365 protein-coding genes, 6 tRNA genes, 3 other RNA genes and 2 pseudogenes (1 of these 376 only partly in view) are annotated in these 461,373 nt (G+C 35.9%); 190 read left to right on the forward strand and 186 right to left on the reverse strand.

The features are described 5' to 3' along the window. Positions 1-206: 206 nt before the first annotated feature. Together HAV12_RS06695 and HAV12_RS06700 are read right to left on the reverse strand one after the other, a co-directional pair. Positions 207-992 (reverse strand): sulfite exporter TauE/SafE family protein, encoded by a 786-nt coding sequence (locus HAV12_RS06695; protein ID WP_171568969.1) that lies wholly within the window; start codon positions 990-992, stop codon positions 207-209. 256 nt (positions 993-1,248) lie between these two features. After that, complete coding sequence (locus tag HAV12_RS06700) at positions 1,249-1,875, reverse strand: Crp/Fnr family transcriptional regulator (RefSeq protein ID WP_171568970.1); 627 nt, start codon at positions 1,873-1,875, stop codon at positions 1,249-1,251. 632 nt (positions 1,876-2,507) lie between these two features. Here HAV12_RS06700 and HAV12_RS06705 point away from each other — a divergent pair. The 8 genes from HAV12_RS06705 (at position 2,508) to HAV12_RS06740 (ending at position 13,820) form a co-directional block, all read left to right on the forward strand. Next, positions 2,508-2,819, forward strand: a complete 312-nt coding sequence (locus HAV12_RS06705) for a rhodanese-like domain-containing protein (RefSeq protein ID WP_127339532.1) — start codon at positions 2,508-2,510, stop codon at positions 2,817-2,819. Between the two features lie 75 nt (positions 2,820-2,894). After that, positions 2,895-4,475 carry an NADP-dependent glyceraldehyde-3-phosphate dehydrogenase gene (locus tag HAV12_RS06710; RefSeq protein WP_171568971.1) on the forward strand — a complete coding sequence of 527 codons (1,581 nt, stop codon included), beginning with the start codon at positions 2,895-2,897 and terminating at the stop codon, positions 4,473-4,475. 265 nt (positions 4,476-4,740) lie between these two features. Beyond that, on the forward strand, positions 4,741-6,600 hold the full coding sequence (locus HAV12_RS06715; protein WP_171568972.1) for a M1 family metallopeptidase: 1,860 nt from the start codon (positions 4,741-4,743) through the stop codon (positions 6,598-6,600). Between the two features lie 193 nt (positions 6,601-6,793). Further along, the gene (locus HAV12_RS06720; RefSeq protein ID WP_171568973.1) at positions 6,794-7,198 is read left to right on the forward strand and encodes a GNAT family N-acetyltransferase; all 405 of its coding nucleotides are present in this window, start codon (positions 6,794-6,796) and stop codon (positions 7,196-7,198) included. Between the two features lie 251 nt (positions 7,199-7,449). Continuing rightward, on the forward strand, positions 7,450-7,830 hold the full coding sequence (locus HAV12_RS06725) for a hypothetical protein (protein ID WP_171568974.1): 381 nt from the start codon (positions 7,450-7,452) through the stop codon (positions 7,828-7,830). 172 nt (positions 7,831-8,002) lie between these two features. After that, positions 8,003-9,085, forward strand: coding sequence for an efflux RND transporter periplasmic adaptor subunit (locus HAV12_RS06730; protein ID WP_171568975.1), 1,083 nt, complete (start codon positions 8,003-8,005; stop codon positions 9,083-9,085). Between the two features lie 141 nt (positions 9,086-9,226). Beyond that, positions 9,227-12,394: an efflux RND transporter permease subunit gene (locus tag HAV12_RS06735; protein WP_171568976.1), complete on the forward strand. Its 3,168-nt coding sequence runs from the start codon at positions 9,227-9,229 to the stop codon at positions 12,392-12,394. After that, a complete protein-coding gene (locus tag HAV12_RS06740; protein ID WP_171568977.1) occupies positions 12,387-13,820 on the forward strand; it encodes a TolC family protein in 1,434 nt (477 codons plus the stop codon). Before HAV12_RS06735 ends, HAV12_RS06740 begins: the two co-directional genes overlap by 8 nt. Before the next feature lie 111 nt (positions 13,821-13,931). Here the strand turns inward: HAV12_RS06740 and HAV12_RS06745 are convergent, their stop codons facing one another. From HAV12_RS06745 to HAV12_RS06760, 4 genes are all read right to left on the reverse strand, one after another. Beyond that, the gene (locus HAV12_RS06745; RefSeq protein WP_171568978.1) at positions 13,932-14,273 is read right to left on the reverse strand and encodes a hypothetical protein; all 342 of its coding nucleotides are present in this window, start codon (positions 14,271-14,273) and stop codon (positions 13,932-13,934) included. After that, on the reverse strand, positions 14,273-14,740 hold the full coding sequence (locus HAV12_RS06750) for a Panacea domain-containing protein (RefSeq protein ID WP_171568979.1): 468 nt from the start codon (positions 14,738-14,740) through the stop codon (positions 14,273-14,275). Before HAV12_RS06750 ends, HAV12_RS06745 begins: the two co-directional genes overlap by 1 nt. 164 nt (positions 14,741-14,904) lie before the next feature. Continuing rightward, positions 14,905-15,756 (reverse strand): AraC family transcriptional regulator, encoded by an 852-nt coding sequence (locus tag HAV12_RS06755; protein ID WP_171568980.1) that lies wholly within the window; start codon positions 15,754-15,756, stop codon positions 14,905-14,907. A gap of 385 nt (positions 15,757-16,141) precedes the next feature. Further along, on the reverse strand, positions 16,142-17,503 hold the full coding sequence (locus HAV12_RS06760; protein WP_132034572.1) for a GH1 family beta-glucosidase: 1,362 nt from the start codon (positions 17,501-17,503) through the stop codon (positions 16,142-16,144). Positions 17,504-17,893: 390 nt separating this feature from the next. On the opposite strand from HAV12_RS06760, the gene HAV12_RS06765 reads away from it, so the two are divergent. Beyond that, complete coding sequence (locus HAV12_RS06765; protein ID WP_132034574.1) at positions 17,894-18,313, forward strand: lipocalin family protein; 420 nt, start codon at positions 17,894-17,896, stop codon at positions 18,311-18,313. A gap of 86 nt (positions 18,314-18,399) precedes the next feature. Here the strand turns inward: HAV12_RS06765 and HAV12_RS06770 are convergent, their stop codons facing one another. Then, entirely contained in the window at positions 18,400-21,996 is a 3,597-nt protein-coding gene (locus HAV12_RS06770; protein WP_171568981.1) for a PAS domain S-box protein, read from the reverse strand. Positions 21,997-22,007: 11 nt separating this feature from the next. Then, positions 22,008-22,454: a response regulator gene (locus HAV12_RS06775; protein ID WP_132034578.1), complete on the reverse strand. Its 447-nt coding sequence runs from the start codon at positions 22,452-22,454 to the stop codon at positions 22,008-22,010. 455 nt (positions 22,455-22,909) lie between these two features. Here HAV12_RS06775 and HAV12_RS06780 point away from each other — a divergent pair, with 455 nt between their 5' ends. Together HAV12_RS06780 and nagB (HAV12_RS06785) are read left to right on the forward strand one after the other, a co-directional pair. Then, positions 22,910-25,012: an alpha-L-fucosidase gene (locus HAV12_RS06780; protein ID WP_240345241.1), complete on the forward strand. Its 2,103-nt coding sequence runs from the start codon at positions 22,910-22,912 to the stop codon at positions 25,010-25,012. Between the two features lie 146 nt (positions 25,013-25,158). Next, a complete protein-coding gene (nagB, locus tag HAV12_RS06785) occupies positions 25,159-27,072 on the forward strand; it encodes a glucosamine-6-phosphate deaminase (RefSeq protein WP_171568982.1) in 1,914 nt (637 codons plus the stop codon). Positions 27,073-27,306: 234 nt separating this feature from the next. Here nagB (HAV12_RS06785) and HAV12_RS06790 read toward each other — a convergent pair whose 3' ends face one another. Together HAV12_RS06790 and HAV12_RS06795 are read right to left on the reverse strand one after the other, a co-directional pair. Beyond that, entirely contained in the window at positions 27,307-28,020 is a 714-nt protein-coding gene (locus tag HAV12_RS06790; RefSeq protein WP_171568983.1) for a LytTR family DNA-binding domain-containing protein, read from the reverse strand. A gap of 68 nt (positions 28,021-28,088) precedes the next feature. Continuing rightward, a complete protein-coding gene (locus tag HAV12_RS06795; RefSeq protein WP_171568984.1) occupies positions 28,089-29,147 on the reverse strand; it encodes a sensor histidine kinase in 1,059 nt (352 codons plus the stop codon). A 122-nt stretch (positions 29,148-29,269) separates the two neighbouring features. Here HAV12_RS06795 and HAV12_RS06800 point away from each other — a divergent pair, with 122 nt between their 5' ends. The 14 genes from HAV12_RS06800 to HAV12_RS06865 all read left to right on the forward strand — a co-directional run bounded on the left by HAV12_RS06800 (position 29,270) and on the right by HAV12_RS06865 (position 56,357). After that, positions 29,270-31,513 (forward strand): GH92 family glycosyl hydrolase, encoded by a 2,244-nt coding sequence (locus HAV12_RS06800; protein ID WP_171568985.1) that lies wholly within the window; start codon positions 29,270-29,272, stop codon positions 31,511-31,513. Between the two features lie 37 nt (positions 31,514-31,550). Next, on the forward strand, positions 31,551-33,428 hold the full coding sequence (locus tag HAV12_RS06805; RefSeq protein WP_171568986.1) for a sodium:solute symporter family protein: 1,878 nt from the start codon (positions 31,551-31,553) through the stop codon (positions 33,426-33,428). Between the two features lie 236 nt (positions 33,429-33,664). Continuing rightward, positions 33,665-34,630 (forward strand): glycoside hydrolase family 130 protein, encoded by a 966-nt coding sequence (locus HAV12_RS06810; protein WP_171568987.1) that lies wholly within the window; start codon positions 33,665-33,667, stop codon positions 34,628-34,630. A 3-nt stretch (positions 34,631-34,633) separates the two neighbouring features. Beyond that, on the forward strand, positions 34,634-35,704 hold the full coding sequence (locus HAV12_RS06815) for a carbohydrate-binding family 9-like protein (RefSeq protein WP_171568988.1): 1,071 nt from the start codon (positions 34,634-34,636) through the stop codon (positions 35,702-35,704). A gap of 7 nt (positions 35,705-35,711) precedes the next feature. Beyond that, complete coding sequence (locus tag HAV12_RS06820; RefSeq protein ID WP_171568989.1) at positions 35,712-36,788, forward strand: putative glycoside hydrolase; 1,077 nt, start codon at positions 35,712-35,714, stop codon at positions 36,786-36,788. Between the two features lie 36 nt (positions 36,789-36,824). Next, a complete protein-coding gene (locus tag HAV12_RS06825; protein WP_171568990.1) occupies positions 36,825-37,847 on the forward strand; it encodes an isoaspartyl peptidase/L-asparaginase family protein in 1,023 nt (340 codons plus the stop codon). 354 nt (positions 37,848-38,201) lie between these two features. Further along, positions 38,202-41,339, forward strand: coding sequence for a glycoside hydrolase family 2 TIM barrel-domain containing protein (locus HAV12_RS06830; RefSeq protein ID WP_171568991.1), 3,138 nt, complete (start codon positions 38,202-38,204; stop codon positions 41,337-41,339). 6 nt (positions 41,340-41,345) lie between these two features. Then, on the forward strand, positions 41,346-43,667 hold the full coding sequence (locus HAV12_RS06835) for a beta-N-acetylhexosaminidase (RefSeq protein WP_171568992.1): 2,322 nt from the start codon (positions 41,346-41,348) through the stop codon (positions 43,665-43,667). 34 nt (positions 43,668-43,701) lie between these two features. Next, positions 43,702-45,186: an alpha-L-fucosidase gene (locus HAV12_RS06840; protein WP_171571640.1), complete on the forward strand. Its 1,485-nt coding sequence runs from the start codon at positions 43,702-43,704 to the stop codon at positions 45,184-45,186. Positions 45,187-45,196: 10 nt separating this feature from the next. After that, positions 45,197-47,437 (forward strand): GH92 family glycosyl hydrolase, encoded by a 2,241-nt coding sequence (locus tag HAV12_RS06845; RefSeq protein WP_171568993.1) that lies wholly within the window; start codon positions 45,197-45,199, stop codon positions 47,435-47,437. A gap of 11 nt (positions 47,438-47,448) precedes the next feature. Further along, positions 47,449-50,109, forward strand: coding sequence for a glycoside hydrolase family 3 N-terminal domain-containing protein (locus HAV12_RS06850; RefSeq protein ID WP_171568994.1), 2,661 nt, complete (start codon positions 47,449-47,451; stop codon positions 50,107-50,109). A gap of 251 nt (positions 50,110-50,360) precedes the next feature. After that, a complete protein-coding gene (locus HAV12_RS06855; RefSeq protein ID WP_171568995.1) occupies positions 50,361-53,453 on the forward strand; it encodes a SusC/RagA family TonB-linked outer membrane protein in 3,093 nt (1,030 codons plus the stop codon). A 17-nt stretch (positions 53,454-53,470) separates the two neighbouring features. Next, positions 53,471-55,057, forward strand: a complete 1,587-nt coding sequence (locus tag HAV12_RS06860) for a SusD/RagB family nutrient-binding outer membrane lipoprotein (protein ID WP_171568996.1) — start codon at positions 53,471-53,473, stop codon at positions 55,055-55,057. Positions 55,058-55,304: 247 nt separating this feature from the next. Beyond that, the gene (locus HAV12_RS06865; protein ID WP_171568997.1) at positions 55,305-56,357 is read left to right on the forward strand and encodes an exo-alpha-sialidase; all 1,053 of its coding nucleotides are present in this window, start codon (positions 55,305-55,307) and stop codon (positions 56,355-56,357) included. A gap of 31 nt (positions 56,358-56,388) precedes the next feature. On the opposite strand, the gene HAV12_RS06870 is transcribed toward HAV12_RS06865, so the two are convergent. Continuing rightward, positions 56,389-57,228 carry an alpha/beta fold hydrolase gene (locus HAV12_RS06870; RefSeq protein WP_171568998.1) on the reverse strand — a complete coding sequence of 280 codons (840 nt, stop codon included), beginning with the start codon at positions 57,226-57,228 and terminating at the stop codon, positions 56,389-56,391. A gap of 473 nt (positions 57,229-57,701) precedes the next feature. Here HAV12_RS06870 and HAV12_RS06875 point away from each other — a divergent pair, with 473 nt between their 5' ends. Continuing rightward, positions 57,702-58,091 (forward strand): helix-turn-helix domain-containing protein, encoded by a 390-nt coding sequence (locus HAV12_RS06875; protein ID WP_171568999.1) that lies wholly within the window; start codon positions 57,702-57,704, stop codon positions 58,089-58,091. Between the two features lie 454 nt (positions 58,092-58,545). On the opposite strand, the gene HAV12_RS06880 is transcribed toward HAV12_RS06875, so the two are convergent. Then, a complete protein-coding gene (locus HAV12_RS06880; protein ID WP_171569000.1) occupies positions 58,546-59,178 on the reverse strand; it encodes an NAD(P)H-dependent oxidoreductase in 633 nt (210 codons plus the stop codon). Positions 59,179-59,288: 110 nt separating this feature from the next. Here HAV12_RS06880 and HAV12_RS06885 point away from each other — a divergent pair, with 110 nt between their 5' ends. After that, positions 59,289-59,645, forward strand: a complete 357-nt coding sequence (locus tag HAV12_RS06885; protein ID WP_197984775.1) for a helix-turn-helix domain-containing protein — start codon at positions 59,289-59,291, stop codon at positions 59,643-59,645. A gap of 4 nt (positions 59,646-59,649) precedes the next feature. Here the strand turns inward: HAV12_RS06885 and HAV12_RS06890 are convergent, their stop codons facing one another. The 15 genes and pseudogenes from HAV12_RS06890 to HAV12_RS06965 form a co-directional block, all read right to left on the reverse strand. Next, positions 59,650-60,123: a MarR family winged helix-turn-helix transcriptional regulator gene (locus HAV12_RS06890; protein WP_171569001.1), complete on the reverse strand. Its 474-nt coding sequence runs from the start codon at positions 60,121-60,123 to the stop codon at positions 59,650-59,652. Then, positions 60,120-60,611, reverse strand: a complete 492-nt coding sequence (locus HAV12_RS06895) for a GNAT family N-acetyltransferase (protein ID WP_171569002.1) — start codon at positions 60,609-60,611, stop codon at positions 60,120-60,122. Before HAV12_RS06895 ends, HAV12_RS06890 begins: the two co-directional genes overlap by 4 nt. A gap of 160 nt (positions 60,612-60,771) precedes the next feature. Further along, positions 60,772-62,040, reverse strand: coding sequence for a PQQ-dependent sugar dehydrogenase (locus HAV12_RS06900; protein ID WP_171569003.1), 1,269 nt, complete (start codon positions 62,038-62,040; stop codon positions 60,772-60,774). Between the two features lie 164 nt (positions 62,041-62,204). Further along, positions 62,205-63,248, reverse strand: a pseudogene (locus tag HAV12_RS06910) (lipid A-modifier LpxR family protein). 234 nt (positions 63,249-63,482) lie between these two features. Beyond that, the gene (locus HAV12_RS06915; RefSeq protein ID WP_171569006.1) at positions 63,483-63,911 is read right to left on the reverse strand and encodes a cupin domain-containing protein; all 429 of its coding nucleotides are present in this window, start codon (positions 63,909-63,911) and stop codon (positions 63,483-63,485) included. Between the two features lie 221 nt (positions 63,912-64,132). After that, positions 64,133-64,588 carry a DUF1810 domain-containing protein gene (locus HAV12_RS06920; RefSeq protein ID WP_171569007.1) on the reverse strand — a complete coding sequence of 152 codons (456 nt, stop codon included), beginning with the start codon at positions 64,586-64,588 and terminating at the stop codon, positions 64,133-64,135. 159 nt (positions 64,589-64,747) lie between these two features. Continuing rightward, complete coding sequence (locus HAV12_RS06925) at positions 64,748-66,490, reverse strand: ABC transporter ATP-binding protein (RefSeq protein WP_171569008.1); 1,743 nt, start codon at positions 66,488-66,490, stop codon at positions 64,748-64,750. A 149-nt stretch (positions 66,491-66,639) separates the two neighbouring features. Continuing rightward, positions 66,640-67,104 carry a hypothetical protein gene (locus tag HAV12_RS06930; RefSeq protein ID WP_171569009.1) on the reverse strand — a complete coding sequence of 155 codons (465 nt, stop codon included), beginning with the start codon at positions 67,102-67,104 and terminating at the stop codon, positions 66,640-66,642. A gap of 123 nt (positions 67,105-67,227) precedes the next feature. Beyond that, complete coding sequence (locus HAV12_RS06935) at positions 67,228-67,422, reverse strand: hypothetical protein (RefSeq protein ID WP_171569010.1); 195 nt, start codon at positions 67,420-67,422, stop codon at positions 67,228-67,230. Between the two features lie 115 nt (positions 67,423-67,537). Then, complete coding sequence (locus HAV12_RS06940) at positions 67,538-68,320, reverse strand: TIGR03915 family putative DNA repair protein (RefSeq protein WP_171569011.1); 783 nt, start codon at positions 68,318-68,320, stop codon at positions 67,538-67,540. Continuing rightward, the gene (locus HAV12_RS06945) at positions 68,317-69,582 is read right to left on the reverse strand and encodes a putative DNA modification/repair radical SAM protein (RefSeq protein ID WP_171569012.1); all 1,266 of its coding nucleotides are present in this window, start codon (positions 69,580-69,582) and stop codon (positions 68,317-68,319) included. Before HAV12_RS06945 ends, HAV12_RS06940 begins: the two co-directional genes overlap by 4 nt. 659 nt (positions 69,583-70,241) lie before the next feature. After that, on the reverse strand, positions 70,242-72,572 hold the full coding sequence (locus HAV12_RS06950) for a restriction endonuclease (protein ID WP_171569014.1): 2,331 nt from the start codon (positions 72,570-72,572) through the stop codon (positions 70,242-70,244). Next, complete coding sequence (locus tag HAV12_RS06955) at positions 72,565-74,904, reverse strand: AAA family ATPase (RefSeq protein ID WP_171569015.1); 2,340 nt, start codon at positions 74,902-74,904, stop codon at positions 72,565-72,567. The genes HAV12_RS06950 and HAV12_RS06955 overlap by 8 nt, the downstream gene beginning before the upstream one ends. Further along, positions 74,894-75,589: an ABC-three component system middle component 1 gene (locus HAV12_RS06960; RefSeq protein WP_171569016.1), complete on the reverse strand. Its 696-nt coding sequence runs from the start codon at positions 75,587-75,589 to the stop codon at positions 74,894-74,896. The genes HAV12_RS06955 and HAV12_RS06960 overlap by 11 nt, the downstream gene beginning before the upstream one ends. Next, the gene (locus tag HAV12_RS06965; protein ID WP_171569017.1) at positions 75,573-76,886 is read right to left on the reverse strand and encodes an ABC-three component system protein; all 1,314 of its coding nucleotides are present in this window, start codon (positions 76,884-76,886) and stop codon (positions 75,573-75,575) included. The genes HAV12_RS06960 and HAV12_RS06965 overlap by 17 nt, the downstream gene beginning before the upstream one ends. Before the next feature lie 609 nt (positions 76,887-77,495). Between HAV12_RS06965 and HAV12_RS06970 the strand changes: the two genes are divergently transcribed. Then, the gene (locus HAV12_RS06970; RefSeq protein ID WP_171569018.1) at positions 77,496-77,651 is read left to right on the forward strand and encodes a hypothetical protein; all 156 of its coding nucleotides are present in this window, start codon (positions 77,496-77,498) and stop codon (positions 77,649-77,651) included. A 213-nt stretch (positions 77,652-77,864) separates the two neighbouring features. On the opposite strand, the gene ssrA is transcribed toward HAV12_RS06970, so the two are convergent. Next, positions 77,865-78,260, reverse strand: a transfer-messenger RNA (tmRNA) gene (ssrA, locus tag HAV12_RS06975). Positions 78,261-78,327: 67 nt separating this feature from the next. Then, positions 78,328-79,530, reverse strand: a complete 1,203-nt coding sequence (locus tag HAV12_RS06980) for a serine hydrolase (RefSeq protein ID WP_171571641.1) — start codon at positions 79,528-79,530, stop codon at positions 78,328-78,330. Between the two features lie 240 nt (positions 79,531-79,770). Between HAV12_RS06980 and HAV12_RS06985 the strand changes: the two genes are divergently transcribed. After that, on the forward strand, positions 79,771-80,973 hold the full coding sequence (locus HAV12_RS06985) for an NAD(P)-dependent oxidoreductase (RefSeq protein ID WP_171569019.1): 1,203 nt from the start codon (positions 79,771-79,773) through the stop codon (positions 80,971-80,973). Between the two features lie 99 nt (positions 80,974-81,072). Here the strand turns inward: HAV12_RS06985 and fumC are convergent, their stop codons facing one another. From fumC to HAV12_RS07000, 3 genes are all read right to left on the reverse strand, one after another. Further along, positions 81,073-82,458 carry a class II fumarate hydratase gene (fumC, locus tag HAV12_RS06990; protein ID WP_171569020.1) on the reverse strand — a complete coding sequence of 462 codons (1,386 nt, stop codon included), beginning with the start codon at positions 82,456-82,458 and terminating at the stop codon, positions 81,073-81,075. Between the two features lie 603 nt (positions 82,459-83,061). Then, positions 83,062-85,512 (reverse strand): outer membrane beta-barrel family protein, encoded by a 2,451-nt coding sequence (locus HAV12_RS06995; protein ID WP_171569021.1) that lies wholly within the window; start codon positions 85,510-85,512, stop codon positions 83,062-83,064. 94 nt (positions 85,513-85,606) lie between these two features. Beyond that, positions 85,607-85,951: an arsenate reductase family protein gene (locus HAV12_RS07000; RefSeq protein WP_171569022.1), complete on the reverse strand. Its 345-nt coding sequence runs from the start codon at positions 85,949-85,951 to the stop codon at positions 85,607-85,609. Between the two features lie 102 nt (positions 85,952-86,053). On the opposite strand from HAV12_RS07000, the gene HAV12_RS07005 reads away from it, so the two are divergent. Next, positions 86,054-86,986, forward strand: a complete 933-nt coding sequence (locus HAV12_RS07005; RefSeq protein WP_171569023.1) for a CPBP family intramembrane glutamic endopeptidase — start codon at positions 86,054-86,056, stop codon at positions 86,984-86,986. A 7-nt stretch (positions 86,987-86,993) separates the two neighbouring features. Further along, positions 86,994-88,034 (forward strand): AMP-binding protein, encoded by a 1,041-nt coding sequence (locus tag HAV12_RS07010; protein ID WP_171569024.1) that lies wholly within the window; start codon positions 86,994-86,996, stop codon positions 88,032-88,034. An 85-nt stretch (positions 88,035-88,119) separates the two neighbouring features. On the opposite strand, the gene HAV12_RS07015 is transcribed toward HAV12_RS07010, so the two are convergent. The 3 genes from HAV12_RS07015 to HAV12_RS07025 all read right to left on the reverse strand — a co-directional run bounded on the left by HAV12_RS07015 (position 88,120) and on the right by HAV12_RS07025 (position 92,827). Next, complete coding sequence (locus HAV12_RS07015) at positions 88,120-89,349, reverse strand: RsmB/NOP family class I SAM-dependent RNA methyltransferase (RefSeq protein WP_132034660.1); 1,230 nt, start codon at positions 89,347-89,349, stop codon at positions 88,120-88,122. 147 nt (positions 89,350-89,496) lie between these two features. Next, complete coding sequence (locus HAV12_RS07020; RefSeq protein WP_132034662.1) at positions 89,497-91,461, reverse strand: KUP/HAK/KT family potassium transporter; 1,965 nt, start codon at positions 91,459-91,461, stop codon at positions 89,497-89,499. Positions 91,462-91,594: 133 nt separating this feature from the next. Continuing rightward, positions 91,595-92,827 carry a hypothetical protein gene (locus HAV12_RS07025; protein ID WP_171569025.1) on the reverse strand — a complete coding sequence of 411 codons (1,233 nt, stop codon included), beginning with the start codon at positions 92,825-92,827 and terminating at the stop codon, positions 91,595-91,597. Between the two features lie 119 nt (positions 92,828-92,946). Between HAV12_RS07025 and HAV12_RS07030 the strand changes: the two genes are divergently transcribed. After that, positions 92,947-94,008 carry an oxidoreductase gene (locus HAV12_RS07030; RefSeq protein ID WP_171569026.1) on the forward strand — a complete coding sequence of 354 codons (1,062 nt, stop codon included), beginning with the start codon at positions 92,947-92,949 and terminating at the stop codon, positions 94,006-94,008. Between the two features lie 72 nt (positions 94,009-94,080). Here the strand turns inward: HAV12_RS07030 and HAV12_RS07035 are convergent, their stop codons facing one another. From HAV12_RS07035 to HAV12_RS22895, 5 genes are all read right to left on the reverse strand, one after another. Beyond that, positions 94,081-94,539 carry a sensor of ECF-type sigma factor gene (locus HAV12_RS07035; RefSeq protein ID WP_171569027.1) on the reverse strand — a complete coding sequence of 153 codons (459 nt, stop codon included), beginning with the start codon at positions 94,537-94,539 and terminating at the stop codon, positions 94,081-94,083. Between the two features lie 17 nt (positions 94,540-94,556). After that, on the reverse strand, positions 94,557-94,970 hold the full coding sequence (locus tag HAV12_RS07040; protein ID WP_171569028.1) for a hypothetical protein: 414 nt from the start codon (positions 94,968-94,970) through the stop codon (positions 94,557-94,559). Between the two features lie 33 nt (positions 94,971-95,003). After that, the gene (locus HAV12_RS07045) at positions 95,004-95,546 is read right to left on the reverse strand and encodes an RNA polymerase sigma factor (protein WP_171569029.1); all 543 of its coding nucleotides are present in this window, start codon (positions 95,544-95,546) and stop codon (positions 95,004-95,006) included. A gap of 64 nt (positions 95,547-95,610) precedes the next feature. Next, the gene (locus HAV12_RS07050; RefSeq protein WP_171569030.1) at positions 95,611-96,795 is read right to left on the reverse strand and encodes a transcriptional regulator; all 1,185 of its coding nucleotides are present in this window, start codon (positions 96,793-96,795) and stop codon (positions 95,611-95,613) included. A gap of 187 nt (positions 96,796-96,982) precedes the next feature. Then, positions 96,983-97,171, reverse strand: coding sequence for a hypothetical protein (locus HAV12_RS22895; protein WP_132034675.1), 189 nt, complete (start codon positions 97,169-97,171; stop codon positions 96,983-96,985). 82 nt (positions 97,172-97,253) lie between these two features. On the opposite strand from HAV12_RS22895, the gene HAV12_RS07055 reads away from it, so the two are divergent. Beyond that, positions 97,254-97,634 carry a nucleoside triphosphate pyrophosphohydrolase family protein gene (locus HAV12_RS07055; protein WP_132034676.1) on the forward strand — a complete coding sequence of 127 codons (381 nt, stop codon included), beginning with the start codon at positions 97,254-97,256 and terminating at the stop codon, positions 97,632-97,634. A gap of 60 nt (positions 97,635-97,694) precedes the next feature. Here the strand turns inward: HAV12_RS07055 and HAV12_RS07060 are convergent, their stop codons facing one another. Beyond that, positions 97,695-98,765, reverse strand: a complete 1,071-nt coding sequence (locus HAV12_RS07060) for a branched-chain amino acid aminotransferase (RefSeq protein WP_171569031.1) — start codon at positions 98,763-98,765, stop codon at positions 97,695-97,697. 307 nt (positions 98,766-99,072) lie between these two features. Between HAV12_RS07060 and mnmD the strand changes: the two genes are divergently transcribed. Together mnmD and HAV12_RS22900 are read left to right on the forward strand one after the other, a co-directional pair. Beyond that, complete coding sequence (mnmD, locus tag HAV12_RS07065; RefSeq protein ID WP_171569032.1) at positions 99,073-99,738, forward strand: tRNA (5-methylaminomethyl-2-thiouridine)(34)-methyltransferase MnmD; 666 nt, start codon at positions 99,073-99,075, stop codon at positions 99,736-99,738. Positions 99,739-99,904: 166 nt separating this feature from the next. Continuing rightward, complete coding sequence (locus HAV12_RS22900; RefSeq protein ID WP_132034682.1) at positions 99,905-100,102, forward strand: hypothetical protein; 198 nt, start codon at positions 99,905-99,907, stop codon at positions 100,100-100,102. A gap of 31 nt (positions 100,103-100,133) precedes the next feature. Here the strand turns inward: HAV12_RS22900 and HAV12_RS07070 are convergent, their stop codons facing one another. Then, positions 100,134-101,075 carry a LysR substrate-binding domain-containing protein gene (locus HAV12_RS07070; RefSeq protein WP_132034684.1) on the reverse strand — a complete coding sequence of 314 codons (942 nt, stop codon included), beginning with the start codon at positions 101,073-101,075 and terminating at the stop codon, positions 100,134-100,136. Between the two features lie 107 nt (positions 101,076-101,182). Between HAV12_RS07070 and HAV12_RS07075 the strand changes: the two genes are divergently transcribed. The 4 genes from HAV12_RS07075 (at position 101,183) to can (ending at position 104,570) form a co-directional block, all read left to right on the forward strand. Then, the gene (locus HAV12_RS07075; protein ID WP_171569033.1) at positions 101,183-101,662 is read left to right on the forward strand and encodes a Dps family protein; all 480 of its coding nucleotides are present in this window, start codon (positions 101,183-101,185) and stop codon (positions 101,660-101,662) included. Positions 101,663-101,795: 133 nt separating this feature from the next. Beyond that, positions 101,796-102,080 carry a hypothetical protein gene (locus tag HAV12_RS07080; protein WP_171569034.1) on the forward strand — a complete coding sequence of 95 codons (285 nt, stop codon included), beginning with the start codon at positions 101,796-101,798 and terminating at the stop codon, positions 102,078-102,080. A gap of 80 nt (positions 102,081-102,160) precedes the next feature. Then, positions 102,161-103,819: a SulP family inorganic anion transporter gene (locus HAV12_RS07085; RefSeq protein ID WP_171569035.1), complete on the forward strand. Its 1,659-nt coding sequence runs from the start codon at positions 102,161-102,163 to the stop codon at positions 103,817-103,819. 115 nt (positions 103,820-103,934) lie between these two features. Next, on the forward strand, positions 103,935-104,570 hold the full coding sequence (gene can, locus HAV12_RS07090) for a carbonate dehydratase (RefSeq protein ID WP_171569036.1): 636 nt from the start codon (positions 103,935-103,937) through the stop codon (positions 104,568-104,570). Positions 104,571-104,608: 38 nt separating this feature from the next. On the opposite strand, the gene HAV12_RS07095 is transcribed toward can, so the two are convergent. Both HAV12_RS07095 and HAV12_RS07100 read right to left on the reverse strand, forming a co-directional pair. Further along, positions 104,609-105,811, reverse strand: coding sequence for an LETM1-related biofilm-associated protein (locus tag HAV12_RS07095; protein WP_171569037.1), 1,203 nt, complete (start codon positions 105,809-105,811; stop codon positions 104,609-104,611). Positions 105,812-105,918: 107 nt separating this feature from the next. Then, a complete protein-coding gene (locus HAV12_RS07100) occupies positions 105,919-106,446 on the reverse strand; it encodes a superoxide dismutase family protein (protein ID WP_171569038.1) in 528 nt (175 codons plus the stop codon). A gap of 214 nt (positions 106,447-106,660) precedes the next feature. Here HAV12_RS07100 and HAV12_RS07105 point away from each other — a divergent pair, with 214 nt between their 5' ends. Beyond that, positions 106,661-107,098: an META domain-containing protein gene (locus HAV12_RS07105; RefSeq protein WP_171569039.1), complete on the forward strand. Its 438-nt coding sequence runs from the start codon at positions 106,661-106,663 to the stop codon at positions 107,096-107,098. 33 nt (positions 107,099-107,131) lie between these two features. Further along, positions 107,132-107,647, forward strand: coding sequence for a DUF4251 domain-containing protein (locus HAV12_RS07110; protein ID WP_171569040.1), 516 nt, complete (start codon positions 107,132-107,134; stop codon positions 107,645-107,647). 74 nt (positions 107,648-107,721) lie between these two features. Here HAV12_RS07110 and HAV12_RS07115 read toward each other — a convergent pair whose 3' ends face one another. The 8 genes from HAV12_RS07115 to HAV12_RS07150 all read right to left on the reverse strand — a co-directional run bounded on the left by HAV12_RS07115 (position 107,722) and on the right by HAV12_RS07150 (position 117,737). Beyond that, positions 107,722-108,816: a glycoside hydrolase family 18 protein gene (locus HAV12_RS07115; protein WP_171569041.1), complete on the reverse strand. Its 1,095-nt coding sequence runs from the start codon at positions 108,814-108,816 to the stop codon at positions 107,722-107,724. Positions 108,817-109,177: 361 nt separating this feature from the next. Further along, on the reverse strand, positions 109,178-110,983 hold the full coding sequence (locus HAV12_RS07120) for an acyl-CoA dehydrogenase family protein (RefSeq protein ID WP_132034704.1): 1,806 nt from the start codon (positions 110,981-110,983) through the stop codon (positions 109,178-109,180). Between the two features lie 169 nt (positions 110,984-111,152). Further along, the gene (locus HAV12_RS07125; RefSeq protein ID WP_171569042.1) at positions 111,153-112,334 is read right to left on the reverse strand and encodes an acetyl-CoA C-acyltransferase; all 1,182 of its coding nucleotides are present in this window, start codon (positions 112,332-112,334) and stop codon (positions 111,153-111,155) included. Positions 112,335-112,366: 32 nt separating this feature from the next. After that, entirely contained in the window at positions 112,367-112,747 is a 381-nt protein-coding gene (locus tag HAV12_RS07130) for a four helix bundle protein (protein WP_132034706.1), read from the reverse strand. Positions 112,748-112,777: 30 nt separating this feature from the next. Beyond that, the gene (locus HAV12_RS07135) at positions 112,778-115,168 is read right to left on the reverse strand and encodes a 3-hydroxyacyl-CoA dehydrogenase/enoyl-CoA hydratase family protein (RefSeq protein ID WP_132034708.1); all 2,391 of its coding nucleotides are present in this window, start codon (positions 115,166-115,168) and stop codon (positions 112,778-112,780) included. A gap of 55 nt (positions 115,169-115,223) precedes the next feature. Next, positions 115,224-115,682, reverse strand: coding sequence for a MarR family winged helix-turn-helix transcriptional regulator (locus tag HAV12_RS07140; protein WP_132034710.1), 459 nt, complete (start codon positions 115,680-115,682; stop codon positions 115,224-115,226). A gap of 246 nt (positions 115,683-115,928) precedes the next feature. Then, positions 115,929-116,942 carry a YafY family protein gene (locus HAV12_RS07145; RefSeq protein ID WP_171569043.1) on the reverse strand — a complete coding sequence of 338 codons (1,014 nt, stop codon included), beginning with the start codon at positions 116,940-116,942 and terminating at the stop codon, positions 115,929-115,931. A gap of 180 nt (positions 116,943-117,122) precedes the next feature. After that, on the reverse strand, positions 117,123-117,737 hold the full coding sequence (locus tag HAV12_RS07150) for a hypothetical protein (protein WP_171569044.1): 615 nt from the start codon (positions 117,735-117,737) through the stop codon (positions 117,123-117,125). A 194-nt stretch (positions 117,738-117,931) separates the two neighbouring features. Between HAV12_RS07150 and HAV12_RS07155 the strand changes: the two genes are divergently transcribed. The 5 genes from HAV12_RS07155 (at position 117,932) to HAV12_RS07175 (ending at position 124,314) form a co-directional block, all read left to right on the forward strand. Further along, positions 117,932-118,049, forward strand: a tRNA-OTHER gene (locus HAV12_RS07155). 246 nt (positions 118,050-118,295) lie between these two features. Beyond that, a complete protein-coding gene (locus tag HAV12_RS07160) occupies positions 118,296-120,536 on the forward strand; it encodes a hypothetical protein (RefSeq protein ID WP_171569045.1) in 2,241 nt (746 codons plus the stop codon). A 349-nt stretch (positions 120,537-120,885) separates the two neighbouring features. Next, positions 120,886-121,902: an RNA ligase gene (locus HAV12_RS07165; RefSeq protein ID WP_171569046.1), complete on the forward strand. Its 1,017-nt coding sequence runs from the start codon at positions 120,886-120,888 to the stop codon at positions 121,900-121,902. A gap of 1 nt (position 121,903) precedes the next feature. Next, positions 121,904-122,776: an AAA family ATPase gene (locus HAV12_RS07170; RefSeq protein WP_171569047.1), complete on the forward strand. Its 873-nt coding sequence runs from the start codon at positions 121,904-121,906 to the stop codon at positions 122,774-122,776. 737 nt (positions 122,777-123,513) lie between these two features. Next, positions 123,514-124,314, forward strand: coding sequence for a TatD family hydrolase (locus HAV12_RS07175; protein ID WP_171569048.1), 801 nt, complete (start codon positions 123,514-123,516; stop codon positions 124,312-124,314). 130 nt (positions 124,315-124,444) lie between these two features. Here the strand turns inward: HAV12_RS07175 and HAV12_RS07180 are convergent, their stop codons facing one another. The 6 genes from HAV12_RS07180 to HAV12_RS07205 all read right to left on the reverse strand — a co-directional run bounded on the left by HAV12_RS07180 (position 124,445) and on the right by HAV12_RS07205 (position 129,074). After that, entirely contained in the window at positions 124,445-126,361 is a 1,917-nt protein-coding gene (locus HAV12_RS07180) for a hypothetical protein (RefSeq protein ID WP_171569049.1), read from the reverse strand. Then, positions 126,354-126,821 (reverse strand): ABC-three component system middle component 5, encoded by a 468-nt coding sequence (locus HAV12_RS07185; RefSeq protein WP_240345242.1) that lies wholly within the window; start codon positions 126,819-126,821, stop codon positions 126,354-126,356. Before HAV12_RS07185 ends, HAV12_RS07180 begins: the two co-directional genes overlap by 8 nt. Positions 126,822-126,868: 47 nt before the next feature. Then, on the reverse strand, positions 126,869-127,453 hold the full coding sequence (locus HAV12_RS07190) for an ABC-three component system protein (RefSeq protein ID WP_171569051.1): 585 nt from the start codon (positions 127,451-127,453) through the stop codon (positions 126,869-126,871). Beyond that, positions 127,453-127,635 carry a hypothetical protein gene (locus tag HAV12_RS07195; protein ID WP_171569052.1) on the reverse strand — a complete coding sequence of 61 codons (183 nt, stop codon included), beginning with the start codon at positions 127,633-127,635 and terminating at the stop codon, positions 127,453-127,455. Before HAV12_RS07195 ends, HAV12_RS07190 begins: the two co-directional genes overlap by 1 nt. A 320-nt stretch (positions 127,636-127,955) precedes the next feature. Further along, complete coding sequence (locus HAV12_RS07200) at positions 127,956-128,366, reverse strand: helix-turn-helix domain-containing protein (RefSeq protein ID WP_171569053.1); 411 nt, start codon at positions 128,364-128,366, stop codon at positions 127,956-127,958. Between the two features lie 168 nt (positions 128,367-128,534). After that, positions 128,535-129,074 carry a hypothetical protein gene (locus HAV12_RS07205; protein ID WP_171569054.1) on the reverse strand — a complete coding sequence of 180 codons (540 nt, stop codon included), beginning with the start codon at positions 129,072-129,074 and terminating at the stop codon, positions 128,535-128,537. 613 nt (positions 129,075-129,687) lie between these two features. Between HAV12_RS07205 and HAV12_RS07210 the strand changes: the two genes are divergently transcribed. The 7 genes from HAV12_RS07210 (at position 129,688) to HAV12_RS07235 (ending at position 139,171) form a co-directional block, all read left to right on the forward strand. Continuing rightward, entirely contained in the window at positions 129,688-130,629 is a 942-nt protein-coding gene (locus tag HAV12_RS07210) for a multicopper oxidase domain-containing protein (RefSeq protein WP_240345243.1), read from the forward strand. Between the two features lie 17 nt (positions 130,630-130,646). After that, positions 130,647-131,075 carry a hypothetical protein gene (locus HAV12_RS07215; protein ID WP_171569055.1) on the forward strand — a complete coding sequence of 143 codons (429 nt, stop codon included), beginning with the start codon at positions 130,647-130,649 and terminating at the stop codon, positions 131,073-131,075. A 39-nt stretch (positions 131,076-131,114) separates the two neighbouring features. Then, positions 131,115-132,581 (forward strand): tyrosinase family protein, encoded by a 1,467-nt coding sequence (locus HAV12_RS07220; RefSeq protein WP_171569056.1) that lies wholly within the window; start codon positions 131,115-131,117, stop codon positions 132,579-132,581. Between the two features lie 208 nt (positions 132,582-132,789). Continuing rightward, complete coding sequence (locus HAV12_RS22905) at positions 132,790-132,936, forward strand: hypothetical protein (protein ID WP_240345271.1); 147 nt, start codon at positions 132,790-132,792, stop codon at positions 132,934-132,936. Between the two features lie 32 nt (positions 132,937-132,968). Further along, entirely contained in the window at positions 132,969-133,409 is a 441-nt protein-coding gene (locus HAV12_RS07225; RefSeq protein ID WP_240345272.1) for a hypothetical protein, read from the forward strand. A 168-nt stretch (positions 133,410-133,577) separates the two neighbouring features. Beyond that, complete coding sequence (locus HAV12_RS07230) at positions 133,578-134,012, forward strand: hypothetical protein (RefSeq protein ID WP_171569058.1); 435 nt, start codon at positions 133,578-133,580, stop codon at positions 134,010-134,012. 83 nt (positions 134,013-134,095) lie between these two features. Further along, positions 134,096-139,171, forward strand: a complete 5,076-nt coding sequence (locus HAV12_RS07235; RefSeq protein WP_171569059.1) for a DUF4132 domain-containing protein — start codon at positions 134,096-134,098, stop codon at positions 139,169-139,171. Positions 139,172-139,244: 73 nt separating this feature from the next. Here the strand turns inward: HAV12_RS07235 and HAV12_RS07240 are convergent, their stop codons facing one another. Both HAV12_RS07240 and HAV12_RS07245 read right to left on the reverse strand, forming a co-directional pair. Next, the gene (locus tag HAV12_RS07240; RefSeq protein WP_171569060.1) at positions 139,245-141,026 is read right to left on the reverse strand and encodes a long-chain fatty acid--CoA ligase; all 1,782 of its coding nucleotides are present in this window, start codon (positions 141,024-141,026) and stop codon (positions 139,245-139,247) included. A 171-nt stretch (positions 141,027-141,197) separates the two neighbouring features. Then, complete coding sequence (locus HAV12_RS07245) at positions 141,198-141,632, reverse strand: hypothetical protein (RefSeq protein WP_171569061.1); 435 nt, start codon at positions 141,630-141,632, stop codon at positions 141,198-141,200. Between the two features lie 400 nt (positions 141,633-142,032). Here HAV12_RS07245 and HAV12_RS07250 point away from each other — a divergent pair, with 400 nt between their 5' ends. Next, positions 142,033-142,320, forward strand: coding sequence for a hypothetical protein (locus HAV12_RS07250; protein WP_171569062.1), 288 nt, complete (start codon positions 142,033-142,035; stop codon positions 142,318-142,320). Positions 142,321-142,642: 322 nt separating this feature from the next. Here the strand turns inward: HAV12_RS07250 and purL are convergent, their stop codons facing one another. The 3 genes from purL to HAV12_RS07265 form a co-directional block, all read right to left on the reverse strand. Further along, positions 142,643-146,296 (reverse strand): phosphoribosylformylglycinamidine synthase, encoded by a 3,654-nt coding sequence (gene purL / locus HAV12_RS07255; RefSeq protein ID WP_171569063.1) that lies wholly within the window; start codon positions 146,294-146,296, stop codon positions 142,643-142,645. A 796-nt stretch (positions 146,297-147,092) separates the two neighbouring features. Continuing rightward, positions 147,093-148,943, reverse strand: a complete 1,851-nt coding sequence (locus tag HAV12_RS07260) for an endonuclease (protein ID WP_171569064.1) — start codon at positions 148,941-148,943, stop codon at positions 147,093-147,095. A gap of 323 nt (positions 148,944-149,266) precedes the next feature. Then, positions 149,267-150,781, reverse strand: a complete 1,515-nt coding sequence (locus HAV12_RS07265; protein WP_171569065.1) for a right-handed parallel beta-helix repeat-containing protein — start codon at positions 150,779-150,781, stop codon at positions 149,267-149,269. A 252-nt stretch (positions 150,782-151,033) separates the two neighbouring features. Here HAV12_RS07265 and HAV12_RS07270 point away from each other — a divergent pair, with 252 nt between their 5' ends. The 4 genes from HAV12_RS07270 (at position 151,034) to HAV12_RS07285 (ending at position 153,503) form a co-directional block, all read left to right on the forward strand. Then, positions 151,034-151,462 (forward strand): PaaI family thioesterase, encoded by a 429-nt coding sequence (locus HAV12_RS07270; protein WP_171569066.1) that lies wholly within the window; start codon positions 151,034-151,036, stop codon positions 151,460-151,462. A 7-nt stretch (positions 151,463-151,469) separates the two neighbouring features. Beyond that, positions 151,470-152,534 carry a chorismate-binding protein gene (locus HAV12_RS07275; RefSeq protein WP_171571643.1) on the forward strand — a complete coding sequence of 355 codons (1,065 nt, stop codon included), beginning with the start codon at positions 151,470-151,472 and terminating at the stop codon, positions 152,532-152,534. Positions 152,535-152,647: 113 nt separating this feature from the next. Next, a complete protein-coding gene (bshB1, locus tag HAV12_RS07280; RefSeq protein WP_171569067.1) occupies positions 152,648-153,364 on the forward strand; it encodes a bacillithiol biosynthesis deacetylase BshB1 in 717 nt (238 codons plus the stop codon). A gap of 65 nt (positions 153,365-153,429) precedes the next feature. After that, positions 153,430-153,503, forward strand: a tRNA-His gene (locus HAV12_RS07285). Positions 153,504-153,821: 318 nt separating this feature from the next. Here the strand turns inward: HAV12_RS07285 and HAV12_RS07290 are convergent. The 9 genes from HAV12_RS07290 to HAV12_RS07330 form a co-directional block, all read right to left on the reverse strand. After that, entirely contained in the window at positions 153,822-154,670 is an 849-nt protein-coding gene (locus HAV12_RS07290; RefSeq protein WP_171569068.1) for a neutral zinc metallopeptidase, read from the reverse strand. A 91-nt stretch (positions 154,671-154,761) separates the two neighbouring features. Then, on the reverse strand, positions 154,762-158,445 hold the full coding sequence (locus tag HAV12_RS07295) for a response regulator (protein WP_171569069.1): 3,684 nt from the start codon (positions 158,443-158,445) through the stop codon (positions 154,762-154,764). Positions 158,446-158,540: 95 nt separating this feature from the next. Next, positions 158,541-159,332, reverse strand: coding sequence for a hypothetical protein (locus tag HAV12_RS07300; RefSeq protein ID WP_171569070.1), 792 nt, complete (start codon positions 159,330-159,332; stop codon positions 158,541-158,543). Between the two features lie 118 nt (positions 159,333-159,450). After that, on the reverse strand, positions 159,451-160,779 hold the full coding sequence (locus HAV12_RS07305; RefSeq protein WP_171569071.1) for an aldehyde dehydrogenase: 1,329 nt from the start codon (positions 160,777-160,779) through the stop codon (positions 159,451-159,453). A 75-nt stretch (positions 160,780-160,854) separates the two neighbouring features. Further along, positions 160,855-161,544, reverse strand: a complete 690-nt coding sequence (locus HAV12_RS07310) for an RluA family pseudouridine synthase (protein WP_171569072.1) — start codon at positions 161,542-161,544, stop codon at positions 160,855-160,857. Positions 161,545-161,588: 44 nt separating this feature from the next. After that, entirely contained in the window at positions 161,589-161,939 is a 351-nt protein-coding gene (locus HAV12_RS07315; protein WP_171569073.1) for a four helix bundle protein, read from the reverse strand. A gap of 46 nt (positions 161,940-161,985) precedes the next feature. After that, the gene (gene panB / locus HAV12_RS07320; RefSeq protein WP_171569074.1) at positions 161,986-162,804 is read right to left on the reverse strand and encodes a 3-methyl-2-oxobutanoate hydroxymethyltransferase; all 819 of its coding nucleotides are present in this window, start codon (positions 162,802-162,804) and stop codon (positions 161,986-161,988) included. Between the two features lie 49 nt (positions 162,805-162,853). After that, positions 162,854-164,050, reverse strand: a complete 1,197-nt coding sequence (locus tag HAV12_RS07325) for an SH3 domain-containing protein (RefSeq protein WP_171569075.1) — start codon at positions 164,048-164,050, stop codon at positions 162,854-162,856. A gap of 108 nt (positions 164,051-164,158) precedes the next feature. Continuing rightward, a complete protein-coding gene (locus tag HAV12_RS07330; protein WP_171569076.1) occupies positions 164,159-165,586 on the reverse strand; it encodes an L-serine ammonia-lyase in 1,428 nt (475 codons plus the stop codon). A 320-nt stretch (positions 165,587-165,906) separates the two neighbouring features. On the opposite strand from HAV12_RS07330, the gene HAV12_RS07335 reads away from it, so the two are divergent. The 3 genes from HAV12_RS07335 to HAV12_RS07345 are packed head-to-tail and all read left to right on the forward strand — an operon-like array spanning position 165,907 to position 169,206. After that, complete coding sequence (locus HAV12_RS07335) at positions 165,907-168,054, forward strand: cation:proton antiporter (protein ID WP_132034801.1); 2,148 nt, start codon at positions 165,907-165,909, stop codon at positions 168,052-168,054. A 55-nt stretch (positions 168,055-168,109) separates the two neighbouring features. After that, entirely contained in the window at positions 168,110-168,808 is a 699-nt protein-coding gene (locus HAV12_RS07340) for a DUF2625 domain-containing protein (protein ID WP_240345244.1), read from the forward strand. A 35-nt stretch (positions 168,809-168,843) separates the two neighbouring features. After that, positions 168,844-169,206 carry a VOC family protein gene (locus HAV12_RS07345; protein ID WP_171569078.1) on the forward strand — a complete coding sequence of 121 codons (363 nt, stop codon included), beginning with the start codon at positions 168,844-168,846 and terminating at the stop codon, positions 169,204-169,206. A 126-nt stretch (positions 169,207-169,332) separates the two neighbouring features. Here the strand turns inward: HAV12_RS07345 and HAV12_RS07350 are convergent, their stop codons facing one another. From HAV12_RS07350 to truA, 27 genes are all read right to left on the reverse strand, one after another. Beyond that, entirely contained in the window at positions 169,333-170,013 is a 681-nt protein-coding gene (locus tag HAV12_RS07350) for a 2'-5' RNA ligase family protein (protein ID WP_171569079.1), read from the reverse strand. 5 nt (positions 170,014-170,018) lie between these two features. Then, positions 170,019-170,180, reverse strand: a complete 162-nt coding sequence (locus tag HAV12_RS23050) for an iron chaperone (RefSeq protein WP_370528480.1) — start codon at positions 170,178-170,180, stop codon at positions 170,019-170,021. Between the two features lie 115 nt (positions 170,181-170,295). Continuing rightward, on the reverse strand, positions 170,296-170,763 hold the full coding sequence (locus tag HAV12_RS07355) for an SRPBCC family protein (RefSeq protein ID WP_132034806.1): 468 nt from the start codon (positions 170,761-170,763) through the stop codon (positions 170,296-170,298). Positions 170,764-170,862: 99 nt separating this feature from the next. Next, positions 170,863-171,444, reverse strand: coding sequence for a TIGR00730 family Rossman fold protein (locus HAV12_RS07360; protein ID WP_171569080.1), 582 nt, complete (start codon positions 171,442-171,444; stop codon positions 170,863-170,865). Positions 171,445-171,456: 12 nt separating this feature from the next. Continuing rightward, complete coding sequence (locus tag HAV12_RS07365; RefSeq protein WP_171569081.1) at positions 171,457-171,990, reverse strand: GNAT family N-acetyltransferase; 534 nt, start codon at positions 171,988-171,990, stop codon at positions 171,457-171,459. Positions 171,991-172,008: 18 nt separating this feature from the next. Further along, positions 172,009-173,133 carry a lactonase family protein gene (locus HAV12_RS07370; RefSeq protein WP_171569082.1) on the reverse strand — a complete coding sequence of 375 codons (1,125 nt, stop codon included), beginning with the start codon at positions 173,131-173,133 and terminating at the stop codon, positions 172,009-172,011. A 31-nt stretch (positions 173,134-173,164) separates the two neighbouring features. Next, positions 173,165-174,262 (reverse strand): MBL fold metallo-hydrolase, encoded by a 1,098-nt coding sequence (locus HAV12_RS07375; RefSeq protein WP_171569083.1) that lies wholly within the window; start codon positions 174,260-174,262, stop codon positions 173,165-173,167. A gap of 8 nt (positions 174,263-174,270) precedes the next feature. Then, positions 174,271-174,696 (reverse strand): DUF1801 domain-containing protein, encoded by a 426-nt coding sequence (locus HAV12_RS07380; protein WP_171569084.1) that lies wholly within the window; start codon positions 174,694-174,696, stop codon positions 174,271-174,273. An 11-nt stretch (positions 174,697-174,707) separates the two neighbouring features. Continuing rightward, positions 174,708-175,640 (reverse strand): serine hydrolase, encoded by a 933-nt coding sequence (locus HAV12_RS07385; RefSeq protein WP_240345245.1) that lies wholly within the window; start codon positions 175,638-175,640, stop codon positions 174,708-174,710. A gap of 201 nt (positions 175,641-175,841) precedes the next feature. Continuing rightward, positions 175,842-176,210, reverse strand: a complete 369-nt coding sequence (locus HAV12_RS07390) for a nuclear transport factor 2 family protein (RefSeq protein ID WP_132034819.1) — start codon at positions 176,208-176,210, stop codon at positions 175,842-175,844. A gap of 146 nt (positions 176,211-176,356) precedes the next feature. Then, a complete protein-coding gene (locus HAV12_RS07395) occupies positions 176,357-177,271 on the reverse strand; it encodes an AraC family transcriptional regulator (protein WP_171569086.1) in 915 nt (304 codons plus the stop codon). A gap of 12 nt (positions 177,272-177,283) precedes the next feature. Next, positions 177,284-178,180, reverse strand: coding sequence for an NAD(P)H-binding protein (locus HAV12_RS07400; protein WP_171569087.1), 897 nt, complete (start codon positions 178,178-178,180; stop codon positions 177,284-177,286). A gap of 105 nt (positions 178,181-178,285) precedes the next feature. Beyond that, complete coding sequence (locus HAV12_RS07405) at positions 178,286-178,771, reverse strand: SRPBCC domain-containing protein (protein WP_171569088.1); 486 nt, start codon at positions 178,769-178,771, stop codon at positions 178,286-178,288. Between the two features lie 214 nt (positions 178,772-178,985). Then, a complete protein-coding gene (locus HAV12_RS07410; RefSeq protein ID WP_171569089.1) occupies positions 178,986-179,213 on the reverse strand; it encodes a hypothetical protein in 228 nt (75 codons plus the stop codon). A gap of 150 nt (positions 179,214-179,363) precedes the next feature. After that, entirely contained in the window at positions 179,364-179,552 is a 189-nt protein-coding gene (locus HAV12_RS07415; RefSeq protein WP_171569090.1) for a SymE family type I addiction module toxin, read from the reverse strand. Positions 179,553-179,776: 224 nt separating this feature from the next. Next, positions 179,777-181,684 (reverse strand): SPFH domain-containing protein, encoded by a 1,908-nt coding sequence (locus HAV12_RS07420; protein WP_171569091.1) that lies wholly within the window; start codon positions 181,682-181,684, stop codon positions 179,777-179,779. A 329-nt stretch (positions 181,685-182,013) separates the two neighbouring features. Continuing rightward, the gene (locus HAV12_RS07425; protein ID WP_171569092.1) at positions 182,014-182,505 is read right to left on the reverse strand and encodes a YgcG family protein; all 492 of its coding nucleotides are present in this window, start codon (positions 182,503-182,505) and stop codon (positions 182,014-182,016) included. A gap of 85 nt (positions 182,506-182,590) precedes the next feature. Beyond that, positions 182,591-182,941, reverse strand: a complete 351-nt coding sequence (locus HAV12_RS07430) for a hypothetical protein (protein ID WP_171569093.1) — start codon at positions 182,939-182,941, stop codon at positions 182,591-182,593. A gap of 378 nt (positions 182,942-183,319) precedes the next feature. Then, entirely contained in the window at positions 183,320-184,708 is a 1,389-nt protein-coding gene (gene lpdA / locus HAV12_RS07435) for a dihydrolipoyl dehydrogenase (RefSeq protein WP_132034843.1), read from the reverse strand. Positions 184,709-184,913: 205 nt separating this feature from the next. Beyond that, positions 184,914-185,498, reverse strand: a complete 585-nt coding sequence (locus tag HAV12_RS07440) for an NUMOD4 domain-containing protein (protein WP_171569094.1) — start codon at positions 185,496-185,498, stop codon at positions 184,914-184,916. Positions 185,499-185,698: 200 nt separating this feature from the next. Next, positions 185,699-186,463, reverse strand: coding sequence for a LytTR family DNA-binding domain-containing protein (locus tag HAV12_RS07445; protein ID WP_132034847.1), 765 nt, complete (start codon positions 186,461-186,463; stop codon positions 185,699-185,701). A 236-nt stretch (positions 186,464-186,699) separates the two neighbouring features. After that, positions 186,700-188,019, reverse strand: coding sequence for a RagB/SusD family nutrient uptake outer membrane protein (locus HAV12_RS07450; protein ID WP_171569095.1), 1,320 nt, complete (start codon positions 188,017-188,019; stop codon positions 186,700-186,702). Positions 188,020-188,031: 12 nt separating this feature from the next. Beyond that, positions 188,032-191,373 carry a SusC/RagA family TonB-linked outer membrane protein gene (locus tag HAV12_RS07455; protein WP_171569096.1) on the reverse strand — a complete coding sequence of 1,114 codons (3,342 nt, stop codon included), beginning with the start codon at positions 191,371-191,373 and terminating at the stop codon, positions 188,032-188,034. Positions 191,374-191,391: 18 nt separating this feature from the next. Next, positions 191,392-193,983, reverse strand: a complete 2,592-nt coding sequence (locus tag HAV12_RS07460) for a zinc-dependent metalloprotease (RefSeq protein WP_171569097.1) — start codon at positions 193,981-193,983, stop codon at positions 191,392-191,394. An 86-nt stretch (positions 193,984-194,069) separates the two neighbouring features. After that, the gene (locus tag HAV12_RS07465; RefSeq protein ID WP_171569098.1) at positions 194,070-195,641 is read right to left on the reverse strand and encodes a histidine kinase; all 1,572 of its coding nucleotides are present in this window, start codon (positions 195,639-195,641) and stop codon (positions 194,070-194,072) included. Positions 195,642-195,668: 27 nt separating this feature from the next. Beyond that, complete coding sequence (locus tag HAV12_RS07470; protein WP_171569099.1) at positions 195,669-197,423, reverse strand: ABC transporter ATP-binding protein; 1,755 nt, start codon at positions 197,421-197,423, stop codon at positions 195,669-195,671. 163 nt (positions 197,424-197,586) lie between these two features. Further along, positions 197,587-198,321, reverse strand: a complete 735-nt coding sequence (gene truA, locus HAV12_RS07475; protein WP_171569100.1) for a tRNA pseudouridine(38-40) synthase TruA — start codon at positions 198,319-198,321, stop codon at positions 197,587-197,589. A gap of 319 nt (positions 198,322-198,640) precedes the next feature. Here truA and HAV12_RS07480 point away from each other — a divergent pair, with 319 nt between their 5' ends. After that, complete coding sequence (locus HAV12_RS07480) at positions 198,641-199,135, forward strand: metallophosphoesterase (RefSeq protein ID WP_171569101.1); 495 nt, start codon at positions 198,641-198,643, stop codon at positions 199,133-199,135. A 4-nt stretch (positions 199,136-199,139) separates the two neighbouring features. Here HAV12_RS07480 and HAV12_RS07485 read toward each other — a convergent pair whose 3' ends face one another. The 3 genes from HAV12_RS07485 to HAV12_RS07495 all read right to left on the reverse strand — a co-directional run bounded on the left by HAV12_RS07485 (position 199,140) and on the right by HAV12_RS07495 (position 201,291). Beyond that, complete coding sequence (locus HAV12_RS07485; protein WP_171569102.1) at positions 199,140-200,045, reverse strand: sensor histidine kinase; 906 nt, start codon at positions 200,043-200,045, stop codon at positions 199,140-199,142. A gap of 14 nt (positions 200,046-200,059) precedes the next feature. Beyond that, positions 200,060-200,722: a response regulator transcription factor gene (locus HAV12_RS07490; protein ID WP_171569103.1), complete on the reverse strand. Its 663-nt coding sequence runs from the start codon at positions 200,720-200,722 to the stop codon at positions 200,060-200,062. 155 nt (positions 200,723-200,877) lie between these two features. Next, complete coding sequence (locus tag HAV12_RS07495) at positions 200,878-201,291, reverse strand: DUF4293 domain-containing protein (RefSeq protein ID WP_132034867.1); 414 nt, start codon at positions 201,289-201,291, stop codon at positions 200,878-200,880. 182 nt (positions 201,292-201,473) lie between these two features. Between HAV12_RS07495 and rho the strand changes: the two genes are divergently transcribed. Beyond that, complete coding sequence (gene rho / locus HAV12_RS07500; protein ID WP_171569104.1) at positions 201,474-203,288, forward strand: transcription termination factor Rho; 1,815 nt, start codon at positions 201,474-201,476, stop codon at positions 203,286-203,288. 189 nt (positions 203,289-203,477) lie between these two features. On the opposite strand, the gene HAV12_RS07505 is transcribed toward rho, so the two are convergent. The 4 genes from HAV12_RS07505 to HAV12_RS07520 form a co-directional block, all read right to left on the reverse strand. Further along, positions 203,478-204,500: a M28 family peptidase gene (locus HAV12_RS07505; RefSeq protein WP_132034871.1), complete on the reverse strand. Its 1,023-nt coding sequence runs from the start codon at positions 204,498-204,500 to the stop codon at positions 203,478-203,480. Between the two features lie 7 nt (positions 204,501-204,507). Beyond that, positions 204,508-205,482, reverse strand: coding sequence for a DUF3667 domain-containing protein (locus HAV12_RS07510; protein ID WP_132034873.1), 975 nt, complete (start codon positions 205,480-205,482; stop codon positions 204,508-204,510). Positions 205,483-205,519: 37 nt separating this feature from the next. Further along, positions 205,520-206,293: a dienelactone hydrolase family protein gene (locus tag HAV12_RS07515; RefSeq protein WP_171569105.1), complete on the reverse strand. Its 774-nt coding sequence runs from the start codon at positions 206,291-206,293 to the stop codon at positions 205,520-205,522. A gap of 118 nt (positions 206,294-206,411) precedes the next feature. After that, complete coding sequence (locus tag HAV12_RS07520; protein WP_171569106.1) at positions 206,412-206,864, reverse strand: Lrp/AsnC family transcriptional regulator; 453 nt, start codon at positions 206,862-206,864, stop codon at positions 206,412-206,414. A 201-nt stretch (positions 206,865-207,065) separates the two neighbouring features. On the opposite strand from HAV12_RS07520, the gene rocD reads away from it, so the two are divergent. The 10 genes from rocD (at position 207,066) to moaA (ending at position 215,962) form a co-directional block, all read left to right on the forward strand. Beyond that, positions 207,066-208,316, forward strand: a complete 1,251-nt coding sequence (rocD, locus tag HAV12_RS07525) for an ornithine--oxo-acid transaminase (RefSeq protein ID WP_171569107.1) — start codon at positions 207,066-207,068, stop codon at positions 208,314-208,316. Between the two features lie 375 nt (positions 208,317-208,691). Beyond that, positions 208,692-209,864, forward strand: coding sequence for a gephyrin-like molybdotransferase Glp (glp, locus tag HAV12_RS07530; protein ID WP_171569108.1), 1,173 nt, complete (start codon positions 208,692-208,694; stop codon positions 209,862-209,864). Between the two features lie 138 nt (positions 209,865-210,002). After that, positions 210,003-210,749: a sulfite exporter TauE/SafE family protein gene (locus HAV12_RS07535; protein WP_171569109.1), complete on the forward strand. Its 747-nt coding sequence runs from the start codon at positions 210,003-210,005 to the stop codon at positions 210,747-210,749. 129 nt (positions 210,750-210,878) lie between these two features. Continuing rightward, entirely contained in the window at positions 210,879-211,451 is a 573-nt protein-coding gene (locus HAV12_RS07540) for a molybdenum cofactor guanylyltransferase (RefSeq protein WP_171569110.1), read from the forward strand. 5 nt (positions 211,452-211,456) lie between these two features. Then, entirely contained in the window at positions 211,457-212,251 is a 795-nt protein-coding gene (gene cobA, locus HAV12_RS07545) for a uroporphyrinogen-III C-methyltransferase (protein ID WP_171569111.1), read from the forward strand. Then, complete coding sequence (locus HAV12_RS07550; protein WP_171569112.1) at positions 212,248-212,484, forward strand: MoaD/ThiS family protein; 237 nt, start codon at positions 212,248-212,250, stop codon at positions 212,482-212,484. The genes cobA and HAV12_RS07550 overlap by 4 nt, the downstream gene beginning before the upstream one ends. Positions 212,485-212,494: 10 nt before the next feature. Then, positions 212,495-213,571, forward strand: a complete 1,077-nt coding sequence (gene moeB / locus HAV12_RS07555; protein WP_171569113.1) for a HesA/MoeB/ThiF family protein — start codon at positions 212,495-212,497, stop codon at positions 213,569-213,571. Between the two features lie 47 nt (positions 213,572-213,618). Further along, a complete protein-coding gene (locus HAV12_RS07560; protein ID WP_171569114.1) occupies positions 213,619-214,050 on the forward strand; it encodes a molybdenum cofactor biosynthesis protein MoaE in 432 nt (143 codons plus the stop codon). A 3-nt stretch (positions 214,051-214,053) separates the two neighbouring features. Further along, complete coding sequence (moaCB, locus tag HAV12_RS07565) at positions 214,054-214,968, forward strand: bifunctional molybdenum cofactor biosynthesis protein MoaC/MoaB (RefSeq protein WP_171569115.1); 915 nt, start codon at positions 214,054-214,056, stop codon at positions 214,966-214,968. Continuing rightward, positions 214,955-215,962, forward strand: coding sequence for a GTP 3',8-cyclase MoaA (moaA, locus tag HAV12_RS07570; protein WP_171569116.1), 1,008 nt, complete (start codon positions 214,955-214,957; stop codon positions 215,960-215,962). Before moaCB ends, moaA begins: the two co-directional genes overlap by 14 nt. Positions 215,963-216,037: 75 nt before the next feature. On the opposite strand, the gene HAV12_RS07575 is transcribed toward moaA, so the two are convergent. From HAV12_RS07575 to nirB, 11 genes and pseudogenes are all read right to left on the reverse strand, one after another. Beyond that, on the reverse strand, positions 216,038-216,637 hold the full coding sequence (locus HAV12_RS07575) for a hypothetical protein (protein WP_171569117.1): 600 nt from the start codon (positions 216,635-216,637) through the stop codon (positions 216,038-216,040). A gap of 341 nt (positions 216,638-216,978) precedes the next feature. Continuing rightward, positions 216,979-218,409 (reverse strand): rubredoxin, encoded by a 1,431-nt coding sequence (locus HAV12_RS07580; RefSeq protein WP_171569118.1) that lies wholly within the window; start codon positions 218,407-218,409, stop codon positions 216,979-216,981. A 91-nt stretch (positions 218,410-218,500) separates the two neighbouring features. Then, positions 218,501-222,018, reverse strand: a pseudogene (locus HAV12_RS07585) (molybdopterin-dependent oxidoreductase). Positions 222,019-222,309: 291 nt separating this feature from the next. Then, complete coding sequence (locus HAV12_RS07590) at positions 222,310-222,678, reverse strand: hypothetical protein (RefSeq protein ID WP_132034923.1); 369 nt, start codon at positions 222,676-222,678, stop codon at positions 222,310-222,312. Positions 222,679-222,814: 136 nt separating this feature from the next. After that, positions 222,815-224,071 (reverse strand): alginate export family protein, encoded by a 1,257-nt coding sequence (locus HAV12_RS07595; protein WP_171569119.1) that lies wholly within the window; start codon positions 224,069-224,071, stop codon positions 222,815-222,817. Positions 224,072-224,150: 79 nt separating this feature from the next. Further along, entirely contained in the window at positions 224,151-225,629 is a 1,479-nt protein-coding gene (locus HAV12_RS07600; protein ID WP_171569120.1) for a nitrate/nitrite transporter, read from the reverse strand. Between the two features lie 167 nt (positions 225,630-225,796). Then, positions 225,797-226,456 (reverse strand): response regulator transcription factor, encoded by a 660-nt coding sequence (locus HAV12_RS07605; protein WP_171569121.1) that lies wholly within the window; start codon positions 226,454-226,456, stop codon positions 225,797-225,799. A gap of 358 nt (positions 226,457-226,814) precedes the next feature. Continuing rightward, positions 226,815-228,620, reverse strand: a complete 1,806-nt coding sequence (locus HAV12_RS07610; RefSeq protein ID WP_171569122.1) for an ATP-binding protein — start codon at positions 228,618-228,620, stop codon at positions 226,815-226,817. A 65-nt stretch (positions 228,621-228,685) separates the two neighbouring features. Continuing rightward, entirely contained in the window at positions 228,686-229,270 is a 585-nt protein-coding gene (locus tag HAV12_RS07615; RefSeq protein ID WP_132034933.1) for a DUF4202 domain-containing protein, read from the reverse strand. Positions 229,271-229,549: 279 nt separating this feature from the next. Further along, the gene (gene nirD, locus HAV12_RS07620) at positions 229,550-229,927 is read right to left on the reverse strand and encodes a nitrite reductase small subunit NirD (protein ID WP_171569123.1); all 378 of its coding nucleotides are present in this window, start codon (positions 229,925-229,927) and stop codon (positions 229,550-229,552) included. 293 nt (positions 229,928-230,220) lie between these two features. Next, positions 230,221-232,734, reverse strand: coding sequence for a nitrite reductase large subunit NirB (gene nirB / locus HAV12_RS07625; RefSeq protein WP_171569124.1), 2,514 nt, complete (start codon positions 232,732-232,734; stop codon positions 230,221-230,223). A gap of 269 nt (positions 232,735-233,003) precedes the next feature. On the opposite strand from nirB, the gene HAV12_RS07630 reads away from it, so the two are divergent. Further along, positions 233,004-233,786 (forward strand): META domain-containing protein, encoded by a 783-nt coding sequence (locus tag HAV12_RS07630; RefSeq protein ID WP_171569125.1) that lies wholly within the window; start codon positions 233,004-233,006, stop codon positions 233,784-233,786. A 196-nt stretch (positions 233,787-233,982) separates the two neighbouring features. Here the strand turns inward: HAV12_RS07630 and HAV12_RS07635 are convergent, their stop codons facing one another. Both HAV12_RS07635 and HAV12_RS07640 read right to left on the reverse strand, forming a co-directional pair. Further along, entirely contained in the window at positions 233,983-235,266 is a 1,284-nt protein-coding gene (locus HAV12_RS07635) for a DUF2130 domain-containing protein (protein WP_171569126.1), read from the reverse strand. Between the two features lie 317 nt (positions 235,267-235,583). After that, entirely contained in the window at positions 235,584-236,465 is an 882-nt protein-coding gene (locus tag HAV12_RS07640) for a LysR family transcriptional regulator (protein WP_171569127.1), read from the reverse strand. A 363-nt stretch (positions 236,466-236,828) separates the two neighbouring features. On the opposite strand from HAV12_RS07640, the gene HAV12_RS07645 reads away from it, so the two are divergent. Beyond that, on the forward strand, positions 236,829-237,536 hold the full coding sequence (locus HAV12_RS07645) for a class I SAM-dependent methyltransferase (protein ID WP_171569128.1): 708 nt from the start codon (positions 236,829-236,831) through the stop codon (positions 237,534-237,536). Positions 237,537-237,651: 115 nt separating this feature from the next. Here HAV12_RS07645 and HAV12_RS07650 read toward each other — a convergent pair whose 3' ends face one another. The 3 genes from HAV12_RS07650 to HAV12_RS07660 form a co-directional block, all read right to left on the reverse strand. Next, complete coding sequence (locus HAV12_RS07650; protein WP_171569129.1) at positions 237,652-237,930, reverse strand: putative quinol monooxygenase; 279 nt, start codon at positions 237,928-237,930, stop codon at positions 237,652-237,654. A 2-nt stretch (positions 237,931-237,932) separates the two neighbouring features. Further along, on the reverse strand, positions 237,933-238,538 hold the full coding sequence (locus HAV12_RS07655; protein WP_171569130.1) for an NAD(P)H-dependent oxidoreductase: 606 nt from the start codon (positions 238,536-238,538) through the stop codon (positions 237,933-237,935). Between the two features lie 120 nt (positions 238,539-238,658). After that, entirely contained in the window at positions 238,659-239,645 is a 987-nt protein-coding gene (locus tag HAV12_RS07660) for an aldo/keto reductase (RefSeq protein ID WP_171569131.1), read from the reverse strand. A 119-nt stretch (positions 239,646-239,764) separates the two neighbouring features. On the opposite strand from HAV12_RS07660, the gene HAV12_RS07665 reads away from it, so the two are divergent. Further along, positions 239,765-240,610, forward strand: a complete 846-nt coding sequence (locus tag HAV12_RS07665; protein WP_171569132.1) for an AraC family transcriptional regulator — start codon at positions 239,765-239,767, stop codon at positions 240,608-240,610. Positions 240,611-241,125: 515 nt separating this feature from the next. On the opposite strand, the gene HAV12_RS07670 is transcribed toward HAV12_RS07665, so the two are convergent. Both HAV12_RS07670 and HAV12_RS07675 read right to left on the reverse strand, forming a co-directional pair. After that, positions 241,126-241,887 (reverse strand): C40 family peptidase, encoded by a 762-nt coding sequence (locus HAV12_RS07670; RefSeq protein WP_171569133.1) that lies wholly within the window; start codon positions 241,885-241,887, stop codon positions 241,126-241,128. A 66-nt stretch (positions 241,888-241,953) separates the two neighbouring features. Next, positions 241,954-243,132, reverse strand: coding sequence for an acetyl-CoA C-acyltransferase (locus HAV12_RS07675; RefSeq protein WP_171569134.1), 1,179 nt, complete (start codon positions 243,130-243,132; stop codon positions 241,954-241,956). Between the two features lie 249 nt (positions 243,133-243,381). Between HAV12_RS07675 and HAV12_RS07680 the strand changes: the two genes are divergently transcribed. The 7 genes from HAV12_RS07680 (at position 243,382) to HAV12_RS07710 (ending at position 248,394) form a co-directional block, all read left to right on the forward strand. After that, a tRNA-Ser gene (locus tag HAV12_RS07680) sits at positions 243,382-243,465 on the forward strand. A 15-nt stretch (positions 243,466-243,480) separates the two neighbouring features. Then, positions 243,481-243,555: transfer RNA gene (locus tag HAV12_RS07685), tRNA-Pro, on the forward strand. A gap of 30 nt (positions 243,556-243,585) precedes the next feature. After that, a tRNA-Arg gene (locus tag HAV12_RS07690) sits at positions 243,586-243,659 on the forward strand. 717 nt (positions 243,660-244,376) lie between these two features. Continuing rightward, positions 244,377-245,333 carry a hypothetical protein gene (locus tag HAV12_RS07695; RefSeq protein ID WP_171569135.1) on the forward strand — a complete coding sequence of 319 codons (957 nt, stop codon included), beginning with the start codon at positions 244,377-244,379 and terminating at the stop codon, positions 245,331-245,333. Positions 245,334-245,602: 269 nt separating this feature from the next. After that, positions 245,603-246,463 (forward strand): AraC family transcriptional regulator, encoded by an 861-nt coding sequence (locus HAV12_RS07700; protein ID WP_132034957.1) that lies wholly within the window; start codon positions 245,603-245,605, stop codon positions 246,461-246,463. 317 nt (positions 246,464-246,780) lie between these two features. Continuing rightward, on the forward strand, positions 246,781-247,917 hold the full coding sequence (locus HAV12_RS07705; protein ID WP_171569136.1) for an NADH-dependent flavin oxidoreductase: 1,137 nt from the start codon (positions 246,781-246,783) through the stop codon (positions 247,915-247,917). Positions 247,918-248,037: 120 nt separating this feature from the next. Then, positions 248,038-248,394: a nuclear transport factor 2 family protein gene (locus tag HAV12_RS07710; RefSeq protein ID WP_205423353.1), complete on the forward strand. Its 357-nt coding sequence runs from the start codon at positions 248,038-248,040 to the stop codon at positions 248,392-248,394. 203 nt (positions 248,395-248,597) lie between these two features. On the opposite strand, the gene HAV12_RS07715 is transcribed toward HAV12_RS07710, so the two are convergent. Then, positions 248,598-250,391, reverse strand: a complete 1,794-nt coding sequence (locus tag HAV12_RS07715; RefSeq protein ID WP_171569138.1) for a glycoside hydrolase family 2 protein — start codon at positions 250,389-250,391, stop codon at positions 248,598-248,600. Positions 250,392-250,697: 306 nt separating this feature from the next. Between HAV12_RS07715 and HAV12_RS07720 the strand changes: the two genes are divergently transcribed. Then, the gene (locus tag HAV12_RS07720; protein ID WP_171569139.1) at positions 250,698-251,222 is read left to right on the forward strand and encodes a hypothetical protein; all 525 of its coding nucleotides are present in this window, start codon (positions 250,698-250,700) and stop codon (positions 251,220-251,222) included. Positions 251,223-251,486: 264 nt separating this feature from the next. On the opposite strand, the gene HAV12_RS07725 is transcribed toward HAV12_RS07720, so the two are convergent. Continuing rightward, on the reverse strand, positions 251,487-251,894 hold the full coding sequence (locus HAV12_RS07725) for a helix-turn-helix domain-containing protein (protein ID WP_171569140.1): 408 nt from the start codon (positions 251,892-251,894) through the stop codon (positions 251,487-251,489). A gap of 236 nt (positions 251,895-252,130) precedes the next feature. Then, positions 252,131-256,201 carry a hybrid sensor histidine kinase/response regulator transcription factor gene (locus HAV12_RS07730; protein WP_171569141.1) on the reverse strand — a complete coding sequence of 1,357 codons (4,071 nt, stop codon included), beginning with the start codon at positions 256,199-256,201 and terminating at the stop codon, positions 252,131-252,133. Positions 256,202-257,225: 1,024 nt separating this feature from the next. Between HAV12_RS07730 and HAV12_RS07735 the strand changes: the two genes are divergently transcribed. The 7 genes from HAV12_RS07735 (at position 257,226) to HAV12_RS07765 (ending at position 268,043) form a co-directional block, all read left to right on the forward strand. Beyond that, entirely contained in the window at positions 257,226-260,168 is a 2,943-nt protein-coding gene (locus HAV12_RS07735) for a SusC/RagA family TonB-linked outer membrane protein (protein ID WP_171569142.1), read from the forward strand. Between the two features lie 5 nt (positions 260,169-260,173). After that, positions 260,174-261,781, forward strand: a complete 1,608-nt coding sequence (locus tag HAV12_RS07740) for a RagB/SusD family nutrient uptake outer membrane protein (RefSeq protein WP_171569143.1) — start codon at positions 260,174-260,176, stop codon at positions 261,779-261,781. Between the two features lie 30 nt (positions 261,782-261,811). Then, positions 261,812-262,879 (forward strand): SusE domain-containing protein, encoded by a 1,068-nt coding sequence (locus HAV12_RS07745; RefSeq protein ID WP_171569144.1) that lies wholly within the window; start codon positions 261,812-261,814, stop codon positions 262,877-262,879. A gap of 101 nt (positions 262,880-262,980) precedes the next feature. After that, the gene (locus tag HAV12_RS07750) at positions 262,981-264,078 is read left to right on the forward strand and encodes a glycosyl hydrolase 53 family protein (protein ID WP_171569145.1); all 1,098 of its coding nucleotides are present in this window, start codon (positions 262,981-262,983) and stop codon (positions 264,076-264,078) included. Between the two features lie 75 nt (positions 264,079-264,153). Beyond that, entirely contained in the window at positions 264,154-265,113 is a 960-nt protein-coding gene (locus HAV12_RS07755) for a glycosyl hydrolase 53 family protein (protein ID WP_240345246.1), read from the forward strand. 100 nt (positions 265,114-265,213) lie between these two features. Then, positions 265,214-267,652, forward strand: coding sequence for a DUF4982 domain-containing protein (locus tag HAV12_RS07760; RefSeq protein WP_197984777.1), 2,439 nt, complete (start codon positions 265,214-265,216; stop codon positions 267,650-267,652). Positions 267,653-267,974: 322 nt separating this feature from the next. Next, a tRNA-Gly gene (locus tag HAV12_RS07765) sits at positions 267,975-268,043 on the forward strand. A 210-nt stretch (positions 268,044-268,253) separates the two neighbouring features. On the opposite strand, the gene HAV12_RS07770 is transcribed toward HAV12_RS07765, so the two are convergent. Then, the gene (locus tag HAV12_RS07770; protein ID WP_171569146.1) at positions 268,254-269,273 is read right to left on the reverse strand and encodes a DUF535 family protein; all 1,020 of its coding nucleotides are present in this window, start codon (positions 269,271-269,273) and stop codon (positions 268,254-268,256) included. A gap of 611 nt (positions 269,274-269,884) precedes the next feature. Here HAV12_RS07770 and HAV12_RS07775 point away from each other — a divergent pair. The 4 genes from HAV12_RS07775 (at position 269,885) to HAV12_RS07790 (ending at position 274,432) form a co-directional block, all read left to right on the forward strand. Beyond that, complete coding sequence (locus tag HAV12_RS07775; protein ID WP_205423354.1) at positions 269,885-271,255, forward strand: hypothetical protein; 1,371 nt, start codon at positions 269,885-269,887, stop codon at positions 271,253-271,255. Between the two features lie 436 nt (positions 271,256-271,691). Then, positions 271,692-272,984, forward strand: a complete 1,293-nt coding sequence (locus HAV12_RS07780) for a M91 family zinc metallopeptidase (protein ID WP_171569148.1) — start codon at positions 271,692-271,694, stop codon at positions 272,982-272,984. Positions 272,985-273,409: 425 nt separating this feature from the next. Then, entirely contained in the window at positions 273,410-273,928 is a 519-nt protein-coding gene (locus HAV12_RS07785) for a hypothetical protein (protein ID WP_171569149.1), read from the forward strand. A 111-nt stretch (positions 273,929-274,039) separates the two neighbouring features. Beyond that, on the forward strand, positions 274,040-274,432 hold the full coding sequence (locus HAV12_RS07790) for a helix-turn-helix domain-containing protein (protein WP_171569150.1): 393 nt from the start codon (positions 274,040-274,042) through the stop codon (positions 274,430-274,432). 100 nt (positions 274,433-274,532) lie between these two features. On the opposite strand, the gene HAV12_RS07795 is transcribed toward HAV12_RS07790, so the two are convergent. The 3 genes from HAV12_RS07795 to HAV12_RS07805 are packed head-to-tail and all read right to left on the reverse strand — an operon-like array spanning position 274,533 to position 277,188. After that, positions 274,533-274,988, reverse strand: coding sequence for a hypothetical protein (locus tag HAV12_RS07795; protein WP_171569151.1), 456 nt, complete (start codon positions 274,986-274,988; stop codon positions 274,533-274,535). Positions 274,989-275,015: 27 nt separating this feature from the next. After that, entirely contained in the window at positions 275,016-276,140 is a 1,125-nt protein-coding gene (locus HAV12_RS07800; protein WP_171569152.1) for a hypothetical protein, read from the reverse strand. Next, entirely contained in the window at positions 276,130-277,188 is a 1,059-nt protein-coding gene (locus tag HAV12_RS07805; RefSeq protein ID WP_205423355.1) for a hypothetical protein, read from the reverse strand. Before HAV12_RS07805 ends, HAV12_RS07800 begins: the two co-directional genes overlap by 11 nt. A 463-nt stretch (positions 277,189-277,651) precedes the next feature. Between HAV12_RS07805 and HAV12_RS07810 the strand changes: the two genes are divergently transcribed. The 8 genes from HAV12_RS07810 to HAV12_RS07845 all read left to right on the forward strand — a co-directional run bounded on the left by HAV12_RS07810 (position 277,652) and on the right by HAV12_RS07845 (position 283,972). Further along, positions 277,652-278,242 (forward strand): Crp/Fnr family transcriptional regulator, encoded by a 591-nt coding sequence (locus HAV12_RS07810; protein ID WP_171569154.1) that lies wholly within the window; start codon positions 277,652-277,654, stop codon positions 278,240-278,242. Between the two features lie 75 nt (positions 278,243-278,317). Continuing rightward, positions 278,318-278,905 (forward strand): NAD(P)H-dependent oxidoreductase, encoded by a 588-nt coding sequence (locus tag HAV12_RS07815; RefSeq protein ID WP_171569155.1) that lies wholly within the window; start codon positions 278,318-278,320, stop codon positions 278,903-278,905. A 29-nt stretch (positions 278,906-278,934) separates the two neighbouring features. After that, positions 278,935-279,159, forward strand: coding sequence for a 2TM domain-containing protein (locus HAV12_RS07820; RefSeq protein WP_171569156.1), 225 nt, complete (start codon positions 278,935-278,937; stop codon positions 279,157-279,159). A 9-nt stretch (positions 279,160-279,168) separates the two neighbouring features. Further along, positions 279,169-279,957: an antibiotic biosynthesis monooxygenase gene (locus HAV12_RS07825; protein ID WP_171569157.1), complete on the forward strand. Its 789-nt coding sequence runs from the start codon at positions 279,169-279,171 to the stop codon at positions 279,955-279,957. Between the two features lie 53 nt (positions 279,958-280,010). Continuing rightward, entirely contained in the window at positions 280,011-280,835 is an 825-nt protein-coding gene (locus HAV12_RS07830; RefSeq protein ID WP_171569158.1) for a DJ-1/PfpI/YhbO family deglycase/protease, read from the forward strand. A gap of 90 nt (positions 280,836-280,925) precedes the next feature. Beyond that, complete coding sequence (locus HAV12_RS07835) at positions 280,926-282,035, forward strand: alkene reductase (protein WP_171569159.1); 1,110 nt, start codon at positions 280,926-280,928, stop codon at positions 282,033-282,035. A gap of 339 nt (positions 282,036-282,374) precedes the next feature. Further along, positions 282,375-283,019, forward strand: a complete 645-nt coding sequence (locus HAV12_RS07840; RefSeq protein ID WP_171569160.1) for an NAD(P)H-binding protein — start codon at positions 282,375-282,377, stop codon at positions 283,017-283,019. A gap of 131 nt (positions 283,020-283,150) precedes the next feature. Then, positions 283,151-283,972 carry a phospholipase A gene (locus HAV12_RS07845; protein ID WP_171569161.1) on the forward strand — a complete coding sequence of 274 codons (822 nt, stop codon included), beginning with the start codon at positions 283,151-283,153 and terminating at the stop codon, positions 283,970-283,972. Between the two features lie 79 nt (positions 283,973-284,051). Here the strand turns inward: HAV12_RS07845 and HAV12_RS07850 are convergent, their stop codons facing one another. Both HAV12_RS07850 and HAV12_RS07855 read right to left on the reverse strand, forming a co-directional pair. Further along, complete coding sequence (locus HAV12_RS07850) at positions 284,052-284,258, reverse strand: hypothetical protein (RefSeq protein WP_171569162.1); 207 nt, start codon at positions 284,256-284,258, stop codon at positions 284,052-284,054. Between the two features lie 28 nt (positions 284,259-284,286). Beyond that, the gene (locus tag HAV12_RS07855) at positions 284,287-284,568 is read right to left on the reverse strand and encodes a hypothetical protein (RefSeq protein WP_171569163.1); all 282 of its coding nucleotides are present in this window, start codon (positions 284,566-284,568) and stop codon (positions 284,287-284,289) included. 125 nt (positions 284,569-284,693) lie between these two features. Here HAV12_RS07855 and HAV12_RS07860 point away from each other — a divergent pair, with 125 nt between their 5' ends. Further along, the gene (locus HAV12_RS07860) at positions 284,694-285,014 is read left to right on the forward strand and encodes a helix-turn-helix domain-containing protein (protein WP_132035157.1); all 321 of its coding nucleotides are present in this window, start codon (positions 284,694-284,696) and stop codon (positions 285,012-285,014) included. 43 nt (positions 285,015-285,057) lie between these two features. Here HAV12_RS07860 and HAV12_RS07865 read toward each other — a convergent pair whose 3' ends face one another. The 3 genes from HAV12_RS07865 to HAV12_RS07875 form a co-directional block, all read right to left on the reverse strand. After that, entirely contained in the window at positions 285,058-285,957 is a 900-nt protein-coding gene (locus HAV12_RS07865; protein ID WP_171569164.1) for a PhzF family phenazine biosynthesis protein, read from the reverse strand. 188 nt (positions 285,958-286,145) lie between these two features. Beyond that, on the reverse strand, positions 286,146-286,625 hold the full coding sequence (locus tag HAV12_RS07870; protein WP_171569165.1) for a hypothetical protein: 480 nt from the start codon (positions 286,623-286,625) through the stop codon (positions 286,146-286,148). Next, positions 286,622-287,302, reverse strand: a complete 681-nt coding sequence (locus HAV12_RS07875; RefSeq protein WP_171569166.1) for a DUF4386 domain-containing protein — start codon at positions 287,300-287,302, stop codon at positions 286,622-286,624. The genes HAV12_RS07870 and HAV12_RS07875 overlap by 4 nt, the downstream gene beginning before the upstream one ends. A 331-nt stretch (positions 287,303-287,633) precedes the next feature. On the opposite strand from HAV12_RS07875, the gene HAV12_RS07880 reads away from it, so the two are divergent. Further along, positions 287,634-288,281: a M15 family metallopeptidase gene (locus tag HAV12_RS07880; RefSeq protein WP_171569167.1), complete on the forward strand. Its 648-nt coding sequence runs from the start codon at positions 287,634-287,636 to the stop codon at positions 288,279-288,281. On the opposite strand, the gene HAV12_RS07885 is transcribed toward HAV12_RS07880, so the two are convergent. The 8 genes from HAV12_RS07885 to tsaD form a co-directional block, all read right to left on the reverse strand. After that, a complete protein-coding gene (locus HAV12_RS07885; protein WP_171569168.1) occupies positions 288,282-288,848 on the reverse strand; it encodes a hypothetical protein in 567 nt (188 codons plus the stop codon). Between the two features lie 2 nt (positions 288,849-288,850). Beyond that, positions 288,851-290,032 carry a class I SAM-dependent methyltransferase gene (locus tag HAV12_RS07890; protein WP_171569169.1) on the reverse strand — a complete coding sequence of 394 codons (1,182 nt, stop codon included), beginning with the start codon at positions 290,030-290,032 and terminating at the stop codon, positions 288,851-288,853. A gap of 2 nt (positions 290,033-290,034) precedes the next feature. Beyond that, on the reverse strand, positions 290,035-291,126 hold the full coding sequence (locus HAV12_RS07895) for an AI-2E family transporter (protein ID WP_171569170.1): 1,092 nt from the start codon (positions 291,124-291,126) through the stop codon (positions 290,035-290,037). 112 nt (positions 291,127-291,238) lie between these two features. After that, positions 291,239-292,198 (reverse strand): zinc metalloprotease, encoded by a 960-nt coding sequence (locus HAV12_RS07900; protein WP_171569171.1) that lies wholly within the window; start codon positions 292,196-292,198, stop codon positions 291,239-291,241. 159 nt (positions 292,199-292,357) lie between these two features. After that, positions 292,358-292,852 (reverse strand): TrmH family RNA methyltransferase, encoded by a 495-nt coding sequence (locus tag HAV12_RS07905; protein WP_171569172.1) that lies wholly within the window; start codon positions 292,850-292,852, stop codon positions 292,358-292,360. A 10-nt stretch (positions 292,853-292,862) separates the two neighbouring features. Beyond that, the gene (locus HAV12_RS07910; protein WP_171569173.1) at positions 292,863-293,501 is read right to left on the reverse strand and encodes a DUF4159 domain-containing protein; all 639 of its coding nucleotides are present in this window, start codon (positions 293,499-293,501) and stop codon (positions 292,863-292,865) included. 183 nt (positions 293,502-293,684) lie between these two features. Continuing rightward, positions 293,685-294,395, reverse strand: a complete 711-nt coding sequence (locus HAV12_RS07915) for a 16S rRNA (uracil(1498)-N(3))-methyltransferase (RefSeq protein ID WP_171569174.1) — start codon at positions 294,393-294,395, stop codon at positions 293,685-293,687. 2 nt (positions 294,396-294,397) lie between these two features. After that, the gene (tsaD, locus tag HAV12_RS07920; protein ID WP_132035181.1) at positions 294,398-295,420 is read right to left on the reverse strand and encodes a tRNA (adenosine(37)-N6)-threonylcarbamoyltransferase complex transferase subunit TsaD; all 1,023 of its coding nucleotides are present in this window, start codon (positions 295,418-295,420) and stop codon (positions 294,398-294,400) included. Between the two features lie 206 nt (positions 295,421-295,626). On the opposite strand from tsaD, the gene HAV12_RS07925 reads away from it, so the two are divergent. The 5 genes from HAV12_RS07925 (at position 295,627) to HAV12_RS07945 (ending at position 303,863) form a co-directional block, all read left to right on the forward strand. Further along, positions 295,627-300,114, forward strand: coding sequence for a translocation/assembly module TamB domain-containing protein (locus tag HAV12_RS07925; protein ID WP_240345247.1), 4,488 nt, complete (start codon positions 295,627-295,629; stop codon positions 300,112-300,114). A gap of 304 nt (positions 300,115-300,418) precedes the next feature. Next, positions 300,419-301,405, forward strand: coding sequence for a 6-phosphofructokinase (gene pfkA, locus HAV12_RS07930; RefSeq protein WP_132035184.1), 987 nt, complete (start codon positions 300,419-300,421; stop codon positions 301,403-301,405). 87 nt (positions 301,406-301,492) lie between these two features. After that, a complete protein-coding gene (gene gap / locus HAV12_RS07935; protein WP_132035187.1) occupies positions 301,493-302,497 on the forward strand; it encodes a type I glyceraldehyde-3-phosphate dehydrogenase in 1,005 nt (334 codons plus the stop codon). 130 nt (positions 302,498-302,627) lie between these two features. Then, positions 302,628-303,479 (forward strand): N-acetylglucosamine kinase, encoded by an 852-nt coding sequence (locus tag HAV12_RS07940; protein WP_132035190.1) that lies wholly within the window; start codon positions 302,628-302,630, stop codon positions 303,477-303,479. A 9-nt stretch (positions 303,480-303,488) separates the two neighbouring features. Next, positions 303,489-303,863 carry a methylglyoxal synthase gene (locus HAV12_RS07945; RefSeq protein WP_132035193.1) on the forward strand — a complete coding sequence of 125 codons (375 nt, stop codon included), beginning with the start codon at positions 303,489-303,491 and terminating at the stop codon, positions 303,861-303,863. Between the two features lie 77 nt (positions 303,864-303,940). Here the strand turns inward: HAV12_RS07945 and HAV12_RS07950 are convergent, their stop codons facing one another. After that, entirely contained in the window at positions 303,941-304,321 is a 381-nt protein-coding gene (locus tag HAV12_RS07950) for a RidA family protein (RefSeq protein WP_132035196.1), read from the reverse strand. 85 nt (positions 304,322-304,406) lie between these two features. Beyond that, positions 304,407-307,115 (reverse strand): putative LPS assembly protein LptD, encoded by a 2,709-nt coding sequence (locus HAV12_RS07955; protein ID WP_171569176.1) that lies wholly within the window; start codon positions 307,113-307,115, stop codon positions 304,407-304,409. 81 nt (positions 307,116-307,196) lie between these two features. Between HAV12_RS07955 and HAV12_RS07960 the strand changes: the two genes are divergently transcribed. From HAV12_RS07960 to HAV12_RS07990, 7 genes are all read left to right on the forward strand, one after another. Then, a complete protein-coding gene (locus HAV12_RS07960) occupies positions 307,197-308,324 on the forward strand; it encodes an N-acetylmuramoyl-L-alanine amidase (RefSeq protein WP_171569177.1) in 1,128 nt (375 codons plus the stop codon). A 50-nt stretch (positions 308,325-308,374) separates the two neighbouring features. Continuing rightward, on the forward strand, positions 308,375-309,343 hold the full coding sequence (locus tag HAV12_RS07965; protein WP_171569178.1) for an MlaD family protein: 969 nt from the start codon (positions 308,375-308,377) through the stop codon (positions 309,341-309,343). 5 nt (positions 309,344-309,348) lie between these two features. Further along, positions 309,349-310,686 carry a (Fe-S)-binding protein gene (locus tag HAV12_RS07970; RefSeq protein WP_171569179.1) on the forward strand — a complete coding sequence of 446 codons (1,338 nt, stop codon included), beginning with the start codon at positions 309,349-309,351 and terminating at the stop codon, positions 310,684-310,686. Between the two features lie 129 nt (positions 310,687-310,815). After that, the gene (locus HAV12_RS07975) at positions 310,816-311,607 is read left to right on the forward strand and encodes a (Fe-S)-binding protein (protein ID WP_171569180.1); all 792 of its coding nucleotides are present in this window, start codon (positions 310,816-310,818) and stop codon (positions 311,605-311,607) included. 112 nt (positions 311,608-311,719) lie between these two features. Further along, positions 311,720-312,202, forward strand: coding sequence for an ABC transporter ATPase (locus HAV12_RS07980; RefSeq protein WP_132035213.1), 483 nt, complete (start codon positions 311,720-311,722; stop codon positions 312,200-312,202). A 269-nt stretch (positions 312,203-312,471) separates the two neighbouring features. Continuing rightward, complete coding sequence (gene bshA / locus HAV12_RS07985) at positions 312,472-313,608, forward strand: N-acetyl-alpha-D-glucosaminyl L-malate synthase BshA (protein ID WP_171569181.1); 1,137 nt, start codon at positions 312,472-312,474, stop codon at positions 313,606-313,608. Between the two features lie 23 nt (positions 313,609-313,631). Then, positions 313,632-314,054: a protease complex subunit PrcB family protein gene (locus HAV12_RS07990; RefSeq protein WP_132035219.1), complete on the forward strand. Its 423-nt coding sequence runs from the start codon at positions 313,632-313,634 to the stop codon at positions 314,052-314,054. 77 nt (positions 314,055-314,131) lie between these two features. On the opposite strand, the gene HAV12_RS07995 is transcribed toward HAV12_RS07990, so the two are convergent. Next, positions 314,132-314,629: a hypothetical protein gene (locus tag HAV12_RS07995; RefSeq protein WP_171569182.1), complete on the reverse strand. Its 498-nt coding sequence runs from the start codon at positions 314,627-314,629 to the stop codon at positions 314,132-314,134. 121 nt (positions 314,630-314,750) lie between these two features. Continuing rightward, entirely contained in the window at positions 314,751-315,575 is an 825-nt protein-coding gene (locus HAV12_RS08000; RefSeq protein ID WP_132035225.1) for a UDP-2,3-diacylglucosamine diphosphatase, read from the reverse strand. Between the two features lie 188 nt (positions 315,576-315,763). Between HAV12_RS08000 and aroC the strand changes: the two genes are divergently transcribed. The 3 genes from aroC to HAV12_RS08015 all read left to right on the forward strand — a co-directional run bounded on the left by aroC (position 315,764) and on the right by HAV12_RS08015 (position 320,474). Further along, positions 315,764-316,822: a chorismate synthase gene (gene aroC / locus HAV12_RS08005; protein ID WP_132035228.1), complete on the forward strand. Its 1,059-nt coding sequence runs from the start codon at positions 315,764-315,766 to the stop codon at positions 316,820-316,822. A gap of 55 nt (positions 316,823-316,877) precedes the next feature. After that, a complete protein-coding gene (locus HAV12_RS08010; RefSeq protein WP_171569183.1) occupies positions 316,878-318,158 on the forward strand; it encodes a dicarboxylate/amino acid:cation symporter in 1,281 nt (426 codons plus the stop codon). A gap of 207 nt (positions 318,159-318,365) precedes the next feature. Further along, complete coding sequence (locus HAV12_RS08015; protein WP_240345248.1) at positions 318,366-320,474, forward strand: response regulator; 2,109 nt, start codon at positions 318,366-318,368, stop codon at positions 320,472-320,474. On the opposite strand, the gene HAV12_RS08020 is transcribed toward HAV12_RS08015, so the two are convergent. Next, positions 320,471-321,721 (reverse strand): DEAD/DEAH box helicase, encoded by a 1,251-nt coding sequence (locus HAV12_RS08020; protein ID WP_132035237.1) that lies wholly within the window; start codon positions 321,719-321,721, stop codon positions 320,471-320,473. The two genes, HAV12_RS08015 and HAV12_RS08020, sit on opposite strands and share 4 nt — an antisense overlap. Positions 321,722-321,853: 132 nt before the next feature. Beyond that, on the reverse strand, positions 321,854-322,891 hold the full coding sequence (locus HAV12_RS08025) for a formimidoylglutamase (RefSeq protein WP_171569185.1): 1,038 nt from the start codon (positions 322,889-322,891) through the stop codon (positions 321,854-321,856). A 97-nt stretch (positions 322,892-322,988) separates the two neighbouring features. Between HAV12_RS08025 and HAV12_RS08030 the strand changes: the two genes are divergently transcribed. Continuing rightward, complete coding sequence (locus tag HAV12_RS08030; RefSeq protein WP_132035243.1) at positions 322,989-323,867, forward strand: hypothetical protein; 879 nt, start codon at positions 322,989-322,991, stop codon at positions 323,865-323,867. A 54-nt stretch (positions 323,868-323,921) separates the two neighbouring features. Here HAV12_RS08030 and hutI read toward each other — a convergent pair whose 3' ends face one another. Together hutI and HAV12_RS08040 are read right to left on the reverse strand one after the other, a co-directional pair. Next, positions 323,922-325,160 (reverse strand): imidazolonepropionase, encoded by a 1,239-nt coding sequence (hutI, locus tag HAV12_RS08035; protein WP_171569186.1) that lies wholly within the window; start codon positions 325,158-325,160, stop codon positions 323,922-323,924. A gap of 158 nt (positions 325,161-325,318) precedes the next feature. Then, positions 325,319-326,368: a glutaminyl-peptide cyclotransferase gene (locus HAV12_RS08040; RefSeq protein ID WP_171569187.1), complete on the reverse strand. Its 1,050-nt coding sequence runs from the start codon at positions 326,366-326,368 to the stop codon at positions 325,319-325,321. Positions 326,369-326,456: 88 nt separating this feature from the next. Between HAV12_RS08040 and ffs the strand changes: the two genes are divergently transcribed. The 4 genes from ffs to HAV12_RS08060 all read left to right on the forward strand — a co-directional run bounded on the left by ffs (position 326,457) and on the right by HAV12_RS08060 (position 329,848). Continuing rightward, positions 326,457-326,554, forward strand: an RNA gene (gene ffs / locus HAV12_RS08045) — signal recognition particle sRNA small type. A gap of 178 nt (positions 326,555-326,732) precedes the next feature. Beyond that, entirely contained in the window at positions 326,733-327,536 is an 804-nt protein-coding gene (locus HAV12_RS08050) for an SDR family oxidoreductase (RefSeq protein WP_171569188.1), read from the forward strand. An 8-nt stretch (positions 327,537-327,544) separates the two neighbouring features. Further along, positions 327,545-328,609, forward strand: a complete 1,065-nt coding sequence (locus HAV12_RS08055; RefSeq protein WP_171569189.1) for a hypothetical protein — start codon at positions 327,545-327,547, stop codon at positions 328,607-328,609. A gap of 810 nt (positions 328,610-329,419) precedes the next feature. Then, positions 329,420-329,848 (forward strand): helix-turn-helix domain-containing protein, encoded by a 429-nt coding sequence (locus HAV12_RS08060; protein ID WP_171569190.1) that lies wholly within the window; start codon positions 329,420-329,422, stop codon positions 329,846-329,848. 335 nt (positions 329,849-330,183) lie between these two features. Here HAV12_RS08060 and HAV12_RS08065 read toward each other — a convergent pair whose 3' ends face one another. Continuing rightward, entirely contained in the window at positions 330,184-330,666 is a 483-nt protein-coding gene (locus HAV12_RS08065; protein WP_171569191.1) for a hypothetical protein, read from the reverse strand. Between the two features lie 17 nt (positions 330,667-330,683). Further along, the gene (locus tag HAV12_RS08070) at positions 330,684-332,000 is read right to left on the reverse strand and encodes an ATP-binding protein (protein ID WP_205423356.1); all 1,317 of its coding nucleotides are present in this window, start codon (positions 331,998-332,000) and stop codon (positions 330,684-330,686) included. A gap of 286 nt (positions 332,001-332,286) precedes the next feature. Between HAV12_RS08070 and fsa the strand changes: the two genes are divergently transcribed. Beyond that, a complete protein-coding gene (gene fsa, locus HAV12_RS08075; RefSeq protein ID WP_171569193.1) occupies positions 332,287-332,946 on the forward strand; it encodes a fructose-6-phosphate aldolase in 660 nt (219 codons plus the stop codon). A gap of 224 nt (positions 332,947-333,170) precedes the next feature. Here fsa and HAV12_RS08080 read toward each other — a convergent pair whose 3' ends face one another. The 3 genes from HAV12_RS08080 to HAV12_RS08090 all read right to left on the reverse strand — a co-directional run bounded on the left by HAV12_RS08080 (position 333,171) and on the right by HAV12_RS08090 (position 336,568). After that, positions 333,171-334,646 (reverse strand): MFS transporter, encoded by a 1,476-nt coding sequence (locus HAV12_RS08080; protein ID WP_171569194.1) that lies wholly within the window; start codon positions 334,644-334,646, stop codon positions 333,171-333,173. Between the two features lie 178 nt (positions 334,647-334,824). Continuing rightward, the gene (locus HAV12_RS08085) at positions 334,825-335,526 is read right to left on the reverse strand and encodes a LytTR family DNA-binding domain-containing protein (protein ID WP_132035266.1); all 702 of its coding nucleotides are present in this window, start codon (positions 335,524-335,526) and stop codon (positions 334,825-334,827) included. Further along, complete coding sequence (locus HAV12_RS08090; RefSeq protein WP_171569195.1) at positions 335,516-336,568, reverse strand: sensor histidine kinase; 1,053 nt, start codon at positions 336,566-336,568, stop codon at positions 335,516-335,518. Before HAV12_RS08090 ends, HAV12_RS08085 begins: the two co-directional genes overlap by 11 nt. Before the next feature lie 326 nt (positions 336,569-336,894). Between HAV12_RS08090 and HAV12_RS08095 the strand changes: the two genes are divergently transcribed. The 9 genes from HAV12_RS08095 to chiA all read left to right on the forward strand — a co-directional run bounded on the left by HAV12_RS08095 (position 336,895) and on the right by chiA (position 359,963). Further along, positions 336,895-339,234: a S8 family serine peptidase gene (locus HAV12_RS08095; protein WP_171569196.1), complete on the forward strand. Its 2,340-nt coding sequence runs from the start codon at positions 336,895-336,897 to the stop codon at positions 339,232-339,234. A 427-nt stretch (positions 339,235-339,661) separates the two neighbouring features. Further along, positions 339,662-342,850 (forward strand): SusC/RagA family TonB-linked outer membrane protein, encoded by a 3,189-nt coding sequence (locus HAV12_RS08100; RefSeq protein ID WP_205423357.1) that lies wholly within the window; start codon positions 339,662-339,664, stop codon positions 342,848-342,850. A gap of 11 nt (positions 342,851-342,861) precedes the next feature. After that, complete coding sequence (locus HAV12_RS08105) at positions 342,862-344,382, forward strand: SusD/RagB family nutrient-binding outer membrane lipoprotein (RefSeq protein WP_171569198.1); 1,521 nt, start codon at positions 342,862-342,864, stop codon at positions 344,380-344,382. Between the two features lie 85 nt (positions 344,383-344,467). Further along, a complete protein-coding gene (locus tag HAV12_RS08110; RefSeq protein WP_171569199.1) occupies positions 344,468-345,493 on the forward strand; it encodes a glycosyl hydrolase family 18 protein in 1,026 nt (341 codons plus the stop codon). Positions 345,494-345,829: 336 nt separating this feature from the next. After that, positions 345,830-348,862, forward strand: a complete 3,033-nt coding sequence (locus HAV12_RS08115) for a SusC/RagA family TonB-linked outer membrane protein (protein WP_171569200.1) — start codon at positions 345,830-345,832, stop codon at positions 348,860-348,862. A 10-nt stretch (positions 348,863-348,872) separates the two neighbouring features. Next, positions 348,873-350,441: a RagB/SusD family nutrient uptake outer membrane protein gene (locus HAV12_RS08120; RefSeq protein ID WP_171569201.1), complete on the forward strand. Its 1,569-nt coding sequence runs from the start codon at positions 348,873-348,875 to the stop codon at positions 350,439-350,441. 111 nt (positions 350,442-350,552) lie between these two features. Beyond that, positions 350,553-352,490 carry a glucosamine-6-phosphate deaminase gene (gene nagB, locus HAV12_RS08125; RefSeq protein ID WP_171569202.1) on the forward strand — a complete coding sequence of 646 codons (1,938 nt, stop codon included), beginning with the start codon at positions 350,553-350,555 and terminating at the stop codon, positions 352,488-352,490. 158 nt (positions 352,491-352,648) lie between these two features. Continuing rightward, positions 352,649-354,715: a beta-N-acetylhexosaminidase gene (locus tag HAV12_RS08130; protein WP_171569203.1), complete on the forward strand. Its 2,067-nt coding sequence runs from the start codon at positions 352,649-352,651 to the stop codon at positions 354,713-354,715. A gap of 508 nt (positions 354,716-355,223) precedes the next feature. Further along, positions 355,224-359,963, forward strand: a complete 4,740-nt coding sequence (gene chiA, locus HAV12_RS08135) for a T9SS-translocated chitinase ChiA (protein ID WP_171569204.1) — start codon at positions 355,224-355,226, stop codon at positions 359,961-359,963. A gap of 199 nt (positions 359,964-360,162) precedes the next feature. Here chiA and HAV12_RS08140 read toward each other — a convergent pair whose 3' ends face one another. Next, entirely contained in the window at positions 360,163-360,723 is a 561-nt protein-coding gene (locus HAV12_RS08140; RefSeq protein ID WP_171569205.1) for a hypothetical protein, read from the reverse strand. 315 nt (positions 360,724-361,038) lie between these two features. Beyond that, positions 361,039-361,299, reverse strand: a complete 261-nt coding sequence (locus HAV12_RS08145; RefSeq protein ID WP_171569206.1) for a hypothetical protein — start codon at positions 361,297-361,299, stop codon at positions 361,039-361,041. A 136-nt stretch (positions 361,300-361,435) separates the two neighbouring features. On the opposite strand from HAV12_RS08145, the gene HAV12_RS08150 reads away from it, so the two are divergent. The 4 genes from HAV12_RS08150 to HAV12_RS08165 all read left to right on the forward strand — a co-directional run bounded on the left by HAV12_RS08150 (position 361,436) and on the right by HAV12_RS08165 (position 365,664). Continuing rightward, the gene (locus HAV12_RS08150; protein WP_205423358.1) at positions 361,436-361,795 is read left to right on the forward strand and encodes a helix-turn-helix domain-containing protein; all 360 of its coding nucleotides are present in this window, start codon (positions 361,436-361,438) and stop codon (positions 361,793-361,795) included. A 143-nt stretch (positions 361,796-361,938) separates the two neighbouring features. Further along, positions 361,939-362,637, forward strand: a complete 699-nt coding sequence (locus tag HAV12_RS08155; protein WP_171569208.1) for a DUF3592 domain-containing protein — start codon at positions 361,939-361,941, stop codon at positions 362,635-362,637. A 262-nt stretch (positions 362,638-362,899) separates the two neighbouring features. Then, positions 362,900-363,673 (forward strand): TlpA disulfide reductase family protein, encoded by a 774-nt coding sequence (locus tag HAV12_RS08160; RefSeq protein WP_171569209.1) that lies wholly within the window; start codon positions 362,900-362,902, stop codon positions 363,671-363,673. Positions 363,674-364,044: 371 nt separating this feature from the next. Continuing rightward, positions 364,045-365,664 carry an ABC-F family ATP-binding cassette domain-containing protein gene (locus HAV12_RS08165; protein WP_171569210.1) on the forward strand — a complete coding sequence of 540 codons (1,620 nt, stop codon included), beginning with the start codon at positions 364,045-364,047 and terminating at the stop codon, positions 365,662-365,664. 154 nt (positions 365,665-365,818) lie between these two features. Here the strand turns inward: HAV12_RS08165 and HAV12_RS08170 are convergent, their stop codons facing one another. From HAV12_RS08170 to HAV12_RS08185, 4 genes are all read right to left on the reverse strand, one after another. After that, positions 365,819-367,063 (reverse strand): amidohydrolase family protein, encoded by a 1,245-nt coding sequence (locus HAV12_RS08170; protein ID WP_171569211.1) that lies wholly within the window; start codon positions 367,061-367,063, stop codon positions 365,819-365,821. 122 nt (positions 367,064-367,185) lie between these two features. Then, positions 367,186-368,586 carry a RagB/SusD family nutrient uptake outer membrane protein gene (locus HAV12_RS08175; protein ID WP_171569212.1) on the reverse strand — a complete coding sequence of 467 codons (1,401 nt, stop codon included), beginning with the start codon at positions 368,584-368,586 and terminating at the stop codon, positions 367,186-367,188. A gap of 11 nt (positions 368,587-368,597) precedes the next feature. After that, positions 368,598-371,684 (reverse strand): SusC/RagA family TonB-linked outer membrane protein, encoded by a 3,087-nt coding sequence (locus HAV12_RS08180; RefSeq protein WP_240345249.1) that lies wholly within the window; start codon positions 371,682-371,684, stop codon positions 368,598-368,600. Between the two features lie 325 nt (positions 371,685-372,009). Next, on the reverse strand, positions 372,010-372,183 hold the full coding sequence (locus HAV12_RS08185; RefSeq protein WP_205423359.1) for a hypothetical protein: 174 nt from the start codon (positions 372,181-372,183) through the stop codon (positions 372,010-372,012). 395 nt (positions 372,184-372,578) lie between these two features. Between HAV12_RS08185 and HAV12_RS08190 the strand changes: the two genes are divergently transcribed. Next, the gene (locus HAV12_RS08190) at positions 372,579-375,323 is read left to right on the forward strand and encodes a fibronectin type III domain-containing protein (RefSeq protein ID WP_171569214.1); all 2,745 of its coding nucleotides are present in this window, start codon (positions 372,579-372,581) and stop codon (positions 375,321-375,323) included. A gap of 189 nt (positions 375,324-375,512) precedes the next feature. On the opposite strand, the gene HAV12_RS08195 is transcribed toward HAV12_RS08190, so the two are convergent. After that, positions 375,513-376,691, reverse strand: coding sequence for a YCF48-related protein (locus tag HAV12_RS08195; RefSeq protein ID WP_171569215.1), 1,179 nt, complete (start codon positions 376,689-376,691; stop codon positions 375,513-375,515). Positions 376,692-377,135: 444 nt separating this feature from the next. On the opposite strand from HAV12_RS08195, the gene pyrR reads away from it, so the two are divergent. From pyrR to HAV12_RS08260, 13 genes are all read left to right on the forward strand, one after another. Further along, entirely contained in the window at positions 377,136-377,675 is a 540-nt protein-coding gene (pyrR, locus tag HAV12_RS08200) for a bifunctional pyr operon transcriptional regulator/uracil phosphoribosyltransferase PyrR (protein ID WP_171569216.1), read from the forward strand. Between the two features lie 101 nt (positions 377,676-377,776). Next, positions 377,777-378,703 (forward strand): aspartate carbamoyltransferase catalytic subunit, encoded by a 927-nt coding sequence (locus HAV12_RS08205; RefSeq protein WP_171569217.1) that lies wholly within the window; start codon positions 377,777-377,779, stop codon positions 378,701-378,703. Positions 378,704-378,913: 210 nt separating this feature from the next. Then, entirely contained in the window at positions 378,914-379,246 is a 333-nt protein-coding gene (locus tag HAV12_RS08210; protein ID WP_132035370.1) for a ribonuclease Z, read from the forward strand. 114 nt (positions 379,247-379,360) lie between these two features. Next, positions 379,361-380,266: a ribonuclease Z gene (locus tag HAV12_RS08215; protein ID WP_171569218.1), complete on the forward strand. Its 906-nt coding sequence runs from the start codon at positions 379,361-379,363 to the stop codon at positions 380,264-380,266. A 101-nt stretch (positions 380,267-380,367) separates the two neighbouring features. Beyond that, the gene (gene pdxH, locus HAV12_RS08220; RefSeq protein WP_171569219.1) at positions 380,368-381,012 is read left to right on the forward strand and encodes a pyridoxamine 5'-phosphate oxidase; all 645 of its coding nucleotides are present in this window, start codon (positions 380,368-380,370) and stop codon (positions 381,010-381,012) included. 175 nt (positions 381,013-381,187) lie between these two features. After that, a complete protein-coding gene (locus tag HAV12_RS08225; RefSeq protein ID WP_171571646.1) occupies positions 381,188-381,691 on the forward strand; it encodes a CAP domain-containing protein in 504 nt (167 codons plus the stop codon). Between the two features lie 314 nt (positions 381,692-382,005). Continuing rightward, positions 382,006-382,491 carry a histidine phosphatase family protein gene (locus HAV12_RS08230; protein WP_132035382.1) on the forward strand — a complete coding sequence of 162 codons (486 nt, stop codon included), beginning with the start codon at positions 382,006-382,008 and terminating at the stop codon, positions 382,489-382,491. A gap of 5 nt (positions 382,492-382,496) precedes the next feature. After that, the gene (gene ppk1, locus HAV12_RS08235; protein ID WP_171569220.1) at positions 382,497-384,611 is read left to right on the forward strand and encodes a polyphosphate kinase 1; all 2,115 of its coding nucleotides are present in this window, start codon (positions 382,497-382,499) and stop codon (positions 384,609-384,611) included. After that, positions 384,611-385,501 carry a Ppx/GppA phosphatase family protein gene (locus tag HAV12_RS08240; RefSeq protein WP_132035387.1) on the forward strand — a complete coding sequence of 297 codons (891 nt, stop codon included), beginning with the start codon at positions 384,611-384,613 and terminating at the stop codon, positions 385,499-385,501. The genes ppk1 and HAV12_RS08240 overlap by 1 nt, the downstream gene beginning before the upstream one ends. Before the next feature lie 438 nt (positions 385,502-385,939). Further along, the gene (locus tag HAV12_RS08245; RefSeq protein WP_171569221.1) at positions 385,940-386,521 is read left to right on the forward strand and encodes a TMEM175 family protein; all 582 of its coding nucleotides are present in this window, start codon (positions 385,940-385,942) and stop codon (positions 386,519-386,521) included. Between the two features lie 15 nt (positions 386,522-386,536). Then, positions 386,537-387,097 carry a Crp/Fnr family transcriptional regulator gene (locus HAV12_RS08250; RefSeq protein ID WP_171569222.1) on the forward strand — a complete coding sequence of 187 codons (561 nt, stop codon included), beginning with the start codon at positions 386,537-386,539 and terminating at the stop codon, positions 387,095-387,097. 62 nt (positions 387,098-387,159) lie between these two features. After that, on the forward strand, positions 387,160-388,188 hold the full coding sequence (locus tag HAV12_RS08255) for a saccharopine dehydrogenase (protein ID WP_171569223.1): 1,029 nt from the start codon (positions 387,160-387,162) through the stop codon (positions 388,186-388,188). Between the two features lie 6 nt (positions 388,189-388,194). Then, complete coding sequence (locus HAV12_RS08260; protein WP_171569224.1) at positions 388,195-388,773, forward strand: NAD(P)H-dependent oxidoreductase; 579 nt, start codon at positions 388,195-388,197, stop codon at positions 388,771-388,773. Positions 388,774-388,940: 167 nt separating this feature from the next. Here the strand turns inward: HAV12_RS08260 and HAV12_RS08265 are convergent, their stop codons facing one another. Then, positions 388,941-389,357 carry a DNA polymerase III subunit gamma/tau gene (locus HAV12_RS08265; protein ID WP_240345250.1) on the reverse strand — a complete coding sequence of 139 codons (417 nt, stop codon included), beginning with the start codon at positions 389,355-389,357 and terminating at the stop codon, positions 388,941-388,943. 263 nt (positions 389,358-389,620) lie between these two features. Beyond that, positions 389,621-390,706, reverse strand: a complete 1,086-nt coding sequence (gene dnaX / locus HAV12_RS08270) for a DNA polymerase III subunit gamma/tau (RefSeq protein ID WP_132035404.1) — start codon at positions 390,704-390,706, stop codon at positions 389,621-389,623. A 282-nt stretch (positions 390,707-390,988) separates the two neighbouring features. On the opposite strand from dnaX, the gene HAV12_RS08275 reads away from it, so the two are divergent. The 5 genes from HAV12_RS08275 to HAV12_RS08295 all read left to right on the forward strand — a co-directional run bounded on the left by HAV12_RS08275 (position 390,989) and on the right by HAV12_RS08295 (position 393,770). Then, entirely contained in the window at positions 390,989-391,438 is a 450-nt protein-coding gene (locus HAV12_RS08275; protein ID WP_171569225.1) for a nuclear transport factor 2 family protein, read from the forward strand. Between the two features lie 77 nt (positions 391,439-391,515). Then, positions 391,516-391,965: a GNAT family N-acetyltransferase gene (locus tag HAV12_RS08280; RefSeq protein ID WP_171569226.1), complete on the forward strand. Its 450-nt coding sequence runs from the start codon at positions 391,516-391,518 to the stop codon at positions 391,963-391,965. 1 nt (position 391,966) lies between these two features. After that, entirely contained in the window at positions 391,967-392,689 is a 723-nt protein-coding gene (locus tag HAV12_RS08285; protein ID WP_171569227.1) for an endonuclease/exonuclease/phosphatase family protein, read from the forward strand. 223 nt (positions 392,690-392,912) lie between these two features. Next, positions 392,913-393,392, forward strand: a complete 480-nt coding sequence (locus tag HAV12_RS08290; protein WP_171569228.1) for a BON domain-containing protein — start codon at positions 392,913-392,915, stop codon at positions 393,390-393,392. 6 nt (positions 393,393-393,398) lie between these two features. Next, positions 393,399-393,770, forward strand: a complete 372-nt coding sequence (locus HAV12_RS08295) for a LysM peptidoglycan-binding domain-containing protein (RefSeq protein WP_132035419.1) — start codon at positions 393,399-393,401, stop codon at positions 393,768-393,770. 219 nt (positions 393,771-393,989) lie between these two features. On the opposite strand, the gene HAV12_RS08300 is transcribed toward HAV12_RS08295, so the two are convergent. Next, a complete protein-coding gene (locus HAV12_RS08300) occupies positions 393,990-394,283 on the reverse strand; it encodes a hypothetical protein (protein WP_132035422.1) in 294 nt (97 codons plus the stop codon). 124 nt (positions 394,284-394,407) lie between these two features. Between HAV12_RS08300 and rnpB the strand changes: the two genes are divergently transcribed. The 3 genes from rnpB (at position 394,408) to HAV12_RS08315 (ending at position 397,089) form a co-directional block, all read left to right on the forward strand. Continuing rightward, an RNA gene (gene rnpB, locus HAV12_RS08305) (RNase P RNA component class A) lies at positions 394,408-394,723 on the forward strand. 31 nt (positions 394,724-394,754) lie between these two features. Further along, positions 394,755-396,005: a cation:dicarboxylate symporter family transporter gene (locus HAV12_RS08310; RefSeq protein ID WP_171569229.1), complete on the forward strand. Its 1,251-nt coding sequence runs from the start codon at positions 394,755-394,757 to the stop codon at positions 396,003-396,005. Between the two features lie 145 nt (positions 396,006-396,150). Beyond that, positions 396,151-397,089: a ketopantoate reductase family protein gene (locus tag HAV12_RS08315; RefSeq protein WP_171569230.1), complete on the forward strand. Its 939-nt coding sequence runs from the start codon at positions 396,151-396,153 to the stop codon at positions 397,087-397,089. On the opposite strand, the gene HAV12_RS08320 is transcribed toward HAV12_RS08315, so the two are convergent. Continuing rightward, positions 397,086-397,280: a hypothetical protein gene (locus HAV12_RS08320; RefSeq protein WP_132035431.1), complete on the reverse strand. Its 195-nt coding sequence runs from the start codon at positions 397,278-397,280 to the stop codon at positions 397,086-397,088. The two genes, HAV12_RS08315 and HAV12_RS08320, sit on opposite strands and share 4 nt — an antisense overlap. Before the next feature lie 173 nt (positions 397,281-397,453). Between HAV12_RS08320 and HAV12_RS08325 the strand changes: the two genes are divergently transcribed. Both HAV12_RS08325 and HAV12_RS08330 read left to right on the forward strand, forming a co-directional pair. After that, a complete protein-coding gene (locus HAV12_RS08325) occupies positions 397,454-398,002 on the forward strand; it encodes a hypothetical protein (protein ID WP_171569231.1) in 549 nt (182 codons plus the stop codon). Positions 398,003-398,005: 3 nt separating this feature from the next. Beyond that, on the forward strand, positions 398,006-398,665 hold the full coding sequence (locus tag HAV12_RS08330; protein WP_171569232.1) for a hypothetical protein: 660 nt from the start codon (positions 398,006-398,008) through the stop codon (positions 398,663-398,665). A 12-nt stretch (positions 398,666-398,677) separates the two neighbouring features. Here HAV12_RS08330 and HAV12_RS08335 read toward each other — a convergent pair whose 3' ends face one another. Next, positions 398,678-399,358: a response regulator transcription factor gene (locus tag HAV12_RS08335; RefSeq protein WP_171569233.1), complete on the reverse strand. Its 681-nt coding sequence runs from the start codon at positions 399,356-399,358 to the stop codon at positions 398,678-398,680. 11 nt (positions 399,359-399,369) lie between these two features. Next, complete coding sequence (locus HAV12_RS08340) at positions 399,370-400,728, reverse strand: sensor histidine kinase KdpD (protein ID WP_171569234.1); 1,359 nt, start codon at positions 400,726-400,728, stop codon at positions 399,370-399,372. A 137-nt stretch (positions 400,729-400,865) separates the two neighbouring features. Here HAV12_RS08340 and HAV12_RS08345 point away from each other — a divergent pair, with 137 nt between their 5' ends. Next, a complete protein-coding gene (locus HAV12_RS08345) occupies positions 400,866-402,980 on the forward strand; it encodes an outer membrane beta-barrel family protein (RefSeq protein ID WP_171569235.1) in 2,115 nt (704 codons plus the stop codon). 51 nt (positions 402,981-403,031) lie between these two features. Here HAV12_RS08345 and HAV12_RS08350 read toward each other — a convergent pair whose 3' ends face one another. Next, positions 403,032-403,637, reverse strand: a complete 606-nt coding sequence (locus HAV12_RS08350) for an RsmD family RNA methyltransferase (RefSeq protein ID WP_171569236.1) — start codon at positions 403,635-403,637, stop codon at positions 403,032-403,034. Then, positions 403,634-404,455: a DUF3822 family protein gene (locus HAV12_RS08355; protein WP_171569237.1), complete on the reverse strand. Its 822-nt coding sequence runs from the start codon at positions 404,453-404,455 to the stop codon at positions 403,634-403,636. Before HAV12_RS08355 ends, HAV12_RS08350 begins: the two co-directional genes overlap by 4 nt. A gap of 253 nt (positions 404,456-404,708) precedes the next feature. On the opposite strand from HAV12_RS08355, the gene HAV12_RS08360 reads away from it, so the two are divergent. The 3 genes from HAV12_RS08360 to kdsB all read left to right on the forward strand — a co-directional run bounded on the left by HAV12_RS08360 (position 404,709) and on the right by kdsB (position 407,907). Beyond that, the gene (locus HAV12_RS08360; protein WP_171569238.1) at positions 404,709-406,133 is read left to right on the forward strand and encodes an ATP-dependent RecD-like DNA helicase; all 1,425 of its coding nucleotides are present in this window, start codon (positions 404,709-404,711) and stop codon (positions 406,131-406,133) included. 152 nt (positions 406,134-406,285) lie between these two features. Then, a complete protein-coding gene (gene ygiD / locus HAV12_RS08365; protein WP_171569239.1) occupies positions 406,286-407,116 on the forward strand; it encodes a 4,5-DOPA dioxygenase extradiol in 831 nt (276 codons plus the stop codon). 56 nt (positions 407,117-407,172) lie between these two features. Further along, entirely contained in the window at positions 407,173-407,907 is a 735-nt protein-coding gene (gene kdsB, locus HAV12_RS08370) for a 3-deoxy-manno-octulosonate cytidylyltransferase (protein WP_171569240.1), read from the forward strand. 280 nt (positions 407,908-408,187) lie between these two features. Here kdsB and HAV12_RS08375 read toward each other — a convergent pair whose 3' ends face one another. From HAV12_RS08375 to HAV12_RS08395, 5 genes are all read right to left on the reverse strand, one after another. Further along, on the reverse strand, positions 408,188-410,602 hold the full coding sequence (locus HAV12_RS08375; RefSeq protein WP_171569241.1) for a thiamine pyrophosphate-dependent enzyme: 2,415 nt from the start codon (positions 410,600-410,602) through the stop codon (positions 408,188-408,190). A 187-nt stretch (positions 410,603-410,789) separates the two neighbouring features. Beyond that, positions 410,790-413,570 (reverse strand): aminopeptidase, encoded by a 2,781-nt coding sequence (locus HAV12_RS08380; protein ID WP_240345251.1) that lies wholly within the window; start codon positions 413,568-413,570, stop codon positions 410,790-410,792. A gap of 272 nt (positions 413,571-413,842) precedes the next feature. Then, entirely contained in the window at positions 413,843-414,571 is a 729-nt protein-coding gene (locus HAV12_RS08385; RefSeq protein WP_132035465.1) for a TIGR00730 family Rossman fold protein, read from the reverse strand. A gap of 206 nt (positions 414,572-414,777) precedes the next feature. Further along, the gene (locus HAV12_RS08390) at positions 414,778-415,137 is read right to left on the reverse strand and encodes a cupin domain-containing protein (protein ID WP_171569242.1); all 360 of its coding nucleotides are present in this window, start codon (positions 415,135-415,137) and stop codon (positions 414,778-414,780) included. Positions 415,138-415,438: 301 nt separating this feature from the next. Further along, positions 415,439-415,780 (reverse strand): helix-turn-helix transcriptional regulator, encoded by a 342-nt coding sequence (locus HAV12_RS08395; RefSeq protein WP_171569243.1) that lies wholly within the window; start codon positions 415,778-415,780, stop codon positions 415,439-415,441. A 190-nt stretch (positions 415,781-415,970) separates the two neighbouring features. Here HAV12_RS08395 and HAV12_RS08400 point away from each other — a divergent pair, with 190 nt between their 5' ends. The 3 genes from HAV12_RS08400 to HAV12_RS08410 all read left to right on the forward strand — a co-directional run bounded on the left by HAV12_RS08400 (position 415,971) and on the right by HAV12_RS08410 (position 417,642). Beyond that, a complete protein-coding gene (locus tag HAV12_RS08400) occupies positions 415,971-416,219 on the forward strand; it encodes a hypothetical protein (protein WP_171569244.1) in 249 nt (82 codons plus the stop codon). 71 nt (positions 416,220-416,290) lie between these two features. Continuing rightward, a complete protein-coding gene (locus HAV12_RS08405; protein ID WP_171569245.1) occupies positions 416,291-416,701 on the forward strand; it encodes a hypothetical protein in 411 nt (136 codons plus the stop codon). 278 nt (positions 416,702-416,979) lie between these two features. Continuing rightward, on the forward strand, positions 416,980-417,642 hold the full coding sequence (locus HAV12_RS08410; protein ID WP_171569246.1) for an ATP-binding cassette domain-containing protein: 663 nt from the start codon (positions 416,980-416,982) through the stop codon (positions 417,640-417,642). A gap of 22 nt (positions 417,643-417,664) precedes the next feature. On the opposite strand, the gene uvrA is transcribed toward HAV12_RS08410, so the two are convergent. The 5 genes from uvrA to HAV12_RS08435 all read right to left on the reverse strand — a co-directional run bounded on the left by uvrA (position 417,665) and on the right by HAV12_RS08435 (position 425,738). Then, positions 417,665-420,496, reverse strand: coding sequence for an excinuclease ABC subunit UvrA (uvrA, locus tag HAV12_RS08415; RefSeq protein ID WP_171569247.1), 2,832 nt, complete (start codon positions 420,494-420,496; stop codon positions 417,665-417,667). A gap of 100 nt (positions 420,497-420,596) precedes the next feature. After that, positions 420,597-421,550 carry a Fic family protein gene (locus tag HAV12_RS08420; RefSeq protein WP_171569248.1) on the reverse strand — a complete coding sequence of 318 codons (954 nt, stop codon included), beginning with the start codon at positions 421,548-421,550 and terminating at the stop codon, positions 420,597-420,599. Between the two features lie 62 nt (positions 421,551-421,612). After that, entirely contained in the window at positions 421,613-423,397 is a 1,785-nt protein-coding gene (locus HAV12_RS08425) for a chloride channel protein (protein ID WP_171569249.1), read from the reverse strand. Positions 423,398-423,471: 74 nt separating this feature from the next. Further along, a complete protein-coding gene (ggt, locus tag HAV12_RS08430; RefSeq protein WP_171569250.1) occupies positions 423,472-425,157 on the reverse strand; it encodes a gamma-glutamyltransferase in 1,686 nt (561 codons plus the stop codon). Next, the gene (locus HAV12_RS08435) at positions 425,154-425,738 is read right to left on the reverse strand and encodes an ACP phosphodiesterase (protein WP_171569251.1); all 585 of its coding nucleotides are present in this window, start codon (positions 425,736-425,738) and stop codon (positions 425,154-425,156) included. The genes ggt and HAV12_RS08435 overlap by 4 nt, the downstream gene beginning before the upstream one ends. A gap of 249 nt (positions 425,739-425,987) precedes the next feature. Between HAV12_RS08435 and glmM (HAV12_RS08440) the strand changes: the two genes are divergently transcribed. Beyond that, a complete protein-coding gene (gene glmM, locus HAV12_RS08440; RefSeq protein ID WP_171569252.1) occupies positions 425,988-427,376 on the forward strand; it encodes a phosphoglucosamine mutase in 1,389 nt (462 codons plus the stop codon). Positions 427,377-427,463: 87 nt separating this feature from the next. Here glmM (HAV12_RS08440) and HAV12_RS08445 read toward each other — a convergent pair whose 3' ends face one another. Both HAV12_RS08445 and HAV12_RS08450 read right to left on the reverse strand, forming a co-directional pair. Continuing rightward, positions 427,464-428,948, reverse strand: coding sequence for a glycosyl hydrolase (locus tag HAV12_RS08445; protein ID WP_171569253.1), 1,485 nt, complete (start codon positions 428,946-428,948; stop codon positions 427,464-427,466). 196 nt (positions 428,949-429,144) lie between these two features. Next, positions 429,145-430,020 (reverse strand): lysophospholipid acyltransferase family protein, encoded by an 876-nt coding sequence (locus HAV12_RS08450; protein WP_171569254.1) that lies wholly within the window; start codon positions 430,018-430,020, stop codon positions 429,145-429,147. Between the two features lie 112 nt (positions 430,021-430,132). Here HAV12_RS08450 and HAV12_RS08455 point away from each other — a divergent pair, with 112 nt between their 5' ends. From HAV12_RS08455 to HAV12_RS08470, 4 genes are all read left to right on the forward strand, one after another. Further along, on the forward strand, positions 430,133-430,771 hold the full coding sequence (locus HAV12_RS08455; protein ID WP_171569255.1) for a rhomboid family intramembrane serine protease: 639 nt from the start codon (positions 430,133-430,135) through the stop codon (positions 430,769-430,771). Positions 430,772-430,824: 53 nt separating this feature from the next. Continuing rightward, on the forward strand, positions 430,825-431,517 hold the full coding sequence (locus tag HAV12_RS08460) for an SIMPL domain-containing protein (RefSeq protein ID WP_171569256.1): 693 nt from the start codon (positions 430,825-430,827) through the stop codon (positions 431,515-431,517). 674 nt (positions 431,518-432,191) lie between these two features. Beyond that, complete coding sequence (locus HAV12_RS08465) at positions 432,192-434,051, forward strand: T9SS type A sorting domain-containing protein (protein WP_171569257.1); 1,860 nt, start codon at positions 432,192-432,194, stop codon at positions 434,049-434,051. Between the two features lie 76 nt (positions 434,052-434,127). Then, a complete protein-coding gene (locus HAV12_RS08470; protein WP_171569258.1) occupies positions 434,128-434,763 on the forward strand; it encodes a carbohydrate-binding family 9-like protein in 636 nt (211 codons plus the stop codon). Between the two features lie 202 nt (positions 434,764-434,965). Here HAV12_RS08470 and HAV12_RS08475 read toward each other — a convergent pair whose 3' ends face one another. Continuing rightward, complete coding sequence (locus tag HAV12_RS08475) at positions 434,966-436,006, reverse strand: substrate-binding domain-containing protein (RefSeq protein WP_132035515.1); 1,041 nt, start codon at positions 436,004-436,006, stop codon at positions 434,966-434,968. 319 nt (positions 436,007-436,325) lie between these two features. On the opposite strand from HAV12_RS08475, the gene HAV12_RS08480 reads away from it, so the two are divergent. From HAV12_RS08480 to HAV12_RS08540, 13 genes are all read left to right on the forward strand, one after another. After that, a complete protein-coding gene (locus HAV12_RS08480) occupies positions 436,326-437,234 on the forward strand; it encodes a sugar phosphate nucleotidyltransferase (protein ID WP_171569259.1) in 909 nt (302 codons plus the stop codon). A 1-nt stretch (position 437,235) separates the two neighbouring features. After that, positions 437,236-438,339 (forward strand): phosphotransferase enzyme family protein, encoded by a 1,104-nt coding sequence (locus HAV12_RS08485; RefSeq protein WP_171569260.1) that lies wholly within the window; start codon positions 437,236-437,238, stop codon positions 438,337-438,339. Between the two features lie 5 nt (positions 438,340-438,344). Continuing rightward, entirely contained in the window at positions 438,345-439,271 is a 927-nt protein-coding gene (locus tag HAV12_RS08490) for an NAD-dependent epimerase/dehydratase family protein (RefSeq protein WP_171569261.1), read from the forward strand. A gap of 168 nt (positions 439,272-439,439) precedes the next feature. Beyond that, entirely contained in the window at positions 439,440-440,813 is a 1,374-nt protein-coding gene (locus tag HAV12_RS08495) for a sugar MFS transporter (RefSeq protein ID WP_240345252.1), read from the forward strand. Positions 440,814-441,138: 325 nt separating this feature from the next. After that, positions 441,139-443,067 carry a glucosamine-6-phosphate deaminase gene (gene nagB, locus HAV12_RS08500; protein ID WP_171569262.1) on the forward strand — a complete coding sequence of 643 codons (1,929 nt, stop codon included), beginning with the start codon at positions 441,139-441,141 and terminating at the stop codon, positions 443,065-443,067. 320 nt (positions 443,068-443,387) lie between these two features. After that, a complete protein-coding gene (glmM, locus tag HAV12_RS08505) occupies positions 443,388-444,770 on the forward strand; it encodes a phosphoglucosamine mutase (RefSeq protein ID WP_171569263.1) in 1,383 nt (460 codons plus the stop codon). 623 nt (positions 444,771-445,393) lie between these two features. Then, positions 445,394-448,642 carry a TonB-dependent receptor gene (locus tag HAV12_RS08510; protein WP_171569264.1) on the forward strand — a complete coding sequence of 1,083 codons (3,249 nt, stop codon included), beginning with the start codon at positions 445,394-445,396 and terminating at the stop codon, positions 448,640-448,642. A 10-nt stretch (positions 448,643-448,652) separates the two neighbouring features. Continuing rightward, positions 448,653-450,128, forward strand: coding sequence for a RagB/SusD family nutrient uptake outer membrane protein (locus HAV12_RS08515; protein ID WP_171569265.1), 1,476 nt, complete (start codon positions 448,653-448,655; stop codon positions 450,126-450,128). Positions 450,129-450,188: 60 nt separating this feature from the next. Beyond that, the gene (locus HAV12_RS08520) at positions 450,189-451,556 is read left to right on the forward strand and encodes a DUF4832 domain-containing protein (RefSeq protein ID WP_171569266.1); all 1,368 of its coding nucleotides are present in this window, start codon (positions 450,189-450,191) and stop codon (positions 451,554-451,556) included. Positions 451,557-451,584: 28 nt separating this feature from the next. Continuing rightward, positions 451,585-452,457 (forward strand): PKD domain-containing protein, encoded by an 873-nt coding sequence (locus tag HAV12_RS08525; RefSeq protein ID WP_171569267.1) that lies wholly within the window; start codon positions 451,585-451,587, stop codon positions 452,455-452,457. 174 nt (positions 452,458-452,631) lie between these two features. After that, entirely contained in the window at positions 452,632-453,729 is a 1,098-nt protein-coding gene (locus tag HAV12_RS08530; RefSeq protein ID WP_171569268.1) for an acyltransferase family protein, read from the forward strand. A gap of 55 nt (positions 453,730-453,784) precedes the next feature. Then, positions 453,785-455,161 carry a Gfo/Idh/MocA family protein gene (locus HAV12_RS08535; protein ID WP_171569269.1) on the forward strand — a complete coding sequence of 459 codons (1,377 nt, stop codon included), beginning with the start codon at positions 453,785-453,787 and terminating at the stop codon, positions 455,159-455,161. Between the two features lie 235 nt (positions 455,162-455,396). Beyond that, a complete protein-coding gene (locus HAV12_RS08540; protein ID WP_171569270.1) occupies positions 455,397-456,749 on the forward strand; it encodes a thioredoxin-like domain-containing protein in 1,353 nt (450 codons plus the stop codon). A 64-nt stretch (positions 456,750-456,813) separates the two neighbouring features. On the opposite strand, the gene HAV12_RS08545 is transcribed toward HAV12_RS08540, so the two are convergent. Then, positions 456,814-459,528, reverse strand: coding sequence for a S8 family serine peptidase (locus tag HAV12_RS08545; protein WP_171569271.1), 2,715 nt, complete (start codon positions 459,526-459,528; stop codon positions 456,814-456,816). Between the two features lie 557 nt (positions 459,529-460,085). Here HAV12_RS08545 and HAV12_RS08550 point away from each other — a divergent pair. Together HAV12_RS08550 and HAV12_RS08555 are read left to right on the forward strand one after the other, a co-directional pair. Beyond that, positions 460,086-460,919, forward strand: a complete 834-nt coding sequence (locus tag HAV12_RS08550) for a M57 family metalloprotease (protein ID WP_171569272.1) — start codon at positions 460,086-460,088, stop codon at positions 460,917-460,919. A 308-nt stretch (positions 460,920-461,227) separates the two neighbouring features. Next, on the forward strand, positions 461,228-461,373 hold the beginning of the coding sequence (locus tag HAV12_RS08555; protein ID WP_197984778.1) for a YfbM family protein. Its footprint extends 349 nt past the window's final position; the window shows 146 of its 495 coding nt (coding positions 1-146); the start codon lies at positions 461,228-461,230; its stop codon lies off the right edge, out of view.

The raw sequence follows: 461,373 nt of genomic DNA on the forward strand, positions 1-461,373 counted from the left end.
CTCTTATCTGTGTGGAGTTACTGGATGAGATTCCTCGTTCCTCGGAATGACAATGATTGTGGTTATTTTATGTGATTTTTAGTTTTTATTTTTGTTAAAGTCTTAAACTTTGATAAAGATTATTCTATAACCGGATAAAAAAAATATGTCTTATCCGCAACCCGAGCGATAGCGAACTGGCGAAGCAAATCTGCGAAAAAAAAATCTTAAAACAAAACCTCCTTAGTAATAATATAAAATCCCATTACCAGAACAAACCATCCAAAAATTGGTTTTAGTCTGGCACCGTCAATTTTTTTGGAAAGCTGGCTTCCGATTAACATTCCAAGAAGTGCCATGGCAGAAACGCCTAATAAAAACGGATAATTTATCGGAGTGCCAATGTACAAATCGCCTCCAAAACCGATTGACGAATTAATGGCGATGATTAGCAATGAAGTTCCTACAGCTTGTTTCATAGGTAAATTGGCAAAAAAGAGCAGGGCAGGAATGATCAGAAATCCTCCGCCGGCACCCAGAAATCCGGTGATGATTCCAACTACAAATCCAATGAAGCTAAGTTGAAGATAATTGGTTTCGGTTGCTTTAATTTCGGGTTTGTTTTTTCGGATCATCGAAATGGCCGCTGTAATCATCAAAACCGAAAAGACAATCATAATCAGAAAATCTTTTGAAACTGAATAGGAAGCTATAGAAAATAAAGTCGACGCAATTTGAGGAAATATAACTTCACGAATAATCAAAATCGAAATCACAGAAGGAATTGCAAAATACAACGCCGATTTGAGTTTGAGGTTTCCCATTTTGTAATGGCTGTAACTTCCGGACATAGCAGTCAGTCCAACAATAAACAAAGAATAAGAAGTAGCCTGCTCGGGATTTACTTTGAATAAATAGACCAAAATCGGGATGGTCAGTATAGATCCTCCACCCCCGATTAAGCCTAGTGATATTCCGATGATGATTGAAGCAAAATATCCTAAATATTCCATTGCATGTTTTTATGCAAAGGTGCTTCGTTAAATAGAAACCTACAGTAACATTTATCACACAAAGCTATTTTTGCCACAGATTAAAAGATTATTGGATTTTTTTTGTCCACGGATTTTACGGATAGGACAGATTTACGCGGGTTTTTCTTTTGAGTTAGAATAATTGTTTTTTTAATATTCGCAGATAAAGAAAAATCAATATAATCTTTTAATCTGTGGCAACCCGTTTATCCGTAAAATCCGTGTACCCATAATTCTATTTCAAAAGCTCGATTTGATTGCGATTGAGTTTGACCAGACCGCGCTGTTCCATTTTTTTGAGTAATCTGGAAACTACTTCTCTCGAGGTATTGAGTTCTGTTGCAATTTCCTGATGTGATAGTTTCACTTCAGAACAGCCACAGGCATCGGAATGTCTTTTGAGGTAAAATTCCAAACGTTCGTCCATAGAGCGAAAAGCGATATTGTCGACCACTTCGAGAACTTCTTCAAAGCGGCTACGGTAGGTATCGATTACGAATTCGTACCAGGATCTGTGTTCCATCATCCATTTGTCCATCATTTGCAGCGGAATCATCATCACCGAAACATCTTCGACCACTTTGGCCATAATTTGACTTTTTTCGCTTTTGGCGGTACAAATCATCGAAATGGCGCAGGCTTGTCCGGGTTGCAGATAATACATCAGGAATTCGCCCCCATCTTCGCCTTCGCGGTAAATCTTGATTTTTCCTTTGATAATTAAAACCGTGTTTTTGATGTATTGTCCGGTTCGCATTAAAATGGTTCCGGCTTCAAAATCCTGCAGGCTTCCATTTTCCTCAATTGTCGAGATAAGTTCGCTGGAGAAATTGGGAAATATATTTTTTAAGGAGTTTTCCATTGCTTGTTGTGGGTATTTATACACGGATTTTACGGTTTGAACGGATTTTTACAGCTGGTTTGATCTGTTTTTTGCCACTAATTTCACGAATTAGCACGAATCAATTAGTTGAAGTTAGTGTAATTCGTTGTAACTATTTTTAATTAATATAATTTCTTAATCTATTTTTTTGTCACGATCAAGCGACAGCGAACAGGCGAAGCAATTATACGAATTAGCACGAAATCAATTAGTGAAAATTAGTGAAATTTGTGGCAACTTTTTTTAATCATTATAATCTCTTAATCTGTGGCTAAAAAAAAAACACAGCTAATAATTTCAAGATTCACCGAAGTAATTCGTGACAACCATTTTTATCAAATTAAAATTAAAACATCTAAATTTATACAAAGATAGCAGATTGAATTGGTATTAATTGCCGGAAAACTATTTTTAGAACGTATTTAGGTAAATGAAAAAATCCTATTTTCTATCGATTTTATAGACTGTATTTTTGAAAATAGTGAGTAAATTTGTAATTCACTGATTATAATCCTTTCTCTAAAACGTTTTCTGAGAATAATAATCGAAATCGCATTTGGTACGTTTTTAATTAACAGAAACGTCGTAATTTTACAAAAAACACATTTATTATGAATTTATCACAAGAAGATTGGGTTGCCCAACTGGCTGCTGACGAGAATGCAGTTATACTTGACGTACGAACTCAGGACGAGTTTAATGACGGTTATATCGAAAATGCCGTTAATATTGATATTAATAAAGGACAAGGTTTTATTTACGAAATCGAAGAATTAGATAAAAACAAAAATTATTACGTGTACTGCCGTTCCGGAGCCAGAAGTGCGAAAGCATGTCAGGTTATGAACGAGTTAGGGATCGAAAATGCCTATAATTTACTGGGCGGAATCCTTGACTGGGAAGGCGAAACCGTAAATCCATAAAAAAATGAAGAGGCCTGAAAAGCCTCTTTTTTCTTTTCAAAAGCTATTAATAACCAAATTATAAATTACCGGACTATGAGTTTAATACCCGAAGAATTTCAGATTAAAACCCTCATCAATCAGGATACTTATCTTGTAAATGGGGAGCTAAAACAATGGACAGGCCAGACCACACCTGTTTTTTCTACCATTTCATCTACAGAAAAATATGCGCCAACTGTATTAGGTTCCATTCCGTTTATGGGAGAAAAAGAAGCTGCTGAAGTAGTTGAGGCTGCCAACGGTGCCTATAATAAAGGTCAGGGCTTATGGCCAACGATGAAAGTGGCTGACCGCATTAAATGCATGGAAAATTTCGTAAGACAAATGAAGGATACCCGTGAAGAAGTGGTAAAACTTCTGATGTGGGAAATTGGAAAAAACCTTGGCGATTCGCAAAAAGAATTTGACAGAACAGTAGAATATATTCAGGATACGATTGATAGTTATAAAGAATTAAACGGACGCAGCTCGCATTTTGAAAAAGTACAAGGTGTAAATGCCATGATTCGCCGTGGACCTCTGGGGGTTGTATTGTGCCTTGGACCTTATAATTATCCCTTAAACGAAACTTTTTCATTGCTGATCCCGGCTTTGATTATGGGGAACACGGTTATTTTTAAACCGGCAAAACATGGCGTTTTATGTATTTCACCATTATTACATGCTTTTAGAAGCAGTTTTCCTAAAGGTGTTATTAATATCGTTTACGGAAGAGGCCGCGAAATTGCATCTCCAATCATGAAATCTGGAAAAATTGATGTTTTGGCATTAATTGGAAACAGTAAATCAGCAATTGCATTGCAGGATCAGCATCCCAATAAAAACAGGTTACGTCTGATTTTAGGTCTGGAAGCTAAAAACCCTGCAATTATTTTACCGGATGCCGATTTAGATCTGGCTATTCAGGAATGTATTGCAGGAACTTTATCCTTCAACGGTCAGCGTTGTACCGCTTTAAAAGTTTTATATGTACATGAATCTATTGCAGAAGAATTTAACAGACGTTTTTCTGAAAAAGTAGACGGATTGTTGTTTGGAAATCCCTGGGAAAAAGGAGTTGCACTAACACCGCTTCCTGAAGCAGATAAACCAAAATATATTCAGGATCTAATTGATGATGCAACTTCAAAAGGAGCAAAAATCCTAAACGAAAAAGGAGGAAAACATACCGATAATTATATTTTTCCTGCCGTTTTATTTCCTGTAGATAAAAAAATGAGAGTGTATCATGAAGAGCAATTTGGACCTGTAGTACCCATTATTTCTTTTAAACATATTGATGAGCCTCTTGATGATATGGCCGAGTCAAACTACGGACAACAAGTAAGTTTGTTCGGAAAAGATATTAAAACTTTAGCACCTCTTATCGATTCTCTGGTAAACTTAGTTTGCAGGGTAAACCTGAACAGCTCTTGCCAAAGAGGTCCTGATGCTTTTCCTTTTACGGGACGTAAAGATTCTGCAGTAGGTACGCTTAGTATCCCGGATGCCTTGCGTTCTTTCTCTATTCGTACGTTCGTAGCTTCAAAAGATATCGCTTATAACAATGAAATCCTGCAGGAATTGCTGAACAGCAAAGAATCAAATTTCATTAATACCGATTATATTTTGTAGTTTCAGGGTTATATATTAATTGTAGATCACCGTCTTTTTCTTTTTTGAAAAGGGCGGTTTTTTTTTAAGTTACTGAGATTTTAAGATGCTGAGGTTCTAAGTTTTTATATGAAGGTTATTTTTTAATTTTCTATGCGACTTCGTTACTCTGCGATAAATTGAAACCCAAACTTAAAAATATCTTAGATAATTGTAACTTTAGGCAAAAAAGGACAACTAATATTTATAACAACTATATAAATAAACCAAATTCTCAAAACCACTTATGAAAAAAATTATACTAATTGGCTTTCTGTTTTTAATGCAATATGGCTTTTCACAAGAGCTTTATATGCCCAGAAATATTAAAGAAGCTTACGAAAAAGGAACTCGTTCTAAAGATGGTAAACCCGGAAAAAAATACTGGCAAAATCATGGTAAGTACACTATGGAGCTTACGGTGAATGCAGCTACCAAAGTAGTCAGCGGAACAGAAACTATCGTCTATGAAAACAACAGCCCTGATACTTTAAGAAATTTACCAATCCGCTTTGTAAATAATCTTCATAAACCATCTTCTCCGCGCAGTGGAACTGTCAACGATGATTTTTTAAGTGACGGACTAACCATTACTTTATTGAAAGTGGAAGGCGAAGTTTATAAAGAAGATGCCAGAAGCTGGGGTACGGTAGGGAATGTAAAACTTAAAAAAGCGGTTGCCCCGCATTCAAAAATTACAATCAATATCGACTGGAATTATCCTTTATCTAAAGAAAGCGGAAGAGAAGGACAAATTGACAATACTACTTTCTTTGTAGCGTACAGTTATCCGAGAGTAACCGTTTTTGATGATTATAACGGATGGGACAGATTGCCACATACCGATCGTCAGGAGTTTTACAATGATTTTAATGATTATGCTTATTCCGTAAAAGCACCCAAAAACTATGTGGTGTATGGTACCGGGGATTTATTGAATCCTGATGAAGTTTTACAGCCTGAATTTTCAGCACGTTTGAAAAAATCGTATAGAACTGATGAAGTGCTTCATATTGCTAATGAGCAGGAAATGAAAAGCGGTGCAGTAACCAAACAAAACGACTGGAATACCTGGAAATTTGAAGCTAAGAACATCTCAGATGTATGTTTCGGACTGAGTGATCATTATTTATGGGATGCCAGCAGTGTTTTAGTAGATAAAAAAACAAATCGCCGTGCCAGTGTTCAGGCAGCTTATGACGTAAAAGGGACTGATTTTGTAGCTTCCGTAAAAAACAATCAATATGCCTTAGACTGGTTTTCGAACAATTGGCCGGGAGTTCCGTATCCTTTTTCTAAAATGACCGCTTTTCAGGGATTTGCCGATATGGAATATCCAATGATGTGTAATGATTCACAAATGGGAGATCCTGTTTTTGCACAATTGGTACAAGATCATGAAGTGGCTCATACTTATTTTCCTTTTTATATGGGAATCAACGAAACCCGTTACGCTTTTATGGATGAAGGCTGGGCTACCACCTTCGAATATCTAATAGGAACGGCAGAACACGGAAAAGAAGCAGCAGATAAATTTTACAAACAATTTAGAGTGGCACAATACATAAATGATCCTTCAACGGAAGAAGATCAGCCTATTATCTCCATGTCCACGCAGGTTTCAGGACCGGGTTATGGAAATAATTCCTACGGTAAAGCTTCCCTTTCTTATATCGCTTTAAAAGATCTTCTGGGCGATGATTTGTTCAAAAAGTCATTGCACGCTTACATGGACAACTGGAATGGGAAACACCCAATTCCGTGGGATTATTTTAATTCAATAAATACTGCTTCAGGGAAAAACCTGAACTGGTTTTTCAATAACTGGTTTTTCACGAATAATTACATCGATCTTTCCGTTAAAAGTGCAGATGCCAAAGCTATTTCGATAGAAAATGTGGGTGGCTTTGCGATTCCGTTTGAGGTGAATATTGTGTATGCAGACGATACCAAAGAATCCCTTCATCAGACCCCTGCTATCTGGGAAAAGAACCAAAAAGTGACAACAATTACTTTAAAAAGTAAAAAGCAAATTAAAGAAATCACGGTTGACAATGGCATTTTTCTGGATGCTACACCCGTTAACAATACCTGGAAAAGCAAATAATTAAATTTTTTTAAAAAAAGTCTCTTTACTAAAGGGACTTTTTTTAATTTGCCTTTAAAAAGAATTAATTTTAAAAATTAATTTAAAATGTCTGGAGAAAAAGAGCTGCAAAAATTGCTTCAAAGCATGAAACCGGAACTAAATCAGGATGCCCATAAAGCCATGGAGGTTTTGAACAAATTTTCAAATTAGTATGGAAATCAAAGCAATTAAAGCGTCACAAACCTGGAAGATCAGACATGAAGTAATGTGGCCCGATCAGCCTTTTGAATTTGTACAACTGGACGAAGATGATTCAGGATTTCATTTTGGGGGTTTTATCGAAGAAAAGCTCGTTTCGATAGTATCCTGTTTTATTGATGGTGATGAAATGCAATTTCGAAAATTAGCTACTTTGGAAGACTATCAGGGAAAAGGAATTGCTTCTGAATTATTACATTTTATTTTAAAACTGGCAAAAGAAAGAGGATTAAAAAAACTCTGGTGCAATGCCAGAACAGATAAAAAATCATTTTATGAGAAATTTGGAATGTCAGATACGCATAAAATTTTTACAAAAACCGGAAAAAATTTTACCATAATGGAGATTTTATTGTAGAACAGGCACTCAAAAAACACCATGCCTGAATTTTTAAATATTCTGTTTTTAAAGTCCTGATTAATAACCTGATGTTTATTTATGCGGTTTGTTTTTTATCGAATTCACAATATCTTAAGCCTTGTCTTTTCAGGCGTTAAAGACCAAAAATAACAGAATGAAAAAATGAAAACGTTTTCGTTTCTGTCAACTTGTTAAGACTTTCTTATTTTATTTTTTTTATTCCGATCTTTTATTACTTTCGCACTCAAATGAGAAAGTTAGTAGTATTTTTAGTATTCATGAATTTCCTTCTGCTCGGCGGAGGGCAATATCTTAATGCTGAAACTCACCATAACGCTCATCACAATCTTGAGAAAAGACACCGCGTAAAATTCACGAATCAGGATCAGGGCAATTCAGTTATTGAAGAAGCCGATGTAGATCTTGACGAAGAATGTCTTGGTAATGATACTCTTAAAGATGGACTTTTAAATAAATTTTTTACAGCCAATTACAGCTTAGTAGCTAAACTTTATTTGACATTCTCTCGTCAGATGGTTGTAAATTCCTATAATCGTTTTGAATTCTTAGCGCCATCTTGTGGCGAGTCAAATCCTATCTATATTACTCAGAGAGTTTTAAGAATCTGATTCTACTTATACATCGGTTACCAATAAGCGTGATCATGCATAAGTGCGGACTGTATTTTTAAAATACTTTTTCATTCTACGTTTCACGTTTTATTCTGGCGACTGATTATATTCTCAGACCGGGAAAGTTTCTATTCCCAATTTCAATCGCTTAATTTCCATTTATTATACCATGAAAAGAATTGTCGTGTTAACGGGCTTATATGCCTTGTTGTGCCTTACCAGTTGTACATCAAAAAAAGAAGAAAAAGAAGAAGCTGAAAAATTTACAGTAACCAATCCTGTAAAAATTGATACTTCGTTTACCAAACAATATGTTTCGCAGATCAAATCTGTCCGAAATATTGAAATTCGTGCTCAGGAAAAAGGATTCCTGCAAAATATTTATGTTGATGAAGGCCAATTTGTAAAAGCAGGTCAGCTTTTGTTCCGAATTATGCCAAACATGTATCAGGCTGAATTGTTAAAAGCACAGGCTGAACAAAAATCAGTAGAAATTGAACTGCAGAATGCTAAATTACTGGCAGATAAAAATATCGTTTCCAAAAACGAATTAAGTGTGGCTCAGGCCAAATTGCAATCAGCAAAAGCTGAAGTTGCATTAGCAAAACTTCATTTATCATTTACCGAAATCAGAGCTCCGTTTGACGGAACTATCGACAGAATTCCGTTAAAATTAGGAAGTCTTATCGACGAAGGCGAATTATTGACAAGCCTTTCCGACAACAGTCAGATGTTTGCTTATTTCAACGTTTCAGAACCTGAATATTTACAATATCAAACTGATATAAAAGACCGTGCAGAAACCAAAGTAGGTTTGGTTTTAGCTAACGGAGAAACGTTTAAATACAAAGGTAATGTTGAAGTAATCGAAAGTGAATTTAACAACGAAACAGGAAATATCGCTTTCAGAGCAAGATTTCCCAATACAGGTAAATTACTTAGAAATGGTGAAACCGGACAGGTTCAAATGCTTGTGCCTCTTAGAAATGCTATCGTAATTCCACAAAAAGCAACTTATGAAATCCAGGACAAAAAGTACGTTTTTGTGGTGGATAAAAGCAATAAAGTAAGTTCAAAAGAAATTACGATTACAGGTGAAATTCCGGATTTATATGTCGTAAGCAGCGGACTTACTGAAAATGATAAAATTTTACTTGAAGGAGTTCAGAAAGTAAGAGACAACGACAAAATTAAATATGAATTCCAATCCCCTAAAGAGGTACTGAATCATTTGCGCCTTAAAGCAGAGTAAGTAGCAGTATTCAGTGTCAGTTTACAGTATTTAATAATGTGCAATTGGAATTTCACATTTCACATTTCACAATCTACAGTTTACATTTCACAGTCTGCAATGTTTTACTCCATTTGGTTTAATCATTAAAAAAATATAAAAATGTTTAATAAATTTATTCAAAGACCTGTACTGTCGATAGTGATATCGCTGATCATTGTCTTTTTAGGGGTATTGTCGGTATTGAATTTACCGATCACCCAATTCCCATCCATTTCGCCGCCAATGGTAAACGTTACGGCAGATTACCCGGGATCTAATGGTGAATTGATGATCAAATCGGTTGTTATTCCGTTAGAAAGAGCCTTAAATGGAGTTCCCGGAATGAAATATATGACTTCTGATGCCGGAAATGACGGTGAAGCGAGTATTCAGGTCGTATTTAATCTGGGTACGGATCCCAACCAGGCTGCGATTAACGTTCAGAACCGTGTAGCTTCGGTAACAAATAAATTACCTCCATTGGTAGTTAGAGAAGGTGTAAAGATTACCCGTGAAGTTCCTAGTATGCTGATGTATGTGAATCTTTACAGTACGGATCCAAATACCGATATGAAGTTCTTGTACAACTATGCAGATATCAATGTATTATCTGAGTTGAAAAGGGTAAATGGTATCGGATCCGGAGATATTTTAGGAACACGTGAATATGCCATGCGTATCTGGTTGAAACCGGATCGTATGTTAGCTTATAAAATATCTGCCGATGAGGTAATGGAGGCATTGTCAAGCCAAAGTTTAGAAGCTTCGCCTGGTAAAACAGGAGAAAGTTCCGGTAAAAGATCTCAGGCTTTCGAATATGTATTGAAATATTCCGGACGTTTTACAACCAAAGAACAATATGAGAATATTGTAGTACGATCTAACAGTAACGGAGAACTTTTACGTCTGAAAGATGTTGCCAAAGTTGAATTTGGAAGTTCGATGTACGATATTTATTCCAACTTAAATGGTAAGCCATCTGCTGCTATTGTATTGAAACAATCTTTTGGAAGTAATGCCAATCAGGTTATTGAAGACGTAAAAGCCAAATTAGAAAAAATCAAGCAAAAATTCCCAAAAGGAATGGATTATGAAATCTCCTATGATGTTTCTAAATTCTTAGATGCTTCTATCGAAAAAGTAATCCACACTTTGGTTGAAGCTTTTATTCTGGTAGGATTGGTAGTATTCCTTTTCTTAGGAGACTGGCGTTCCACGATTATTCCGGCGATTGCGGTACCGGTTTCGCTGGTCGGGACTTTTATCTTCATGACCTTCTTTGATATTTCATTGAACCTGATCACCTTATTTGCCCTTGTACTTGCTATTGGAGTCGTCGTCGATGATGCGATTGTGGTTATTGAAGCCGTTCACGCCAAGATGGAGGAAGAACATCTTTCGCCACTTAAAGCAACTAAAAAAGCGATGCACGAGATTGCAGGAGCTATTATTGCGATTACCTTCCTGATGGCTGCGGTATTTATTCCGGTTGCCTTTATGTCTGGTCCCGTTGGAGTATTCTACAGACAGTTTTCGATTACGATGGCAACAGCGATTATACTTTCCGGTATTGTGGCTTTGACGCTGACACCGGCACTTTGTGCAATGATGCTGAAAAATAATCACGGTAAGCCTAAAAAACAAACACCTGTAAACAGATTTATAGATGGCTTTAACAACAAGTTTAACCTGGCACAAGGGAAATACCAAAATGTATTAGCTAAAATCGTAAACAGAAGAGCTGTTACCATTATCGCACTTTTAGGTTTTTGCGCAGGAACATGGTTAATCAGTAGCACCGTTCCTTCCGGATTTATTCCGAATGAGGATCAGGGAATGTTTTATGCTATTATTCAGACTCCTCCGGGTTCATCATTGGAAAGAACCAATAATATTGCCGAGAAATTACAAAAAATTGCCGAAACGGTAGAAGGAGTAAAATCGGTTTCATCTCTGGCAGGTTATGAAATTTTGACGGAAGGTACCGGATCGAATGCGGGAACCTGTCTGATCAATCTTAAAGACTGGAATGACAGAAAGCAGTCCGTACAGGAAATTATGACGGAACTGGAAGAAAAATCGAAAGATATTCCGGGTGCCAATATCGAATTTTTCCAGCCGCCAGCAGTACCGGGATATGGAGCAGCAGGAGGATTTGAACTTCGTTTGCTGGATAAAACCGGTTCAGGTGATTACAGAAAAATGGAAACCATCAATAATGAGTTTGTAAGAGAACTGAACAAACGCAAAGAGCTATCGAATGTCTTTAGTTTCTTTAGTGCCAGTTTTCCGCAATACATGATGAAAGTAGACAATGATCTGGCGCAGCAAAAAGGAATTTCTATCGAAAATGCGATGAATACCCTGTCTACTCTTGTGGGAAGTAACTACGAAATAAGTTTCATCAAATACGGAATTAATTATAAAGTAATCGTTCAGGCAGCTCCGGAATACCGTGCACAGCCAGATGATATTTTAAAACTTTACGTAAAAAATAATCGTGATGAAATGGTCCCTTTTTCTGCCTTTATGAAATTAGAAAAAGTATACGGTCTTTCAGAGATTACGAGACATAATATGTATACTTCTACAGAAATTAGTGGTGGTGCCGCTCCGGGATATAGTAGTGGTACAGCAATTAAAGTAATTCAGGAAGTAGCTGCCGAAAAATTACCAAGGGGTTATGACATTGACTGGGCAGGTATTTCTGCTGATGAGGTAGCACAAGGAAATCAGGCCATTTGGGTATTCTTGATTTGTTTAGGATTTGTGTACCTGGTTTTAGCAGCACAATACGAAAGTTTTATTCTGCCATTATCGGTGATCCTTTCTTTACCGGCCGGTATTTTTGGAGCCTTCCTTTTATTAAAATTAACAGGATTAGAGAATAATATTTATGCTCAGGTGGCGATGGTAATGCTTATTGGTCTGTTGGGTAAAAATGCCGTATTGATTGTAGAGTTTGCCATACAAAGGCATGCTGCAGGAAAAACGGTTTTAGAAGCAGCCATGGAAGGTGCGAAAGCAAGGTTCCGTCCTATTTTAATGACTTCATTTGCTTTTATAGCCGGATTACTGCCACTTGCTTTTGCTTCTGGTCCGGGTAAAATTGGGAATAGAACAATTGGTACAGCAGCTGCCGGAGGTATGCTTGTAGGAACCATATGCGGGGTATTCGTTATTCCGGGATTGTATTACATTTTTGCCAAAATATCAGAGAAACACAAACTGGTAAAAAATGAAGAAGAGAATCCATTAACCGAAGAAATTGATGATAATCATGTATAAATTCAAGTTACAATATAGTATTGCGTTAGGTCTTTGTCTTGCAGCGGTGAGCTGCAAGGCTCCGCAGGCCACTACCGAAACGCCCAACAAAGCAGTTGTTCCTGAAGCTTACACCACTAGCAAGGATACAACAAATACGGCCGTTCTTCCGTGGCATGATTTCTTTAAGGATCAGAATCTGATCAATCTGATCGATACGGCCCTGAAAAATAATCAGGAATTACTGATCACTTTGCAGGAAATTGAAATCGCAAAGAATGACGTTCGTATCAAAAAAGGGGCTTATTTGCCAACCGTTGGTATCAGAGCCGGTGCAGGAGTAGAGAAAGTGGGAAGATATACCAGCCAGGGGGCAGGTGATGCTACTACAGAAATTAAGCCCGGTAAAGAAACACCGGATCCGCTTGGGGATTTTGTGGTAGCGGCTTATGCCAACTGGGAAGTAGATATCTGGAAAAAGCTGCGTAATTCCAAGAAAGCAGCAGTAAGCCGTTATTTATCGACCGTAGAAGGAAAAAACTTTGTAGTTACAAACCTGATTGCTGAAATCGCTAATTCTTACTATGAATTGTTAGCGCTTGACAGCCAGTTAGAGATTGTAAAACAAAATATAGAATTGCAATCCAATGCTTTAGAAATTGTAAAAATTCAAAAACAGGCATCCAGAGCAACAGAACTGGGGGTTCAGAAATTCCAGGCTGAGGTTATGGATTCTAAAAGCAAAGAGTTTGAAATTCTTCAGCAAATAAAAGAAGCGGAAAACAGAATTAACTTTTTGGTGGGTCAATATCCACAGGAAATTAAGCGAGATAGAAACAACTTTTTAAGTTTGTTGCCATCAACTGTTAATTCTGGGATCCCTTCTCAATTATTACAGAATCGTCCTGATATTAAACAGGCAGAAATGGAGCTTACAGCTGCAAAACTGGATGTAAAAGTAGCTCGTGCAGAATTTTATCCTTCATTGGATATTTCGGCTGCAGTAGGAGTAAATGCTTTTAATCCTTCTTACCTGTTGACATTTCCGGAATCGCTTTTGTATTCCTTAGCTGGTGATTTGGCGGCGCCGCTGATTAACAGAAATGCAATCAAAGCAGAGTTCAGTAATGCCAATGCAAGACAGCTTCAGGCTTTGTACAATTATGATCGTGTCGTTTTAAATGCCTATATCGAAGTTTCAAACGAACTTTCCAGGATTAGTAATTTAGAAAAAAGCTACGATTTAAAATCACAACAAGTAGCGGCTTTAAACACATCAATCGATGTTTCTAACGACTTGTTTAAATCTGCGAGAGTAGATTATTTCGAAGTGCTGATGACACAGCGTGATGCTTTGGAATCTAAATTAGAATTGATAGAAACGAAAAAAGACCAATTGAATGCTGCAGTCAATGTTTATAAAGACTTAGGCGGTGGTTGGAAATAAAAATTGTTATTAAGTTGTAGATTAAAACCTTTCGAGAGTTCGCTTTCGGAAGGTTTTTTATTTTAAATTAAGATGTAGTATTGGTCTTCAGTAGACTTTTTAGATTACTGTTTAGGTAGATTTCTCCGAATTAAAAAGGTATTTGGTCACCAGTGTAAAGAAAACCAGTACGTTCAGCGTAGTAGAACCAATTAACGTTATAATGATTTCGTCAGATAGATTTAGTTTGCCGAGACCTTTCCACATTAGTATAAAAAAGATACAGATACACCAGATGCAGGTAAAAGAAAAGATATATTCTGCATAACGTTTTCTTTCCAGCATGTTCTGATTTGAGTTTTGTAAATCTGATTGGTGTTTTTCATAAGAAATAAACTCAGAAATAGATACTGAACTCGTTGGCGCATTAGTGACATCGCTTATAAGACCGCCTAAATTAAAACTTCTTGCCATTATTCGCTGATTGGTTTGTTAACAAATTTCTCAAAATAGCTGCTCATTAAGTCGTTGGATATTTCTTTTTCATTATTTCTTTTCGCTTCCGTCCACGGAGACTCAGGAAGGTGAGTCCAGTTTGATAATTGTATGGCATTAAGATTTTTGGCTACTTCCAGAGCGAATTCTATAACGTCATCGGTAGCTTTGTCCAGTTCTTTATTTTGATTAAGAGAATAACTCAACGGAATTTTTTTTATGGCTGAGTTGCCATATTCTTTAAATTCGAGATAAACGTTTTTAATAACCGGACCGTAAGGCCAGACTTCAATAGGTTCCTGAATTAATGGAACGCCATTTTTGGCAAGATATAAACCATTGGCAATGAACAAAAGTTTTTGCAGGGACATATTAGAAATCTCAATGTCCTGTTCTTTTGCCCGTTTTAGAATTTCTCCGGATAAAAATAATGCTGACTGTGCCATTTCTAAAAATTTAGTTCAACAAATATAGCGTATATAATCGATACCGCTATAATTAGTATAAAAATTCCCACAAATATAAACGATTTTCATCTGAAATCAAAATTTTAAATAAAATCAGGTATTCCGGCGCAGTTCAGCTTCTCTCTAATCTGATTTCCCAGTGTTTAAAAATTTCCAAATCCAAAAAACATCTTTCTAAATTCTGTTGGATTTACGCCTCTGTGTTTTTTGAACATATTATTGAAATGGCTTTTATCGGTAAAACCAAATTCCGCTGAAATTTCATTAATACGCATGTCGGTATTCAACAGGCGGTTTTCAATTAATTTAAGCTTATAATTGGTCTGATATTCCTGTAATGTCTCATTGGTGTGTTTGCGGAAAAAACGGGCCAGATACGTCTCGGAAATTCCAAATTTATTACTGATATGAAATCCTTTTAGTTTTTCCGGATCATAAATATTCGCCTGTACGTATTGCAAAATGCGAACGACTTTCTGATCACTGTGATCGTTGATTTTTTCCGGAAGGCTCATCATTATGTTTCGTGCAATGATGACCAGCAAAGTTTTAATGTAATGAGAAAGCAATTCGGTGTGGTACAATCCTTTTTTGCTGTGTTCCCTGATAATGGCTTCCATAATGGGTTGAACAATAATAGTGTCCTCTTCATTTTTGATAACACAACCCGGTTCGTGTGAAGCATTTTTAAGGATTATTTCAATTCGCTGCAATAATTCCTGTTGATAAGCTCCGCCTAAGTAGTAATTATTAAATCGGATAAAGAATAATTGTGTGGGCACTTCAAAATCAAAACGGTGCAGATCGTCCGGAGTCAGCAAAAACAAATCACCTGTTTTGTAGGGCAGTTTATTGTTGTTAATGTGTTGTATTCCGCTGCCTTGTACTATATAGGCCAGTTCAAAAAAACTGTGCATGTGTCCGCCTCTTGGGCATTCTTCGGTTAAATCTTTCAGAACCAGCTCATAGGGTTCATGCAATACATCGTTTGTCATAACAAAAAAAAATACACTTTTAGAACATGATTTTACAACAATTTACAGTCAAATATTGCATAATTTTGCAATATAAATTTTTAATAATAACAATATTACAAAATATAAAAACATGAAAGCACTTATCCTTGAAGAATTTAGATCCGATTTTCAGATTAAAGAAATAGACAAACCAAACCCATACCGGCAAACGAAGAAGTTCTAGTGCGAATAAAAGCCATTGGAATCAATACGCTGGATAGGACTTTTAAGATTTTCCCTGAAAATATTGAACAAGTAGATTTGAGTCTTGAAAATCATTCTTTAAAAAACAGGGCAATTGTCCTTATTTGATTTTTGATAAAAAAAAAGGAAAAGAATTTAAACTCTTTTCCTCTTTTATATTTTATTTGCTTTGCGCTAAAAAATCACGAAACCACAATCCGGATTGTTTAATGGTCCTTTTCTGAGTTTCAAAATCAATATGGATAAGTCCGAATCTGGCGTTATATCCTTCAGCCCATTCAAAATTATCGGTGAGGCTCCAGACAAAATAACCATCAACATTATAGCCGTCTTTTTTGGCTTTCAGCAATTGTTCCAAGTGATCGCGAATATATTGTGTACGACGGATATCATATACTTTTCCGTTTTTGACTTCGTCAGGAAAAGCAGCTCCATTTTCTGTAATGATAATTTTCTTTATGTTTTTGTATGCATTAAATCTTTTGATCGTATGATACAGAGCAGGAGGGTAGACTTCCCAGCCCATTTCGGTAGAGATTACATTTCTTTTTTCTGCACTTACCAGCTCAGCGCCAATATACGGAGTAAGTAAAGAGGCTTTTACGATTTCCCTGGTGTAACATTGTAAACCAATAAAATCGAAATCAAAAGCCATATTATTTAGATCATCGTCCAGAATATAATTGTTGAGTTTTTTAAGAACCGACAAATCATTCTTCGGATATCCAAGTCCTAAGATAGGTTCTATAAAAGTCCTGTTGAGTAAAGTATCGACACGTTTTGCGGCTTCAACATCTTTAGGTCTCTCTGTTTCCGGTTCGATATGCGTACAGGAGAATGTAGTACCAATATTTGCCCCGGAAACATGCTCTCGTAAAATTTTTGCACCCGCAGCTGTGGATAAGGTCACGTGGTGCATGGCTTTAAGATAATTGGTCAGGCCTTTTCTTCCCGGTGCATGAATTCCCAGAAAATATCCCGCTCCTGTAAAGACAGACGGTTCATTGATCACCATCCAGTTTTTTACCCGGTCACCGAAGTGTTGTGCGCAAACTTCTGTGTATGCCGAAAACCAGGAAACCGATTCTCGATTGGTCCAGCCTCCTTTTTCTTCTAAAGCATGCGGTAAATCCCAATGATAAAGCGTAACCCAGGGTTCGATATTACATTCTAATAAAAAATCGATGATTTTGTTATAGTGATCAATACCGGATTGGTTTACAGGATGTATTCCGGTTGGCATAATTCGGGGCCAGCTGATAGAAAATCTAAAGTTGGGAATGTTTAATTCACGAATTAATTCAATGTCATTCTTGTAATAATTATAGAAATCACAGGCTGAAAGGGCATGATCACCATTTTTTATTTTACCTTTTTTCGAGGTAAAAACATCCCAGATAGAAGCTCCTTTACCATCTGCGTCGTGTGCTCCTTCAATTTGAAAAGCGGCAGTGGAAACTCCCCACAGGAAATCCTCTCCAAATTGTTCTTTATTTAAAAGTGCGTTTTCTGTTTTATTCATTTAAGTACTGCTTTCCTTTTATGATGTGAGTATATTAATGAAGGAAAGTAGATTGCATAGCTCTTAGAAAAAGCCATTCTTTAAAGGAAACTAAAAAATTTAAGCTGAAGAATCTCATGATAATTTGTTTTGATCAAATTAATAAAACAGATGTGAATTAACAGTAACGTAAAGGTTATTAAATAGTTAACTGTTTTTTTTGTTTAAGAATAACGAAAATGAGTTGAGAAATTACATTTGAATAAAATCTGATGATAATGTAAAGTTTCATCTTAAAATTATCTTAAAACATAAATTATGTAATAAAATCGAAAAATTGTAGAACATTCTTCAAGTTGTTTCCTGTTAATTTTGCCTTTATAACAAACAAATAATTAAACAAATCAGATCATGAAAAATTTAAAACAAATATTATTCGTAGTAGCTTTAGGCTTAGGTATGTTTGCAACATCTTGCAGTAACGATGATAATGAAGGAGAAACTATTGTTCCTATTCAGGGAAAATACAACCTTAGTCAGCAAGGTATTGTTGTAGACGGTAAAGAACAATTGGTTGATGCTATTGAAAACGCAAGTGGTTGTAACAGAGATTACTTAGACTTAAGAGTAAGTAACGCAGCAGTAGAAGGTGATTATGACGGTTCTAATTGTGCCTTAGTAGAAACTACAGGAACTTACGTAAGATCTCATAATGATTTGACTCTTACTTTCGGTGGTGTAAGTACGACTTCAGATATCATGAATCTTACCAACAAAGAATTAAAAATAAAAGATAAAGCTACAGGTGTAATTACAGTTTATACCAGATAGTAAAAAACTTTAGTTCAAACCCTGATCTTTATGGATTGGGATTAAAGCGGAAACAACTTCATAAGTTGTTTCCGCTTTTTTTATTTTTAAGTTACTGGGATATAAATATCAAAGCATGCACCTTCATCTGGTTTTCCCTGGGCGGTAATAAATCCGTTATGGTTTTCTGCAATTTTTTTTACGATGGCAAGGCCAATTCCGGTTCCGTTGTACAGTTCCCTTCCGTGCAGACGCTGGAATACTTCAAATATTTTGGTGTTGTACTGCTGGTCAAAACCAATACCATTATCTGAAATGCTGATGTGACAGTATTCTTTGTTGTCACTAAGCACTTCGTAATTAAAGTTTTTGCCTTTATCTATGGTACATTTTATTTTTATGACCGGTGCAATTTCCGGTTTTGAAAACTTGATAGAGTTGCTGACGAGATTATAAATCAATTGTCTGAATTGAAATGGAATAACTCCTAATTCACAACCTTCAATGATATCAATAGTGGCATTTTTTTGTTCCAGTTCTTCTCTTAAATCTTCTTTGACTTCATTGATGATTTCAGAAAGGTCTGTTTTTTCAAATACCCTTTCTAAAGTACTGGTTCTGGAGTAGGAAAGTAAATCATTAATTAAGGTCTGCATTCTTTGGGCCGCATTTTGCATTCTCTGGAATTTGTCTTTCCCGATTTCAGACAGATTTTTAGATTCCCTTTCTATGATTTGTGTTGCAAAAGTCTGGATTTTTCTTAAAGGTTCCTGCAAATCATGGCTTGAAATATAAGCAAACGACTGAAGTTCTTTATTCATCTTTTCGAGATCAATATTGTTTTTCTCCAATTCTTTTGTTCGTTCTGCAACCTGTTTTTCTAACTCATGGGTAAAAGCTTTCTCAGTCTGGATATCTGTAAAAGCACCAACCCATTTTATGATGGTATTGTCTTTATCTAAAACCGGTTCACCAATTGCAGTATGCCATCGGTAATCCCCGCTTTTACTTTTTATGCGAACATCGCAACGGTAAAGTTCTCCTGTTGCCAGACTATGACTCCATGTTCTGGCATTTTCTTCAAAATCATCCGGATGAATGATAGATCTCCATTCTTCTTCTCCTTTTGGATGAATTCCGGTAAACTCCAGCCATTTTCCCGAAGCAAACAAAGCATTTCCTTTTTCGTCTGTTTCCCAGATTAGCTGAGGAATACTTTCTGTCAACGAACGGAAACGTTTCTCACTTTCTTCTATTTTCTTTCTGGCCTCAACTTTTTCCGTTACATCAATTAAGGTTATTTTTATTCCTGAAAGTGTGTCATCTGTCTCATTTAAGGGCGCGTATTCAAAATCGATATAAAATTTTTGTTTCCCGTTTTCACTGTCAATGAATATTGGGGATTCGGATTCGGAATGCACTTTTCCGGTTTTAGAAACTTCACTTAAAAGTCTTGCATATTTTTGCTGCTTAAGCTCCGGGAATACATCAAATATTTTTTTGCCCTGAACATCGCTTTCTTTTCTTTTCCAAATGTTTTTCAATAGTGCTACATTGGCCATTTCGATTATTAAATCGCTGCCTTTAAGTATTGCTTTTGGTACAGGAGATTTCATCACCAGATTGCGGAATCTTTTTTCGCTTTCCTCAATTTTCTGCTGATATTGTTTTTCTTCTGTAATGTCTCTTACGGTACCCAAGAGCTTTTCCGGCTGGCCTTCTAAATCATAGAATACTTTTCCTTTGGCTTCTACCCAGTGAATAGATTGATCCTCCCAGATTAATCGGGCTTCATAATTAATATATCCTGAAACAAAAGCCTCTTTAAACGCCTTTTCTCTGATATGAAGATCATCAGGATGCAGGTGTTTTACCAGCTGAGCGTGGCTTAAATTTAAGTCATTTTTGTTTCCTGTAACAATTTCTATATATCTTTTGGAGTATTGGAAGTCTTTGGTTTTTACATTCAGTTCCCAAGTGCCAAGTTCGCTGGCTTCTACGATAATGTTTAGCCTTTCTTCATTAAGCTCTGTTTTTTTTCGGGTATCTACTTTTTCGGTTACTTCCGTTACGGTAACTATTATACCCGAAATTTCGCCATTTTCTTCTTTTAAAGGATGATACAGAAAATCAAAATAGAAGATTTCCTCTTCCTGACCGTATCGGTTTAAGGGAATAGGAACCTCGTATCCATGATAGGGAATGCCAGTTTTTAAAACGCCTTCTAATAGTGAATTTACGGCTTCTCTGACTTCCGGTAAGGAATCGAATAAAGGGCTGCCTACAAAACCAGCTTCTTCTCTGCCAACCAGTTTCAGGTAAGCTTCATTTGCCATTTCGACCATATAATTGGGGCCGCGTAAAATACTTATTCCAATAGGAGCCTGTTTTACAGTATTACGGAAACGTTTGTCGCTTTCTTCTATTTTTTTCTTGGCAACGTTCAGATCGGTAAGGTCAACCCCAGTGTTCATTACGCCATAAATAGTACCATTTATGTCATACAATGGTGTTAAGCTATAATTGAAATAATGCGTCTGTAGTTTGCCTTCTATCGTCAGGTCAAGAGGTGTATTTGTGGTGTGAAATGATTTTCCGGTATCTAATACATTTTTTATCTGCTCAAATACAAGCTGATTATCGAGTTCCGGAAGTACCTCTTTAAATGATTTTCCGATAACATTATTTCCTTTTCCCCATAAGTTAATGATTGATTCATTGGCAAGTTCAATACGCATTTCTTTTCCGACATAAACCGCAATCGGAAAAGGAGCATTTTCGACCAATTGTCTTATTTTCTGCTCGTTTTCTATTACTTTGGAGCGTGCCAGTACCTGTCCCGTTACTTCAATCGCTATTGCTACAATACCCGAAATACTTCCGTCAGGTTCTGTCAGTGCTTCATATACAAAATTGATATACGTATTTTCTGTCTGTCCTTTTCGGGGCAGCTGCACCAGTTGCTCGTTGGCAGTAAATTTTTCCCCGGTACGATATACATGCTCCAGTACATCTTCGAGATATTGATTTTTTGTTTCGGGTAATGCTTCAAAAATAGATTTGCTGAGTACGTCTTCACTTTGTACGCCCCATAATTCAATCATTTGTTTATTGGCAATTTCAACAATATAATCTTTACCTCTAAACACACACATGGCAACAGGAGCCTGCATGATATTATTCATGAACCTTGCATTACTTTCTTTTAGTGCTTCGGTGGCTTTTTTCTTTTCAGTCGTTTCTATAACAGTAACCAGAATGCCGCCAACTTCTCCATCTTCTTTTCTAATAGGACTGTAGGAAAAATCGAAATAGCACTCCTCTGTAAACCCATTTCTGTTTAAAGGCACCATGAAATCCGGAAAACTAACTGCTTTCCCGTTCCTTACATCACTGAACAGCGGGCCTATAATTTCCCAGATTTCAGAAAATGTAATCTCTGAACTTATTCCTAAAGCCTGCGGGTGTTTGCTGGAACCAAGAATTGGACGAAAGCCATCATTGTACAATTGGGTATAGTTTTCACCCCAGGCTATATACATTCCAAAAGGATTATGAAGCATAACCGTTACCATGGTTTGAAGACTGTGCGGCCAGTTTTCAGGATCTCCCAAAGAAGTTTTGCTCCAGTCTTTAGCACGAATCTGTTCGCCCATTTCTCCACCACCGGCTAGAAAGTAATGCTCATTATTGGTACGGCCCATTCAAATAAAATTTAGGGTTGAAGGATGAATTGCTCTTTTACAGGTTGTTCGAAATTATTTTCGGCAGTTATGGCAAGTGCATTTCCGATCACTTTTTTTAATTTAGAAAAATCACCCGGCTTCCTGATGTAATATAATGCCCCTTTTTCATACACGGTATCCACAATATTCATGTCAAGTGAAGTCGAAAAGATGATCACCGGCAGTTTTTGCAACCTGACGATTTCTTTTATTTCGGTAAGACATTCAAAACCATTTTTTCTGGGCATATTCAAATCCAGAAAAAGTATGTCGGGAAGATTTTCAGCAGACTTATCAGATAAAAAATCCATAAGCTGTACACCGTCATTAACCGTTACAAGTGATACTGGTAAAAGCAGTTCGTCAAGTGCTTCTTTAAAGAAAGCACAATCATCTTCGTCATCGTCCGCTAATAAAAGATTGTAATTTTGTTTCATTTTGTTACTGTGAAATTTAATGTGATGCGATTTTGGTATAAAAAAGCAAATCTTTTCAGACTCACCCGGAACGCATTTTATTAGAATGTTTAAAAAGTTCCGGTCATTTTATGTGTGTAACAGACAATTAAATTCAGGACTACTAAAATGGACCGACTAATCTAAATTGTGTGTGGCTTTTATTCTGCTAATATAAAACTAATTTTATTACGTTTTTCGTCAAATTTAGTCAATTTAAGCAAGAAAAAAGAGAGAAAAATGGTGTCCCGCTTTTAATTAAATTGATTTTAAAAGCTTTTAGTCAAAAATAGTTACTTCAAAAGTTTTACTTCTTTAGGACACCTCTATTTTTCCCGTTACTCTTTTAGAATTGTTGTTGGTCGAAATAGTGTGTGGCAGAATACCTATTTACTTTAAATTTAGACTTTAATTCGCTTACAAACACCAACATAAATATGAATCCGATTAGAACTTCTTTTCTGCTACTGAGTATTTTCTTCGTAACGCTATCAATTAAATCTCAGGAATTGGTGAAATCCCCCGCACCATTTGGTCCTTTGCCTACACAAAAGCAACTGGACTGGCAGGAAATGGAGTTTTATGCATTTGTGCATTTTTCGTTAAATACCTTTACCAATAAAGAATGGGGCTACGGAGATGAATCACCGGCGTTGTTCAATCCGACCCATTTAGATGTACGGCAATGGGCACGGGTTGTTAAGGAAGCAGGCATGAAAGGAATTATACTGGTTGCCAAACACCATGACGGATTTTGTTTGTGGCCATCGGCCTATACCGAACGATCCGTGAAAAATTCTCCCTGGGAAAACGGAAAAGGCGATTTGGTAAAAGAACTGGCTGCAGCCTGTAAAGAGTATGATTTAAAACTAGGCTTATACCTGTCTCCCTGGGACAGAAACCACCCTGACTATGGTAAACCGGAATATATCACTTATTTCAGAAATCAATTGAAAGAATTACTGACCAATTACGGTGATGTTTTCGAAATGTGGTTTGATGGTGCCAATGGTGGTGACGGCTATTATGGAGGAGCAAATGAAACCAGAAAAATAAATTCGCTGGAATATTACAATTGGGATGAAACCTACAAATTGATCTATAAAATAGCGCCAAAAACACTGGTTTGGGGAGTCGGACCTTCTGAAGCCAGATGGATTGGAAATGAAGAAGGCCGCGCCGGAAAAACAAACTGGAGCCTTTTGCGCCAAAAGGACGAACTGGCCGGAAAAGTACATTATACAGAATTTATGTCCGGACATGAAGACGGAGAAAGATGGGTTCCCGGAGAAGCTGACGTTTCGATACGACCGGGATGGTTTTACCATGCGGTGGAAGACGATAAAGTTCGTCCGTTAGATGAAATGGTCGATATCTATTACGAATCAATAGGGCGAAATGCCACTTTATTATTGAATCTTCCGGTGGACAGAAGAGGTTTGGTGCATGAAAATGATGTTATAAGATTAAAAGAATTAGTAGCCACTATACAAGCAGATTTCAAAACAGAACTATTGGCCAAAAGCAAAGTAACCGCTAATAATGTTAGAGGAAACAGTGCCGAATTTGCTGCTAAAAATGTCATCGATGGCAATAAAGAGACCTTTTGGGCAACAGACGATAATGTCAAAACGGCCTCTATTGAATTTGTTTTTGACCAGCCAACTGCAATTGACCGCATCCTGCTTCAGGAATACATAAAATTAGGACAGCGTGTGAAAGCCTTTACGGTGGAAGCTAAAGTTGAGGGGCAGTGGAAAACGATTGCTAATGAAACGACCATTGGCTACAAACGAATTTTAAGACTGGAAAGAGTTGTGGCGTCGGCACTTAGAATAAATATTACCGATTCGAAAGCCGGTTTGGTTATTTCGAATATTCAGGCTTACAATGCACCAACATTTGTGCGCGCTCCCGAAATTAAACGCAATAAAAACGGAACGGTTATTATTACTTCTGAACCGGGAAATTCGATATATTATACCGTTGACGGTAAAAAACCAACCCTAAAAAGTAAGCTGTATCAGGGAACCTTCACATACAATGAGGCAGTTCAGATAAAAGCGATTGCCATTAATAATGAAGAAGACATAAGCAGTGCCGTAAATACAGCAAAGTATGGAATTTCTAAAGAAAAATGGAAAGTGCTTTCTGTCTCAGGCGGAGATCTCAAAACTGTAAACCGTATTATAGACGGAAACCCGAATACAGATTGGGGTTTTGGGAATGCGTCTGATAAACTTCCACTGGAAATTACCTTAGATATGGGAGCTATTCTGAAAATAAAAGGCTTTACGTATGTTCCGCAGCAAGTAGGAAACAATCTTAACCTGATCTCCAATTATGAATTCTACACCAGCACAGATGCTGTAAACTGGACCAGACAGTCGGAAAGTGAATTTTCGAATATTAGAAATAATCCGATTGAGCAATTTAAAGTTTTTAAGGAGGTTAAGACCCGATATTTGCGTTTTGTTGCAGTTTCGGCAGTAGGGAAAGGACAGGCGGTTTCGATCGCAGAAATAAACGTTATCGAATAGTATTTGTCACGATTAATTAGCCTTCCTTTTTTTTAAAGTTTCTAATTATGTCTTTTGCCGAAGCTATTACGTTATTAGTCGAATTTTTAATTTTTTACATTCATAAATATCTAATTTTAACATATTAATAAATGAATTAGAGACAAATGATTAAAGAAGGTATACACTTTAAAGAAGCCGGAAAGTTTGAGGAAACACGTTTTGAAAAGATTCATAATGTGATTTTCGAATCGTCTCAGGAAGCTTCGGTATTAGTTGCTCAGGAAATAGCCAATATAATTCAACGGAAAGAAGAATTAAATGAACCTTGTGTTTTAGGGCTGGCTACAGGATCTTCTCCGATTAAAGTTTATGAAGAATTAGTTAGATTACATAAAGAAGAAGGTTTGAATTTTTCGAACGTAGTAACCTTCAATCTGGATGAATATTATCCGATGGACCGAAATAACATTCAAAGTTACCATCATTTTATGCATGAGCACCTTTTCAATCAGGTGAATATTCTTCCGGAAAATATCAATATTCCTAACGGAAATATAAGCAATGAGGATTTACAGCAATATTGTATTGATTATGAAATGAAAATTAAAGCCTATGGCGGATTAGATTTTCAGCTTTTAGGAATTGGAAGAACTGGACATATTGGTTTTAACGAACCGGGATCGCACGTAAATTCAGGAACTAGAAGTATTACGCTGGATCATTTAACACGTATCGATGCTGCCTCTTCGTTTTTAGGGATTGATAATGTACCCAGAAAAGCAATTACAATGGGAATTGGTACCGTAAAAAATGCCAAAAGAATTGTGCTTCTCGGATGGGGAATCAGCAAAGCGGGAATTATAAAGGAAACCATAGAAGGAGAGATTTCTTCACGAGTACCGGCAACGTATTTACAAGAGCACAACAACACAACATTTGTTTTAGATACAGAAGCTTCGTCTGAATTAACCAGGGTAAAAACACCGTGGCTGGTTAAATCGGTGATTTGGACAGAAGAGCTAAAACTGAAAGCGGTTGCCTGGTTAAGCGAACTGACTAAAAAACCTTTCCTTAAATTAACCGATAAAGATTATAACGACAATGGTATGTCGAGCCTGTTGACCGAAGAAGGAACGGCGTATGACCTGAACATTAAAATGTTCAACAAAATGCAGCAGACGATCACAGGATGGCCCGGCGGAAAACCAAATGCAGACGATACGTACAGACCGGAACGCGCCACTCCGGAAAGAAAAAGAATCATCATTTTCAGTCCGCATCCGGATGACGATGTGATTTCGATGGGAGGAACTTTTGACCGGTTGGTAGAGCAAGGGCATGATGTTCATATTGCTTATCAGACTTCAGGAAATATTGCAGTTTCGAATGAAGAAGCTTTAAAATTTGCTGAAATTTCAAAAGCGTTAAACGCCAATTCTGTTGAATCTGAAAATATCATCCACTTTTTGAAAAGCAAAAAGAGTAACGATATTGACTTATTGGAAGTCAGGAAATTAAAAGGATTAATCAGAAGAAGTGAGTCTTTGGCAGCCACCCGATATTTAGGCCTGCCGGATACCAATGTCAATTTCCTGGACCTTCCTTTTTATGAAACCGGAACAGTAAAGAAAAATAATCTTTCGGAAGCCGATATTGAAATTATGTGTGATATCATCGAAAGAATACAACCGCATCAGATTTACGCAGCCGGAGATTTGGCAGATCCGCACGGAACGCACAAAGTGTGTCTGGATAGTTTGTTTGAAGCCTTAAAAAGACTGAAAAGCAAAAGTTATATGGATGATTGCTGGGTATGGCTCTATCGCGGAGCGTGGCATGAGTGGGAATCCTACCAAATTGAAATGGCAGTTCCGATGAGTCCGGATCAGGTGCTGAAAAAGCGCCATGCAATCTTTTATCATCAGTCTCAAAAAGACGGCGTTATGTTTCAGGGAGATGACAGCAGGGAGTTTTGGGTTAGGGTGGAAGACAGAAACAGACTGACAGCAGAAAAATATCATGCTTTAGGATTAGCAGATTACTCGGCTATTGAAGCATTCAAACGTTATTATTTTTAGTTTTCATTGGTTTAAAATACAATAAATTATTTTTTAAATGGTTTATTTTGGTTAGTTACCTGTATGTTGAAAATGCGGCCTTAGGGTCGCATTTTTTTTGTGAATTTTTTCAGCGTAATTTTTATCCCCCTTAGCGAAGTCGAAGGGCGCAATCAAAATCAAAAATAAAAAACCTCTGTAAAAGCTTTAAACTTTGACAGAGGTCATTATAATAACATTCCGACTAAAAAATCGTTACATCGGAGAATTTAAAATCCTTTGTTTGACATGATCGATATAAGATCTTCCGATTACATAACGAAGACCTTCAATTTCAATACTGTTTCCTTCCACAGCATCAATTTTATCGATTGCAATGGTATAGGAACGGTGTATTCTTAAAAAATTTCGTTCCGGTAATAAATCTGTAAAATCAGATAAGGTGCTGTGAATAATGTATTTGCCTGTTAGGGTGTTTATTTTTAAATAATCTTTTAAACTCTCGATTACCAGAATCTCATTAAAAAAGATTTTTTTCATTCTCTTTTTATCAATCTTAACGAAAATAAAAGGACTTTCGATACCCGTTTCCTGAGGGGTACCGATATTGCTGCTTAATCTCTTGCTGATTTTATTGAGTGTTTTCATTAACCTCGGGAACTCAATAGGTTTTACGAGATAATCCAAAACATCTAATTCGTACGTTTCTATTGCAAATTGACTATAAGCACTGGTAATAACCAACAAAGGTGGGTTTTCTAAACTTTTAATGAAATTTATACCATCCAGAACCGGCATATTAATGTCAAGAAAAATCACGTCAACCTTGTTGTTTTTTACAAAATTCAGACCCTCTATAGGATTGCTGAAAGTAGCTGTAACTTCAAAATTTTCAACGGCCTCTAAGTAATTTTTAATAACATTGATTGCTAACGGCTCGTCATCTATAATCAAACAATTTATTTTCATTTTAGTATAGTATTTATTCTTTAGTAAAAGAATCGGGGGGATAGTATAAAAAAACAGGGTAAACAGAATTAAGAAACCTTAATTACCAGCTTTACAACAAAAATATTCTTTTTATTCTTAAAAGAAAGCTTATAGTCACTTTTATTATAACCTAATTCGAGCCTTTTTTTTACATTTTCAATTCCTATACCACTTGACTTGTTAAAATTATCTTTATGTACGGTAATTTCTGGTGTTGGGTTTGAAATGGTGAAATGCAGGAAGTCTTCCTTGACTTTAAAATTGATGTCAATCTTCACTTTTCCCGTGTTTTTGTTTACGCCGTGTTTAAAGGCATTTTCAATAAAAGTCAGCAATATAATAGGGCTGATTTCTTTGTCATGAATATCTCCCGAAACAGACATGTCTATTTCCAGTCGGTCACCATTTCTGATTCGCTCTAAATCCAGATAATTCTGAATACAAAGGATTTCGTTCTCTAAACTTTGTTTTTTGCTTTTGGTGTCGTAAAGCATATATCGCATGAGCTCAGAAAGTTTAAGAACAATTTTGGGCGTTTTGTCTGACTTTTCTACCGCCAAAGAATAAATATTGTTAAGCGTATTGAAGAAAAAATGCGGAGAAATTTGAGATTTCAGGAACAGTAATTCGGTTTCCAATTGTGATTTTTCAAGGTCGGTAACTCTTTTTTGTTCCCTCATAAAGTCGAAAGTAATCTTAATAGCCGTTACAAAAGTCATCACATAAAGCTCTCCCATCATCATGTCAATTGTGTAATTGAGCGTTAATTTATCGATCGTTTCGGGTCCTTCCGGCCAAACGTCATGTGTAATGAGTAAGTAGGTCATATTGAATTTTATTACAACCATGATAAAGATGGCAGATAAAATAGAAATAACATACAAGAGGTATTTTTTTCTATAAATCAGATTCGGCATCAGGATTAGTATATTCAGGTAACACAGTGCCATGTGTATGGGAAAACCCAATAAATTTGTTTTTAAAGAATAGGCATAATCGTTAAAATAACTGCCCCAGCGAAACGTATTAAAAACGAAATAAGTTAACCAAAAGATAATATGGTATTGCAATTGGATGCGGTATAATTTGCCTGAATTTAAAATCATAGTATTGGTGGTATTTTGTGACTTTTTTTGATGTTTATCTAAGTTTAAGTGTCATCCGTCTAAATTAGTTTTAATAAAAATGGAAATTATATAAATTTAAGGTTAAATTAAGATTGTTTTCTATGAGGAACTTTACGCTGCTTATTTTCATTGTAATTTTAATTACAAGCTGTAAAATAAAGATAAATAATAATAACGGCAAAAAAGATGTTTTTGTGGTCCATGTAAATCCTTTTATAGGAACCGGCGGACACGGGCATACGTATCCTGGTGCAACTGTTCCTTTCGGGATGCTTCAGGTAAGTCCTGATAATGGAATTTCGAGCTGGGATTGGTGTTCCGGGTATCATTATTCAGATTCCATAGTTTCCGGATTCAGTCATTTACACCTCAGCGGAACAGGAATTGGGGATCTGGCAGACATCTTATTGATGCCCGTCAATAAAAAACTGGATTTAACTACTAAAACAACTTCTCGCGATCAATTAACCTATAAATCAAAATACAGCCATGTTAACGAAAAAGCAACACCGGGCTCTTACCAGGTTTTTCTTAAAGATCCTAAAATCAATGTAGAATTAACTTCTTCACAACGCACCGCATTCCATAAATATACCTTTGCCAAAAATGATCCGCAATCTGTGGTTATCGATCTTGGTTTTGCCATTAATTGGGATAAAGCCCTAAAAACCGGAATTACAATTGAAGATAAACAGACCATAAGCGGTTATCGTTTTAGTACGGGCTGGGCCAAAAACCAGAAAGTATTTTTCATAGCGAAATTTTCAAAACCCATTTCTGAATCTGTTTTACTGGCCAATAAGCAAATCATTACCGGAAATAAAGCAGAAGGAGAAAATACTGCAGCGCAATTATTTTTTGAAGCCAATGGTACAAATGAATTATTGGTAAAAGTGGCGCTTTCTTCTGTAAGTGTGGCCAATGCCAAAGCCAATTTAGACAATGAAAAATCAACTTTCGAAAATACAAAATTTCAGGCCGCAGCCCTCTGGAATAAGGCTTTAAGTAAAATTGAAGTTGAAACCCCGACAGACTCCCTAAAAACAATTTTCTATACCGCGATGTTCCACGCCCAGGTTGCCCCTGTAACCTATAGTGATAAAAACGGTCAGTTTAGAAAAGAGGATGATCAGATTGCTACGGCAAAGGATTATACCGCTTATTCGACCTTATCACTATGGGATACTTTCAGAGCCGAAAATCCTTTATTGACTTTACTGGCTCCGGACAAAACTTCAGACATTGTCAACTCCATGCTGGCGTATTACGATACTAAAAAAATATTACCGGTCTGGACCTTGTATGCCAATGAAACCAATACCATGACAGGTTATCATTCGATTCCGGTAATTGTGGACGCCTATTTGAAAGGCATTAAAGGTTTTGATGCCGAAAAAGCCTATCAAGCCATGAAGACGACCATGATGCAGGACGAACGCGGATTGAATTTGTATAAAAAATACGGTTATATTCCCTATAATTTATTAGACGAATCCGTTACGATTACTTTAGAATATGCCTATGATGACTGGTGTGTGGCACAAATGGCAAAAGCTTTAGGTAAAAATGATGATTATGAATTTTTCCTGAAACGTTCTAAAGCCTATCACTTTCTATTCGATCCCAAAACAGGATTCATGAGAGGGAAATCAGAAGATGGAAAATCCTGGAACGAACCTTTTGACCCAAAACATTCCAATCACAGGGAGCATACCGATTATACCGAAGGAAATGCCTGGCAGCACAGCTGGTTTGTACCTCAAAACGTGGAAGATTTTATCAAATTACACGGAAGTAATGAAATTTTCACCAAACGTTTGGAGCAGCTTTTTACCGAAAGTTCCGAGATTACAGGAAGCAATGTTTCGGCAGATATTTCCGGATTAATTGGCCAGTATGCACACGGAAACGAACCAAGCCACCATATTGCTTATATGTTCAATCATGCCGGTCAGCCATGGAGAACGCAATATTGGGTGCGCCATATTTTAGATACACAATACAACACAACACCAAATGGATTAAGCGGAAACGAGGATTGCGGACAAATGTCAGCCTGGTATGTTTTCAGTTCAATGGGACTGTATCCGATGAATCCGGCTTCCGGGGAATATGAAATAGGAAGTCCGATTTTCGAAAAAGCAACCATCAATCTTCAGGAAGGAAAAACTTTTGTAATCGAGGCAGAAAATGTTTCGGCGAAGAATTTCTATATCCAGTCGGCTACCTTAAACGGCGTTGCATTCAATCAGACCGTAATCACACATCAGCAGATTTTAAAAGGAGGAACACTTCATTTTGTAATGGGAGCGGAACCCAATAAAAACTGGGGAATAAAAAAATAAAAACTAGCGGAACTAACTATAAATAAACATAAAATTAATGGACATTATTGACGTATCAATTATCGTAGCCTACATCCTGCTCTCCGTAGGGATAGGAATCTGGATTTCGCGAAAGGCATCAAAAGGATTAGATGATTATTTCCTTGGCGGGAAAACCATCAAATGGTATTTCCTTGGACTGAGCAACGGATCAGGAATGTTTGATGTTTCAGGAACTTCCTGGATGATTGGAGTACTTTTTTTGTATGGCGTAAAAAGTTTCATGTTTATGTGGCTCTGGCCGATCTGGAATCAGATTTTTGTCATGATGTTTCTGGCCGTCTGGATCAGAAGATCAAAAGTAATGACAGGTTCTGAATGGATTTTAACCCGTTTTGGAAGCGACAGGGCCGGAAAAGCATCCCATATTATCGTGGCTATTTTTGCCATTATTTCAACCATTGGTTTTATCGCTTACTTTTTTGAAGGTATCGGCAAATTTGTAACCATTATTCTTCCGTGGGATTTAGCCCTTCATTACGGAGATTTGATTCTGCTGACTTCTGAGCGTTCGTATGCTTTGATCATTATATTTTTAACTACAATTTATACGGTTAAAGGCGGAATGTTTTCTGTTGTAGCCACAGAAGTGGTGCAATATTTAATCATGATTATTGCCGGTGTTTTGATTGCCGGTTATGCTTTTATCAATTATACCGATATTCAGATCAATTCGGTTATTACAGAAGAATGGAAAAATGTTTTCTTCGGATGGCAGTTTGAAAGCCAGTGGAGCGATAAATTTCAAACCTTCAATCACTTAATAGATTCTGAAGGCTATAAAATGTTTGGTGCCTTTATCGGAATGACTTTATTCAAAGGATTTTTTGCCAGTATTGCAGGACCGACACCGAGTTATGATTTACAAAGAATTCTTTCTACCAAATCGGTCAAAGAAGCGGCCTACATGAGTGGGTTTACCAATTTGATCTTATTCATTCCGAGGTATTTATTAATCACCGGAATTGTAGTCATTGCTTTGATGAATTTAGCGCCGGAATTAAACGCCAATACAGGTTTAACCGGAGCCGATTTAGAATTGCTAATGCCAAAAGTGGTTAATTTGTATATTCCGGTGGGGATTAAAGGAATTTTATTAGCGGGTTTACTGGCCGCCTTCATGTCCGGATTTTCTGCTTTTGTAAATGCAGGCCCGGCATATATTGTAAATGATATTTATAAAAAATATTTTAAACCAGTTGCCACCAATGCGCATTACATCAAAGTAAGTCAGATTTCTTCTTTCCTGGTGGTGGGTCTGGGTGTTTTTATGGGCTTCTTTGCCGATTCGATCAACTCGCTGACCTTATGGATTACGAGTGCCTTATACGGAGGTTACGTTGCAGCCAACTTTTTAAAATGGATCTGGTGGCGTTTTAACGGATGGGGCTATTTCTGGGGAATGTTTGCCGGATTACTGGTAGCATCTTTTCAATTTATCCTGGGACAAAATAAAGGAAACTTCACACCGGGATCATTCTTATACGATTTATCAGAAGTGCAGGCTATTTATTTATTTCCGGTAATATTTGGATTTTCTATCTTAGGCTGTCTTTTAGGAACTTTTCTAAGCAAACCAACCGATATGGAAGTTTTAAAATCTTTCTATACCAATGTAAGACCATGGGGATGGTGGAATCCGGTGTACAGAACATTAAAATTAGAAGATCATACTTTCGAAAAAAATAACGATTTCTACAGGGATATGCTCAATTGTGCCATCGGAATTGTATGGCAGTCGAGTATGATTTTGCTACCGATATTCTTCATCATCAAAGATTATCCGAAAGCAATCGTAGCTTTAGTAGTTTTCATGGTGACGACAACAATTTTGAAATTTACGTGGTTAGATAAAGTTCGTAAAATAGAAGATTAGACAACTTTGACAAAGCTTTACGCCATAGTTTGTCATTTCGACGAAGGAGAAATCTCCGCGAGAAATTCGACAAAGATTGGAGATTCGCTATACGGAATTACTGGCGGAGATTTCTCCTTCGTCGAAATGACAAGATTGTGGATGTAAAAAAAAAGAAAACTATGTTTCTATGTGTTTAAAAACGACAAAGTTTAGAAAAAGAAAAACAAACAAACTATAATAAAACAAACAAAAAAATGAGTACTATTCCCTGGCAAGACAGACCCGAAAACAGTAACGATGTAATGTGGAGATATTCTGAAAATCCAATTATTGACAGATATGCAATTCCTTCCTCTAACAGTATTTTTAACAGCGCTGTCGTACCCTTTGAAGATGGATTTGCAGGTGTTTTCAGATGTGACAACAAAGCGGTACAAATGAACATTTTTGCCGGTTTCAGTAAAAATGGTATCGAGTGGGACATTAATCATGAACCGATAGTAATGCAGTCCGGTAATACGGAAATGATCGAATCGGCTTATAAATATGACCCTCGTGTGGTATTTATCGAAGATCGGTACTGGATTACGTGGTGTAACGGTTATAACGGACCCACAATTGGTATTGGGTATACTTTTGACTTTAAAGAATTTTTCCAATGCGAAAATGCCTTCCTGCCCTTCAACAGAAACGGTGTTTTATTTCCACAAAAAATAAACGGAAAATACGCCATGTTAAGCCGTCCGAGTGATAACGGACATACTCCTTTTGGAGACATCTGGATCAGCTACAGTCCTGACATGAAATATTGGGGAGAGCACAGACTGGTCATGAAACCAACTCCTTTTGAAGACAGTGCATGGCAGTGTACCAAAGTTGGAGCAGGTCCAATTCCTATCCTTACAAATGAAGGCTGGCTGATGCTGTACCACGGCGTAATCAATACCTGCAACGGTTTCCGTTATGCAATGGGCGCAGCAATTTTGGAAACAGAAACACCGGAGAATGTAAAATACAGAACACAGCCTTATTTATTAGGGCCTGCAGAACTTTACGAGCAGGTTGGCGATGTCCCTAACGTGGTATTCCCTTGTGCCGCTTTACACGATACAGAAGAAGATAAATTAGCCGTATACTACGGTGCCGCAGATACTGTTGTGGCTATGGCATTTGGTAAATTAAGTGAAGTAGTACAATTCACAATAGATAACAGTTTATAAAAAATGACGCGAATTAAAAGCAAGTTATTGGTAATGATCTTAGGGTGTTTCTCTTTGTTTGGCTTTGCTCAGTCAGGCAAGGAGATTACACCCAAAACCTATGTGGCATCAAAAACAGAAACACCAATTGTAATTGATGGAGAGGATACTGATGTTGCCTGGAATAAAGCAGAATGGACAGCTCTTTTTGAAGATATTGAAAATAACGTAAAACCAAAATACGGGACAAAAGTTAAAATGCTCTGGGATGAAACCAATTTCTACATATTAGCAAAACTTGATGAACCCCATGTCTGGGCCAATTTAAAACAGCGCGATACGATCATTTTTTACAACAATGATTTTGAAGTTTTCATTGACCCCGATAGCGACACTTTTAATTATTACGAATTAGAAATTAATGCATTAAATACCGCCTGGGATCTGTTTTTGTCAAAACCTTACAGAGAAAATGATAATGTTGTTTTAAACGACTGGAATATTCCGGGTCTGAAATCTGCGGTAAAAATTAAAGGAACGCTTAATAATCCCAACGATACCGATGAAGGCTGGGTGTTAGAAATGGCTATTCCCTGGGCATCTTATAAAACTTCTTACTTTGATAAAAATGTACCCGCAGATAAATTCTGGCGCGTCAATTTCTCCAGAGTAAACTGGCAGCATACCATAACAGATAAAGGGTACGAACGAAAAAAAGGCGCAGACGGTAAATTTTTACCGGAGTACAATTGGGTGTGGTCGCCAATGGGTGTCATCAATATGCATGAGCCCGAAAAATGGGGCTATGTTTATTTTTCTTCCAAAGAAGGAAAAGACAGTTTTACCATCCCGCAGGAAGAAAAAGTAAAATGGGAATTGTACACGCTTTACAGGGCCCAAAAACAATATTACCAAAAGAATAATAAATGGTCAACGTCTCTGGCAAATCTAACGAAAGAACCGATTAACATTGACACTAAAGTTTTAAAACCGAAACTTGAAAATCACGCTGCCGGATTTAATATTGCAATAAAAAGTCCATTTTCCGGTAAAACATTTATTATCCGACAAGATGGCAAAATCATAACCAACTAAACTAACTATGAAACTACCAAAACTATTACTTTTTATATTGGCCCTAAGTATTTTTTCATGCGCCAAAAAAGAGGAAACCACTTTTAAATTTGGGGTATGGATTACTGCCGATTCCAAAAGAACCGATGAAGATTACGCCAAAGAATTTAAAAAATACAAAGACGGCGGTATCGATGAGGTTTTGATCAATACCAATACCGATCCAAAACTTTTAGAAAGATTAGTACCAATAGCCAAAGAAAAAGGACTAAAAGTACACGCCTGGATTATGGCTATGAATCGCCCCAACGATTCAGTAGCTTTACAGCATCCGGATTGGTATCAGGTCAGTAAAGACGGAAAATCATGTTTTGATAATCGCCCTTACGTAGACTATTACCAATGGCTTTGCCCGACAAAAAAAGAATCCAGAGAACACGTTTTAGGACTTGTGGAAGGTCTGGCAAAAGTAAAAGGAATCGAAAGTGTACATTTAGACTACATCCGTTTTCCGGATATCTTTTTACCCATTAGTTTACTTCCAAAATACAATCTGGTTCAGGACGAAGAATTGCCGCAATTTGATTTCTGTTATTGCGATGCCTGCGTTAGTAAATTTGAAAAAGAACATCATAAAAATCCAAAAACAAGCCATAATACAGCCATTGACATGGAGTGGAAAAACTTCAGGCTCAATGCTATAAAAGCAGTGGTTGATGACGCTTATGAAATTGCCCATAAACACCATGTAAAATTAACCGCAGCTGTATTTCCGTATCCCGAAATGGCAGATCATATGGTACGCCAGCGTTGGGATAAATGGAATATCGATGAAGTATATCCAATGATTTACCATAGTTTTTATAACGAGGAAATTGACTGGGTGGGCTATGCGACAAAACAGGGAGTTGCTGATTTAGAAGGAAAAAAGACAAAAATTAATACCGGAATTTATATTCCCGGATTAAAATCAGATGCTGAATTGAAAGAGGCAATTTTAATGGCAAAAGAGAACGGAGCAATTGGAGTTTCTTTCTTTGACGGAAATGCTTTATCGGATAGTAATTTAAAAACTATTGCAGCAACAAAAGCCAGTTTAAAATAATATCTTTCCAGTACATTTCATTTAAAAAGTAAACATATGTCAAATAGAAGAGATTTTATAAAAAAAACAACTTTGGGTACACTAGCCATAAGTTCAGTTTTAGGCTATAGCGGATTTGCAAAAGATAAAGAAGAAGAAACAGCAATAGAAATTCCGGAAAAAAAGCAAAAAAAACCGGTGATCATTTCGACATGGAATCATGGTTTACCTGCCAATCAGGAAAGCTGGAAAGAATTACAAGCCGGAAAATCAGCGCTGGATGCTATTGAAGCCGGTATGAAAATTCCTGAAGCAGATCCGAATGTCCGAAGTGTTGGTTATGGTGGATATCCGGATCGCGAAGGGAAAGTAACTTTAGATGCCTGCATCATGGATCACAATAGCAATTGTGGTTCGGTTTGTTTTCTGCAGGGAATTATGCACCCGATTTCGGTAGCAAAGAGAGTATTGCAGAATACGCCTCACGTTATGCTGGCCGGACAGGGAGCACTTCAGTTTGCATTAGCTGAAGGATTTAAGGAAGAAAATCTACTGACTCCGGAATCTGAAAAAGACTGGAAAAAATGGCTCGAAGATTCCAAATACAAGCCTGTTATCAATATAGAAAATCACGATACCATAAGTATGTTAATGTTAGATAAAGACGGTAATCTATCAGGTGGCTGTACCACAAGTGGCGCTGCCTGGAAGATGCATGGTCGCGTCGGTGACTCCCCAATCATCGGCGCGGGTCTTTTTCTTGATAATGAAGTAGGAGCCGCTGCGGCAACAGGTTTAGGTGAAGCAGTAATCAGAACTGCCGGAAGCGCTATGGTGGTTGAATTAATGCGTCAGGGAAAATCGCCTTTTGATGCCTGCAAGGAAATTACAGAACGTATTTACAACAAACATAAAAACCATAAAGACATGGAATACCTGCAAGTCGGATTTATCGCCCTGAATAAAAACGGGGAACACGCCGGTTACAGTTTGCGATCAGGATTTAATTACGCCGTTTCTGATGAGGAAAAAGGGCACAGAATGGAAGATGCAAAATTTAAAATGTCATGGGATAAGTAATATTTATTTGTCATTTCGACAAAGGAGAACCAAGTGATGGCGAACAGACGCAGTAAATCGCACCATCAAATCGACAAAGATTAACGTCATTTTTGTCATTTCGAGGAACGAGAAATCTTCGCAAGAAGCTCTACAAAGATTGGCGATCTTCTATTCGGAATTACTAACGTAGATTTCTCCTTCGTCGAAATGACAAACTTTGAGAAAGTTGAAGTGCGAATAAATTTTAAACACATAGTAACATAGATTTTTTCTCTCACAAAAGATTTAAATAAATGCCATACTATTTTTTTTAAACTTTTTAAAATCTATCCCGATAGCTATCGGGGCTATGTGTTCAAACAAAAACAAATAATGAAAAAAATAATTTCCATATTATTACTAATTGCTTCAATAGTAACTGTTAATGCACAGGACAAAACTCCCTATTGGCAAAACGAAAAAATCAATGAAGAGAACCGGGAGCCTATGCATGCTGCTTACTATGTTTTTGAAAATGAAGCACTGGCCGCCAAAAATGACTGGAAAGAATCTAAAAACTATCTGAATCTCAACGGAACCTGGAAATTTAAATACGTTGATAAACCGAATGATTTACCAACGGGATATGAAAACAGCACTTTTAATGATGTAGCCTGGGATAATTTTAAAATCCCCGCAACCTGGGATGTAAATAGTTATGGATACCCTGTTTACACCAATACAACTTACGATTTTTCGAAATACATCAAAATAAATCCACCTTTTGTTCCTGAAAATTATAATCCTACAGGAGTTTACAGACGGGAAGTTATCCTTGATAAATCCTGGGAAGGAAAAGATATTTTTCTGCACATTGGTGCCGCCAAATCAAATCTTACGGTTTGGGTAAACGGTGTGTATGTGGGTTATGGCGAAGACGGGAAATTACCTTCTGAATTCAACTTAAATAAATATGTAAAAACGGGTAAAAACAGCCTCGTTTTAAAAGTAATGAAATGGAATGACGGCTCGTATTTGGAATGTCAGGATTTCTGGAGGATGAGTGGTATTACCAGAGATTCATATCTGATTGCCCGAAATAAAGTGCATTTGAAAGACTTCGAGATCATTCCGGACCTAGATGCTTCATATACCAACGGAACTCTTAAAATCACGACTGAATTTTCAGGCGTAAATAAAAAAGAACCTTATACTTTAGACGTCCAATTAAAAGACGGCGATAAAATCATTACCTCAAAAAATATTTCTGCTTTAAGCGAAAAACAAACTTTTGATTTCGCTGTAGAAAATCCTAAAAAATGGAGTGCCGAAATTCCGAATCTCTACCAGATCGATTTTATTTTAAAAGATAAAAAAGGAACTGTTGCAGAAGTTATTCATCATAATATCGGTTTTAGAAAAGTTGAAATTAAAGGCGGACAGCTTTTAGTAAACGGAAAAGCCATTTACATAAAAGGAGTAAACCGTCATGAAACAGACCCTGTTACAGGACAAACCGTCTCAAGGGAACGCATGGAGCAGGATATTAAAGTGATGAAAGAATTTAATATCAATGCAGTACGAATGTCACATTATCCAAACGATGAATATTTCTATGAATTATGTGATAAATACGGTATTTATGTAGTCGATGAAGCCAACATAGAATCGCACGGAATGGGGTATGATATTACCAAAACACTGGGTAACAAGCCCGATTGGGAACTCGCACACCTGCAGCGTATGCAGCGCATGGTCGAAAGAGATAAAAATCATACTTCGATCATTATATGGAGTATGGGTAACGAAGCCGGAAACGGTTATAACTTTTACAGAGGTTATTTGTGGATCAAAAACAGAGATAAATCAAGACCAATCCAATACGAAAGAGCTACTGCCGGAGCCTGGGACGGAAAAGATCTGAAATTTGAATGGGATTCCGATATTATCGATCCGATGTACAGTTCTCCCAACAAAATGGAAGAATATATTGTTGCCAATCCAAATCCGTCAGGACCTTATATTCAGTGTGAATATGCGCACGCTATGGGTAATTCGATGGGTAATTTTAAAGATTACTGGGATGTGATTCGTAAACATCCCAATTTTCAGGGAGGATTTATCTGGGATATGATCGATCAGTCAGTTTATAAAACACAGCCCGATGGAACAGTAGTTTTTGCTTACGGTGGTGATTTTGGGCCTAAAGATGTGCCAAGCGATAATAATTTTTTGAATAATGGGGTCTTTAATCCCGAAAGAAAACCAAATCCGCATGCTTTCGAAATGCGAAACGTAATGCAGAATATCCTGACTTCCTGGGATAATCAGGCTACAGCAACGATTAAAGTGTACAATGAATTTTCATTTAAAGACTTAAACAATGTAACCTTACACTGGACATTAATTTTAGACGGAATAAAACAAGACGCAGGAGTTATTGATGATTTGGCAATCGATCCAACGCAGTCAAAAACGTATACGTTACCAATTAAATTAGGCGACAAAAAATTTCAGGAAGCTTTTGTAAATATCAGTTATCAGTTAAAACAAGATGAGCCGTTTTTACCAAAAGGTTTTCAAATTGCAACAGATCAACTGGCTTTAACAGGAACTTGGAAAAATGATATAAAAATAACAGGCACAGGAAAAATTTCAGTAGAAAAACAAGCCAATGCTACCGTATTTAAAAGTGATAAAGCGGCTGTAACTTTCGATAAAAAAACAGGATTTATGAGTGGTTACACATTCAATAATGAACCTGTTTTAAAAGACGGATATCAATTGCGTCCCAACTTTTGGAGAGCCCCAAATGACAATGATTTCGGAGCGAATCTTCAGGTACAATTAAAAGCATGGAAAGACGCCACAGAGAATCCTGTATTGGCAAATTGGGTTTATACTGCTACTAAAGACAATATAATTCTAGTAAAAGCGACCTATAATTTACCTGCTGTTTCTTCGACTTTAGAACTAAATTATGAAATTAACAGTAACGGTGAAGTAACTATAAAAGAGCAACTGAACATTAATAAAACAAAAGAAGAACCAATGTTGCCAAGATTTGGCATGGAAATGATTTTCCCGAAAGATTTCAATACGCTGAGTTATTACGGAAGAGGACCGCACGAAAACTATATCGACCGAAACTACAGTTCACAAGTTGGCCTTTACAATCAGACAGTTTCCGGGCAATATTATGCGTACATCCGTCCACAGGAAACCGGAAATAAAACAGACGTACGCTGGCTGGAACTATCAAATGATAAGTTAAAAATAACGGTTACCTCAAATGAGTTACTGGCGACGACGGCTTTGCACTTTTTAAACGAAGATCTGGATGATGGACTGCAAAAAGACCAGAGACACGCTGCCGAACTGAAAGAAAGAGATTTAACCAGTTTAAAAATTGATTACAAACAAATGGGCGTTGGTGGTATCGACAGCTGGCAGGCATGGCCAATGGAGAAATATCTCTTGAGAGACAAAACCTACCAGTATCAGTTTAAAATAACACCATCCCTAAAATAATTCATTATGAGGATATTAAAATCATTCCTTGTTGTACTTTTTCTGACTGTTTTAAATTCAGGTTACAGTCAGAAGATTTTTACCGAAAAGGATATTCAGATCATTCCGAAACCCACACAGGTGGTGGTAAAAGAAGGTGTTTTTAAATTTTCCAAAGAAACCCAATTTGTGGTCAATGGTGATTTTCAAAAAGAAGCCTCCACCGCTTTGATCCATAAATTTGAAACCGCTGCAGGCTGGAAACCGGAAATTACAACAAAGATTCCGGTTAGTAACTTCATACAATTCAAAGTTGATCCGGCTTTAAAAAATGAAGCATATCTTTTAGACGTCAATCCAATGAGCATCACCATTACTGCTAAGGGAAATGCCGGTTTTATTTATGGCTTGGAAAGTATCAGGCAGTTACTTCCGGAAGCCATAGAAAGTCAGTACGTGGTGACTTCTGCCAGATGGGAAATTCCGGCTGTTACCATAAATGACCAGCCGCGTTTTCAATGGAGAGGACTTATGCTGGATTTGTCACGCCATTTTTTTGATAAAAATTATATCCTGCAGACTATCGACCGTCTGGCGATGCATAAAATGAATGTTTTGCATTTGCATCTTGTCGACGATCAGGGCTGGAGAATCGAAATAAAAAAATACCCAAAACTCACAGAAATAGGTGCCTGGAGAGTAGATCAGGAAAACACAAGCTGGAATGCCAGACTGACTGTAAATCCGGATGAAAAAGGAACCTACGGCGGATTCCTGACTCAGGAAGAATTAAAAGAAATTGTAAAATACGCTGCAACCAAAAACATCGAAGTTATTCCCGAAATCGAAATGCCGGCACACGTCAGCAGTGCTATTGCCTCTTACCCAGAACTGGCTTGTTTCGATCAGCGTATCGGAGTTCCGTCAGGCGGATTATGGCCCATTACCGATATTTATTGTGCCGGAAAGGAATCGACTTTTGAGTTCCTGCAAAATGTAATTGATGAGGTCGTTACCATTTTTCCTTCCAAATACATTCATATCGGAGGCGATGAAGCTACCAAAACCAATTGGGAAAAATGTCCTAATTGCCAAAAAAGAATGAAAGACAATGGTTTGAAAAATACCCACGAACTGCAAAGCTATTTTGTAAAAAGAATGGAGAAATACATCAATTCTAAAGGCAAAAAAATCATTGGCTGGGATGAAATATTAGAAGGAGGTTTAGCTCCGGAAGCGACGGTTATGAGCTGGAGAGGGACACAAGGTGGTATCGATGCAGCAAAACAAGGTCACGATGTTATTATGACTCCGGAAACTCCCTGCTATTTTAATTTTTACCAGGGCCCGCAAAACGAAGAACCACTTGCTTTCGATGCTTATAATCCACTCAATGAAGTTTATAAGTTTGATCCTGTTGTTCCCGGAATGACGCCTCAGGAAGCGGCACATGTATTAGGCGGACAAGCGAATTTATGGGCAGAACATTTGCCGGGACCAAAAGATTCCGAGTATATGATTTTTCCACGATTAGCCGCTTTATCTGAAACCTTATGGAGTACGAAAGAAAGCCGAAACTGGAATGACTTTACAACCAGACTGACTTCAATGCTAAAACGGTATGATCTTCTGGGAATCAATTATGCTAAAAGTGCCTATTTGGTAACCGCAACCTCAAGCGCGGATTTAGCAAAAAAACAAATCAATGTAACGTTAAAAAATGAATTCCCAAACCCTGATATCCGTTACGTTTTAGGAAACAAAAATATCGATCACAATGCTTTAAAATACACCAATCCGATAGCGTTTACAGAAACAACAGTTTTAAAAGCTTCCCTGTTTCAAAATGATAAGCCGGTTGGAAAAACCTTTACAGATACAATCGTATTCCACAAAGCAGTGGCACATAAAGTAAATTATTTAACGCCCTTTAATCAAAATTACAAAGGAGATGGTCCTTTTCAGATGGTCAACACCATCAGGGGAAGCAAAAACTTTCACGACGGACAATGGCAGGCCTGGCTGGTAAATGATATGGAACTGGTCGTAGATCTGGAAAAACAGGAAAGTGTAGAAGAAGTAATCATCGGAACTCTGGAAAGCCAGGGAGCCGGGGTTTTCTTTCCGGTACAGCTAAAAGTCTTGGTTTCAGCTGACGGACTTAAATATAAAGAAGTCGGAAAAGTAAACCGTCCGTATGCAGTAAACCCGATTTCGGAGTTGAAGGATTTTAAAATCAGCTTCCCAAAACAAAACGCCAGATATGTAAAAGTAATCGCAGGCAATTTAAAAAAGAGTCCGAAAGGAGAAAGCTCCTGGTTGTTTGTAGATGAAATTTTAGTCAATTAAAAAGAATAAATAAAACATGATAAATAGATTAAAGATGAAAAGAGGAATATTCATAATCGCCATTTTATTTTCAGTTCAAATGTTTTCACAAGCCATTTACGAAGATGAAAGATACGTGCCGGAAACGGATCCGTTAGTATTAAAAAATTTAGAAACATGGCAGGGCGAAAAATTTGGTCTGCTCATGCACTGGGGAACGTACAGCGAATGGGGAATTGTAGAATCCTGGTCGATCTGCCCGGAAGATTATGGATGGTGTGAACGTAAAAAAGGAAGTAATCCCGGTAATTATAACGCCTATGTAAAAGAATACGAAGGCCTGAAAAAAACATTCAATCCGGTAAAATTCGATCCTGCAAAATGGGCCAAAGCCGCTAAATATGCCGGAATGAAATACATGGTTTTTACCACGAAACACCATGACGGTTTCAACATGTACGATACAAAATACTCCGATTATAAAGTAACAGATGCCGGCTGTGCATTCAGTACAAATCCAAAAGCGAATATTGCCAAAGAAGTTTTTAATGCTTTCAGAAACGAAAATTTATCCGTTGGCGCTTATTTCTCTAAACCGGACTGGCATAACGAAAATTACTGGGATCCGTACTTTCCGCCCTTCGACAGAAACGTAAACTATGATCCGGCCTTGTATCCGGAGAAATGGCAGAAATATGTTGACTTTACACACAACCAGATTCTGGAATTATTATCCGATTACGGTAAAGTTGATATTTTATGGTTAGATGGAGGATGGGTTAGAAAAAGAGACCAGCAAAACTTAAAAGAAAACTACGAAGAGAAGTTTGCCGAAAACGAATCCAAAAATGGTTTCATCAAACACCGAGTGGTAGATCAGGATCCAAAAATGGATGAACTGGTCGTAAAAGCACGTCAAAAACAACCGGGATTAATCGTGGTGGACAGAGCTGTTCACGGAAAAAACCAAAACTATTTAACGCCTGAAAATCGTGTTCCTGAAAAAACATTGCCTTATCCGTGGGAATCCTGTATTACATCCGGCGGCGGATGGTCGTATAGTCCGGGTGCGAAATACATGACCGGAAGAGAAGGAATTCACATGCTGATTGATGTTGTAGCAAAAGGCGGAAACTTATTGCTGAATGTTGCTCCAAGTCCCGAAGGTGAATGGGAGCAGGGTGCTTATGATTTACTGCAAGCTTACGGAGACTGGATGAAAGTAAACAGTTCCGGTATTTATAATACCAAACCAATCGAACCTTTCAAGGAAAATAACATTTGCATGACGCAGAATAAAGCCGGAAACGTATTCCTGTTTTATCTAGCTAAAGCAGGAGAAAACACAATTCCTGCCGAAGTGGTTGTAAAATCAATCAATCCTAAAAAAGGAACCAAGATCACCATGTTAGGTTCTAAAACAGCCTTAAAATGGACCAAAGAAGCTCAGGGATTTAAAGTTGTAATTCCGGAAAGCCTGAGGAATAATTTACCGGCAAAAGAAGCCTGGACGTTAAAAGTGGAAGCCATTAACCGATAGCAATTAAAATATGGTTTTAAGTAAAAGGATCACAATACAAGCAGCCTTTTTTTGGGGCATGCTGTTTTTTAACATCACTGTTTTTGCACAACAGTCGGCAGATTTTGTAAATCCGTTTATTGGAACTTCAAATTACGGAGCGGCTTTTCCGGGACCAATCGCGCCAAGAGGAATGGCGAGTATTAGTCCGTTTAACGTAGCTGGATCTCAGAATAAATTGGAAAAAGACAGTCAGTGGCTGTCCAATCCATATGTACATGAAAACACATTCCTGACCGGATTCAGTCAGGTAAACTTAAGTGGAGTAGGTTGCCCTGAATTAGGCATTTTATTGTTAATGCCAACAACTGGAGCCGTAGAAATCAATCATCTCACATACGGCTCCAACTACTCAAATGAACTGGCTAAGGTGGCTTACTACAGCGTAAATATTGACAAATACAACGTGAAAGCAGAATTTACGGCATCAAAAAGAGTGGGTGTGAGTAAATTTACTTTCCCGAAAGGAAAATCGAATGTGCTTTTAAATCTTGGTTTGGGTTTAACCAACGAAGAGGGAGCAATGGTAAAAGTGGTGTCTTCATCTGAAATTGAAGGCATGCGTTCGGTAGGTTCTTTCTGCTATAACAGTCCCGAAGCGGCTTATCCGGTTTATTTTGTGGCGAGATTTTCTAAACCCGCAGACCAGTTTGGCGTTTGGAAAAAACCATCAAAATATAAAGGTACAGAAGCACAATGGATGACCTATAACGGGAAAGCCAGAATGATGGAAAATACCACCAAAATGGTAGTAGGAGACAGCATCGGAACCTATTTTTCGTATCAGTTTGACAAAGAAGAAACAGTTGAAGTTAAGATTGGCGTTTCGTATGTAAGCATCGAAAATGCGCGTGAAAACCTGGAAAAAGAAACCGGAAATAAGTCATTTGCGGATATTTACAAAGAAACGTATAACGAATGGAATACGGAACTTTCGAAAATTAAGGTCGAAGGCGGATCAAAAGAGGAGAAGACTATTTTTTATACGGCCTTGTATCACACCTTGATTCATCCGAACACCTTAAATGATTATAACGGAGAATATCCGGAGATAAAAAGAGGGAAGATTGGTAAAACCGAAAATACCCGTTATACCGTATTCTCTTTATGGGATACCTACAGGAATTTGCATCAGCTAATGTCTTTGGCATATCCGCAACAACAGTCGGATATGGTTAAAAGCATGTTGCAGATGTATGATGAAAACGGCTGGTTGCCGAAATGGGAATTAAATTCGACAGAAACCTTTACCATGGTCGGAGATCCGGCGAGTATTGTTATTGCAGACACTTACTTAAAAGGAATTCGGGATTTTGATGTTCAGAAAGCTTACAGTGCCATGTTGAAAGGCGCAGATCAGATTGAAAATAATCCATTACGTCCCGGACTTAAAGATTATATCGAAAAAGGCTATCTTACCACAAACGACCGCGGACCGGTTTCGACCACACAGGAATACAACGCGTCCGATTATTCGATTTCTCTTTTAGCGAAAGCATTAGGCAAAAAAGAAGACGAACAGCGTTTTAAAAACCGTTCGTTGTCGTACCGAAAATTATTCGATAAAAATTTAAGATTACTTCGCCCGCGAACCGCAGACGGAAAATGGTACGAACCATTTGATCCTGTTGCCGGAGCTAATTTTGAAGAAAATGTTGGTTTTATAGAAGGCAATGCGTGGCAATATGCTTTTATGGTACCGCATGATATCAAGGGACTTATACAATTAATGGGTGGTGAGAAAGCTTTTGGCAGTCAGTTGCAAAAAGTATTTGACAGCAAACAATTTGATATGGCCAACGAACCTGACATTGCTTATCCGTATTTGTTTAATTATATAAAAGGAGACGAATGGAAAAGTCAGGAAATGGTTCAAAAACTCGTTAGGGAATATTTTCAGAATCAACCCAAAGGCCTGCCCGGAAATGACGATACCGGAACCATGTCGGCATGGCTGGTGTATTCCATGATGGGAATTTATCCGATAGCGCCGGGCGATCCGGTGTATACGATTACCACGCCCATGTTTGATAAAATAACGATTCAATTGGATTCAAAATATTATAAAAATAAAAGTATTGTAATTGAAAGGGAAAAGAATACCGATGGCAAAATCAGTAAAATTGAACTAAACGGAAAAAGGCTTCCTGGTTTTTTTATCTCTCATGATGATTTTGTGAATGGAAAAACACTAAAAGTGATACAAAACTAAACAACACTACTATGTTAAGATTAAGAATGACAAAAACAGCCATTATTTTCGTAATGGCTTTTAGTTTTTACAGCGCAAGTTATGCACAGAAAAAATTACCGTATCAGGATGCAAAAACGCCTGTTGAAGACCGTGTAAAAGATCTATTAGGCAGAATGAGTCTGGAGGAAAAAGTGCGCCAGATGGACATGTACAAAGGCGAATATTTTAAGGAAAAAGAAGATTTCTCTAAAGCAAAGTCCGATGTTAAAATTGGAAATTTAGGAATTGGCGCAATCCATGACATTTACCCCCGTTCGGCAAAAATGATCAATGATTTACAGAGCGAGGTAATTAAAAAAAATAAATGGGGAATTCCGGCACTTATTATGTGCGAGATGCTGCATGGTTATTTAGATGACGGAAGCACCGCTTTCCCGATGAATATTGGTCTTGGTGCCACCTGGGATACGAATCTTATCGGCAAAGTAGGACAGGTTATTGCTACGGAAGCCAGAGCTCACGGCGTACATTTTGGTTTAGGTCCAAATTTAGATTTAGGCCGCGAGCCGCGCTGGGGAAGAGTTGCCGAAACCTTTGGAGAAGATGCCTATTTAAACAGCGAAATTGGTCTGGCTTTTATAAAAGGAATGCAGGGAGACGACTTAAAATCGGATCGATCCATAATTGCAGAGCCGAAACACTTTGCGGTACACGGGATCCCACAGGCAGGAGGAAATTCTTCACCTATTTTAGTGGGAGAACGTTCGGCTCGTGAAGATCATCTTCCGTCATTTCAAAAAGCATTTACCAAAGGCGGTGCTTTAGGAACCATGTGTGCTTATTCGGAATTAGACGGAATTCCCTGTGCGGCAAATCACTGGTTATTAACAGATGTGCTTCGAAAAGAATGGGGTTTCAAGGGAATTGTAGTTTCCGATTTAGGGGCGATCAAATACCTTCAGACGACGCATAATGTGACCGATTCTCCAAAAGAAAGTATCAGGGTAGCCATTCAGGCTGGTGTGGATATGCAATTCTATGATTTTACCAATGAATTCTGGCAAAAAACAGTTATTGAGTTAGTTAATGAAAAAAAACTATCCATGGACGATATCGACCGTGCTGCGGGAGGTGTTTTACGTCTGAAATTTTTATTGGGACTATTTGAAAATCCATACACGGCCACCAACTTAATTAAAGATCGTTTTCACACCAAAGAAAATCAGGCTGTTGCTTTAGAAGCGGGACTTAAATCTATGGTTTTATTGAAAAATGAAAACAATATACTTCCTTTAAATAAAGACATAAAAACAGTTGCCGTTATCGGGCCAAACGCGAACGCTTCAAGATTAGGCGGATATGCCGTAAAAAACAAAATCGGAACTACGGTTTTAGAAGGAGTTAAACAGGTCGTGGGTGCCAAAACAAAGGTACTTTATGAAGAAGGTGTACCGCTGATCGTAATGGGACAGGTCATTCCGAAAGCGTATTTGCTGACGCCGGATGAATCGCAAAACGGATTAAAAGGAGAATATTTCAATAATAGAAATTTAGAAGGAAGCCCGGCTTTAACCCGTATCGACAGTCAGTTGGAGTTTGACTGGCCGTGGTCTCCGGGAGACGGCGTTGCAGACGATGATTTTTCGATTCGCTGGACCGGTTTCATAAAATCAGAAAAAGCATTTGATGGCTGGCTGGGACTAAGTTCTGATGACGGAATCAGAATGTGGATCGACGATCAGTTAGTGATTGACAACTGGACAAAAGGAGCCACGAATATGGTGACGACTCCCAAAAATATCGAAGCCGGTAAAAAATACAAAGTCCGCATAGAAATGTGGGAAGGAGGCTGGGGTGCCAGAGCCCACCTGCGTTGGAATTTAGAAAGAGTGAATTTACAACCTGCCATAGACGCTGCTAAAAAAGCAGATGTTGCTATTGTGGTTTTAGGAGAATCGAATGAATTGGTAGAAGAAAACAGAGATGTAGCTTCTTTGGATTTACACGGAATGCAGCAGGAACTGATAGAAGCGATTCAGAAAACAGGAACTCCGGTCGTTTGTGTATTATTAAATGGTCGTCCGCTTTCTGTAAACTGGATCAGCGAAAATATTCCCGCAATTGTAGAAGGCTGGTTTCCCGGTGAGGCAGGAGGAAAAGCCGTAGCCGATGTTTTATTTGGAAATTACAATCCCGGTGGAAGACTGCCGATTACATTTCCTAAGTCTGTCGGACAGCTTCCTATCTATTATAACCAGAAACCATCAGCCATTCACAGATACGTGAGCGAAAGCGAAAATCCGCTTTACACTTTCGGATATGGGTTAAGCTACACGACTTTCGAATATTCAAATGTTAGCTTAAGTAATAAATACATTAAGAGTAACGGTGAACTTAAAGTAAGCGTATCGGTCAAAAACACTGGAAATTATGATGGAGATGAAGTCGTACAATTATATATCGATGATGTATACAGCAGTGTCACCACGCCAAAGAAAACATTAAAAGGTTTCAAAAGAATATTTCTTAAAAAAGGAGAAACAAAACAGGTAGAATTTGTTTTAACGGCTGAAGAACTAAGTCTTTGGAACAAAGAAATGAAGAATGTGGTTGAACCTGGTGATTTTGAAGTTATGGTAGGCGGAAATTCGACAGATTTACAAAAGCAAAGCTTCAAAGTCATCGATTAAAACTGTAGTTGAAAAAATAGGATATTCAGGTTTTTAAGCTTTTTATAATGAATACGTTTAATAATTTGATAAATCGTTTGGATTAATAACATGTTATAGTTGAAAAAGTAAGGATTTTAACTATGAAAAAATGGGGGTTTTTATAAATGTGTAACGTACACCTTTTCAAAATTGTCATTTGTCGAAATAATGATTTAGTTAACAAACCCTATCATTAAATTTAACATGTTATTAACTCAAAAAACAACTATATGATTAAAGATGTACTAAAATTACTGTTTGTAATTTGCTTGTTTGGATTTCAAAGTCTTCAGGCACAAACAACAGTAAAAGGGACTATCACCGATGCTTCCAGCGGAATTCCAATTCCTGGAGCCAATGTTGTGGTAAAAGGAACAAAAACTAGTGTGTCAACAGATTTTGATGGGAAGTACAGTATTAATGTTCCAAATCAATCAGCAGTTTTAGTATTTTCTTATGTAGGCTCAGCTACAAAAGAAATTCCTGTTGGAACACAAACGAACCTCAATGTTACGTTAGGCGCAGACACGAACCAGTTAGGCGAGGTAGTAGTAACGGCTCTTGGTATTAAAAGAGAGAAAAAATCGATTACCTATTCTGCGCAAAATATTGCGGTAGATGAGCTTTCAGAAGCAAGATCACTAAACGTTGCCAACTCACTTTCCGGTAAGGTTGCAGGTCTTAACTTCTCTACCACTTCAAACGGAGTAGGAAGTTCATCCAGAATTACACTTAGGGGAAACAGATCGCTTAACGGTAACAACCAGCCGTTGTATGTGGTAGATGGTGTGCCAATCAGTAACGGAACTACAACCGGAAACCCTGATATTGATACGGGAGGAACGACGCAGCCTGATGGTATTTCAAACATTAACCCGGAAGATATTGCTTCTATGACCGTTCTTAAAGGACCATCTGCGGCAGCTCTTTACGGAAACAGAGCAAGTAATGGTGTTATCATTATTACGACTAAATCTGGTAAAGCCGGTAAAACTGCAGTTTCATTGTCTTCTAATTTTATGGCTTCTTCTGCTTATAATCTTACTAATTTCCAAAATGAATACGGTCAGGGAGACGGAGGTGTTTATAATCCGATTTCTGTATCAAGCTGGGGAGGAAAGTTAGACGGACGTCAGGTCTCGGCATGGCAGTTAGCGCGTAATCCTAATTATACTGGTCCTGCGACTACAAGTTATACGGCACAGCCTAATAACGTTATTGATTTTTATAAAACAGGATATAATCTGGCCAATACATTATCTATTACTACAGGAAATGAAAAGGCACAAGGATATTTCTCTTATACAAACACTCGTGCGGAAGGTATTGTTGGAGGTAATGCTTTAGACAGACATAACCTTAACTTAAGACTGACCAGTAAATTATCGGATAAACTTTCTTTGGATGTCAAAACAAACTACATCGTTCAGAACATTGATAATTTATTGAGAACCGGAGAAGAGTCTATTGGTACATCAGCTTATTTATTGCCTCGTAGTATCAAATTTAATGAATATCGCAATTTTGAATATACCGATGCCGCAGGACAATTACAGCAAAATTATTTTATAGATGAAGCTGGTTCTCCTGGTGGAAATCCATATTGGTCTGCCTTACGTGATGATTCAAGAGATGACAGAAGAAACCGATTTATAGGTCTTGCTTCTCTTAAATATGACATGACAAGTAATTTAAGTTTACAAGTAAGAAGTGGTCTGGATCAAATGACGAATAAAACAGTCAGAAACAGATATGCAACCCGTGCATTTAATAATAACTTAGGTTCCTATAGTGAGTCATATGAGACCGTAAGCGAATTCAATACAGATGCATTACTTTCGTATAAAGATACATTTGGTGATTTTACAATTGGTCTTAATGCCGGTGCCAACATGTTGAAACAATCCAGTTCGGCATTAAATTCAGGCGGGGTTCTAAGTAAAAGAAACTATTTTTCTTTAATCAATGTAGCTACAGTTCAGTCTCTTTCAACGATGTCAGAGAAACAAGTTAATTCCGTTTACGGATTTTCTCAAATTGGATTCAGAAATTATTTGTTTCTGGATTTAACAGCAAGAAATGACTGGTCTTCTGCATTGCCATCCCAAAACCGATCTTTCTTTTATCCTTCAGTAGGTCTTTCTGCTGTGCTATCGGATATGGTTGCTTTACCGGAAGTGATTAGTTTTGCTAAATTAAGAGGTTCTTACGCTAAAGTAGGTAACGATACAGATCCTTACCAAACAAGTTCTCAATTGTCTTATATTGGTGGTAACGGTGGTATGTTGTATTCTCAGACTACAGCTGCAAATCCGAACCTAAGACCGGAAATGTCAAGTTCTACGGAATTTGGAGCAGATGTCCGATTCCTGAAAAATCGTTTAGGATTAGATTTTACCTATTTCCAGTCCAAAACATCAGATCAGATTTTCTACATCAACACACCTGAATCTTCTTCAAAATCAAGAGCGGTATTAAATGGTGGAGATATCGAAAACAAAGGGGTAGAGCTTACGCTTACGGCTACTCCAATCCAGACAGAAAATTTCTCCTGGGATATTATGGCGAATTATGCTTCTTATAAATCTAAAATTACTTCTATCTACGATAACAGAGAAGAATTGGTTATTGGAGAAGGAAGATTGGTGAGAAGTAAAGTGATTAAAGGAGGAGAATATGGTGATTTATATATCAAAGGATTCCAAAGAGCTCCTGATGGACAAATTATTGTAAATGCTGCCGGTATTCCTTTGGCAACAGATGATTTTAGTGTTCGTGCAGGTAATTTTAACCCGGATTGGACCGCTGGTTTTAAAAATAATTTCAGATATAAAGATTTTTCACTAAGTTTCCTTGTTGATTTTAGAATTGGCGGAGAAGTGATCTCTTATACGCAGGCAAGACAAGCCGGTTTAGGGGTAAGTGATATCACTTTGGCAGGAAGAGAAGGCGGAATTGTTGTTCCTGGTGTTGTAGCAAGCGGAGGATCGTATGTTCAGAATACCACAAGCATTACAGCAGAACAATACTGGACAGCCATTGGACAAAGAACACCGGTAGCAGAACCTTTTATTTATGATGCGACAAACATCCGATTAAGAGAACTTGTTTTTGGTTATTCATTGCCAAAACGCATGTTACTGAACAGTGGTTTTGCCAATATAGATTTCTCTATAGTAGGAAGAAATTTATTCTTCTTCCTGAACGAAGCAAAATACTTTGATCCGGAAGCAGGAGCAGGTACAGGAAACCTGCAAGGTATCGAGTCTTTCAATATTCCTTCAACGAGAGAATATGGTGTGAATGTAAAGTTTGGATTTTAATTTAAAAAAGAGATAACATGAAAAATAATTATAAAATTAAAACAATAGGAGTGGTCCTGTCGATGCTCGCTGTTTTTTCAAGCTGTACACAGGATTTTGACGAGATCAATACCAATAAAAATACTTTAACGGAAGATCAGTTAGATCCGACTCTTGCAGGTCCGGCATTTGCCTCTGCCCTGTATGCAGGAATTCACAATGGTTCTTACTCTTCTCCGGGAGTAGATGATCAGGGAACCTGGGGTATTGCAACAGGTATTTTACCCTCTACTTTTACACAATATTTAAGTTGTGGATACGGTACCGAAAGAAATGCATTTGTAAATGGTTACGAAGGACGCGGATGGTTACGATTCTATACCGTTGCCGTACCGGCATTAAACAATGCGATCAAAGCATCTGCAGGAAATGCTGATGCCCTGGCTGTACTAAAAATCTGGAAAGTATTCATGTACAATCAAATGACAGATGCTTATGGTCCGATTCCTTACACAGAAGCAGGGAATAACAAGGAAAAAGTACCTTATGATAGTGTAGAATTTATTTATGCAGACTTTTTTAAACTGTTAGACGAAGCAAATGCTACACTTAGTGCTACTTCGGCAACAACAGTGGGTACACTCCAGCCTAACGACAGAGTATATTCAGGAAATGTACAGAACTGGAAAAGATTTGGAAACAGTCTTAGATTGCGTTTAGCCCTAAGAATTTCAGATATTGATCCTGCAAAAGCAAAAACTCAGGCAGAAGCCGCTGTAGCTGCAGGTGTTATAGAAACGAATGAGCAAAGCGCCACTTTTAAAGTGAGTAATATTACCCCAAACAACATGAACATGATTGTAAATGCCTGGGGATATTATATGACCGCTTCTATGGAAAGCCTTCTGGTAGGATATGACGACCCAAGATTGGCAAAATGGTTCGCTCCAATTGATACAGGTGTGTATCAGGGAAGACCGGTTGGAGGTTTACAAGGGCAGTTTGGAACTACTAAATTCTCTATGTTCAACAATGATGTATTAGGAAGCGGTGCTAACGGAACACTTAGTGAAACTAAAAATATTGAAATCTTTATGGCTTCTGAAAACTTTTTAAGCAGAGCAGAAGGAGCCTTAAACGGATGGAATATGAGTGGTACTGCACAAAGCCTGTATGAGCAGGGTATCGCATTATCATTGAGACAATGGGGTATTACAGATGCTGCTGCTATTAGTAATTATATCTCAGGAACATCGACACCAAGTGTACCAAATGTTGCAACGGCTTATCCAACTTTAGGATTACAGACGGTTCCTGTTACACTTCCTGTGGCATGGGATGCTTCTGTAGCCAACCAGCGTACCCAAATTGCAGTGCAGAAATATTTGGCAATATTCCCTGAATCCTGGGAAGCATGGGCCGATTTACGCAGAAGTGATGCTAAAGTGATTTACCCGATACTGAATACAGATAATGTGGAAACGGGAGTAGGTAAAAGCCTGATGAAACGTGTCATCTTTGTAACCAATGAATATTCATCAAACAGGGATGCTGTAAGAGATGCCGTCTCAAAATTAGGTGGTCCTGATTCCGGAGGAACCAAACTTTGGTGGGATACAAAATAAGTAGTTTAAGTAAAGTTTAGTTTAAGGGATTCGTTACTTAACAAGGCAAAAAGGAGAGGTAACTCTCCTTTTGCTATTTATAAATGTTATAATGAGATAATGTGATAATGAGAGAATGAGATAATGAGAGAATGAGATAATGAGAGAATGAGATAATGAGGAAATGAGATAATGAGGAAATGTGAGTGAAAATGTACAACATGAAACATGAAACATGAAACATGAAACCTGAAAATGTAAATTAAAAATGATTTTAAAATTTAAACCTTTAGTAATTCTATTGCTGGGACTTTGTATCTCCTGTACTTCTGTACCGAAGAAAAACAGGGAGGCAGTAAATATTACACAAAGTTATATTGCCGACGAACCTGTTACCAATAACAGCCATGCGGCAACTCTTGTCGAGATTAAGCCCAATCAGATTATGGCGGCGTGGTTTGGAGGAAAGTACGAAGGCGCAAAAGACGTAGGTATTTACTTTTCGGTTTATAAAGACAAAAAATGGTCAGTGCCCCAAAATCTTGTTCAACCTGCCAGCATAAAGGGCGATACATTACCATGCTGGAATCCGGTATTATTTAAAAGCAAAAGCGAAAACCTGTATTTGTTTTATAAAGTCGGAAAAAATCCGAGAGAATGGTTTGGCGCTATGATTATGTCAAAAGATAATGGAGCTACCTGGAGTGCACCGAAATATCTGCCGGAAGGAATTTTGGGACCAATAAAAAATAAACCTGTTGAGGTTGTTTCCGGTATTATTTTATGTGGCAGCAGTACAGAAAGTACCGAAACTAATCAATGGAGAGTGCATGTAGAAACCTATACAGAAGCAACCGACATCTGGGAGAAAATAGGGGTAGCAGACCAAAAGCAATTTGATGTAATTCAGCCCACGTTTTTAGTGCACGCCAATAACACGATTCAGATGTTATCCAGAAGCAAACACAATAAAATAATTACAAGCTGGTCGAAAGACAATGGCAGAAACTGGGCCGAGACCGATAGTCTGAATGTTGTAAATTCGAATTCCGGAATTGATGCTTTAACGTTATCCAAAAAAGCTTTTTTACTGGTCAACAATCCATTGCCGCAGGGAAAAGACTGGTTCAACGGACGTAATATCCTTGACGTGGAATATTCATCAAACGGAATGGTATGGAAAAAGCTCTTTGATCTCGAAAACCAGAAGGATGGAGAATTTAGTTATCCCGCCATTATACAGACCACAGACGGAAAAATTCATGTTTTGTATACCTACAACAGAAAATATATCAAACATGTCACATTTGACGTAATCTGAATAAAAAGAGGAAGCGGTAACTTCCTCTTTTTTAATGCATATATTTCACAAAATTAATGATGTATTTGGTAGTCAGTTCCGGATATTGATGCTGAGGTCCGTGACCCGTTTCAGAATAGACAATCAGTTGTGCATTGACCATTTGATTGATGACAGGATACCAGTTTTCTACTGCAAAACTAATGTCATGATCTCCCGAAATAACCAGCACCGGCGTTTTTGTTTTTTTAAGCTGTTCCCTAAAGTTTAAAATATCTTCGCGGAAACCGTCTCCCCCTGCAAAATAAACCTGAAACACATCCATAGTCGAAGGAATTTTTTTGACGTCTATTTTTTTATGAATTCTGTCATGAGATGCTTTTGCAGCTGCACGGCTTCTTTCAGATTTGGGTTCGAAAAACAAAACGACTTCATCCTCAAAATCATTGATTGGTTTTAGCGCAGCATCCAGAAAAGCCTGTTCAAACGGAACTTCATTTTTACCCGGAGGATTGGTTCCCAGTAAAATAGCATGAGTAACCAGATTTGGATATAATAAAGCAGCTGCCTGCGCGACAAGCCCACCGTAAGACCATCCTAAAACTATAAAAGTGCCCAGTTTCAGCCAATCGGCCAGATCTTTAATATCTTTGGCTACAATCGCGATGTCAGGGGCCATAGTTCCGCCGGAAGAGCCAATTCCGGAGTAATCAAAAGTGATTACATTAAATCTTTTAGCCATCATCGTTATAAATAATGGATCCCAGGTATCAAGAGTTCCTCTGAAACGGTTTACAAAAATGATCGTTTTTCCCTTGCCATAAGAGCGATAAGCAATCTTTCGATCTCCCGTATCGGCAAAAAGGGTTTCTGTTTCATAAAATTTTTTCATAATTATACTTTAAAGATTGGAAAAATAGGAAGTGGATTTTTAAAGATGATTTCCCGCAAAAAAACTAAAATCCTTACAGCTGAATTTTTCTGGTTTGTTTAACGATAATCGAATCAGGCAAAGATCAGACCAGATATAAGAACGTGTGAAATGGGGATATTTTAGCATTTACTATCTTTTGAATAATGATATTTCGCTATTCTTTATTGATATTTCATGTATTGTGAATAAAAATCAAAATTGGTTAAATATAGTAAAATATTTAATAAACAAACATTAAGTAATTGTAAGTCAGTGTTTTGATTTTGTTAAGTTGCTGCTTTACCCGGATTTAGGTTTTAATGCATACTTTATCCGAAAAATTGTACTTTTGTTTGTGAATCCTTCAGGAAGATAAAAAGGGTGTCCTACTGATCAGGACTTGTTTTTTACCGGAATCTTTTTTTTAAAAGAAATTTAAATACCTTTGAGATATGAGCACAGTAACAAAACCAAATCATATAGGCCGAAAAATCAGCCGTATTCGTGAACTTCGTGATATGAAGCAGGAAGCCTTGGCACAAGCTTTAGGTACGAATCAGCAAGCTGTTTCAATTATTGAAAACAGCGAAACAATTGATGAAGACAAACTGATAGAAGTTGCTAAAGCACTTGGCGTAACAGTAGAAGCTATTAAAAATTTCTCCGAAGAAGCCGTTTTAAATATTATTGGAAATACGTATCATGACAGCAATGTTGTTAATGGAAATGCATATAGCTGTAATTTCAATCCACTTGATAAAATGGTTGAGCTTTACGAACGTTTGGTTCAGGCTGAAAAAGAGAAAATAGAATATTTAGAAAAGATATTAAAAGATAAGTAACTTTTATAAAAACAGCTAAAACAGAAAGAGACTTTTTTTAAAGTCTCTTTCTGTTTTTAAATTACAACAGGCTGTGAAATCCTCTTGAACGGTACTACTTTTTAACGTTCGATCTTCCATTTATGACATCGTGAAATGGATGTTTGGCCTTAGCTAAGGTGAAGTTTCACGTCTGCGACTCCGTTCATCTTTTTCCGAATACCAATTACGGCTCCTCCAATTTGTAATTACACGTTCCGTCAGGCGTGATTGGCGTTCTAGACCCCACCAGTTAGGTTTAGAACGTATAATAACAAACCAGAGACGCCATTTATCACGTTTAAGACGTTATGAATGGGGTTCCGGACGTCAAATTACAGTAAGCTGACGCCAATTGAGCATGTCAGAACGTGATCAGTTCATGATAGAACCTCAAAGAAATCAAAAGCTTTTTTAGTAAGCAGCAATTAATTTCTTATTTGATCTCTGTTATGAACTCATTTTGTGGCGTTCTTACTTTTTTCATGTTCACCAGCCAGTCGTTTGCTTCATCTCTGTAGCCAAGCGTAAGGATGATGGCACTTTTAAGACCAAGTTCGTTCAAACCTAATAATTTATCTACTTCAGCAGGAACAAATCCTTCCATAGGCGTTGCGTCTACTTTTTGTTCAGCTGCTGCTGCAATTGCAAGACCAAACGAAATGTAAGCCTGTTTTGCTGCATGAATAGCATGCCATTCCTGACCAAGAGGCTCGTACATTCCCCAAAGCATTTTTTTATAATCGTCCATTGCTTCAGCAGGTAATCCTCTTTCTGCAATTGTTCTGTCGAATACCGCTGAAATTTTTTCTAAAGAATACCCATCCCAGGCTGCAAATACCAATACGTGCGATGCATCGGTAATCTGACTCTGGTCAAAACCGACCGCTCTGATTTTTTCCTGCAATTCTTTATTAGAAATTACGAAAATCTGATAAGGCTGCAAACCGGATGAAGAAGGAGCTAATCGTGCTGCTTCAAGGATATAATCCAGTTTCTCCTGCGGAACAACTTGTCCGTTCATTTTTTTAGTAGCATAACGCCACTCAAGTGCTTCTATTAAGGCCATATTTTTTTGTATTAAATTTAAATTCTTGTCAAAAGTAAAGACTTTAAGTTTATTTTTGTCATCTGCTTACCAAAAGTAACTGTGACATCGGGGTAACTAACTAACATACTATGATAAAAGAGCCTGAACACGACCAGCAAAAATGCAACAAACACATAATGGCAGTGCACGATGCGATGGATATCCTGAACGGAAGATGGAAAATTTCGATTATTGCTTCCTTGTGTTTTAATCGGTTAAGATTTACCGATCTTTTAAGGGAAGTAGAAGGAATTTCAGGTAAAATGCTGAGCAGGGAGCTGAAAAATCTGGAGGAAAATCAATTGGTAACGCGAACCGTTTTAAATACACAGCCCATAACGGTCGAATACGAATTGACGGAATACGGTCATACCTTAAAAGAAGTTATAGAATCATTGGCAAAATGGGGACACAACCATAGAAAAAAAATAACCGGCAAAGTATGATATGTTAGCTTTTCAGGTCCGAAACTCGCTGAAAAAAGCTTTGTTTTGCTAATTTTAGTTCGGCTTCTTCGATGGCTTTCAGGAGATTGTTTTGGTTATCGGCGATTTCGTTTAAGGCATCGTTCATGACGCTCCAGACAGGCTGCATTTTTAGAATCAGTTCTTTGCCTTTTGCAGTAAGCACAATTAATCTTTTCCGCTCATCCAGTTTATCTTTTTTCGAGCTGACGATTTTCTGCTTTTCCAATTCTTTAAGCAAACTTATGGTCGAAGGATGGCTGTAACCAATTTCAACGGCGATTTCGACCACGCTCAACATTTCTTTTACGTGTAAAGTATAAATTACCGGAAACCATTTGGGTTCAAAATCAATATCGAAAGATTTATAGATTAACGCGCCATCTTTGCGCAATTGCTCACTAAGCCTTTGTAAACGGGTTGATAGGGCAAGAATGCCTATTTCATCAATTATATTCATTTTGCCGGATTTAATTGTAACTGACAGAATACATTATCAGGTCTCATGAGAGGAAAATCATGCGGAAGTGCCTCCTTTTCGATGGTGATAAAATGATTCCTTTCGTAAAAACGCAACGCGGCCTGTAAGATCGAAACAGTTCCCAAATATAAGTTGCTGAGTCCTTTTTCTTCGCTGTATTGTATTAATTGTTCTAAAAGCTGCTGCGCTATATTATATTCTTTTCCCCTGTATTCCTTTTGCACGAACATCTTTCTGATGGCTCCTGCTTCTGCATTAAATTTTACCAAAGCGATAGTTCCAACCAGTTTTCCTTCAATAAAAGCACCGAGAAAAAAACCTCCTGACTGGTAATAAAAATCTGTGATGTTTAACAAATCCGGCTGATCTTCTAATGTGATAGGAACATTGAATTCTTTCTGCTGAATGTTTAAAATCAAATCAACGATTTGGTTTTGGTATTCATTTTGTATTGGCTCGATGTGCATTTTTACAGGATATTAGATATAGGTGCAAAACTACGTAGTTGAATACATATATCCAAATAAAAAAACTGAAAAGTTTATAAAAAAGACTTTTCAGTTGATGGCTATAAGTAATTATCAGAGATGAAAAACTTTATTCTTCATCTCTGATTAATTATTCTGATTATTTTGCAATTCTGTAGATTTTAGCATTTGCGCCATCTGTAACAGCATACAAAGCGCCGTCTTTTCCTTCTAGGACATCTCTAAAACGGCTGTTGGCAGAAGTAAGTAATCTTTCTTCGGCAACTACAACATTGTCTTTAAGTACAATTCGCACTACATGCTGACCACTTAATGCAGCAGCAAATAAATTATTTTTCCACTCCGGAATTAAATTTCCTGAGTAAAAAGTAATTCCGCTTGGCGAAACTACAGGATCCCAATAATATACCGGTTGTTCCATACCGCTTTTGGTTGTAATACCATCTCCGATTTTTGCACCGCTATATTCAAGACCGTATGTAATGGTTGGCCAGCCGTAATTTTTTCCGATTGTAATTCTATTGATTTCATCACCTCCAAGTGGGCCATGTTCTGCCTCCCAAAGTTCTCCGGTTACAGGATGTACGGCAAGACCTTGTGGATTTCTGTGTCCGTACGAATAAATTTCAGGCAAAACTCCCGTTTGTCCGATAAAAGGATTTCCCGCAGCCGGTTCACCATTTTTGGTAATGCGGACAATTTTACCAAGAGCAGCATCTAATTTCTGGGCCAGCGGCCTTGATGCCATATCAGAACGTTCTCCTGTACTTACAAAAAGATTTCCCTGTTTGTCCCAGGCGAGACGTGAACCGTAATGAAGCGTGCCGTTATACTCGGGAATCGCTTTGTAGATTACAACTGCATTTTCAATTTTTGTCTCGTCTGCTGAAAGTTTTCCTTTTGCTACGGCTGTTGCAGTACCTGCAGTTCCGTTAAATGAAAAACTCCAGTATACCATTCGGTTCGTAGCAAATTCAGGATCAATGGCAACATCTAATAAACCGCCTTGTCCGCTGCTGTTTACTGCCGGAATTCCGGTGATTGTTCCGCCAACAGTTCCGGCCTGAGTAACAATTCTCATTGTACCCGCTTTTTGAGTTACTATAATTCTTCCGTCAGGCAAATTGTCCATTCCCCACGGATTGGCCAGGCCTTCGGCAAAAACTTTGCTTGTGTAAGCAGTTTCGGTTTTTATCCCTGCAATTCTGGTTTGTCCTTTAAATGCCGGAACATAAGTTGAGTTTGCAGGTTTGGTTTCTACCGGAGGAAGTGTTCCAACGGGTACATCATCATCGTCATCATCACCATTGTTACCATCATTATTATTACAGGATAACTGTGTAAAGGCTAAGAATAAAACAGAAAGATAAACAAGAACATTCTGCTTTTTTAGAAATGGGTTTTTCATAATGTAAATTTTTTAATGTTAAAATTAAACGAATATAAATATAACCCTCTTTAAGATAATTTTATTGTTTTACGAATTACATAATTCCCATGTTTAGAGCAAGAAGTGTGTTAAAATTAAAGTCAGACAGCTGTTTATGAGTAGGTTATGTTTTTAAGTTTTTTCTATCGATTCCATCGGGCCGGAGAATATCCGAGTGAAATGCCTCCCCAGTAATGAAAATTTTTCCCATTGCTGTATTCCCTGCTTCTTCCGTACAGGGCATATTTTAAATAAAACCGATCTTTGATCAGTACATTTATTCCGGCACTAACGTCAAATACAACGCGTGAGATATCACTGTGGGGAATTTTATAAACGCTGTGATCGCTGAACAGTAATCCTTCTAAAGTGGTGTTATAGGCAACGGCCCGTATTTCGGGTGTTATAAAAACATTCATTCAGATCACAGGAAAAATGATATTTGCTTTTTTTAGAAAAGTACCGGGAACACTCGGAGAATAGTCCTGCATGATGCCGCTATTTAAATTGAGGAGATTTATTTTTACTCCGCCTTTTAAATTGGCAGTGTAGTTTCCCAATTCTGCTCCGGCACGCAAACGCAGTTGCAGCCAGCTGCATTTTGCATCAGCATTAAATCCCGAAAAAACAGGATACTCTATTCGGGCATTATAATTAAAAATAAAAGATCCTTTGTATCCAATTTGATTGTCCCAGCCCATTGGGACATCCCGTGTGGAGCCAAACCAATGATGTTTATGAATGTAAGACTGCGCATTCCCGGGCAGTGAAGTACCTACGGCGCCAATTACAATTTCACTTTGCAGTACAGCTCCCGTTACAAGATTAAAGGACGTATTTCCGAAATTAAGAAACATGAGGGAGGCGTAAGGCCTGTCATTCGTAATGGGTTCTGAAGCAGCTAAATTTTGGGGTGTGTACGCCGTTCCTCCAATCCCAATCCGCTGAATAGTCAGGGATTCTTCCGGTTTTTTGTATTTAAAAAAGGGAAGCCATTTAACGAGTTCAGGAAACTGCACTTCTATTTTAGCACTTCCGGTATAATTTTCATCTTTATTATTAATGGCTAAAAAATCATTTTCGGTGGTAAAGAGTACCTGAAAACCTTTTCCCTGTGCCTTTAAATCAGACAGAAAAAGCAGCATTATGATCAATAGTAAAGGACGAAGTAAGAAAGTGTTTTTCATAGTATCAGGCTTTAATATGGTCAATAGTGGATCCGTTTCGATTTGGTATTTATTTCTTTATGCTAAAATAGAAAGAAAATAAGTACAATTTTTAAAATTAGCCTAAATTTAAAAGTTAAAAACCTGTAAACAATACATTTACAGGTTTTTTTGAAGCGTATGTTTAAAATGAATCCCTATACTTATTTTAATTTCGAAAGGGTACCGATTTCAATTAAAATAAAGATTTAAGGACTACTTATTATTGTCGGCTGATTGTATGGCAGTTTGGTATTCTTCATCTGTTACAGGCTGAAGCCAGGTGACCTGCAAATCGTCTTTGTAATTTGTAATTGCTATATGTGTCATATTGGTGTTTTCTGAAGCTCCATGCCAATGCTCTACATTTTCGGAAATATTGATGACATCGCCTTTTTTAATGATTTGGGCAGCGTTATTTTTTTCCTGATAATAACCTTGACCTTCAGTTACAATTAATACCTGACCTTTGGGATGTGTATGCCAGTTGGTTCTTGCTGTGGCATCAAAGCTAACGCTGCCTGCCGAAAATTCGTTGTTTTTGTCCCTAGCGATTAATGGGTTTAAAAAAGCTTCTCCGCTAAACCAGTCATTGGGTAGTTTGTTGCCTTTTGGAAAAAGGGCATCATTATTTTCTGTTGTCATTTTTTCTGAATTTTAATTTCACAAACTACTATTAAAGGCAGTACTAATAGGAACAGCTATAAAGTTAACATTTGAATTGCAATAAACTTCAGTTTTTTGGTAAAAAATACAGCTAACGTACCGAAAGGAATAACAGCTATTTTATCATATAAGTCCAGATATGGTATTCTATTTTATAAAGTTGTTGGGTTTGTCCCTCAATTTTTTATTTCACTTTTAAACTACGCTACTTTTTCAAGAACCGGCATCGTGGCATGAGCAATAGACAATGTCAACGGATCTAAATGGCCAGCAAAAAAAGTGTCCAGAAGCTCTTTAAAGATAGGATTTGCATTTTCAACCTGAGAAAATAGTGTCAGGGATGAACGCAATTTTCGGGCATCTAATTCTCCCAGAATAGCTTCGGCAGATTTCCTTTTGTATTGTAATAATAGTTGTGAGATTTCTACAAGGTGCTTTTCTAAAATAGGATGCTGAAGATAGGCTTTGGCTTCTTTTAGATCTCCAATGGCATAATAATCGGCTATGCTGCTTTTACCCAATCCTTTTATCTGAGGAAAGATGAACCACATCCAGTGTGATTCTTTTTTTCCTTTTTTAATTTCCGAAAAGGCAGTAAGATACATTTTGTTCTGAGCATCTAAAAAGCGGGTTAAATCATTATTTGCGTAAGCCATGGTCGAATGTATTTATGATAAAGGTTGTGGGTGATACTGTTTTTATCTCTTAAAAGACAGCTCAAAAATACAGACGAACCTAATTTTTAATTTATACAATTATAGCGCTTTGTTATATAATTTAGATCTGTTAGTATCTTCCAGCATATCAACGTATTGTTATCTTCTCTCACCAACTTGTTGGCGCCACATCGAGTAATAAAGGCCTTTTTTCTCCAGAAGTTCTTCATGGGTTCCAGTTTCGGAAATTTTTCCTTTTTCCAGCACATAAATAGTGTCTGCATGCATGATGGTAGACAGTCTGTGTGCAATTAATATGGTCATACGTTTTCTGCTTAGTGAAATTTCCCTGATAGTAGCAGTAATCTGTTCTTCGGTAAGAGAATCCAGTGCAGATGTTGCTTCATCAAATATGAGCAGCTGTGGTTTCCGCAACAATGCTCTGGCAATCGAAAGACGTTGTTTTTCACCACCCGAAAGTTTCATTCCGCTTTCTCCTAATATTGTGTGTAAACCATGTGAGGCTTTTGCAATCAGTGCAGTTGCAGATGCTTTTCGCAATGCTTCATCGATTTCCTCATCTGTTGCAGCGGGATTTACAAACAGCAGATTGTCTTTAATAGATCCGGCGTACAGCTGCGTATCCTGCGTAACAAAACCAATTTGTCTTCGCAAAGGGTTGTAACGGATCTGATCGGAATTAATATCATTAAAATAAATAGCTCCTTCTACAGGAATATAAAGTCCGACCAGCAATTTTACCAAAGTAGATTTTCCCGAACCGGATGGGCCTACAAAGGCAATTGTATTTCCCAGACTGATTTTAAAGGAAATATCATCAATAGCATTGTAGCCGGCAGTTTTGTGTTTAAAGATTACGTTTTTAAATTCAAGAGATTCCAATTGATCAACTTCAACAGAATTTTCAGGGCGCGTTTCAATGGGTCTGTTCATTAATCGGTCAAAAGTTTTTAAAGAAGCATCTGCTTCTCTGTATAAGATGATCATATTTCCCAAATCCTGTAAAGGAGTAAAAATAGCAGTCGATATAAATTGCATCGCAATCAGTTCGCCTGTCGTCAATACTTTCCTGAAAATAAGCCATAATAAAATAAACAAGATCGATTGTTTGAGCAGATTAAGCATATTGCCCTGAAGAAAAGAAAGAACGCTCACTTTTTTTGCCTTTTGCATTTCCAGATTGTAGATCCGTAAAGTCTGCTGATTCATTCTTTTAATTTCGGCAAAAGTAAGGCCAAGGCTTTTTACGAGTTCTATATTTCGCAGACTTTCGGTAATGACTCCGGCCTGTTTATCCGTTTGTCTGTTGATGGATTTCTGTATCCCTTTTATTCTTTTCGAAACCAGTCCGGTTAGCGATCCCAGTAAAACAACTCCAATAAAAAATACAGGAACCAGCAGCCAGTTTTTATTGATGCTGTACCAAATAAGAAAACCAACGCCAATAAGCGAAGAATACATTACATTGATAAAGGAGTTGATAAATCGTTCGGAATCTGTTTTTACTTTTTGGAGTACCGATAGGGTAGTACCGCTCCTGCTTTCTTCAAATTCCTGATAGGAAAGCCTTAAGGTTTGTTTCAGTCCATCATTAAAAATAGACATTCCAAATCCGGCAACGGCTTTTCTTGTAATATAGTCCTGCGCTGCTTTGCTGAGTCTTGCAAATACAGATATTCCCAGTGCTATTCCCAGCCAGTATAGTATTCCTGAAATTAGTTCGTTTTCAGGAAGGTTGTTTTTATTTGTAGCATATTGATCTATAATTTTTCCAAATATTATAGGATCAACCAAAGTAAGGAGTTGCGCTATTCCTGCAAGCAGTAAAGAAAGAAAAACAAGATTACGATGGGGCTGTAAATATTTCCAGAGTATTTTCATTAAGCTATTTTTCGAATAAATTATACAGACAATAATTGATTTTTACTAAGTTACCATTCTTATCGTAAAATAAAAAAAACCTGTAAACATATTTGTTTTACAGGTTTTTTGTGAATTATACCGGATTATAGTCGGAATTATTGTTTGTCTTAGTGTTTTCCTTTGCCATGTCCATTTCCCTTATCATTTCCATGACCTTTATCATGGTGATGTTTATTGTTTCCTTTACCGGGTTTTTGCCCAATTGTTTTTTGTGGGCTTCCTTTGTAACCTTTACCGTATTTTACTTTATGAACTTTATAATTATCATAAGGTCTGTTTCCTCTGTAATCGGTAAGGACTACTTTATATTCGTTGTAAAGGTCATAATTACGATATGCTCTTGGTAAGTATCTTGATTGAATCCATTTTCCATTACTTACATAAATGTAATTTGAAGTATTTACATCATAGTAGGTTTCTAGGTCAGGAAGATAGTAGTAACGTACATCATTGTATCCTGAAGGACCCCATGAAGGAGGTGTTCCAATGTTTACATTAACAGAGACCTGAGCATATGAAAGACTCAGAGCAAAAAAAGAAAGTATCGTCAATAAATGTTTTAAAGATTTCATGATCGTAATTTTTATTAGATTAATAATTAGGTTAAAAACAAAAACTGAGCCGAAGTTAAAAACTAAGTAATCAAAAAATCATTTTATATGAAATGACTGAGCTGAATTAATTAGCTTACAGTACTATTTGTTTTGCCCGGGAGCGTATTTTTTTGCACTCTTATCGCCGTTCATTTTTTTGGCCTGTCCGGGTGGTACGCGTTTTACTTTTCCGTTAGAACTGTGCGAATGGCTGCCAGAAGTTACACTACAGCTGGCAAAAGAAAAAATTGCCGAGAGCACTAAAATTTTAATCATTGTATTTTTCATCTTTTTCATCAAAGTTAATTTTTTATTAATACTTTCTAATTAATTGTTGATATGTTTTTAGAGTAAATCTTAAATATGTACGAATAACTATCGGTTTTAGGTTTTTCTAATTTTCATGTGCTGATTATTCTTGTTTTTTGAGACTTGCCACTTTTTCTGTCAGGTTTTTCCAATATCGTTTTGGCATGTGCTGAAGATGAAGGCGTGTGTTTTTTCTGGATTCAATATTGACATGAGTAAAATACTGCACCCACAAATTTTGAAAAAACGCTTCTTCCTGATCACAAATTTCAGCCAGGAATTTAGTAGAATTCAGATCGTTGCTAAATTGTAATTCCACTGTCGAGACCTTTTCGAGATCGTAATAAATTCCATATTTTCGTTTTGCATCGTAAATAAGCCAGCGCTGATCTGCATAACGACTCACAAAATGATTCTCGATAACGGGAAGTACATCACATTCGGGTTCAATAATGGCGTAATACAACTGGTCTTTGGTTAGTTTAAAACGAACAAAAGCTTTCATTCGGTGGCTTTCTCTTCTTGTTATTCGGGCCGCTTTTCTGATATTCCAAACCTCATTATTCGATAAATCTTCTTCTATGTTTTTTGTAGTGGAAAATACATAGCTGGCAAACCGGAACATAAGATCCTCTGAATGCGCTGTTTCTGATAAAAAAGTGCCGTAGATTCTTTTAAATCCTTCTTTTGAAAGCCGGTTTTTTAATCCGTCAGCAACACGTTTTGCTTTTTCCGGATCTGTTACCACAAAATAAGTGGCAGCAAAAAGGAAAGCTGTTGTCGGTTCTTGTTTTGTAAAAACAATATCCTTTAGTTTGAACTCATAAATTTCAAAGACAGCAGTGAGCCATCCTTCAAAAGTACCGTCATAAATTACCTGTGTCATGCGCCGAATAGGGAAAGTTGATTGGAAAAATCGTTTTTGTATTTACTTTTTTGGGAATCTAAAATATGATCCTTGATCTGCATAGCGGTAAAATCTTTCTGCAGCAGAAAGGGTGATGCAAAAGCCAGAAAATAACGGGCCCGGCTATAGGCAATTCCCATTTTCTGTAAGTCCGGAGCAGTGAGTTTTTTAAATTTTCTGGCTGCTACAATTTTCCGGGCACTTAAAAAGCCTATTCCGGGAATGCGTTTGATGAGTTCGAGATCCGCGACATTAATGTCAACAGGAAACTGATTCAGGTTGCGCAGCGCCCATCCAAGTTTGGGATCGATGTCAAGGTCCAGATTAGGCTGGTCAAATCCGAGGATTTCATTTACATTAAAACCATAATATCGGATCAGCCAATCGGCCTGATACAAACGGTTTTCACGTATAATAGGAACCGGAGTTCCAATAGAAGGAAGGCGGTTGTCATAACTTATAGGGACATATCCGGAATAGTATACCCGCCGCATGTTCATTTGCTGATAAAAATAGTCTGCCATTCCTAAAATTTCAAGGTCGCTTTCTTTTGTTGCCCCAATTACCATTTGAGTACTTTGGCCGGCGGGAGCAAATACAGGAGCTTTATAGTTTGATTTTCGCTCTTCTTTATGGCCGGCAATTTCATTTTTAAGATAGTGCATGGGTTTAATCACATCTCTGTGATTTTTTTCCGGTGCCAGTAATTTAAGGCTTTGTTCTGTGGGCATTTCTACATTTACACTTAAGCGGTCGGCGTACATTCCGGCTTCTTTCAGCAATTCGTCACTGGCTCCTGGAATCGCTTTTAGATGTATGTAGCCATTAAAATTATGTTCTAATCTCAATTTCTTAGCAATTCTGACCAAACGCTCCATAGTAAAATCTGGATTGTCAAAAATACCGGAGCTGAGAAATAAACCTTCAATATAATTTCTCCTGTAAAAACCAATGGTAAGATCCACGACTTCCTGTACCGTAAAAGCAGCCCGTTTTACATCATTGCTTTTTCTGCTGACACAATACGCACAGTCAAAAATACAATGATTGGTCAGTAAAATTTTCAGTAAAGCCACACAGCGCCCGTCTTCGGTATAGGAATGGCAAATTCCGGAACCGCTGGAATTCCCAAGTCCTTTGTCTTTATTTTTTCGATTACTCTGACCCGACGAACAAGAAACATCATATTTTGCCGCATCAGACAAAATAGCCAGCTTTTCCATTACTCTTTCGTGTACCATTTTGATTTCTTTTATAATTATAACCTTTATAAAAGAAAGCGATGAATCTTCATCCAATAAAATGATCTTTTTAGGATTACTCTTTTGTTTTTGGAAATCCCCTGTTCACTTTGAAACAGGCAGACGCTTTCAATCGTAGCTATAAATCGTGGTTTTTATATTTTACGTTTATCAAAATTAGTTCAAATTGTAACAAAACAGAATGAACACGGTGTTATAAATCGTAACAAAATCGTAAACGTCTTTTCTGACTGAAGAAATGCCTGAGGAAAAAAGAGGTTATAAAAATAACAGGGTGAAGATTGGTGAAGGATTAAAATATAAAATCGCAATTATCAGATGTTTTGATAATTGCGATTTTATTAAGTGGAGTCGCTGGGACTTTAATCGAACACTTGATTCCTATTTTGATGTTTTTGGAGAGTTTGAAAGAATAGCTGGTAACTTCTTTATTTATAAGGTTTTGTTATTTTATTTTTAATTCTTAAATCATTTTTTTAATCAGTAGTTTCGTCTGCTTTTTTATATCTTATTGTGTTTTCCCTATTGTTTCTATATACTAGTGTAATTAGATATTCTTTTATCAGACTTTATCCAATTTACAGTATCATTAAAGTAAAAATCAAGCACATATATTGTTTTAGATTAAGAGATGGAGATTAAAAAGGAACCATAAATAAATTTCCACCTTTACTATTTGAATTAAATAGTCTGTTTATGTCTAAAACTTCATCTCTAGTATTTTCTTTATATCCTTGAATTTTTATATCATTCTCTTTGCTTTTTTCTTTATTAAATTCAATTTGAGATGAGATATCAAATTCATATTCAATAATGGCTTCAGAACCTTCTAATCCAATATCTTTGTTAATTTGGATAGCTTCTTCCTTTCTTTTATTTATTATGTCATCTAATTCGTCTTCCTCTAAAGTTTTATCTATCCCATAAGCATCTGTCATATAATCATTTGAAAGTTTCTCCCAAGAATCATTAATGTTTTTCTGGATTTCATTATAATAATCACAATCAGATATTTTTGAATCATTGATAAAATCAGTATAATTAGAATTCTCTTTAATTAAACTTGCGAAGCTTTTTATTTGATAATGAGAAATAACATCTTTTGAAAGAATTTTTATTAATTCGGATAAATTCTTTATTTGTTGAACTAAATTATTTTGAGCTATATATTTTAAAATTTCAGTTAAATTATCACGATCATCCCAACTTAAATAGCTTATATCTAAATCATTTATTCTTTCTAATAATTCTACTTCAATTTCATTTTTGTTAAATAATCGAATAAGAGTAGATATGATATCTAGATTAGAATCACTATGAAACCCCTTTAGGAGTTTTTTCTTTTCTTCAAAAATCTCATATAATTTTTTTCTGCTATTTTTATTAGAAAAGTCTATTCTTTTTTCACCTTTAACTATCGTAGTTGCTATTCTGTATTTGAATTGTTCGAAAAATACTGATGATTTAAGTAGTTGTAAATATTCTTCATTAGAATTTTGAAAATATGCAAAAATAAAGTCATCTATTGATGGATTAAAAAAGCTATATCTTATATTATTTTTATCAATAGTTCTAATTATAAAAGCACCTACTAATTCTTTTAAGGCAAAATTATATTCATTTCCTTTTCTCTGATAATTGTTATAAACAACTTCGAGGTTTATTCTACTATTAAAAGCTTCTTTTAGTCTTTCATCTGTGACATAATAAATTCCACCACCCAATGAGTACATCGTTAATAACAATAATCTAGAAATATGCGAAATCTGGACATTAAAAGGTTTCTCCCATATTTTTTTTGGATCATTTAATATATCTAAAACAAATTTTTCTGAATAATCTGAATCAATTATATTATTCTTTTTTGTAATGTCTTGAATTACCCTAGGATTATAGTATCGATGTTTAATAACTTTCCAATGGAAATCATTCTGAAAAAAAATAAACTTTTGGTTAACCTCTATATCTGAAAGGTATATGTGATTATACAAAATTCGTGCTTTATCCCAATCTGTATAGTTTTCAATCTTGACTTCATAATTTGAAATATCAATGTTGGAATTTTGAATTTTATCAGAAATATTTTTTGCCTGATTTAAAATTGTTGTTCTACAAGTCAATATTAATCGTTTATGTTTATCATCCCTAACTCTTTCAATAAAATTTACAATAGCAGAGTCGGCATTTCTTGAACTATACAAATCCAAAGTAATTGCACCTAAAAAGTCATCAAAATAAAATATTTGCTTTTTTTCAGGAGAAAAAACTTCTTCTGCTTCCGTTATTTCTCTGACATATACCAATTCAAAATCTTCAGCTAAAAATTGATAAGTTAGCATATTAGCTAATGTTGACTTGCCAATACCTGGAGCTCCAGTGATTAATATAAAATGATTATTGTTTAGCGCATTAACAGCTTCATTATGCGTTTTATTTGGGACATATACTTTAATTTCTTTTAATATTTTTTCTTTATAAAATTCGGATCTGCCTTTAACACCATTTTTGACTATTTTCTTAATTATGTCAAGAGATGATAGCCAAAGCTTAAAATGCCTCTCTTGAATTTCAGGATAATCATCTAGCCATTTATTTAAGTCTTCTTTGCCTATAACATCTGATGTAGATTGAATGTAAGGATTGAATATATTTTTAATTTCTTCTTTATCTTGTGGGGATAAGGGTAATGAAGTACAGAATAAGTATCTTTTAGGTTTTAATAAAACTACCTTTTGAATTTCATTATTTTTTAAATCTAATTTTAATTTAGAGATACCAGAACCTAAGTAGTGTTTAACTTGAACAATTATTTCGTTTTCATCATTTACTGTTGAATATCTCAAATCAATACCTTTGTCAGGTCCTGGTTTGAATGACTGAAAATTAACATTTAGCTCTTTTGAAAGCAAATCTCTTGTCAATTCCTCTAAGTCTCTATCATTTAAAGTTGAAAAGTCGTAATTAGCCATTATGATTTACGGAATAAGATTTTAAATTAATCCTTTTTTGTGACAAACCATAATTTTTGAATTTATATCTCATGTAAGCTGAAGCCATATCTTCATGAGTTGAAATTATTAATTGATTTGAATAAAATTCATTTCTTAGTAATTCTATGAATCCAGCTATATTGATTTCATCCATAGTTTGAACTGGGTCATCAATTAAAATAATCTTGTTTTGAGAATATTTTTTATGTAATGCTAAAGTAAAAGAAATAATCAATGCTGATAACTGACCGGAGCTCATGGAGAAAACAGCATCAAAAGTTTTGGATGGATTAGTTTGAAATCTTATACCATCTTTATCTGAATAAATGAATAATCCTAAACCTCCTTGGAAATCCTGCATAATTCTTCCTGAGTATATATGAAATATAATTTCAATGTCTTTTATCACTTTTTTCTGATATCCTTTTAAAGATTTTTTATAAATGTTGTTTAAGTTTTTCAGATTGTCTTCTAATGTTTTTGCATTATTGAACTTACCTTCTTTGTTAAGTAATTCTAATTTGTTTCTATCGAGAGTTTCGTTTTGTAATAATGAATATTTATACTTTAAGTAATTCTCTTTTTGGTTTAATTTTTCTAACTCTATGGAGTTCAATAAATCAAACTTATTATCAAAATACTGAGCAAAAAACGCTTTATAATACGATTCAATGCCATCTAATTCAATTTCTATTTTAAGCGAATTTAATATTGAAGCAATATTTTCTGTATCAATTACACTTTCACTACTTAATGTCTCGTTTAAATATTCTTTAAAATCAAAATCAATATTTTCAAATTCCTTTTTTACGGTGTTAAAAAAAACTTCATCAATCGACAAAAATTTATTTATAAAGATGACATCAACTTTAATTTCAATAATTTTCTGATTTAAAATTTCAATGATAGGAAGTATAGTATCTTCCTTAAACTTAATTAATTCTTCATTGAATACTCTACTCTTCAACGAAGTCATTTCTTCCAGATTAACTGATTGGATTTCGATGTTTTCTAATAAGTTATCAATATCATCCCAATCATAGCCACACAAAAAGCAAATTCCGGTTATTTCTATATCTTCCGCTTCTTTTAGTTTTTTGATATTATCAACTAATTTTTCTCTAGATTCTTTTATCTTAGAATAAATACTTTCTAATTCATCTAACTCTTTTAATTTGACACTTAGTGATTCATATCCTTCATTTAAAGGCGAAATTAAATCTTTATCAATTAAATCTTTATCAATTAAGTCTAAATCATGTAGTTCAAATTCAAAAGAATCATCCTTAATATTATCAATAGAAAATTCTGTTAGATCTTCAACAATTTTATTTATATTTAAATATTCATTTTTTTGATTTATTAAAGTTTCTCTTAAAGGAAGAAATTTATAATATAATAGAAAGTTTTCTATTTTTTCAGTATCAGGAATTAAGTTATTAATCTTTTCATTTCGGATATAACTTTTAAATAATACTTTATTTTCAATAAGTTTTTTTAACCTTGAAATTATACCGTCTTCATTAAAAAGATTTTCGTAACTATTACTTTGATAGTTGAACTCTTCTAAATCCCATGAAATTTCTTTCTCAGAGAATAATTTTATGTACTCTGTATTATTAAATCCTGTTGCTAAAAATTCTACGATTTTCTTTATTGATTCATGCAAATTATCAATTTCTCTTTTTTTATCAGCGTTACATAATTCACTAATTTTATTTTTTAACTTATCAATTTTGCTGATTTTATTTTCAAATTCATAAACATTAAATAAGTGAGATATATGTTGCTTTCTATTTTTGTCTTGGCTCTTTAATAAAAACAAACTGTCCTCTTGTTCAATATAATTTAAAAACTGAAAATTCTGTCTGTAATTTGAACCTAGAATTTGGGTTAAATATTCCTCTTCATTTTGAATTAAACTTTTTTCTTCAGAAGCAAATTCATCTTTAAAGTATAGTTTGTAGAAACTAAAATCTACTGAATTTATTAACTCGCCTCTTTTCGCAATTCTCTCTAAGATATGTGAAGTATCACCTTTTAGAAATTCAATCGTTATTGATATATCACCATTTGCATAATCACATAGAAAAGGATGTTCGGAAAAACTTTCTCTACCATCAATTAATCTGCCTCTTAAATCATCAAATCGTCTTATTTTACCCGTAAATAGTAATTCTATTGCATCATAAATCGATGTTTTTCCAAATCCATTAGGACCATCAAAAACAATTAAATCTGAAGTTTCAAAATCGATACTTATATTTTGAAAAACTTTAAAATTATGTATTTCTATTCTTTTAATTTTCATCTGAATTCAATGTTGGTATTAAAAAGGCGTATATAATGTCTGAGTTCATTTCATCAATATTTTCAACACTTCTATTGAAAAAGTTTTGATCAATTAAATTGTTTAATTCTCCAAATGAACCAATTTCAATTTTCTGTCTATTATTATCAGTTAAAGCATTTAGTCCATTCTCTTGGATAATGCTGAGTTTTATTAATGGAATTTTATGGACTAGACGATAAAGAAGTGATTCATAATCATTATTATTGATATTCTCTTTATGTTTTTTAAATGTTTCTTCCTCTAAGATTTTATTTTCAATAAAATCTTTAATCGTTTGTTGTTGTGACTCTAATGCTTGATTAAACTTTTCTACTTCAGTATCTTTATATAAAATAATTTGTTTTTTAAAAAGGTATGGATTCTCTTCTACGTCTAAAACCAAATTTTGGATATTGTTAAAGTTTTCAACTTTATGAATAATTATCATACTTACGTTTTTATCAAACCATTCATTATTAGCTACTTCTTTTGCAATATTAAAGTAGTCAGATTGTTTTTCAATTACCTCTGTTAAATTTTCGGTTTCAATTACTAACCAATATGAATATTTATTTTCATTTTCAAAAAAATGTAATTCACCAAAATTTAACTCTTTACTTATTAGACCAATTTGATGGAATAAGTTATTAATTATTGTTTTCATTTAGTTTTTGCTTTGCTTGTTGTAAATCAATCAACGAAATCTTTTTCCATTTAGTAATTTTATCATATTCAGAAGATGTTGAATTATTTAAGACGTCAATATCCGATTGATTTATTCTAGTTGATTTATTTGCTTCTTCTATAACTGACGTTACATTACATCCTTCTGTAATTATGTAGTCTGAATTAAAAGGTACCTCAATCAGAGTATCTAATGCTGTGTTTAATATGTCAATTGATATATTTTGTTTACTTGCAGGTGAATTTGAAACTATAATACTTGAAGGAAAATATTTTTTATTTTGATTATCAGTCCAACCTATTTTGTCAATCTCATCTGGATTTCTAATCCCATTAAGAATATTTAAAAAAACTGTCTTTACTTCATTTATTAGTAGAGAATTATCTTTGTATTCTTGAAGTGTTGAAAATTTAACATGTCTATGAGGCATTATTTTTTGTAGAAATTCTTCAAATTGAGGATTAGCTAAACTATTGAAATAAACCAAATATAGATGTAGTTTTTTTTGTGCTTCTTTATTAATTTCATCTTCGAACTCAAGACAAAATTCCTGGAAATATCTGTTTAAGTCAATCTTAAGTTTCTTAATAAAATAGCTTTTATCCTGTTGGAGGCTAGCTAAATCTGTGATAATAATATCTTTAAATCTATTTAATGAAATTGTACTATAATATGCAGATTTATTAATAGAATCCCCATTTGGAGAATGATTTTGTGCATGAATTAAGACAATGTTATCGGTAATTAAAGATTCTAGTTCATTACACAAAATTTCTAGATAATTATCATTAGATAAAAGAGTTAATTCAAATTTAGTTAAGCAATTATTTGCTTGAGCTTTTATTTTATCTTGTAAATCCTCAATTTTACAGTATGGATTACCATCATAATCATATATTTTAAGGTTCGTGTGTAGTCCTTCAATATCTGCTTTACTTTTTTCATTATTCGTTGCTAAATGAAAGAATGCTTCTTCATCACAAGGAAAATTAACTTTCCTTTGTTCTAATTTTTCAAAAGCTTCTTTATATCTTGAATAATAATGGCTTTTGACAGCCTTTACTTGGTGCAGCGTTACTGGTTTGGGTTCGTTATTTTCATATCGTATTATCGCAAAATCTTCTAATGAATCAAGTTGTAAATGCAATCCATCAACACTATCTTTTTCGTTTATTAATTTTAATACATGATATAAAGCAACTTTACCTTGATATATAAATCCATTCCAGGTATCGGCTGCTGAATGGATATCATTTGGATCTATTGTTGGCGTCATGGCATATTTTTTTATAATAATACTTGTTGTATTAATTATATCGTTTTAAATCTTTCATTAAGATTTTTTATTTTTTTAAATTCAAACGTTTCCCTATTGAAGAATCTCAATTTATATTAGCTTTTAACGCTTTTTGATAATTCAAAATAAAGGATATTTTTATCCGTATCAATGATTAAAGCTAAACTATTTTTGTCAATAGTGGATTAAGGTCATATGCTGGATAGTATCTAACCTTCTTCTGTTAGTACGAAACCATGATTTCTTAAATGGTCGTCCGTATTGAAAATTATTCTGCAGCATAGCTGATGTAAATTTGCTTCTATGCCATATTGAATTTTTATATTTTAACTGTATTTGATCAATAAAGCAAATGTTACTATTTAATTCATAGCTTTTTTACGGAAAACCATAAGTCTCAAATGGAGTATCTCCAAAAGTATCAATTTAGTAATATAAAACAGTACGTATAAATACCTAATTTATAAGTATGAATCTGTTATTCAGTAAGGTAAAAGCTGATTTAAAAATCATTTTTATTTAACGATTAGTTTAAATCGAATTTTAAACTTTAATTAAATAATTTCAATTTGATTCAATACGACTGTTATGAGATCAAAATCTGGAAAATCTTCAAAAAAGAAAGGAAAAAAAATGACTGAAGCTGAAAGGGAAGATGCTCTGGTTGCTTTGATTGTTCGAATTATTGTTGCACAAACGCTAAAAGAATTCTATAGAAAAAACAAGGATAGTGAAAGGGATTGAGAAAAATCTGTTGAACACTTAGCTTGTTTATTTGTAATGTATTGATTTTAAATGATTTAAAGTGTTAGATTCTCACTGACTACCAACTTTTTTAATGAAATTTTTATGCTTTTTCAAATAAAAACGCATAAAAATTTTGAGTTAAAAAGATGTAAGTGATTAATTATCAATGTATTATTAAATAAAAAAGGAAGGTGTTCGATACCTTCCTTTTTGTGGAGTCGCCGGGAATCGAACCCGGGTCCAAACAAGCAACTAAAGAGCTTTCTACACGTTTATTTCCTGATTGGATTTTCGATGTTAAGCTAGGTCAGGAACAACCACTCAACACTTATCTTCTTAATTTCGAAATCCACCCGAAGCTCATGGAAATCTAGGTCTATTTTTACGGTTCCCCTATACTGACCGCCACAAACCAAGGCTTTCAAGGAGAATCCAGCTTCCCTATCTGATAGGGACGTGGCTAATCTTACTGTAATTCAGATTATGCAGCTAAAGCGTAGTTATTTTCGCCGTGTGAAATTGTAAGATCTTATATTTACGAGCAAGGTCTCAATGCTCGACGTGCTTACTTTTCAATTCGACTTGCTGTCAAAACCAGTCGACCCCAAAAATGAGTTTGCAAATTTATACTATTTGAAGTTAGTTTCGTAATAAATTTTTCAGAAAAATATCTTTATTCTTCGTCCTTAAAATTAAACGGGTAATCTCCGAAAACAGGAGCCAGTTTACGGACTGCATAAGTGTTTCGCGTAAATTTATTCGATAAAGCTATAATAGTGATGTTTTCTTTCTGCAACGGAATATAAGATGACGTATAACCATGCCACCAGCCGTTATGGAAGTAAAAATTCTGTCCGGTCTCCCAATTGATCATTCTGATTCCCAGACCATAATTTTTGGTGCCTTTGCGTTCGTTGCTGTAACCGGTATAAACTTGTTTTAATAAGTCAGGCTTTAAAAAATCAGGTGAATTTCTGGCACGGTCAAATTTTAATAAATCGCGTGGAGTGGAGAAAATATTTTTATCACCATAAACAGCATCCATATAATCCAGTCCAATTTCGACGTTGTTTCCTTTATAAGACGGAACGATTGTTCTTCTGTCTTTTTTCCAGTCAAAAACAAAAGTATGCTTCATTCCCAGAGGTTTAAAAATCATTTCGGTCATTGCCTCTTTATACGACAGACCTGTTATTTTTTCAATAATAAGCGCCAGCATGGCATAATTGGTATTGCAATACGCAAAGCGGGTTCCTGTTGTTGCTTCCAATCCAATATTTTTAGTAGCCAAAAGCTCCAAAATATCTTTATTGGTCAGTTGATTGTGTCTGTCCCAAACCGATTTATCCCTGTCGGTGAAATAAGCGTAATTTCTCATTCCGCTGCGGTGGCTCAATAACATTCGAACCGTACATTCCGGATAAGGAAAGGTTTTTAAGATGGTGTTTACTTTTTGGTCTAAATCCAGTTTTCCGGCATTCACCAGTTTTAAAACTGCAGTCGCTGTCAAAACTTTACTTACAGATGCAATATGAATAGGTGTATCTGCATTGATCGTTGTACCTTCATTTCGGTCTGCGTAACCATTATATCGTTCAAAAATAATCTGACCATTTTTTGCTACCAAAAAACCGCCGTTCATACTATTGTTCTTCCAGTTTTTAGTGTAAAAGTGATTTATTCTTCCTGCAACCGAATTGATATAAGCCTGACTTATTTTTTTTTCCGGTCCTAAAGGTTTCATCTTAGGCAAAGTATCCTCGACCGCTGTAATCTCTTTTTCTGTGTTTTTTTTATCTTTTCCGCAGGATCCTAAAACTAAGATTAGAAAAAGTATTTGTGGTATATTTGTTTTTTTAAGGAAGCTCATTTTCATCATTCTTTAAAAACAAATATATAGAATTCAATACTTTTGATTTGCCCTTTATTAATCTGCAGAATATAGTTTTTAACTTTTTTTTAACTTCTTTTTTTTGTAGTCGATTGTGCATCAGCTTTTAGCATTATAAATCTGTTTGAAATTAAAGAATTACAACAAAAATTTAACTTATTTTGTTATATTTGAAACAAATTAAGCCTGAAAAGTTATATTAATATTTACTCTAATCCGATATAAATGAAATTTGGTATTATAAAAGAAAGAAAAAACCCACCAGACAGACGTGTTGTGTTTGCACCAAGTGAACTTGCAAAACTGAAACAGCTTTATCATGAGGCTACAGTTGAAGTTGAAAGCTCAGATATTAGAATATTTTCTGATGTTCAATACCAAAGTTTAGGGATAACTATTACAGATGATGTTTCTGATTGTGATGTTTTATTCGGAGTAAAAGAAGTTCCGGTAGAAAATTTAATTCCAAATAAATCGTATTTCTTTTTTTCTCATACTATAAAGAAACAACCTTATAACAGAAAGCTATTATTAGCTATTTTGGAAAAAAATATCGATTTATACGATCACGAAACTATTGTGGACAGTAATAACCGAAGGCTGATTGGTTTTGGAAAATATGCCGGAATGGTTGGTGTTTACAACGGAATTCGTGCTTTTGGATTAAAATTCGAATTGTTTAAATTGCCAAAAGCTGAAACTCTTGCCGGAAAAGAAGCCCTGATCATGCATTTGAAACGCATTACGTTACCTCCTTTAAAATTTGTCATTACCGGAACCGGTAAAGTTGGTAGCGGAGCCAAAGAAATTCTGGATGCTATAAAAATAAAAGAAATTGCGGTTGAAAATTATTTAACTAAAAACTATACCCAACCGGTATACGTTCAGTTGGATGTTTTAGAATACAACAAACGAATTGACGGACAGGTTCTTGATTTTAATGATTTTGTAACGCATCCGGAAGCTTATGTTTCTGATTTTGAAAAATTCACAAAAGTAACCGACGTTTATTTCACTGGTCATTTTTATGCAAGTGAAGCACCGGTAATTTTGACAAGAGAAATGTTGAATGCAAGTGATTGTAAGATAAAAGTGGTAGCGGATATTTCATGTGATGTCAAAGGGCCAATTGCCTGTACCTTACGTTCTTCCACAATTGCAGAACCAATCTACGGATACTGGCCTGCCGAAGATAAAGAAGTAGATGTTTTTCACCCGGGTGCAGTTGTCGTAATGGCAGTTGATAATCTTCCGTGTGAAATTCCAAAAGATGCCAGTGAAGGTTTCGGGGAACAATTTATGGAACATGTAATCCCTGCTTTCTTTAATGGAGATAAAGATGGAATTCTGCAAAGAGCCAAAATAACAGAGAATGGAAAACTGACTCCAAGATTTAGTTATTTACAGGACTACGTAGACGGGAAATAAGTTTTTAGTCTCAGTTTGCAGTCTCAGTTTACAGTCTGGGAGGGTAGTAAAAGTTTGCCATTCCAATAACTGAAAACGGAGACTGAGACTGAATACTTTTTACACCATCTCATTTGGTTTTACCCAGGCATCAAAATCTTCAGATGTAACATAGCCCAGGCGAACGGCTTCTTCTTTTAGGGTTGTTTCGTTTTTGTGTGCGGTCTGTGCGATCTCGGCTGCTTTATAATATCCGATTTTGGTGTTCAGAGCGGTAACCAGCATTAGGGAATTGTCTACTAATTCTTTGATACGTTTGTGGTTGGGCTCAATTCCCTGTGCGCAGTGTTCGTCAAATGAAATACAGGCATCACCCAATAAATGAGCTGATTGAAGAAAATTGGCCGCCATGAGCGGTTTGAAAACATTCAATTCATAATGTCCCTGCATGCCACCGATAGCAATAGCCATATCGTTTCCGATAACTTGTGCGCAAACCATTGTCAAAGCTTCACATTGTGTCGGATTTACTTTTCCCGGCATTATGGATGATCCGGGCTCGTTTTCAGGAATATGAATTTCTCCAATTCCCGAGCGGGGGCCCGAAGCCAGCATTCTGATGTCATTCGCAATTTTATTTAAAGAAACAGCGAGTTGTTTTAATGCTCCGTGTGTTTCAACAATAGCATCATGGGCTGCCAAAGCTTCAAATTTGTTTTCAGCCGTTATAAAAGGATGATTGGTAAATTTGGCAATGTATTCGGCCACTTTTACGTCATAACCTTCCGGAGTGTTAAGTCCTGTTCCTACTGCGGTTCCGCCCAGTGCAATTTCGGATAAATGTGCTAAAGTATTTTTTAATGCTTTCAATCCGAATGTTAATTGGGCAGCATAACCTGAAATTTCCTGACCTAAAGTAAGCGGCGTAGCATCCATAAGGTGGGTGCGTCCAATTTTTACAACATCTTTATAGGCTACTGCTTTTGCATGCAGTGTATCTCTTAATTTTTCGACACCGGGAATGGTAGTTTCTACAATCATCTTATAAGCAGCGATATGCATCCCGGTTGGGAAAGTATCATTCGAGGATTGCGATTTATTGACATCGTCATTTGCTTTTATAAATTGCTCGCCTTCACCAATCTGAAAACCTTTAAGAACTTGTGCTCGGTTGGCAATTACTTCATTTACGTTCATATTGCTTTGCGTACCCGAACCTGTCTGCCAAATCACCAATGGAAACTGATCGTCTAATTTTCCTGCCAGGATTTCGTTACACACCGCTGCAATAGCATCTCTTTTTTCAAGTGGTAAAACGCCTAAATCATAATTCGCATATGCAGCAGCTTTTTTTAAATAAGCAAAGCCTTCTATAATTTCTTTTGGCATAGAAGCCGATGGTCCGATTTTGAAATTGTTTCTCGAACGTTCTGTCTGCGCACCCCAATATTTATCGGCCGGGACCTGAACTTCTCCCATGGTGTCTTTTTCTATTCTGTATTTCATTTGTTTGTTTTGTGTAATTGTGAATTGTAAGCTGTAAAATATTATTTGTAAAATGTGAACTGCGACTGTGACTGTAAACTGCGACTGTAAACTTTTTTAAAAAGCCCTTATTTAAAATGAGTTTAAATATACGGATTATTGTTATTTTATGAAAATTGATTTGGTTTTTATTGGCAAGGAAAGATATAAAACCTACATTTGTGCTTACATTCAAAAATTCCGGAAAACATGTTTGAATTTTCACAGTACTTAGGTTTTTTACTTTTCTTAACCATACTAACTATAGGTTTTTGGTTAATGTTCTTCTTAGTTGGTTTCGTATCTTATTGGGTTACGGGAGCAAGCTGGGAAATGTTCAAAGAAATGAGAGCAAAGAAAAAGCAAGAACAATCAATTTAATTTTAAATTGATTTCATAAAAAAAGGACCCGTTTTTACGAGTCCTTTTTTTTATTGCGGAAAATCCAAAATCCAAAATCCAAAATCCAAAATCCAAAATCCAAAATCCAAAATCCAAAATCCAAATTCCAATTTACTAAGACTTCATAAATAAGTTTTAGTAAATTGGAATTTGGAATTTAAAAAAAATGAAATTTAACTTAAGTTATCCCGGAAATTCTCCACCGCCTTCATTTCCTCCTTCTCTCTGAGCAGGATTTTTCTCTCTTTCATTTTTAGCTTTGTTAAAACGATAAGTGAAGGATAAGTTGAATTGACGTTTACGGAACTGAAATTCACTGTATGAATTTACTTCGTCCAGATACGTATAGGATCTCATTTTTCTGGAGTTGAAAATATCGCTTACATTAAAAGCAATAGTAGCTTTCTCTTTCAGCACATCTTTACTAAAAGAAGTATTCATTCCGAATTGCCCTAAATTTTTACCCTGTGCTGTTTTCTGAGAACCGTTATACATAGAAGTCAGCTGCCAGTCGATTTTGTATGGTAAAGTCACTTTTGAACTGATTCTTGCAAACCACGAATTGGCCTGATTGTCTAAATTCTGAGTTACAAGGTTACCTGTTTGTATATCAGTATAAGTATTTTCTCCGGTTGTTTTGACATTATAAAGATTGAAATTACTGTTTAATCTCCACCATTTATAAGGGGTGTAATTAAGTGTAAATTCAAAACCGAATTTTTGTTCTTTCCCTACATTAATCGGTGTGTTAACAATTACCGGAATTCCACCTACCATATCTCCGTTTGGATAGCGAACGAAGCTAAATACATCTTTTGTATTTTCGAAATAAGCTGATGTATTAAAAGTTACCTTGTCCCAGCGTTTGATATAACCAAGGTCAAATTTATCTGTTAAGGAAGGATCTAAATCCGGATTTCCCTGAAAAATATTGATATTACTTGAATAGTTGACGGCAGGATTCATAAAACGTCCTCTTGGTCTTGAAAGACGTTTGCTGTAACTTGCTGAGAAATTACTCTGATCTGAAATCTCGTAACTAATAAAAGCACTTGGAAATAAATTGTTGTATTTCTTCGTATTGAATTCTTTTGTATCTAAAAGATTTACCTGAATATTAGTGTCTTCCCAACGCAATCCAAATAAATAGGAGAATTTGTTTACTTTAAAACCATATTGGGTATAAAGTGCATTGATGTTTTCTTTATACTCTAAAGTGTTGGATAAATTAGTAATTGTCGCCCCTGCAGGATCAAGAACATAATACTCATTGTTTAAATTACTGAAACTTCCTTTGTATCCTGCTTCGAACTGACTTCCTTCGCTGATTGGCAAAACATAGTCGGTTTGTAACTGAACTTGTTTCTGCACCTGGTTGTTTAGTGTACTGTTGTATTTCTGTGTTCCTGAAATATCACTGTTACTATCATCATTATTCTTTGAAATAGAAGCGTCAACGGTAAGTTTATGTCCTTTATCGTTGAAGTTTTTTATTAAATTAGAAGTGTATTCTATATTATCGCTATCCGTAATCCCTTTGTTTAATCGGTAAGAACTACCGGTAAAATTATGATTAACATCAAAATTATTATAGTTAATCAAATCTTTGTCTTCACCTGAATTATTCTGGTAATTGATCGCATTTGTCCAAAAAGTGGTTGGATTAATGGTCCATTCAACTCCGGCTCTTCCATTAAATCCTTTTCTGATTCTTTTGGTGTCACGGTCTTCATCTAAATAACTTTTAGTGGTACTATCTTCATTTAAATATTCGGAATTGGTTAAACCTGTACCTTCATTGGTTCTGTAGTTGTACCCTGCAGTTGTAAAGTAGTTTAATTTTTCTGTTTTATAATTCAGATTCGCACTTAAACCATAGCTTTCAGGAAGACCTGTTGAAGCAATAAAAGTTCCGTTAAGTCCTTGGTTTTTACCTTTTTTAAGGATAATGTTAATTAATCCTGAACCACCTTCAGCATCATAACGCGCTGATGGATTAGTGATAACTTCTACCTTGTCAATAGCATCGGCAGGCAGCTGACGTAACGCTTCAGCTACATTGATCGCGTTTGAAGGTCTTCCGTCAATTAAAATCCTGATATTATCACTTCCTCTTAAGCTTACATTTCCTTCGGTATCCACAGAAACAGACGGCACATTATCTAAAACGTCACTTACAGTTCCGCCTTTTACCATCATGTCCTGACCCACATTATAAACTTTTTTATCCAGCTTTATTTCGACGGTAGATTTTTCTGCGCGAACAACAACTTCATTCAGTTGCGCAGCGTCTTCAGAAAGATTTACAACACCTAAATTAGTATCAGTCTCAATATTTTTTTGTTTGATCTCGGTTGCCTTAAACGAAATAAATTCAATCTTTATATCGTATGTTCCCGGAGCAACCGCTACTTCAAATTCTCCTTTTGGATTTGTAATTCCACCCGCAATAACTTTAGTGTCATTTGGAGCCATAATCGAAATAGTAGCATATTCCAAAGGTTGTTTGCTTACTTTTTCGAAAACTTTTCCGGTAACTTTTACTTTATTGCCTCCAGATTGCGGTTGTTGGGCATAGTTGTAAAAACTTGTAAAAAGCAATACAAGTAATACAGCAAATTTGATTTGTTTCATTGTCTTTTTTGGTTCTTTTTCTTCTTAGACCGCAAATTTAGCTTTTGGTTTAAAGCGAAAAGTCACAAAAAAATGTTAATGCTGTTCTTTATAATCAATCTAAAAAAGAAGCTACCAAATCTAAATCTCTTCCAATGATGGCTTTTCCGTCTTTTATTACAATTGGGCGTTCTATTAAAATAGGATGGTCAGCCATTGCCTGAATAATTTCATCATCAGTCAGGGTCTTTTGCTTGTAATTTTCAATCCAGATTTTTTCTTTAATCCTTACTAAATCAAGAGGTTTTAAATTTAGTTTTTCAAGTAACGTTTTTAAATCAGTAAACGAAGGTGTTTCTGTCAGGTACGGAATGATTTTGTAATCCTGATTGGACTGGTCTAAAAAGGCAAGACAATTTCTTGATTTTCCGCAACGTGGATTATGGTAAACTTCGATCATTTTATTTTTTTTAATTTATTACGGGAGAATTCGGTATTTTAGCAAGACCAAAAATAAGATTTACTTATTAAACTGAATTCTCATTTTTAAATTTTTATAAATATGTTTTTAGAACTAGGAATTAAACCCGAAAATAAATTCTGGAAATATCTTTTAGGGTCCGTTTTTATCATTACTGCGTCCTTTATTGGTCAGATTCCTTTTTCTATCGCAGTTCTTTATAAAAGTTTTAATTCCAATAAAGCTTTTCCAACGGATAGTGATTTGGCTTTAAAAATGTTTGAACCTAATTTGACATTGTTTTTGGTGATGATTTCTTTTGCTTTTGCATTTGCAGGGATTTATTTTGTTGTAAAGCACCTGCACCATCAGACTATTCTATCAATAACAACCCCCCGCAGAAAAATAGACTGGGGACGTATTTTGTTTTCTTTTACGTTATGGTCGGTTTTTTCTCTGCTGAGTTTTGTAACGCTCTATTTTAAATCTCCTGAAAATTTTGTATGGAATTTTAAATTAATTCCCTTTCTGATTTTATTTGTTCTTGGTGTTGTATTGATTCCGATACAGACCAGTACAGAGGAATATGTTTTTAGAGGTTATCTGATGCAGGGGTTTGCGAATCTGGCTTTAAACAGATGGTTTCCGTTATTGATGACATCGCTAATTTTTGGTTCTATGCACTTTTTTAATCCTGAAGTCGCTAAAATGGGTTATGTGATTATGATATATTACATTGGTACGGGCTTTTTTTTAGGTATTTTAACACTTATGGATGAAGGAATTGAGTTGTCCCTAGGGTTTCATGCTGCTAATAATCTGATTGGGGCTTTATTGGTCACTTCAGACTGGTCTGTTTTTCAGACTCATTCTATTTTCAAAGATATGTCAGAACCTTCAGCGGGCTTAGATGTGATTTTGCCCGTGTTGGTTATTTATCCGATTCTGCTTTTTATTTTTACTAAAAAATACGGCTGGAGCAATTGGAAGGAAAAATTAACGGGTAAAATTAATAGTGTTGAATCATTAAATTAAAACTTTCATGTTAGAATTAACACATAGAAATGTCCATAATTATTTTAAGATAAACGGATATCATCTCAACGCGGCAGATTTATGCCGTGTCGCTTACAGTTACATAAAAGAAGGAGATTCGAACGAACAGGCCATTGGTGAATTTCTATTGGACTGGTTCGATAATAAAGAATTCATCGAAATGAAAACGTCCGGAACAACCGGGCTACCCAAACTGGTTCGGCTGGAGAAACGCGCTATGATTCATTCTGCTCTGGCGACGGGAGATTTTTTTCTCTTAGAACCCGGAAATAAAGCCTTGTTATGTTTGCCGGTTCAATTTATAGCCGGGAAAATGATGTTGGTCAGAAGTATGATTTTAGGTCTTGATTTAGATGTAGTGGCTCCTAGTACCGCACCTTTAGCTCTGAATACAACGTTATACGATTTTGTAGCAATGGTTCCTTTGCAAGTTCAAAATTCAATTGAAGCTTTGAAAAATGTAAAGAAACTAATTGTAGGAGGTGCTAAAATGGATGCATCACTTGAGGAAAAAGTATTGCCTTTGAAAACCGAGGTTTACGAGACTTACGGAATGACCGAAACTATTACACATATTGCAGCCAGAAAAGTGGGAGAGAATGTTTTCACTGTTTTGCCGAATGTAGAAATAGCTCAGGACGACCGTGGATGTCTGGTAATTACCATTCCGGTTATTTCTGAAGATCCTGTTGTTACCAATGATCTGGTTGAGATTATAAGAGAAAATCAGTTTATTTTCTTAGGAAGAATTGATAACGTCATTAATAGTGGAGGGGTGAAGCTCATTCCGGAACAGATAGAAGCCAAACTGCTGGATAAAATTAAGGGAAGGTTTTTTGTAACCGGAATTCCGGATGCTGCTCTGGGTGAAAAACTGATTCTGGTTATTGAAGGTGAAAAACAAGATTTTGCAATCGACTTTTTTGATGGTTTGGGAAAGTATGAAAAACCAAAAGAAATTGTTTTTGTTCCGAAGTTCAAAGAAAACCAAAACGGAAAATTATTACGTAAAGGGAGTTTGGTTTAAAAAAAAATCCAAAGGTAAAAATCCCAAATTCCAATTAGTAAAAATTGGTATTTGGGATTTTTTATTTTTTGGAATTTAAGCTTGCTTATTCTTTAATTACAGCATCTTTACGTTCCAGTAAAGCCATATAAAATCCATCAAATCCTGATTCTGAGGCTAAAATTTTACGATCTTTTATGAAAGTAAATTGTTTTCCGATTTCAGTTTTTAAGAATTTTTCTACCTGTTCCTGATTTTCTGATGGTAAAACAGAACAAGTAGCGTATACTAATTTTCCGCCTGGTTTTACAATTTTAGAATAACTCTCTAAAACTTCTGCCTGAACTTTACGAATGTTATCAATAAATTCAGGTTGCAGTTTCCATTTCGCATCAGGGTTTCTTTTTAGAACTCCTAAACCGCTGCATGGCGCATCAATCAATACACGATCTGCTTTTTCATGTAGTTTCTTGATCACTTTTGTAGTGTCAATAATACGATATTCAATATTAAAAGCGCCATTTCTTTTTGCTCTTAATTTCAATTGTTTCAATTTGCTTTCGTACAGGTCCATTGCAATCAGTTGTCCTTTGTTTTCCATTAAAGAAGCAATGTGCAATGTTTTTCCTCCGGCTCCTGCGCAAGTATCCACAACGCGCATTCCTGGTTTTACATCAAGAAAACCGGCAACCAATTGTGAGTTTGCATCCTGAACTTCAAAAAGTCCCTGTTTAAAAGCATCCGTCAAAAATACGTTTGCTCTTTCTTTTAAAACTAAAGCTTCCGGCTGATCTTTTAAATATTCTGTTTCAATATTTAAATCCATCAGGGTGTTTCTCAGGTTTTCTTTGGTTCCTTTAAGTGTGTTGGTTCTTAAAATAACTTTTGCCGGCTGGTTTTGTGCAGCAATTTCTGTTGCCCAGACTTTTTCACCTAATTCTTTAACTCCCAATTCATCCATCCAGTCCGGGATAGATTCTTTAAGGGCTCTGATTTTAGAAAGTTCGTCAAAACGTCCTTTGATTTTTCTTTCCGGTGTTCCTTCCAATTGTCTCCAATCCGGAATTGGATATCCTCTTAAAACGGCCCAAACCGCAAACATTCTCCATAAATTGTCTCTGTCAAAAGGTTCTTTTACTTCGGCAATTTCTGCGTATAATCGTTTCCAACGAACAACTTCGTATATCGTTTCAGCAACAAACTTCCTGTCGGAACTTCCCCAACGTTTGTCTTTTTTTAATGCTCTTGCTACCACTTTGTCTGCATATTCTCCTTCATTGAAGATGGCATTTAAAGAATCGATGGTAGTATAAACTAAATTTCTGTGTAATCTCATTTTAATTATTTGAGTTGCAAAGGTACTATTAATTGATTGAAAGTTAAATTTTTAATTTTGATTGTTGTTTAGACTTTCATTAAAAAGAAAAAAAACACTCTAATAAAGTTTAAAAGAGTGTTTTCTGAATTTATTTTTGGAATAACTTTATTTTAGAATCCTTGTCAATCCAATATTTTCCGGAGCATGAAGCACCATCGGGAATTTCTCTATTTTTACGGAACTGCTGTCTAAACCAAAAGCTCTTTCTTCAGACAAACTTAATTTTTTGATAAAGAAATACGAGTTCATGATAATATTTTCATGCCATCTTAAGTCGTTATCATTAGAAAGGAACTTTTCAGATAATACAAATTTAAAGTCTCCGATAATATTATTTTTGTTTAATGACTCATAGCGGCTGGTAATATCCACTTCACCATTTTTTACCATATCCCTGATTACTTCACGGAACATCAGGTTTATTTTGGTAGGTTCTCTGAAACCTAAATTAAAATCGACTCTGTAAATATCGTCTTTTGCAATTTCAGTAACTTTATATTGTGTTTTATAAGGTTCCGTTAAAATATTCACGTGTACAAACCAGTAGATATCAGCTCTTTTTGGACGCTTTTGCAGGATCGAATACATAACTTTCTGCTCCAGTTCATCTACGCGGTTTGCATTGGTCATATAAACCAAATGGGTCGCATATTTTGGAATTGATAAGTCTTCGCTCAACTCCATCAATACTTTTTTATAATCGTCGATTTTGACAATTTTAGTATAGTTTTTATTGATTTTCTTGGCCAGATACCAGATTGTCATAATCGAAATTAAGACAGCTGCAATAATTAAAGTCACATAACCACCTTCAGCAAATTTGGTGACATTGGCAATCAAAAAGCTAAATTCAATTATCAGGTAAATGGTAATTAACGGCACCATGAAAAATAATTTAATACGTTTCATGATCAGGTAATAGTTAAGCAGAATGGTCGTCATGATCATACATAAAACAATTGCCAGACCATAGGCATGCTCCATGTTGCTTGATTTTTCAAAATGCAGAACAATTCCAACACAGCCAAAAAATAACAGCCAGTTGATGGACGGGATATACAATTGACCTTTTACTTCGGTCGGATATTTGATTTTAACTTTTGGCCAGAAATTAAGGCGCATTGCTTCATTTATCAAAGTAAAGGATCCGCTGATTAAAGCCTGTGATGCGATTACGGCTGCTAAAGTTGCAATAACAATTCCTACCGGCTGAAACCAGTCCGGCATGATAAGATAAAATGGATTGCCATTTTCTCCTCCTAAGGCTTTTAAAGTCTGTCCTTCATGATGGATCAAAAAGGCTGCCTGACCGAAATAGTTTAATACCAGGGTAAGTTTAACAAAAATCCAGCTTATTCTGATGTTTTTTCTTCCACAGTGTCCCATGTCTGAGTACAATGCTTCTGCTCCTGTTGTACACAAAAATACCAGTCCAAGAACAAAAAAGCCTTCAGGGTGTATCTGTAATAAATGATACGCATAATAAGGATTTAGGGCTTTAATAACTTCCGGATGATTAGAAATCTGAATAACTCCCAGAGTTCCTAACATGGTAAACCAGATTAGCATCATCGGAGCGAAGAATTTTCCAACCAATTTAGTTCCAAATTGCTGAATGGTAAAGAGAACAAATAAAATTCCGATAACAATCGGGATCGTATTAATTTCAGGATAGTAGGTTTTTATTCCTTCTACAGCCGATGAAACCGAAATTGGCGGCGTGATAATTCCATCTGCGAGCAGAGCACTACCTCCAATAATGGCCGGGACAATCAGCCAGGTTATCTTGGTTTTTTTGACTAATGCATATAATGCAAAAATACCACCTTCACCGTGATTATCTGCGCTTAGTGTAATAAGCACATATTTTATGGTAGTCTGTAATGTCAAGGTCCAGAAAACACATGAAATACCTCCTAAAACAATGTCAGCACTAATGATGTGTTCTCCAAGAATGGCTTTCATTACATATAATGGAGAAGTACCAATATCTCCATAAATAATCCCTAATGTGATTAGTAAACCTCCAATAGACAACTTACTGTGTAAGTTTTTATGCGCTGCGCTCATGTATGTTTTTATAAAAGACGGTTGCAAATTTACTGTTTTAAAATAAATTAGCGTCAATTAAAATTAAAAAGATAAAAAAAAGCACAATCGTAAAATTGTGCTTTGATTTTTATTAGATATTTAAGGAACAGAATTAACCTCTTCTGTTTCCTCCTCTTGACCCTGAGTTATTTTCTCTTTGTGGCTGACTGCCTCTTGATTCCTGGTTTACTCTTGGAGATTCAGCTCTTTGTGGTGCCTGTGCTCGCGAAGTGTTTCCTCTGTTTTCAGAACCGCCTCTGTTTTCAGGCATGCTTCTCGGCGCTTCTGTTCGTTGTACCGGAGCAGAAGTTCTGTTAGAATTCCCTCTGTTTTCTGAATAAACTCTTGAATTGTTTTCATTAGAATTTCTTCTCACTTCATTTCTCTGTGTATTTTCAACTCTTGCGGGCGTATTTACACTTGGGGAATTATCTCTACTTGGCGTTGTTGCACGGTTGGTGTTATTGTAATTTCTTTCTGAATTAGTTCTGTTAACAGTTGCGTTTCTGTTATCAGCATAGTTTCTGTCTGTACCGGTTGTTCTTCCTGAATTGTATCTGTTGGTATTGTTAACATTTTGATTTCTGCTGGATTCTCTGGTGGCAACACGTCTTTGGTCTAACTCATATCTGTTGCTGGTGTTTGCATGCCTTTGAGAAAAGCTATAATTAGGACGTCTTGTTTCATATCCGTAAGAGCGTCTTGTCTGATACAAAGCCGGAGCTCTGTAACTTCTTCTGGTATTTACGTAATTGTAATGGTTGTTTACGTTGATACAAACATTTATATTTCTTCTGTATCTGTAAATAGGATAAGGTCTCCAGGCTGTATAATAAGTAGGATAGTAGTTCCAGCCCCATGTAGAATAATAAGGTCTGTAGTTGGTTATCCAGAATGAAGTGTAAATGACCGGAGCTACATTGTAAACAGGCTCATAAATATAATTGTCCCCATACAAATAAGAGTTCCCTACCACCTGAACGACTACTTTGTTAGAGTTGTCTCTTTCAACATCAATTGTGGCGATATCCTGATACACATCGCGATCCAGAACTGCCTGTATGATTACAACGTGGGTTCTGTCTTCAACAGATTCAATTACACGCAGGTAGTCAACTTCGTTATCGTCATTTAAATCAAGGTTAGAGATCTGATATTTCGGATCATTCAATCGTCTTTCAAAATCCTGAAGATTGGCTGATTCTCCAAATATAGAAGCAACGGCCCTAAGGTCTAAGTTGTCGCTTATATCTGAATTTTTTGCATAAACAGTTGTTTGGCTTTGTGCCGGAACTGTACTAAAACCTAAGGCTAGTAATGCTATAAAAAGTAGTTTCGATTTCATGACAAATCATATTAAGATTAATATTGTGGGATATCCAATTACTGTGCCAGAAAAAAGAACAAAACATATTTTATATGTTATAATTAATTGTATTTTAGCATTAAAAAAAAGTAATTAATATGAAAAAAGTAATTTTATTTCTTGGTGCTTTTGTTTTGTTTGTGTCTTTTAAAACATTGAATAATAATGAAAAAAAGTTCGTAAACAATGGCTTCACCTCAGTGCAAATAGAAACTTTATTTCAGGATAAAATTAGCATCAGGGCCATTGCAATTGATAAAGATAAGATCTGGTATGGAGGCGATAATTCTCGTTTTGGATGGTATGATTTAGATAAAAAAGAAAAATTTGAAGATCATATTTACCGTGATACTTTAAAATTGGAATTCAGAAGTATTGCCCAGACTTCAAAAAATATTTTCTTATTGAGTGTGGCTAACCCTGCCTTGTTGTATCAGGTTTCCAAAAAGACGCAGAAAGTAAAATTAGTATACAAAGAAATTAATTCGAAAGTGTTTTACGACAGTATGCAATTCTGGAACGATAAAGAAGGTATTGCAATAGGCGATCCTACCGAAGATACTTTCTCGATCATTGTTACCCGCGACGGAGGTGAAACCTGGACGAAATTATTATCTGATAAATTGCCTACAAATGCCAAAGGAGAAGCCGCTTTTGCTGCCAGTAATTCAAATATAGTGATTAAAGGTGATGATACCTGGCTGGTTTCGGGAGGAAAAAAAGCACGTGTTTTTTATTCTTCTGATAAAGCAAAATCATGGAAAGTTATGGATACACCTATTGTTCAGGGAAAAACAATGACGGGTATTTTTACAGCTGACTTTTACGATTCCAAACGTGGATTTATTGCCGGTGGAGACTATGAACTTCCTGATATTAAAAAAGATAACAAAGCATTTACGAAAGATGGTGGGAAAACCTGGGAGCTGATAGGTCAGGATCAGGGTTTTGGGTATGCTTCCTGTATACAATATGTACCTGGAGGAAATGCCAAAGAATTGGTTTGCGTGGGTGCGTCAGGTATTCAGTATTCTGCAGACGGAGGAGCTTCCTGGAAAGAATTGTCGAATGATAATAAATTCTTTACCATTCGTTTTATCAATAAAAATACGGCAATTGCTGCGGGATTCAATAAATTAGCCAGATTGCATTTCAATTAAAATAATAAGAACCCTAAATAATAAAGTAAGTATTATTATGTAGGGTTCCTATCGCTGTTGTTTCTTGCGCTGTTAGTTTTTAACCGCCTTATCCCGATACTGCTTTAGTAATTTTCGGTTAAAATCATCTTCTGATTTTTTAAGTTTCAATATTTTTTTTGCCGAAAGAACTTTTTTAAGATTCAACATGTATTTTTCACGTAAAAGATATAATTCCTTATCTGTACTTTCTATTTGTGAAAGGAGTGCGGAAGCTTCTTTTTCTGAAATTGAATTAATGTTGTCATCATCCAGTTTACGCAGATAGGTTTTCATTTTATCATGACGCAATTCAAATTGCTTATCATCAAAAGCATTATAAATAGGCCAGAATTTTTCAGCTTCTGTAGAAGTAAGCTCAAGCTCAGTTGTTAAGAAAGAGACTTTGTAAGCTTTGATTTTTTCGCGTTTCTCATCTGTTTTGTCACTTTGTGCATAGAAAGAAAAACTAACTAAAAATAGAAGTAGCGGCAATATATTTTTGATTTTCATATTTTTAAGTTTTTGTTTTATTCTGAAATTAAATTTTCAATATTAGGATTTGAAGATAGAATGTCCTCAAGTGTTTCCTGTTCAAGGGCAACATTCTTATTAAGTGACTCAATATCTTTTGAGTCAAGCTGATTAATTAAATCATACTGATTCAGATTAGACTGATAAGTCAAATATGTTTCTAAGGTGTTTTCGTCCAGTTCTTTTGATGTATTGTTGTAATTATTTACTATTGGAATCATTAATGCAATAACAATTACAGCGGCAGCAAGCATTGTAAGAACCCTTTTGCGTTTATAAATAGGGATAACTTTTACTTCTTGTTCATTAATTTGCTCTAAAACTCTTTCCGAAAGAGCATTAAAATAATGCTCAGGGGTTTTAAATCCTGTTCTTATCTTCGGTTCATTTTCTAATTTAAATGCTTTCATAATGTCTATAAGATATGTTTTATAACAAAAGGTTTAATTTGACGTAACATATAATTCAATTTTTTTTACGGCATGATGGTAAGAGGCTTTCAGTGCGCCTACAGAAGTTCCAAGAATTTCTGAGATTTCTTCATATTTTAATTCCTCAAAATATTTCATCTTAAAGACCAATTGCTGTTTTTCGGGTAATGTTACTATCGCTTTCTGGAGTTTCAATTGTATCTCATCTCCGTCAAAATAGATATCGGCTCTTAAATTTTCGATTGTTTTATTCTGTAAAGCCTCAGATGTTAACCCGTTTAGTTTTGCTTTTTGGTTCAGAAAAGTCAGTGCTTCATTGGTTGCAATCCGATACATCCAGGAAAAAAGCTTACTTTCTCCCTTGAAGTTCTTTAAATATTGAAAAATTTTCACAAAAGTATTCTGCAGCACATCATCTGCATCGTCATGATTCAAAACAATGTTTCGGATATGAGAATACAATGGCCTTTGATAATCGGACAAGAGTCTTTGAAACGCCGTGTTCTGCGTTTTGGGATTTAATAATTGTGCTATAAATTCCTTCTCGTTTGTCAAACTTGTTGATTTATCTAGTTAGAATGAATTTAAAACAAAAGGTTTAATCTGCCTTTACTCTTTTTTAGAATTCAGACTCTTCTTGTTCTGCCGGTGGGGTTGTTGGCGGAGAAGCAGGTTTTTTTGGTTTTACAGTTGTATTCGGTTTTACAGTCGTTGTAGTTGTAGCAGGGGGAGTAGTGGTTTCTGTTTGCGGTGTGGAAACCGGAACATTCGCAACCGGAACTACTTTAGGTTTTACCGGAAAATAGATTTCGGTCATTAATTTAGATTGACTTTTTGTATCTAGTTTGCTTACGGTTAAGATTTCAAGATGTGACCAGCTTAAATCCGGAACTATTTTTTCGTTGTTTATAAAAGCCGTTGTTTTTGTAATTGCCTCGGCTGTATGGGAATAATCGCCAGTTAAGGTCGTTTTTACCGCTTCAAAACCATTTAGTTTTCCGGATAAAATATCACTTCCCGCGCTTATCGAAATGTCTTTATTTATAGGTAAACAGATCGAAATTTTGGCTAAACCGGTTGCTGTATTATAAGTATGATAAATGATAAATGGCTTTCCGCTGGTCTGTAAACCATTTGTCTCACTGAAATGTATCAGTTTCGGAATTACAACTCTGGCATTTTTATTTATCTTTTGAATTTCACTTGTAAAAGTCTGCCTGATATAAGGCGTTTCCGTTTTCTTTACAACACCATTGACTTTAATGGCGTATGTTTTAGTTTCGTAGTTTAGGTTTTTATCAATATTTACCAGGCTTTTTTCATAAACAGTTCCAATCACATTATCAGAACCGCCATTTAGGGCTGTGTATATTTTAAACATAAAACTCATCGTTCCTTTTGCCTTCCAGGTCACCTTTGTTTTACCGGCCAAAGTGTCTTTGAAGGTCCAGTTTACATCTGCCTGAGTTCCGTTGAAAGTCATTTTTTGATGAATGCTTTCTCCGTCTTTTGTTTTTAGCGTAAGCGAATTCCCTGTTCCTTCAGTGCCTTCCCATGAAAATGAGGCTCCGTTGCCAATTGTATTCGCCGGAAATGACATTTTCATCGTTGGATCTTCAATAGACCAGGATTCAAAATCTTCAAAATTTCTAAAATCATTTACGTAGTTATAGACCGTATTTCTTGGTGAATTGATTACTTTACTTCTTTCTATGGAAAAATCTCCTTTTTGAGTAGCTACAAAAACAGTAAGGGCAACTAAGCTTAGTAACGCTAAAAGAAACAGATATTTTAAAATCTTCATTGGGTAGGTTGTTTGGTGTCGTAAAGTTATAAATTTTATTACTAGTCTTGGGGGCGGTATTAAATATAAATAACAATTTTTGCTTATATTCTGATCAAATAGTGTTTAAATAAAAGAATTTTTGAAAATAGTAGGCAAATCTCCGGTGTTTATTTTTGATTTTTAAATATAAGCAAAAAATCGATACTTATCTTTTTAAAAATATTTTGATGACAAATAAGATCGCAATAAAAAGAAGGAAACCAATCAGTACTTTATAATTTCCCTTATAAAAAACTTTATGCAATGCCAGATCTTTTCGATAAGCAAATATCATTACGATTACAAATGCAATAAAAAAACAGAGTGCGAATATTAATTGTCCTTGACTAAACATAGTTGAAAATTATTTTTGACAAATTTAGAGAATTGTATAGGAATAGTTACTAATTTGGTAGTTCAATTAATTAAATAAAATCATGAAAAAGCAAATAGATGCAGTTAAGGAATTCCACACTGCTTTTAAAATAGGGCACAGCGAAACGCCGGTTGCAGATTTAGGCGAAACCAAAAAATACCTTCGCTATAATTTAATGAAAGAAGAAAATGAGGAATATCTGGATGCAGCTCAGAAAAATGATTTAGTTGAAATCGCTGATGCACTGGGAGATATGATGTATATTTTATGCGGAACTATTATTGAACACGGCTTGCAGGATAAAATCGAGGCTGTTTTTGATGAGATTCAGCGCAGTAATATGAGTAAATTGGGCGAAGACGGAAAACCAATTTACAGGGAAGACGGAAAAGTCATGAAAGGTCCGAATTATTTTAAACCGGATTTTTCGAAACTGTTATAAAAACAAAGCCCGACAAATTTTAAAAATCTGTCGGGCTTTTATATTTTAAAGGACTTTTATTTATTGAACTTTTACTGTCCAGCCAAAAGTATCTTCAGAAAGTTTGTTTTGAAGACTTGTTAGTTTTTCTTTTAAAAGAGAAGCATAAGAATTTTCAACCGGCGTCATTTCGTAATACGTATCCTGATAAGAGAATCCTTTAATTACACTGATAACCGCAGCAGTTCCGGCTCCAAAGATTTCTTTCAAAGTTCCGTTTTTAGCAGCTTCTACCAATTCTGAAACGATAACAGGACGAACGTCTACATTTAATCCTTCTTTTTCGGCCATAGCAATTAAACTTTTTCTGGTGATTCCGTCTAAAATTCTTTCACTTGTCGGAGCAGTCAGTAAAGTATCATTTATTCTGAAGAAAACGTTCATTGTACCCGCTTCTTCCAGTTTTGTATGTGTTGCATCATCTGTCCAGATCACTTGTTGAAATCCTTCTTTGTTGGCAAGATTAGTTGGGTAAAACTGCGCAGCATAGTTTCCGGCAGCTTTTGCAGCTCCGATTCCACCATTTGCAGCCCTGCTGTAATGTTCGGCAATAATTACTTTTACTTCGCCGGCATAATAAGATTGTGCAGGAGAAAGTAAAATCATGAATTTATATTCATCAGACGGGTTTGCCACAACACCTGCGCCGGTAGCAATCATAAACGGACGGATGTACATACTGCTTCCGTTTCCTCTCTTAATCCATTCCTGATCTAATTTCAGTAATTCATTCAAACCATCCATAAAAACATCTTCCGGAACTTCAGGCATTGCCATACGAACTGCAGAATTGTTAAAACGCTTGAAGTTTTCATCAGGTCTGAACAACCAAACATCATTGTTCTCATCTTTATAAGCTTTCATACCTTCGAAAATAGCCTGTCCGTAATGGAAGACTTTTGAAGAAGGGTCCATCAAAATAGGAGCATAGGGCTTAATGACAGGATTCTGCCACTGACCATTTTTAAAATCACATTCAAATAAATGGTCTGTAAAAACAGAGCCAAAGCTTAGGTTTTCAAAGTCAACTTCGCTTATTTTCGAAGAAGTAGCTTTTCTGATTTCAATTTTGCTTGTTTGAGTTGTACTCATAAGTATGTAAAGGTTTTATAGAATTTTCATTTCAATAGAAAAACTAAAGTAATGATCTGGTCTAAAATTGATTTTAATAAATGCAAAATTAAGTAAAAATATGTAATTTACTTAGTAAAACTGCATTAATTACCGCATTTGACTGAGATTTATTTATCTTATAACAAACTCAAAAAATTGGCACAGTTTTATAAAGAATTTATGAAAAAACCATCGATTTTTAAGGCTTTACGCATTTGTTTTGACTAAATTTGACTCCTAAATTAACTTGAAAACCAACGAAATCGTATCGTAAATTCTTAAAAAGGTGAAAAGAGAAATAATTAAAACGCTAGATGGCTCAACAACAATTCATTTGCAGGAATGGGATGAATGTTATCACTCTAAACACGGAGCAATTCAGGAAGCAAAACATGTATTTATTAAAAACGGACTTTCCTTATTTGAGCGTAATCCGGTTAGTATCCTGGAAATAGGTTTTGGTACCGGACTGAATGCTTTTATTACTTTTTTGGAGGGAGTTCAAAAACAACAAAAAATAAAGTATGTTGGAGTAGAAGCGTACCCGGTTGAAGCGAGGGAAGTTTTGGAAATGAATTATGTTGCTGAATTAGAAGCTGATGCCTACAAAGCTGTCTTTGCAAAAATGCATGAATGTGAATGGAATGAGGAAATCGCAATAAGTACCGGTTTTTCGTTAACGAAAAGGAAACAATTTTTTGATGAAATAAACGATTTTGAGATTTTTGATTTGATTTACTTTGACGCCTTCGGATACAGGGTGCAGCCGGAGCTGTGGAGCACTGAAATTTTTCAGAAAATGTACGATAGTTTAAAGCCTAATGGTGTTTTGGTAACTTACGCTGCAAGAGGCGTTGTTAAAAGAAGTATGATTGCTGTTGGATTTACCGTCGAAAAGCTGGCAGGTCCTCCGGGGAAAAGAGAAATGTTTCGGGCCTTTAAAAAGGTTTAAATGAGTTGTTTAGAATAATTCTAAATTGATTTATGTATATTAAGAAAACGTATTCGTTGCTAAAGTTTTTAAAAAAATAAGTTAAAATCAATGTTTATATGTCATATTTGTTTAAATTTGCTGCAAGTTTAAAAATAGAGATAACCCCCAATAATCTTATTTTATTATGTCAAAAATGATGTTTGATTACACGAAATCAATACTTGAGAGAGTTAGTTTCGACCCGATACTTTTCTGTAAAGAATTAGAGAAAGCTATCAAAACACTGTTACCGTACGAAATGGAACAATTACAAGAATGGTTATTAAATTTCATAATTGAGAAACCAGAATTAAAACAAAGTTTACTACTAATTAACGTATAAAAAAAGGAGCCAATTGCAATTGGCTCCTTTTTTATTTTTTTTGTAGCGGACTAATGATTTGAACATTCTGAAAAACAATTGCTCCTTTTACAACTCCGGCGATTGTAGATCTTAACGCGTCAATGATTTGCATTTTTAATTCGCTTTTAGGGTAAATTAAACTTACCTCGCGAGCAGGTTTTGGTTCCTTGAAGTTACGTAGTTTCAGTTTATCGGAATCTTTTAAGTCTAAAGTGTGCAAGTACGGAAGTAACGTTGTACCAAGGCCTTCGTCTGCTAATTTTATAAGAGTTTCAAAACTTCCGCTTTGAATCTGAAAATTATTCTGGTCGATATCAGTTCCATTTTTACATAAATTCAAAATCCCGTCCCTAAAACAATGTCCATCCTGTAAAAGCAGGATTTCATTCAGGTTTAAATCAGAAACCTCAATTTCTGTTTTCTCAAAACTGGCATGATGTTCCGGTATGTAAGCTACAAAAGGCTCGAAGTACAAAACAATTTCTTTGATTTTTTCGTCTTCTAACGGAGTGGCAGCAATCGCAGCATCCAAATGACCATTTTTTAATTTTGTTATAATTTCATCTGTATTTAACTCTTCGATAAGGAGTTTTACTTTTGGGTATTTTTTGATGAAATTGCTTAAAAACATAGGTAAAAGTGTCGGCATGATCGTCGGAATAATTCCCAAACGAAATTCTCCGCCAATAAACCCCTTTTGCTGTTCTACAATATCTTTAATTCTGTCTGCTTCGTTTACAATGTTTTTGGCCTGATTTACAATTTTATGTCCTATATCTGTAAGCTGAATTGGTTTTTTGCTCCTGTCAAAAATCAGGATGTTAAGTTCCTCTTCAATTTTCTGAATTTGCATACTTAACGTAGGCTGGGTTACAAAACATTTTTCCGCAGCAAGTGTGAAATTTTTATGTTCGGCAACAGCTAACACATATTGTAATTGAGTTATCGTCATGTTGATAGTATTTTTTGATGTAAAAATAAGAAAATATAATTTTTATTGATATAAAATTTAAGGAACTTGCTGTAGTTTTGTAGTAAATTAGTGTAAAAAACAAGATTATGAAAACAAATATTTTAGGATTACCGGTAAAAGAGTCAGAATTAGTAGTAAAAGAATTAAATATATTATTGTCCAATTTTCAGGTCTATTATCAAAACCTAAGAGGAATTCACTGGAATATCAGAGGAAAACGTTTCTTTGATCTTCATGTGAAATTCGAGGAATTATATACCGACGCACAACTAAAAATTGATATGATAGCCGAAAGAGTTTTAACCATCGGCGGAACACCGCTTCATACTTTCGAAGATTACATTAAAAACAATAAATTAGCCATTGGAAAAAATATCTCCAATGATGAAAAAGCAGTGCAGTTGATTGTACATTCGCTGTCTGATTTATTAAAAATTGAAAGAGAAATTCTGAAAAAATCAGATGAAATTAATGATGAAGGAACAAATTCGATGATGAGTGATTTTATTGCTGAGCAGGAGAAGACCATCTGGATGATGAACGCATGGTTAGAAGAAACATTGTAAGAATCTTATTCTTAATGAATTAAAATCAGAATGATGAAATTTTATCATTCTGATTTTTTATTAATGTTAAATTTGTATAAATTTTTTGGGCTTCAGGCTTTGATTTTATTAGTTTAACGCTATTTTTGACACAATGAAATTAATAGCTACCATATTATTATATATTTTTATTGCTTTTTTAGCGACACCAACTATTGTCACGGTAATAAAAAAAAGCAGTAATACGGCTGTAGCGTTTAGTTTTTCTGAAGAGGAGCAAGCGCACAAAGAACTTAAAGCAGCTGTTTTTGCAGCTATATTTCAGCATGAATTGGTTATGCCAGTTTTTAATGAGTCTAAAATCATATTATCAGGGAATATTGTAAAACTGGATAATATTTCCCCAAGCATTTTTGCTCCACCACCAAATTTGGCATAATACTTCCGATTATTTTAAACCGACTGTATTTATCGTAAATGCAGTCAGCTCTTTAATGTATCAATTCTTAGTATTGTATTATGACAAAAAAAATTAATCTTTTTGCCAACCTTAAATCTGATTTTGCTTCAGGTTTAGTGGTTTTCCTGGTAGCTCTTCCGTTGTGTTTAGGTATTGCAATGGCTTCAGGAGCTCCTTTGTTTTCCGGAATTATCGCAGGTGTTATTGGTGGTATCGTGGTAGGCTATTTGAGCCAGTCTCATATTAGTGTATCTGGACCAGCAGCTGGTCTGACAGCTATAATCTTAACAGCTATTACTGATTTTGGCGCTTTCGATGTGTTTTTACTGTCTGTTTTTATTGCTGGATTAATTCAGTTAGCATTAGGGTTTTTAAAAGCCGGAAGTATTTCAAATTATTTTCCAACCAATGTTATCGAAGGAATGCTGGCGGGTATCGGAATCATTATCATCTTAAAACAATTGCCACACGCTTTTGGTTACGATGCTGATTTTGAGGGTGATCAGGCTTTTATTCAAAACGATGGCAGTAATACTTTTTCGTTTCTGTTTGATCTCCTGAATCATATTCAGTTAGGTGCAGTGGTGATTTCCCTGGTTTCTTTGGTAATATTAATTTCATGGGATAAAATTTCGTTCTTAAAGAACTTAAAATTAGTTCCGGGAGCACTTATTGCGGTTATTGCGGGAGTAGTTCTAAACGAAATTTTCGTTTCCTCGGGAAGTTCACTGGCAATTGCAAAAGAACATTTGGTTTCTTTGCCGGTTCCGAAATCTTTTGATGAATTTAAGTCTATTTTAATTATGCCAAACTTTGGCGCGGTAACTAATCCGAAGGTTTGGGTTGTGGCAGTTACCATTGCCATTGTAGCTTCTATCGAGACTTTATTATGTATTGAAGCTGCTGACAGAATGGATGTTCAGAAACGTTATACCAATACCAATGTAGAGCTTAGAGCTCAGGGAATTGGTAATATTTTAAGTTCACTTTTAGGTGGTTTGCCAATGACTTCAGTTGTGGTTAGGTCTTCTGCAAATAACAATGCAGGAGCAAAATCTAAGATGTCGGCAATCATTCACGGGGTACTTTTACTGATCAGCGTTTTGTCTATACCGACAATTTTGAATAAAATTCCATTGGCAACTTTGGCCACTGTGCTGATTTTGGTTGGATATAAATTAGCAAAACCGGCAACATTTATACATTTCTGGCAAAAAGGAAAATACCAGTTCGTTCCTTTTATCGCCACTTTAGTATTTGTAGTAGCTACAGATTTACTTAAAGGTGTTGCTTTGGGAATTATCATCAGTATTATTTTCGTATTGAGAGGAAACTTAAAAAGAGCCTACAGTTTCAAAAAAGAAGAATACGAAGACGGAGATGTTATTCATATCGATTTAGCTCAGGAAGTTTCCTTTTTAAATAAAGCGGCTATTAAATCGACTCTGAGCGAAATTCCTGAAAATTCCAGAGTGATTATCAACGCGCATGACACCGAGTATATTGCACATGATGTTTTGGATTTAATTCGTGAGTTTAAAGAAACACGTGCTGTTGATGAAAATATAAAAGTAAAGCTTAAAGGTTTTAAGCAGGCATATCAGTTAGAAAACTCGCCAGAGACCAATAACCATGTGTCTATAGAGCATTATTATGATGTTGCTAAGAGAACATTGGTTAAAAAAGAGGTGATAAAGGACGATTTTGAAAAAAATTAAAAAATAATTAAGATATTTCTAAAGTTGAAAGAAGTATCAAAGACCAGATAATTTGAAGGCTGGGTTATCTATGATGTTTAATCCTTTAGAAATGCGATTCAAAAAATAAAAAAGAATGAGAGAGTTTTATAATAAATTATTAGAAAATAATAAAGAGTGGGTTGAAAAATCATTAGCATTAGACCCTAATTATTTTGAAGATTTAGCCAAAGGACAAACTCCGCCATTATTGTGGATTGGATGCTCTGACAGCCGTGTTCCTGCAAATGAAATTATCGGTGCTAAGCCGGGAGAAGTTTTTGTACACAGAAACATCGCCAATATGGTAGTGCACTCTGATATGAATATGCTGAGTGTTTTAGATTACGCGGTAAACGTACTAAAAGTAAAACACGTTATTGTTTGCGGACATTATGGTTGTGGTGGTGTGAAAGCAGCAATGGGTAACCAGTCTGTTGGAATTATCGATAACTGGATTCGCCATATTAAAGACGAATACCGTTTACACGATAAATATCTAAATTCAATTGCAGATGAGACGGAACGTTTTAATGCTTTTGTTGAAATTAATGCTAAAGAACAGGTGTACAACTTAGCCAAAACTTCAATTGTACAAGGTGCCTGGAAAAACGGTCAGGAACTAATGCTTCACGGATGGGTTTACGGTTTAAATTCAGGTTTTGTAACCGATTTGAATGTAAATATCAGTTCGAATGAAGAACTTGACGCAGTTTACCAATTAGATCTTTAAAATATATAAAAAAAAAATCGCCTCAATGGCGATTTTTTTTATTCGTTTTCGTCCAGATTTTCATTAAAAGCAGACGGTAATAAAGTTGGAATAAACTTAATTAAAATGGGAAGCAGTAAACTTCCGCCCGGAAGTAAAAATATAGTCAGCGACGGAATCGTTTTACAGATATCCAGCAATTGTTTTTTTACTTTTTTCTTTTCTTTGGCATCCAGATCTCTTGTTGTCGAATAGGCCAGCAGAATCATTAATTCCTTACTTTGAACAATTTCCTTAACTAATCGGTTTTTGTTTCTTACAATCAGTTTTACAACGGTGTGCGTCATCTGATCATAAAAGTGCTTGACCGGATTGGAATAATTAAAATACGGAATTTTCTTTTTATGGGTGGTAATAAAAGTGTGGGTCGTGTCAATACTCCTGGTTACAAAATCATCGGAAACGCCCATCATAGAACCTAAGGAATACAGAAAATAAGCTTCTTCGTTTTCGACAACACCATCACTCCACAACGCCATTCCGGCCATATCAATTAAATAATACTGTTCGAGTTTATTACTGAAATAATCCAGTTGTAAGGTTTCCAGGGTATCCACGGTAACTTTCGAAAATTTTGAATATCGTATAGAAGCTTCAAAAAGTTTAATCAGCAAATCGTCGTGCTGCGATTTAACTGTTTTTGTTTTTAAGGCAAGGGCCACAATGCCGAGAACCGTTTCTTCAATTCGCTTCAGATATTTTTCAGGAATTTCCGCGTGCGCTAAATACTGCCTGAAAGCCAAAACATCTATAAATAATAAAGCGTTGGTTACCAGATGCGAAAAGTTTTTACTAATAATACTGTCATTGGTCTGAACTCTCTGATCTATTATGTTTTCTAAAGATAAGGAAGGCTTGTCTTTTGGCAGCAAAATTTTAAACAGACTGAATCCTTCCGGACTCATTTCTTTGTAGAATTTTAAGACTTCAGCAATAAAATTGTTCGGTTCAGAGCTTCTTTTTTCTAAGCAAAAAACATTGTATAAGGCGTTTAAGAGTGCTACTTTCGAAATTTCAGTTTTAAACCAGCCTTTTATCGGAATAGGAATCTGGGAATCAATAGATATGATATGACCATAGATAAAGCCAGTTTCTCTAACTTTATAATAAAACGAATCTATGGTTTCAAAAGGTATCGCTTCTGAAAACTTTTGTTCACTAAAAAATTTATCTATCCAGCCTGATGCCGATGCGTTAATCATTTAATTTTTGGTTTGAGAATACAAAGCTATATCTTTTTCTGTTGTTAAGATTAGTTTTTAAATGAAATAACCACTACATTTTGTGAAATAGTGGTTATTGTCTTTTTTTATTTGATGATTCCGGCACAGGCAACCCTGCCACCTGCATTTCCAGTAGGCTGAGTAGTAAAGTCATCTGCTCCCTGATGTACGATTAAGCCTTTTCCTAACACATCTTTAGTTGCATCACCACAGCCAACACACCATTCGTCAGTAGTTAAAGTGATGGTTCCGTTTCCTTGCGCATCAGCGGTAAAGTTGCCTATATCACCTTTATGATATTCGGCTGAACCCCATTTTCCGTGTTTTTTAAAGGTAGGATTCCAGTGCCCGCCGGCAGAACTTCCGTCGGCTGCGGTGCAATCTGATTTTTCATGAATATGGATGGCGTGAACTCCCGGTTGTAAACCTGCCATTTTTGCAACAAAAGTTACTTTACCATTTTTCTCCGTAAAAGTTGCAGTTCCGCTTACGGTACTATTGCTTTTTGGTTCTAAATTTACCGTCAGGGTTTTGGCGTCATTTGATTTTGTACTGGTCTTACACCCAATAATTAAGGCTGTAAGTATAGCGAAAGAAAGAATTACTTTTTTCATCTGTGAGGCTTTTAAATTAAAGATTAAGTAAATTTAACATAAAAATACCGATATACTTGAAGCTAAAAGTTAAAAAAATCTAAAACTATTGGTTGTAATTTAATGTCATTTTGGGAATAGTACCCAAAAATATTGCTTAAATTCGTGTAGGTTTTTAATCAAAAATTTCCGAACTACAGTTTTTCAATTCATTAATAATTAAATGTTTAACGCTATGATGAAGAATGTTTTTATCCTTATTGTCTTAAGTACAGTTTTGATTTCGTGTAGTATTTTCAAATGTAAAAAAACAGACGCAGTTTCCAAGCTTGAAGGGAATTGGGAACTTACTTATATTACAGGCCCAAGAATTACTTTTGATGGTTTGTACCCGAATAAAAAGCCCACAATTAATTTTAATATGAAGGAGAATCAGGTTTCAGGAAATAATAGTTGTAACTCGTTTACGGGGAAACTTGTTGTAAACGGAAATAAAATTGATTTTACAGGGCCAATGGCTACAACGAAAATGATGTGTATTGATAACGGACAAGGCGATCAGGTTTTCATGAATACACTGCAAAAAATAACTTCTTATGATGTGACCGACAACGGTAAGACATTAAATCTTATTTCCGGTGATATTGCGATGATGCGATTTACAAAAAAATAGCATTCATTTTATAACCTGCTAAAAATATATTTTATGAAAGCTAAATCCCTTATTTTATTAGTGTTGTTTTGCTTTTTAAGTCTTTCTGTTTTCTCCCAGGAAAAATCTAAAAAAGAACTTAGAGCCGAAAAAGAGCTTCATGAACAGAAAGAAACCGAAGGTCTGATTAATTCGAAAAATTTTGTTTTTAATGCTGAAAAAGCAAATCCGTTAGGATACAGAATGATTATTCTCGATTACAATACGTACACTATAAAAGTTACGGAAGAGAATGTTGTATGTGATCTCCCGTATTTTGGACGTGCGTACAATGTAGCTTACGGATCATCTGATGGGGGAATGAAGTTTGAAGGGAAGCCGGAAAATATTACGATAGAAAAAAAGAAAAAAAGCTATAGCATAAAAATGATCGTAAAAGGTAAAGATGATGTCTACACTCTTTTGTTTTCTGTTTTTTTTGATGGCGGAACAAATGTGTCTGTTACCAGTAATAACAAGGCTTCAATTTCTTACGATGGTGAAATTAAAGCTCCAAAAGCAAAAATATAAATATAGTTTTCGACAAAAATAAAACGGTTGCGATTTTTAAAATCGCAACCGTTTTATTTTTTATTCAAATCAGTTTATTTGGCTGTTTTAACTTCATAGATGGCATTTACCATTCCGTTTTGAGGACTGTCTAAAGTAAGTTCCCAAAACATTATGCCGCCCAGTTTTTTAGATTTCACATATTCTGTTTTTGCTTTTATCGATTTAAGATCATCTGATGTCGCAAATGTTTTTGATCCTGAATTATACCAATAAGAGGCTTGTGCTTTTTCATCCCAAAAATATTTCCATCCGTTCGCTTCCGTATAAGTTGAAGCGAAATTTTTAAAATTAACCCCCTCAATATGTTCACCAGGCTGATATAAACCGTTGTTTACGTTTTCGACATTCTTCCATGTTCTGGAATAAAATGCACCGCCAATAATTAATTTTTCCCCCGGAACTCCTTGTTTTAATAAATAAGTAACCGCTCTGTCGGTTGATTCTTCGTTCGGATTTTTGCTATATAATGGTGTATGGTGTCCGGTAACTTTAGAATATCCGTTAACCAAATCGTAGCTCATAATGTTAATACGATTTACTAAAGGCGTAACCGTTTTCCAGTCTATGGATTCGTCAAGGTATTTTTGAAATCCTCCGGCAGCAAAACTCAATTCATATTTTTTACCTAAAGTAGAACGTAAGATTTTGATTAATTCTGTAAAATTACTTTTGTCAGCTGGTTGGAACAAATGCCCAGGAAGTCCTTCAATTGCCGGATATTCCCAATCTAGATCTAAACCGTCTACTTTAAAATAAGTACTCACTTCTTTTACCGATTTGGCAAAGGTCAATCGTCCTTCAGCGGTTGAAAATGCAGCAGAACAAGGCTCGCAGCCTCCCCAGCCACCCAATGATACAATAATTTTAAGCTGTGGGTTTTTAGCTTTCAAAGAAACTAAATGTTTAATGGTAGTAGAATCTTTAGGCGAATCAACGCTTAGTTTACCCTCTTTGAGATGACAGAAACTAAAAATAATCTGGTTTAGTTTACTTACTTCGTATTCGTTAATCAATTTATTATCTCCTGTGTAATAGGCGATAATATCCATTTCTTTATTTTTTTGTGCAAAGGTATTTGTGGTACACAGGCACAGAAAAAATAAGGCAATCAGGTTAATCTGTTTCATTTTTAAGCTTTTAGTTTTTTGAATTGCTAAATATAAAACATTAGAATTGAAAATTCACTATTGATTATGTATGATAAAGTCAGTTTTAATAAACATTTGTGAAATAAAGGGCAGGAGTTTTAAACCATGTAAGTGATGTAAGTTCATTTAAGAAGGAGGGGTAAATTCTGATTCCTTATCTACAGTTGTCCAACTTACAGAAAATAAATTACACGCATTTTTTAAAACCTGCTTTATATGTACTTACATCACTTATATGGTAAAAAATATAGTATGGTTTAAAAAAAAAGCAAAAATAAACCCGCACTGTTTCGGACAAGTGCGGGTTTAAACAAATTAAAAGCTAAAAACTATTTTTATATTAGAAGCAGTATTCGTTCTCTGCCACTAATTTAGAAGTAATAACCTCTCTTAAGGCTACTACATTTGGATTGTTTGTATATTTTGTAAAACGTTTTAATCCCATTAACATCATACGTTGCTCGTCACCTTCAGCAAAAGAAATAATTCCTTCTTTTCCTCTTGAGTTTACGATGTCTACCGCTTTATACAAGTATAATTTTGCCATTGCAATTTGCTCCTGTACTTTAGCTTCACCTTGGTTTTTGGCTAATTTCTCCGTTCTAAGAATAGTACTTTCTGCCATATACACTTCTATTAAGATATCAGAAGCAGCCATTAATAACTGTTGGTGAGAATCTAAATCCGGTCCGTATTTCTGAACGGCGCTTCCTGCAACCATTAAGAAAACTTTTTTCAGGTTAGCGATAATTCCTTTTTCTTCAGCGAATAATTCAGAGAAATCAGGAGTATCAAAAGATGGAATTCCCATTAATTCTTCAGAAACTTTCATAGCCGGTCCTAATAAATCAACATGACCTTTCATTGCCTTTTTGATTAACATTCCCACAGAAAGCATTCTGTTAATTTCGTTTGTTCCTTCGTAGATTCTTGCGATACGGGCATCTCTCCAGGCACTTTCCATTGGAGTGTCTTCAGAGAATCCCATTCCGCCAAAAATCTGAATTCCTTCATCAGCACAAGATTGAACGTCTTCAGAAACAGCTACTTTCAAAATAGAACATTCGATAGCATATTCTTCCACACCTTTCAATTCAGCTTCCTGATGAGAAGTTCCTTCTGCTTCACGGGCAGCGATTCTGTCTTCGATATCTTTTGCAGCACGGTAAGAAGCACTTTCTCCGGCGTATGCATTCGTTGCCATTTCAGCTAATTTAGAACGGATCGCTCCGAAAGATGAAATTGCAGTGTTAAACTGAATTCTTTCGTTAGCATATTTTACAGCATTTGTAGTCACTCTTCGTTGTGCATCTAAACAGGCAGCTGCCAGTTTAATACGACCAACATTCAAAGCATTCATAGCGATTTTGAAACCGTTTCCTCTTTCAGACAACATGTTTTCAACAGGAACTTTAGTATCGTTGAAGAAAACCTGACGAGTAGAAGAAGCACGGATTCCTAGTTTATGCTCTTCTTCATTCATAGAAATTCCGTTAGACGGATCGTTTTCTACGATGAAACCTGTAATGTTTTTATCATCACCAATACGGGCAAAAACGATAAAAACGCTGCAGAAACCTGCATTCGAAATCCACATTTTTTGTCCTGTAATTTTATAATGTGTTCCGTCTTCCGATAAAACAGCTTTTGTTTTTCCTGAGTTGGCATCAGATCCCGCGCCTGGTTCCGTTAAGCAATAAGCTCCAAACCATTCTCCTGAAGCTAATTTAGGAACGTATTTTTTCTTTTGTTCTTCAGATCCATAAAGCGTAATTGGCATTGTCCCGATTCCGGTATGTGCTCCAAATGCAGTTGAGAAAGATCCTGTAGCACCCGAAATGTAATCGCAAACTAACATCGTAGATACAAATCCCATTCCTAATCCGCCGTATTCTTCAGGAACAGCAACTCCTAAAAGTCCCAATTCACCCGCTTTACGCATAGAAGCTTCTGTATACGCATAATCTTTCTTCTCGAAACGATCTTTATGCGCCCATAATTCTTTGTCTACGAACTCTTTTACAGAGTCACGCATCATTAATTGCTCTTCCGAAAAATCTTCTGGTGTAAAGACATCTTCGCACTTTGTTTCTTTAACTAAAAACTGACCACCACGGGTTACGTTTTTTTCGATTGTATCTGCCATTGCTTTTGTTTTTGTATGTTTTTTTATTTATAGTAATATTTCCTCAATCTTGTCATTTCGACGAAGGAGAAATCTCCGCGACGATTATCCGCATAGTTTGTCAATCTTTGTCGATTTACTTACGGAGATTTCTCCTTCGTCGAAATGACAAACTGAACGCATACTTTATCTATAGTACTTCGTAGATTCCTGCACTTCCCTGTCCAGTCCCCACACACATCGAAACAATTCCGTATTTGCTGCCTCTGCGTTTCATTTCGTCGAATAACTGAACAGAAAGTTTAGCACCTGTACATCCCAGAGGGTGACCTAAAGCGATAGCGCCGCCGTTTACGTTTACGATATCCGGATTTAAACCTAACTCGCGAATTACAGCCAGAGACTGAGAAGCAAAAGCCTCGTTTAATTCCACTAAGTCAATGTCTTTCAATTCTAAACCAGCTTGTTTTAAGGCTTTTGGAATTGCTTTTACAGGACCGATCCCCATGATTCTTGGCTCAACACCGGAAGAAGCAAAGTTTACCAGTCTTGCAATTGGCTCCAGGTTTAATTCTTTCACCATATCCTCGCTCATGATTAAAACAAAAGCAGCACCGTCACTCATTTGAGATGAGTTACCGGCAGTTACGCTTCCGTCTGCAGCAAAAACAGGTTTCAAACCTGCCAATGCAGCAACAGAAGTTCCGGCTCTTGGACCTTCGTCTTGTTTTACTACGTATGATTTCGTTTCTTTTTTACCGTTTTCGTTGATGAAAGTCTGATCAACAGTAATCGGAACGATTTGTTTGTCGAATTTCCCTTCAGCCTGAGCTTTTAAAGCTTTCATATGCGAGTTGTAAGCAAATTCATCCTGATCTTCTCTCGAGATTTTGTATTGGTTGGCAACCGCTTCAGCAGTTAAACCCATTCCCCAGTAGTAATCTTCGTGACCTGCAGCGGCAACTTTATAATCCGGAGTTGGTTTGTAACCTCCCATCGGAATAAAACTCATACTTTCTGCTCCACCGGCAATGATACAATCTGCCATTCCTGATTGGATTTTAGCCGTTGCCATTCCGATAGTTTCTAATCCGGAAGCACAGTAACGGTTTACAGTAACGCCGGGAACATCATCTACTTTTAATCCCATCAAAGAGATCAAACGTCCAACGTTAAGTCCTTGTTCTGCTTCCGGCATGGCATTTCCTACCATTACGTCATCAATACGTTTTTTGTCAAAATCAGGCAGTTCATCCATCATAAACTGAATGGTCTCTGCAGCTAATTCATCAGGTCTTTTAAATCTAAAAACTCCTTTTGGTGCTTTCCCTACCGCTGTACGATAAGCTTTTACTATATATGCTGTTTTCATAAATGATTGTATTAAGATTGGAGAATTAAGTATTAAGATTTTCCAATTGTTTTGTTGATTTTATCTTTTAGTGATCTTTGAAATGAAAAATTCATATTTGAAACCTCTACTAATTGATTAATAGTGGGTTGAATTAGATCTTCACCTACAAGCTTAAGTCTTTTAGCAAGTATTAATTGAGTTATTAATTCAAAAGTTGAACCATTTGCAATTCCTAGAAAATGCATAAATTCTTTATCTGAATTTCTCCCAGAACCTTCAGCAATATTTGAAGGAATTGAAACGGCACATTTTTTTATTTGATGAATTAAATTGAATTTCTCGTCATTGGGTAACAATGAAGAAATCTCATAAACATGAACCGCAATATCCATTGCTTTCTGCCAAATCTTTAATTTTTCAAACTGGTGCATTTCTTAATACTTAATTCTTATTACTTGATACTAGTTTCTCAAAGGTTTTCCTTTAGTTAACATATATTGAATTCTCTCTAAAGTCTTACGCTCTGTACAAAGAGATAAGAAAGCTTCACGTTCGATATCTAATAAATACTGCTCCGATACTAAGGTTGCTTCAGATAAATCACCACCGGCCATTACGTAAGCCAGTTTATTAGCGATTTTTTTGTCGTGCTCAGAAATGTATTTTCCGGCTTCCATCTGATCCGTTCCAACTAAGAACATACCTAAAGCTTGTTTACCTAAAACTTTAACATCCGTTCTTCTGATTGGCTGCGTATAGCCCGCTTCAGCCATTAACAACGCATGTTTTTTAGCTTCTGCAATCTGACGGTCTTTGTTTACGACGATAACATCTTTACCATGTTGTAAAAGTCCGGTATCAAAAGCTTCGTAACCTGAAGTCGATACTTTAGCCATTGCGATAGTTAAGAAATACTCCTGAAGAACATTCAATTCCACATCGTTTTTACGGAATAAATCTGAAGCTCGCAAAGCCATTTCTTTAGATCCGCCACCACCAGGAAGTACACCAACACCAAATTCAACTAATCCCATATAGGTTTCTGCAGCAGCAACCACTTTATCAGCGTGTAAGCTCATTTCGCATCCACCGCCAAAAGTCATTCCGTGAGGTGCTACTACAACCGGAATTGAAGAGTAACGAACGCGCATCATAGTGTCCTGGAACAATTTGATCGCCATGTTCAGTTCGTCATATTCCTGCTCAACGGCCATCATGAAAATCATTCCGATATTGGCTCCCACAGAGAAATTCGCTGCCTGGTTTCCAATAACTAGACCCTGATATTCTTTTTCAGATAAATCGATTGCTTTATTGATAGCCTGAAGTACGTCGCCACCAATGGTATTCATTTTAGATTGGAATTCTAAGTTCAAAATTCCGTCTCCTAAGTCCTGGATGATTGCACCACTGTTGCTCCAGACTTTTTTGCTTTCGCGGATGTTGTTCAGGATAATAAAGGAGTCTTGTCCCGGAACCTTTGTTTGAGATTTTGTCGGGATATTGTAGAAATAAGAGGCTCCTTCTTTTACAGAATAGAAACTGTCACTTCCGGAAGCTAACATTTCAGTAACCCATGCAGCCGGCTCTAAACCTTCTGCTTTCATGATTTCGATTCCTTTGGCGACACCAATGGCATCCCAAATTTCAAATGGACCATTTTCCCATCCGAAACCGGCTTTCATCGCATCATCAATTTTATATAATTCGTCTGAGATTTCAGGGATTCTGTTCGATACATACGCAAACATTCCGGCGAAACTCTTACGGTAAAATTCACCTGCTTTGTCTGTTCCTTTCACTAAAACTTTAAAACGATTGATTGGTTTATCGATAGTTTTTGTTAATTCAAGTGTAGCAAAATTTGCTTTTTTTGCAGCGCGGTATTCTAATGTATCTAAGTCTAAGGAAAGAATATCTTTATCTACTTTTTTATAAAAACCTTGTCCGGTTTTGCTTCCAAACCATTTGTTCTCCATCATTTTGTTAACAAAATCAGGAAGTTTAAACAATTCGTGTTGTTCGTCATTCGGACAGTTTTCGTAAATACCGTTGGCAACGTGTACCAAAGTATCCAGACCAACCACGTCAACCGTACGGAAAGTAGCTGATTTTGGACGGCCAATTACCGGACCGGTCAATTTATCCACTTCTTCAATTGTTAATCCCATTTCTTTTACCAAATGAAATAAACTCTGAATGCCGTAAATACCAATTCTGTTTCCAATAAATGCCGGAGTATCCTTGGCAACAACCGAAGTTTTTCCTAAGAATTTAGAACCGTATTCGTTTAGGAAATCCAATACTTCAGTTGAAGTTTTTGGCCCGGGAATGATTTCAAATAATTTTAAGTAACGCGCAGGGTTAAAAAAGTGTGTCCCGCAGAAGTGTTGTTGAAAATCTTCGCTTCTTCCTTCACTCATAAAGTGAATCGGAATACCGGAAGTGTTAGAAGTAACCAAAGTTCCCGGTGTACGGAATTTTTCGATTTGTTCGAATACTAATTTCTTAATATCCAGACGTTCCACTACAACCTCAATAATCCAGTCCACGTTGGCAATTTTTGCCATATCATCAGTGGTGTTTCCAGTAGTGATTCGGCTTGCGAATTTCTGACTGTAAATAGGAGAGGGCTTTGATTTTAATGAATTCGCCAAGTGCTCGTTTACCACACGGTTGCGAACAACTTTACTTTCAAGCGTTAATCCTTTTTTAGTTTCAGCTTCTGTCAATTCACGTGGTACGATGTCAAGTAGTAAAACTTCAACACCAATATTGGCAAAATGACAAGCTATTCCTGAACCCATAATTCCGGATCCGATTACAGCAACTTTTTTAATTGTGCGTTTCATAAGTCGTTAATATTTGTTTTTTGTTTTGAATTTGAAGTTTCCTTACGAATTAAGGTTATTCATTTTCTAGTTTTTCTGTTTGATTAAATATGTTTTTGTCCTGAATCAACTCATTGATAATTTCCGAAACCTCAATAAAATGTTTTAATTTTTCGTCAGAAACATGTTTTCTAACGGTTTCATTGAATTTTAGTACTGTATTTTTAGATAAATCTCTTTTTTCTTTTCCAAATTCGGTAAGGTAGATCAAAACACCGCGTCCGTCACTTGGGTTCTTTTTGCGAACAATCAAACCTTTGTCTTCCATTGATTTTAATGTTCTGGTTAAGCTGGTTGCTTCCATTCCCATTCTTGGGCCTAAAGCCGTAGAAGGAGTTCCGTCTTCTTTGTCTATGCTCAAAAGTGCAAATCCTGTCGCCATGGTGGCATCGTATTTTGCAGCTTCTTCGTTGTACATTCTTGATACAGCCTGCCAAGTTGCTCTTAAAATATAATCTATTGTTTTGTCTTTCATAAGTAACTATATCGATTTCAAATATAATCAAAAAATACTATGCACGCATATAATTTTTTAATAAATTTTTGGTTAGTGAAAAAATGTCTCTGAAACAGAGTGGTTTAGGGTTGTTTTTTAAATTGAAATATACTATTTTTTTTGAGATTTTAACAAAATTCATAGCGTGAAAATTCTTTTATGATTTTAAATCACCTTTTAATTCTGCATTTTATAAAAAAATGTGATTTTAATGCGAAATAAATTTTACTCCTTATATTTTTCAAGGGCCATCTGAAGATTTTTCTTCATCCGGTTTCGCAGGCTTTCCGGTTTCAGGATTTCTATGCCGCAGCCAAAACCTAATAAAAGACGTTCCATTTCATAATTGGGAATAACAAGTAAATGAATTATAATGGAGCCATCGTCATTTTGCGTTATCAGTCTTTGTGTCGGATGCAGGGGTTTTGTCAGTACATAAGGAGCGTTTATCGCATCTATCCAGAGTTCGATTTTTCGGGGCTGCAAACCCGAATTTACCGTTACGCCAATTATATTTTTATAATACAAATCGGCATTAAAATCTTCTTCTAAATAAGGTAAATTAAAATCGTAATCAATTGCAATAATTCGGTCAAGTGCGAGATTGGTAATGGGTTGGGAGCCTTTTTTCTTTCCAATTAAAAACCATCTGTTATTGAATTCCTTTAGAATAAACGGATGAAAATGAAATTTGTTTTCTTCTTTGGATTTAAAAGATTTATACGTAATGACAAGCGGCACTTTTTTGATGATCGCCTGATAAATTTCATCCAGATAATGCAAACCTTTCAGATTTTCGTTTTTATCCAGGTAGATAACGGGCTTGGTATGCGACTTTTCAGAATAAATTTTATCCTCCAGACGCTGCAAAATATCAGAGACATCATTAAACAAAGAGAAATCCTTAAACTGTTTCAGCATCGAAACGGTTTCGGTCAGAACATTCATATCTGTTTCCGTCAGCGGAATATCGGTGATGGTAAATTCGTCGTCCTCATATTTATAAAACTTTTTGTCATAAACGACAATTGGGGCATTGTAGCCCAGCTTTTCACTCCGCATCAGCTGAATATCCATCTGGATCGTTCGTTTGCTGATGGAGTTCTCGCGGCCTTCATATTCAAACAAGGCTTCAGAACAACATTCTATTAAATCTTCGAGAGTCCATTGCCGATACCTGTTTTGTAAACATTTGTCTATTGTTTTGTATCGGATTAGTGCGTTTTTGTTTTGTGACATAGTATTTTTTTTCAGGCAGATCTAGCAAACTCGACAGGTTTTGAAAACCTGTCGGTTTTTTTTTTTTACGCAGATCTGGCAGATTAAGCAGATTTTTTAATTATTTATTTTTGCCCGTTGACTTAAAAACTTTGCGACTTTGCGTCTTTGCGAGATTATTTGGTTTAACAGCAATACGATCTACGTCAATAACAAAATTTCTTTTTCAATATTAAATCGCGCTTTCTCTTCATACAGTTTCCGGAATTCATCAGTCTGATAGATAAATTCATTTTCCAGAAAATGTTTTAAAGCCTTCGCCCTTCCGGGTTTGTATAGAAAATCGGGATAGATGCGGTATTCTTTCCTGATTTGCTCAAAATAAATTTGATAGTCGTCCCAATCGCGGGCAAGAATCTTCAGATCAAAATCAATCAGCCAGTTGATATCTTCAATTGTATTATGCTGATGAAGCTGTGTGGCACAAATAGCATCAAAAATCAATTGTGTATCGAGATTGCTATTTTTCGGTAAAATCGACAAAGCAAATTCGGCACTTTTGAGTTCATTGTCTTTTTTACTGCTCTTATAAATGTAATCGTGATAAAAAACAGCAAATATTATTTCATTCGGATTTTGCAGCTGAGCAGAATAGGTTTCAAAACTGGCAATCATATCTTTTATATGCGTCAGATTGTGATAATGCCTTGATTTGTTGGAGTATGTCTTTTCCAGATCTGACCAGTGTAGCTGAATCTCTTTTTCATTAAAACCAATATTCAGAAGTAATTGGGTGTATTTTTCGGGTAGATTCATGTTCTTTTTTACTCAAATATAGAATTCTTTTCTCACTGCGCAAAATAACTGCGCACTACTTCTGAAATCTTTGCTCAGGAAATAAAACAAGTTCATTGAAATAAAAAATTGCGTTAACAAGGTCAAGTTTAGGTTACTTCGAAAAACTTTCCACGTACACACTTACCCCATTACCGGTTAACACAATTTATAAAGAGGCAGTAGCTCAGCGGTTAGAGCAGGTAGTTTTGAAATTATCCTTAAAAGGTCAATCAAAACTTACTTCGTACACTTTTAATGTCCGGGTCGTGGGTTCGAATCCCATCTGCTTCACTATTACGGGTCAATTAAAACTTACTTCAGAACATTGGTAAATTCTGGTTCGAGTCCGGCGAGTTTTTAAATTATCAGTAATAGAATGAGGGTCAAGATTAACTTACTTCCGGGGGAACCCACCAAACTGTCACTTTGAAATCAGTTAATCTATTACACTCGAATTTCAGGTCAAGTGTTTCTTACTTCAAATCTTTTAGGTAGAACCAGAAACACCATTATCTAAATTTTAAAAATTAAAAAAAAATGAAAACAAAAGAAGTATTAAAAATCAGTTTGCGTCAAAACGCCATTTTCATTCCATCAGAAATGATAGCGAATGAGGTCAAAAATTTATCAGGAACAACATCGGTTTTAATGGCCAATGTTTCAAAACTCGGATTTACATTTTCCGAATCGTTATTACACGCTTTAAATAATGTAAACCCGAATTATAAGGTAGAAATTTTAGAAGTGCTAAAAGAAGTTTTAGGAACCGATAAAAACTGGACGCCTTTGGTGAAAGAATGGAATATTCCAACAGGAGAAACCGTTTTAGATCATGTTGCGGCCTTTTTAGCGATTTTTTTTAAAACTAAAAACGGAACCACTTTACCATGCGGACATATAATCCCGGAGAATACTTTTGTATTAGAGAGATACAATGGTTGTCCGTTCTGCGGAACTCCGTTTGAATTCGGTACAATCGAAAACTTCGGACAGGGAAGTAAATTGAAAGTATTGGATTTATGGACAGAAAAAGAGCTGGAAGACTTTTACAAATCGTTATTGCAATCCAAAACAACTTTAGACGCTACGCAGGTAGAAAGTTTAAAAACGGCATTGAAATATTTTCCGTTGCCAAAAACCGAGATCGCTATCAAAGAAACTTTGATGTTAGTGATCGATGTTTTAATCGAAGAAGGAAAAGAAAATGAGGTATCTCAGTATTTTAAAACACCAACCGATATCCTGAGATATTTATGGTTCAAAAATACAGGAATGCTGCAAATTATCGAGCCGAAAACAATTGTGAAACGTGCGTCAAAAAATGCACAGCATTTCCACCATGTTCTCGATACAAGTGCGCAGGCGAGAATAGCTTCTCAAAAAGATTTAAAACTTAAATATTCCCGTAAGGAATGTTTGATGGTGGCCAATTGGTTGCATAATATGGATATGGAAGTAGAAGCCATGTGCGAAATCATGCATCCGAAAAGAGGAATGTGGGTTCGTTTTATCCGGGCATTGCGTCTGGCAGAATACAGCAAAAGAAAAGGCTTTGAAAAATTAGCCCTTTTAATGGATGTGTTTTACAACCAGGTGTATGACGTTTGGCAAAGCAAAGTAAACACGTCAAGATTAAAATTAGATGCCGATAAAACATTTGCATTGCTGAAACAGCGTCCGGGATTGTTTGCCCGTTCGTTATTCTCCAATATGTTATGGTTTGGTGCAGACGAGACCATCGCACATTTTGAAGAAATCATCGATAAAGTTCCGGCGCGATTGGTTTTTACCTTAAATATGTATGCTCAGAATTATTTTGATAAAAACATGCAGAGAAGTGTGAAACCTTTGGGTGGAACCAACAAACGAATTGAACCAAACGGTTTATTGAAATTGTACGATGATCTGCAATTGGAAGCAATGAAAAATCAAATCGAAGAATTGTGTCTTTTGGCCATGAAAAAACGATTTGCAGCGATTGCGAATACAAACAAAACGATCTATATCGATCCGCAATTGTTTAATATTCCGGTTTCCATAGGAGATCGAAGCGATACCGTTCAGGATTTACCGGTTGCTTTAATGGGAACACGTTTTCCGATTGAAGGTAACCAAGTGCGATTGTTTATGCAATGGGGTAAGGATTTACCGGCACAGCATTTAGATATGGATTTAAGCTGTCATATCGCGTATGCAAACAGTACAGATATTTGTTCTTTCAGCCGATTGACCACGACGGGTTGTCAGCATAGTGGTGATATCCGAAGCATTCCGAATAAAATCGGAACCGCCGAATATATCAACATCAACATTGACGAATTGGCCAAAGCCGATGCAAAATTTGTAACTTTTACCTGCAATGCGTACAGTAACGGAAGTATCACGCCAAATCTTGTCGTAGGCTGGATGAACAGTAAACATCCGATGAAAATTTCGGAAAAAACTGGTGTGGCATACGATCCATCTTGTGTAGATCATCAGGTGCGTGTGACGCAAAACGTTGCCAAAGGTTTGGTTTTCGGAATTTTAGATGTAGCCAAAAGAGAAATCGTTTGGTTAGAGATGACTTTCGGAGGTCAGGTTGTGCAAGGTTTAGATTGTAAAGGAGTTCAGGCGTTGCTGGCAAAACTAAGCAGCAAATTAAATATTGGTAGCCTGTTACAGCTTAAAGCGGAAGCACAAGGCTTAACAATTACCGAAAATGAAATTGCTGATGAAATGTATACAGCACAATGGGCTATGAATCCGGCAGCAGTGACCCAATTATTAATTGATTAGGAGAAAGGTACAAAGGTTCAGAGGTACAAAGATTTTGTAGAGACGCACTGCTGTGCGTCTTTGCAAAGTGTTTTACTAAAGTATAAACACACCGTTTGTCATTTCGACGAAGGAGAAATCTCCGCAAGTAACTCCGTAACGAAAGCTCAATCTTTGTAGAGCTTCTCACGAAGATTTCTCGTGCCTCGAAATGACATAAAATGAGGAAAAATCATTTTAATCCATACAATCAGTGGCTAAATAAAATCTTTGTCCCCATGAACCTTTGCAACTTTGTCCCTTAAAAAAAATACCTACGCAAAATAATTGCGTACCAAAATTTGAATCTTTTGTTCAAAGAAAAGAACCAATGAATACAACGCTTTTAAAAGAAATGATTACAAAAAATTATGTAAAGGTGAACAAACATCCTGAACATGATTTATACATTTATAATTATACACAAAATGCCCAATTCGAACGTGTTTGGAATGAGGTAACCTTAGCCTGCAGAGGCTTGATTTTAGATCAGAATGATAACGTAATTGCAAGACCTTTTCCTAAGTTTTTCAATTTAGGCGAAATGGAAAATCAGGTGCTTCCGGATTCAACTTTTGAAGTATATGATAAAATGGATGGTTCATTGGGAATTTTGTATTGGATCAACAATGTGCCTTTTATGGCGAGCAGAGGTTCTTTTGCAAGCGATCAGTCGGATAAAGCGAATGAGATGCTGCACGGAAAATACAGAAATTCATGGTCATTTTTAGATAAAAACAGAACCTATTTATTCGAGATTATTTATCCCGAAAATCGAATCGTATTAGATTACGGCGTGGCAGAAGAACTGGTTTTACTGGCGATTGTTGATATAAAAACCGGAGCAGAATTTCCATTAGAAAATATTGGTTTCCCTGTGGTTGAAAAATATGACGGAATCAAAGACATTATGACTTTAAAAGGATTGGATGTCAATAACAAAGAAGGTTTCATCATTAAATACGCGAACAATTTCCGTGTAAAAATTAAATTTGAAGAATACCTTCGTTTACACCGAATCGTCACTCAGGTTTCCAACGTGAACATCTGGGAATATTTGAAAACCAATCAACCCATGGAAGAAATTCTGGAACGTGTTCCCGATGAGTTTTTCGACTGGGTAAAACAAACCAAAGGCGATTTAGAGAATCAGTATTCGGTAATTGAAAATCAATGTAAAAACGATTTTAAAATTTTGGAATCGCGCAAGGAAACTGCTTTGTATTTTCTAACTTGTCAATATCAAGGAGTCCTATTTGCCATGCTGGACAACAGGGACTATTCGGAGGTTATCTGGAAAATGATCCGGCCAACTTTTGAAAAACCGTTTAATAAAGGAGAAGAATAAAATGAGAAAAGTAATTTTAATGAAAGGATTGCCGGGAAGTGGAAAATCGACTTTGGCAAAAAAGATAATTGCAGAAAATCCGGAAACGTACAAACGAATCAACAGGGACGATTTGCGTGCGATGTTTGATAATGGAACTACAACTCAAAGCAACGAGAAATTCGTTAAGAAAGTACGTGATTTATTAATCGTAAAATCTTTGGAAGAAGGAAAAAGTATCGTGATCGATGATACCAATTTATCGGAAACCAACCTAAGACGCGTTTCTCAATTGGTGCAGGAATACAATGCAAAATTCAATCAAAAGGTTGAAGTTGAAGTGAGAGAAGTAAATACAGCTGTTTCGGTTTGTATTGAAAGAGATGCTTTAAGAGAAAAACCTGTGGGAGAAAAAGTAATCCGAAAAATGCACAGACAATTTTTTAAAGATTCGCCTCAATACTGCACGCAAAACCCCGACCTGCCAAAAGCCATAATTTGTGACCTTGACGGAACTTTAGCCTTAATGAACGGACGAAATCCTTTTGACGCCAGCAAATGCGACGAAGACGAAATCAACAATCCGGTGGCGAATGTTTTGAGAAATTACAAAAAGTTGGGATATCAGATACTATTGGTTTCCGGAAGAGAAGACCGATACAAAGCACCAACCTTGCGTTTTCTCGAAAAACACGAAATCGAATACGATAACCTGATCATGCGTAAAACCCAGGACAACCGAAAAGATTCGATCATCAAAACCGAAATCTATCACGAGTTTATAAAAGACAAGTACTTTGTAGAATTCGTTTTAGACGACCGAAACCAGGTAGTAGATACGTGGCGAAATGACCTGAAATTGCCGTGTTTCCAGGTGTATTATGGGGATTTTTAGTTTTGAGGTTCAAAGGTTCAGAGTGGCAAAGGTTCAAAGGTTTTGATCCACAAGTTCGCTAAGATTTACCCTCATTTTATGTCATTTCGACGGAGGAGAAATCTTCGCGAGAAGCTCTACAAAGATTGGACTTTCGTTAGGGAATTATTTGCAAAGATTTACCCCATTTTATGTCATTTCGACGAAGGAGAAATCTTCGTTGCAAGATCGACAAAGGATGGCTTTTGATTGCGGAGCACTTGCTAATATTTCTCCTCATTTTATGTCATTTCGACGAAGGAGAAATCTTCGTTGCAAGATCGACAAAGTTTGGCTTTTAATTGCGGAGCCACTTGCTAATATTTCTCCTCATTTTATGTCATTTCGACGGAGGAGAAATCTTCGTTGCAAGATCGACAAAGGTTGGCTTTTAATTGCGGAGCCACTTGCGAAGATTTCTCCTCATTTTATGTCATTTCGACGAAGGAGAAATCTTCGTTGCAAGATCGACAAAGGATGGCTTTTAATTGCGGAGCCACTTGCGAAGATTTCTCCTTCGTCGAAATGACAAACTGTGTGTAAAAAACTTTGCGCCTCAGCTCCGTACAGCCATCGGAATTACGTAATCAAAAACAGACCAAAGAAAAAAGACTTTGTCTCTTAACGCCTTCAAGGCAAAAACAAATAATAATTAAAGACTCAAAGAGGAAAAACCTCTGAACCTTAGCCCCTTTGAACCTTTGCAACTTTAAAAAAAAATGAATACATACATAGACATAGGAATTAATTTAACCAATAAACAATTCCAAAACGACATAGACGATGTCGTACAAGACGCACTCGATGCCGATGTAGAAAAAATGATACTCACCGGCACCAGCGTCCGAAATAGCGAAGCTTCGGCTGAAATCGCCCGACAATATCCCGGAATATTGTACGCAACAGCCGGAATTCACCCGCATGATGCGAAGAGTTTCGATGCGCAGAGCATTTCAAAACTGCGCCATTTATTAAAGCAGAAACAGGTAGTTTCAGTAGGCGAGTGCGGACTCGATTTTGATCGTGACTTTTCGCCCAGAAACATACAGGAAAGCTGTTACAAAGCCCAGTTAGAACTAGCGATTGAAGTTCAGAAACCGTTGTTCCTGCACGAAAGAGCCGCTTTTGCAAAGTTTATGGACATTACCAAAGACTATTTGCCGCAATTGCCAAAAGCAGTCGTGCATTGTTTTACCGGAAGTCTGCCCGAAGCCAAAACGTATCTCGATAACGGATTCTATTTGGGTTTTACGGGAGCGATATCTGACAGTAAACGTTTTGAGCATTTAAAAGAAGTGATTCAATACGTACCGCTCGACCGAATGATGATCGAAACCGATGCGCCCTTCATGCTGCCGAAAAATGTACCCAACAGCCTCTTGAAAAAATACCACGAACGCCGTTGCGAACCTGCTTTTCTGCCTTTTGTGGCGGGAACGGTGGCGCAGTTTAAAGGAATTTCTTTGGGTAAAGTGGCGGTGGAAACGACTAGGAATGCTAAGGAGTTTTTTGGAATTTAGGTGCAGAGGAAGAAGAGTAAAGCGGATAAAAAGAATATTTTGATGTGTGCGAAGTATGTAAACTTCGCACAACGTTGTAGCTTTAAAAATCCCTCTTAGAGTTGACTTCTAAATTAGCCAATTTGATTTTTTAAACATTTTTTAAACTTGGATTGTTTTCTGTGTAGAATTCTCCAACGCAATAATTATCGTTATTTAATTCTTCAGGTATAAAAGATGTAGTATAGATCATTTGATAAGTATTTTTGTCAATATCTTCGAGATATTTAACTAGGAGTTTTTGAAAATTTTGTGCTCTACCCATCTCTATTCCTTTATCTTCCATGTTATCACAAAGAATAAAACGAGGGTAGCGCATCATTGGTATTTTTAAAGAAGCTAAAAAGATTGCAAATCTTGCGGATATTTTTAAATAAAAACTTGAACTTGCAGAATATTTAGCCTCCTTATCGGAAATAAAAGCAATATTATTTCTATAATCAATATGAAACTCCTTGGCTTGAAAAAATTCATTTTGCCTTCTTAAATCATTATTAAGCAAATACACACCAACTTTTTCAATTGCATCATTAATTGTTTTCTTTAGTTTTATTTGATTGTTTTTTAATATGTCTATGTCATAATTTAATGTTTCAATTTCTGTTTCTAAACCATCTTGTTTAGACTTTAATGACTGAAACATTTCGGCATTTTCAAGTAGAGTTCTTAACTGCATTAATTCTCCTTCAATGTATCCTCTATCTGTAAATAACGTATCAATTTTTTCGTCTCTGAATGATTTTACATCATTTAGTGCTTGATTAACTTTAATTTGTATTTGGTGTAATTTAGCTTTTTCTACCTCGTATTTAGCTTTCAATTCAATTAATTGTTTCTCTTTATTGGAATTTAATTTTTGAGATTCTTTGATTTGAAATGAAATTTCTTGTTCAATTTTACGAGCTTGAGTAATTCCAATGCTATCATCTATTTCCTTTTTGCAAAGTTTACATTGGCTTGGATTTGCAACTACATCAAGAGGTGAAAGACATTCGGGGCAATTTTCGATTGTGAAAGTATTTCCTAAAAATTCACGAGTAACAATTGATTTTTTTATTGCTAACAGCTTATGTTCTAATGCCTGCAAAAAATATTTTGTATCTTCAACTTCTAATTCAAAATTTCTAATAGTAACGGCATTTTGCTGTACTCTTTTTCTTTGTTCAAGGGATTCGATGTTTAATGTTTCAAATTCAAGTTTTGATTTCTGTGTGTAGTTTACCCTTTTATTCTTTTCTTTTATTTCAAAAATTAAATTATCAATATTTGACAATTCTATATCCTTATTAGAAATACGTGTATTAATATTAACAGGTACTAAATCAGATGGATTTGAGATAAATCTTTTGATTATTTTTATTTCAGATTTAACCTCATCAACTTCCTTTTTTGCATTTTCGAACCGTTGTTGCTTATCATATAAGTCTTGATTGTATACTCCTAACAAAAGATTTGAAATTGTTTCTCTTGTTAGTGTAGTATCAAACTGTTCATATAAATAAAGGGAGTTTGTTGGAGAATCTTGATCAACATAAAGTAATCTAAGTATTTGATGAAATGTGATATTATTTTCTCCTTTAACAATTGGTAAATCTAGACTTTCAAAAAACACATTAGAAAAACTTTTCTTGGCTTCTGTCATATCGTAGTTGAATTTTTTCCAGTTTTCAGGATCATCTAAAGCTTCTTTGTATTCTCCCCAATAAAAATTTATAGATTGCTTGGTATTACCTTTACCATCAATATTGAAAGTTATATTTCTCTTTAAGGTTATTACTGCACCGTTCAGTTCCACTTCTGCATATACTTTAGAACATTCCCTTGCTTCTTTTACCCAATCATTAAAAGCTCCACCTAGTATATAAAAAATGAAATGGCTTATGGTAGATTTACCGCTACTGTTATCTCCTCTAATAATATTTATACCTCTATGATAATATTCATCATAAGCTACCTTACCATTCTTTGTAAAAACTACTAATCTGTTTAAAAATAAGTTATTATGCATCGTACTGGCTTTCTAATAATTTGGTTTTGCTTTTTAAGCCATTTTCACCATTCAACGGCATTAAGTAAAAATGTGATGTCAATAGCTTTATTGTATTTTCTTCTTGAATGGTCATATCAATAAATTCATTATTAAAATCTTTGAAGATTTCTTTAGATATTTTTGTTATCTTATTGTGCTTGAGATAATCTTGGTTAATTATTCCTAGTGAAGCCAAATATTTTATTGCACTCATTTGATAAGGGCGAATTTTTTCAAACATCTTTCTATCATTAAGTATTTGCTCGTAAGGATTCTTAGGTTTTACTATATAATTATTAATCAAATCTTTTACTTGCTTTTCGTCCGCTTTAAAGTAGATGTCCTTAAGTTTATTAGGGAAAAGTAAGTAATAGTCCCAAATTCGTAATCTTTCAATTTCGATATATTCATCTCTTTCGAAATAAGATAATAATTTCATTATTCTAAAAAGAGTATGATATAAATCGAAAGAAGGTTGATATACTATCATATAGCCCAATTAATATGGCAATTGCCAGTTAAGTAATGAAACATTCCTTCAATTTCTGTTGAAGTCAATCCCATAATATCATCGCACCCTTCTTGTTGGATTAAAAAAACAATTGGATTTACTATACTATCAGAAATAGTTTTTAAAATTTCTCTTTCAGAACTACCTTCTCTTATCATTGGTTTGATTAAATTTCTATATCTTTCAAGTACAATTGCAAGAATGAAAGCAAAAATTTCCTGGGCAGGCTCATAGTTTTGGTAATAAATAAGTTTTTTATTAAATTCTTGTTTACACCAGGCGAAATCATCATAAAGATGCTCCTTATTCGCTAAACGCAACTTTTCTTCTAGCCCTAATGTATCTCTTATATCAGTATATTTTTTTAAATTTTCAGATATCATAAATAAATCTTCAGAGCTATTTTCATTATTAAAAGCACTTTTCAATTTTAAAAAAAGGGAACCTAATTTACCGGATTGTCCATTAAAATAGTTATTAACAGAGGAATCGTCACCATTAACAATTTTATTATTGGTGCCGTTTACATTGATGTCCTTCTGTCCATCACTCCCAAACATTAGTTCGTAGATTTATCATCACCACCTATAACTTTATTCTCATTACCCGTAATGCTAATATTGTTTTGAGTATTGCTAGTTTTTTTAGTTTTGCTTTTCCTTTTTGAATAAAGAGCACCTCCCGCTAACGTAGTTAGAATAATAATAATTCCTGCAATTATCTGAGTATAATTATCTCCCATTTATCTTCTGTTTAAATTAGTAACCCGAACTCAATCATTTTACAATGGTAAATATACATTTTATTACATATTATTATAAACTTTTTCAGACATTCGATAGCTTTCTAAATTTTTATTATGTTATGCGCTTTAAATTATTAAAGATTACAATAAGTTCTTTATATATTAGGAAGAGATAACAACAATAATTTTATACCATTATTAACTGAATTAAAAAGTAAGTTAAAAAAATTATCGTGTAATAATCAATATCAATAAAAAACGAAAAAAGCGCAAACCTTAAAAATTTGCGCTTTTCAATTATATAAAGAAAAAGAATATTACTTCCCTTTCATCAATTTTTCTAAATACTCCACCTTATCCTTTTCAGCCTGAACCAAACGTTCGTAAAGTTCCACCACTTTATCAAGAGGATTGAAGGTGCAACTGAAATTAGTGTTACTGTCTCCATTTCCTTGAGGACCATTATTAGCACTATTATCGTAAAAGTTATTAAAAAAAGTAAAAACAGATTCTTCCGAAAAGTTTTCAATAGCTTCTACCGTAACACCAAGTGCTTTTGCAATTTCTTTCAGTTTTGCGGGATCAACAGTTTCGCTTGATTCAATAACGGAAATATTTTTCTGGCTTGTTCCAATAGCTTCTCCAAGTATTTCTTGTTTCATACCACGAAGTTCTCTGATTCGGCTTATATTTCGGCCAATGTGTCTGGGTTTGGTTGCTGTGCTCATAGTTCAAAGATAATAATAAAAATGTTAAATTGTGAGTTGTGAATTGTGAGTTTTGGGTTGTTAGTTGTTAGTCGTTAGTTGTTAGTTTTGGGTTATGGGTTATGGGTTAGATGTGAAAATGTAAACTGCGACTGGGAACTGTGACTGAAACCTGCGACTGTAACTTTTTCAAAGAACAGACAGTTTCTCTTTCAGGCACTTTTCCTCGCATTGCAGGACCTGGAGTTTTACTTCGTACTGTTCCTGGAGGTGAAGGCTGTTTCTTTCAATAACGCCTTCTAATCGTGCTTTTACGACCGGAAAAAATTTGTCTTTGCTTCTTTTTTCCATTTCGTCTGCCACAAAATCAGGAATCTGTAATTCGTCTGTCATAAAAGCAAGAAGCTCCAAACCTTTCCGTGCAGGCTCGTATTTTTCCTGATGCTCTCTGAGTTTTTTGATAATGTTATGCTGATTGATTTGGTTGAGGTTCAGTTTGTCTTCCCAGTGCTTCCTTTCTTCTGGTTGCAGCTGCCTTATAGCAGGAGGGTTATTTTTTTGTTGTTCTTCAAAAAGGATCATTTTGGCCAGTCTTAGGTAGGCTCTTGTTGGCAGACTGCGTCTTCCTATTGCATACATCGACCAGAGCCCTTGCGATACACCCACTATGTTGGCTATCTCATTGTGCCGGAATCCAAATAGTTCTCCAAATTGTTTCTCCTCTTTCATCACTTTGCTTAAGGTTATTGTATTTTAATATGGTTTACAATTTAATTTCTATTCTCTTTTTACAACACGGTTGTTGTAGATTTTCTGTTGTAATTATTATTTCAACATAAGTTTCTCCAACAGAATTGTTGTAGATTTTCTGTTGTAATTATTATTTCAACATGAGTTTCTCCAACAGAATTGTTGTAAATTTTTTGTTGTAATTATTATTTCAACAGAATTTTTTACAACACAATTATTTTGCTTTTCATTTTGATTTTGTTTCACAACGGAAATTTTCAGGTGTCACTTTTTCGACAGAAACAAATGTAATAAAAAGATTACATTTTTAGCAAATGTAGTAAAAAATATTTTTCGATCAGAACCTGCGACAGATTTGGCTAAAGCAGGAATCCTATACTTTATAATCCCCAACACCCCAATAAAAAGAAATATTTTTCTTATAAAAACAAAACTTCATTCCGGGAATCCTCATCTATACAGGAAATTAAGCCAATCTTAAACTGGGATTTTTACTACAAAAACAGGTATTTGTACGCAGTTTTTTAATTCGTAATAGCTCTAAATTTGAAGTAGCAAACACAGTACAGTCTACATTAATGAGAGTTTAGAAATGAAAAAACGGAATAAAATTACACTGGTATTTTCTTTTTTATTCGTCAGCACCTTTTTGTTTTCTCAAAACGAACGATTAATTATTGGCCGTACCACAGGAAAACTGCTCATTGAAAAAAAGGCACCGATTCGGACTTTTGGCTTTACGAACTCGCTTTCGGGACAGGTTACTTTGCCGGGATCGGAGATCGATATGAAGGTAGGAAATAGTATCAATATCGATTTCTGGAATATTTCGCAGGGAAATCCGGTGTCTTTGTATTGCCGGGATATTGAATTTGTACAGCGTACTGCCGGAAACGAAGTCATGACCAAAAAAGAGCCGGTGCACCATATGGAACATGGGTTTTATTCTTTTGTGGCTCAAAAAGCAGGAACGTATTTGTATTATAGTCCTGAAAATTATCCTTTTAATCTTCAGGCGGGCATGTTTGGGGTCATTATCATACGTCCGAAAGAAACCGACGTTTTACCCGCTAAAGTTCTGGCTGAGGTACTATGGTGCAGTACTGAAATTGATCCGAAATGGCATACCGATGCGATTATGGGTACGGCATACGATACGAGCAATAAGCCGGTAGTGCTGCCGGATTACAAACCACAGTACTTTTTGATTAATGGGCAGATCGCCACTAAAAATAAAGGGTTACAAGTTTTAGCGAACAAAAAAGAGGCCGTGTTGCTGCGTCTGGTTAATGCGGGTCTGTACCGGAATGAAATACAGTTTCCGTCTCAGGCAAAAGTCAAGTTAATTTCCGGAAATGAGAAGAACCTGACCACATTTTCCGGAGCGTGTAAAATACAGCTTCCTCCGGGTGAATGCATGGAGCTGGAGGTTTTTTTAGAAAATGTTTCAGACCAGGAAAAGATCGGCTATCACTTTACAGATCCGGTTTCCAAAAAGATATGCTACAAAGCCGGAATTCCGGTATTTTATTAATATTAAAACCAAAAATCATGAAAACAACACTATTTTATTTCATACTCCTTTTTTCGTTTTCGTTCTCCTTTGCACAGAGCAAACCTACTTTTACAGTAGTGGGCAATGCCACCAATAAAGAAAGCGTATTGAAAACGAAACGACTGGATATTTCTAAAATCAAAGTCGAAAACATTTCCAGCAAACCCATCTATCTGGTTTGGGAAACGGTATCGAATACGTTTCCTAAAGAATGGGATTGTTCGATGTGCCAGCATGGCGCCTGCCAGATCGGAATTCCAAAAGGTTCCGCTTTTAATAAACTCAATGCAGATCAGCAGGGATTTATTGCCATACATGTACTTCCGGAAAACAAAAAGGGCAATGGTATTGTAAAATTTAAGATTTACGATAAAGCCAATCCTGCATATGCCAAGATTTTAACCTTTGAAGTCGAAGTACTTTAAAGGAATAAATAATTGAATATTCACCCAAAAACAAACAAAATGAAAAAAATTACCAACTTACTCTTCATTATGCTGATCACGGGATTGTCCTATGGTCAGGGCAATGCCAATGCGAAATATACGCGTTGGGATGTAACTTCATCCGAAGGAAAAGCCAATCTTACAGCCATGAATACGGCTTTTGAAAAAATGCGTGCCATGGGCTGCGATAATGGCCTGGCCTGGTATTATCAGGGAGCGATACACAATATTCCGACTGTGATTAATGGCAAAAATGTACTTTGTCCGCAGTATCAGACCAGTAAGGATAAACTATGGGCATGGGCCGATTGTACGCACAACGGATCAGATAGCGCGTCTTTGAATTTTCTTTTATGGCACAGAATGTACATTTGGTACTTAGAAAAAATTGTCCGTGAATTATCCGGAAAAGAGGATTTTGCCCTTCCGTACTGGAATTACGGCAGCAAGGAAGTTTCCGAAAACATTATGCCGGCACAATTAACAGACAAATCGGGTTCTTTGTATACGGCAGCCCGATACAGTATCCTGAACAACGGACAGCCGATTCTTCCGGATCAGGTCGATCAGATTCAGTCGGCACTGGGAGAATTACAAACCAACCCTTCCTTTAGCGGAAAAGCCGGATTTAGCAAAAACCTGGAAATTGCACCTCATGGCTATATGCACGATCTTATAGGCGGAGAATACGCCAATCCAAGTGAAACCTATTACAATGAAATATACCAGAAGGAGTATTCAGGTTTAATGGCCAATGTGCCGTCTGCCGGATTCGACCCTGTTTTTTGGCTGCATCATAGTATGATTGACCGTATTTGGGAATCGTGGGATGTTTCGGCTTACGGGCAGCGTCCGAGCCTGGAAGACCTAAAAGCGAATCCGTGGCCTTATGAGTTTATAACTCCCGATGGCAAACATATCACCTACACGATGGAGGAAGTATACAAGATTGTTTTTAATCTGGATTATAAATATGATAATCTGCTTTACGGCTCTACGACTCCGGTTTTAGCTTCCAATGAAACGACTGCAAAAAAGAAAATTGCCTTTCAGGATTCAAAAGAACAGGTGGTCTGGGAACAGAAAGTAGGGAAGGTGCTTGGGACTAGTGCTTTTAGTCATAAAGTAACGAGTACATTGGCCAAAAGCACGAATAAAGTTTTTAAAAGTGCCAATTCGAAATTAGTACTAAATTTAAGTGTAGCGGTATACAAAGAGCCTAAAGATTACTATACTGTTTTTCTTAGATATCCGGGCAAAGCAGATCAGTATGTAGGCACAATGACTTTCTTTGGAGTAGCCCACGATCATGGAATGGAAGACGACCATCCGATAAGCGAAGACGGGATAAAACTGAATTTCTCCTACTATATTTCAGATGACTTAATCAATACCGATAAGAACTTTGAAATTATCATAAAAAAATCAGGAGCCGGAGATGCTAAAGTAACACTGGAAAAAATTAGTGTAACGAAGGCAAACTAAGAAATAAATTAAAAGATTAAACGAATAAAAAACGGCTGTCATCTGACGGCCGTTTTGCTTGGGGTTGGTCTGCTCTTAAAAATCTCCGGACTTTTTACAGCTTCAGCTTCTAAACGTTTTTTTAGAAAACAGCCAAAATGGTCTCATTTCCGTAAATAGATTTTTAATATTAGAATTTCTATATTTGCAGTATACAAAATCATGGATCATGAACTACAAAATATCATTTCAGGAAAGAGCCAGGTTAGGCATGGAAGTACTATCCAGACAATCTCCCGTTACCTTAGAAAAAGCAAGAGCCCAGGCGGAACGTTTGAGTCAGGAAAGCAAATCAAAAGTGAAGAAAGAGCGTTAATAAGAGAATTTTGTAACAGGAATAGTTTTTGGATTACGTATATAAATATGAATGCCTTTATCTCTTCGGGTGCTGAGCAAAAAGTGTATCTTCAAAACAAACATAAAGTAATCAAGCTTAACGATACTATCTACTACGAATCCTGGGAAGATTATTTGAATAATTTACTACTACATAATTATTTCTTTCCGGATACCGCTTACCAGTTAATTGGGTTTTATGAACAAAAGGATATACTTTATGCTGTTGTCGAGCAGAAATTTGTAGAATCTAATAGTGCTACAAAATTAGAAAACGTCGGGGAATTTTTAATTTCAAACGGTTTTATAAATACCAGAAATAACGATTATTTTAATCCTGAAGCAGGCATTATTCTTGAAGATTTACACGACGAAAATGTTCTGACTTTTGATAGTAATCTGTTTTTTATCGATACGGTTTTTTATCTTACAGCAGCATTTTATAAATTATAACGACTTAAAAATAAGAATAAATATAACGGCTGTCATCTGACAGCCGTTTTGCGTTTGATTATATTATTTTGATTAATAATGTTTTTTTAACGTCGACAGCAGGTCTTTTTATGCAATCTTATCTTATAATTTATTACTTTACGTATTTAAAATAATAATCAGAATCAAATGAATCTTAGTATAGCGGTCAGGCAGTTAGGGAAAAAACATCCTCTTCTTCAGGAAAAAAATGTAGAGTTGGTTATAGAAAATCCTATAATTACTACCCGGACTCTTATCGAATTAGTGGTCGATTATCAGGTTCAGCTCTTCAATTCTTCCTCATTTGAATTTGATGACGAAGATAAAATTCACCTTCCGAAAGAAAATTATTTACCCATTCTGACAGATACCGGAAAAGTTGGTTTTGGTGCCCTGTACAACCACAATAAAGTTGACTTAGCGGTAGCACAGGAAAATGCAATTCTGGCTTTTGAGGATGGCATGTATGCTGTTTTTTACGGTGATGACGAGCTGGAGAACTTAAGTCAGGAAATAAATCTTGAAGAAAATAAAGGGCTCACTTTTATCAGACTGACTTTTTTGGCGGGGAGTTACTGGTAAGAAATGCATTTTCGGACAATGAAACTTTACATTTTCAAAACCCATTTTACAATAAATAAAATATATAATTTTAAAATAATAACATGATGTCTATAGAAGATGTTCTTAAAAGTAAAATAATAGAAAACCCTATACAAAGGTTTAAAAAAGAATTAGAAGAAATTGTCAATAGTAATTTGGTAACAAAGCTATTGTCAAAAAACAAGTTAAAAAAAGAAGTAGCCGAGTTTGGTCTGGAACTTTTAAAACTAAAAGACAATTATTACAACACGTATATTTCTTTGGGTTCTAAAGAATGTACCGAATTCGCAAAATGGGTAAAAGAAGATTTATGGGAAGACAAAAATTACTACGATCTTCTGGTTTACTTTTTTGGTGAGGAAAATGCCGTTTATGTAAAAGAAGCCTGGAACCGACTTCCTCAGAAAATGTATCAGAGTGGTTATACGCGACGTTCTTTCAGGGCGCCAAACAATAAAAAATATTTGCTTGTTAATCAGGTTAATTTTTTGCGTTCGCTGCTTAATGGCCCAAAGATTTACAATTACCACGACAGCAATACCGTACATTACGATTTAAGTATTGAGGAGGAAATTCGTTTTGACACCGAGATTTCCAGTTCTACGAATCAGTTTATGATTTGGTCGGCAGCGATTGATTTAAACAAAGAAAATCTTTTTCAGTTATTTGAAGATATTATTTTCAACAAAGACCCGAGAGGAAAAGTTTCACGAAATATTATCAAAGCACTTTTAAACAGCGAGAAAAAAGAAAGCTGGGAACTGGTCGAAAAACTTTTATTGGCCGCACAACGTCAGGAAGGCTTGCGTCAAACCGTTCTGGAAGCGTTGGACGAAACCAGTATCGGTGCTTTGCACTATATGATTAAGGTCATTATTGATAATAAATTAACCCGTTTTTCATCTGTGGTGCGCGGCATTGATACGTGGACTGGTTTGGGCTGGGATTCTGAAAAAGAAACGACGGTTCGAAATATCATCAATCTGGCGTATGGTTATTTCTCGAATCCGGAAACGATTCCGGTGGGAATTCAGAGTAAAAATAACAATGAAGTTTATATGGCACTTTGGGTTCAGGGTGTTTTTGATGTCGAAAAAACCGTTCCGTATCTGCATGAGTTATTAGCGAAAGGTTCGGTCGAAAAGAAATCGCTGGCCTTAAAATTTGTCGGGGAAACCAACGATCCTTATATCGAGATGCCATTGTATTTTAAAGCTTTGGACGACGAAAATCTTCAGGTTTTGGCATTTGCGCTTCCGAGATTAAATGCACTTTTAGATGCCAATGCCAAATCGAAATATTATACTGAAAATGCAGATTATCCGAACTTTTTCGATAAAGTTTACAATCTCGCGCAAAATATAAACGAAAAAGAAAAAACTTTCGAAGGGAAAGTATTTTCATGGCTCAATGCCAAGTTCGAGAAAGATGCCTTTTATGCTGCAGCCATAAATTTAATTGGCGATAACAGCGAAAGATTAGAAATTATTCTGAATCATTTTGAAGGTTTTGCAATTAATTTAAGAGAAAAACTGGCCAGAGAAATTTTGGGTGATTATTATTGTTATTCTTTTTACAGCTTTAAAAACGATGGAGGTAAAGACAAAAAAGAACCAACCAGTTTTCAAAGAAATTTTGCACTTCGCATCTTAAAAGACAGAGGCGAATCTTTGGTAGCTTCGGCAGTCAATACTTTAAATAATTTGAGTTTAACAGAAGACGAACTGGCAATTTTTCAGGAATTATACAAACGTAAAAATTCTAATTTAAAGAAAAACCTAACCGCAATTTTACTAAAACAGGAAGATCAGAAAATAAGCTCTTTTGTAGAAAAAACGTTAGAAAAAGGCGATTTAGAACAACGCATGTCGGTTTTGGATTTGATGCTGCAGTTGCAGAAAAATGCGAAGCTGACAGATAAAGTTAATGACTGGGTTGCAGCTTATTCGACAAGACCAAAAATCACCGAAAAAGAAACCAAATTTATAGAGCAGTTAGAACCTTCAAAAAAGAAAGATAGTATAAGCGCCGAAAACGGATTTGGTTTTTATACGCCAAACGAAGTTTCACCCTATGCCTTGCCAAAACCGCAGGGAGATTCCCTGTATGTTAAATCGGTTAAAGAGCATCAATATGGTTTCTCAAAATCAATGTCTCAGATACAAACCGAGATTTCTAAATTGTATACATTATATGAAGAAAACAGAAATCACGAATATGAAATCGAAAACTACGATAACAGCAAATCGACTGTTTTGCTTGGAAATACTTTTAGAGAGGTAAAAAATCTAAAAGATGAAAAAGATCCTGAAATTGCAGCGACAAATTATCCGTTGTACGAAGTTTGGTCGGGCTGGTTTGAAAATTCGGGATTAACTGAAAAAGATTTATTTCTACTAACACTTGTAAGCAGTTGTGACCGAAAAGTATGGCGCGATTTTCTGGAGAAATATGTTTTTTATTATAAAGAATTATTGCCGCACCAAAACAAAAGAGGCTACGATTGGGACAATGCCATTTTACAAATTTTAAATGCGCTTCAGCTTAAATATTCTTTTAAAGAAAAGGCAGATTTCTTAATTGATGCCTGCAGCACTTTATATGCAAATCTTCCGGAATCGGTTTTAGAGTTTGAATATAAACCTTCAAAAGATGAATATTATTATAATTCAGATAACGGCAACGGCTGGCAGAATCAGGGCTTTTTTGACATTTACCTGAATAAAATTAGTTTACTGGATTTATCAGAAGAACAAAACAATAAAGTTTGGAACCTGTACAGATGGAGACAGTTAAACGGATTAGAAAGAAATATTCCTTATAATAAACCGCCAATCCATTTGTATTGCGCAGCTTTTGAGCAAAATTTAATTACCGAAGGCGAATTGTACGAAGGTATTTTAGAAAGTGAAAGAATTTCTGTTTTAACAGGCGAGGGGAAACACTACAGACATCCCGGAGGTGAAGATTTAATTAAGACATTTCCATTTTTAGTTTCGATGATTGATAAGATTCGCGAAACCTTTTTGGATATTGAAGTGAAAAGAGGTGATTCCAATACATCGGTTACACATTTGGTTCAGAGTTTCCAGAAGATTTTCGGAATCAATCGTTTGGTCGAAATGCTCACGGCTCTCGGAAAAGCAAGTTTGTACAAAGGTTATATTTATTCATGGAGCTACACCGAATTAACCAAGCAAAAACTGTTTAGCTATTTATTGAAAAGATGTTATCCGTTGGCTACTGACACTCAGGAAAGTTTTAACCATGCGATTACAAAAGCCAAAATTTCAGAAGAAAGATTGATTCAGGCCGCCATTTATGCACCGCAATGGCAGAAGTTTATCAGCAATTATTTAAACTGGAATGGTTTAGATGAAGGAATCTGGTGGTTTCATGCACATACCAAAACAGCCAGTTACAGCGCTGTAAATTCGGAATTAGAAAGTGAAATGGCGAAATTCTCCTCTATCGATCTGCAGGATTTTAAAGATGGAGCAGTAGATAAAAATTGGTTTGTATCGGCTTATAAACAATTGGGAAAAGCTAAATGGGAAATGCTGTATGAATCGGCAAAATATGTAACTGACGGAAACGGACACCGCAGAGCGCGATTATACGCAGACACGATTACGGGCGATTTGAAAATTAGAGAAGTTACGGCCAAAGTAAAAGACAAACGCGATCAGGATTATTTAAGAGTTTACGGTTTAGTGCCTTTGAGCAAAACAAGTCCTGAAAAAGATATTTTGGCGCGCTATGAATATTTGCAGCAGTTTAAAAAAGAAAGCAGGGAATTTGGTTCGATGAAGCAGGCAAGTGAAGCTTTGGCAATTCGTGTGGCGTTGGAAAACCTGGCCAGAAATGCCGGTTATCCGGATCCTGTGCGATTGACGTGGGCGATGGAAACCAAACAAGTTCAGAATATTTTATCAAAAGAAACCGAAGTTGTTTTAGATGATATAAGAGTAAATCTGGTCATTAATAAAGAAGGAAAAGCGGATCTGGTTACTTTTAAAGCTGATAAAGAATTAAAAGCGATTCCGCCAAAATATAAAAAAGACAAGGGAATTCTGGAATTAACGAATTACAGAAAAACGATGCGCGAGCAATGGACGCGTTCGAGAAAAGGACTGGAAGAAAGTATGATTCGCGGTGATGAATTTTTATATGCCGAAATGCAGAACCTTTTCGAACATCCGATTATTTCTAAACATCTTGAAAAATTGGTTTTTATCTCAAATGATGCTAAAATTGGTTTTTATATTGATGGAAATCTGGTTACGGCTTTAGGCGAAGTGAATGCACTAAATGAAAATCAGACTTTTAGAATTGCGCATTGTTATGATCTGCATAAACACAATATCTGGACAGATTTTCAAAGCTATTGTTTTGATAACAAATTGCAACAGCCCTTTAAGCAGGTTTTTAGGGAATTATATGTTCCAACACCTGATGAATTACAAGAAAAATCAATTTCAAGACGTTATGCCGGACATCAGGTACAGCCCAATCAAACTTTGGCTTTACTAAAAACCAGAGGCTGGAAAGTAGATTATGAAGAAGGATTGCAAAAAGTTTTTCATAAAGAGGGCTATCAGGTTAAAATGTACGCTATGGCTGACTGGTTTTCTCCGGCAGATGTAGAAAGTCCAACTTTAGAAACAATTGAATTTCATTCGTTAAAAGATTATAAAAACATTGCTTTTGAAGATGTTAATCCGCGTATTTTTTCAGAAGTAATGCGTGATATTGATTTAGTAGTAAGTGTTGCACATGTTGGCGGAGTTGATCCTGAGGCAAGCCATTCATCAATTGAGATGAGAGCAGTTTTACTGAGAGAAACATTACGATTGTTTAAAATCAAAAATGTAGAGATTAAAGAAAATCACGCGTTGATTAAAGGAGAAATGGCTAACTATAGTGTTCATTTGGGAAGTGCAGTTGTACATCAGATGCCCGGGAAATATTTATCAATACTTCCGGTGCATTCGCAACACAGGGGACGTTTATTCCTGCCTTTTGCAGATGAAGATCCAAAATCGGCTGAGGTTATGTCTAAAGTTCTTTTGTTAGCCAAAGACAATGAAATACAAGATCCGACAATTTTAAGTCAGATTGATAAGGTATTTGTTTAGGAACTATTCTAAATGAAATAAAAAAAAACGGCTGTCATCTGACAGCCGTTTTTCGTTGGTTATATTATTTTGATTATGAATTTTGTCCGTAAATTTTAGCGTAGAGATCTTTGTAGATTTCTTTGATGATTTTACGTTTTAATTTTAATGTCGGAGTCAATTGTCCGCCATCGATAGACCAGACATCCGGAGTCAGCTCAAAACGTTTGATTTTTTCCCAGTGACCGAATTTTTCGTTGATTCCTTCGATTTCTTCGTCGATACGTTTTATAACATCAGGATTGGAAACGATTTCTGCATTGGAACTTCCTAAAGTAATTTTATGGATTTTAGCCCACTCTTTTACAAATTCGAAGTTAGGCTGAATAAAAGCAGCCGGCATTTTTTCGCCTTCACCAATCACCATGATCTGCTCAATAAAACGGGATTGTTTCATGGCATTTTCAATCAATTGCGGAGCGATGTATTTTCCGCCTGAGGTTTTGAACATTTCTTTCTTACGGTCTGTAATTTTCAGGAAACCTTCGCTGTCAATTTCTCCGATATCTCCGGTGTGGAAATAACCGTCCTGTAAAGCTTCTGCTGTTTTTTCAGCATCTTTAAAGTAGCCTAACATTACGTTTGGTCCTTTGCAAAGGATTTCTCCGTCCGGAGCAATTTTTACTTCAACGTTACGGATTACTTTTCCAACAGTTCCAATTTTGAAACCTTTATTTCTTTCGTCGTTTACAGCAATTACAGGGGATGTTTCAGACAAACCGTAGCCTTCCATAACCGGAATTTCGGCAGCGGCAAAAACTCTTGTTAAACGGGGCTGTAAAGCAGCACTTCCGGAAACCATTAAATCTAAATTGCCTCCCAAACCTTCTTTCCATTTACTGAAAATAAGTTTTCTGGCGATTTTTAACTGAAATTCATACCAGAAACCATTGGCTCCGTAAGGCTCATATTTTAGTCCTAAGTCAATAGCCCAGAAGAATAATTTTTTCTTGATGCCGGTTAATTCACCGCCTTTTGCGTAAATTTTATCGTAAACCTTTTCCAGAAGTCTCGGAACAGCTGTAATAACGGTTGGTCTTACTTCTTTCAGGTTGTCACTGATTTTGTCAATAGATTCTCCAAAATAAACAGAAACGCCATAATACTGATAGATGTATAAAATCATTCTTTCAAAAATATGACAAATAGGAAGGAAGCTCAGTGCGGTACTTTTTCCCGGATCAAACGGAATTCTCGGTGCACTGTCTAAAACATTCGAAACAATGTTTTTGTGTGAAAGCATCACTCCTTTAGGTCGCCCTGTAGTTCCTGAAGTATAAATAATAGTAGCTAAATCATCTTCCTTAATGCTGTCTTTTCTGGCCTCAACCTCAGACTGATTGCTTTCGTCTGCCCCTAAAGTCAGTAATTCTGACCAGTGTTTGCAGCCTGCAATTTCATTAAAAGAATACACCTCTTTTAAAGTAGGAACGTTAGCTTTGATAGCCAGTACTTTTCGAAGTACTTCATCATCTGAAACGAAACAGTAAATACTTCCGCTGTGATTTAAAATATATTCGTAATCCTCTTCGGCAATGGTCGGATAAATTGGAACGTTTTGTGCTCCGGTCTGTAAAATACCAATGTCCATGATATTCCATTCCGTGCGGTTATTAGAAGTGATTAATGCAATTTTATCATCTTTCTGAACCCCCATCTGCAATAATGCTCTTGATATGGCATTTGCTTTAGCAATATATTCCTGGCTGGATGTTTTTTCCCAAGTCCCATTTTTTTTAGTTGCAAGAGCAACCGGAAGGTCGTAATTTTCTTGTTGATAATAAGGAAAATCAAAAAGGCGTGTGATTGAAACCATGTTTAATATATTGAATTTTACCGCAAATTAAATAAAAAATGGGTATAATTTTTAATTTTATGAAATTTTATGGCAAAAATTATAGGTACTCTTAAAAATCAACGAAAACGTTTTCTTTTTTACAGTAAATTTTCGGAAAAAGCAAGAATTGTTTAATTTCAGGAGGGCAATTTACTGCACGTTAAAATCCTCGTAGCTTTTTACCCTTTCTCCCATCAGGAACATTTTCTTTTTGGCGAAGTGAATAGAAAGCTGGGTATAATTCCACTCATCGCTATCATTGGTTCTGTACCAGAATGTATAGGATTTACTATTGAAACCTTCCTTAAAAACCGGAACACCTTCCTCTGTACATTCAATTCCCCAGTTGATCTTTTTTTTGCTTAAATCTTCGTCCTGAATAACTCCTGTTCCGTCAGGATTTAATACAGTGCTGGGCTCTTTTTGCCCGATAGGTAAAAAAGTTCCCTGTATCGGATAAGCAATAGTAGTCGTGATATAACGTTCGCGGCTTTTATAAACAATTTTATCGATATTAATTTCTTGTGAATAGGATTGCGTAGCTATAAAAAATAATGCAAAAAGGAATGCTTTTAAAATTTTCATTTCTCTGTAGGTTTTAGTTGTTTTTGGGCTTTCAAAAAAATCCAGTGGCAGGATTTTTATGGCGAATATAGTTCAAATTTCAATAAAAAAATCAATCCAAATTACAAGAATGAGATTTTTTTTAAACAATTCATTTCCAAAGGGAAATTAGCCGACAGAAAACTAATTATAACAGAGTTTTCTCTCTCAATTAAAATCATGGACTGTTTTCCGCAGACGGTATTGAATGAATCTTAATCTGTTTTAAGGGTTTTATTACAGATAGAAAAAAAGGGCTTTTTCCCCATTGAAAAACAGGAAATGACATAAGCGGCATTACGTCTTTAGAAAGTAGTTTTGAAATGAATTAATTGCGTAAGCCGAAAAGCAAACGAGTAGGCATTATTTAAAAAAATATAATATGGAAACTGCTTTCTTTTTGATAATGGGATGGTGCGGTACAGGTTATCCCGGATGGTTAAGGGATTTATTAAAAAAATGGCCAGGACCGCCACCTGATCCGGAACCTTGGTGGCACATTGGAATGATTGGTCTGGGATTAGTAGCAGGACTGGCCGGCGGGCATTTCTTTAGTAATGCCATTGCAGAAAATCAGTTTTTTGCAGGTCAGCATGCGATTGCTTCAGGGTTGTTTGCTTTCGGGGCATCTAATGTGGTAACCGGAATTGCTTCTTCACTGAAACGTTAAAAAAAATGCCCCGGCTGATAGGGATAGCGTCGGGGCAATTTTTTAGGGTAAAGAATAAAGTTTTTTTGCCACGAATTGCACGAATTTTCACGAATTATAATTATTTAATTGTTTGCTAATTGCAAACAACAAAGCAATTTTTAATCATTTTAATCCTCCAATCTGTGGCAAGTTTTTCGCATTACAAATTAATTTATTCGTGAAAATTCATGCAATTGCCTCGCCTGTTCGCTATCGCTCGAGTCATGGCAAAAAAAATCTTTTTATATCATTTAATCTGTGGCAAAAAAAACGCTCGATAATTCGAGCGTTTTATATTTTTTTAGATTTTCTCAATCCATTTTCTGGCGTTTACAAAAGCTTCATGCCAAGGAGAAACCTCGTCATTTCTGTCTTTTGGGTAATGTGCCCAGTTCCATTGGAAAGTGGAACGCTCGATATGAGGCATCATCACTAAATGTCTTCCGGTTTTGTCACACATCATTGCTGTGTTATAATCAGAACCATTTGGATTTGCAGGATAACCTTCGTACGCATATTTAGAAACAATGTTATAGTTTTCTTCGGCTAAAGGCAAATTGAATTTTCCTTCTCCGTGAGAAACCCAAACTCCTAAAGTACTTCCGGCCAATGTCGATAACATCACCGAATTATTCTCCTGAACTTTTACAGAAGTAAAGATACTTTCGTGTTTCTGGCTTTCGTTATGCAATAATTTTCCGTGTACTTCATGCTCCGGATTGATTACCTCTAGTTCCATAAACAACTGGCAGCCATTACAGATTCCGACAGATAATGTGTCTTCTCTTTTAAAGAAATTATCCAAAGCTGTTTTTGCTTTTTCGTTGTATAAGAAAGCACCTGCCCAGCCTTTGGCAGAACCTAAAACATCTGAATTGGAGAATCCTCCCACAGCACCAATAAACTGAATGTCTTCCAAAGTTTCACGACCTGAAATCAAATCGGTCATGTGAACGTCTTTTACATCAAAACCAGCTAAGTACATAGCATTTGCCATTTCGCGCTCGGAATTACTTCCTTTTTCACGGATAATAGCGGCCTTAGGTCTCTCGACTTCGCTCGAGATGACAGGTTTTTTACCAGTGAAATGTGCCGGGAAAGTATAGTTTAAAACCTGATTTTTATAGTTTTCGAAACGTGCCTGAGCTCTTCCGTTTTTAGATTGTTTCTGGTCTAGTAAATAAGAAGTTTCGAACCAAATGTCTCTATATTTCTCAATATCCAAATTATAAATTCCAAATTCCAAACTTGGCGTACTTTGCACGGAACCAATTTTGAAGAATTCGATATCGTTTCCTTTTAATTTAGCTTCAACAGCTTCGTTTGATTTCGCCTGGAACACAATTCCGATGTTTTCTGCAAAAAGGATTTTCAACAGATCTTTTTCAGCGAAAGCAGAAAAATCAATTTTAGCACCCAGATTTACATCCGCAAAACACATTTCCAGTAAAGTGGTAATCAAACCACCGCTTCCTATATCGTGTCCTGCCAGGATCTGATCGTCTAAAATCAATTCCTGAATCGTATTGAAGGCCGTTTTAAAGAAAGAAGCATCTTTTATAGTTGACGTTTCTTTTCCGATGGTGTTTCTGATTTGAGCAAAAGACGAACCTCCCAACTGGAAAGCATCCTGAGACAAGTTGATGTAATAAATAGAATCTCCGTTTTTCTGTAAAACAGGCTCTACTACTTTTTTGATGTCGATACAATTTCCTCCCGCAGAAATAATAACCGTTCCCGGTGCGATTACTTCGTCATTTGGATATTTTTGTTTCATCGAAAGTGAATCTTTTCCCGTTGGAATATTGATTCCCAATTCGATTGCAAATTCTGAACAGCCTTCAACCGCAGCGTACAAACGGGCGTCTTCGCCTTCGTTTTTACAAGCCCACATCCAGTTGGCTGATAATGAAATTCCTTTTAAACCGTCTTTAATCGGAGCCCAGACAATGTTGGATAACGATTCTGCAATAGCATTTCTGCTTCCCGCCACCGGATCAATCAAAGCGGCGATAGGTGCGTGGCCAATAGAAGTAGCGATTCCTTCTTTTCCTAAATAATCCAAAGCCATTACACCCACATTGTTCAAAGGCAATTGCAACGGTCCTGCATTTTGTTGTTTGGCAACTTTTCCACCCACACAACGGTCAACTTTATTCGTTAACCAGTCTTTTGAACCAACGGCTTCTAAACGTAAAACGTCTTGTAAATATTTTTCAAAATGGGCGCTGTCATAAGAAACATCCGCATATTTTCTATCGATTGTTTTATCGGTCATTACCGTTTTTGGAGAACTTCCGAAGAAATCTTCCAAAGCATAATCCATCGGTTTGGAACCGTTTGATTTTGATTCGAAAGTAAAACGGTGGTCTCCCGTTACATCTCCAACCTGATACATTGGCGAACGCTCTCTGTCGGCAATTCTTTGTAAAATGTCAATATCTTTCTGGCCGATCACCAGTCCCATTCTTTCCTGAGACTCGTTTCCGATAATTTCTTTTGCCGAAAGTGTCGGGTCCCCAACAGGCAATTTATCTAAATCAATCAAACCTCCGGTTTCTTCCACCAATTCAGAAAGACAGTTTAAGTGTCCGCCTGCACCGTGATCGTGAATTGATACAATTGGGTTATGATCGCTTTCCACCAAACCACGAATGGCGTTAGCCGCCCGTTTTTGCATTTCGGGATTAGAGCGCTGGATCGCATTTAATTCAATTCCTGATCCAAAAGCTCCGGTATCTGCAGAGGAAACCGCAGCACCACCCATTCCGATTCTATAATTTTCTCCACCTAAGATGACGATTTTGTCGCCTTCCTGTGGTTTCTTTTTGATGGATTGATCCAGTTTTCCGTAACCAATTCCACCCGCCTGCATGATTACTTTATCGTAACCAATTTTGCGGTCGTTTTCCTGGTGTTCAAAAGTTAAAACCGAACCGGTAATTAACGGTTGCCCGAATTTATTTCCGAAATCAGAAGCTCCGTTTGAAGCTTTAATTAAAATATCCATTGGCGTCTGGTACAGCCATTTTCTTTCTTCCACTGCATTTTCCCATTTTCTGTCTTCTTTCAAACGAGAATAGGAAGTCATATAAACTGCAGTTCCTGCCAATGGCAAAGAACCCTGGCCACCTGCCAAACGATCCCGAATTTCTCCTCCCGATCCTGTTGCTGCTCCGTTGAAAGGTTCTACAGTGGTTGGGAAATTGTGTGTTTCTGCTTTTAATGAAATAACCGAATCAAATTCTTTTACTTCATAAAAGTCTGGTTTGTCAGCTGATTTTGGTGCAAACTGCTGCACTTTTGGTCCTTTTACAAAAGCAACGTTGTCTTTGTAAGCAGAAACAATATCGTTAGGGTTTTGCTGTGATGTTTTCTTGATTAATTTGAATAAAGAAGTTTCTTTTTCTTCACCGTCAATAACAAATGTTCCGTTGAAAATCTTGTGACGACAGTGCTCTGAATTGGCTTGTGAGAAAGCAAAAATTTCAGAATCGGTTAGTTTTCTTCGCAGTTTTGTTGCAAGATTGTCTAAATAATCTACTTCTTCCTGGCTTAAAGCCAAACCTTCTGCTTTATTGTAAGTTGCAATATCATCGATTTCCAGAATAGGTTCCGGCTGTACGTTGATCGTGAAAATTTCCTGATCCAGCTGGCTGAATTTTTGAGAAAGCATCGGATCAAAATCGGTAAAGTCTTCCGTTGCCGGATGAAATTCTTCAATTCTGATGATGCCCGGAATACCCATATTCTGAGTAATCTCTACAGCATTTGTACTCCAGGGTGTGATCATCGTGGCGCGGGGACCAACAAAAAAATCCGTCAGTGCGGATTTTTCGATCTTATTGGAGTTGGCAAAAAGCCAGTTTAGTTTTGAAATGTCTTGAGCCGAAATTTCGTTTTGCGTTTGTACTGCAAAAACAGTTTTGCTTTGGTTTTCAAAGAAATGGATCATTTTGTGTAGTTTGTTGTATTGAGGTGCAAATTTAGTGTAAATAAATAGTAAGCGCAAATTTGAAAACGAAGTCTTTTAAAAAAAATGCAGCTGCTTTTTTTTGACCATATAAGGTGTTCAAAGGTTCAAAGGGACAAAGATGCAAAGGGACAAAGGAATAAAGGAACAAAGTTTGAATTTGAGCGGCACAATTAAAAAAACTTTCCGATTTTGTGACTTTGTGTGCAAAATTTACACCTTTTTTTTGACCATGTAAGTGATGTAAGTTCATTTAAGAAGTGTAGCTTTTAATCTTCCGCAGATTTGCTTCGCCAGTTCGCTATCGCTCGGGTGGCAGATTGAGCAGATACAAGGATTAGTAGATGATTGAGCTGATGCTATTCTTTTTATCATCTATACGCAGAGACGCTGTAGATTGAATAGCGTCCAGCTTTAGCTGGATGTAATAAAATAATCAAAACGAAAGGCTTTAGCCAAACCAGTACAGTTCGGCTAAAGCCTTTTCAATTCTATTTTTTAAATCTCCAGCTAAAGCTGGAGGCAATTGAAAAAAAATATTTTAATCTGAGGCTAAGAAAAAGCTTTGCTTCCGATACCTTGGGATTGGGTCTCCCGCAGATTTGCTTCGCCTGTTCGCTATCGGGTCGTGGCAGATTAAGCAGATACAAGGATTAGTAAAAGATTAAGCGGATTTATAATTGAAATAAATCTGCTCAATCTACAAAATCTGTGGGAAACTAAAACAAAAAAAGCGGCAATTTGCCGCTTTTTAATAAATAAGGATCTAATTTTTAAATTAGTTGATGATAATCTTTTTATACACTGTTTTTTCATCTTTCGTGATGACAACAATATATATTCCTTTCGCAAGATGACTTACCGCTATTTCCGGATTCGTTGCATTTTGTTTTTCAAAAACTTTTTGTCCTGAAAATGAAATGATTTCAATCGAATAAGGAGCGTCTGAGTTATTATAGCCGATATTAAAATTTCCATTGGAAGGATTCGGATAAATTATAATTTCATCAGAAACGGATTCAGCTTCTTCTTTAGTTGCAATGGCTGTTTTGCTGGCTAAGTTATTGCAGGTATCCGTAGTATACGAATCCCATTGTGAACTTAGGTTGAAGGTTGTGCTCGGAGCCGTTACCGTCGATTTTCTTCTTAAAGTTACATCAATAGCAAAATTGGCAGTTCCGCCGCTAAAAGTTCCGATAATGTCTATTAAAACACCGTTTTTGAATAAACCTACTGCATCATTTCCGTTAAAAGTAAGTTCTGTTGCTGCTGTAGAAATATTAGCCGAACTTTTTGAGAAACAAGCAGAAGATATTGAACTGTTAACCACTACGTATTTGCTTCCGCTGCTCAGTGTTCCGCTCAGGGTTAAACCGGTACTCCACGAACCTGCACCGTTGGTTTGTTTTTTTATGGTATAAACAGACATGTTAACGGAACTTCCGGTATTGTTGGCAATCTCTAAAGCTTTATTGTTTCCTGAACCTTCAATGTATTCAGAGAAAAGCAGTTCGGAAGCTGTTCCTGTTCCGCCGCTGTTTGTGGTAACAGCAATGGTATTGCTTGACGAAGAAATGTTTCCGGCGGCATCTTTGGCTTTTACATAAATAGAATAACTTGTTGATGCCGTTAAACCCGTAATAGTTGCTGTTACTCCTGAAACAGTAGTTTTCAGAACGCTGTTTGCATATACATCATATCCGGTAACGGCAGTATTATCTGTAGAAGCAGTCCAGGCCACTGTAATGGAAGTCGCTGTTTTGGTTGTTGATGCTAAACTTGTCGGAGCTGTTGGAGCCGTAGTATCTCCGGAGGGTGGTGTGCCTCCCCAGATTTGATTTACATATTCCGGATGGTCTATATAAGGATTTCTATTGTTCTGACGGGCATAAATAGCATTGTTTCGGGCGATTTCTCTCGCGCTTACCGGATCTTGTGCGTTCCAGGCTAAAAGTACGCTTAAAAATGCAGCTGTAAATACTTTATTGCTTGATCCGTCAAACATAGGGTAGGAATAGCCTGCAACCGTATTTTCATAACGGGTGGCAAAATAGAAATACATTCTGGCAATATCTCCTTTGAAAGCATTTACAGGTTCGAAAACAGTTCCTGAATATCCGGATACGGCACTTGATCCCAATTTGCTTCCGTTTTGAGAAGTGTAAGTTACTGAACTCACATTTCCATGTGGGTAATTAGAACGAATTCCGTTTACTTTTCCATCGGTCGGTGTGATAAAATGGGCATCGGAAACCATAGGGGATTGCTCGTTAAAAGTAGATTGCGGAATGATGTGTTCCCTATTATAGCAGTCACCTTCTACGGAATAATTACCACATCTTTGGGTGCTTCCCGTGCTGTAATTGTAAGGATCTGTTCCTGATGGATTTTCAGAATACATGTCTAAAACAGTACCGTCATTTTCGTAGAAATTATCAACATCAGACGCTTGATAGGTGGTATATAAACCCGAATATCCGTTATCGGTATGGCCTTTAATAATGTTGTATAATTGTGTTTTTAAAGTGTAACCGGTTCCGGTGGCAGTGCTGTAATAACCGGACGGGATTTGTGCAAAACCCGCAATAGTAAAGATCAGTAATAGAAACGAAGAGTAGCTTTTTTTCATAAATAATAGTTTAATTTGGTTGGTAATAAATTGATTAATAGTGTTTTAATTTATTTGTGTACCAAATCTACTATTTTTATGAATACGCTGGGTTAAGGAATGATTATTTTTAGATATATTTTCTTACGGTTGTTTCTTTTACCATATAAGTGTTCAAAGGTTCAAAGGGACAAAGGTGCAAAGTGACAAAGTTTGAATTTAAGTATTACAAATAAAAAACTTTGCGACTTTGCGTCTTTGCGAGCGAAATTTGAAGGAACCTTAAATGAACTTACATCACTTATATGGTAAAAAACGTAATCTTTACGCTTTGTAGAAAATCTTTATTTTGGAAAGTCGGCACTCTGGTAAGCGCCCAGATCGGGTGGGGAAGTCCTAGTTTTTCCGATAATGTCCAATGGAATTGCATATGCCTGATTTCCTTTCGCGAAAGCGGCAGAAGTTTTATCAATATTGAATTTGTTCTGAGACACGTTATAAAACTTTGGATTTTCATTCAGAATGATGTTCGTATAATGCACGGCATCATCCTTAAACTGGTAATCCGGATTTTTACTTGTGCCGCTGAATTTCAGTAAACAATTATTCAATTGATAGACGAATTGCGCGCTTGTGCTTTTGTCTAAATTAAATTCACTGGTATTGGAACCATAAATAATACAATTGTTAAACGTAGCCTGAGTCAGGTCTTTCGTTTCCGGAGTGGCACCGGACAGTCGGTTGCTTAAGTTAACGGCAAAATGGTCGCCACTTGGCCAGTTGTTGTAAAAAGTACTATGTGTAAAACTGTAATCCCCGCCATAAATACAGGATAAACCCGCCAAACCGGAATAATTAATGACAACATTCTCTCCTTTGATTCGGGCATTCTGTGCTAAAATGCCATATTGTGAACAGTTGTAAATTTGTGTGTTTTTAAGCTGAACCGTTGTCGCGTCCTGTTTTCTGATCGATAAACCAATGGTTGCATTTTTTAGTGTCAGATGATTGATGGAATGATTTGTACTTCCGTCAGCCAGAATAATGGCGCCCCATTGTCCGGGAATATCCGAATACAGGGATTCCAGGCGATCACCTTCAAAAACAACTTCATTTTCTAATTTTTCAGTTGTTGAAACCGCTCCGTTAATTTGCAGGGAAGCATTTTTATCTACAAAAAGTCCTGAATTAGCGTGAAAGAATACTTTGGCACCTGCTTCGAAAGTGATGGTTTTATTCTCAGGAACTGCTGCATACCCGTAAACAACATACGGTTTTTTGTTGGTGAAAAGGAGTTCATTTCCGTTTGCAGTATCATTTTCATCCAGATAAAAACCATCAACTGCTTTGCCATCGATCTCGATTTTTTCCTTGGTTCCGTCCGGATTTTGTTTGGGAAATAAAAAAACCGCATCCTGAATCAAGGTGACCAATGCCACTTTTTGAAGATTGGCCCCACTGTCAAATTGAATTTCATCGGTATATAAAAAATCAGTCGGGTTAGCATCTGTAATGTCTGCCGTTGTTTCTATAAAAATATACAAACTGTCTTTGGCCAAAAGGGTAACGTTATTGAAGATTTTACCATTGTTTCCGCTTGTTCCGTCGACTGTCATTCGGTATTTGGAGCTTAATCCTTTTTTAAGCTGAATAACGGGAATTGAAATATCATCTTTGCTTTTGTTGTACACTTTAAGCTGATAGGTACTTGAACCGATGTTTTTAAAAACTGTATCCAGGTAAACGGTATCTTTTGAAAACTTTAAATTTCCGGAACTGGCTACGGTGTCAAAATCAGTTCTACAGGCACTAACCGCTAAAAGTAAACCGAGAATGAAAAGTATAAAGTATTTACGCATCTGAATAAGTTTTTTTTTGCCACAGATTTAAGCATTAAAAGATTTTTTCTATGCGCAATGCAAATAATCTAATCGATGTGAATCTGTGAAATCTGTGGCAAAAAATATTACGTTTCTACCGCAGACTGCTGTTATTGTTTTGTAAAAATAACAAAAAACGGACAGGTTCGAAGATCATTTTAATAATAGGATTGTATTTTTTAATTTGTATCTCTTCTTTTCTTTAATTTTACGATTTTAAATTCCACTTTAATGAATTACACAAAAGAGCAAATATTAGAGCGTTGCAATCAGTTTACTAAAAACACACTGATGGAAACCCTGAAAATAGAATATATAGATGCCGGCGAAGATTTTCTGACCGCAAAAATGCCGGTAAATCCTGCTGTTCACCAGCCTATGGGATTGTTACACGGAGGAGCTTCAGTCGCTTTGGCTGAAAGCGTTGGAAGTGCGGCATCCTTTTTCTTTATAGACCCAAAAGAACAGGAAGTCCGTGGCATCGAGATTTCTGCCAATCACCTGAAAAGTATTCGTGAAGGCTGGGTTTTTGGCACAGCACGTATCATTCATAAAGGAAGAAGCATCCATCTTTGGGAAATTAAAATTACCGATGAAGAAGGCAATCTGATTTCACTTTGCAAATTGACGAATATGGTTCTGGATCGAAAGAAAAGCTAGTGGAATGATGAATAATTTCTTCTCTAAAATAAAACTGCATAAAGAGCAAAATTTACCATTTGTACTTTATTCCAAACCCACTTCCACTAAAATGATTGGGCTTTTACAGCAAAATAATGTTTTGCATACCGTTTCTGATTTTACCGAAAAAGGATTTGTCTTTGCTTCTTTTGATGAAAAGCAACTGATTCTGATTCCGGAAAACGAATCTGAAATTATTACTGCTGAACAGGAAAATATGGAGTTCAGTCTGATTGAAAGGAATGATTCCGGTTTTGATCCAGCTGCTAAAAAACAGTATGAAGATTTAGTTGCCAAAGGAATTCAGGCGATTAAAAACGAAGAGTTCAAAAAAGTGGTCTTATCAAGAAGCGAAAGTGTAGCGGTAACCGATTTCGATTTTATAACGACTTTTCAGCAGTTGATTCAATTGTATCCGACTACTTTTAGTTATTGCTTTTTTCATCCTGAAATCGGCTTCTGGATGGGGGCAACGCCGGAACAATTATTAAAAGCCAACGGAAATGTATTTGAAACCACAGCTTTGGCCGGAACGCAAAAAGCCGAATCGGAAATTGAAATTTCCTGGCAGCAAAAAGAAAAAGACGAACAGCAATATGTAACCGATTTTATTGTAAAACGACTTCGTGAAGTGGCGCTATCGGTTGAGGTGACGGAGCCTTACAGTATCAAAGCGGGATCGATCTGGCATATTAAAACCGATATTTCGGGTGTTTTAAATGAAAATTCGACTTTGGAAGAAGTAATTGATACGCTGCATCCAACACCTGCAGTCTGCGGTTTGCCTAAAAAGAAAGCAAAAGCATTTATCATTGCAAACGAAAACTATGACCGGACTTTTTACACGGGGTTTTTAGGGGAATTAAACAGCAGCCTGGCATCAAATGCCGTAAGTTCTGATTTATTCGTAAATTTACGCAGCATGCAGATTATGGAAAATAAAGCCATTTTGTACATGGGCTGCGGTATTACCAAAGAAAGTATTCCTGAGAAAGAGTGGGAGGAAAGTGTCAATAAATCGATGACAATGAAAAGAGTTTTGGGGAAGTGAAAAATAGTCGCAGTCGCAGTTTTCAGTCGCACTGCATACTGAGACTGAAAACTGCGACTCAAAACCTGAAACCTGAAACCTGAAACCTGAAACAAAAAAAACAAACAAACAAAATGAAATTAGATATACTAGCCTTTGGCGCACATCCGGATGATGTGGAATTAGGTTGTGCCGGAACCATTTTAAAAGAAGTATCACTGGGTAAAAAAGTAGGTATTGTTGATTTAACACGTGGTGAACTGGGTACGCGTGGTACGGCTGAAATCAGAGATCAGGAGGCAGCGGATGCAGCAAAAGTTTTGGGTGTTGTAGTTCGTGAGAACTTGGCCATGCGTGATGGCTTTTTTGTAAATGATGAAAAACATCAGCTGGAAGTTATTAAAATGATCCGAAAGTATCAACCTGAAATTGTATTGTGCAATGCCATTGACGATCGTCATATCGACCACGGGAAAGGAAGTAAATTAGTTTCTGACGCTTGCTTCTTATCCGGTTTAATGAAAATTGAAACTTCAATTGACGGAGTGAATCAGGAAGCCTGGCGACCAAAAGTCGTTTATCACTATATTCAGTGGAAAAACATTGAACCTGATTTCGTGGTAGACATCACAGGGTTTGAAGAGAAAAAAATAGAAGCTATTCTGGCGTATAAAACACAATTTTATGATGCCAGTTCAAAAGAGCCTGCTACACCCATTACAAGCAAAAACTTCCTGGAAAGCTTAAATTACCGTGCGCAGGACTTAGGAAGGCTTGTTGGGAAAGATTTTGCGGAAGGATTTACTGTTGAAAGATGTTTGGCTGTCAATAGCTTAGAAAATTTGATGTAATTTTTTCAAATTTTTCTTTGTAGAAGTAAACCTTTGTTGTATATTTGCAACCGCAAAGAAAAATGGTGGTTGTAGCTCAGCTGGTTAGAGTATTGGTTTGTGGTGCCGAGGGTCGCCGGTTCGAACCCGGTCAGCCACCCAGAAATTTAAAGCCTTGAAGAAATTCAAGGCTTTTTTTGTACCATTAATTTAAATCTCGAATCTTAAATTCCAAATCTCAGCAATTAGAATTGGGTCAATATTTTTTTGTCATTTCGACGTAAGGAGAAATCACATGCGCATAGACGCACAGCACGGAATAGGTGATGTGATTTCTCCTTACGTCGAAATGAACATTGTAAAGCATTATAAAGTTTGGAATTTGGATTTTAAAGATTGTCTTTTTTTTTTTTTTTGATACAAAAAAAGCATGACGTTTAAGTCATGCTTCAATTGGTTTATTATATTTGGTTGTGTATTATCTTATTTCTTCAAAAGTGGTTCCCTGTTTGATATCTCCGGAGCTAAAACCTTTTTTAAACCAGTACATTCTTTGTTCCGATGAACCATGTGTAAAAGAATCGGGAACTACTTCTCCGCTCATTTTACTTTGAATCGCATCGTCTCCAACGGCATTTGCAGCACTTAAGGCTTCTTCGATATCACCAGCTTCAATATATTGCTGATTATCATGAGCCCATACTCCGGCATAAAAATCAGCTTGTAGTTCTAAAGCTACAGATAACTTATTAGCCTCGGCTTCGCTTTTTCCCTGTTGTTCTTCACGCATTTTTTCTGAAGTCCCGAGTAAGGTCTGAATGTGGTGGCCAATTTCATGGGCTATAACGTATGCAATTGCAAAGTCACCACCCTTGGCTCCAAATTTTGTTTTTAGTTCTTCAAAGAATTCTAAATCCATGTATACTTTTTGGTCTCCGGGACAGTAAAATGGTCCGGAAGCAGAAGAGGCTCCACCGCAGGCTGTTTGTACGGAACCTTTGAAAAGTACTAATTTAGGCTTTTCGTAGGTCATGCCGTTTTCGGTAAAAATTTTGCTCCAGGTGTCTTCTGTTTTTGCCAGAACAGATTTAACAAAATTACCCATTTCTTCCTCTTCTTTACTTAATGGTGCAGCAGCCTCAGTTTGCTGTTGCCCACCTTGCATTTGCTGTAATACATTCCCAACAGTTTGCCCGGTTTCACCACCAAAAACGTTTAGCAACAAAATAATTATACCAATAACTCCGCCTCCTACGGCAACTTTTCCGCCAGATAAACCTCTTCTGTCTTCAACGTTATCACTTTGTCTTGTGCCTCTCCATTTCATATTGTATTGTTTTTGTGGTTACTATAATTTCAGCTTTACGAATTTAGAGTTTTTTTTGAAAATAGAGTTACACCACGGGATTAACTTTTTTCTATTTTATCCATTTCGACAATGCCTCTTCAACCGTACCGCGAATAATAGGTTTTGAGATGTAATCGTTCATTCCGGCAGAGATACATTTATTCCGTTCGTCTTTTTCGGCGCCGGCTGTCACCGCAATTATCGGAATGCTTTTGCCTGTTAGTGTATTTCTAATGGCTTTTGTGGCTTCATAACCATTCATAATTGGCATTTGAATGTCCATAAAAACAAGGTCCGGACTAATGTTTTCAATTTGGTTTACCGCTTCATAACCATTCTCGCATTCATAAATAATCGTATTGAGATTCAGGTTTTTTAAGATTGTTTTCAGCAACAGCATGTTTACTTTGTTGTCTTCTACAATTAAGATGCTTAATTTTTTTTGATTGGAATAGTAATTCAGATCAAATTCGTGGTTGATTGTTTTGGATACTATTTTGTATTTTTCATTGATGCTTTTGTGACTGATATTTAAATTCAGGTCAAAATAAAAATTACTTCCCTCGTCTATTTTGCTTTTGAGCTGTAAACGGCTTTCCATCAAAGCCAGCAGCTGATTAGAGATGGTTAGTCCTAGACCGGTTCCTCCGAATTTTCTGGTCGTAGAGCTGTCTTCCTGGGAAAAAGCCTTGAATATTTTCTTCTGATTTTTTTCCAGTATGCCTATTCCGGTATCAACTACCGAGAAACGGATGATGTAATTTTCTTCTGATTTTTGCTCAATGACCGAAACGTTTAGTTTGATGCAGCCTTCGTTTGTAAACTTAATGGCATTGGATAAAAGGTTGATCAGGATTTGTTTTAGACGTACAATATCGGTCCAGATGTACTTCGGCACGTTTGGATCGACGTTCAGTTCAAGTTGAAGACTTTTTTGATTGGATTCATAAACGATTAAATCAAATATTTGTCCCAATATTTTCTGGATGTCGTAGAGGTCTATAAAAAGCTCCAGTTTTCCGGCCTCAATTTTAGAGAAATCAAGGATATCATTGATGATTTCCAATAAAGAATGCGCGGACTGATTGATGGTTGTCATGTACTTTTCCTGAATTTCTTCAAGATTCGTTTTCATCAGTAAATGTGTAAATCCGATAATGCCGTTTAAAGGCGTACGAATTTCATGGGACATATTGGCCAGGAAATCAGATTTTGATTTATTTGCCGCTTCTGCCAGTTCTTTGGCTTTTATGGCATCTTCGCTTTCTTTGATTTTCGCCTGATTTCTGTTTCGGTCCAAAGCTGATGAAATATTATTGGCCAGTGTCTGAAAAATGTAGATTTCATCATCCGTCCATTTTCTGTCTTTGGTGCAGTCATCAAAACCGATAAAACCTGAAAAGGTATTATTGGTATATAAAGGCAAAATCAAAATAGATTTGATTTCATTGGCAATCAGCAATTTTTTGAAAAAAGTATCTTCGAGGTTTTGTGTTAAAGTGCTTAACACTTTTTTACTTTGAGAATGTTCAATTATTTCTTTTAAATCTTCTTCTGTAAAATGTTGTAATTCTGTTATTTGATGTTTTACACCATCTCTGGACCATTTGTATTGCTGGGTAATGGTTTTGGTTTCAAAGTCTTTTTCGTAATAAAAAATATGATCGACATTTGAGGCTTCCCCTATAATTTCGTAGGTCTCTTCAAACATTTTATGCGTGCTTTTGCTCATTAAAAATTTTTCCGTACAAAGGGCCAATGCAGAAAGTAATTCACTTTTCAGTTCCAGTTTTTTTTCTGCTTTAAGCCGCATTTGGGATGAAATGGCCAGCGATATCACATCTGATATGGTTCTGGCATAATTGATATCTTCATTATCCCACTCTCTTTTTTCCTCGGTACTTTCAAAACAAGCCACGCCAGCCAGTTGCCCGTTCAGGAAAATAGGCACGTCCAGCATCGATTTTATTTTATTCCGGGTAAAATAGACTTCCTTAAATTCGGAGGTTTCTAATTTATTAAAAACATCCGGAGCGTTTATAATGGCTTTGTTTTTTAAGGTTTCAAAGTAAATGGGATACGATTCCTTATCGAGAACATTTTTATCACTTAAACTCTGATTGTCCCGGCTAAATAAGTTTTTGCAGGTTATAATGTCATTGGAATATCTCCAGAAACTCACTCTGTTTGTCCTGGATACGGTCGCAGCTTCCTGAATGATATAATCAATTACGGTTTGAAAATTGCTGTAGTTCCGAAAATCGGTGGTTGATAATTTTTTGGTGGAATTGTTGTAGGATTCGATTTTTTCGAGACGCCTTTTTTTCTCGTTTTCAATATCTTTTATTTCCGTAATATCTCTTGCGATACCTGCAAAACCAATGGTCTGGCCTAAGTCATTTTTACGAATAATTACTTTTTGGGAAATCCATAATTCCTCGCCGTTTTTCTTTAAGATCGGAATTTCAATAGTGGGATAATTGATTTCATTCTGCTCTAAATTTTCGTAAAAATCAACGGCATTTTTTATATAATCTTCATGGATGAAATTGGAATAATGCTGCATAATTATTTCACTTTCATAATAGCCTAAAATAGAAAACCCAAATTCATTTACAAACGTAAAATAACCATCCACATTGATTTCAAATATAATATCCGTAGCGGTCTGAATCAGGTTTTTGTATTGGTCCTGAACTATAATCTGCTCCGTAACATCCTGACCAATGCTAATAATTAAATCTTCAGAAAACTTTTTATCTTTCCATTGGATGTATTTGTACTCGCCATTCTTATTTTTTAATTTCTGAATATACAGTTTATCATCAATCTGCATTTTATTGTGATTTTCTTGTATGAATTCCTGGTCTTCAGTGAGTTTCCAGAATTTCATGGCCATAACTTCATCCGGCAGATACCCTAAAATAGAGGTAATGGTTTCACTGCAAAATAATATTTCGCCTTTTTGATTGGTTGCAATAGTAAGCGAATTTCCTTTGTGAACAATTTCATTTGTAAATCTGAAATTATCCCGGCTGTTTAATAAAACGGCATATTTTACCTGATTGATAATGAAAATCAGAATCGAAAAATTGATTAATAATATGGAGGATTTTAACGGAATTAAATGAAAAGCAATTGTAATGATCTGAAAGGTAAAAGCCAAGGCGACGAAAATCCAGTAAATCCTGATGGGCTTTAAAATATTATAAGCAAAGAAAAACGAAATTAAAAAAACAATAATTGGTACAACATCATTAGAAAGGTAAGTAATATTGTAGGCAACATAGGAAATATAAATAAAGAAAGAGAAGATAAAAATGGGCTGAATTTTATCTCTCAGTGCTTTTATTTTATCGGTTACAAAATAAATCAGCAGTACAAAAAAACCAAGGGATACATTTGCGATCAATAAACTTTTGGGTCTGATCTTAAAGATTTCATTGATAATTTCGATTACAATAATGGCGATCCCAAAGAATAGAATGTAGAGCTGGTATTCCCTGCTGGCTGTGTCATCTTCTCTTTTCTTTTCGATGAAATATCCAATTTTAGCCTTAATTCTAAAAAATTGATAGATCAGCAAAGTAAGAAAGCCAGCTAAGGACAATCCTAAAATAATGATTTTAGGATTGTTATAGAAAATAATATCAGAATTGAATACAAACCAGTTTAATCCGCTTGCTTTCAGGGCATCTCCAAAAGTGGTGAGTCCCGAAATCAATGAATGAATACAACTATAGTTTTTTACCATAGTATTTGGGGTATATTTGGTTTAGTAAACAGCTTTTTTGAGTTTCTAAAAAGAGTAGGTTAAGCTCTTTTTTTTATTTAGAAAATCTGTAATTATTATAAATCTGACTGACCAATAGCGTCAATAGAATTTTCGTCTTCATCATTTAATATGATAGCTCTGTAAATCGCGTAATTTACGGAGTATGTAATTGGAATTGTAAATACAATACCAATACAACAGCCAATAAAACCAACCATAGAAGCCAGTCCTCCAACGATCACTAAAAGAAGAATTACAAAGGGTTGTTTACTTACGATCATAACGCTCGATTTGATAGCGTCTATCGCGTTTAGTTCACCAAAAATGATCAAAGGAATTGTTAGCGTAGTAAATAAGGTAATCACAACTGTAATGAGGGTATCTACGAACATAATGCCCAGTAAGCTGAAACCAACTGAAATTAACCCACCCAACAAAGAGATTGACAAGGTGGCTATAAAAAGGTTTGAAAAGTGACGTGACGTATAATAAGAAAAAATAGTGGAAACAGTAAACGCCTCATCTTTATCTGCACAATCAGCCATTTTTAGAAATCCTGCTGTAAACGGACTTAAAAATGCAGCTACAAAAGCAATCACTAAAGTGTAGATCATTAAGATTGAACTGTCTGGCTGTTCGCTTTGAAGGTTTTTGAAGAATTGTTCATTAAAATGTTCAACTCCATAAAGTGCCACTAAAATTCCTCCGCCAAGGAAAAAAGCTAAAATAGAAAATACCAATAATATCAATCCTGCATAAAGTGCTATTTTTTTGTAGTTTTCGAAAGCGTGGTTGAATACATTCGAAAAATCTAACGAATAGCCATTTTTCCTAATGTCTTCGATTTGGTCAAGTGTAGATTTCATTTTTTTGAGTAAAATTGTTTTATAGTCTGTTTTCTTTGATGTTATTCAGACGTAAATATAATATTTTTAATCAATTCCATATAAAAATCTACAAAACATTACTAAAATGTTTTAGTGCTTATAACCAGTCTAATATGCGTTTAATTGCCGTTAATTTATCTTTATAAGGGGCATAACGCATCGGCAGGTCCAGCCAGTTTCCTTTTTTGACCACTCCTTTGTGATGCGAGAAAATATCAAAGCTTAGTCGGCCATGATACGCTCCTATACCACTATGGCCTACACCGCCAAAAGGGAGTCTTTTATTAGAAAAATGTACCACAGTATCGTTGATGCAACCGCCTCCGAAAGAGTAAGTTGTAATTAGTTTTTTGGCAAAAGATTTGTTATCACTAAAAACGTAAAATGCAAGAGGTTTCTCATATCTGCTGATTACATTTTTAATTTCTTCTTCCGTCTCATACGTAAGGATAGGTAAAATTGGACCAAAAATTTCTTCTTTCATCACAGGACTGTCCAAACTTGGTTCTTCAAGAAGTGTCGGTGCGATATATAAGGCGTTGGCATCTGTTTCTCCGCCAAATATTACTCTTTCCGGATCAATCATATTCACTAAACGCAACCAGTTTTTGGTATTGATGATTCGGGCAAAATCAGGCGATTTCTCCATTTTTTTACCGTAGGCTTTTGTAATTTCTTCCATCATAAAAGAGAGAAAATTGATTTTCATATTCTTTTGAATCAGGATATAATCGGGAGCAATACAGGTTTGGCCGGCATTGATAAACTTGCCCCAGACAATTCTTTTGGCAGCTAATTTTAAATCGGCGGTTTCATCAATAATACAAGGGTTTTTTCCGCCTAATTCAAGGGTAACGGGAGTCAGATTTTCCGCAGCGGCTTTGGCAACCACTTTACCTACGGCTACGCTTCCGGTAAAGAAGATATAATCCCATCGTTGTGCCAGTAGTTTATTTGAAACTTCTACACCACCTTCAAAAACTTCAACGTGATTGATATGAAAAGTCTTCTGAATGATCTTCGTTATGATTGCTGATGTATGGGGTGTAAGTTCCGAAGGTTTTAAAACCACGCTGTTTCCTGCTGCAACAGCCGAGATAAGCGGGCACAAGGCAAGTTGAAAAGGGTAATTCCAAGGTGCAATTACCAATACTTTTCCGTACGGTTCTTTGTAAATATAATCGGTGGAAGGAAAATTAAGAAGCGATGGGAAAATACGTTTTGGTTTTGCCCACTTATGGATATTCTTAATGGTGTCTTTCAATTCTGAAATGACATAATTGGTTTCGGTTAAAACAGCTTCAAATTCAGGCTTTTTAAAATCATCGTATAACGCTTTTGCAATTAAATCCTCGCTTTTCTGAATGTTATACAATAACTTTTTTAGCGTTTCTTTTCTGTATCCGATGTCGTTTTTGTAGTCCATTTTGCGATTAACTTGATTTTTTGACTCTGCAAGTTAAATGATAAAATTTAAAAAAATAACAATTTCATCATAAAATCACAGGGCATTCCAGATCGTTTCATCGGGCACAGGCGCAATAATTGTAGTGTTTTCTTTAGAAACAGGATGCACAAAAACTAATTTTCTGGCGTGCAGATGAATCCCTCCGTCGGGATTACTCCGGTCGGATCCATATTTTAAATCTCCTTTTATAGGAGAGCCGATTGCGGCCAATTGCGCACGAATCTGATGATGGCGGCCTGTATGAAGATTGATCTCTAAAGCCACATAATTCTGAAGTTCTTTGAAAACAGTATAATCCAAACTTGCAATTTTACTGTCAGGAACTTCTTTTAAATGGGCTTTTGAGGTATTATTTTTTTCATTTCGCTTTAGAAAATGAACCAATTTGGCAGTTGTTTCAACGGGTTTGTTTTTAACAACTGCCCAATATGTTTTTTGTGTTTCGCGATTGCTGAACATTTCGTTCATTCGCGTTAACGCTTTGCTGGTTCTGGCAAAAACCACGATTCCCGTAGTAGGCCTGTCCAAACGATGAATGACCCCCAGAAATACATCACCCGGTTTATTGTATTTGTCTTTAATGTATTCCTTAACCACATCAGATAAAGGCTTGTCACCGGTTTTATCACCCTGTACAATATCACCCACACGTTTATTGACCACAATAATGTGATTGTCTTCGTGTAGGATTTGGAGATTGTTTTTATTGGAAAGTATTTTCAAAATCGATTTTTAGATTATTGGATTTTTAGATTGTTCGACTGAATTTAGACTAAAGTAGATTTAAATTTCGATGTCATTTTTACGATTCTATCAAGATTAATACATAATTCATCTAGTTTAATTTGATTGATATAACCTAAATCAAAAGAGATTAGTAATTGAGTTTCAATTTCAAAAATAGAACCAATTGCAATTTCAAGAAACCTTGAGAAATCTTTGTTACTGCTTCTGGAACATCCTTCAGCAATATTGGAAGGTACAGATACAGAGGCACGACGAAGTTGATTTGTTAAACCAAATTTTTCTGATTCGGGGAAATTAGATGTAATGTTATAAATCTCAGAACAGAATTTTCTGCTTGATTTCCAAATTTCTAAATCCTTAAATCTGTGCATTATAATTTAATTTAGTTTTTTTCCAACAATCAAAAAATCCAATAATCTAATATTGTTCAGTAGAATTCGGAAAATCACTAGACTTAACATCAGCAGCATACTGACCAATTGCTTTGGTCATTTCGTCGTATAAATTTAGATAACGACGTAAGAAACGCGGACTGAATTCGTTGTTCATTCCTAACATATCGTGAATAACCAAAACCTGCCCGTCAACGCCGCCTCCGGCACCAATACCAATAACAGGGATCGAAATACTTTTGGCAACCTGCTCTGCTAAATGTGCTGGTATTTTTTCTAAAACAACACCAAAACAGCCTATTTTTTCAAGCATTTTGGCATCTTCAATAAGTTTTTCAGCTTCTTCGTCTTCTTTTGCACGAACGCTGTATGTTCCGAATTTATAGATGGATTGTGGGGTTAAACCCAAATGTCCCATAACCGGGATTCCTGCGTTTAATATTTTTTTGATTGATTCCTTAATTTCTTTTCCTCCTTCAAGTTTTACGGCGTGACCGCCACTTTCTTTCATGATTCTAATAGCAGAACGCAAAGCTTCTTTTGGATCAGACTGATAACTTCCAAAAGGTAAATCAACTACCACTAATGCTCTTTCTACCGCACGGACTACAGACGAAGCGTGATAAATCATCTGATCTAAGGTAATTGGCAATGTTGTTTCGTGACCCGCCATAACGTTTGAGGCTGAATCGCCGACTAAAATCACATCGACTCCTGCGGTATCCACAATTTTAGCCATTGTAAAATCGTAAGCCGTAAGCATAGAGATTTTTTCTCCGTTGCTTTTCATTTCGATTAATGACTTTGTTGTGATTCTTTTATAATCTTTTTTTGCTACTGACATTTTATTTTTTTTTGAAGATGTAAAAGTATTGAATAATTATAGATTGAAATCAGCAATAGAAGAATATTTCGATGTTAAATAACTTTCCATCTCTGAACTCTATTTTAAATTCACTGTCTTCCAATTGTATGGAGTAAAGATGTGGTGCCTTTATGGAGGCGCCAATATAAGGGCCGTATTTTTCGACAAATGCTTTTTCGGATACCGAATGGTCTAAAGTTGCATTGGCATTAAAAACGAGTTTGTTGTTTTCGTTGATAAAAACTTTGGTTATTTCTGCCTGATTTTGTTTTTCATCGACAGACGCTTCCAAATCCGGGTAATAATAAAAAAGGTCACTTAAGTAAACGCTGCATTCATCGCTTATGGTTGCTTTTTTTACCGGTTTTCCAAATATCCTCACTAAATCTTTCTGAGTTAAAAACAGCGATTTTGTTTTTACTCCTTTCAGAACAAATTCTGATTTTTTAACTAAAGCAAGAATTTCTTCCGGATTTTTATGCTTAGCTAATCCTTTGGCTATGATCATATTCAATTCGGTATCAGCCAGAAGTTTTGGATCGTTTATTTGTTTGACTACCTCATAATATTTTTGATAAGCCGGAGCTAAAGTTGCACTGTTGCTATTCCAGGCCAGTTCTACAAGTCGCTCGCCAACCGTTTTGCGTTCTTGAATATTAGTAACATCGAGTTTGTCAAACTCTTTGAGTAAAGTATTGAAGTCAGGTCTTTTTCCAACGAATTTTCTTAATGTAAATTTAGCGTATTCATCACTAAAATTCCCGCTTATATTTACCCATTCTTCCTGGTTTTTAGGAAGATAATTAATTGCCACAGGGTCACCTGTATTCAGGATTTCTTTAATTTTTGAATTTTTATCAGGCTGGGCACGCGCTTTCAAACCGGCCACTAAAACAAAAAGATGGTTGCTCCCATAATAATTATCATTGCCTTCTATAAGTGGATTTTCATTGTCTCTGACTTTAACATCGGCAGCGTTTAACCGTGTGGTAACGAATTTGTCGGGAATATAGCCTTCCGATAAATTATCTGATTTTACTTTATACCAGCCGTTTTTACTTTCGGATAATAATTGAACTTCAGCACCATATTTAAAATATCCTAAAAATTCAGCAGAAGTGTTTGGTGAAGTGTACAAACGGGTATCTGAATTGAGGAAATAGCGTTCCTGAGCGTGCAGTATAACGGAGCAAAATAGGATTGCTAAAAAGTAATATTTTTTCATGAAGTATTTTTTGGGAGAGTTTTTTTGCCACAGATTAAAAGATTTAAAAGGATTATTTAATCTGTGCTAATCCTTTAATCTGTGGCAAAAATAAATTAAGCAAACGTTTTAACAATCCGCCATATTTACGGCAATTGCCAAACCGCCTTCAGAAGTTTCTTTATATTTGGAATTCATGTCTTTTGCGGTTTGCCACATGGTATCGATTACCTTGTCTAATGGCACTTTTGCATTTCTCGAATCAGTTTCCAGCGCTAACTCGGCAGCATTTATGGCTTTTATGGCACCCATCGTATTTCTTTCAATACATGGAATCTGAACGAGACCGCCAATTGGGTCACAGGTCAGACCTAAATGATGTTCCATGGCAATTTCGGCAGCCATCAGAACCTGAGCAGGACTTCCGCCCATTAATTCACAAAGTGCAGCAGCAGCCATAGAAGACGAGACGCCAATTTCTGCCTGACAACCGCCCATTGCGGCCGAAATGGTAGATCCTTTTTTGAAGATACTTCCGATTTCTCCGGCAACCATCAGAAATTGTTTGATTTCCTTTTCTCCGGCGTCATGGTTTTCGATTACCAGATAATACATTAATACAGCCGGAATTACACCTGCACTTCCATTGGTTGGTGCTGTTACGACACGCCCCAGGGATGCATTTACTTCATTCACGGCAAGTGCAAAACAACTTACCCATTTCAGGATCTGACGAAATTTTACTTCGGTTTTTCGAATTTCTTCCAGCCAGGTTTGTGGAGAACTATAATTGGATAAACCGATTAAATTCTGATGCATATCGAAAGCTCTTCTGCGAACGTGTAAACCGCCCGGAAGTATTCCTCCGGTATGGCAGCCAATATACATACATTCCAGCATCGTGTTCCAGATGCGCATTAATTCGGAGTGAATTTCTGCTTCCGTACGCATTGATTTTTCGTTTTCGTAAACAATTTCAGAAATCAGTTTGTCCTCAGAAAGGGTATAGTCTAAAAGTTCCACTGCATTTTGAATCGGGAAGGGGAAGGCACATTTTATAACTTCTTTGATTTTGGCATTTTCGCGTTCTTCCTTCACAACAAAACCGCCGCCAATAGAATAAAAAGTCGATTCATATTCAGAGTCATCGGCTTTGTAAGCGGTAAATTTTAATCCGTTGGCATGGAAAGGAAGAAACTCTTTATTGAAAACAATGTCCTGAAGAAAATAAAACGGAATCGTAATCTGATTTCCCAGAACGATTTCATTTTTGTCTTCGATATTTTTTATAATTCCGGCAATATTTTCAACCGGAATATATTCGGGATCCTGACCACTTAAACCTAACATAACAGCCAAATCGGTAGCATGGCCTTTTCCGGTTAAAGAAAGGGATCCGTATAAATCGACTTTTACCCGTTTAATCTGGTCTAAAATTGATTCGTTTTTTAGCTCTTCCAAAAAACGTTCGGCCGCACGCCAGGGACCAAGTGTATGCGAGCTTGAAGGCCCGACACCAATTTTAAGCATATCAAAAACAGAGACACATTCTTCCATTGTTCAATTTTTATTAAGACAAAGATAATTGAATAATGCAAAGAAGTTTTATTATCATTTATAAATCTTGCGGTTTTGTTAAAAAAGATATTAAATTTTAATAATTTGACAACGAAATAAATTTAAATGCTTAATATAGAACTTTCGTAAAAAGTTCGTCGTTTTTTTAGGTATTTTTGTACTGAAGCATATACTAAAGAATTTGATTTTTTTATCCTTTTAAAAAAATCAGTAAACTAAAACTTCCGTGGGTTTCATTTTAATTGATACGCCTTTTTTACGAACAACTAAAATACCACCAAGAAGATAAAATTACACTAATGATAGAATTTTTTCAGCATTTTTTACAAGAATTTGAATTACCACTAAGCAATCCAGTATTAATTTTTTCGTTGATACTTTTCATTATTTTATTGTCCCCGATTTTATTAAAGAAAATAAATATTCCCGGTATTATTGGTTTAATAATTTCCGGAGTAATCATCGGACCTCACGGGTTAAATATTCTGGCAAAAAACTCGGCGGTTGATTTATTTTCAACAATAGGTCTTTTGTATATTATGTTTATTGCAGGTCTGGAACTCGATATGAACGAATTTAAAGCCAACAAAAATAAGAGTTTATTATTTGGTTTTTTCACCTTTATCTTTCCACTAACAATCGGATTTCCGGTTTGTTTTTATTTGTTGCAATACGATTTTAACGCCAGTTTTTTAACGGCAAGTATGTTTGCCACGCATACTTTGGTAGCCTATCCGATCGTAAGTAAATTAGGAATCGCCAAAAATCAGGCGGTTGCCATAACTGTTGGCGGAACGATTCTGACTGATACTGCGGTTTTAATCATTCTGGCGATTATTATGGGAAGCAGTCAGGGCAACCTGAACCAGGCTTTCTGGATAAAATTAGGCGTTTCGCTGGCCATTTTCTCAGCGATTATGTTTTTGGTCATTCCAAGAATTGCCAAATGGTTCTTTAAAAAACTGGAAAGTGAAAAACACGCTCATTATATCTTTGTACTTTCTGTCGTTTTCTTTGCAGCCTTTTTGGCGGAAGTAGCAGGAGTGGAACCTATAATTGGAGCTTTCGTTGCCGGTTTGGCATTAAACCCTTTAATTCCGCATTCCTCTGCTTTAATGAACAGGATTGAGTTTATCGGAAATTCATTGTTTATTCCGTTTTTCCTGATTTCTGTTGGAATGCTGGTTGATATCAGCGTGATTTTAAGTGGACCAACGGCTTTGATTGTCGCCGGAACACTGAGTGTTGTTGCTATTTTCGGAAAATGGATTGCCGCCTTTTTTACACAGGTCGTTTTTAAATATACCAAAACCGAAAGACAGCTTATTTTCGGATTGAGCAGTGCGCATGCCGCGGCAACCCTGGCGGTTATTCTGGTAGGTTTTAAAGCCAAAATTCTGGATGAAAATATCTTAAACGGGACGATTATTCTAATTTTAATAACGTGTATCGTAGCTTCTTTTGCTACTGAAAAAGCGGCTAAGAAAATTGCAATCTGCGAAGAAGAAGTTTCTCACGAAGATGCCAATAAAGATCAGATTTTAGAAGAACATATTCTGATTCCGCTGGCCAAAACTTCGGCAACGGCAGGTCTTTTGGATTTTGCACTTTTAATAAAGGATAAGAAATCAACCAATCCGGTCACTTTGCTGACTATCGTACCCAATAATGATCAGGCCGAAATTAACATCCTGAAATATAAAAAAGCGGTTGATAAGTTCGTTATTCAGGGTTCTGCTTCAGAAGTGAAAATCAATACCATTGCCAGAATTGACCATAATCCGGCAAGTGGAATTGCCCGTACTTCAAAAGAAATTATGGCAGATATTGTCATTATTGGCTGGCCACGAAAAACGGGTTTCCTGGATAAGATTTTTGGGGAAAACGTAGATTCAATTATTAACAATGTCGATAAAAGTTTGTTTATCTGCAGGTTTCAAAAGTCATTTATAGAAGAAAAAAGACTGGTTTTCATTTGTCCGCCTTTTTCTGAAAGAGGCGTAGGGTTTCATCTTTTACTTCAGAAAATTTGTCGTTTATCTCAGGAATTAAGCATTCCAATTGTTATTTATGCGGAATATAAAACACATCAGACGATTTCGCAGATTGCGACTAATTTAAGGTTAAATGCGAAGTTAGCTTTCAAAAGTATTTTGGACTGGGAGGATTTTGAAGCTATTTCAGATGAAATCACGCCGACTGATTTAATTGTATTTAATTTATCGCGTAAAGGTTCTGTTTCCTATCAGTCAATCTTTGATAAACTGCCTCAGAAATTCGAAAAATCATTTGATGATAATAATCTGATTTTAGTGTATCCGCAAGATGATCGTAAAGCCACTTCTATGGATGCTTACGAGGATTTTACGGCTACACCATTAACAAAAGGTCTTGAAGCGATTGAGCAAATCGGTAGAGGGTTGGGTAGTATTTTGAAGAAAAGCTAGAATAATAAGTATGGCAAGGAATTTTTTTATAATAATAGTGATGTTTATAACTCTTATGACATCAGCACAAAATAAAATGAAACAGGCTGACGAACTTATAAATAAAGCTGATCCGGAATGGACTGTTGTAGAAGACTGGATTAAAAATGCAAAAAACAAAGTAGAAGTTTTACCGGCAGACGCATCAAAAGCAAAAGAAGCTTTGTATCAAACACAAGTTACAACCCACTCACCAATGGGAGCAATTGTTTTTATGACCGGAGGAATTTTGATTGATGATGGCTGGATAAGAATTTTAGGTTCCGGAAACGCAAAATTTAACAGAACGCTGCCTGACTGGAATAAAGGAAAATCATTTAAAGAGTTTGGTGAAAACCCTTCTTTTTTATTGATTGCAGATGATGCAGTCGGAGGTTTTTATATTTTGAACGGAGGAGCATTAGGGAGTGATTCCGGGAAGGTATATTATTTTTCACCTGATAATCTGGAATACGAGCCACTTGATATTACTTATTCGGAATTCCTGCAATTTTGTTTTGGTAACGATTTGGAGAAGTTTTATGAAGGAAGCAGATGGAAAGGATGGAGAGCAGAAGTTTCGAAATTAAAGGGTGATGAAGTTTTTAATTTTTATCCCTTTCTGTGGAGTAAGGAAGGAAGCGATATCGATAAAAATGCAAGAAAAATTATTCCCATTGCCGAACAGTATAGTCTGAATATGGATTTAAGGAAACAAATGGGTTTTGATAAATAAACCAGGTTTGAACATTAATTTCAAAAAACATAAAAATGGAACATAAAATCAAATCAATCAGGCCTTTTATTGGTGCTAAAGATTTCGAAATATCAAGAAGTTTTTACCGTGATCTTGGATTTGAAGAAACGGTTTTAGAAGCTAATTTTTCGGTTTTTAAAAGTGATGAAATTGCCTTTTATCTTCAGGATTACTACACAAAAGAATGGATCGAAAACACGATGGTCTTTCTTGAAGTCGATGATGTGGAGCGTTATTACCAGAATTTGCTGGAACTTAACGTAACAGAGAAATATGGTGTGAAATTAACTCCAACACGTCATTTAGACTGGGGAAGCGAATGCTTTCTGCACGATCCGTCGGGTGTTTTATGGCACTTTGGGAAGTTTAATAAATAGTTTTTTTTGCCACGAATTTCACGAATTGGCACGAATTGTATTAAAATTAAGCATATTTCAATTCGTGAAATTGCTTTGCCTGTTGACTATCGCTCAGGTCGTAGCAAAAAAATGTATCCTAAAAAATCAAATAATGAAATCTGCTAAATGAATTGTTTTTCCTTTCCTCTGATACCAATCATTATAAACTAATTCTAAGTTTTCAACCTTAAATTCACCAAAATCAAAATCACGGAATTTTGCGACGGCCTCGATTAATTGCTTCGAATGCTGAAGTTCTTCCTGAAATCGCATTACGGTAGAATGTGCAGCGGAGATAGTATAGCGGCTGTCTATAGTTTGTTGTAAAGTTGAATTCTTAAAATTCTCCCGCAGTTTATTTCGTAAGTTATTCAGGGATTCATCAGTCGGAAAACCTTGAATCATCAAGGCAGAAGGAGAAGCTGTAACTCCTTTGAATTTAATTGTAATGCCGTCTAAATCTACCAGACTTTTACAAATAACTTCAATGTAATCGTTAGGCGAAATCTGATTTAACCGGAATTCCTCCGAACAGGAAATAATTGACATTACCGTAATGTGAATATCTGAATCCGGATAATAATATTGTGTAGGTTCAACTTCTTTTAAGGCTTCTAAAAACAACATAATCTTTGCTTTTACGGTATCGTTTGGGCGAATGAGCAGTGTTATTCCAAATCGGGAATCAGATTCGTTATTGATTTGAGAATCAGGAATGCAATTTCCGGCCAGAATAGCTTCGGAAGATTTTTTATAGAGCTGATTATAATGTTCGGTCAGATTCATTGGGGTTATTTGATTTTTCCTTTTTCTAAATTTTCCTGTAGCCTGAATTTTACAATTTTGGTAATTAAGGCAAATGGCATTGGTTGGTTTAAAGGAAATTGTACAGAACCTTTTCCTGATTTATATTTTGAAAGTTCCTCTTTGAATGTTTCATGACCGCTGGGCAAAGTATAAAGGCCAATGTGATTTTTTTGTTTCAGGTTTCAGGTTTCAAGTTCCGTACAGAACCTGAAACTTGAAACTTGAAACTTGAAACTTGAAACTTGAAACTGAGAACTCCTCCTACGCCAGCCCTTTTGGAAATCTGTCCAGCACCAAATTAAGTTGAATATGATGTTCTAAATAGGCTTTTGCACCGGCTAAAACTAAAGTAAAACCTTCAGTTGAATTTCGGACCTGATCAATTATGGTGTCAGAATCTCCTTTTAGACCTGAATTGGTGATGCTTACAAAAGTTTCGCTTTCGTTTAACGGGGTAAAAATCCATTCTACTAAAGTGATTTCATCCGGATTTCCCCATTCGATCACAATCTTCTGATTTTCTTTGATCACTTTCGTTAAGACCGTCAGCGAAAAGCCATACATTTCCCAGGTCCATTCAGTCGATTGGTCTTCTTCTAATTTTCCCGAACCCTTGCTAAACCAAAAGTTACTGGTGATTTCGGGATTTATAAAAGCCTGAAAAACTTCTGAAACAGGTTTTCTTATCAGCATTTCGGCTTTTGCGAATTTATTGTTCTCGGTTTTCATAGAATATAAATGTAAAATGTTTTTGTAAAATGTAAAATGTCATCTGAGATCTGAGACTGAGACCTAAAACCTCTAATTTATGAAATTTAATTTTAAGGTTTATATTTTCTCTTTATCAATCCATTTTCCGGTAGTTGGCGCTACGTAATGCTTCATTTTGTGTAATAAATCCTCGATATTGTCACTTACCAAAAGCATTTCTTTATTGACGTTTTTCAGGAAACCTTTATCGACCATGGTCTGGGTCAGTGCTATTAGAGAATCATAAAAGCCGTTTATGTTTAAAATCGCAATGGGTTTTTTATGTAAGCCTAATTGCGCCCATGTCAGCATTTCAAATAGTTCTTCGAGAGTTCCGAAACCACCCGGAAGTGCAATGACGCCATCGCATAAATTATTCATTTTGGTTTTTCTTTCGTGCATGCTTTCGACTAAAATTAATTCGGTCAGTCCCTGATGTGCAATTTCTTTGGAACGCAGGAAATCGGGTAAAACACCAATTACTTTTCCGCCTTCACTGAGTGTTCCGTCTGCCACTGCACCCATCAGGCCTACATTGGCGCCTCCGTAAACCAATTCTATATTATGCTGGGCCAGTGTTTTTCCTAGCAAGGCCGCTTGTTCTGTGTATATTTCTTCCGTTCCAAAGCTGGAGCCGCAGAATACAGTAATTCTTTTCATGCTGTTTTTGTTTTATTCTTGTTTTTTTATTTCGTACACAAAATTATGACGGGATGGTTCGTTGTAATAAGCGACCTCTATTTCTTCTGTTTTTACGGCACCGAGTTTTTCTATTGCTTTTTGGGAACGGTAATTTTCTGCCCCAATATGAAACTGAACTTTATCGACAGATTTAAAAGCATAATCCAGCATCATTTTTTTTACCTGAGCATTAAATCCGGTGCCCCAAAACTTTCTTCCGTAAAAAGTATAGCCGATAAAAACACTTTTGTTTTCCGGTTCATAGTCGTAAAATCGGGTACTTCCGGCTATTTCGCCTATATTTTTATCGACAATAAGAAACGCGCCCTTGCTTTCCATGGCACCTTCAAAGAAATTTTGGAAAACCTCTCTTTCATAGCGGTTTTTATTCGGATGCTGCTCCCAGATTAAAGGATCTGAAGCAACTGTGTAAAGTTCTTCAAAATGATTTTCCTGCAAAGGAATTAATTTTGTCAGATCATCTTCTAAAGTTTCAGGCTGTAGATTTAAAAGGGATGTATTCATTTTGAGCGGTTTTTAAAGTTATATTTTTTTCATCTGAACACAGGAAACATTTTCCAGTTTTACTTCTTTTCCCGTTTTTTTAAGCAAGCCCGTTTTTGGATTCCGTTTGAAAACAATAACATTTCCGGTAAGGACATTGGATGCGATCAGGAATTTTCCGGTTTCATCAATTGCAAAAATCCGGGGATGTTTTCCTAAAGTCGACTGATAGCCAATACTTGTCAAAAGTCCGTTGGCATCGATAGAAAAAATGGCAATGTTGTTTTCTTTCCCTCTGTTGGTGGCATATAAAAATTTTCCGTCAGGCGCAATATGAATGTCTGAACTTTCAAAACCTTCGGTAATGGAATCCGGATGTGTGTTGATGCGCTGGATCTTTTTTAAACTTCCGTTTTCATATTGGTAAACACTTATGGATCCTGACATTTCTTCGATACAATACCCGAATTTCTGATTCGGATGAAAAGTCAAATGCCGCGGTCCGCTCTCCGGATCTGTTTTGGTAAAGGGAATGGGGGCTTCAACTAAAGGCTGTTTCAGGGTTTCATCAAATTGATAACAACGGATTTTATCAGCGCCCAAATCAGGCAGGAATACATAATCAAATTGTGGCGAAAAGATGGTAGAATGAATATGGGAACGGGTTTGCCTTTCTTTATGGACACTTCCATCCTGATATTGAAAATTTTGCACAATAGAATCTATTTTGCCATTTTCCAACAAAGGATGAACCGAAACACTTCCTTCGGTATAATTGCCATTTACAAGCCATTTACCACTTTTATGAACCGAAACGTAAACCGGATTTTCGCCGCCACTGGACTGTTTGTTTAAAAAAGTTAGGGTTTTATTTTGTGGATTAAATTCGAAACTGCTGACGCTTCCTGCATTTGGTGTTTTACTGTCCGTGCAGGCATAAACGTATTTTCCGTTTGGGGATACAGTCAAAAACGACGGATTGATCAGGTTTTTTGCTGCAGTTATTTTGGTTAGCTTACCCTTTAAAGTATCCAGCTGATATATGACAATAGATTCTGCCGCTTTATCCCTGTTGTAGGAACCTAAAAAAACGTAGGTGTTTTGGGAAAAGGCAGTGCATGATAGTAGTGAAAAAAGTACGAACAGATTAAATTTTAATTTCAAGTTTTTCGGTTTTAAGGGTTATTTTAATCATTTATTCTACGCCTTTCCACCACTGCTGAAATTGCTGATTTTCATTTTTCAGTTCGACTAATTCACCGATCATTGGCGTAATTAACGGAATTGGATTTTCTGATAAATCATTTAATTCCGTCACTTTTTTCAAAGGTTCATCCCACGGATGCAGGGCCAGTGCGAATTTTGAGGAATGTACCGGAAAAACTCTTTTTGCTTTGAGGTCTTTCATCGCTTTGATGACATCTTCGGGCAAATTATGAATATATCTCCATGCAGGATTGTACTGACCGTTATCGATTAGTGCCAGATCGAAAGGGCCAAATTTAGCGCCAATTTCTGCAAAGTGAGTATCATAACCGCTGTCGCCGCCGAGATACATCTTAAAATTTTGGGTTTCTAACACAAAGGAAGTCCAAAGTGTATTGCAGCGTTTAATTCCCCTGCCCGAAAAATGTCGGGACGGAGTGGTATAAAGTGTCAGATTGGAATCAAGTTCTATTTTTTCATGCCAGTCTCTTTCGATAATATCGTTTGTTGGAAAGCCCCAAAATTCAAAATGTGAACCCACACCAAGCGCACAGATTACTTTTTTGATTTTTGGCTTCAGTTTCAAAATCGTTGCGTAATCCAGATGGTCATAATGATCGTGAGTGATTAATAAATAATCAATTGAAGGAAAATCTTCAGCCGTGTAAATATCAGTTCCTTTAAATGCTTTTGTAGTTCCGTAAACAGGAGAGGCGTTGCCGCTAAAAACGGGATCTATCAAAAATCGTTTTCCTTCAAGCTGAATGAAATAAGAAGAGTGTCCAAACCAGATTAAAACATCCTGATCAATCGCAAGTTCCAGTAAATTGGTCTTGATGGAGGGAATTAAATCTTTCGGAATTTTTCTGTCTACCTTTTTAAACAAAAAATCAGAGATGATATTAAAATAGCCGTAACCTTCTGCAAGTTCAGGCGTGAAGTTTTGGTTTTCGAATCTGCCGTTTTTAAATTGTGGTGATTTTTGTAGTAAAGCCAATCTTTCACCAGCTGGTTTTTTACCATATCGAGGATGTTTGAAAACGTAAATAAGGAAGGCAAGTAAAAGAATCAGTAGGGTAATAGCCATAGTGGTATTTAATTTGAGGGATATAAATTTTTTAAATATTCGAATGAATGTAAAATCATTTTTTTTAGTACTTCAGGTTCAATGTCGGCTAATTTTTTAATATAAATACAACCTTTTGAAGCTTTATGTTTTCCTAATTCAGAAAGTATTTCTTCTCTGTTTTCGGGTGAAGTATAGAGGTAAAGTGAAATGGCAGCTTTTCTTGGCGAAAAGGCAACAAGCGGTGCATCACCTTCATGGCCGCTGGCATATTTATAGTGGTAACTCCCGAAACCAATAATACTGGGTCCCCACATTTTGGGTTCGAAACCTGTAATTTCCTGCATTATGCTGATCAATTCAAACGCATCCTTTTTTTTCGTCTCTTCTTCAACGAAAATATTTATAAAATCAACAACATTGCTTTGGGTTTCGGTAGTTTTATTCTTTGCCACTGTGTTTTATTTTAATTCAGTACATCACTTTTCAAAAGGATATTTTTGATCTTAATCTCAGCATTATATAACAAATCTGAATTTTCGTTGGTCTGATTTTCCAAAATAATCAAACTGACATCACTTTTTGGGAAATACAAATTTACAGAAGAAAAACCATCCCCTAAACCGGTATGGCCTCTATATTTTGGCGTTTCTTTGTCTACAATTCTCAGTCCGTATCCGTACCCTTGTTTTTCTTTTCCAAAAATATTGTGCTGTGCTTTTATATTGTAATGAATCATGAGTTGGTACGATTCGGGCTTCAGTATCTTTCCTTTGTGAAGATTGTTGTTCCAGATAGCCAAATCATTTACGGTAGAAATAATTCCATTAGATGCGACACTTTCAGATGTAATTATAGATTCTTCGACCTTTTTGAAAGTATTGTTCGTATTGAGGTAACCTGATACTAAGTTTTTATTTTCGTTTTTAGAATAGCAAAAAGTATTTTTCATTTGTAACTTCTTAAAAAGTGCATTGGCTACTTCCGAATAACTTTTTTTAGCCGTAAACGCAATAATCTGACCTAATAAACCATAACTTAAATTACCATATTTAAAATCTGTTCCGGACTTGAAAAGCAAAGGTTTTTGCAAATCTGTGATTCCATGTGAATGATTCAATAATTGATGGACCGTTACAGAATCTGCCCAGGGCTGGGTTAGATAAGGCAGGTATTTTTTTATGGGAGATTTCAGGTCAATTCTGCCTTTCTCAACTTCTTTCAAAATCAACACTGCTGTAATTTGTCTGGTGTTTGACATGATTTCAAATTCGCTGTCGATTGTCAACGCTGTCTTTTTATCAAAATCAGCAAAACCCTGTACTTTGGTATAAACTGTTTTTCCTTTTTTGGAAATAACGACAACACCATTAAATTTAGGTTCCGTAACTTTAATCAAACTGTCTATTTGGACGTTTAATTGGTCTTTTTTTTGCGAAAATGAATGGTTACTTAACAGTAAGAAAAGGAAAGAGAATAAAAAGGAAGCTCGTAGCATTAGGGTTATGTTTGGATTTAGTTTGTTTTATAGTTTTCAGTCTCGGTCTCAGTCTCAGTTTTCAGTCTCAGTAGCAAACTGCGATTGAAAACTGCGACTATATTAGAACATTCCGTTTTCGTTGATCATTTTAGCAGGAACGGCTTGTCCTAAATCCCAAAGTTCTACTATTTTATCAGATTCAAACCTGAAAATATGAACTACTGCAACACCGTGGTCCTTGCTGTTTTGCTTTACATGCGAATGTACGGCAACCATTTCTTTATCTCCAATCGTATGATGAATTTCAAAAATCTTATTTGGATTTTGCCGGGACGATTCCTCCATTGCCAGCATCAAAGTATTGGCATCTCCTTTAAAATAAACATTATGATGCTTAAAACCCACACCCACATAAAGGCGAAATGCCTCATGCGAATGCCCTTTTGCTGCCAGTTTCAAAAAGTCCTTTGCAATATATTTCTTAGTCATGATTTCAAAAATTTAAAAGCTAACTAAGTTATGAAATAACGGTCTAAAAATTTAAATAATTATTGCTTAATTAACTTTTACCACGAGACGAAGTAGCGAATTTATGAAAATTATGAATTGTTTTCAGAAGGAGAAGATTTCTTTTATTAGTTAAAAGATTGTCTGAATTCTAAAGGAGAAACCCTTGTTTTGGTTTTGAATAATTTACTGAACGACTGCTGATGCTCAAAACCCAGTTCAAAAGCAATTTCGCTAATCGATAAATCGGTTGTGGAAAGTTTTTCTTTTGCTTTTTCGATCAATTTATCATGAATGTGCTGTTGTGTGCTTTGACCGGTGAGTGTTTTTAGCAATACGCTTAAATAATTGGGAGTGACATTTAAGGTTTCTGCAATATAATGAACTGTTGGTAAACCGTTTTTAGTCAAAGTATTAGTGCTGAAATACTCCTCCAGCAAGTTTTCTAAGCGGGCCAGAATCTGATGATTGCTTATTTTTCGTGTAATAAACTGGCGGTTGTAAAAACGTTCTGCATACGTAAGCAGCAATTCAATTTGAGCGATAATAACATCCTGGCTGAATTTATCAATATTTGACTGATATTCCTGCTGAATATTTTTGATTATATTGATAATCATTTTCTCTTCTTTGTCTGAAAGATGCAGGGCTTCATGAACCGAATAGCCAAAATACTCGTATTGTTTGATCTTTTTAGCAAGCGGTGTATTCCATAAAAAATCAGGATGGATCAATAAAGACCATCCTGTATGTTGTAACTCTGCATTGCCTTCTATAGAAAAAACCTGACCCGGCGAGATAAATAACAAAACCCCTTCCTTAAAATCATATTCCTGCTGCCCGTATTTCATTTTGGCATTTGCACCTCGTTTTAATGCAATCGAATAAAAGTCAAGCATTAGGCTTCTCGGTTCATTTTCGTTCAGATATTTTAAATCTTCGAAATTATAAACGCTCACTAAAGGATGCTCGGGTTTTGGCAAATCACGAAACTCATGAAATTCGCTGATACTTTTTATTCGGAGAGGTTGTTGATTTGCCATAGGCTAAGGTACTTATTTCTGATTATAAACGGAAGCAAATTCTTTGGCGTAATCAGCCAGTTTTGTTTTCCCCATTACTGCGGGCCTGTTTTGGTAATAATCTTCACCGAGCAACCCATTGTAAAGTCCGGCGTACATTTCGATCAGGCCTGCTGCGATTTTTGGCTGCATTCCCACATTTACTAAACCGTTTAAGGCTTCTTCATCGCTGATTAAAACCCATTTCAAATCCGGTTTTCCAATTGCGGTACCTAAAATGCGAGCCGTTTCATTGCCTGTAAGTTCCTCACTGGCTACATAACGTACTTTTTTGCCGTTAAGCGGAGTTGTGATTTCTTCTGCAATGGCAGACGCAATGTCCAGTGGAGAGACAAATGGTATCGTTTTTTCAGCTCCGTAATTCGTAGCAATAACTCCCTGAAATTTAATCTGTGGAATATAAGCTTCTAAATTATAAAAGAACGAAGTCGGACGCATAAACGTAATCGCGACGTCTGTAAGTTTGTTCAGGACAGCTTCAATTTCGTGATAACGAAGAATAATACCCGAATTTTTCTCTAAATGAGCACCAATACTACTCAAAAAGACCACGCGTTTTACGCCTGATTTTTGGATGGCTTCGGCATAATTATTTCCGATTGTACGTGTAAAAGCATCCAGGTCAAGATTAGGATCGAAATAATTGGCTCTTGGAACCATACAATATACGGCATCTGCTCCCGTAAAAGTCTTGGTCAAGAAAGCGGCATCTTCTACAGAACCAATGGTTGCCGAAGCTCCCAGGATTTCAATTTCTGCTTGTTTCTCAGTGTTGCTGCTAATTACCGTAACCTGATGTCCTTTTTGCACTAACTCCTGAGCCAGTGGCTTGCTGATGTTCCCCAGGGAACCTGTAATAATAATTTTCATTTGTCTGTTTTTTATGATGTGACAAAGTTCTGCAACATCATAACAAGAGCTGTAGTCAAATCTACTATTATCTTAGCCTAAAACAAGAGTAATGTCTTTTTGGAATTATTTTGTCGACAATTTCTTTTCGTTTTCGGTTTGAGGTTTGTCTTTGCCATTTGGCTGACCTTTGCCGGTTGTAATAAGTTTCTTAAGGCTGTTTTGAATGTAATTCGTCCATGAATCCCTGCAGATTTCAAAACATTCATAATCGGGAACTAAGCCAAAATGGGTGAAACGAAGTTCTGTTTTTCCATCTTTTTCCGCAATTTCAAAAGTTGGTTTAGTACCTGTCCATTCTTTTTCGTCTTCCGTAAACTTAAAATAGTTTTCCTCTACCAACCAGACTATTTTGCGGTTGGGAATCACTTCAGTCAATTTCACTTTACAGCGATGCACATCTTCGTAATGATATTGAAAGGTATCATTCAATTGAGCTGTATTTCCTTCTATTTCCTCCGACCACCAGCCACGAACGTTGGTAACGGCATTAAAAACGTCCTCCGCAGAATGATCAGTGATAAGAGTTGTGGTAAAATCCTGTGTACTCATAGTGTATGATTTTAGAAATTAATAAAACAAATTTACATTCTATAAATCAATAACTTAGGTTGTTTAAGGACAATTTTAAGGGTAGATTCGGACAGATTTTTTAGATTTTTAGATTTTTAGATTTTTAGATTGTTGGATTTTTAGATTGTTGGATTGTTGGATTGTTGGATTTTGAATTTTGGAATTTAAACTTTGGAATTTATTACAGACGAGTTTATTTTATTCGAACGTATTCAGATTGATAGCAATCATGGCATTCGTCATTTAAATATAATTTGTTGTCTTTAATTTCAAAAGATTGACTGGTTCTGTTCTCGATTACAATCATTTTTTTGTTGTCGCCGTAAATTGAATTTTGGGTTTGTATGGAAAAAGTATTTTCAGACAGCAAATTTCCATTTTCATATTTTTTTATAGTGGAGTTTGAAATTTCAATAGTCATCGTCTTTTTCTCCGATGCGGGAGTAAGGTTTACGGTTCTTTTAAACCTAAACTTGATGGAAATTCAACAATATAAATCTCTTTCATAACCTTAATTATTTAGTGATAAAGTTATTAAATATCTCTGTTTTTTTGGTTGAAAGAAAAATGATTATTTAGGTTCTTTTTCAATTGTGATGGTGAGCCTATTTTTTTGTTGTTTTATGTTTATCATTTGACCTTCAATGAATCCAAGTTCTTTAAGCCATTTACCAGCAAGTCTTATTACAGGAGTTGTTGTGATTTTACGATTTCTTGATTTGTATATCGCGTGAATTTTTAGTTTTCTTGAATTTATCATTGTCATATAATTACATAAAAAATGTGATCTCGTGTCATAAATCAAATGTCATTCAAATTGCCGAGAAATCTGTCATATTAAAATACGACATGTTTATTATTTATATAATTTAAAAGAAAAATAAGTCAAAAAAATATTGAACTGACTGGTTTAAAATTATTTTAGGAACAAAAAAATCCGACCTGCTTTCACAAATCGGATTTAGTACTAAAAATTGAAATGAATTATTTTTTAGGATTCTTTACATTTTTATCGGTATCCATCATTTCCATCAGTTTCAAGCCTAACAATCCGCTGATAGAGCCATCAGAACCACCATTTCCGGTGATTAATACATCCGGAATTACTTTGATGTTTCCTTTACCAATTTCTTCGGTTACTTTGTATCGGGTGAAATTATCGCCACCCATCGCCGTAACTTGTAATTGATACGATTCAGCTGTAGATTTACCAATTGCCATAATCTTTTCAGCTTCGGCTAGACCGGTTTTAGAGATTCTTTCGGCCTCAGCGCTTGCGGTAAGTTTGGTCGCTTCGGCTTGTGCTCCGGCTCTCGCTTTTGTTGCTTCGGCCTCCGCATTAGCACGCATTTTTGTCGCTTCGGCTTCAGCGTTTACATTTAGTTTTAAACTGGTTGCATCTCCTTCTGCTTTTTTAACGGTGGCATCTGCCGTACGCTGTGCGATTTCAACACTTTGCGAAGCGCGAACGATTTCTTTCTGCATATCGGCAATTGCCGTTTCTTTTTCCATTCCCTGACGTTGTTCCTGCGCCATTCTTTGCGTTTGGTAGGTTTTTTGTTCTTCTTCGGCCAATTTTCTGTCGGTTAGTGTTTTCATTAAGGAATCCGGCGGAACGATATCACCAATTAAGGTATCAACGGCATTTACATTGTATTCGTCCAAGACCAGTTTGATGTGGTTTTTGGCAGATTCCTGACGTTCTTTTCTGGTCGACAGGAACGAAATTACATCGCTGTCCTGAGCCGAGTTTCTGAAATAGTTACCAATTGTTGGTTCTAAAACCTGAGAAACCAGATTGTTCATGCTTCCGAAACGGGCAATAACTTTTGGTGCTTCGGCAGCCGGAACGTGAATGATTTGTGCGACATCCAGATTAAACGGGAAACCATCTTTTGAACGAACGGTAATTGTAGACAGATTTTTATCTAAATCATGAGATTCACTTCTTGCATTCGCCCAGTTTAAAACCAGGTTGGTGGTCGGAACGGCTTCCAGTTTAGTGGTGTATTTGTTTAAGGCATATTTTCCAGGGCCTAGTGGTTCCATCCAAACCCCACGCTGTCCTTTTGAAACAATATTTCCGTGTTTGAAAGTATCACCGGTTACATCCTGTCCGTCTTCGCCAATATACGAGATTACAACTCCAACATAACCAATAGGTACATCGGTCATTGGATTCTGTTCAATCAGGATTGCCCATGTATTGATGTAATAAGAACCTGCCAGCATCACCTGAGGCTGTAAACCACGGTTTCCGCCTTTGTCCAGAAACTGATCGAAATCCTGAAAGTTGTTGTGCCCTTCTACAAATTTTCCTGCAATTTGCCCTTGCGGAATTGGTTCACCATCGAGAGCCGTAACGATTCCGATCATGTTTTCGTAAATCTTGATCTGATCTGCCATTACAATTTCAAACAGAAATGTATTAATACGATACGAACCTGTGGTAATAAACGCAGTCTGACGTCCTTTCTGACCGCCATTGTTTAAGAAAGCTGTGGCGTCCTGAAAGTTGTCGCTGTCTACTTTTCGGGCCAGGATTCGTCCGGTTGGTATTTCCTTTCCATCTTTAGATAAAACAAGCCCGATTTTGCCTTCCGGAATGATCGTAAAACCCGTCATGTCTACCGTATATTGCCAGATCCACATTCCCCAGTACAATCCCGGGGCTAAAGTTTGCGCCTGGTAACCAGCTTCCCCTTTTGTAGCGATAATTCTGCTATCGGGAAGGGATTTGTCGGCACCAAACAAAACGAATTTTTTGGTCACGAGACCAATTTTGTCTTCGGGAACGATTACCATTCCGAAGAACACACGAAGTACAAATTTGTAAAACAAGATGGAGAATACAAGTAAGAGTACCCACCAATAAGAAGTAATTTCAGTCATAGTTATTTAAATTTATACTACAAACGTAATCGAAATATTTCCTATTAAAATGAAATATTTTTAAAATTAACATTTGATGATTTTGGACTGAAAGTGTTAAAATTAATTCGATTTTATATCGTTGGAATTGTCATTTTGTGACACGATTTTTTGCTCTGTCAACTATGATTGGTATTTTGGGTTTTAACAATTTAAAAGGGGAATTGTTTTGTTTTTGACAGGCAATAGGAGGGAAAGAGTTTGGATGATTTTACAAACTAAAAACAAGATGCTCAAAAAAAATCCGATTTGCTTTTGCAAACCGGATTTTAGTTCAATTTTTAGTATTTCTATTCCAGCTTTTTTATAATCTGTGCTGCTCCATCTTGTAAACCTTTGTAATAATCGCCTTTTTTTAATTCCGGAATTACAAAAGTGGAGATGATACTTTCTACTTCTTTGTCGCTAAGTTTATTGCGTAATTTGTCAATTCCGCGAATTTGTATCTGCCTTAATTGTTTGCTTATGACCAGTATAATGGAAGCGTCAATTTTCAGGCTGGTATTGAGATATTTGTCAAGGTCTAGAGAGTAATCGCTAAGATCTGTGTAATGACTTATTGATGGAGTAGTCACTATAACAATTTTATGTCCGGTTTTTGTTTCACAGGATTTTAAAGTTGCACTTAAAGTTTGTACTTGTTTTGGAGTCAGGATTTTTTCGAAGTCATTTACGTAATCGTATTTTTTTCCGAAGATGTTTTGTGGTTCCGTTTTCGTTTGTGCAAAAAAGCTATTCGAAAAAAGAACAGAAAGCGCAATAATGAAAAATATTTTTTTCATGGGTAGATTTGTTTTGGGGAGCCGCAAAACTACCACTTTATTGTTAGAATTTGTCCTGTAATTTGATACTAAAAGGTTAATGTTTTTATTTACGGGATTCTGAAGTGCTTGCCTGTTGTATGCCGCACCAGGATTTGATATTTAAAGCATTAAAATCAGGACATTTTTTGGCTTCTTCTTTAGATAAGGAGATAATTTCTTTTTTGTTTAATCCTGAATTATAGTAATAATTGTTGTAGTCCTCTCCGTAAATCCAGGCATCACTGGATCCGTTTTGCATCACCTTTGCGTTAAAAATAAAAGTATTAGATTCTTTTGGAATATAATAAGCGGGATCAATTAAACAGCCCCAGATATTTCCAAAAAAGGAAGAGCCAAACAGTGCAAAGAGAAAAATGATTAATAGTATTTTTACTGCGGATTTTTTATATTTCATTAGAAGATTTTATCTCAAGTGAAAATAGAAAAAAAATCCGACTTGCTCCTGCAAACCTGATTTTTAAATAATGCGAATAATAAATCTCACGCAAAGGCACGAAGGAGAAAAGTTTTTTAGTTTTTTTATTCATTTGTTTCTTTAGAAAAAAAATGAATAGTCTTAATCGACTTAGAGATAATTTGACAAATAAATACAGCCCAACCAGATAAAGACCATTTAAGCAAAGAGCTTCCCTTTTTTCAGAAATCAGACGTAAAAACTTTGCGCCTTTGCGTGAAAATGAGCAAAGACATCCTAAATAAAAAAATCCGACTTGCGTTAGCAAAACGGATTTTTTAAATTGAAAATTATATGTAACCGTAAAACGGTTTTGTATTACAAGTGAATTACTTCGCCGTAAGCATCAGCCACAGCTTCCATAACGGCCTCACTCATGGTTGGGTGAGGGTGGATTGATTTTAGGATTTCATGACCTGTAGTTTCCAGTTTACGGGCTACAACTGCCTCAGCAATCATATCTGTAACTCCGGCACCAATCATGTGGCATCCTAACCATTCTCCGTATTTGGCATCGAAGATTACTTTTACGAATCCGTCTGAATTACCGGATGCTTTTGCTTTTCCGGAAGCAGAGAACGGGAATTTACCAATTTTTAAATCGTATCCTTTTTCTCTTGCCTGTTTTTCGGTCAGACCAACAGAAGCAATTTCAGGAGTTGCGTAAGTACAACCCGGAACGTTTCCGTAATCGATTGGATCTACGTGTAATCCTTTAATTTTTTCCACACAGTTGATTCCTTCAGCAGAAGCTACGTGAGCCAAAGCCTGTCCAGGAGTAATGTCTCCAATTGCGTAGTAACCCGGAATGTTTGTTTGATTGTAAGCGTTTACTAAGATTTTATCTCTGTCGACAGCGATTCCAACTTCTTCTAAACCAATGTTTTCAATGTTTGTTTTGATTCCAACGGCAGAAAGTACGATATCAGCTTCAAGGATTTCTTCTCCTTTGGCTGTTTTTACAGTTGCTTTTACACCAGCTCCCGAAGTATCCAATGATTCTACAGAAGAACTCGTCATTACTTTTATACCTGCTTTTTTCAAAGATTTTTCAAATTGTTTTGAGATATCTTCGTCTTCTACGGGTACCACGTTTGGCATGAATTCGACAATAGTAACATCTGTTCCCATTGAGTTGTAGAAATGTGCAAACTCCACTCCAATTGCTCCTGAACCTACAATAATCATAGATTTTGGCTGCGTTGGTAAGGTCATTGCCTGACGGTATCCGATTACTTTTACACCATCCTGAGGTAAGTTTGGTAACTCACGGGAGCGTGCTCCGGTTGCAATGATAATATGATCGGCACTATATTCGGTAACTTTATTGTCTTTGTCTGTAACGTCCAGTTTTTTTCCCGGTTTTAGTTTTCCAAAACCTTCAATAACGTCAATTTTGTTTTTTTTCATCAGGAACTGAACCCCTTTGCTCATTCCTTCTGCAACATTACGGCTACGTTGTACAACTGCAGGGAAATCTTTATCAAAGTCAGAAACTTTTAATCCGTAGTCAGAAGCGTGTTTCAGATAATCAAAAACCTGAGCCGATTTTAGTAATGCTTTTGTCGGGATACATCCCCAGTTCAAACATACACCACCTAAGTTTTCTTTTTCAACTACAGCTACTTTAAAACCTAATTGTGAAGCTCTGATTGCTGTAACATATCCGCCGGGACCACTTCCTAAAACAATAACGTCGTATTTCATTTTTTTTTCTTTTAGTATTTACTACCGAAAATGAAGTTTTTGAATCCGAAACTCATTTTCAATTTCTTTGTTATTTGTGATTGCGAATTTAAGGATTTATTTTAAAAAAATAGTACGATGTAAAAAAGTAAAAAGGTAAAATGTGAAATGTTGATTTAAATATCCTACATCTCTCATTTTACCTTTAGCATTTTATTCAAGTCGATTAAACCTTAATATGTCCCCAGTTTTCACCGCTGGCAATACGTCTGATCTGCATTTCGCTTACGCCGAATTGCTTGGCGATCATTTTCAGACGTGTTTTTTGTTCCGGTCTGGCGAGAATTTTCTTGATTAACATCACTTTGGTGGTAGTTAATTTTCTTCCGTCCGATTTTAGGTTATGTTCGATCAGATTCTTTTTGGCCTGGATTACATGAGGGCTTTTGCGGCTGTGTTCCATCATTTCGGCTTTTGTTGCCCAACGTAAATTGTTGACATCATCATTGCTTCTGTTGTAATCTAAATGAAGTACATAACTTTGCTCTTCTGATTTTTTCGGAATAAAATACTGCGCTACTAATTTGTATAGGAAAAGATATTTATTGACAATCTTGTCGTCCTTCTTCACTTTAAAACGGAATGTTGGATATCCGTCACTTAATCCTCCTTTTAAGAGCCGGCCGTTTTGTATTTCGTCGGTAAAGCTTATTAGTCGTCCTCTGTTTGAAATGGCATATCTAAGTTGCAAAGAGGCATTTATTTCTATTTCTTTGAATTCTTCGTTTGGATAAAATCTATTTTGTGGCATTGTCTTTTACATTTGATTTGATTCTCAAATATAAAAAATTCAAAAGGGAGAAAGGCTATTGGATTGGTTATGAGGTCTAGTTTTATGATTCTTATAACGCTATTTTAACTTTTTTAAGAACTTTTTTAGCATTTGAAAACGGATTTTACTGGCTAAAATTTAAAAAGGAAGTCGTTTTCAACCTAAAAATTAGCATAAATTTACTGATCAAGCCAGTTTTTAAAATTATTTATTTCTTTTTTGCTAATGATTATGGGATCATTTTCAATAGGAGGAACGGTAAGTTTGAGTTCGATTTTCTGGTTGGAATGCTTGATGACTTCTTTTATAATACTTCTGCTCACGATGTATTTCCTGTTGACTTTAAAGAAAATAACCGGATCCAGATTGTGAATAATGTCTGTAAGTGTATTGTTGTACAAATGGCTGTTTCCTGAATTTACATAAATAAAAAGATGCTTGCCGGAAGCTACAAAATAGGTAATATCGTTCTGGTTGACAGAAATAAGTTTGTATCCGTGATTCACCAGAAAGTGACGTTGTATTTTGCTGGTCTCCGGATTTTCGAGTGCGACAAGTGACTGGATGGTAGAATCGCTGTTGAAAGTGTTTTTTATTTTTTTAAACTTCTCCAGTGCTTCAAACAATTCCTGTTCTTCAAAAGGTTTCAGGAGATAATCGATGGTGAAATGTTTGAAAACCCTTATGGCATAAGAATCATAGGCCGTAACGAATATAACAGGCGAGGAGATAATGGTTTTTTCGAAAATTTCGAGACTTTTTCCGTCACCAAGATGGATGTCCATAAAAGCCAGGTCAACCTTGTTTTCAGCAAAAAAAGCAACGGCTTCTTTTACCGATTTTAAAACGGTTACTTCTGCTATCGGTACAATATTTTGCTGTTCTAAAATAGATTTCAGATAACTCGAAGCCAGATATTCATCTTCAACAATGGCAATTTTCATCTTCTTTTGAATGGTGTATTGCTTTGATACTATTACAAAGCGGGTATTTGACTCTGCAAATATATTAGTTAAGCTTTATAATTGATGATACTGAATTGTTTTTTTATTGAAATTTTGAAGGGATTTTGTTTAATGAGGTCGTTCAAATCAGGTAAAGCGTTTTTATTTGACTACGGTAATAAACAAAAAAAGGCCCAGTTTTGCAACTGGACCTCTTTTAAAAAAAACAATAGGTATTATAGATTGGGATTGTTTAATCTCGCATTTGCCGGAAAAATAATGGTATAACGCGGATCGTTTTGTATCAATTTATATTCGTCACCATTTAAAGTGTGAATAATTTCTTTTTGTGTTGTTCTTCTTAAATCAAACCAACGGTGTCCTTCAACAGCAAATTCACGACGTCTTTCTTCTAAAATGAAGTTGGTTAAATCAGCTGCATTCATTGCATTAACAGTAGTTTCAAGTTGTGTATATCCTGCAGCGGTATATCTGTTTTTGATAAAACTTAAAACGGTTGTTTTAGCATCACCAATATTGTTCAGTTTTAATGCAGTTTCTGCTTTTGTCAAATACAACTCAGAAGTTCTGAAAGAACATTTTTGATCGTCATTAGCTCCTTTTTGAATTCTGAAACGGCTTCCGCTCGCTAAGAAATATACAGGAAAACGTAAATCAGTTGTTCTGTTATACGCTGCAAGTAAATCTGTTGAAGCGTATGATGTACGTTTAAGACCATTAATGTATCCGTCTTCAAGTGCTAAAATTGATTCTTTCGAATCGTATTTTGTAGCTAAAACAGGAGTTGCTTTTAAATCAACCAAAACATTGTTTATTGCTAAAGCTTTATCGGCAGCATCCTGAGATTTTTGCCATTGTTGCTGGTATAAATAAACACGGCTTTCTAAACTGTACAAAGCAACTTTAGAGAAACGGTAGTTTAGTCCTTTTGTCTGCGTACTTACGGTAAGCAATTTTTCTGCTTCTTTAGTGTCAGAGATAATCTGGTTGTAGATTACTTCTACACTTTGTGGTATAAAAACCTGCTCTAAATCTATTTCCAGTGCCAATGGAATTCCTTTGTCTGAACCTGCAGTTGCAGGATTGTAAGGTTTTCCGAATAAGTTAATCAAATCAAAATAAGCCATTGCTCTCAAGGAATAAGCTTCTCCGATTAATTGATTTCTTTCGTCAGATACTTGTAATTTTTTTGAACCTTCGTTGATTAAAACGTTTGTATAAAAAATTACAGTGTATAAATCCTGATATTGAAAACTAGACGTTATACGGTCCGGGTTTACATCCTTCCAAATGTAAATATCCTTGAAAATGTTAAGTTCATCAGCAAATTCGTCCATTTGCAATTCGTCAGTACGAACAGCGGTCAGAGATTTGTGTTCCGGATAAGTGGCATATCCTGTTGTAAGGACACGACGGTAATCTTCTAATGATTGAGGAATAACTCTTCCGACAGGTGTAATGTCCAAATAGTCATCGCAGCTTGTTACAGCTATTGCGGCAACAAAAAATAATATATATATTGAGAATTTTTTCATCTTTTATTTTTTTTAGAAAGTAACATTACATCCTAATGTGAATGATTTAGGAACTGGTTGTGCATAAATGTTTCCGAAAGTTTCAGGATCAAAATACCCTTTGTAGTCTGAACTAATTACGAATAAATTTCTTGCTTCAACATTAAATCTGATGCTTTGAATATTGATCTGATCGGTAAACGCTTTCGGAAATGTATAGCCTAAACGTACACTGCTTAATCTCATGTAGCTCATTTCGCTAACCCATGTATCTAAGTAATTTACAACTGGGACAGCAGCTCCTCCTGTTGAGAAATACTGGTAAGCCATCCATGAATCTCCTGAACCGGACTCCTGACTTGTAATTCCAGGCAGATTAGATGATGTATTCGTTGGAGACCATGCGTTTAAGATATCTCTGCTATAGTTCTGGCCTCTGTCAACCTGAGTTCCATTATAAGGAGGAGTCCTTACTACAGTTTGCTTAATGTTGAAAGATGCAGCAATTGCAAGGTCAAAATTACTCACTTTAAAAGTATTGGTAATACCTCCCGTAAATTTAGGATCTTTATCTCCTAAATAAACAAATAAGTCTCTAAACTCAGCAGGTGTTAATTTTGTATCGGTAATCTGACCCGGGAAAAAATCAGCATATGGATCAAATAAACCAAAGAAAGTCTGTGCATTTACTGTTTCTCCTTTTTTGTTTACAAATAAAGGGTAACCATTTTCATCGATTCCGTTTGTTTTAAATCCAAATACAGCGTTTACTGCATAACCTTCCTGATTTGGTAAAAAGCTGTTATCTCTTACTTCAAGACGATCTACATTACTTTTGTTATGAGACAAGTTGATACTTGTGTTCCATTTAAAGTTTGGACGATCGATGTTTTTGGTTGACAAAGTGATTTCGTAACCTTTGTTACTAACCTGTGCCCAGTTCATATTGGTAAATTCAAAACCATTTTCTAACGGAAGTGATCTAAAACCAATTAAGTCCGTACTTTTTCTTCCGTAAAAATCAGTTACGATGCTAATACGATTATTAAATAAACCAAGATCCATACCTAAGTTGGTATTTGTTGTTTTTTCCCAACGCAATTTCTCGTTTGGAGGACTAAGTACAACAATTGTAGGCTCTGATTGTCCCGGAAGAATAATTGCTGTATTGTTTGAACCCACTACATAAGGAGAAGTTCCCTTGTCAATGTTCCCTTGTAATCCGTAAGAAGCACGAAGTCTTAAGTTCGAAAGTGTTAAGTTATCTTTTAAGAAATCTTCTTCAGAAACGGCCCATGAAGCAGATGTTGACCAAAGTGGTAAATATTTATATTTTGGATCTACACCAAATAAGTCTGAACCATCATATCTCACACTACCAAATACGCTGTATTTTTTGTTGTATGTATAAGCAGCAGTTGCAAAAAAGGAAGCAAAAGCATTTTCATTGTCAGTTTTAGCATAAGTTCTGTAATCTGATTCCTTAGAGAAACTGGTATTAGGGAAAACAATTTGCTGCGTAGTTAAGTTTTTGTCATCATAACCAAAACCTTTTGTAGCAACAGAAGTTGTGTGGTTTCTTCTTAATTCATTACCAACCATTGCTTCAATTTCGTGTTTTTCACCTATAACTGTAGAGTAGTTGATCATTGTTTTCAGGTTGTACTGAAAAAAGTCTGTGTTTGTGTTTTGGATAACACCACCAACCGGAAGAAAATAAGCCTGATTTCCACCACTAAAGTAACTTGTTTTTTCTCTTAGGTTTCTTGTGTAGTAGGTATCTTTACCAGCATATTTTTCACTGGCTGTATTATCTAACTGCAAACCTAACTGACTAGTTACTTTGATATCTTTGGTAAGTTTATATTCAGCATCTAATAATGCTTTTATAGATCTTGTTTTTAAATCGTAAGATGTATTTGCTCTTTCCTCTAAGAAATTAAAAGGAACGTGACGGTCTGAATATCCAACAATATCCTCATCATATTTATAACTTCCGTCAGCATTGTAAGGAGTTAAATATGGGTTTACGTTTCTTGAGTAAGTAGAAGGATTTGTAAAGGCATACGAATCTGTTAAGTAAGATGTAGTTTTGTTTTCTGCACCAAAAATACCAACACCAACTTTAAATTTGTCTGTGATTTCATAGTTGTTTTTTAACGTTAAGTTGTAACGTTTGAAACCGGTACCAATAGTTGTTCCTTTTTCGTCATAGTATCCTAAAGAGAAATAGTAATCTGATTTTTCACCACCTCCGGATAAACTTAAACCGTGTTGTGTGTTTATGGCAGTTTGGTACAATAAGTTACCCCAGTTTGTGCTGTTACCTCTTAAGCTGTTGATAGATTGTTGTGTAGCCGGACTCAAAGAAGAGAATCCACCGGCTCTGAAAGCTGCTAATTCATTCGATCCGTTAAGGATACGAGCAATATCACCACCGGTGTCTCTATAAGTTAAATCTTCACGTCCTGCCATGTTAAGCTCCAAATCAACTTTTTCACTTGCGTTCATTAAGTTTAATTTAGAAAATTCAGGTCTTTGCGTAATAAAAGTATTCGTATTGAAACTTACTACCATTTTACCGGCTCTACCTTTTTTAGTAGTTACTACGATTACACCATTTGCGGCACGGGCACCATAAATAGCTGTTGCAGCGGCATCTTTTAGAATGGTAATATCTTTAATGTCATCAGGGTTTAAACCTGCGATAGAATAATTAGTAAGATTATCAATATTGTCTTTATCGTAGTTTTTTGGAACTTCATTGTTCTCTAATGGTAAACCATCCAATACCCATAACGGATCTTGTGTACCATTTAAGGAAGCAGTACCCCTGATTCTGATTTTTGCCGGTGCTCCGGGTGCTCCTGACGGAGTACTCACAGCAACCCCTGCAATTTGTCCAACTAACAACTGGTCAATACTGGAAACCCCTGTTTGCTGAATCGCAGACATGTCAATTTTGGTAACCGCAGCAGTAAGTTTTCTTTTCTCAATTTTCTGGTATCCTGTTACCACTACTTCCTGAAGCTTTGCAGTTTCAGATTTTAAGCTTACCGTATAATTTTTCTGAGCATCTAATTCAAGAGTATACGATTTATATCCCATAAAAGTAACTCTCAAAGAAGTAATGTTCTTTGCTATTTTCAAGGTAAACTTACCATCAAAATCGGTTGTTGTTCCGATTCCTTCACTTTGAATAATTCCGGCATAAGATGTTTTGTTTGAAATCGAATTGTTTTCAACAAAAATCGATGCACCGGGTATTGGCGACTGATCCGCTTCGTCTAGTATTATACCCGTAATAGTTCGGGTTTCCTGCGAGTATCCTGCGATGGCCAGGAGTAGCAGTAGGGCATGTAAAATTTTTCTCATGTTTTTGGGGGTTATTTATTAAAAGGTTGTGTTACTTAATGCTTTTTCTATTCTTTGTATTAAATCTGTATAATGGTTTTGAGTAGACTGATCTCCGGTATTCTTTTTGCTTTTTAAAAGCTGAAGCACTTTTCCAAGTTCTCCTTTTTTATCAGAAGTGACTTCTGTAATTCTTTTTAAAGAGTACTGATTAATGTTTCTTATCATTTCTCCGTCCTGCATATACGTACATAACTGAGGCATGCTTAAGGTATGTAAATCAACTGTTTTCTTAGGTTCTGTTTTTTCAAATATTTTATTTGTTGACACAATTAAAATATCTGCATAATTCTTTTGGGTCATACGCTCCAGAATCGTTAGTGATTTGTTTAAGATCGTCGGGGCAAAAATCTGCTGATGTAATTTTTTGAACAATTCATTTACGGTAAATACCTTTTCTTTGGTTTCGTTTCGCTGGTATAACTCATTCTCGGTCATTCTTAATAAACGTTCATCGCTCAATAAATCGTACAATATTCCGCATTGTAATTCTCTTGCCAAAGTGTAAGGCGTATATTCATAAGGTCCCAGTGGAGAATCTTTTAACGGATTCGTTTTGTCCAGAATCGGATTGAAAAACAACCATTGCGGAATCGTTATTACATTCTTTACTAAATAGTCTGCCGCTCTTTTTTGCATTACGGCAGGAACCGGGACGTAGCTTTGTTTGTTATCTCCGTGAACGGTTACGTTCAGATAGATTCCACCAATATTGTTTAGTACGTGACGATTGTACAATTGCCACTGACCAATGGTTCCAATGTATAATTTAGCCGTTTCGTAATAAGACTGATCCTTATCGTACGTCCAGTCTAAAATATTATCTACGACACGTTTTAAGTTTTTCAATCCGTATTCACTTGCTTTTACAGCATCATTTCCTAAATCTTCCGATTGGGAACGCGGATCAATTACTTCTCCCTGCTGTTCGCCATAAAAATAAATCGGATCATTCTGATGTAAAGTGATTAATGAATTCAGTTTTAATCTCTGATTATCATTATTCGAATACCATCTGTATCCCCATTCGATAGCGTATTTGTCATATTCCCCAATTTTTGGAGTGATAGCCGTAACGTTATCTTCCGGTTGTGCTACATAATTATAACGGGCATAATCCATAATGGAAGGAGCCGTTCCACCCATTTTTGCCGTGAATTCTTTAGAACGTAACGATTCAACATCGTAAGCAAAAGAAGCCCCCATATTATGTTTCAGACCAAAAGTGTGACCTACTTCGTGAGACGATACAAATCGGATCGCTTCTCCCATATGCTCATCGCTAAAGGTATTTCCTCTTGATTTCGGATCAATCGGCCCGGTCTGAATACGCATCCAGCTCTGTAAAGACGTCATTACATTATGCCACCAGATAATATCGGCTTCAATAATTTCACCGCTTCTTGGGTCAACAACCGATGGTCCCATCGCATTTGACTTTTGCGAAGCAGCATAAGTAATAACAGAATAACGTACATCGTCAATATCAAAATCCAAATCGGCTGCTGTAGGCTCTTTGGCAATTATAGCATTTTTAAAACCGGCTTTTTCGAAAGCAACCTGCCAGTCGTGAACACCGTCAATAATATATTTTCTCCACTGTTTTGGAGTCGAAGGATCGATATAATAAACGATAGGTTTTTTAGGTTCCACCAATTCACCTTTCAGATATTTTTCTTCATCTTCCTTTTTTGGTTCTAATCTCCAGCGGGTAATCAGTTCTTTTTCAATCATTGCCTGTTGGGCATCGGCAAAATACCAGTGTTTTTCGGTGAAATACCCAATGCGGTTATCGGAAAATCTGGGCTTCATCGGAACTTTATCCAGCAGAACAATATTGCTTGTCACGCCAAGTGTTACAGATAAAGCAGGGCCGCCTTCACTAACGGAAGTCGTTAACTGCGATTTTACTACTACATTTTTCGGGAATGCTTTCAGGCTTTCTATATACGATAAGTTCGAAAGTACCGAACCTCCAAAGTCGATATTGCTCAGGACATCGTTAAAGCTTTTTTGTTTTCCGTCAAAAATTTTGTTTACCTTAATAACAACGGAAGTCGAATCATTATTTTTGGTTTCAATATCAAATACTTCAATAATGGATTCTGAAAAATTATCTTTTACCGAAGCGGTTATCGCATCGTCTTTAGGAGAAGAAACTTTAGGAATGTAAGACTTCACCCAAACTTTCTTTGCCACTGTATCTTTATAGAAACTGATTACTTTGTTTTCGTAATTCATTCCTTTATTGAATCCGAAATCATTCACCTGAAAAGGAACCTGCGATAATTTGTTTACTACCAGAAATTCTCTTTCGAATAAACTATCCTGAATTTCAAAATAAACATCTGTTTTAACCTGTATAATATTGAAAAGACCTTTTTTTACGGTTCCTTTTTTTACAAGGTCATCGTATTTTTTTCCTTTTTTGGAAGATGTGCTGTCTTTTTCTATTTCGGTATTATTTTCTTTTTTCTTATTCTTCTGTGAAAAAACAGAAATAGGGCCTACTAAAAATAAAACTAATGCAACGATTACTTTTAAGTTACACAGGATTGCCTTTTTCCTCATTGTGGTGTTAATTTTAGGTTAATTTTTGATCGAAAATATTTGTAATTCGGCCAAAAAAAAAAGAAAAAGGAGTGAATGGCTTTTTTTTAGGAGTGAATGTCAATTAAAGGCAAAATACATACGAAATTCCCCTCTTTTTCTGATGCTTTAAAATCAGTTTTAGAATAATAACTGTAAATGCTCTGAAGATAATTTAACCCAAATTTAGTACTGGGTTCTGAGTTTTGTTTGCGTTGCAGATTGTTGGAAATAATAACCCTGTCTGTTTGAATAACAATTCTGGTGTGTAGCGGAGTTTCCTCAGTAGCCATGTTGTGTTTGATGGCATTTTCAACCACAATCTGAAAGGCCAGGTAGGGAAGGTTTTTGGTCAGAGCCGACTCATCTTCAATTTCAATAGAAAAAAACAGCTCTTCCCTGAAACGGGTTTGCTGCAGGAAAATATATTTCTCTATGAATAACAATTCATTCTTAAGGGGAACTATTTTGTTTTCAGGCGGATCAATTAAATAGCGATAAATACGGGACAGGTTCAGGGTGAATTTCTGCGCTGTTTTTACATCGCTGTCAATTAACATATAAAGGGAGTTCAGCGAATTAAATAAAAAATGCGGATTGATCTGCTCTTTTAATTGTTGTAATTGAATCAGCGCTTTTTCCTTGATAATTTTTTCGTTTTCTAACAGAAGTGTGTTCTTTTCCTGAATGACCACTTCTTTTTCTTTATAAGCTCTTCTGTTGGCATAGGTGAACAGATAGAAAATTAAAAGCAGCATTACAGTCGTAATCGAATAGATTAAAGTGGTATATTTCTTTATAGAAGTAACATTTTCTACAACAAGGACTTTCGGAAAACTAACACAAATAAACCAATGTGAACCTTTTAAATTCATTCTTTTGGTAAACCGGATCACATCAAGTTTAAGGTATTCTGATAAAGTGACCTTTTTTACATAATCATGGTTCCTGGTAAAAATAGTATCTGAAGCCTGCAAAGAACTAATATCGTAAACATTTTTCCCTATAAAGTCCGATTCGGGATGAAAAATGCAGGTTCCTTTCTGATCAAAGACAAAAGCATAATTGGGTGCAGTTCCGTCGATTGTTGCAAAATAATCGTGTAATGATTTTAAATTGATATCATACCCATAACGTACAGTAGTATGATCTGGAGAAACCAATTTGAAATAAATTCTCCAGATCCATTCTTTCCCCTGAGGAATAACGGTACTTATGTGTTGTATTGATGTGTTTTGAAGGGCAAAATCGCGAATGCTTTTTTTTAACGCTGTAGAAATAGTATCGTTCCCAAAATGAATTTCATTGTTATTAATCTTAAACCAATTATTAGTCAGTAAGGAGTTTGTCATTTGAATAGAACTCAAAACTTCCAGATTGGCAGAAAGGTTTTTAGGATTGCTAATCTTTAAAACATGCTTAATCTGATTTTCCTGTTCCAGAAATTTTGAAAATTCCTGCGACATAAACTCCTGCTTTTTGATAAAATTTCGGTCAGCACCCTCTTCATTGGATTTCTGGGTAAGATCCGTAATTAAGGTGCTCAGGAAATATACCGAAATTACGGTAAGCAAAATAGAGATAGTTCCATAAATCAGGAACGCTCTTCTGGAGGTGATATTGCTAAATCTTAATTTCAAAAAAATAATTTGTTTAGGAATAAAAAATTAATTAGCCACCGAAAATTGTGAATCGTAAAGGTTCTTATAATACCCGTCTGTTTTGTTCAGCAATTCCTGATGGGTTCCCTGCTCGACAATTAAACCTTTGTCCATTACTACAATTTTGTCTGCGTTTACAATTGTTGCCAGTCGGTGCGCAATGATAATTGAAGTCCTTCCTTTTGTAATGGTTTCAGTCGCACGCTGAATCAGTTCCTCTGAATACGTATCAATAGACGAAGTAGCTTCGTCTAAAATCAAAATACTCGGATTACTCACATACGAACGTAAAAAAGCAATCAACTGACGCTGACCCGAAGAAAGCATAACACCACGTTCTTTAACATCAAAATCATAATTATCCGGCAAACTCATAATAAAATCATGAACTCCGATTTTTTTGGCGGCATTCAAAACCTGTTCCCTTGTAATCTCCGGATTGTGTAAGGTAATGTTATTGTAAATCGTATCGGCAAACAGAAACACATCCTGTAAAACCACAGCAATTTGTTTTCGTAAAGATGCCAGCGTATAGTCCTCAATATTGTGACCGTCAATATAAATAGTTCCGCTGTTGATTTCGTAAAAGCGATTCAGTAAATTAATAATAGTCGATTTTCCTGCACCTGTAGATCCGACAATGGCTATGGTCTGACCTGAAGCAACAGATAAATCAATTCCTTTTATCACTTCTTCTTCCGGGATATAACTAAAACGGACATCTTTAAATTCGATACTTCCGTCAAAAACAGGTGCTTCGAGCGTTCCGGTGTCCTGAATGTGATCCTGTGTGTCAATAATATCAAAGACACGATTGGCAGCGATCATTCCCAACTGCATCTCATTAAATTTATCCGCAATCTGACGCAAAGGATTAAACAGCATTCCGATAAACATCGTATACGAAAACAAATCTCCGAAAGTGGTAAAATGATCTCCGTTCAGAATTCGGAACCCGCCATAAACCACTACAAGTCCAAGGGTAATGGACGAAATAATATCGGCAATCGGAAAAAATATCGAGTTGTACAGGATCGTTTTTATCCAGGCCACTTTGTGTTTGTTGTTTATTTCTTTGAAATTTTCGGCTTCAATTGCCTCACGGTTAAAAAGCTGTACAATCTTCATTCCGGTGACACGTTCCTGAACAAACGAATTCATGTTGGCAATCTGCGTACGGACTTCCTCAAAAGCAACCTGCATTTTGCGCTGGAAAATTCTGGTTATAAAGACCAGAATTGGCATCGCAACGACTACGATCCAGGTTAGTTTCCAGTTCATGTAAAACATAAAAATCAGCACAACCAGCATCTTCATCAGATCACTGATAATCATAAATAATCCCTGGCTGAAAATACGGGCAATCGATTCAATATCAGAAACCGATCTGGTGACCAGTTGTCCAACCGGAACCAAATCAAAATATTTCATCCTGAAGCTTAAGATATGTTTGAAAAGTTTGGTACGAATGTCTTTTACAATATCCTGTCCGAGCCAGTTCGCCCAGTAGACAAAATAAAACTGAGAGAAAACTTCCATGAGAAGAACGACTCCCATCAATATAATGTACATCAGTAAACCATGCTTATCATGCGTTTTGATATAGCCGTCGACCGTTTCTTTTAATAAGTAGGGGCGGAGTGCTGCAAAAACAGACAGTGAAACGGCAAAGATAATAACGCTGTAATAGCGAAATTTATAAGGTTTGGTGTATTTTAGAATTCGTTTAAATAAACCGGTATCAAATGCTTTTGCTTTCATTTTTTCTTGCTTTAAGCTTTAGGCTTTAGGCTATACGCTTCAGGCTTAATGCTTGCTTTTTTTTTAGCTATAAGCTATAAGCTGTAAGCTTAGGCTTAATGATTTTTTTTTGCTATAGTGCGCCGTACGGTTAGGCTTATTGCTTAAAGCGTATAGCCTAAAGCTAAATATATTCGTAATCAATTTCAGTTAAATATAATCCGTGTGCCGGAACTGAAAATCCGGCTTTTTCTCTGCTTTTACTCGCAATAATCGTCTCAAAATCGGCCAGTGAAATTTTGTGTAAACCAATACTGATCAAAGTACCGACAATTGAGCGCACCATATTTCTTAGAAAACGATTCGCCGAAATCGTAAAAACAAGCTTGTTATTTTCAGTAGTCCAATACGCCTCAAAAACCATGCAGTCGAATGTATTGACATCTGTATTTACTTTCGAAAAACATTGAAAATCGGTATGATTCAGTAGGATTTTCGCGGCTTCATTCATCAAAACTACGTCTAATTTTTGATTAAAATACCAACTCAATTCTTCCAGAAATGGATTTTTAACAGTGTTGATGTGATATTCGTACGTTCTCTTCGTCGCATCAAACCGACAATGCGCGTCATCATGAACCTCAATAAGATTAAAAATGGCAATGTCTTTTGGTAAATAGGAGTTGAGTTTGTGTACTAAAACCGGAACATCAATCTGATTTTCAAAATCAAAATGAGCATACATTTGATGTGCATGAACACCCGTATCGGTTCGCCCGGCACCCATCACATTTATGGGGGTATTTAACAAAACCGAAAGCGCCTTGTTTAAAGTCTCCTGAACAGAAGAGGCGTTAGGCTGAATTTGCCAGCCGTGATAATGTGTTCCGTTGTATGCGAATTGAATAAAATATCTCAAAGTAAAGGTTCATAGGTTTTGAGGTGCAAAGGTACAAAGGTTTTTTTGGAGTTACAAAGGTTCTGAGGAGCAAAGGTTCAAAGGTTTTTTTGGAGTTACAATGGTTCAGAGTTACAAGGTTCAAAGGTTTTTTTGATTAGTTTTAAATTTTATTGTTGCCATGCCTAATTGTAAAAACCTTAAAAAACGTATCACATTAGTACAAAGATTCTTAGGGTCTTAGCCCCTTATCGACTCAGTACCTTCAAAGAAAAAAACCTTTGCATCTTCTGAATCTTTGTACCTTTGTACCTCTGAACCTTTACACCTTAAAAAAAAATTGAAAAAAATCCTCCTTCTTTCCGATACGCACAGCCATATAGATGATGTAATTTTAAAATACGTGGCACAGGCTGATGAAGTCTGGCATGCGGGGGATATTGGTAATTTGAATGTAACCGATACCATAAAAAAGCTGAAACCGTTGCGTTGTGTTTACGGTAATATCGATGATGCACAAGCCAGATTGGAATTTCCGTTACACAACCGTTTTTTATGCGAAAATGTTTTGGTTTGGATTACCCATATTGGAGGTTATCCGGGAAAATACAATCCAAACATCAGGGAAGAAATGGCAGTAAATCCACCTAAATTATTCATTTGCGGACACTCTCATATCCTGAAAGTCATGTTTGATAAAAAGAACAATTTGTTGCACATGAATCCCGGAGCAGCCGGTAAAAGTGGATTCCATCAAATGAGAACCATGTTGCGATTTGTAATTGATGACGATAAAATCAAAGATCTGGAAATTATAGAAATTGGTAAAAAATAATCTTTTACGAAATCGGAATTTTTATTTTTACAGAGGTCCCCGAATTGGTATTGGGTTTGGAAATAATACTGATACTTCCTTTTAATTTTTTAATTCGGGCTCTTATTCGATTGAGGCCAAAACCTTCGGTTTCATTTTGTTTTTCGGCGTTAAATCCTTTTCCGTTATCCTGAATAATAAGGATGAACCAGTTTTCTTTTTCACGTAACGAAATCTGAGCTTTTGATGCTCCGCTATGTTTTATGATGTTATTTAGTAGTTCGGATACAATAAAGTAAATTTTCATTTCGAATTTTTCCGGGTATCTTTTTTCGCTTGCAATTGAACTTAAAAACTGAAAATGAATATGGTGGGTTGTATTTCTCTCACATAAATCTTCCAGAGCGTGTAAGAGTCCAAAACGAACTAAAAGAGCAGGTATCAGTTCATGCGACATGTCGCGTAACCGATCGTGGGCTTCTTCTAAAATAGCTTTTGCTTTAGCGATTTCATCAGAGTGAATGTTGTTCTGGGTTGAAAAGGCATTGAGATGCAAACCAACCGAAGAAAGCAAAGAATTGATGTTATCATGCAAAAAAGCGGCAATTTTTTTTCTTTCGTTTTCCTGACCGTCAATCCCGGAATTAATGATGTTGAGCTGTATTTTTTGTTTGATGTCTTTTTGCTTGTTTTTTCGTTTTAGTTCGCCATTGCGGTAATAGAAATACGATAACATCAGGAGCATTATCACAAGAATAATAACCAGGCTTACGATCTTTTTATTGTCGGTTTTAATAAGCTGAAGCTGTTCTTTTTTTAGGGAATCTTGATTTATTCCAGATTTTTCTAAAAGTACGCTGTGGGGACTGTAGGCAAAACCTGCAGTGGTGACTAAAAGGATAAGGATCAGTATTTTTTTTGAAATTGACATGGAAAAGAGTGTAATTACGGGTTTATCAAATTGTTCTTTAAAGCATATTTTACAAGACCAATCACGTTTTTGATTTTTAACTTTTTCATTATATTTTTTCGATGTGTTTCTACGGTATTCAGGGTAATAAAAAGTTGTTCGCTTATTTCTTTTCCACTGTATTCCAGCGATATTAAAGTGATGACTTCCAGTTCTCTTGAAGTTAGCAGCTGGTTTTCGGTAAAAGATTTTTTATTGAATTTCGGATTGTTCTTAGTGAAGCTGGCAAAGATTTTTTCTCTTATATAATTGTCAAAATATTCCTCATCAAGGTGTACCGCATTAATGGCTTCAATAATATTTTCACCGGCACATTTTTTGGTAAGATAGCCTTTTGCGCCCAGTTTCATTACCAGCTTTATTATTTTTAAATCATCATAACTCGAAAGGATAATGACCTTGCAGGGAAATTTTTTTTGACCGAATTCTTTCAGTACTTTAATTCCATCCTTATCAGGCATGCTGATGTCAAGTAATAGAATATCAGCTTTGGTTTTTAGGACATCTTCGTAAATAGTAGTTCCGTCCAGGGAATGACCCACAACTTCAAAGTCCGTAACAGTGCACAATAAATTAGCAAGACCGTCAATAAGCACCTGATGATCGTCAGCTAAATGTATTCTAATTTTCTCCTTCATTATCTTTTTTTGATATCGGAGCCAAATTTATAAATAATAACTTACAAATAAAAACACTTTTAGTTAATCTATTAGACCGGTTTGATTTTTTAGCACAAAAAAACCCGAATTATAAAATCCGGGTTTTTTCACACAAATAAATTAAGTTTATAGGTTTACCTCAAACGATCTACAGATTTTACAAGATCTTCGTCCTTTTTGATGGCCTTATTAGCTAAAACTAATAACACGATAGCAACAATCGGAAGAAACATCCCAATACCTTTCTCTGAAACAGTAACTGTCTCTCCAGATAGATTTAGTGATCGATATACAAATAATCCTAATAAAATTAAGTTTAATATTATATTCAGCCTGCCCATCACAAACTGATTTTGTCTTTTCTTATATGAAATAATACTGATAATCGTAAGCATTGTACTTAGACCCAGTAAAATGGTGTACACCTGATCCTGCATAAAATAAAATGCTTTTCCGTTGCTTAATGTCCAAAGCGGGATGAAAAACACCAATACCCCCGTTACGATGAAGGTAAGAATTAAATATACGGTCTGAATTCGTTGTATCATGGTCTAAAATTGTTTTACAAAAATATATTTTCTTTTTTATAAATACTATTGTATGATAAAATTTTATTCGTATTATTGCATCATAATACCGTAAGCACTTCATACTGCGGTCAATTCAAAACAATTATCTACCTATTCTTTTACAGTATTTCTGTTAAAATAATTAAATTCATAGAACATTCATGTTTGATATTTCTGCATTAAAAGAAATGAAGCTTTCTGAGCTTCAAGAAATAGCTAAGTTAGCTAAAACTATAAAGTTTAATGGGGTTAAAAAAGAGACTTTAATCAGTCAGATTTTAACACACCAAGAATCGACTGTGGCGCCACCTGTTAGTGCTGTTGCCGATGCGGAAATAGCTGATGACAAGCCAAAAAGAACAAGGATTGTTCCTGTAAAAAAAGCCGCGATTAGCAAAAATACTCCGGTTCTGGAATTTGATAAAGCAGAAGAAATCCCTGTGAAACCTGAAACTTCGGAAGTTCCGGAGGAAGCTCCAAAAGCAGAAGAGGTTCCCGCGAAAAAGGTAGCGGAGAAAAAAGGACCAAAAATCGTAAAATTTAATAAATCAGCTTACGAGAAAAAGGTCGCTCAGCAAAAAGAAAAAGAAGCAGTGAAAGAAGTTGTTGCCGAAGAAACACAGGAAACTGTTGAGACCCCGGAAGCAACGATTGAAAAAACAGAAACTCCTGCTCCGGTAAAAAAGATAAACCCGAATCAGAATAAAAACCAGAATCAAAATCCAAATCAGGCTCCTGCAGCTCAAAACCCGAATCAGAATCCAAATCAAAACGGGAATGGAAATGTTAATGGTAATAACGGTAATCAGAATCCAAATCATAAAAATAAAAAGAATAATTTCAGGGATTCAGATTTTGAATTTGACGGAATTATAGAAAGTGAAGGTGTGCTTGAAATGATGCCTGACGGATACGGATTCTTACGTTCATCAGATTATAATTATTTAGCTTCACCGGATGATATTTATTTATCCACTTCACAAATCAGATTATTTGGTTTAAAAACCGGAGACACTGTAAAAGGAGTGGTACGTCCTCCTAAAGAAGGCGAGAAATTTTTCCCTTTAGTTCGTGTACTTAAAATTAACGGTCACGATCCGCAAGTAGTTCGCGACAGAGTTTCTTTCGAACACTTAACCCCGGTTTTTCCTTCAGAAAAATTCAAACTGGCCGAAAAAGGCAGTTCCGTTTCAACCCGTATTATCGATTTATTTTCCCCAATAGGAAAAGGACAGCGTGGTATGATAGTTGCGCAACCGAAAACCGGTAAAACAATGTTATTAAAAGACATTGCCAACGCAATTGCAGCCAATCATCCTGAAGTTTATCTTATCGTTCTTCTTATTGATGAGCGTCCTGAGGAGGTTACCGATATGCAGCGAAGTGTTCGTGGAGAAGTGATCGCTTCAACTTTCGACAGAGAGCCGCAGGAACACGTTAAAATTGCCAATATCGTTCTTGAAAAAGCAAAACGTTTAGTAGAATGCGGACATGATGTCGTTATTTTATTAGACTCGATAACACGTTTGGCAAGAGCTTACAATACGGTTCAGCCGGCATCAGGAAAAGTGTTAAGTGGTGGTGTTGATGCCAATGCATTACAAAAACCAAAACGTTTCTTCGGAGCGGCAAGAAATGTAGAAAACGGAGGTTCATTAAGTATCATCGCAACTGCATTGACCGAAACAGGTTCTAAAATGGATGAAGTGATTTTTGAAGAATTTAAGGGAACCGGTAACATGGAGCTACAATTGGATCGTAAGATTGCCAACAAACGTATCTTCCCGGCTATCGATTTAACGTCTTCAAGTACACGTCGCGATGATTTATTATTAGACGAAAAAACACTGCAGAGAATGTGGATTATGCGTAAATACCTGTCTGATATGAACCCGGTAGAATCGATGGATTTTGTAAACGAACGTTTCAAGAAAACCAGAAATAACGAAGAGTTTTTGATTTCTATGAATGACTAAGAAGAGGTGCTGAGGTACTAAGATGCAAAGGTTCAAAGGTTTTTTTTAAGTTACTGATGTACTGAGTTGCTAAGGTTCTAAGTAAAATAAAACAAAAAGGGATGAAGTTTTAAAAACTCATCCCTTTTTTTATAGTATAGATTCTAAAAGGAAACCTTAGTGCCTTAGCAACTTAGTACCTCAGAACCTCTATTTAACAGGCTTATCAACTACCGGTCTGTTCTCTCTGTTCGCTAAATCCCAGGCTACAACAAATGCCAGTTGCGCTCTTTTGGTTAAAGCATCGTATTCGATTTTTTGAGGTTCATCCCCTTTTCCGTGGTAATCTTCGTGAACTCCGTTGAAGAAGAAAACAGCCGGAATACCATATTTTGCAAAGTTATAGTGGTCAGAACGCTCATAAAAATGGTTTGGATCTTTTGGGTCATTAAACTTAAAATCCAGGTCTACTTTGGTGTATTTTTCGTTTTGGCTTACCACCGCATTATGTAAATCTGTTGATAAACGGTCAGCTCCGATGACATATACATAATTGTTAGATTTAGCATGTTCGACATCACGGCGTCCGATCATATCAATATTGATATCAGTGATCGTGTTTGCAATGGGGAACAACGGGTTTTCAGAATAATAACGGGAACCGTGTAATCCGTGCTCTTCTCCGGTAACGTGAAGGAATAAGATAGAACGTTTTGGTCCGTGTCCGTCTTTTTTGGCTTTTGCGAATGCTTTTGCTATTTCCATAACCGCTACAGTTCCGGAACCATCATCATCAGCACCGTTGTATACATCACCATTTTTGATTCCAACGTGGTCATAATGCGCTGAAATTACCAGTACTTCATCCGGTTTTTCAGAACCTTCAATATACGCCCAGATATTTTCGGAATCAGGTAAATTTTCGTTGCGTCTTGCATTCAGGAATGCTGCCGGAATAGGCTGATAGTAATCTTTTGCTCCTTTAGGAAACGAAATCCCATTCTTTTTGTATTGGTCAATCATATAAAGACCGGCTTTTTTTTGTCCTTTTGAACCTGTTTCACGGCCTTCCATTTCATCTGAAGCCACAACGTACAGCATTGTTTTCAGATCCTTTTCAGTGATGACTTTCATGTATTTCGTTGGATCTGAATTGTCCTTAGAGGCAGCCAGTTGCGCATTTTTACATGAAAATGCAGAAGTAATTAATAATAAAATTACAAGTTTTTTCATTTTTGGTTTAGTGTAAATTGATGAATGTGTAAAAAATATAAAATAGGAGTAAAAATAAAATAAAAAGGGAGTTTATAAAGAATAAAAACACGCTTTTTATAAAAGAAACTATTCTCGTTTCCCCATAAAAACGATGATGTGCCGGATAAAAATAATAACACATCCATATCGTTCCGACAAATGTTATGATATCAGATATAACGGCCAGGGGACTATTTTCTCCAAATAAACCGAATACCCTGTTTACAATAAACAAAATAAGGAAGATTAAAAGCAGGAACGAAAAATAATGCAGTGTAAATATCCCGTGGTCAAAGTAATACCATTTCTTTTTGTTGTGAAAAATCCATAAAAAGAAAGCGAAAAACGGCATTATGACAAACAATATTTTGGGAATATTATGAAAAAAGGACTCAATAAATTTTTCAATGATTTCCTTTTTAGTATTGTGTTCGGTGACATTCGTTACTTTTTCATAAGCCCAGTATTGAAAATCGGAAAGCTTATCTTCTTGTTTTCCATATTTCTGAATCGAATCTATTTCTTTCATCGATTTGAAATCGAAAAATTTACTGGAAATTTTCATTTCACCTTCCTTATTCGCCTGACTGATTATTTCGGCGGTATTCAGTTCTTTCTCGCTTTTATTAATGCCTTCGCTCACTTTACTCGGAAAAAGAGCAATTAAAAGAAAAGTAATAAAACTGATGAAAATATACAAACGAACCGGTGCCAGATAGGACAGTCTTTTTCCCGAAAGATATTCTTTGGTCAGGGTTGAAGGTTTAAAGAGCAGATTTTTAATCGTTTTCCAGAAAGCATTTTCATAGTGCGTTAAGTCTTCAAAAAAATGAATAAACAAATGATGAAATGTTTTTCTGCTATCTGTATTTTCCTGTCCGCAATTCGGACAAAATTTCTGCTCTACAACGTGCCTGCAATTTAAACAGGTTTTGTCTTTTCTAATCGGACTGTGTGACATTGGTAATTTTGGTTAATTTGGTTTTGGTTGGTTGGTTTTATTTTTTTAAGACTTCCTTCAGGAAAAGCTGTAAATGTTCAAATGCTCTTTTGGCAGCCACTTCATTGTAAGCCGCACCTTTTGAATTATCGTTTCCGGCTTCCGGATTGGTAAAAGAATGAACAGAATTAGCGTAGTAAATCATTTGCCAGTCTGCTTTTGAATCGCGCATTTCCTGTTGAAAAGCCGTGATTTCTTCTTTTGAAACGAATGGATCATCGGCACCGTGGCAAACCAAAACTTTGGTTGTAATAGGTTCCACTGTTCTTGCAGCATCTCTGCCCAATCCTCCGTGAAAAGAAGCCACTCCTTTTAGGTTCAGATGACCACGTGCGGCTTCAAGAACGCCTGTTCCTCCAAAACAATATCCGATCGCCACAATATTATCAGGATTTGCACCGGATTTGATTAATTCCTGTAACGCTACATTGATCCTTTTTTGATATTCGGTAAAGTTAGTTTTAAAGTAACCTGCTTGTTTTCCCGCTTCAGCAGTATTTTTGGGATAGTTTCCTTCGCCATAGATATCAGCGATAAAAACATGATAACCTAATTTTGATAAATTTTCTGCAATTCCTTTTGAGGCATTATCAATTCCGAGCCATGCCGGTAAAAGAAGGATACCGGGATTGTTCGTGCTTTTCTTGGCGGCTTTTATAAACAGACCATTTAAAGCCTGATCTCCGTCGGTATATTTAACTGTTTTCAATTGCGCGTTTATAGTGTTAGAAAATAGTATGGCAGCAAAGAGGAGTAGGGCTGAATTTTTCATAGTTTTACAATTTTTAACAAATATCAGAAATATTATGTTACAAAAAAACCTCAAAAGATATTTCTTCCGAGGTTTTCCAATCTATGATTGTTCGATTAATTATTTAGTAATTAGTCCTTTATAAGCTTATATTTCTTTTAAAAGCACAACCGAGTTCTACCATCGAGTCTGTTTTGGCGATTCCGGGAATATTGTCGATTTTTTCATATAATATTTTACGCATGTGTTCGTGATTTTTTGCCGTAATTTTCAGGTACAGCGTAAACGATCCGGTTACGAAATAACACTCTGTAATCTCCGGAATTTCTTTTAAAGCGGCAATAATCCTTTCAGAATCAGAATCTTTATTGAGTGTAATTCCGGTAAAAGAAGCCCAGTCGTAGCCAACCTGCTTTTCATTCAGAATCGGTTTGATACCGGTAATGATACCTTGTTCAAACAAACGGTTAATGCGTTGGTGCACCATCGTATTTGAAATTTTTAAATTAGTAGCAATCGTCGAAAAAGCGATTCTTCCGTCTTTTTCCAATTCTTTTATAATGTTTACGTCAAATTCATCTAAAATGTCCATACCACTATTTTTTACGGGTTTAATCGCTGTAAAGATAGAAATAAGTCTGATTTGAAGTTTATAATCAAATGTAAAATTGACTTTTATTTGTGTTAAAATAATTAATTTGATTTTTAAGGAGTATAATTTAGTTAAAAGCAGTCTTATAATGCTTGTAAATAAATAATTTTTATATTTTTGTTCCAATAAAAATAAAATATAATGGGACATCAGCAAGAAGTACTTTCGTCGAAATCAGAAGTTTTGATAGAAAAAGAGAATAAATACGGAGCTCACAATTACCATCCGCTTCCGGTTGTTTTAGAAAGAGGAGAAGGCGTTTATGTGTGGGATGTTGATGGAAAAAAATATTATGACTTTTTATCTGCTTACTCTGCCGTAAATCAGGGACATTGTCATCCGGTGATTGTAAAAGCAATGACGGATCAGGCTCAAAAACTGACTTTAACTTCAAGAGCCTTTTACAACGATAAATTAGGAAATTACGAAGAGTTTATTACCAATTATTTTGGTTTTGATAAAGTATTGCCGATGAATACAGGTGCCGAAGCGGTTGAGACTGCTCTTAAACTGTGTAGAAAATGGGCGTACGAAGTAAAAGGTATTCACGAAAACCTGGCTCAGATTATTGTTTGCGAAAATAATTTTCATGGAAGAACGACCACTATTATTTCATTTTCGAATGATGAAAGTGCCCGTAAAAACTTCGGTCCTTTTACAGACGGATTTCTAAAAATTGAATATGATAATTTGGAAGCTTTAGAAAAAGCTTTGGAATCTTCCAAAAATATTGCCGGTTTTCTGGTAGAACCAATTCAGGGTGAAGCCGGAGTTTATGTTCCTTCCGAAGGATATTTGGCAAAAGCAAAAGCACTTTGTGAGAAACATAATGTATTGTTTATTGCAGACGAAGTTCAGACCGGAATTGCCCGTACAGGAAAATTATTGGCCGTTCATCACGAAAATGTACAGCCTGATATTTTAATTTTAGGAAAAGCCATTTCAGGCGGAGTTTATCCGGTTTCTGCGGTTTTGGCCAATAATGAAATCATGAATGTAATCAGACCCGGACAACACGGTTCTACTTTTGGTGGAAATCCTGTGGCAGCTGCAGTTGCAATCGCGGCACTTGAAGTGGTAAGAGACGAAAAATTAGCTGAAAATGCAGAGCGTTTAGGGATTATTTTGCGAAAAGGATTAAACGAAATTGCAGAAAGAAATGACCTGATTACGTTAGTGCGCGGTAAAGGATTACTAAATGCCATTGTCATTAATTGCGGTGAAGATTCTGATCTGGCCTGGGAAATCTGCCTGAAATTCAGGGATAACGGATTATTGGCAAAACCAACTCATGGTAATAAAATCAGACTGGCGCCGCCGTTGGTGATGACAGAATCTCAAATTCAGGAATGCCTGGAGATTATTGAAAAGTCATTAAATGATTTTATATAAATTAATTAATTCAGTTTACTTACTTTACTTTATATAAGGCGATTGCATTTTAGCAATCGCTTTTTTGTTTATTGGCTGAAATACCAAAAAAAACAATTATTTCTGGTATTTATTTAGAATTCTGCTGATACTAGTTTCGTTGCCTGTTTTTAATTGCTGGACAAAGTATAATAAAACACAAAAAACGTCAGGAAAAGATCATTTCTGAGTTCACTTTATGATTTTATACTCAAAACAGGTCGGTTTTTAAAGTTGATTTTGAAGAAATTAGACTAATTTTATAGACATTAAAATAAATTTAAATTTTTTATTCATCCTATTATTAAATACTTATATTTGTGATAAGTATTTATACTTAGTTTTATATTCTGAATCATGATACAAGTTAGTGAGGCTTTAACGATCGTAGCTGAAAACAGTTCAAAAATGCCAACGCAGAAAATCCCCGTGAATAAAGCGTTAGGATACGTTTTGGCTAAAACGGTACACGCGCCAATCGCAATGCCGCCTTTTCGCCAGTCTGCTATGGACGGTTATGCTTTTACGCACAGTAGAAGACATCAGTACGATGTTGTAAGTATTTCAAAGGCTGGAGATCATTCGAATAGAAAACTTGAATTCAACGAGGCAGTACGTATTTTTACAGGTGCTTTTGTACCCGACGATGCAGATACTGTTGTCATGCAGGAACATGTAATGGCTAACGAGAAATCGATTCTGATTACTAATATGCCGGAACAATTTGCAAATTTGCGTGGTAAAGGTGAGCAGATTCAGAAGGGAGATGTTGTTTTTGAAGCGAATACATTGATTACGCCTGCTGCAATAGGATTTTTGGCTTGCCTGGGAATTACAGCAATAACCGTTTATAAAAAACCGAAAGTTGCCCTCTTAGTAACCGGAAACGAACTGGTAGAATCCGGAAATAAATTGCCAAAGGGAAAAATATTCGAAAGTAATTCGATCATGCTGCAGGCTGCGCTTCAAACCATCGGAATTAAAAAAACGACAGTTTATACCGTAAAAGATAAGCTGAAAGCAACTAAAAAAGTACTAAAAGAGATTTTGCCCCAATATGACATTGTTTTAATTTCCGGTGGCATATCAGTCGGAGATTATGATTTTGTGAAAGAGGCCTTACTGGCCAATGAAGTAGAAGAACTGTTTTATAAAATCAATCAGAAGCCCGGAAAACCAATGTTTTTTGGAAAGCGAAAGGAGACTTTAGTGTTTGCCCTGCCCGGAAATCCGGCTTCTTCACTCACTAATTTTTACGTATATGTGTATCCGGCCATCCGGAATAAAATGGGTTTCTCAGAAATTCACCTGCCAAAATTAATCCGGAAATTAAATGCAGATATTCCCAATACAACCGGAAAAACCTTGTTCCTGAAAGCCTTATATGACGAAACCCATGTTGAGGTTTTGGGTGGTCAGAGTTCTGCAATGCTCAATTCGTTTGCAATTGCCAATAGTTTACTGATTGTTCCGAATGATGCAGAAATGCTTAAAAAAGAGGAATTGGTGACGTTATTGCCGATTGGTTAGTGGAATGTGGAAAAGAGAGTAAAGAGAATAGAGAATAGAAGAAAGAGAATAGATTGCAGATTGTGGTGTGTAAATTAGGGACATAACCTGAAACCTCAAACTTTAAACTTGAAACAACAAAAACCTGAAACAAAACCAATGAATCTCCTTAGTACCGAAAACATTGTACTGTTCAGCTTCGCTTTAATTGTGATTGCTTTTTTGTATTCCAGTGTTGGGCATGGGGGAGCGTCGGGTTATTTGGCTCTAATGACGATTTTTGCGTTTCCGGTTGCGATTATGAAACCATCGGCTTTGCTGTTGAATTTGTTTGTTTCGAGTATTTCATTTTTCTTTTATTATCGTATGAATTATTTCAGGCCAAAGCTTTTTTACCCTTTTGCAATTGCTTCGATACCCGCTGCATTTATTGGTGGTTTTGTGACGCTGGATAATGCGGTTTATAAAATCATCCTCGGAATTGTATTGGTTTTTGCAGCACTGAGGTTGTTTGGCATATTTAATTTTAAAGAAAAAGAAGCGGTTACGATACATATTCCTTTTGCCCTGATGATCGGATTTGCGATCGGATTATTATCCGGGATGTTGGGGATTGGCGGCGGAATTATCCTGAGTCCGATTTTATTGTTTTTGGGATGGGCAAACATTAAAGAATCGGCAGCAATTTCGAGTTTATTCATATTTGTAAACTCATTTGCCGGATTAATGGGATTTTTTCTGGGAGGAAAAACAATTCCGACAGAAAGTTTTTACCTGGTTCCAATTGCGGTTATCGGTGGAGTTTTAGGCGGATTTTACGGAAGCGGCTATTTCTCTAATAAAACATTAAAATTTGTTTTGGGAACCGTCATTATTATGGCAAGTATTAAGTTGATTTTTCCTTAATGTTTAAAAATAAAAGCCACAGATAAAAAGATTAAAGGGATAAAAAAATCTGCAAAATCTGCGTGAAAAAAATATAAATGGAATTTAGAAAAACAAGCAATATTGGTAAAACCCTGAAACAAAAAAATCATGGAAACGCTAACAGTATTTATTCTTTGTGGAGGCAAAAGCACCAGAATGCAGTCAGAGAAAGGCTTGGTTTTGTTTCAGAAAAAACCTTTCATTGAACATATCATTCACGCGATTTTACCCATTACAGAAAAAATAAAACTGATCACGGCGACCAGAGAATACGATTATCTGCCGTACCAAAAGATACCGGATATTATAACAGATAAAGGGCCTTTGGGTGGAATTTATACCGCACTGACAGCTTCGGAAACCGAATTTAATTTGATTTTGAGTTGTGATATTCCGTTAATTTCAACCGATTTACTATCCGAGCTAATTTCAAAACATACCAATGAAGCGGGCGTTACTGTTTTTGCTTCAGAAAGTAAAGTGCATCCTTTAATCGGGATTTATTCTAAAAAGATGCTTGCCGTTATAAAAGAAGCCATTGAGGCAAATGAACTAAAAATGATGGATCTGATTGCTAAAATTCCCCATCAGATTATCAATATAGACGAAAGTGAAAATTTTCATTTGAGCAATATTAATTCGATTGATGAATTAAACGACCTGAATACCAATTTAAGTTAAGTACTATGAAAGACCTGAAAACACCAAAATTAACAGTCGTAGGCGCAGGTCCCGGAGATGTTGAACTGATTACGCTTAAAGCAATAAAAGCTTTGAAAAATGCCGACGTGGTGTTATATGATGCTCTGGTTAACGAAGAATTATTGCAATATGCAGAACACGCAGAGATTATTTTTGTTGGAAAACGTTTGGGCTGTCACGCCTATACGCAGGATCAGATTAATGATTTGATTGTTTCAATGGCGAATCGTCACGGCCATGTAGTACGTTTAAAAGGAGGGGATCCGTTTATTTTCGGAAGAGGAAGTGAAGAAATTGAATATGGAGAAAAATTTGGACTGGAAACAGCTGTTGTTCCCGGAATTTCATCTGCTCTGGGTGTTCCGGCTTCGGTTGGAATTAGTCTGACACAACGTCAAATAGCCGAAAGTTTTTGGGTCATTACAGGTACTACTTCCAATCATGAATTGTCTAAAGATATTCATTTAGCTTCAAAATCAGCCGCTACGGTGGTTATTTTGATGGGCATGCACAAATTAGATCAGATCATTTCGATTTATAAAGAAAACCGGACAGATGATCTCCCAATTGCAATTATTCAAAACGGAACAAAAAATTCCGAGCAAAAAGTAGTAGGAACCATGAGTTCAATTGCTAAATTGGTATCCGAAAATAATCTTTCATCTCCGGCCATTATTGTGATCGGGGAAGTGGTAAAGAATAACTCAAAACTGACTTCCTATTTTCAGGAACATTTTGAGGATGAATTTATTTTTCAGAATTTAAATTTAGAAGAATGATCGAGATTAAATATTTTGGAGCTGTTGCTGAAAAAACCCAATGCACTTTCGAAAACGTAGCTTCTTCGGATATTTCACTGCAGGATTTATTGCAGGATTTACAGGAGAAATATCAATTGGATTCCATGGTTTTCAGCGTTGCGGTCAACCAGAAAATAATTCCAAAAGAAACTGATTACAAATTGCAGGCAAGCGATATTGTGGCTTTATTGCCGCCGTTTGCCGGAGGTTAAAAGTAAGAATATGAATGCATCAATGCGGTATAACAGACAAGTTATTCTCCCGGAAATTGGAGAAAACGGACAGGAGAAACTAGCCAAAGCGAAAGTTTTAGTGATTGGTGCCGGCGGTCTGGGAGCTGCTGTTCTTCCGTATCTCGCTGCAGCCGGAGTGGGCGAAATTGGAATTGCAGATCATGATGTTATCGAAATTTCAAACCTGCAAAGACAGGTCATTTATAAAACAACTGCCGTCGGAAAATATAAAGCCGATGAAGCTAAAGTAAGGCTGACAGAATTAAATCCGTTAATAAAAGTCAATTCAATTGCAGAAAAATTATCCGGAAACAATGCCATTCCGTTGTTTGAAAATTATGATATTATCGTCGATGCCACAGATAATCTGGCAGTAAAATACCTGATAAATGATGCATGTTCCCTTACAAATAAACCAATGGTCTACGGCTCCGTTTTTAGATTTGAAGGACAGGTTTCTGTTTTCAATTACCAAAACGGACCCACTTACAGCTGCCTGTTTCCGGATGAAAACAGCCTGACGGCAAATTGTAATGACGCCGGAGTACTTGGAATTGGCGTTGGAATCATTGGTATGTTACAAGCCAATGAAGTCCTTAAAATAATTTTAGAAATAGGTGAGGTGTTAAGTGGCAAACTGCTGGTGTATAATATTTTGAATAATGAACAGCAAAAATATGACTTCGAAAAGAATAGTGATTTCAAAATAGACAGAATCACCTTTGAAGAAAAATATATTGGATCTGAAAAAGAGCATCATGAGATTGAAGCCGAGACGGTTTTAAGCCAGATTGACGCAGAAGACGTACTTTTTTTAGATGTTCGAAACAATGACGAACTTCCAAAAATAATATTGAAAAACAGTATACAGATTCCATTGATTCAATTAGAAAAAGAAATTGAAAATTTAGATCGGGATAAAACCATTTATATTTTCTGTCAATCCGGAATAAGAAGCAAGGTAGCAGTTGAAATCCTTCTGAAAAATAAATTCAAAAAAGTAAAAAGTATCAAAGGAGGAGCTTTGGTTTTAAATCAGTTACTAAAAGACGAAGTGACATTTTAGAAATAATTCGTGTCAATTCGTGCAATTAGTGGCAAAAAAAATAAACAATGAGTAAAAATGTATTTATAGAAGGACCAATCTCTCCCGAATTTATCGCAGAATCCATTGCCAAACACCAATCAAAACATACAATCGGTGCACACAATATTTTTCTGGGACAAGTTCGTGCAGACGTTTTACACGAAAATACCGTTGCAGCAATCGATTATTCAGCGTATACCGATATGGCAAACGAAGCTTTGCACGCCATCCGTGAAAAAGCTTTCGCCAAATTTGATCTCACCTGTATGCACATTTATCACAGTTTGGGAGTGGTAAAAGCGGGCGAAATCTGTTTGTTTGTATTCGTTTCGGCTACAAGGCGCAAACAGGTTTATGAAGCTACAGAAGCGATCGTAAACTGGATAAAAACAGATGTGCCGATTTTTGGCAAAGAAATTTTTGAAAACGGTGCTTTCACCTGGAAGCAAAATACCTAAGAAATGGTTGATATTACACATAAAATAAATACGTTACGTTCTGCAACCGCAACCGCGATTGTAAAAGTTAGCAAACAGGAAACAATTGATGCCGTTGTAAATAATCTGGTTCCGAAAGGAAATGTTTTGGAAATGGCCAAAACGGCTGGTTTGTTTGCCGTAAAAAATACGCATTTGTCGATTCCCGATTGCCATCCGATTCCAATTGAATTTACGTCTGTTACCTACAAAATTGAGGAGCTGACGATTCAGATTATCTTCAATGTAAAAACCGTTTACAAAACCGGAGTAGAAGTTGAAGCCATGCACGGCGCCTCTATCGTAGCACTTACGATGTACGATATGCTGAAACCGATCGATAAGGAAATCGAAATTTCGACAATTAAACTAATTCAAAAAGAAGGCGGGAAATCGTCTTTTAAAAATAAATTTCCAACTGTCATTAAAGCGGCGGTTTTTGTTTGTTCCGATTCTGTTTTTGCCGGCGATAAAGAAGATCGCTCCGGAAAAATCATAGTCGATAAACTAACTTCCTACGGAGTCGAAACCGGACATTATGAAGTCATTCCGGATGAAATTGATGTTATTCAGGAAAAGGCCAAAGCTTTTGCAAAAGAACACCAGCTCGTTATTTTTACAGGCGGAACAGGTTTGTCTCCGCGGGATGTCACACCCGAAGCTTTGTCTCCAATATTAGAGAGCAGGATTCCCGGCATCGAAGAAGCCATTCGTAATTACGGACAGCAGCGTACACCGTATGCCATGTTATCACGAACTGTTGCGGGAACTTTGGGTAAAAGTCTGGTTTTGGCAGTGCCGGGTTCAACCAACGGGGCAAGAGAATCAATGGATGCTGTTTTTCCGCATTTGCTGCATGTTTTTCATATTTTAAAAGGTAAAAATCATGATTCCCTCTAACACTGTTTTAACGGATGATTTTGGGCGAAAACACAACTATTTACGTATTTCGCTGTTAGAAAAATGCAATCTGCGTTGCACGTATTGCATGCCTGCCGATGGAATCACATTATCTCCTAAAGCCAGTTTAATGACTGCCGATGAGATTCTTGCAATTGCCCGGATCTTCGTAGAAAATGGTGTTGACAAAATCAGGTTAACAGGAGGCGAACCGCTTTTGCGAAAAGATTTTCCGGAAATTATTTCCAAATTAGCCAGCTTAGAAACCGAACTTTCCATTACGACAAACGGGATCCTAATCGATCGGCATATGGCTGTTTTGAAACAATTTAAAGTCAGCAATATCAATTTGAGTTTAGATACTTTGGTTTCGTCTAAATTTAATGCTGTAACACTCCGAAATCAGTTTGAGAAAGTAATTGATAATCTGCATTTGCTTTTGAATAATGATTTTAAGGTAAAAGTAAATGTGGTTCTGATGAAAGGTTTTAATGAAAATGAAATTGTTGATTTTGTGCAATTAACAAAGTTTTTGCCTTTATCAGTTCGGTTTATTGAGTTTATGCCTTTTGCCGGAAACGAGTGGGACAGAAGTAAAATGGTTTCCCAAAACGAAATTTTAGCAGAACTGGAAAAAACTTTTTCTTCGGAAGAAATTCAGAAATTAGAAGACGAAAGAAATTTTACAGCCAGAACCTATAAAATAAAAGGCTTTCACGGTGATTTTGGAATCATAAGTTCTATTACTAATCCGTTTTGTGATGGCTGTAACAGAATTCGTCTGACGGCAAACGGAAAAATTAAGAACTGTCTTTTTTCTAATTCAGAAACAGATTTACTGACGCCTTTAAGAAACGGCGAATCGATCACCAGCCTGATTTCGGAATCAATTCGGAATAAAAAGAAAGTAAGAGCAGGAATGGTTACTATTGAAGAAATGGACGATCCCTTGCTTCATTTTGATAACCGCAGTATGATTGCGATTGGAGGATAGTTCTTCGATTTCTGTGCAGTGACATATGGATATAAAAAAAAGGTTCAACTTTAATAAGTCAAACCTTTTTGTTAATTATTTTTTCTTTTTAGCTTTTGCTTTTTTCTGAGATTTAGCTTTCTTTTTTGCTATTTTTTTCGCTTTCGCTTTATCCTTCGCTTTTTTAGCTTTTTCTTTTTTCTTAGCAGCAGCTTTTTGTTTTGCTTTTTTAGCTTTCTCTTTCTTTTTGTCTTTTTTAGCCTGATCTTTTTTCTTAGCTAATTTCTTTTTTTCTTTTTCCTTGTCTTGGTCTTTCACTTTTTTCTTCTTTTTATCGGTTGATTTATCTTTCTTATTTTCTTCTTGTGAAGTTGTTTCAATAGTTTTTGCTTCTTTTGATTCAGTAACTTCTTTTATAACTTCAGGTTTTATGGTTGAAGCCGGAGCTGTAACTTTTTTTGCCGGAGCTCTTCTTACTGTTGGTTTCGGTGTAGTGCTTGCTGCCGTTTTTGTCGTTGCATTTGGCGTTGCACTTGTTGCTGCAGCAGTTGTTGGTTTAGCCGGAGCAGCTTTACGAACGGTTGTTTTTGCAGGCGGTGTAGTTACAGGTTTTTTATTTTCTGTAACGGGCTGAATATTTTCAGTTGTTGGTGAATCGATTTTTTCAGGGATAATTTCTTCGTTGTTGTTTTCCATATTAATGTCCTTTTAGATGAGAATAATTTCTAATGTAACTAAATCGTTAAGTAGTAGTTAAGTAAAGATAATTATAAAACAAATCCCCCAATGTTAAGTTTTTAGATAAAATTTAATCTTAAGTATTTGAAAATAAAATGTTTGACTTTTTTGCTACAAATGAAAAGTAAAATCTCTTAACAATTCTACCTGAAAAAATGGAAGAAATTGCTGTATAAATGTAAGTTTTGAGTTATGAGTTATGAGTTATGAGTTTTGAGTTGTGGGTTGTGGGAAGTGAAATGTGAAAAGTAAGATTTGGAATTTGGAATTCAAAATTTGGGAATTTAATTGAAGTTAAATTAATTCCTGACAATTTCCAGAATTCTGAAATTGCTTTTGGGTGCTTCGCATAAAGAGCAGTAGTACGTCTCAGGCAAATCAGTAAACAGTACACCTTTTGGAATACTCTGGCTTTCTTCTCCGAATTCTGATTTATAAAGCGTTAAACACTCCTGACATTGGTAAATATCCAATTGTGGTTTTTCTTTTTTCTGTGGATTTTCTGTTGTTTCAGTGATGGAAGTTCCCAGCTCTTCGAAATATTTTCGGCTTAATTCGATTAAAATCGTGGGCAGTTCGAGTTTATCAATATCCTGTGAATGCACAATATATTCCTGTGTATTGGGATCGAAATTCTTCGCAAATAAGATATTATAGGTGTCTCTGATTTTCATCGAAGCTAAATCTTTTGGTAACTCATTTTTTTCAACCACGATTGAGGTAAAATAATGTCCTTCGCGATTGTATTCGGATAAGCCGAAAGTCAGTCCGTAAGTGCTGATATCAAACTGATCGAGTGTGCGGACGAGAAAAGTCTTGAGATTCAGGGCCCATTCCATTGCTACGGGCAAATGCCAGTTCAGTTCTAACAACGAATGGCGGACATTGATTCCTTTTTTGCCTAAGAATTTTTCCCATTCTAATTTTCGGTCTTTTGGAATTCCTTTTACAATAAATGATTTCCATGGCGTAATGCATATTTTCCCGATTTTACAATCGAAACACAAATCGCACATTTCTTTCAGGAAGTCTAAATCGTATAAGTTATTTCTCCAGTACAAACCCAGCCAGTACTGATCAATTCCCATTCTGTTCATTCCCTCATAATACGGGAAAGGATAAAACGGAACATTCAGAGGTTTGTCAATCGTTCTGTTGTTCGTATCTAAAGCTTCACTTACCAGACTAAAAAGAAGGTCAATATGAATTGATTCTTCAGTTGAGATTCTTTCAATTTCGTAGTAAAACTGAGCGATATCCCAGCTGTAAATCAAAACCGGGTAGACTTCCATACGTTCCCATTTGGGTAACCGAATGTACAAATACCAATAATCTTCATGTTCGGAAGCAATAAAATTGAGATGTCCGGTAAACAACGGCACCAATTGCTGTTTTGGATCCGTAATGTTGACTTTTAGTTTTGGCTGTTCCTTAAACTGCTCTAAGATATACAAATACCGATTTCCCGTCAGCCAATTGGTATTTCTGAAAATATCAGTTGAAACGTAGGAAGAAACGATATTATTCCCGCTTTTCTGGTCCGGAAATACAAAATGATGTTTGCCAGTTTTTTCTTTTTCTAAAGGTTGAATACCCTTCGGAAAAATAATATCCTGCCGTGAACCAAACGAAATTGAATCTAACCCCTGATCCATAGCCATATTGACAACTTCACGAAGTTCACCAGGTGATATTACGCCTCCTTTTACTATTAGTCTTGTTAGTTCCATTTTTTTTGTTTTTTCTTTAAGTCGCAGTCTCAGTTCTCAGTCGCAGTTTTCAGTCCCGGTGGATACTATGACTGAAAACTGCGACTAAAAACTAAACCCGGCATTTCGCCAATATTTCCTTCACTTCAGTTTTACAGCTTCCGCAGCCTAATCCTGCTCCGGTATTTTTACATAAATCGGTAAAATTAGTAACGCCGCTTTTTATTGTTTCTTCTATATTTCCTACTCCGACCTGACTGCAGGAGCACACTAATTTTCCTAAAACTGGTTTGGCTGTTGAGCTTCCTCTGAGCAATAAATTTCGTTTGTCGGATAATTCAATTTTGCTTTCAATCATAGTTTTGAATTCGGCAAACTCATTTTTATCTCCCATTAAAATCGCACCGACTAACAAATCATTTTTAACGATACATTTTTTGTAGTATCGTTTCTTTAAGTCGGTAAAAATAATTTCTTCATACGAATCATCGTTTTCCGGAATGGTAATGTCCCCAATACTGCATAAATTGATATCTTCTAATTTCAGGATATTCATTAAAACAGAGCCTTTGTAGTAACTGCTGATATCTCCGGCCAGAAAGTTAGCCAGAACATCTGCCTGTTCTTCGGCAGCAGAGGTGATTCCGAATAGTTATTTTCAAATTCAGCAATTTCTCCAATTGCAAAAATGTCCGGATTTGAAGATTGTAAATACTGGTTTACTTTTACGCCACGCCCGCAGGAAAGTCCCGTTTCGCGTGCAATTTCAATATTCGGAATCGTTCCGATAGTATAAACAATAGCATTGGCGGTTATAATTCTGCCGCTCTTTAAGGCAATTTCAAGTTCGTTTTCATGATCGGTTTCAAAAACAGTACTCACTTCATTATCAAAATAAATCTGAATGTCACGAAGCTGTACTTCTTCGGCCAGTAATTTGCTTGAAATCCGGTCTAACTGACGTTCCATCAATCGTGAAGCCCTTTGGATAATGGTGATTTTTACTTTTTTATGTTTTAAAGCCGCAGCTAATTCCAAACCTAATAAACCACCGCCAATAATAACGACATGTTGTTCTTCAGTTGGCAGTCCTGTGTTGTCCAGATAGGTTTTCAGTCGGTCGGCATCTTCTTTTCTTCTTATTGTAAAACGTCCCGGAAGATGTAATTGTGCGTTCTCCGGAACAAAAGGCCGGCTTCCGGTAGCCAGGATAAGCGAGTCAAATTGATGCAGGCTTCCGTAACTGTCCAGAATTGTTTTTTCGGCCGTATTTATTTTATCAATAGCAACGCCCGCTTTCATGGTAATGTTGAGTTTTTGCAGTGCATCGCCATCTTTTACTTTTAATAACTGCTCCCACGAGAATTCTCCGGTCATGTATTCCGGAAGTAAGACGCGATTGTAAAATGGATTTATTTCATTCGAAAAAACAATAATTTCATCTGTTGTATTAAATTCACGGTAATTTTGAATGAAACGGAAAGACGCTGCTCCGGCACCGACAATCGCAATTTTCTGAAAGGGTTTTACATATTTATTAATCGAAACCGTCGTGTATTTAAAATCGGGTTCCTTAGAAACCGGATCAACCACGGTATTGGTCAGATTATTGGTTCTGTTCAAATCATTGTCAAGTTGTTTTCCCCAATGCATCGGCAGGAAAACGACCTTTTCTTTGATCGAATCGGTTACTTTTGCTTTTACGCGAACTTCACCATTTTTACTGGATACAACTACAATATCCCCATTTTTGATGTCATTTTTAAAAGCATCAATCGGATTAATTTCCAATACCGGACTTGGTGTATGGGTCAGTAATCGGGATACTTTCCCGGTTTTGGTCATGGTATGCCACTGATCGCGGACCCTTCCTGTGGTTAAGATAAAAGGAAATTGCGGACTGGGCTGTTCCGAAGTATTCTCAATAGCCGTTGGTAAATTGAAAATTGCTTTTTGTGAGGGTGTATAAAACTTTTTATCAGTAAAGAGGCGGGGCGTTCCCGGATGTCCGTAATCCGGAACGGGCCATTGAAAAGTACCTTCGGTTTTTAAGCGATGGTAATTTAAGAAGGAAATATCAATATTGGTATTTTTCGTAAGGGCACAGTGTTCTTTATAAATTTCTTCGGCATTGTTAAAATTGAATCCGTGGAAATTCATTTTTTTCGCAAAGCGAATTAAAATTTCAATATCCGGAAGTGCTTCACCCGGCGCGTTGATTCCTTTTGGTAAATACGAAATCCGACGCTCTGAATTGGTCATTGTTCCTTCTTTTTCCAGCCAGCCCGCAGCGGGAAGCAATAAATCGGCAAATTTGGCCGTATCGGCATTGTGTGAAATATCCTGAACGACAACAAATTTGGCATTCTGAAGTGCTTTTTCGATGCGACGGGAATCCGGTAAACTCACTAACGGATTGGTGCAAATGATCCAGACGGCTTTCATTTTGCCCGACTCTAACGCTTCAAACATTTCTGTTGCCGTTAAGCCCGGTTGGTCTGAAATCGAATCCACTCCCCAGAAATCAGCTACTTCCTTTCGATGCTCCGGATTGGCGATGTCTTTGTGTGCGGCCAGTAAGGTAGCCATGCCGCCCACTTCGCGCCCGCCCATAGCATTAGGCTGTCCGGTGAGTGAAAATGGTCCTGAACCCGGTTTTCCTATTTGCCCTGTCAATAATGATAAATTGAGAAGTGCCGTATTTTTATCCACTCCAACAGCACTCTGATTAAGTCCCATTGCCCAGAGCGAGATAAAACCTTTTGCTTTTCCGATAATGTCAGCGGCCAGTTTGATGTCGTTCACAGAAATGCCGCAAAGTTTAGAGGCTTTTTCTAAAGAAGTACTTAAAACTAATTCTTTGTATGCTTTGAAATTTTCAGCATTATTTTTTACAAAATCGTGATCTGCATATCCTTTTTCGATAATGCGTTTGGCAATAGCGTGGTATAAAATGATATCAGATCCCGGAATAATCTGCAAATGCAAATCAGCAAAAGCGGCTGTATCCGTTCGTCTGGGATCAATGACAATGATTTTTATTTTTGGATTTTTCTCTTTGTGTTTTTCAATTCTTCGAAACAAAATCGGATGACACCAGGCCGGATTGGCACCTGTAATCAGGAAAGTATCTGCCTGTTCGATATCATCGTATGCAATCGGTACGGAATCTTCCCCAAAAGTTTTTTTATAACCTACAACAGCCGAACTCATACAAAGCCTGGAGTTGGTATCGATATTATTGGTTTTCAGAAAACCTTTTACCAGTTTATTGACTAAGTAATATTCTTCGGTTAAACACTGGCCTGAGATATAAAAACCAACGCTGTCTGGTCCGTATTTTTTTATAATGGAGGAAAAAACAGCAGCAGCGCGGTCAAGAGCAGTGTCCCAGCTTACCCGTTCGAGCGGATAAGATTTGCTCCCGCGCATTTCCGGATATAAAATCCGGTCTGACGTATCGTTCACTACGTAATGCAGATTCATTCCTTTCGAACATAACATTCCTTTATTGACCGGATGCGCTGTGTCGCCTGTTACCATTACACCATTTTTAGGATCATTGGTTACAATAATCCCGCAGCCAACGCCACAATACGAACAGGTTGTTTTGATTTTGGTATTTTGCATTACAGATTTGTTTTGGTATTACAAGGAGAATGTACTTGTAGTCTGAGTAATTCACGTAATTTAACGTAAACAAAAATAAGTATTTTTACGTATAAATACGTATTTTTTAAATTTTATTTTTAGATTATTCACTAAAAAAAATCTCCTTTGCCGGAACAAAGGAGATGTAGAAAATTAGAATGTATTTATATTTTATTGGAGTTGAAAGTGAAAATCCGCGGATTGACAGCAATCAGTAGCCAATTCCAATTGTTGGTGTGACCAGCGTTTCCGATTTTTCACACTCTTAAATTAACCAACAAGTTTTGTTATTCCGTTATTTATGTCAATTTCCGCGAAATTATGTTTTCCCATCACGATAAGTAGTTTGTTTGTATCATTATAACCTACATATCGTATTTGAGGTTCTCCAAGCTTTGGTTTCCCGCAAACAGAAATTACATTCGTTTGCCATTTCAACTTATTGCTTTTATAGGCAGATATGGTTTGCAAGTCATTTTCAACGTAGTAAATAATGTTGTTTTTTTTAATTCCTCTTTTTTGCGTTTTTGCAAAATTTATTTGTGAGTCTTTTGAAATTAAAGCATCATTGTATTTTTGAGGAATACCAGTTTGAGTTGCAATAAAAGTAAGCATTGATAATTTTAAAAATTGTTTCATAGGATAGAATTGGGGGTTCATAATCGGTTCAAATATAACCAATTAAATCATATAACAATTTTTTGGGAAGTAAAAAAAATACCCTTTTCACGAAATATGAAAAGGGTAAAATATAGATGTTAATTTTGAAGAAAAACTATTTTTTCCATGTAAAAATTCTGGGATTTACAGAAATCATCAACCACGCCCAGTTATTGGTATGTCCGGCATCTCCCGTTTTAAGAAATTCTAAGGTTTCTGATCCGAACATTTGCGAATATCCGCCTGTTAAGGTGATTTCTTTTTTGAAATTAAAGCCGGCAGTAAAGTCAATTTCAGTTCCTAAATAAGAATCAAGTTTTTCTACGGGGGTAATTACGTCAGCGGCAGATAAAAATACATGCGGCATCAAAGTAAATTGCCATTTGTTTACATTGTAATTTAATTTTACAAAGGCATCCTGTAAACCAACATTGTTTAAATGGCCTCCGCCTACATAAAAATAATCCATGTAACCATTAAAAGCGTGGTTCGTTCCAAAAACAGGATTAAAAGATTTAATAACAGTGCTTCCATCATTAGTATTTTTTCCTGATAAGAATTCATACCCTAAACCAGCTTTAAACGACTGGTTTATATTGTACCCAAAATTTGCAGCGGCATTCCAGGCACTTACTTGTCGATCTGTACTTTTTCCGGTTTGTCCGTACAACCAAAAATTAGTGTCTATTTTAGCAGTTTTATAGGTTAAATAAGGTCCGAAAGTTTGTTTGTAATCAACGAGTAATTTTTTATCAATATTGGCATATTCATAACCTGTATTCAACAATAAAAAACTCACTCCTAATTTGTCTAAATTAGCATGGTACCAGGCATATTGCATTGCTTTATAGTTCGCTGCAGTATATGGAATCTGTAACGTATTTTCTGCATCAGAATTATAAGCCCCGCCAAAATCCAATTGTTGTTTTTGAGTATGAAATGAAAACGTTAATGCATCGTGGCTCTGTCCTTGTTGTGCCCAGTCGATTTCTCCCAGAATACGCTGGTTGTCATACGAAAGCACCTGGCGTCCCATTCTGACACTCCATTTTTCAGTTAAATCATATTGTGCCCACGCTTCGAAAACAGCAACACCATTTTTGTCAGCGCTTGCAGTAGTTGCAACATCTCCCCAGGTTCTGGTATTCTGAAAGGTGAGTTTTACCGTAAACTGATCTTGTTTGTAATTAAAATTTAACCGGGAACGCTGTGAAATCTGCGAAGTCCCTTCCTGTCCTTCCGGAAGAAGTGTTTTATATCCGTTTCGATATTCAAAACGAGGCCTTATCTGTAAGTTTACCTCTAATTCCTGACCGTGAATTTCGAAGCTAATTCCTATGAGTGATAAAATAATTAATTTTAGTTTTTTCATGATTAACGGATTTAATTTAGGGAGGCAAATTTTGAAGTTTAATGGCTTTTCTCTATGATTTAGAGCATAATCATTTGCATTATTGTCTGTCAATTACCTTTGCTAAAACGGGTTGTTTTTCATTCATGATCTTGGTGATGGTATAGTGCATCCAGGTCAGGCAAATTGCTGAAAAAATTAAAATAAAAATCCATGAACTGGACCAGATTCCGGTTGCAGTCAGTAAGTATCCGAAAATTATAGGTCCAAAGAAACCTCCCAGACCTCCAATCATTCCGACCATACCTCCGACAACGCCTACTTCGGTAGGGAAATATTCCGGAATATGTTTGTAAACTGCCGCCTTTCCGATTCCCCATGAAATTCCGATTAGAATGACCAGCACCAGGAAAACCCACATATTGGCATCAAACTTTATGACGGTAATTCCTTTAGCCAGCAGTTCTTTTTTCTTTACGGTCTGATTTTGTGCTACAACAACCTGCTGCCAGGAGGTTCTGGTAGGGAAAATGGAATTTTCGACACCATTTTCTTTTTTCCGGGCAATTGCAAATTCAGTTTCGCCAATCTTAATTTTTTCGTTGGAAACAGAAGTGATAGTTCCTTTTTTAGTGGCAAGAACGCCGGCGCCCGTGGTTGTAATTTCCATTTTCGGAATCATCAGTAAAGCACTTAAAATAACGGAGGAACTTAAAACCCAGTACATCACTTTTCGGGCGCCGAATTTATCCGATAAATAGCCTCCGAATGCCCTGATAACACCGGAAGGTAAACTGAAAAGCGTGGCAAATAAACCGCCCATCACTAAACTGGTCTGATAGACGTTCATGAAATTGGGCAAAAGCCATTGGGAGTAGGCTACAAAACATCCAAAAACTAAGAAATAGTACGCTCCAAATCGCCAAACCCGGGCACTTTTTAAAGATTGCAGCATTTGTGAAACCGTTTTGGTTTGGTTTTCTATTTTTCTATTTTTAGCGAAAATTAAAAAGGTTACTCCAATTACAAGAAGTGCGACAGCATAAAGTACCGGAAGTATTTTCCAGCCGTTTTGGGGATCTTCTACAGAGAAATGATTCAATAAGGAAGGAGCTAAAAAAGTAGTTATGGCGGCGCCTGCATTTCCCATTCCGAAAATACCTAAAGCACGGCCCTGCCATTCTTTCGGATACCAGATAGAAGTATACCCAATTCCGACGGCAAAGCTGGTACCGACCATTCCGAAAAAGAAACTAAGTAAGGCAAACATAAAAAAACTATCGGCCAGGGGAAGTAAAAACAGCGGAATAGAGCAGAGGAGCAGTAAGAAGGAAAAAACGTATTTCCCGCCATATTTGTCGGTCAGGATTCCGATTGGTAAACGCATGATGGAACCGGTCAGAATCGGAATTCCAAGTAACCAGCCTACCTGTACAACGCTCCAGTGGAAAATACCGTTATCGACCAAAAAGGTAACTAATACACCATTTAGAGTCCAGCAGGCAAAACATACCGTGAAGGCCAAAGTATTCAGAAATAGGATCTTGTGTGATTGTGATAAAGAGTTTGTGTTTTTCATAGTACTCAGATTTGTTTTATCAAATATAAGTACTATATAAGTATTAATACGTATTTAAAATTAAGTATTTTTATCTAAGTGAATAGATTTGCCAACATCACAAAATTGATTCTCTATTTTATTAAAATACTATTTTCAAGAGGTGATTTTTATCTTTTATATAGAAATTACAGAAGCGAATATTCAGTTGCTTTATTAGAAAGTTCCATTAAATTCTTCACTTTCAGCTTTTTCATTAGATTAAAACGATGCACTTCAGCAGTACGTTTACTAATATCAAGGGCTTCGGCGATTTCTTTGTTTCCTTTTCCGGACAATAAAAGCGTCAGAATCTCTTTCTCTCTTTTAGTAATCATCATTTCTTCGCCTATTGTTGGCTTAGGTTCTAAGGAATTGGAAGAATTGGTCAACTGATTGATCAGGATAGAGGAAATATCCCCGCTAAAATATTTTCCGCCTAAAGCAACCGTGTGTAGTGCTTTTAAGAATTCTTCTTTGCTTGAACCTTTCAGTAAATAACCGTCGGCTCCGGCTTTGATGGATTTAAGTACGTACTCTTCAGATTCGTGCATAGAAAGCATGATAATTTTCAGGTTGTTATTATCATTTCTAAGTTTTTCTACTACTTCGATACCCGTCAGGTTAGGCATACGAATATCTACTATAAGTAAGTCGGGTTTGCTGGCTGCAACTACTTCAAGAGCATCAGCTCCGTCAATCGCTTCTCCTACAACCTCAATGTTTGCTTCGTTTTCCAGTAAAGATTTTATTCCATCTCTTACAAATACATGATCATCTGCGAGAACTACCCGAATTATATTGCTCATCTTTTACTTAATTTTGATTCTGAATGTTTACGTATTTTCATCTAAAGAAGATGCTAAGATACGTAATTTTTGAATTTTAAATTCCAAATTCCAAACTTTATCATAAGTAGTAAATTCCAATCCCGAAGCGTCGGGATAAATTCCAAATTCCAATTGTAGAATGTGTAAACTTTATCTGGTTTGAAATTTAGGTAAACTTTAGTTAGCGTAAAATTTGTCATTTTGAGGAACGAAAAATCACACTAGAAGCTCGGCAAAGATTAACGATCCTTGTAACGGATTTTCTTGTGTGATCTCTCCCTTGTCGAGATGACAAGATTACGTGTAATTGGAATTTGGAATTTTAAAAATTGGATTTTTATATAGGTATATTAAAAGTAATCCTCGTCCCTTCACCCGGAATAGATTTGATAAAAACGCGTCCGTTAATGTATTGGACTCTTTCCTTCATGAATAACAAGCCCATTCCGGATTGGCTGTTTCGTTTTTTGTCAACAGCGCTAATGTCAAAACCTTTTCCGTTGTCGTCGACAATAACACTGAGTAAAGTCTGGCTGTGGGAGAGCTGGACAATAATATGGGAGGATTCGGCATATTTTATGGCGTTGTTAATCGCTTCCTGCGTCAGACGGTAAATGTTGATTTCTATTAAGGAATCTAAACGCTGGTCGAAATCGGTTTTATTATAAAAAAGAATTTCTTTCCCGGTCAGTTTTGAAAGTTCCTGCGTTAGTTTCGAAAGGGAGGAAACAATACCGTGATCGTTTAATTCCGGAGGCATTAAATTGAAAGTGGCCGTGCGGACCCCTTTGATGATATCGAGAGATAGTTTTTTTAAATAGTCAATTTTCTGGGCCGATTTTTCTTTATCCTCCAGATTGATGCTTTCCAGACTAAATTTCAAACCCGTAAGCATCTGCCCAATCCCGTCATGAATTTCTTTGGCAATCCGGTTTTGTTCGTTTTCCTGATTTTCGACAATCCTGCTCGAAATAATCTTTTGCTGGTTGATTTTTTCGGTGCTGTTTTCAATATTCAGTCGTTCCACTTCGCGTTGTGCTTTTTTGCGTTCCGTGATATTAAAACAAATAATTAAAAGCTCTGATTCCTCTTTTTTGATGGTCACCGGAACCATAGACAGATCCAGCCAGATATTTTGCCCTTCTTTATTAATGATATTAATTTCACCCTGCCAGCCGCTGCGCTGTTTCTCAGAAATAAGGCGGTCTATGTTAAGCTGCTCCTTCTCCTCTGTGGTTAAAACGTGTGAAAATGTTTTGTGCGAAGAGAATTTGGTGTAATTTAAAAGTTTGGCAAATTTTTCCCCAATATGAATGATCGAGCCATCAGGCGCAATGCGGCAATACAAAAGTGTATTTTCCATTGCATAATTGAGCGATTTTAATTCTTTAACCGAGTTTTCTTTTATCTCACTAATGATTTCAGTATCATACGCCAGTTTTAAAGCTTTTTTTTCAGAAGATAAAAGCTTGGCAATGAGTTTCTCGATTTTTTTATTGGTAGGTTTGAAGATGAAGAAAAACTCCATCAGCAGCACAAATAGGGTAAAGGCAAAAATCCAGTATTCTGTTTTACGCTGCTCGGTCACTTTTTCGTGCGCTTCAAGATCATACTGGCTTACGATTTGGTTCATTTTCGAAAGAAAAATGCCTTCGCTTTTCAGGATACTTTGAACTAACTTTTGATTATCTGCCAGTCTTTGTTTATCTTTTAAATTTAGCAGAAACGAATCTGTGTCCTTTGAAATACTATTAAAAATCGGATTGATATCTGCATATAATTTACGGAGCGTTTCGCTTTTTTCTTTTGGGAAAGCCAAACTCTCGCTGCCGTTTTTGAGTGCATTTTGTGTGGTTTTCCAAAGTTCCAAAACACGCTTCAAATGCAAAATTTGTTCGGCAGATGCCGCATCAGAAACATAATGCAAAATCAACACCTCTTTGACAATTTTCTGACTCAGCATTCTTTGCTTCCCGGAGATATTGATGATTTTAGAATCGCTTAACTGTTGTTTTAGGTTGTATTGCACTAAAACCTGACTCAAAATGATGGTGATCGCAATAGTCCAAAGCGCAAAAAAATACAGGCGGCGTAAATTTTTGAAAGTAATTTTATCTGCGGCCTCCTGATTGCTTTTTTTCATTCGAAGATATGATTTGTCTTTTCTAGGAAAATGGAATTTGCTTTTAGCTTATTTCATTTATGAGATTACAATCCTAAAGACGCTTTTATTAAGTTTAAGTTTTCTTCAGAGTAGTTGATTTTCAGGGCTTCCTGATGTCCTTTGTCAGACATTTTATCCCAGGTTTTTTTGATGATGTTTTTAAGTTTCTCTTCATCGTGTTTGTGAACAAACGGGTCGAGATAATATTCTAAAAATACCAGACAGATTACATCTTCCAGTAATTGGGTTTCGGCATCTTTTTTAAGTAATTTTTTTTCAATCAAAAAAGAAACACGATCTCTGAAAGCGCTTTCGTAGCCTGCTTTTTCCAGTATTTCAGCGGTAGTTTTAGCATGAAATTTTTTCAGGTCCTCTCTCCATTTCAAATAACCGACACGATCCATTGGGTACGATTCGCGTGCTACTTTCCATCGGCAGATATGCTGTGCTTTTGAAGCAATCTGAACTTCTTCAGAGGCTTCCGGTTCAAACTGCATCAGCCTTTCGTACATCCTGTTCGAATACAATAATTCTTTCGGATATTCCGTATTCTGATGGGATTCGATGTTAGGATCCTGCGCATTTTCGGCATCAATCCATTCGCTTGCTTTTTGAAAAGGTGTAGTCATTGTTGGTCAAATAATATATTTTCAAATATACGGAATTAACTTTTTAAAGCTTTACTAATTTTAGACAGTGAGAAAGACAGGTTATTAATTTTTTGAAAAAATACCTGCTTCATTTACCGAAAATCAAAAAAACAGTTCCTATAGTTTTGTCATTTCGACGAAGGAGAAATCTTCATGAGTAACTCCGCAAAGATTAAAACTTTGAACTGATATTTGCTTTTGATAATAGAGTTTCTTGCGAAGATTTCTCCTTCGTCGAAATGACAAGATTGTGTAAAATCAATCAATAAAACCAACAAACACTTCGTTTTCCACCACTTTAACAGGGTAGGTTGCAATTTTAAAATCGTCTCCGTTTAAGTTAGAACCGTCTACTAAAGAAAACGTCTTTTTGTGCATCGGACAGGCGATTTTCGGAATATCATCTGCAGATCCGGTCATTCCTCTTGCTAAAACCATTTCCATTTTATGCGGACAGGCATTTTGGCAAGCGTACCATTCGTTGCGTCGGGCGAAATTGAAAATAGCAATCTGTTTGTTTTTGTATTTGATGCAGCCGCCGCGATTAGTAGGGAAATCTTCTACTGAACCCGCTTTAAACCAGATTGTCGCTTCACTTAGCTGTACGGTTTGATATTGATTTAAGATTTCTTCCATTTAAATGTGTTTTAAGTTGCTGTTTCTTATCCCTCGCTTTACCATCAGGATGTTATGATGCTGCAGTAAAAAGAGGGTAAGAAGGGCAGCAAACGTTTTTTTGATTTTTTTTTTGGGAGCTTATATTTAAACACACATAGATATCTTTTGAAAGGCTTACTTCTTTTGCCACAGATAAAAGGATTAAAAGATTAATCATTCTAATCTGTGAATCCTGATAGCTATCGGGAGTAGCAAAAAATAACTCCGTAACTTTAAATCTATGTTTCTATGCTATGTATTTAAAATTATTTTCACGACCAGGCTTTTGGCATTTTCTGATCTCTTAACGGTACAAAAACAACATTATCATCTTTCTCTTCAGAATTCACAAAGTGGTTGAAACGTTTTAATAATCTTGGTTTTTCAAGGACTTGTTTCCATTCGCACTCAAAAGTGCCTACTAAAGCCGCCATTTCAGCTTCTAAAGTTTCGCAGATTCCGAGGCGGTCTTCGATAATTACTTCTTTCAGATAGTCTAAGCCACCGTCCAGTTTTTCCAGCCAGGTGGCAGTTCGAATCAGCGGACCGGCTGTACGGATATAGTACATTAAAAAACGATCCAGATATTGAATGACGGTTTCTTTACTGATTTGTTCTGCCAGTAAAACAGCGTGTTTTGGGTTTGCACCACCATTTCCGGCGATATATAAATTCCAGCCTCCTTCAACAGCAATCAGCCCGAAATCTTTTCCACGTGCCTCGGCGCATTCCCGAATACAGGCCGAAACCCCGCCTTTTAATTTATGCGGCGAACGAATACCTTTGTATCGGTTTTCCAGTTCAATGGCAAATCCGGCACTATCATCCATTCCGTAACGGCACCAGGCATTTCCGACGCAGCTTTTTACGGCGCGAAGTGATTTTCCGTACGCATGACCGCTTTCAAAACCATTATCAATTAAAATTTTCCAGATTTTTGGCAAGTCACTCAAATGGGCTCCGAATAAATCAACACGCTGGGCGCCGGTTATTTTAGTGTACAAATCAAACTGTTTGGCGACTTCACCGATTACGATTAATTTTTCAGCGGTAATTTCACCACCGGCAACTCTTGGAACGACAGAATACGTTCCGTTTCGCTGAATATTGGCTAAAAACCGGTCGTTTGTATCCTGAGTAGTAACATGTTTATTAGCCGTATCATTATAAATACTGGAGAAAATGGAAGCGATTACAGGTTTGCAAACTTCACATCCGTCACCCGAACCATGATGATCAATAACATCATAAAAGTTCTCATATTTATTGATTTTTACCAAATCGAATAATTCCTGGCGGGTATAATTAAAATGTTCGCAAATAACATCTTTTACTTCTTTGCCCAGTGATTTTTGTGTTGCTTTGACCAGATCCGAAACCATAGGTTTACAGCCTCCGCATCCAGTTGTTGCTTTCGTTTGTTTCACGACATCTGAAAAACCGGAACAGCTTTCGTCCAGAATTTTGCAGCAGATAGCTCCTTTGGTCACATTTTCGCAGGAACAGATTACGGCGGTATCCGGCAAATCCATAACGCTTCCTAAAGACGAACCTTCAGAACCGTCACGTGAACCTAAAATCAGATCTTCCGGATTTTTAGGTAAAGCCATTCCATTGCTGAAAATCTGAAAAAGAGAATTGTAATCACTCGAATCACCTACCAAAATGCCACCCAGCAGGGTTTTAGAATCTTTAGTGACATTGATTCTTTTGTAAACACCACTTAATTTATTTTCATAGATAATAGCGGTAACATTTTCATTTTCGATAAAGGGATCACCAAAACTGGCCACTTCAACACCAATTAATTTCAATTGTGTAGACATGTCGATGGTTTCCCTCATGGTTTTAGAACCCTTTAAGATTTGCTCGGCGGCTACATCGGCCATTTCGTAACCCGGAGCAACAAGTCCGTAAATGTTTTGATTGTAAAGTGCTGCTTCGCCAATCGCATAAATAGAAGAATCTGATGTCTGCATCTGATTGTTTACCACAATTCCGCCTCGTAAACCGACCTCAAGTCCTGAAACTCTGGCCAATTCGTCGCGAGGTTTAATTCCGGCAGAAATAACCAGCATGTCCACTTTCAACAATTCATCATCGGCAAACATCATTCCTGTTATACTTTCCTTTCCATCAATATATTGTGTGGCTTTGTTAAGGTGAATTCCAATGTTAAGCTCTTCTATTTTAGACTGAAGCATGTCACTCGCGCCTTTATCCAGCTGTCTTGGCATTAATCTTGGGGCAAATTCAACTACATGCGGATTCAGGCCTAAATCACGAACTGCTTTTGCAGCTTCAAGACCTAACAAACCGCCACCCAAAACTGCCGCTTCTGTAGCACCTTTTTGTTTTATTTTTTTGGCGTAAGCCATAATAGCATCCAAATCTTCTATAGTGCGGTAAACGAAAACACCTTCTTTTTCTACTCCGTCAATAGGAGGTACAAAGGCAGAAGATCCGGTTGCGAGCACTAAGTAATCGTACTGATGTGTTTTTTCTAAATGCGTATGTATGGTTTTATCTTCCCGGTTAATATCTGTAATTAATTCAGAAGTGTTCAAAGTAATATTGTTTTCTAAGTACCATTCGCTCGTTGATAGCGATAAGTCATCTGCTGTTTTTCCTCCGAAATATTCGCTTAAGTGAACCCGGTCATAAGCACGCCTCGGTTCTTCACCAAATACGGTAATCTGATACTTTTCCTGTCCTGATTTTGCAATGAATTTTTCACAAAACTTGTAACCCACCATTCCGTTCCCAACTACTATTACTTTAATCATAGCTTCTTTAATTAAGTATTACTAGGCAAATATAAGTATTTATACGTATAAAAATACGTATATATTTTTATTTTTGTAGTATTTAACGGTTTATGTTAGTACGTATATTGTCGTAATCTTTTACGTAGTGGGGGTTGAGAGAATTTATACCGGGAGAATTATTGTAAATTTGAAAAGATTCTAAATAAAGATTTCGAAAAAATATTGTAAATTCATAAGAATTTTACAGCTTTTTTATTGCTGTGAAATCTTACTTAACATAAAATGCTATGAAAAAATTACTTTCAGTATTGCTATTGCTTTCATTAATACCAGGTTGTAAATCTACAGCCCAAAAAAATTCAGATACAAAAGAAACTACTTCTGAATACGGAACCCAGGAAGATCAAATGAAGTATTATTTTACAGCAACCGGAAACGAACCATTTTGGGGATTAAAAATGGGAAGAGAGGGTATTGAATTTACCTCTTTAATCACAAGGAAAGAAAAGCTTATTTTCCCGGCAAGCGAGGCCATAAAAGCGATGGATGCCAATGTAAAAATGTATAAAGTTGTTAATGAAACAGCGACTGCCACAATTTCAATTCAGCATATGGAATGTCAGAATTCGATGTCCGGAGCCATTTCTCCCTATAAAGTATCAATTGAAATTAAAAATAATGATGAACTTACTTTTACAAAATTAGAAGGCTGCGGCCATTATAATACGGATTATCGCCTTCATGATATTTGGGTTTTAGAAGAACTAAACGGATTTAAAGTTTTTGTAACCGATTTTCAAAAGGAATTGCCAAGGATCGAAATCAATGCTGCGGAAAATAAATTTATGGGTTACGGAGGCTGTAATGCAATCAGTGGCAGTATTTTTTATGAAAAAGAGGTACTAAGATTTTCAAAAGTGATTTCGACCATGATGGCTTGCGCTCCCGGAAATAAAGAAGATCAAGTTATTAAAGCACTGCAAAATACCAACACATATACTATTGGCAATAACAGATTAACGCTTTCCAATCCTTCCGGGAAACTTTTGGTTTTTAGGAAAGTTGATTAGATTAACTTGATTTTAATGTTTAGTTTATCATTCCGAGGAACGAAGGAATTTCATCCGGTATTCGCCAACAGTGCGTGTTTATTGCATGAGATTCCTTCGCCAGAAATGACAACAGGATTATTATAATTCGATCAAAACAGGAAAAAACCGTGTAGACCAGTCCAATCCGTAAAATCCGTGTACAATGAATCACGTATTATTCCAACAAATCCTTAGAATCCTCCTCTTTATCGTCTTCAATAAAATCCAGTTCTAAAGCCCTGACAGTCTGAACGGCATTTCCGGCAATACCACGAATCGAACCGTACATTCCCAAAGTATTATGAACCACTTTCTCGATTTGTTTTTCACGTTGTTTCCAAATACGCTGCATGGCTCTCTTTTCGGAATCCAGGTCACTTTGCATTTGAGTAAAGCCTTCTACAATTCCCTCTACCTGCAAACGGAATTCGTTGCTGGTTAAAAAATCATACAACATCGACATTTTATCGCCTTTGTTTTCCTGCGCCTGAACCGCCTGACTGACCTGAATTAGCGATTGACGCAAAACAGCACTCAAACCTTTAAATTCTTCATACGTACAAATCCAGATTCCGTCGCGCATTCCCATTCGGTCCATTCCTGCAGGCATTACTTCTGTAACCAAAACACCGATATTGGCTCGTTTGGTTCTGATATCATTTTTGAATTTCTCAATCCACGCGGGTTGAAAAGCTTTGGTACGCTTGCTTTCGTAATAAATAGAACCGCAATTTTGTAATTCACGGGTATTTACAATCTGAAGACAGTCTGCTCCGTTTGCGCCTTTTTTAACTTCGTCGATACTGTCTAGAGGAAAATTATTGGCCAGCCATTCTTCAATTGCTAATTCCATTACTTCGCCTTGCAATTGCATAGAACCTTGTTCCTGCTTACGTTTCATTTCCTCAATCAGTTTCTTTTGGTCATCCGATTGTTTTTGGTATTCTTTTATTTTCAGCTCGTTTTTTTCTTCTTCCTGTTTACGGATTTTATCTCTTTCTAAAACCAAAGTGGCATTGAGCTGTTTTTGTGCTTCCGCTTCTATGGCGCCTTTCATTTCCAGTTTTTCACGCTGTAATTTGGCAATTTCACCTTCCATTTTGTTAAGTTCGCGAAGCTTTTCCGATTTCTCCGAAAGCTCTTTTTCCATAGCCAGTAAACGATCTTTGTTTTCTTCGTCGAGTTTGGTTTTCAGCTTTTCGGTAATTTCTTTTTCGGCTACCTTTTTCTCACGTTCCAGACGTTCTGCAAATAGTTCGTTTTCCTGTTTCTTTTTGGCTTCAAATTCTAATTTGGCTTTTTCGAATTGCTCATTTTTAAGCTCCAGTTCTCTTGATTGCGCATTGGCCTTCTGTTGGAATTCTTTACGAATACTGTCTTCTAACTGATGTTTCAGGATGTCATTGACATCGATAGTTGTTCCACAGTTTGGACACTGAATTGAAGATTGCTCCGCCATTTTTGTTGATTTTATTTAAGTACTATAATAATCTGCTAAGGTATTTAAAAGTTCATTCTTTTCAAGTGATTTCAATGTGATAAATTGTAACTTTTTTGCCACGAATTTCACAAATTTCCACGAATTACTTTATGTTTTTCTTTCCTAACAGGATGCAATTTAAAAGCTTTTTGCAAGTAATTTTTACGGTTTTCCTTTTTTTAAGATGTTTTAAAAAAGCTTTGAATGAATCGCTCAAAGACAAACTATACACATAATCAAATAACTAAAATAAACTTTGCGAGTTTACTAAATTAAATTATAAAGCAGCGTTAGCGTCAACTATTTTTCTTCAATAAAAAATCGACAGCTACTTTTGTGATTTCAGATTCATCTTCTTTCGCGGTGATTAAGGAAACATCGGTAAACAGATTGACCTTTTTCAATTCAATAAAACCGATTTCGGGATCCGTATTGTTTTTGGCAATATTCGAAGGAACAATCGAAATTCCCAAACCATTTTTCACCAGCTGTACAATCGAATTGATATTATTGGATTCGTGAACGACTTTTGGTGTAAAACCATAAAAAGCGCAAAGTTCCAGTAAAACTTCATGATAATGCGGGGCGTACTCTTTGTTAAAAAACACAAAAGTTTCGTCTTTCAGACCTGAAATCTCTTCCTCAGCATTAATTTGGAGATTACTTTTGTTATAAACGACCGAAAATCCGTCCTGAAACCACAATTGCGATTTTATTTTAGGCGATTTTATGGGCGACCGGATAATCCCCAAATCAATTTTCCCTTGCTCTAAAGCTGCAATTTGTTTGGTGGTGGAAATTTCGAAAAGCTTGAAATTAACATAGGGAAATACTGCTTTCAAGTTTTGTATCAATTCTGAAATTACACCGGAATAAATCGAACTGATGTAAGCGATGCTGAATTCTCCCGAAACATTTTGTGCTATCTTCTTCGTTTTGATTGTGATTTGTTCCAGGTCCTGAAAAAGTGCTGTCACTTCCTTTTCAAAATATTTTCCGGCTTCGGTCAGTTCTGTTTTTTTATTATTCCGATTGAATAATCGTGCCCCGATTTCCGTTTCTAATTCAATGATTTGGCGGCTTAAAGGCGGCTGTGAAATACAAAGTTTTTCAGCTGCCTTGGTAAAGTTTAATTCTTCGGCTACAGCCAGAAAATATTTTAAGTGTCGTAATTCCATAAATACCTTTTAAGTATTGATAATTGACAAAATAAGTATTTTTAAAGTATATAGGAAAGAAATACTTTTACTAAAAATAAGGGCCCGAGGTCTTAAAGGGGTTTGTGCGGGTTTTTTGCTACAGATTAAAAGATTAAATGGATTTTTGTTGGCCACGAATTACACGAATTACCGCGAATTAAAATTTTTTGAAAACGCGATAAAAATCTGTGTAAACCCGTTTAAACCCTTATTATCAGTGATAAAAATAAAAAATTAGTGCAAATTCGTGTAATTAGTGGCAAACATATTTCCACACAGTATTTTAAAAAAAAATCCATTTAATCTTTTAATCTGTGGCAAAAAGCAAAAAAACTAAAAATTATGAAAAAATCAACTATCGAAGAAATCAGAACACGTTTTGACCATGATGTCGAACGATTTTCAAATTTAGAAACAGGCCAGGTGGCCACCATTGATGCTGCAATTTCCTTAGAATTAATAACGGAAGCCTCGAAAAGAATTGTTCCGAATGCTAAAAATGTCCTGGATATTGGCTGTGGAGCCGGAAATTATACTTTAAAGATGCTTTCCAAAGTTTCCAATTTAAATTGTACGCTGGTCGATTTGAGTTTGCCGATGCTGCAAAGAGCTTTTGATAGGGCATCTAAAGAAACGGACGGTACAGTAGAAGTAAAGCAGGGCGACATCCGCGAAGTAGATCTGCCCGAAAATCATTTTGATATTATTCTGGCCGGAGCAGTTTTGCATCATTTGCGTGATGATCCGGATTGGGAAACTACTTTTGCTAAAATATTTAAATTATTAAAACCCGGAGGTTGTTTTATGATTTCGGACCTGATCACACAAGACACTGAATTGTTAAATGAATATACCTGGCAGCGTTACGGCGATTATTTAGAAGGAATTGGCGGTGCGGAATACCGACAAAAGGTATTGGATTATGTAGAGAAGGAAGACACACCAAGATCGATGAATTATCAACTGGATCTGATGAAGAAAGTTGGTTTTAAAAGCGTCGAAATTTTACATAAGAACATGTGTTTTGGTGCTTTTGGCGGGATTAAGTAGTATTTAAAAAAGTTTGCCACGAATTACACGAATTTCCACGAATTAAATTTTTAAAAATTGCGAAAAAAAATTAGTGGAAATTCGTGTAATTAGTGGCAAAAAAACTTTTATTTCTTTATAAGATTTGTGTTGTTTTATACACCTGAATCGGTGTAGATACCAGTGCTTCGCTTTGTGAAATAAAATCAAGTAAATACGATTGGTTGTTGTGTACATCAAGTCCCGGTTGATCTTGCCATTCTTCCCAGAGAATGAAAGCATTTTCGGACTTGTGAAGATCGTAACGCACGCAGGCGGCTTCTTTTCTGGTTTCGGTCACCAAATGCTGTAACATACTTTCTAGTTTTTCAGTATGCTCCGTTTTGCTGTTAAAGATTGCTGTAATTGAAATCATGATTATAAATTTTTAAAAGTTGCTTCTAAATGTCTCGTATAATCTTGTTTAAAGATACTAATATTTTCAGCTGTTGCGCCTTTTTCGACATCGTGAAAATGAAAGCCGTCCAATTTTTGCATTCCTGTAAATTTATTCATTTTATGAAAACCAAACATTGCCCCGTCGTCTACCGATGTTTCTTCGAAGAATTCTCCGGGAAGGGTGAAGGCTGTTGCAGGCGCATTCCAGCTTGTGGTAAGCATATATTGGCGTCCATGTAAAAGTCCTCCGGTTCCGTAATTGATGTCCGGATTGACACGGCTTCTTCCGTCACTTTTGTAAATTCCATTGTTGTGTCCCTGCGTAAAAACATCATCAATGTATTTTTTGAAAAGGTTTGGTAACTGAAACCACCAAACGGGTGTATGATAGATGATTACATCTGCCCAAACGAATTTTTCGACCTCTTCCTGAAGATTGATTTCATTGTTGATATTGGTCGTTTTTATTTCGTAATTGTTGTTTTGAGAAAGAAATTCAATCGTCCAGTCCTGAACAGTCTGGTTGAATTTGCCGCCTGAATGAGCAAATTTTTGCCCGCCGTTGATAATAAATATTTTTTTCATGTCGTAATGTTCTTTTGTATTTTGAAATGTGTGAGGGATAGAGGTGCTATCCTTTTTTTGAGGAACGAAAAAAAAGATATAGCCGAAAGCCCGACCCGAAGGGACACACCCAAATTATTCTTATTTTAGTTTAGAAATGGCCTGATTGATGAATTCTAATTCGGAAACGGTAAGGTCGAAATGCATTGCTTTGGCATTCGATATCGCCTGTTCTGCATTTCTTGCTCCGGCCAGCACTATTGTAATGCCTTTTTGTAAAGTGGTCCAGCGTAAAACCAATTGCGCTAAACTGGCTTCTTTGGCATGTGCTAAGGCACTTAATTCTTCGACCAGCGTTTTTACTTTCTGAAGATCGAACTGATTGAAATAACCATTTCTGTGATCGTTGTCTTTTAATTTGCTGTCCGTGAAATATTTTCCGGTCAGTAAACCTCTTTCCATTGGGCTGTAAGCGATGATTCCGATGTTTTGGGCAACCGTAAGCGGAATCAAATCGGCTTCGATGCTGCGATTCAGCATGCTGTAGGGAACCTGATTGGACGCTAACTGAATTGTTTTTTGTGCTTCTTCGAGTTGAGAAACGCTATAATTACAAACTCCCGCAGCTCTGATTTTTCCCTGTTGGATCAATAAATCCATAGTTTCCATGGTTTCCTGAATAGGAGTAGTGGCATCCGGCCAGTGAATTTGCAGTAAATCAATATAATCGGTTTTAAGCCTTCTCAGACTTTCCTCGACTTCTTTGATGATGTTTTCTTTGGAGGCGAATTTGTATACGGGTATTTTTTTTCCGTTGTCATCGGCATCAAAGAAAAATTCTCCTTTTCCATTATTGCTTCCGTCCCAAACCAAACCAAATTTGGTCAGTACCTGCACTTTCGAACGGTCTTGTGTTTTTAAAGCTTCCCCAATCATTTCTTCGCTTAAGCCAAATCCGTAGAAAGGGGCGGTGTCTAAAGTGGTTACGCCATTGTCAATTGAAGCGTGAATGGAGTCGATTGAATCTTTCTTTTCGTTTCCGCCCCACATATTGCCGCCAATGGCAAATGCGCCGTATGTAATCGCTGATAATTCCAGTTCGGTAGTCCCTAATTTTCTATATTCCATGTTGTTGTATTTTGTGCTTAAAAAATTATGGAGCAAAATTATACCATTTTTACAACCTTTAATTTGTATATATTTGTGTTTTTTAGGTATATTTGCAGCCGCAATCAATTGATGTCAAAATGAAGAAAGAAAATTTATACGAACCGTTTACGGTTTCATTTGAAACACTGGAGGAATATCCGGATGTTGGAGATCGTCATAATTTCTTTGAACTGGTCTATATTTTAGAAGGAACCGGATCACAATGTATCAACAAAAATATTTTTACCTACGATGCAGGGCATATGTTTTTATTGACACCTGAAGATTGTCATAATTTTACAATTGAAACGAAGACGACCTTTTTCTTTTTGAGATTCAATGATATTTATCTGAAGAATTCGAGTTTGCAAAATGAAAATATTCAGCGTTTGGAATATATTCTTCAAAATGCGAATCATCAGCCGGGCTGTATCTTAAAGCTTGATTCGGATAAGTGTCTGGTAAAAGTGATGATTGAAGCCATTATGCGCGAACATCAGGATAAAGATGTGTATAATAAAGAATTGATTCAGCAATTGGTCAATACGCTGATTATTATTGTAGCCAGAAATATTGCGAAATATCTCCCGGAACAGGTAAACATTGGCTGCGAGGCGAAAGCAATGGATATTCTGCAATACATTCAGAATAATATTTATTATCCGGAACGAATAAAAGCGGAATCGCTTAGTGAATATTTTGGAATTTCGAATACGTATTTAGGACGTTATTTCAAGAAACATGCTAATGAAACGATGCAGCAATATATCAGTAACTACAAAACGAAGTTAATTGAGCATCGTTTACAATTCAGTGAAAAGCGCATCAACGAAATTGCCCATGAATTTGGTTTTACGGATGAAAGCCATTTCAATAAATTCTTTAAAAAACAAAGAGGGAATAGTCCTTCGGAGTTTAGGAAAACGATTAGAATTAGCACTTGATATTGAAACGCGGATCACACGGGTTTAAAATGCTCCCGCTGATTTAGACGTTTTTTTTGCCACAGATTAAAAGGATTAAAAATGATTAAAAAATCTGTGTTAATCTGTGTAATCAGTGGCTAAATAGTTAATGCGTAAAATTGGCACGCTGATTTAAAATTCTCTCGCAGATTTAGACGTTTTTTTTGCCACAGATTAAAAGGATTAAAAATGATTAAAAAATCTGTGTTAATCTGTGTAATCAGTGGCTAAATAGTTAATGCGTAAAATAGGTACGCTGATTTAAAATTCTCTCGCAGATTTAGCAGATTGGGCAGATTCATTTAAGGAAAAAATCTGCTTTATCTGCAAAATCTGCGGGAAAAAATTATATAATTTTCTTGATTTTAATCTGTGTAATCCGTGGCTAAATATCTAATGCGTAAAATTAGAACGCGTCTGACGCAGGTTTGAAATTCTCTCGTAGATTTATTAAGCAAAAAATCTGCCTGATCTGCTAAATCTGTGAGAAAATATTATATGATTTTCTTAATTACCCTTAGCTTATGTGTGTGTTTGTTTAGTTCAGGATTGTAAATTCCCAGATGGTCTAAACGGTCAATGCGTACTTTTCCACTGGCGTGAATGATGTAATTGTTGTCCATAATAATACCGACATGAATGATGTTTCCTTCGTCATTATCGAAAAAAGCCAGATCACCAGCTTCACTTTCTTCAATAAAACTCAAAGATTCTCCATCAAGCGCCTGTTGTGAGGCATCACGGTGAATTTTGTAACCATTTAATTTGTAAACCATTTGCGTAAAACCGGAACAATCGATTCCGAAAGGCGTTTTTCCGCCCCAAAGGTAAGGTGCATTCAAATACATAAAGGCAGTATTGATTAAAGCACTTTTAGGTTTTACACCGCTGGTTTTGGTTCCTTCGAATTCAAAATTAGAAGTATTGATTTCGCTGTTATTCAAAAATGATAAAGAAGCACCAAGCGGAATGGGTAATAATAAATTTTCGGGTGCACTGATATAATCAATTAAATCAGCATTCAGAATAATCGCTTCATTGCTCAATTGCTTATAATTGGCTTCTGAAATAACCTGATATTGCTTGGAATCTACCCAGCCTTCATAATCATCGAACTGAATTTTTATTCGGGCCCATTGATTTTGACGTTCTACTATTTCGATGTGCTCGCCAAACAAAAGTTGTGTAACGATTTCACTTCTGTCACTTGGTTCAGCTCGAACAGGTACTATGGCAAGGTTGCAAATTCCGAACATTTAGGGTAATTTATAAGTTTAAAATTAGGAGTTATTTCAAAAAATAACTCCTAAGATACTATATTTTTAAGCTCTTTCGATAACAATTGCCGAAGCACCGCCACCACCGTTGCAAATGGCTGCAGCACCGGTTTTAGCATTGTTTTGTTCTAAGACATTTAATAAAGTTACGATAATTCTCGCTCCGGAACATCCCAGTGGATGGCCTAAAGAAACGGCACCACCATTTACGTTTACTTTATCGTTATCAAGGCCAAGGATTTTTGAATTGGCCAAACCCACAACTGCAAAAGCTTCGTTGAATTCGAAATAATCAACATCGCCAATGGCTATTCCTGCTTTGTCTAAAGCTTTTGGCAATGCTTTTGCCGGGCTTGTAGTAAACCATTTTGGTTCCTGGGCAGCATCGGCATATCCTTTGATAAAAGCCAGAGGTTTTAATCCAAGTGCAATTGCTTTTTCTTCAGACATTAAAACTAAGGCAGCAGCTCCATCATTGATTGTTGAGGCATTTGCAGCAGTAACAGTTCCGTCTTTTGTAAAAACGGCACTTAAAGAAGGTATTTTATCTAATTTTACATTGGTGTATTCTTCATCTTTAGAAACGATGATTGGTTCTCCGCGTCTTTGCGGAACTTCAACCGGTACAATTTCACTGTCAAATTTTCCGGCATCCCATGCATTGGCGCTTCTTTCGTAAGACTGAATGGCAAAATTATCCTGTTCTTCACGAGTAATTTTATACTCTGATGCACATAAATCAGCGCAAACTCCCATTGCGTTGTTATCGTAGGCATCTGTCAAACCATCTTTTTGCATTCCGTCAAGCATTGTTGCAGGACCAAATTTGTTTCCGTTACGCATTTGTACGTAATGCGGAATCAGGCTCATGTTTTCCATTCCTCCGGCTACTACAATTTCAGCATCTCCACAGGCAATAGCCTGAGCGGCAAACATTACAGCTTTCATTCCTGAAGCACAAACTTTGTTTACGGTAGTAGCGGCAACTTCTTCAGACAAACCGGCAAAAAGTGCTGCCTGACGTGCTGGTGCTTGCCCAACTCCGGCTTGAACTACATTGCCCATGAAAACTTCATCAACTAATTTCGGGTCCAGGTTAATTTTTTGAAGTGCTCCTTTTATAGCGGCAGCACCTAATTTTGGTGCGGGTACGGTAGATAAACCTCCCATGAAACTTCCGATAGGTGTTCTAACGGCAGAAACGATAACAACTCTTTTGTTCATTTTCTGTTAATATTAGTTAATCACGCAAATTTACTGTTTATTTGAATAAATTCAAATTTTGAGTCAATTTGTATCAAATAGGACGGATTTTAAATTTAATATGAATTTTTTGTTAATTCTATTCGTTTGATTGTGAAGTGGTTTAAAAAAAAGATTGAAAAAAGATTAAAAAAAGCGCAGAAATAGTTGTGAGATATGGAATGTTGTCTTACATTTGCAACCGCAAAACAGGACACGTTCCTTGAGCTTGGAGAGGTGCCAGAGCGGTAATGGAGCAGATTGCTAATCTGTCGACGAGCAATCGTCGCCAGGGTTCGAGTCCCTGTCTCTCCGCATAATAATTGCCTTCGGGGTGTAGCGTAGCCCGGTTATCGCGCCTGCTTTGGGAGCAGGAGGCCGCAGGTTCGAATCCTGCCACCCCGACTAAACTTTTCCATAAGTTTTAAAACAAATGGACGCATAGCTCAGCTGGATAGAGCACCTGCCTTCTAAGCAGGCGGTCGAAGGTTCGAATCCTTCTGCGTTCACAAAAAGCCACTCAAATCGAGTGGCTTTTTTGTTTTAAACAAGATTGGTTTTTAGTAGCGTAGCTTAGCTAGATTTAGCATCCCGATGGATCAATTTTGGATCGGCACGGTCGAAGGTTCGAATCCTTCTGCGTTCACTTTTATTTTAGGAATTTGATCATTAAAATGTTCTAAGCCCTTATAAACCCTGCAAATTCTGAATTTGCAGGGTTTTTTATTTTTGGTCGATACTGGGAAAATTGGTCGGAAAGACCATACACTTTCGGTATAATTTGACTAGTAGTTTCGGAATGCGTTGATCAACATTTTTCAATTTAAATTAATCATGATAATTTGGGATTAATTTTAGTCTAAATTGTTGTTAGTGAGTGTCTAATATTTTGTTTGTTATATTATGAAGCTTTATTATATATACGATAAATTAAAACAAATTAAAATGCTCATTTCATTTTGATAGATAATGGTAAATTGAACTGATTTTTCCATTAACGCAAGTACAAGAGTTATTTTTAACTATATTCGTAGAGATTCTAAATATAGTAAAGAGCTAGAAGAGAGTTTAATAGTACAACATATTTTCGATTGGAAAGTGTTAGATGTTCCCAAAGACAGTTTTTGGGTTATAGAAAATGTAGTTGTTCTCTGAATGAACATTTCCTAAGAAGTCCATCTATTGCAAACCTGCAAGATGTAATGATTTTAATAAAACTAAAAAAAATGAAATTAATTTTATCTTTATTATATTTTATCAGCATATCAATAAGTCTGAATGCACAGATTGGTATTCAAAATACTAACCCACAAGCAACACTTGATGTCACTGGTCAACCAACAACATCAACAATAATGGATGGGATTATTCCGCCAAGAATTACAGGTAATCAATTACAGGATAAAATATATACTTCTGCTCAAAATGGGGCAATAGTCTATGTAACACAAATAACTAGTGCGCCTTCTGGACAAGTTCTAAATGTAACAAGTGAAGGATTATATGTGTTTAATTCTTCATTAAATCAATGGCTGGCAATAGCAGGCAACACAAATTCTTCGGGTGTAAATGTATATTCTAATACGAACAATCCAAACACTGCTACAATTTTTGATGATGTATTACCAGTGGTTGCTAATGATGCTTCTTTAGAAAAAAACTTTAAAAATACATATTATGGACTGGATGCTTCTATTTGGATTTGGGACGGAACAAATTATATTTCTTATAGTCAAAATTTCAATCTAAGCGTAGGGCAAAGAGTAAGTGTATACAAAACTATGGCAACTAATGCAACTAATGGAGCAATCCTGCCTTCCGCTGGTTTAATTGTATTAGACGGATTAATTAGAGTTGGCTTAAATAGAGTTGATGCAACTTTCTACAAACCATACCTTGAGAATATGAGTTCTAGTGCAATAAACATGACTTTTGCAAGTGGATTTAGAGGCTCAACTGGGGAAAATCATCAAGCAGTTAATGTATCAATAGCTGCGGGAGCCAATCAAGGTATTGATGCTAATAATGCTACATATTGGTCTGCAACAGCAACAGAAATATTAACAGCCGATATTATATTACCAAATGGTAAATGGTATGAAATTCAATGGATGGCATATCAAACAGGCGATAATACTACAGGTAAAAAAAATATTTTTATGTCAGCTTATAGAAAGTTTTAGAAAAATCACTTGTGACTGCAAATCTTCAGCAAATAAATTTAATTCTATAGTGCAAGGCACATCTGGTTTTTGTTGTATATGAATATTTTCCACTTATAAACGGATGAATTGTTTAAGGACTAAAAGAGCAAAATATTTGGACTAAAAAGAAAAATACTTTTTTCTTAGAGCTTGTATCTTTGTAACTGAAGTTTACGATATTGAGGATTAATTCCGAAAGAATTTCCAAAACAAAATCAAAACTACTTTATAACTTTAATAGTTGTAGTATGAAAAAAATGATTAAAGTCCCAACTTCTTTGATTGGCTGCGATGCGCCGCAGAACTTCCTGATGTTAGATGGCTGTTCTGTAATTGAGCAATGCATACACAGTACTGAAGTTAAAGGAATCATGTACTTGGAACAGCATTTACTTTTAATTGTATTGGAAGGGTCCGTTGATCTGACTTATGGAAAACAGGAATATAAGCTTGGCAAGAATGATATGATTTTGCTGAAAAAAGCAACTGCTGTAAAGTATCATAAATTCGGGAATGCAGAAAATGATAATATTTACGATAGTTTTATGTTCAGTATCAAAGATGATGTTTTAAAATCTTTTTTATCAACCTCAGAAATTAAGGTGTCAAAACCTGAAGGAGAAATTAAGACAGGAGTTTACCCCATGAATGAATGTTTGGTTGCGTTTGCCCATTCTCTAAAGCCTTACTTTTTTGATCATTCTGTGGTTCATCCGGGACAGCTTCGCCTGAAAATTATGGAATTACTTTATGATGTTGCAGAATGCAACCGAAATATGTTTCTACAAATTCTCCAGCTGCACGAGCCTGTAAGAACTGATATCCGTAATGTGGTAGAACAGCATTATGCCTCACCAGTCTCTGTTTCCGAGCTGGCTTATCTTTCCGGAAGAAGTTTGTCCAGTTTTAAAAGAGATTTTCAAAATATATACAATGTTGCACCGGCAACCTGGATTAGAGAAAAGAGATTGGAAAAGGCAAAAGACATGCTGGAAACTACAGCTTTGTCGGTTTCAGATATCTGTTATTCCTTAGGGTTTGAAAATGTCTCTCACTTTTCAAGAATATACAAAGAATTTCACGGCCAGCCGCCAAGCATCTCTCGTTAGCAGAGAATTTTAAAATTAAACTCTTTTCGCAATAGTAGAAAATAATTCAACTTCGATAAAATTTCCGTATTCAATTATTTGAATTACAGTCTTCCAATCTTATTCTCAATTTCTTATTAAAAGTTTTGATATCAAATCTTATTAATGGAAAAACTCCCGCATTTAATATTTCCAATTCTTAAAAAAGGACTAATTAGTAAAAATCTTTGAGCTAATTAGAAAAAGCTTCGCGCTTTGGCCAATGTACCTTTGTTTTAGAAATAGAGCTTAACAATTCTGTCAGGCAGCACAGTAAATTATGCTCAAAAATTTAAGTAATGAATAAATATAATAAGTTGTTTGCTCCCTTGTTATTTGGGAACGGAATTAGTTTGAAAAATAGAATTGTGATGTCGCCCATGACTACCTGGGCATCTAATGAAGACTTCACCATATCTGATGAAGAAGTTGAATATTACAAGAAACGAGTAAATGGGGTTGGTTTAGTAATCACAGGATGTACGCATGTTACGGCAAATGGTATTGGTTTCACCCACGAATTTGCAGGATATAACGATACTTTTCTTCCAAGTCTGAAGAAGTTGGCCAATGCTGCAAAAAGTGGTGGAGCACCGGCAATTTTACAGCTGTTTCACGCAGGTAATAAAGCAATTCCCGGACTTATTCCAGATGGTAAAGTGGTAAGTGCAAGCGCTGTTGCAAGTGGACCTATAGTGCTTTTTGAAAATGAAAATTTCCCAAAAGAATTGAGTGAAAATGAAATTTCAGAAATTATCAAGGCATTTGGAGCCACCACCAGAAGAGCAATCGAAGCAGGTTTTGACGGTGTAGAAATTCATGGGGCACACGGATTTTTACTTCAAAATTTTATATCGCCTTTTTTCAATAATAGAAATGATCAATGGGGAGGTTCTCTGGAAAACCGTTTGCGACTTAGCCTGGAAATTGTAAGAGAAGTAAAAGATATCGTTTCAAAATATGCTGATCGTCCTTTTCTGATAGGGTACAGAATCTCTCCGGAAGAATTTCCACAACAAACTTATGGACTTCCGGATACGTTCATTCTAATAGATAAGCTGATGGAAGAAAAGATTGATTATTTACATTTCTCTCTGCTGGATGCTGTCAATCAAAAAGCAATTGATTCAGAATTTTCTAAAGAACCTATATCGGTTGTACTAAACAATTATGTGAACAGCAGAGTTCCTGTTCTGGTTGCCGGAGGTATTACAACACCGGCAATGGCTGATCAAGTTGTAAACTATGGTGTTTCTATGGTGGCAATTGGAAGAACTTTGATTGTTAATCCTGATTGGGTAGAATTAACTCAAAAAGGAGAAGAAGATAAAATCACTTCAATTCTTAAACTGGCAACAGTACAAGAGAAAAAAATCCCATCAAAATTAATGACCATATTCGGAAAACTGGAAGGATGGGTACCGGTAGAAGCTTAATTAATAATCAAAATAAAGAGATATAAAATGAAAAGAAAAATTCCAGTAGTACTCGTAATAGTATCAGGCCTATTGTTGTCATGCAATAATCAAAATAAATCAATTAAAAACAATCAAGTTATGGAAGTTACAAAAGAAGAAAAAGAAGGTGTCATTCGTGCCATAGATTTTTATGTAGAAGGAGGCCGTAAAGCTGACGGTAAGATTACAGCAAAAGCTTTTGCTGATACAGCAACCATGTCATGGACTGAGAATGGCGTTTTGAAAAGTGTACCGATAAAGGTATTGTATGACGGCTTTGACAGCAGCGAACCGATGGAAGCCCATTATGAACTGACTTATTTAAATGTAGAAAAAAATGTTGCTATTGCCAGGATTGAATCTCAGTTCGGTAAGGACAAGTTTGCCGATATGTTTACATTGGTAAAAGATGCAGACCAGTGGAAAATAGTGAGTAAAGTGTATCAGTCAAAATAAGTACAAAATTGAACTAATGAGGTATATTTTATTCAAAGAAAATTTGAGATGCCTTAACACCAAAAAGAAGGGATGATTGAAAAGGCATCCCTTTTTTATTGGATGAAGAGTCTTTTTGAGGTTTGTTTTTCAATGATGTTATTAAAAAGGATCTCCATTTTTTTTAACTTTTAGCAATTATTATTTTCTTTAACTATTCTTTACTATTTTGTATCCAGAGAGGTATAATAGTCCTGTAAAATGTACCATGCCTTTTTTCTGTCTCCTCTATCCGAGAGCAGACCTTTGCGATTCCATCCATTTTGATAGACAGGGTGCATTCTTCCAAGTGAACGGTAATCTACTAAAATCCACGGACAAACACCTGCTAAATTGGGTGTTGTTTTAAACATGGCAATCTGGTCTTTGTAGATTTGCTCCTGGTATTCTTCGGTCCAGTATGCTGCTTCATCGGTTGGGCCGTAATGGCTCCCATAAAGTGCTTCGCCTCCAAATTCAGATATTATTACCGGTTTGTTGGCTACCAGTTTCCATTTGGTATCCTGCGGTTTACCCTGCCAGGGTGTGTACCAGCCAATATATTCGTTTAAAGATATAATATCGAAATAGTTGTAAAGAGGATCATTTACATCTAAGGTGTTATTACTGTATCCCTGATTATTAATTACCGATGTTATTAATCTCGTGTCATCTATTGCCCTGCATTTTTTAGAGAGTTCAATCAATGCTTCATTGCGATTGGGAGTTGAGGTGTAAGTTTCGTTGGAAATGCTCCAAATAAAAACGCTGCAACGATTTTTATCTCTGGCAATCATTTCTTTAAGCATGGTTTCCATTTTATCGGTTACTCCCGGAGCAGCAAATTCAATATGCTGGTAAACGGGCAACTCATCCCAGACCAGTAAGCCCATTTTTTCAGCCATTTTAACCATATCCTCGTTGTGTGGATAATGGGCAAGACGAACAAAGTTGCAACCCAGCTCTTTTGCCCAGGTGAGTAAAATAAGGGCATCAGATTTAGAAAATGCTTTAGCTGCCGTTAGCGGATTTTCTTCATGAATATTGGTTCCTTTTAAGAATATTGGTTTACCATTCAGCAAGATTTCTGCCCCTTTGGTTTCAATGGTTCGAAAGCCAATCTCGTCTGTAATAGAATCAGTTTCACTTTCAATAATAACCTTGTATAATTTTGGATGGTCCGGCGACCATAATTTAAATTTTGAAGAAAACTCTACAGGGGCCTTACCGCTGCTATTGGTTTTAGTAGTATAGATGATGCCTAGTTCCGGTATTTTTACTTTTACAGATTGTGAAACACCAGCTCCTTTAAGTTGTATCCAGCCACTTACTTCTTTAGAGGACGATTTTTTTAACTGAATCAAATAATCTTCAATGTAACAAGTGGGAGTAGAGACCAGATGTACATCGCGTGTAATTCCTCCGTAATTAAACCAGTCGTAACCAAGACCCGGCAGTCCATCTTTCAATCGTTGATTATTGACCTTCACAATAAGACTGTTGCTGCCGTTAACGGCCAGATCGCTTATCTCGAACTGAAAAGGCGTAAAGCCACCTTCATGAGTACCCAGAAGTTTACCATTTAAATATACCGTAGCTCTATAATTAACGGCGCCAAAATGAATAAAATAACGCTTGTCTGCTGTTTTCTGGTAGGTAAATGCTTTTTTGTACCAAACGACACCCTCCAAATAGGTGATTTCGTTTATTTGGGTATTAAAATCTCCGGGCACGTTTAGTAATGGGCTGCCTTCAAATGAATATTCGACAAAATCCGTTTTATTTTGCGGTTTTTTTTCCAGCCATATCTCCCGCCAGTCTCCAATATTGGTAGGATCAATAATGCACTGCCATTTGCCATTTAAGGATTCGGTTTTTCTGGATGTAATATTCTGTAGTGTCTGACCTTCACAAATCCAGAAGGTCAATAAAAAGCAGAAGTGTAATATAAAGCAGGATATTTTTTTTGGCTCTGGCATAGTTTATTAATATAATATGAATCCTAAAATTAAATTTTTTTTTACTTTCTGACTAATCAAAAATCGTCAAATTTTTATACTATTTTAGATTTATCCTACTATTAGAGTATTTCACAATCTATTTTTAATTTAATAAAATAAAAAATAGGTTACCATAAATAATGTTTCAAAAATTTAAAAATAAAAATTCGCAACAGTTTTCGTTTCAAAAAAAATAAAATAAAAATTTGAAACAGTTTTTGTTTCAAATAAAAAAATAAATAAATTCGAAACAGAACTAAAATATAAACCTAAAAAGCAGGAGTGATGAAAAAAGAGGAAAATGTTGGAACGTTATTAGGAATACCGCAAGAAGAAATGGCGATACTGCTGCAGGTGACGCGCGGTCAATGGTCGATGTTTTTATCAGGAAAGCGAAGTCTGCCCACAGCCGCGGTGCTCAAACTGACCGAAATGCTTACTATTGTAAAAGAAGCTGAGACCCAAGAACCGCATGCTGCTGCCCTAAAGGAAGAGGAGGCACAAATAAAAAAATACTTAGAAGAGGAGATCATCATTAACCAACACAAACAACGCCTTGCTGGGGACCAACTCGAGAGATGCAAAAAAAGATACCAGTCGGCCCAAAATGCGGTGAAAATTGCGGATGCCCTGATCGCCAAAAAACAGCAAACCCATACCTGGCAGGAGGAACTTTTGCCGCTTATAAAAAGCAATGCACAAGATGTCCTGAAGAAAAACAGCCTACTGGTACAAGAGCAATATACCCTAAAACTACTGGTACTGCAGCAGGAAGAAGTGGTGTTAAGGGAACGGTTGCTGAGGAAGTAGACAGTTTATGGTTTTTCGACCTATTTCTTCCTTAAAAAGTTTACATATTTACACTAGATCTTAGAATAGATTTACTTTTCTTCACGAGCAGGACGCTCGAGCCAGCAGAGGGGTCTGGTACTGAAAAAAGTTTACATATTTACACTAAATCCTAAAATAGATTTACTTGTCTTCAACAGCTGAACGCTCACGCCAGTAGATGTGAATAAACAAAGAAAGAGACTCGAAAGTCTCTTTATGGAATTAATATATCTTTATAAATGATTATTTATTGATTAATTTTTCAAGTCTTGCCATCATTTCATCTTTCTCTTTCAACATCCTTTCATACAAAGCAATTTTTTCTTCATGAAGTTGGATTAACTTGTCGATCGGATTAGTATTAAATGTTGCACTATGACCTGTATTTAAGAAAGCTCCGTTATCAAAAGTATTCGAAATAATATTCACCGCCTGCTCCTCATCAAAATTTTGAAAAGCTTCAACCGGAATTCGTAATGAGTTTGAGATCTGTTTAAGCAGGTTATGTTCAATTACATCTTTCTGCTCCAGCATGGAAATTTTTTTCTGATTCCATTCCTCTCCCAAATCATAAGCCAGCGCTTCCTGTTTGATGCCAAGCATTTCTCTGAAACGTTTTACGTTTCTTCCCTGATGTATCTTCTGTTCCATAGTGGATATCTATTTTGTAAAGGCTCAAAGATAAAGCCATTTGGATTAAAAATGTGAGTTTCAAAGATAAAAAAATATCCTGTAAAATATTTTTTTTGTCAGAATATTATAGCTGTATTCCAAGATATTTTATCCCTAGAAAGAATAAAATTTGCTTCGGGGCTAACTTTTGGTATGCTTTTGAGACAGGAAATCCATCCGGGAATGTACGAATGTTTAACCTGCAAAAAATCTAATTATATACTATCCCCTTTCTGAATGATATTCAGTTCCTTATTAAAAGAATTTCTGTATTTCTTGATATACTCGGAAGGTTTCATACCAAACAATTTTACGAACTGCTGACGGAAATAGCGCTGATCTTCGATACCGACCTGAGGGCCCACCTGGGCGATATTAATATTTTCGGTCAGCATAATTACGGCAGCTCTGCGGATTCTGATCGATCGGATAAAAACGTTGACGGTTTGTCCCGAAATGGCTTTAATCTTTTTATACAAACTGGAATGGCTCATGCCCATGGCAGCAGAGAAACTCTTGAGGTTAAATTCGCTGTTTTCAAGATTGGCTTCGACGATTTCGATGCATTTATCCAGAAATTCTTTGTATTCAAGAGGCACTTTATTTACATTTTCACGAAGCGTGATACTGTCCAGGAAATACTTGCGCAATTGCCCTCTGTTTCTTAGCACCGTATCGACACGCGCCAGAAGAATATCGCTGTCAAAAGGTTTGGTCACATAATCGTCTGCCCCTTCGGTAATGCTCTGCAAGTGGATGTCATTGCTGGTGGTAGCGGTGAGCAGTATGACCGGAATATGGCTTAAATCATCATTTTGTTTGATTTTTTTGCATAAATCCAGACCGTTCATGCCTTCCATAGAAATATCGCTTAGTACAATATCAGGGAGGTGCTTTTCAACCAGTTTCAGTCCTTCGAGTCCGTTTGCTGCCGAATACACAATGTAGTTTTTGGTGAAAAGCTGTACTAGATAATGATTCATTTCGGGATTGTCTTCTACAATCAGCAATACTTTTTTGGTACTGATTAAGGCTTCCTGTATCTTTTCAGGATTGGAGAGTTCGTTTATGCTTTTAGATGTATTTTGATTCGCTGCCGGCATTCCTTCCAGAAGTTCGCCTACAAGAGGCGACATTTGCGGATGAATCTCAGTGATGCTCATTGCTGCAAAATGACTTTTTCCTTTTGGAAGTACAATCGTGAACGAAGTGCCTTTTCCGACTTCACTTTTGCACGTTATCTCACCATGATGTTTATGCACAAAATATTGGGCAACATAAAGACCTATTCCGAAACCATTGCTGGATTTAGACTGAATTTGTTTGAATTTTTCAAAAATAGCAGCAAGATCATTTTCCTCAATTCCGCTGCCGGTATCGGATATAATAATCGAAACATCAGCCGTTTTCTCGATGATCTCGATACTTATAGTTCCTTTGTTAGGGGTAAATTTGAAAGCATTGGAGATTAAATTAAAAAGCGTAATCTCTATTTTTTCATAATCGCCATATATTTCAACAGGTGTTTTTTCTTCAATAAACTGATAATTTAAACTTTTAACCGCTGCCATTTGCGTAAAGCTGTCGTAGATTTCCCGGCACAGGCTGTTTAAATTAATCCTGGAAATTTTGAGTTCATCCAGATCGGTTTCGGCTTTTCTGAACAACAGTAACTGATCGGTGAGGCTCAGTAACCTTTTGGCATTTTTATAGGCAAGATTCAGGTCGAGATCATCTTCCGAACGGTTTTTTCTGTCAATGGCACTTTTGAGCGGATTTATAATTAAAGACAGGGGAGTGCGCAATTCATGCGCCATATAGGTAAACATCGAAAACTGCTTTTCGGCATGTTCTTTGTCTTTTGTATGCTCCATACGCGCCAGTTTTATTTCGTAGCGCAGTCTTTCCTTGTTTTTATGATACCCCACGTAGGCGTAAATGGCACCGGCAGCAGCGAGTAGATAAAAAGTATAGGCCCACCAGGTTCTGTACCAGGGTGGAAGGATTTTTACCGTGGCCAGCGTTACTTCGTTGGTCCAGTTTCCAAAAACATCGGTTGTTTTTACCTTAAAAATATAGGTTCCTTCGGTCAGTCGGGAATAATTGGCCCTGTTGTTCTTTGAGGTATAATTCCAGTCTTTGTCCCATCCTTCGAGAAAATAAGCAGTATTGATTTTTTCGGAATTGACATAATCCAGATACACAAAATCAAAACTCAATGCCGATTTTTCATAAGGAAGTTCGGCGGCGCTGATCATTTCGAGTTTTTTTTGGGTGATGTAAGGGCTGTCCGGGTTTAAGGACTGATTGTTGACCAGCACATCATTTAATAAAAATTTGCCGGTATTTTTTTTGTCTTTGATATGATCCGGATCAAAAACATTGAACCCGTTGATACCGCCAAAAATAAATTCTCCTGTCGAAAGTTCCGTTCCCGCATTCCAGCTAAACTGATTGCCCTGAAGTCCATCAGAAACCCCGAAATTTCTGAAAGTGTTATTCTTTGGATTCAATCTTGAAATCCCGTGATAGGTACTCATCCATAAATTGCCTTTTTTGTCTTCTAAAAGGCGAAGTATGGTATTGCTCGAAAGACCGTTTTGAGTCGTATACTTTTTGAAAGTGCCCGTTTTTCGGTTGAATAAAAGCAAACCGCCTTCAACGGTACCAATCCAAAGATTGTTGTTTTGATCTTCAGTGATGCATCTGATCGTATAATCGGAATGATAGTTTTTTACTTTTTTTGTTTTGGGTTCTATTTCAAAAAAGGAATTAAAGGTTCCGCCCCAGATTTTTCCGTCTTTGGTTTCGTAGAGACAGGTAACATCGCGCAAAGCTGTACTATAACAGATGAATTTGTTTTGTTTTTTATCAAATTGATAGAGTGCCCCTCCGTTAGTAACGGCAAGCCACAGCGTTTTTTTTGAATCTATAAACAACAGCCAGGATTCCTGTTCTGCTTTTTTGGTAATTTGATTGTAAATAGAGAAATTCTGAATGGCTTTTGATTGGGGATCAATACGGCAGACACCGCCTTTCCACATCGCCACCCAGATCGCATTATCAGCATCCCTGACGATGCTGGTGACAAAATTGCTCTGAATTTTTCTGCCGGCTGGTGCTGTTGTCGAGTAAACGTCGTAGGTATTTTGTTTTCTGTTCCAGTAGCGCATTCCGGCGCCATCAGTACCAATCCAGATATTTTTCTTTGCATCTTCGCAGAAAGAAAGCATGAAGTTGGCGGCAGGATCTTCGTCTTCTTTATGGGTCAGTGGATCCTTGCTTTTAAAATGATTAAAATAGAGCGGTTTTTTTCCCATCATACTGACGCCGCCGCGCAGGGTTCCGAACCACATTTCTCCGGTTTTGCTTTCGAAGATATCATACAGCGATTTACTGTTCAGCAATGCAACAGGACCGCTGGCACGATACAAAACAGGAGCAGTCTGGTTTTGGGTAAGCGTATAAAGACCCGCTCCGTCAGTAGCAATCCAAAGTCTGTTTTCCTGCTGAAAGAAATCGCGCACGACTGTTTTTTCCGGAAAGTAATTTTCAGAATACGTATTCAGATTATGATTGTATAAGTACGCCCCTTCGTCTGATCCGATCCAGAGGCCTTCATGGGTCAGTTTAATGCAATTGGCACCTGTAAGGACAGGGTTGAGAAGCGTTAGTTTTTTGGATTGAATATCGTACTGGCAAAGACCGGTTCCGGTTATAAAAACATAGAAGATTTGTTTTTTCGCATGATACGCTATGGATCTTGCGATATAATGTAATTTTCCGTTGAAAGGGATCGCTGTTCCAATTTTCTCCCCTTCTTTAAATAGGACGATGGCCTCTTTGGTGGCGACGAGAATGATATGCAGCGAATGTACCGCAATTATTTCGTAGGCGGTAACGTTTAAGGGTTTGATTTTTTGGTTCGTGTCATAATACTGCAACGGACTAAAAGCAGATCGTTCGGCATTAAAAACCACCGGGCCGGCAGTTGTCCCTACCCATAAATTATTTTCGAAGTCACCTTCTATACAGCTAATGGCATTTCCCTGAATCGAAGTGGGATCCCTGTGAATATGGCGGTAAATTTTAAAATCATTTCCATCATAGCGGTTCAGTCCGTCGAAAGTTCCAAACCACATATAGCCATTCTGATCCTGATAAATAGACGCTACAGAATTGTTCGAAAGTCCCGATGAAATATCAAGATGTCTTATCGGGTAATTCTGTCCGGCTGCCTGTAGGTGCAGAAGACTAATAACAAGAAAGGACAATACCTTATTCATAGAAAATTTTTTAAAAAGCATGCTGCTCTTTTGATATAAGAAAATAAAAGGGATGTGATCGGAAAGCGGGATCAATTTTTTAGGCGAATATATTTGAAATCTGGATACGTTGCGAAATTAACACAATTATTATTGAATGTGTAAAAAGAACATTTGTTTTTTACCGCAAAGACGCAAAGATTTTTATTCAAGAATGCCTTAGAAAGCGCAAAGTTCGCAAAGCTTGACACAATATTGTCATTTCGACGAAGGAGAAATTGCACTCGTGACTCGACAAAGATGGCGATTTTGATTGTGGAGTTTCTTGCGGAGATTTACTTCGTCTGTTCGCTATCGCTCGGGTCTCCTTCGTCGAAATGACAAAACCTTCGGTTTTATGTCTTTGCCAGAGATTTATTCGCCGTAACCTTATAGATTTTTTAACTTAATGACATTAGCTTAGAGATGCCTTTTATAGAAACGGATAGTAATTTTTTTTTTGCGTTCTCTGTGGTAAATTTAAAATTTGAGACCTTTTAAATTATTTTTTTTGAGAATATACCGATTAAAAAACACAAACCATTCGATTGTTAAATCTATTATTATAAAGGTTAATTATTCCTATTATCATTTTTTTTGAAAGAAAAAATTGAGGAATATGTTTTTATTAAGTGTTGCGTGAACACTTTTACGAAATTGTCCCCTTTTATAAATGAATTTTTCCCTGTCGTAATACCGCGCTCTGTACTTAATTTGCAGTGTAAGTTGATAAACTATAACGTTTGAGTGCTAATGCTTTCTTTTTTTGTTCAGCGTAAGTCAACGAAAACAAACTAACCCATTATTGTAACCAAAAACAATTTAAACATGACCAGCATTTCAATTAAAATTTACCCCCCGGAAACCTTTCCTTATTGTAAAAAAAAGAGAGTAAGCTTATTTTGAGAAGCAGAATTGTAATCTTAAAATTAGGTATCCCTGCAATCATTTTGTCACCAACTCTAATTCACAAAAACTAACTTAAACCAACCCAATTAAAAAAAGTATGAAAAGAATTAAAACCAAATTTTTACTTTTATTACTCTTACTTCCTTTTTGTGTTTTTGCTCAGAACACCATTAGCGGAGTTGTTCTGGAAAAATCTACCAGACAGCCCATACCGGGAGTAAACATAAAAGTAGTAGGGGCAAACAGCAGTACCTCTACAGACTTTGATGGAAAATTTCAATTATCCGGAGTAAAAGCAGATAGTAAAATTACATTTTCCTATACCGGTTATACCAATCAGACGATATCGGTTGCCGGACAGAAAAACATAACGGTATCTCTTGAAGAAGATAATAATCAACTGAAAGAAGTAGTGGTTCAGGTAGGGTACGGAAGCGTTAAAAAGAAAGACGCTACGGGATCTGTTACCGCACTTACAACCAAAGACTTTAACAAAGGAAATAATATTACAACAGAAAACCTGCTTAACGGAAGGGTAGCCGGTTTAACCGTAAATTCAACGGGTGCTCCGGGTTCCAGTTCTCAAATCAGGATTCGAGGCGGAAGTTCGCTTTTTGCCAGTAATGACCCTCTTATTGTGATCGACGGATTGCCTCTTGATAATGCGACCAATACGGGTTCTTCTTCGTTTTTGGCCTCCTTAAATCCGGCAACTGTTGAATCGATAACGGTTTTGAAAGATGCATCGGCTTCTGCCATTTACGGTTCGCGTGCTTCAAATGGTGTTATTATCATCACGACTAAAAAAGGAAGCAAAACTTTATCGGTAGATTATAATGTACAATATGCTGCGGGAACGCTGACTAAAACGGTTGATGTTTTTAGTGCAGATGAATTTAGAAGTGTTATTGCAGACCGACGAAGCGATGATTTGAATAAACTGGGAACTGCCAATACCGACTGGCAAAAAGCCATTTACAGAAACACAGGAACGGTAGACCAGAGTTTAGCCGTTAGAGGAAGTTTATTTAATGTAATTCCAACAAGTTTAACACTGGGAAATACAGATCAGCAGGGATTGCGTTTAACCAATAATTTTAAAAGAAATACGGTTGGTTTGGTAATGAACCCAACTTTCCTGGACAATCATTTAAAATTGAGGCTTTCGGCCAATTATACCAACGAAATCAACCGATTTACAGATGCTGTTGAAGGCGCTGCGATTGGTTTTGACCCCACACAGCCCATAAAAGTGGAAGGTGCCCCTTACGGAGGTTATTTTGAATATACTACCGGAATTGATGCCAACGGAAATTATCCGTTAGTATCAACTGCAGCCAGAAATCCGGTTTCGCAATTGCTGAATACCAACGACAGAGGAACAAATGACAGGATTTTTGGAAATTTTGAAATCGATTATAAATTTCATTTTTTACCCGCTTTAAGAGCTGTTGTAAATGTTGGTTTTGATGAATCGAATGGAGAAAGAAGAAGAGTGGTTGGTGCTGATGCCGGTTCTGCTCCTTCAAACAACAACATTCCGTACGGGACAAATGAATATACGGAAGCCACCAGAAGAAATAAATTATTAGATACGTATTTAGTGTATAACAAAACTTTTAATGCATTGAATTTTGAAATGACAGGTGGTTATTCGTATCAAAAATTTCAAAGCTCCAAATTTGAAACGGGTAATATTTTAAACCCTGACTTACCCTCAACATTTCCTGAAACTACGCTGGATACAGATGTTGTTTTATTAGGGTTCTTTGCGAGAACAAATTTAAATTTCAGGGACAAATACTTATTGACTTTGTCTTACAGAAGAGATGGTTCATCCAGATTTGAAGAAGCGAATCGTTGGGGGAATTTCCCTTCTGTAGCTTTTGCCTGGAAAATCAAAGAAGATTTCTTTAAAGAAAGTACGGTAGTATCGGACTTGAAATTAAGATTAAGTTACGGTATTACAGGTCAGCAGGATATTCCGGAACCAAACGGATACCTGCAAAAATACCAGTTGGGCGGCGGAAATTCGGAGTATTATTTTGGAGACAGTCCAATTCCGGTGGCACTTCCATCCAAAAGAACAAACAATTTGAAATGGGAAGAAACTACTTCCTATAATGCAGGTCTTGATTTTGGTTTTTTAGACAATCGCTTGTCTGCCGGACTTGATGTTTATTACAAAGAATCGAAAGATTTATTAGTAAATGCAGCCATATCTGATGGTAGTAATTTCTCTAACCGTGTGTATCAAAACGTAGGAAGCTTTACCACAAAAGGGGTCGAGTTTACAATTAATACGAATGCGGTTAAAACAGAAAATTTCAACTGGAATATGAACTTTAATATTTCTAAATTCGAAAGAAGAATCAAAAATCTGGTAAACGGAAGCGATATCTTTTTAGGAGACAACATTGCAGGAACAGGAACTCCGGGTCAAATTTTCAGAGAAGGATATACACCGTATTCTTTCTATGTGTTCAAGCAATTATACAACAACGAAGGAAAACCAATTGATGGTGCTTTTGCAGATTTAAATGGCGATAATATTAAAAACGATTCCGATAAATACATCTACAATAATCCGGATCCTGATTTTACATTAGGATTTGCCTCCAATATGAATTATAAAAAATTCGATTTTTCATTTAATTTAAGAGCCAGTATCGGTAACCGGATTTTTAATGCCGTAGACGCCAGCAGAGCACAATATGATGCTATGGAAAACGGAGGGGTTTTAAGCAATATTCCTTCATCGGTAACAGAAACTAATTTTCAGACTACTTCAAATGTGGTCTTATCGGATCTTTATATTGAGAATGCTTCTTTCTTAAAATTAGACAACGTGACGTTAGGTTATACCTTAAACAACTGGCTGAACAGCAAAGCTTCGTTACGGGTATCAACAGGAGTTCAGAACGTTTTTGTCCTTACCAAATACAGCGGTTTAGATCCTGAAATTACCAACAACGGTGTAGACAAAACGATTTACCCAAGACAACGATCCATCTTGTTTGGTCTTAATCTTAAATTTTAATAACGATGAAAAAATATATTTTAATAACAATTTTAGCCTTGACTACCGTTTTTCAGTCCTGTACGGATGATTTAAACGTAGTTTCTAAAGATGATGACGTGCTTTCGTCTGATGTTTTATTTTCGACTCCGGACGGATATAAAAAAGTTTTCGCAGGCGTATACGGAAATTTAACTTTAACCGGAGTTCTTGGGCCTGATAATTCTTCGCTTGAAGGTGTAGATGCGGGAACGAGTCAGTTTACAAGATGTTTATTGTACCTGCAGGAATTAACGACGGACGAATTGGTCTGGAGTTATGAAAATGACGGAGGAACGGCAGAATTACAGCGTAATATCTGGACAGCGGCAAATCCTGTTATTTTAGGAATGTTCAGCAGAACGATGGTTTCGGTTTCGTATGCAAACGAGTTTTTACGTCAGAGTACACCCGAAAAACTAAGTGCAAGAGGCATTACCAATGGGGCAACTTTGGCCGATATAGCGCTTTGGCGCAAAGAAGTTCGTGTTTTAAGAGCCTATGCGTATTATAACATGATGGATTTATTTGGAAAAGCACCCATGTATACCGAAAATGATCCTGTAAATTTTACAGGACCTGAGTTTAACAGAAAACAATTATTTGATTTTGTTGAAACAGAACTTAAAGCGGTGTTACCGGATTTAAAAGCAGCCAGAACAAATGAATACGGAAGATTAGACCAATCTATGGCCCGTATGATCCTGGCAAAAATGTATCTGAATGCCCAGGTGTACATCCAGGCCGATCGTTTTGATGATTGTATTACCATGTGTAATGAAATCATTGCAGGCGGTTATACTTTGAAACCAAAATACCTGGACAATTTTAAAGCAGATAACAATACTTCTCAGGAAATCATTTTCGGAATCCAGTCAGATGGAGGGGTTTCTCAAAACTGGGGCGCAACCACTGTTTTAACCAATGGCCAAATTGGTGCCTGGGAAAACAATGGGGCTGATTTTGGAATTGGCGGCTGGACAGGAGCGCTTCGAATCAGAAAAGAATTTGCGCAGAAATTTGACGGTACAAAATTTAGCCAGGACACTAGAAATACCATAGGAAAAGGGGTTCAGGGCGATCCGGGAAAACAAAGATCGATTGATATTGAAGATATTGGCGTAAAAACACAGGGTTATATTTTATCTAAATTTTCTAATAAAACTTCGACAGGAGTTAGCGGCAGCAGTTCTACTTATGCGGATACTGATTTTCCATTGTTCCGGTTAGCCGATGTCTATTTAATGTATGCAGAAGCCACTTTAAGAGGCGGAAACGGGACACTTCCCCAGGCATTAAATTATGTAAATGCTTTAAGACAAAGAGCGAATAGTAATTCGACTGTTGGCAACATTGCTTTAAGCGACTTAACCCTTGATTTCTTAATTGATGAAAGAGCACGTGAATTACACTGGGAAGCACACCGAAGACAAGATTTAATCCGTTTTGGAAAATATACCGGAGGATCTTACAATTGGGCTTGGAAAGGAAATTCTTCAAAAGGAATTTCGATTCCGGCGTACAGAAGTGTTTTTCCGATTCCGGAAGGATCATTGGGAGCCAATAGAAATCTGACTCAAAACACGGGGTATTAAAACTTTTTTTAAACATAAACGATACGAAAAATGAAACATCTATATAAAATTTTTACAGTTATTGCCTTACTTACAGGACTTTGGTCTTGTGAAAACGAAGAGAATTTGATGATCTTAGCCCCTCAGGAAGCAGCTTTCTCTGTCATTACACCTGAGAATGGTTCTTCGACTATTTTAAACAAAGATACCCCTAACAATACCGCACTGACTTTAACCTGGGAAAAAGTGAACTACGGAACTCCAACAATTGTTACTTATACCGTACAGTTTGCAGCCAGTAATACGGAATTTGCAGCACCGCTCGATGTTACAACTTCTACAACTACTCATGCCACTATTACAGTAGCAGAACTGAATGCAAAAGCACTGGAACTGGGGCTTACGGCTGATGTAGAAGGAACAATCGATGTTAGAATTAAAGCAACGGTTGGAACAACGCTTTCAGAACCAAAACTTTCTACACCCATTACAATTGCACTAACTCCTTACCGAGGCGTATTTCCGAGAATTGATTTGTTTTTGGTAGGTCCCGGTACGGCTGCAGGATGGAGTGTAACGAGCAACAATATGCCAATTTACAGAGATACAAAGGAAAATGCCAAGTTCTATTATACCGGATATTTTAATAAAGATGGTTTTAAATTAATCGAACAAATTGGTTTCTGGGCACCGGCTTACGGAACAAATGGGGCGAAAGTACAATACAGAGCAACAGAAGGTGATACGGATCCGGGTGTATTCCCAACAACAGCTTCAGGTTATTATAGTTTTGAAGTTAATCTTGAAGAATTAACCTATAAAATTACACCGTATACAGGACCAATGACCACGTATGCAACAATTACCATGACTGGTTCTGTATTGACCGGAGATGACACGGGTTGGAGTACAGATGTTCCGTTGGTTCAATCAGCATTTGATGCCCATATCTGGAAAGTGACTCAAACTTTAAAAGCCGGAAAAATGAAATTCAAAGCAAATGGCGGATGGGATGTAAGCTGGGGTGATAATGGCGGAGATATTATTGTTGAAGCTGGAAAATACGAAATCTGGTTCAATGACTTAGACGGCCGTTATATGTTCATATCAACTCCATAATTGAATTTAAAAAATAAGAGAAGCCTCAGTAAACTTATTTTGAGGCTTCTTCTTTACATAAAAAAGAGGCTTATTTTTAAATTCAAAACTTACTAATTATCATGAAAAAATATATAAAAATTCTTGGGGTATTGGCTATCACTGCCATTCAGTTTTCGTGCTCAGGTAATGATGCAGCAGAGACAGAATCGGTAAACCCGCCGGATGCAAATGATACTTTTATCAGAGCATCAGATGTTTCTTTTCTTCCTCAAATGGAATCTTTGGGAACTAAATTTTACAGCAACGGCAAAGCCGAAGGAATGTTGACCACACTAAAGAACGCAGGCTGTAATACAGTCCGGATTCGTTTATGGAAAAATCCCGTAAATGGGCGTTCCGGTTTAAGCGAAGTAAAACAATTGGCTCAAAAAGCAAGACAGGCAGGACTTAGAGTCTGGCTTACTGTTCACTATTCTGACAATTGGGCCGATCCGGGACAACAAACCATTCCTGAAGAATGGAAAAATTTATCTTTCGCCGATTTAAAAACAGCCGTTACCAATTACACCTCAACCATAATTACAGAAATCAATCCGGATATTATTCAGATTGGTAATGAAATCAATAGTGGATTATTGTGGCCACAAGGAAATTTAATCAGTAACGAACAACAATGTATCGCTTTATTAACTGCTGCCAGCGCAACAGTTCGCAGTAAAGCGCCCAACACCAAAATAATGATTCATTATGCAGGTGTAAATGGCGGAGGTACCGATTGGTTTTTTACCAAAATGAAAAGTATTGATTACGACTATATCGGGCTATCGTATTACCCGGTCTGGCATGGTAAAGATTTAACGGAAGTGAAAAATACCATTGATGCGTTAGGACAAAAATTCAGCAAAAAAGTCCTGATTGCAGAAACCGCTTATCCTTTTACCTTATTGCACAACGATCAGACTAACAATATTGTAGGAACAAGTGATCAGCTGGTACCCGGATATCCGGCAACTCCGGCCGGACAAAGAACTTTTGTTACGGATATTAAAAACATAGTAAAAACATCCCAATTTGGACAGGGATTTGCGTATTGGGGAGGGGAATGGGTGGCTTTTAAAGGACCACAATCGACAAGTGGTTCAACATTCGAAAATCAGGCTTTATACAGTTTTGATAACAATGCTCTATCCGTAATGCAAGCTTTCAGTAAAGAATAAAACATGAAAAAATCACTTAAAATTGTATCTTTTTTGATGCTAACTGGCCTTGCCTTTACTTCTTGTAAATCAAAAATGATTAGCGAAAAAAACTCCTTTTCAAACGGAGCAGATGTAGGCTGGCTGCCACAAATGGAAGCTACAGGCTATAAATTTTATGATGCAGACGGTTCTGAAAAAGACTGTCTGCAATTATTAAAAGACCGTGGTATAAATACCATTCGTTTGCGCGTTTGGGTAAACCCGAATGACGATAAAGCCAGCGGACACTGCAGCCCGGAAGAAACAGTTGTCATGGCCGTTCGCGCGCAAAAAATGGGAATGCGTATCATGATCGATTTTCATTACAGCGATTCCTGGGCTGATCCCGGCAAACAAAATAAACCCGCCGCATGGGCAAAACATTCTTTTCCGGAATTGTTAACTGATGTATACCAGCATACTTATGACGTTTTGCAACTGCTGAAAAAAGCCGGAGTAACGCCGGAATGGGTTCAGGTTGGAAATGAAATTCCGGGCGGTATGCTTTGGCCGGAAGGCAGTACCGATAATTTCAGTCAGCTGGCACAATTACTGGATAAAGGATACGAAGCCACCAAAGCGATCGACCCCAAAATTAAAGTTATTGTGCATCTGGACGAAGGAAATAAAAGCGAAAAATTCAGATGGTTTTTTGATAAAGCGACTGAAAATAAGGTGAAATATGATGTGATTGGTTTGTCGTATTACCCGTATTGGATCAAAACCGATTATCAGAGTACTATTTTAGATTTGGAAAACAATTTGAAAGACATGGCTGCCCGATACCATAAAGAAGTGATGGTGGTCGAAGTGGGTGGTGATTATACTTTAGTCCAAAACACCAAAGAAATGCTGGAAGCGACTATAAAGGCGGTAAAAAGCGTACCCGATAACAAAGGTCTGGGCGTTATTTACTGGGAACCACAAGGCGAAAAAAGCTGGAGCGGTTATCAGCTTAACGCCTGGCTTCCTGACGGAAAACCTTCGCCGGCACTGGATGCTTTTAAAGAATAAATATTTCTTTTAATTAAAAATTAAAAATTACCATTAACATAATAAGTTTCATACAGATAAATGGTCTTAATAGTCTGGTGGTGAAAAAATAAAACAGAAAATGAAATTAATTTTTAAATCAATATTATCGGTAGTGCTGCTGATTTTATCGTCCGGAAAAATGAGGTCACAATCCAGTACGGTTCTTTTAAAAGAGAACTGGCGTTTTTCCAAAGAAGTAACAGGGGATGCTTTTGCGGTAGCTTTTGATGCTTCGAACTGGGAAAAAGTCAGTGTTCCCCACGATTGGGCCATTTACGGACCTTTTGATAAAGAATGGGACAAACAGGTTTCGGCCATTGAACAAAACGGAGAAAAAATTCCGACCGAGAAAACAGGTCGTACCGGAGCATTGCCGCATATTGGTACAGGCTGGTATCGTAATACATTTTCTCTTCCGGAGTTTAAAAAAGGAAAAAAAGCCCTTCTTATTTTTGAAGGCGCCATGAGTGAACCTCAGGTTTTTTTAAATGGAAAAAAGATAGGAAACTGGGGTTACGGGTACAGCTATTTTTATATTGATATCAGCAAAGATCTTATTGCGGGATCAGAAAATGTGCTGGCCGTAAAACTGACCAATATGCCATTTTCTTCCAGATGGTATCCCGGAGCCGGTTTATACAGAAAAGTGAGTATTGTGGTAAAAGAGGAGGAAAGCTTTACGCAATGGGGAACTTTTATTACCACTCCGGACATCAAAGAAAATAACGCTGTTGTAGATCTTAAAGCCGAAGTCAATGGCAGTAATTTGTCGATGGTAACGCAAATAAAAGATGCCGCTAATACTATAGTAGCAACACAGAAAGAGACAGAAATAAAAGACGGAAAATTTCATCAGACTATTACTGTTGCCCAACCTCATTTATGGAGTCCGGAAACGCCTTATTTGTATACAGCGGTAACCAAATTATACGCAGCTGACGGAACGTTAAAAGACGAACAAAGTATAAAATTTGGAATCAGATCTATTAAATACGAACCCCATATTGGCTTTAGCCTGAACGGAAAAGTGACAAAATTTAAAGGAGTTTGTCTGCATCATGACCTTGGGCCTCTTGGTGCTGCAGTAAACAAAGCAGCACTTCGAAGACAGCTTACGATTCTAAAAGATATGGGATGTAATGCGATTCGCAGTTCTCATAATATGCCTTCTTTTGAACAACTTGAATTGGCTGACGAAATGGGATTTATGTTTCTGGCGGAAAGTTTTGATGAATGGGCGAAGCCAAAAGTACAAAACGGATATCATCGTTTTTTTGAAGAATATGCAGAAAAAGATATTGTCAATTTAGTGAGAGCCACACGCAATCATCCGTGTATTGTCATGTGGAGCTCCGGAAATGAAGTTCCGGATCAATATGGAGCCGAAGGTTTGACCAGAGCTAAATTCTTGCAGGATGTTTTTCACAGAGAAGACCCTACGCGCCCGGTAACGGTGGGAATGGATCAGGTAAAACAGACTATGGCCTCCGGTTTTGGGTCTTTATTGGATGTGCCGGGACTGAATTACAGGGTTCACCTTTATGAAGAAGCTTACAAATCATTTCCACAAGGATTTATTCTGGGTTCAGAAACAGCTTCAACAGTGAGTTCAAGAGGAATTTATAAATTTCCTGTGGTACAGCAAAAAGAAAAACAATACGATGATCTTCAATGTTCGTCTTATGATCTTGAAGCGTGCAGCTGGTCAAATGTTCCTGATGAAGATTTTGTATTGCAGGATGACAAACCGTGGGTGATTGGCGAATTTGTCTGGACTGGTTTTGATTATTTGGGAGAGCCAACACCTTATGACGAAAAATGGCCCTCAAGAAGTTCTTATTTCGGAATTTCAGATTTGGCGGGACTTCCTAAAGACCGTTTTTATCTGTACAGAAGCAGATGGAATAAGCAGGATAAAACGCTTCATATCTTGCCACATTGGAACTGGAAAGGAAGAGAAGGAGAAATTACTCCCGTTTTCGTTTACACCAATTACGATAGCGCCGAGCTTTTTATAAACGGAAAAAGCAGGGGAGTGCAGAAAAAAAACAATTCAACTCCGCAAAACCGTTATCGATTAATGTGGAATGATGTGAAATATGAGCCCGGAACGGTAAAAGTGGTGGCATTTGATTCCAATGGGAAAATAGCTGCCGAAAGTGAGGTTAAAACGGCCGGAGATCCGTATAAAATTGTTCTCGAAGCAGATCGAAAAATCATTAAAGCCGATGGCGAAGATATTTCTTTTGTAACGGTTTCAGTAGTAGATAAAAACGGAATTCCATGCCCAACGGCGGTCAATGAATTACAATTTAAAGTAACTGGTGCTGCAACTTACAGAGCTGCATGTAACGGCGATGCTACATCATTAGAAATATTTCATGAAAATAAAATGAAGCTTTTCAGCGGTAAACTGGTGGTTTTGGTTCAAGCAGTCAAAAGTGCAGGGGCAATCCAATTGGAAGTAACAGGTAACGCTCTTGAGAAAGGGAAGATAAATTTAAAGGCAGAACGTTAACGATTAGAATTGCAATCATAAAAAAAATGATTTTTCTTTTCAGAATTACTTTTTAATATCCAGTTTTTTTGCTCAAATGAAATTAAAAGAACCAGAAGCTAAGTCCGTATGCCTTACTGTTTATGCGAAACGAGCAGATGAAAAAAAAAGGTATTATGCAGTTTCTTCATGTGTATAAATAGCTGTAAATCAAAATATACAATCAAGAGCGTCGGCTAAAAGTTTTAAATCTTCTAATAAGAGATTCGAATTTGCTGCTGTTAAGATCACGAAAAGCTACTCAGTTGAGTGGCTTTTTTGTTTTGATTGGTTTTTTATTTTAGCAACGTAGCTCAGCTGGATAGAGCACCTGTCTTCCAGACAGACGGTCGAAGGCCCGAATCCCTGTGCGTTCACATCAAAAGTAACTCAATTGATAGTGTTTTTTTCTGCCTTTGAAGAAGTAGTTTTGTATCGTTCTGTATAAAGTGATGATTAGAACTACAGGAAACAATGGAATTAAAATTTAAGACGTTTATATCTATAGTAGTTGCTTCTCTGTTAGCATCCTGTAAACTGTACTGGTAAGAAAGCTTTAGGGTTACATAAAGGAAGTATCAAACTATAAGACTTTTTTTAGTGCTATATTTTTAACTGAAGTTGCGATTTTCAAGGCTATTTCATCCATTTGAGCATATCTCCTGCGGTATAACGCACGTTTATGTGATTTGAGCTCTTCAATTGATTTGCGTGACGGTGACAAAGGCAGTTTGAACCAGCCTTCACTGTTTTGCTGTCCCCCTGATTCATTCCAGATGGAATCATAATCAAATGTTATGGTATGCAGCGAGGGAAGATGAATAGCATGCTTGCGACGATAAGCGTGAATGGAATCTCCTGCACCATAAACATTAATGCACCCCAGTTGTCTGGAAAATTCTTGGATTGCAAAAATGATGAGCGATTTTGGACGCAGTCCATTTAACAGTTTTTGAGCTGTTTTTGATGAATTCTCCCTATTTTGTTTAATGCCCTGAATACAGCCAATTCTGCAAACCCATTGTTCAAATGCTACTTCTTCAAAGGATAAAGCAGCAGCTACAATTCTTCCTCCAAGCTGACTGCATTCAAAAGAAAAAACCAATTCACCTTCTTTACGGAATCTTTCGTCATAACCCAGTGTTAACGATGCTTCAATTGTATAAGTGAGTTTGAAATGAGCTATTTCCAACATTTTATTACCGTTAATTACCTGTTTAAGTGTTTCGCCTTTACCCATAATAAACCGATAGGTATCGCAGATTACTTTTACTTTTTGTTTTTTCGTCCATTGGGTTGACATGTAGACTCTATAGGGTTTCAGATAAATTCTCCTGCGATGTTCAGTGATAAAAGAAAAATCAGGTGACTTTAGAATTTGATACCATTTTGCTGTAAAGCAGGGATTGGTAAGGGCACCAAAGAAACTTTTTAATTGTTGTTTTCTTCGATAGCTTTTTTTTTCATCTGCAAATGCAACAGCTGCATACAACCATCCCTCTATTGCAGCAGAAATGATTGGAATAGTAGTCACAATATTCATAAATGGGGCATCTGATCCTTTTAAATGTTTATTAAATTGATTTTGTTTTTTTTCTAACATTATTATTAATTGCTTTTTATTTGATTGACCTGACAAAGCTGTAAGTCTTAAGTTTTTTAGTAAATAACCATTTTATCAGTTGAAGGTTAAGAGTATGGAAATCAGCAAAAGAATATTGAACTGATTACTGAAAAATAGTAGTATGAATCACTGCTTATTTTAATTTCGTCGGGAATAATTTCTATAGTACCTCTCCAATTTGGGGTTAAAATTAAATCAAGTCTTATTTTGATTACATCAGGTTGTAATAACTGGTTTTAATTATGAAATAGATGGTAGATTTTCAATTTCTGCAGCAAATCCGAATAGCGGTTCAGTAGCGAAATAGCATTAAAATTTATTTGAAGGAACAGGAGAGTTCCTGTGACTGATACTGATTTAACAAACAACAATTACGTTACACTATTTTGGAATTTTGACATTTATAATTGTAACTTTTATTTCCAATAATGAACTGCCAAGGGCCATTTATTACAACAAACGGCCATTTCTTATAAGTAAAAAACTTTACAGCTATTATAGGATAACTTTGCGCTCGATTTAAAAAAAGCATGAAAATTTAAGCTGAATTAAATTAAAATTTTTTAAACATTTTAAATAAAATAATGAAAATGAAAAAGATACTATTTTTAAGCTTCGTTTTAGCTTTTATGTCTTGTTCTAAAGATGACAATGAAGCTGTTACAGAGCATACGAAACCAGGTTTGGCTGAAGAGACTGATTTATTAAGTGGCTATTCTTCTTTTGAAGTAACATTACCCGAGAATTTGAGGGAACTGACTTCAGCGGCCAATGCAACATTCGCTGTATGGCCCAGTATTTTCTTTTCTGCAAATGACGATAATACGATCGATGTGTACTGGGAGGGAAGCAACACGGCACTGAATGGGCACAGGCATTTTACAAAGATTTCATTGCAGAGTAGGCAGATAGTGGCAGAGAATCCTCTTCCGGCAGCGTTGAATCTCGGGAACACCCGCTTTTTGGGTTATGATAAAATCAGTGGCGGACGCTATATCATGGGAACATCTGATGTAAATCCGGATAATCAATTGCGAAAAAATCCGAAGCTTTATTGTTTCGACAGTAACGGGAGTGTAAAATATACTATAGATTTATGGAAAGACAGTAATCCGGAAAATATAGCAACAGGTCAGGCCGGACAGGCCATAATGACTTACAATAAAGCCGGAGATACTTTTGGTGTTTACATGGCACACAGGGCCGGAGGGCATCAGGCCGGCTGGTTGGGCTTCTATAAAGCCGAGACTGGCGAAAGAACTTTCCTGCGGGATTGGTATATTTCTCACAACTTCGATCAAAGGCTTCTGCCACTTCCCGATGGTCGTTATGTGGCACTTGCTCATGGTGATGCACTTCCTAAACGATCTTTGTTCGTAGAGGGCTGGGATGTTAATAAAGGGAGATTGAACTGGCTGAACTACTATGATATTCCCGGTGCCAGTGGTGAAAATAATACAAAATCATCCACGGGAGAGGTTATTAATTTACCCAATGGCAATCTGGCTATTGTGTATGCTACGCAAAGGGACCATAGTACAGAGAAAATAGTGAGAGATGTTCGCGTTGCTATTGTTTCGGGTATTGGAACAAGTGCACAGAAAGTAATTAAAGAAAATTGGTTAACCAGTTACGCTGCCGATACCGAAATTGATGAAACAGCAGGTTGGGGCATGCAGATTGGACGTTATTCTGACGATAAAATCTTTTTAGCATGGAATGTTTTTAAAACCCAGCAAAGTAATAAAATTCAAAAGACCACTTTTGCTTTGATAGACAATGAAGGAAATCTGCTAAAAACAAAAGATACCCTGGTGAATACTTCAAAAAAGGAAGGAATAAAAATGATTCAGCCGGCACAGACTATGAGAAGAACAAGTGACGGGAAGTATTTGGTTTTTCTTTCAGAAGGTTCTGAGTCTAATAAGCTTAGGGTTAATATGATGCCGGTAAAAAAATAAATAGGTTTGGATGAGATGTTGTTACAAAATAGCGATGTAACGAACTGAAAAAAAGAATATAAATTTATAAGTTTGAATAGTTAAGAGACGACCAACCGGTCGTCTCTTTTATTTTTGGGATTTTAAAAGCCTTAAAATGATTTTTGTTGTATTGAAAACGATGAGATAAATTTATCGAGACGATCACTTTTTATATTGCCTGAAAACTAAAAAACAGGTATTTATACTAGAAATAGCTATTGACTAAATAATTATTTTTACGTTGAAAATTCAAAGATTAGAAAAATGTAGTAAGATGAAACAGGCTGTCTTCGTTTATCATTAATCATCATGAATAAATGCTTTCACCAATCCGAATAGTTACTAATTGTATGTGCAAAGCTTTGTTTTGTAGAGGTACATGTTAGTCAACTGAACAAAACTGAAAAGGAAAAATATGAATATTCAGTCCGACCAAACGCGAGAGAATCAAATGCAATCGGTAGCAAATTCAGTTGCTCAAAAGGGGATTGGCGGCAAGTCTGCTTTTCAATTGGTGGATAACAGACCTGAGACTATTGTGCAAAGAAAATTGCAGGAAGCAATTAATAGTAGTTCTCAAGTGAAGAAATTGATGGCTTTTGATCAAAGGGTCAAAATAAAAAATCCTGCTAATCAGGTTGCCCAATTTAAATCTTCTCAAAATGAACCCATTCAACTTTTACGAACTGCTACTAGTTTTAATAAAGAAATTGAAGGAGCTGGCGGTGTTACAAGCAATATTTTTTTTAAAGCAATTACGAACGGCTTACTAAAATTTAAAAAGGCCGGACAACCCAAATCTATTAAAGGAAGAATGCTTCATAATATATATGAAAGTATTACAGGGCCTACTCAATCAAGTTCTACTAATAAATTAAAAGCATTAGATACTATAGAACATTCCGCTTATAGGTTTTTGAACATAAATGTGGGAAGAAATACTCCTGTATCTACTCAATTAAGGCTCTTGATTGAAAATTTGTTGGATGAAGTTCAGCAAGAACATCAGAAAATTATTTCTACAGAAATAAGTAAAGGCAGGGTTCCTTACTTCCGTGGTGAGGAAGCTCTTTCTAAACAACAGTTGGCACAAACACATCAGGACTGGCGTAGTATCGTAGCCGGGACAGGTTCTCTTGATATCAATAGTGCTACTGCTGAAGATAAGAATGAGAAGCCTAAAGGTTTTTCTAACGAGATTTTTAGTATGTTGCACCGTACGATGGGAAGTGCAGGAGGACGTGAACTGGTTCATTCTATTAACAGTGACGACAAGGCAGTCAAAGTTTATCCAAAGCATCCATTATCCATTGCGATGATGGGAGGTGGAGGGACAGTTGGAGAAACGCAGGCATTAGCAACTGGTACTTTAGCTGCTCCTGTTGCAGGCCCTAAACAGGATTCAATACTAAGAGTAGAACCTGGTATGACTGACACTCAGTATCCTAGTAAAGATGCGGATGGACGAGCTATCCTATCTCCTGCATGGTTATTGTTTGCTCATGAGTTGATTCATACAAGGCACAATCAATTAGGCATGAACCATCGCAAGCTTGATGGTGCTAATTACGTTTCAGGAATGCCCCACGAAATGTGGAGCAATGCAGAAGAACATGCCACGATTGATCTTGGCGTTCCGGGAACTAATATAACTGAAAATAGTCTGCGAGCTGAACATGGACTTTCCAAAAGAATAGGACATGGATAGACAGGAAATTGTAAAACGATTTATTATGGCAATGGCAATAGTTTTCTGATAATAATACACGAAACGCTCCTAACTGCACCTAAAAAAGCGACCATAGTATATGAAGTTTCCAGACTTCTTACCACTTGTAATATTTTTTTTCTGCAACTACTTAGACTTTTTTCCCATTAGTTGTTCTTGCCACTTTTTTTGCTATCCCTTACTTTTATGTAATAAATGTACTACATTTGTCACTGATTCAAAATCAAATCAAAATAAAGTCTTATAAAATCTTTGTGATATTGAAAAAACAAAAAATGACTTTATAACAACTTTCGTGATATGCTAAAAAACAAAAATAAGTTTATCACAATTGTTGTAATATGACATAAATAGACAAGAAGTTTATCACAGGGATAAAATAGAAAATCAAATTAATGTGGGTGATGGAAAAAGAAAAAAAGATTGGCGAAGTATTAGGGATACAGCAAGAAGAAATGGCGGTGCTTTTGATCGTGCCGCTAAGTCAATGGGCAATGTATGCAACGGGACAACGTGGTCTGCCGAAAGAGGCTCATCAAAAACTAGCCGAAATGCTCGCTTTTTTACAACAACAGGATGAAGACGACGATACTATTACTGCTGCAAAAGGTCCGGGATCTAAAGCAATGAAGTTCTGTGAGGATGAGCTGATGAGGAACCAAAAGAAGCAAAATACTATAGCCACGCAACTCGAAAAGTGTAAGGCAAAATATACATCGGCTCGCAATGGTTTAAAGCTTGCCGGTTTTCTAACAGGAAAAATGCAGGAAAAATGGCAAGAGGAGCAATTGCTAATCATTAAAAACCGAACAGAAACCGCTATAGAAAAAAATAACCTGGAACTGCAGGCAGAATATGAATGTAAATTAAGGCTTCTGAAAGAACAGGAAGTATCGTTAAAAAGAGAACTGTCAGGCAACTAAAAACAGTTTACAGTTCACAATTTATATTTTACATTTCACAACAGACTTTCTACAACTCACATTTTTTTATGTATCTCTTAATTTTTTATTCATAATTATTATCTTTGAACTATGAGCACAGCAACAAAATCAAATCACATAGGGCGAAAAATCAGCCGTATTCGTGAACTTAAAGACATGAAGCAGGAAGCATTGGCGCAGGCTTTAGGAACCAATCAGCAGGCTGTTTCTATTATAGAAAACAGTGAGACGCTTGACGAAGAAAAGTTAATTGAAGTGGCAAAAGCTCTGGGCGTTACTGTAGAAGCAATAAAGAATTTTTCAGATGAAGGAGTGATTAATTATTTTAATAGTTTCAACGATAATAAAGGCAGCATATATGCTGGCGGACAACACTATTGCACCTTTAATCCTTTAGATAAAGTAATAGAACTTTACGAACGTTTAGTTCAGGCAGAGAAAGATAAAGTAGACTATTTAGAAAAGAATCAAAAGGATAAATAACCTTGACAAAAAAAGATATTATATGTAAAGAGACTTCTTGAATGAAGTCTCTTTTTTATTTAAAACATATGTACGTCTAGACAGAGACTTCTCCTGCATACTAACTCTTTACTAAACTCAGTAAATAATTTATTCTGTCTTTAAAATATTGGGCGTTTTTTTGGTAAAACATCCTTGCATCTGCTTTTATTCCGGGGCCTTTGGTCCACACAAATTTACCGGGATGTGTTTTCTGGAACTCTTTCATGATTTTGGCTAAATACCAATAGGAGGAGTCTTTCCATTTTACTTCTGCTTTGATGAATTCATCTGTTTGCGCTTTGGTATTGGTTTTATCCCTGATTTTAGAAACCGCATAATAAACTTCTTTCTCGTAATATTGCAGGGCATGATAGTATTCCATTCGGCAATCCAGTTCGTTATCACTATGTTCTTTAATGCATTTTACTAAATCCTTTTCCAGCAGCACCAGTGAGTCCTGATAACGGACATTAATTTCCTGTGCCAGACAAGAGGCTAGCGGAAAAATCAGAAGCAGCATCATTTTTAAATTCATAGAAATTTTTAAAATAGGGAAGTGGTTTTATTGAAAATACTCAATCTTTCTTTCTGCGATGGCAGTTGCTTCATTCTTGTTGCCCTCCAGATACATTTTACATTTGATCCAGTTTTTGTTACTGTCGTATTCGTATTCATAATACCGAAAAAGAGGCTGATTAATTTCATCATCAGTAACAAACTTGGTTTCTAGTATGTCTCTGTTCTCGTTATAGGTATATTCCACATTGTCAGACGGAAGATAGGATAACAACCGATTGGTTCTGTTTCGCTTTTTCACAGTTAAATTTTCAGGGTCATACGTATACGTTTCAGCTACGAAAATTTCTTTAGTATCGTCTAAACTCGTTTTGATAAGCTGGTTTTGGTCATTGTAATAATACCTTAAATTAGCCCTGCAAATATTAAAACGATTATCCAACAGGTACGATTCAAATTCGAGACCCGCATTGCCCCGTAAAAAAGTACATTTAACCAAATTGCCTTTGCTATCATAAATAAAGTTTTTTACATAACATAAATTATCCAGAACAGGTTTCTCCCCTTCATCATAAAGAGCAGCCATTTTTTCATCCATTTTTCTGGCTTTGTCTTTATACATTTTCTCTTCGGTTATTTTATTATGTTCAATTTTGTATGTATAATAAAAGTATTCTTTTTTACCAGTAATCTCAATGTCTTTTCCGGTTCTTTCTGTTTGTATGCCTCTTGAAATGTGTTGGTTCCTTTTTACGAAATTGTCGGCATCAAAAGAATTTAAAGGCTTAAGGAGTGCTAAATAGTTCTTTTTTTCTTCAGAATCATTGGGCTCATACTCATACAGAAAAACAACGGTAGGGATCATGACTTCCAGGCTTTTTTCATCCCGATGGTAGTTGGTTTTCCTTGTGACAAGGCCATCTGTATTAAATTGATACGCAATATCGTTTGCCACATCGTTTTCTAAAAACACCCTGAATTTTCTTTTATGATCCAAATCAGGTTTGATGTAGGAATATAGTGTATTTACGGATTTAACAGGGCCTTTTAAGTTTAACTCCGCCTTACTTTTTATTTGCATATTAGAAATATAGTTGCCCTGCGCACTCGCAGATAAATTGAAAATCAATAAGATCCCAACTAAGATTGTCTTTCTGAATTTATTTTTCATAATATAATATACTTCTTTTTACGCTGGCAGTCACTTCATTGTTTTTGGAGTCAAATCTTAGTTTGCAGGAAACCCAATTGTTATGAGCGTCAAATTCATATTCATAAAATATTTTTTTTGTAGTGACGGAATTATCGTAATCACTTTTTTTAAAATAATCAGACTCCATAACATCCCCCAACTTATTGTAAAACAGATTCACGGTTTTGAAATTTTCATATAAAGAAAAACCTAAGCCATTTTCTTCAAAGACATACTTTTCCGCAATATAATTTTCGGTTGGATGGTATTTGTATTTTTCTTCAAACATTGGTTCTCCTCCCTGCGATTTTGTAGTTCGGATTAACCTGTTTTTAGCATCATATTCATAATTCCAGATCTCGTAGGCGCCATCTTTATACGTATAATAAGATGGATCCTCTTCTTTAGAAAATAGTCTTTGCTGGATGAGATTGCCTTTTACATCATAAATGTACTTTGTAGTCTCATAAAGATCTTTTTCGTCGTATTTCGTAGTTATAGTATCCCTGTCTCCCAGCGGGAAATATTGTTTTTCAGCGGTAATATTGCCGTTTTTATCAAATAGATATTTATAGGATAATTGTACTGTTCCCGATAAAGCATTATTGACATAACATTGTGAAATATTCCAGGTAACCGTATTGGCTTTTAAAAGGTTATTTTTATAAGCAGGATAAGGAAGTTGTTTTTTAACCGTATACCCTGCCTTTATCTGAAGGTCTTTTTCATCATACTGAATAGTATCACCGGCTAATGCTTCATCTAATGACATCCCGTATGTATTGAAATGTAATACGTGATAAGCGTCTCGATATGAAAAGGCATCGCTATGTAAGGCTTGTCTTGCTTCCATATCAAGATCTTCCCTGTAGACAATTCTTGAATACCTGACAGATTTAACGGAGTCTTTTAAGTGGTATTGATACAAATCTTTATTGAGGGAACTACTTTTCGGGTTGTTGACCTGTGAATAAGATATAACCGTGAAAAGAACAAGAGATAAAGAGAGATTGATTTTTTTATACATTAAACTTTGTATTTGTCATGAAGGTGTGAGAAGAGTTTGCTGCAGTATTTTATTTTTATTGAAATTTAAGAAGCTAATATAGAACTATTTTATTTACAAAAAATAAAACGATTTCAGTTTTTAATTTGGTTAATCTACTATAGTTTACATCGAAAGCCATTCAAAAGACTGACTTTTTTGGTTTGTTTTTAATTGGTTTTTTACGGACAAAATTCCGATGGACGAATTATCCGATTTTAAATTGGGACGGCCGAAGGTTAAAATTATCCTGAATAAAAAGAACGATCCAGGATGTTTTTATATATTTGATTGTTTTTTTGTTTTTAGAATATTGAATTGCAGTTGTTTAGGTTGTTTTTAGCGCTATATTATTTTGCAACTGGTAATTGTATTCAATCCTTTTAATTCGAAAAATTCAATACAATCCTTTAATTTCAAACAAGATTTCTCAAACTAGAATAAAATGGAATCAGGTGCAGTCCTATTTTTGCAGTCAGTCAGGAAAATTTGTCCTGATATACCCGATTATGAGCTTTCTCGGTTTGAATCAAAATGTACTTTTGCAGCATTAAATAAGAAAGATTTTTTTCTTCAGTCCGGAAAGGTACAGACAGCAATTGGTTTTGTCGCAAGTGGACTTGTGCGTTCTTCTTTTATAGACAACGACGGAAATGAAATTACGGTCGGCTTCTATTCTGAAGGCGATTATGCGACACACTATCCTTCTTTTATAACCCAACAGCCCAGCAAATATTCGATTCAGTGTTTAGAGCCCACCACTATGGCTTGTATTTCTTATGAAAATTTGCAATGGATTTACGGGCAGTTGCCCGGTTTTGAAAGATACGGCCGATTAATTGCCGAAGAAATTCTAAAACGCCAGCAGACCCGTATTGAGAGCTTTATATTTCAAACGGCAGAAGAACGCTATATTGATTTTACAAAACACCATTCTGCTTTGTTTAACAGAATATCGATCTCCCATCTTTGCAGCTTTCTTGGAATCGAAAGACAAACACTTACCCGAATTCGTCAAAAACTAGCACACCAATAGTTTTTTGACACATTTGTGTCAGGAGTAGCTTTTGATTATTTAAAATCTTTGCAGTGTCAAATTAAATGAACTGCTATGAAAACGAATATCTTACTTATACTCGGACACCCTTCTGAAAATTCTTTTTGCAATGCATTGCTTGATGCTTACAGAAAAGGAGTAGAAACTACAGGAGCCAACTGCAAAACCATTTATATATCCAGACTGGATTTTAATGTAAATCTGTCTGACGGATATAAAACGGGAGAAACAGTATCACTTGAAAAAGATCTGATTCAGGCACAGGAGCTGATTTTGTGGGCCGATCATGTGGTCTTCTCTTATCCGAATTGGTGGGGATTTATGCCTGCCGTTACTAAAGGATTTATAGACAGGATTTTTCTGCCGGACTTCGCATTCAGACATCATTCCGGAAAAATCTTCCCGGAAAAACTTTTAAAAGGAAAAAGCTTAAGACTCCTTGTTACTATGGACACTCCAAAATGGTGGTTCTATCTGATCTACCGTGCCTCACAATACCAAATACTCAAAGATATCGTGTTCGGCTACGTGGGATTTGATCCTATCCGGTTTTCCACTTTTGGTTTTATGAGAAAATCAACAGAAAGCCTGCGCAATAAATGGCTGAAAAAAACAGAACAATTAGGAAAACAGCTTAAATAAAATAATGCAATTATTAAAAATCAAACATCATGAGACATTTAGCAAAAGAGCATACGAATGCTCACATCGAACCTAAAAAAGGTTTTAAAATTCACTTATTGGTATTTGTATTAACTATTCCTGCCCTTTGGCTGCTATGGTTTTTTACAGACAGAACATACCTATGGCCGTTCTGGCAGACTGCAGCCTGGGGAACCGGTTTATTATTTCATTATATGGGAGTCTTCATTTTTAAAAAGAAATTTCACCAATAAGCAAAAACCATGACCATAAAAACATCACTTTCGATTTTACGGATTGTACTGATTGTAACATCCTTATCGGTGGGAGGCAGCCCCTTTGCAGCAGCACAGAATTCCGGTAATGCTCCGGCAAAAGCTATTCCTGAAGCGTTTAAAAATCAAGAAATGGCTGCCCAAATTACCCGTTACGAAGTCAAAAAAGACGATCAGGAAAAATTTCAAAAGGCCCTGAAAGAGTATGTATCAGCTGCTCTTTCAAATGAGGAAAATATAATGGCAGAAGCGTATTTCGAAAAAGAAAATCAAGCGGTGATTTGGCTGTTTGAACGCTGGAACAATCAAAAAGAACTGGAGCAATTCAGGAAGAATTCAAAAGCAAAGGCGGTAACAATAGTAGCAAAAACAGCCTTAGCAAAACCTGAAAAAATAATCTATGTAAAAGATTTAGAACCCATTTCCAAAAAGGAATGGCGCAGAGCAAGCAAGGCAGAAGATAACCAGCTTACCATCATGCTTTTTGTAGAGGCAAAGGCTGGTACAGAAGAAAATTTCAGAAAGCTTTATCACATAGCCATGCCTCAGTTTAGAAGTGAACCCGGTGTTGTCACCTATCAATTATCACAAGCAGAAAAAGATGCCACGCAGTTTATAACCTTTGAAAAATTCAGAAGTAATGACGCGTTCCAGTATCATCTGAACTTTCCGCCCATTCAGCCAGTGCTGGATTACCTGAATACGAGTATAAAAAAACAGCCGTTTCAGGACGGAATTCACCATCTGATCGAATTTGCACCGCTCATTCGGGAATAACAGCAAAAATTAAATTTTAAACACAATTACTATAATCTTTAAATCTGAAAACAATGAAAACAATGAAACAAATTATCGCAGCAGGGGTATTAAGTGTACTTACTGTATTGCAAGTAGAAGGTCAAACCATAATAAAAACTAAAGAAATGAATGTAAATTATGCTAACGAGTTAGAAATAGTAAACAAATTGTCTACTCAGTCTGCGGTTGTCAACATGCCCGTATCAAAATTGTTGGATGCGCCGGGAAATGAAGCTTTGAAAGCTTTCTTCTTTACACCTGTAAAAAATAAATCAGCGCTAAAAGGGAAAAAAATCGCCGTTATGGTAGCAGATGGTTTTGAGGAAATTGAATTGACAGGACCCGTTTGGTACTTTAAGGAATTGGGAGCAGAAGTAGAGATCATTGCGCCTAAATACAATCCGGCTCCGGAAAGATACGGACTGGTATATCCGGAGATGTCTAAAACACATATAATGGCTATTCAATACTTACAACCGGTTGGCTGGATAAAATTCGACCATACGGCTGATCAGATCAAAGTAAGTGATTATGACGCTGTATTTATTCCGGGTGGAGCCTGGAATCCGGACAATCTTCGATACGATAAAGATGTCATAAAATTTGTTCAGGATTTCAACAAGGCCGGAAAATTAATAGCCGCTATTTGTCACGCTCCTGTTGTATTGGCATCGGCTGATATTTTGAAAGGAAGAAAGCTAACAGGCTACTGGAACATTCAGGTAGATTTGAAAAATGCCGGTGCAACTGTAGTTGATGAACCTGTTGTTACCGATGCAAACATCATAACCAGCAGACATCCGATTGATGTAGCCGATTTTTCAAAAGCGGTCGAAAACTGGTTAGTTAAAAAGTAATGCCTAAAGATGATTGGATAGTGGGGAAAGAAGATCTTCTTCACTATCAAAATCATCAAAAAGCAAAAATACATTTAAAGCGAAATGATTATGAAAACAGATATTTTTAAACCCGCAGAGATTGGTTTTTTACAAGTAAAGAATCGCATTGCCATGGCTCCAATGACGAGAGCAAGAAATGCAGCTGGTATTCCGGACGAAAATAATGCCATTTACTACGCACAGCGTTCAGGTGCCGGTTTAATTATTACCGAAGGAACTGCCATATCCGAAACAGCAAAAGGAGTACTTTATATTCCCGGCTTATATACCGCAGCGCAAGTTGAAGGCTGGAAGAGCGTAACGCAGGCAGTTCACGAAAAAGGCAGCACCATATTTTCGCAATTGTGGCATGTAGGCAGGGTGTCGCATACTTCAAATCAGCCAGGAGGAATTGCTCCTGTAGGCCCATCAGCTATTCAGGCGCAAAATACTTTGGCCTGGGGGTATGACGAACATGGCATTGAAGGTTTTGTACCGGCATCAAAACCTAAAGCCCTTTCCTCAGGTGAAGTGAAAGGTGTTGTCAATGATTTTGTCAAAGCCGCTGAAAATGCTGTGGCAGCAGGTTTTGATGGTGTAGAGATACATGGGGCTAACGGTTATCTGATTGAACAATTTTTAAATCCTTTTGTAAACAACCGTACCGACGAATATGGTGGGAGTATTGAAAACCGTTCCAGGTTCTTATTGGAAATTATTGATGCTGCAATAGCGGCAATTGGAAATAAAAAAGTAGGTATCAGGCTAACACCCTACGGCGGTTTGGGAGACTTGCCACATTACGATGAAATAGAAGCAACTTATAAATATCTGGCGCAGGAATTAAAGAAAAGAAATATAGTGTACATTCATTTAATGGACCAGCAATCAAAAGGGAGTCATGCTTTGCCGGATGGGTTTACCGAACATTTCCGTTCCTGGTATGATGGCATAATTATTCTTGCCGGAAGTATGGACAGGGAAAAATCAGAGCAGTTGATCAATGCCGGAATAATTGATATTGCCTGCTTTGGAGAACCCTTTATTTCAAATCCGGATTTGGTGGAACGTTTGCAAAACAACTGGGAATTAACAAAACCAAATCGCGACTTACATTACGGATTGGGAAATCATGGATATACAGATTGGGAAACGTACAGACAGCCCGTAACAATTTAATTGGTTTGAAATTATCGCTTTAAAGTCTGATTGTATTTTAAATGAAGAGGTATCTTTGAATAGTGCCGTGATAAGTTTTTAGACTTAACATTCTGTTTTTATCTTCTTAAGCAATGTATTAAAAAAAGGGAAAAATACAAATGCAATGAGCTGAATCGTGATTTTGTCATTTCAGAGGCTATGAAAGAGGTATTGCCTGAAACTATACCGGTCACCTATACGCATCAGGGAGAAATATTTTTAAAAGTCAAAGCCCATCCGGTGAAATTATACACAGTTGATTTTTAATTCTTAAATTCCGTATATTTTAGTAGAAATTATTATTTATAAAGTACGATTATGAAAGCACTCGTTATTGGAGCAACAGGCGCAACCGGAGAATTGCTGGTTGACGAACTTCTGGCTGACCAGAATTATACAACGGTTACCATTTTTGTAAGAAGGCCAACAGGAAAACAAAATCCGAAACTCGTAGAACATATTATTAACTTTTCCAGTCCGGAAACATATAAGGATCTGATTGTTGGAGATGTTCTCTTCTCTTGTTTGGGAACAACGCTAAAGGCCGCTGGTACAAAAGAAAACCAATGGAAGATAGATTTTGAAATTCCGGCAGCTTTTGCCACATTCGCTAAAGAAAATGGAGTTTCTTCTATTGTACTGTTATCTGCTTTCGGAGCTTCTTCGGAAAGCAAGGTTTTCTATTCACAGATAAAGGGGAAACTCGAGGATAAAATTACCCGGCTTGATTTTGAGCAGTACATTATATTCAGACCGGGGCTGTTACTGAGAGCAGGTTCAGATCGATTTGGCGAAAAGATAATGGGGTGTATACTAAAAGGTGTAAATGCGATAGGCTTGTTTCGAAAATTCAGGCCAATGCCAACGGCTCTTCTGGCAGAGAAATTAGTAAAAGCACCAAAAGTATTTCCTTCTGGTACTACTATTATTGAACTTGACGCAATTTTCAGATTGCCGGATTAGTTTTAATGGATGTATAAAATCAAGCCTGTGGTTTTTGGGTTAACTCTTGTATTTATTGAGTTAATAGTTGTCGTTGAAATGGCTTAGATTAGTGCTAAAAATTTAAATAACGCCAATTTACACCCTAAAGAATGTATTTAAAATACCTATTGATTTGCTTCGCTTTGTTTTCAATCACTGCAAATTCACAACTAGTAGAGCCTAAAAAAAATTTCCGCGCCGCAGACTCGCTTCTAAAGGAACCTAGTTTCTCTGTTCACAAAGACAATTATTTTTTAACAGGAGTACCCATTAATACAGATATTACCCGCGATAATGCCGATGTAAAATACCAGGTCAGTTTTAAGTTACGATTGAACTCAAAGCCATTATGGGGCGGTTTTTTCCCGTATTTAATGTACACCCAAAAAGCTTTTTGGGATATTTATGCAAGCTCAAAACCCTTTTCGGAAATTAATTTTAATCCAGGCGCGGCCCTTGTTCGTCCGTTTTATTTAAAAGGCGGAAGGCTGACGTATGGATCAGTCTCTTTCGAACACGAATCAAACGGTCGGGATTCTATTTATTCCAGAACCTGGAACATGCTTGCCTTCTCTTTAAAATCACAAATTTCGCCACGATGGGTTGTCGGATTGAGAGGATGGATTCCGCTCGTTGATAAGGACGATAATCCGGAGCTTACCAAATATGTGGGCTATGGCGAAGCGAGCGCCACTTATCAGATTCAGCCGGGACGATGGAGCGCAGATATTCTTTTCAGGAAGGGAAGTGGTCTTATTAATTATGGATCCTTGCAGACACAGGTAAACTGGAGACCTTATAAAAACGAAAATTATTATCTCACACTGCAGTGGTTTGTAGGATATACAGAAAGTTTGATTGATTATCAGGAACATAAAAGCATGGTACGTCTGGGATTTACGATTAAACCTGAAAATATGGGAATTTTTTAATCTACTTTAATTTTCAGCACATGATTTATAAAAACCACTCCAAATTTGGAGTGGTTTTTTATTTCGCCTCAGTTTACTGCTAATTAAGTTTATTAAAATATTCGTTATGAAACCTGATTCCTTCCTTGTACTGTTCCGGTGACATTCCGTATAGCGGTTTACTAATATCAATGTAAATCTCCTTTGTATGAAAGCCTTCCGGACTTTTTTTTACTGAAGAGAACTGCAATTGGTGTAATTCTGTTTTTACAGGAGAATTCGATGTTTCTAAATTTTTGGTTGACATATTCGGTTCTTTAGTTAGTGTAAAACTCTCAGACATCTTTTTGTGAGGTCAAAAGTTTTATTTTTTCAACAGCTATTTTATTTTCATTGGCTACCTCGACTAATGCAAGCAGAATATCGTTCCTGAAAATTATTTTATTTCTTACATTTCTGATAATAGTTTTACTCGGTGGTTCCTGTCCTTTTCGACTAAAATATTGAATAGTTGGTTCAACATAGGTATACGGCAAATGCTCATCTATAAAATTATAGGCTTGTTCATTGTGCGAATACATTTCATCATCCTTATTATTTTTTACTAATTTTGACATATATTTGATATTTATTACTTAATCTTGCATTAGAATGTAAATGTAAGAAAAATAATATACAAAACATATGTTTTGCCTAAAAAAATGTACGAATTGTTTTATTTTATAATAAATAAGGAAAAAAGATGTATAATGAAAAATTGGCAAGATTCTTTAAAGCGAAGGGTCTTAAGCAAAAAGAGGTAGGATTGATTATGGGTTTTAGTGAAGCTATGGTTGGAAGATATCTAAACAGAACTGCTAAGATGAGCCCTGAATTTTTAATGAGTTTAAGCAGGAATTTTCCGGAAGTAGATCTGAACGATCTTTTTGCTTCTGAAAATGAAGATCCAAATGCAATTCATGAACCTAAGGAAAAATATCAGACTACGGTTCTTACAGATATAGGAGAAATTGAAGTAAGGCTTAAAATGATAAAAGAAAAATTATCCAAAAAGAAAGACTGAAAATAGAAAACCTGCTGACATTTTGTTTTGCAGGTTTTTTTATTCAATTTTCAATATAAATTTTTCCTTCCATTGTAATTACTGAGGAACCGCCTACTAATATTCCGTCGTCTGTTACCGCTATTTCTATTAAGGAGGGCTGATTTAATTTTACACCTTGTAATATTTGATAGTTGCTGTCTTTTTGTATGATTTTTTTATACCATAATAAACCTGCCAAAGGACCGGCTGCGGTTCCTGTTGCAGCATCCTCATCAATGCCTATTAACGGATTAAAAAAACGGGACTGAACAATAGTGCCATTTTCCTCGCCAGTGAGCGCAAAACAATAAAATCCTTCAAAATTGTATTGTTTAGACAGTGCTATGAGTAATTTGTTGTCTGGTTTGATTGTATTTAGAATTTCAATATTCTGTATGGGCACCATTACATGTGCGACTTCTGTTTTTACGATAACAGGATCAAAATTGAGAATATTGAGGTCTTTTACCGAAAGTCCTAATGCTAATGCTATTTTTTCTGCCGGAATTGAATCTCCAATTAGTGCCGGTTTCTGGAGCATTTTGACAACAGCTAAGTTATTTTTCTCTTTAAAATTTATATAAATAGGGATCGATACCGCTTTCATCATTACCTGTTGCACTGAATTTAGGCTGGTAAAAAAAGTTGTATCCTTTAGCAAGGCTGCACATACGGCCCCCAATAAATTATGTCCCGCTCCGTCTACCTCAAATCCAATTGGGGTAAAAGACCGGACATGTAATAATTGTTTTTGTTGTGAATATTCTACAAAAGAAGTTTCAGAATACCCAAATTCCCTTGCGATATTTTCGTAATCAGATAATTTTAATTCCTCTTTGGTAAATACTACTGCCAACGGATTTCCCTTGTAGCTTTTATCGGTGAATACATCTAATACGAAATAGTCTAATGCTTTTTTCATGATCTGTTATTAAAAATACTAAATGTATATTACTATTACCTATTGCCTGATAAAACCGGACAAGATTGCTTTATTTTGAATTGCGTTTCAGAATTGGAAAACAGAATTCTTCCGACGGGCACAAACAAATTTAAAAAATTATAGTTTTTTATGGATTAAAAATTAATAGTCGATTAATTTTTTTAAATCTATTTTTTAGTAACAAATAGTATTTTTTTGCTCCCATAATCTACTGTGATAAGTGCATATTCACTCTCTCCTTCACCAGTAAGAATGACTTCCTTTTTTAGAATTTGACTCATATCATTCATAAATCCAATAATGGTCTTTAAATCAATATTTGAGTTTATTTCTTTGGGATCAATATCAAATTCTATTTCTTCATCAGAAAAAAAATGAAGGTTTATCATTATCTTATCGATGAAAATGGATGCTGATTTTGTTTCCATCTCTGCAGTTTCATCACTAAAATATTGAAGAATGTACTCTTTATCTATTTTATTTATGCTGTTTTTCTCAATGCTGGGACCGTACCTTATATTATAGTTTTGATTGAGATGATCTATTAATACAATCCAGTCTTCAGCCCTTACATTTTTAATATAAATGTCTCTTAATGAGCCTTCAGGTTCAAAAATCCAATTAACGTCGCTCCAGTTTAAATTCATTTCTTAGTTTTTACTCCTTTTATCAATAACCATCCCACCATTGCAAATTCTGCGGTTGCAGACGTTATCCCGACTAAGATACCGGTTTTGGAATGATATTCCGGAAACAAAATAAAAGTTGCGGTATCAATCAGATAACACAAACCTCCAAGAATTAAAAGAACTCCCAGGATTTTTGGGATAAATCCGGACTGATACGATAATTGCCCAAAAGGAATAAGCCAGAGTCCCCAGAAAATTCCAATGATGACGTTTCCGTTTCCATACATTTTCAGGCTTAGCATGGCCAAAGAATTTTGCTGAATAGAAGAGAAGCTGGTCATAAAATCTTCTTTCAGAATGAGCAGGATATAATATTGATTAAAAATAATGAAAAATGCAATTGGAACACCCACAATAACTAATGCCACCAAAGTCCGGGCTAAATGTGCATTGACATTTTTAAATAAATTGTATAAGGTCAATGCCAGAAATACAAATACGGTCTGGCAGATCAGACTGCTCAAAATCCCAAATCGGAACAGTAATTCGTGGTCCAGAATATTTTTTGCGGTCAAATTAATGTCATCGCCCACAAATAATTGTGTTGGAACATACATGATTCCAAATACGCCGGTAATTGCAATTATCAAATACAATATTCCTGCTATTCTTGCTGTCTTTTTTTCTGAACTCATATTTTCTGTAAATTAGTAATTGTAAGACGGTTATAAGTTGTCTTTGTTACAGTTCAAATTGAATTTTGCGGAGATTTTACCGGAATTAGTACTAAAAATAAGACCTCTGTTCCAGCCCTGACAGGAGCGGCATCCTTTTGTTTTTTTCTTTAAAAAGCAAAAGATACAGCGGATAGCGGGAATACAGGTCTTCTGAAAATGAATTTTGTGCTGTCCTAAAACAAATAATACATAGTGTCCTTTTTTATTGGTTTTTCTTTTTAGTATTTATGTTTCAATCCACTTTAGATTAATTTCATTAAATTCGTAAATACTTTAAAAAAAAAGCTTCATGACTTCAGCTATCACAAAACTATTCTTTGCCGGCATTTTTTTATTGGCTTTTTCGGTCAATGCCCAAAATGAAACTTATACCCGCGATTCTGTTGTTGCCGATACAACTTTTGTCAACTTAAAAGACTACAGTACTGATTTTGTTTACGATATGAAATATGCGACAGCAGATAATTTTCTGAAAGCCAAAGTGTACGATTGTGCAGAATGTATGTTGCGGTACAAAACAGTTAAGGCATTGATAGCCGCCAACAAGGAATTTATGAAAAATGGCTGTAAAATAAAGCTTTTTGATTGTTACAGGCCTTTGTCTATTCAGGAGAAAATGTGGGAGATTGTCCCGAATCCGGAGTACGTGGCGGACCCAAAAAAAGGCTCGATCCATAACAGAGGAGGAGCCGTAGATATTTCGTTAGTAAATGCTGAAGGAACAGAACTTGAAATGGGAACTACCTTCGATTTTTTCGGGGTTGAGGCCAGCCATAATTTTAAAAAACTTCCGTTGCCGGTGAGGGCCAACCGAAAATACCTTAAAAGCGTAATGATACAAAGCGGTTTCAATTCCTTTGATTCGGAATGGTGGCATTATAATCTAAAAACAGGTCTCAAAGATCCTGTTTCAAATCAAAAATGGAAATGCGAATAATTATTCGACGCATCTTATGTTTTCCATGAAATACGTATTCGGATGCGATACTTTACCATTTAGCTCAGAGGTTAATTCTCTTTTCACAATATAATCTTCTGTATCTGTCAGGTACTTAATTCGCATAATTGAGATGGGAGATTTTTTAAGCTCTTCGTAATTGTCTTTCATAAACATAAAAATCCCTGTATTAACACGGTTGCTAAAACCTTTTTCATCCTGAATAAGCGTACCGCAGGTCTCCTGGTTGATGTGCATTAGTGTTACTATTTTTCCATTTTCCAGCTGAAGGAATATTTTTGAATTTTTGTCAAAACAATTCGCTTTTATAAAATCTTTGCTTTTCTGGATAAGCTGTAAATTTAAGGTAGGTAAGCCGTCTGTCTGTGCCAGCGAAAAGAAAACATAACTGAAGCTGCCTCCAAAGTATTTTTCGCTCATCAGGTATTCATTTGTTATTTTATAAGTACCAATAGAGTCGTTTACGTTTACACTATATTCACAAGGTTTTTGGGCAAATGCAGTCAGGGTTAAAAGAAAAAAAGTTAAAGTAATTAGTTGTTTCATTTTTAAGTAATTTTTCTGCAAATTAAAACTATTTTGTGATCATTTTTATCAGTTGTGAAAAAACAATAAACATTTCCTCCATTTTTTATTTTCCACTTTTTTCGGATGTTCTCTACCGTGTCCGGAAAATTTCTCGTGGTGACATTTGCCTGTTGATTGAAAAGAACCGTTTTCATATCGTTTTTGTTATATGAAATGGATTTTTCGATTTCAAAAGCTCTTCCCGGGAAATCAATTAATTCTTCCGAGGTATATAAATGGGAATGTTTATGAAGTTTGTTAATCCCGAAAACAGCACTAACTTCATCAAATCCCCCCGATTTCATAATGGCTGAATTGGGCTCGTAAAGATATTTTTGCGGTAAATGGTACGATGGAAAATCAGAATGATCTCCTAAAATAAATTCAAATGTTTCGGTTTTTTCTTTTAAGATATTGGCCGTTTTGATAGTTATGTCACCGGAATATTGACTATGAATTTCGAAAAGCAACTCTTTAACTTCGTTTTCGAGCGCAATAATATGAATAGTTCTCACGCATTTTAATTCGGAAAGTGCGGCTGAAATATCCAGTAATGGGGCGGTTTTTATTAAAACAGCATCCGATTTTTCAAAGTAAAAATCTAATAATTCCGGCACATTAGGCAAACAGTCCCTGAGCATAAAAACTTTTCCTTTTGCGTCATTTCTTCGGGAAGGATCAATATAAATCCAATCCCATTTTTGGTTGGAGTCGTTTAAAACAGTTGTAGAATCTGCAGCATAAAAAGTACAGTTTTTAACTTTTAACTGCTCAAAATTATGTTCTACGAGGGCAGATAAATCTTCATTGATCTCACAATGCGTAATGTTTTTGAAGTTCTTTGAAAAGTAATAGTCATCGACCCCAAAACCTCCCGTAAGATCAATCAAAGTGGCTCCGGAAATTAACGAAGCTTTGTAAGCCGCAGTTCTCTCGGAAGAGGTTTGCTCAACAGAAATTTTGCCGGGATAAATAATATTTTCTGTTGAAAACCAAGAAGGTAATTTGTCTTTCGCTTTTGTTTTGGCTTCAATCTGGTTCAGAATTAAAATCCAGTCAACCTCCGGAAACGGATTTTTCTGAAGGGCTAATTTTGAAATCGAAGCACCACTATTTTCGGTTATGAAATCCTGAATAGGTTTGCTTAAAATAGAAATGTTCAAGGCTAAATTCTTTCGGTTAATACGGAGACAATTTTGTTGTCAGGAAAAAATTCTTTTAAGATTACTTTTATCATGGTGAAAACCGGAATAGCAATGATCATTCCGACAATTCCAAAAGTGATTCCGCTGATTAGTGTAATAAGAAATATTTCTAACGGGTGCGAATTTACACTTTTTGATGAAATTATAGGCTGACTTATGTTATTATCAATCGCCTGAACCATTAAAAAACCAATAATTACATAGATTGTTTTGGGCAGAATTTCACTTTGAAAATCGCTTCCGATCATACTAATCATCGTTAAGATTCCGGCGAGGATAGTCCCGATAATAGGCCCGATGTATGGAATGATGTTTAAGATCGCACATAAAAAAGCAATCACAAAAGCATTTTTATTTCCGAAAATCACCAGAACGATTAAATATAAAATAAAGACCACCGTCAGTTGTAGCACCAAACCAATGAAATAACGGGTTAGAAAATGATTTATTTTGATGATTGAATTCAGGATTTTTTCTTCATTATTGTCCGGAAGAATTCGTCTTGCTGTTGCTTTAAAGGCGTCCTGATCTTTTACAAAGAAAAAGGTGATAAAAAATACAGAAACCAATCCCATTCCCATATCGGCCATAAAGCCTAAAATAGAATTGATGAAGGAGGTAAAATAAGTAAAATCAAACATGGAAGTTACTCTAGAACTTTTAAGCACTTTATTTAAGTCAACGTGGGGAATATTGAAATAAGCTTCAATACTGCGTTCCGTTTCCATAAACTGCTGCTGTAAATTATTGGTGTCTAATAAAGATAAATTATTGGCCTGCGAGATAATCAGCGGAACAAATAAGAAAATAAAACCAACTATTAATAAAATAAACAGGATGAGTGTGGTTGCTGCCGCTAATGAATTACCGAATTTTAATTTATTTTTTAAAAATTGTACCAGCGGATTTGCAATAAGACACAATAAAAGCGAAATGCACAAATAGACAATTACAGTTTGTATCGTATATAAGAAATACAAAACAATCCCAATGATCAGGATGGTTGCCAAAGCTCTTAAAATTCCGTTAGATATAATTTTCGATGTGATCATGTTTGATTTTTAAAGTAAATATAGGTAAAAAGCTTTTGAAATATATTGCCGAATACAAAAAAAGCGGGATGAAGAACATCCCGCTTTTAAAACTATTTTTATTTTTTTTGGATTAGATTCCAAAAGCAGCTCTAGGCCCCCCTGTAACGAAGATCGCAGCCATTCTGTTTTTTTGTCCGGTAGAGAACATGTACATACCATTATCATCAGTATAATCCATGTAGTTCATAGTCATTTCTACAGGAGTTCCTGAACAAGTACTGTAATGTGGGTAAGCTGGTACACCATAGTTTGCAGTATTGTGTGTTGGAGTGTCAGATACTAAATCGCTTCCGCAAGTTGCATCTCCCCAAATGTGACGTAAATTCATCCAGTGACCCACTTCGTGAGTACCAGTTCTTCCTAAATTAAAAGGAGCATTTGCAGAACCGGATAAACCGAAATATTTAGGATCGATTACAACACCATCTGTTGAAGAAGCTCCTCCTGGAAATTGTGCATAACCAAGAATTCCACCACCAATAGTACAAGACCACATGTTAAGTTTTGTTGTTGGAGAAGTTGGTGCTAAACCACCCTGAGCTGTTTTTTTCATAGCATTGTTTGTTCCCCATGAAGTTTTTGTAGTAGATTTTCTGATAATCTGATCTAATACAAATGTGATTCCTACATTCGCTTTTACACCTGCGAATAGTGCTGGTACACTATTGTAGTCTGAATTTAATGCATTAAAATCTTTGTTTAGCACATCAATCTGAGACTGAATTTGTGCAGCTGAAATATTTTCTGCTGTAGTTCTGTAAAGAACGTTAACGACAACAGGAATTTCGATTTTACCATTTACTAAACGGCCAGAGAATCCTTTAATTAATTGTTCTGAAGTAAAGGCTTCAATTTGATTCATTCTGATTGCCAAAGTCGGGTCAGCTTTCAATTGCGCTTCTAGTACTTCCTGAGAAGCACAAGCGCGACGTGCCATAGCACTGGTTTCTGAATTCATACCTTCAGATTGATCATTTTGACAAGAAAACAGCAAGAGTGCTGTAATTGCAGATAAAAAAACTTTTTTCATAATAATAGGGGTTTTTTGTTACAATATTGTTGATTAGTTAAACAATATCGCAATTTTATAACAAAAAAACTTTACAGCAAAATTTTCTCAACAAATAATTTGTGAGAATTTTACAATCCCTTGTATAGTCTAGTTCTTACAAAAAAACAGGCTATTTTTTTACGAAGTAATTTCGTACAAAGTTATACTTGCAGCTTGTACAACGTTCATACTACTGTTGTTACCAAACATATTTATGTGTACAATCTGGTGTGAAATTTTTAACAGTTCGTCCGATACTCCATCAACCTCACTTCCGATTAAAAGTGCTATTTTTTTATTTTCGGGAAGTGTAAGTTCTTTGAGAGGTTTACTGTTGCTGGCAATTTCCAAAGCAATAATTTCGAAGTTGTTTTCGATTAAATAGGCAGTCAGTTCCGTTGTTTCTTCAATAATGGTATGCGGTACATGAAGGTGTGTACTTCTTGAGGTTTTGTTGATTTTTCTGGGTGTCAGCGGAATATCTTTTCCTAAAAAGATAATGTTTTCAACACCAAAAGCTTCACCAATTCTAAAAAGAGAACCTATATTTTGCTGGAAATAAATATGATCGCAAACCAGCGTTATGGGAAACGTTTTTCTTTCAAATTGATTTTCGGAGTGGGTAAGCTGCACGTGTTGAAGATTAATTGGTAAAAATATAATTGATAATGTTAGCGCCCATTTTCAGGGCTTTGTCTCTCACGGCAACAGGATCGTTATGTACTTCAGGATCTTCCCAGCCATCACCCAAATCACATTCATACGTATAAAGCAGGACCAGTTTATTTTCGATGAAAATTCCGAAAGCCTGGGCGCGGGTACCGTCATGTTCATGAATTTTCGGTAAGCCATTCGGAAAGGGATAGGGTTTCTGAAAAATAGCATGATTGGCCGGAATCTCGACTAAATTAGTATTGGGAAATATTTTTTTGATTTCTTTTCGAATGTACTGATCCATTCCGTAATTATCATCAATATGCAAAAAACCTCCTCCGGTTAAATAATTTCGAAGATTACTGATATCACTGTCGCTAAAAACGACATTTCCATGTCCTGTCATGTGTACAAAAGGGTACGAAAGTAAATCAGGACTACCGGGTTCCACAGTTGAGGGTTTTGCTTTTATTCGGGTATTGATATTCGAATTGCAGAATTGAATTAAATTAGGCAACGAAGTAGGATTAGAGTACCAGTCACCACCACCGCTGTATTTTAACAAAGCAATTTCCTGAGAAAAGGAAGAAACAGAAACAACGAATAAGAAGTAAAATATTTTTTTCATGTATTATAAATTATCTGGTAATTCGCTTTTTATATGCGGTATGTTGTGTCATTTCGACGAAGGAGAAATCTTCGCAAGTATCTCCGTTCCTAATGTTTCCAATCTTTGTCGAGTTTCTTGCGGAGATTTCTCCTTCGTCGAAATGACAAAGCTAGCCTAATTGTGACGACAAATTATCTTTAATTAATTGTTTTCATTAAAAAAAACAACACTGTGACAAGCCACAAGTGCCGCAGTTTCAGTGCGTAAGCGTGTATTTCCCAAAGCAACAGGTTTGAAATTGTTTTCTAAAGCCAGTGCAATTTCCTTTTCCGAAAAATCGCCTTCGGGACCAATTAATATCGTAACATCTTCATTAGGTTTCAAAACTTCTTTCAGCGATTTTTTATCGGTTTCCTCACAATGTGCAATCAATTGTAAGCCTTCGTTTTTTTGTTTAACGAATTCCTTAAAGGAAATCGCTGGGTTTATTTTTGGTAAAAATGTCTCATTGGACTGTTTCATTGCCGACAGAATAATTTTTTCAAAACGTTCCGGATTGATGTTTTTTCGCTCCGAACGATCACAAAAAACAGGTGTAATTTCCTGAACCCCGATTTCGGTAGCTTTTTCTAAAAACCATTCGTAACGATCATTCATTTTAGTTGGCGCAACGGCCAGATGTAAATGAAATTTCGGCTGATCGGCTTTGGTAACCGAAAGAACCTGAACCGTACATTTATTGTCGGAAGCCAGTGTTATTGCCGTTTCAAATAGAAATCCCAAACCATTGGTGACGTGTAGTATGTCCGAATCTTTTTTTCGTAAAACCTTTATAATATGTCGGCTTTCTTCTTTGTCAAAAGAAAAACTCTCCGTGGTTTCGTCTATATTCGGGTTGTAAAATAATTGCATAATTAAAATTGAATTCGTGCTTTCGAAACTACAGATGAAGTTTCAAAACGATTTGATAAATATTTTTGATAGCCCACAATTCCAATCATTGCGGCATTATCTGTTGTGTATTCGAATTTTGGGACAAAAGTTTTCCAGCCATATTTGCCTTCGCTTTCTTTCAGTCGGGTCCTGATACCTGAATTAGCAGAAACTCCGCCACCAATGGCGATTTGAGTAATTCCGGTTTCCTTGACGGCTAATTTTAACTTGTCCATCAGAATTTCGATAATTGTATATTGAATAGAAGCACAAATATCATTTAGGTTTTCTTCAATAAAATTAGGATTTTCTAATTTTTTCTTCTGGATGAAATAGAGAATAGCCGTTTTTAATCCCGAGAAGCTAAAATCCAATCCCGGAACTTTCGGTTTCGTAAATGCAAAGGCTTTTGGATTTCCTAACTGTGCATATTTGTCGATTAGTGGTCCACCCGGATACGGAAGTCCAAGAATTTTGGCGCTTTTGTCAAAAGCTTCGCCGACAGCGTCATCAGTGGTTTCTCCGATAATTTCCATATCAAAAAAGCCGTTCACTTTTACAATTTGTGTATGTCCGCCGCTAATGGTTAAGGCTAAAAAAGGAAATTCCGGTTTGTCAAAACCTTCTTCCTCTATAAAATGGGCTAAAATATGCGCGTGCATATGATTTACGGCAATTAACGGAATTTTTAACGCTAAGGACAAAGACTTGCTAAAAGAGCTTCCTACCAGAAGTGATCCCATTAAGCCGGGTCCCTGCGTAAATGCAATGGCAGTTAATTGTTCTTTTTGTACATTTGCCTTGCGAAGGGCAGCATCGATTACAGGAACAATATTCTGCTGATGAGCTCTTGAAGCTAATTCAGGAACCACACCGCCGTACTGATTGTGAATTAACTGATTGGCTACAACATTTGAGAGAACTTTATCGTTATGTAAAACTGCAGCAGCAGTATCATCGCATGAACTTTCGATGGCAAGAATAAAAACCTCTGAATTTTGCATATAAAGGCACGAATTTTGGATTATATTTGACAAATCAAATTTCTAAAATTTTCTTTGCTTGAAGTAAACGCCAAAATTAAAGAAATTTTATCAAAACAGTCGTCCTTTGTCTGTTCAAAATAAATTTAAAAGAAAACTAAAATAAAAGAGCTATCAAAAAAGTAAAGAAAATAATATCCAGAACCCTAATTGGGTTAATCTTACTTTTGTTAGCAATAGCTATCATTTTGTCTTTACCTGTGGTTCAGACAAAAATTGCAACCTATATTACCGAATCGCTCAATTCTGATTTTAAAACTAAAATCAGTGTCGATAAAGTGGCGATAAATATTTTTGGCGGGGTCAAACTAAAGAAGGTTTTGATTTTAGACCACCACAATAAGGTTTTAATCTATTCGGACATTATTTCGACAGATATTTTAAGTGTTAAAAGATTGCTTGATGGCGACCTGATTTTTGGAGATCTGCGTCTGACGGGTTTAATCTTTAATCTGAGAACGTACAAAAATGAAACCGAAAACAATATCAATAAATTTATTCGGCTGTTTGACTCCGACAAACCTTCCAAAACCAATAAACATTTTTTACTGACTGCTAAAAATGCCTATATTACCAAAGGGACTTTTTCGGTGGTTGATGAAAATAAAAAAACACCCAATTTCCTCGATTTCAAAAAGCTTAATGCGTACATAAGTGACTTTAAACTATACGGTCCTGACGTCACTACAATCATTCACCGGTTTTCTTTTTTAGACCATCGTGGTTTGTATGTGTCTAATTTTGCAGGGAAATTTAGTTATAGCAAAAAACAGATCAAAGTAGAGAACCTGGCAATAAAAACTAAAAGGTCATCTATCTATGGTGCAGCAACACTGAATTATAAAGTAGAATATTTTTTAAACTTTACGGATAAAGTTAAGTTTAATGTAGTGCTGGATTCGGCTTCTATTGCTACAAATGATATTCGTTATTTCTATGACGGATTAGGGAAAAATCAGCATTTTAAAATTAAAACAAAAATAAGCGGTACCCTGAATAATCTTAATTTAAAAAGACTCAGGCTTAGTGATACTAATGGTTCCAGAATTGCCGGAACTATTAATTTCAGAAATCTTTTGGGGAATAAAGACCAAAAATTTTCTATGAATGGAAAATTCGATAAACTGATTTCAAGCTACGATAACCTGGTTACTTTAATGCCTGTAGTGCTGGGCAAAAAACTTCCCAAAGAACTTCAGAGACTGGGGAAATTTAATATTGTTGGTAAAGCAAAACTTTCGACAACTGCTTTGGAAACCGATTTTAAGATGATAACTGATTTAGGAAATGGCCAGGTGGATCTGCATATGAATAATATGGATTTTATTGATAAGGCGTCCTATTCCGGAAATATAATACTGGATAATTTTAATGTTGGTGCTTTACTGCAGCGTAAAGATGTAGGCAGAACGACTTTGGATCTGGATATTGATGGAGTCGGTTTTACTAAAAAATACCTGAATACGATCGTAAAAGGGGATATCTCCAAACTGGATTATAATAAATACACTTATAATAATATTGTTATAAATGGTAATTTTAAATTGCCATATTATAAAGGGGAGGTTTCTGTAAATGATCCGAACCTGAGCCTGACATTTGATGGTCTGGTTGATTTAAGCAATAAGGAAAATAAATACGATTTTCATATCAATGTTGAAAATGCAGATTTACGAAAATTAAAATTCGTAAACGATTCTATTTCACATTTTACCGGAGATGCGATTGTTGAAGTGACCGGAAATTCGATTGAAAACCTTCAGGGAAATATTTATATTAAGGATGCAGCCTATCAAAATCCTAAATCAACGTATGCTTTTGATGAAGTAACGATCAATTCTAATTTTGATGCAGACAAATTACGTACCATTACCATAAATTCCTCGGATGTGGTGAATGGAAAAATCGTTGGTAAGTTTCAGTTTAAAGAATTAAATAAACTGGTGATGAATTCTATTGGAAGTCTGTACACCAATTATAAGCCTTATAAAGTTAAAAAGGGCCAATTTTTACGTTTCAACCTGCACGTCTACAATAAAGTAGTAGAAATGTTATATCCTGAAATTGAAATCGATTCATCGACGGTTTTGCTTGGGAAAATTGATTCAGATCTGAAGGAATTCAAATTCAGGTTCAACTCTAAAAAAATTACCGCTGCGAAAAATACCTTCGATAACATCAGGATTAATATCGATAATAAAAATCCGCTGTATAATGCATTTATCGAATTAGACAGTATCAAGACGCCTTATTACAAGGTTCGTGATTTTAGTTTAATTAATGTGACTTCAAAGGATACTTTGTTTGTCCGCTCCGAGTTTAAAGGTGGGAATAAGGGCGAGGATTACTACAATCTGAATTTATATCATACCATAGATAAAAACAAAAACAATATTGTAGGTATTCATAAGTCGGAGATGAAATTTAAAGACTATTTATGGTATCTGAATGAAGATGCCGAAAGAGACAATCAGATTATTTTTGATAAAGAATTTAAGAATTTCACGATTGATAATATTGTACTGTCGCACGAAGATCAGAAAATTGATTTGAACGGAGTTCTAAAAGGCAGTGATTACAAGGATATTGTGCTGAATTTTGAGGATGTCGATATTAATAAGATTACGCCATTAAACTCGAAATTCGTGTTCAATGGTAACCTTAACGGAAGCGTCAATTACAAACAAAACAAAGACGTTTATCAGCCCACGGCGTCCCTGGTTATTGATCATCTTAATTTAAATAAAACCGAGCTCGGAACTTTAAATTTTGATATCTCCAGTGATGAAAGTTTTAGAAAGTTTACCGTAAATTCTTCTATACAAAATGGTTTTACAGAATCGTTTAAAGCCGGCGGAACTTTTTCAGTAGAAAATAAAGAAACCTATCTGGACCTGAATTTAAAACTGGAAGGATTTAATCTGGCTACTTTAGGAACTGTCGGAGCCGGTGTTTTATCCAATATAAGAGGATCGGTTTCCGGTAATGCTGCAGTTGTAGGGAATCTTAAGAAACCGGAAATCAATGGAAGGTTGTATGTAGAAAAGGCAGGTATGACCGTACCGTATCTTAATACAGATTACGAATTAAGTGATCGCACCGTTATTGACTTAACAGACGAGAAGTTTTTGTTTAGAAATAACCAGCTCACCGATACGAAATACGGTACCAAAGGTTTGCTGAACGGTAGTATTGAACATCATAATTTTAGCGACTGGAAGCTGGATCTGAATATTTCATCAAAACGATTACTCGCGCTTGATACAAAAGACAGCGATGATGCGGCGTATTTTGGTACTGCTTTTATCAATGGTACAGCCAGTATTACCGGGCCCACAGCCAATTTATTTATCAAAGTAAATGCAAAATCCGAAAAAGGGACCGAGGTCAAGATCCCTATTAATAATGTACAAAGTGTTGGAGAAAACAGTTTTATACATTTTGTAACTCCAAAAGAGAAATACAATTTAGCCAACGGTATTGTCGAAAAAACAAGAAATTACGGTGGTCTTGAATTAGAATTTGATTTTGATATCACACCGGATGCCGAGGTAGAAGTGATTCTAGACCGGAATTCCGGGCACGGTATGAAAGGAAAAGGATACGGATCGCTGTTGTTTAAAATTAATACATTGGGTAAATTTAATATGTGGGGGGATTTCCAGGCCTATGAAGGAACGTACAATTTTAAATACGGAGGTTTAATCGATAAAAAATTCGCAGTTAAAAAAGGTGGATCTATTATTTGGGAAGGCAACCCGATGAAAGCCCAGCTGAATCTGGAAGCCGTTTACAGAACCTCTGCAAATCCTGCTGTATTACTGGACAATTCGTCCTTCAATAAAAAAGTGCCGGTTGAAGTTGTCATAGGGCTAAGGGGAGATTTAACAAGCCCTGAGCCTAATTTTGATATTCAGTTTCCGTCTGTAAGCAGTGTCCTGAAATCAGAGATACAATATAAGCTGGACGATAAAGATGTACGCCAGACTCAGGCATTGTATCTGTTGTCTACTGGATCATTTATGAGTCCGGATGGATTTAATCAAAGTGATTTGTCGGGTACGTTTGCCGAAACAGCAGCAAGTTTGTTGGGTGGAATTATTAAATCAGATAACGATAAATTCAATATTGATTTAAATTTTATATCGGCAGACAAGCGAATAGGACAGGAGGCAGATGGTCAGTTTGTGGCTAATATTACTTCTCAGGTAAACGAAAGAATTACGATAAATGGTAAAGTGGGTGTACCGGTCGGCGGGGTTAATGAATCGGCAATTGTAGGTGATATCGAAGTCCTTTACAGGGTTAACGAAGACGGATCCATGAACCTTCGCTTGTTTAATAAAGAAAATGACATCAATTATATCGGACAGGGAATTGGTTATACGCAGGGAGTAGGTATTTCATATGAAGTCGATTTTGATACTTTTAGTGAACTGGTCAATAAAATATTCAAAAGCCATAAATTAGAGAGGTCTCTGAAAAGTTCTTCAGATGATTTACAGGATTCTTATTTAAATCCGGAGTATATTAATTTTTCGAATAAGAAAGATGCGGATAAGAATAAAAAGAAGCCGGAGAAAAAGGAAGAAGAAAAACCACAATCGACCAATAATAACAATCAGGGAGTAATTCCTGATAATGAAGATTTTTAATTTGTTAAAAAGATACAATTCAAACCATTATGCTTCATAATGGTTTTTTTATGCTTAAATTTAAGGGTTGAATCCCTTTTTTGATAATTCAGGGAAACATAAAATTTTATAACACTTCATTAATGTATTGTTAATTTTAAGGATTTAATTAAAAAAAGAGCCTTTTATTATTTTTAATGAATTTTTTCATATCAAAAAACTTATTAACGAAAACGTTTGAATTTAACATATTTTATTAATTTATTATAATCATAACCCGAAAAGTGGTGAATGTTTGCTAATTTTACACTTTAATACTTAAATAATGCCAAAAACAATAAAAAAAGTTGGTGTTCTAACCTCAGGAGGTGACTCACCAGGAATGAATGCTGCAATACGATCAGTTGTTCGAACATGTGCTTATCATAATATAGAATGCATAGGAATTTATAGAGGGTATCAGGGAATGATCGAAGGAGATTTCAAAGAAATGGGTCCCCGAAGCGTAAATAATATTGTAAACAAAGGTGGAACGATCTTAAAATCAGCTCGTTCTATTGAGTTCAGAACTCCGGAAGGCAGAAAAAAGGCACACGAAAACCTTTTGAAAGCCGGAATAGATGCTCTGGTTGTCATTGGAGGTGACGGAAGTTTTACCGGAGGATTAATATTTAATGCAGAATTTGGTTTTCCTGTAATGGGAATTCCGGGTACAATCGATAATGATATTTTTGGAACCAGTCATACCTTAGGATATGATACGGCCCTGAATACGGTTGTAGACTGTATTGATAAAATCAGAGATACCGCAAGTTCACATAACCGATTGTTTTTTGTAGAGGTTATGGGTAGAGACGCCGGACATATTGCCCTTAATGCGGGTATTGGTGCAGGTGCCGAGGAAATCCTTATTCCTGAAGAAGATTTAGGTTTAGACCGATTACTGGATTCTCTTCAAAAAAGTAAAGCTTCAGGAAAATCATCAAGTATAGTGGTAATTGCAGAGGGAGATAAAATTGGTAAAAACGTATTCGAGTTAAAAGATTATGTTGAAGCTAATTTACCGGAGTATGATGTAAGAGTATCTGTTTTAGGACACATGCAGCGCGGTGGTTCCCCATCTTGTTTTGACCGTGTTCTGGCAAGCCGATTAGGTGTAAAAGCAGTAGAATCCCTAATAGAAGGAAAGTCAAACTACATGGTTGGTTTACAATCTGATAAAGTTACGCTGACTCCTTTAGAGCAGGCAATTAAGGGTAAATCTGAAATTGATAGGGAATTACTAAGAGTGTCTGATATAATGTCGACATAAATATAAGTTTAAAAAGAAAAGAAGTTTATTGTGAGGAAATTAGACTTTAAAATAGTGTAATAAAAACAAAAGCAAAAATCAAGTAAAATGTCAAAAGTAAAATTAGGAATAAACGGATTTGGACGTATAGGAAGAATCGTTTTCAGAGAATCTTTCAATAGAGATAATGTAGAAGTTGTTGCAATCAATGACTTATTAGATGTAGATCACTTAGCTTATTTATTAAAATATGACTCAGTTCACGGTCGTTTCAACGGAACTGTAGAAGTAAAAGAAGGAAAATTGTATGTAAACGGAAGAAATATCCGTATCACTGCAGAAAGAAATCCTGCTGACTTAAAATGGAACGAAGTTGATGTTGATGTAGTTGCTGAATGTACTGGTATTTTTACCACTATCGAAACTGCAAATGAGCACATTAAAGGTGGTGCTAAAAAAGTAATTATTTCTGCTCCGTCTGCAGATGCTCCAATGTTTGTAATGGGTGTAAACCACGAAACTGCAAAAGCTACAGATACAATTGTTTCTAACGCTTCTTGTACTACAAACTGTTTAGCTCCTTTAGCTAAAGTTATTCACGATAATTTCGAAATTGTTGAAGGTTTAATGACAACTGTTCACGCAACAACTTCAACTCAAATGACATCTGACGGTCCTTCAAGAAAAGACTGGAGAGGTGGACGTGCTGCTGCAATAAACATCATCCCATCTTCAACAGGTGCTGCAAAAGCGGTTGGAAAAGTAATTCCTGCTTTGAATGGAAAATTAACAGGAATGTCTTTCCGTGTTCCTACTGCTGACGTTTCTGTAGTAGATTTAACGGTAAAAGTGGCTAAAGAAACTACTTACGAAGAAATCCTGGCTGTTTTGAAAAATGCTTCTGAAACTACTATGAAAGGTATTTTAGGATATACTGAAGATGCAGTTGTTTCTCAGGATTTTATTTCTGACAAAAGAACTTCAATTGTTGATGCTACTGCCGGAATTGGTTTAAATTCAACTTTCTTCAAATTTGTATCCTGGTACGATAATGAGTACGGATACTCTAGTAAATTGATTGATTTATCTGTGCATATTGCAGGTTTAAAATAATATTATATATTTTTACAAAATCCCGTTATTTCAAAGTAACGGGATTTTTCCCTTTTGTTACTCCTTTAATTAATGTAAAAAATACCCTTTTTATTTAGTTAAAGAAAACCTAATCCAAAAACTAAATAAAATGAAATTAATAGTTGATAGTGGATCTACTAAAGCCGATTGGATTGCAATTGATGATAATGGAAAAGTATTATTCACCACACAAACTTTAGGATTAAATCCTGAAATTCTGGACGGTCCGGAAGTTATTACAAGAATAAGCGATCGTTTTGATATTTTACAAAATAAAAATAATGCAACACATTTGTTCTTCTACGGAGCAGGTTGCGGAACGGAAAGAATGCAGACCGAATTAACACGTATATTTCGTGAATTTTTTGTGAATGCAATTGTAGAAGTTCATGAGGATACATATGCAGCAGTTTATGCTACTACTCCAAAAGGGGAAAAAGCTATTGTAAGCATCCTTGGAACAGGGTCTAACTGCAGTTATTTTGACGGTAAAGTATTGCATCAGAAAGTACAGTCACTAGGCTATATCGCTATGGATGATTGTAGTGGAAATGTTTTCGGAAAAGAACTGATCAGAAAATATTATTTCAATAAAATGCCTAAAGAACTGGCAGTTGAATTTGAAAAAGAATATAATTTAGAGCCTGATTTCATCAAAAACAAATTATACAAAGAACCAAATCCAAATGCGTATTTAGCGACTTTTGCTAAATTCCTGATCAAACATAAAGACACGGAATTTTGTAGAAAAATCATCTTCAAAGGAATGAAATCTTTTGTTAAAAACTACATCAAACAATTTGATAACTGCAAAGAAGTTCCGGTGCATTTCGTAGGTTCTATTGCTTTTTATCTAAAAGAAGAATTGCAGGAAACATTTGATAAGTATGAACTTCAATTGGGTAATGTTTTAAGAAGGCCTATTGATGGATTAATTGCTTATCACGTGGCTAACCAATAGTATCATTTTATGGAAATAGCTATTATTGCGCATGATGGAAAAAAAGCAGATATGGTTCAGTTTTTAAATAAAAATAAAACCCTACTGCTGCAGGAAAATATCAAGCTTATCGCGACGGGAACAACCGGAAGCAAAGCAGTTAATGCAGGCTTTAAAGTTAGAAAAATGCTTTCCGGTCCGATGGGTGGCGACGCTCAGATTGCTGCAAGGGTTGCAGAAGGAAAAACCCAGATGGTTTTCTTTTTTAAAGACCCGCTGGCAAGTCATGCGCATGAAGTTGATATTAATATGTTAATTCGTGTTTGTGATGTACATAACGTACCCTTAGCGACTAATGAAGCTTCTGCCCAATTGTTATTAAATGCTATTGCATTGCAATTATAGCAATTTACCTATTTACATTATAAAAAAAAACCGTTTCAGTAATGAAACGGTTTTTTTATATAATTATTTTTAAACGCTTATTGTACAGCGATTATAGAAATTTCTACATTAACGTTTTTGGGTAAACAAGCCACCTGAACAGTTTCACGAGCCGGAGCTGTTTTTTCGTCAAAATAAGAACCGTAAACCGTATTTATGGCGCCAAAATTATTCATATCCATAATAAAAATAGTGGCTTTAACTACGTTCTCAAAAGTCATATCAGCCGCTTCTAAAATAGCAGCGATATTTTTCATTACCTGATGTGTTTCATCATTGATGTTCTCTGTAATCAGTTCTCCCGAAGCAGGATTGATAGCAATCTGGCCGGAAGCATACAGCGTATTTCCTGATAATACAGCCTGATTGTAAGGTCCTATGGGAGCCGGTGCTTTTTCAGTAAAAATTATTTTTTTCATAGTAATTGATTTTAAATGTCAGAATAGCTGTTTTTTAAGCTGTTAAGTAAAGTTTACAGCTCAGTAATAGACCTAAAATATGATTTTATCTGTTGGAAGTGCTTCGCTTGTTCCATTTAATGTCGCTAAGAACTCCTGATTTGATTCCGATGAAGAAATTCCAGTTGGAGTTTGTTCCAAGCGGACTCCAGTTAAAGGCCATTCTCCAGCTTAATAAATCTCTTTCAAAACGGAATTGGGTAAACGTAACTCCTTTTTGTACAAAGTCATAACCAGTCGAAACCCCGCCTTTCCATTTTGGCGTAATATCCATATTGGCAGAAATCATAATCGAATTTCCGGTTATTTTGCTTTCCCGGTTTACATTCGAATAGGTTAGCGAGTAGGCCATCGTCATATCCCATGGAATTTTTGAGTTAAAAAACTCTGTAATTACATTCTCTTCGTCATCGCCTTCTTCATTTGCAAACTGGCTGTTCCGGGTATCATTTAAGTCTGTATTGGTACCGAATAAATCATCTTTACGACCACCATTTCGTTCACTTTGCTTGTTTTCCTCTTTTCCGCCCTTATTCGAGAACGAATAATTCATGGTAACATTGGCACTTGTCAGTCTGAATAGACTTCCGCCATTGTCAATATTAAAGGTGTTTATTCTTGTTCCGGAATTGTCAATAGCATAAGGATCAAGAGTGGCTCCGAAATTGACATTCATTTTATTGTCAAAAAACTGTGTTCCTCCGCTTACAAGTACAGGCTGCCATGCTAAAACTTGTTTTCCGTCAGCATCAAAATTATAGCTGGTATTAAAATTCAGGTTGTTTAACAACATGATTTTTTTAGGCTCTGTCTTTGTACTGTCACTGTCTCTTACTTTAGCTTCAAAAGTATTGCTTAAAGAGAATCCTACTATGTTAGAATTGTCTTTGCTCGGAGCACCGTAAACACCATTTTCAAAACGGGTATAGGAATTCGTAATTATACCGGAAGCATCAACAGTGTAATTGTTATAATATTTTTCAAAACTTGGCGTATAGGCATATGTTATCGAAGGTCTCATGACGTGACGGATCGACTGGATTCTTTTGTCGGCACCAAAGTTAAAAGTTCCATAAATGGTAGTTCCTAAATTCGTACTGAAATTATAAGTCCTGAAAGCGTCAAAACCATTAACCGTTCTGTCTACCACCTTACTTTGGCTTGTATCGTAACTTCTGTCAATAGTTTTCGTTACCCAGGTTTCCTGATAATTTGTAGAGGCTCCGGCACTAAAATATTTAAATATCTTGAAGTTCGTACTCAACGGTATACTGTGCTGCATGCCTATCTGGGCATCTCTGAACATTTGTGGTTTAAAAAATAGGGAATCTGTTGTTGTGATGTTATTTTTACCACTCAGGTTGTATTGCAGATTGATGTTTTTAATGAAACCCTTTTTGACGCCGTCTTTTCCAACAAACGGATAAACACGATCAATACTGGCCTGTAAGGTTGGTAAGGTCATGGTGATTTGCTCCGTCTGTGTGTTTTGCGAATGGGTTGCCGTTAAGGAGATACGCGCTTGTGGAATCGTATTAAAGGTTTTATTGTACGATATGGAAGAGCTTAAGGTATTATTAAGATTTGAACCTACGTTGGCCTGATTGATCGATTGCTTGAAGTATTTACTGCTTCCCATATTTACAGAAGCAGAAAACGTTGAATTTGGATTGGATTTAGTGTCTTTAGAGTGCGACCACTGAATGTTGTAAATGTTTTGTTTTGAGTAGTCAGGATAGCCCCTTTCGCTATTGATTAAATTCTCAAAACGTACATTTATATTACCCCTGTATTTGTATCTGGTAGCGTAAGCCGATTCAAAACGCATGGCATAACTCCCGTTGGTATAATAATCTCCGAGGACAGTTAAATCATAATTATCGCTTAACGCAAAATAATACCCCATATTCTGGAGTGAAAATCCACGGGTATTCGAGTCGTTATAACTGGGTATAATAATTCCTGAAACACTTTTTTCCTGGCTCATCGGGAAATATGCAAATGGTAAGGCGATAGGAGTAGGGACATCGGCAATAACCATATTGGTTAAGCCCGTGATTACTTTTTTTCCCGGAATAAACTTTACTTTATTGGTTTGGAAATAATATTCGGGATTGTCAATATCTTTAGAAGTGGTAAAACGTGCGCCTTTTAAAAAATAAACCGAATCATTTTCTTTTTTGGTAACGGCGGCTTTGATCTTAAATTCGCCTTGTTCTGTTCTTGAATTGTAGATTAAAGCTTTTTTCGTCTTAAAATTAAATCGAATAGAGTCCGGCTGAACTTCACTTGCTCCCTGCTTAAAGTTGGGATACTGGGTTAAAACTCCCGCTGAATCTCTTATTCTTCCGGCATAAACTTCATCTTTATCGTAATCCAGTACAATAATACCGGATTTCAGCTCAACATCTTTATAATAAAGCTCTGCTTCGTTATAAAGTGTGATTGTTTTCTTTTTCTGATCTATCTTCGCATAATCCTTAGCCACATATCTCACTTTACCATCCAGAAATGTCTTTTTTGGCCTGACGGTATCGAGTTTTATAGTATCAGTGACAGTTATTTCAGGTTTTACTGGCTTATCTGTTTGTTTTACAGCTGGTAACGGAGTTTTTTTTGTTTTTATCTCTTGCGAATATAGATTACCACATCCTAATGTTAGGAAAAATGATATTAAAACGATATTAAATAAGTTTGTATGCAAAGGTTTAAATGCTATTTTTGTAAAAGTATGGCTTGTTTTTTGACACGTCAAACTTACATATAATTTTTTGTCAAAAATAATCAATTATAAAAATTATAGCAGTTGCCTTTATTAAAATTAACTTTTAGATTTATGAATATACTTAACAAAACTAGACTAATATTTAGTTTTCTTCTAATGATAACGACTTTTTGTTCTTACAGTCAATCGAATGTCTTTAAAGTGACATTGGATGCAGGACATGGAGATCACGATTTTGGAGCAGTTTACAGTGGCAGGATAGAAAAAAATATTGCGCTTGCGATTGTGTTAAAAATTGGAAAAATATTAGAAGCAAGCCCAAATGTTGATGTTATCTATACTCGTAAAACAGATGTTTTTATTGATCTTGTCGAAAGAGCCAATATTGCAAACAGAGCCAATTCCAATATTTTTGTTTCCATACATTGCAATGCCAACAAAAATACGGCAGCCGATGGAACTGAGACGTATGTCATGGGTTTAAGTAAAGTAGCATCCAATCTTGAGGCTGCAAAGAAAGAGAACTCCGTTATTACTTTAGAAAAAGACTATAAACGTAAATACGAAGGTTACGATCCTAATTCTCCCGAATCAATGATCGGAATGACACTAATGCAGGAAGAATATCTGGATAACAGTATTTCACTGGCCAGTAAAATTGAAGATAATTTTGACAGATTGGGGAAAAAACTGCGCCAGGGCGGTGTAAAACAAGCTCCTTTTATGGTACTTCATAAAGCGTACATGCCAAGGGTGTTAGTAGAAACCGGATTTGTTTCCAATCCAACAGAAGGGAATATTTTAAATTCTGAAGAAGGCCAAAATGACATTGCCAAAGCGATCGCTGAAGCTATTATTAGTTATAAAAGAGAATATTTTGGTTCGGGAGTACCGGAAATATCGGACCAGCGACCAGCCAGAGACACTTCAACGCCGGCAAAACAAAAAGTAGTTGAAGCTCCCGTTGCCGTAAAAAATGCACCAAAAGGGACTTTCTTTAAAGTACAGCTTATAGCAAGCATTAAAAAAACACCATTGGAGCCGAAAAACTTCAAAGGACTGAAGAATGTGACCATGTTATTTGAAAACAATATATATAAGTATTTCTATCAGGAAACTTCAAGTTACGATATGGCACAAAAATATTTGCAAGAAGCTAAAGGTAAAGGCTATGGAGCCGCTTTCTTAATTGCATATAAAGACGGAGAAAAAATCAGTATTCAGGATGCCATTAAATAATAGTCACAAGTTCGGATATTTATATTAATTTTGTAGAAACACTTAGAATTTTGAAACTAACAAGAGAAATTAAAACGGCTATTTTAGTCATCGGGTCAATATTACTATTTATTTGGGGCTATAGTTTTTTAAAAGGTAAAGACCTTTTTACGGATTACAAGACATTATATGTGGAATACGATAATGTTGAAGAATTATCAGCTTCAGCACCTGTTACTTTAAACGGACTTGTAATTGGAAAAGTAATTAAAATTACAATCAATGAAACAACGGGAAAATTATTGGTTGAACTTCAGCTAAAAACAGATTTTCCTATATCTAAAACCAGTCAGGCGGCTTTATATTCCCCAAGTTTAATTGGTGGAAAACAAATTAAAATTGTACCTAATCTTGCAGATAAAGAATTGGCGGAAGACGGGCAAATACTGCCTGCCACTGTTGAGTTGGGATTAACAGAGTCTTTAGGAGGCAAGATTGAACCCATTCAGCAAAAACTGGAAAAAATGCTGGTAAGCATTGACGTTCTGGTATCAGGACTGAATAATGTTCTGGACAAAAAAGGACAGGAAGATATCAAAAAGAGTTTAGCAGAATTGAGTCAGACTATGGAACAATTCCACAAAGCTTCAGGAACTCTTAATTCTATTTTAGATACCAATAAAGGTCAGATTAACGGAGTTGTCACCAACTTTAATAAAATGTCAAATAACTTTTCTAAAATATCAGATTCTTTAAACAAAGCTGACTTAGGAAAAACAGTTAGAAATTTAAATCAGACTTTAGCCAAAGTAGATGGCATAATGAATAACTTAAATTCAGGAAAAGGTACAGCCGGTAAATTATTAAATGATGATGCATTGTATAATAATCTGGCTAAAACTTCAAAAGAGTTAGAGCTATTACTACAGGATGTCCGTCTTTACCCAACACGTTATGTGAATGTTTCTCTTTTTGGAAAGAAAAACAAACCTTATGTGGCACCACCGGCTGAAGACGCAAATTCAAATAGTAAAAAATAATAAATATGAGTTATTTAGATAATATTTTGTTCGCCATACTTTTGATAGTTGGTTTCGGTTTTTTTGCAACGAGTGTAAAAAAAATTATCCGAAACATTAACCTCGGAGTAGATGTAAATCGAAAAGATAATTCTAAAGCACGCTGGAAAAACATGGCTTTGATTGCTCTTGGGCAGTCAAAAATGGTGAGACGCCCTGTTGCCGGTATACTTCATATTTTTGTATATGTAGGTTTTATAATTATTAATATAGAGTTACTCGAAATCATCATTGATGGTTTATTCGGAACCCATAGAATTTTTGCGCCTTATTTAGGAGTTGTGTATGATGTTTTAATTGCTTCATTTGAAATTTTGGCGCTTTTAGTTTTAGTGGCCGTCATTACTTTCTGGATCAGAAGAAACATTATCAGACTGAAACGCTTTATAAATCCGGATTTAAACGGATTTCCTAAAAGTGATGCCAATTACATCTTGTACTTTGAGATGGTTTTGATGACATTGTTCTTATTGATGAATGCTTCTGACCTGCACCTGCAAAATGTTCCGGGAGGGTTTTCGCATTTTCATAAAGCCGGAAGTTTTCCGGTAAGTCAATTCATTGCTCCACTATTTAACGGAATGTCGAATGAACTGGTGATGTTATTATCCGAAATATTTTGGTGGCTGCACATTACTGGTATTTTGATTTTTATGAATTATCTGTATTTTTCAAAACACCTGCATATCCTTTTAGCATTTCCAAACACTTATTTTGCGAACCTGAAGCCCGAAGGGCAATTTGATAATTTAGAGTCCGTGACCAGGGAAGTTAAGTTAATGATGGATCCAAATACAGATCCTTTTGCCGCCGCTCCGGTGGATGAAAATGCAGCACCGGCGAAATTTGGAGCGAGTGATGTTCAGGATTTAAACTGGGTTCAGCTATTAAATGCTTACACCTGTACAGAATGTGGACGTTGTACGTCGTCATGTCCTGCGAATCAGACGGGTAAGAAATTGTCTCCCCGCAAAATCATGATGGATACAAGAGATCGTCTGCAGGAAGTAGGAAAAAATATTGATGCCAATAAAGGTGTTTTTGTTCCGGATAACAAAACATTACTCAACGATTATATAACACCGGAAGAATTGTGGGCTTGTACCTCATGTAACGCCTGTGTAGAAGAATGTCCGGTAAATATCAGTCCGTTGTCTATTATTATGGATATGCGCCGTTATTTAGTAATGGAACAAAGTGCTGCCCCAATGTCATTAAACGCAATGATGACCAATATTGAGAATAATGGAGCGCCATGGCAATACAATCAGCAGGACAGGCTGAATTGGAAAAATGAAAATTAAAATTGTTTAATTGGTTATTTGTTTAACCGATTATAAAAAATATTTTAGGTTTTTTACTGGGTAATCATAAAGAAAGAGTTTTTACCGATTAACCAAATTGACGATGAACCGATTTAACAAAATAAGAAGATGTCAGAAAGTTTAATAGTGCCAACAATGGCAGAAATGCTAGCCGAAGGAAAACAGCCGGAAGTATTGTTTTGGGTAGGTTGTGCAGGAAGTTTTGATGATAGAGCAAAGAAAATTACAAAAGCTTTTGTACGTATTTTAAATCGTACCAATGTTTCTTTTGCAGTACTTGGTACAGAAGAGAGTTGTACCGGAGATCCTGCAAAACGTGCCGGAAACGAGTTCTTGTTTCAAATGCAGGCCATGATGAATATCGAGGTTCTGAATGCGTATGAAGCTAAGAAAATAGTAACAGCTTGTCCGCATTGTTTTAATACTTTAAAAAATGAATATCCTGAATTAGGTGGTCAATATGAAGTAATCCATCATACAGAATTCCTCAAATCATTAATTGATGAAGGAAGATTAACTGTTGAAGGCGGCCAGTTTAAAGGAAAAAAAATTACTTTTCACGATCCTTGTTATTTAGGAAGAGCCAATAAAGTATACGAAGCTCCGAGAGAATTAATTCAGAAATTAGATGTTGAATTAGTCGAAATGAAGCGTTCCAAATCAAACGGTTTATGTTGTGGAGCAGGTGGTGCGCAAATGTTTAAAGATGCAGAACCGGGAAACAAGGAAGTCAATGTATTACGTACAGAAGACGCTTTAGAAGTTCAGCCGGATATTATTGCAGCGGGTTGTCCGTTCTGTAATACTATGTTGACGGATGGAATTAAACATCAGGAAAAAGAAGGACAGGTTAAAGTAATGGACATTGCAGAGTTAATTGCAAACGCGCAGGATCTTTGATCTGAGGTTCAAAGTGGCAAAGGTCCATAGTTGCAAAGGTTTTTAACTTGAAACTTGAAACCTGAAACTTTTCAGAAATCTAAAATCCAACAATCTAAAATCTAAAATTAAAATGTATATCCCTTTTGAAAATTTACCTGGTGAATCCAGAATTTGGATTTATCAATCAAACAGAAAATTTTCTGATGAGGAATTTTCTGAAATAGAGTCTGACCTGAAAACTTTTGTTGAAGGCTGGGCCGCACACGGAACAAGTCTTGAGGCTTCTTATGAACTGAAATACAACCGATTTATAATTCTGGCGGTAAATCAGGACGTGCAGGCTGCTACAGGATGTTCTATCGATAGTTCTGTTGAATTTATTCAGGCATTAGAGAAAAAATACAACGTTGATTTGTTAGATAAAATGAACGTTACCTTTAAACTGGGGGAACATATCGCTCATAAACCTCTGATTGATTTTAAGAAAATGGTGAAAGATAAGTCAGTATCGGAAAATACGATTGTTTTTAATAATCTTGTCAATAATATCGAAGAATACAACGAATCATGGGAAGTCCCTGCTGCCGATAGCTGGCATAGCAGATTTTTCTAAGAGTAATCTATAAAATAGTAAAAGGCATGAAATCTAAAGTTCGTGCCTTTTTTTTGTTTTTTAAGTTTGTTTCAGGTTTCAAGTTTCAGGTTCGGTTTTCGAAACCTGACACGTTTTTAAGACCCGTCAGGTTTGCTGTATGAAGAAATAAAAGTCTGGTAATCTAAAGATCTACTAATCTGACAAATCTATTATTCACAAAAATCTAACAATTGAAAACTTCAATTAAACGCTATTTTTGAGTACTTTCGTAGTATTAAATTTAATACATGAAAATAGCAATTGTTTGTTATCCGACTTTTGGCGGTAGTGGGGTAGTAGCCACTGAGTTAGGTCTTGAATTAGCCAGACGCGGACACGAAATACATTTTATTACATACAGTCAGCCAGTTAGGTTGGCACTTCTGAATCCAAACGTACATTATCACGAAGTAAACGTTCCTGAATATCCACTTTTTCATTATCAGCCTTATGAGCTGGCTTTGTCGAGCAAACTGGTTGATATGGTGAAACTATACAAGATTGAAGTCCTTCACGTACATTATGCAATTCCACACGCTTATGCGGGTTACATGGCGAAGCAAATGCTGAAAAACGAAGGAATTAATCTGCCTATGATTACCACGCTTCACGGAACAGATATTACTTTGGTTGGAAATCATCCTTTTTATAAACCGGCTGTAACTTTTAGTATCAATAAATCAGATTATGTGACTTCGGTTTCCCAGAGCCTGAAAGATGATACGTTGAAATTATTTAAAATCAAGAATAAAATCAGGGTGATTCCGAATTTTATTGAATTGGATAAAATGGTAAAAGATCCGCAGGCAGCTTGTCATCGTTATGTGATGGCGAAGGAAAACGAGCGTATTATCACCCATATCAGTAACTTCAGAAAGGTAAAACGTATTCCGGATATCATCAAGATTTTCTATAATATCCAGAAAGAAATCCCGGCTAAATTAATGATGGTTGGTGATGGTCCCGAAAAAGAAAAGGCAGAGATTTTATGCCAGGAATTAGGTATTCTGGATAAAGTGATTTTCTTTGGAAACAGCAATGAGATTGATAAAATTTTATGCATGACCGACTTGTTTCTGCTTCCGTCGGAAACGGAAAGTTTTGGTTTGGCAGCCTTAGAAGCAATGTCTTGCGGGGTCCCAGTGATTTCAAGTAATTCGGGAGGTTTGCCTGAAGTGAATTTTGATGGTTTTTCAGGTTATCTGAGTAATGTTGGTGATGTGGAAGAAATGGCTTCCAATGCACTGAAAATCTTAAAAGATGAAGCCGTTTTAAAACAGTTTAAAGCCAATGCGCTGGAAGTTGCCAGAAGATTTGATATCAAAAATATATTACCCAAATACGAAGCGTTGTATCAAAAAGCGATAGACGATTATAAAAATTAACATTCATCTTAAATTAAGTATAAATGAAAAAAGTTATTTCAGTTTTAGCAGTTTTTGCTCTGGTTTCGTGTGGCGTACAGAAAACATCTGATTCAAAAGCCCTTTATGAGATTTTAACGGTACAGTCTGACGGTGGCGGAAATATCAGGTTTTTTGAAATCCTGACCGAACCAAACGAAATCAAAATGCTGGAAAATGATCCGCTTTTAAAAGATAAAATGAAACAGGACGACATCACTAATTCCAATTATGTGATCCTGAACATGGGAGAAAAAAATACGGGCGGTTATTCCATCGGAATTGATAAGGTAGAAGAAACGGATAAAAATATCATTATTACGGTAAAAGAAACTAATCCAGCTCCGGATTCCATGACCATGCAGGTGATTACCTATCCTTATACAGTGGTAAAAATCCGTTCTAAAAAGGAAATTATTATCAAATAAATTTCACTTAAAGAGTGGAACATAAAAAAACCTGTCGCTTAAAACGACAGGTTTCTTTTTACAATTATTCTTTTTATTTAGAATCTGAATTTAACTCCTAAACCAACGTCAAATCCAAAATTGTCATCATCATAATATCCTGAACCAATTTCAGGTCTTGCATCTAACGACAAGGTAATAGGTACCTCTTTAAATCTATATTCGATACCGATATCTCCTGCAGCAAAAACATAAGTTCCGCTATCATTATATCTGGCATTATTGAAACGGTAATCGTAATCCCAGGCAGCTACACCTCCACCGACACCAGCGTACCAGTTAAAGCCACCATCAATATTCCATACCCATTGGTAAAGAGCAACTCCTTTAATGGCGTCTACATCACGGCTGTTTCTCCATCCTAAATCAAACTCTAACCTGTTTTTTTGATTTAATCCTAATTGATATGATACTTCACCTCCAAATCCGTTGTTGTCTCCAAAACGTATCCCTAAAGCATTTTTAGAAATTTCTTGCGATTGTGCCGTAAAAGCTAAACCTAATAGCATAAGGGCAGATAAAATAATTTTTTTCATAAAATTGGTTATTAATTTTTTTCAAACTTACAATTACTGTAAAAACCAAAACGTATAAAATTATTTTAAATTGTTACATAATTCACATTAGCTGAATTTCTGCCAAAATTCAAATGGAATTTTATTTACTTTTTAAGATAGAGGTAATCAGATGATTGCTTAGGATATCTTCCATTTCGAAAAGATTTTCTTCTTCCGTAAAATTAGACTGAGAGTAAGAAAATAATTTCCAGCGCTTTTTATGGTACTCTAAAGCGGTTAAGTTTTCAATCCAGTCCCCTGAGTTGAGATATAAGGTAGATCCGTGTTTATTTTCTTTTTGAATTATTTTAGGCTCGTGAATATGACCGCAGATTACGTAGTCATATTTTTTTTCTATAGCCAGGTCTGTTGCCGTGGTTTCGAAATCTGAAATAAACTTTACTGCTTTTTTGACGCTTGCTTTTATTTTTTTGGAGAAAGAATAAGGTTCTCTTCCTAATTTAGATAAAAGCCAATTGATAAAGCGATTCAGGAGAATTAAATAATCATATCCTAAACCTCCAAGCTTGGCTATCCATTTTGAATGTTGCACGGAAGCATCAAAAACATCTCCGTGAAAAATCCAGGCTTTTTTGCCGTCGAGTTCTAGAATTAATTTATCAACCAAAGCAAAATTTCCCATGTTCATGTCACTGAACTTTCTTAGGATTTCGTCGTGGTTTCCGGTAATGTAGTACACCTTTGTTCCTTTGGAAGCCATTCCGATTACTTTCTGAATAACTCTTAAGTGGTTTTTCGGGAAATAGGATTTTCTAAATTGCCAGGCATCGATAATGTCGCCGTTTAAGACTAATGTTTTCGGTTTTATACTTGATAAATAGTTGTTTAGTTCTTTGGCGTGACTGCCATATGTCCCTAAATGGACATCTGAAATAATGACCAGTTCAACATTTCTTTTTTTCAATTTTTCCTGATTTGAAGTTTAACAAATAAAAGAATCTTAAATGGATTATATTTTATCAAAAGGTTATCAAATCGACCACAATTTTAATAAATTGTGATTTTTAAGCAAATTAACCTTTAGTTAATATTACCAATTTTAAATTTTTTAATTTAATTCATAAAACTTACATTTGCTCAAAACAATTTACAATGGCAGGAAATAGCTACGGCACTTTATATAAAGTTACAACATTTGGAGAGTCTCACGGTGAAGCTCTGGGCGGAATAATCGACGGTTGCCCATCGGGAATAGAACTTGATCTGGAAGCGATTGAGGTTGAAATGTCCCGCAGAAAACCAGGACAATCCGCAATTGTAACCCAAAGAAAAGAACCGGACAGCGTTCAGTTTTTATCAGGAATATTTGAAGGTAAAACTACCGGAACCCCAATTGGTTTTATTATTCCGAATACGAATCAGAAATCTGATGACTACTCTCATATAAAAGACAACTACAGACCAAGCCACGCCGATTATGTATATGATCAGAAGTATGGTTTTCGTGATTACCGCGGAGGTGGAAGAAGTTCTGCCCGCGAAACGGCAAGCAGGGTAGTGGCAGGTGCCATTGCCAAACAAATGCTGCCGGAAATTAAAATTAATGCCTACGTTTCGGCTGTAGGGCCAATTCATTTAGATATACCGTATCAGGAATTGGATTTTTCTAAAACAGAAAGCAATCCGGTACGCTGTCCCGATGAAAAATCGGCAGCGATAATGGAAGAATATATTCGTGATATTCGCAAACAAGGCGATACGGTTGGAGGAATTGTTTCTTGTGTGATTCAAAACGTTCCCGTTGGTTTAGGAGAACCTGTTTTTGATAAATTACATGCCGAATTAGGAAAAGCAATGCTTTCTATCAATGCCGTAAAAGGTTTTGAATACGGTAGTGGTTTTTCAGGATCTGAAATGAAGGGAAGCCAGCACAATGATTTATACAATCCTGACGGAACTACCCAAACCAACCTTTCCGGAGGAATTCAGGGAGGAATCAGTAATGGAATGGATATTTATTTCAGAGTCGCTTTTAAACCTGTTGCAACCATCATGCAGACTCAGGACTCCTTAGATAATAAAGGAAATATTACACCCATGACCGGAAAAGGACGTCATGATCCGTGTGTGGTACCTCGTGCAGTGCCGATTGTTGAAGCAATGGCAGCAATTGTTCTGGCTGATTTTTATTTAATCAACAAGACCTATTAATAAATTGTAAGGCAGTGAGGGTCTTATATTTTAATTATAAACAAAAAACAAATTAATGCAAATTACAGAAACCAAAAAAAAATCATTTCTTTCAGGATTAACCGGGCAAATTTTAATTGCCATGGTTCTTGGGGCAATTTTAGGGATTATATTGCACAATTCGATTTCGCCTGAGGCGGCACAATCGTTTAGCAATAAAATAAAAATGCTGGCGACCATTTTTATCAGATTGGTACAAATGATTATTTCTCCTTTAGTTTTTACGACACTTGTGGTAGGAATTGCGAAACTGGGAGATATAAAAGCTGTTGGAAGAATTGGAGGAAAAGCACTTGGCTGGTTTTTTACAGCTTCTTTTATCTCTTTGTTAATTGGATTATTCTATGTGAATATTTTAGAACCGGGAGTGGGTTTAAAATTAGCACATGTTGATATTGCTACAGCATCGGAAGTAACGGCTAAAACGAAATCAATTTCTTTCGAAAACTTCGTTGAACATATCGTCCCTAAAAGTATTATTGAGGCAATGGCAACCAACGAAATTTTACAGATTGTAATATTCTCCATCTTTTTCGGATTGGCTGCTGCATCATTAGGAAGCACTGTAAAACCGGTTATCAATGCTTTGGATAAGACTTCCCATATTGTTTTAAAAATGGTAAATTATGTAATGAACTTTGCTCCAATTGGAGTTTTTGGTGCCATTGCAGGAGTATTTGCCGTTAGGGATTTTCAGGAATTAGCGATTACCTATTTTAAATTTTTCGGATCATTTCTAATTGGAATCAGCACCTTGTGGGTGGTTTTGATCGTTGTGGGTTATGTTTTCCTTAAAGGGAGAATGACAGAACTGTTGAGACGTATTATTGGACCATTAGTCATTGCTTTCGGAACCACAAGCAGTGAAGCCGTTTTTCCTAAACTGACAGAAGAATTAGAAGATTTTGGTGTAAAAAACAGAATTGTATCCTTCATGTTGCCGCTGGGTTATTCGTTTAACCTTGACGGAAGTATGATGTACATGACTTTTGCGAGTATTTTTATTGCACAGGCCTACGGTGTACATTTAGATTTAGGAACACAAATGGTAATGCTTTTGGTTTTAATGCTTACCAGTAAAGGAATTGCAGGAGTACCAAGAGCCAGTTTGGTCGTTGTTGCGGCAACTTGCGGTATGTTTGATATTCCTGTTGAAGGAATTGCCCTTATTTTACCAATTGATCATTTCTGTGATATGTTCAGAAGTGCTACCAATGTATTAGGAAATGCTTTGGCAACATCTGTTGTTGGGCAATGGGAAGACGATAAAGAATCAGAGATAGCTTCAGAAATTTAAATTTATTTTTTCGAAAGAAAAATCTTTACAATTTTGAAGGTCAGAAATAAAAGAAAGCTGTATTTTTATACGAAATACAGCTTTTTTTTTATTTTTAAATGTATATTTGATCAAATTAGCCGATTCATGCCCCCAATGCGGATTTTTTTACTTCTTTTACTGTTTCTGAATTGTTTAGATAATTCAGTAATCGCGCAATCTGAACATTTGTCAGAGGATAAAATCAATAAACTGGTCCTCGAAGCACTTTCTAACTACCGAGAGTCAAATTTCGAAAAATCATTAATTATCTCCAGAGTTGCCCTAAATCACGCAACGAAAAATAAAAATAATTACCTTATTGCCCGTTCTTATAACATTATTGCTGCCAATTACAGCGAATTGGTTGAATTAGACAAAGCCATTTTCTTTTATAAAAGAAGTTTGTTTTATGCCAATAAAGCCAATAATGATAGTATTAAGAATATGTTATACAATAACTTAGGGAATATTTATTGTTTTGATAAGAAGCAGTACCGATTAGGAATCGATTTTTATAAAAAATCGATCGAACTAAGTTCTAAGATCAAAGACTCCAGCCAGATTTATTTTACGAATGTCAATATTGCATGGTCCTATTTTGATATTGGCCAGTTTAATAAAGGATATCCTTACCTGAAATTTATTAATGCACATGAGAAAAAGTTTCAGGATGATAATACGGTCGTGATTGCAAATATGCTCAACGGTATGTATTGCAGTCATAAAGGCGATAACCTTAAAGCAGATGCTTATTTTAAAAAAGCAATAGAGTTAGGAAAAACCTATGTTGAAAAATCTGATTTGTCTTTTACGCACCTCGAGTATTCAAAATTTTTAAATAAAATTAAAAGAGACAGGGAAGCTTATATAAACCTGGTCGCTTATAATAAAATAACCGAACAAATTTACAATGACGAAAAACTTAAGAAAGCCTCTGTTGCAGGTTTTAATCTGGAGTTAGACGAATATAAAAGACAAATTGATAAAATTGAAGATGAAAAAGATTCACAATATCAAAGTCTGAAAAAATCCAGAATCATTGTTATTCTATTTGTGGTGATTTCATTTATTCTGCTGTTATTGATCATCACCTTGATTAAGAATATCAGATTTAAAAAGAAACACAATTTAGAGCTTCTAAAAGCAAAAGAAATAGCAGAAGAAGCCTCCTTGCTCAAAACGCAATTTATTTCAACTATCAGTCATGAATTGCGGACTCCCCTGTATGGTGTAGTCGGAATAACCAATATGTTGCTGGAAGAACATAAGGAATTATCCAGCAGCCAGCATTTGAGTTCATTAAAATTTTCGGCGAGATATTTATTGTCTTTGGTAAATGATATTCTTCAGATTAATAAAATTGAGGAAAATAAGGTGGTACTGGAAAGTCTGACCTTTAATATTTCAGATGAAATTTCGATGATCAAAAATTCACTTTCTTTTCTCTCTCAAAAAAATAACAATAAAATCTCAATCGATATTGACCCTGAAATCCCCGAATATTTAATTGGTGATAAATTAAGACTGGCGCAAATTCTGATGAACTTAGTCAGCAATGCGCTTAAATTTACGAAAGATGGCGAAGTTGAGATTATTATCAATCTGGTTAAAGTAGAAGGGAAATTATACTTTTTAGAATTTCAAATACAGGATAACGGGGTAGGCATTGCAGCTGTAGATCAGACTAAGATTTTCGAAAAATTTGTTCAGGTTGGCAGAAAAGATGAAGATTATCAGGGTACCGGACTAGGTTTAAGTATCGTAAAAAGATTATTAGGGCTTTTTAATACTACTATAAACCTGAAAAGTAATCTTGGAGAGGGAACATTATTTACTTTTACCATTCCGTTCGAATATGATCCGGAAAAAACAAAACGCATTATAGATGAAATCCAGGTAGACCTGACATCAAATGAAGTCTTTAAGATTTTGGTTGTAGAGGATAATGTTATCAATCAGCTGGTTACCAAAAAAATAATTGAAAAAAATAATTATATCTGCAAAGTGGTTGATGATGGTTTTAGTGCTATAGAGATGCTTCAGAATGAGCATTTTGATCTTGTTCTGATGGATATAAATATGCCGCAGATGAACGGATTTGAAACCTCTAAAAGAATTCGTCAGTTAGGTATAAAAACACCTATCGTTGCCCTTACGGCTTTTGATAAGGATGAAATTACGGATGAAGCTATTTCTTCAGGAATGAACGATATTATTATTAAGCCGTTTGAACCGGTTAAACTGTTTAAAATAATTAATTACTTAATATGTGAAACAAAAAACGTTGGTTGTTAATACCAACGTTTTTTGTTTTGCTTAGAAGCATTTGATTTTCTCGACTTATGAGCACCACCGCTTCGGTTTGAATTGTTTGGTTTTTCTGTCGTTGCTTCAGGAGCGCCGGAATGCCATTGATACGGATGATCGGTAATGATTTTCACATCAACTTTTATAAGTTTCTGAATGTCTTTCCAATACGGTTCCTCATCTTTACTGCAAAATGAAATCGCAATTCCGCCATTTCCTGCACGTCCCGTTCTTCCAATTCGGTGTACGTAGGTTTCAGGGATATTAGGCAAATCAAAATTAATTACAAAGGGCAATTGATCGATATCAATTCCTCTCGCCGCAATATCAGTAGCAACAAGAACGCCAACTTCTTTATTTTTGAAAGCATCCAAAACACGTTGTCTTGCATTTTGAGATTTATCTCCGTGAATTGCTTCTGCCGGAATATCTTTTTTACGCAACGCTTTTACCACATTATCAGCGCCGTGTTTGGTTCTTGAAAAAACCAGCACGTTTGATAAATCCTCATTTTTTATTAAATGATAAAGTAAGTTTCTTTTTTCCGTTTTCTCTACAAAGTAAACGCGCTGTTCTACATTTTCAGCAGTCGATGAAACTGGTGAAACCTCTACTTTTGCAGGATCCTGTAAAAACATTTCTGCCAGTTCGCGAATTGCAATAGGCATTGTCGCGGAGAACAATAAAGTCTGACGGTTTTTTGGCGTTAGTTTTACAATCTTCTTTACGTCGTTTATAAAACCCATATCCAGCATCTGATCTGCTTCATCCAAAACTAAAGTGTGAAGATGATCTAAATCAATAAAACCCTGCTTTTGCAGATCAAGCAATCTTCCCGGAGTGGCAACCAGAATATCAATTCCGTTTTTTAACGTATCCACTTGTGGATTTTGGGAAACTCCTCCAAAGATCGTTAATTGTGTTAAGTTGGTGTATTTTGCATACGTCTCAAAACTTTGTCCAATCTGAACCGCTAATTCACGTGTCGGAGTAACTATAAGAGCACGAATTACTTTTGCTTTTTTAGAAGAACCAACAATTCGGTGCAGCTGATGTATAATTGGAATAGCAAATGCTGCTGTTTTTCCGGTACCGGTCTGCGCACAGCCAATTAAATCCCTTCCTGCCAAAACAATCGGAATAGATTGTTCCTGAATAGGTGTAGGGTTTAGGTAGCCTTCTTCAAATACGGCTTTTTGTATACTTTTTGAAAGTGATAAATCTTCGAATAACATATCTTAGGTATTAAGAATTTAGTTTTAAGTACTAAAATTCTGTGCAAAGATAGCTTTATTCAGTCAATCGTCTATTTGAATCCGGTTTTATTTGGCAAATGGGCTAATTTTCAGCTGCTGTAATTTACTATCTTAAATTATTTCGTTGTTGGCTTTTATAAAATCAGTTATTAAATAGCCAATTAATTTCCCAATCAAATGATTGTTTGGTGATTGGTCCAGATCGGGCGCTCCTTCGCAAATATGTAAGTAAGTGGCATTTTTATGTTCTCCGAAAAATGAAACAAACTGACGCAGTTCTTCGATCGAAAATCCGCTGATAGTCATCGCGCTGCTGGCAATGTTGGGTATCGCATCAAGATCAATTTCAATTCCAAACGGATCTGATTTTACAAAATCCAATGCATAAATCATTTCCTTGTAGAATTCTTTTTCTTTTCGAATGTTTACGCTGTCATACGTGTTGTAGCGCACGCGGTCTTCCAGTTTCTTGATAATATCCAGTACACTTTTGGAAGTATAATTTTCGTGTAAACCAAAAATGAAATATTTTTTTAAGAAACCTTCTTCGTAAGCATAAGAGAATCCATTACCGCTGTGACGGCCTTCAAGGATTCTGAAATCAGAATGAGCGTCAAAATTAATCGCGTTCACGGGTTTTCCTTTTGCAAGCGCGGAACCTTTTATGTTTCCGTAAGCATTATTATGGCCTCCTCCGATTATAATTGGCGTTTTGCCCGCTTTTACAATATTAAAGATGATATGGGAAACTTCTTTATCAATTTTTTCTACTAACTGACTTAATTTCGAACGGTCATCAATATCATTGAAATCAAGATTTTCTACCTCGCGCATTTCTTCCGAAACATTCATTTGTCCTAAAACAATGATCTGACTTCCTTTTGCAAAGCGGTTGTGCTGAATGTTAGCGATACTTTTTATGGCGCTTTCCCAGGCCGATGCTGCCCCGGGTCTGCCGTAATTAGCGCGTACCCCAATATCTTCGGGAATTCCCAAAAGAACGTATTTAGCTTCACTTTCTTTCAAAAATTCGATTTGATCCACTCCTTTTGGAATGATAATCATCTTTTCTCCGAACTTTATTTCACCACTTCGATGATTTGTGACTTTTGCTAAATCATTAATAGTAAAAGGAATTAATTTATCCATAAAAAAAAATTATTGTCCAAAAATAATATAATTGTACTAACTTACGTTATTAGCTTATATTAATTCTTAAATTTGTTATTAAAGAAAATTATTAAATATGGAAAACCCAAAGAACAACAACTCAAGTCTAAAAGCGGTAATCGCAGTTTTAGCAGTCCTACTTATTGGTAGCTTAGTGTATATTTTTAAATTATCATCTGATACAGATGGAGTTAAAACAGAACTTACCACAACTCTGACAGAGAAAGAATCTGTTATGAAAGATTTACAGGAATTAAAAGCAACTTATGATGCTGCCATTGCAGAAAACACTTCTATGTCTGATGAATTAATTCAGGAAAGAGATAAAGTAGTTGCATTAATGGATGATTTAAATAAATCTAAAGGTGATGTATCTAAATACAGAAACCAAGTGCAGGGAATGCAGACTAAAATGAAAACTTTAGTTGCTGAAAACGATGAATTGAAAAAACAAAATGGTGTTTTGACAGTTCAGAGAGACAGTACTATTGTGGTTTTAGGAGAATCTAAAAAATTCAACGAAGTTTTAGTAGGTCAAAACGAAGAATTAGCTAAAACAGTTGAAAAAGGTTCTAAATTATCTGTTTTGAATACAAAAACGGCTGCTTACAAATTAAGAAGCTCAGGAAAACAAATCGAAACTGATAAAGCAAGTCGTGCAGACGTTCTTAAAATAAGTTTTACTATTGCTGAAAACCAAATTGCTAAATCCGGAGATAAAACGTATTACGTACAGGTTATCGATGCAAAAAACAATGTTTTGGGAGATAAGAAAACAGAAAGTTTTGGTGACAACACTTTAACTTACAGTTTTAAAACTACAGTTCAGTACGAAAACAAAAGTGTAAATGTTGTTGAAGATTTACCTGGTAAAGATTTCGCTAAAGGAACTTATTTCATCAATGTTTTTGATAATGATGAGTTAGTTTCTAAAACTAGTTTCTCTTTAAGATAAGAAAGACATTCATTAAAATAAAAAAAAGAGGAGTTTAAAAAACTCCTCTTTTTTTTATGCCAAAATCTTTCCTTCCAGAAAAACACTTTCAATCAGGTTGCTTCCAAAAGCATAGGGAATCTGATAATAGGATGAAATTGGTTTTGTGAGGATTAAATTGGCTTTCTTGCCTTTTGTAATACTTCCGTGGGTTTCCGAAAGACCCATTGCATAAGCTCCGTTTATTGTGGCTGCATTTATAGCTTCTTCAGGAGTCATTCTCATTTTGATACAAGCAGTAGCTACCACAAAATTCATGTTTCCGGATGGAGTAGAGCCGGGGTTAAAGTCGGTTGCCAGAGCCAAAGGCAATCCGGCTTTTATCATTTCGCGGGCAGGTGTGTACGGAATACTTAAAAAATAAGAACAGGACGGTAAAGCAACAGGCATTGTTTCCGTGTCTTTTAAAGCTTCAATATCTTCCGGGTTCATGACTTCGAGATGATCCACAGAAAGAGCTTTAAATTGTATTCCCGCCTGAATTCCTCCAATAGAATTAAATTGATTCACATGTATTTTCGGAATCAGACCATATTGTATTCCCGCGGCCATGATTTTTTCGGTTTCTTCCACAGAAAAATAGCCTGTTTCACAAAAAACATCAATATAATCAGCGAGTTTGTTTTTTGCAATTTCAGGAAGCATTTTGGTGATGATCTCATCGATATAACCGGCTTTGTTTTCTTTATAATGTAACGGAAAAGCATGAGCGCCCAAAAAAGTGGCTTTTATGGAAATGGGATAATTTTCTGCCAGTTTTTTAATCACACGAAGCATTTTTAGTTCTCCTTCAGTTGTTAAACCATAACCCGATTTTATTTCAACCGCTCCGGTTCCCAGCTGCATGACTTCTTCTAAGCGGCGTTTAGATTGTTCGTATATTTCCTCTTCCGAAGCTGCGTTTAATTTAAGAGCTGAATTTAGGATTCCGCCGCCGCGATTGGCGATTTCTTCGTACGAAAGTCCGTTGATACGATCCACAAATTCCTGCTCGCGGTTGCCTGCGTATACGATATGCGTGTGACTGTCGCACCAGGAAGGCAAAACGATCCGTCCTGTGGCATCAATAATCTGATCCGCTTTTATTTCAGGAAGATTTTTCATTTCACCGAAATCTGCGATTAGATGATTTTCTAAAATTAAATAAGCATCTTTGATTGTTGGAAGTACTGCCATTTCAGCTCCTGAAACTTTAGCAACAGACGTTTCCCGAACCTGCAGCAGTTCTTTTATATTGGTAAGTAAAGTTATCATGATGTTGATTTAGTGTATTATATAATGCTGTTTTAATGTGATATAGAAGAAAAATAAAAACACAAATTTCACAAATTATCACTAATCAATTTGTGAAAATCTGTGCAATTTGTGTTTTACTATTGGAATTTAAAAATTGAAAATTTGTTTTTTAATTGTTATTCTGAAACCGTTATTTCAAACATTTTCTCCCAGTATTTCCCGGTAATGAAAATAGTTTTGGTTTGCGGATTGTAAGCAATTCCGTTTAAGACTTCGGCTTGCGGATGTTTGATGAATTTACGTAAATCAGACATATTCAAAATGCCTTCCACAGCTCCGGAAGTTGGATTTACTATAGCAATAGCATCTTTTTGCCATACATTAACATAGAATTTCCCGTTGATATATTCCAATTCGTTGATCGCTTTTATTTTTGAAGTGCCCGAATACACATTGATGTAATCAATTAATTTTTGATTCGCCGGGTCCATTTTCCAGATTTTCTCTGTTCCGTCAGAATGATAAATGTATTTTCCGTCATTTGTCATTCCCCAGCCTTCAAGGTCTTTGTCGTATTTGAACGTTTTTTCAAGTTTAAATGTTTTGGCATCGTAGATAAAACCTGTTTTTTCTTCCCACGACAATTGAAATAATTTTCCGTTGATAAACGTAATTCCTTCTCCGAAATAATCTTTTGGCAAATCAACCTGCGTAATCACCTTACCGGTTTTATAATCTACTTCTCTAAAATAGGAATCTCCTTTTTGTCCCGTGCTTTCAAATAAAACACCATCGTGAAATTCCAAACCTTCCGTAAAAGCTCTTGTATCGTGAGGATAGGTATTCAGGATTTTATATTTTAGTAATTTAGGTTCAATATCAGAAACCAATTCGATTCTTTTGGTCGCATCAGACCAATCAGAGCCGTAATAAGCGGTTGCTTTTAAGTATTGATATCCTAATTTTTGATCTTTTAATTCAAATTTGAATTTCTCGGCACCTTTTGTGCTTCCCACCCTTTTATCGTTTACAGCATAAACAATACTGTCAATTTCTTTCGAATTTGGATTTAAAATGGCGATAGAGACTGCTTCTTTTGATGTAAAATGTGCCGGAAAAGCCGAATCATCGATTGTAAATAAAGAATTTTCACCTTTTTTTGCACCGTTACATCCAATTAATGTGATTCCTAATAAAATGACAGCTAGGAAGTTATATTTTTTCATAGTTAAAAATTTGAATAAGCCAATATACGACGATATTTTTATAGCAACAAAGCTCTTGCAAAAATATAAAAAGATTGTATATTTGCACCGGCAAGTCCTACACGACCAGCTCCTGCAGACTCCCCCAGGATGGGAACATAGCAAGGGTACGTGGTTGAGCGGTGCGATGTAGGTCGCTTGCCATTTTTTATTTTATCGAAATTCTTTTTTAGAATTAATACAAAAGCGTCTTCCTTATGGAGGATTTTTTTATTTTTGGGACTTTGTAAAGTTAAAAGTTATGGGTTAGAGGTTAGAAGTTTTGCCTCAACCGACTCATAACAAATAACTCAAAACTCATAACTCAAACACATAACTTTTCAAAATGAATAAAGTCATTTTAATTACCGGAGGATCATCAGGGATTGGAAAATCTATTGGAGAATTTTTACATCAAAAAGGATTCATCGTTTACGGAACCAGCCGAAATCCTGAAAAAGTATTTAATTCTGTTTTTCCCCTTGTAGCTTTAGATGTTCGAAATGCAGCATCCATACAAACGGCTGTAGCAAAAATTATTGCAACGACCGGACGTTTAGATGTGGTGATCAATAATGCCGGAGTTGGAATTACCGGACCTTTGGAAGAAATTCCGATGGAAGAAATCAAGAATAATTTTGAAACGAACTTCTTTGGTCCAATTGAAGTTATGAAAGCCGTTTTGCCCCAGATGCGCGAACAAAAATCAGGTCTGATTATCAATATTACTTCTATCGCAGGTTATATGGGATTGCCGTACAGAAGTGTTTATTCGGCTTCGAAAGGGGCGCTGGAACTGATTACCGAAGCCTTGCGTATGGAAGTTAAATCTTTCGGAATCGATATTACCAACGTGGCACCGGGTGATTTTGCAACCAATATTGCCGCAGGGCGTTATCATGCCCCTGTAATTTCAGGTTCTGCTTATGAAAAAGTGTATGGAGAAGTGCTGTCTACCATGAACGAACATGTAGATGCCGGAAGCGATCCGAACCAAATGGCTGAAGCAATCTATAAAATTATGCAGTCTAAAAAACCAAATGTACACTACAAAGTGGGTGTTTTTATGCAGAAATTTTCAATCGTATTAAAGCGAATTCTTCCGGATACGGTTTATGAGAAAATGTTGATGAATCATTATAAATTATAAAACTCAAAATGAAGTACTTTTTATTCCTTATTACTATTGCTTTTTGTTCCTGTTCTCCAAAAATAAGAACTTCTGTTTCAGAGAAACATGAAAAACTGGATAGTAAGTCCAATGTTATTGTTTTTAATACTAAAGCTGAATTGCCTGCTAATTTTACTACAATTGGAACCGTCAAAATTGGAGATACCGGTTTTACTACCAATTGTGATTTTAATACCGTTCTCGAAGCAGCAAAAACAGAAGCAAGAAAAAATGGTGCTAATGCGTTCTTAATTACCGAACATTTGTATCCAAGTATGTTTGGAAGCTCCTGCCATAGAATTAGTGCCGATTTATTGAGGATTGAAAGCACTACCGATTATAGTAAACCTGTCATCAATAAAGATTCGATTCACTCAAAAGATCGTTTAAAATTAGTTGCCAATGAAGCGACAAATTATAAAAGTTCAAAATCTTCAGGTTTTTTGTTGTTGGCAAATGTGGCTCAAAGTTTCAGAGTTGCTTCATCGCCGGATGGGTTAAATTCGGAGCAAAAAAAATATATGAAAAATTTAAAATCAGGACTTAGTTATGATATAAGTGCTTATTATCTTAAAGATGATAGAACTGGTTTCGGTTTGAAGTATAATGTTTATAAATCATCGGGAACAATCAGAAATCAGCAAATTACACTTGACGACGGTATAAATTATCGAGGGGATTTTAGTGATGATATAACAATTTCATTTATCGGACCTTCCTTTATACTTACAGAAGGTAAAAATGCAAGAGTTGGAGAGGCTAATTTAGAGCTTGCGATTGGATACATGTCCTATCGGAATAATTCTACCATCATTGGCAGTCCGTTAAAAATAACGGGGTCTAATTTGGGTATGATTGCCGGAATGGGATATCATTTTAGGATAACGCCGCATTTTTTATTAGGCGCACAAGCTAATTTCGTTGGAGGTGTTTTACGAAAACTAAAATATGAATATCCAAATGGCATTACAGAAACGATTAAACTTGAGGATGAAGAAGTTGAAAATTTGTGGAGAATTGATTTGGCCGTCGGAGCTAAATTTAGATTCTAAGCTGTTTTTACTAATATAGCTGAATACATTCATGAAGCAATTCTAAAAAAGTGAAACCTCGCCTGCATGGCGAGGTTTCACTTTTTTATTTCCTGCTCTGCTAAGTATTCTTAAATTACATAAACACGCTGGCAAATGTCTCTGACTTTGTGCTACTCCAAATATATTTAAAAACCATAGACATCTCAAAGTCTCCGACTTTAAAACAAATAAGCCTAACTTAATCTTATCAAGAAGTCTATTCAAAAAGTCAGAGACTTTTGAGACGTTTATAATTTCTAAGAACAAAAAATTGCGCACAGTCTAGAGAGATTTGCGTAGGTTTTTATGAGAACTCTTCGGAGGAGCGGGGATGTTAGAATCTTTAGAATCGACTAATTGCCAAGATAAAAGATGCACCAGAAGTATAGAAAAACAGACCTTCAGCAAGGGTTACAATCAGGATTCAAATCTTTAATTTTTCTGACAATATGACCGAAAAAGAGCAAAATACCCTAAAAATCATCCCTAACGTTCCCGTATAGGAGTGACGGAGCGGTGACGGAGGAGTGACGGTAACGTGACGGAGAAATAACGTATGAAAAAAGTAATGTCAAAGTGGCAGGGGTAAGAGTTGTGAGTTGTGGGTTGTGGGTGAATAATTTTAAAGCACAATCATCCCGATAGGATAAACAAAAAAACATGTTTTTTATATAGGAAAAAGATTATATTTGGTCTGCATAAAAGCCAATCAAAAAATAGTATTCTGATAAGAAAACTTGTTTTTTATGGGTTACTATTTTTTAAAAGAATTTTAAATATCTTTGAAGTATGAGCACAGCAACAAAATCAAATCACATAGGGCGAAAAATCAGCCGTATTCGTGAACTGAAAGACATGAAACAGGAAGCCCTAGCGCAGGCTTTGGGAACCAATCAGCAGGCGGTTTCTATTATGGAAAACAGCGAAACTATTGAAGAAGATAAGTTAATTGAAGTAGCGAAGGCACTTGGTGTAAGTGTGGAGGCTATTAAGAATTTCTCGGAAGAAGCTGTTTTAAATATTATTGGAAATACCTATCATATGGATAATTCTTCTGCAGTACATTATGGCTGCACATTTAATCCATTGGATAAATTAATCGAAGCTCATGAACAACAAATAAAACTTTACGAACGTTTGGTTCTGGCTGAGAAAGAACTGGTTAAGGCCGAAAAAGAAAAGGTGGAGTATTTAGAGAAATTATTCAAAGTAAAATAATATATTGTTCTAAAGAGAGTTTCTTTGAAAAAAAATACGCAAATGTCTATTAGAGATTTTGCGTATTTTTTGTTTTTGTGAAATAGCGTATTCTTGTATTGAGGAATCAATTAACCGTGCAGTTTGTCATTTCGACGAAGGAGAAATCACACCTGAAATTCCATAACTAAAATCGCCAATCTTTGTCGATTGTCGAGTGTGATTTACTTCGTCTGTTCGCTATCGCTCGGGTCTCCCTGCGGTCGAAATGACAATGTTGCGGATATATAAAGTTAAGACCTCTATCATTCTTAAAAACTTCGATAACTACCTCGGTTTATCAACAGGCAATCATTTTACACAATATTGTTTTTACAAAGAACTATTAGTTCTTCAATTTGCTGTTGTGGCATTTTAACAGCACATTCAAGGGTCTCTTTTCCATTGTCTACAATCAAAATACCCTCGTGGTCTTCTTCATAGCCAACTGGTGAAACGAAATACTTAAGGTTTTCGTTTTTAATTGTTTTTTTAGCATCGCGAAACCATCCGTAATTGGCTTCGTAAACGATTTCATTTTTGGAGTATTGTATTATTTCTTCTCCATAAGTATTCCATAATGCTACTCGCAATAAATAGAATCCTAAAAGGGAAAAAATCCCAATTCCGATTATAAATCCAAAATGTAAACCTTCTCCTAAAGCGATGGAAGCGATTGTTCCGGCGGTTGGAAAAGTAAAAAAGGCAAAGGCAAAAAAATATAACACCAGTCGAATGATAAAAGGTGACTTTCGGACACTGAGTTTTACTTGATTGTTTCCAAAAATAAATTGTGACATAGTTTAGGAATTGTGAGCTATGCCACAGGAATATAAATATTAAAAACAGCCCCTTTGTTTATGGCGCCTTCGGCTTTGATGAATCCTTTGTGGTTTTCTACAATTCGTTTTACGATGGTAAGTCCTATTCCGGTGCTTTTTGTGGGTTTGGTATGTAAGGCCTGGAAGAGACCGAATATTTTTTCGGTATATGCGGGATCAAAACCTATCCCATTGTCTTCTATAGTAATGTTGCAATATTTGGTATCCGGAAGCAGTTTTTCGTAATCAGAATCTAATCCATGAATTGTTTTTGCTGTTATTTTAATAATAAGTTCCCGATTTGGATCTGAGAATTTTATCGAATTACTGATCAGGTTGTACAAAAGCTGCCTGAATTGAAATTCGATGACGGCCAGACGGCCCAGATTTCCTATTTCAAAGTGTATGTTTTTGTTCTGTACTTCTTCAGAAAGGTCTTCAATCACATCGTTTGCAATGGTATTTAAATCTTTAGATTCAAATTTTCGTTCGTCAAATTTTGTTTTGGAGTAAATAAGAAGGTCATTTATTAGATTCTGCATTCTGAAAGCGGAAATCCTGATTTTGTCAAACGCATGTTTGCCTTTTTCGGAAAGGTTATCGGCTTCTTCTTTTTCTATAATATCTGTAAAAAGCTGTATTTTTCTTAGAGGTTCCTGAAGATCATGACTCGAGATATAATTGAAAGCTTCCAGTTCACTGTTCATCTTTTCGAGGGAAATATTTTTTTCAATTAGCTTTTCCTCCACATCGGACTTAAGTTTTTCAGCTTTTTTCTTCTGGACTTCTGTTTTTTCCAACAGCGTGTTTTTTTCTTTCAATATGGTTTTACTGGCTACTTCCTGCTCGACAGCTGCTATATGAAAAGAAATTAAATCGGCAAACAGCGCAAACATTTCGCGGACTTTGAATGTTTTCAGGCTGTTTGGTTTTGGGTCGATAGCGCATAAAGTTCCGAAGAAACTACCATCCTGGCGGATAATGGGAATCGAAATATAACTTTGCAGTTTGTACATTGCGGGTGTATGATGATCATGAAAATCAGGGTCTTCGCTTACGTTGTCTATAATAACAGGTTGTATGTTTTGTCGGATATCGTTACAAATTGTTGTTTTTACCTGGAGTTCGTCTCCGGGTTTTAAACCAAATTCCAGATGATCCTCGGCGGCGCAGGTAATCCATCTGTCTTCGGTTACCCGGGCCACTGCTGCAAAACCCATTCCTGTTGTCTGGCAAATTACACTCAGTAATTTAGGTACCATGGGTATATTCTGAATATTGAGGATATCTTGTTTGAAATTTTCTTCTAGCACTTTGGGACTTTAATTTGGTCTAAAAATACAAAATATTTCGGTTTTGGACTGATTTAAGTTTTCGGGATAAAGGAGTTTAATTTCAGATTTATTTTTGGAGAGTTTAATTTTTGAAATTATTAGTTGTAATTTTACGACGATTTGCGTGAGGGATAGGAGTGAACTACCAAAGTAGTACGGATAGCCCGACCGCATTTACGAAAGGCGCGAATAAGCGGTGTATAAAGTGCGCCTTTTGAGAATGGGGTCACGCCCGAATTATGAACACAATTAAATTTAAATACATATGAAATTTTTTATTGACACAGCTAATTTAGCTCAGATTAAAGAAGCACAGGCTTTAGGTGTTTTGGATGGTGTAACTACAAATCCGTCATTGATGGCAAAAGAAGGGATCACCGGAAAAGATAATATTTTGAAGCATTACGTTGATATTTGTAATCTTGTTGAAGGTGATGTGAGTGCTGAAGTGAATGCACTGGATTTTGACGGAATGATCAAAGAAGGTGAGGAGTTGGCTGAATTACACGAGCAAATCGTAGTAAAATTGCCAATGACCAAAGAAGGTGTTATGGCTGCTAAATATTTCTCTGATAAAGGAATTAAAACAAATGTAACATTGGTGTTTTCAGCGGGTCAGGCTTTATTGGCTGCAAAAGCAGGTGCAACTTATGTTTCTCCGTTTATTGGCCGTTTAGATGATGTTTCTACAGATGGTCTGAACCTGATTCAGGAAATCAGAGAGATCTATGATAACTACGGTTATGAGACTCAGATTCTGGCTGCTTCCGTACGTCATACCATGCATATTGTAAACTGTGCTAAAATAGGTGCTGATGTAATGACAGGACCTCTTTCTGCTATTTATGGTTTATTGAAACACCCGTTAACAGATATCGGATTGGCTCAGTTTGTGGCTGATTTTGAAAAAGGGAACAACAAATAGTTTTATCCAAAAAAGAATTGTAAATCGCTGTCTTTCTTATGAGAGACAGCGATTTTTTTTAGTATGCAGGAGAATCTAGCAGCAGTTTTGGTATTTTCTTAGCGGGGGGTGTAGGTAAACAACCAGACTATGTTGTAGAATTTTGAATTCATTTGAATTGAAATAAAAAGACCCGTTTTACAATTTGTAAAACGGGTCTTTTTATGTTGTTTTTTCAGAAGATTTTAGTGTCCTCCTCCTTCGCTTTGCACGTGGCTTACGCCCTGGCTTTTTAATATTTTAGGGCAGTAGAAGCCATAAAACGCTAAATAAGCAAAACCAAGTAGTGGTACGATATAAGAAAAGTGTGTATAAGTAATACCTAATATTCCGTTGGGATGCGTTGCGTCTAAATCACAGATACTTCCCTGAACTAATGGAATAACGCCACCACCAAGAATCATCATGATTAGGAAAGACGAAGCTTTTCCGGTGTTTCTTCCTAATCCTGCAATCGCTAAATCGAAGATAGAAGGCCACATGATCGATAAGAACAATCCTCCTGAAATAAAGAAGAATTTTGCGATTTCTGTATCCGGGCAAACTAATCCGGCAACCATCATTAATAAACCGGAGATTCCGAAAAGCATTAATGTTTTTCCCGCATTTTTTCCGCCTACGAAACTTACTGCTATAAATAGTAAAATCCAGATTGGGTAAATGTAGAAAGAAGATACATCATGCGCAGCAAAAACGTTTGCTCCGATAATAACTCCGAAGGCTAAAGCGGGTACGATAAATTTAAGAGCCGTGTTTACTAAGTTTGAGGTATTGAAAACATTGACACCGCCATTCCAGCGGCCGATCATTAAACTTCCCCAATACAGTGCAATAAAAGGAGAAATAGCATCTTCTAAAATATTACCGAATTCATTTGTTTTTAATAAGGCAGGTAAGTTACTAATGATGGTCACCTCGGTTCCCACATAAATAAAGATTCCCAACATTCCCAAATACAATTGCGGATAGTCTAAAATGCTGAATTTAGCCTGTTTTTGTTCCAGTTTAGCTTCTTCCTCATCTATTTTAGCCGGATCTTCGATTTTAGAAAAATACATGAAAATCGCCACCAGGATAAAAGCAAGTCCTAAAATGATAAAAGGCAATTTGATATCTTCCAGAGAAAGGTTTGTTTTTTTGTTGTCTCCCATTCCAAAAAGAGCAATTCCTAAAAGGATTGCGCCAATAGTGGTTCCGAAAGAGTTTACACCTCCTGCCAATGTCAAACGGTGTGCTCCGGTATTCGGGCTTCCCATTTTAATAGCAAGCGGATTTGCTACAATTTGCTGAATAGAAAATCCTAAACCAACCGTAAACAAAGCAGTTAAAAAGAAAGGAAAACTTTCCATTGTAGCGGCAGGAACGAATAAAAACGAACCAACTGCTGAAAGAATTAATCCCGCAGAAAGCGTCTTTTTGTATCCGAATTTTTGTAAAACATCTGATTTTAGGGATACTAAAAAGAAGATAATTGATCCTACAAAATATGCAGCGTAAAAAGCCCAAGCCACCAATTGTGACTGAACCTGAGATAAAGTAAATACTTTTTTGAATACTGGGATAAGGATGTCATTGGCCGAACCGACAAAACCCCAAAAGAAGAAGACGATTATCAAAGAGATAAACTGCCCCCACTTGGTCTGTACATTTTCTGAACTCATAATAGTAGTAAAGGTTAATTTTATTATTTATGTTTTTTGAAGACCGTAAATATATTTGTTAAGTATATCAAAAAAAAATAAAAAGACACAAATAATGTTAAATTTAAACCAACAACAGTATTTTTTCAACAAAGTGTTAATTTTTAGCCTCTTGAAAAACAGAATTTAGAACAGCCTTTTATTCCAGAATTTTGTTTTTTACTTCTTTGCTGTAGTTTCGGCCAATAGGAATGGTGTACGATTGGATCTGAATACGGTTTCCTTCAATAGATTTTACCTTATTTAAGGCAATAACGTACGATTTATGGATACGCAGGAAGCGATCAGCGGGTAGTTCTTCAGATAAGGAAGTCAGTGATTTATGGGTAATATAGGTTTTATCAGGGGTTACGACTTTAATGTATTCTTTCATCCCTTCCACAAACAGAATTTCTTCAATATTAATTTTCATCATCTTTTTATCTACTTTGATGAAAATATGAGAGTCGCCTTTTGAGGTTTCGACTTTAATATTATTCTTTAGATTATATTCGGTGGTGATTTTATTGATACACTTTATAAATCGGGGCAGTGGAATTGGTTTTACTAAATAATCCAAAACATCAAGATCATAGCTTTCGGCAGCAAATTCACGAAATGCTGTTGTTATAATAACTTTAGTTTTACTTTCAATTAAGCTGATTAATTCAAAACCGGTCATCATAGGCATGTTGATGTCTAAAAAGACAGCATCAACAGCAGTGCTGTTTATAAAATCGAGCGCTTCCAAAGAGTTATTAAAGGTACCTATAACTTCAAAGTCGGTAAAATTGCTGAAATAATTTTGCAGGACTTTGATTGCCAGTGGCTCATCATCAATCAACACGCATTTAATTTTCATTACGAATAGGTATTTGCAAACGGATTATATAGTAATTGAGCTTAGTTGTATGTTTTAAACTGAAATCGTTTTTATAAATTAATTTTAATCTCTTTTTGGTATTGGCTAATCCGATACCTCCTTTTGAGTTTAGATTTGGTGAAATTACAAAATTATTTAGGATTTCAAAATCTAACATTTTAGTATCGGTAACTTTACAATTGATTTTAATTTTCAGGTTTTTATTGTTGAGACCGCCGTGTTTAAAGGCGTTTTCGACCAGTGAAATAAAGATCAGCGGAGGGACGACCACATCTTCTATATCCGATTCCAGGTTAATGGTAACTTCCACATTCTCAAAGCGTAACTTTTCGATTTCGATGTAATTCTGAATATAGTCTATTTCTTTGATCAGCGGAACAAATTTGGTTCCTTTTACATCGTATAAGACATATTCCATCAGGTTGGACAATTTGATAATGACGTCAGGAACCTTATCTGAAGATTCTAAGGAGAGTGCATACAAATTGTTCAGCGTATTAAAGAAAAAATGAGGCTGGATCTGGTTTTCGAGATATTTTAGCTTGATCTTGAATTGATTTTCTCTCAGCGATCTGTTTCTTTCCCTTTCGCGCAGCCAGGTTAAGGTAAGATAAACCGATGATGCCATCGCCAGAACGTACAATTCTCCAATACAAACGGCAACAATATGGTTGATCTCAAAAGGATGGTATTCGCGGTTTGCTTCCGGCCATATATTTTCGGATATAATATAATAGGTAAGGGCGGTTTTCAATAAATAAATACCAAACAGACTTACAATTAAGGCGAATGTGTATTGGATGTATTTCTGCTTTAAAACAAATTTCGGGACTAAAACAAAAAGATTAAAATAGACCAGAGGAATGTGCAGCGAAAACTCAATCAGATTTGATTTGAATGAATACGGATAATCGTTGAAGTAAGCACCCCATCTTAAGAAATTAAGAGTAAAATAACTTCCCCAAAACCAAATGTGGTTCTGAAGCTTTATGTCAAATTTTAATTTCTGAAGTTCGTTCAACTTTATTTTATAAGGGTTTAGGTGTGATTGTCGTTTGCATAAAGATTTTGCAACTTTAAACAATTACAGGTTAAAACGCAATTCTTTTGAATAAAATTTTGAAAAAAAATGGAAATGATGGTATATTTTTCGGGGAGAACGTTTTCGTAAAACATAATGTTGATTGTTTTGTGTCGTTTGTTTAAGGTTTTGAGTTGTTTGTTTAAAGTTTTTTATTTGTAGGTATTTTAACACTATATTTAACAGGTTAACAATCTAGAGCACTAGTTAATTCTTAAATGTATGAGATTTAAAAAAATACTATTGTCAGTTTAAAATTAAACGTTATGAAAAAAAAAATACCCATTTGCATTTTTATTTTTTTAGTAAGTATCATAGGATCGTTTGCGCAAAATAATCTATACTACTATTATCAAGGTCAAAAAATATATTTAGAAGTAGATAAAACTTTTTTAAATGTTAGTACTGAAGAAAATATTCAAAAATCAAGCATTACGATTTTAAATGTAAAAGATTTTGATTTTAAAATAGATAAGTCGAATGTTAAGGCTCAAAAAACTGCTAAATTAGAATTTCAAAAAGTTCCAACAGATTTAGAGTTTCAGAAAAAGATTAAAGCCTTGAAAGAAAATCCGGATATAAATAGTGTATCATTATATTACAAAAGGAAGAATGCAAAGCCTATTGGAACCTCTGGTTATTTTTATGTAAAACTTAAAGAGGAAACGGATTTTAAGATATTGGAAAAAATTGCTTCACAAAAAAACATCCAAATTGTTAAGCAGGTTTCTAATATGCCAGAATGGTATATCCTTACTGTGAAAAAACAAACTATTGAAAATTCTTTAGAGCTTTCTAATTATTTTTATGAAACAGGTCTTTTTGCCGATGTTGATCCAGCTTTTATGTTCGATTTTCAAAATAGTTGCACTAATGATCCAAGCTTTGGGAGTTTATGGGGGCTAAATAATGTGGCAAACCCAAATGTTGATATTAATGCATGTCAGGCATGGAATATATCGCAAGGTAGCGGCGTAAAAGTTGCCGTTGTTGATCAGGGAATTGATAAAACGCATAATGATTTGGCAGGAAATATGTCTACGTTGAGCTTTGATACGCAATCGGGAACCTCACCTAGTGTTTTTAACGGTGGTGAACATGGTACTCATATAGCGGGAACTATTGGAGCTATTAAAGATAATAATTTGCAAGTGGTTGGTGTAGCACCATTATCGAAGATAATGAGTGTAAGTCATTCGCTTTCTGCAACACCTAATATATCTGCTGAGTTAGCTAGTGGAATTAGTTGGGCTTATCAAAATGGTGCAGATGTAATTAATAACTCGTGGGGAGATCAAGGTGGGCAATTCTATGGGCAACTTCATAGTGCAATACTTGAAAATGCAATTGTTAATGCAATGACTTTCGGAAGAAGTAACAAAGGAACTGTAATTGTTTTTGCTTCTGGTAATTATGGTGGCTCCGGTGCTATTATGGATTATCCAGGTAATTTTAATGATAATATATTGAGTGTAGGTTCCATAACTTCAAATGGTAATCGGAGCGTTTTTTCAGGATACGGTACAAGATTAGATGTTGTTGCACCCGGTAGTAATATTTTGTCGACTCTTCCATACAATACTACAGGCCCTTTAGATGGCACTTCTATGGCTAGTCCTCACGTTGTTGGTGTTTGTGCATTAATTCTTTCTGCAAATCCATTTTTGACAGGACAGCAGGTTCGTGATATTATTGAACAAACATCTCAAAAAGTAGGTCCTTATTCTTATGTTACGACAGCAGGAAGACCAAATGGTACTTGGAATAATCAAATGGGGTATGGCTTAATTGATGCATATGCTGCTGTTTCTGTGGTACAATGTTTTGGCTCTATATCAGGCGCCAATCAGATATGTACTAATGCTGCATATACTGCTCCGGGTGGAGGAACAACTTACAATTGGTCAGTCACACAAAGTAGCAATTTAGTAACCCTTTCGGGTAATGGTACAGGTTCAGTTGTATTAACAAGAACATCGCAAACTGTTAGTGGTCAAATTACACTTAACCTGTATTATGGAAATGCATCTTGTGGCTATAGAACCATTACCAAAAATATTGATATCGGAAGTAATTTTATCGTTACTATGTATGATGGCGTGGGACCTTATGGACAGGTTGATGTTTCTATACAAGGAGGAAGCCCGCCTTATAAGTTTTATAGAGGAGAAACAACATTAATATATACAACTTATTTGGAAGGTATGTCTGTAGTGCCTTTTGGTTGTGGAGGTGGCCTGCTGAAAGTAGAATCAAATACCTCATGTGGTCTTGTTGCTGTGCGTAAATTGTATTCTGGATGTAATACGAAATCAAGTCAGTCTTTAGAAACATCAAGTACTGTTGAGGGCAACTCTTTTTTTAAAATATATCCAAATCCTACAAGCAGTATAATTAATGTTTCTTTATTTAATGAAGTAGGATTACCTAATCTCGGTATACCAATTACTGCAATACTGTATGACTTGAAAGGACAACAAAAAAGAAAAGTTACAATTGTTGATAATAATGCAGTTATTAATACAGAACAGCTTGAAAGAGGAATTTATGTTTTGTTAATACAAATAAATGGTACTTCTGAAAGTCATCAAGTTATAGTTAAGTAGCAATATTGCTCAATTTATAAGCCCTGAGAAGTCTCTTATATTTTTTAATCTCATTTAAAATTATGATAAAAAAATATAAGAGACTTCTCAGGGTTTATTTTTTTTTTTAATCAATTGTATAATTTAACTTTTATTTTAAGAATTATTCTGTTTACTGCATGAAATGCCTTTTGCTTTAAGATAAAAATTAAGTTATTAGATAGTAATGTAAATTAAATATTTATTGGGTAATTAAGTGTTTTTGTTGGATATGAGTTTTATAATTTATAAAAAAGTAGTTATTTTTTAAGAGAAAACGTTTTCGCAAAACGTATTATTGATTGTTTTGTGTTGTTTGTTTAAGGTTCTGAGTTGTTTGTTTAAATAGTTTTAGTTATGTTAATTTTAGCAATATATTTAGAGCTTAACCAACAAAACCATGACAAAAATGAAACAAATTGTGTTAATCTTTATGATTTTCTTTACTACGCAAGTCATGCTTGCCCAAGTAAAAACAATCAAAGGTTTAGTAAGCGATCAAAACGGATTGCCATTGCCGGGAGTAACTGTTCTTATCCAGGGAACAGCGAAAGCGAGCCAATCTGATTATGATGGAGTGTATGTAATTCAGGCATCAAAAAACGATGTTTTGTTATTTTCATACATTGGGTTCAAAACTCAGGCAGTAACGGTAACTGATGCAACTCAGTTAAACGTTTCTCTTGTAGATGATGCTCAGAATCTTAATGAAGTTGTTGTAACGGCATTAGGGATTAAAAGACAAAAGAAAGAACTGGGCTATGCTGTTCAGGATGTAAAAGGCGATCAGTTGAACAAAGTAATTACAACCAACGTTGCTTCGGCTCTTTCAGGTAAAATTGCCGGTGTTGATATTTCTATGCCTGCCACAGGAGCGGGAGGAAGTGCCAGAGTTATTATTAGAGGGATTTCGAGTATAGGGGAGAGTAATCAGCCACTTTATATTGTAGACGGAGTTCCTATTGATAATTCCGGATTGAACAATGACAGTGCCGCTTCCAGTAAATGGTTTGACGGCAGGGATAACGGTGACGGAATTTCAAGTATTAATCCAAATGATATTGAGAGCCTTACTGTACTAAAAGGTGCTGCTGCATCAGCTTTATATGGTTCAAGAGCCTTAAACGGGGTAATTTTAATTACAACTAAAAAAGGAAGCAAAGGAAAATTACAGGTAGAATTGACGAGCGGTGTTAGTTTTGATCGCGTAAATGCGAAGTATGATGATTTTCAAACTGAATACGGTACAGGAAATCGCGGAATTTTGCCGGATCCATTAAAAGCACCTACTGAAATTTACGGGTATACAACCAGTGCATGGGGACCTAAATTTTCAGATCACGTAGGAACACAGGTAAAAATATTTGATGGCTCTATGCGACCTTATGCTAAAGTTGACAACAATATTCAGAATTTTTTTAAGACTGGGGTTACAACAACTAACGGAATTGCACTTTCTGGCGGAAGTGAAAATGCATTCCTTCGTTTTGGATTTAATAATATGAAAAATGATGATGTTGTTCCTAATTCTGGATTAGAAAGAAACAATGCTTCATTAAATGCTACTTTAAAATCAGACAAGTTTACGTTAGATGCTAATGTAAATTACATGGTCGAATCTACAAATAACCGACCTGGTTTAGGTGATTCACCAAACAATGTTGGCTATTCCTTAAGTGGTCTGGCCCCAAATATTGATCAGGCCTGGTTAAAAAATTATGGAAATCCTGAAACAGGAGAGGTCTATAAATGGAATAGCAATATTTATCAATTGAATCCTTATTTAACAGTAAATGCAAATCATAATTCTTCTAAGAAAAATCGTTTTACGGGAAATGTGGCCGGAACCTATCAACTTAAAAAATGGGTTGGATTGACTTTTAGAACTGGTTTAGATACTTATGTTTTTGATTCAAAAGATTTCATGGTACCGGGAAGTACATGGCCAGGAAGAGATACCGGTTATCTTGGATTGAATGATATAACCGTTTCTGAAATGAATACGGATGTCATTGCGACTTTTAGCGAGATCAAATTAGCTACTGATTTGACTTTTTCGGGAATTTTAGGAGCGAACAGAAGAGATTTTAGAAGATCCGAAAACTCTAGCCAGGGAACAAATATTATTCAGCCGGGAACAGAATATATCAGTAATTTTTCAACTCAGTCAATCAATGCGCCGGTAGAAACAAGAACAAGAACAAGTTCTGTTTACGGTTCTGCAAAGTTTGATTATAAAGGTTATTTATATGCTGAATTTACAGGAAGAAATGACTGGTTTAGCGTTATTAATAAAGATGCTTTTTATCCGGGAGCTTCATTAGGTTTTGTATTCTCAGATGCATTTAATATTCAGAGTGATACTTTTTCTTATGGAAAATTAAGGGCTTCATGGGCAAAGGTTTCTAATGCTCCGGGGGCTTATAAAAATGCATTAAACTATACTACGTACTCTTCTTACGACGGACAAAGTGTGGTAAATGTTAAGAATACATCAGCACCAAATGCAAACTTGACTTTTCAATCAAAAACAGGAATCGAATTTGGTTTAGAAACTTCTTTCTTTAAAAACAGATTAAAAGCAGATATAACGGTGTACCGCGAAGATACAGCTGATCAAACACTTGATTTAGCCTCTTCATCAACATCAGGATATGAATTCCTTTCAGTAAATGCAGGAGAATTGCGTAACGAAGGTATTGAGATCTTTTTATCCGGTTCACCAATAAAAACTAAGGATTTTGAATGGGGAATTGACTTAAATTATTCTAGCAATAAAAACTCAATTCTTTCTTTACATCCTGAAATTAATACGTACACAATTTCTGAGGCTCGTTGGGCTAATGCTGCTATTGTAGCTCAGGTGGGCGGACAATACGGTACCATTATTGGAAAAGATTTTCAAAAAACACCTTCAGGCGAAATGATTGTAGGTGCAAATGGTATGCCTGTATATACAGATACTAAAGTGTCTTTAGGAAAAGGAGTTCCGGATTGGGCAGCTGGTTTGACCAATAGATTTTCTTATAAAGGAATCACACTTCAATTTTTATTAGACATGAAATTTGGTATGGATGTGTATTCTATGACAAACTCAGTTGCTGCAACAAGAGGATTGTTAGATATTACTACAGAAGGAAGAGATGCTTATATTGCTGCAAGAACACAAGCTGCTGCAAGTGATCCTAATTTCGACATCAATAACTGGGTTCCTACTGGCGGTTATGTAGCAAATGGAGTAGTAAATACAGGAACAGCTGAGAATCCTGTTTATGTAAAAAACACTAAACCTGTAGATCCTCAGGAGTACTGGAGAAATGTTACGGATAACACTCCGGCACCTTTTATTTATGATGCTTCGTATGTAAAATTAAGAGAAGTAAGTTTAGGGTATACGATCCCTAAAAGCGTTTTTGGCGGAGCAAAAATAAATTCAATCTATGTTTCTGTATTTGGAAGAAATCTATTGACATTCAATAAAGATTTACCAAACATTGATCCGGAGTCTATGTATACTTCAGGAAACGGACAAGGGTTTGAATATGGTTCATTACCATCAAGACAATCTTATGGTTTTAATATTAAAATTACATTCTAAAAAAGTAAATTATGAAAATCAAATATATAATAGCCATGCTTGCAGTTTTTACGGTAGTTGGCTGTACAGAAAATTTTGACGAACTGGAAAAAGATCCTGTGGCGTTATCCGCAAATCCGGCAGGTCAGCTTACATTTACCCAATTATGTATGTCCGGAGATGGATACTATCAGCATAGAACAAATTTAATATATGCCGGAGGTTTTGTACAGCATTACTCTGGTTCCTGGGCAGTAACAAACTACGGTGGCAAATTTAATAATTCAGAGGAATATGCAGTAGCTTTATGGAGAAACGTCTACGCCCATGAAATGAAAAGCGTTGTCGATATTCTTGATGTAACCGGTAAAGACGCTTCGGCTGTAAACATGAATGCTGTTGCTAAAATTATGAGAGTAATGATCGCACAGCGATTGACTGATATTTATGGTGATGTGCCTTATTCAGAAGCGGGTTTAGCTTTCTCTAAAGGAATTGTAACGCCTAAATATGATAAACAAGAAGATATTTATGCTTCTTTTTTCATCGAATTAAATGAAGCTTTCAATCAATTAAATACCGGAAGTGATTTGATAAAGGGAGATTTGTTTTATAAAGGAGATGTTTCAAAATGGAAAAAATTAGCCAACACGATGCGTTTGCGTCTGGCCATGAGAATCTCTGAAGTAAAACCTGCCGAAGCAGAAAAACAAGCTAAGATAGCATTACAAAATGGAGTTTTTGAAAGTAATGCTGATAACTGTATTATGCAGCATTTAGATTTTCCTTTTAGTGATGATCCTGCCAGACTGGATTACAGAGGAAACGGATTGTCTTATGGTTTTATAGGAAATGAGCAAGGAGATCATTTTAGTTCATTACTAATAGACTATCTAAAAAACAATGGAGATCCAAGATTGACTATGATAGCCACTCCTAAAACAAGTAGTAGTGTGGTGCCTTGGTCACCAATACAACCGGGCGAAACATTATATGAAGGTGTTAAACCGGGAGTATTTAGATGGGAGCTTCCCGGAGGATCAAATTCAGCTTCTGGTATACAGCCTTATTTAAAATTAAGAACAACTCCGTTTTTGCACGTAAGTTATTCAGAAACTCAATTGTTATTGGCAGAAGCTGCTTTTAGAGGATGGGTTTCAGGTTCTGCTGCGGATTATTACAAAAAAGGAGTTGAGGCAGGAATTAAACAATTATCTATTTATGGCGCGGCTCCTGCAAGTCAGGCAAATATCGATGCTTATGTAAATGCTAAGCCTTTATTAGCCGGGACAGAAAAAGAACAAATTGGAACACAAATTTGGATTACCTACTTGTTTAATAGTATTGAAGGATATTCGAACTGGAGAAGAACAGGGTATCCACATTTAGTCCCCATAACAAATTCAGATTCCGGAACTGGTGGTGTTGTGCCAACACGGTTGTACTATCCGAATGATGAGATGCAGAAAAATGAAAAAAACTATTTAGATGCGGTATCCAGAATGGGAGGAAAGAATGACTGGCTGGGTAAAGTTTGGTGGGATGTAAACTAAAAAATCCCAAACATAAAGTTATGCCTGATAAGGTATTATTTCAATCTAATTAAAATTAAAAACAACAAGTTTAAATTTCAAAATTATGAGAAAAAATAAAGCCTTATTAGGCATCCTTTTTTTTATAAGTTCACTTTTTTCAGCATACAGCTGTTCGACAGAGAAACAATCTGATCCTGTAGATTCAAAAACTAAAACAGCCAGAGTTGTAGGTTATTTATCTTCGGATAATATCTATAAAATAACTTCAATACAGTTTTGCAAACTGACACATCTCAATGTAGCTTTTGCCAATCCCAATAAAGACGGGAGTCTGAATTTTAATGGAGATATCGATGCTCTTATAAAATATGCCAAATCGGTAAATCCTAACATTGTAATCAGTATTTCGCTCGCAGGTGGAGTTTTATCAGAAGAACAGGCAGCAAACTGGTCTTTCCTGATTGATAAATCTGAAAACAGACCCGTTTTAATTCAAAGTATATTAAATTTTGTTGAACTGCATCAGCTGGACGGAGTCGATGTAGATCTTGAATGGGATGCCGTAACCAGCGGCTATAGTGGATTTGTTTTAGAATTAAGAAAAAGCCTTACGGAGCGTAAAAAACTTTTAACAGCCGCATTGCCCAATAATTCCCGTTTCGAAAATATAAATTCAGCAGCCTTAAATGCATTCGACTTTATCAATATAATGTCTTATGACAGTACAGGACCGTGGACACCGAATAATCCCGGTCAGCACAGTTCGATGAGCAATGCCAGGGACGGAATTGACTTTTGGCATAAACTTCAAAATGTTCCAAGTGATAAAATAACGCTGGGAGTACCTTTTTACGGTTATAATTTCACCTATGCAGCTGTGACTAGCTTAACATTCAGCCAAATTGTAGAAGTCGGGCCTCAATTTGCCGATCAGGATGAGTTAGGAAAAATTTATTATAACGGAAGACCTACTATTTCTCAAAAGGTGGAATATGCTTCTCAAAATACAGGAGGAATTATGATTTGGGAACTGGCACAGGATTCTTTTGGCGAATATTCTTTATTAGATGTCATACATAAAAAATATACAAGCTTAAAATTTAAAACTACCGAATTGTGTGGGAATTAAAATTTTAAGGAGAAGATACCCTGAAAAACAGTTGCTCCGCTCTTATTTTATCAAGCAGTTATTTTATTAAAAAAAGCTTAATTTTTTCTCTAAAGACCACAATTTAAAAGACTTATTCCTGAATTGCTACCTTATAAAGAAATAGTTAATTTGATATATATAACAGTGATAAATACAAGTAAATGGTAGAATTTAATAAAGAGAAAACGTTTTCGCAAAACGTATTATTGATTGTTTTATGTCGTTGGTTTAAAAAATATAGCCGTTTGTATAATTTATTTTTTTTAACAATACGTTAAGAATAAATTTACGCCATAACTAACAAAATAAATAAACATGAAAAAAATTTTCTTAATCTTTATGATTGTTTTTACAGCGCAGGTTTCGCTTGCTCAGGTGAAAAATGTCAAAGGTATGATCACAGATTCTGATGGGATGCCGTTACCAGGGGCATCTGTTGCTGTGCAGGGAGGTCAAAAAGGTGCCACAACCGATTTTGACGGTTTGTACTCAATTGAAGCACAAAAAGGACAAACATTGGTTTTTACTTATGTAGGTCTTGAAACACAATCAATTGTGGTAGGAGATGCTGTTACAATTAATGTTAAATTAGTTCCGGCAGCTTCAAATGCACTTAACGAAGTAGTTGTAACTTCATTAGGTATCAAGAAAACCAGAAAATCTTTAACGTATGCAGCTCAGGAACTTAAAGGAGAAGAATTAACACGCGTAAAAGATGCCAACCTTATAAATACTGTTGCAGGTAAAATTGCCGGTGTTGCAGTAACTAAGAGTTCTTCTGGAGTTGGAGGTTCTACAAAAGTTGTTATTCGTGGTAATTCATCTTTTGTAAACAATCAACCTTTATATGTTATTGACGGTATTCCGTTGGTAAGCTCTGGAGCTGCACAACCAAATGGTACATTTGGTGATTTAGCAGGAGGTAACCGTGATGGTGGAGATATTACATCATTGATTAATCCAGATGATTACGAAGGAATGACAGTTCTTAAAGGTGCTGCTGCTTCTGTATTATATGGTAGCCAGGGTGCTAACGGTGTTATTTTGCTTTCTTCTAAAAAAGCAAAAGTTGGCGCTGAAAGTTTAACAGTAAGTTCAGTAACAAATTTTGATTCTGCAGCATACTTGCCAAAATTCCAATCAGATTATACTTCTAATGCTGGAGATCCAAGATCTTGGGGCGCTAAACAAAAGGTTGAAGGGGATATTGAAGATTTCTTTGAAACCGGAGTAACTCAAATTACGTCTCTGGCTTTCTCTAAAGCTACAGGTGGAACTTCAACGAGCCTGACTTATGCTAATACAGATGCTTCAGGTATTATGCCAGGAAACCATTTGAAGAAAAATAACTTCGGAATCCGTCAAGTAGGTAAATTTTTTGATGATAAATTAAGTGTTTCTGTAACAGGAAATTATGTTGTTCAGGAAATCAATAATAGACCTGTGAACGGTTTGTATTTCAACCCAATCAGTGGCGTTTATTCTCATCCAAGAGCTTTTAGTTTAAATGACTTAAAGAACTATGAGATTTATGATCCAACAAGAAACATGATGGTTCAGAATTACCCGGGTTTTGCGACAGTAAACGAAAGTAATGAGAATCCTTACTGGCAGATAAATAAACAAAAATCTGTAGATACTAATAATTTCTTTAATGGTGCAATTGCTTTAGATTATAAAATTGAAGAGTGGTTTCACTTAACTTCAAGATATAGCTACAATAGAAATGAAAGTAATTTTCAAAAAGAAATGTTTGCTACATCTGCAGCTTCATTAGTTCATACTAACGGTAGATATATTAATTCAACTTTAACATCTACTCAAAATTATGCAGATTTGATAGCTCTTATCAATACTAAAATAACAGATGATTTTTCATTTACCGGAACAATAGGTACAAGTATTAATAGTGGTAAAAGTGCTGGTGTTAATCTTGATTCTGGAATCGGAGCCGGTTTAACTTATGCTAACATTTTTACATTAGGAAATTTTGCCAATAATTCTGGGAATGTTCAGACAGCATATCAAAGAGAAGTACAATCTATATTTGCTGCTACAACTTTTGGATACAAAGATTATTTGTTTTTGGATGTAGCTGCAAGAAATGACTGGTCCTCTACTTTGACGAATACTGATGACGCAAGTTTCTTTTATCCTTCTGTAGGTGTTACAGGAATTCTGAGCGAAATGTTTGCTATGCCGGAGGCTATTAGTTTCGGAAAAGTTAGAGCAACGTATGCACAAGTTGGTAATGATATTTCTGCATTCATTACAAATCCAACGGTGAATATTGTTGCAGGTAGTATCGTACCAACTAGTGGTCCAATACCAGGAACTACATTGAAACCGGAATTAAAATCTGAAATTGAAATAGGTACTGAATGGAGATTTTTGAATAACAGATTCGGGTTTGAATTATCATATTATGACTCTGAAACTAAAAATCAGTTAATGCAAATTCCTGCACCATCAACAAACTTGAATGGTTATGTAAATTATTTTATCAATGCGGGTAGTATTACAAATAAAGGATTTGAGGCAGTTGTATTTGCAGACGTTATTAAAAATGATAAATTTAGTTGGAATACGAGTTTAAATTATTCTCAAAACAAAAGTACTGTAAATGATATTCCTGCAGATCAGGGAGAAGGTGGAAGAATTACACTTACTGACCCGGGATCTAATACGTACAGATTCTCATTAATTGAAGGAAGACCTTTTGGAGTTATCGAAGGAAAAAACTTTAAGAGAGATGATCAGGGTAGAATTTTAGTAAATAGCGATAACACTATTCAAAGAACAGACTGGGAAGAAGTTGGAAATGCAAATCCTGATTTCATGTTAGGATGGTCAAATACTTTCAAAATTGGTTCATTTACAGCTAGTGTTTTATTAGACGGACGTTTTGGTGGTGAAGTTTTAAGTTTAACTCAGGCTATCAATGATTATAATGGAGTTTCTAAAGCAACTGGTGATGCCAGAAATGCCGGAGGAAAACAAATTAATGGTGTTAATGCAACTACTGGTGCTCCAATAACTTCGATGGATGCATTAACTTATTACACTGAAACAGCAGGTAGAAATGGAGTTTCAGGTGAGTATGTTTACGATGCTACAAACGTAAGTGTAAGAGAGATTTCTATTGGATATACTTTCAATAAAAAGAAATTACCATTTGTACAATCAGCTTCTATCTCATTAATCGCTAGAAACTTATTCTTTATCTACAAAGATGCGCCATTCGATCCAAACGTTGCTTTAAGTACAGGAGAAGGTTTACAAGGGGTTGATGTATTCGGAATGCCATCAACAAGAAGTATTGGTCTTAATTTAAACTTAACTTTCTAATCTTACAATCATGACAATAAATAAATTAAAAAGAGCCGCATTATGCTTCTCTTTGCTTGCAGCTTTTAGTTGTACAGATAATTTTGAGGAGATAAATACAAATCCAGAGGGAGCCACCACTGGACAAATAGAACAAGATTATAACAATATTAAAAGTTTGTTCAAACCTTCTTTTAGTAGAATGTATATTTCTGACATAACATGGCAATATCAGTTGCAACAAAGTTTACAAGCTGATGGATGGTCGGGATACATGATTACTCCGGTTCCTTTCGGGCCATTGAATAATTATGATTATGCTTTAAATCCCGGATGGAATGGATTTGCCTGGGATACAGCTTATTTAGATGTTATTTCTAATATGTATAAAGTAAAACAAAGAGCTGAAGGTAAATTTGATCAATTTTATGCCTGGTCACTTATTATAAAAGTGGCGCAAATGCAAAGAATTACAGATATGCACGGACCTGCGGTTTACTCTAAATTTGGTGATTTAGGAGCAGTTCTTTACGATTCTCAAAAAGATATTTACACACAAATGTTTAAAGATTTGGATTTTGCAGTTACTGAATTGACTAAAAGAGTAAATGCAAATGAAGCATCTAGTTTAAAAGGAACAGATTTATCAGTGTATGACGGAAGCTATACACAATGGGTTAAATATGCGAATTCACTTCGTTTAAGAATGGCTATGCGTATAGTTAAAGTTGATCCAGCGTTAGCAAAAACAGAAGCTGAAAAAGCAGTGTCAAATTCCATTGGTGTTTTCAAAATTAATAGTGACGTGATGGATGTAAAACCATCTGTTAATCTTGACGTTATTGATCAAATGAGCCATTCTTGGGTTGGTTTATTCATGGGGGCTGATATGCAGTCAATCTTACAAGGTTACCAAGATCCGCGTTTGGCTAAATATTGGAATACCTCAGATATTATTCCAGGTCAATATGCTTCTGTCAGAACAGGGGTTACTTATCCTTCAGGAACTACTTATTCTAAATTTTCGCAAACAGGACCTAGAACTAAAAATGGTTTAGTTACATGGATGACAACGGCAGAGGTTTATTTCTTAAGAGCAGAAGGTGCGTTAAGAGGCTGGAACATGGGCGGAACCGGTAAAGAATTGTATGAAGCAGGAATCGCGGCATCTTTTGAACAAAATGGTGTTTCTGGAGCTTCAGCTTATGCTGCAGATAATACTAAAAAAGCTTTAGACTATGTTGATCCATTATTCCCAGCAAATAATACTCCGGCAGTTTCGAAAATTACAGTTGCCTGGGGTATTACTAATGAGGAAAATCTTGAAAAAATTATTACTCAAAAATGGATTGCAACTTATCCTGACGGACAAGAAGCCTGGTCTGAATTTAGAAGAACCGGTTATCCGAAATTATTTAGAATTGCAAATAATAAAAGTGGTGGTATAATCAGCACTGAATTAGGTGTTAGAAGATTGCCATTCGCACAATCAGAAGCAGCAAACAACCCTAAAGGTGTTGAATCTGGAGTTGCCGTATTAGGCGGACCAGACAACGGAGCCACAAGACTTTGGTGGGATGTGAACAAAGCCAACTTCTAAAAAAATAAAAAAAAAGAAAGAATATAAGTTTGGTTGGCAAATGGTATAAGTAACGTGAGTTACTTATACCATTTCATAAACCAAAATGTAATTACCACAAAAAGAAAAGAAATGAAAAGTGCTTTAGAAATAAAACCTGATATCAGCTATAAAAGTGCGGGAAAATTTGAAGAAACCAGATTTGAAAAAATCCACAATGAAATCTTCAAAAATTCTGCGGAAGCTTCCCTAATTGTAGCACATGAAATCGCTCAGTTGATCAGATCTAAACAAGAGAAAGGTAAATCTTGCGTATTGGGTTTAGCAACAGGTTCTTCTCCTATAAAAGTATATGAGGAACTGGTTAGAATGCACAGAGAAGAAGGCTTGAGTTTTAGCAATGTTATCACTTTTAACCTGGACGAATATTATCCGATGACAAAAGAGAACAATCAGAGCTACCATTATTTCATGCACCAGCATCTTTTTAATCACATTGATATTAAACCTGAAAATGTTAATATTCCCGATGGTACCGTTTCGATTGAAGAATTGAATCAGTATTGTATCGATTACGAAATGAATATTAAAAGTGCAGGAGGTCTTGATTTTCAATTATTAGGGATTGGACGTACGGGTCACGTAGGTTTCAATGAACCCGGATCACACATTAACTCCGGAACGCGTATCATAACGCTGGATCACATTACAAGAGTAGATGCCTCTTCCGATTTTAATGGTATAGACAATGTTCCTAAAAGAGCGATTACCATGGGAGTTTCAACGATCATGAGATCGAAAAGAATTGTATTAATGGCTTGGGGACAAAACAAAGCCGATATCATCAAAAGAACCGTTCAGGGTGATATCAGTTCTGAAGTTCCTGCCACTTTTTTACAAAACCATCCCAATGCCACTTTCGTTTTGGATCAGTCTGCAGCGGTAGAATTAACCCGTTTTAAAACACCGTGGTTAGTAGGAGAATGTATTTGGACACATGAATTAAAAAGCAAAGCAATTGTTTGGTTATGCCAAAAAACAAAACAATCTATTTTAAAATTAACAGACCGTGATTACAACAATAACGGTATGTCTGATCTTTTGGCACAAGAAGGTTCTGCTTATGATCTGAACATCAATATGTTTAACGTTTTGCAGCACACCATTACTGGATGGCCAGGCGGAAAACCCAATACGGATGATTCGCACCGTCCGGAAAGAGCCAATCCGGCCAAAAAAAGAGTGATTCTTTTTAGTCCACACCCGGATGATGACGTAATTTCTATGGGAGGAACTTTTTCAAAATTGATAAAACAAGGACATGATGTACACGTAGTATATCAAACCTCGGGAAATATAGCCGTTACAGACGATGAAGCATTAAAATTTGCTGAGGTTTGCAGCGATTTTGTTGGCCCTGATGCCACGAAAATAAATTTTAAATCGGTTATTGAATTTTTGAATAACAAATCAGAGAATCAGATTGATTCTTTGGAAGTTCGAAAATTAAAAGGACTGATCAGAAGAAGAGAGTCTTATGCCGCAACAAGGTATATAGGCTTAAAAGATGAGAATACACACTTTTTAGACCTGCCTTTTTACGAAACCGGACAAGTTAAAAAGAACCCGTTAGGTCCTGAAGATATTGCTATCGTAAAGGCTATCATTGCTAAAATAAAACCACATCAGGTATTTGCCGCAGGCGATCTTGCTGATCCGCACGGAACACATGAAGTATGTCTGAACGCTATATTTGCTGCAATGGCAGCATTGAAGCCCGAAAGATACATGGACGATTGCTGGTTATGGCTGTACAGAGGAGCCTGGCACGAATGGGACATTCACGAAATTGATATGGCAGTCCCGTTAAGTCCGTCAGAAGTATTATTAAAACGTCATGCGATTTTATACCACCAGTCCCAAAAAGACAGGGTAATGTTTCAGGGAAATGATTCCAGGGAATTTTGGGTAAGGGCAGAAGACCGAAACAAGAATACAGCCATCTTATACGATGAATTAGGTTTGGCTGAATATGAGGCAATTGAAGCCTTTAAACGTTTTGATTATTAGAAGTTGTTTTTAAAACCGATTCGGGTGAGAGCGAATCAAACTACAAAATTCAGATTGATCTCATAGGAAAGTGAGGTTCGGCAGAGATCCTTCTGAGTTTTGTTTCTTTATCTATTTATTAATGTTGTCTCCGGATAACATCTTTCAAAAACATTAAAATGAAATATTTATTAGTCCTACTATTAGCGGGTTTTACCTCTGGCGCTCAGATTCAGAAAGAGCAGCTCAACCTTATGCCCTGGCCTCAGAGTATTGTGTTAAATGACGGCAGTTTTACTTTAACCAAAAATTTTAAAGTAAATATTACCGGAAATCCAAATCCAAGAATTTTTGGTGGTGTAACACGTTTTTTACGTCGCTTAGATGGTAGAACCGGTATTTTTTTCGAACAGGGTTTTATTGCAAAATTAAATGAAGTTCCAAAAGCTGAATTACAGATCAACTGTACCAAAAGCGGGAAAATTGCCTTATATGAAGATGAAAGTTATCATTTGGATATCAGTCAGAACAAAATTACAATAAATGCAACCAGCGATTTAGGAGCGTTGCATGGCCTTGAAACGTTATTGCAGCTGTTACAGAATAATAGTACCTCATTTTATTTTCCGAATTCCCAAATTTCAGATTTTCCAAGATTTACCTGGAGAGGCCTGATGATCGATGCGGCAAGGCATTTCCAGCCGGTTGATGTGATCAAGAGAAATATTGATGCGTTGGCAGCGATGAAAATGAACGTTTTCCACTGGCATTTAGTAGACGATCAGGGATGGAGAATTGAAATGAAAAAACATACAAAATTAATAGAATTAGCTTCGGATGGATTGTATTACACACAAGAGGAAATTAAAAATATCGTAAAATATGCTGATGAGCGCGGTATTTTAATTGTTCCCGAAATAGATGTTCCCGGCCATGGATCAGCCATTTTAACGGCCTATCCCGAAATTGGCAGTAAAGTGACGACACTTACAGGAGGAACTGCAGAAAAAAATATTCAGGGAACCGCAATTGCGACCTATGGAATTGAAAGAAATGCGGGTATTTTTTCGCCAACATTAGATCCTTCAAATCCTAAAACCTATCAATTACTCAGTGAGTTTTTTGACGAAGTGTGCCCTCTATTTCCCGGGTCTTATTTTCATATCGGGGGAGATGAAAACGAAGGGAAAGATTGGGACGCGAATCCAAAAATTCAGGCATTTAAAAAGAAAAACAACTTAGCGAACAACCACGAATTACAAACGTATTTCACCATGCAGCTGGTGCCCATGCTTAAAAAACATGGCAAACAACTGATGGGATGGGAAGAAATTTTGACAAAAAACATGTCAAAAGAAGCGATCATACATTCGTGGAGAGGGCCAAATGAAGGAGTTATTGCAGGACAGTCATTAGTAGACGCCGTAAAAAAAGGATACAAAACCGTTTTGTCAAACGGATATTATATCGATTTGATGTATCCGGTAGAAAGTCATTATCTGAATGATCCAATGCCAAAAGGAGCCGATTTATCTGCTGAGGAAAAAGCAAGAATTTTAGGAGGAGAAGCCACGATGTGGACAGAGCTTGCAACGCCAGCCACCATAGATTCAAGAGTGTGGCCAAGAACAGCTGCAATTGCCGAAAGACTCTGGTCTGCCGAAACAGTTACTGATGTACCTAACATGCGCAAACGTCTGGATGTAGTTTCTTTCAGACTCGAAGAACTCGGATTGACACACATTCGCAATAAAGCAGTTATTTTAAGAAATATCGCTAACAATCAGAGTATAAAATCGCTGAGCGAATTTTCGAATGTTTGTGAGCCTTTAAAAGGATATAAACGTAATAAAGGCGGAACAGAATATCAAATGTATTCCCCGCTTAACCTTTTTGCAGATGCCTGTACGCCTGATGCGAAAGATGCTTTGGCCTTTGATGATGCAGTTAGTCAATATCTGGCCAATAAATCACCTGAAAAGAAAGCAAAAGTAGCGGCATATTTAAACAAATGGATTGCTGTCAATAAAGGTTTAAATGAACTAAGTTCCAATGCACCGTTAGTTCAGCCCATTTTACCTTTAGCTAAAAAGTTAAATGATGTATCAGAACAATTATTGCTTGTTTTGGATAACAAATCAACTTTAAAAGCAGAAGACCTGCAAAAACTGGTAGAAGAATGTGACTCCAAAGATCATGCTGATGTGGAGCTGGCCGTTTACAAAAGTTTAAAGAAATTAATATAAAAGTTTGGTTTGAATTAGTAGTTAGTAAGTTTAAGTTACCAGATTGTTTAGTTATCTCTATCAGAAGTTTTCTGGTAGAGATAATTATAGTAACGAACGAATAACGGCTCTTTTAAATGCTTAAAATAAATTAAAAATCAGTATTAAAATAACCATCAATATATTTAGTAACCTTTAAAAACCAAATAAGAGAATAAACAAAAACATGACAAGAAAGTAGAATTTTAGAAAGTAGAATTGCCCCCCAAATTTATCTTTTTTTATTTATTACTAATTTTTTAAAAAAGAAGTATATATAAATATCAATCAATACTATTTGCTAATGATTATGGAAATCAGTAATAGTAATATTTATTTATAGAAGTAAATCGAATTAATTTCCAATGATTGCAATGTTTTCCATTTGCAGTTGATTGAATCCCCGTTATTGTTTTTTACATGCTGAATTTCAGTGTGTAAGTGATTGTAATTGGAATATTTTTTTTCTATTAACCAATATTAATTAATTATGAAACATTATTACAGATTGCTTTTATTGTTATTGTTTCCCTTACTCGCGTCAGCCCAACCAGCTCACGGTAAGAAAGTAGTGGGATATTATGCGCAATGGTCTATTTATGCCCGGGATTTTAACGTTCCGAAAATTGATGGAAGTAAGTTGACGCATTTGAATTATTCCTTTTATGGAACAACTTTTGATCCTGCCCATCCGGAGAATACAAAGTTGCTATGTTTAGATTCCTATGCTGATTTTGAGCATATGGAAGGTGGAATTCCGTGGGATGCTCCTGTAAAAGGGAACTTTTATGACTTGAAAAAGTTAAAAGAAAAGTATCCGCATTTAAAAATTTTAATTTCTGTTGGAGGTTGGACTAAAGGTCAGGATCTTTCTCCAATTGCCGCAAGTCCGGTAGCAAGAGCCGCTTTGGCTGCAGATATGGCAAACTTTATTGTCACTTATCCCTTTATTGACGGATTCGACATTGACTGGGAATATCCTCTTTCCGGAGGAACAGACGGTACTGAAGTGATTAACGGAGCACCAATTCCTCCACAAAAGTACAGTCCGGACGACAACAAAAATCTGGTTTATTTATTAAAAGCAATGCGTCAGGCAATGCCCAATAAATTGGTTACGATTGCAGCCGGAAACAATGTTAGAAAAGTAGCACAGCAATATTTAGGACCATCTAACAGAGCCCAATACGGAATGACAGAAGACATTTCGACGTATTGTGATTACATTACTTATTTTGGATATGATTTTGGTGGAAACTGGTATGATAAAACCTGCTACAATGCACCATTGTACGGTAGTGGAAATACAAATGATCCGCTCTACGGAGCAACACAATCCGAATCACTGGATGAACTGACCAGTCAATACTTAAATGTGGTTGGTTTTCCGGCCAATAAACTGATCATGGGATTGCCTTTTTACGGTAAAAAATTTGATAATGTTGCCACTAATTCAACCAACGGATTATTCGTTTCAGCTCCAAGAGTCATAGTATCAGGATGCACCAACCCGCAAAATCCGATCGGAACCTGGGATGGCCCTGCTGCCTGCGAGCGTTCCGGAAGTATCGAAATTTGCGACTTAGTCGGAAATCCGGTGACCAACCCACACCCTTATCTGGATCCAACTACCATGTTGGTTACGCCAACGGCTACGGCTGCAGGATGGGTACGTTATTTTGACAATACCACGAAAGTTCCTTATTTATATAATGATACTCTAAAACAGTTCATCAGTTATGAAGATAAACAATCGATGGACTTAAAAGTGCAGTATATTAAATCAAGAAATCTTGCCGGAGGTATGGTTTGGGAATTATCTCAGGACACCAGAGGCGCTGTTCCAAACTCCTTATTAACTCAGGTAGATACTTCATTTGGAAGCGTTGTTCCGGGAACAGTAAGCATTTCAGGTTCTGTAAAAAACGGAGCAGCTTTAGTTCCGAATGTTACAGTTGAATTGCGCAACGCCAGTAATGTAGTATTGCAAACCGTAGTTTCTACAGGAGGTAATTTTACATTCAGCAACTTAACTTCAGGACAAAATTATATCCTTACAGCCTTAAAAGCAACTTATACTTTTACACCTGTAACTTTGACAAACGTAACAGTTAATCAAACGGCCGTTGTTATCAATGGAAGTCAGCCTTTGTATACCGTTAGCGGAACGGTACTGAACGGAGCAACTCCGGTATCAGGTGTTACAGTAACAGCTGCGTCAGGAGCAACCGTATTAACGGCGGTTTCTAATGCAAGCGGAGTTTATAGCGTTGCAGGCTTAACAGCCGGACTTAACTTTACGGTTACAGCTGCAAAAACAGGATTCTCCTACACGCCAACTTCAACCGTTTATAATGCAATCGATGCCAATAAAACGTTGAATTTTGCTCAGGGTGCACCAGTTGTTTATTACACGGTAAGCGGAACTGTTTTAAACAACACCACTCCGGTTTCGGGCGTAACGGTTACAGCAACTTCCACAGCAGGAACTTTTACAGCCACTACAAACGCTAGCGGAGCGTATTCGATTGCTAATTTACCGTCAGGCGGAAATTATACGGTAACAGCAGCTTTGGCAGGACAAACGTATACACCGGCTTCAACCGTTTATACGAATTTAACAGCCAACAAAACATTAAACTTCTCTCAGGATGTTATTGTAGTTCCTTCAAGTAAAATTAGCGGAACAGTTAAAAACGGATCAACTCCGGTTGCCGGTGCAAAAGTAGAAATCGTTTTACCGTGGACAGATAGTACACACAACTGGAAAAGTGTTATTGCCATAACTGATGCACAAGGAAAATACAGTTTTGATAATTCGGTTGTAGCAGGTTATACCACTGTTACAAGTCTTAAATTAAATAGCTGGGAAAATGGTGAAGTGAGCTATTTTCCTAATAATCTGGCCAACTTTGCGGTTCCTGCAAACCCGACGGTTTATAATTTTAATACAAGCTCTACAGCAAAATCAGCCTTGGCTGCCGTTGTAAATTTAATTACCGGATCGGTTAAAAACGGAACAACTCCGGTTGCTGGTGCAAAAGTAGAAATTGTTTTACCGTGGACAGATAACACGCACAACTGGAAAAGTGTTTTGGCCACAACAGATGCATCGGGAGATTATACTTTTGATAATTCAGTTGTAGCAGGTTATACACAAATTTTAAGTTTGAAATTGAACTCATGGGAAAATGGTGAAGCGACTTATTATCCAAATAACTTAGCCAACTTTGCAGTTCCAACAACTCCAACGGTTTATAATTTTAACAGACAGGCGGTGGTTGCAACTAAGCCAGTAGTTACCATCACAGCGCCAACAGCTTCGGCGATTGCTATCAATTTAGGATCAGCAATTAATTTTGTGGCAAGTGTTGGATTAAGTGCTGCTGATGCCACTACAATCTCATCTGTTGTATTTAGTTTAGATGGGCAAAGCCTGAGTGCTGCCAATTCTTCGGGAACTTATACAGCCGTTTGGACACCAGCAGCAAATCAGTTTTCGCTTGCTCATACGTTAACCGTTACGGCAACTGCATCAAACGGAACAACAGAGTCAAAAACATATAGTTTTACATTAAGTTGTTCAGGTGCAAACTGCCCAAATGCAGCACCGGTAATTACCTGGAATTCACCATCAAATACTACTGTAAACCAAAGTTCTTTCCAGGTGGTGCCAATTTCAGTTACAGCTGTTGATAGTAACGGATCAGTTTCAGGTGTTACTATTACCATAAATGGAGGTACATTTAACATGACAGCAGGTACAAATAATACTTACACGTATAATTTTACACCAGCTGCTTATCAGGATTATCCGGTTGTAATCAAAGCAACCGATAATCAATCTGGCGTAACGACATTAAACAATACAATTAAAATTGCTCCGGTGAGCACTAATAGATTTATCCCGCTTCCATCTAAAATTATTTTAGGATACGCACATTCCTGGGAAAATGCTGGTGCTCCATTTTTATATTTTTCTCAAATGGTGGGAAGTAAGTTTAACGTAGTCGATTATTCTTTCGTAGAAACAGTGAATCGTGATGGTTATACACCAGTGTTAACTACAAATGATACCAGATATTTGACCAATGGAGTTTTCAATAAGCAATTGTTGAAAAATGATATAAAATCCTTAAGAGATAGCGGCGTTCCTGTTATTGTCTCTATTGGAGGTCAAAATGGTCATGTTGTTTTGGACAATGTAGCTCAAAAAAATATTTTTGTTAATGGTCTGAAAGCCATTATTGATGAGTATCAGTTTGATGGAGTTGATATTGATTTTGAAGGCGGATCGATGAATTTTAGCGCAGGAGGTTTAAGAGATATTTCCTATGCCGGTATTTCTGCTTATCCAAGATTAAAAAACGTAGTAGATGCTTTCAAAGAATTAAAAACGTACTATGGCCCTGGATTTTTATTAACTGCAGCTCCTGAAACACAATACGTACAAGGAGGTTATTCTACCTATACGGATACTTTTGGTTCCTTCCTGCCAATCATTCAAAACTTGCGTAATGAATTGGATTTGTTAGCGGTACAATTGTATAATACAGGAGGAGAAAACGGATTAGATGGTCAGTATTATGGTTCAGCTAAGAAAGCAAACATGGTAACAGCCCTGACTGACATGGTGATAAAAGGGTATAACATTGCTACAACAGGAATGCATTTTGATGGTTTACCGGCCTCAAAAGTTCTGATTGCCTTACCAGCTTGTCCAAGTGCAGCAGGCAGTGGTTATTTAACACCGGCAGAAGGAATTAGCGCTATGCATTATTTAAGAACCGGAACCACTTTTTCAGGAAGAACATACACTATGCAGCCAGGCGGACCCTATCCTTCTTTAAGAGGTTTAATGACCTGGTCTGTAAACTGGGATGCCTCTTCTTGTGGTAATTCATCTGAATTGTCTAAAGCGTATGCCGCTTATTTTGCTTCACAGTCAGCAGCAAAAACATTGTCTCTTGACAAAATTGAAGTGAAGAGTAATACGATAGCTTATTTTAAAAATGATGCCTTATCGGTTACAAATGAAACCGAAGATATTGCTCAGGTAGATGTATTTAATTCAATCGGACAATCTATTGTAAGTCATAAAAACATTCAGCATAATAAAGAAGTACTGCTTCAAAACCAAAGTTTCTCTACTAAACAATTATTTATAGTAATAGTGACTGACAAAGCAGGAAATAGAAAATCATTCAAAGTAATGAACTTTTTAAACTAAGTTTTACGAACGAAGAATGGAAAATTTAGAAATAAAAAAATTGGGACGGTTAAAATTGAGTTTGGTTATTTATTTTTTAATCTGGTTTTTGTATTTCGAATAAATGCTGTGAATTCAGGTGATTTGTTATTTGGTTTTCATCTGGAGGAGCGCATTATGAACCCGACAATTTATTGTCGGGTTTTTTTATAGTTTAATTCTAAAAATTATATCCTATCCTTAAGTGTAAGTCGACTGCAATCTCACTGTTTTCACTATTTACTTTTTCCAGAAAATATCTGTAACCAATACCAAAACCAGTTTCATAATGAAAATTATTTCCTAAGTTTCGACGAATACACCATTTTGGAATAATAGATATATTGCTTATTGCATCAACATTGTTGTTTGAAATAACAAATAAATCGGGTTGGTATTTCAAATTTAAGGCAATAAAATTTGCACTATTATTTCTTGTAACGTTATTATTAACAGCTCTTTTTTGAATGTTATAGTAGTATCTGGGTTCGAAAGTAAGAACTGGAGCTAATATTGTACCAATTTTGTCACTCGAGCTCCCTCCAAATATCCCGGCATCAAGGCCCAACTCGCTTTTTACTGATAGATTAGAAAATAATCTGAATTCATTGTTGATCCAGAAACCTAAAAAACCGGTTTGTACTCCAAAAATTGATTTTTCTATGGTTCCTTTTTGTTGCGAGATACCTTTAGTTCCCAGTAACAACATAAAAATAAACGTTATTATTTTTGATAATTTCATACTTCTATTATTAATAAATTTCTATTCCTAATTTAAATCCTGCACTTTCAATATTATGATAATCTACTTTTTGATTGGATTGATTAATAAATGTTTTGTATAAATTTTGATGGGAATAACACAATTCAAAACTGCCGAGAACCTTCTTGAAAATTATGAATCTGTATCCGACACCTATTCGCATTAAGACGCCAAATTTTTCAACTTGTCCTAAATGTCCACCCAGGTCAAAAGAAGTTGATAAGCTTTCTTTTGTATCATTTAAAACCCATTTAATCCCGCCAGTAACGGGGATATAATTAATTTTTGGCTGATTTATAAATTCATAGCCACTTCCTGCTCTAAAAGCAAAGTGTTTGAAATATAATAGTCTAAATGTATACTAGTCCCAAGTATTTTTGATTTAGTACTAGTTTCAGAGATCTCATTATGTTCTGAAGGTATACTAAAATCGTAAGGAAATAGGATTAGGGTTGATGCTTCAACACTAATTCCTCTGTCTTTAAATTCTTTATTCTGACAATGAACTATTATCGGAATTAAAAATATAATCTTAAAAAACCATTTTAAATCCATACCATGTTCCGTTTTTTTTAAATATTTAGTACTTGTTAACTTCCAAAAATAAAACAACAAGCACTTATATTTTATAAGTTTTAATTTACAATTATAATTTAATTTCGTAAATTATTTCTTATTTTTGAAAAAAAAAATGCTTTTAGAAAATTTACGAAAGATTAGAATTATCAAGGGATTTTGTCAGGATTACGTAGCCGATTTATTAAACATATCTCAGGCAGCGTATTCCGACATAGAAAGAGGTAAGACGAAGATTAACTTTGAAAAACTAAAAAAAATAGCCTCCATTTTTGATCTTGAAATTAACAGTATAATTGACTTCCATGAAACTCAGAAGCTGGATAAATTAGTTTCGGATCGTGTTAATACAAATCCGGACGAAATGAAAACGATAATGAATCTTTTTGATAAAGAGAGACAATTATATCAGGAACAAATAGATAATTTAAAAAGTGAAATAACTTATTTGAGAAATAAATTGGACAAAAAATAAATTAGGATTAATTCAGAAAGTTAAGAAGCGAAGATTAGAAAATTTTCCTTTGTTTTTTGTTAAAAAGAAAAGCTGATATTTCAGTACTTTTGAGTCTAAATAATTGCACTAAAAAAGTTTATTCCAAAATCAAATAACTAAATATGAAAACCTTTTCTATTCTTAAATATGTATTCCTTGTCGTTGGTTTGGCTTTGTTAACAGGAGCCTTTTTTCTTTATCAGAATAAAAAAGCTTTTTTAGAAAAAGCAGAGCATGCCCAGGGAACTGTAATTGAATTGATTGAATCAAGATCTGATAATTCGACGACCTACAAACCTGTGGTCTCGTTTAAAACCAAAGAAGGCAGGCAAATTGAATTTACGTCTTCTGTGAGTAGCAATCCGCCAAGTTATAGCGAAGGTGAAACGGTTGAAGTTTTGTATGATCCGGGTGATCCTAAAGATGCCAATATTAATGGCTTTACTTCTTTATGGCTTGGTCCTTTAATTGTAGGTATTTTGGGAACAGTTTTCTCTTTAGTTGGTTTCTTCATTATTTTATTTAAAAATTTAAAACAAAGGAGATCACAATACCTGCTTGATAATGGTAAGCGTATTGCAACAAAATTTGATAGCGTACAATTTAATACCAGCTATAAAGTAAATGGCAGAAGTCCCTTTCAGATTTACACTCAATGGCTGGATACCAATACGAATGAATTATATATCTTTAAAAGTGATAATATCTGGTTTGATCCTACAGATTTTATAAAAACGGAAGAAATAAAAGTGATGATTGATCCCACTAATCCAAAGAAATATTTTATGGATATTTCCTTTTTGCCTAAAGTGAATAATTAACTAAAAATAGCCACTGAAAACTCAGGGGGTATTTTTTATAAATAAGGATTGTCATTTTAGGCAATCAAAAAAAGGAAAAACCCTTGTAAACCCGCTTAATCCGATATATCCGTGTGCCATAAAGCAAAGCGGCAAACTTCGCGAACTTTGTGTATCCCGACAGCTATCTGAATTGTGCTCTTTGCGGTTAATTCAAGCTACATGAAACATTCCAAAATAATTTTCAGTACTTTTGAATCCCAATAATACTACTGAAAATTTCATGCAAAAATCAATCAAAATTATATTTCTCTTTTTAGTTTTCAACTCTGGTTTCGCTCAAACCAATTTCGAAAACCCGGAAGTTGATCCCAATCAGATTCAAAAGAATTTTAGCGACTGGTCAGCTTATCAAACTAAAAATATCATGCTTTCGAGAGATTTTGTGGCGCTTGATGTTCTTTCAAAAGAAATTTCAAAAGAATCGTTTTTAGACCAACTGGCCAATGGAAATTATATTCCAATTCGACTAAAATCAGAAGATTCAGGCTACTATTATAAATTGTTCGAAATTCAGCCTAATTCAGATACAAGCATAAAAGCGACAATCAATCAGATCGGTTTTGATGCCTACAAAAATTACAAAATGGAAGGTACAGCTTTTCCTGAATTTTCTTTTAAAGATTTAAACGGAAATCCGGTTACCAATGAATCGATGAAAGGAAAGATAATTGTGATAAAATGCTGGTACATTCACTGCACACCCTGCATCAGGGAATTTCCACAGGTAAATAAATTAGCGGCATCCTACAAAGACCGAAAAGATATTCTTTTTATAAGTCTTGCCGAAGATGCTCCAGAGCAATTAAAAGTTTTTTTAGCCAAAAGACCTTTAGCATATGCTGTAATTCCAAATATGAAAGTGTATATGAACGAAGCATTGCAACTCAACTCATTCCCAACGCATTTTATTCTGAATAAAGAAGGTTTGATTTCGAAGGTATTGCCTAATTTTGAAAGCCTGGAAGTGGCTTTGGCGAAAGAGAGTAAATTGTAGTTTTTTTTTAAAACATATAAGTCATATAAGGTAATATAAGTTTATGTTACATAATAAGGCCTTGGCTCATTAATCCCGGAAAGGGCAAAGTTTTTTTTCAAGTTAATAAGTTCAATCTTAAATGAACTGATATAACTTATATGGTAAATATTTTACCCAAAGATTTTTTCCTTTTAAATGGTTTTGAAATTAATAGCTTCAGTTTAAGTGAACTTATATAACCAGAAAATTTCCTCCTAAAGTTTGTTTTCTTTGTTTCTCTGCGTCTTTGCATGAAAATCTTTTTCAGGGAAAAAACTTAGCACCTCAGCACCTTTGCAACTTAGAACCTTTTTCCGTACTTTTGCACCAAATTAATTAAAAAGACATTCATGTTAACAGTCAATAATTTATCAGTTCAATTTGGCAAACGAATTTTGTTTGACGAAGTAAATACTACATTCACACACGGAAATATTTACGGCGTTATTGGAGCCAATGGTGCTGGAAAATCTACTTTTCTAAAAATCATTTCAGGCGATATGGACCCAACTTCGGGACATATCCATTTAGAACCGGGAAAACGTATGTCGGTTTTAACCCAAAATCACAATATGTTCGATGAGCATACTGTTCTGGAAACCGTTTTGATGGGGAATAAAGTTCTGTACGCTGTTAAAAAAGAAATGGATGAACTTTATCTGGACTACAACGATAAAAACGCCGACAGAATAGGGGAGCTTCAGGTTCAGTTTGAAGAAATGAACGGATGGAATGCAGATTCTGACGCAGCATCGATGTTGTCTAACTTAGGAATCAACGAAGAACATCATTATACAATAATGGGTGATCTTGAAGGTAAATTTAAAGTTCGTGTGCTTTTGGCGCAGGCCCTTTTTGGAAACCCCGATTTACTTATTATGGATGAGCCTACCAACGATCTGGATTTTGAGACCATCGCCTGGTTGGAAAACTTCTTAGCCAATTATGAAAATACAGTAATTGTAGTATCACACGACCGTCACTTTTTAGACTCGGTTTGTACCCATATATCTGATATTGATTTCGGAAAAATAAACCACTATTCAGGAAACTATACCTTCTGGTACGAGTCCAGCCAATTAGCGGCAAAACAACGTGCACAGCAAAACAAAAAAGCCGAAGAAAAGAAACAGGAATTAGAAGAATTTATTCGTCGTTTTAGTGCGAACGTTGCCAAATCGAAACAGGCAACTTCCCGTAAAAAAATGATCTCTAAATTGAATATTTCAGATATTAAACCTTCCAGCCGTCGTTATCCTGCGATCATTTTTGATCAGGATCGTGAAGCCGGAGATCAGATTCTGAATGTAGAAAACTTAAGCGCTTCTGTAGAAGGAGAAATTTTGTTTAAAGATGTTCATCTGAATATGGCAAAAGGCGACAAAATCGTTCTTTTCTCGAAAGATTCACGTGCTACAACCGCTTTCTACCAGATTTTAAATAATGAGCAAAAAGCAGATTCAGGAACTTATGACTGGGGAATTACAACAAACCAGGCCTATTTACCGGCTGAAAATCATTCGTTTTTTGAAAATGATTTGAGTTTAGTAGACTGGTTGCGTCAATATGCAAAAACTGAAGAAGAGCGTGACGAAGTATTTATCAGAGGATTTTTAGGGAAAATGATTTTCTCCGGAGAAGAAGCCTTAAAAACAAGCCGTGTATTATCAGGAGGAGAAAAAGTACGTTGTATGCTTTCCAGAATGATGATGGAGCGCGCCAATATCCTGATGTTGGATGAACCTACTAATCACCTGGATCTGGAGTCGATCACCGCTTTTAATAACTCTTTGAAAAACTTTAAAGGTTCTGTAATTTTCACCACTCATGACCACGAATTTGCACAAACGGTTGGTAACAGAGTAGTGGAGCTAACACCAAACGGAGTTATTGATCGTTATATGACTTTTGATGAATATCTGGATGATGAAAAAATTCAGGAACAGAGAAAGAAGATGTACAATCTGTAATTCATTTGTCGTAAATAAACGATACTGATTACGAGATAAAAATATTTATTAAACACTTGCAAAAAACGTTTTGCAAGTGTTTTTTTCTTTTTACAGGTTTTCCTATTTAAACAATTTCGTTTTATTATCGTAACTCTCAGAACTTATTCAGCGCTTATTTTTTAGTATAGATAATCCCTGCTTTAATAGTGATAAAACCATCTTTTAAGTTTTCGATATTTTCTACAGGATCTGAATTGGTGATATAAATATCTGCGCGTTTACCCACAGCCAGAACACCTCTGTCTTCCAGTCCAATACTTTCGGCTCCAATTTTAGTAGCACTTATCAATGCATCCTTATTGGTAAAATTGCAGTCATCAATGAATATTTTTATTTCCTTGAATAATGGAGTACTGTTGACCTCTTCAAATAAGTAAGGCCAATCTGTTCCAACAGATACTTTTACTCCAAGCTCATGAGCTCTTTTGGTTATCTTCATACCATCAAAAAACTGGTTGTTTTTACCCATATAATTGGTTGCATCCAGTATAATATTGTTGGCTTTCATCAGAAGTAAGAGTTTATCCATTTTTTTGGCATCGATGGCAGGTCGTTTTTTATGATGATCCATCTTTGCTGCCGAAAAATCATATGGAATGTCAAACGCATGCGACATAGAATTTACTTTTGCATTGGCAACATCTGTAGGAGTAGCAGGAAATACAGCGGCATGGCCCCAGCTTTGTAATCTTTGCCTTTTGGCTTCTTTTACAATTTTTTTAATCAGACGGGCACTTAAATCGGCATATATTTTTATTCCCGTCACACCTGCGCCTTTAGCTTCCGTGACAGCCATTTTTACATCTGTTGTATCTGTAATAGTGCGTTCCCAGGGAGAATCTTTATTTTCTTTAGAATGTTTTCTGATTGAATTAAAATAGGCTGGTCCTGCAAATTGCGCGGCATAAAAGATAGAGGGAGCAGGTATTTGGTTCAGATTACCGGCACGTTTATAATCGGCGAGAATAATAGCGTTACCGGTCATATCCCTGACTGTTGTGATACCGGCATCAATCATTTTGGAAAGTTGGTAGTTCATATACTTAGCATTCTTTTCCCGGTCGGGATCAGGTACTGTTGCCAAATGTACATGCGTGTCTGTTAATCCGGGCAGTACGTACTTTCCGGTAATGTCAATGATAGTTGCTCCGACATATTCACTTAGATTGTCATCATACAAAATTGCTGTAATTATAGCGTCAGTGATTACTATGCTGCCTTTGTGTGATTCAAATTTATCGTCAAAAATAAAACCGTTTTTTAGTACAGTTACTTTAGGGAGTTCCTTGTGTTGGGAGTGAACTATTAGCATGTTAAATACGGACAGCAAAATAAACAGAACTATTTCTTTTTTCATTAAAAAGGTTTTATAGTGTTAGAAATTATTCGTTGAGCAAATTTACGGCATTCCGGAAACCAGCGTTATGATATATAAACTCTGGCTCCGGAAATGACTATAACTCAAATTGACTGTTTAGCTTAATATCCGGGATTTGGCTTTATGCCCGAACGGTCTATTTCTGTTTGCGGAATGGGCAACGCAAACCGATTTGCATGAGCGGGTAAACCGGTACCATCTTCTCTTGTAAAGCCTAGTCCGAGTCTTTTAAGGTCTGTAAATCTAAAACCTTCAAACGCTAGTTCCCTTCTTCGTTCTTTTAAAATTTCGCTGTTAAGATCGTTTCCGGAATAATTGTCCAAACCACGGGCATTTCTTAGTTTATTGAGATTGGTTAATGCTGCGGTGTTACTGTTTTCCTTTAGATATGATTCTGCCAGTATCAGATATAATTCAGGTACTCTGATTAGTTTCAAATCTATGTTTCCCGGATCAAATGCGGCGGCGTTGGTGGTTCTTGTTCCGGCTTGTTTTTTAGGATAATAACTGCCTTTCACGGTGGGATGATTTTTAAAATATACCGTAAATCGAATGTCTTTCGTTTTATCGTACAGATTTATTAAATCATTGGATACCGAATACGGATAACTCGAATAAACAGGTATGGCCAGAATTGCGGCAGTCTGTCCGGTCTCGGATTTTTCAAAACGGATTCTGAAAATAATTTCGCTGGAATCATCCTTATCCCATTCTTTTTCTAAAGCACTTAAAGTGTTTTCTAGTTTATATCTGCTGTCTGCTAATGCCAGGCTGGCACTAAGAACAGCATTTTTATAATCAGCAGTTTCATGATACACTCTGGCCATTAATGCGTAAATAGCTGTTTTGGATATTCGGTATGAATTAACAGTATTGTTTGCTAATGCCGCAGCTTCATTTAAATCTGCTAAGACATATCCTATAACTTCCTGAGTGCTGTTTCTGGACTTGATTGTCAGCAAAGCATCAGTTTCAAATCTGTAAGGAACAGCCAGTGCGGTTGTACTGGTATTATAAGCCGGAGCGTAAAACCGATATAAATTATAGTACAATAAAGCGCGTAAACCCAACGCTTCCCCTAAAAAAGCATCTTTGTTTTTTAACGAACTTGATCTTGCCTGCTTAATAATCGTATTGACATTATTAATAGCCTGATAAGAAATCCTCCAGAATCCTTCTATTCCTCCCGTTGAGCCGCTGTAAGCGAGCGGATATAAAGTTTCAACACTATTGTCAAAAGAATAATCATTTGGGCTTGCAGAGGCCAGAAGATCATCACTAATGGCCTCAGGAATCGTATAAATACCAAACGAATACCCATTGAAGTCGTGTTTCATAATACCATAAACGCCATCCAAAGCACTTCTGAAACCGCCTTCTGTCTGAAGCAGCGTGCCGGGAGCTAATTCGTCCAGAGGTTGTTTGTTTATAATGTCATCAGAACAGCTGCTCAAAAAAATAAATACTGCTGCAGTAAAAAGTAATTTTATATTTGTTTTCATAATCTTTTGTATTAAAAATTAGCATTAAGACCAAACGAATAACCCCTTACGATGGAGGAGGAAAGTCCAATTCCCCCACTAGCACTAGCATATTCCGGATCTATGTAAGAAACAGCGGTTTTTGTGAGTAGGTTTTGTCCCTGAAGGTAAATTCGTAAACGCTGAATCCCTATTTTATCAGAGACAGTTTTGTTGAGGGTATATCCCAGGGTAATATTCTTCAATTTAATGTAACTGGCATCCTGAAGAAATTGAGTGGAGGCTTTGTAATCGGAAATCAAAGGCGATGTTGGTCGGGTCAGATATACCTGTCTTATGGCTAAATCTTTCTGATCGCCCGAATTTTTCCATGCATTCAATACATTTACATGTTGGTTAAAAGCAGGATTATTGTATAAATTATAAATTCCGTCATTTAAGACATAATGTCCACCGGCATAAGAAATCAGGAATGACATGTCAAGGTTTCTAAATCGAAACGTATTGGTCAGACCACCATGATATTTAGGGATAGAGGTTTTATTGACAACTTGTCTCAGACCATTAATTTCGTTGGTATTAGAGGTCGTTCTGTTGGTGTTATAATCTATTAATTTTCCGTCTTGTGTCCTGTATTGATTAAAGCCGGTTTTCGGATTTACTCCTGCCCAGTCCGCGATATAAAAAGATCGTATGGCGCTCCCTTCTTTAAATACCGTAAATCCTGAATTTACCAGCATATCGTTTTCATTCGATAAGGATAAGATAGTTCCCTTATTAAAGGCAATATTAAAATCGGTAGTCCATGAAAAATCTTTGTTTTTAAAATTTACAAAGTGAAGGCCTATCTCAATACCCTCATTTCTAAAATCTCCAATATTGGAAATCAATTCGCTAAAACCGGAAGTTAGTGGAAGTGGTTTACTGTTTAATAAATCTTTGGTGTCTCTGATATAATAATCAATTGTTCCTGAAATACGATTTTTGAAAAAACCATAATCCAGACCGAAGTTCTTGTTGTTATTCTTTTCCCAGGTTAAATCTGCGTTTTCTCCTCTTGTTAAGTACGGTACAGGGCTGCCTCCATAATTAATCAGGCTTCTGTAACCGTATAAGGACTGAGAAGCAAAATCACCAATGAAGTCATTGCCGGAAGTTCCAATACTGGCTCGTAATTTTAAAGAGCTTATAGTGATACTGTCTTTAAAGAAATCATCATAGATATTCCAGGAAGTACCAACAGACCAGAAGTTAGCATATTTATGATTATCCCCAAAACGGGATGAGCCGTCTCTCCTGTAAGATAAGGATACATTGTAAGTATTGTCGAACGAATAATTTAATCTTGAAAAATAAGATAAGGAACCGGCATGAGATTTTCTTTCACTAATCGTAGATAAAGTTTTTGCAGCACTTATGGTTTGTATCGCATCAGAATTGAAATCTCTGGCAAATACTGACAGGCTGTTCGTTTCGTATTCATTAAATTCGTTGCCCAGTATAAAATCAAAATTGTGTTTTTTTAATTTTTTGACTATCGTTGCTGTCAGCGTTCCGGTATAGTTATTATTATCACCGTTAGAATAACTTAATGCACCTCCGTTGACTATGACTTTTTCGAAACTGCTGCTTTTTGAAGTGTTGTAATTCGCTCCTAAAACGCCATTGAAGCTTAACCATTTAAAAGGTGCATACCTTAGATTAACACTTCCTCCAATATTTTTTCGGTTGGCGCTTATATCGGTATTATCGCGAACATACAATGGGTTGTAAGGAATTCCGGAAGAGTAACCAACATCCAGAAGTCTTAAGGGATCCTCATTATCATCAAAAACAGTCAGCCACGGATTTAATAAAAAAGCATTAGAAAACGGTGATCCAATCGTTCGTTTGTCTTCTTCGTTTACATTTCCGAAATTTCCTGAAAACCCTGCTTTTAATTGAGTACCCAAATCAAAATCAACCCGCATTGTTGCCGTATATCTTTTATAGTGGCCGCCAAAGATATTATCCACATTATTATACGTAACAGAGGTATAATAGTTGGCTTTGTCTGAACCTCCGGAAAAAGAAATGTCGTTTTCTCTGTTGATTTCATTCGTTAAAAGAAGATCTGCCCAATTTACATTCGTATTGGAGTCTCTTCTTTTTTGAAGTAAAGCCGGATTAGTTTTATAAAATCCCAATGATTCTTCAAAATCTAATTTTTGAGAACCATTCATTAAATCATTGGTAAAGGATTGATCTGCTTTTTTAAACCCCAGTCTGGTATTAAAACTAACTTGCAGCTTTGAATTTCTGGAACCTCTTTTCGTGGTAACTATGATAACGCCGTTAGTTCCTTTAGATCCGTAGATAGAAGTGGAAGCAGCGTCTTTAAGAATACTGATTTCCTTTATGTCTGCCCCGTTTAACGAAAAGGCTGCCAGTCCTGACCTGGGCATTTGTACACCATCCACCACTATCAGCGGTTCCGTACTCGCGCTTATAGAACCAACACCTCTTAATAAGATGGAGGGCGGTGCATCGGGAGACGCAAAGTTTTCCTGGACAAATAAACCGGGGACTACACCGATTAATGCATCTGCAAAAGATACATTTTGTGTGTTTTGTAATACTTTGGTATCGACTTTTGTTACTGCGCCTGTTATCTTGTCCCGGGATGTTTTTCCATACCCCACCAAGACGAGTTCATCCAGTTCGTTGGTACTGGGTTCAAGGGTAACATTGAGTAAAACCTGATTGGTAATTTTAATTTTTTTGGTCTTAAAGCTTAAAAAACTAAAATGAATCACATCACCATTATGTACCAATATTTCGAATTTACCATCAACATCAGTAGTTGTGCCTTGTTTTTCTTCGTTTACTATAATAGTTACTCCGATTAAAGGAAGGCCGGTGTGGTCTTTAACGACACCATGAATTTTCTGCTGACCTGAGATTTCACGTGTGATAGTAACAATCGATTTGTTGGCTGTTTTTAACTTCGTTACATAATTTCCGGATTGTGCATCCAGTACTGAAGCAATAAGAAAAAGAGCTGCTAGTTTTTTCTTTAAGGATAGTTTTAAAGAAAATAAAAGTACCGTTCGTACTTTTTTTGATGTCATTTTTTTCATACCTTTTACAATTATTTTAGTTTCGTTAGTAAATTTGTGGTTTGAATTTAGGAACGATAAATAGAAAAACCATAACCGATTGATAACTGGTGGTTTCTAATTGATAAGTGTAGAAAAAAACAAGAATTAGAGGTCTTTTTTAGCTAAAATGTAAAATGGCAAAGGCAAAGCGTTTAATAAGATACAACTTTTGATACCTGTCTTGGTAGTAAAAATAAAATGAAAAGGGAAGAGGTATACTTGAAAGAGAAGGGATATTATTTGTGAAATTACTGAGGTAAAAAAAAATCCCGTTACAAGTGAAGTAACGGGATTTTTTTATGTTTTATTTTCTGCCGAAAAGCTTAGCGAAAATGAAAATGATAATCGCAACGATGAAAATTACGATAAATATACCGAATCCCATTCCGGCTTTAAAAATATCTCCAATAATTTCGCAACTTGTAAATGAAAATAGTATTACGAATACCATTAACAAACGTGTAATGTTCTTTTGCATGATTTTGCTGTTTTAATTGTTTTAAAAAGAATTTATTATTCTAATTAGCGTAGTATAAAATTACTTCAAACAGCGAAAAAAGATTTTACATAATTTGGCTCAAAAGTTCTATGATTTCGCAATACCTTTTCCTGCTCCTGAACCAGTATTCTTATAACTTTTACCCTCATAATTTATAGCTTAAATTAACTCCCGCAGGTTTGGAAACCTTATTTTAATCTACCTTGCCTATTTGTTTTTAAGCTAAACGCTGAACAATTGTATGAAAATAGCTTTGTGAATTTCATCTATAAAATTTACAGTAAAGAGAAGTAAAGATAAAAGAAGGATAATGTTGTGTTAAAAGTTATTGTCTTCTGGTACAATACTTTTGCTTAGTCTAAACAAAAAAACGTATGAAAAAACTTTACTTTTTATTTTTGCTTTTAGGTCTGGGTTACGCTTCAAAAGCACAAAATCTATTTCCTTATCTGCAAAATGCAACACCAACATCTATTTATGTTAACTGGAAAACAGATAGCAATCCGGAGGCTATTGTAGAATACGGAACAACTGCTTCTGCTCTTAATGTGACCGTTACGGGTAATACCAATGTTTTTACAGATTCAGGTTATCCGGGGAATTATTTTTACCATAGTGCCAAGCTTATTAATCTTTCGCCTAACACTAAATATTATTACAGAATAAAAACCGGAGCAGATGTATCTGCCGTTTATTCCTTTAAAACTTTACCGAATCCCGGACAAGCCGCTACAACAGATGGACATATTCGGTTTCTGATCATGGGAGACAATCAATTAAAAGCCGTTCCTCGTTATGATTCTTTAGTATCAGCCGCCAAAAGAAAAATAAGACAAAAGTGGGGTGCTGCTTTATCTCCTGATGATAATATTTCGATGACTTTTATGGTTGGCGATCAGGTTGATGTAGGTACTTTAGATCATTATGAAAATGTGCATTTTAAAAAGAACAGAGGATTATCCGGTAATGTACCTATTCAGACCACGGTAGGAAATCATGAAACGTACGGAACACTGGGTATGAATTCATATTACGATCATTTCTATATTAGTGAACTTTCGTATAAAGGAATTTCATCAGGAACAGAAAACTATTATGCACAACAAGCCGGGAATGTTCTGTTTATTAGTTTAAGTTCAGAGCATACCGGTGCTGCACAATTAACATGGCTGCAACAAGTTCTTGCTGCTGCAAATGCAGATAATACAGTAGAATGGATTTTTTCTTTAAGTCACAGACCTTATCAGGCAGAGCAATATGTTGGCGATATCTCTACATGGGTTCGAAATACAGCAGTTCCGTTATTGGTAACTTCTCCAAAATATTCAATGCATATTGGTGCACACCATCATCTTTATCACAGAGGACAATTAAAAAACACACCAACCTATAATATTATTTCAGGTGGTACAGCCTGGGATCAATATTGGGGATCATCGACAGAACAAGATTTTGATGATGTGCAGAAAACCATATGCAACTGGATTTATCAAATAGTGGATATTGATGTTACAAACAGAAAAATGGATATCGAAAGTTACTCTATCGGAAGCGTTGATAAGTGGAAAAATAACCAATTAATGGATGAATTTCACCGTTATAAAAACAAAGCTGCACCTGCCAAACCTTCGATCACTAATACATTTACGACAACCAATACATTACCGTTAATAATATCCGGTTCAGCTTATAGCACTACTACAAATGAATTATTGAATACCAGTCAGTTTTTAATTTCTCAGACACCAACATTTGATGTTGTTAAAAAAGAAGTATACCGCGATTTCGAAAATTTATATGGAAAGTACGGTACCAAAAAAGATTCAACAGTTAATATAAATCTGGGTGTAGATATTACCAAAATAGATTTAGCCTCTAATTCGCTGCCAAATGGTAAATACTATGTAAAATTGAGATATAGAGACCGTAATCTCGAATGGTCACCGTGGAGTGATGTTCAAACTTTTACCATTGCAGGAAGTAATAATGTTAACACAGAAATAAGTACAGATGCTTTAACCTATTCGCAAAGCACACCTATAAAAGTTAACTATACAGATGCTCCGGCAAGTACATTGACCTGGATAGGATTGTACAAAGAAGGACAAACTCCTGGAGCTTCTACACCATCACAAACCTGGAAATATACAGATGGTAGTCCAAGCGGGTTTGTTACTTTTCCAAACGGACTGGCGAATAAAGGGCGCTATTATGCTGTAATATTTTCAAATGGAGGATATACAGAAATCGCACCTCGAAAATATTTTTATGTAGGACCGGTTCCGGTGTTAACAACTGATAAAACAGAATATTCAGTTGGTAGTCCGGTAATTGTGAATTACAGCAACGGTCCTCAATTAGCAAAAGACTGGATTGGTATTTATAGAATGGGCGTTAATCCCGGTTCAGGAGTGGCATCGACAAGCTGGCAATATGTTACAACAGTTGCAGATGCTAAATCGTTTACCGGTTTACCAAAAGGGTATTATTATGCTGAGTATTATTTGCAGGATGGTTTTAATGCTATTGGAAACAAAGTATTCTTTAAAATTGGCGCTGTAGTTACGGAGTTATGGATCAATAAACCGGTCTATGATCTTGGGGAACAAATTACGGCTTCCTGGACAGATGCTCCGGGAATTGTAAAAGACTGGTTAGGGATCTATCATGAAGGCGATGATCCTAACGAAAAACCACTGGTAAGTTATACTTATTTTGAAGGACTTTCTGAAGGTACGAAAACCATCGCTCCTGCAGAGTTGCCTAAAGAAAAAGGAAACTATTTTTTAGTAATGTTTACGAATGATTCTTATAATGAAGTATCTAACAGGGTTTCATTTGAAGTACTTGATCCAAATCTTGGAAACGATGAATTTAAAATTGATAATGGTTTAAAAGTATATCCAAACCCAACAAATAGTAATTCAGAAACTTTTATTCAATCTGAATATCCTATTGATGAAATAGAAATTTACAGTATCGATGGAAAATTATTGTACGCTACAAAAAATGTAAATAATAATAAGTTTTCACTAATAAATCAGGATTTACCGAAAGGAGTTTATATTCTGAAAATTCATTCCAGAAAATTGTTTACGGCTAAATTAGTGGTGAAATAATAAGGCTATAAACAACATTCTATAAATAAAAAAGAGACTGTCCGAAAATAATATTCCGGCAGTCTCTTTTTAAATTTAAATAAAAGTTTAATGCTTAAATTTGTGTTGGCGTGTGGTATTATTTATATCGAATTATTCTTTAGCTAAAAGCTCCGGGAGAGTGAAATTTTAGTTTTCCTTCAACCAGTTTTATTTCTTAATAATCAATTTTTTTGTTGTTGAAAATTGATCTGATTTGATTTCAACAATGTACACTCCATTACTCAAATCTTTAACATTCACAGTTCGTTGGTTATCATTTAAAACCTTTGATTTTACTATCACACCATTTGCATTAATAATGTTTATATTTAAAGCCAAATTTTCGTCGTTGTGGTAATCTATTGAAAAAGAATCTGATGTAGGATTTGGATACATAATTGCAGCATCTTCTTTAATGTTTTCATCTATACCTAGAGTAGGTACATCTGTAAGTATTTCTCCCTGAGTTGCAACAGCAATAAATCTGTTATTAATATAAACAATGTCGTTTAGAGACTTAACACTGCTTATTCCGGAAGATTGCGCGATCCATGTTACGCCTCCGTCAATTGTTTTTAATAATGTTGCTTTTGCACCACCTGCATATCCTGTCAATACATCTTTAAAACAGACAGTATATAACCAGTTTGTAGTTCCTGAAGTTAATGCAGTCCAAGTTTGTCCGCCATTTATTGTTTTTAGGATTGTTCCTGTTCCACCTGTTATAAAACCGGTATTTGAATCTACAAAATAGATATCATATAGATTTTGAGTAGTTCCGCTGGAGATTGTAACCCAGGTTGCACCGCCATTTGTAGTTCTTTTAATTTTACCGCCATCTCCAATGCAGATTCCAGTATTTATATCAAAAAAATGAACTTCTTCCAATCCGGTTGTTAAGCCAGAAGTTTGAGTTGTCCATGTTGTTCCGCCGTCTGTTGTTTTTCTAATAATTCCTGCATCGCCTACAGCATAACCTGTAGACACAGTAGGAAAGCTTACAGATAATATAGCATACGGACTTGCATTTGGATTCTGATTTGTCCAGGTGACTCCCATATCGCTGGTTTTTGCAACAATATTATTATTACAGCCATAATATCCAACGGTTGCGCTTGGAAACGAAAAACTGTTAATCAAAAAATTAGATATCGGTTTTGATGTCCAGGTATTTCCGCCATCAGTAGTTTTTAAAATAGCGGTATTGCCACCAATGTATCCATTATTTTGATCAAAAAATTTTATTGCCCAAAAATTTCCTGCGTAAGGCGATGTAATTTTACTCCATTGCGCATGGCTGTTTTGTAAAACGACTAAGAACAATACTAAAAGTAGTTTTATTTTCATTTTTATGGGGTCTGTTTTTATCGTGTTGACTCCTCACTTCTTTAAAGGTTTAAAATTTATTTATTTATTGTGGTTTTTAATATAAGTTTAATTTTTGTTGCTATAATTTATCTACAAAGTATAGACGGCATTTTTCAATTTTAGATTTATATGTATTTTAAGTTATTTTTGCTATATCTAATTAATTCTGGATTTTTAAAATTGTTTATAATAGTTACAATGAAAATGTTATAAGTTTTTTTGCTAAAATATATTTTTTAAATAAAATTACAGTCAAAAAGTAAGATTTTATTTTCTAAAAAATTCACTAATCATTAATTGAAAAAACTCCACTTTCAAACCCCAAATTCCCCATCAAAAGCAAAAAAAATATTTGTATTTATAATAGGGCAACAAATAAAATCTGATTTCGTATATTTGCCCAACTAAATATGTCACCGCATTATGAGCCAAAAAGTATTACTTAATTCAAAAGAAGTTACTATTATACTCCATCGTTTGGCTTGTCAGTTGATTGAAAAACACTTGGATTTTTCGGATACAATTTTAGTTGGAATTCAGCCAAGAGGTGTTTTCTTAGCAGAACGTCTGAAGCAAATACTAGAAAACGAATACCATACACCTGAAATTTCTTTGGGTTATCTGGACATCACTTTCTTTAGGGATGACTTTCGCCGAACTGATAAACCGCTTGAAGCCAACAAAACACAAATAAATTTTATAGTCGAAAACAAAAAAGTCATTTTTATCGATGACGTTTTGTTTACCGGACGCAGCATTCGTTCTGCCTTAACCGCGATTCAGTCTTTCGGAAGACCTTCGGAAATTGAATTGTTAGTGTTAATCGACAGGCGTTTTAGCCGCAATTTGCCTATTCAGCCCGATTATCGCGGACGTCAGGTAGATGCTATTAATGATGAAAAGGTAAAAGTAAGCTGGAAGGAAAATGAAGGCGAAGATGCCGTTTACCTGATTACAAATTAAAAAGTTTAATTGGTTAATCGGTTACTTGTTTAATCGAACAGCAAACGATTAAACAGTTCAACAAAAACGATTAAACAAACAAAACAATTAAACAATAAAAAATGAAAGAATTAAGCGTAAATCATTTATTAGGAATTAAATACATCAACGAGAATGATATTAACCTGATTTTTGAAACTGCCGATCATTTTAAAGAAGTCATTAACCGACCAATTAAAAAAGTTCCTTCATTACGAGATATTACAATTGCCAACATTTTTTTCGAAAACAGTACCAGAACAAAACTTTCTTTCGAGTTGGCCCAAAAAAGATTATCGGCCGATGTAATTAGTTTTTCGGCAGCCCAGTCTTCTGTTAAAAAAGGAGAAACTCTAATCGATACCGTAAATAATATCCTTTCTATGAAAGTGGATATGGTAGTAATGCGCCACTCCAATCCCGGAGCGGCTTATTTTTTATCTAAAAATGTCAAAGCCAGTATCGTAAATGCAGGAGACGGAGCACACGAACACCCAACTCAGGCCTTATTGGACAGTTACTCCATCAGAGAAAAATTAGGTGACGTTGCCGGAAAGAAAGTAGTTATTGTTGGCGATGTTTTACACTCAAGAGTTGCATTATCTAACATTTATGCTTTGCAAATGCAAGGCGCTGAGGTAAAAGTCTGCGGGCCCAAAACATTGATTCCAAGATATATTGAATCGCTTGGAGTTACGGTTGAACCTAATTTGCGTAAAGCACTGGAATGGTGTGATGTGGCCAATATGCTGCGTGTTCAGAACGAACGTATGGATGTTAACTTTTTCCCTTCAACACGGGAATACGCACAGCAATACGGAGTAGACAAACCATTATTGGATTCACTTGGTAAAGAAATTATAATCATGCACCCGGGACCAATCAACAGAGGAGTAGAGATTACAAGTGAAGTTGCCGATTCCGGTCAATCCGTGATTTTAAATCAGGTAGAGAATGGTGTAGCAATCAGAATGGCGGTGATTTATCTTTTAGCGTCTAAAATTCAGTAGGTTTTTAGTCGCAGTTTTCAGTCTCAGTCTCAGTCTCAGTTTTCATTTGTCATCCTGAGCGAAGTCAAAGGATTTTTTATGCGCAAAGGAGGGAGGGGCTTTGACTTCGCTCATCCTGACAAACCTGAAACTTGAAACCTGAAACCTGAAAACAAACACTAAAAAAAACTTCGTACCTTAGTCTCATATTAAAGCGCTATAAATTATAAAATGAAAGTAGATCAAAAAGGACATACCGTTACCATTAAAGATACTCAGGGAGATTTTAATTCTTTCCTGGAAAAAGTAACGCAGCAATTTAAAACCTTTGAAAAACAAAATATTATACTAGATTTATTATCACATGCTGCATTATCTGAAAAAGAGGTAAAGCTGTTTTTGCCACTTTCCAAACAGCAGAAAAAAAACAAAAAATCTTTTGTAATTGTAGTTGATAACCTTGACTTTAATGCTGTTTCAGATAAATTAACAGTTGTTCCTTCTCTTTTGGAAGCACACGATATTATCGAAATGGAAGAAATTGAAAGAGACCTCGGATTTTAATTTCAAAGTTCAGATTTCAGATTTCAGATTTTTTTAAATCAGGACGAATCTTTTAATTTTACTCAGTCAGCAATCTAAAATCTAAAATCAACAATCTGAAATCAACAATCTGAAATGAAGCTTACCATACTCGGCTGTTATGCAGCGACTCCAAGAACGATTACCAATCCTACTTCTCAGGTTTTAGAAATTAAGAACAGAATGTTTCTGATCGATTGCGGCGAGGGAACTCAGGTACAATTGCGGAAGAATAAAATCAAGTTTTCAAAGATTAATCACATTTTTATTTCGCATTTGCATGGTGATCACTTCTTCGGACTGATTGGTACTATTTCCACTTTTGCACTATTAGGACGCACGAACGATCTACATATCTACGGGCCAAAAGGTACAAAGGAAATCATCACTTTGCAATTAAGACTTTCGAATTCATGGACGACTTATGAGTTGTTTTTTCATGAATTGGAATCAAAGGAAAGCGAGGTTATTTTTGAAGATAACAGAGTTATTGTAAAAACAATTCCGTTGAAACACCGCGTTTATACGAATGGATTTCTGTTTCAGGAAAAACCGGGAGACCGGAAACTAAATGTTGACGCTGTTCAGCAATACAATATTCACACCGCCTATTATCAGAAAATAAAAGGGGGAGGAAATGTAACACTTGACGACGGGACTGTAATCAAAAATGAAAAATTATCTTTCGATCCAATTCCGGCACTGAGTTATGCTTTTTGCTCCGATACTGTTTACAATGAAGATATCATTCCGCTTATAAAAGACGTAGATGTTTTATACCATGAATCGACCTTTTTAGAATCAGAAGCTCCTTTGGCTTTGAAAACATTACATTCCACAGCAAAAGAAGCAGCAAGAATTGCCCTGAAAGCCAATGCAAAACAATTGGTATTAGGCCATTATTCAACAAGATATGATGGTATTGAACGTTTTAAACAAGAGGCAGAAGAAATTTTCCCGAATGTACTTTTAGGAGATGACGGGAGAAGTTTTGATTTTTGAAGGGATTAAGTTAATAAGATTCTGAGTTACTAAGTTAAAAAGTCCCTTTAAATCTCATAATCTAACAATCTAAGAAATCCAACAATCTAACAATCTAAAAAATGAATGATTTAAGTAACTATAGAAAATCTTACGAAAAAAGCGAATTGCTAGAAAGTAGTATTCCTGAAGATCCCATTAATCTTTTTAACCGATGGTTTCATGAGGTGGAAGATTTCGGAGCAGGCGGAGAAGTGAATGCTATGACGGTAGCTACAATTGGTTTGGATGGTTTTCCAAAATCCAGAGTCGTTCTGTTGAAGAAATTTTCTGAAGAAGGGTTTATTTTTTATACCAATTATAATTCGGAGAAAGGAAAAGCTATAACTGCCAATCCGCATGTTTGTTTGTCTTTTTTTTGGCAGGAGCTGGAACGTCAGGTCATTATAAAAGGAATTGCACAGAAAACGTCTGAAAATATCTCTGACGGCTATTTTGATTCCCGTCCCGACGGAAGCAAGTTAGGCGCTATTGTCTCCAATCAGAGTGAAGTAATTCCGTCACGAACATTTTTGGAAGAAAACCTGAAAAAACTGGAAGAAGAATTTGAAGGAAAACCTATTCCAAGACCTGAAAATTGGGGCGGATTTTTGGTAACACCCTTAGAAGTTGAATTTTGGCAGGGAAGACCCAACAGATTGCACGACAGAATCAGATACAGCAGTCAATCTGATTTTTCATGGAAAATAGAAAGATTATCTTCTTAGCTGTAAGAAATTTATTTAACATAAAAGATTTGTAATGCATTTCATCGATTATTTTTGCAGCTTAGCGAGAGATTAAATATGTTTGACCCGGAAAATGATGATAATGTATTATAAAGATAATATTTAAAGGATTTGCCCCAACATTTACTTTAAACGCCTAAAGATGAAAGTGACTATGAAAAAGATTTTGCGCACCATGATGTTCGTTGTGATGCTTATCACAATGAACTCATGTTTTGCAAAAACAGGAAAAAAGACTCATAACAGGGTTATAATTGAAACACTGGAGGAAAATTATAGCTACAATGATGCTGAGTTGGAATTGATGCAACTTATAAATGAATATCGTGTTAGTATTGGTTTGAATGCGTTAGAAAAAGTAAATCATATTTCGAACAGATGTGAAGAACATAATAAGTATATGATAGCAAACAATGTAGTCGACCACAAAGATTTTGCATCCCGATCTGAAAATATTGTAAAAGTTCTTGCTGCTAAAAATGTGGCAGAAAACGTAGCTTATAATTATAAAACTTCAGAAGCCGTTCTTAAAGCCTGGCTTGGATCTCCCGGACACAAAAAAAATATCGAAGGAAAGTATACGCATTTTGGAATTTCAGTTACTATAGATCCTGCAACAGGAAAGAAATATTATACCAATATATTTGCAAGAATATAATAAAAACATTTTTTTTATTTAATTGATCGTTGTAATTCTGGGAGTTACAACGTTTTTTTTTATTTTAAAATACCGCCCGGAATCCGGCTGCATTTTCAAAACCAGTCACAAAGCGATTTCTGATTCCGATAAAGTTGCTCCGGTTTCAGAATCATCATCTGAAGCCAAAAAAGTACTACTGGTTTACTTCTGTTAAAAAAATCTTTAAATGTTAACAGAATTAAAAAAAAGGGAACTATTACAATTTCTTTTGTAAATTAGAACTTCAATAAAAAAGAACTTCTTTCAACGATGTTTCTAAATCCTTTTTGCTTATGAAAAATTTAATTTTAATACGACATGCGAAATCCAGTTGGGAAGCTCCTTTAAAAGATTTTGACCGACCTTTGATGAAGAGAGGAATTCTGGATGCCCATGAAGTATCCACAAATATTTCAAAATTTCTGCCAAAAACATATATTATTTGGAGTAGTACTGCCGCCCGTGCCTCAGAAACTGCTCTTATTTTTGCGCAAAATATCTCGTATCCAATTGAAAGTATCATATACAAAGACGATCTTTATACTTTTGACGATAAACAACTCGAAAAAGTTATTAAATCATGTGATAATAGTTTCGAAAGCGTTATTCTTTTCGGACATAACGAGGCTATTACAAATTTTGTTAATAAATTTGGGGATGTTTTTATAGAAAATGTACCTACCTCCGGATTTGTGTCTCTAAAATTTGATTCAGAAAGCTGGGACAACATCCATAAAGGCAAAACACAAAAAACAATTTTCCCCAAAGATTTAAAATAAATAAAGTGTACGAACAGAAATATATCGATAGAGAAAAAAGTTGGTTAGCGTTTAATGCAAGAGTGCTTCAGGAAGCCGCAGATAACACCGTTCCACTTTTAGACAGGTTGCGTTTTGTTGGAATTTTTTCGAATAATTTAGATGAATTTTTCAGAGTTCGTTATGCCGCAATCAGGAGATTAAGCCTGTCCGGCATTTCTGGTGAAAAATACCTGGGTGGAGTTTCTGCCCATCAGCTGATTAAGGATATTACCGAAATTGTAATTCAGCAACAATCGGAAAGCTTGCGCATTTTAGGTAATATTGAAGCCGAATTAGAAGCTGAAAATATCTTTATCATCAATGAAAATCAGATCACAGAACTACAGGAACGTTTTTTAAAGGACTTTTTTATTCAAAAATTAAGTCCGGAATTAGTGACTATTATTTTGAATGATCTGGCAGAATTTCCGGTGTTGAAAGATACTCTGGGATATCTGGCGATTCGTTTGGAAATGAATACAAATGATGAAGTTCGATATGCTGTAATAGAAATTCCGAAAACAATAAACAGGTTTGTGGTACTGCCATCCGATGATGATAAACAATATGTTATCTTGATTGATGATGTGATTCGCCATAACCTTGAGAACATCTTTAATATTTTCGATTATAAAAGCGTCTCCGCCCATATGATCAAAATTACGCGTGATGCCCAGTTGGATATCGACAGCGATTTGAGTAAAAGTATGCTGGAGAAAATTGCGACATCGGTAAAAGACAGAAGAATAGGAGAGCCGGTTCGTTTTATTTATGATAGTTTAATCGAAGAAGATACGCTGCGTTTCTTTTTGGATAAAATGAAAATTGTAGCGACAGACAGCATTATTCCCGGTGGAAGATATCACAATCGCCGAGATTACATGAGTTTTCCGAATTTAGGAAGATATGATTTACTTTATAAAACCAATGACCCGCTACCAATTCCAGGCCTGAGCATGGGAGGAAGTATTTTGGAGAAAATCAATAAAAAAGATTATTTATTACATGCACCCTATCAGTCATTTTCCTATTTAACGAAGTTTTTACGTGAAGCAGCTTTAGATCCGAAAGTGACGAGTATCAAAATCACTTTATATCGTCTGGCGAAGAACTCACAAATTATTAGTTCTCTGATCAATGCAGCCAAAAATGGTAAAAAAGTAGTAGTTCAGATTGAGCTTCAGGCGCGTTTCGATGAAGCAACAAATATTTCCTATGCAGAGCAAATGCAAACAGAAGGAATTGAACTTATTTTTGGAATAAAAGGCCTTAAAGTACATAGCAAAATTTGTGTGATTGAAAGAGTTGAAGATGATAAAACGCGTCGTTACGGGTTTATTTCTACCGGAAATTTCAACGAATCAACCGCTAAAATTTATACCGATGTAACCCTGTTTACCTGTCATCAGCAGATTTTAAAAGACATTTCTAAAATATTTGAATTTTTTGATATCAATTACAGAGTGCACAGGTACAAACATTTAATTGTATCTCCTCATTATACGAGAACAAAATTCATAAAATTGATAGACCGTGAAATTTTGCATGCTCTGGCGGGCAGAAAAACACATATCAAATTAAAAATGAATAGTTTATCAGATTTTAAAATGATCGATAAATTATATGAAGCCAGTAATGCAGGAGTAAAAGTCCAGCTTCAGGTAAGAGGAATATGTTCTTTAATTCCAGGTATACCGGGAATGAGTGAGAATATTGAAGCAATAAGTATTGTAGATAATTATCTGGAACATTCAAGGGTTTATATTTTCGGAAATGCCGGATTAACAGAAGTATATATTTCTTCAGCTGATTTTATGACCAGAAACCTCGACGGAAGAGTAGAAGTTACCTGCCCGATTTATGATCTTGAAATCAAAAAAGAATTAATCGATAATTTTGATATTGCATGGAAAGGGAATGTTAAAGTGAGATACCATTCCTATAAATTAGACAATAAATACAAGCCACGAAATCATCATGCCCCTTTTAGAGCCCAGCTTGAAACCTATAAGTATTACCAGAATAAAATTGCGGCAATCGAAAAAGATGCTGCAAAAAATAAAGCAATAACAAACCAAATTCAAATCATAAGGGAGTAATGATTAATATAAAAAAGCTTGCAGCAATAGATATCGGATCAAATGCCATGAGGCTTCTGATATCGAATGTTGTAGAACAAGATGGCAAAGAACCGCAATTTAATAAAAGTTCACTTGTTCGTGTGCCGATTCGTTTGGGACAAGATGCCTTTACAGTTGGAGAAATTTCAGAAGAAAATATAGATCGAATGGTGGATGCCATGAAAGCATTTAACCTTTTGATGAAAGTACATAAAGTAGAACGCTACATGGCATTTGCCACTTCAGCAATGCGTGAGGCCTATAATGCGAAAGAAGTTGTGGCTCTAATCAAAAAAAAGGCCGATATAAAAATCGAAATCATTGATGGTAAAAAAGAAGCCGCTATTATTGCCTCAACGGATTTACATCATTTACTGAAAACAGACGAAACGTATCTTTTTGTAGACGTTGGTGGCGGAAGTACCGAGTTTACGCTCTTTTCTGACGGAAAATTGATCAATTCAAGATCTTTCAAAGCCGGAACAGTTCGTTTATTAAATAACATGGTACACGATGTAGTCTGGGATGAAATCGAAAAATGGATCAAAACCAATACACAGGGATACGAAGAAGTAACACTGATTGGTTCCGGAGGAAACATCAATAAGTTGTTTAAAATGTCCGGAAAACAACAGGAAAAACCGCTTTCCTATATTTATATCAATTCACAATATGCCTATTTAAATTCATTGACTTACGAGCAAAGAATTACAGAATTAGGTTTGAATTCAGATCGTGCCGACGTAATCATCCACGCGACCCGTATTTACCTGAATGCAATGAAATGGAGTGGCGCACGCCAGATTTACGTTCCAAAAATCGGACTTTCCGACGGAATTGTAAAAGCAATGTATTACGGTAAAATTTAGTATTTAAACATTTAGGATACTATTTTTTTTGCCACGAATTATACGAATTTTCGCGAATTAGTATTTTTACATTACGCATAAAAATTAGTGGAAATTGGTGTAATTCACGGCAAACTTATTTAATTGTAAAAGCAATGTATTACGGTAAAATTTAGTTTTTAAATATTTAGGATACTATTTTTTTGCCACGAATTACACGAATTTTCGCGAATTAGTATTTTTACATTATACATAAGAATTAGTGGAAATTGGTGTAATTCGTGGCAAACTTTTTTCACCGTAAAAGCAATGGCAAACCTGAAGATAATACCACAGATTGCAAAGATCTCCAAAGATTAAATAAAATAATAGGAGATTTAGAATAGAGAAATCTGTGAAAATCTTTTTAATCTGTGGCAAAAATAAAATTACCATTTTTAGCTAAACTTAATTTTTGAAATGAATAAAACAAGACTCGAAGCCTTTAGTGATGGTGTGTTAGCGATTATCATAACTATTATGGTCTTAGAAATAAAAGTGCCGGAAGGACACGAATTTGCCGATTTAAAACCGCTTATTCCAAAGTTTTTAAGCTATGTCCTGAGTTTTATTTATGTTGGAATTTACTGGAACAACCACCATTACCTAATTCACAGTCTGAGCAAAATCAACGGAAAAATCCTTTGGGCCAATTTGCATTTACTTTTCTGGCTTTCCTTAATTCCGGTTGCAACAGGCTGGATGGGAGAACATAACTTCGCAAAAGCCTCTATGACTTTATATGGGGTGGTGTTGCTGCTGTCTTCTGTAGCCTATTTTATTTTGCAACGAATTATAATTATCAGCGAAGGGAAAAATTCAGTAATAGCAAAAGCAATAGGCAAAGATGTGAAAGGCAATGTTTCGTCTATTTTATACATTGTTGGAATCGCTTTTTCGTTTTACAACGAATGGATTTCAGGAGCCGCTTATTTTACAGTGGCTCTGTTGTGGCTTATTCCCGATAAAAGAATCGAAAGGGTTTTTACTTCAAAAAACTAATATTTTTATTCTGCAATGAAATCTGTTTTTCAATCCCTCCAAATAATTCCACAGCAGGAATTAGAGCAATTAGACACTTTAATTACTTTTCGAAAACTCAAAAAAGGAGAACTTTTATTGAAAGAAAATCAGGTTTGCAATGAAATCTTTTTTATCAAAAAAGGCATTTTGAGATCTTATTTTTTCAATCATCAGGGAGATGAAATTACCAATTGTTTTGCTTTTGAAAATGAATTTATGGCTTCCTTTTCAAGTTTTATAACCCAAAATATTGCTGAAGAAAACATTCAGGCACTTGTTGATACAGAATTGCAGGTCATCAGCTGTGAAAGTTTGGAGAAGCTTTATAAGTCAGGGATTCATTGGCAGGAAATAGGCCGTAAACTGACTGAAATGGAATACGTAATACTTCAAAAACGAATGATTTCTTTTCAGAAATTATCTGGAACACAGCGTTATGAAGAGCTTTATAAAAATCACCAAAAATACATTCAGTTGATTCCGCTTCAATATTTAGCTTCTTATCTTGGTGTTACGCCGAGACATTTAAGCCGTATCCGGAAAGCAGTTTTATAGGACATTTGTCCGGTAATCGGGAGATGTTCCATTATTATTTTTGCTAAAAACAATATATAATAATGAGAAAAAATATTTTAGTAATTGGAGGAACAGGATTAGTGGGGAAAGTCATCTTACGTTTGATTCAAGGCAGAAATCCTGACTATAATTTGTTTATTGGAAGTCGTCATCCGGGAAAAGCAAGCAGTAATTTAGTTATTGATGTTACTAATCCTAAAACTTTCGATTGTATTATACACCATAAAATCGATTTGATTGTCATGTGTACTAAGGACAGTAATGATAATATCTTACAGTTTGCGATAAAAAATAAACTGGATTATATTGATGTTACAAAGCCAACTCCGGATTTAACTTTAGCGTATAATTTAGCACAGACAAATAAGCAAAAAGTAGAGAGTAGGATTGTTTTTAGTTCCGGCTGGATGGGCGGTATCGTAGGCAGTTTGGTTGACTTAATTGAGCCGGATAAAAATCAAATTCAGGAAACCAATCTTTATATTTATTATTCTGTTAAAGATCAGGCTGGGAAAAGCTCTGCTAATTTTTTAGCCGAAAATATATGTAAACCATTTATTGTCTATGTAAATAATAAGCCGGAAAAAGTCAGGCATTTTTTAAATTCGGAAAGATTTAATTTCTCATTCGGAATAGGAAAACGTAAGGTTTATAATCTAGATATTCCGGATTTATTTATTTTAAACCAGATAGAAAAGATACCAACCGTTTTGGTAAAAATGACTTACAATTCTAAGTTTGTTACCCGTTTAATGGGATATTTTCAAAGATTTAAAGTTTTCAACATCATGTCTTTAAGAGAAAGACAGTTTCTCTTCGGCTCTAGCGGAAAAGGAGATCAAACTGTTTTTGAAGTGATTGTAAAAACTAAGGCCAAAATAAAGAAGTTGAGCTTGCAAAGTGTTAATGGGCAGGCTGAGCTGACTGCATTTTCAACGGTTTTGCATATAGAGAAGATGCTAAAGGAGGTCTTGTCAGACGGAATCTATTTTAGTCATCAAATACATTCTTCTCAGGAACTATATGAAGCATTAGCAGGTCACCATAGTATTAATATTAAAGTACGCTAATTAAAGATGAAAAAAATACTGATTATAAATGGACACCCAAATGCTGCAAGTTTCAATTTTGGAATTGCCGAATCTTATTTAAATGGCGCAGTCGCTTCCGGAGCGCAGCTAGAAACCATTACGATTGCTGAATTACAATTTAACCCGAATCTGCAATTTGGCTATCAAAAACGCACCGAATTGGAACCGGACTTACTGGATTCCTGGGAGAAAATTAAAAGAGCAGATCATCTAGTGTGGATTCACCCTGTCTGGTGGGGTGGTTTACCAGCGATTACAAAAGGTTTTATAGACCGATTGTTTTTACCGGGAATGGCATTCCAATACCGCGAAAATTCAGTTTGGTGGGACAAATTACTAAAAGGAAAAACGGCCCATATTATCACCACTTTGGATCAGCCGGGCTGGTATTACCGCTTGTTTTTTGCCAGACCAAGTGTCAATCAGCTCAAGAAATCTGTTTTGGAATTCTGTGGCGTAAAACCGGTAAAAGTGACCTATATCGGAATCATAAAAGGTTCCGGCGATTTTCAAAGAGAAAAATGGCTGCACAAAGTCTATAATTTAGGACTTCAGAATAAATAAGGTGATAAGTTTTTTTTGCCACGAATTACACGAATCTGCACGAATTTTTGATGCAAAGTGTATAAAATAATTCGCGTTACTTTGTGTAATTCGCGGCCAAAAAACCTTTGCGAACTTTGCGAAAATCTTTGCCGCCCTTGCGGTTAATTGCGGCGGGCTAAAAAATCTTAAGTATGTAAATCCAATCCAAATGTAGAACGTAAAAGTTCAATGTTTGGATTTATTTCCATCAGACGATTGTATCGGTCCTGATCGTTAAAGCTGCGTTTGGTTTCAATAGTTTCATTTACGTTAACCTGAATTGTAATGTCATGATTGTGTAAATGTCCTTTTAAATGTCCTAAAAGCCCGTTAATCTGACTTTCAAAATCCAGTTTAGAACCTTCATTAGGTAATTCAAGCTTAATCACCGTTCCGTCTAAAGTCGGGTCGTTAATCAATAATAACGATTCCATGATTTTTAAGCCTTTATCACCCAAACGTTGTGCGTATTTATTCCACTCCACTAACATTTCTGTCTCCGTAAATTCTTCAGTTGGTAAAACGGAGGTCGGTTTTACGTAAGATCTGCTATTCGCTTCCAATTCTTTTTTCTTGCGAATACTCGATAGGGAAAAAGCAGAAATTTTGGGTTCGCTGCTTATTTCTGAATTTTGAGTTATGGGTTTTGAGTTAGGAATTTCAGCAGTTGGTACCTCGGTAACTTTAGCTGCTTTATTCTCAATAGTGGAATTGTCATTGTCATTTTGACTGACATTACTATTTTCCTTTTCGTTTGGAATTTGGACTTTATTATTTGGAATTTCTACAATAGAATATCCCCCATTTTTAAAGTAAACAGGTGAAATTATGAATTGCTCAGCTTTTTTTTTTCTCCATCAAAGTTGATAGAGGCCAATTGCATCAGACATAATTCGACTAAAAGACGCTGGTTCTGACTCAATTTGTATTTTAAATCACAGTCATTTGCAATTTCAATTCCTTTCAATAAAAAATCCTGAGAGCATTTCTGCGCTTGTACACCATACATTTGCTGTGCCTGCTCACCCACTTCAAGCAAAGCGATGGTAGCAGGAGTTTTGCTTACCAGTAAATCTCTGAAATGTGAAGCCAGTCCGGCAATAAAATGATGTCCGTCAAAACCTTTTGCAAGAATCTCATTGTAAGCCAGTAATAGATCCGGGATTTTATTTTCTAAAAGTAAATCGGTAATGTTAATGTAAGTTTCGTAATCTAAAACGTTTAGATTCTCTGTTACAGCCTGACGTGTTAAGTTGGTTCCGCAAAAAGAAACGACACGGTCAAAAATAGATAACGCATCACGCATGGCACCATCTGCTTTTTGAGCAATAATGTGCAAGGCATCGTCTTCAAAATTAATTCCCTGACTTTTAGCAACCTCTGCCAAATGCTCTTTAGCATCTTTTACCGTAATTCTTTTAAAATCAAAAATCTGGCAACGGGATAAGATCGTTGGAATAATCTTGTGCTTCTCTGTGGTGGCTAAGATAAAAATAGCATGTTTTGGCGGTTCTTCCAATGTTTTCAGAAAAGCATTAAAAGCTGCCGAAGACAACATATGAACCTCGTCAATAATATAGACTTTATATTGCCCGGTTTGTGGCGGGATTCGAACCTGATCGATCAGGCTTCGAATGTCATCAACCGAGTTATTGGAAGCAGCATCTAACTCAAAAACATTAAAAGCAAAATCCTCATTAGGATCATCATATCCGGGCTGATTTATTTTTCGCGCCAGAATACGGGCGCAGGTGGTTTTTCCAACTCCACGCGGTCCTGTGAACAAAAGGGCAGAAGCCAGGTGATTGCTGTCAATGGCATTCAACAAAGTGTTGGTAATAGCTTTCTGGCCTACAACATCCTTAAAGGTCTGTGGGCGATACTTACGAGCCGATACTACAAATTGTTCCATAATCTTTTAATTCGATAGCAAATATAGGCTGAAAATTGCCAAATCACAAATCTGAAATTGATAAATATTGGAGTGTATTTTGAATAGTTTGAATGGGAGAAACTAAGGTGCTGTTTTAGTTGAATTTGATTTTTTAAGAGGTGCTTTTTGTTTTTTAAATTTATAATAACGATTCATTATTTTGTTATAAAAAATGTATTATTTTAGCAAGTAACAACACCTGAAAAATTACGTTAATCCTTTAAAATTGATGATCGGTGCATTTTTTAAACTCAACTTTTTATGAAAAAATATCTGTTAGTAATTACAATTGTATTTTGTGCTTTTCAGATGCAGGCTCAAACGGCTCAGGATACACTTGATATCAAACGTGTTGCCCTTGCTTATATTGAAGCACAGCACAATCCTAATCCTAAATTGATGGAAAGTGCCTTGCATCCGAGATTGGTCAAAAGATCCGTTTTTAGAAATAAGGAGACTCAAAAAGATTATGTATCTGAATATTTCGCAGAAAACATGGTTATTCTGGCGGAGACTTATAACGTAAAAGGAGATAAGTTCCCGAAGAATCCAAGAAAAGAAGTGAAGCTATTAGATGTTTCGGCAAGAACAGCCTCTGTAAAATTACTGGCCGATACCTGGATCGATTATATGCACATTGTAAAAACGAATGGAGAATGGAAAATAATCAATGTACTTTGGCAATATAATGATGTATCGCAACACGAATAGATTTAGCATTTCTGTGTAAATAAATCTGTATAAAAGCTATCGTAAAAACCAGTTGTTTTCCTAATTAATAGTGGTGTATGAATGATAAACTAAAAATTATCGAATTCAGAGAAAGCGATTTGAATGCGTTGCGTCAACTATTTCTAAAAGTGCGTCAAAGTACTTTTATCTGGGCTGATGTGGCAACATTTGATTTGTTCGATTTCGATGTTCAGACAAAAGGAGAATATATCCTGACGGCACTCTATGATGAAAAAGTAATCGGCTTTATCTCGGTCTGGATGCGGGATAATTTTATTCACCATTTGTATATTGAGGAAGCATATCACAAACGCGGAATTGGAAAAATGCTTTTAAAAGCTGTTATGGAGCAGACTAAATTTCCGGTACTGTTGAAATGCCTGGAGAGAAATACCGCTGCTGTAGCATTTTATAAAAAGATTGGATTTACAGAGAAAGGGCGTGGCGATAACGAAAATGGCCCTTATATTTTGTTTGAATTGAATCAGAAAATAGCATCAGATTAAAATGAAAATCATAACCTGGAATTGTAATATGGCTTTCAGAAAAAAAGCCCGGTTTATTTTGGCCCATCAGCCGGATATTCTGATCATTCCGGAGTGTGAAAATATCGAAAAACTCCAATTTCCTCCAGATGTTCCGTTGCCAGCAGCGGTGCTTTGGTATGGTACCAATCAGCACAAAGGACTTGGTGTCTTTTCGTATAGCGATTACAGGTTTGAACTTATGGATTGTCATAATCCTGATTTTAAAAATGTGCTGCCCATTGCCGTTACCCAAGGAAAAACAGATTTTACTCTCTTCGCGGTATGGGCCAATAATCCTCAGGATAAAGACGGACAGTATGTAACTCAGGTCTGGAAAGCGATCCATTATTACGAGAAATTGCTTTCTGAAACGAAGACCATTTTAATCGGGGATTTTAACAGTAATACCATTTGGGATAAACCCAGAAGAGAAGGAAATCATTCTACAGTAGTGCGTAAATTGGGGGAGAAAAAGATATATAGTGTCTATCATAAATTTTTCAATCAGGAGCAGGGAAAAGAAATCCACCCAACTTTGTTTTTGTATCGCCATGAAAATAAACCGTATCATCTCGATTATTGTTTTGCTTCAAATGATTTTATTGAAGTTTTAGAAAGCGTTGAAGTCGGCACTTACGAAGACTGGAAGATCCATAGTGATCACAAACCTTTGATTGTTACTTTTGGGAATGTGATTTCTTAAACAGCAATAATTTAAAAATAAGTACAAATGCTTAAAAAATTCCTTGTCACGACACTTATCCTATTGGGAATATTTGCATTCTTTTTAGCAGGTGTTATTTTCTTCATTTATAAATATTAATTTTTTCCATACTGGGAAAAATATAAAAACGATAAGATCATCTTGTAAAATTTTAGATCTCAATTCATTTAATTTTAGATATTTAATTTAAAGAAATATCATTATGAAAATGAAATCAATTTTATTGGGAATCTGTCTGGCATTTTCTTTAGTGGCGTGTGGTCCTAAGGATGCAGACATTCAAAAAGACATAGATGCAAAATTACGAGATATGCCCGGAGTTCGAGTTGCTGTACAAGATGGTGTTGCTACAATTTCAGGAATTTGCAAAGATGATCCTTTCAAACAAAATGTAGAAAGTACCGTAAAAGGAATTAAAGGAGTAAAATCGGTAGTGAACAACTGCGATATTCCGGAGCCGGATGCAGCACCTGATCCAGCGGCTATTGTTATCAATTCTGACACTACTTTGGATAAATCTGTAAATGAGGTCGTAAAAGCTTATAACGGGGTAAGTGCTACCGTTGCAGATGGTGTAGTAACACTTTCCGGAGAAATCAAAAGAAATGAATTGCATCCTTTAATGCAAAGTGTGCAGGAATTGAAACCCAAAAAAGTGGAAAACAAATTAACGATAAAATAAAAAGTGATGAGTTTACAAGATAAATACAGAGAAGTAACCAATCTGGCTTCTGATTTAGGAATAACAAATTTGCAGGTCAGAGAACAAGATAATGTACTGTATATTGATGGTACAGCCAATGCTGCATCAGACAAAGACAAACTTTGGGATGCTTACAACAAAATAGATCCGGATTACAGATCGGCTGATGTCGTAATGAATATAGAAGTAATTGAAAAAGTTTCAAAAGAATATACAGTTGAAAATGGAGACTCACTTTCTAAAATTGGAAAAGCATACGGAGTTTCCTGGCAGGATATATACGAAGCCAATAAAGACATCATCAAAAATCCGGACCTGATTCAGGTGGGTTGGAAACTGAAAATACCAACAGTATAATTTTTAATTTGTAAAGTCCGTCTTTTGATGGACTTTTTTAGTTTTTTACCGCAAAGGTCGCTAAGATATTCGCAAGGTTCACAACGGTTTTGCGTTTAATTTGTATCATTCTGAGAAACGAAGAATCTCGCGACGTAAGTAACCAACGAAAATTCCTCATTCCCCGAAATGACAATCCTGAATTGATTTTTGGAATTTTAAAAATTTGGAATTTAAAATTCACCTTCCCTTTATACTCAAATCCAATAATATCTGTGCAGTTTCAGAATCTGAATCGGCCGAAAATCCCGAGACGTAAACTCCTTTTTTGCCTGAAATTGATTTTATTCCGTATACCACTGCCTCATCGCCCGGGTCTGATTCCCCTTCGTATCGATACACATGTACAATTTCAAATTTTTCAGGATTCTTTTTAATTGCGTCAGAGTTTAAATTAAAATCGCAGGTAAATCCTTTTTCATTCAATTGATCTAAAGCTTTTGAAACGGTTGCGTAATGATACATTCTAGTCATAATAATCGTATTTTAAAATTATGGATTTTAAAGATAACTATTTTAAAATTAAATTGTTAGGAAAACGGAGCGAAAATCTAAAATTTAAAATCATTATTCTTAGTATATAAATCGTTACTTTTGCCGCGCAGACCGCCTTATCGTCGTCCGCTTCGGCGGAGGGAGGAAAGTCCGGACACCACAGAGAAGCATAGCGGGTAACACCCGTCGGTCTTAGCAATAAGGCAAGGACAAGTGCAACAGAAAGTATGTACAGGTAATGCTGTAGTGAAACCAGGTAAACTCTATGCGGTGAAATACCAAGTATATCAGCATTTAAGGGCTTCTCGTTCGTTGTTGAAGGGTAGGTAGCTCGAGCTTATGAGTAATTGTAAGCCTAGATAAATGATAAGGCTCTGATTTATCAGGGACAGAATCCGGCTTATAGGTCTGCATTTTTTATATATTTGTGAATCCATCTAATTAATTTTCATGAATAGTACTACCCCCAAACTCCCGAATAAACCTAAAAAAAGCACTTTTTCAATAATTATAACCAATCTTACTTTTTGGGTTCTGATTGCCATTATTGCAGGTGTTCTGCTTGGTCATTTTTCTCCTGAAAACGGTATGAAAATGGAAATCGTCGGTAAGACCTTTGTCGACATTATCAAGCTTTTTATTGGTCCTATTATCTTTCTTACGATTGTTCTGGGAATTTCCGGAATGGGAAACCTCAAAAAAGTAGGCCGTATAGGTGTAAAAGCCCTGGGTTATTTTGAAATTGTTTCTACAGTGGCCTTAGCCATTGGTGTTACGATTGCTTATGTTTTTAAACCCGGTAAAATCGATAAGACAGGATTGGCCCTGCAAGACGCCAGTCAGTATACCAATCATGCTGCGGAAAACTTTTCCTGGTTGCAATTCTTTCTTTCTAATTTTACGCTTCAGATTTTACTGGCGGCAATTGTCTGTGGTATTGCATTGAATTTTTATCAGAAAAGAGAACAGACGATTTTGGTTTTGGAACGTTTCTCGAAAGTGGTTTTTACAGGTTTGAAATATGTAATGTATCTCGCTCCGCTTGGTGCTTTTGGCGGAATGGCATATACCATTGGTAAGTTTGGCCTGCAGACTTTGATTCCGCTTGGTAAGCTGATGCTTTGCGTTTATCTGACGATGATTTTGTTTGTGTTTTTAATTTTGGGAAGTATCCTGAAATATTATAAAATAAGTATTGTTTCGATTTTAAAATATATAAAAGAAGAGCTTTTATTGGTTCTCGGAACTTCCTCTTCCGAAGCTGCTTTACCCAGTATAATGGTGAAACTGGAGCGAATGGGCTGCAGTAAATCGGTTGTGGGATTGGTGATTCCGACCGGATATTCTTTTAATCTCGACGGAACTTCGATTTACTTATCAATGTCGGTGATTTTTTTGGCGCAGTTGTATGACGTTCATTTGAGTTTCTTCGAAATTCTGAGCGTTATTGGTATTTTGATGATTACCTCAAAAGGTGCTGCCGGTGTGACCGGAAGCGGTTTTATTGTCCTGGCGTCGACGTTAACGGCAATCCATAAAATTCCGGTTGAAGGATTAGCTTTTTTATTAGGCGTAGATAAATTTATGAGTGAAGCCAGAGCCATAACCAACCTAATCGGGAATACAGTAGCGACAATTGTGATTTCTAAAAGTGAACATGACTTTACGGAGCTGAATCTGGAACCTGTTACAGAAGAGTAGTATCCCTTGCGAGTATGGGAAGCGGATTAAATGGATTCGCTAAAGCAAAAACGCGGATTTAAACAGATTTTTTTATTTACATTGAAATGGAGGGTAATATTTAAAGTTGGCATTTAACTCAGACATTTCACATTTTACATTTAACATGAAAACAAGAATTGGAATATTAGGTTTAGGTGGAGTAGGCGGCTATTTTGGCGGACTTTTAGCGAAAGCGTATCAGGAATCTGAAGACATAGAAATTGTGTTTATTGCTCGTGGCGAAACGTTAAAAGTAGTTTCTGAATCGGGATTGAAGATTATTACCAGGGATTCAGAAATAGTTGTTTTTCCCAAAGTAGTTTCAGATGATCCGGTGGTTATTGGCAAACTCGATTACCTAATTTGTGCCACTAAAACCTATGATATTGAAGAAAGCCTTCTTGCTTTAAGTAAATGCATCAAAAAAAACACCGTAATCATTCCGTTATACAATGGAGTTGATGCGACGGAACGTATCAGTACACTTTTTCCGGATAATGAAGTGCTGCAAGGCTGTGTCTATATTTTTTCGATGATTGAATCGCCTGGTGTGATTCATAATGTAGGATCGTTGCAAAGATTATTTTTTGGTTCTGAAAGTGCTTCCGTTTACAAAATGAAAGCCTTGCAAAACATCCTTAAAAACGCAGCAATCGATAGTCATCTGGTAGATAATATTGAAGATACGGTTTGGGAGAAATTTGTTTTTATATCCGTACTGGCTTCAGCAACATGTTATTTGAATTTTAATATTGGAGAAATTTTAGAAAGCCGGACAGGCAGAAATATATATGTCTCCCTAATGAATGAAATTACAATGATTGCAGCGGTAAAGGGATTAAATCTTCCTGAGGACATTATTCTTCAAACGATTTTAAAACTCGAAAAAACACCACCTGAAACAACTTCATCGATGCATCGCGATTTGTTGGCCGGAAGAAATATAGAATTGGCTTCATTAACCGAATTTGTAGTTAATGAAGGCCAGAAATATGAAGTTGAAACCCCAACGTATCAATTGGTTTTAGATAAATTAGGAAACCCAAATAAATCAATAATCTAAGACTCGTCTTTTGTCCCGCGAACCAAGCTGATTCCTGACATGAAAAAGACGATCCCAAGTATTCCGTAAATAATTAGGGATTTTATATCTCTGGTTTCGCCAGAAGTGCCTGCGAAAATAACTGCTGTGTAAATTAGTCCGATAATACCCAGGACTGTAAGTAATCCTCCAAATAATCTTTTTAGATTCATGATTTGTGTTTTTAAATGTTAACAGCAAATGTATTTTAATTAATAATCAAATAGTTATACAATTACGGGTATGGATTATAAGATTTACAGTTGAATATGTAAGAAAATAATCTGTTTTTTTATATCGTGGCACTGTTTTAAGACTATATTTGCGCCATCAACTTGAAAAAAAAATGAGAAAAAACTACCTGTTTTTATTTTTATCGCTGCTTTTAACGAATACTCTTTTGGCACAGGAAGAGGCTCCGGCTACTGTCGTAAAAAATCAATTTAAGATTAACATGTTATATCCCGGCTTTGTTTACGAGCACGGTTTTTCAGATAAAAACACGCTTTATTCCGAAGTTAATTTTGGTTTGGGATATCGTTATAACAGTTATTATGACGAATCAACGGTGTATTTTTTTCCTTCCATTAATGAGCAGTTTCGTCATTACTATAATTTTGCAAAGAGAGCTGCTAAAGGAAAAAGAACAGCTCATAACTCCGCTAATTTTGTTGCTTTATCTGCTTACTATAATTTTAAATCTATCGCTACCAATGAAAAATATGGAGAATATTGCCCGTCTTTCACTATAGCTCCACTTTGGGGATTTCAGCGCACGTATAAAAGAAAATTTAATTTAGAAGTACATCTGGGAGCTGGGATTAATGTAGATAAATTCGATACTGAATTTACTCCTATCGGTAATCTTACTTTGGGTTGGGTAATTGGAAAATAAGCTATGATAAAAAAAATACTTTTCTTTTTGTTGGTTTTGTTCTGTATAAAATCAAATGCACAGCATGCCAGAGTATTTGCAAATATTTCAGCCTATTTGCATTCTGACTTTCAAAATAATTCTTTTTCCGAATTTGGAACTGGTTTAGAGGTAAAAGTACATCGCTTTCTGAAACCGGAAGTAGGAGTTAGCTATTTTATCGGAAGTCTGGAGGATTACAGTAAAGTTGACCAACAGGGAAATAAGCTTGATCTCAGAACCAGTAAGGTATATACTCTTAATTTTAACCTGACACCTAAAATTTCGTTATATAGTAAAGAAGTAAATTCGGGAGATGTGTTTATTCAGATATTGCCCCGATTTAATGTTTCAAAAATCAGCGCAGATCGGTATTACACTGTTATCAATCCAATTAAACCATCGGCTTCTGTTACTACAAAAGAAACAGTCAGCGAATGGTATCAGTCATTTGGAATAGGATTAGGAATCGATATTGTACTTTCGGATAAAAGTTATGATTCACTTTCGGTTAATTTGTATTACAACGGAGTGAATATGGGAAAAGCCTTAACGGAAGTAAACCATTCTAATTCACGAATTAATACAGATACGGTTGGGATGGGAATAAGCTATTATCTGGGATTTGAAAAAAAGAAAAATTAAAGCATTAGATTCTTAAATTTTAAATTCAATACCAATATTTCGAATGCTTTCGATACTGATTTTAGCATCTTCCTTAAAATATTTCCTGATTTTACTGATGTAAACATCCATACTTCTGCCGGAGAAAAAATCGTCATTGCCCCAAATGGCTTTCAGGATTTGTTCCCTTTTTAGCAATTGGTTTTTATGCGAGTAAAAGTACTGAATCAAAGCAGCTTCTTTTTCAGTGAGTTGCTGATTTTGCTGGTTGAGTTTCAAAGTCAGCCGTTTGGTATCAAAACAATACAATCCGATCTGAATTTCTTCGTTGTCCGTTGAAAGGTTTTTTTGCAGGCTTCTTTTTAAGATGTTTTGTAAACGTAAAATTAGTTCTTCAGCTTCAAAAGGTTTTACAATATAATCGTCTGCACCGAGTTTTAGTCCAATGATTTTGTCTTCTTTTAATTTTTTGGCTGTCAGGAAAATAAAAGGAATTTCAGGGTTTATTTTGTTAATTTTTTCTGCTAATGAAAAACCGTCCAGTTTAGGCATCATCACATCAAAAACACAAATGTCAAAACGTTGCTTTTTAAAAAGATCCAGTGCCATTTCACCATCTTCGGCCCAAATAACTTCATAGTGGTAAAGCTCCAGATATTGCCTGAGCACGTTCGCAAAATCAAAATCATCTTCGGCTAAAAGTATTCTTTTCAATGGGAAATGATTTAAACTTTAAACATAATCGTAAATACAGCCCCTTTTCCTAAATCGCTTATCACGGCAATCGAACCCTGATGCGCTTTTATAATTTGATCAACATAATATAAACCCAGTCCAAGGCCTTTTGCATTGTGTAAATTGCCTTGTTCCACTCTATAGAATTTTTCAAAAAGCAAGGCCTGTTTGTTTTTTGAAATCCCGATTCCGTCATCTTCAATACTGACTGAAAACTGGTCCTGATGTTTTCTTGTTTTGACGGAGATATTGTTGGAACCATATTTTACGGCATTTTCCAGTACATTTAAAATAGCCGTAGTCAAATGAAATTTATCTAAAACCAATACTGTTTTTTGCGTTTGAAAATCGGTTTCAATGGTAATTTTCGGATTACCAATTTTAAAATCTTCTATAATCGAAAGCAGGAAAGTTTCGGTATTTATTTTTTCTTTTTGTAATTCGATTTCATTTTCAGCCAGTGAGTTCGCTAAAACCTGATCAATCAAACTCTGCAAACGATTATTCTGGCGCGAGATTGTATTGATAATCGCATTGAAGTTTTCGTCGTTCTCCCGAATGTTTTTCTGTTCCAGTATTTTCGTTGAAATTCCTAATGTGGCCAAAGGCGTTTTGAGTTCGTGTGTGATATTGTTGATGAAATCAGTCTTTACATCGCTTACTTTTTTTTGTTTGATCAAAGCTTTGATCGCAATTATAAAAAGCGTTATTAAAGTAAAAACAGAAAGTAAAGACAAAGTCAGCACAACTGCCATACGCCTTAAAATAATCAGTTCCCAGTCGATTACCGAAATGTACATTGAATCTTCCGTCAGTAATTTATAATCCTGATTTTCAAATGTTCCATTCGTTGTTCCGACATAATTCCGAACTAAAAAAGCATGATTCAATGAAGCCAGATTTCCGTATAATTTATTCTGAATAAAAGGTTTTTGAGAAAAAATGGTGTCTGTTTTTTTTGCGTTTTGATACAGTATGAATTTATTCAGGACAATGGCAAAATCAATTTTAAGATCGGGCAATTCCCGTGCAAACTTGCGTTGAATTTTCTGTGTTAAAGCATTCTGATATTCGTTTTCCAGAATGCTGTTTCTGATTTCAGATTTGGTCTTTTTTCCCTGAAGATAGTTTTCCGATAATAGTTTATAAAGCGCTTCTTTTTTGCTGACCAGTACAGAATCAATATCACTGTAATTATGGGAAACCTGGGCAATTTCATTCTTGATCTCGGTATGAAATTGTGCTACTTTATAATCGTAAGCCGTTTTTACCAAATAATATTGTACCGCCGATAATATAAGCAGTGCAAAAACAGAAAGTGTGATTAATAAATTGATTCTTTGTTTCATTCCATTGTAAATTCAGATCAAAAATAAAGCTTTTATCAAACAAAAAAAGCATTAACGTCCCATTAACCTCCAATTAACTTCCGGAACGTTTTATTAGAAGCATTTTTGTACCTCTCAAACCAAAATCTTCTTACCGTATGAAAATTTACTTTTTCTTAAAAATCATTTTATTTGTATTGCTTTTTTGTTTTTCAATCGCCGGATATGCACAGGTTGAAACGCCTAAAGACACTATTTCCAATCAACTGAATGAAGTTCTGATTACTGCTGATAAAAAAGCGTTTTCAAATCAAAACGGAAATATAAAAGTTGACGTTGCAAATTCGATTTATAACTCAGTTCCCAATACTTTGGATTTACTATCAAAATTGCCAACAGTTCTCCTAAGTGCTGATCGGGAAAATATTTCGGTTATTGGAAAAGGAAATGCTTTGATTTATATCGATAATCAAAAAGTTGGGATTGAAGATTTGAATACTTTGGCAGTGGGTGATATCAAAACTATCGAAATTATCAAAAATCCTTCAGCAAAATATGAGGCCGAGGGAAGAGTAGTTATTTTAATTACCCTAAAATTCAGTAAAAAAGAAGGTTTTAAAACGGCTGTTTCTGAAACGGCTTCCTTTAAAAAATCATTCAATAATTACTTTGGACTGAATTCCAGTTTCAAAAATAACAAGTTTGAATGGAAAGCCAATTTTAATTATAATCAATTGCAGCCCTGGGAAAGTCATAAGATTAATTATGAGATTCCTGATGCCGACATTATTTCCAATTATAAGGTCGCGGCATTTACAAAAAGAACCGAATTTATTTACGGAGGAGGATTGTTTTACAAGATGAATGAGGAGGATTACCTGTCGTTTAATTTAAGTGCAAGATCCCGACGCGGACCTTTTGATATTGGCACCCAAACCTATAATAAAAAGGGAAACAGCGAAAATAATGTCATTACGCTGAGTGATAATAATGATGCCAAAAGGTTTTTAAACACGTTTATTAATTATTCTAAAAAGATAAAACCTATTAATACACAACTGTTTGCAGGTTTTCAGTATTCCGGATTTAATCAGGATCAAAATTCATTGGCCAGAAATAATTTTAATGATACGCAGTTTGAATGGGCGCAGGAAAGTATCCAGAAATTTAACGTGCATGTTTTTTCGGGAAGAGTAGATCTGGAAAAGAAATTCAAAAATGAAATGAAACTGGAACTGGGCGGATTGTATTTGGCAGCGAAAGCGAAAACTGATTTTCAAATCACCAATTTTGAAACCGGTACTATGGTAATTTCAAAATACCATCTCGATGAAAAAAATATCGCCGCCTATACGCAATTCTCCGGAAAGATAAAAAAAATGGAACTGTCAGCCGGATTGCGAATAGAAAATACAAATGCCAAAGGAAAATTTGAAAGTGAAAATGAAGCTTTGATCCATAAAAATTACATTGATGTTTTTCCGAAAGTAGCACTCAATTTTCCAATTAACAGCTCGCGATCGATTAGTGTCAACTTCGCCAAAAGTATTTCAAGGCCCAATTATTCGTCTACAAGTCAGGGCGCCACGTATATCAATCCTTACTTTTTATATTCGCGAAATATCAATTTAAATCCTACAATTACAAATGAAATTGCAACGAGTTTTCAATACAGGGAAAAATCGGTACGTTTGAGTTATTATCGAAATTCTGATCCGGTGTACAGCAGTTTTACTTTTGATAATCAGAATAATGTACTCATTTTTAAAGAAGTAAATTACAAGAAAGAATCCGGGTTTAACCTCGATTTTACTTTGCCTTTTGAATATAAATTCTGGTCCGTGACGAACAGCCTGACTTTTATAAGCAATAAAATAGAGGACCAGTCAGCAGTATTTTCAGAATCGAGACCCTACTTGTATTATTATTCCAATAACACTTTTAAACTTCCAAAAGAATATGCTTTAACAGCTACAGTCTGGGGATTAACAACACAAAAAGAAGGTGTTTTTGAAAGTAATGCCAAATGTATTTTAGATGTAGCGGTTTCAAAAACATATTTTAAGAACTGGGATTTTACTTTGAGTTTCAATGATGTTTTTAAAAGTACGATCTACGGTGAAAAATTTACGGTAAATCATATAAGTTCACAATCCCGATACGGTGTAGATACACATGAAATTGCATTGGCAATAAAATATTCTTTTGGTAAGATAAGGAATATCGAATTTAAGGAAAAGAATATTGATGAGAATTCCGGTAGAATTAAATAAAAGAAAAGCCCTTGTGATCAAGGACTTTTGTATTTTTAAAAAAGAAATCGATTATCCTTCGTCTTCTTCTGTAGCTTTACTGGATGTTTCATTACTAAGTTCTTCATCATCGTCTGTAGAATTCAATTCGAAGAAAGTAAAAAAGGAACCTCCACAACTTTTCTGAAACGAGAAATTACTCAAATGTTCCAGTTTGGTATATTTAGAATGTTCGATGACCATCATTCCGTCCTCGTGAAGCAAATCTCTTTCGAAAACCGTCAGGACAATTTTTTCAAAAGTTGCCTGATCTAAAGCGTAAGGAGGATCTGCAAAAATAATATCGTAAGAAGTTTTGCAATTTTCAAGGAATTTAAAAACATCGCTTTTTGTTGCGGCGATTTCAAAATCATATTCTGACGAAACCTGTTTGATGAATTTTACGCATCCAAAATCCCCATCAACAGACGTAATTGGGGCACTTCCTCGTGAAGCGAATTCGAAACTGATATTTCCGGTACCTGAAAATAAATCCAGAACCTTCAAACCCTCAAAACTAAAATGATTGTTCAGAACATTAAACAATGCCTCTTTACTCATGTCAGTTGTTGGTCGTACAGGAAGGTTTTTGGGTGGAAAAATGCGGCGTCCTTTGAATTTTCCTGAAATGATTCTCATGATTGAAATAAGATATAATGTTTTTGATTCTGAGCAATGGAGTAGTTGTTTTTTTCTTGTAACCTGCTTACATCCAAAAATGTAACGTTACGAATGTATTTATACGCAATGGTATAAAAAGGATCATTTTTAGTTATCGTTCCCAATAGTTCGAGATGAAAACTTTCAGGATTTAAACTTAATTGCTCCGCTGTAAAAAGCAGATAATATAAAAAATCTTCCGGTGTCTGATATTCGAATGAGTTGAATAACAGCAGTTTTTGGTTCTGTACCACAATCAGTTCAAAGTGATCCGGATTAAAATTAACGATCATTTTTTTATCGTCGTTATTTTTAGAAGCTTCCAGCATCTTTTCAATTAAAATACTGTTAGCGTGTTTGTAATCAAACGAACCCACCTGATCAATTAAAAAATTATTGATATTTACATAGGGTATATAAACCGTATTCATGTGGTAATTTGAAATCTGATCGTAGGTAAAAAAATCAGTTTCAAAAACCTTGGTATTATATTGCAGGTAACTGCCTAGATAATTTTCATCAAATAAAGCAGTAGGCACAAAAGTCGAAAGATTGTTATTATGAATGACGATTATATCGTCATAAGTGTCTTTCAGTTCAGGATGTTTTTTAAAAGCATCACCGTACAATTCTTCTATTTTGGATCCTTTTTGTGTTGGTGTAAATTCTACTTCATTAAAAGAAGTAATGCTATTATTAAGCGTGTCAAAACAACAAAACGAAAATCCGTTCAGCGAAACCTGAATAGAAAGTTTTTTGTATTTTTTGGATGTTATATTAGTATTTTGAAATGCCATAATCTGATTTACAATTCATTACCCGTTGTAGTGTCAAGAAAGAATTTAATTTAAACACAAACTTACAAATTAAAAAGCAACAATAATAATTGCAATTTCAAAAACAACATTTTAGTAAAGTTACGGGCTTATTATATTTTTATTAATTCTTTAATTTCAGTTGGTTCCTTTTCGAAAATATTATGATTAAAATTGATTTTTGAAATTGCCTTTAACGCTAAAAAGACCGTACTTTGTAGTTCAATTTTATCTTATGAATTCAGCACTGTTTTATAGCGTTTTACAAAAAAAATTCCCTTTTGCCCCAACCTATAAACAGGATATATTTTTTCAGAAAATTGCTATTTTCCTGACAGAACCGGACAACAATACCATTTTTGTATTGAAAGGATATGCCGGAACAGGTAAAACGACTGTGATCTCTACGATTGTAAATAATTTGGGTGATATCAACAAGAAGTTTGTTTTGCTTGCACCAACCGGACGCGCCGCAAAAGTAATCGCGAATTATTCGAATACGCCTGCCTTTACCATTCATAAAAAAATATATTTCCCTAAAAAATCATCCGGCGGAGGAGTTGCTTTTACGAAACAAATCAACAAGCATAAAAACACTATTTTTATTGTTGATGAGGCTTCGATGATTTCAGACAGCAATTCAGATTCGAAATTGTACGATAACGGGTCGTTGTTAGACGATTTGATTTCCTACGTTTATTCCGGGACCAATTGCAAAATGATTCTTTTGGGAGATACTGCGCAGCTGCCTCCTGTTAATTTGGATATTAGTCCGGCGCTTGATACCCATACTTTGGGTGCCCATTACGATAAAGAAATCGAACATATCGAATTGGACGAAGTAATGCGTCAGGAGGAAAGTTCGGGAATTTTGTATAATGCTACAGAGTTGCGTGAATTATTGAAGGAATCTTTTATAACGGAATTTAAATTCAATGTAAAAAAATTCAAAGATATTGTCAGGCTTACCGATGGATATGATATTCAGGACGCCATAAATACCGCTTACAGCAATTATAGTATTGAAGATACGGCTTTTATAGTGCGTTCCAATAAAAGAGCCAATCAGTACAACGAGCAGATCAGGACCAGAATCCTTTTTAAAGAAAGTGAACTTTCGGTTGGCGATTTCCTGATGGTAGTGAAGAATAATTATTTTTGGTTAAAGGAAACTGATGAAGCCGGATTTATTGCCAACGGAGATATTATTGAAGTGCTGGAGCTTTTTGGAATCAAAGAGCTTTACGGATTCAATTTTGCGAAGGTAAAAATCAGAATGGTCGATTATCCGGATCAGAAACCTTTCGAAACGGTTTTAATTTTAGATACCATAAAAAGCGAATCGCCTTCTTTGACATATGAAGAATCCAATCGTTTGTACGAAGAAGTGATGAAGGATTATGAAGACGAGACGACCAAATACAAGAAGTTTCAAAAGGTAAAAAATAACGAGTATTTCAATGGTTTGCAGGTTAAGTTTTCTTATGCCATTACCTGTCACAAATCGCAGGGAGGGCAGTGGGACACGGTTTTTGTCGAGCAGCCATATCTGCCAAACGGAATCGACCGTGATTACATCAGATGGCTTTACACTGCGATGACACGTGCTAAAAATAAGTTATATTTGATAGGCTTTAAAGACGAAAGTTTTGAGGAATAAATTTTAGCCACAGATTAAAATAATTCTCACAGATATAAATGCAGAAGATTAGAAAATATTTTTTAATCCCTTAATCTGTGGCAAGAAGTTTTATCAGATTTTTTTTGGTAGAAATTCAAATAATTCGTGGCAAAAAGAAAACATTTTAAAAAATGACAACACTAAACGATTTACATTCGATTTCATCCACGTTTTCGAATACCGATAAAATGCCGGTTCTGTTTTTAGGGCACGGCAGTCCGATGAATGCCATTGAAGAAAATCAGTTTGTGGCTGGTTTTCGTAATCTGGCCAAAACATTGCCGCAGCCCAATGCTATTTTATGTATTTCGGCACACTGGTTTACCAATGGAACCAAAGTAACAGCCATGCAAATGCCAAGAACAATCCATGATTTCGGAGGTTTTCCGCAGGCACTTTTTGATGTGCAATATCCGGCAAAAGGAAGCCCTGAACTGGCGCAGGAAACCAAAAAAATATTAGAACCTGTAAATGTTGATTTAGACGAGCACTGGGGTTTGGATCATGGTGCATGGAGTGTAATCAAACATTTATATCCGGAAGCTAATGTTCCGGTCATTCAGTTGAGTATTGATTATACCAAATCCGGGCAATATCATTTTGAGCTGGCGCAGAAACTACAGGCATTGCGTCACAAAGGCGTTTTGATTATTGGAAGCGGGAATATTGTTCACAATTTACTTTTAGTAGATTTTAGAAATTTTGATAAAGACAATTATGGTTTTGACTGGGCGATTGAAGCCCGTGAAACCGTTAATAATTATTTACTGGATGGCAATTTTCAGCCCCTGATTCATTTCGAAAAAATGAATAAAGCCATTCAGTTGGCGATACCAACTCCGGATCATTATTTACCGCTGCTGTATACTTTAGGATTAAAGCAGGAATCAGAAGAATTGAGTCTGTTTAATGATAAATTACTGGCAGGTTCCCTTAGTATGACCTCTGTAAAAATAATGTAATAAAGATTTCACTGAGATTCGCAGAGAATAAAAATAGAAATTAAAAGAAATTAAGAATGAAAATAATAGCTGTAATTCCGGCACGATATGCCTCTACACGTTTTCCCGCTAAACTAATGCAGGATTTAGGAGGTAAAACCGTTATTTTAAGAACATATGAAGCAGCAGTTGCCACCCGATTATTTGACGACGTTTTTGTAGTAACCGATTCTGATCTGATTTTTAATGAAATTGTTTCGAACGGTGGTAAAGCCATCATGAGCATCAAAGAACACGAATCCGGAAGCGATCGGATTGCAGAAGCAATAGCCAATTTAGACGTTGATATCGTGGTGAACGTGCAGGGAGATGAACCCTTTACGGAAGCAGGCCCATTAGAGCAGGTTTTGGCTGTTTTTAAGAACGATCCGGATCATAAAGTAGATTTGGCTTCACTGATGCGTGAAATTACAGATGAGGATGAAATTAATAATCCGAATAATGTAAAAGTAGTGGTCGATCAGTCACAGTTTGCCTTGTATTTTTCACGCTCTGTAATTCCGTATCCGAGAGATAAAGAGGTTGGAGTGCGCTATTTTCAGCATATCGGAATTTATGCCTTTAGAAAACAGGCATTGCTGGATTTTTACAGTCTTCCAATGAAATCCCTTGAAGCTTCTGAAAAATTAGAACAGCTTCGTTATCTCGAATTTGGAAAACGAATCAAAATGGTTGAAACCACTCATGTAGGAATCGGAATTGATACCGTTGAAGATTTAGAAAAAGCGAGAGCTATTTTGAGAGATATATAATATAAATGTGAAAGTGAAACGTAAGATGTAAAATGTGAATCACGAAACAAAAAAAGGTCCCTGAGAAAATTTCTTTTTCCAAGGGACCTTTTTTTATACTATTTTTTTATTGTATACGCATGTCAGACTGAGCGAAGTCGAAGTCCCCCCACAGAAAGTCCTCAATCTTTGCCGAGTTACGAGTGTGATTTCTCCCTTCGGTCGAAATGATAACCTATGGGCAAAACCATAAAAAAAGCTCCAATTTTGGAGCTTTTTTTTATATTGAAATCAAAGAAAATTATTGATACAAATTCGGAAATTTAGTTGGATTCACTTCATTCATCATGTTGTAAACTTTCTCGAAAATATCTTCAGCAGAAGGTTTAGAGAAATAGTCACCATCAGTTCCGTAAGCAGGTCGGTGTGCTTTTGCAGCCAGGGTTTGTGGTTTACTGTCCAGATATTTATACGCATCCTGTTCTTCGAGGATTTGCTGTAAAATAAAAGCTGAAGCTCCACCGGGAACATCTTCATCGATTACTAAAAGACGATTTGTTTTGGCAACACTTTTTACGATGTCATGGCTCACATCAAACGGAAGTAAAGACTGGATATCGATCACTTCGCAATCAATTCCTAAATCCAGTAATTCGGTTGCAGCCTGTTCTACTAATCTTAAGGTAGACCCGTAAGAAACTAAAGTGATATCAGCACCTTCTTTTAGCGTTTCAACAACTCCGATTGGTGTTTTGAATTCCCCAAAATTAAGAGGTGTTTTTTCTTTTAAACGATATCCGTTCAGACATTCAATAACAAGGGCAGGTTCATCACACTCTAAAAGCGCGTTATAGAAACCGGCAGCCTGTGTCATGTTTCTCGGAACCAAAACGTGGATTCCGCGAATAGCATTAATAATCATTCCCATCGGCGAACCGGAATGCCAGATACCTTCCAAACGGTGTCCGCGGGTTCTGATGATTAACGGCGCTTTTTGTTTTCCAACAGTTCTGTATTGTAATGTAGCCAAATCATCGCTCATGATTTGAATCGCGTACAGTAAATAATCTAAATATTGAATCTCAGCAATCGGACGTAAACCTCTTAAGGCCATACCAATTCCCTGTCCAAGAATAGTAGCTTCCCTGATCCCAACATCGGCAACGCGGAGTTCACCGTATTTTTCCTGCATACCTTCAAGCCCTTGGTTGACATCACCAATGTTTCCGACATCTTCACCGAAAATCAATGTTTCCGGATATTTTGTGAAAAGCGCATCGAAGTTATCACGAAGAATCATTCTTCCGTCTAAATCAGCCTTGGCATTATCTGCATATTCAGGAAGTACTTTCTGTACTGAAAATACATTTTCAGCCGAGTTAGAATGCAAATTACTGCTGAAATTTTCCTGAGTAAGTTCGATATAAGCTGTAATCCAGTTGGATAATAACAGTTTACTGTTTGGAACTTCAATAAAACGCAATATTTTTCGGGCTATAACAAGCATCTCCTTTTTTAAAGGCGATTTTATAGCACTTAATTCAGAGATATATTTTTGAATTTTATCTTTATGATTGATACTGGCAGCTGAAATTTGCTCCAATAAAACCAAAAGATTTTTCTGGTCTTCAATAATTGGATTGATAAATGAATTCCAGGCATCTTTCTTCGCTTCAAGAATTTCTTTTTTGATTTCAAAATCAATTTCAGCCAATTCCTCAGGTGATGCAATATTGATGGCAATCATCCATAAACGCATCTGACGAATACAGTCGAAATCTCTTTCCCAGCCCAGTCTTTCTGCATTTTTGTAACGTTCGTGTGATCCTGAAGTCGAATGCCCCTGCGGTTGTGTTAACTCATTTACGTGAATTAAAACCGGTACATGTTCTTCGCGTGCAATTGCTGCAGCTTTTTCGTAAGTAGAAACCAGTTCGGCATAATCCCAGCCTTTTACCCTGAAAATTTCATACCCTTTTGAATCTTCGTCACGCTGATATCCTTTAAGGATTTCAGAGATGTTTTCTTTCGTCGTCTGATGTTTTGCGTGAACCGAAATTCCGTATTCATCATCCCACACACTCATGACCATCGGAACCTGTAAAACTCCGGCAGCATTTATGGTTTCAAAAAATAATCCTTCAGAAGTACTTGCATTTCCGATAGTTCCCCAGGCAACTTCGTTTCCGTTTACAGAAAATTTATCTTTGGTTGTAATCCCGTCAACATTTCTGTAAATTTTAGAAGCCTGCGCTAATCCTAACAACCTTGGCATCTGCCCGGCTGTAGGAGATATATCTGCACTTGAGTTTTTTTGTTTTGTTAAGTCTTTCCAGGAACCGTCTTCGTTTAAACTGTGTGTAACGAAGTGACCGCCCATTTGTCTTCCTGCAGACATCGGATCAAAATCTAAATCGGTATGACCGTATAAACCGGCGAAAAATTGCCTTGGAGTAAGTTCTCCGATAGCCATCATAAAAGTCTGATCACGATAATATCCGGAACGGAAATCCCCATTTTTAAAAGCTTTTGCCATAGCAAGCTGTGGCACTTCTTTCCCGTCACCAAATATTCCAAATTTGGCCTTTCCTGTCAACACTTCTTTACGTCCTAAAAGACTACATTCGCGGCTGGTTACAGCAATTTTATAGTCATTCAGTACCTCAGTTTTGAAATCTTCGAAAGTCAATGTTGTATTGTTTTTTTCTTTAATCATAATCTGGAATGGTCATGTTATGCGGCAAAATTACTTAAAAAGTATCAATAATCATAATTCATTAAAATAAATATAATTTAATTATTTACAAGTAAATTGCTAAAACTACGTACTTTTTTTATTGAATATTCAATGTATTTGAGTTACTAATGAATATAATTTACGTTTTTGTTTAAAATTTATTCAATTACAACCACTTTCGGGTAAAAAGATTGACTAATGTTTTAGGAGAAAAAGTGACCACAAATCGTATTTTTTCATTGTATTTGTTTTGAGAAACTTCCCAGCCATTATTAGAGTACACCGGAAAATAGAGTTCAAAGTAATCCGGAACGAGGTTCAGTCGGATTCCGGCATCATATGCAAAATCAGCTGTTTGCTGTTTACTTTTCATAAGACCAAGGTCTCCGTAAGCCTCAATCCAGTTCCAGATCGAATAACTGGCATTCAAAGTGGTCATCCATCGATTGGCGTATCGCGGTTCGATCTTAGATTTAAAACCACCTTCAGCCATGACAAATTGCTGACTGAATATTCCGGTACTTTCAGATCTTCCCAGAAAATTATAATCAAACAAATAATCTGTCGGCCTGTCTAAACCAAAACTAAAATAGTCTGAATTGGTAGTGTTGTATAGGAAGCTTCCGGCATACAATCTCAGATTTAGCCTTCTATTATTTTCAAATAACCTTCTGTATTCCACTTCTCCGGCCAGTTTTCCGAAATCACCAGAAAATTGAACATCGGTCATAAAATTAAAATGATCGACCAATTCCGTTTTGGTATTCATGTAGCGTGCGTTAAAAACAGAATAATTGGGTTTTGAATTGTCCGTTATATATTGGCTTGCTTCCCGATTTACTATTACCTGACGCATCAGGAAAAGCTGCTTTCTGTTATCCCTGAAATTTTCTTCCCGAATCCTGAACTGCACCATCGGATTCAATCTGAAATACGTCGCGTCCGGAGCGTAATGATAGTAATTCTGACTGATAGAATATCTTATATTATAAAGCTTGCTGTTACGGTAATAATGACTTAGCGAAAAGGCAGAAGAACCGGATATCGTACCGGCATTAATAGAATAGGCAGGGTTAATATCAAAAATAAAGGGCTTCTCTAAAATAGTTTTGTTGTGAAAACGTACTCCCGGAGTCAGACCATCATAATAATTATAGGTAAGAGTCGGAATATATAATATCTGATTGTAATAGGGATCTTCGAGATCTTTGGCGAAATTAAATTTTATCGGGCGATTTGTTATCACCAGACTTTTCAATGATTTCCAGTTGTTTCGTAAATTGTATTCCGGAACTTCATTGTCATAATTCAAAACTATTTTATCCGCTTTTTTTCGGTCAAAAACATAAATTGAATCATTGTTTTTAGGTTCAATCCACTTCTTAAAAACAACTTCATTTTTTCTGATTCCATACACCGGAATTGGAGTAAATACATTGGTCTTGTTTCGTATCGAAAATTGTATGCTGTCTTTCGTTCTGGATACATTCGAAAATTTGTAATCGATAATATCACGGGAATCAATAATGGTTTTAAAGAACCACCGGATATCTTTTGCACTGTTTTTGGTTAGTATTGTTTCGAAATCAGATCTGTCGGCTTGTTGGGTTTTATTTAAATCATAAAACTCCTGAACGCTCTCCGGAACAATATCATGGTTTAGATAATCATCTAAATAACTCAGGCTTAAACCTGCACGGTACTTACTTGCAATCTGTTCGTTGAATTTTATCAGGGTGTTTTTGGGGTCTCCAAGAGGCTGATCCAGATTTTTTCTGGCCATTAGCATATAATAATAGCTGTATTGCTCGTTAAAAGTCAGATTAGCAATATTGTAACTCTTGAAGAGTTTCATGTTCGAAAGACTTCCCAGCATCTTCTGATCCAAATGATTTTCTTCCATGAATTTCATCATGCTGTAAATCTGAATCCCGTCGTAAACCCAGTTGTCTTTTCTGGGATCTAAACGCAGACTGTTCTTTAAATAATTGTTGAGATAGGTTTTTAAAAAAGTAATTTCAAATATAAAATCATCTGAAAACGGACTAATAAACGACGGCAATTGATTTAATCCGTAAAAAGGATTCCGGTCATAATCGACCTGTGAAACCGTAATTTTCTCATGAGGATACTTTCCGATAAAAGCACTGGCAAAATTGACCACTTTATTAATGATGATTGCCTGCTGGATATCACTGAGTTTTTTGTTCTTTAGGTTGGAAAGAACTTCGATTGACCCATTTTGATAGCTTTTGAAACTATTTTGCTTTTCGATAAATAAGTTGAAATCAGTCCTGTTGTTACCTGAAAAAGAATAAATGGCCGACTGTGGATTTGTCAGATCTGTAGAAACCGAATTTAAATCGGTTGTAATCGAATAACCATTCGGAATTTTTATTGCGATTTCATAATTAGTCGTCGCATTTGCAATATCATCCAGATTGAAGTTATTATATTTTATAAAAGTATGATTTTCGAAACGGGCAGCGCTTAAATACCAGTTTTTCAAATTCATTCCGCCATTTTGGTCAAAACCATAATCGGTGAATTTATCACTCGGAATCTTGGCAATATAATTTATGTGCAGTTCCATTTTTTGATTCGGAGGAAGCTTTTGTTTTAGTTTTATGACAATGTAATCCGGATTTTTATCGGTCCGTTCCCATTCAAGGGCGAGATCAGCAGAATTTGTCAGATTCAGAATAGTGGTGTTTCCTCTTTCTTCGGCATTGGCCAAATGAAAACCACGATAAAATTCGTCTGAAAAACGTTTGGCTAACGGGGTATTTTTGTTTGAAAAGGCGTTATTCCAGTCATTAAGTACAATCGAATCCAGAGAATCGTTAGAAGTGTTGTAAAATATAAGATCCTGTTTGATATTCAGTGTTTTCAATTCAAAATTTACCGCAGCTTCTATCTTTGAATGATGCTGCGCGTATTGTTTCATTGAACTGAATAAAACGAAAAGGAAAAAGATTATTTTATAAAATGATCTCAATAGGTGCTTATGTTTTTAGAATATATCTTTATTTACGAGCTTTGAATTGTTTTGGATTTTTGTAAAAATAGTATAAAAAAAGCTGTTAAAAAAAACAGCTTTAATTTTTTGCAATATGTTGATGTAATTTAACCATTTAAGTTATTTAAGTTCATATAAATTTTACTTTTGTTGCTTCAGACTTAAATGAATTCAAATAGCTTAAACGGTTTAAAAATATTTTAGAAATTCGGACTCAAATCATATTTTTTGTAAAATTTATCCAGAGCCTCAACAACTTCATCTTCAGTATCTACGATCTTAAATAAGTTCAGATCTTCCGGGCTTACCGTCTGCATTTTTTCAACAAGTACCGTTTTTACCCATTCGATCAGTCCCGACCAAAATTCAACACCCACCAATATAATTGGGAATTTTCCAATTTTTTTCGTCTGAATCAAAGTAATCGCTTCAAACATTTCATCTAAAGTTCCAAAACCACCCGGCATCACTACGAATCCCTGCGAATATTTTACGAACATTACTTTTCTCACAAAGAAATAATCGAAATTCAGGTTTTTATCGTGATCAATATAAGGGTTGAAATGTTGTTCAAAAGGCAATTCAATGTTCAGTCCAACCGAAGTTCCGCCTCCTAAATGCGCGCCTTTATTTCCGGCTTCCATGATTCCGGGACCACCACCGGTAATTACACCGTAACCGGCTTTACTAATTTTATAGGCAATTTTTTCAGCCAGTAAATAATATTTATCCTCTGGTTTTGTTCTTGCTGATCCAAAAATTGATACGCACGGACCGATACGTCCCATGCTTTCGTAACCATTTACAAATTCGGCCATGATTTTAAAAATCGCCCAGCTGTCATTGGTTCTGATTTCATTCCACGTTTTTTGTTTCAAACGGTCCTGAATTACTTTATCCTCATCATTATCAAAATCTTCTAATCTCATTTTAGGTATTTTAATTATTTATATTTTTTATTTAAGTTGTGTCTTTTAAATTGTCATCCTGAGAGAAGTCGAAGGAGCTGTTTCCTGCTGTCCTTCCAAATCTTTTGCGCCGAACCCCGGCACAAAAGGATTTTCCCTCCCATCAGGGCTAGGGCATCACTTTTCAATTGAAGCATTAGTTTTAAAAATGAAAAAATCTTTTTTAATTAATACGTTTGTTCTTCAATTGATTTGGTAATGTTGCTTTTAACTTTTCCGGTATGTTCTGTGGTTTTAGATTCAATCAGCATTATAGAACATTCTTCAACCGATGAAACCCTGTGATTGACGCATTTTTTTACAACGAATAAATCGCCTTTTCTCATGATGAATGATGGTTTGTTTTCAATTTCCATTAAAAGTTCCCCGTCGACAATGTAAAATAATTCGTCTTCATTTTCATGATTATGCCACGGCACTTCCTGACCTTTTATTTTAGCCACTTTAATATACTGATCGTTTACTTCATCAATTATTTTAGGTGAAAAATAGTGGTCAACGGTACTGAATTTTTCTTTTAGATTCATAGATTTTATCTTAGTACTTGTCAAAATCAAAAAAACGTTGACAAAATGGGCGTACTAAATTAATCCTTTTTTTGAGAATTGTTATAAAAATGTGGGTTTATTAATTGAATTGTAACATTTTTAAAGGTTTGGTTTTGGTTGGGGTTTCATTATCAATAGATTAAGTTATTGTAAGGAATACGAACTAATATCTGTTGTCACGTCGCAGAATCTTCTGCCAGTTTAGGGTTGTGTTTAATTAATTTTAAAGATAAGTATGTATTTAATCTCTATTTTTTTTTTGGTTTAAAGAGATTTTTTATTAAATCTTGTTTTTTAAAATAATTAATAATTCTTCAAGTTTTTTGTATAATTCATTTATTTCGCTCGATGGTATTATAATCTTGATTTTTATACCATTTTTGGATTTACCTTTTTCTCTATCATTAGTGTTGATACTAAATAAAGTATCATCGCTTTCAAAAATATCCTCAACTTTAACATTTAATATTTTGGCCATTTTTTTCCATTCTTCTGTTGAAATTTTTATCAGACCTTTTTCTCTTCTATTGTATTGGGATTGATCCATAAATAGTAGTTCTGCAATCTGTTCCTGAGATAATTTTTTCTCCTTTCTTTCGGCTTTTAATCTATTTTGTATCATTTATCCTAAATTTTTAATTTAACAAAATTAACAATAAAGTAGGATTATATTTATATTTTATGGCTCGGTTTACATATTATTTTGTATGTTCACATTTTTAATTAGAATTTAAAAAGTGAAATTTGTCTTACAAAATTTTTCGCGGGAGTTTGTGTAATATTTTAAATTATTAATTTAAACAATTTTAAAAATGAAAAAAATGATTTATTCAACTGTTGTTATGATGTTATTTATAACTGTTTCTATGGGAAACATTAAAAAAAATCATATTCGAATTCTAACTTTAAAAGAAAATAAAAATACTGAGATAATCAGATTAAAATATTCTGATAAAACTGAGAATGTAGATTTAAAATTTAATGAAAAGTGTTATAGAGAAAAAAGTGATTTTGCCGGGTTTGTATGCTGGCTATTTAATATGCATTGCCAACCGATCTAATTTATTTAAAAAGAATTATTTAAACAGCTATAATTCATTATAGCTGTTTTTTGTCGATAAAAACTCTAAATATGAAAATTGAAATAAAAGAAATATTTTTTTTACTACTTTTAATTACTTTATGTAAGTATAATGTTTTTTCACAAGACAGCAGACTTATGGGAAAATGGGTAAATAATGTAGATTACTCAGATATCAATTATATAGAATTTAAAAATGATAATATAGCAATATTATCTCAAGGCGAAAAGCAGTCCCCTCCGTTTTTATTTATTACAGATTTTACAAAAGAACCAGTCCGGATAAATATGAAGGTTGAGAAGAATGGTATTGAAGCTAAAATACTAGGACTGTTGCATTTTATTAACTCGGATAAAATAAAAATAGAATTTTTTCATGGTGAATTTGAAGAACAGCCCAGGGCTTTTTCTTTAAATAAAAACTCTCAAAGCCAATTATATATTTTTAATCGTTTAAAATAGATGGTAAAAATGATATTTAAGTACTATTTTGATGTTAATTTTTTTAACCTTATTTATTCTTTTCTACTAAGTCTATTATTTTTTAATTTTTATTTCATGCCAATTATTTTTGCCAGCATTGGAACGATTTTGGGTGTTTTAAGCTTTCAGTATTTTTATGGTAATGAATATTATTTTTATCATAATAAAGGATTTACTAAAAAGAGATTAAATTTGATTGTTCTGTTTTTAAATGTTTTTATTTCGATTATTGTCTCCATAACTTATCAGCTAATAAAATGAATGTTTTAGAAATTAAAAATGTAAATAAATCTTTTAAACAAAAACAAATTTTAAAAAATTTGTCATTTCAATTTTGTACAGGTGAAATAAATGCAATTTTTGGACGAAATGGTAGTGGTAAATCGACTCTCTTAAAACTTATTTATGGAACTTTAAAATCGGATAGCATAGAGATTAGAATCAATGGAGAGTTCATAAAAGAGAGTAACGTAATTTTGGATAATAGAATTGGTTATTTACCACAAAAAGATTTCTTACCTAAAAGATTAAAAGTCTCAGAAATAATTTTCATGTATTTTAATGATGAAGATAAACAAGATAAAATATTTTATGCTCCTCGAATTAATAATATACAAAATCGTAAAATTTGGGAATTATCTCTTGGAGAAAGAAGGTATTTGGAAATTATTTTACTAGGTAATTTAAATCATAATTTTTTATTATTAGATGAGCCGTTTTCTATGGTTGAACCTTTATTTGTTGAAATAATTAAAGATTTTTTAAATAATATAAAAGAAACGAAAGGAATAATTTTGACGGATCATTATTATGAAGATGCTATGCAAATTGCAAACAAAATATTTTTAATAAAGGAAGGGGATAAGATAAATATTCATGATAAAAATGATTTAGTTTATCATGGATATTTATCTCAGTAAAAATTTAAATTTTAAGATCTCTTTATTCCAGTTCCTTTTTCAAAAACTGAGCCGTATAACTTTTTTTATTTTTTGCTACTTCTTCCGGAGTTCCTTTGGCAATCAATTCTCCGCCGCCTTTTCCGCCTTCAGGGCCAATATCAATAATGTAATCGGCAAGTTTGATTACATCCATATTATGTTCGATAACCAGAATGGTATTTCCTTTATCAACCAGTTTGTTGATCACATCCATCAAAACACGAATGTCTTCAAAATGTAAACCTGTAGTCGGTTCATCAAGGATATAAAACGTATTTCCGGTATCTTTTTTTGACAATTCTCCTGCCAGTTTGATACGTTGTGCCTCACCACCCGAAAGCGTTGTGCTTTGCTGACCAAGCGTAATGTAACCTAAACCAACATCCTGAATCGTTTTTACTTTTCGGTAAATCTTAGGTATGTTCTCAAAAAACGGAACCGCTTCATCCACCGTCATATTCAATACATCCGAAATAGATTTTCCTTTGTAACGGATTTCTAAAGTTTCCCTGTTAAAGCGTTTTCCCTGGCAAGTTTCACATTCAACATAAACATCCGGTAAAAAGTTCATTTCGATTGTTCTCACACCGGAACCTTCACAGGTTTCACAGCGTCCGCCTTTTACATTAAAACTAAAACGTCCTGCTTTATAACCCCGAATCATACTTTCAGAAGTCATCGTAAACAAATTTCTGATTTCTGTGAAAACTTCGGTATAAGTCGCCGGATTCGAACGCGGTGTTCTTCCAATCGGACTTTGGTCGATATCAATTACTTTGTCAATATGTTCTAAACCTTCTATCTTTTTGTAAGGTTGTGGTTTTTTTACGCCGTTAAAATAATAAGCATTCAGAATAGGGTAGAGGGTTTCGTTTATCAAAGTGGATTTACCGCTTCCTGAAACTCCTGTAACGCATATTAATCGTCCTAAAGGCAATTCTATCGAAACATTTTTAAGGTTATTTCCGGTTGCGCCTGTTAGTTTAAGAAATTTACCATTTCCTTTACGACGGGCTGAAGGAATCTCCAGTTTCATGGTACCATTCAGATATTGAGCAGTAATCGTATTCGATTTTAAAGTTTCTGCCGGAGTTCCTATACTGATGATTTCTCCGCCGTATTTTCCGGCTTTTGGACCAATATCAATAACATAATCCGCACGTTCAATCATGTCTTTGTCATGTTCAACCACAATAACCGAATTCCCGATATCACGTAATTGTTCTAGCGAATGAATCAGTTTTTCATTGTCTCTCTGGTGTAAACCAATGCTAGGTTCATCCAGAATATATAGAACGCCAACCAATTGCGAGCCAATTTGAGTGGCCAGACGAATACGTTGTGCTTCACCTCCCGAAAGAGATTTTGAACTTCGGCTTAAAGCCAGATAATCCAATCCAACGTTCATCAAAAAGTTTAGACGGTCTTTGATTTCTTTGACCACTTCAGAAGCAATCAAAAGCTGTTTGTCTGACAAATGATTGTTTAAATCCTGAAACCAGGTGGTTAAATCTGAAATATCCATATCACACAATTCGGTGATATTTTTGCCATTGATTTTAAAGAATAAGGCTTCTTTTTTCAAACGGGAGCCTTCGCAAACCGGACAATTTACTTCGTCCATGAAATCTTTTGCCCAGCGTTTTATAGTGGTTGAAGCACTTTCGTCGTATTGGTTTTTAATGAAATTTGAAATTCCTTCAAAATCAATTTTATAATCTCGCGTAACGCCTAAGTCTTTTGAATTTACAGTAAATTTATCTTTTCCGCCATGAAGAATCATTTGCATCGCTTCTTCCGGAATTTTCTCAATCGGATCTGTAATCTTAAAACTGAATTTTTCTCCAATAACTTCTAATTGCTTAAAAATCCAGGATGATTTATATTCACCAAGCGGAGCAAAACCACCGCTTTTAATAGATAATTTAGCATTTGGAATAATCTTTTTTACATTCATTTCATGAACCGTTCCCAATCCGTTACAATGCGGACAAGCTCCTTTTGGAGAGTTGAAAGAAAATAAATTCGGCTCCGGATTTTGATATGAAATTCCCGTTGAAGGGCACATTAAATTTCTACTGAAATAGCGTACTTCATTCGTATCCTGATCTAAAATCATCAATACATTTTCACCGTGATGCATCGCGGTATTGATGCTTTCAGCCAGTCGTTTTTGATTGTCAGCACTATCTTCGATTAGCATTCTGTCGACTACGATTTCGATGTCGTGTGTTTTATAACGGTCTAATTTCATTCCTGAAACCAAATCCTGTACGTCTCCGTTTACGCGGACTTTCAGGAAGCCTTGTTTGGTGATTTGCTGAAATAATTCGGCATAATGTCCTTTTCTGGCTTTAATTACAGGAGCAAGAATATTGATGCGTTTCCCGTTGAAATCCTGAATAATCAAATCTTTAATTTGGTCGTCAGAATAGGAAACCATTTTCTCGCCGGTATTATAACTGAAAGCATCTGCGCCACGGGCATACAGAAGTCGCAGAAAGTCATAAATTTCAGTAATAGTTCCTACAGTCGATCGCGGACTTTTACTGGTTGTTTTTTGTTCAATCGCAATTACGGGTGAAAGTCCGTCGATTTTGTCAACGTCCGGACGTTCTAAACCGCCAAGAAACTGTCTGGCATATGCCGAAAAAGTTTCAACATAACGACGCTGGCCTTCAGCATAAATAGTATCAAATGCCAATGATGATTTTCCTGAGCCCGATAAACCGGTAATAACAACCAGTTTTTCACGCGGAATTGAAATGTCTACATTTTTTAGATTATGAACCCTTGCACCAAGAACTTCAATAGTATTGTCTTTTTCTAACATAATTTTGAGCAAAACGCAAAGTTACCACTTTGATTTGTTCTTTTAGTACTAGAGTACAAAACTTTATGTTACAATTAGTAACAAAAAACGCTAATATAAATTAGCGTTTTCTTTTTCGGGTGATCATATATTCTTCAATAGCTTCTTTGGTGGTATACCAATTTCGACCCTCTTTATAAGCGTCTATTTTGCCTGTTCGTGCTAATAAACTAACATATTCCTGACCATAAGGAGTTTCAGGCTCACTGACAATATCAGATATTTTTTGAAAGTCGTTATCATTATCCGGCATAGCATTCAGATAAATATTAAGCGTGCGTTCTAATGCCTGACACATCAAAAGGATTAGTTTTTGATAATTGCCATTGTTAGCCTGATTCAGGGCTTCGTAATATTTCTTTCTGTCATTTTTAAGAATAATGGCAGGCGGAAACCCACAGCGCATCAATAATAAATTCATGCTTAAACGAACTGTGCGGCCATTTCCATCAAAAAAAGGATGTATCCAGACTAATTTATGATGGTAAATAGTGGCCAGCTCAATATCATTAAGCCCTAACGGATTTGTATTGATAAAATCAATTAATTCATCCAGATAGTCTGAAACTTTATTGGCACTTGGAGGCATAAAATTGGCTCCGGAAATACGAACGCCGCCATTTCGTAAACGCCCCGCAAAATCATCTTCGATAGAACGTAATACTAAACCATGAATCGAAAGTATGTCTATGCTTCTGAGTCGGTATTCGTCATTGACAATCTTGTATAAATAATCAATCGCTTTATCGTGATTATGAGTTTCAAAATGTTCTCTTAATGATTTTCCTTTTATGGTAATGCCTTCCTGAATAACCATTTGAGTTTCACGCAGACTCATGGTATTTCCTTCTATACTATTAGAATTGTAGGTCCATTCCAGCGATAGACTTTCGCGAATTTTATGCAAAGCGATATTGGGCAGAGGTCTGCTGGTTTGCAAATCCTGTCTTTTTTTGTACAATCGCTCAAAAGTTGATTGAAATTCGGTTCTGTATGTAAGGTCTATTTTCCACATTTCCCCACAAATGTACTTCTTAATATCGGATATATGAAATTTTAACCTATCCGATATTAATTTTATTCAATGGTCATGGCACGCAGTTTGGTTCTGTAGGCTTCTAGTGCTATAGATTTGGAAATGAATCCGTAATATTTTTCATTTCGTAAAACCGGAATAAAAGCAGTTTTGGTATTTTCGAATTTACTCATTACGATTTCCATACTGTCGTAGGATGAAATTGTAGCGGCAGGCGTTTTCATTACATCTTTGATTACGGTATATTTCACCCGGTACGAATTGAAAATAATCTCCCGAATGTCATTAAAATGAACTACTCCAACAAGATCCCTGTCGTTATTGACAACTGCAAAAACAACCTGATTGGAATGGGAGATAAGATCAACCAGTTTGGTTAGATTTTCATCAGGATGAACGGTTAAATAATCAGTCTGGATAATGGAATCAATGTCTAAAGTCGAAAGAATATTAGAATCTTTATTACTGGTAAATGCATGACCCTTCTTGGCTAGTCCTTTTACATCCAATGAATGTTTTTCGAATTTTTTAGAAATCGCAAAACTTATTGAGGATACAATCATCAGCGGAATCATTAAGCCATAACCTCCTGTTATTTCGGCAATCAGGAAGATGGCTGTCAATGGTGCGTGAAACAAACCACTAAGAATTCCTGCCATTCCAACCATAGTAAAATTGCTGACAGGCAGATTGGTGAGTCCCGTCATATTAAAAAATTTGGAGAAAAAATAACCCAAATAGGAACCAATAAACAAGGCAGGTGCAAAATTCCCTCCGTTTCCTCCACTTCCTATGGTCAGACCTGTAGCCAGAACTTTTATCATTAAGGTACAGCCAACAAAAACCAGTAAAACCCAATTATTGTCTCTGTAATCGCTAAATAACGTATTGTCTAATAATTTCCCGGGATCACTTTCTGACAGGGTTTTGATACTTTCGTAACCCTCGCCAAAAAGAGTAGGGAAGATAAAAATCAAAATGGCCAGTATCGAAGATCCTATCAATGCTTTTTTATAAGGTCCCATTTCCAGTTTAGAGAAATAGTGTTCTACTTTCTGGAAATTTCGGGAATAATAAATCGCTACAAGCCCTGTTAGTATTCCTAAAATGGCATAAAACGGCGTATTGTGATAATTGAAAGTTTGTTGTTGTCTGAAAGATAATAAGATACTTTCGTCTAATAAAATGGCAGATACAATAGCACCGGTTGCGGCAGAAATCATAATCGGTGTAAAAGCTGAAATACTGACATCCACCAATAATACTTCAATTGCAAAAAGAACTCCTGCAATGGGCGCATTAAATGCTGCTGATATTCCGGCAGCAACGCCACAGCCAATCAGTAATGTTCTGTCTTTATATGGTAATTTATAATTCTGGGCAAAATTAGATCCAAATGCAGCTCCTGTTATCACGATCGGGCTCTCTAAACCTGCAGAACCCCCCAGACCAACAGTTAGCGAGCTGGTCACGATTTGTGCATACATCTGTTTTTTAGGAATTATACTTGCTTTTTTGGCAACAGCATAAAGTATCTGAGAGGTGCCTTTTTGAATACTTCCGCTTAGTACTTTTTTTACAACCAAAACAGTAAGTAAAATTCCAATGATGGGAAGTAAACTATTAATGAAACTTAATTTTAGAATTCCATTAATATAGGTTGCAAACGAAAAAACGCTGTGTGCAAACGTCTTTAAAATAATTACGGCAAGCGAACAGGAAATGCCGATTAAAACACTTGATAAAAAAATAAATTGCTTTGGTGTCATTAAGGATTGCGCCAAAGCAATAATGCTTTCGAGTCTTCTGAAATATTTTTTTAGCATTCTGTCTTAAAAATTACGGATACCACAAATTTAAATTATAATCTTTAAAAAACTATTAAAAAAAGAGAACTAAATTAAAAGCCTACTGCTTTATCATCACCACGGAAGTCTGCGCCACCTTCCAGATTTTTATTGGGAAGAACCAAAATGGCATCAACTTTACCAATAATAGGACTCGATTTTTCGTTGATCAGATAATTTTTTGATTTTAGTTTTTCGATAGTCTTAGCATCGAAAGTATCAGGTTCAAAATTAATGAGGTCAGGCAGCCATTGATGGTGAAAGCGTGGTGCGTTTACTGCGTCCTGCATGCTTAAGTTGTATTCGTAAACATTAAGAATAGTTTGTAAAACAGAGGTAATAATAGTTGAACCGCCCGGCGTACCGACTACCATAAACAATTTGTCATTTTTCTCCACAATTGTGGGTGTCATAGAACTTAACATCCGTTTTTGTGGTGCTATGCTATTGGCTTCATTTCCTACTAAGCCGAACATATTCGGAGATCCCGGCTTTGCACTAAAATCGTCCATTTCGTTATTTAAAAAGAAACCTAGTTCGTCGCAATAATATTTAGAACCATAACCATCATTTAGGGTTGTGGTTGCCGCAACAGCATTTCCAAATTGGTCAACGATAGAATAATGGGTAGTTTCCGTACTTTCATTATACATTACTTTCCCTTCTTTTATTTCAGAGGATAAACTCGCTTTTTCAGGATTAAAAGTAGACATTCGGTCTTTTAAGTAACTATCGGCCATTAAAGCTTTAATCGGAATTTTTACAAAATCAGGGTCACCTAAGTATTGACTTCTGTCCGCATAAGCTCTTCTTTCGGCTTCAACAATGATCTGAATAGATTCAGCTGTATTGTGTCCCAGTTTAGATAAATCGTAAGGTTCTACCATTTTTAAAATTTGCGCCAGACAAATTCCGCCACTGCTGGGAGGAGACATTGAAGTTAATTTTAAATCTTTATAGGTAAATTGAAGTGGTTTTCTCCATTTCGCCTCGTACTTAGCCAAATCTTCAAGCGTGATAATTCCTCCTTTTTTCTTAAGATAATCCACCAGGATTTTAGCAGTTTTGCCTTTGTAGAATTCATCCCTTCCATTTTTCTGAATTCTTTTTAAAGTTTCAGCCAAAGCGGTATATTTAATCGTATCATTTTCTTTGAAGTCAGCTGCCAGAAGTGTTTGGTCTCCATTTATTCTGACAATACTTGTCTTGTAATCTTTCAGGCTTTTTTCCTGTTTTCTCGTTACAATCACACCTCTTTCTGCGAGGGCAATTACAGGCTTTAAAATCTCGGACATAGGCAATGATCCCAGTTTTTTATGAACAGCAAAAACACCTGCAATAGTGCCCGGAACTCCAATTGCCAAAGCTGTTTCGGTGCTTTTTCCCTTAATAACGTTCCCGTCTTTATCTAAAAACATGTCTTTTGTAGCTGCTAACGGTGCTTTTTCACGATAATCTAAAGAGCCGACTTCTCCATTTACTTTTCTGTAAACCATAAATCCGCCGCCGCCAATATTTCCGGCAAATGGAAAAGCAACTGCCAGAGCCAGTTCAGTACCAACCATCGCATCATAAGCATTACCGCCTTTTTTCATGATTTCGACACCTATTTTTGATGCTTCTTCACGGGCAGAAACAACCATAGCTTTTGTAACTACTAATCCTGTTGGTTTTGCCGGGGTTTGCTGCGCTGCGCAACTAATGTAAATGAAGGTAAATAAAAGCGTAATGTTTCTCATAGTAAGAGTAGTTTTTGTTTTGCATGCTCTTTTATATCTTCAAAAAAGAGCGTGAATTCCTGTTCGAATTCGGCGTAATATTCTTTTAATTCGGCACTGGCAAACTGCATTTTTGATTCGTTTTTTGATCTTCGGTCCATTTGCGTCAAAATTTGATGGATGCCTTCAACAGTCTGATAGCTCAAAAGCCAGTTCCGCTCAATCATGTAAGGCATTAAATCCTGTGTTTTCTCTGTCAGGATTTCGTAGTTTTCATGAAGGGATCTGTAAAACCGGTTAATGAAATTTTCCAGTTTTTCATCAGAATATTTCGTCCAGTTTTTAGCTAAAAAATGATCGTAAACAATGTCTACAATCACTCCGGAATAATGATGGTATTTTTCGTGTAGCCGCTTGGTACTTTGTCTGAAAATATCATGCGAATCGGTATAAGTATCTATGGAACGGTGCAAAATAATTCCTTTTTGGACATCCTCCGGAAAATGTTCAAATTGTTTTCCGCGAATTCCATCCGCCATAAAATTGCCAATTTTGATCAGATCATTGTCTCCTGACAAATAAATGTGTGCTAGAAAATTCATTTTTTTGAGGTGCTAAGTTTCTTAGGTACTAAGGTGCTAAGGCTCTTAGGTGGTAAGACGCTAAGTTTATTTTAGTAAATGTATGAAAACTTTTTTATATGGTTTAAAGAATGATTCACTGCACCATTAAAATCTCAGCACCTAAGAGCCTTAGCCCCTCAGCAACTTTTTAGAAAATCTTAGCACCTTAGTACCTAAGAACCTTAGTAACTTTTCTATATTTGTAAACGGTAACCATAACTCACAAAAATGACTTTAATAAAATCTATCTCAGGTATACGTGGAACTATTGGTGGGAAAGTAGGAGATAACCTGACTCCTGTTGATGCCGTAAAATTTGCATCGGGATACGGAACCTTTCTTAAAAATAATACGTCAAAAGAAAAATTAACGGTCGTGATTGGTCGTGATGCCCGAATTTCAGGCCCGATGATTCATAACCTCGTGGTTAATACTTTAATTGGTTTAGGGATTAATGTAATTGATCTTGGACTTTCAACCACACCGACTGTAGAAATTGCAGTGCCATTGGAAAAAGCAGACGGCGGAATTATCCTGACGGCTTCTCATAATCCAAAACAATGGAATGCCCTGAAATTACTAAATGAAAAAGGCGAATTCCTAAGCGGGGCCGAAGGGGCTAAAATTCTTGAAATTGCTGAAGCAGAAGCTTTCGACTTTTCGGATGTGGACAACTTGGGAGAAATTACCATAAATGATGCGTATATGGATATCCATATCGACGAAGTTTTAAACTTAGCTTTAGTGGATGTTGAAGCGGTAAAAGCAGCAAAATTTAAAGTTGTCGTTGATGGGGTAAATTCATCTGGAGGGATCATCATTCCGAGATTATTAGAGTTAATGGGCGTTGAAGTAGTAAAATTGTACTGCGAACCAAACGGACATTTCCCTCATAATCCTGAACCTTTAAAAGAGCATCTGACAGACATTTCTGAATTGGTCGTAAAAGAAAAAGCTGATTTAGGAGTTGTAGTAGATCCGGATGTAGATCGTTTAGCATTTATTTGTGAAGATGGAGAAATGTTTGGAGAAGAATATACTTTGGTCGCTTGTGCAGATTATGTATTGAGTAAAACTCCGGGAAATACCGTTTCTAATATGTCGTCTTCACGTGCATTGCGTGACGTAACAGTTGGACATAACGGAAACTACGAAGCAAGCGCGGTAGGTGAGGTGAATGTAGTAGAACTGATGAAAAAAAATAATGCGATTATTGGTGGTGAGGGTAATGGCGGAATTATCTATCCTGAATCTCATTACGGACGTGATAGTTTGGTAGGAGTAGCTTTATTCTTAACACATCTGGCAAATAAGAAAATGTCAGTTTCGGCTTTGAGAGCTTCCTATCCGGAATATTACATGAGTAAAAATAAAATTGAATTGACTCCACAAATTGATGTTGATGCTATTTTGGTTGCGATGACAGAAAAATATAAAAACGAAGATATTACTACAATTGATGGTGTGAAAATTGATTTCGCAACAGAATGGGTTCATTTAAGAAAATCAAACACAGAACCAATCATCAGAATTTATACAGAAGCGCCTTCTCAGGAGAAAGCAGATGTTCTGGCACTTCGTATCATTGATGAAATAAAAGCGATTGCGGGAATCTAATTTTCAGCTGTTTCATAAAATAAAAAATACCTCTTTCTTTATTCGAAAGAGGTATTTTTTTTGAACGATATTGAGAGAATTAAAATATTAGTTTTTGATGATTTTGATCGACTTCTTAATAGCTCCGTATTGGATATTTACAAAATACACGCCACTGGAAAGCTTCTCACCAATTTTAATATCTTCATTGGTAAAATAAGCATCCGAAGAATAACAGATACTTCCTTTGGTATCGATAATTTTTAAACTTAAAGGTTCAGTAGTTTCCGATTTTATGTGAAGTGTTGCTTGGTCCTTGATCGGATTCGGATAAACGGTAAAAGAATCTTTTTCTAATGCAGGATCATTCACGCCTAAGGTCGTGGTTGCTAAATCAATATAGTTAAAATTCATATCGTTTGATTTGAACTTAATTTTCAGATACACTTCGCCTTTTGGCAGTACAATTCCGTTTACAATTTTATCAGCATAGGTTTGTGCTCCTCCTGTAATTGAAAAAGTTTCATCTGTTTTTACAATTACATCATTAACGTAAATATCGAATTTTCCGGGAATAGTTGCAGAAGCCACACGAAAAGTAAGTTTGTAGGTTCCGGCATCAGCAACATTTAGCATAAATTCATTCCAGTCTCCGTTGTTAATGGAAGAAACATTTTGACCAGTTCCGGAATCTGTAGTGTTTGATAACGTGGTTCCTTTTCTGCGATAATGTTTATTGGCGGTAATTCTTCCGGGAACCGTCATTTTTTTTGTGGTATAAGATGTGTTTACGTACGCTGTACCTATTGGTTTTAAAACGCCGCTTTCCGGCGCAAACAATTGTCCTTCCAACATGTCTGTCCATAACGGGTTAACTCTCCCGCTAAACCAGGAATAGCGGTAAATGTCAGGATCGTTTTCAAAACTGGTTATGATTTCTTTCATGAACGTAGTTTTTTGCTCTGCGGTTTGAATTACCCTGTTAGCGAATTCTGTAACCCAAACCGGGCGATTGTATTTTTTCAGAAGCCCTGTAACGCCAATAACAGATCCTGATGTGGCATCATACGTATGAAAAGCAATATAATCAACTTTACAATTAGGACATAAAAGAAAAAACTGATCATGCCAGGCAATTGGGCTGGTGTATCCTCCATAATTATTGGAGCCATTAAACGCAGGTGCCGCGCTCACGATTTCCAGATTTTTTGCCGCTGCAATTTTTTCGATATTGGCCCACGCATTTACTGCTTCCTGAGGGGTTAGTCTTGCACCATCATTAAAATTAGGTTCATTAAAAGCCAATAAATATTTAGCGCCTGGTTTTATTTTGGCAATAAAGCCTTGTACATCGGCGTCTGAAATTTTACCCCAGGCCATAGGTACAAATTCAACACCGATAGATTGGTAATTGGGTTCAATAGCCTGGTCTGGTGAGGGACTCCAGTTGTACCACCAGGAAACACCTGGTCTGAGCGCAAGTAAATCTTCCTGGGAGTGATAGCCGTAAGCGATTCCGCGTTTTGGACTTTGAGCAAAAACAGCCATTGAAAAACATAACAGCAATACTGTAAAAGATAGGTTTTTTGTCATAGGTAGATAATTAGATTTGGGAAAATTTTTATCAGCTTCAAAGATATTATTGTTGGCTGATTTGTCATCATTATCTTAGCAAAAAAAACAGTACAAAAACCCATCAAAATCTGTTTTATGGTTTTCTGAATTGCTTTAAACGAAAAAAATCCAAAAAGCAATTGTCACTTTTTGGATTTTTAATTTCATCATAGAATTATTTTTCAACTCTGTGTTTCCATCTTTTGTGTGTCCATAAATAATATTCAGGAGTTTCAAGAATTTGTTTTTCTACTTCCCTTAAATATTTCTCGGTAATATCAAAATTGGCATAATCGTGTGGGTTTTCTGCAATAGGCAGGAATGTAGCTTCATAATAACCTCTTGCTACTTTTTTTACCTTTACCATTATAACGCTTAAATCATATTTTTTGGCCAGCATTTCAGCACCGGTATGCACGGGAACTTCAACACCCATAAATTTCATCGAGTGAAAAATCCTGTCCAGTTTTGGAGATTGATCACTGGCTAAACCGTACATGCTTAAAATTCCGTCACGCTGATTTTGGGCCATCATTGGAATTGCCTTTCGGGTTTCAATTAATTCGGTATCATATCTGGAACGAATTTTTCGAACCAATCTGTCAAAATAAGGATTTGCAAGTGTTTTATAAACGGCAATTCCTTTAAAATCAATTTTAGTGTTCATCGTTAAAAGCCATTCATAACTGGCATAATGTGACGCTACCAGAATAACGCTTTTGCCTTTTTTTGCATATTCCTTTACGATATCAAGATTGGTAATTTGAAATCTTTTATCCATTTCTTCCGGTGAAATACCCATCGTCTTAATGGTTTCGAGAAACATATCACACATGTGCTGATAGAATTTCTTTTCGATTACTTTTCTTTCAGCCTCATCTAAATGCGGCAAAGCCAAAGCCAGATTTTCACGTACCACTTTTCTTCGGTATCCTAAAACATAATACACCAGAAAAAATACAAAATCAGAAAACCAATAAAATATTCGGAAAGGAAGTATAGAGATAAGCCAAAGAATAGGGTAGGCTAATATATAAACGAGAAATTGCATGTAAATTTTTTTTACAAATATAAAGTAAAAATGAATAACGACCGATATTTTGGTTTGTTACTGACTTATCTTGAAGAATGATTATATTTACAATTCACATTAAATATTTTTTATGAATACCATTTTGATTGGGATAATAGTTGCCAATGCACTTATAAGCTACAAAGGTTTTAATGATTTTGCCTTTTTTAGAAAATACGAATTTCATGTCGGAAGTATTCGTTCCGGAGAGCAAATTCGAATGTTATCCTCAGGTTTTTTGCATGCCGATATGATGCATTTGATTTTTAATATGCTGACGCTTTGGTTTTTTGCTCCTGTAGTTTTAAATTGGCTGGGGAATTTCTCTTTTGTTCTGGTTTATTTTGGAAGTTTGATTTTTGGAAGTTTGCTAACTATGCTTTTTCATAAAAATGATTACAGCTACAGGGCTGTCGGTGCTTCCGGAGCCGTAACGGGTGTTTTGTATTCTGCGATTCTATTACAGCCGGATATGATGCTGGGTATCTTTTTTGTAATTCCAATACCGGCCTATCTCTTCGGAATTTTATATTTATTGTACTCTATTTACGGAATGAAGGCTAAAAATGATAACATCGGGCATACGGCACATTTTGGCGGCGCAATAGGCGGTTATCTGATTACTTTGATAAAAGTGCCTGCGTTATTTGCAGATCATACCTTAATGGTGATTCTGCTGGCGATTCCGATTGTAATACTTTTCGGGCTGGCAAAATTGGGTAAATTATAATGCTGGCATAACTTTTGAAATGCAACTATCAAACAATTTAAAATATAACAAAAATGAAAAAACTAGTATTATTTTTAACAATCATGTTTATGACTATGTCTTACGGCCAGGAAATCAAACAAATTCCGCAAATTAATGTAAATGGAGAAGGAAAAGTAAAAGTAGCACCTGATCAGGTTTGTATTTCAGCTACGGTTGAAACAAAAGGGAATAATGCTAAAGACGTCAAAAAGCAAAATGACGAAAAAATGGATGCTGTTTTGAAATTCATCAAAAAAATGAATATTCCAACTGCAGATTTCAAAACAAAACAAGTAGCTCTGAATCCGATATACGATTACGAGAAAAAGAAAACCACTTACAATGCTGCTCAGACGGTAGAAATTGTATTGAAAGATTTATCTAAATACGATGAATTAATGGAAGGTTTAGTAGGCCAGGGTATTAACCGTCTGGACAACGTTTCTTTTGAATCGTCTAAATTAGCACAATACCAGTCAGAAGCCAGAAAATTGGCCATTAAAGACGCAAAAGCAAAAGCTGAAGATTATGTTTCCGTTTTAGGACAAAAAGTAGGTAAAGCCTATACGATTTCAGATAATTCTCAGGTATACCACCCACAACCTATGTATGCAGCCATGAGAATGAAAGAATCTGCAGACACAACCGGAGCTGCAAACGAAACTTTGGCAATTGGTGAAATTGAGATTTTAGCAAACGTTACGGTTAGTTTTATTTTAGACTAAATATTAAAAATCACAATAGTTAAAAATCCCAAATTCCAAATCCGGAGTTTGGGATTTTTTATTTATTATCGTGTCGTGTTTAACCGCAATGCACGCAATACTGTAGTTATCCTGATACGCAAAGTTCGCAAAGCTTAAACAGTAAACTTTGCGAACCTTGCGTTTTTTTCCTTGCATGCTTTGCGGTTAAAACCGGAATTTGGATTTTATTTTTTTACTCTATTTAAAAAAATGTTTGTACTCTGGTTTGTACCTTAAGAGTCTTCATAATTCCTTTTACAGCTCTTCCGGCTCAACTTGATTTTAGGTTCATACAAAAATATCTTTTTTAAATTTATGTACTATTTTTAGTATTTGTGTTCAAGCACATTTTTTAAAACGCTTTTAAAATAAGTAAAAACTTACTTAAATACAAAATAGCAATATATTTTTGTTCTCGAGCACATTTTTTATTGTTATTCGAATAACATTATTTATTTTAGTTTCAAATTACATTTTTAAAAACTTTTTTTTGTCAAAAAAGGTATGTTTTTAATTTGAAATTTTTCGTCATAAATACCACATTGCGTAGTTTGATTTTAATAAAAAACAGCAATGTAATCCTGAACGATTTCTATTTCGATTGTATATAGTCTTAAAATATTTTTTAATCACTAACCTAAATTATTAAAATTATGAAAATCAGGAAAATTACATTTATTACTTTATTGTGTTTTGTGCAGGGCTTTGCTCAGACGTATGTCTCAACAGCTGGAAATGATACTACAGGAACTGGTACAGCTGCCTTACCATTTAAAACAATTGTAAAAGGAGTTCAGGCAGCCCCATCTGGCGGAACGGTATTGGTGCTTTCAGGAACTTATCCCGTTACAGGACCTATTTTTGTCGGGAAACCCCTGACTATTCAAAAAAGTGGTTCAGCTGCTGTAGTAATCAACGCTTCGGGATGGACAAGTACGGATACTTATGTATTAGGAATTGTCAACACAAGCAGCGTAACTATTGATGGTTTAACGATTTCCAATAAAATTGGAAATGGCAGTAAAGGAATATGGATTCTGGCCAATTCCGGTGCAGCAGCCAATCTAAACAACATTACAATTAAAAATTGTATTGTTAAAAATATTGGCTGGATCAGCAACAATCTTTCTTCAATTCCTGCTAATAGCGGAATCGTTACCAATGCTATTAAAGTCGATGGAGGAAATGGTACCTACGCAATTACTAATGTTAAAATTGAAAATAATGAAGTAGCGAATTGTGCCACAGGCTGGGGAGAAGCTGTGACCGTAACCGGAAATGTAAATGGTTTCTCGGTTTCAGGAAATACGGTTTATGATATTGCCAATATCGGAATTGTAGCTGCCGGAAACTATACTTCAACAGGGGCAACAAGTAACAACCAGGCAAGGAATGGAGTTATCGGTTCAAATGAAGTTTTTGATTGTATGAGCGCCGTTGCCAATAGTGCCGGTATTTATGTAGATGGTGCATTAAATGTTACGGTACAAAGAAATGAAGTGTATAATTGTGGTGTCGGAATTGCTGTAGGCTCTGAACAAAATACAGCTACCGGAAATGGAGGTCAGTCTACCGGACATATCGTAAACAATAATTCGGTTTATAATAATGTTGTCACGGGAGCTATTTTTGGCGGTGTGATCGGAAGCGGCTATACAACAAGCGTTGGCAACACAAAAATTTACAATAACACTTTTTATAAAAACAGAACCGGAGCCGTTATTAATGGTGTTACTACCATTGCCGGTGTTGCTGTGGGAACGATTGCTGATATTTACGGTGGTGAAGTGCATTTGCAAAACAGTTCCGGAATTACTTTCAAAAACAATATTTTGTATGCTACAACGGGTAAAAAAGCACTTTTAGCTTCTTATGGTTACACCGTTTCGGGTTTTGCATCTAATTATAATTTGTTTTACAGAGAAGGAAATACAGATTTCATTATCGATTTAACGGGAGTTAGTTTCAACGGAAGTTCAGCAACAGGCTCTTATAATCCGGCACAATTTGCAACAGCAACGAGTCAGGATATTAATTCTGTAGTTGGATTACCGGGATTTGTAAATGCTGCTGCTTTTAATTTCACTTTAGCATCAGGCGCTTTTGCTACTGATAAAGGAGATCCGACTTACAATAGTACTTATTCCGGCACCTTAGATTTTGATGATGATATTCGAAAGAGAAATGGAAGAATTGATATAGGATGCTCAGAACTGCAAACAGGATCAACGGCTAAATCAGTAGCTGTAGTTAAAGCAGCTCAGGAAATTGCCCCAAGCTTTTCTATTTATCCTAATCCGGCGTCAGAAGAAATCAATATTAACTTTGGAAAAAACATCAATTCAGCAAGTATTTCAGTATTAGATTTAAATGGCCGCGTACTTGTAAGAAAAGAATATAATGCTACCAGTACAGTAACCATTAATGTTTCGGATCTGAAAAAATCACAATTGGTTATTCTTCAAATTAATGCCGATAACGAAATCAGCAACAATAAGATATATCTTAAATAATTAATACTTTTAGGGAGCAGGGAGATATTATTCTTTTGCTCCCTTTTTATTTTTAAAAAAACCGTACCTTTTTAAAATGAAAAATTATGCAGTAAACCGTATCGAAAAAAACATTTTGCAAATAAATGGCCTGGGAGATAATCCTTTTTGGGATAAAGCAGAAATTCTAACCGATTTTACTTCGCCCTGGAATGAGTTAAGTACTGACAGGATGGAGTTTAGAGCATTATGGGATACTGAAAATATTTATTTTTGTTACATTGTTCATGATGATAATGTTCATATTGACAGGCAAGATGATTCTATTGACAGTATTGGAGAATCAGACCGGGTAGAGATTTTTTTCAGGACAGACGCAGCCCTAAATCCATACTATTGTTTAGAAATTGACCCAACGCCAAGAATTATGGATTTCAAAGCATCTCCAGCGAAAAGATTTGATTTTGACTGGAATTGGCCTGAAAATGATATTACTGTACAATCAAATATCAAGGAAAATTATTTTGTTGTTGAAATAGCAATCAGCATTCAGTCTTTAAAAAACTTTCATTTGATTAAAGACAATAGTATCGAAGCCGGAATTTACAGGGCAAAATATATAAAAGCTGCTAATAATCTTTTTGAACCCATCTGGATTTCATGGGTAAATCCGAATACCGAAGTACCTAATTTTCATATTGCTAGTTCTTTTGGTACTTTGACTTTAATTTAAAAATTAGCTGAATACTGATTTAACCGCAAAGTGCGCTAAAGCTTACGCAAAGCAGGCTACATTATTTCTCGCAAAAGTCGCAAAGTCGCAAAGGAAAACTAAAAAAAAACTTTGCGACTTTGCGACTTTGCGCGATTAAAAAAAGCTTTGCAAACCCTGCGTAAACTTTAGCGCACTTTGCGGTTAAATTACGCTCAATAGTTTATAAAAAATAATCCTTTGCGTTTTCGGTATTAATAATGTCAATTGGCAAAAGCTTTTCGGCAGTAATCTCTTTTTCGAAAATAAAGTGTTCTATTAAATTTGTTGTTCCGAGATAAGCCTGTCGTTTCGGATTTTGGTGAATCAGGAAGTCAATGGTCTTATTATTTAAATATTCTAGATTATTCTCTAATAAATCATAACCCACAAGAGCAATTTTTCTTTCGGGATTTTTAGCAATAATTTTTGCCACCTGATAAGCTTTGGAAGTCGTTACAAAAAGTCCGCTAATAGTTGGATTTGACTCTAAATACTCTTTAAGTGTTGTTTTAAACTGAGGATGTTTTACTTTAAAAGTTTTGATTTCAAATGCTCTGTTTTCCAGCTGATCAAAATAATCCCTGAACCCTTTTTCTTTTTCCTGCATGTGAATCGCATTTTCATAATCTTCATCAATATGAATGATAGCGATGGTTCCTTTTTGAAGCAATAAATCCAATAACCTTGCGGCAATTCTTCCGCTTTGAAATAAATCCTGACCCACAAAACTTTTTATGGAACTCGATTTAAGCTGGTTATTAAAAATACTGGAAATTATACCTTTAGAATTATAGGTTTCAATGGCGTCAATAGCTTCTTTGTGAAATAAAGGAACAAGAAGAACCGCATCCGGAGATGCATTTAAAACCGCTTTATTCGTTTCTACAAAAGAGGCCGTACTTGTGGCATCAAATAAGAAAATTTCAACCTTAACATTAAAAGATTTAAACTCTTTTTTGGCTTCATTGATACCATCGATACACGGCTGCCAATACGGATCGTTTTGAGAATCCGGCAATAAAACACATATGGAATAAATTTGCGTCTTTTTTAAACTTCGGGCCATTAAATTGGGCTGATAATCAATTTTATCCAAAACTTCATTCACCCTGTCAAGAGCATCCTGCGAGACTTTTCCTCTTTTGTGCAAAACGCGATCTACAGTGCCTTTAGAAACACCTGCAAGTTCTGCAATATCCTTAATTGTATAAATTTTTTCCATATAAAAACAAATATATATAAAAATCGAATATGAGAAAATATTAAATTTAATGTGTTCGAAAACATTTTAATTGTGTTCGAGCACATTTTAACACAATTTTCTTTTTTTATAGAATATTAATATATATTTTAGCCGAATATTAATCATATAGTTTATGATATTAACGTAATTATTGTCAGATTAATATTTATTTTTCAATTTATAAGAGAAGTTTTTAATATTGAATTCCATTTTTGAAGATTGCTTTTTTAGAACGAATTGAAAAAATAAAACACGACCAAAACAATTAAAATAATAAACCCATTAATATACTATTTAAATGAGCAAAAGTAAACCTACTCTCGTGATTTTGGCGGCAGGTATTGGAAGTCGATATGGAGGATTAAAACAGTTAGATACGTTTACTCCGGAAGGAGATACCATTATGGATTTTTCGATATATGACGCATTGCAGGCAGGCTTTGGAAAATTTGTATTTATTATAAGTAAGAATATAGAAGAAGAATGCAAAGAAATATTTAATAAAAAACTGGAAGGAAAAGCCGAAGTAGGATATGTTTTTCAGGAAATTGACAATGTTCCGAAACAATATCAAAATCCGGAAAGAAAAAAGCCCTGGGGAACGGGGCATGCCCTGCTAATGGCAAAGGATGAGGTAACCGAAAATTTTGCGATTATTAATGCCGATGATTTTTACGGAAAAGAAGCTTTTGAGATCATGGCAAAAGCCTTAACCGAAATGGACAAGGAATCCTATCATTTCAACATGATGGCCTATCTCCTGAAAAATACGGTTTCCGATCATGGCTTCGTGTCAAGAGGCGAATGTCAGGTAGATGAAAATAATTTTCTGACCGATGTTACCGAACGTACCCATATCGAAAAAATAAACGGAACCCTCATGCGTAAAGATGATCAAGGTGATTTTATTCCCATTGATGAAAATACAATCGTTTCTATGAATTTCTGGGGTTTTACACCAAAATGTTTTGAATTTGGAGGTGCTCTTTTTGAGGAATTCCTGAAAGAAAACGAACACGATTTAAAAGCTGAATTTTTTATTACATCGGTTGTAAATGAAATTCTAAAATCAGATAACGCCTCGCTTGAAGTACTTCAGTCGAATGCCAAATGGTTTGGAGTTACCTACAAGGAAGATAAGGAAATTGTTAAAAAAGAAATCGAAAAACTGAGAGCCCAAAAAGTTTATCCAACTAATCTGTGGTAATATGGAAGCGGAACATTTAAAATTTATATTCGACCAGTTTGACCACACAGAGGTTTTCAAAAATTTTGAAGAACTGGCCTCCGGTCACATCAACGATACTTATTTGATAACAACTGATAGCCGTAAACAGTTTATTCTGCAGCGCATTAACGATGGCGTTTTTAAAGACGTTCCCGGCCTTATTGGCAACAAGGTGAGCGTAAGTAAACATTTGCTGAAAAAATTAAAACATTTATCTGAAGAAGAACTAAAACGTCGCGTTTTAACTTTTATCGGCACCAAAAAAGGTATTTTTTATTATCAGGATGCAGCCGGGAATTTCTGGAATGTGATGGTGTATATAGAAGGCAGTTTAACTTTTGAAACCGTGAATAATGAAGAAATTGCCTATGAAGGCGGAAAATTATTTGGTGAATTTCTAAATCTTACCAGTGATTTTGATGCCAGAAAATTAACAGAGGTAATTCCGAATTTCCATAATATGGCTTTTCGTTATGCGCAGTTTGATATTGCTTTAAAAGAAGCTTCAGAACAACGAATAGAACAAGCCAAAACCTGCATTAATCTGGTTCACGAACTTAAACAGGAAATGCATGTTCTGCAAAACTTAAAAGATACCGGGAAAATAAAACTGAGAGTTACGCATAACGATACCAAAATATCAAACGCACTTTTTGATACCAATAAAAAAGGACTATGTGTCATTGATACTGATACGGTGATGCCGGGAATTATTCATTATGATTTCGGAGATGCCATACGAACCATTTGTAATACGGCTGCCGAAGATGAAAAAAACCTGGAACTTGTTAATTTCAATTTACAGTATTATAAAGCGTATGTAAAAGGTTTTCTTGAAAAAACAAATTCATCCCTGTCTTTATTAGAGATAAAATATCTGCCGCTTGGTGCCAAAACGATGGTATTTATTATGGCATTGCGTTTTCTGACTGATTTTTTAAATGATGATGTTTATTATAAAACGGAATATCCGGAACACAACCTGGATCGTTCTAAAAATCAATTTAAACTAATTGAAAGTCTTTCGGTACAATTTAAAGAAATGGAAGATTACAATCTGAATTTCATAGGATCATTAAAATAAGAAGAATGAAAAAATATGTAATAACCGGAGGTGCTGGTTTTATTGGCAGCCATATTGCGGAGCATTTATCAAAAGAAGGACATCAGGTTACGATACTTGATAGCTTAAGAACGGGATTCGAACACAATTTAAACGGATTAAATGTCGATTTTGTACGAGGAGATATTCGCGATGAAAATTTAGTAAATGAAGTGGTGAGCGGGGCAAGCGGAATTTTTCATTTGGCAGCATTGGTCAGCGTTCCTGAATCCTTATTGAAAATTAAAGAATGTATCGAAATTAATACTGTCGGCACCATCAATATTCTGGAGGCTGCGAGAAATAATACAGGCTGTAAAGTGGTGTTATCAACATCGGCAGCGAATTATGGCAACAATCCTGTTTTGCCAAAAGTAGAAACCATGTTTCCGGAACCCATGACGCCTTATGCCATTACAAAATTAGACGGAGAATATTATTTAAAAATGTATCTCGATCAGTATCAGGTGCCAACAGCATCGTTGCGCTACTTTAATGTTTTCGGCCCGCGCCAGAACCCCGAATCGGCTTATGCCGCGGCAGTGCCTATCTTCATTAATAAAGCACTCCAAAATGAACCCATAACCATTTATGGCGACGGATCGCAAACCAGAGATTTTATTTATGTAAAAGATGTGGTGAAAGCTAATATCCTGGCTTCTCAAAAAGGAAATGAAACCTATAATGTAGCACTCGGACACAGTACTTCGGTTTTAGAATTAGCCGAAAAAATTATAAAAATCACCAATTCGAAATCGCAGATAAAATTTCTCGAACAAAGACCCGGTGACATCAAACATTCGAAAGCCAATCCTGAAAAATTCAATCAATTGGGTTTCAAACCTGAATATACGATTGATAAAGCCTTAGAAGAAACCATTCTTTTTTACCATCAGGAATTAGTCAGTAAATAAAAAAAAATTAACACATAAAAAGTATACATTTTGTGCTGCCCAAAAAAGATGTTTTACTTATAATAAATTGTATAGATTATGAGAATAATTACGATTTCAAAGATTTTTAATTTTTAATTCTGAATTGTTAATTTTTAAAAAACAATAACTAACTCAAAAACCAATACTATGTCAGTAATCGATATTACTTTAAAAAAAGAACAAAGCAGTACTTTGATTCCAATGGTTATTTTAACCTCCTTATTTTTTATTTTTGGATTCGTAACCTGGCTCAACGGACCGCTAATTCCGTTTTTTAAATTAGCTTGTGAGTTGACCGAATCACAATCGTATTTCGTGACCTTTGCCTTTTATATTGCTTATTTTGTCATGGCAATTCCGTCTTCTTTCCTAATCGAAAAAGTGGGCTACAAAAACGGAATCTCATTAGGATTACTGGTGATTGCCGTTGGAGCATTATTATTTTATCCGGCAGCCGAAGCCCGAACTTTTGGGCTGTTCTTAATCGCTTTATTTGTAATGGGAACCGGTTTGGCCGTTTTGCAAACAGCTGCCAATCCGTATGTAGTTGTAATTGGTCCGCGAGAAAGTGCCGCCGCACGAATCAGTATATTGGGAATTGCCAATAAACTGGCAGGTTTTCTGGCTCCGTTACTATTGACGTCATTGGTTTTGTCTAATATTGGGGATTATTCGGCAGATAAAATTGCCGTAATGACTTCAGTTCAAAAAGAAAGCGCGCTCGATTTACTGGCCCTGCAATTGCAAACACCTTATATGTACATGGCCGGAATTATGCTGGTCCTGGCAGTTTTGGTAAAGTTTTCCCCGCTTCCTGAAATCAATTTGGACAATGAGGGACAAGTAGCGCATCTGAGTATTTTCAAACAAATAAAAGAAGCCTTCAAACATCCGCAACTGGTTTTTGGTGTGATTACGCTAATGGTGTACATTGCTGCCGAAGTTTTAGCCGGAGATTCGATTGGTGGTTTCGGAAAACAATTGGGCGTTTATGGCGAAAATGGCGCTTTTTATTTAAAACTGACTTCGTTTACGATGACTGCCATGGTGGTTGGTTATATTTTAGGAATCACACTGATCCCCAAATATGTTTCGCAGGTTTTTGCCTTAAAAGTATCGGGGTTTTTAGGCCTTATTTTAGTAACATTAATCGTACTGCTTTCTCCTAAGATTATGATTCAGTTGCCCGGAATTCCGCAATTACCTTTAATCATTATTTTGGTCGCGCTTTTAGGATTGGCCAATGCACTTTGCTGGCCCGCAATCTGGCCAATGGCGCTTCAGGATCTGGGAGGGTATACAAAAATTGGAGGTGCGATCTTAATCATGGGAATCATCGGCGGGGCAGTTTTTCCGTTATTCTATGGTTTGCTGGCAGACAATATCAATACTGCAAACATAGCCGCAGGTATTGTAGCAACGGCAAAAAGCGGAAATCAACTGGCCTATTTAATTTTATTGCCTGCTTATCTTATGATTGTATTTTTTGCTTTCAAAGGGCATAAATACAGAAGCTGGTAGGGAGAAGTTTTTAGTCTCAGTCTCAGTTTTCAAGTTTCAAGTTTGAGGTTTCATGAAGTTCTGCCCAAAGTTTGTCATTTCGACGAAGGAGTAATCACACTAGAAAATCGACAAAGATTGGTTTGCGGAATTTCTAGTGTAATCCTTCTACTTCGCTCAGCAGGACAAAACTGTACATAATATAATTTTTTAATTCCTCGATCTGATTTTCAGATCACAATAAAGCACTCGATTATTATTTGATATGCTAAGGCCCAACGTATGCCTTTTTTTATCGCAAAGGCAGTTTTAAAATAAAAGAAAACATAATAAAATAGAATTCAAAATGATAAAAAGTAATGTAGATAAAGCAACAGGTTTTGAAAAACGATTCGAAAATATCAATACAGTTGTTTTTGAAAATTCGTCTGATGCTTCTAAAGCGGTGGCAAAGGAAATTGCAGCTTTAATCCAGTCCAGACAAAAAATCGGCCAGCCTTGTATTTTAGGACTTGCAACAGGATCTTCCCCAAAAGGATTGTATGCGGAACTCGTTCGTTTGCACAAAGAAGAAGGATTAAGTTTTAAAAATGTAATCAGTTTTAATCTGGACGAATATTATCCGATGGAACCCAATTCCATCAACAGCTATGTTCGTTTTATGAAAGAACTGTTGTTTGATCATGTCGATATTTTACCTGAAAACGCCCATGTTCCGGACGGACTTCTATCAAAAGAACAAATAGCCGATTACTGTCATGATTACGAAGCTAAAATTGAAGCCTTGGGCGGAATCGATTTGCAGATTCTCGGAATTGGCGGAAACGGACATATTGGTTTTAATGAATCGGGATCGCTTCAAAACTCCAAAACACGTTTGGTAGCTTTAGACCATATTACGAGAGTAGCCGCCAGTAAAGATTTCTTCGGACTAAGTAATACGCCCAGAACCGCGATTACACTTGGAGTAAAAAAAATCATGGAAGCCAAAAGAGTCATCCTGCTGGCCTGGGGAGAAGGAAAAGCCAATGTTGTCAAAAGATCAGTAGAAGATGAAGTAACGAACAGAGTACCCGCTTCCTTTTTGCAGGAACATGACAACGCTGTTTTTATTTTAGATAAAGAAGCCTCTTCGAAACTTACCAGAATCAACAAACCGTGGCTGGTAGAAAAAGTAATCTGGACCGATAAATTAACCCGTAAAGCGGTTTTAGGATTGGCACTACAGCTTAAAAAACCAATTTTAATGCTTACTGATGCTGATTATATTGAGCATGGAATGAGTGATTTACTGGCTGATTCCGGTCCGGCATACGACATCAATATTAAAATATTCAATAAATTACAAAATACAATCACAGGCTGGCCAGGCGGAAAACCCAATGCTGATGATTCCAACCGTCCGGAAAGAGCAGAACCTGCCAGAAAACGTGTCCTGATTTTCAGTCCGCATCCGGATGATGATATCATTAGTATGGGAGGAACTTTCATGCGTCTGCAGGAGCAGGGACATGAAGTGCACGTAGCCTACCAAACCTCCGGAAATATTGCTGTTGCCGACGACGAAGCCTTACGTTTTGCGCGATTCGTAATAGACTACAATGAAAAATTCGGAATCAAAAGTGCCGAAGCCGATACGATTTATCAAAAAGCACAAACTTTTCTGGAGAATAAAAAGAACAGCGAAATTGACATTCCCGAAGTTCGTTACATCAAAGGACTGATCCGAAAAGGGGAGGCGAGAGCAACCAGTCATTTTGTGGGCTTGACCGATGATCAGATTCATTTTATGGAACTTCCGTTTTATGAAACCGGAACCATCGAGAAAAAACCAATCGGAAAAGAAGACATCCAACTGACCATCGATTTGATTGAAAAAATAAAACCGCACCAAATATACGCAGCCGGAGATTTAGCCGATCCGCACGGAACACATAAAGTGTGTCTGGATGCTATTTTTGAAGCGGTAAAAGCCTTAAAACCAAAATCCTTTATGGACGACTGCTGGTTATGGCTGTACCGAGGAGCATGGCAGGAATGGGGAATTGACGAAGTCGAAATGGCGGTACCCATGAGCCCTGACCAGGTGTTGGCCAAACGCCACGGAATTTTCAAACACCAGTCACAAAAAGACGGGGTTGTTTTTCAGGGAACGGACGCCAGGGAATTTTGGCAGAGAGCCGAGGACAGAAACAGGGAAACAGCACAAGTATACCAACAGATGGGTCTGGCGAGTTATGCGGCTATGGAAGCCTTTGTAAGATGGATTTTTTAGAAGTTTCTAACATGCTAAGTTTCTAAGGGGCTAAGTAAGCTCTTTAGCCACAGATTAAAAGATTAAAGGGATTTTATATACTGCTTGGTTCACACAACACAAGATATAGCGAAATCTACACAAATTAAATTCGTGATAATTCGTGCAATTCGTGGCAAAAAAATCATTATAATCATTCTAATCCTTTTAATCTGTGGCAAAAAAAATCACAACTTACTTTAATCAGAAAGCTTTGCGGTCCTTTCCACTCAAACTTCAGCATAAAACCTTTACGCACTTTGTGGTTAAATTTTTTCCAGCATAAATAATACTAAATAAAAATGGCATTAATAAAATCAATTTCAGGAATACGAGGCACAATCGGGGGAGTTGTAAATGAGAATTTAACTCCTGTGAATGCCGTGAAATTTGCCGCTGCGTATGGCATGTGGCTAAAAGGACAAAATCAAAAAGAATCATTAAACATCATCTTAGGACGGGATGCCAGAATTTCAGGAGAAATGATCAGCAATCTGGTCGCCAATACTTTGACAGGTTTGGGAATTAACGTAATAGATATCGGTTTGTCAACAACGCCAACAGTGGAGGTTGCGGTGACATTAGATCAGGCGGATGGCGGAATCATCATCACAGCAAGTCATAATCCGAAAGAGTGGAATGCCTTAAAATTACTGAACGAAAAAGGGGAATTTTTGAACGCTGTTGAAGGAGAAAAAATCCTGAAAATAGCAGAAGAGGAAACTTTTGTATTTGCAGAAGTAGACGATCTTGGGAAATACGAAAAGAAAGAAGGTTATATCAATCGACACATTGACGAAGTCTTAAAATTAGCTTTGGTAGATGTTGAGACGATTAAAAAAGCAAATTTCAAAGTGGTGGTAGATGCCGTTAATTCAACAGGCGGAATTGCAATTCCGGCTTTGCTGGAGCAATTGGGTGTGGCCTGTATCAAATTGTATTGCGAACCCAACGGTCATTTTCCGCATAATCCGGAACCGCTGAAAGAACATCTTACAGATATTTCGGAATTAGTGGTAAAAGAAAAAGCTGATTTTGCAATTGTGGTGGATCCTGATGTTGACCGATTGGCGATTATTTGCGAAGACGGGTCTATGTTTGGCGAGGAATATACTCTGGTAGCCTGTGCTGATTACGTTTTAGGAAGAACTAAGGGCGATACGGTTTCCAATTTATCTTCTTCAAGAGCGTTACGGGACATTACTTTAAAACATGGGGGAAAGTATCAGGCCAGTGCCGTGGGAGAAGTCAATGTTGTTGAATTAATGAAAGCTTCTGATGCTATTATCGGAGGAGAAGGAAACGGAGGAATCATTTATCCCGCATCCCATTATGGCAGAGATTCGCTGGTAGGTGTTGCTTTGTTTTTATCGCACCTGGCACAGGCCGGAATTTCGTGCAAAGCGCTTCGCGAAAGTTACCCGGACTATTATATGAGCAAAAGTAAAATTGAACTGACGCCGCAAATTAATGTGGATGAAATTCTGGAAAAAATAGCTCAGAAATTCAGTACCGAAAAGCCGAATTGCATCGACGGAATCAAAATTGATTTTGAGCACGAATGGGTACATCTGAGAAAATCAAATACGGAACCCATTATTCGGATTTACACCGAGAGCATTTCACAAAAAAAAGCAGACGAATTAGCCCAAAAATTCATTGTTGAAATCAAAGAGTTGCTGTAATTCTTATTGGGGATAAATTCCGTTTTTTAAAATTAGGATTATCATTTCAAAATACAATTAAATGCCTGATTTAGATATAGAAATATTAATTTTTATTGCGTTTTTTAATTAAATGAATTTCAAATTAAAAGACATATTTTTTAAAGTAAAATTAATTTTTTCTGATAATTATTTAAATTCTTTAATGGTGAAATTTAAAAATAAGTAGGAATTTAATAATACTTTTTCTAAAAAATGTGTTCGAAAACACTTTTTTCATGTGCACGAACACATTTTCTTGATTTTACCATTGCTTATTAAAAAATATTATTTAGTTTAGCCAATAGTAAGTTAAAAAATAACTTTTTTAAGGCATTTTTTTTTAAGGAAAAACAGATGTTAAATTGAAAAAGATACAATTGAAAAGTGCAGTAAGCAACTGATTATTAAAAGGAAAAAAAAGCAGATTAAAATAAATAACCAAACAAAAACAAGACAAAAAACAAAAACTAAAAACCAAAAAAATATGAAACCAAAAGAAACATAACCTGAGCCTTTTTGCTTTGTGTCTTCTAAAAATTCCTAACCATTTTTTTACCACAAAGTATGCTTTTCACATTAACCATTAAACTAACCAGAATAATATGAAAAAAAGTAACAAGTTACTGTACGGTAACTATCAGGAATTAAAATTTAATTTAAAAGCAATAATTACAGTTTTAGTTCTGATAGTCACTGTTGTTAAAGTAAATGCCGCATCGTCCACGGATACCGGCAAAAAAATAGAAATCAGAAATAAAAAATCAGAAGCCGATATTACCATTAAAGGTGTTGTTCTCGATGAGTTGGGACAGCCAATGATTGGTGTTACGATTGTCCCGAAAGGATCACCAAGAGGCACAACAACTGATTTTGACGGAACATTTACAATCGTAGTTCCTTCTAATACAGAAGCTTTAGTGCTTTCGTATGTAGGATATGATAATAAAGAAGTTTTAATTGCTAACCAAACGAATATTAAAGTTTCTATGGTTCCGTCCTCAAAAACCTTAAATGAGGTTGTTATTGTAGGGTACGGAACCCAGAAAAAGAAAAATGTATTAGGGGCAATGTCTTCCGTAAAAGGAGAAACACTTAATTTATCTTCGGCACCTTCTGTTTTAACAGCACTTCAGGGAAAAGTAGCCGGTTTGCAGATTACGCAAAACAGTGCGCAGCCAGGTGGTGGATTTAATATTCAGATTCGTGGTGCAGGTTCTATTAATGCCAGTAATGATCCTTTGGTTGTTATTGATGGATTTCCGGTAACAAATTTGCAGCAGCCCGGAACAGGAAACCGTTACGATGGGGGTACGCAAAGTATTCTAAATTCATTTAACCCCAATGATATCGAATCGATTGAGGTTTTAAAAGATGCCAGTGCTTCTGCCATATACGGTGCCAGAGCCGCAAACGGGGTCATTATGATTACGACTAAAAAAGGAAAAGAAGGCGATGTAAGAGTGGATTATTCCGGTTCTTATTCCTTCCAGAAATACAACGATAGTTATGACGTTCTGAATTTACAGGAATGGATGCAGCTGCGAAATGATGCTTCAAAAGAAAACTGGGAGTTTATCAACAGGGTATATCCGTATTCATCCAAAACTTTAGAGGAGGCAAATGCAGCTCCGGTAAACGGAATTCCGTACAAAAGAGTATATTCCGACGAGCAGATCAGAAATGCGGGAGCGGGTACAGACTGGTTGTCACTGGTTACAAGAGACGGAATGGTGAAGCAGCATAATTTATCCTTGCGAGGCGGAACCAAATCTACAAAATACTTTTTATCGGGAAATTTATTCGATCAGGAAGGAATTGTTAAAAACTCCGGATTAAAAAGAAGCACGGTTCATTTTAGTATCGATCAGAAACTGACGGACTATATTAATTTTGGTATGAACATGACCAAAAGCCGCATTAAAAATCAAAACTCACAATTAGGGGGTGATCAGTTCGAAAATTCAGGAATTATCAGGTCAGCGATTCAGCAAGGACCAAACATTGTAGCGATAGATGAGTTTGGCAATTATCCAATTAATCCGGATAATGCGTTAGAACCGAATCCTTATTCCTTGTTAACCATTTCTGACGAAGGTGTTATTGACAGAACCATGACCAATTTTTATGCGGAGATAAAACCGCTTAAAGGTCTTACGGCAAGATTTCAGGCAGGTTTTGATCAGGGAAATACCAGCAGAAGTACGTATTTGCCAAGAACGACCTTGTATGGGGCATTGGAAAACGGTAAAGCATCTATCAATTCACAAAAGAAAGATGATGATTTACTGGATATTATCTTAACTTATAATACAAAAATAGGAGATAACAATTCCTTTACTTTTATGGCGGGTTATTCTCAATCGACCTTTAGAAATGAAAGAGCATCATTAGGAAACAGTAATTTTATTACCGACGCTTTTTTATGGAACAATATGAATGCGGGAGCGGGAACAAAATTAACGACATCCTCTAAAAACGAAGATAGTTATCGCTCCTACTTTTCAAGAATAAACTATTCGTATAAAGACAAATACCTGTTGACGTCTACGATACGTCGTGATGGAGTAAGTTTTTTTGCTGCCAATAAAAAATACGCTTTGTTTCCGTCTATTTCAGTAGGCTGGGATGCTTCTCAGGAGTCTTTTATGACTGGTATTGCAGATTATGTTTCCCAACTTAAATTTAGATTTGGATACGGTTCAGTTGGTAATTCTGCCGGACTTTCTAAAGGTGCATTTTATGCACAGCCAGCTTATTTAAACGCTGACGAATCAATCTGGACAGGAGTATTTGCAAGCCGTTTAGAAAATCCTGATTTGAAATGGGAAACAACAACAGAAAAGAATTTTGGTGTAGATTTCGAATTGTTAAACAGAAGAGTTTCAGGTTCGGTAGAGGTATACGACAGAGTAATTTCAGATTTGTTGATGGAAAAACCGATTAATAGTTACCATGAAATAAATACGGTTTGGGCTAACATCGGAAGTACACAAACCAAAGGAGTTGAAGTTACAATAAGTACCGTAAATGTCCGCACACCTGATTTTAAATGGAATACCACTTTTACATACTCCCAATTTAAAACCAACTGGAAAGAAAGAGCTCCGGACTGGAAACCATCCGTTTACATGGGTTACAACGATCCGTTACGTGCACAATACAGTCAGCTATCCGACGGAATTATGCAGATTGGCGAAGTAGTGCCGGCCCAGCCTGATTTATTTCCGGGTCAAATCAAAATTAAAGATATCAATGGTTTTGTCAGAGACGGAGCAGGAAATCCCGTAACAGATGCAAACGGAGTATTTTTAAGAACTGGTGAAGCTGATGGAAGAATTGATGAAGCCGATACCGTTTTATTGGGCTCGGCAGACCCTGATTTTTCAGCAGGTTTAAGCAACACCATTATCTGGAGAGACTTTCAGCTGAATTTTGTTTTCAATGGAATGTTCGGTAGAAAAATAGTAGACCAGACCGATTTTGCCTATGGTGTAACGGCAGTAGGAGTAGCACAAAACGGAAGAAATGCGCTGCGAAGTGTGTACGACAGATGGACACCCGATAACCCGACAAATACGCGTCCGGCTTCCCATTTTGGATACACACAATACGGTTCAGGCGATTTCTTCCTCCAGGATGCTTCATTTGTTCGTCTGCAAAGCGTATCGTTAAGTTATAATCTTCCAAAAAGATGGTTTGGAAAATACATGCAGGGGGCAGCTGTCCGAGTAGACGGGCAAAACCTTTTCATCATTACCAAATATGATGGTATAGATCCTGAAACAGATGGTTATGCAGCAGCATATCCAAATGTAAAAACATACACAGTAGGAATTGATCTTAAGTTTTAATAAAAAAGAGATGAAAAATTTAAAAAATTATACAATAGTTTTACTATTACTGGTTTTCTCAGGATGTAGCGAAGATATAGAGTCTGTTAATTACGATGAGATTAACCCGAGTATTTTTCCCAGTTCAGAAGCAGATATCCAGGCTATAGTAGCTTCAGCCTATTATCCGCTCAGAGGATCCTACGGAAACGGAATTCATTCGACTTCAGAAAACGGACTCATGTTTATACTGGATGCCACAACCGAAATCCTTCAGGGACCTTACGGTGTACAGCAGGAAGCTTCTTTGCACAGTTACAAAGCCAGTTCTACAGCTTTTACGCGATTTTATGATGTGTTCTACAACAAGATCAGCAGTATGACACTGAGCATTGACAGAATCGAGAACTCAAAGGTAAACGAGTTGATTAAAAAACAGGCCATTGCCGAAATCAGATGTGCAAGAGGATTATTAGCTTATGAACTTTTTGATCTGTACGGACCGCTTGTAGTAGCGCCGCTTGAAGTACTTAAAAACCCATTGAAAGAAGAACCTTTGGCAAGACTGTCCAATGCCGAAATGGTAAGTTTTATTGAAAATGATTTAAAAGCCGCCGCTGAAAATTTAAAATCCCCTGCCGAAACGCCCTACGGAAGATTAAGCAGCGGAATGGCAAGAATGGTTTTGGTTAGATTGTACCTGCACGAAAAAAGATGGGCTGAGGTAGAAGCACAAACCAATGCCATTATCGGCATGAATTACTACGGATTAGAAGACGATTATGTTGGCCTATGGGATGTGAAAGCACCGGTAGAAAGCAGGGAAGTAATCTGGGCAGTTCCGGCAGATTATGCAGGAACCAGCGAAAACCAATGGCAGTTGATGTGTTTGCCGGCTAATTTCCCAGGAACAGGAGGTTACGGTACCATTCAGAGTTCCTGGAAATTTTACGATTCTTTTGAAGCAACAGATATTCGAAAAAACGCACTTATTGCCGAATATACAGGTACAGATGGTGTTACGTACAACAGGGCAAATCCTGCCAATTATATGCAGTTAGGACCAATTCCGTTAAAAATTGATCCGGATGCAGCCAGAACAACAGCACTTACAACAGTAGATATTATCGTATATCGTTACCCGGACGTACTATTATCAAAAGCAGAAGCATTGGTAAATAAAACCGGAACCCCAACACAGGAAGCTATAGATTTAGTAAATGTGGTCAGAAAAAGAGCGAAGATCAGCGAATTACAGTTAGTAAATTACGCAACGCTCAACAAGTTTAACGATATGATTCTGCTGGAAAGATCCCATGAATACTGGTGTGAAAACGGACAATATCGTTCCGATTTAATCAGACACGGGAAATTTACAGAGCATGCTAAAGACTTAAACGGAGCAGCAAGCCAGAGTGAACCTTACAAAGCTTTATTCCCTTTTTCATTAGCCCGAATAAGTGAAGGTAAAGGTAAATTCATTCAAAACACGGGTTATATAAATTAAAAGACGGTCATCACCCTTGGTGAATAAAATAAATAATCAGATAATTTAATTCTATAAAAAATGAAACATTTACTAATCGTAATTGCTCTTTTCTTAAATATTGCCTCGGGCTGTCAGAGTGATGGGGGCGGCAATACTGAAGAACAAGCCGTAAGCGGACCTGAAAAAGTTACTTATGCAGTTTCTAATGAAGTGTTTACAAATCCGGAACGTGGTTTTATGCATACCTGGCAGGTAAATTCTGAAGGTGCAGCAATCACAGCGGCATCTTTAAACAATCTTAAAAAAGAAAATGTAAGCCTTATTCTGCGTTTGTATTATCTGGAGAAATTTAAAACCACTCCTTTAAGCCAGGCACAATTAGATCTTATCAAAACCGATTTTACCCGTTTGAGGGAATCGGGTTTAAAATGTGTACTGCGTTTTGCTTATACAGATGCGCAGGATGGTACAGATGCTTCGGTTGCCGTTATTTCAGGACATTTAGATCAGTTAAAACCAATTCTGGAAGAGAATAAAGATGTGATTGCTTTTGTTCAGGCTGGTTTTGTTGGAGCCTGGGGAGAATGGTATTACACCACGAACCAATTGACTACGCCGGCGAATAAAAAAATAATCCTCGATAAACTTTTGGAGACTTTTCCAAAAGAAGTAAAAATCCAGGTCAGGACTCCAAAAATCAAACAGGACTTCGTGGCCACTACAACGGCTATGGATGCAACGGTAGGATACGGAACGACAAATACAGCGCGTTTGGGTTTTCATAACGATTGCTTTATGGCGAGTGTAGACGATTATGGTACATATATTAATGTTACGGCAGAGAAAACCTATATCAGTAATGAAGCCCTTTTTGTCCCAACTGGAGGCGAAACCTGTCCGCCAACAGATGTTCCGGTAGCGAGCTGCAGTATTGCCGAGAAAGAAATGACCATGTTAAAATGGACTTACTTAAATCTGGATTATTACGGTCCCGTTCTACAGGAATGGAGAAATAACAACTGTTTTACCGATTTCGAAAGAAAGCTGGGTTACAGACTTGCCCTGGCGTCATCGAGCATCAAAAAAGAAGCGGCCTTAAACGGCACTTTAGAGTTTAACGCACTGCTTAACAATTCAGGTTTTGCGCCAATTTACAATTCAAAAAATACATTCTTAATCCTGAGAGCTACTTCCGGCGGTAGTGTTTATAAGAAAAAATTAAACTTTGATGTTCGAAAAGTGGTGCCGAAAGTGACCTACGACCTGAAAGAATCGGTAACCTTATCCGGAATTCCGGCCGGAACTTACGAACTGCTTTTAAAGATCGAAGACAATTCATCAAAACTGGCAGACAGACCGGATTATTCGGTTCGCCTTGCCAACACAGGAGTATGGGAAGCTACAACGGGTTTCAATAAATTATCACAAACGGTTATCATTAAATAGTTATTAAAAATATTTAAATTAAAAAACCATGAAAAAAATAAAACTAACCCAATACCTTACAATGCTCGCTGCATTGTTACTACTGGCAGCCTGCTCCAGTGATAATGCATCATCTGATTCGGCATCAAAACCGGTAGCAGATTTTTCATTTACCAATGACGGAAGCACCTTTACCTTTACCAATCTTTCTACAAACGGTACCAAATACAGATGGGATTTTGGGGATCTTTATTATACATCAGCAGAAAAAGATCCTGTTTATACCTATAAAATTGGAGGTGAAATCAGGGTTTCACTGACCGTTAAAAACGAAGCCGGAGAAGAATCCTTTATTACAAAAGTCATCACCGCACCTAGAATTATAATCATCGACATTAAGATCGACGGGAAATTTACAGACTGGGATGATGTTGCCGTAACAGATCAGAATACCTCCGGAAACGGTTCTATCCAGAAAATTAAAATCTGGGCCGGTGGTCCAAATGTGAATGTGTATTTAGAAGGAAACAAAAAAATGCTGATGGAACTAGCAAGATTGTATATTAATACGGATGGTAATTCAAAAACCGGATTTTTACACGGCACGTGGTCAGAGAGTTCAGGAGCAGAATTTTTATTTGAAGGGCCAATTGTCAGCAACGGATGGGGCCAATTTTATAATCACACTGATCCAAATGGAGGTTGGGGTTGGGCTGCTATTGCCGGTTCCGGTGCCAGTTTAAGTGCATCACCAATAGTCAGTCTTAATGATACGACAAATGCTATTGAATTTAGTATTTCAAAAACTCAATTCGGGACTTTAACGGGTTCTATAGGGATTGGAATTAACGAATTAAATGGGGCATGGGCTGATGTTGCTTACTTTCCTGAAGCACCTAAATTTTCAACATTAGAACTTTAGTTTGTCATCGATAGCCGGTCAAATGTGCCATTAGAAGAAGGGTTTTTTGAAGATTTAATTTTTGAATCTAATGGCATATGCTATCGAGTAAAATAATTTTAAAAGTAATCCCTGATGTTTTGCTATTGGGGATTGCTTTATAAAAAGCCATTTATACAGCAATTAAGATATAGCATGAATACAACCATACCCCATAACCGACTGATGTCTGTAGATGTGCTGCGTGGATTTGATCTTTTAATGATCATCGTGGCAGACCGTTTTTTTTACAACCTAAATACAGCGGCCAAAACTAATTTCACAAAGAACCTGGCAGACCAGTTTGAGCATCCGGAATGGATTGGTTTTCATTTATATGATGTTATTATGCCGTTGTTTCTTTTTGTGGTTGGTGTAGTAATTCCGTTTTCATTAGGAAAGAGAAGCACGGAATCCGGATCAGATTTCAAATTATATACCCATATTTTAAGGCGCTTTGTAATTCTGTTTATTTTGGGATGGATTGTGCAGGGGAATTTATTGTTTCTGGACATTTCAAAATTTCAAATATTCAGTAATACACTTCAGGCCATTGCGGTAGGGTATTTATTTTCGTGTATTGCATATCTGAATTTATCCAAAAACGGAAGGTATATCTTCTTCATTACATGCCTGGTTTTATACGCAGCACTATTATCTGCTCCCAGTTTCTTCGGACACTCTTTTGAATTATTACCTAATAAAAATCTTCCTATTTATATTGATCAGCAGGTTTTCGGTCGTTTTTACGATCAGACCCAATATTCATGGCTATTAACCGGCCTGGGATTTACAGCTACCACCATGTCCGGATTATTTGCAGGCGAATTGCTTTTGTCTTCTTTATCAAGACAAAAAATAGCCGGATATCTTTTGATTATCGGAATCACGGGAATCGCAGTATCCCTACTTATAGGTCTATGGCATCCCATTATTAAAAAAATATGGACGAGTTCCTTTGTTATATTTTCCTCAGGAATAAGTTTTGTTTTGCTGGCTTTATTCTACTGGTTTGTCGATGTAAAAGGCTACACAAAGTGGGCGTATCCGTTTCGGGTTATTGGCCTTAATGCAATTGCGGCTTATGTGGGTTCCCATGTTTTAAATTTTTCTGTAATAGCCAAACAGGTTTTTTATGGCTTCGAACAATTTACAGGAGCTTATTATGATGCATTTTGTGATTTGGCAGGTTTTGGAATCCTTTATTTCATACTTTGGTACATGCATAAAAACAAGACCTACATAAAAGTATAAGCAAACAAATAATAACGAGTAACTCACCTCAATATAGTATCAAAAAACAAAAAAAATGAAAAGTTCAAGTTTAAAAATTTTATTGATAGCCTTTTTACTATTGAAAATTGGCAATGTATCTGCACAACTCATAAAAACAAAAGCACCCAAAAGAGACAAAGGCCAGACCGATGTGTTGCGTTTGGCTACGCCGGCAATTCCTGTTGTTCACGTAGCTATTGTTGGTTTAGGAATGCGTGGTACAGGTGCAGTTGAGCGTATTACCCATATTCCCGGAGTAGAAATTGTAGCACTTTGCGATATGGTCGAAGAAAGAGCAAATGCAGCCAACGACACTTTGGTAAAACACGGAAAGCCAAAAGCAGAAGTGTTTTTCGGAGAAGATTCATGGAAAAAAGTAACCGCACTTAAAAATGTGGATCTGGTCTATATTGTAACTGACTGGAAACATCATGCCGGCATTGCCGTTCAGGCCATGAAAGACGGCAAACATGTAGCGGTAGAAGTACCGGGCGCTTTAACCATGAAAGAGATATGGGACATCATCGATACTTCAGAAAAAACCCGTAAACACTGTATGATGCTGGAAAATTGTGTCTATGACTTCTTTGAACTGACCACATTAAATATGGCACAGCAAGGCTTGTTTGGAGAAATTCTTCATGCCGAAGGTTCATACATTCATGGACTTCAGCCGTATTGGGGGAATTACTGGAACAACTGGCGTATGGATTACAACCGTAAACACAGAGGCGATGTATATCCTACACACGGTATGGGACCGGCTTGTCTGGCCTTAAATATTCACAGAGGAGACAAAATGAATTTTCTGGTTTCGATGGATACGAAAGCAGTGGGAAATCCTGCGTTCATCAAAGAAAAAACCGGTGAAGTAGTCACCGATTTCAGAAACGGAGATCATACCATGACCATGATTCGTACCGAAAAAGGAAAAACAATCCAGATTCAGCATGACGTGACCAGTCCGAGACCATACAGCAGAATGTATCAGTTATCGGGAACGAAAGGATTCGCCAATAAATATCCGGTTGAAGGCTATGCCATCGATGCAAAGGAAGCAGGAGGGGAGATTTCTAAAAATTACCAAAACCTGAATGCAGAAGAATTTGTATCGGAAGATGTCAAAAAAATATTAATGGAAAAATACAAAAACCCGATCGTAAAAGATATCGAAGAAATGGCCAAAAAAGTAGGAGGCCACGGCGGAATGGATTTTATAATGGATTACCGTATGTTTCACTGTCTGCAGCAGGGACTTCCGTTAGATATGGATGTGTACGATCTGGCCGAATGGTCTTGTCTGAGCCCATTGACCGAAATCTCGCTGGACCATAATTCAGCTCCGGTTGAAATTCCGGACTTCACTCGTGGAGGCTGGCAAAAATTGAATACGGTTGAGTTTTCAAAATAAGAAAACGTGTTAATCGAAATAATTTGGTTTTTATTTTGTAGTTAGATTTTAAAGCTTCTGTTGGTAACAGAAGCTTTTTAGGTATCATGCTAAAATAAATGTATTTTTAATACTTTAGCACTTCATTTAAATCTAAATTTACGGGTTATTTACAATACTACGCAGAGGCAAATAGTATTGTAATTTTTAGAATTATCTGCCTGAATTTAATTTTAACCTTTTAAAATCGTATTAAATGCTAAAGAAAATCGTTCTATTATCTGGTTTGTTTTTATTGTTTGGCTATCAGTATGAACCGGACACCAACTTTGTAATTGATATGAAACAGGTCACTAACGATACCTTAAATCTCAATTTTTCGTATGTAAGTACCGAACTGATTTCATTAGACAGAACGCCTATTTTTAAAGAAAAAGTAATAAAAAATTATATTGGGGTTCCCGCGCATGATTCCATACAATATTATGGTAATTTTCAGGAAACACTCCAATTTTTCTACGATTTATATAAAGTTAAGCAATATGATAAAAAGGAATTTCTGGAATTAGTAAACAAAATACATATCGATACTTTGAGATTCTCGAAAAAACCGCTAAAACAGGGCGTAATTTCCATTGTCGGGTTTTATAAAGATAAACAATTTATTATTGGGGATTTCAACAGGAATCAGGATTTTAGTGATGATATTAAATATGAATTCGATATCAATTTCAGAAATAAAACGATTGAAGAGAACTTAGCAATTATTAATAAATTGCCCAAAAGCGACTACTCTTATGAAACCTATTCTAAAGGCACTATTCACACTTATAAAAGAAAAACTACTTTATTCCCATGTGCGAATATCTATGACCGAAAAATAATAGTTACAGATAAAGAAGCAAAATACCTTTCCAGTTTTAGGTTTAAGGATTATTGGCTGGGTGAACAGATTTTAAACAATACTGTTTACGATTTTTCGTATCAGGCACTTGATAATACATTTGGCGCGATCTACATTAAGCCAAAAAACATTTCCTTCAGAAAAGATGAAATTTTTAATGCACAATTCATGCACTTCACAGAAGATACCATTGCGCTTGGTGACGGTTATTACAAAATAGACAGCATCAATAGAAAGATATCTAAATTATATCTTAGAAAAATAAAAAGCAAAGAAGAAAAATACGGTCAATGGGTCGGGAACTATTTTGAAAACAGGATCATTGAAGATTTGGAGAATGGAAATTTTAGTACCGATGTCGTCATTAAAGAAAAGAAGTATACCCTAATTGATTTTTGGGGCACCTGGTGTGGGCCTTGCCTGGAAATGACACCAAAATTAGTGGCGCTGCACAATAAATATCCGTCAACATTAGGGATCATTAGTATCGCCAACGATCAGGATAAAAATGTGGTGAAACAATATGCAAAGAAAAATAAAATGAACTGGACACATGGCTTTGTTGACGACAGGAAGAACAATAGAATTTATACCGATCTGTCCATGCAGAGGTATCCAACATTTATTTTAGTGGATTCAGAAGGGAAAATTTTATTAAGGGGTGGCCAGAAAGAGTTTAATAAAATAGACAATCTCTTAAAATAAGTCTTGTTAAGGAATTGTTTGTTGCTACAATCGTCCTAAAAAAAATATATCTTTTAACATTAGGTCAAAAAACAGCAATTTTCCCTGTTTGAATTTCTCCAGAGCTTGTAATTATTTTATAAATATAAATTCCTGAGGCAGTGTTTTTCAGCTTGATGTTACTCGTTTTAGAAAGTAGAGGGGAAGTAATCGTATTTTGTCCGCTAATGGAGTACAAATAAAAAATAGCGTTTTCCTCTTTTTTGGCTTCAATATTTAATTCTTCATTTTTGCCTAATAGTGTCGGGTGGACAAAAAACAAATCATTGCCTAAATAATTTGTATCCAGAAGCAGAGAACTTATTACAGTATTGTTTTCTAAAATGATGTTTATTTTATATTTATTGCTGCCTTTTGTGGGCGCAGCATCTATAAAAGAAAATGTTTTTGAATGGATATCCGTTATAGTACCAATAACAGCTTCGGTAGTATTGCTTATTTTTACCAACTCAATTTTTTTGATGTTGTACAAGCTGAAAAGACTCGCATCAATCTTTACTTTGTTTTCCTCATAAACTTCAGCCAAAGTCAACTCAAAATAACAATTGGAGTTTTGGGCATACTGTAATGTGGATTCGCTTTTGATTCCTTCGCTATTATCAAATACAGGTATAACAGTGTGAATTTTTCCGTCGGTATAGGCATAAGTAGTGTTTGAGGTCTGTTCTTTAAATTCTAATTGATCTCCTGTCAGCTGATAAATATTGAAGGAAGCAACATCGGCAGGTTTGTCCCAATTAATTTCTGTTGTGCCATCACAGACTAAGCTGGTGCTGATATTTAAGTCATAAGAAATCGTAAAGGTATCAGAGATATAATCGGCATTACCAATGGTCATTTTTAATTGTGCTTTTGAAAATTTTTGTGTGGCAGGTGTATACGTAAATTGTTCACTACCCAGATTGATACCATTTTCGATTATTTCCCAGCTTTGCCCATTATCGTAACTAATAGACAATTCTCCGGGGATACTGGAAAAGGAAGAATTCCATTTGAAAGGGGAAATCGTCTTACCATCATAGGGGAAATTATCACTATTCACAGGATAATTCCATTCAAATCGATTTTCCAATTCATATTCGTAAGCGATGCTGTATTCCTGAGACGTATTCGAGACGTAGAAACCGGTAACGTTGATAGTATAAGATCCGGATGCGGGGTTTTCAATAGTCACCTGCTCTATAGTATTTATTTTATCTTTTCCTCTTACAGCTGGCTGCTGGGGAGCATCAGGATTAAGAATCCAGGGCAAAAAAGAGGTATTGTCAGCCGAAATAACTTCCAGATCCAAATCGTTGACCAAACTTATATTACTGTTGATGGCAGCGGGCAAATCGTTCCATACTACTGTGATTTTTAAGTTTTTCGCATTTACGGGAAGTGTAATAGTATGTGAATTGGTCTCACCAGAGGTCAAATTGCCAACTATAATGCTGTTTTCGCTGATCGTTTTCAAACTTTTATCAGCATTAATGTTACCGTAACCATAGGTGAAATCCGGTCCCGGGTTCCCTAAATCTTTGGCACTGTTAATTAAAATTGCCTTTGTCAGGGCATTCGTCAAAGAGGTATTGTATATCGTTTGATAATGTTGTTTCATTAGCGTAATAATTCCTGTAGCTATTGCTGTAGAATTTGAAGTTCCTTGTGTGCTAAAGGCTACTAACTCTGGTTTTATCCGGCCGTCATAGGCCGGGCCTTTTGAAGAAAAAGGCATAATTACTTCGTTTTGGTCAATACAACCCACTACAATACTATTTTTGGATTGTTTGAAATTACCCGTAAGAGATTGATAACCCTGAAGGCCACTATTACCAGAGGAAAAACAATGCGTCAAGTCTGTATTTAAGAATAATTGAGCGTCATAAGCATTAGCGAGTGAACCATAAAAATTCTCAATCACTGTACCGTAGGAATGATTTTGAGTGACAGCACCTTGTAAAGTTGCCACTTCATCAGGATAGATATTCAAAAAGTCAGATGATTGTACCTTAGCCTTTGGAGCGACTCCTTTTCCTAATGCAGAACTATTTCCTAATCCGGAAACGATAGTTGCCATAGCCGTTGCATGGCTGGATACAACAGCGGATTCTGTTGTGGAGGGAATGTGCTTATTTAATAAATCAATATCATTTACATCAAAAAAATCATCTTTGATCGATAGAATTTGATTTTCGCCTGTTAAAAGAGGGAAATGGCTATAGGCTTTATTGATAGAATTGATAGTGAAATTTTGATCGGTTATTTTAGATTCACCTATTGGCTGCAGCGATTCCTGCGAAATAGAAGACACACTGTTCAAAGCTATAATGGCATCTATAATTTTTTTAGAATTACTTTTTATACTTACCAGATGGTTATCCAGTATTTTGATATCAGAAACGTTCATTGATTTCAGGTCAGTAAGTAGTGCTTGCATAGTATCAGTTGCTACTATATACTGCTTGTCTTCCTTATGATTTGAAAAATTGGAGGGCAATTTCCATAAATTATTCACCGGGAGCATTTTTTCTAAAGGCTTATGAGATGGTAAGTTTTCATTTAGAATAATACAAAAAGTACTGTCCAGTTTTTTTACGACCTTGTATTTGTGGTGATATGCATTTTCTAAAGACGTAAAATAGTATTTCTCAAATTTTCTGTCGTTTTCTTTTTTTAGGTACTGCTTCCATTTTTCAGAACTTTGGGAGAGACCGATTGTGGTGATCATAAAAAGGAGAAAAGTAATGGATGTCTTCATTTACGGTAGAGGTTAGGACAATTATAAACATTTTTATCAATCGGGCAAAAAATGACTATTGCAGCTTTTTATCACTTCTTGATTTACATAAAGCAAAGAGGATATTTATGGGTAATGATTTCTTTTTTAAATAATTATCCGCTGTAAATAAATCAAAGTTATAAAATTTTTTGTAAAAATTTTATGTCTTTTTGTTTCAGGCCGCCACTTCAAAATCTGTAGGAGTATTATTCTTCTTTTATATTCTTTTTATATTTGAATGTGATACAAAATGGTAAAATCATTTTTTAACATCCGCTAAAAAAATAAAATTTTAAAACAGCTTAATAAGCTGATTTGTATTCACTTATTGATTTTACTGGGCTTGCCGTAATAATCAGATAAGTATTATTAAAAAAACAGTATAAAAAAATATAACAAAAAACGTTAATTTTGTTAAATTAATATTTTATAAGTATTTTAAGATTAAAAATTATATAAATTTGATAACAAATATTACAATATTTTGTAAAGACCCCTTTTATTCAACTTATTTAACAACCCACAAAAACCTATTTATGAAAAAAATTAAATCAATTTTAGCCTTGTCTTTTATAGCGCTAACGCTGTTCTCCTGTAACAAAGAAGAGGAAACTACAGCCCAATCCAATCAGGAATCTCTTAAAGTAACACCAGAAGTGTTAAGTAAAATTAGTGCACTTTCACTAAATAATACAGATGTTCAGGTGGTTAAACACACAAAATTAGATGGTACCATTGAAGATGCCTTTTTAGTAGAGGGAGATATTATCATCACAAAAGATCAATTAAACAAAATGGATCTTCACGGAGGTATCACTACAGAACAATACCGCACTACTAATTTAGTATCTGCTCCAAGAACGATTAAAGTTGTTGGATTATCAGGGACTGGTACAACAGCTCTGACTACAAAGATGCGTTCAGGATTGCAAGCGGCAATAAACAGATACAATAATTTAGGCTTGTCTATTAACTTTACGCTTACCTTTAGTTCAAGTACTTCAGGTGCAAACATCGTTGTAAGAAGACAGACCGGATCTGCCGGTGGAGTAGCAGGTTTCCCTTCAGGAGGAGCACCTTATAATTCAGTTACCTTATATTCCGGATTAGAAAGTTATTCAACAAATGTAAATGCACACGTAGCGGCACACGAAATAGGCCACTGTATCGGTTTACGTCATACAGACTGGTTCAGCCGTCAAAGTTGTGGACAAAATTCAAACGAAGGAACAGCTGGTGTTGGAGCAATTCATATTCCGGGAACACCTACAGGATATGATTCAACATCTTATATGAGAGCATGTTTCAGTTCAAGTGAGACTGGGGCTTTCAATGGTAATGACGTTACCGCACTGAATTATTTATACTAGAAGTTGAATTAAAGTTCTCTTTACAAAATATAAGAGGCTGTTTCATATTTATGAAGCAGCCTCTCTTTTATTGAATAATCCCGTCCTGGTGTCTGGTTGAACCGAAAAGCCTAAATAATAAACTTTGCGAACTTTGCGCTTTTTCCTTAATTAAAAGTCCTTTCGATAAGTTATAAGGAATTATCAATATATTTGATTTAAATAAGGTATGATTTTTTTATACATATATACAAGTTAGTGGCAACCTTACAAAAAAAGCACTAACAGAAAGAAATTGAAAAAAAATTAAATAAAAAAATAGTTGACTTATGAGTATGATAGGAAATTTGCTTCGAGTAACAAATTCTGAACTTGAAGATTATTTAAAAGATAGTTCATTATTGGAAGACAAAATCTATGATGACGAAACGGAAAACGAAAATTTAGTAGATATTGACAAATCGTGGGACGGAAT

It is taken from the genome of Flavobacterium sp. CLA17 (assembly GCF_013112255.2).
Lineage (GTDB): Bacteria > Bacteroidota > Bacteroidia > Flavobacteriales > Flavobacteriaceae > Flavobacterium > Flavobacterium circumlabens.

Excerpts from the sequence above, each read along its gene's own strand:
- HAV12_RS08360 (WP_171569238.1), top strand. The coding sequence starts at position 404,709 with ATGAATTCAGCACTGTTTTATAGCGTTTTACAAAAAAAATTCCCTTTT.
- HAV12_RS08215 (WP_171569218.1), top strand. The coding sequence starts at position 379,361 with ATGAAGCTTACCATACTCGGCTGTTATGCAGCGACTCCAAGAACGATT.
- HAV12_RS07330 (WP_171569076.1), bottom strand. The coding sequence starts at position 165,586 with ATGGAAGAATGTGTCTCTGTTTTTGATATGCTTAAAATTGGTGTCGGG.
- HAV12_RS07150 (WP_171569044.1), bottom strand. The coding sequence starts at position 117,737 with ATGAATCTACCCGAAAAATACACCCAATTACTTCTGAATATTGGTTTT.
- HAV12_RS07575 (WP_171569117.1), bottom strand. The coding sequence starts at position 216,637 with ATGGAAAACAACAACGAAGAAATTATCCCTGAAAAAATCGATTCACCA.
- ygiD (WP_171569239.1), top strand. The coding sequence starts at position 406,286 with ATGACAACACTAAACGATTTACATTCGATTTCATCCACGTTTTCGAAT.
- glp (WP_171569108.1), top strand. The coding sequence starts at position 208,692 with ATGATACAAGTTAGTGAGGCTTTAACGATCGTAGCTGAAAACAGTTCA.
- pdxH (WP_171569219.1), top strand. The coding sequence starts at position 380,368 with ATGAATGATTTAAGTAACTATAGAAAATCTTACGAAAAAAGCGAATTG.
- HAV12_RS07970 (WP_171569179.1), top strand. The coding sequence starts at position 309,349 with ATGAGTTATTTAGATAATATTTTGTTCGCCATACTTTTGATAGTTGGT.
- HAV12_RS07040 (WP_171569028.1), bottom strand. The coding sequence starts at position 94,970 with ATGAAAGCATTTAAATTAGAAAATGAACCGAAGATAAGAACAGGATTT.
- HAV12_RS07735 (WP_171569142.1), top strand. The coding sequence starts at position 257,226 with ATGAAAAGAATTAAAACCAAATTTTTACTTTTATTACTCTTACTTCCT.
- chiA (WP_171569204.1), top strand. The coding sequence starts at position 355,224 with ATGAAACATTATTACAGATTGCTTTTATTGTTATTGTTTCCCTTACTC.
- HAV12_RS07535 (WP_171569109.1), top strand. The coding sequence starts at position 210,003 with ATGAATCTCCTTAGTACCGAAAACATTGTACTGTTCAGCTTCGCTTTA.
- HAV12_RS07675 (WP_171569134.1), bottom strand. The coding sequence starts at position 243,132 with ATGAACAAAAGAGTTGTTATCGTTTCTGCCGTTAGAACACCTATCGGA.
- nagB (WP_171569202.1), top strand. The coding sequence starts at position 350,553 with ATGAAAAGTGCTTTAGAAATAAAACCTGATATCAGCTATAAAAGTGCG.
- lpdA (WP_132034843.1), bottom strand. The coding sequence starts at position 184,708 with ATGAAATACGACGTTATTGTTTTAGGAAGTGGTCCCGGCGGATATGTT.
- HAV12_RS07490 (WP_171569103.1), bottom strand. The coding sequence starts at position 200,722 with ATGAAGGAGAAAATTAGAATACATTTAGCTGACGATCATCAGGTGCTT.
- HAV12_RS08300 (WP_132035422.1), bottom strand. The coding sequence starts at position 394,283 with ATGACTAGAATGTATCATTACGCAACCGTTTCAAAAGCTTTAGATCAA.
- HAV12_RS06955 (WP_171569015.1), bottom strand. The coding sequence starts at position 74,904 with ATGAAAATTAAAAGAATAGAAATACATAATTTTAAAGTTTTTCAAAAT.
- HAV12_RS08520 (WP_171569266.1), top strand. The coding sequence starts at position 450,189 with ATGAAACATTTACTAATCGTAATTGCTCTTTTCTTAAATATTGCCTCG.
- HAV12_RS07945 (WP_132035193.1), top strand. The coding sequence starts at position 303,489 with ATGGAAATAGCTATTATTGCGCATGATGGAAAAAAAGCAGATATGGTT.
- HAV12_RS08155 (WP_171569208.1), top strand. The coding sequence starts at position 361,939 with ATGAAAACCTTTTCTATTCTTAAATATGTATTCCTTGTCGTTGGTTTG.
- HAV12_RS08100 (WP_205423357.1), top strand. The coding sequence starts at position 339,662 with ATGAAACAAATTGTGTTAATCTTTATGATTTTCTTTACTACGCAAGTC.
- HAV12_RS08460 (WP_171569256.1), top strand. The coding sequence starts at position 430,825 with ATGAAAAAACTAGTATTATTTTTAACAATCATGTTTATGACTATGTCT.
- aroC (WP_132035228.1), top strand. The coding sequence starts at position 315,764 with ATGGCAGGAAATAGCTACGGCACTTTATATAAAGTTACAACATTTGGA.
- moeB (WP_171569113.1), top strand. The coding sequence starts at position 212,495 with ATGAATGCATCAATGCGGTATAACAGACAAGTTATTCTCCCGGAAATT.
- HAV12_RS07455 (WP_171569096.1), bottom strand. The coding sequence starts at position 191,373 with ATGAGAAAAATTTTACATGCCCTACTGCTACTCCTGGCCATCGCAGGA.
- HAV12_RS06835 (WP_171568992.1), top strand. The coding sequence starts at position 41,346 with ATGAGGATATTAAAATCATTCCTTGTTGTACTTTTTCTGACTGTTTTA.
- HAV12_RS08330 (WP_171569232.1), top strand. The coding sequence starts at position 398,006 with ATGATAAAAAAAATACTTTTCTTTTTGTTGGTTTTGTTCTGTATAAAA.
- HAV12_RS08170 (WP_171569211.1), bottom strand. The coding sequence starts at position 367,063 with ATGAAAAAAGAAATAGTTCTGTTTATTTTGCTGTCCGTATTTAACATG.
- HAV12_RS08435 (WP_171569251.1), bottom strand. The coding sequence starts at position 425,738 with ATGAATTTTCTAGCACACATTTATTTGTCAGGAGACAATGATCTGATC.
- HAV12_RS06950 (WP_171569014.1), bottom strand. The coding sequence starts at position 72,572 with ATGGCTAATTACGACTTTTCAACTTTAAATGATAGAGACTTAGAGGAA.
- HAV12_RS07420 (WP_171569091.1), bottom strand. The coding sequence starts at position 181,684 with ATGACTGAAATTACTTCTTATTGGTGGGTACTCTTACTTGTATTCTCC.
- HAV12_RS08085 (WP_132035266.1), bottom strand. The coding sequence starts at position 335,526 with ATGAAAATTAAATGCGTGTTGATTGATGATGAGCCACTGGCAATCAAA.
- HAV12_RS06730 (WP_171568975.1), top strand. The coding sequence starts at position 8,003 with ATGAAAAGAATTGTCGTGTTAACGGGCTTATATGCCTTGTTGTGCCTT.
- HAV12_RS07005 (WP_171569023.1), top strand. The coding sequence starts at position 86,054 with ATGTTTTTAGAACTAGGAATTAAACCCGAAAATAAATTCTGGAAATAT.
- HAV12_RS08310 (WP_171569229.1), top strand. The coding sequence starts at position 394,755 with ATGAATAGTACTACCCCCAAACTCCCGAATAAACCTAAAAAAAGCACT.
- HAV12_RS07640 (WP_171569127.1), bottom strand. The coding sequence starts at position 236,465 with ATGGAATTACGACACTTAAAATATTTTCTGGCTGTAGCCGAAGAATTA.
- HAV12_RS08550 (WP_171569272.1), top strand. The coding sequence starts at position 460,086 with ATGAAAAAAATTAAATCAATTTTAGCCTTGTCTTTTATAGCGCTAACG.
- HAV12_RS07850 (WP_171569162.1), bottom strand. The coding sequence starts at position 284,258 with ATGTCAACCAAAAATTTAGAAACATCGAATTCTCCTGTAAAAACAGAA.
- HAV12_RS06705 (WP_127339532.1), top strand. The coding sequence starts at position 2,508 with ATGAATTTATCACAAGAAGATTGGGTTGCCCAACTGGCTGCTGACGAG.
- HAV12_RS08355 (WP_171569237.1), bottom strand. The coding sequence starts at position 404,455 with ATGGCATTTCAAAATACTAATATAACATCCAAAAAATACAAAAAACTT.
- HAV12_RS08260 (WP_171569224.1), top strand. The coding sequence starts at position 388,195 with ATGAAAAAAATACTGATTATAAATGGACACCCAAATGCTGCAAGTTTC.
- HAV12_RS08375 (WP_171569241.1), bottom strand. The coding sequence starts at position 410,602 with ATGATTAAAGAAAAAAACAATACAACATTGACTTTCGAAGATTTCAAA.
- HAV12_RS08490 (WP_171569261.1), top strand. The coding sequence starts at position 438,345 with ATGAAAAAATATGTAATAACCGGAGGTGCTGGTTTTATTGGCAGCCAT.
- nirB (WP_171569124.1), bottom strand. The coding sequence starts at position 232,734 with ATGATTAAAGTAATAGTAGTTGGGAACGGAATGGTGGGTTACAAGTTT.
- HAV12_RS08145 (WP_171569206.1), bottom strand. The coding sequence starts at position 361,299 with ATGGATTTAAAATGGTTTTTTAAGATTATATTTTTAATTCCGATAATA.
- tsaD (WP_132035181.1), bottom strand. The coding sequence starts at position 295,420 with ATGCAAAATTCAGAGGTTTTTATTCTTGCCATCGAAAGTTCATGCGAT.
- HAV12_RS07115 (WP_171569041.1), bottom strand. The coding sequence starts at position 108,816 with ATGAAACAGATTAACCTGATTGCCTTATTTTTTCTGTGCCTGTGTACC.
- HAV12_RS07020 (WP_132034662.1), bottom strand. The coding sequence starts at position 91,461 with ATGAGCGCAGCGCATAAAAACTTACACAGTAAGTTGTCTATTGGAGGT.
- HAV12_RS07430 (WP_171569093.1), bottom strand. The coding sequence starts at position 182,941 with ATGAAATATAAAAAATCCGCAGTAAAAATACTATTAATCATTTTTCTC.
- HAV12_RS08535 (WP_171569269.1), top strand. The coding sequence starts at position 453,785 with ATGAAAAGTTCAAGTTTAAAAATTTTATTGATAGCCTTTTTACTATTG.
- HAV12_RS07205 (WP_171569054.1), bottom strand. The coding sequence starts at position 129,074 with ATGAAAGAGGAGAAACAATTTGGAGAACTATTTGGATTCCGGCACAAT.
- HAV12_RS07695 (WP_171569135.1), top strand. The coding sequence starts at position 244,377 with ATGAAATTAATTTTATCTTTATTATATTTTATCAGCATATCAATAAGT.
- HAV12_RS07840 (WP_171569160.1), top strand. The coding sequence starts at position 282,375 with ATGAAAGCACTCGTTATTGGAGCAACAGGCGCAACCGGAGAATTGCTG.
- glmM (WP_171569263.1), top strand. The coding sequence starts at position 443,388 with ATGGCATTAATAAAATCAATTTCAGGAATACGAGGCACAATCGGGGGA.
- HAV12_RS07740 (WP_171569143.1), top strand. The coding sequence starts at position 260,174 with ATGAAAAAATATATTTTAATAACAATTTTAGCCTTGACTACCGTTTTT.
- HAV12_RS06795 (WP_171568984.1), bottom strand. The coding sequence starts at position 29,147 with ATGATTTTAAATTCAGGCAAATTATACCGCATCCAATTGCAATACCAT.
- HAV12_RS08150 (WP_205423358.1), top strand. The coding sequence starts at position 361,436 with ATGCTTTTAGAAAATTTACGAAAGATTAGAATTATCAAGGGATTTTGT.
- nagB (WP_171569262.1), top strand. The coding sequence starts at position 441,139 with ATGATAAAAAGTAATGTAGATAAAGCAACAGGTTTTGAAAAACGATTC.
- glmM (WP_171569252.1), top strand. The coding sequence starts at position 425,988 with ATGACTTTAATAAAATCTATCTCAGGTATACGTGGAACTATTGGTGGG.
- HAV12_RS08275 (WP_171569225.1), top strand. The coding sequence starts at position 390,989 with ATGAAAAAATATCTGTTAGTAATTACAATTGTATTTTGTGCTTTTCAG.
- HAV12_RS07605 (WP_171569121.1), bottom strand. The coding sequence starts at position 226,456 with ATGAGCAATATAATTCGGGTAGTTCTCGCAGATGATCATGTATTTGTA.
- uvrA (WP_171569247.1), bottom strand. The coding sequence starts at position 420,496 with ATGTTAGAAAAAGACAATACTATTGAAGTTCTTGGTGCAAGGGTTCAT.
- HAV12_RS07795 (WP_171569151.1), bottom strand. The coding sequence starts at position 274,988 with ATGAATTTAAAAATGATGCTGCTTCTGATTTTTCCGCTAGCCTCTTGT.
- HAV12_RS07250 (WP_171569062.1), top strand. The coding sequence starts at position 142,033 with ATGGAAACTGCTTTCTTTTTGATAATGGGATGGTGCGGTACAGGTTAT.
- HAV12_RS07635 (WP_171569126.1), bottom strand. The coding sequence starts at position 235,266 with ATGGCGGAGCAATCTTCAATTCAGTGTCCAAACTGTGGAACAACTATC.
- HAV12_RS06875 (WP_171568999.1), top strand. The coding sequence starts at position 57,702 with ATGAGCACAGTAACAAAACCAAATCATATAGGCCGAAAAATCAGCCGT.
- HAV12_RS08450 (WP_171569254.1), bottom strand. The coding sequence starts at position 430,020 with ATGCAATTTCTCGTTTATATATTAGCCTACCCTATTCTTTGGCTTATC.
- HAV12_RS08020 (WP_132035237.1), bottom strand. The coding sequence starts at position 321,721 with ATGTTATTCGAAGATTTATCACTTTCAAAAAGTATACAAAAAGCCGTA.
- HAV12_RS07240 (WP_171569060.1), bottom strand. The coding sequence starts at position 141,026 with ATGGTTTCAATCACACGCCTTTTTGATTTTCCTTATTATCAACAAGAA.
- HAV12_RS07960 (WP_171569177.1), top strand. The coding sequence starts at position 307,197 with ATGAATATACTTAACAAAACTAGACTAATATTTAGTTTTCTTCTAATG.
- HAV12_RS08165 (WP_171569210.1), top strand. The coding sequence starts at position 364,045 with ATGTTAACAGTCAATAATTTATCAGTTCAATTTGGCAAACGAATTTTG.
- HAV12_RS07130 (WP_132034706.1), bottom strand. The coding sequence starts at position 112,747 with ATGCACCAGTTTGAAAAATTAAAGATTTGGCAGAAAGCAATGGATATT.
- HAV12_RS07590 (WP_132034923.1), bottom strand. The coding sequence starts at position 222,678 with ATGAAACAATTTTTAAAATTATCAATGCTTACTTTTATTGCAACTCAA.
- HAV12_RS06720 (WP_171568973.1), top strand. The coding sequence starts at position 6,794 with ATGGAAATCAAAGCAATTAAAGCGTCACAAACCTGGAAGATCAGACAT.
- HAV12_RS06970 (WP_171569018.1), top strand. The coding sequence starts at position 77,496 with ATGAGATCAAAATCTGGAAAATCTTCAAAAAAGAAAGGAAAAAAAATG.
- HAV12_RS07235 (WP_171569059.1), top strand. The coding sequence starts at position 134,096 with ATGATGTCTATAGAAGATGTTCTTAAAAGTAAAATAATAGAAAACCCT.
- HAV12_RS07865 (WP_171569164.1), bottom strand. The coding sequence starts at position 285,957 with ATGAAAAAAGCATTAGACTATTTCGTATTAGATGTATTCACCGATAAA.
- HAV12_RS08040 (WP_171569187.1), bottom strand. The coding sequence starts at position 326,368 with ATGAAAAAATATAACTTCCTAGCTGTCATTTTATTAGGAATCACATTA.
- HAV12_RS07815 (WP_171569155.1), top strand. The coding sequence starts at position 278,318 with ATGAAAACGAATATCTTACTTATACTCGGACACCCTTCTGAAAATTCT.
- HAV12_RS07820 (WP_171569156.1), top strand. The coding sequence starts at position 278,935 with ATGAGACATTTAGCAAAAGAGCATACGAATGCTCACATCGAACCTAAA.
- HAV12_RS08315 (WP_171569230.1), top strand. The coding sequence starts at position 396,151 with ATGAAAACAAGAATTGGAATATTAGGTTTAGGTGGAGTAGGCGGCTAT.
- HAV12_RS07785 (WP_171569149.1), top strand. The coding sequence starts at position 273,410 with ATGGAAAAAGAAAAAAAGATTGGCGAAGTATTAGGGATACAGCAAGAA.
- HAV12_RS06715 (WP_171568972.1), top strand. The coding sequence starts at position 4,741 with ATGAAAAAAATTATACTAATTGGCTTTCTGTTTTTAATGCAATATGGC.
- HAV12_RS07295 (WP_171569069.1), bottom strand. The coding sequence starts at position 158,445 with ATGGTAAAAAACTATAGTTGTATTCATTCATTGATTTCGGGACTCACC.
- panB (WP_171569074.1), bottom strand. The coding sequence starts at position 162,804 with ATGTCAGTAGCAAAAAAAGATTATAAAAGAATCACAACAAAGTCATTA.
- HAV12_RS08190 (WP_171569214.1), top strand. The coding sequence starts at position 372,579 with ATGAAAAAACTTTACTTTTTATTTTTGCTTTTAGGTCTGGGTTACGCT.
- HAV12_RS08295 (WP_132035419.1), top strand. The coding sequence starts at position 393,399 with ATGAGTTTACAAGATAAATACAGAGAAGTAACCAATCTGGCTTCTGAT.
- HAV12_RS07140 (WP_132034710.1), bottom strand. The coding sequence starts at position 115,682 with ATGAAAGACAAAACAATAGATTATATTTTAAGAGCAACTTGGCAGGCT.
- HAV12_RS08030 (WP_132035243.1), top strand. The coding sequence starts at position 322,989 with ATGGAAAACCCAAAGAACAACAACTCAAGTCTAAAAGCGGTAATCGCA.
- fumC (WP_171569020.1), bottom strand. The coding sequence starts at position 82,458 with ATGAAATACAGAATAGAAAAAGACACCATGGGAGAAGTTCAGGTCCCG.
- HAV12_RS07230 (WP_171569058.1), top strand. The coding sequence starts at position 133,578 with ATGAATCTTAGTATAGCGGTCAGGCAGTTAGGGAAAAAACATCCTCTT.
- HAV12_RS06765 (WP_132034574.1), top strand. The coding sequence starts at position 17,894 with ATGAAAAATTTAAAACAAATATTATTCGTAGTAGCTTTAGGCTTAGGT.
- HAV12_RS06855 (WP_171568995.1), top strand. The coding sequence starts at position 50,361 with ATGATTAAAGATGTACTAAAATTACTGTTTGTAATTTGCTTGTTTGGA.
- HAV12_RS08480 (WP_171569259.1), top strand. The coding sequence starts at position 436,326 with ATGAGCAAAAGTAAACCTACTCTCGTGATTTTGGCGGCAGGTATTGGA.
- HAV12_RS07595 (WP_171569119.1), bottom strand. The coding sequence starts at position 224,071 with ATGAAAAAACTAAAATTAATTATTTTATCACTCATAGGAATTAGCTTC.
- HAV12_RS07000 (WP_171569022.1), bottom strand. The coding sequence starts at position 85,951 with ATGATCGAAGTTTACCATAATCCACGTTGCGGAAAATCAAGAAATTGT.
- HAV12_RS07425 (WP_171569092.1), bottom strand. The coding sequence starts at position 182,505 with ATGAAAAAAATATTTTTCATTATTGCGCTTTCTGTTCTTTTTTCGAAT.
- HAV12_RS06825 (WP_171568990.1), top strand. The coding sequence starts at position 36,825 with ATGTCAAATAGAAGAGATTTTATAAAAAAAACAACTTTGGGTACACTA.
- HAV12_RS07940 (WP_132035190.1), top strand. The coding sequence starts at position 302,628 with ATGAAATTAATAGTTGATAGTGGATCTACTAAAGCCGATTGGATTGCA.
- HAV12_RS07105 (WP_171569039.1), top strand. The coding sequence starts at position 106,661 with ATGATGAAGAATGTTTTTATCCTTATTGTCTTAAGTACAGTTTTGATT.
- HAV12_RS08470 (WP_171569258.1), top strand. The coding sequence starts at position 434,128 with ATGAAAAATTATGCAGTAAACCGTATCGAAAAAAACATTTTGCAAATA.
- ggt (WP_171569250.1), bottom strand. The coding sequence starts at position 425,157 with ATGAGAAACATTACGCTTTTATTTACCTTCATTTACATTAGTTGCGCA.
- HAV12_RS06965 (WP_171569017.1), bottom strand. The coding sequence starts at position 76,886 with ATGACGCCAACAATAGATCCAAATGATATCCATTCAGCAGCCGATACC.
- hutI (WP_171569186.1), bottom strand. The coding sequence starts at position 325,160 with ATGATAACTTTACTTACCAATATAAAAGAACTGCTGCAGGTTCGGGAA.
- HAV12_RS07885 (WP_171569168.1), bottom strand. The coding sequence starts at position 288,848 with ATGAAACAACTAATTACTTTAACTTTTTTTCTTTTAACCCTGACTGCA.
- HAV12_RS08320 (WP_132035431.1), bottom strand. The coding sequence starts at position 397,280 with ATGAATCTAAAAAGATTATTTGGAGGATTACTTACAGTCCTGGGTATT.
- HAV12_RS07805 (WP_205423355.1), bottom strand. The coding sequence starts at position 277,188 with ATGTATAAAAAAATCAATCTCTCTTTATCTCTTGTTCTTTTCACGGTT.
- HAV12_RS07700 (WP_132034957.1), top strand. The coding sequence starts at position 245,603 with ATGAAAAAAATGATTAAAGTCCCAACTTCTTTGATTGGCTGCGATGCG.
- HAV12_RS08380 (WP_240345251.1), bottom strand. The coding sequence starts at position 413,570 with ATGAAACAATACGCGCAGCATCATTCAAAGATAGAAGCTGCGGTAAAT.
- HAV12_RS06760 (WP_132034572.1), bottom strand. The coding sequence starts at position 17,503 with ATGAATAAAACAGAAAACGCACTTTTAAATAAAGAACAATTTGGAGAG.
- HAV12_RS07665 (WP_171569132.1), top strand. The coding sequence starts at position 239,765 with ATGAAGAAAGAAAATTTATACGAACCGTTTACGGTTTCATTTGAAACA.
- HAV12_RS08405 (WP_171569245.1), top strand. The coding sequence starts at position 416,291 with ATGAAAATTGAAATAAAAGAAATATTTTTTTTACTACTTTTAATTACT.
- HAV12_RS08055 (WP_171569189.1), top strand. The coding sequence starts at position 327,545 with ATGAAGTACTTTTTATTCCTTATTACTATTGCTTTTTGTTCCTGTTCT.
- HAV12_RS06700 (WP_171568970.1), bottom strand. The coding sequence starts at position 1,875 with ATGGAAAACTCCTTAAAAAATATATTTCCCAATTTCTCCAGCGAACTT.
- HAV12_RS07515 (WP_171569105.1), bottom strand. The coding sequence starts at position 206,293 with ATGAAAAATTCAGCCCTACTCCTCTTTGCTGCCATACTATTTTCTAAC.
- HAV12_RS07630 (WP_171569125.1), top strand. The coding sequence starts at position 233,004 with ATGAAAAAATTACTTTCAGTATTGCTATTGCTTTCATTAATACCAGGT.
- HAV12_RS06745 (WP_171568978.1), bottom strand. The coding sequence starts at position 14,273 with ATGGCAAGAAGTTTTAATTTAGGCGGTCTTATAAGCGATGTCACTAAT.
- HAV12_RS07830 (WP_171569158.1), top strand. The coding sequence starts at position 280,011 with ATGAAAACAATGAAACAAATTATCGCAGCAGGGGTATTAAGTGTACTT.
- HAV12_RS08210 (WP_132035370.1), top strand. The coding sequence starts at position 378,914 with ATGAAAGTAGATCAAAAAGGACATACCGTTACCATTAAAGATACTCAG.
- HAV12_RS08205 (WP_171569217.1), top strand. The coding sequence starts at position 377,777 with ATGAAAGAATTAAGCGTAAATCATTTATTAGGAATTAAATACATCAAC.
- HAV12_RS07855 (WP_171569163.1), bottom strand. The coding sequence starts at position 284,568 with ATGTCAAAATTAGTAAAAAATAATAAGGATGATGAAATGTATTCGCAC.
- HAV12_RS08540 (WP_171569270.1), top strand. The coding sequence starts at position 455,397 with ATGCTAAAGAAAATCGTTCTATTATCTGGTTTGTTTTTATTGTTTGGC.
- HAV12_RS07440 (WP_171569094.1), bottom strand. The coding sequence starts at position 185,498 with ATGCCACAAAATAGATTTTATCCAAACGAAGAATTCAAAGAAATAGAA.
- HAV12_RS07400 (WP_171569087.1), bottom strand. The coding sequence starts at position 178,180 with ATGAAAATTATTATTACAGGTTCCCTGGGGAACATCAGCAAGCCACTG.
- HAV12_RS07870 (WP_171569165.1), bottom strand. The coding sequence starts at position 286,625 with ATGAATTTAAACTGGAGCGACGTTAATTGGATTTTTGAACCTGAAGGC.
- HAV12_RS07125 (WP_171569042.1), bottom strand. The coding sequence starts at position 112,334 with ATGAAAACAGCATATATAGTAAAAGCTTATCGTACAGCGGTAGGGAAA.
- HAV12_RS06770 (WP_171568981.1), bottom strand. The coding sequence starts at position 21,996 with ATGGGCCGTACCAATAATGAGCATTACTTTCTAGCCGGTGGTGGAGAA.
- HAV12_RS07300 (WP_171569070.1), bottom strand. The coding sequence starts at position 159,332 with ATGAAATCTACACTTGACCAAATCGAAGACATTAGGAAAAATGGCTAT.
- HAV12_RS08510 (WP_171569264.1), top strand. The coding sequence starts at position 445,394 with ATGAAAAAAAGTAACAAGTTACTGTACGGTAACTATCAGGAATTAAAA.
- pfkA (WP_132035184.1), top strand. The coding sequence starts at position 300,419 with ATGCCAAAAACAATAAAAAAAGTTGGTGTTCTAACCTCAGGAGGTGAC.
- HAV12_RS06900 (WP_171569003.1), bottom strand. The coding sequence starts at position 62,040 with ATGAAAAACCCATTTCTAAAAAAGCAGAATGTTCTTGTTTATCTTTCT.
- HAV12_RS07550 (WP_171569112.1), top strand. The coding sequence starts at position 212,248 with ATGATCGAGATTAAATATTTTGGAGCTGTTGCTGAAAAAACCCAATGC.
- HAV12_RS08180 (WP_240345249.1), bottom strand. The coding sequence starts at position 371,684 with ATGAAAAAAATGACATCAAAAAAAGTACGAACGGTACTTTTATTTTCT.
- HAV12_RS08115 (WP_171569200.1), top strand. The coding sequence starts at position 345,830 with ATGAAAAAAATTTTCTTAATCTTTATGATTGTTTTTACAGCGCAGGTT.
- HAV12_RS07190 (WP_171569051.1), bottom strand. The coding sequence starts at position 127,453 with ATGTTTGGGAGTGATGGACAGAAGGACATCAATGTAAACGGCACCAAT.
- HAV12_RS08525 (WP_171569267.1), top strand. The coding sequence starts at position 451,585 with ATGAAAAAAATAAAACTAACCCAATACCTTACAATGCTCGCTGCATTG.
- HAV12_RS07395 (WP_171569086.1), bottom strand. The coding sequence starts at position 177,271 with ATGGCAAATCAACAACCTCTCCGAATAAAAAGTATCAGCGAATTTCAT.
- HAV12_RS06890 (WP_171569001.1), bottom strand. The coding sequence starts at position 60,123 with ATGAATATAATTGATGAAATAGGCATTCTTGCCCTATCAACCCGTTTA.
- HAV12_RS07875 (WP_171569166.1), bottom strand. The coding sequence starts at position 287,302 with ATGAGTTCAGAAAAAAAGACAGCAAGAATAGCAGGAATATTGTATTTG.
- HAV12_RS08410 (WP_171569246.1), top strand. The coding sequence starts at position 416,980 with ATGAATGTTTTAGAAATTAAAAATGTAAATAAATCTTTTAAACAAAAA.
- HAV12_RS07120 (WP_132034704.1), bottom strand. The coding sequence starts at position 110,983 with ATGGCAGATACAATCGAAAAAAACGTAACCCGTGGTGGTCAGTTTTTA.
- HAV12_RS07290 (WP_171569068.1), bottom strand. The coding sequence starts at position 154,670 with ATGAAATGGAGAGGCACAAGACAAAGTGATAACGTTGAAGACAGAAGA.
- HAV12_RS07095 (WP_171569037.1), bottom strand. The coding sequence starts at position 105,811 with ATGATTAACGCATCGGCATCAGGCTGGATAGATAAATTTTTTAGTGAA.
- HAV12_RS07610 (WP_171569122.1), bottom strand. The coding sequence starts at position 228,620 with ATGAAAAAAAGCAATCAGGAGGCCGCAGATAAAATTACTTTCAAAAAT.
- HAV12_RS08390 (WP_171569242.1), bottom strand. The coding sequence starts at position 415,137 with ATGAATCTAAAAGAAAAATTCAGTACCGTTGACCACTATTTTTCACCT.
- HAV12_RS07185 (WP_240345242.1), bottom strand. The coding sequence starts at position 126,821 with ATGAAATTATTATCTTATTTCGAAAGAGATGAATATATCGAAATTGAA.
- HAV12_RS08255 (WP_171569223.1), top strand. The coding sequence starts at position 387,160 with ATGAGAAAAAATATTTTAGTAATTGGAGGAACAGGATTAGTGGGGAAA.
- HAV12_RS07895 (WP_171569170.1), bottom strand. The coding sequence starts at position 291,126 with ATGATCACATCGAAAATTATATCTAACGGAATTTTAAGAGCTTTGGCA.
- HAV12_RS06820 (WP_171568989.1), top strand. The coding sequence starts at position 35,712 with ATGAAACTACCAAAACTATTACTTTTTATATTGGCCCTAAGTATTTTT.
- HAV12_RS07415 (WP_171569090.1), bottom strand. The coding sequence starts at position 179,552 with ATGATAAATTCAAGAAAACTAAAAATTCACGCGATATACAAATCAAGA.
- HAV12_RS07745 (WP_171569144.1), top strand. The coding sequence starts at position 261,812 with ATGAAACATCTATATAAAATTTTTACAGTTATTGCCTTACTTACAGGA.
- HAV12_RS07055 (WP_132034676.1), top strand. The coding sequence starts at position 97,254 with ATGAAAAAGCAAATAGATGCAGTTAAGGAATTCCACACTGCTTTTAAA.
- HAV12_RS07720 (WP_171569139.1), top strand. The coding sequence starts at position 250,698 with ATGAAAAAAGAGGAAAATGTTGGAACGTTATTAGGAATACCGCAAGAA.
- HAV12_RS06830 (WP_171568991.1), top strand. The coding sequence starts at position 38,202 with ATGAAAAAAATAATTTCCATATTATTACTAATTGCTTCAATAGTAACT.
- HAV12_RS06860 (WP_171568996.1), top strand. The coding sequence starts at position 53,471 with ATGAAAAATAATTATAAAATTAAAACAATAGGAGTGGTCCTGTCGATG.
- HAV12_RS07170 (WP_171569047.1), top strand. The coding sequence starts at position 121,904 with ATGAGAAAAGTAATTTTAATGAAAGGATTGCCGGGAAGTGGAAAATCG.
- HAV12_RS07845 (WP_171569161.1), top strand. The coding sequence starts at position 283,151 with ATGTATTTAAAATACCTATTGATTTGCTTCGCTTTGTTTTCAATCACT.
- HAV12_RS06810 (WP_171568987.1), top strand. The coding sequence starts at position 33,665 with ATGAGTACTATTCCCTGGCAAGACAGACCCGAAAACAGTAACGATGTA.
- HAV12_RS08050 (WP_171569188.1), top strand. The coding sequence starts at position 326,733 with ATGAATAAAGTCATTTTAATTACCGGAGGATCATCAGGGATTGGAAAA.
- HAV12_RS07210 (WP_240345243.1), top strand. The coding sequence starts at position 129,688 with ATGAAAAAACGGAATAAAATTACACTGGTATTTTCTTTTTTATTCGTC.
- HAV12_RS08120 (WP_171569201.1), top strand. The coding sequence starts at position 348,873 with ATGACAATAAATAAATTAAAAAGAGCCGCATTATGCTTCTCTTTGCTT.
- HAV12_RS07615 (WP_132034933.1), bottom strand. The coding sequence starts at position 229,270 with ATGACTACACCTTTTCAAAAAGCAAGCGAATGGATTGATGCCGAAAAT.
- HAV12_RS07790 (WP_171569150.1), top strand. The coding sequence starts at position 274,040 with ATGAGCACAGCAACAAAATCAAATCACATAGGGCGAAAAATCAGCCGT.
- HAV12_RS07315 (WP_171569073.1), bottom strand. The coding sequence starts at position 161,939 with ATGCACAGATTTAAGGATTTAGAAATTTGGAAATCAAGCAGAAAATTC.
- HAV12_RS06755 (WP_171568980.1), bottom strand. The coding sequence starts at position 15,756 with ATGACAAACGATGTATTGCATGAACCCTATGAGCTGGTTCTGAAAGAT.
- HAV12_RS06925 (WP_171569008.1), bottom strand. The coding sequence starts at position 66,490 with ATGAAAATACTCTGGAAATATTTACAGCCCCATCGTAATCTTGTTTTT.
- purL (WP_171569063.1), bottom strand. The coding sequence starts at position 146,296 with ATGATCCATTTCTTTGAAAACCAAAGCAAAACTGTTTTTGCAGTACAA.
- HAV12_RS08350 (WP_171569236.1), bottom strand. The coding sequence starts at position 403,637 with ATGAGAATCATTTCAGGAAAATTCAAAGGACGCCGCATTTTTCCACCC.
- HAV12_RS07050 (WP_171569030.1), bottom strand. The coding sequence starts at position 96,795 with ATGAAGATTTTAAAATATCTGTTTCTTTTAGCGTTACTAAGCTTAGTT.
- HAV12_RS07445 (WP_132034847.1), bottom strand. The coding sequence starts at position 186,463 with ATGAAAATTGCCATTGTTGAAGATGAATATCTGGCTTCGAGTTATCTG.
- HAV12_RS07645 (WP_171569128.1), top strand. The coding sequence starts at position 236,829 with ATGAAAAAATCAACTATCGAAGAAATCAGAACACGTTTTGACCATGAT.
- HAV12_RS07835 (WP_171569159.1), top strand. The coding sequence starts at position 280,926 with ATGAAAACAGATATTTTTAAACCCGCAGAGATTGGTTTTTTACAAGTA.
- HAV12_RS07220 (WP_171569056.1), top strand. The coding sequence starts at position 131,115 with ATGAAAAAAATTACCAACTTACTCTTCATTATGCTGATCACGGGATTG.
- HAV12_RS07165 (WP_171569046.1), top strand. The coding sequence starts at position 120,886 with ATGAATACAACGCTTTTAAAAGAAATGATTACAAAAAATTATGTAAAG.
- HAV12_RS06930 (WP_171569009.1), bottom strand. The coding sequence starts at position 67,104 with ATGAAATCTTTAAAACATTTATTGACGATACTTTCTTTTTTTGCTCTG.
- HAV12_RS07540 (WP_171569110.1), top strand. The coding sequence starts at position 210,879 with ATGGAAACGCTAACAGTATTTATTCTTTGTGGAGGCAAAAGCACCAGA.
- HAV12_RS07775 (WP_205423354.1), top strand. The coding sequence starts at position 269,885 with ATGAAAAAGATACTATTTTTAAGCTTCGTTTTAGCTTTTATGTCTTGT.
- HAV12_RS08445 (WP_171569253.1), bottom strand. The coding sequence starts at position 428,948 with ATGACAAAAAACCTATCTTTTACAGTATTGCTGTTATGTTTTTCAATG.
- can (WP_171569036.1), top strand. The coding sequence starts at position 103,935 with ATGAGAGAGTTTTATAATAAATTATTAGAAAATAATAAAGAGTGGGTT.
- HAV12_RS06895 (WP_171569002.1), bottom strand. The coding sequence starts at position 60,611 with ATGCACATCGAGCCAATACAAAATGAATACCAAAACCAAATCGTTGAT.
- HAV12_RS08465 (WP_171569257.1), top strand. The coding sequence starts at position 432,192 with ATGAAAATCAGGAAAATTACATTTATTACTTTATTGTGTTTTGTGCAG.
- HAV12_RS08340 (WP_171569234.1), bottom strand. The coding sequence starts at position 400,728 with ATGAAACAAAGAATCAATTTATTAATCACACTTTCTGTTTTTGCACTG.
- HAV12_RS08485 (WP_171569260.1), top strand. The coding sequence starts at position 437,236 with ATGGAAGCGGAACATTTAAAATTTATATTCGACCAGTTTGACCACACA.
- HAV12_RS07405 (WP_171569088.1), bottom strand. The coding sequence starts at position 178,771 with ATGAGTACACAGGATTTTACCACAACTCTTATCACTGATCATTCTGCG.
- pyrR (WP_171569216.1), top strand. The coding sequence starts at position 377,136 with ATGAGCCAAAAAGTATTACTTAATTCAAAAGAAGTTACTATTATACTC.
- HAV12_RS06850 (WP_171568994.1), top strand. The coding sequence starts at position 47,449 with ATGTTAAGATTAAGAATGACAAAAACAGCCATTATTTTCGTAATGGCT.
- HAV12_RS07160 (WP_171569045.1), top strand. The coding sequence starts at position 118,296 with ATGAAAACAAAAGAAGTATTAAAAATCAGTTTGCGTCAAAACGCCATT.
- HAV12_RS06870 (WP_171568998.1), bottom strand. The coding sequence starts at position 57,228 with ATGAAAAAATTTTATGAAACAGAAACCCTTTTTGCCGATACGGGAGAT.
- nagB (WP_171568982.1), top strand. The coding sequence starts at position 25,159 with ATGATTAAAGAAGGTATACACTTTAAAGAAGCCGGAAAGTTTGAGGAA.
- HAV12_RS07710 (WP_205423353.1), top strand. The coding sequence starts at position 248,038 with ATGGAAGTTACAAAAGAAGAAAAAGAAGGTGTCATTCGTGCCATAGAT.
- HAV12_RS07760 (WP_197984777.1), top strand. The coding sequence starts at position 265,214 with ATGAAATTAATTTTTAAATCAATATTATCGGTAGTGCTGCTGATTTTA.
- gap (WP_132035187.1), top strand. The coding sequence starts at position 301,493 with ATGTCAAAAGTAAAATTAGGAATAAACGGATTTGGACGTATAGGAAGA.
- HAV12_RS07110 (WP_171569040.1), top strand. The coding sequence starts at position 107,132 with ATGAAAGCTAAATCCCTTATTTTATTAGTGTTGTTTTGCTTTTTAAGT.
- HAV12_RS07275 (WP_171571643.1), top strand. The coding sequence starts at position 151,470 with ATGAATAATTTCTTCTCTAAAATAAAACTGCATAAAGAGCAAAATTTA.
- HAV12_RS07950 (WP_132035196.1), bottom strand. The coding sequence starts at position 304,321 with ATGAAAAAAATAATTTTTACTGAAAAAGCACCGGCTCCCATAGGACCT.
- HAV12_RS08545 (WP_171569271.1), bottom strand. The coding sequence starts at position 459,528 with ATGAAGACATCCATTACTTTTCTCCTTTTTATGATCACCACAATCGGT.
- HAV12_RS07485 (WP_171569102.1), bottom strand. The coding sequence starts at position 200,045 with ATGTCAATTTCAAAAAAAATACTGATCCTTATCCTTTTAGTCACCACT.
- fsa (WP_171569193.1), top strand. The coding sequence starts at position 332,287 with ATGAAATTTTTTATTGACACAGCTAATTTAGCTCAGATTAAAGAAGCA.
- moaA (WP_171569116.1), top strand. The coding sequence starts at position 214,955 with ATGATTCCCTCTAACACTGTTTTAACGGATGATTTTGGGCGAAAACAC.
- HAV12_RS07975 (WP_171569180.1), top strand. The coding sequence starts at position 310,816 with ATGTCAGAAAGTTTAATAGTGCCAACAATGGCAGAAATGCTAGCCGAA.
- rocD (WP_171569107.1), top strand. The coding sequence starts at position 207,066 with ATGGGACATCAGCAAGAAGTACTTTCGTCGAAATCAGAAGTTTTGATA.
- HAV12_RS08105 (WP_171569198.1), top strand. The coding sequence starts at position 342,862 with ATGAAAATCAAATATATAATAGCCATGCTTGCAGTTTTTACGGTAGTT.
- HAV12_RS06780 (WP_240345241.1), top strand. The coding sequence starts at position 22,910 with ATGAATCCGATTAGAACTTCTTTTCTGCTACTGAGTATTTTCTTCGTA.
- HAV12_RS08130 (WP_171569203.1), top strand. The coding sequence starts at position 352,649 with ATGAAATATTTATTAGTCCTACTATTAGCGGGTTTTACCTCTGGCGCT.
- HAV12_RS08175 (WP_171569212.1), bottom strand. The coding sequence starts at position 368,586 with ATGAAAACAAATATAAAATTACTTTTTACTGCAGCAGTATTTATTTTT.
- HAV12_RS06985 (WP_171569019.1), top strand. The coding sequence starts at position 79,771 with ATGAAATTTGGTATTATAAAAGAAAGAAAAAACCCACCAGACAGACGT.
- HAV12_RS08290 (WP_171569228.1), top strand. The coding sequence starts at position 392,913 with ATGAAAATGAAATCAATTTTATTGGGAATCTGTCTGGCATTTTCTTTA.
- HAV12_RS07755 (WP_240345246.1), top strand. The coding sequence starts at position 264,154 with ATGATTAGCGAAAAAAACTCCTTTTCAAACGGAGCAGATGTAGGCTGG.
- HAV12_RS08250 (WP_171569222.1), top strand. The coding sequence starts at position 386,537 with ATGAAATCTGTTTTTCAATCCCTCCAAATAATTCCACAGCAGGAATTA.
- HAV12_RS07100 (WP_171569038.1), bottom strand. The coding sequence starts at position 106,446 with ATGAAAAAAGTAATTCTTTCTTTCGCTATACTTACAGCCTTAATTATT.
- HAV12_RS06865 (WP_171568997.1), top strand. The coding sequence starts at position 55,305 with ATGATTTTAAAATTTAAACCTTTAGTAATTCTATTGCTGGGACTTTGT.
- HAV12_RS07670 (WP_171569133.1), bottom strand. The coding sequence starts at position 241,887 with ATGTTCGGAATTTGCAACCTTGCCATAGTACCTGTTCGAGCTGAACCA.
- HAV12_RS07035 (WP_171569027.1), bottom strand. The coding sequence starts at position 94,539 with ATGAAAATCAAAAATATATTGCCGCTACTTCTATTTTTAGTTAGTTTT.
- HAV12_RS06920 (WP_171569007.1), bottom strand. The coding sequence starts at position 64,588 with ATGGCTTACGCAAATAATGATTTAACCCGCTTTTTAGATGCTCAGAAC.
- HAV12_RS07180 (WP_171569049.1), bottom strand. The coding sequence starts at position 126,361 with ATGCATAATAACTTATTTTTAAACAGATTAGTAGTTTTTACAAAGAAT.
- HAV12_RS07995 (WP_171569182.1), bottom strand. The coding sequence starts at position 314,629 with ATGAAAAAAATTATTTTATCTGCCCTTATGCTATTAGGTTTAGCTTTT.
- HAV12_RS07010 (WP_171569024.1), top strand. The coding sequence starts at position 86,994 with ATGTTAGAATTAACACATAGAAATGTCCATAATTATTTTAAGATAAAC.
- HAV12_RS06840 (WP_171571640.1), top strand. The coding sequence starts at position 43,702 with ATGAAAAGAGGAATATTCATAATCGCCATTTTATTTTCAGTTCAAATG.
- HAV12_RS07580 (WP_171569118.1), bottom strand. The coding sequence starts at position 218,409 with ATGGAACTAACAAGACTAATAGTAAAAGGAGGCGTAATATCACCTGGT.
- HAV12_RS07860 (WP_132035157.1), top strand. The coding sequence starts at position 284,694 with ATGTATAATGAAAAATTGGCAAGATTCTTTAAAGCGAAGGGTCTTAAG.
- HAV12_RS08280 (WP_171569226.1), top strand. The coding sequence starts at position 391,516 with ATGAATGATAAACTAAAAATTATCGAATTCAGAGAAAGCGATTTGAAT.
- HAV12_RS06775 (WP_132034578.1), bottom strand. The coding sequence starts at position 22,454 with ATGAAACAAAATTACAATCTTTTATTAGCGGACGATGACGAAGATGAT.
- HAV12_RS06740 (WP_171568977.1), top strand. The coding sequence starts at position 12,387 with ATGTATAAATTCAAGTTACAATATAGTATTGCGTTAGGTCTTTGTCTT.
- HAV12_RS07410 (WP_171569089.1), bottom strand. The coding sequence starts at position 179,213 with ATGACTATTGAAATTTCAAACTCCACTATAAAAAAATATGAAAATGGA.
- HAV12_RS08025 (WP_171569185.1), bottom strand. The coding sequence starts at position 322,891 with ATGGATAAATTAATTCCTTTTACTATTAATGATTTAGCAAAAGTCACA.
- HAV12_RS07345 (WP_171569078.1), top strand. The coding sequence starts at position 168,844 with ATGGAACATAAAATCAAATCAATCAGGCCTTTTATTGGTGCTAAAGAT.
- HAV12_RS08385 (WP_132035465.1), bottom strand. The coding sequence starts at position 414,571 with ATGAGATTAGAAGATTTTGATAATGATGAGGATAAAGTAATTCAGGAC.
- HAV12_RS08455 (WP_171569255.1), top strand. The coding sequence starts at position 430,133 with ATGAATACCATTTTGATTGGGATAATAGTTGCCAATGCACTTATAAGC.
- HAV12_RS07880 (WP_171569167.1), top strand. The coding sequence starts at position 287,634 with ATGACTTCAGCTATCACAAAACTATTCTTTGCCGGCATTTTTTTATTG.
- HAV12_RS06935 (WP_171569010.1), bottom strand. The coding sequence starts at position 67,422 with ATGAAAAAGATGAAAAATACAATGATTAAAATTTTAGTGCTCTCGGCA.
- HAV12_RS07030 (WP_171569026.1), top strand. The coding sequence starts at position 92,947 with ATGAAAAAAGTAATTTTATTTCTTGGTGCTTTTGTTTTGTTTGTGTCT.
- HAV12_RS07900 (WP_171569171.1), bottom strand. The coding sequence starts at position 292,198 with ATGAAAAAAGTTTTTTTATCTGCAATTACAGCACTCTTGCTGTTTTCT.
- HAV12_RS06710 (WP_171568971.1), top strand. The coding sequence starts at position 2,895 with ATGAGTTTAATACCCGAAGAATTTCAGATTAAAACCCTCATCAATCAG.
- HAV12_RS07730 (WP_171569141.1), bottom strand. The coding sequence starts at position 256,201 with ATGAATAAGGTATTGTCCTTTCTTGTTATTAGTCTTCTGCACCTACAG.
- HAV12_RS08240 (WP_132035387.1), top strand. The coding sequence starts at position 384,611 with ATGATTAATATAAAAAAGCTTGCAGCAATAGATATCGGATCAAATGCC.
- HAV12_RS07770 (WP_171569146.1), bottom strand. The coding sequence starts at position 269,273 with ATGTTAGAAAAAAAACAAAATCAATTTAATAAACATTTAAAAGGATCA.
- HAV12_RS07810 (WP_171569154.1), top strand. The coding sequence starts at position 277,652 with ATGGAATCAGGTGCAGTCCTATTTTTGCAGTCAGTCAGGAAAATTTGT.
- HAV12_RS06940 (WP_171569011.1), bottom strand. The coding sequence starts at position 68,320 with ATGACACAGGTAATTTATGACGGTACTTTTGAAGGATGGCTCACTGCT.
- HAV12_RS06815 (WP_171568988.1), top strand. The coding sequence starts at position 34,634 with ATGACGCGAATTAAAAGCAAGTTATTGGTAATGATCTTAGGGTGTTTC.
- HAV12_RS07450 (WP_171569095.1), bottom strand. The coding sequence starts at position 188,019 with ATGAAAAAATTCTCAATATATATATTATTTTTTGTTGCCGCAATAGCT.
- HAV12_RS08110 (WP_171569199.1), top strand. The coding sequence starts at position 344,468 with ATGAGAAAAAATAAAGCCTTATTAGGCATCCTTTTTTTTATAAGTTCA.
- HAV12_RS07980 (WP_132035213.1), top strand. The coding sequence starts at position 311,720 with ATGTATATCCCTTTTGAAAATTTACCTGGTGAATCCAGAATTTGGATT.
- HAV12_RS07460 (WP_171569097.1), bottom strand. The coding sequence starts at position 193,983 with ATGAGGAAAAAGGCAATCCTGTGTAACTTAAAAGTAATCGTTGCATTA.
- HAV12_RS07175 (WP_171569048.1), top strand. The coding sequence starts at position 123,514 with ATGAATACATACATAGACATAGGAATTAATTTAACCAATAAACAATTC.
- HAV12_RS06845 (WP_171568993.1), top strand. The coding sequence starts at position 45,197 with ATGGTTTTAAGTAAAAGGATCACAATACAAGCAGCCTTTTTTTGGGGC.
- HAV12_RS08425 (WP_171569249.1), bottom strand. The coding sequence starts at position 423,397 with ATGCTAAAAAAATATTTCAGAAGACTCGAAAGCATTATTGCTTTGGCG.
- bshA (WP_171569181.1), top strand. The coding sequence starts at position 312,472 with ATGAAAATAGCAATTGTTTGTTATCCGACTTTTGGCGGTAGTGGGGTA.
- kdsB (WP_171569240.1), top strand. The coding sequence starts at position 407,173 with ATGAAAATAATAGCTGTAATTCCGGCACGATATGCCTCTACACGTTTT.
- HAV12_RS07215 (WP_171569055.1), top strand. The coding sequence starts at position 130,647 with ATGAAAACAACACTATTTTATTTCATACTCCTTTTTTCGTTTTCGTTC.
- HAV12_RS08515 (WP_171569265.1), top strand. The coding sequence starts at position 448,653 with ATGAAAAATTTAAAAAATTATACAATAGTTTTACTATTACTGGTTTTC.
- HAV12_RS07715 (WP_171569138.1), bottom strand. The coding sequence starts at position 250,391 with ATGCCAGAGCCAAAAAAAATATCCTGCTTTATATTACACTTCTGCTTT.
- HAV12_RS07080 (WP_171569034.1), top strand. The coding sequence starts at position 101,796 with ATGAAATTAATAGCTACCATATTATTATATATTTTTATTGCTTTTTTA.
- HAV12_RS07025 (WP_171569025.1), bottom strand. The coding sequence starts at position 92,827 with ATGAAATCGAAACTACTTTTTATAGCATTACTAGCCTTAGGTTTTAGT.
- HAV12_RS07305 (WP_171569071.1), bottom strand. The coding sequence starts at position 160,779 with ATGGACTACAAAAACGACATCGGATACAGAAAAGAAACGCTAAAAAAG.
- HAV12_RS08325 (WP_171569231.1), top strand. The coding sequence starts at position 397,454 with ATGAGAAAAAACTACCTGTTTTTATTTTTATCGCTGCTTTTAACGAAT.
- HAV12_RS08400 (WP_171569244.1), top strand. The coding sequence starts at position 415,971 with ATGAAAAAAATGATTTATTCAACTGTTGTTATGATGTTATTTATAACT.
- HAV12_RS07725 (WP_171569140.1), bottom strand. The coding sequence starts at position 251,894 with ATGGAACAGAAGATACATCAGGGAAGAAACGTAAAACGTTTCAGAGAA.
- HAV12_RS07340 (WP_240345244.1), top strand. The coding sequence starts at position 168,110 with ATGACATCAGCACAAAATAAAATGAAACAGGCTGACGAACTTATAAAT.
- HAV12_RS08245 (WP_171569221.1), top strand. The coding sequence starts at position 385,940 with ATGAATAAAACAAGACTCGAAGCCTTTAGTGATGGTGTGTTAGCGATT.
- HAV12_RS08185 (WP_205423359.1), bottom strand. The coding sequence starts at position 372,183 with ATGCAAAAGAACATTACACGTTTGTTAATGGTATTCGTAATACTATTT.
- HAV12_RS07085 (WP_171569035.1), top strand. The coding sequence starts at position 102,161 with ATGACAAAAAAAATTAATCTTTTTGCCAACCTTAAATCTGATTTTGCT.
- HAV12_RS07520 (WP_171569106.1), bottom strand. The coding sequence starts at position 206,864 with ATGGACATTTTAGATGAATTTGACGTAAACATTATAAAAGAATTGGAA.
- moaCB (WP_171569115.1), top strand. The coding sequence starts at position 214,054 with ATGGTTGATATTACACATAAAATAAATACGTTACGTTCTGCAACCGCA.
- HAV12_RS08475 (WP_132035515.1), bottom strand. The coding sequence starts at position 436,006 with ATGGAAAAAATTTATACAATTAAGGATATTGCAGAACTTGCAGGTGTT.
- HAV12_RS08195 (WP_171569215.1), bottom strand. The coding sequence starts at position 376,691 with ATGAAAATAAAACTACTTTTAGTATTGTTCTTAGTCGTTTTACAAAAC.
- HAV12_RS07200 (WP_171569053.1), bottom strand. The coding sequence starts at position 128,366 with ATGAGCACAGCAACCAAACCCAGACACATTGGCCGAAATATAAGCCGA.
- HAV12_RS06880 (WP_171569000.1), bottom strand. The coding sequence starts at position 59,178 with ATGGCCTTAATAGAAGCACTTGAGTGGCGTTATGCTACTAAAAAAATG.
- HAV12_RS07650 (WP_171569129.1), bottom strand. The coding sequence starts at position 237,930 with ATGATTTCAATTACAGCAATCTTTAACAGCAAAACGGAGCATACTGAA.
- HAV12_RS07470 (WP_171569099.1), bottom strand. The coding sequence starts at position 197,423 with ATGAAAGCAAAAGCATTTGATACCGGTTTATTTAAACGAATTCTAAAA.
- HAV12_RS07265 (WP_171569065.1), bottom strand. The coding sequence starts at position 150,781 with ATGCGTAAATACTTTATACTTTTCATTCTCGGTTTACTTTTAGCGGTT.
- cobA (WP_171569111.1), top strand. The coding sequence starts at position 211,457 with ATGAAAGACCTGAAAACACCAAAATTAACAGTCGTAGGCGCAGGTCCC.
- HAV12_RS06725 (WP_171568974.1), top strand. The coding sequence starts at position 7,450 with ATGAGAAAGTTAGTAGTATTTTTAGTATTCATGAATTTCCTTCTGCTC.
- HAV12_RS07350 (WP_171569079.1), bottom strand. The coding sequence starts at position 170,013 with ATGAATCTGACCGAACATTATAATCAGCTCTATAAAAAATCTTCCGAA.
- HAV12_RS06750 (WP_171568979.1), bottom strand. The coding sequence starts at position 14,740 with ATGGCACAGTCAGCATTATTTTTATCCGGAGAAATTCTAAAACGGGCA.
- HAV12_RS07335 (WP_132034801.1), top strand. The coding sequence starts at position 165,907 with ATGATAGAATTTTTTCAGCATTTTTTACAAGAATTTGAATTACCACTA.
- HAV12_RS06735 (WP_171568976.1), top strand. The coding sequence starts at position 9,227 with ATGTTTAATAAATTTATTCAAAGACCTGTACTGTCGATAGTGATATCG.
- HAV12_RS07780 (WP_171569148.1), top strand. The coding sequence starts at position 271,692 with ATGAATATTCAGTCCGACCAAACGCGAGAGAATCAAATGCAATCGGTA.
- HAV12_RS22905 (WP_240345271.1), top strand. The coding sequence starts at position 132,790 with ATGAACTACAAAATATCATTTCAGGAAAGAGCCAGGTTAGGCATGGAA.
- HAV12_RS08420 (WP_171569248.1), bottom strand. The coding sequence starts at position 421,550 with ATGTGGAAAATAGACCTTACATACAGAACCGAATTTCAATCAACTTTT.
- HAV12_RS06960 (WP_171569016.1), bottom strand. The coding sequence starts at position 75,589 with ATGAAAACAATAATTAATAACTTATTCCATCAAATTGGTCTAATAAGT.
- HAV12_RS07070 (WP_132034684.1), bottom strand. The coding sequence starts at position 101,075 with ATGACGATAACTCAATTACAATATGTGTTAGCTGTTGCCGAACATAAA.
- HAV12_RS22895 (WP_132034675.1), bottom strand. The coding sequence starts at position 97,171 with ATGTTTAGTCAAGGACAATTAATATTCGCACTCTGTTTTTTTATTGCA.
- HAV12_RS07145 (WP_171569043.1), bottom strand. The coding sequence starts at position 116,942 with ATGTCACAAAACAAAAACGCACTAATCCGATACAAAACAATAGACAAA.
- HAV12_RS08230 (WP_132035382.1), top strand. The coding sequence starts at position 382,006 with ATGAAAAATTTAATTTTAATACGACATGCGAAATCCAGTTGGGAAGCT.
- HAV12_RS22900 (WP_132034682.1), top strand. The coding sequence starts at position 99,905 with ATGTCAAAAATGATGTTTGATTACACGAAATCAATACTTGAGAGAGTT.
- HAV12_RS08495 (WP_240345252.1), top strand. The coding sequence starts at position 439,440 with ATGTCAGTAATCGATATTACTTTAAAAAAAGAACAAAGCAGTACTTTG.
- HAV12_RS07365 (WP_171569081.1), bottom strand. The coding sequence starts at position 171,990 with ATGAATACATCCCTTTTAAATCTACAGCCTGAAACTTTAGAAGATGAT.
- HAV12_RS08080 (WP_171569194.1), bottom strand. The coding sequence starts at position 334,646 with ATGAGTTCAGAAAATGTACAGACCAAGTGGGGGCAGTTTATCTCTTTG.
- HAV12_RS06915 (WP_171569006.1), bottom strand. The coding sequence starts at position 63,911 with ATGACAACAGAAAATAATGATGCCCTTTTTCCAAAAGGCAACAAACTA.
- HAV12_RS07825 (WP_171569157.1), top strand. The coding sequence starts at position 279,169 with ATGACCATAAAAACATCACTTTCGATTTTACGGATTGTACTGATTGTA.
- HAV12_RS07260 (WP_171569064.1), bottom strand. The coding sequence starts at position 148,943 with ATGAAAAAAAGCTACTCTTCGTTTCTATTACTGATCTTTACTATTGCG.
- HAV12_RS07600 (WP_171569120.1), bottom strand. The coding sequence starts at position 225,629 with ATGAAAAACACAAACTCTTTATCACAATCACACAAGATCCTATTTCTG.
- HAV12_RS07060 (WP_171569031.1), bottom strand. The coding sequence starts at position 98,765 with ATGAGTACAACTCAAACAAGCAAAATTGAAATCAGAAAAGCTACTTCT.
- bshB1 (WP_171569067.1), top strand. The coding sequence starts at position 152,648 with ATGAAATTAGATATACTAGCCTTTGGCGCACATCCGGATGATGTGGAA.
- HAV12_RS07245 (WP_171569061.1), bottom strand. The coding sequence starts at position 141,632 with ATGAAAATTTTAAAAGCATTCCTTTTTGCATTATTTTTTATAGCTACG.
- HAV12_RS08060 (WP_171569190.1), top strand. The coding sequence starts at position 329,420 with ATGAGCACAGCAACAAAATCAAATCACATAGGGCGAAAAATCAGCCGT.
- HAV12_RS07195 (WP_171569052.1), bottom strand. The coding sequence starts at position 127,635 with ATGGGAGATAATTATACTCAGATAATTGCAGGAATTATTATTATTCTA.
- HAV12_RS07375 (WP_171569083.1), bottom strand. The coding sequence starts at position 174,262 with ATGGCTATTACCCTACTGATTCTTTTACTTGCCTTCCTTATTTACGTT.
- HAV12_RS08160 (WP_171569209.1), top strand. The coding sequence starts at position 362,900 with ATGCAAAAATCAATCAAAATTATATTTCTCTTTTTAGTTTTCAACTCT.
- HAV12_RS06995 (WP_171569021.1), bottom strand. The coding sequence starts at position 85,512 with ATGAAACAAATCAAATTTGCTGTATTACTTGTATTGCTTTTTACAAGT.
- HAV12_RS07915 (WP_171569174.1), bottom strand. The coding sequence starts at position 294,395 with ATGCAATTATTTTACAACCCGAATATAGACGAAACCACGGAGAGTTTT.
- HAV12_RS07990 (WP_132035219.1), top strand. The coding sequence starts at position 313,632 with ATGAAAAAAGTTATTTCAGTTTTAGCAGTTTTTGCTCTGGTTTCGTGT.
- HAV12_RS06695 (WP_171568969.1), bottom strand. The coding sequence starts at position 992 with ATGGAATATTTAGGATATTTTGCTTCAATCATCATCGGAATATCACTA.
- HAV12_RS06790 (WP_171568983.1), bottom strand. The coding sequence starts at position 28,020 with ATGAAAATAAATTGTTTGATTATAGATGACGAGCCGTTAGCAATCAAT.
- HAV12_RS07270 (WP_171569066.1), top strand. The coding sequence starts at position 151,034 with ATGAATTACACAAAAGAGCAAATATTAGAGCGTTGCAATCAGTTTACT.
- HAV12_RS07495 (WP_132034867.1), bottom strand. The coding sequence starts at position 201,291 with ATGATACAACGAATTCAGACCGTATATTTAATTCTTACCTTCATCGTA.
- HAV12_RS06800 (WP_171568985.1), top strand. The coding sequence starts at position 29,270 with ATGAGGAACTTTACGCTGCTTATTTTCATTGTAATTTTAATTACAAGC.
- HAV12_RS07750 (WP_171569145.1), top strand. The coding sequence starts at position 262,981 with ATGAAAAAATATATAAAAATTCTTGGGGTATTGGCTATCACTGCCATT.
- HAV12_RS08010 (WP_171569183.1), top strand. The coding sequence starts at position 316,878 with ATGCAAATTACAGAAACCAAAAAAAAATCATTTCTTTCAGGATTAACC.
- HAV12_RS06980 (WP_171571641.1), bottom strand. The coding sequence starts at position 79,530 with ATGAAAATGAGCTTCCTTAAAAAAACAAATATACCACAAATACTTTTT.
- HAV12_RS07660 (WP_171569131.1), bottom strand. The coding sequence starts at position 239,645 with ATGGAATATAGAAAATTAGGGACTACCGAACTGGAATTATCAGCGATT.
- rho (WP_171569104.1), top strand. The coding sequence starts at position 201,474 with ATGTTTGATATTTCTGCATTAAAAGAAATGAAGCTTTCTGAGCTTCAA.
- HAV12_RS07360 (WP_171569080.1), bottom strand. The coding sequence starts at position 171,444 with ATGAAAAGAATTACTGTATTCTGCGGCTCCAGCTTTGGAACGGAAGAA.
- HAV12_RS08140 (WP_171569205.1), bottom strand. The coding sequence starts at position 360,723 with ATGAAATTATCAAAAATAATAACGTTTATTTTTATGTTGTTACTGGGA.
- HAV12_RS08345 (WP_171569235.1), top strand. The coding sequence starts at position 400,866 with ATGAAAATTTACTTTTTCTTAAAAATCATTTTATTTGTATTGCTTTTT.
- HAV12_RS07705 (WP_171569136.1), top strand. The coding sequence starts at position 246,781 with ATGAATAAATATAATAAGTTGTTTGCTCCCTTGTTATTTGGGAACGGA.
- HAV12_RS08395 (WP_171569243.1), bottom strand. The coding sequence starts at position 415,780 with ATGATACAAAATAGATTAAAAGCCGAAAGAAAGGAGAAAAAATTATCT.
- HAV12_RS08095 (WP_171569196.1), top strand. The coding sequence starts at position 336,895 with ATGAAAAAAAAAATACCCATTTGCATTTTTATTTTTTTAGTAAGTATC.
- HAV12_RS07505 (WP_132034871.1), bottom strand. The coding sequence starts at position 204,500 with ATGAAAAAACTTGTAATTTTATTATTAATTACTTCTGCATTTTCATGT.
- HAV12_RS07015 (WP_132034660.1), bottom strand. The coding sequence starts at position 89,349 with ATGAGATTACACAGAAATTTAGTTTATACTACCATCGATTCTTTAAAT.
- HAV12_RS08285 (WP_171569227.1), top strand. The coding sequence starts at position 391,967 with ATGAAAATCATAACCTGGAATTGTAATATGGCTTTCAGAAAAAAAGCC.
- HAV12_RS06885 (WP_197984775.1), top strand. The coding sequence starts at position 59,289 with ATGATAAAAGAGCCTGAACACGACCAGCAAAAATGCAACAAACACATA.
- HAV12_RS07135 (WP_132034708.1), bottom strand. The coding sequence starts at position 115,168 with ATGAAACGCACAATTAAAAAAGTTGCTGTAATCGGATCCGGAATTATG.
- HAV12_RS07910 (WP_171569173.1), bottom strand. The coding sequence starts at position 293,501 with ATGAAAAAAATATTTTACTTCTTATTCGTTGTTTCTGTTTCTTCCTTT.
- HAV12_RS08065 (WP_171569191.1), bottom strand. The coding sequence starts at position 330,666 with ATGTCACAATTTATTTTTGGAAACAATCAAGTAAAACTCAGTGTCCGA.
- HAV12_RS07325 (WP_171569075.1), bottom strand. The coding sequence starts at position 164,050 with ATGAAAAAATATTACTTTTTAGCAATCCTATTTTGCTCCGTTATACTG.
- HAV12_RS07355 (WP_132034806.1), bottom strand. The coding sequence starts at position 170,763 with ATGAAAACCGAGAACAATAAATTCGCAAAAGCCGAAATGCTGATAAGA.
- HAV12_RS08530 (WP_171569268.1), top strand. The coding sequence starts at position 452,632 with ATGAATACAACCATACCCCATAACCGACTGATGTCTGTAGATGTGCTG.
- dnaX (WP_132035404.1), bottom strand. The coding sequence starts at position 390,706 with ATGGAACAATTTGTAGTATCGGCTCGTAAGTATCGCCCACAGACCTTT.
- HAV12_RS08225 (WP_171571646.1), top strand. The coding sequence starts at position 381,188 with ATGAAAAAGATTTTGCGCACCATGATGTTCGTTGTGATGCTTATCACA.
- nirD (WP_171569123.1), bottom strand. The coding sequence starts at position 229,927 with ATGGAAGAAATCTTAAATCAATATCAAACCGTACAGCTAAGTGAAGCG.
- HAV12_RS07075 (WP_171569033.1), top strand. The coding sequence starts at position 101,183 with ATGAAAACAAATATTTTAGGATTACCGGTAAAAGAGTCAGAATTAGTA.
- HAV12_RS07560 (WP_171569114.1), top strand. The coding sequence starts at position 213,619 with ATGAGTAAAAATGTATTTATAGAAGGACCAATCTCTCCCGAATTTATC.
- HAV12_RS07800 (WP_171569152.1), bottom strand. The coding sequence starts at position 276,140 with ATGAAAAATAAATTCAGAAAGACAATCTTAGTTGGGATCTTATTGATT.
- HAV12_RS07655 (WP_171569130.1), bottom strand. The coding sequence starts at position 238,538 with ATGAAAAAAATATTTATTATCAACGGCGGGCAAAAATTTGCTCATTCA.
- HAV12_RS06805 (WP_171568986.1), top strand. The coding sequence starts at position 31,551 with ATGGACATTATTGACGTATCAATTATCGTAGCCTACATCCTGCTCTCC.
- HAV12_RS07510 (WP_132034873.1), bottom strand. The coding sequence starts at position 205,482 with ATGTCACACAGTCCGATTAGAAAAGACAAAACCTGTTTAAATTGCAGG.
- HAV12_RS07390 (WP_132034819.1), bottom strand. The coding sequence starts at position 176,210 with ATGACTAAGAAATATATTGCAAAGGACTTTTTGAAACTGGCAGCAAAA.
- HAV12_RS06945 (WP_171569012.1), bottom strand. The coding sequence starts at position 69,582 with ATGGTACACGAAAGAGTAATGGAAAAGCTGGCTATTTTGTCTGATGCG.